Origin of the sequence: Pseudoalteromonas ulvae UL12, assembly GCF_014925405.1 — a bacterium.
In the GTDB taxonomy this organism is placed as follows: domain Bacteria; phylum Pseudomonadota; class Gammaproteobacteria; order Enterobacterales; family Alteromonadaceae; genus Pseudoalteromonas; species Pseudoalteromonas ulvae.
The window spans coordinates 1-461,373 of sequence record NZ_AQHJ01000027.1; the positions used below are offsets into that span (position 1 = coordinate 1).

Below are 461,373 nucleotides of genomic sequence, written 5' to 3' on the forward strand. Positions count from 1 at the left end.
CAACTTACGGTTTTGGAATTTGGCGGAGTGGACGGGACTCGAACCCGCGACCCCCGGCGTGACAGGCCGGTATTCTAACCAACTGAACTACCACTCCGCTGTTTCCAAATGCTGCTAGGCCATGCCTTGGCAGCGGCGTGAATAATACGAATGAGACCCCTATGAGTCAATAGTTTTTTTCAGTTTTTCATGGTTTTTTAGTCATCAGGCATCGAAAGGTTTAAAATTTCACCACCATCGTTTGCTTTTCGAGCACTTGCTGGATCTTCTGGATTTTTCTCAGAATTTTCTGTTGGGGAGGTTTGCTTCTTTTTAAAACTAAATGCAAATTTAGGCAACCCTTTTTTCTGTACAAAGAGTCTAATCACCAACCAACCGATCAACAGAATCATTAAATTGCCTACGATAACAGCAATAATAAATACGGTTGGATCCGCAGGAGGTTCTTCGACGACTTCAACAGGATCATTTTGATGACTAAGCAACTGACTCTCATCAATAGGGGGCACAATTTCGATCGGCTCTTCAATAACAAATTCAAAATTGTCGAGCTTTGCCATAAATTCACGTCCATTAATATTGTTACCAAACATCGAGAGCTCTATTCGATAACGGCCCCAATCATAATTGTTCAGCTTTAGTTCGCGTGTATTGGAGGGGTTAGCCTCTATCGAAAAAGCTTGTTCTTCATTATTGGGATAATAAATGCGACCTTGTAGTAATACAGTAGCAGAGTCTACGTTCGTTTCATCGAGTGTGATGGTAACAATATGCTGATCGAGTTTTTCTTTTGCTAACGCTGTTTCAAAGTGGATCGGCGCTCTGACCAAATGAACCAGATCATGGACCAGTTTACGCTCAACTAACGGAGTGATGAGGTAAAATTCCGGTTGCCACATCCCTGCTGCAATATCGAGTTTAAATTCACCTGTAAATACAGCGTCCCCAGGGCGCTCATCAAACCCTTTACCATCATCTCTAAATTCAGCCACCCGAGCGGTAGATGCACCATAGTTATCATAATCACTGTCATTGGTGCTAACAAAGTCAACATCTAGGGTGACAACATCACGAAACTGTCCTGCTGTTATTGGCTCTCCCCCATTGGTTAAGCGACCGGTTAACTTAATGGTTTCGCCTTTGAACATTAAAGGTGGAAGTGGGTCGACCTCAAGCTCTATGTCAGTCAAAATAAGAATGCGGCTTTCAGATAATATATCGCCCACGGCCTGCCAAGGACCCGGCATCGGTTGCTTAATTTTGATAATGTCGTAGGTTAAGTCGTCATACCATTCGTACTCCCCGCCTAGTTCTTTTGCCTGTGTCGCGTACATTTTCGAGCCATCTGGGCGAATCAAAATAACAGGTGCGGAACCTCGTTTACGAAAAAAGAGTAAAGTAATTTCATCAACTTCATGATCAATACGAAAACGATTATTTAACAGCTTAATTTCGTTTTCACCGGCCTCACGCTGAATAATGGTCAGAGGATCGCTCGTGTCATTCGCCCAAGCAACGTGACTGATCATCAAAAAAGACAGTACCGTAATTAGTTTATTCATGCTGAGCCTCACATTTAATCAGCTAACCAAAGACATTGCCCGCCTTTGCTTTGCACTAATTCTAGACGTTCATGATGAGCTTGTTGCTCATCATCAGTTGCCACCACAATCTTAAGTGGTGCGCGATCTGAATTTAGACGAATGATCTCCCCTTGTCTTTGGGCATTATTCTCACCGTTTTGCTGGTTGTTAAGATTTAAACTGACCTGACCCCCTGTCATCGCAAGATAAACATCAGATAAAATCTCAGAATCCAGTAATGCGCCGTGCATCGTACGTTTGCCATTATCGATATTATATCGACGGCACAAAGCATCAAGATTATTCTTTTGCCCAGGGTGCAAGTCTCTGGCCATTTTTAATGTATCGAGAATGGTGCATACATCAGCAGTCTTTGGATAACCCGATCTGAGGCGATGAAACTCCATGTCCATAAAGCCGACGTCAAACGCGGCATTATGAATCACCAACTCAGCGCCTTGAATGTAGTCTAAAAACTCTTTGGCTATTTGGTGATATTTCGGTTTATTACGTAAAAACTGATTAGTAATACCATGGACATCAATAGCTTCGTCTTCTATATCGCGTTCAGGATTAATATAAACATGGAAATTATTCCCGGTAAAACGGCGATTAATGAGTTCAACACACCCGATTTCAATAATTCGGTGACCTTGTTTAGGATCGATACCGGTTGTCTCTGTATCTAATACTATTTGTCTGTGGTCCATATCACCTTCTGCATGATTCTGATATTTTGTAATGGTTATTTTCATTGTACATAAATTAAAGGTCAACTGTGCGAAAAAGCGTTGCTATTTATACTGATGGTTCTTGTTTAGGTAACCCGGGTCCGGGCGGTTACGGTGTGGTGCTGATTTATAATGGCCACAGTAAAGAACTCAGCCAAGGCTACTCACTCACAAAAAATAATAGAATGGAGCTTCTGGCAGCTATTGTTGGCCTAGAAGCGCTTACACAAGTCTGCGATGTCACCCTAACGACCGACAGCCAATACGTCAAACAGGGTATCGAATCTTGGCTTGCTGGCTGGAAGAAAAGAAATTGGCTCACCGCTTCTAAACAAGCAGTTAAAAATAAAGATTTATGGCAACGCCTCGATGTCATCAATCAACATCATCATGTGCAATGGCAGTGGGTGAAAGGTCATTCGGGTCATGATGAAAATGAGCGCTGCGATCAACTGGCCAGATCCGCGGCGCAAAGTTCCTCACTCATTGAAGATATCGGCTATCAAGCATAATGAAGATCTGCTTGAACTCATCACTAATTACTTTATGATATAACTTATAACTAAAATTAGAGAGTGTAAATGAGCGTTCAAATTCATCATTTTTTTCATCAGCCGTCATCTACGTTTACGTATGTTGTTTACGATAGTGCGACCCTTAAAGCAATGATTATCGATCCGGTTCTTGATTTTGACTTAGCCTCTGGCACACTTTCAACGACTTCAGCCGAAGCTATTTTAGCGTTTATTGACTCCCACCACCTTGATGTAGAATGGATTTTAGAAACCCATGCTCATGCTGATCATCTGACTTCGGCACAATACTTTAAGCGGCAATTAGGTGCAAAATTAGCCATGGGTCAGCACATTACTCAAGTGCAGCAACATTTCGCCAATACACTTGAACTCAATATCAAAACGGATGGTTCTCAATACGATCATTTATTTCATGATGGGGAAACATTTAAACTGGGTCAGTTACAAGTTAAAGTGATGGCTACTCCGGGTCACACCAGTGATAGTGTTTGTTACATTGTGCAAGGAAACGCTTTTGTAGGTGACACACTTTTCATGCCAGACAGTGGTACCGCGCGTTGTGATTTTCCAGGAGGAGACGCAAACCAGTTATATCATTCAATCTGCCAAATTTTCGAACTAGGTGACGAAACAAACTTATACATGTGCCATGATTACCAGCCCAATGGGCGAGAGTTATATTGGAAAACCACCGTTGCAGAGCAAAAAAAATATAATATTCATCTTAAAAATCGCACCACCGCTCATGACTATGTACAAATCAGGCGTACTCGAGATGCTAGTTTAGCCGTGCCTAAATTGCTCTACCCTTCTATTCAGGTCAATATTAATGCAGGACTTATTCCGCTAAACGATTCACACAATAGCTTTCTCAAAATTCCTCTGACTCATGATGCTATTTTTTCGCTTCCACAGAAGAATGCTTAATTGAACTACGAAGCCCTGCTTTAACGGCGGGGTTAAATTGCGGCCTTGCATGCCATTTTGGTTTAATCGGAGTCAGGGGGGTGACGCGTTTTCGAGCAACAATTAAATACACACTCCCTGTTGGTTTTAAATATTGCTTACAAAAACGTTGCCATGCGTCGAACCGAGATAAGCGTTTCCCCCTTGCTAAAGACGAAAAAATAAAGCGTTCATCTTCGAGTACTTCAAATCCTAATAAATGCAGCCAATCTTTTACTCGCGCAGGTGTAAAAAAGCGACCACTCCAAGGTAATTTTTGCCGACTAAAGGGTAATAAACGGGCTAACCCACAAGCACTCAATGGATTAAAGCCACTAATGATAATATAACCACCAGGGATCAAAGTACGATGCGCTTCGCGCAAGATATGATGGGGATCGCTGTAATACTCAAGGCAATGGCTTAATAAACAAGCATCAACCGAATGCTCAAAGAAAGGCAGTTCATCAATATCAGCGATAACACCTGCATAATCACTGTTGGGCGCCACACACACTTGATGTTTAATACAACACGCTGAGGTGTCCGTTAAGCCGCTTAAACTCCCTAATTTCAGTAAATGATAACCAAAGATCCGGCTCAACCAAGGAGTTAATTTACGTTCAATTTCACTTTGAATGTAATCACCATGAGGGAATTGCTGCCAATTTTCAGGTTTTGGAGCATAACGAAAGCTCAACGCAGGTTTCAATTCTCAGTTCCCTGTTTATAATGCCAATATCTCTAACATACAAAGCTAATGACTATGCTGCAAGTGAAACCTATCTTGGCGTTCGATGATAATTATATCTGGGCGATCATTCATCCAGAGAAAAAACAGTGTGTCGTGGTCGATCCGGGGCAAGCTGAACCAGTAAAGCAATTTTTAGCCGCAGAGCAATTACAATTAAGCGCGATCATAATTACTCACCATCATTGGGATCACACCAATGGTGTTGCTTCACTCGTAACTGAGTATCCTGATTTAGTCATCTATGGCCCAAGTGACAGCCCATTTAAAGGCATCACCCAACCTTTAGTCGATCAGCAAACATTCACTCTTAAATGCATCGAGTTAAGCTTTACAATCATCGCCACGCCCGGTCATACATTAGATCATATTTGCTACTATGCTGAGCAGCAAAACTGGCTATTTTGTGGTGATACTTTATTTAGTGGGGGCTGCGGACGTTTGTTTGAAGGCACACCCGAACAAATGCACTTATCATTAAACAAACTAAAAACCTTACCTAGTCATACTCACGTTTACTGCACACATGAATATACCCTCAGTAACTTAACCTTTGCACAAGCTGCAGAGCCAGATAATCAAGCACTAATAAGTTACAACCACACTGTAACTGAACAGCGAAACTTAAACATATGTACGTTACCAAGCAGCATCGGGTTAGAGTGCGCCATTAACCCTTTTTTAAGAGCCGACTTGCCTCATTTAAGCCAATATATCCCGTCAGAGTATGCAAAAGCACCTCAATCGAGCCTAGACGTGTTTACCGCGCTACGCCGTTGGAAGGACCACTTTTAGGGAAAAACGCCATAATACTTTTGTTTTACAGTTTGCAGTTGGAATTCCAATGAAATTAACGGTAGTATCGTTGGCTGTTTTTGAGCAGTGAATAATTAAAATGATAAAAAAATCGACCGCCTTAGTTGCAGCGCTACTTGTTTCAGGCTGCCAAATGACTGACGAACCGCACATTGTTGAAATCAATGAGCAAACCCCTGCAGATTATCCTGCAGCGCAGCCCTATGAAGTGGTTAATGCACTCACTCTTGATGCGTTATCGGAGCAACAAGCTGATTTAGAAGAACTCCCTGTATTTGATGATGTGTGGGAGCGTATTCGTTATCAACTGAGCATTCCTGTGCCGCAAAATCGCCCTATTGTGACTGAACGCAATTACTATAATAAACATCAACGCTATTTAGATCGCATTTCAAAGCGCGCATCTCCGTATTTATATTATATTGTTGAAGAAGTCGAAAAACGTCAAATGCCAATTGAACTGGCATTATTACCCATTGTAGAAAGTGCTTTTGACCCTTTTGGTTATTCCCATCGCTCAGCTTCTGGGATTTGGCAGTTTATGCCTGAAACAGGTGAGCGCTTTAACTTAAAACAAAATTGGTGGTATGACGGACGCCGCGATATTGTCGAATCAACTCGGGCTGCGTTGGATTATTTATCATATTTACACAAAACCCTTGAAGGTGATTGGCTAAACGCCATCGCTGCGTATAACTCAGGGGAAGGACGAGTCTCTCGTGCTATTCAAAAAAATCGTAAAAAACATTTACCGACTGACTTTTGGTCGCTCGATTTACCAAAAGAAACCACTGCATACGTTCCTAAGTTGTTAGCATTAGCGGACTTATTAAAGCGCCAAGATGAATTTAAAGTAAAATGGGATCCGATCGTCAATGCTCAAGTCGTCGATGTGGTCGATGTAGGTTCACAAATAGATTTAGCCCTTGCTGCCGAAATGGCGGGGATGAATATCACTGAATTATATCGGCTTAATCCGGGTTTTAACCGTTGGGCGACCGATCCAGATGGTCCACATACTCTGTTGTTACCTCTAGATAGTATTGAACAATTTAGTCAGCAACTTGCTAAAACTGATCATAAGCAGCGTATTCGCTGGCAACATTATACAGTGCAAAAAGGCGATAGTTTATCTGTGATAGCCAGTCGCTTTGATACAAGTACACAATCAATTCAAACGCTTAATGAGCTAGACTCTCACATTATTCGAGTAGGCCAAGCATTATTGGTCCCGCTGAGTGAGGGCAATATTGATAATGAACAACTGACAGCTAAAATGCGCAAAGCCACAGCGCCAACTAAAAAACAAACAGTTCATTATCGTGTTAAAAAAGGCGATACACTTTGGGATATTAGTAACGCACACGATGTCACAATACAGCAGCTCGCTAACTGGAATAAACTTTCAGCGAATGCCATTTTGAAATTAAATCAAAAGTTAGTGATTCATAAGACATTGCAAGATAACCAGCCATCGCGTTTAGCTCAATCGGCTCGTTCCATTACTTACAAAGTCAGAAAAGGTGACTCTCTCGCTCGGATCGCGTCAAAATTCAAAGTTTCTGTCGAAGATATTGTGAAATGGAACAAGATTGATTCTCAAAAATATTTACAGCCAGGTCAAAAGCTTAAGCTAAATATTGACGTCAAGCGTACATAAGCGGGTAACACTTACCCCGCCAATTGCTGCAAAAATGTTTTAAGCCAGACTAACGCAGGTTTATCTGGCTCAAAATATTCACAAGCATCAATCTCTAATCGCGGTAATATTCGCTGCGCTGATAATTGCTCAAACACTTTATCCACTTGCCGGCCTGCACCACAAAAAGTCTCACCATAACTACTGTCACCCAACCCTATCACCGCAAATCGCTTGGTGTTTAACGACGGTTGTAAGCGCTGTAATTGCTCAATCAGAGGCGCCAAATCATCCGGAATCTCTCCTTGGCCCGTAGTCGAGGTGACACAAAGCAATACATGACTTTGTTTTATCGCTTCAACTGAATATTCATGTAACAATTCAACTTCATGCCCTTCTGAATGAATCTTGGCAATCAACTGCTCACTCAAGGCTTTTGCACTCCCATACACAGTGCCAACCAATACGGATATCTTCGCCATACATTACTCCTATTTATAAATAGGCTTGCTCTTCGTCAGGCCACCCTAACCGCTTGAATACTTCTAATGCCGTGTCCCCTAAAGGCGCTTCAAGGTGAATATATTCATCCGTGTAAGGATGGGTGAAACTCAGCTGCTGTGCAAATAACATTAAGCGTTGTAAATTAAAATGCTGCCAAAAAAAATGATTATGCTGGTTATCACCATGATTAACATCACCAATAATGGGATATGCTAAGTAATTCAAATGGCGCCGAATTTGGTGTTTTCTACCTGTTTTTGGGTAACATTCAACTAATGAATAACGGATCGAAGGGTATTTACCAAGAGGTATTGATAAAACCGCTTGGCGTAAACAACGAAACTCAGTTTGCGCTTCTTGTGGTGCTTTATTTTGATCGGCAAATTTATCTGCGATTTTGTCGAGTTCTTCTTTGAGCGGTCTATCTACCAATCTATGTTCAGGTGCAAAGCCGCGTACTAACGCCAAATAACGTTTAGTCATTTGATGGTTGGCAAATACCTCATTCATTTTTCGCGCTGCTTCTGAACTTAGCGCAAATAGCAGCACACCAGAAGTCGGTCGATCTAAACGATGGACAGGAAAAACGTGCTGCCCTAATTGATCGCGAAGCATTTGCATCGCAAATTGCGTTTCATGCTTATCTAAAAATGAACGATGAACCAATAACCCTGAAGGCTTATCAATCGCCACATAATATTCATCTTGAAAAAGAATATTTAACATCAAGATATTACGCCACAAATGGTGTTATCAAGCTGCGCCACTATAGCCAGAAGTACCGTATAGTCTTCAGATTGCGCTGACCAACTTTGTTCAGCCATTGGCAACAATGCTATACTTGTTGGCAAAGGCACTTTAGCCGCTATCATAAAGCGCATTTTTTCTATAAAAATAAACTGTAACCACTGCGAAAAAGACAAGGTATCGCAGCAAAATGGGGCGCTCGAAAGTAACGCCGCTTGCGAAGGTGCCTGAGGTTGCCACAATTTCGCAGCCTTAAGTGCAGACTCTAATTCATTCAATAATTGTGCGACTTGCGTGTCTTTCAAAATATAAACTCGTTACTGTAATTTGATTGAGCCATTATATACCCAAACTCCCCTAGGATGCAGCATGGGGCGCTTTGTAAAGGCTGACGATTAAGTCTGACTCTGTAACAAGGCTTACCTCTTTGAAAACATGACAAAGACAAGCATATGCTCCAAAACAGGTCCCAAAATGAAAGAGCCTTGGTTATCCGGGCTAAACTCTTTATAATTCGCCCATATTTGCTTACATAGAGTGTAAAATGGATAAAAATATCGCCACTTTGGCCCAATTACTTGATGCAGCTGGTACACAATGGCGTGTATATGATATTGGTCGTCGTATTGCAAAAATCGATAAAACAACGTTTACAAAAATTGAAAATGCCGACATTCCATATCCATTTCCTCTGCAACAGCATGCATTTTTAGCAATTCAATTTTGGGATCCTAAGGCATCAAAAGAGCCGTATATCTGGTTTTTAAAATTGCCTTTAGATGAGCAAAGTAAACTCATTCAGGCCAGCAGAAACCACTTCGCATCTATGGTCATTGAGGCACTCGGCACACAATTGACTGGGGACGACCAGCAAGCTGGCCAACTTGATAACAACCCTTATGTATTTACGCCAAATGCCAATAAACGCGCTGCGTTTAATGCATTGATGAAAGTAGAGCTAAATCAACCAGCTTCTATTTACTATGAACACGTACAGTTGTATTTCTCCGGTAAACTTGGTTTTGATGATTGGCAAAGCTTAGCACTTCAAGGGCTTGCCGATTTTGTGATGCGTTTGGATAAAGACCAAAATGAGGCAAATTTAATTACGGCACTAAGTGACATCCCAGAAGATGTGATAGCTCCCCTTTCAGCCTTACTTGAGCATGTTGCTATTTCGACAGTGTTAGCTGAGGCGTTATTCCATTTAGGCAAACAAGCTGTCAATAATGAACACACCTCTTTAACAGTTCATTATTTAAGAGCGATTTCTTTTGCGCCAGCGACAGGTTTAACAGCTCAATTAATCGACTGTATTTTAGCCAACCCACTTGGCCAACAAACCGATGTGCAACTAACTATCGCTGGCAGATGTTGGCAGCACTTACAGCAGCCAGAACGACTTCATTTGTACATGGATCTCATCGCTCAAAATAAAACTGAACCGACTCTATTTGCCGGTATTTTTGCTGATTTAGTTGCGATTAGTACCATTAGACCCCATATATTAGCCTTATTACGGATAGAAAATCGCAGTGAACAGTTAGCACGTGCGATTGGGAGTTTATTTAAATAGATGTTTACTTTATGGATGTTAATGCTCAGTGCAGCTGTGATTTATTTTTTTTGGCAAAATCGAAAAATAGCTGAAGCCGCTTGGCTACACGCTGAAAACCAAGCAAAACAATTAAATGTTCAACTGCTTAGCATAGCCTGTATAAAAAGGCGGATTGGCATCCTAAAAAATGGTAAACCTGGCATTAAAAGTCAGTTTCTATTTGAGTTTTCAAGTGATGGTGAAACGAAATATCAAGGAGAGCTTGAATTTGAGGACATCAAACTCGTCAACAGCACCATTCCCCCTTACCGCATGTGATCTTCATACTGACGACGCTAATCTGTTTATTCCTAAAATGTGCGTGTTTAGTTTAAAGCACTGAGAATGGAAAAGAAGTTAAATATATTTGTGTGGCACAAAAAACTAAGGCGTAACCTCAAGTTACGCCCCAATCTTAGACATCATTCCGTGATTTAAAGATACGCCCTGTACCTTTGGCTATGCCATCCTATTTATCTCCCTGATTGGAGTCCTTCTTGGTCCCCACCAGTATCATCCTGATACTATCCCTGCTTCTATCCTGAAGTGTTCCTCACCGTCCTTGCCTATCCATGCTCGTTGAGTTAATCCTAACTCATCCAATCACATCGTGTGATCCATCCTAAACATCCTGTTATATACTGAGTCATTCAGTATGCAATCGTCCTTGCATCCATGTCCCTGTCTCCTCAACGCTCCTGCGTCATGCCATCGTCCTTTATATCCTTGGCAGTCAGTCATTTCCTATGACCTTTGTTTTCCTTACATGACTAAGTTTAGAGAATTGAGCAAATAAAAAAATAACCTTTTTTGAATTAAAGATGCAGTCATACAGTTGAAACTTTCAATAAAACAAATAATAACAAACACTTACTCTAAGTTATGCGCAATAAAGAGAGCTATTTGCCTCAAATGCGCACATTCATGTAGGAGATTTCGCACAGAGTAAATGCCATTCTGGCGGCTATTACTTATGTTTAAACAATAACTGACCGCTGATCTGATTAAACTCCAGAGGTTTGAGACTCTCAAAACCTTCTGAAATAAATAAACCAGTTAACTCATCGCGTGTTACATAGACCGCGACACCGCTAGAATTAGCGGTGCTCGCAACTAAGTCATCCAATGCTCTTAACAAATAACGTCCATAGCCTTGTTTTTGCAAACCAGGCGCAACGGCGATAAATGCAAGATAAAAGTAATGATCATATTGAGCCAGTTCTTGGCGGATGGTCTTTTCTTTTTCAATCAATTGCTGCGTAGTCAGATACCCCGCACTGAGCATCAACTTTAGTCGCCAATGCCAATATCGCTCTGCTTGTAGCTCGGTGGCGGATTTAATCATACACGCAACAGCTTTAAGCGTGTCACCCTTCATAATACCAATCAGTGGTTGGTGACCTTGCCAAAAGCTATTGAGCTCTTCGCGAATGAGCGCTCTGAGCTTTTTTTCATAGCTCTGTGGATCGCTCGATTTGGCATGAAGAATATCTTGTAGTAGAGGATCATCATGATAGGCTTGATAAAGTAAACTTGCTGCTATATTTATGTCTTCTGCAGTTAAATAGACAGCTTTTATGGTTTCTTCTTGCTCAACTTCGGACATCTTGGCTTCCTTCGTTTTTATTATATTTGATATCGATACACGTGATTTCGATGTTACCGCTGTATCATTTATAGAATGAAACTCAGCCTTTAGGCAACAAATAGCGTTTAAGGAAGCAAAAATTGCTACCAAATCGACATTTGGAGTCTTTTCGGTCAACGTAGCTCAAAGATTCACTATCGTGTACTCACATCATTTATTTCATTTTTTGCGCGCTAGCGGCGATTTACTGACAAAGAAAGGTCTAAATTGTTTTCTAGCAGTGCGGCTAGTGTCTGAGTGTCAATTGCGTTAAAATTTATCAAATTTCCTCATTTAATATTATTTATGCAAGACGTCGTCATTAAGGCCATAAAACAACTTGTTTCGCACAAAAAAACTCCAACTGTCGCGCTCATTAAAGGGAAACTCATGGAACCTGTGCCGATGCCTATCATTATCAATGTATTGAATCAGTACAAAAAAGATCCTCAAAGTATTATCGCATCAACAGATGAGGTTATATCTGAGCCTGAAGCTCCCCTTTTAAGCACACAATCACAGCTCGATCGTATTGAAGCTAAGCTCGATCGCTTGATTCAATTATTAGAGAAACATTAATATGTTTGTTGCAGATTTAACCTTTGATTGTTATGAAGAAACCACGTTAGCCGCAGCTGAAAGCGCAATTATTCGTTTAGTGAATGCACTGCGTTTTAACGGCCAAATCATCGGGGAAGAGTTTCCAACAGTACTCAAGGATGGATTTTTTGTCACTCGAGTTATGTGCCCAGAGCAAGATTCCTTGCATCCACTTAATCACAGCCCATTTGTAAAGCATAGTTTAGAGAAACTTAACGAAGTCGGTCTATTACAACCAAAAGTTAAAATTATTGGCCAAGATATTCATGCCAATGGTTCTGATTGTTGTGATCAGCCATCAAGTTATATTCTTTACACTACATATGTTCATACCTGTAGCCCGTTATATTGCGGTGACGATTTTTTACCTGTCCCTTTGTATAAAATTCCAGCGATTGCCAATGGGGATTACAAAACATTACTCAAGTGGCAAGAAGACTGGCAAGCCTGTGATCAGATTCAAATTAATGGGGCGACACGCTGCGAGTTTCCTGCATTAGCTGAATTATCGGATGTAGAGAGTGACTTATATCGTCGAGGAATGGATATTTGTAAACGCATTACTTACCTGACTAAAAAACCGGTCTATTACTACTTATACCGTGTTGGAGGTCAAAATAAAGAACAAGAAAGCCAGCGCCTTTGCCCAAGTTGCGGCGTTTAGAGGAGCCTTGGTTTGACTTGTTCGATTTTCGCTGTGATACCTGCGCAATTGTATCTAATATGTCTTGGGACTATCAGTAACGATAGTCCGCTTCACAGTAGCTAAGAAATTCAGCTAAATCGTGTGTTAATACTTTGTGCGGCTTTTTACCGACATATTCGAGGCAAATGTCACCGTTACTGCAATCAATTGACAGCAACAAGTCTTCTTCATTGGTTAAACCGATAAAAACGGTCGGGGGCTGTTTGAGTTTGCGCTTCATCAGTACATGACCGGTGATATTTTGCTGCAATCGGGTAAAGTCATCTTCACTCCAAGCTTGCAGTAATTCAAACTGCCCAAAGTGAGAAGTCACCGGCAAATTATTACTATAAAAAGAGCCATAAAACTGTGCAATGCTAGGATGAAACGGCACTTCTAAAGCCTTTGCAAGTTGCTCAAACTCCCCTGGCGTTGCTCTTTGCACACTTTGCCATTGAACCCAGCCCTCTTTTTCCGATGCCATGTCTTCACACGGACTGGGCCACTGTTCATCATGCTCAATCAGCGGCGCACTGCCTGTATGTGCAACAGCCTTGTCGTGCCATTGAGATAACAATTGTTTTAATTCTTGTTGTACTACCATGGTGTACTAGTTCTCGAGTTTCGCTACAATAAACGCGATTGTAACCACAAAATGATGAATATGACAGATTACGAAAATTCGCCAGAACTAAAAGGCACCTTACTTGGGCAAGAAACACAATACAAAGATCAATACGATGCCAGCTTGCTCTTTCCAATCGCCCGTAAATTAAATCGCGACGAGTTGAATATTGATGAAGCCACACTTCCTTTTTATGGTGAAGATACCTGGACCGGCTATGAGCTTTCTTGGCTTAACAATAAAGGAAAACCACAAGTCGCGGTGGCTGAGTTTGTTTTCCCATGCCAAAGCAGTCATATCATTGAGTCAAAATCCTTCAAGCTTTATTTGAACAGCTTCAATCAAACTCGGTTTGCTTCTCAAGAAATCGTCCAAGATCTGTTAGTCAAAGACTTAAGCGCTGGCTGTAACGCCCCTGTAGAAGTCAGAATATATGGCCCTGAGGTTTTTAATTGCATCGCAAACACCCCTATGCCCGGTGTATGCATTGATGACTTAGATATTGAGGTCGATTGCTATGATTTAAACAAGCAGCTGTTACAATTGGCTCCTAGCCAAAATACAGTGACAGAAACTCTGCATAGCCATTTGCTTAAATCTAATTGTTTGATTACTTCACAGCCCGACTGGGCCAGTATCGTAATTCGTTATACTGGCAAACAGATTTGCCATGAAAGCTTACTGCGTTATTTGATTTCATTTCGCAGCCATAATGAGTTCCACGAGCAATGTGTCGAGCGGATTTATTGTGATATTCAGCAGCAATTAGGTATTAGTGAATTAGAAGTCTACGCACGATATACGCGCCGAGGCGGGCTTGATATCAATCCATTTCGTTCAAATAGACAAAATAAGACCTCGTTTTCATTAAAGATTAACCGTCAGTAATGCCAACAAAATAAGCCACTGAATCCAGTGGCTTATTTGCTATTAATAAAAATAGAGAGCTGTTATTTTTCAGCTAACGGGCGAGAAGGTACGCTAACAGCACACACATCGGTATAATTGGGTGTTTCAATAAACCAAGCGCCTGGGCGATTACGACGGGCTTTGATCAACTCTTTAAACGAAGTCGAATCTGTTTTCATTATTTCATATTTTTTAGCCAAATCTTTAACATCAGCAGCCACTTGCATATTGGTAATAGGATTGAATACTCGGGCAGCCGCTTTGCTCTCATCACTGGGTTTTCGTGATAAGCGCTGTAAATGCTCCATGCCATCAATCACCCGCCCAAAGGCCGTAATATTTCGATCCAGGTAACGTAAAACCCCTAAAGCAACATAGAACTCAGTGCCGCCACTGCCTGCTTCATTGCTGCGAGCCATTGCAAATGTCCCCACACAATGGGTTTGCCAAGTCTGTGTACCTTGTTGATTCTGTGCTACAGCAAAGCCGTTTATAAAGCCGGTTTTGTCCGCATAACCATCTTGTGTATCCACTAGCGTCATTGTTAACGGTTTAGTAGAGAGGTGATAAAATTCCGCTTGTAGCGATTTTTTTGCAGTGGTTACTTTTTTTGTTTCATTGGCATCGCCCCCTTGCGCTACAAACCCTTCAACAAAGCGGTACATGTTGAGTCCTTGATAAAATCCTTCACGGGCGAGCTTTTTAATATTCTCAACATGATTTGGCGCTAAAAGCGGATTCAGTTCAATCACCACAGTGCCGGTGGCGAGTTCAAGTAACAAGGTGTTGTCCAAATCCAATACTTGCCAATCTGAATCAGGTGCGTTGGCAATGATCTCGCTTGGGCTTCTGACTTTATCTAACGCGTGTACAGCTACGGCATTTAAACCAGACGCTAAGCAAATCGCAGAGCACAGTGTTTTTATTTTTTTGGTCATTGTCTTCTTCTTATTTTTTTGAATACCAATATATTGCTTCATCAAGCGGTGCTGTTCTTGGCAAAGTGTCATTTTCTAACTCTATAATACGGCGCTTAGCTAAGTGAGCAGCTAGAATGTGTGTCGTAAAATGTTTATCAAATAGCTGTTGCCAACTCCCATCGATTGCTGCGCGTTTCAGTCCATTTGTTAATGCGCTATGCAATGCTTTATTCTCTTTTGCGACAAAAAAGTATGTTGCTGAAGGGTAACGAATCACGACATGCTCATCTAACATAGTTCCAGCTGCTAGCTTAGTCTCATTAAGTTCCAGTACACTCAGAGGTAAGGCATCAAAGCGCCCTAATGACAACATATTAAATTGTTGGCTATTGTCGCTAATTTGCGTCGTTTTAATGCCATTATCACTAAAAACAGCTAAATCAGCCCAGTCAAACCCTAAGCCAAAATTAATGTTTCTCATATCATAACGACTATGGATCTTGGCAAATAAATCCGGAGTCTCTGAGCGGATCACCGCGATACGATAACCTAACAACCCCTTATCAATTGGGATTAACACTGCTTTGGCCTGCTCTTCGAGGTCATAGTTTGTCACATGCCAAGATAAATCGAGGCCATTCTCTTTACCTAATAATCGAATTGCTCGCGTCTGACTTGGTACATTGTTAACGGCCTCACAACGATACGAAACACCAGATTTATCTAGCGCTAAGACCACCAGCTCGGCAATATAATCACTCGCAGGGGCGGAAAAACGCACCAGCATAGGCTGCTCATTTGCAAAAGAGCTGATGGCTGACAAGCAAACAGTGATTAAAACAAGCCAAGTAATCTTATGCCGCATAAGTTAGTCCCAATCAAATTTATACAATATATCTAAAGCATTATTTACACCATTAGTCGCTTCAATGTAAAGCTGAGGCAATACTTGATAGCGCACTGCAATTTCAGTGATCGGATCAAAAATACCTATGCTGTATCTCACTTGGACTCCCGGCAGCACATAACCACTTATTTCAACTTTGGTATCATCACCAGAGCCTGTTGAGCCAACTGAAATATCTTCGATACCTATCGCTTCACCAAAGCGGCTCACCATCCCTTCACTGCGAGACAAACCTTGTGTAATCAACATTTGTGTCAATAAACCATCATTTGATGTATCACCATCACCTAAAGGGCGGCCATTAAGCAAATACGATAACGACATCGCTTGATCCATACTCGGCTCGGAAAAAATTTCGAGCTGCGGAGTTTCAATCGGCCCTGTCAATTTCACGCCGGCAATCACACCATCAGCAGTAGTATCAGGGTTACGGATTGCTTTAATGTTCAGATAAGGTTTATCGATAGCACCATTAAAGCCTATTTGCCCAGTCTGAATTTGCAAGTCTTGTGACAAAGCTAAATACTTTCCAGAGACTAAATTCATATCCCCTACGGCTAAAAGTGGACTTAATTGGTGCTTTTTAAGATTAATATGCCCTGCGACTTTTGAATTTAATCCAAAGGAATCCACTCGCACATCATCACGTACGATTAAATCCAAATCGAGAATGTAATCAAATGGTAAGGCTTTTTTAGTCTTTATTTGTGCATCAACAATGACTTCGTCGTCCGACACTTTGACCGCCCCTTTTGGTAAGGTCTTTAACTCTATCCGACCATAAGGCACAACAACCTCACCTGAGACATTAAATTTTCGCTCAGAAAACGCAATCTGCAGGTCTGGACTGAGTTTTAATTTAATCCCTGAATCTAGTTGGATCAAAAGCTGCTCACCTTTGGCATTAAAATGCCCAGCCAGATGCTCTGCTTGCCAATCGATGCGGCCATCTAATTGCGCCTGCCCACCTTTTGTATCAAAAAGCTGCGCATTAATATCTGCACGCTGCTGGTTAAACGCTATTACCACTTCACTGTTAGTGAGTGAAATAGGTAATTGACTCCCTGCAACCGCAATGCTCTGCGCAGCCACTCGTCCATTCAAAACGGGCTTAATCAGCGAGCCGGAGATATCAATATCCGCCGACACGCCGCCTTTTAATTGCTCAAACTGCTTTAAAAAGGGTTTAAAGTTACTCAATTGGGTTTCAGATAAACTCAGATTACCCAATAAAGTTCGCTCCCCCATTAAGTCAGAAATGGCTAATTGAGCATTAAGTGTGCCTAATAACGTAGAATCAAGCTGAGCACTCAATTTTGCGCTATTTGCATCTGCTATAGCGGTGATGTTTGTTGATTCAAATGGCAATTTAAATGTCTGATCATCTTGTCGAAGTGTTAAGTCAAACTCTTCACTGATGAGAGTGGCATCCACTGAAGTCAGCTTGCGTTGCTGCCACTGTAAATCGAGCCCACCGGTGAACTGACCAGTCGCATTCACTTGGGCTGGTAACAAATGATCAATAGATCGTAAGTTAAATTCTTTTAAAGCCAGCTTGACATGGCCGTCTTGCGCATTCACGTCCAGCTTATCAACACAAAGCGTTGAATGAATCGATGTCCAACAATGAGCTGCCATATTTAACGCTTGTTTGGCCCAATTAACCGACACAGTCATGGGTGTATCAACTTCAAAACGTTTTACATTATCGGATACAAATAATGTCGCTAACTCACCTTGCCAAATTTGATTTTTCACTTGACCCTGCAATGAAAAACCACTGCTCAGCCAATCTGAATCTAGGTTAAACAAACCTGTTTGCGAATATTGATTGCCCTTGAGTTCGAGTGCCAATTCTCGAATGTGCTTTTGATCAACCGTCACATTAGTCGCATTCACATCGATGGTTGTTTCAAAATCATTTGCTATATCGACCCGCCCAATAGATTGGAAGTGTTCAATCGAAATATTAAGCACACTAAATTGTTCAGCCCCTAGCTGCCAATCGACAAAAGGAGTTGCTCGCGGCCCTTTAACAGAAAATTCACCACTTGCGAAACCTGTCATATCTGCTGATATTTGTTGAGGGTGATGAACTGAAATAGCCCCCTCAAGTTGCCACGCATCAGTTATTTCACCCGATATATTCAGGAAATTATCAGCGCTACTCACTTTTAAAGTCTCGACTTGAGCGAAGAGTCGCTCATCAACCTCGCCAGCGAGTGCAATCTCAAGCGGGATCCCATTCACTTCACCGTTGAGCGCCAGTTGCTCGACATTCAACTGCCATTTATCCGCTTGTTGAACAAACTTTACTGAGCCTTCACCATAGAGCTGGCTAGTGTAATCAGCCAACACCTCACTTAAATCTAATTGTGCCAAAATCAAATCCACATTAGCACTGACACCATCTTGCCAATTTGCTTGACCGGATAAAGTTATATCGCTTTTTGGGGTTTTCAAATTCGCTTTACTTAACACAAATTCTGTTAATGACCCTTTACCTGCGATATCACTCGAGAGCTTCGCATAACCATTCAGCTGACTATCTGCCACCAATGACAATTGATAATCATTTGCCTGACCACTGATTTCAATTGCAGCTTTGCCAATCGACACCGCGGGCTCTGCCATCATTAGTTGCCAATTATCTAACTGGCCTTGCAATGAAAATGGGTAATTAGCTTGGGTGATGTCTGCAGCCAACGCGAACGAGAATGGATACTGGCCAGCATTCTCTATGCTGACTGATAAGTCACGTAAAGGTCCTTGAATCGCGGCTTTTAATTGATTTTGTTTAGCTTGAACATCGATAGCTAACGATAATGAATTATCTGCGACCAATTCAACCTCACCCGCGAGGTTGAAAGAGCCTTCAAAATGGCGTAACGACAGCGTCTCAATCGCAAGAGTGTGCTCATTTAATTGTGCGGTTAAGTGAATATCTGCCATGTCCACCACAGGCTGCGTATTCTCATACCGAAAAGACGACACAGACACATCATGTGCATCCACTATCAATGGACTATAAAACGCAAAATTAGCGACAGCTGGTAACTCTGTTAGAGCTGGCGCTTTTTGTGTTTGTGTCGGTGATTCATCAATGTAGAGCAATTCTTTTAAGCGAACATAATTAACCGTCACCTTACTTTGTTCTGCATGCATTTTGACGGCTAAGTTCTGCGCTTTAACACGCTTAAACTGGCCCTGTTGCAAACTGAAATTTGCGACAGACAATGAAGATACATTCAGGGCAAATGGCAGTTCGATCAACTCAGCTTTAGGCACAATTGTTTGCGAATTGGCTATAAGCGAGGATTGTTGTACTAGTTGTACTGAGAGTTCCCCATCTTTATTCGGCAAAGGCTCGCTCTCAGGGAGTGTGACATTGATAGACTGCGCACTTAAGTTTTCAATACACAAGCCACCACAAAACCAATCAATTCCCAAGCGGATCTGAGACGCATTAACCTGCAAGCCTTGCTGTTGGTACTGAACAGAAAAAGGTTTGTTATCAAAAAATCGTGTATCACGTATCTCTATCTGCAAACCGGCGACTATTTGATTTGCAGACCAAGCAATGAGCTGGTTCCCAGGTATAGTGAAGAGCACACAAAATAACACAGTAAAAATCGTGATGATTGGCCAAAATAACCAGTGACGTAAACGCCTAAACCAAAGACGAATCATATTTCTGGCCCTATGGTAATGCTTAATCGCGCGGGCTTATCAGGATCACTGACAGCCCATGCCGTATCTATCCGAATAGGCCCGACAGGCGTTAACCAACGTAAGCCAACTCCCGCGCCAACGGAAAGGTCCTCGCTAAAATCATTCGTCGCCGTTCCGGCATCAACAAATATCGCGGCACGCCAACTTTTTGCAAACTGATAATTATACTCAAGTGTCCCCGTCGTCAAATAACGCCCCCCGACTAATTCGTCGTTTTCACGCGGAGAGACAGACTCATATTGGAAACCCCGAATACTCTGATCCCCCCCCGCGAAAAAACGCATCGAAACTGGGACACTACTGATATCATCCACCAAAATAGCGCCTAACGTTGCTCGGGTATAAAACAAATGACGGGTATCGTAAGTTCGTAGTAAGGCGGTTTGTAATTGAACTTTCAATAAATCAGTACTTGAGATCAGCTTTTCAGTGCCCGCCTCAAGGGTAATATTTAATTGTTGCCCCCAATACGGCGTCATGCCTCCTCGGGCTTTTTTGCGTGCGTAACTTACGCCGGGTAACAACATTTCGGTTTTATCCGCTTGCTCACCTAACGTAAAATCCTCACGTTCATATTTAAGAAATGCAGTGCGAACCCAATTATCAGACGTTAGCCATTGCCGCTGAATTTGTGTGGTTAACTTTTCAGTGGTTTTATTGATTTCTTGATTATCTTCTCGCTGATAACCTGCAACATAACGCCATACGTCATTAATAGGATTATCAACAGGCACGGTATAAGAAAAACGGATCTCTTTTTCTATCTCAGATATTTCTAAATTGCTATCAATATAATGCCCGCGTTCGCCATGCCAAGGTCGGCTCCACTTAAATCGAGCTTTGGCTCCTAAATCAGTCGAAAAGCCGCCCCCTATCTCATAACTGTTCGCTGGTTTATGAAGAATTTCAACCACCACAGGGACTACACCATTGGCTCGTTTGGCCACATCGGCATGTACACGGACACTTTTAAAATAAGGCGTATTGCCTAACTCAAGATTAAAATGAGCTAACTTATCAGCCTTATAAGGATCATCAAGTTTAAACGGTTGTAAACCCCGAATAAAATCCCCCGCTGGGGTCTCTCTTTTGACCTGTACCGGACCAAACTTGTAACGCACGCCGCTCTCTAAATGCAAAACAATCTGCGCACTGTTGGTTGCAAGCGTCACTGCGAGTTCTGATTGTGCCCACTTGGCATCAAAATAACCGAGCTCTAAAATGACGCTCCGGACTTTATCTTTGCTGGCGTTATAATCACTGTGATCAAGAACTTGCCCTTGTACTAAAGGCAATGAACTAACAACGGCCATAAATTCAGGGTCGTGTTGCGCGGGCCCATTTATAGTCACATCAATTCCTGCAATCCGAGTTGCAGGCCCTCGGTCGACCTCAAGTTCCACCACCGTACTTGACTGTTTACTGACAAACTTTGTTTTGAGCCTTGGCTGATAATAACCCAACGCTTTAAGAGCTTGTTTGGTTTGCAATTCAATATGTTGTTTTAAATACGGTGAAGGCTCAGCTTGTAGGGTGTCACTAAGATAACTTAATACGTTTTCTTCAAGTGCACTATCGAGACCTTTAATCGAGTATTTTTCGATAGGTAACTCAGTCGCACTTAGGGCAAGGGAAAACAAACAACAATAAAGCCAAATGAGTCGCAACAAAAAAGCAGCCCCTATAAAAAAGTAATAGATAAAAACACATCAATTTTATCATATAAAATCAGTAAAATGAGTCTTTTATGTTCGCATTTGTAATGCCCACAATAATAATCGATGCTTTTTTTATCTCGATACTTTTTATTTTCTGTAAATTCTAAGACAATAGCTGCTAATTAGAATTACTGAGTACCTCACATGCAATTTCCTGATGACGACAATGGACAACTATTAGCCGATATGGCTGCGGCTGGTTTAGATTTAGCGCAAGTCCATACCGTTGATTTTTTTATTCTATTTGAACAAAAAGCTGAGGCTGAGTCATTCATCACTCTGATAGAAGCAGACGAACTAGCACCAAGTGCTGCACTGCAAAAGTGTCAAGACACCGGAGTGTGGGAAGTGATTGCGTCAGTGAAAATGGTGCCAGATCACACTTTGTTAGGTCAAACTGAACAATACATTGAAAGCCTTGCCAACCCTAAAAATGGTTATGGCGATGGTTGGGGTATTTTGGGTGAAGATTTAGGCGAGTAACCTCAAGACCTAAAAAATCAGTCAGGCTTACCGCTCTTGGTGAGCCTTACGATATGCCCCTTCATAATCAAAAATCTTCTCAGCTATTTTCCAACCAAACTTTGCTTTGCGCGCAATCACAAAATCAGGGGGCACTAATGCGTCTGCCACTCTTAATACTTGTGAAACATCGGTGAATTTTACCGGTATTTGACCTTGGCCCATGCGCTGGCCAAATTGCTGATTAAAAATATACAACGCCGCTTTGACTGCAAAATTAAACACTTCTTCACAACTTGTTCCTTCTTCATCAAAGTACGTGATTTTTAATTTATTCTCACCCAATTCAGTCACGGTCAATCCTGCACAGCGTAAAACAAGGGCATCTTTTAAATTAAGTGCCGCACGTAATTTGTCATCAGGATCAACCAGCAATTCATGGCAACTATGGCAGACTCGCGCTGCAATATCGTTTTCAGCTCCGCAATGATCGCATTCTTTAAAGCGAAACCGATAATCACATTGTTGACTGTGCTGTAACTCATCATCAACCAACAGCCCTTGGCAACGGCGGCCAAAGTGTTCGATGACTTGACCTTTTTCGTCTGTTTTTCCCCAAAACGTATTGGCAAAGCCACACCCTGGACACATCACTTGAACAGGCTCACTGTCACTGTTTGGTTTTTTCGCCCCCACTTCAGGGTAAAATAAATCAAATCCATTGCCGGCATAATCAATGACTAAACAATCGTGCTTGCCGGGGCTTAAACGAAGTCCTCGCCCAACAATTTGCTGATATAAACTGACCGATTCTGTGGGGCGCAAAATGGCGATAAAATCCACATGCGGGGCATCAAACCCTGTTGTTAGCACTGAAACATTGACTAAAAATTTTATTTTTTTAGCTTTAAAATCAATCACAATACTGTCACGAATTGAGTTGTCAGTCTCCCCCGTCACCAACACAGCTTGCTGTTTAGCTAAATAACCCATGATTTCTTTAGCATGCTCAACAGTGGCAGCAAAAATCATCACGCCTTGGCGGTCTTCGCTTAAACTAATCACTTGCTCAATAATCGCTTTAGTCGCTCGTTGGTTTTCTTTGAGCATGCGGTTTAAGTCAGGACCACTGATCCGGCCAAAACTATCATTGGGTAAGGCTGAGAAATCGTAATGACTAATCGCAGCATCTAACACTTCAGGAGGCGTAAGAAAGTTGTGTTTAATCATATAACGCAGCGGCAACTCATAAATACACTTTACAAAAGGGCTCTCACTCGTTCCTCGAACAAAACCATGGTAATGATGATGGTAAATCCACCCCATTCCTAAGCGATAAGGAGTGGCAGTTAAACCTAATACTTTCAGTTCCGGGTTAAGCTGCTGAAGTTTTATAATCAGTCGTTTGTATTGGGTCGTCTCATTGTTATCAACTCGATGACACTCATCAATAATTAACAAAGAATACGCTTCATTTAGCTGATCTAGATTTGCACTTAACGATTGCACACTGGCAAACGTCACCTGCTCTTTAAGGGATTTTTGTTTCAAACCAGCAGAAAATACACTCGCAGTCAGCCCATAGCTCTGATATTTTTCGCAGTTTTGCTCCACCAGCTCTTTCACATGCGCTAACACAAGTATTTTACGTTTCGCTAGGCGGGCTAATTCAGCAATCACCAAGCTTTTACCTGCACCGGTCGGCAATACAATCACCGCTGCATCATTGGTTTGTCTAAAATGGCTCAGCGTATTATTAACGGCTTCTTGCTGATAAGGACGAAGAGTATAGATAATCAGGCCTTTGAAGTTAAATCGTTCACTGCACTAGTATATCGTGTCTCAAAATAGATAAAAATATCTAATCTGACTGGGCAGTTTATTTCATTTGTGAGAAGCGCATTTTTGCAGGTAATCTGACTAACCCACGAATAAAAAAGGAATGAACATGACTATTGCGGTCCGTCACAGTACAGAGGATGATATCGATGCTATTTTTGCCATCATCTCGCAAAAAAGTTGCTACAGTAATACGCTTCAACATCCCTATGCCAACAAAGAAATATGGACGAAACGGCTCACAAACATGTCCGAGAACAAGATAAGCTTAGTAGCAACACTTGATGGCCAAGTAGTAGGGCAACTTGGAGCAGAAAACTACACAAACCCTCGGCGTCGCCATGCTTGTAACATTGGTATGATTGTCTGTGAATCTGTTCGAGGTCAAGGGGTTGGCCATGCATTACTCCATGCATTTATTGAAATGGCGACACATTGGATGGGCATTACCCGTATTGAGCTCGAAGTTTATACCGATAATCAAGCAGCCCTTGCGTTGTACGAAAAAAATGGCTTCGTCATTGAAGGCACAGCCAAAAATTATGCCTTAAAAGAAGGTATATATGTTGATTCTTACTTAATGGCGCGCACGCTGTAGTGCGCAAAAGTGATTTGAGTCAGCATTATCGGCTTTACTGACTTTTAGCAATGAGCTTTCTTTTATTTATCTGAAGATAAGCAATGACTTGACCACTAATCAACTATTTTTACCGCTCATCATCTTTAATGAGCGGTCTTTTTATTTGCTTTTATACTCGCCTTCAAGATTTAAGCACGTTCCATCATAAAAATAGTGAGATAATAATGAAAAAATCCTCTTTGCTTGCTGCTTTCGCAACCACCCTCTTTTTAACTGGTTGCAACGTCACCGTTGAAACCAACACTGTCGAATACGACCCAGAAATTATTGCGACAGGCTCATCTGATTGGGAGTTCAATCCACAAACAGGAGATTACGAGCTAAACAAACCTGTATTTTCAACCACGATTAAAACAAAAACCTATGAATTACCTGAAAACTTAAATGCTAATCAACTTTAAAACTCGCTGAAAAGTCAGTTATCAAAGTAAATTATCAAGGATGAAAACAATCAACTTACCCCTACAGATCCAGTATCTAAAAAAGAGACGTTGCGATTTTAATTTATCTAAGCAGCTCACACGCTAATGACTGGTGACATTGTTATAAATAGGATTGGGCGGTTTCTTCGTTTGATATTCATCGGTTTGATTGTTGATGTCATCTTATATTGGGCTGGTCGAGTGTGCCTGTAGTGCGCTCGACTAGTCCGACCTTCAAAGAAGCCCGTAAAACAGGTTAATACCTGTATTACCTGATTCAAATGGGCGACAATCCCTTGGCAGAGCTAAATAGATAGCAGCTAGCAAAGCTTATGAATGAAACTCAGTAATGTGCCAAAGCTCACCCGCAGGGCCCCATAAATACAGCACTTTACCATGCGGTAGCTCAGTGATACTTGCGGTGCGCGCAGCAAAACTTGCTAAGTCCATTGAACCTAATTGGTTTGCGACTTGCTCAATATCGCCAACGACCAACTGCATCATCAAATTCTCGGCAAGCCCTGTATGATAAAAATTTTGTAGGAAAAACGAGCACTCACCGTGAATTAATTCACACAGTTCATCAGATTCAAACCCTACTTCAAAACCCCACTGCTGATAAAATGCTTTTGAAAGGGCAAAATCTTTACTCGGAATAAACACACGTAGGTCAGTAACCTGCATAAGGGCTCCATTAATGTCTGCTGTGATTAGCTATATTTTTATCGATCTTAACAACTAACACGTCCCCAATAAAGCTAAATGAGCCTAATCGACCCCACATTGCCAACAGTTTTACACTCCAACATTCCCACAATGAAAAGTGCAAAGCGCCTTTGACAATAAAGTTAATTGTCGTGAGGTTGGCTTATAAATCTAAGTTTGCCAAACATCACCCACAAAAAAGGCGCATAAAGTTAATGCGCCTAGCTAGGGCGGTTAAAATTAAAGAGCGCCGAGCAGTTTATCTGCGACTAATTCAGAACTTGCCGGGTTTTGGCCACTGATCATTAATCCATCTTGTACTGCAAATGCATGCCAATCAGCGACTTTTTGATAGTCACCGCCGCGTTTAATTAACTCATCTTCCAATAAAAAAGGCACGATATCCGTTAATTGTACCGCATCTTCTTCACTATTAGTAAACCCGGTCACCGCTTTATCTTTGACAACAAACTCACCTGACGGCGTTTTAATATTTAAAAATGCCGCTGTAGCGTGGCAAACCGCAGCAATCGGTTTTTTAGCCGCTAAAAACCCTTCCAATAAGGCTATCGAATCCGCATTGTCAGTTAAATCCCACAGCGGTCCATGGCCTCCTGGGTAAAACACACCATCAAAGTCAGCTTCATTCATTTGTGCAAGCAACTGTGTATTAGCCACTAATGCTTGTGCCTTAGCATCGTTATCAAATCGTTTAGTCGCAGGTGTTTGAAAATCAGCTAATTCACTTTTTGGATCGATTGGAGCTTGCCCACCTTTTGGCGAAGCCAAAGTCACAGTCACACCCGCATCGATAAATGCATAATAAGGGGCTGCAAACTCTTCAACCCAAAACCCTGTTTTTTCGCCTGTGTTGCCCAGTTGATCATGAGACGTAATAACCATTAGGACGCGTTTAGTTGTATTTGACATGCTTGGTACCTTTTGTAAATAAGTGAGCGAAGGTGCTTAATCTGAGATCCAGTTTAGTGGCACTCGCTATTTCTAACAATACTGATAAGATAAACAACACTGTTATAATTATTGATACAATTAAATGGATATCTCGTTTGAACAACTGAAGAGTATGGTGGTGTTCGCACAAGTCGTCGAACAAGGTAATCTCACAGCTGCCGCCAAACACATCGGATTGACCCGAGCTGTAGTCAGTTATCATATTAAAAAACTCGAATCGAGCCTCGAGGTAAAACTGCTTAACCGCTCAACACGCTCTTTGTCGCTGACCGAAGCAGGGAAAGAATATTATCAATCCTGTCGTATTATTGCCGAGCAAGCCCACGTCGCCCATCAACATATCGAAAACCTCAAACACGAACCGCAAGGCTTAATTAAGCTGACTTGTCCGGTAAATGTAGGACTACAAATGATTGTGCCAGCATTAAATGAATTTCGGCGTTTGTATCCAAAAATTGAACTTGATGTGATGCTCACAGATGAAGTGGTTAATATCATGCAAGAAGGTATCGACTTGGCTATTCGAGGCGCGCCACTGCCAGATTCAGGCTTGCAAGCTCGAAAATTATCGACCCTTGAGACCTGTTTATGCGGCGCACCGAGTTATTTCAAAAAACAAGGTCGCCCCACTACACCCGCTGAGTTAGAACAACATCAATGGGTGATTTATAAGCTGACGGCAGGTGTGATCACACTACAAAAAGGTAGTCGCTCGTTTAGTGTGGCTGTAAAAGGCAGCATTAGTACCAATAATGCCGCGGCGCGCACCGCTTTTATTGAAGGTGGCCACGGCATGGGACGCATTCCGGTTTATGATGCTTGGCCTAAAATCCAAGCGGGCACCTTAGAAACCGTCTTGGATGATTATCAACTCAATAACATAGATATTTATGGGGTCTTTCCACCGGGTAATGCCAGCTCTAAAAAACTGCGTCTTTTGCTCGACTATTTAAAAGACTACTTTGTAAAAGTTGACCGCGCTAGCAACCATATAATATAAGCAGCCCACTTTAAGCATTTAAATTAGTCTGACTGGCTCTGATACTGAAAGACTTCTTCCAGTGGCAGCTTAAACACTAACGCAATCTTAAATGCGACTTCTAAGGTGGGCGAATACTTATTAGCCTCTATTGCCATAATCGTTTGTCTGGTCACGCCAACTAATTCTGCAAGTTGTTTTTGCGTCATCTCATTGTGCAAAAATCGCAGTGTGCGTATTGAGTTGCTAATATTGCTACTCATAAATATTTCCTGTGCGGCCTTTATAGAGTTGTACTGAATAATTGACTATTTCGGCGACAAGAAACGACCCAACCATGATATGTAACGGCAAATACGGTATCTGCCTGTCACTGGGAATAATATTTTGAGCCTCTATTTGATATTGAAAAATAGCGATACAAATCCCGGCCTGCAGAATATACGCTGTATATTTATAACCCACTAAACTAATCTGCTTTTCACGCACATCAAGCGGATCATTAAGCTCATTATCACTGGCAAATGCTAACAAAATATAGCTCACGACCATTAACACCACAGAGTAAATGATCACTTCAAGCAATAACCCAGATAACCAAGACGCCGATGCAACTTGTTCCGACGTGGCATTCATTAAGCTTTGTAAGTAAAACCAGCCGATACAAGCACAGGCCAACAAATCAACACACAGTGTCACTTCCCGAAAGCTAATGCTATCTAACCACTCTTTAAATAATTCGTTTCTAGTCATTTATTTCATACCTTAAGTTAAAAATTTTTAACACGACTGACTGTAGTTGACTTTCATCTCCCATGTCAAATATTTTTAACTTTGAGTTTGAATTATTTAACTTTCGATATTTATTTTAATCGTAACTGATACAATAAATATTCTCATAAGCTCCCGTAGCCTATAACTTAAAATCATATTTCCCCATAATTACTGACAAGGATAATGTGATCGCCTCTTAGAATGATTTAAAAGTAGATTGCATTAACACGCCAAAACTGTAATGATAATAATTATCATTACAGTTTTGGCGTGTTGTCTATGAATAGTGAAAAAGCATTTTCTTTATACATTCAGCGAGTGCGTTACTTTAATTTAAAATCCCGCTGTCCCGAGCTATGTGTAGCTCACTTTATTGAGGCCAGTTTGCTCTTAGCTAGGTGCTACGAAAAAGAGCAATGCCTGTTACTACAAGAACTTTTTTTGCGGCGCACGTTTTATGATTTACTCAATAAATATTGTGATCCTCTGCAAACACAGCGCTTGCGCAAACAATGCTTAGATCAAATGTATAAACCGTTGCTAGCACTCAAACGCTTTTACTCACGCCATGATGGGAGCAACAAAAAATATCTGAAACTTGTCCAAGAAATGCGTGTCCTCAGTCACGAATTTAACCCCTATTAAGGAAAACCATGAATAAGCCACTTACACGAACAGAGCACGATAGTATGGGAAAGCTACAAGTCCCAATCAATGCCCTATACCAAGCGCAAACACAACGAGCAGTCAATAACTTCACTATTAGCACTCTCACCATGCCTTTTGCATTTATTAATGCCCTAGCCATCATTAAATTAGCCGCCGCTAAAAGCAACCATCAACTGACCCTCTTGCCTGAAGAAACGTGCAAATCAATTGAGTTTGCCTGCCAAGAAATACTGAGCGGAACCTATTATGAACATTTTCCAGTCAATGTATTTCAAACAGGTTCGGGTACCAGTAGCAATATGAACGCCAATGAAGTCATTGCCACCTTAGCCAGTCAGCAGCTAGGTCGAACAGTTCACCCAAACGATGATGTCAACATGGGGCAAAGTTCAAATGATGTGATCCCCACCGCCATTCAAGTAAGCGCAGTGTTAGCACTTAAACATCAGCTTTTCCCTGCTACGACACAATTAAAACAGCAGCTTACTCAAAAAATCAGCGAAATAGGGGCCATCACCAAAACCGGTCGTACTCATTTAATGGATGCTATGCCCGTTAGTTTTGCCCAAACATTAGGCGCGTGGCTGACTCAAATTGAGCACGCTGAACAGGGAGTAAATCAAACATTTACGCTACTTACAAAACTCGCTCAAGGCGGCACAGCGGTTGGCTCGGGGATCAACGCTCATCCCTCATTTGCTAGTACGTTTAATCAGCATATCAGTGCAATTACTGAAGTGAATTTTACCCCTAGTGATAACTTTTTTTATAACATTGGTAGCCAAGATGCGCTTGTGGCTTTGTCCGGACAACTCAAAGTACTTGCTGTTGCACTGACAAAAATAGCCAATGATTTACGCTGGATGAATAGCGGCCCATTAGCTGGTTTAGCAGAAATCAGCCTGCCGGCACTGCAACCGGGATCGTCCATTATGCCGGGTAAAGTCAATCCAGTTATTCCTGAAGCGGTGGCAATGGCCTGTGCTCAAGTGATCGGAAATGACACAACGCTGACAGTCGCCGGGCAATCAGGCAACTTTGAACTCAATGTCATGCTGCCCGTGATTGCCTATAACATATTGCAAAGTATTGAATTACTCAGTGACAGCTGTGAATCACTTGCCCACCAAGCCATCGCTGGTTTTACTGTCAATGAAGACAAAATCAATCAAGCCTTAAGCCGTAATCCTATTTTAGTTACAGCATTAAACCCCATCATTGGCTATGAAAAAGCAGCCAGTATTGCTAAGCAGGCTTACCAAACAGGCCAAGCGATTATTGATGTTGCCGAGCAGCACACTGATTTAAGCCGAGAAGCACTCACAACCCTACTCAACCCCACTCAGCTGAGTCAAGGGGGGATCCAGCAAAACTAGCTTCTGAGTAAATCAACTTAGTCATCGTCAGATTGACGCGCCTTTTGTGGGCGTCAATCTCTAAAGTTTTAGTTTTTCAATGAGTTATCAATAGCTGCGTGTCAGCAACTGGCCATTGGCTTTTAATATGAAGTCTGCATTACAGAACATGGAGCAAAAATCACTCTAAACAAGCGTTATAGCGTTAATCAGGTTATTGATATTGGGCTGAGGTAATAAATTGCTCGAATGAGTCACACCAAATAATCACTGTATTGTATTTATCTGCTGAGATATTCGCAGGGATCGCCACCAGAAAGTCATTAAAGGTATTTACTTTGGCCACACTGACCATTGTTGCCTTCAAACGCTGGAAATCTGCTTCTGTTTGCACAAATTCAGGCGAAAAATACACAGTATAATCTGGCCCAGGTGCCAGCGTGCCCGAAAACGCAATGGCGTGGTGACTAATAAATACCTCTCCTTCGCCAAAATGCAGCCAATCACTATCTTGTAAATCTCGAACAAATGCAGTGCGGTAATGTGCTATATCAGACACAGCTTTGATCTCACCTTCTGTCGGCGAGTGAGGAGCGATCAGAATTGGCAAAGTATAAATCCCACCAGCAAAAGCAATCAGCGCTACGCTTAAATGACTCACCAATAAAGTAAAAACACTGCGTTTAGTCATCTTTTATGATCCTAGTGGTACTGTGATACGAAAAAAAATTAATCAGTTAGTTGCTTTTTCAACGAACCAATATCATAGATGGGTTCTACGTTCTGGCTCAGTCAAGTGCAAATAACGCGTATAGGTATCTTTAGGGCGCTCCAGTCCATGAGATGATAGCACGCGAGAGGCCATCCCACGATGATTGCTGCCATGAGTGAGCAAGTGCAGTAAGATTTCACTGACACTGAGCCGCCCACCATCCCCATCAACAAATTTAAAGTCGATATGACGCACTAATTCCTCTGCGCTGAGGCGCAAAGTGTAGTCAACTAACCATTGATCGTGGAGATTCATCGTATGCTGTAGCTCTGCCAGAGTGGGTGTCTCAATCGTATTATCCGTAGTATAACGCTCCACCGAGCCCGTTATCCGACTAATAAACAAACTATCAACGACCGACGTATGATGCAAAATTCGAATAAAAAATCGTGCTTCATCCTCTGGGAGTTGCTGAATTTGTGACTGAGCGCACAAAAGTAGCTCTGCATTGGCCCACTGTTTATATTTAAATGCTGTTACAAAGTCCATTTTGCCTCTATAGATATTTTTAAGTTATTGCTTATATTCAAGATGTTAAACTGCATCATACTGAATCATAGGAAAAAATACTGCTTTCTTTTTTACTCGCTATTCAAATTTAGTTTCCTCTCATTACCCTGACATTGAGTTTTTGCACTAACCCTCTTGAATTTTAAAATTTTGGGCGTACACTTGTGCGCTGAAATTTAAGCTAACACTTGTACGCTCAAAAATGAATTTATTAAATAGATTAACTCGAACCACAGCTAAAGTGCTGTTTCACACAGCTTCCATCAAGGGGTATTTAGAGCCGCTAATTCAGCAGTTTAAACCTGAATGGCGTGATGGATACTATCGCGCTAAAGTGGTGAAAATCATTCATCTTGGTGCAAACTGCATCAGTTTAGAGCTCAAACCTGAGCGACGCTGGCCTTCGCATACCGCAGGACAACACGTGTTACTCACGGCTCAAATAAATGGCCGACTTATGTCGCGACCGTTTTCAATTTCATCCAGCGAAGGCCAAGCCAATCATGAGAATCGAATTCGCTTGACCATCAAAACGAGCGAGAACGGTGCATTTACTGGTCAGCTGCTCGCATTTTTAGGGCAAGGAGACTTTGTTAATATCAGCGCCCCACAAGGTGACTTCCGTGTTCTTCCCAATAAAACACCATTATTTTTAGTCGCTGCGGGCTCTGGTATCACTCCTTTTATGGCTATGCTTCATAGTGTGTATGAGCGACAAACAGGCGCTGTACGCCCTATCCACTTGCTATATTTTGCAAAACCAAATCAGCACTTATTTACTGATGAATTAGCGACACTCTCATCACAGCAACCCAGTTTTAGTCTCAAGCTGCTGGCACGTTCACAAGGTGATTCGCTATCAAACGTGTTAAAAGGGTGTGTGTCGACGGATCAAGTCATGATCTGCGGGCCAGCTGATTTTAAACACCAAGTTGATAATGAACTTGATCAACTCAATCACAATCCTTTGTATCGTCAGGCAGAGTTTTATCAACCACCTCTTATTCAAACAGAAAACGAAAATGACAGTCCTCGCCTGGCCATCACAGTCAATTACGCAGGTAAACAGCAGCAGCTTCATACTGACAATAACAGTGCTTTGCTCAACACATTAGAGCAGCAAGGTATTCAAGCAAACTTTGGTTGTCGGATCGGGGTATGCCACCAATGCCAATGCGTAAAAAAATCGGGCGTAGTTAAAAACATCAAAACAGGTCAATTATCACAAAATGGCCAACAGTTGATTCAGCTGTGTATCAGCCAAGCGGTAACCCCTTTAGAATTGGAGCTTTAAGCAATGAAACACCTTAACTTTGAACGCTTAGCCGACGAACTCGATGCTCTTAAGAAACACACTTTAGAAAAAGTGGGCACTGCTGACGCCCGTTACATTCGTAAAGTAATTGCCTTTCAACGTATATTTGAATGGAGTGGCCGCATTTTACTCATGCTGGGTTTTATTAATCCTATTTATTGGCTTGTAGGTGTACTTGCTTTAGCGGCAGCGAAAATTCTCGATAATATGGAAATCGGCCACAACGTCATGCATGGCCAATATGATTGGATGAACGATCCACAAATAAACTCTCGCCAATTTGAATGGGATATCGCCTGCGATGGTAAAAGTTGGCAGCGTATCCACAATTATGAACATCACACTTATACCAATATTATTGGCAAAGATCGTGACTTTGGTTATGGGCTTTTACGCTTATCTGATGATTTTAAATGGCGCGTAAAAAATCTGTGGCAATTTATAACGTATCTCAATCTCAGCTTGTTATTCCAATGGGGCGTGTCTTATCATGAACTGGCTGCTGAACGAGTGTTTATGGGTAAAAAGAAACAAAACCGCGATTCAAAAATCAATCCATCTCAGTTAAAACGCGCCTTTTTTTCTAAGGGTGGCAAACAGTTATTTAAAGATTATCTATTATTTCCCGCTCTTGCTGGCCCATTATTTTTATGGGTATTAAGTGGTAACTTAATCGCCAATTTATTACGTAACTTATGGACTTCAACCATTATATTTTGTGGCCACTTTACTAGCGATGTACATACCTTTGACGCAAAAGAGTGTGAAGGTGAGACTCAAGGTCAATGGTATTACCGCCAAGCATTAGGCTCATCAAATATTAGTGGGGCAAAGTGGTTTCATATTTTAACTGGGCATCTGAGTTTTCAGATTGAGCACCACTTATTTCCGGACTTACCCTCTTCACGTTATCAAGAAGTGGCGCCTCAAGTACAAGCAATTTTTGCACGCCATGGGATCCCTTATAATACAGGTCACTTCTTTACTCAATATAGCCAAGTGTTAAAACGTATCATACGTTATTCATTGCCCTAATCTGCGGATTTAGGTCATTTTAGACAATAAAAAAGGAGCTATCAGCTCCTTTTTTATTGTGACTCATCGTGATGTTATACTAAGTACTGCTCTAGTAACACACCTTCAAATGCTTTTGGACGTTTACCTCGGCCAGACCATTCAAATGTTTCACCATCACGAGTAATACGGTATTTGGCTTGCACTTTTGCACGTTTATCTTGTGCGCCACTGTCGACTAAATCATCCACTGTTAAGCCTTTTTCTTTTAACAGTGCTAATACTTCTTGTTTAGCTTTTTCTTGAGTCTGACGTTCAGTCAATGCACTCTCAATTAAGGTTTTAGCTTTTTCTAAATCGCTAAATGAAGCATCTTTTATAAATGATTTAATATCTTTCATCGTGACTCGTTACCTTATTAATAATTTTCTTGATTATAAGGTAGCCCTGAAAATAATAAAAGACCAAATTTATTGGCTTTTTATTATTAATGACGGACTGAATATTCTGAACAAGATTTAAAATAAAATAAATGCGGTCAACATATATAAAATAATCGTCAATGCACCAGCAACTAAGGTATATGGCAACTGCGTTTTAACATGCTCAATATGCTCACAGCCACTGGCAATCGAAGCGACTATCGTACTATCTGAAATAGGTGAAGAATGGTCGCCAAAGACCCCGCCGCCAAGCACAGCTGCCACTAAAAATGCCGGAGGTAAGCCAGTTTGTAGTGACAGTGGCACTGCAATTGGGATCAAAATAGCGAACGTTCCCCATGACGTGCCTGTCGCAAAAGCCATAATGCCTGCGGTAATAAATAACAACGGCGCCAAACCAATTTGTGCCACTTCGACCGACATAATACCGCTAACATAAGTACCTGTCCCAAAGGCTTTCACTGCATCTCCAAATGCAAAACTTAATACAAGCACAACAACCGCCGGAAGCAGCTGTTTAATACCTGCACTAGAGTATTTAAACCAAGTTTTAGCCGTAACGACCTTATCAATAAATAATAATACACTGAGCACAACAAACGCACAAATGACAGCCCACATCACTGAAAATGAACCAGAACCGCGACGCAGATCGCCCTCACCCGTGATGTATAACAAAATCAACGTCACAACAACAATTAATAACATTGGCACTAACATGTAACGGGTTTTTCCAATAATAGTAACTTGTTGCTCTGCTGTTTCTTCAACTTTACTTGACGCGTATTTTAATGGGCCAAATACTCGTGTTGAAATCGCAGTATAATAAACCATGACTAACACAATAATCGGGTAAAAATTATACCCGATTGTTTGTATTAAAATACCGACAGTATCAGTCAGTGCATACCCATCGAGTAAACCTAACACATATGCCCCCCAGCCATTAATCAAGAGTAAAATACTCACCGGTGAACATGTTGAATCGATTAAAAAAGCTAACCTAGCTCGTGAAAGCCCATATTTATCGAATACACTTTGGCTTGCAATACCAGCAGTAAACATACTTAAGTTTGAGTCAGTAAAAATAGAGGTACCGATAATACTGGGTAATAAACTGGCTTGACGCTTGTTTTTCACCCAATGACGGTTGGATAACGTCGCAATAAACGCATTAACGCCACCCGATTGTTTAATCAGCATTAATATTGCGCCGATTAATAAACTAAAAATGATAATTCGTTGGTTCGATGCGCCCGAAAACACATCAATTAATGTATCGCTGGTCGTTAAAATACTTGAAACAGGATTGAACTGTGCCTGCATCAAGCTGGTTAATAGCAATCCGACCGCTAATGCTTGAATGGCACTTTTTCGCCAAATCGCCACAATAATGGCCACAATAGGCGGCAGCAGAGTATAAATTGAGTCTTGCATGAGGTATCTCGTTTTTATTGTTATGCATACAACAGTGTGCTTATTATTTCATAAGCACAATCGGGTCAACAGTAGATTGCGTTGGATTATCGAATATTATTTAAATAAGCCTGATACACTTCATCAGATTGAATATGTAACGAAAGCCAAGCGGGATCATAATAAGTATTTAAATAGCGCTCACCAGAATCACAAATTAACGACACAATCGACCCCTCTTCTCCATTAGCTTGCATTCGTTGCGCTAACGCCAACACAGCGACTAAATTAGTGCCTGTAGAGGGCCCGACCTTGCGACCTAAACGATGATTGAGCCACTGCATCGCCGCAATGCTGTGCCCATCGGGCACTTTATGCATCTCATCAATTACACCAGAAATAAAAGACGGTTCGACTCTTGGTCGGCCAATCCCTTCTATTTTACTAGCCGTTGTAGAGGTTATTGACGCATCACCATGTTGATAAAAATCATAAAAAACAGAATGCTCAGGATCAGCCACCATTAATTGACTCTGTAATCCCAAATAACGAATATAACGACCAATTGTGGCAGAAGTCCCACCTGTACCTGGGCTCATTACAAACCAGCTAGGTTCAGGAAAACGCTCTTTTTGCATTTGTTCAATCATACTTTTTGCAATGTTGTTATTTCCGCGCCAATCAGTTGCACGCTCTGCATATGTAAATTGATCCATATAGTGGCCGCCAAGCTCTTGTGCTAAGCGCCGCGACTCTTGGTATATTTCATTGGTGCTATCGACTAAATGGCACTGTCCCCCATAAAACTCGATTTGTTTGATTTTTTCAGCTGCGGTTGTTTTTGCCATTACTGCAATGAACTTTAATCCTAACATCCGCGCAAAGTAAGCTTCTGAAACCGCTGTCGACCCAGATGAAGACTCAATAATCACAGTATCTTGATTGATCCAGCCATTACACAATGCGTATAAAAAAAGTGAGCGCGCTAAGCGATGTTTTAACGAGCCGGTCGGATGGGTGCTTTCATCCTTGAGGTAAATATCAATATTAGGGTAACACGCCAATGGCAATACAATTAAGTGTGTATCGGCTGAGCGCACATAATCTGCTTCAATTTTGGCGATGGCTTGGTTTATCCAATCTCGGTTCATATTCCCTCTTTACGCGTTAATCAGCGCGGGTTAAGTTTAAACTCACTAGGATCAATACAGGGTGATCATTTTATGCTATGTTGCTCTTATCACTACAGTTACAGTCTAAAGGAGTCGCTATGAAACATTTACTCGTTTCGCTTTGCGTTTTATTATTAGCCGCCTGCGCTAAAACACCTGATTGGGATTACGATAAATCCGTTACGTTTTCTAACTATAAAAGTTTCGCTTGGATCCCCAATGCCAGCTTAACGAAAAACACCAATAATTACCAAATTAGTCCTCTGATGGAACAACGCGTCCAAAATGCTGTTAATGACAATTTAGCCGGATTAGGATTAGCCAAAAGCGACGAGAAAAACGCTGACTTATTAGTCAATTACCATGCTGCAGTTGACAACAAAGTCGAAGTCGATACCTTTTCCACAAGCTACAATGCGCGCTGGGATTATTGGGGCATGGGTTACCAGCATCACACACAAACAACTAATTATGAAGTCGGAACCCTAGTGATTGATATTATTGATAGAAAAACAAATCAGCTAATTTGGCGCGGAGCAAAAGAAGGACGTTTGAAGAAAAATCAAACTCCAGAACAACGCACTGCCACCATTAACAGCACAGTTGCAGCTATTTTAAGTAACTTCCCCCCTCAGTAAATTTTTTCACACGCCATTATACGATGATGATGGCGTGTATTTCTCACTCAGCATTATGCTCAGTATTGCCCGGTAGCCTGTTCAAGTTCAGTCAAGGTTTGTAACGCATAGTCAGGGCCTTGTCCGCAAATAAATTCGTCATCAGTAAACTGACTACATACCGCTGGACGTTCAGGCTGGTCAAAAATCTTACATAAATTTTTATCATCTAACTGCACGCAGCGCACGCCTGCAGGTTTGCCATCAGGCATGCCAGGAATAGCAGAAGAAATTGAAGGCGCAATACAACATGCACCGCAGCCTAATTGGTGAGTTTGTGAAATACAAGGAGACCAATCAGTAATGGGAATAATTAAAGGATCTGACTTCATCTGCCCTCCTATCAGTAAAACAAGCCGCTATTGTAATCCTCTCAACAATGATTAGCCATCATATCGGACATCGAGCATTGTGATTAACGATAAAATCAGGCCCTAGCAGTTAATTCTCGTTGTAACGATTACGCAATAAATCATATGTAAATACCTGTGCTAATTACCTGTTTTTAAAACGTAAAATCGTTTTTTCTCTATTTTATGATCGCTCACTGAAATATTTTATATCTGCGCTGGACACACTCTTGATTTTAAAAATTGATATAAATCAGAGCGATATAAACAAAAATTAAGAGAAAGGTAAATTTAAACTAAAAAAACAAACAGTTTGTTACAACTTCAAGCAGTTTGTAAACATCATATTGCTTATTATATAGAAGTCATCAATATAAGTAATAAAGGAAGTCATCGTGGCTACTAAGAAACAAATTTTAATACCGCTGAGCATCGGTATCATCGCAATCGCAGTGGCGGGTTCGCTCATTGCGATGAAAAAACCACCCGAAGAAAAAGAAGAAACCATCATTTTACCTTTAGTTAAAACCAGTCCAGCTAAGGTGGAAGCCGTTTCCCTTGATGTACGTTCTCACGGGTTAGTCATGGCTAAAGATCAAACCAAGCTCGTGGCGCAAGTCTCAGGACAAGTTGTGTCTGTGTCGCCACTGTTTGAGCCTGGTCGCTTTGTTCAACAAGGTGAAGTCTTGGTTCGAATTGACCCCAATGATTACGAGGCTGCGTTGACTGAGGCTGATGCGAGCTTAGCGCAAGCACGTTCAGCGCTTGAAATTGAACGCGCTCAAGCTCATGTGGCGCAAAGTGAATGGGATCGCATTAGCAAAAACTCAAACGAAGCCATCCCATCTGAACTGTATTTAAGAAAACCACAATTGGCCGAAAAACTAGCTCGTTATCGTGCTGCAGAGGCTGCTGTCAAACGCGCAAGCCGTAATCTAGAACGCACGTATATCAAAGCACCGTACGATGCCATCATTGCAGATCGAGATATCAGTTTAGGCAGTGTGGTCAATCAAGGAAGCGTATTTGGCGTGCTTAATGCAACACAAGTTGCAGAAATTCGCCTGCCAGTTCCAGACAAAGATTTGCAATATCTGGTCAATAATGGTCTCGGCGCAAATGTTAATTTATCGGCAACCTATGCCGGACAAGACGTTGTTTGGCCAGCAAAAATTGTCCGTAGCGAAGGCGTTATTGATAATAAAAGCCGAATGACTTATTTGGTTGCCCAAGTTAACGATCCGTATGCACTGACAACAAATGAACAAAAGCCATTGCGCTTTGGTGCCTATGTCAATGCCACCATCGAAGGGCAACAAATTGATCAAGCGACCCGTATTCCTCATCACTTAGTGAAAAATAATCGCGTCGCGATTCTTAATGATGATAATACATTAAGTTTTCGCACCGTCGATATTGTACGTGAGCAAAATAATATGGTCATCACCAAAGCGGGTTTACAAGCGGGCGAGCATATTATTACCTCGGCACTCGAGTATCCGACTGAAGGAATGAAACTTGCTCCTGAGCTGACTAAACCTCTCGAACCTGCCAGCACAACGCAACTTGCAATGAAGGAAGATTAGCCATGAGCGCTCAAACAGAAAAAGGCTTAATCGCCTGGTTTGCTCGCAACCCTGTCGCAGCGAACCTGTTAATGGTGTTTATTTTGCTGGGCGGTTTGCTAACAGCCATGACAATCCGCAAGCAAATGTTCCCACAATTTCAAATCAACTGGTTAAGTGTGCAAGTTGCTTATCCGGGAGCAGCCCCACAAGAAGTTGAAGAAGGGATCACCATCAAAGTTGAAGAAGCGTTAGAAGGGATCCAAGGGGTCAAGCGCTTAATCACTTATTCAAACCGCAGCAGTTCAAATGCATGGATTGAAGTCGACGAAAGCTACAATGTGCAAGATGTACTCGATGAAGTCAAAATGCAGGTCGATTCAATCTCCAGTTTCCCAGCTGGCATGGAGCGCCCTATTGTTGCACAAGAAAAATTTGAACAAGAAGTCATGGTGTTGGCACTTTACGGGGATTTAAATCGCCGTGATTTAAGAGAGCTTGGTAATAAACTCCATGATGAAATTCAAGCCTTGCCGATGATTAACATTGCCCGATTCAATGGTGGACTAAATTACGAAATAGGCATTGAAGTCAGCCCTGACAAACTGCGTGAATACGGGTTAACCTTCCGCGATATTGCCAATGCCGTACGCGGTTTTTCTGCAAATATGTCCGCGGGGCAAATTCGTGCTGAAAATGGTTATATCTCTATGCGGGTTGAAAACCAAGCATATACAGGCCGCCAATTTGAAAACCTACCGCTTATTTCGCTGCCTGATGGTACACAAGTGTTCCTGGGTGACGTTGCAACAGTCAATGATGGCTTTCAAGAAGGGATCCAATACCATAAATACAATGGCCACAATGCCCTCACATTTGATATTCGCGCTTCTGAAGATCAAGACATCACTAAAGTTGCTGCAGTAATTGAAAAGTATCTGGCCGAAAAAGAGTCCACTTTGCCTGATGGCGTCAAACTCACTCCTATCGTAGATTTAACCTATTATCTCGAAGGTCGTCTTAATATGATGATTGATAATATGGTATGGGGTGGTTTACTGGTTATGGTGATCCTCGCGTTATTTTTACGCGCACGTCTGGCTTTTTGGGTGATGATGGGTTTGCCTGTTTCATTCTTAGGCGCATTTTTATTCATGCCCATCGGCTTTTTAGATGTCACTATTAATGTCGCCTCTCTGTTTGCCTTTATTTTGGTACTGGGTATCGTAGTGGATGATGCCATCGTCATTGGTGAGTCCGCCCACAGTGAAATCGAAGAACATGGCCATTCATTAGATAACGTGATCCGCGGGGTAAAACGCGTGGCGATGCCTGCTACATTTGGCGTACTCACCACCGTGGCAGCTTTTTTGCCGATGACACTGTCAACAGGACCTGAATCAGCATTTGGTAAAGCCATCGGCGGCGTGATCATTTTGTGTTTATTGTTCTCTTTAGTTGAGTCTAAGCTCATTCTGCCTGCGCATATTGCCAAAATGAAAATGACCCCACACAACCCTCGCAACCCGATGCACCGCTTGCGAAGCAACATCGACGGCGGGCTCAAATCATTTGTTGAAAACTACTACCGCCCATTTATCGTTAAATGTATTCATTATCGTTATGCTGTTATTACTGGTTTTGTCGGTATTTTAATTGTCAGTGCCGGGCTATTTGCCGGCGGGTTTGTCAAGTTTGTATCAAGCCCTAAAATACCCCATGATTTTCCAGCTGTGCGTATTGAGATGAACTTGTCTTCTTCTGAAAAAGCCACCCTTGATACTGTGCTGGCAGTTGAAAAAGTCATTTTAGACGTCGAAGAACAAGTAAAAGCTGACTATGGCATGCCAATGATTAAGGATTTGTCTGTCAGTTTAAATGGCCGCACCAATGCTCGAATTATGGCTGTGTTGGTCGATCCAGATAACCGTCCGATTGATACGTTTGCCTTGTCTGATTTATGGCGTAAAAACATGCCGCCACTACCGGGTATGAAATCGATGACCATTCAAGATAGCATTTTTGGTGGTGGACGCGATGATGGCGATATTAGTTTCCGTCTTGAAGGTAAAAATGTGGCTGATTTACGTAAAGTGGCCCAAGAACTAAAAGACAAGCTCAACACCATCAAAGGGGTCGGTGATATCAATGACTCCATGCAAAACGCTACTGATGAGGTTCGTTTAGACCTTAAGCCGTTAGCCTACAGTATGGGCCTCACCTTATCGGATGTTGCATCACAGGTAAGCTTTAGTTATTACGGTTTAGAGGCTCAGCGTATTTTACGTGACGGTGAAGAAGTCAAAGTCATGATCCGCTACCCAGAAGAGCAACGTAATTCGATCAGTGAAATCAACGATACACGGATTATCACACCTTCAGGTGCTGAAGTCTTATTGTCAGAAGTCGCACAAGTGTCCTTGGCCGATGGTGTTAATCGGATCCGTCGTGAAAACGCAAAACGTACCATTAATGTCTGGGCATCGGTTGACACAAATCAAGCTCAACCATTTGAAATAGCCAAAGAGATCCGTGACGAATACTTACCTGCCTTACTGAAAAACTATCCAGGAGTGCAAAGTAGTGTCGCTGGGCGTATTCAAGATGAAATGAACAGTGCTGCCGAGCAAATGCGTAACTTTGTCTTATCGATGATTTTAGTCTTTGCCTTATTGGCTATCCCACTTCGTTCTTATTCACAGCCATTATTAATTATGTCTGTGATCCCATTTGGTGTCATTGGCGCAATGTTTGGCCATATGATTTTAGGAATGACCATGAGCAGTTTATCGGTCTTCGGTATTATCGCTGTTGCCGGTGTTGTGGTGAATGATTCACTGGTAATGGTTGATTTTGTCAATCAAGCACGTAAAAAAGGCATTGCACTCAAACAAGCTGTTGAAGATGCCGGTTGTCGTCGCTTTAGAGCCATTATGTTGACTTCTGTCACAACGTTTATTGGCCTAATCCCGATTATTACCGAAACCAGTTTACAAGCTAAAATTGTTATTCCAATGGCCGTTTCGCTGGCATTTGGTGTGCTGTTTGCTACTTTTATTACGTTGATTTTGATTCCTTGCCAATATGTGGCGTTAGAAGATTTAAAACGCGTATTAAAGCGCAATAAAACCCCTAAAGCAGACAGCCCTGCAGCAGAAGTGTCAGTCAATTAATTTCAATTTAAAATAAAAAACCAGTGAGGAAACTCACTGGTTTTTTTTGCTTATACAAAAGCGTGATTGTTCACTTTATCCGTCATTAAACAGTTATTGTCAGTGGAACAGGTTAAGAAAGACACTTTAAACTGAAGATACTGATACCGTTTATCGATAGAGACTAACTGCTGGCGAGGTGGTTACGGGGCTTGAAGTGTCACAGGCTCTGCTAACTGCCAATAAGATATACCATAGCCTTGTAGCATTTGTTTGAGTTGACTTGTAGTACGTAATTCATCGAGGCCCTTGCTTAAGTACTGCTGTAACACAGGTAAATCAGTGAGTTGTGGGTTAAAACCAATATACAAGGGAGCTGTGCGCCCTTGCGTCCCCGCATATAAAACATTTGAAATTCCTTGCTGATGCAAAAAGAATTGCACGGTGTTTTTAGTGTCGAGAACAACGGATAAACGACCTTTAAGTAACATATTGATATTTTGCTGCAAGGGTGCTCGGCCATGAGCGATGTGTATTTGTTCTGGATGTAAGCGAATAAACGCATCAAGATATGCGCCATACTCGTATGATTCTATAACCCCGAGCCGCTCATTTTTAAGCTGATCGATATTCTTAAATCGAAATGGGTTATCTGATAACACAAAAAAATCATTGGCATAATCACCAATCACTACGTCACTGGCGATTAAAGCATGTTCTTTAATATGCACTTCTGTCAGTGCAAGTACCATATCTAGGCGATTATTCTCGACCTCTACAAATGCTCTTCCTAGTGGCATCACTTCAAACTGTACATTAATATGATGTTTCGCCATTACTCGCTTAATGATTTCAACCACATAACCTGGCTTTTCTTGATTATCACAAATATATGGACACCAATCATCAGAGGCAATTTTAAGGGTGCGTCCTTCAGTTGAAAAAGCGACAAAACATAACGCTGACAACAACACATGTCTAAGCATTTTTCACCTATAACAATGCAAGCACAGCTTTATTATTTCGGATCCAAGGTTGCTCAACCTTTACCTCTTGCGAGAGCTTAGTTAATGAATTATTCGCCTGTTGCCATGTGGTAAAAGGATCACTCACCACCAAATAGGCACCTTCTCGTTCTAAAGGCAGTACTTTTACCATGCCTAACAATTGATATTTATTAATAAAATGCTCCACCCCTGCTTGGCTATGAATTTTTGCAAATTGAATAATAAATCCAGATTCCGGTAACCATTGCTCAGATATCATATTGGAAGAGCTTGCCACAATAGTTGATGACTCAGCTTCGCTTGTCTGCTGCGTGTTAGTTTCGATGTTCTGCGATTCAGAGATAGATACAGACGCAACGGCTGTTTCGGACGATGCAGCTTTAGTGTTATCAGAGTTCTGCGCGAGTATTGTTTCATCGATTACAGGAGTGCTGTTTTTTGCTCTCAATTGTTCAACCAGCAGTAAGATTTTTTCACTGGCTGCTTGCCCATTCGCCACGCTCATTTTTGCGTAGTACTCACTTTTATCAAGATCAATCGCGACTTTTTCGCCTTTTAAATATATAGAAGCGAGGTTATGCATCGCATAATTATTACCATTTTCTGCCGCTTGTTCGTACCAATATAACGATTGCTCGACATCTCGATTCCAAAGCAAAGTCGCTAAGGCAAATTGTGCTTCGACTTCCCCTTGCTTGGCTGATTTTTCAATCCAGGTCAATCCCGCCTCAATATCTTTAGGCACCACTTTATCTTGAAGTAAAATAGCACCTAATTTTAACTGAGCATGCGACTCCCCTGCTTCGGCCGCTTTTTTATACCATTCGTATGAGTGCTTGGCGTCAACAGCCGTTCCTTTACCTTTTTCGTACATCAAGGCCACTTTGCGCTGTGCGGGAATAAAACCCGCCTCAGCAGAGCGCACGTACCAGTCAAAGGCATCAGTCGAGCTCTTAACAAGCCCTTTTCCTAACTCAAAGGCAACTGCAAGATTAAACATAGCTTCAGGGTGGGACAACTCAGCGGCATGGGTTAGGTATGAAATAGATTGGTCGACATTAGTATTCACACTTAAGCCGCGAGCATAGATTTTAGCCATGATAAAGCTGGCATTTGCATTGTTGTCTTCGCTGTCTTCACGGCAAAGGGTAAATGCTTCGGAGTATTGTTTTGCAGCAAAGGTCTCTACACAGCTCGCTGCTAATACATGGTGTTGAAATAAGACAAAGGGTGCAATTGTTATTATTTTTGTAATGCGCAATTTTATCTCCCTAAAAAAAAAGCCCGGTACATACCGAGCTTTCATTGTAGTCTTGATTGTTAAATATATTCAACTGCTGTGATTTCATATTCAACGTCACCTTTTGGTGTGGTGACCGTCACTGCATCATCGACTTCTTTTCCTATTAGCCCGCGAGCGATAGGCGAATTAACAGAAATAAGATTCGCTTTGATATTCGCCTCATCGTCACCAACGATGCGATAAGTGACTTCTTCATCAGTGTCCACATTGACAATTGTCACTGTAGTACCAAAAATAACTTTGCCAGTGTTAGGCATTTTAGTTACATCAATCACTTGAACATTAGATAACTTAGCTTCAATTTCTTGAATGCGGCCTTCACAAAAGCCTTGCTCTTCACGAGCTGCATGATACTCAGCATTTTCTTTTAAGTCGCCGTGTTCACGCGCTTCTGCAATATCAGCAATAATTCTTGGACGTTTAACTGTTTTGAGTTCGTTTAGTTCTTCACGAAGAAGATCGACACCACGAACAGTCATCGGTGTTTGTTGCATAAAATCTCGCTTATATACCCTAGCAACGATGTTACTAGGGTATCCATTTTTTATTTTACGCGACGGTGAAGCTCTTGTAATGAATTTACGGTAGAGCGATCGTCCGCTGCATTTGCTTTACAGTTTGCAAAAGCGGCGTTAAGCGTAGTGGTATAGTTTGTTTTGTGCTGAAGCGCACCACGACGAAGCACTTTAGAGTCTTCAATCGCTTGACGGCCTTCAGTTGTATTAACGATATAGCTGTATTCGCCATTTTTAATACGGTCAAGAATATGTGGACGACCCTCGAACACTTTATTCACACGACGTACTTCAATGCCTGCAGTTTCAAGTGCTGCAGCGGTACCACCTGTTGCATCAATTTCAAAACCAAGTTCTGTCATAATGCGTGCAAGTTCTACAATACGCTTTTTATCGCCGTTACGCACTGATAATAAAGCACGACCACCACGAGGTAAAATATTTCCTGCACCTAACTGTGCTTTAGCAAAGGCTTCAGCAAAGTTATCGCCCACACCCATTACTTCACCAGTCGAACGCATTTCAGGGCCACGGATTGGATCCACACCTTGGAACTTAGCAAATGGTAAAACAACTTCTTTAACGCTGTAGTATGGCGGAATTGTTTCTTTGGTAATACCTTGTGAAGCAAGAGATTGACCTGCCATACAACGTGCAGCAATCTTCGCCACTGGTACACCTGTTGCTTTAGAAACAAATGGAACAGTACGCGCAGCTCGTGGGTTGACTTCGATTAAATACACTTCGCCATCTTTAACAGCGAACTGAGTATTCATCAAACCAACAACACCTAATTCAAGTGCCATACGCGTTACTTGGTCACGCATACGATCTTGAATTTCCGGGCTCAGTGTATATGGAGGAAGTGAACAGGCTGAGTCACCCGAGTGAACACCCGCTTGCTCGATATGCTCCATAATACCGCCAATGATCACTTGCTCACCGTCACAAATTGCATCAACGTCGATTTCAATTGCATCATCTAAGAAGTGATCAAGTAATACCGGCGCTTCATTCGATGCTTGAACCGCTTCGGTCATGTAACGGCGTAAATCTTCTTCGTCGTACACGATTTCCATCGCACGACCACCAAGTACATAAGATGGACGAACCACAAGTGGGAAACCAATCTCAAGCGATTTAGCCATAGCTTCTTCAGTAGAAGTCACTGTTGCATTATGCGGTTGTAACAAGTCTAAACGCTCAACTAATTGCTGGAAGCGCTCACGATCTTCTGCACGGTCAATCGCATCAGGTGAAGTACCAATTACTGGCACGCCATTCGCTTCTAATTCACGCGCTAATTTAAGTGGTGTTTGTCCGCCATATTGAACGATTACGCCCTTTGGCTTTTCAACACGAACGATTTCAAGCACATCTTCAAGAGTAATCGGTTCGAAGTACAAACGATCTGATGTATCGTAGTCTGTAGATACAGTCTCAGGGTTACAGTTAACCATGATCGTTTCATAGCCATCTTCACGCAGTGCCAATGCAGCATGTACACAACAGTAATCGAACTCAATACCTTGGCCGATACGGTTTGGACCACCGCCTATGACCATGATTTTGTCTTTATCTGATGGGTTTGCTTCACACTCTTCATCATAGGTCGAATACATATATGCTGTATCAGAGCTAAACTCTGCTGCACATGTATCAACACGCTTATAAACTGGGCTAATACCAAAGCTATGACGTTTTTTACGGATTTCAGCTTCAGATACACCGGCTATTTCAGCGATACGTGCATCAGCAAAACCTTTGCGCTTAAGGCGACGAAGGAAGTCTTTAGTCAAGCCAGCCATTCCGCCCGCTTTAATTGCCGCTTCATCTTTTAAGATGTCTTCAATTTGGACTAAATACCAACGGTCAATTTTGGTGTATTCAAATACATCGTCAACAGACATGCCGTGACGCATTGCATCTGCGACATACCAGATACGCTCAGCACCTGGCTCACGAAGTTCGTGAATAATCTTTTCTTTTGCACTTGGGTCATCTAGGGCAACAATTGGGTTGAAACCTGTAGCACCCACTTCTAAACCGCGAAGTGCTTTTTGTAATGATTCTTGTTGGTTACGACCAATCGCCATGACTTCACCCACTGATTTCATTTGCGTCGTCAAACGGTCGTTTGCACCAGCAAATTTTTCAAAGTTGAAACGTGGGATTTTTGTTACGACATAATCGATTGAAGGCTCAAATGATGCTGGTGTTTTACCACCAGTGATGTCATTTTGAAGCTCATCTAAGGTGTAACCGACCGCTAATTTTGCGGCGATTTTTGCAATAGGGAAACCGGTTGCTTTTGATGCTAATGCTGATGAACGCGATACACGCGGGTTCATTTCAATGATAACCATACGACCGTCGTCTGGGTTAACACCGAACTGAACGTTTGAACCACCTGTTTCAACCCCAATCTCACGTAAAACAGCCATCGAGGCATTACGCATGATTTGGTATTCTTTATCAGTCAATGTTTGCGCCGGAGCAACGGTGATTGAGTCACCTGTGTGTACACCCATTGGGTCAAAGTTCTCAATCGAACAGACGATGATACAGTTGTCGTTTTTGTCACGAACCACTTCCATCTCATACTCTTTCCAACCAATCAAAGATTCATCGATGAGTAGTTCACTAGTAGGAGAAAGATCAAGGCCACGCTCACAGATTTCTTCAAACTCTTCAAGGTTGTATGCAACACCACCACCTGTTCCACCCATAGTGAAAGAAGGGCGAATAATACAAGGTAAGCCGATGCGCTTTACAATGTCTTTGGCTTCGTCCATTGAGTGGGCGATTTCTGCACGCGGACACTCAAGGCCAATGTTTTTCATCGCGGCATCAAAACGCTCACGGTTTTCAGCTTTATCGATTGCATCCGCAGTAGCACCGATTAGCTCAACACCGTGCTTAGCCAATACACCGTACTTGTCTAAATCAAGGGCACAGTTTAGAGCTGTTTGGCCACCCATCGTAGGTAACACAGCATCAGGCTTTTCTTTTTCGATAATTTTCTCAACGACTTCCCAATGGATTGGCTCAACATATGTTGCATCCGCCATCTCAGGATCTGTCATGATCGTCGCTGGGTTAGAATTCACTAGAATGACACGGTAGCCTTCTTCGCGAAGCGCTTTACAGGCTTGTGCACCCGAGTAGTCAAATTCACAGGCTTGGCCGATTACAATTGGGCCTGCACCTAGGATAAGAATGCTTTTTATATCAGTACGTTTTGGCATTGTTACTCTCGGTCCTAAATTATTGTTTACGTGCTTGCATCAAGTCGATGAAATGATCAAATAACGGAGCTGCATCATGTGGTCCAGGGCTCGCTTCAGGGTGACCTTGGAAGCTAAACGCTGGCTTATCAGTACGATGAATACCTTGTAATGTGCCATCGAATAATGATTTGTGTGTTGCGCGCAATGTATCAGGCAAAGTTGCCTCATCTGCAGCAAAACCATGATTTTGTGCAGTAATCATCACAACACCACGATCAAGATCTTTAACTGGGTGGTTACCACCATGGTGACCAAACTTCATTTTAACAGTTTGTGCACCTGAGGCGAGTGCCAGTAATTGGTGACCTAAACAAATACCAAAGATAGGTGTATCTGTTTCTAAGAAAGAAGTGATTGCATCAATTGCGTACGTACACGGTGCCGGGTCTCCCGGTCCATTTGATAAAAAGATACCATCTGGATTAAGCGCTAATACGTCTTTTGCGCTAGTTTGTGCAGGGACAACCGTTAGCTTACAGCCTCGGTCTACTAACATACGTAAGATGTTACGTTTTACACCAAAATCATAGGCAACAACATGGAATTTTTGCTCTTCTTCAGCAAGGGTTTTGAAACCTTCACCTAACGTCCAGCTTCCTTCATTCCATTGATATTGTTCAGTTGTAGTAACAACTTTTGCAAGATCCATCCCTTTTAGACCAGGGAAAGCCTTTGCTGCTTCCAATGCTTTTTCTTCGTCAATCTCACCGGCAATAATACAGCCATTCTGCGCACCTTTATCACGTAGAATGCGAGTAAGCTTACGGGTGTCGATGTCTGCAATACCTAAGATATTACGGGCTTTTAAATATTCATCTAATGATTGCTCATTACGGAAATTACTCGCTAGCAGAGGCAAATCACGAATAACTAGGCCTTTAGCCCAGATTTTATTCGCTTCTTCGTCTTCGCTGTTAGTGCCCGTATTACCCACATGCGGATAAGTCAGGGTTACGATTTGTTCCGCATATGAGGGATCAGTTAAAATCTCCTGATAGCCTGTCATTGATGTATTAAACACTACTTCACCGACTGAAATACCTTCAGCCCCAATAGCAGTACCGCGGAACACTGTGCCGTCTTCTAGGACTAACAAAGCGGATATAGTCAAGTTAACCTCCTAACAGTAAAAAACGGGTGTAAAAACTGACGATTTACGACCCGCTCAAGGCGTTTGGAAACACGCAAAATAAATTTTGGCAAATTGTGCTTATTCTAGAATAAAAAGCGTCGCAGGTCTAACCCTAATTACATAAAATATAAAAATAGCGCCTTTCACATAAAAATTGAGTCAAAGCGCTAAAAAAAAACCTTTTCTACTTAAAACCTAGCACATCTTGCATATCATAAAGTCCTGCCGGTTGATTTTTCAACCAAGCCGCAGCCCTTACTGCACCTTGTGCAAAGGTCATTCTAGAACTCGCTTTGTGTGTAATTTCGAGCCTTTCGCCCATAGATGCGAAATAAGCCGTATGTTCACCGACTATATCCCCCGCTCTTAACACTGAATAGCCAATTTCGTTTTGAGATTTCTCTTCATGATCGTGATGACGATCATAACGAGCAACTTCGTCATGTTGCCAGCCTTTTGCCTTTGCAATCGCCTCTCCAATCGCTAACGCAGTGCCAGAAGGTGCATCAATTTTATGGCGGTGGTGAGCTTCGAAAACTTCGATATCAATGTCATCTGATAATGTTTTCGCCGCTGTTTGCACTAAATTCAGTAGTAAATTAATCCCGACACTGAAGTTGCGAGAAAACACTATGGGAATAGTTTTAGCAGCTTGCTGTAATTTCGCAAACTCGTCTGCACTTAGCCCTGTCGTGCCTATTACCATGGGCAGTTTATGTGCAACCGCAAATTCCAAATGCGTCAACATCCCTTGCGGCAATGTAAAATCAATCAGTACATCGATTGCGTCTGTTTCAGCGTGCTGATAATCACTAAAAGCTAGCTGACACGCTGTCGAGCCAATAATTGGGCCAACTGAAATTTGATAGAAGGTCGAACTCGGTCGTACAAATGCCCCCGCGATTTGACTCTGCGTTGCTTTTTCTGTTGCTTGTAATAATGCTTGCCCCATACGGCCATTCGCACCAAAAACACCAATTCTAATCATATTATTCTCTTTATTAATAAGTGGTTAAATTGCACCTTACCCAACCTGTTTGTTTATTAAAAAAGCAGATAAAGGCTTTTTAACCAGCAATTATTACGATATGTTAAGTTTAATGTTTATTTATCGCGGATGCACCAAAGGGTTTCGCCCAGATAAATAGACAGCTATTGATAGGCACAGTGTAACAATAAAAATTTGACAAAACATCTAGCCATCTATACATTCGCACTTCCTTAGATTTAAGGCGCCGATTTGGTCTTTGGCTTGCGGGCGCTTGAAAAATGCAGCTAAAAAAGGAACTCGTGGGCTGCGTCGTTATTTATTAAGAGGTTTATATGCAGTCTACATACAGCAAGTTAAACGCTAAGTTATCTTTGCTTCCACTTCTAAGCTTTGTCGCCATTTTTTTAGGTGCAGGTCTATACCTTCAATCACAAGGAGTCGATTACGCGTTTTATCAACTGCCCGCTCCTGTTGCGATTTTACCTGCTATATTGCTCGCCTTTTTCTTAAATAAAGCATCAATTAATCAGTCTGTTGATACCTTTATCAAAGGGGCTGGCCACAGCAATATCATTACAATGTGTCTGATTTACTTGCTTGCTGGTGCGTTTTCAACCGTTGCTGGTGCAACTGGCGGAGTTGATGCCGTCGTCAATGCTGGGCTTGATTTAGTTCCGCCTAGTTTCTTATTACCTGGTTTGTTTTTGATTTCTGCGATAGTGGCAACAGCCATGGGAACATCAATGGGTACTATTGGTGCCATTGGCCCAATTGCCTATGCGTTATCAATTAAAACAGGAATGGATCCTGCTCTAGTTGCTGGCGCTGTGGTTTCTGGCGCGATGTTTGGCGATAATTTATCGATTATTTCCGACACCACTATTGCGGCTACGCGTACGCAAGGGTGTGAAATGAAAGACAAATTTCGTGAAAACTTTAAAATTGCCGTTCCAGCTGCAATTTTAACCGTTATTTTGTTATTTGTGCTAACTCCAGAACCTGAAGTCATTGACGTGAAAGAGTACGATTTACTTTTGGTTTTACCCTATGCCTTTATCTTAATTCTAGCTGTAATGGGCTTCAATGTGTTTGTGGTGTTATTCAGTGGCATTGTATTTGCGGGTTTAATGGGCTTTACCGGTGACTATCAAGGCAGTGCCTTCATAAAAGATATTTACGAAGGCTTTAGTGGCATGCAAGAGATATTTTTACTGTCAATGTTGATTGGTGGGTTGTCCGAGTTTATCCGGATAAATGGCGGCCTAGACTATATTACCAATAAAATTCAGGCTCTCACTAAAGTGATTGCCAAATGGAATCGTAAAGTGGCTGATCAACTTGGAATTGCTGCGTTAGTCTTAACTTCAAACCTTTGCATTGCCAATAATACAGTATCAATTATTGTTGCGGGCCCAATAGCAAAAAAACTGGCTGAAGATGGCAAAATTTCGGGCAAGCGTTCAGCAAGCCTGTTAGATATTTTCGCCTGTGTGATGCAAGGTTCGTTACCTTATGGTGCGCAAGCATTGTTACTCGGTGCGACATTCCAAATTTCGCCTTGGCAAGTTTCAACCTCTTCTTATTACTGCTTTATTTTAGCCTTTACGGCCATTGCGGTGATTTGTATTAATCGGCACAAAGCCTAAATTACTAAGAATAAAAAATGCAGCTTTTCGCTGCATTTTTTATTCTTAGTCACTCAACGATTCAATTTGTTCTACACTGAGCTGTATATTTCGTCAATATCCTTACTCTATGAAAAAATTAATCGCCTGCTGTGTATTTATCTCTGCCAATGCTTCTGCTGCAACCTGGAGCCAAACTCAACTCCACTTTAATCAAGGGGATTTTCTTAATCCATTCACCAATGAGAAAAGCAGCACTCAAGTGGCTACATTGCAGCACAGCTCATCCTACCAATTGGGCGATAATTTCTTCTTTGTTGACTTTATTAAAGATAATCACACGGATGGGTATCAAGACAACGAGTATTACGGAGAGTTTTATTCGAGCATCAGTTTTTCAAAAGCCACTTCAAAACACATTTCTTTTGGTGCTCTTAAAGATGTAGGCGCTGTGATAGGCGTAAATGCCGCAGGCGATGCGAATGTCGTGAAGTATTTACCTGGCATAAAGCTGTACTGGGATGTGCCTGGTTTTGCATTTTTTAATACACTGATCACCGGCTATCTCGATGATAATGGCGGACTGATATCAGGTGGTGCGCCTGCTGAATCTGACAGCTGGATGATTGACACCGCTTGGGGTTTACCTTTTAACATCGGCAATCAACGCTTTAATTTTACGGGTCATATTGAATACATTGATGGCAGACAAAATGAGTTAGGTAAAGAGGTGAATAGTTGGGTATTGGCTCAACCTATATTGCAATGGGATTTAGGCCACGCACTTGAATTTGAAGAAAATACCCTTTTACTGGGTGTAAAATGGCAGGTTTGGCACAATAAACTCGGGACTGATAACAATGAATCAGCCCCACAACTTCACGTCGCCTGGACATTCTAGTTCACACACCCACTGATGCCTGACGTGTATTATTTTATAATTTACAACCAGGCTTCTTACCGGCACTTGCTGCAGCTTGGTGAAGTTTCATCACCGATGGCATTTGGTTGCGTAAATCACCAATCCGAGTAGAAGGCGCTGGATGAGTCGATAAAAACTCAGGCGTGTTACCACTGCCTGCTGTACTCATATTTTGCCACAAAGTAATGGATTCCTTTGGATTAAATCCTGCTTTTGACATCAGTTCTAAGCCAATTTCATCCGCCTCAGATTCATGAGTACGGCTAAAAGGTAACGTCACCCCATATTGAGTGCCAACCCCCAATGCCATCATAATCGCACCTTGGTATTCATTTTGGATACTTCGTAGCGATGCATCTGCCGCTTGCATACCCAGTTGTATCGCTGAATTTTGTGATGCTCGCTCATTTGAATGCTCCGCAATCACATGCCCCACCTCATGCCCCATGACAGTGGCAACTTGATGCTGATTTGTAGCCACTTTTAATAACCCCGTATGAACACCTATTTTACCGCCCGGCAGTGCAAAGGCATTGGCTGATGGTTCATCAAATACGACAACCTCCCATTGCTGCTGCGCATATTTATCGGGTAAAACGGCAATTACATTATCCGCGATACACTGAATATAACGATTCACTTTTTGATCGTTATTAATTGGCAGCTGTTGCTTTAATTGCTCAAAGCTTTGCTTTCCCATGGTGTTCATTTGCCCATCTGAATACAAGGCTAATTGTGTCCGACCTGTTGGCGAAGTCTTACACCCGACCAAAGCCGCGCTAATAGATAAAGCTAAAAGTATGCGTTTCATGTTGTTCCTTGATAAAAATCTGTCATATCGAATATTCTAATCTAGCCCCTTTGGATTTAATAGTCGCAAATAGCAAGCGGCATCATTGCACAACTATTGTCGAGTAATTGACTTGTTAAACGTAACGAAATCCCTAGACTATAGCTCCCCTTTATCATTGAGCGTATTTAATGTCTTTCGCGATTAATAAACGCCTGCTGTTACCCTTATTAGCGAGTATTGTGGCCATCACGCCGCTTGCGGTCGATTTATATTTACCGGCTATGTTGCAAATGGCGACCGATATGAACACCAGTATCAGTCAGGTTCAGCTTTCTTTAAGCACATATTTAGCGGGTTATGCCCTAGGAATGCTCTTTTTTGGTCCGTTAGCGGATCAATTAGGCCGGCGCTTACTGGCATTAATTGGCTTATCTGGATTTGGATTTTTTTCTCTCTTGCTGGTTTTTTGTAAAGATATTCAATGGTTTTTAGCTTTTCGTGCATGCCAAGCTTTCTTTGGTGCCGCGGCAACAGTGGTTGTGCCGGGAATTATTCGCCATATCTATCAACAAGAAACAGCAAAAGGAATGTCTTATGTTTCAATGATTATGATGATAGCTCCTTTATTGGCGCCCACTATTGGCAGTGCTTTAATGATGATTTGGCATTGGCAAAGTATCTTCATCACTCTGTGTGTTTACAGTTTTACGATTTTATTGTTGGTGTGGCGCTATTTATTTAATATCCCTATCTTTCAATCTAAGCACCGTGGCTTTGCATTATTTATTGACAGTTATCGCACCGTATTAAGTTATCGACCAGCACGCTTTGATATTCTGACATCAATGTTTGCCTCCTTTGCCTTTTTTTGTTTTTTAACCTCAGTCCCCTTTATCTATCTTGATTATTTTGCTGTCAGTGAGTCGCTCTTTGGAGTGTTATTTGCTTGTAATGTGGTCGCACTAATGTGCGGGAATTTTCTAAATACACGCATTGTTGCAAAAGTCGGTTCGCGTAACATGCTGCTTTTTGGCCTAGGTTTAGCAAGTGTTAGTGCGACTGCGCTGGTATCATTAACCGTCTTTGATCCTAACTTGGTTGGTTTTGTGATCTGTATTGCTCCACTAATGATGAGTTTAGGTATTATGGCGAGCAATGCCGATGCACTGATCTTAATTGAATTTGAGCAAAAAACAGGGACTGCGACGGCCGTAATTGGTACATTACGCTTTGGTAGTGGTGCATTGGCGGGGCCACTTCTGGCTTTAATTCACTCTGATGATGCGGTTGGTTTTTCGGCCCTAATGGCATCAGCTGTAGTCGCTATTTTTCTCTGCCAAACCTATATACGATTGCAGATTAAAAACAAACATACTACGTAAAAACAAGTATGCCTTTATCTCTTTCGAAATAAAGGCATACAAACAAAGCAATGAGAGTCACGATTACTCAGCGGCTTTAGATACCATCACCATTGCTGGACGTAATAAACGGCCATTTAAGGTATAGCCTTTTTGCATCACAGCTAAGACCGTATTTGGCTCTACATCTGCACTTGGTTGTAAAGACATCGCTTGATGAAACTCAGGGTTGAATGCTTCACCTTGTGGGTTAACCACTTCAACACCAAACTTGCTTACTGCACTGACAAAACTTGATACTGTCATGTCGATGCCTTCTAACAAAGGCTTCAGCGTTTCATTTTCTTTGTCTGCAAATTCAATCGCACGTTCTAAATTGTCGATCACTGGCAGTAATTCATTTGAAAATTTTTCTAACGCAAATTTATGCGCTTTTTCTACATCTTGAGCGGCACGGCGACGAACATTGTCAACTTCTGCAGCTGCACGCACAACACTGTCTTTTTGGTCAGCAATTGTTTGATTTGCAGCTTCTAATTCTGCAGATAATAATGCAATCTCAGCTTCAGGGCTCATTTCTTGATCTTGCTGAACGTCTTTCTCAGCGGCGTGTTCATTTAATTCTGCTTCCTGTGAAGCCTGATTTGTTTGTTCAGACATTATTTCTGATCTCCAATTCTTTACAACTGCGGTAATTATGGGGATGGAATTTCTGCTTTCAAGAGTTAATTAATCAAGAAATGTAAATTCCGTTAAGATTGCGGCTATTTGAGCTGATTTTTTACAAATAATGCAAAAGCGCCCTTGATAACCTCCGTTTGAAAAGTAAGGCACACTCACAATCATTAATTGTTCAAAGCCATGAAATGGAATGTCGTCACCAAAGATAACCGATACTCCCTGAGTGAATGCTAACTTTTCTTCGACAAAATTAAGTAAAGGAGTGCCAATGCATGGCTGCTCAGAGCCCTGCAATGATTCATAAAGATAACTTTCGCCAACAACGATGGAATTATCTGAACCTAATTTGTCAAATAATAAACGAGTCCATTGTGTCAATGAACCATGACAAAACATCGGGGCGGTTTTTGCCATCGCTCGCATCCTCTCTAACCCTTCAAGCAAAGGCTGAGCAGAAAAAACCGTATTAAGCCATGCATTAAACTGCAATCGGATAGCTTCATTTGCCTCGAGCGGTTTTGTAATAACAACATTTTGGCTTTGGCCTTGACGATCAAACAATAAAATTAGCCAATTTAGTTGATCAAAGTCCAACACCTCCACCCGAAAAATAGTTTGCGAGGTGACTGTCGGCAAACCTACACAGGCGCATAATTTGTAACGTTGACTGATAGAATGAGTAAACTGGATCAAAGCCTCTTGGCTCGGTTGCCAAAAAGCGGCTATCGACGACAAATCAAAGAGTTCATTTAACCAAAATTGGTAGCCATCACGGGTTGGAACCCGTCCTGCTGAAGTATGGGGCGAGTAAATTAATCCTAACTTTTCAAGCCTGACCATGGCATTTCGCACAGTCGCAGAGCAAACCGACATGCCTTTTTGCTTTGCAATTAACGCAGAAGGCACCGCTAAGCCAGAACCATTGCAATGCAAGTCCATCAGTGTGGTAAATACTTTGAGATCACGAGGATTTAATTTCATAACGAGTTTATGTGGGCGCGCTTATTTGTTTTCAAGTACTAATGCTTTTGGATATACTGAAATTATATTAACTTTCAGTCAATAAACATGAATAACACTTTTTCGACCATCGGCCTTATTGGCAAACCAAATCATGCCGGCGCTAATTTAACGTTAAAAAAACTAGACAGCTTTCTGGGTGCCTTGGGCTACACCGTCTTAATTGAGCAGCAAGTAGGCCTTGAAATGAAGGTTAACCCTGCTCGAACAGTGGAACTAGTTGATTTAGGACGTCAATGTGATCTCGCTATTGTGGTCGGTGGTGATGGTAATATGCTCGGAGCTGCACGCGTGTTATCACGATTTGATGTGGCAGTAATTGGTGTTAACCGTGGAAACTTAGGCTTTTTAACCGATTTAGACCCAGACAATTTTGAGGCCGATCTCGAGCAAGTGTTAAGTGGCCATTTTATTCAAGAAAAGCGCTTTTTATTAGAAGTCGAAGTGTACCGACATGAAAAACTAAAAAGTACCAATTCCGCAGTGAACGAAGCCGTTTTACATGCTGATAAAGTCGCTCATATGATTGAGTTTGAAGCCTTTATTAACGACGATTTCGTTTATTCTCAAAAATCTGATGGCCTGATCGTTTGTACTCCCACTGGGTCAACAGCTTATTCACTTTCTGGCGGTGGCCCCATTCTCACTCCAGAACTAAATGCAATGGCACTGGTGCCGATGTTTCCTCATACTCTATCGAGTCGCCCGCTTGTTGTAGATGCTGATAATGAGATCCGCCTAAAACTCAGCCTGAAAAATGATGATAATTTGCAAATCAGCTGCGATAGCCACATTGTCATGGCCGTGATGCCTGGTGATGAAGTGGTGATCAAAAAAGGAGATAAACCACTGCGACTCATTCACCCTAAAGAATATTCTTATTACAATGTGTTAAGACAAAAATTAAAATGGGGAAGCCAGTTATATTGATTTATAAATTTGCATAAAAAGAGTGTTTTAATTTTGCTGTAGTTTAAGTATCCTGCAGCTGCTTACAGTGCAAATTTATTAGGAAAACAATAATAATCATGACTTATGTAGTACTTTTATCTGTAATTTTACTCATCGCGCTTTTCTCTACTTATACTGTGATTGAAAAAAACCGCAAAAAAGCGGAAGCTCTCAAAAAACACTTATTCAATGAACGGGTTAAGACCGTCACTGAGAATTATAAAAAGCAATTAAGTTACTTTAGTGATGCCAAATTACTCAGACCAAAGCATGTCCCTGCGATGCAAGCGATCGCGAGCAACTTTTTTGTCGTGCAAGCACATAACGACAGCAACCTCATACTCATGGAAGCGTGTTTAGACAACCTTTCTTCAGTGTTAGCCAGTGAAATGGCCAAAGCCCACGTCACTGGAAATAAAGACGAGCTGGCAGAGCGCGTTTTACATTTTGCAACAGAGCTGCCTTCTGGGCGCGGTTTTAATAAAATTTTCTACGAAGAGCAATTACCCTCTCTGGTGTTTACGCTCAAAAGCCCTGATATCTTGCCTTCACCTGAAGAAGACCTACAAGAGCCTGAACCATCAGAAGTCCACAATGATGATAAAGAGGCCATTCACTAACCACTATGAGCACTCTGAATGTGCTCAAAAATAGTCTTAAATAATAAAAATAATATTTGCGCAATTAATAAATACTGTATAAATTAACAGTTAATGAACTGGATGGATAAACAGTATGTTAATTGCGTTAGAAGTTTCAAATTTTGCTATTGTCAGCCAACTGAGTACTGAGTGGTCTGCCGGTATGACGACCATTACGGGTGAAACCGGAGCAGGTAAATCAATTGCGATTGATGCACTCTCACTATGTTTAGGTGAGCGCTCAGAAGCTGCAATGGTGCGTCCTGGCGCTGAAAAAGCAGAAGTAACGGCTCAATTTGATATTCGCCACCTGCCCAAGGCCAAAGCGTTTTTAGCCCAACATGATTTACTCAGTGATGATGAATGCATTCTTCGACGAGTGATCAGTCATACCGGACGAAGCAAAGCGTATATTAACGGCTCGGCCGTCACCGCAAGTCAGCTGAAATCACTCAGTCAATTACTCATTGCGATTCATGGCCAACATGCCCATCAATTATTAAGTAAAAATGAACATCAGCTGCAACTCCTCGATGAGTATGCAGGTCATTTTGATTTGCTGAATAAGACCAAGAGCCTGTTTAAACAATATCAAAGTCTTAAAAAAGAGCATGCACAACTTCTTCAGCTGCAACAGCAACAACAAGCGCAACAACAACTATTGGAATATCAAGTTGCTGAATTAGACGATTTTGCATTAGAACCTGGCGAATACGAACTTGTTGAATCTGAACATAGTTTATTGAGCCATACCCAAACATTGCTGGAGTCAAGCCAGCGTGAACTACAACATCTCTATGATGAAGATAATGGTAATGCATACAGTATAGTGCAGCACAGCGCCAATACCTTTGCTGAGCTGGCACAAATCGATCCACAACTAAGCCAGGTGGCTGATTTATTATTTGAAGCAGCTGTGCAAATAGAAGATGCCGCCGCTCAGATCCGACGCTATCAAGAAAAAACAGAGTGCGATCCAAACAGATTGAACGAAGTCGAAGAACGAATGGCTAAAACTTTAGAGTTGGCACGAAAGCATCACATTCGCCCTGAAGAACTCGCTGAGTTTCATACTCAACTAGTCAATTCGTTAACTAAAATCAGCCATGACTCTAAACGTTTAGAGCAATTAGATAGTGAAATTGAATCTACGAAAGAAGAATATTACTTCACTGCTCGCCAATTAAGTGATAGCCGTGAAGCTGCTGCAACAGAGCTAAACCAATTAATTTCAAATAGTATGCAGACACTTTCAATGGAAAATGGAGTGTTTGAAATCGCCCTACACTTTGATGCCGATGCCACCCCTAGCGCAAGTGGAGCCGATAAAATTGACTTTATGGTATGCACTAATCCAGGACAACCTATACAACCTTTAGCCAAAGTAGCATCTGGCGGTGAATTATCACGTATTAGCTTAGCGATTCAAGTGATCATTGCTGCGAAAGTGACGACCCCAACATTGATTTTTGATGAAGTAGACGTCGGTATTTCTGGCCCAACGGCATCCGCTGTTGGCCTGCTACTACGCCAATTAGGCGAATCTACACAAGTTATCTGTGTGACTCACTTACCACAGGTAGCCTGCAGTGGTCACCATCAGTTTTTTGTAGCTAAATTCAGTGATGGACAACAAACTCATACACAAATGCGCCAACTAGATGAGCAAGGCCGCATCAATGAAATTGCCCGGTTGTTAGGGGGGAATAATATTAGCCAAACTACCCTATCCAACGCCCAAGAACTATTAGCTGCATGCGCATAAAACCACTATTGCAGTCAATCGAAGAACGAGGCACTGAAAACAAAAAAGGTAAGCAGATGCTTACCTTTTTTACTATAAAATGCTCAGTGTTATACAGCTAAATAATCCAAAATTCCTTCTGCTGCATTTCGTCCTTCAAAGATAGCAGTCACAACCAAATCAGAGCCGCGGACCGCATCACCACCAGCAAATATTTTTGGATTAGTAGTTTGATGTGTATGCCCTGCGCCTTGTTCCGGTGCGACAATTCTACCCCATTGATCACACTCTACGCCAAACGGTTCAAGCCAAGGCATCGAATGAGCTTGGAATCCAAATGCCATAATAACAGCATCAGCAGGGAGCACATGTTCCGAGCCACTCACTTCTTCTGCACGGCGGCGACCCTTTGCATCTGGTTCACCTAATTGCGTTTTAACCATTTGAACGCCTGTTACTTGGCCTTTCGCATTTAAGATCATGCCTTTAGGTTGCACATTAAACTCAAAACGTACGCCCTCTTCTTTGGCATTTTTCACTTCGCGAGCTGAGCCTGGCATATTTGCTTCATCACGTCGATATGCACATACAACATCGGAGGCGCCTTGGCGAATAGAAGTTCTGACACAATCCATCGCGGTATCGCCACCACCCAACACCACAACACGCTTATTTGCCATGTCTTGGTAAGGATAAGCTTCGTTATCAAAACCCATTACTTTATTTGTATTGGCAATTAAGAAAGGAAGCGCATCAAATACACCTTGGGCATCTTCATTTTCAAGGCCACCACGCATGTTTTTGTAAGTACCGACACCCACAAACACAGCATCATACTCTGCGAGTAATTGCTCAAGCTCGATGTCTTTTCCAACTTCCGTATTTAAGCGAAATTCAACGCCCATTTCGGTGAAAATTTCACGGCGCTTCTCCATTACAGACTTTTCTAATTTAAACGAAGGAATTCCAAAAGTAAGCAAACCACCAATTTCAGGGTGACGATCAAAGACCACTGGCTTCACACCATTTCGAGCTAAGATATCCGCACAACCTAATCCAGCAGGACCGGCGCCAATAATCGCAACTTTTTTATCCGTCCACACTACGTAAGAGGTATCTGGTTTCCAACCCATTTCAAAAGCGGTGTCAGTAATATATTTTTCAATATTGCCGATGGTGACTGCACCAAATTCATCATTAAGTGTGCAAGAGCCTTCACATAACCGATCTTGCGGGCAGACCCGACCGCATACTTCTGGTAACGAATTGGTACGATGCGATAATTCAGCGGCTTCTATAATCTTGCCGTCTTTAATGAGTTTTAACCACTGTGGAATGTAATTATGAACAGGGCATTTCCATTCACAATATGGGTTACCACAATCTAAACAACGGTCGGCTTGCGAGTCTACTTGTTTGGCCGAAAAAGGTTCGTAGATTTCTACAAATTGTTTTTTACGTGTCGATATCGGCTTTTTGCGAGGGTCAACTCGCTGGACATCGATAAATTGATATACATTCTGTGCCATTCTACTTCTCCTTTACTGAGCCTGCACTCTAAGCTCAGCACTACTGCGAGCACGATGACCAAGTAAACTTTTTACATCACTCGATTTAGGTTTGATCAGTCTAAATTGAGTTAAATAGTGTTCAAAATCAGCAAGTATTGTCTCTGCTCTACAGGACTTCGTTGCTTCTAAATGCTCAGCAATCAAGCCACGAAGATGTTCATGGTGGATCACTAAATCATCCATTTCGACCAGTTCAACTAGCTCTGAATTAATGCGCTTTTCAAAATCATTCGCTTCATCTAATACATAAGCAAAGCCACCGGTCATCCCAGCACCAAAGTTGATGCCTGTACGACCTAAAATACACACAACTCCACCAGTCATATATTCGCAGGCGTTATCGCCAGCACCTTCAATCACCGCGATGGTGCCAGAGTTTCTGACAGCAAATCGCTCACCAGCTTTACCTGCTGCAAACAAACGCCCACCTGTGGCACCGTATAAGCAAGTGTTACCAATAATGCTCGCTTCATGACTTGCAAAAGAAGAACCCAGTGGCGGTGTAATACTAATTTTACCGCCCGCCATTCCTTTACCGACATAATCGTTGGCATCACCAACAAGTGACATTTCAAGCCCACCGGCATTCCAGACGCCAAATGATTGCCCAGCGGTGCCTGATAACTCAATACGGATTGGATCCGCAGCCATGCCTTGGTTGCCATGACGCTCTGCGATATATCCTGACAACTGAGCGCCCACAGAACGGTCAGTATTATTGATTTTAGAACGCAGCAACTTACCTGACTTGCTCTCTATGGCTTCTTTAGCTTGCGCTAATAACTGCTCATTCAATCGACCTTGGTAATGCGATGTATTTGGTGCTGAGCAATACAGTGTTTCACCGGACTTGTTATTCGGTTGATACAGTAAACCTGACAAGTCGAGCTTACTTTGCTTGGCCGTATTTCCTTCAATTGCAGCTAATAAGTCTGTACGGCCTATTAAATCAACCAGGCGGCTCACTCCTAAACTCGCCATAATCTCACGAGCTTCATGAGCAATAAACTTAAAGTAGTTCATCGCCATTTCAGGCAATCCGTGATAATGATTTTGACGTAACTTTTCATCCTGAGTCGCAACACCAGTTGCACAGTTGTTTAAGTGACAAATACGCAGGTATTTACACCCTAACGCCACCATAGGTCCTGTACCAAAACCAAAACTTTCTGCACCTAAAATGGCTGCTTTGATGATATCTAAGCCTGTTTTTAGACCGCCATCTGTTTGTAAACGGATACGATGGCGTAAACCGTTTTCGACTAAGGCTTGCTGCGTCTCAACAAGACCCAGCTCCCATGGCGAGCCCGCATATTTAACTGATGTAAGAGGACTTGCTCCTGTACCGCCGTCATAACCCGCTATGGTGATTAAATCGGCATAAGCTTTGGCTACACCTGTTGCAATGGTGCCAACACCAGGCTCAGATACAAGTTTGACCGAAATCATCGCTTTTGGATTAACTTGTTTTAAATCGAAAATCAGCTGCGCTAAATCTTCAATTGAGTAAATATCATGATGAGGCGGTGGCGAAATTAACGTTACACCCGGTACAGAGTAACGTAACTTTGCAATATAAGGCGTGACCTTTTCACCTGGTAATTGGCCGCCTTCGCCCGGCTTAGCACCTTGGGCGACTTTGATTTGGATAACATCTGCGTTAACTAAGTAATGTGGCGTTACTCCAAATCGACCAGATGCCACTTGTTTAATGCGTGAATTTTTTTCTGTTCCGTAGCGTAATACATCTTCGCCACCTTCGCCTGAATTAGAGCACCCACCTAAGCGATTCATCGCAATAGCCAATGCTTCATGAGCCTCTGGAGATAACGCACCAATACTCATAGCTGCAGAATCAAACCGCTTAAATAATGCTTCGGCCGGCTCGACTTCATCAAGTGCAATACTGGTATCGCCAATTTGTAATTTCAGTAAATCTCTTAAATTAGTAATAGGTCGGTTATTAACTAAATCAGCGTATTTTAAATAATCATCATATTCGCCAGAACGCACAGCGACTTGTAATGTCTGAATCACATCTGGGTTATAAGCATGATATTCACCATCATGGACATATTTTAGTAGACCACCATGGTCAAGTGGCTTGCGTTTAATCCATGCCTTACGTGATAAATTCACTAAGTCTTGATGGAAATCAGTAAAATCTGCGCCTTTAATACGGTTCACTACACCTTTAAAGCATAAATCGACCACTTCATCAGCTAACCCAACCGCTTCAAACAGCATCGAACAGCGATAACTCGCAACCGTACTGATCCCCATCTTAGACATGATTTTATACAAGCCTTTATTAATGGCATTTCGATAAGACACCGTCACTTCACTGTGAGTTTTTTTGATCGTCTCCTTGTCGCACATTTGCGTCAGACTTTCATAAGCCAAATATGGGTAAATAGCCGTTGCGCCAAAGCCGATTAGCACAGCAAATTGATGAGGATCACGACAGCTTGCGGTTTCAACAATAATATTCGTATCACAACGTAAATTGTTTACCACCAAACGTTGTTGCACAGCGCCTAAAGCCATAGCAGCCGGAATTGGCAGCGTCGCAGGCGTTAAGCCTTTGTCTGATAAAACCAGCAGCACGATACCATCACTGGCTGCTTGTTCTGCTTGGTCACACACCCGCTCAAGTGCTGATTTTAATCCCTCTTCAACATCATAATTAAGTGAAATAATCTGCGAAGAATAATGCTCTTGATCTGCTTGTAATAACTGCACCATATCTGAGTACATTAAAACAGGCGAAGAAAATTGTAAGCGCTTGGCGTGCCCTGTCGTTTCATTAAACACATTTTGTTCACGGCCAATACATGTAGCTAAAGACATGACGTGGTTTTCGCGTAATGGATCGATAGGTGGGTTGGTGACCTGAGCAAATTTTTGTCTAAAATAATCGTAAATTGGCCGCTCTTTTGAAGAAAGTACAGCAAAAGGAGTATCATCCCCCATTGAGCCTGTCGCTTCTTGACCTATCGCTCCCATCACACGAATGACTTGATCCAGCTCTTCATTGCTGTACGCAAATTGTTTGTGATACACAGCCAGCATCGCATCATCGAGCTCTCGTTGGCCTGGTAAATCAGCGGCTAACTCTTCAAATGGAGTCAAACGTTGGACATTCTCTTCAAGCCATGATTTATACGGATGGCGTTTTTTCAGGTCAGTATCTATTTCGTTCGAATGCCAAATTTTGCCATGCAGAGTATCGATCACAAGCAATTCACCAGGGCCTACTCGTCCTTTTTCTCTGACTTCGTCAGGTGCATAATCCCAAATACCGACTTCTGACGCTAAAGTCATTAAGCCATCTTTTGTCACCACATATCGCGCTGGGCGCAAACCATTTCTATCAAGGTTACAAGCGGCAAAACGGCCATCAGACATCACGATCCCAGCAGGGCCGTCCCAGGGTTCCATATGCATTGAATTGAAATCATAAAAAGCTCGTAGATCTGGATCCATCGCTTTATTTTTCTGCCAAGCTGGCGGAACAAGCATGCGCATCGCCCTAAAAATGTCCATACCACCCGCTAAAAACAGTTCGAGCATATTATCTAAACTGGAACTATCCGATCCTGTTTCATTGACAAATGGCGCAGCGGTTTGCAAATCAGGTAGCAAAGGTGAAGAGAATTTATAAGCACGAGCACGCGCCCACTGGCGATTCCCTTCAATGGTATTGATCTCACCATTATGCGCTAAATAACGAAACGGTTGTGCCAGCGGCCAACGCGGTTGTGTATTGGTCGAAAAGCGCTGATGGAAGACACAAATGGCAGATTCCATTCGCATGTCAGCTAAATCGAGATAGAAATTAGGTAAATCGGCTGGCATAACCAGTCCTTTATAGACGGTCACCAAACCAGATAAGCTACAAATATAAAAATAATCATCATCTGCGACGCGTTGTTCAATACGACGACGGGCAATATATAAACGGCGCTCTAAATCTTTTGGACGCCAGCCCTCAGGGGCTGAGACAAAAATTTGCTGAAACTGAGGCAGCTGCTCAATAGCAATAGGACCCAATGATGCAGGATCGGTTGGCACATCTCGCCAGCCAACAATCGTGAGGGTCTCTTTTTCTAGTTCTTGATTAATAATCTGACGGGTTTTTTTAGCAATATCTGAGTCTGGGTTTAGAAAAATCATCCCTACTGCGTAGTTCTTACCTAAATGCCAGTCTTGCTCTTGAGCAATACTACGAAAGAAGTTATCTGGTTTTTGTAGTAATAAGCCACACCCGTCGCCGGTTTTACCATCAGCGGCAATTCCACCACGATGCTGCATACGATCTAATCCTGTAATAGCCGTACGCACTAATTTATGACTGGCAACGCCATCAATATGGGCAATTAAACCAAAACCACAATTGTCTTTTTCTAGTTTTGAGTCATATAACATGAATGAACTCCTCTCCCTTGCTACTGCGCTAGAGTTGAAAGTGCAGATTAACCGTTAGTGGAAATAAGAACTCTAGCTGAGCATAGAAGCTACCCATAAAAAAGCATCGAGTCAACAAATAATGAATACATATTCAATAATGTGAATATATTTCACTTTAATACATTAATCCGATATTTTAACAAAAATGGTGCGAAATTTGAATTTTCGTGTAAATACACCCAATGACACCGGTGACAATTTGCAAACTTGTAAATGAAAGCAATTCTCAAGCAACGTTTACGTAAACGTAAACATTATATTAATATGCATATTTATTCACTTTGGATTTTTATGCTCATATCGATTTCTTCGCGCTAACTCAATAAAATCAGCCACCCCTGCAAAGAAACAGCCGCAGTAATGCATAAATAAGCATTAGTTATTACATTTAGTCGAGAATAGAAGCGAATGGTGCACATGACTCTAAAGTGAAGTCACTCATTTATTATTAGGGGCTATTGATCTTTCGTGATGATTTTTGCAGCGAATTGTTGGGTATTTATATAAGCCAGCGCTTTTGTGGTGTAGCGAGCTACACGAAAAAGCGATAACGCAGTAGAAATAGCCAACAAACGCTGCCCGAAGGGTTCGGCTAAAAGCGTACTTATCTTTGTTGAGCAGTATTTGCTTAGAACGACTAGGCTACACACTACTTGCCGCGATAAAAACGCTCTTATCTCGAACAAAATTTAACCACGAAAGATCAACAGCCCCCAGTGTAATGCAGCTAAAACCGTTCAATCTGAAACAGGTTCACCAATGGGGATCAACATTAAAGGCGATCTAAAGAAGAAAAGGTGCGATAGAAAATATCAGGATAGTAAGGAAGAGGAAGAGAAAAAGCAGAGCAACAAGACGTCGCTCTACCCTCACATGTAGTATAAAACACAGCCAGCTTGGCTCGTGTGATTATTACTCTGCGCTTTGCTCGTCACTCGTTTCTTTATTACGAGCCGCAGCTTCAGCAATCAAAGGCTGTAACTCACCACGTTGGAACATTTCAATAATAATGTCACAACCACCGATTAACTCACCTTCAATCCAAAGCTGAGGAAAGGTTGGCCAATTAGCATAGTGAGGTAATTCAGCTCGAATGTCTGGGTTTAATAAAATATCTACATAAGCAAATGGTTCACCGCATGACATCAAAGCTTGAGCTGCTTGAGATGAAAAACCACAGTTTGGTAACTTAGGTGAACCTTTCATGTAAAGTAAAATTGAATTTTCTGATATCTGCTGTTTAATCTTGTCTATGGTTTCCATGGTCAACCTCAAAATGCACCACTTTTGGTACAAACGAATCATTATTTAAGATCTGTTTATAACCAAAACGTTGTAAAAATAATTGAATAAAATAGTACGCTTTCAATAATCTGATAAGCTTGGCATTGCTGTTTGGCAAAACTTGAGTAAAATACTCAGGATTATAGTAACACTATAATCCCATTTAACAAAAGTCGATGGAGATATAAAAATGGCATTTGAACTACCGTCTTTACCGTATGCAATTGATGCATTAGTCCCACACATTTCACAAGAAACACTAGAGTTTCACCACGGTAAGCACCACAATACCTATGTTGTTAAACTGAATGGTTTAATTGCTGGTACTGATTTCGAAAACAAAACATTAGAAGAGATTGTATGTTCATCTGAAGGCGGCATCTTTAATAATGCAGCGCAAATCTGGAACCACACTTTCTACTGGCACAGCCTTTCACCAAATGGTGGCGGTGAGCCAACAGGCGCTATTGCAGATGCAATTAACGCAAAATGGGGCTCGTTTGCTGCATTCCAAGAAGCATTCAATGATAAAGCAGTTAATAACTTTGGTTCTAGCTGGACGTGGTTAGTACAACTTGCTGATGGTTCTTTAGATATCGTAAATACATCTAATGCTGCAACACCTTTAACAGATGCAGGCGTTACACCACTAATCACTGTCGATTTATGGGAACACGCATATTACATTGATTACCGTAATGTTCGTCCAAACTACTTAAATGGTTTTTGGGCACTTGTTAACTGGGAATTTGCAAACGCAAACCTAGCTTAAATAATCAATGATTCATAGAGGCGCTTCGGCGCCTTTTTTATGCCCTGTATTTATTAAATTAGCCTAAACCTCCCATTCTTAATTCCAAATCAATGCCATCGCAACTGACAGAACATTTTTTTTGAATGTGTTCAATACAGCCTTTATTTTTATATTCGCAATAATCATTTTTTTTCTTTAAAAATCGTCGCTTTAAACAAGCAGATTCCATAATTGAGGCTAAGCTTAAAAATATACCTCACTCGTTTTTAAAAATTGTAAGGTATGCATTTTCTCGGTCCATTGGAGGTCATTATGACAATATTCGATCATTACCAAGCACGATATGAAGCAGCCAAAGAAGAAGAATATACCATTGCTGAATTTTTAGAAATTTGTCGCAATGATAGAACCGCATATGCAAGCGCTGCAGAGCGACTGTTAGCCGCAATTGGTGAGCCTAAATTAATTGATACAGCTAAAGATCCACATCTGAGTCGAATTTTTAGCAACCGTGTTGTCAGCCGATACCCTGCCTTTAATGAGTTTTATGGCATGGAAGAAGCGATTGAACAGATCGTGGCCTATCTTAAACATGCTGCACAAGGCCTCGAGGAACGTAAACAAGTTTTATATTTATTAGGCCCTGTCGGCGGCGGTAAGTCGTCTTTGGCCGAAAAACTAAAATATTTGATGCAAAAAATGCCGATTTATTGCGTTAAGGGTTCACCCGTTAATGATCATCCACTGGCATTATTCGACCCCGTAGAAGATGGTGAACTGCTCGAAAAAGAATATGGGATTGATCAGCGTTATATCAAAACGATTATGTCCCCTTGGGCTTCAAAACGCCTTCATGAATTCAATGGAGACATCACTCAATTTAAGGTAGTCAAGCGCTATCCATCCATACTTGACCAAATTGCTATCGCTAAGACAGAACCTGGAGACGAAAACAATCAAGATATCAGTGCGTTAGTTGGTAAAGTTGATATCAGAAAACTTGAACATTTTGCACAAAATGATCCCGATGCCTACGCCTATTCCGGAGCTTTGTGTAATGCAAATCAGGGCTTGATGGAATTTGTTGAAATGTTCAAGGCTCCTATCAAAGTCCTCCATCCACTTCTTACAGCTACACAAGAAGGGAACTATAACGGTACTGAGGGTCTTTCTGCCTTGCCTTTTGATGGGATTATTCTGGCACATTCTAATGAATCTGAATGGCAAACATTTCGAAATAACAAAAACAATGAAGCCTTTTTAGATCGGGTTTACATTGTCAAAGTGCCCTATTGCCTGCGAGTCTCTGAAGAAATCAAAATTTACGATAAATTATTAGAAAATTCGCAATTAAGCCACTCGCCATGTGCACCAGGCACGTTAGAAACATTGGCACAGTTTTCTGTGTTATCGCGAATGAAAGCGCCTGAGAATTCGAGTATCTATTCGAAAATGCGCGTCTATGATGGAGAAAGTTTAAAAGATACCGATCCCAAAGCAAAATCTTATCAAGAGTACAAAGACTATGGGGGTGTTGATGAGGGAATGACGGGGTTATCTACACGATTTGCATTCAAAATACTCTCACGCGTGTTCAATTTTGATCACTCTGAAGTAGCAGCAAACCCTGTCCATTTATTTTATGTACTTGAACAACAAATCGAGCGTGAACAGTTTTCACAAGATGTACAAGACCGGTATTTAGAGCACCTTAAAGGTTATTTGATTCCGAAGTATGTTGAGTTTATCGGCAAAGAAATCCAAACCGCCTATCTAGAATCCTATTCAGAATATGGACAAAACATTTTTGATCGTTATGTCACCTATGCTGATTTTTGGATTCAAGATCAAGAATATCGCGACCCCGATACTGGTCAATTATTTGATCGCGCCGCACTCAATGCTGAGTTAGAGAAAATCGAAAAACCTGCAGGAATTTCTAACCCTAAAGATTTCCGTAATGAAATCGTCAATTTTGTTCTGCGTGCAAAAGCCCATAATAACGGAAACAATCCCACTTGGACGAGTTATGAAAAACTCAGAACTGTCATTGAGAAGAAAATGTTCTCAAATACTGAGGATTTACTTCCTGTTATCTCATTCAATACTAAAACATCCACTGATGATCAACAGAAACATGAAGACTTCGTCAACCGTATGGTTGAAAAAGGATACACCCAAAAACAAGTGCGACTACTGTCTGAGTGGTATTTACGTGTTCGTAAATCGCAGTAATATCTTGTATCAGCGGAGGTAGTTTATGGCTCATTTTATTGACCGCCGCTTAAATGGTAAGAAGAAAAGTACGGTGAATAGACAAAAGTTTATTCGCCGTTACAAACAGCAGATCAAAGAAGCTGTCTCTGATGCCATTAGTAAGCGAAGTGTAACCGATATCGACTCTGGCGAGAGCGTCTCTATACCTCATAAAGACATAGGTGAACCTATGTTTCATCAAGGAAAAGGAGGAAAACGTAACACTGTTCACCCTGGTAATGATCAATTTTCAACTGGCGACAAAATCAAACGCCCACAATCTGGACAAGGCGGTGGCGCAGGAGAAGGCGAAGCAAGTGACAAAGGGGAAGGCTCTGATGATTTTGTGTTTTCAATTTCTAAAGATGAATACCTCGATTTATTATTTGAAGATTTAGAATTGCCGAACTTACAACAAACGCAACTTGATCGTTTAGTGCAAATGAAAACGCATCGTGCGGGCTTTTGCCATGATGGCGTGGCGTCCAATATCGATATTGTTCGCTCTTTACAGGGTTCATTAGCCCGAAGAGTTGCAATGAATGCAGGAAAAAAGCGCCGTTTAGCCGAAGCAGAAATAGAACTGGCTGAACTTAAAAGCAGTAAAAAACCCGATCCAGCACTCGTCGCACAATTGAGTGCAGAAATTGAAGCGCTCAAGAATAAAATTGCAGCCACACCTTTTATTGATACGTTTGATTTACGCTTTCGAAACTACGAAAAGCGTCCAGAGCCCACCAGCAAAGCGGTTATGTTTTGTTTGATGGATGTGTCTGGCTCCATGGATCAAGCAACTAAAGAAATGGCTAAACGCTTTTATATTCTATTGTATATGTTTTTAACTCGTAGTTATAAAGACATAGAGGTGGTCTATATTCGCCATCATACCCAAGCAAAAGAAGTCGATGAACAAGAGTTTTTCTACTCGCAAGAAACAGGCGGAACTATCGTCTCTAGCGCGCTAAAACTCATGGATGAAATCATTCAGCAACGCTACGACAGTGCTCAGTGGAATATATATGCTGCGCAGGCATCTGATGGCGACAATTGGGCCGATGACTCACCAAACTGCACTGAAATATTAATGAAAAAATTACTCCCTGTAGTACGTTATTATGCCTATATAGAAATAACCACTCGGGCACATCAAAGCTTATGGCGAGAGTACGAGAAAATAGCCAAAGTACATGGGAATTTTGCGCTGCAGCATATTCGCTCAGTAGAAGATATCTACCCTATTTTCAGAGAGTTATTTCAAAAAAATAAGCTGCAAAATAAAACTGTCGCATAACAAATCTGCGAGGTAAGGATATGACAACAACAAGATTGCCAGATGGTCCTGACTGGACTTTTGAACTGCTCGAGCAATATCATACTGAAATTGCACGCGTTGCAAAACATTATCGATTAGATACCTATCCAAACCAAATTGAGGTAATTGCTGCAGAGCAAATGATGGATGCGTATTCAAGTGTCGGGATGCCTATTGGCTATAATCATTGGTCTTTTGGTAAAAAGTTTATTCAAACAGAACAGAATTATAAACGAGGTCAAATGGGTCTGGCTTATGAAATAGTCATTAATTCAGATCCCTGTATCGCTTATTTAATGGAAGAAAACACCGTGACCATGCAAGCTCTAGTCATGGCTCATGCCTGCTATGGGCATAACTCTTTTTTTAAAAACAATTACCTATTTAAAACATGGACAGATGCCAGTTCAATAATTGATTACTTAGTTTTTGCGAAAAATTATGTAGCCAAATGCGAACAAAAGTATGGGGTTGATCAAGTAGAAAGCTTATTAGACTCTTGTCATGCGCTAATGAACTATGGTGTGGATCGCTATAAACGCCCCCATGAAATATCATTATTTGAAGAACAAAGACGTCAAGAAGAACGAGCCGATTACTTACAGTCTCAAGTCAATGAACTTTGGCGCACCATACCGCTTCAACAACAAGAGGCGAAACAAAAGAAAGCTCGCTTTCCTGAAGAACCACAAGAAAATATTTTGTATTTTATTGAAAAACGCGCACCATTACTTGAGCCTTGGCAACGTGAGATAATCCGTATTGTGAGAAAGGTATCGCAATATTTTTATCCGCAAAAACAAACACAAGTCATGAATGAAGGCTGGGCGACATTTTGGCATTACACTATCTTAAATCACCTTTATGACGAAGGAAAAGTCAGTGATGCATTTATGCTTGAGGTGCTGCAAAGTCATACCGGTGTTGTCTATCAACCCCCGTATAACAGCCCTTATTACTCAGGTATAAACCCCTATGCATTAGGGTTTAATATGATGGTCGACATCAAACGGATTTGTGAAGAGCCAACCGAAGAAGATAAATATTGGTTTCCTGATATTGCCGGTAAAGACTGGCTAGACACCCTGCACTTTGCGATGCAAAACTTTAAAGATGAAAGCTTTATCAGCCAGTTTTTGTCGCCTAAACTGATGCGTGATTTTAAGTTATTCTCGATTCTCGATGATGAAACACAAAGTCATTTAGAGGTCAGTGCAATCCATAATGAACAAGGATATCGAGCGATTAGACAAGCACTTTCGGAGCAATATAATCTCAGTAACCTTGAGCCGAATATCCAAGTTTATAATGTTGATGTTAAAGGTGACCGCTCACTTACGTTACGGTTTATACCAAATAAGAGTGTACCTCTGGCTGATTCAAAAGATGAGGTAATGAAACACCTCCATCGTCTCTGGGGGTTTCAAGTTAAATTAGAGCAGGTATCTGATTCTGGCGATATTAGTATGATAGCAAGTTGCCCAAAACAGGAATTGAAGAAGATAAACGAAGTAAGTGCTTAACATTCACAGCAGAACAATAAAAAAGCGAGGCTAGCCTCGCTTTTTTATTGTCGCTATCGGCTATGAAATGTCATCTAAAACCGTCACACGATTTCGACCATTTTCTTTTGAAAAATACAAGGCTTTGTCAGCCTCGGCAATCCATAACTCATGCTTAGTGTAACTCGGTTTATACGCCGCTAAACCTAAACTGATTGTGAGTTTTATCTCGTTCTCTTCAAATAAAATCGTTGACTCAGACATTATTTTTCTAACACGTTCGGCAAATATCTTCCCGCCTTCAATATCAGTGTCAACAAGTGTAACTGCAAACTCTTCGCCACCAAAACGACCTATTACATCCGACTCGCGCAGTGTTTTTTTGAGTACATCGGCAATATGGCGAAGTGCAACATCACCGCCACTGTGTCCAAATTTATCATTGATACGTTTAAAGTGGTCGACATCTAGCATTAACAGGCAGCTACAACCTGCACTACGTTGCATGCGTTTAAATTCTTTTTTTAAGTTTTCTTCCCAAAAGCCTCGATTGTATAATCCGGTTAAACGATCAGTTCTACTCAAGCTTTCCAGCTTAGAATTCGCATCTTCTAGTTCTTTTTTATTAATTGCTTCATCCGTTACATCATAAATAATGATACAGATGTGAGATACTTCACCACGCACATTACTCAGAGGTATAAATGTTGAGTTTTGGTACATGTGATCTGCTTTACCCGTAATAGGCCGATAATTTTTAAACTTAAAAATATACGGCTGCTGCTCCCAAATGGTAAACGATCGATTTTTTAACACAAAGACAGATTCAGCTTTGCTGCGAAACCATTTTTCATCGATACTAGGATAAATATCACAGACATTTTTGTCCTTCACTGCGCTGGGCAATAACCCAGAATGGTTTTCCATAAAGCCATTCCACACACACACACGATAATCTCTGTCTAAAACAACCAACCCAACATCTATGGTGTTAAACATATCCATCATCCAATGGATTTCATTCATCTCAAAATCAGCAGCAGGCATAGGCTTAATCTTCTAGTAAATACTGAACTTTATACTTCAGCGTTTTTAATGAGTCTTCAGTAAATAACAACATTAAATCACAGTTTATTTCATGATTTTCAATACCATAACTAATCTCAATGGCTAAAGTTCTTTGCCATCTAGATTTATTAGTTCGGACTAAATCATGTACGTCACAGTGTTGCCCCATTACAACCGGGTGTCCTTGACTAAATGGCATATCTAGTTGCTTTGATAAGCCAGTTAATACTGCTCCAATGAGTATGTTGCTGATATCCATCAACAACTCTAATTCATTTTTACTGTTGAGTTCCCCTTCAAAATTCATTAAAGAAGCCACTTCTTTGAAGCTGGAATCATTTAAAAGCAATAAGGCTTCACCAGATACACCTCCGCCGATGAATCCCTGACAGACGCCTGATGTGCTCGCATTGCTGTCTATTGACTGCAATGCCATATCGAGCTCACTGACTTCTAGCACATTAACATTCGGAATGGGTAATTTAACAAATACATTCAGTAAACGCGCCAGTAAGTCACCAGCTTGACCCATAGCAACGTTCGTCAGCTCTTGATATATGTCGCGAATATCAGGATCTAACTGCTCTCCTAACGAGTTTGCTAAGCGCTCTCGGATTGCACGGTCTTTGATACCATGCTTTTCAATAATTTCCGCGAGCTTATTAATATCACAAGGTTTTTGTATGAAATCAATGGCACCAAGTTCGATTACGCGCTGATGTGCAGTCGGTTGGATATCCCCAGACACCACAACTGTTAAAACATGCAAATCTTGCTCTTGAATAGCTTGAAGAACCTCATAACCATCCATTTGTGGCATGTTTAAATCTAAGAAAAGGATTTCAGGATTGATTTTACGAATTTGCTCAATACACTGCAGACCATTTTCAGCATATTCAATTTGGATATCCCAATCCTCAGGTAAAGAGCGTGCCAGTTGACGACGAGCAAGTCGAGAATCATCACATATAAGAATCGGGGTAGCCATAAACAATCTCTTTATATTTTATAATTACTAGTTTAGAGCAGAACTTAACGAAATTCACACATTCTTCACTTCAAGGTTAAAACATAGCAAACTTTATAATAGCTTTGCACCTAAAACTCATGTTCAGAGTCATTTATTCTTGTTTTTCCAGATATTATCGCAACTAGCAGAGTTTTCCTTTACAAATTTTTCATTCCATTAGATGCTAATCTCATCTTAATTTTGTGGAGCTTAGTCATGATACGTATTGCCCTTTTTTCCCTTTCTTGTTGTTTAACATCAGCCGCTTTTGCCGCTTCATCGGCCATTAATCAACTCGATGCAGGTCACGTTATGGCAGGAGAGAAACCCGTTGTATTATTAGGCCAAGGTGTAAAACAAGGTGATATTGCACCCAACTTTAAAGTTGTCGATGATAAGTTTATGCCCATTGAGCTGACTCAATTTAAAAACAAACCAGTGTTAATTAGTGTCGTGCCCAGTTTAGACACTGGAATTTGTAGCTTACAAACAAAGCACTTTAACGAAACCGTTGCAGCACAATATCCAGATGTTGAAATGTTAACTATCAGTGCAGACCTACCCTTTGCTCAAAAACGATTTTGTAAAGCCGAAAATATCGATAAAGTCACCACATTATCAGACTCTGTATGGCATGATTTTGGTGAAAAATATGGCTTGATTATTCAAGATATGGGTTTACTCAGCCGTGCAGTGTTTATCCTCAACAAAGATCATAAAATTATCTATAAACAATTGGTTCCTGTTTTATCTAAAGAACCTGAATATGCAAACGTAGAAGCCGCGCTTAAAACTTTATAAAAAGGCAAAAAAAAGCCCTCAAAAAATGAGGGCTTTTTCCTGCAAACACTTAGCTCAGCAACGCGCCTAACTGCGCACTTACTGCTTCAACTGCTTGGGTACCATCTAATTTGTGATACTGAGTGTTACCTGCTTGAGCTTCAGCTTGATAGTAATCAACCAATGGCTTAGTTTGCTCATGGTAAATGCCTAAACGCTTACGAACCGTTTCTTCGACATCATCAGGGCGAATGATTAACTCATCACCAGTCACATCATCTTTACCGTCTTCTTTTGATGGATTATAAACCACATGATAAACACGACCAGAACCAGGATGAACACGACGACCGCCCATGCGCTCAACAATCACTTCATCAGCAACATCAAACTCAAGTACATAATCAACGACTACACCATTTTCTTTCATTGCATCAGCTTGTGGGATCGTACGAGGGAAACCATCAAGTAAAAAGCCTTTTTCGCAATCTGCTTTACTAATACGCTCTTTAACTAAACCGATAATGATATCGTCAGAGATCAATTGACCTGCATCCATCACTTTTTTCGCTTCTAGGCCAAGCGGCGTGCCTTCTTTAATCGCAGCACGTAACATATCACCCGTAGAAATCTGTGGGATTGAAAACTTTTCCATCAGAAATTGAGCTTGTGTACCTTTACCCGCACCTGGCGCGCCTAAAAGAATAATGCGCATATCACTGTCCTCATGTGTCATGATTATTTAAGAGTGGGAATTCTTCCACAAGCGCTATGGATACTCAATAGCCTATAGCCAAAAGTTTTAGACTATTGAACACTTAAATCAGTGAACCAGACTTTAAACAGGGATTTTTAACTGTCAGCGAAGTGACATACTCGAATGATCAGCTTAGTTAACAACAATGCAAAAAATGGCAAATTCACTCACAGAATTAAACAAAGTACTTGATTTTTTTAATGTGTATTTCTGATATAGTTTTTCTAAATAAATGACGTTTAATTAGGGGCTGTTGATCTTTCGTGATGATTTTTGCAGCGAATTGCTGGGTATTTATACAAGACAGCGCTTTTGTGGTGTAGCGAGCTACACGAAAAAGCGATAACGCAGTAGAAATACCCAACAAACGCTGCCCGAAGGGTTCGGCTAAAAGCGTATTTCTCTTTGTTGAGCAGTATTTGCTTAGAATGACTAGGCTACACACTGCTCGGGGCGATAAAAACGCTTTTATCTCGAACAAAATTTAACCACGAAAGAGCAACAGCCCCTAATAGAATCAAAGAGAACTTTCAGATGTCGACTAGTCAATATGATTACCTAATTGTCGGTGCTGGTTTATTCGGTGCCGTATTTGCAAGAGAAGCCACAAATAAAGGGAAGAAAGTCCTTGTGATCGATAAACGCTCACATACTGGTGGAAATATATTTTGTGAGAATGTCGAAGGCATCAATGTACATAAATATGGTGCACATATCTTCCATACGAGTAATCAAGAAGTGTGGGATTATGTAAATCAATTTGTTTCATTCAATCATTATGTCAACTCACCTGTTGCGCGATTTGAAGATAAGCTTTACAACTTACCGTTCAATATGAATACCTTTTATCAGCTGTGGGGAGTGACGACTCCACAGCAAGCTAAAGAGCGTATCGCTCAAGAACGCGCACCTTACGCTGACCTAACGCCTAAGAACTTAGAAGAACAAGCGCTATTTTTAGGCGGTCTTGATCTGTATGAAAAGCTGATTAAAGGCTATACAGAAAAACAATGGGGCCGACCAGCTACTGAGATCCCAGCTTTTATTATCCAAAGACTTCCCTTTAGATTCACATTTGATAACAACTACTTTAATGACTTATATCAAGGGATCCCAATTGGCGGCTACAACTCATTAACGGACGCTCTGCTAAATGGCATTGAAGTAAAAACCGATGTGAATTATTTTGATGACGCACACTCCTACAATCAGCTCGCTAATAAAGTCCTTTATACTGGGAAAATTGATGAGTTTTTCGGTTGCCAATTTGGTGCGTTAGAATACAGAAGTTTGCACTTCGAAACACAGGTACTTGATGAAGAAAATCATCAAGGTAATGCTGTTGTGAATTATACCGAAAAAGACGTGCCTTATACTCGCATCCTCGAGCACAAGCATTTCGAATTTGGCACACAGGCTAAAACTGTTGTCACTAAAGAATACCCACATGAATTTAGTCAAGATAACGAGCCGTATTACCCCATCAACGATGACACCAATAATCAGTTATTGGCTCGCTATCAAGCCCTTGCAAAAACAGCACCCTATGCTGATAAATTCATTTTTGGTGGCCGGTTAGCCAACTACAAATATTATGATATGGATGACACTATTGAAGCCGCATTAGCACTCACAGCACAGGAATTAAAGTAAAACGATGAATAAAGTCTATATTGCACGCAATTATCGCTCTAAATTTGATGCGGCAGGTAAAGCAAAAATGGATTGTGAAACCATTTTGCAAAACAATGGTTGGAAAAACATTGGGCTTAAACAAACGTGGATAGCGAACTCTATCTTAGGCACATTGATCAGTGTACTCAGCGTTACTTTGGGAATTTTACGTCTCAAAAAAGGCAGTACACTCTGCTTGCAGTACCCCTTTCATAAGTTCTATGGCTACTGTCTTTGGGGTGCAAAACTAAAAAAATGTGACGTATTGACCATAGTGCATGATGTTCGCAGCCTTAAAGGTAAATATGGGTTTTCTGAAAAGGAAATCGCTATTCTCAACCAATCAGATAAGTTAATTGTCCACAATGATAAAATGCGTGCGTGGTTTGAACAACAAAATATCAAACCGCAATTAGCCAATATTGAGGCGTTTGATTATTTACATACCGATCAACCTCAGGCGGTCAGAACACCTATCAACGTTGAACAAATAAGGGTCGTCTTTGCCGGCAACATGGGGCCTTTTATTTATGAGCTTGATCATTTGGAACGCGGAAATTTTAAATTCGATCTCTATGGTGTCGGATTCGATGCAAGCAAAATACATGATCGCGAAAATACACGCCTTGATTACAAAGGTTGTTTTCCTGCAGATAAAGTCATTGATTGCATCGATGGGGATTTTGGTCTCGTTTGGTACGGGAATTCTCTCGACTCTTGCGATGGTGAAACGGGTCAATACCTGCAATATAACAATCCACACAAGCTTTCTTTATATCTACTGTGTGAAATGCCGATCATTATTTGGGATAAAGCAGCCATGGCTGACTTTGTCGAAACAGCAGGCATTGGTTTTAAAGTCAGTTCATTAAAAGAAATAAAACAGCGTTTAAGTGAATTAACTCCTGAGCAAATCGCACAAATGAAAGCCAATGTATTAAAAGTGAAAGCTGACTTACAAACAGGACAATATTTATCTCGGGCGCTTAAAGCGCTTAATTGCTAGTTCGACTAGATTGAGTTTCAGATAAGCACATGCAATCTTTCAGACAGTGTGTGCTTATCTATTAACCCATACCGCTTGTTTAACGGTATGAGCTTTCAATTAATAAGTGACTATCGATCTATCTGCTTCTACGGTTTTGTTTCTAAAAAGTTAATTTTTGTTTGTTAGATTGTTTATTTAATGATAGGTTTCTTAAAGGTTACATCATTTTTAAGGACATCTATGAAAAATACCTTATCTAAATATATTTATTTTGGTTTTCTCTCGGCAGCTTTAACTTTTACTGTGAACGCTAAAAGTGAATCTGTAAATAGTAATGAATACCAATGTGATACTGAAGATTGTACATCAGATTTTAAGAAGTTGATGCGTCTTGGGGATCACGGAAGTAGTGAAGCTGCAGTCTTACTTGCTATAGCCTTCGCTAATGGTGATGGAGTTGAAGAAAATCATGAACAAGCTAAAAGGTTTATGCTTAAAGCGGCAAAATGGCGAGATCCTGTAGCTCTTCGTGAAATGTCACTTTGGTTAAGAAAAGGCTTCATTTTTGAGCAAGATATAGCTCGATCAAATGACCTTTTGGATAGAGCTGTTTCTCAAAATTTTCCACCAGCTTTAGTTGACAAAGCTAAGTTACTCTTTAAAGAGAATAACCCTGTTTCAGATAAAGCTTCATTTCAGTTACTTTTACAAGCTAAAGAATCAACGTATCTTCCAGCATATGAGCTATTAGCTGTATTTTACGAGCATGGAATTGGTACGAATGTTGATTTGTTCTCTGCTGCAATGATGTATAAAACATTAGCAATTAGAGGAGTCGAAGGTGCTAATGAAAACTTAACTAAGCTAGCTGCTATTTTAGATGGACAAAATGTCGATACTAAACTTTTATATATAGATCCAAATATAGAGATAATAGCTGCTGAGTCATTTGATAGTGAACTGAAAATCAAAGAGTTGATAAGTAACCTGAAAGAGTCTGGTTTATACAATGGATCTGCGATTTCAAATATTCCAGGAAACTCTTGTACTAGAAATAGATGCCGTTTTGGATGGACAAGAGACGATAAAGGCGATGTTCCTCTTTGGATGAAGTTTACAAGCCGTCGTAGATAAATATAATTGATGGAATTGCAATCGCCCTTATTATTATTTACCACTTAGTTTAAGTGGTAAATAATATTGGCAACGGTCTTGAAGGTATCGATCAGAAACTTACAACTATGATCAAAAACTTACAACTATCAATAAGTAAATGATCAACAGAGATTTTCTTCCACAATCAGTCAAAAAAAGGAGAGCGCTGGCTCTCCTTTTTCTATTCAAACTTGTTAGTTATTACTTACTTAAATCAAGCATTAATTTGTTTAAACGACTCACAAAACCTGCAGGATCTTTTAAGCTACCGCGCTCAGCGAGTAACGCTTGATCAAGCAGCACTTCTGACCACTGAGCAAACTTGTCTTCATCTTGTAACTCATTTAGATGCGTTACCAATTGATGCTCTGGGTTTAACTCAAAAATAGGCTGAGACTCTGGAATTGCTTGCCCGACAGATGCCATTAACTTCGCCATCTGTGAACTCATGTCATTTTCATCAGTCACCACACAAGCCGGTGAGTCGGTTAAACGATGAGTGAAACGGACTTCTTTTACTTTATCAGCCAGCACTGTTTTGACGCGCTCAATCAGGCCTTCAACCGCTTGCTCTGATTTTTCTTGCTCTTGCTTATCTTGTTCATCATCAAGCTTTCCAAGGTCAAGATCACCACGTGTCACTGAACTTAGTTGTTTACCATCAAACTCAGTTAAGTGGCTCATCATCCACTCATCAACGCGATCTGAAAGCAACAAGACTTCAATACCTTTCTTGCGGAAAATTTCCAAATGCGGTGAGTTTTTAGCTGCACCAAAACTATCAGCGACTACGTAATAGATTTTTTCTTGGCCCTCTTTCATGCGAGCGATATATTCTTCAAGCGAAACAGTTTGCGTACTTTCATTTGTTTCTGTTGAAGCAAAGCGTAATAATTTAGCGATTGCGTCTTTATTGGCCATGTCTTCTGCTGGGCCTTCTTTGATCACTTGACCAAATTCATCCCAAAATGTTTGATACTCTTCTGGGCGGTTTTTGCCCATACGCTCAAGCATTTTTAACACGCGCGACGTACAACCTTTACGGATAGCTTGCGTGACTTTGTTATCTTGTAAAATTTCACGTGACACATTAAGCGGTAAATCATTCGAATCTAATAAGCCTTTTACAAAACGTAAGTAGCTTGGCATGAATTGCTCAGCATCATCCATAATGAAGACACGTTGCACATATAATTTTAAGCCACTTTGACGCTCACGATTCCATAAATCAAATGGCGCTTTTTTAGGGATATACAATAAGCTAGTATATTCAGTTTTACCTTCAACCTTGTTGTGTGCCCATGATAATGGCTCTTCCCAATCATGGCTCACATGTTTATAAAACTCTTTGTATTCTTCATCAGACACTTCTGACTTATCACGAGTCCACAAAGCCGTCGCTTTATTGATTGCTTGCCATTCTCCGGGTACTGCTGGGATTTTTTCTCCGTCAGGACCTTCTGACTCTGGCGTTTCGTCTTGCCACATTTCAACGGGAATAGAAATGTGATCTGAGTATTTTGTAATAATGCTTTTCAGGCGGAAATTATCGGCAAATTCAGTTTCTTCTTCACGAAGATGCAGCGTGATTTCTGTACCACGTGTTTCTTTTTCGATTTCTTCTAATGTGTACTCACCTTCACCTTGTGAGTGCCATTCAATCGCTTTATCTTCACCCGCTTTACGTGTACGTACCGTCACTGATTCTGCAACGATAAACGCTGAGTAAAAACCAACACCGAATTGACCAATTAACTGTGAATCTTTTGCCTGATCGCCAGTCAAGTTTTTGAAAAACTCTGCAGTGCCTGATTTTGCGATTGTGCCTAGAGAGCTGATCACTTCATCACGTGTCATCCCTATGCCATTGTCTGAAATGGTCACAGTATTTTTTTCTTTATCAGCACTGACTCGTACTTTTAAATCAGCATCACCTTGATAGAGGTTACCATTTGATAAAGCTAAAAAGCGCAGTTTATCTGCAGCATCTGAGGCGTTTGACACTAATTCACGAAGAAAAATTTCTTTATTCGAATAAAGTGAGTGGATCATTAGGTTCAATAATTGTTTGACTTCGGTTTGAAAGCCTAATGTTTCTTTTTGAGTTGCTGTCATTGCGTTCTCCATGTAAATGCGATAACCAAGTGGATATGCACTGTATATGGGGGTCGCAAAACAGACTTCAAGGGGATTTTTAAAATTCAATGCTCTGAAAACAAAAAAACCAACCTAAGGGTTGGTTTTTTGTTTAACTTTCAACATCATTATTTAGTCAATAGCTACGACTTTACGGCCGTTAAAGGCATGAGCAAGCGTTTTGCCATCAACCAAATCAAGCTCACCTCCCACCGGCACACCATGTGCAATACGCGATGCTGAAATCTGATATTTTTGACAGAGCTCAGCAATATAATGCGCGGTAGTTTCGCCCTCTACTGTTGGATTGGTGGCTAAAATCACCTCTTGAATATCGCCTTTGGCAAATTGCAATTCAAGCTCATCCAAACCAATTTCATTTGGGCCAATTCCATCCAGTGGCGACAAATGACCCATTAGCACAAAATAACGCCCTGCAAATTGTGCAGTTTGCTCTATCGCGAGTACATCAGAGGGTGACTCGACCACACATAAAAGCCCTGAGTCAATCCGTTTCGGATTTTGACAAAGCTCACAGATTGGCTCTTCGCAAAATGTACGACACGTTTGGCAATGCCCCACTTTGTTCATTGCATTGGTCAGTGCATGACCCAACTGAGTTCCGCCTTCACGATCCCTTTCTAAAAGATGAAAAGCAATACGCTGTGCAGATTTAGGTCCGATGCCTGGTAAACAACGCAGACTACTGATAAGTTGAGTCAAATTGGCTGAAAGTTTCATAACTCGTACTTAAAATGGCATTTTGAAACCTGGCGGCATTTGCATGCCTCCAGTTACTTTTGCCATGCGTTCTTTACTTTGCTCTTCAACGCGACGCACAGCATCATTCACTGCTGCAGCCAATAAGTCTTCGATCATATCTTTATCATCTTCCATCAAGCTTTCATCAAGCTCAACACGACGAACATTGTGGTTACCCAACATAGTGACTTTTACCAGACCTGCACCTGATTCACCGACGACTTCCATATTAGCTATTTCATCTTGGGCCTTTTGCATGCGCTCTTGCATTTGCTGCGCTTGCTTCATTAGGTTACCCATTCCACCTTTCATCATAATTAGTTCTCTCTTTGTCTAAGTTTGATCTGGCCACGATAATCACTTCGTCTGTAAATTACAATGCCCGGATAGTATTTTCATCTATGGTTGCTGAAAAACGTTGTTGAAATTGTACAGTAATTTCATCATTTTCAATTACTTGTTTCGCATGATGCCAACGCTTTTCGTCTAAATCTTGCTGGATACGATATGGCGTATTTTCAACACTTTCAATAAAGTCTATCTGCAATACAATCGCGCTCTCAAGTGTTTCACTCAAGGATTCAGTCAATTTATCACGCATTACTTGGCTATCTAAGTGTTGCTGAGTGGCATCAACCTTTAAATAAACCTGGTTGTCGTTGCGTTGATAGACACCATGCAACGCAAACTGGCGTATCCGCCCTCCCAATGCCATCTGTTCGATTAACTGCGCCCAGTGGTCTTGTTGATGAGCAAAGCGGATCTCTGTCAAAGGGCTAATGAACCCTTCAGGAATTGCAATTTCTTCGACTTCAACCTCATCGGGTTCAGATACTTGTTCGCTAATCTGAACTAATAATTCTGGCGCTAAGTTTGCCGGATCCATCACATGTCGTGATTTCAAGTCAGCTCTTTGCCTAGCTGCTGGTTGCTGGCTACTAACAGGTGCTGACTCAACAGCTTCTAAGCCCCCTTGCTGGGGCTCAGTCTTTTTTACCTCAGGTGGCACCTGTTGCTGAGAGGTAGCTTGATTTTCGGATTGGCCACTGTGCAGTTGACCAGAGCCGGAAACATTTCGATTGCGCAAAATTGCCGCAATGGCAGATTGCGCACCAGACATTTTGCTTTCAAGGGAAGTTACTAAGTTATGCTCAACTGTCGCCGAATGAGCACTTTGCTCTTCATTCGGATTCTCTTTTACACCCTCATCTATTTGATTGTGTCGCGCAGATGAAGATTCTAGCTCTGACAGCATGGCCTTCGACTCATTAACTTGAGTAACCTCAGCACCATGTTCAGCAACGGCCAACTCTGTCTGAACATGAGAAGTGGCATGTTGTTCAAATTGTTGTTCTGATGCAGAACGAAGTGCATCCGCTTGACTAAGTACATCAGTTAACTGGCTACTTAGTTGCGAATCTTCATTATCAGTATCCAGTTCATGTGTTAAAAACTCATTGAGTGCATCGTGTGATTGCTGCGGTACTATTGGAGGAACTGTAAGCCTTGGTGCTGGTTTACTCGATGCTGAAGAATTAGCTAAGTTATCAGCCGATGATGATTGCGCAAGAAGCTCGCGAATATTGCTCATCGCCCCCGCTGAACGCGACGGTGATTCAGCAGGTACAGTCGCATGATTCACAGTTGATGAGGGCTCAAAAGCTAATAGTCTCAATAACACCATTTCTAGACCTAAACGTTCATCTGGCGCCCACTGCAAATCTTTTTTACCACCTAATAAAAGTTGGTAATACACCTGAACCTGTTGCGGTGAAATAAGTTGGCTCATTTCATTGATAAAAGGTGCATCTTCATCACTCAGCGATGCGGCCTCAGGTACCAGCTGTGTCAGTAATAACAAATGCGTCAAACTCAATAAATCATCTAACACCGATTTACTGTTTGCATTGTGTTTTGCTAAATCAGCCACAATCTCTAAAAGTTGCACACCTTCATTTGCGACAATGCTGATGAGAAGGCGCTTGGCCCACGCACTGTCCATCAAACCAAGCATCGCTTTAACTTGGCTCGACATCACCTGTCCGTTTGTTTGTGCAATGGCTTGGTCAGTTAAACTTAGGGCATCACGCATACTGCCATCAGCTGCTTTTGCCAACAAAGCCAAAGCCTGATCGTCAAATGCAATCTGCTCTTGTCCGAGAACATGATGAAGCTGTGTCGAAATTTCAGTTCTAGACAGTGCACTCAAATTAAACTGTAAACAACGCGATAAAATTGTGACCGGCAACTTTTGCGGATCTGTGGTTGCTAGCAAAAATTTAACGTGTTCAGGAGGCTCTTCGAGGGTTTTAAGCAATGCATTAAAGCTGTGTTTTGAGAGCATGTGAACTTCATCGATGAGATATACTTTGTAGCGCCCTCGGGTGGGCGCATACTGCACATTATCAAGAATTTCTCGGGTATCTTCGACTTTTGTTCGCGATGCGGCATCGATTTCTAATAAATCAATATAACGTCCTGCTTCTATATCTTGGCAGGCACTGCACATGCCGCAAGGCGTTGCAGTTATGCCCAGTTCACAGTTAAGACTTTTAGCAAAGATCCTTGCGATGGTTGTTTTACCCACGCCACGTGTACCAGTGAACAAATATGCATGGTGCAAGCGTTGCTGTGTTAAGGCATTGATTAATGCTTGTTTAACATGCTCTTGCCCCACTAACTGGTGGAAATTTTGTGGTCGCCATTTTCGTGCAAGGACCTGATAACTCATGGCTTATTCGCCTTCAAACTCAACTAATTTTAAAATATTAATGCCTAATTTCTCAATTCGCTGCTCTCCGCCTAATTCTGGCAAAGAAACAACAAACGCAGCATCAGAAGCATGACCACCTAAACGCTCTACCAGCTTATAGGTCGCTTCTATCGTACCACCGGTAGCTAATAAGTCATCTACTAATAAAACTTTGTCACCTGCTACAATAGCGTCAGTATGAATTTCAAGAATATCTTCACCATATTCTAATTGATACGCTTGGCTGATTACTTCTCTTGGAAGTTTTCCAGGTTTACGAACAGGAATAAATGGAATACCTAAAGCAACCGCCAAAGGTGCACCAAAGATAAATCCTCGTGACTCTGTACCGATAATTTTTGTAAAGCCTTTATCTTGATATGCCGCAATAAATAAATTTGTAACCGCTTGGAAGGCTTTTGGATCTGCAATTAGACTCGTGACATCACGAAACATGATACCCGCTTTAGGATAATCTGGAACAGTCGCAATGCTGCTTTTAATGTAGTCTAAGGTAGACTGTGACATGTTAATTTTCTCACTCTTTACTAAAGGGCAATTATACAAATTTTCTGCCAAATAGGCAGCCCTGAATAATTTTAGGCATTAAAAAAGGCTGCCTGAGCAGCCTGTGGATGCGATACTATTATACTGATAGTACCTTAACCCATCCGAGTATCCCATTCAAACAGCCTATTACTGCAAAAACAACTAAAAATGCTAAAAAATATTTAACGTTAAACGGGTCTTTAAATTCACCTTTATGTGCCATTACGACTACCTCTATATTAAACACGACTACGACGCGCGCAATAATAGTTCAAGCGACGCGGTTAATAAAGATGAGAACTCATTTTTCTAACGTGTAACGATTATTTTTCTAGCACCTAAATCATTAATAATAGTCTGCGCGCCTTGTAATATGACCTCGAAACTTAAATGCGCGACTTGATGATGGACTCGCGAGACGACCTGTTCTAACAATAGCCCAGGTTCTTGCTCAATAATTTGCAACAATAACGCTGTCATTACATTAATGGCAATAAATTGGATCTCATCTTGCTCATCCCGATAGACAACAATGTAATTACCCTGCTCTACAATATCAGGGTTTGAGTTGTCTTCACTTATAAACTGAACAGGGTATTGGTAGCTCAAATTCCATGCTAAATGACTTAAACATAGTGGCTCTTTGGCTATGTTATTTTCTTGAAGTTGTTTTTCTGTTAAGTCTTCATCTTCGATTGAAAGTGCTAATTCAACCCACTCGTAATGAGCAAGTTCGAGTAAATAAGGAGGATCATTGTCTATCGGTTGGTAGCTTTGCGAAAGAAAATCTAAAAACTCTTGCGCTATATGTAAAAAATAAGGAGATTCACAGTGATGATTCTTAAAAAACAAACGAACAAGTTCTGTCCATTGCTCTTGTGAATACAATGATTTCAAAACAGGGAAACCAGAACTTATAAACCCTTCGATATTATTAAAGAAAAGATCACGATAAATAGCCATGCGGCGATCTTCTATACCATCAGGCGCTTCATGGTTAATGGGATCGCGAATATGTGCCATGAATTGTTGTTGAGTACGCTGAAAGTTATTCATTTCAATTGCTCTGATTGACTAGCCATACCTTGGATGGCTCGAATTTTTTGTACTTCTTCTAACAGTTCATCGATTGGCGGCAAATTAAAATCCCGTTCTAACAACGTCGGGAAAATACCATGATGCTGATACGCCTGTGCTAACAACTTCCAAACAGGTTCAATGACATCATCACCGTGAGTGTCAATAATTAAATCTTCAGCTTCATTATAATGTCCTGCGATATGCCCATAAGCAATGCGCTGACTCGGTAAGGCTTTTAAGAAAGCTGAGGCATCATAATCATGATTAACTGAATTTACGTAAATATTGTTCACATCAAGTAATAAGTCACAATCCGATAATTCGAGAACCATATTGGTAAAATCGATTTCTGACATTTTTTGATCAGGTGCTGCATAATAAGAGACATTTTCGACTGCAATGCGTTGCTCTAAAATATCTTGCACTAATTTAATTCTATCAGCTACGTAGTGAGCAGATTCTTCAGAAAAAGGGATCGGCATTAAATCATACAAATGGCCATTACCCGAACAGTAGCTTAAATGCTCGCTATAAATTTTAATATCATGTTGTTTAAAAAATATTTTAAGCTGTTTTACAAAATTGATATCGATAGGATCCGGAGATCCAAGCGATAAAGATAGCCCATGACAAACAAACGAGTACTGCTCAGTTAACGACCTAAATTGCTTGCCAAATTTACCACCTAACACCAACCAATTCTCTGGTGCGACTTCTAAAAAATCAGGCCTCTCGGTTGTTAAAGATGCCATATCATCGAGCATTTCACGTCGAAGACCAAGTCCGGCCCTACCAATCAATTCTACTTTACTCACACAAATACCTAGATTTAAAAAATAAATGGCCAGCGTTGCTGGCCAATTAAAGAAAACTAACTTAACAAATTATTGCATTCCACCACATTTGCCTTCGCCGCACTTGCCTTCTTTAGCGGCTTTTTTACCTTCACCACATTTTCCTTCGCCGCACTTGCCTTCTTTAGCGGCTTTTTTACCTTCACCACATTTTCCTTCGCCGCACTTGCCTTCTTTAGCGGCTTTTTTACCTTCACCACATTTTCCTTCGCCGCACTTGCCTTCTTTAGCGGCTTTTTTACCTTCACCACATTTTCCTTCGCCGCACTTGCCTTCTTTAGCGGCTTTTTTACCTTCACCACATTTTCCTTCGCCGCACTTGCCTTCTTTAGCGGCTTTTTTACCTTCACCACATTTTCCTTCGCCGCACTTGCCTTCTTTAGCGGCTTTTTTACCTTCACCACATTTTCCTTCGCCGCACTTGCCTTCTTTAGCGGCTTTTTTACCTTCACCACATTTTCCTTCGCCGCACTTGCCTTCTTTAGCGGCTTTTTTACCTTCACCACATTTTCCTTCGCCGCACTTGCCTTCTTTAGCGGCTTTTTTACCTTCACCACATTTTCCTTCGCCGCACTTGCCTTCTTTAGCGGCTTTTTTACCTTCGCCACATTTTCCTTCACCGCACTTGCCTTCTTTAGCGGCTTTTTTGCCTTCGCCACATTTTCCTTCACCACATTTGCCTTCTTTAGCGGCTTTTTTACCTTCGCCACATTTTCCTTCACCGCACTTGCCTTCTTTAGCGGCTTTTTTACCTTCGCCACATTTTCCTTCACCGCACTTGCCTTCTTTAGCCGCTTTTTTACTTTCGCCACATTTTCCTTCGCCGCACTTGCCTTCTTTAGCGGCTTTTTTACCTTCGCCACATTTTCCTTCGCCGCATTTGCCTTCTTCTGCATCAAGTTGATATCCGCTCACCATTGCAGACATCAAAAAGGGGTTTGCTTCAGCATTTACAGAAGTTAAAGCAGATGTTCCAATCACAACTGCACCTAAAGTTAATGCGACTGAGTTTTTTTTCAAATTTTTCATAACAGATTCTCTTGTTGTTGATACTGCGTAATTAAGTTGACTTAGGTAATAAGACCTGCCGAGTTTTTATTTTCTTTCAGATATTTTTAAAAAATTTAATAAATAAGTTAAAACTATGATCTTAAATATTATTTATATCAAGTAAATTAAGGGCTATTGATTAAATTCTCATTCATTAAGCTTGTTAAAAAGAACGCCAAACGCACTATGATATCTAAGCTGCTTAGGTATAATGCGCCATCTTTTTTATTGTGTGCTCATGGAGAATATGAAGCTAATATTAGCCCCAATGGAGGGCGTCGTTGATTTCCAGATGCGTCAATTTCTAACTGATTTAGGTGGATTTGATCTCTGTGTCACTGAGTTTATCCGTATTGTTGATCAATTGCTCCCTCCTCGAGTCTTTTTTCGTTATTGCCCAGAGCTCAATCAACATGGGAAAACTCGTTCTGGCACATCTGTTCGTATTCAGCTATTAGGTCAAGAACCCCATTGGCTCGCCCAAAATGCTGTCAGGGCCATTGAACTTGGCTCTCATGGTATTGACCTGAATTTTGGTTGCCCAGCTAAAGCTGTGAATAAGAGCCGCGGCGGAGCTGTATTACTCAAAGATCCTGAAATCATTTATGCAATTGTAAAAGCTGTTCGCGATGCTGTTGATCCTGCCCATGAAGTGACAGCAAAGGTTCGTTTAGGATTTGATGACGACAGCTTAAGCCAAGAGATTTTCGATGCCGTAGCCAGTGCAAATGCTTCAAGTATTGCAATTCATGCTCGCACTAAAAAAGATGGGTACCGACCCCCTGCATATTGGGAAAAAATTCTACCACTTAAAGCGCAAAAAAGCTTACCAGTGGTCGCCAATGGCGAAGTGTGGTCGGTCGATGATTACCAACGATGCAAACTGCGAAGTGGTTGTACAGATGTCATGCTAGGACGTGGTGCATTAGCTCAACCCGATTTAGCCAAAGAGATTGCGATGAGTAACATTAATCAACCCTATAAGCCGCTTGAGTGGAAAGATTTACTGCTACAAATTTTGGAATCAGGCATGCATAGCTGTGGTGATAAAAATAGTCAATATTTCGCGTCGCGTACAAAGCAATGGTTGGCCTATCTTAAATTAAACTACCCTGAAGCTGTCACTTTATTTGAAGATATTAAGCGACTTCATGAAAATGCAGCCGTACTTGAAATTGTAAAAGGTCACGCTAATATCGGCTAAGTTGATTCAAATCATGCTGAATCAAATCGACACCTCCTATACTGCTTTGCATAAAACAGGAGGTGCCATATGGCCTATGCGTTAAACTCATTAAAAGCACATTTAATAGTCCAATTAAATCGCATCCAAGAAGAATTGCTTGAATGTCTATCGAATTCAACCATTTCGGCTGAGAAAAATTTAGCCGAAACATTGAAAAGCCATCCACAAACAAGTTGGGTGGAGCTACTCGAGCATAATGTGTCACCCGATCACACAACTCTAGTAAAGGAATTAACAAAAGTAGAAGCTGCACTGTGTCAATTTGATATTGGTCAATATGGCTATTGCGCAGACTGTGAAGAACCTATCTCACTTGATGAGCTAAAAAAAGATCCAACCAAACAACGCTGCGGACTTTGCGAGCGTTAAAGATACAACTGAGTGGCAGGTGCAATGGACACACCTGGCTGCAAGACAATAAAGTGAATCAAAACTTTAGATTGCTGTTGATCTAAGTTGAGCTGATCTTTTAAAAATTGCTCTGCATGCTGATAAGACCATGACTGATAATGGATTCCTAAATCAACATTAGCCAATGTAAGTGCAATTTTTCGATGAGCTGGAGTAAGGCTAGAAAGTTCAACCGACTGAAATGCTGCCACAACATCAACGTAATGTGTTCGCCAATCAAGACCATCTCTTGTTTTAGAAGCATTAAATAGAGTTAACAGTTGATCAACTGTTAGAGCATGCTGCAAAGTATCATCCAGTAACGAAGAAAGCTCTTCCTCACTCTTAATAATATCAATATGTGCCACAACAATGTCATTTACTTCTTCTGCATCAAGTTGATATCCGCTCACCATTGCAGACATCAAAAAGGGGTTTGCTTCAGCATTTACAGAAGTTAAAGCAGATGTTCCAATCACAACTGCACCTAAAGTTAATGCGACTGAGTTTTTTTTCAAATTTTTCATAACAGATTCTCTTGTTGTTGATACTGCGTAATTAAGTTGACTTAGGTAATAAGACCTGCCGAGTTTTTATTTTCTTTCAGATATTTTTAAAAAATTTAATAAATAAGTTAAAACTATGATCTTAAATATTATTTATATCAAGTAAATTAAGGGCTATTGATTAAATTCTCATTCATTAAGCTTGTTAAAAAGAACGCCAAACGCACTATGATATCTAAGCTGCTTAGGTATAATGCGCCATCTTTTTTATTGTGTGCTCATGGAGAATATGAAGCTAATATTAGCCCCAATGGAGGGCGTCGTTGATTTCCAGATGCGTCAATTTCTAACTGATTTAGGTGGATTTGATCTCTGTGTCACTGAGTTTATCCGTATTGTTGATCAATTGCTCCCTCCTCGAGTCTTTTTTCGTTATTGCCCAGAGCTCAATCAACATGGGAAAACTCGTTCTGGCACATCTGTTCGTATTCAGCTATTAGGTCAAGAACCCCATTGGCTCGCCCAAAATGCTGTCAGGGCCATTGAACTTGGCTCTCATGGTATTGACCTGAATTTTGGTTGCCCAGCTAAAGCTGTGAATAAGAGCCGCGGCGGAGCTGTATTACTCAAAGATCCTGAAATCATTTATGCAATTGTAAAAGCTGTTCGCGATGCTGTTGATCCTGCCCATGAAGTGACAGCAAAGGTTCGTTTAGGATTTGATGACGACAGCTTAAGCCAAGAGATTTTCGATGCCGTAGCCAGTGCAAATGCTTCAAGTATTGCAATTCATGCTCGCACTAAAAAAGATGGGTACCGACCCCCTGCATATTGGGAAAAAATTCTACCACTTAAAGCGCAAAAAAGCTTACCAGTGGTCGCCAATGGCGAAGTGTGGTCGGTCGATGATTACCAACGATGCAAACTGCGAAGTGGTTGTACAGATGTCATGCTAGGACGTGGTGCATTAGCTCAACCCGATTTAGCCAAAGAGATTGCGATGAGTAACATTAATCAACCCTATAAGCCGCTTGAGTGGAAAGATTTACTGCTACAAATTTTGGAATCAGGCATGCATAGCTGTGGTGATAAAAATAGTCAATATTTCGCGTCGCGTACAAAGCAATGGTTGGCCTATCTTAAATTAAACTACCCTGAAGCTGTCACTTTATTTGAAGATATTAAGCGACTTCATGAAAATGCAGCCGTACTTGAAATTGTAAAAGGTCACGCTAATATCGGCTAAGTTGATTCAAATCATGCTGAATCAAATCGACACCTCCTATACTGCTTTGCATAAAACAGGAGGTGCCATATGGCCTATGCGTTAAACTCATTAAAAGCACATTTAATAGTCCAATTAAATCGCATCCAAGAAGAATTGCTTGAATGTCTATCGAATTCAACCATTTCGGCTGAGAAAAATTTAGCCGAAACATTGAAAAGCCATCCACAAACAAGTTGGGTGGAGCTACTCGAGCATAATGTGTCACCCGATCACACAACTCTAGTAAAGGAATTAACAAAAGTAGAAGCTGCACTGTGTCAATTTGATATTGGTCAATATGGCTATTGCGCAGACTGTGAAGAACCTATCTCACTTGATGAGCTAAAAAAAGATCCAACCAAACAACGCTGCGGACTTTGCGAGCGTTAAAGATACAACTGAGTGGCAGGTGCAATGGACACACCTGGCTGCAAGACAATAAAGTGAATCAAAACTTTAGATTGCTGTTGATCTAAGTTGAGCTGATCTTTTAAAAATTGCTCTGCATGCTGATAAGACCATGACTGATAATGGATTCCTAAATCAACATTAGCCAATGTAAGTGCAATTTTTCGATGAGCTGGAGTAAGGCTAGAAAGTTCAACCGACTGAAATGCTGCCACAACATCAACGTAATGTGTTCGCCAATCAAGACCATCTCTTGTTTTAGAAGCATTAAATAGAGTTAACAGTTGATCAACTGTTAGAGCATGCTGCAAAGTATCATCCAGTAACGAAGAAAGCTCTTCCTCACTCTTAATAATATCAATATGTGCCACAACAATGTCATTTAGCCACTCATTTGGGCTTTTTGACTGTCCTGAATAATAATTTATTTTAGCTTGATACCAGCTTGAACCATTCGGTTGCTGAGACATACTAATGGTTGATCTAGGTCTATAGCCTGATAAAAATGCATGAAAATGATCTAACTGTACTAATAATTGCTGAGCTGCTTTATTAGCATAACTCGATACTTCTAGCTGTTTTTTTACATCAAAAACAAACTCATTGATTTGATTAAGCTCAATTCGATTTAAAGCCAGTTTGTCATTTCGATTTTGAGTGAGTGTATCTTCAACAAATTTAAGCCAAGTGATCGTTTTATCGGCTAAAATTTCTGATGCTGCTCCCTGCCAATTCTCGACTAGCGGCAACAGGACATTTTGATTCGGCGGCCAGGGGTAAAACCGCTCAGCAAAACGCTCTTCGATTATTAAGTACTCTAATTGTTTTTGTATTGAATTATCGAGATTAAATTGCAGTAAATGATCGTATAACACATGTCGTTTCTCGAGGTACTCTTCATTAAATGGCAGTGGTGAGTCAACTAACTGCTTTTTAGATGTCACATACAACCAGTTGTTATTTAGCTTTAAGTGTTCAACTATTTGCTGTTTTGAGTCCGGTATGTGGGCAATAGGTTCTGAGCAGCCAACTAAATTAAATAAGATAAATATTGATAATAACTGAGTAATTTTGAACAAGTTCATCTAACCTTAAAGTGTGAAAATAGCGTGTGAGGTAGCAAAATGATTTTTTCGTTCCAAAATGCATCATTCCGAGATCATGACACAGGATTATACAATCAAGCGTACTTTATGGAAGTGTTTAACCGAGAATGGCATCGATTAATTCGCGATCAGGATGCACTAACTGTAATACTTGTGGATCCTCATGTAAATCTTAGAGATGAACAACAAAAAATACTCTTTGTTGAATTAGCTAACATCCTTAAACTTCAAACATACCGTAGCACCGATCTAGTCTGTCGGTTTAATGATAACTATTTTGCGTTAGGTCTGTTTGGATTAAATCAAGGTGGTACTAATGTCATAATTGAAAGAATTCAAGCGGCTATCAAGACGGCTTTAGGCGAGAGTTTTGGCGCTGTGAATATCTGCTACGGTGCTGTTAATGTCCATCCTAATGATACAGTGAATATAGAAATGTTTTTCCAAGAGACCTTAGGAGTATTACACGCAGCAGAGCTCAACGGCGTAAATAGTTTTAAAATAACCCAATATACACAACACTAATTGAGTAAAAATCAGTTTAAAAAAAAGCCCCTTTCGGGGCTTTTTTATTAGCATAAGTTAAATCTTTACGCCTTTGCGTGCAGCTTTGTCTTTAATAAATACAGACCAACCTTGAGCAAATTTACGTGTAGAAGGGTCTTCCATTGCTTTTTTAATTGCAACATAAGCTTGCTTATACTTCTCTTGGTGATAATACGCTTCAGCCAAGTCGGTGTAAGTTGTACCTTCTTTTTTAGTGCCTAATTCAAGAGCTTTATTTAACGCAGTGACGGACTGTGAATACTTCTCTATTCTGAGAAGGATTGAGCCTGCTTTACGATAAAGTTCTGCATCATTCTCAAATGCGCCAGCTTCTTGATAATACTTAGCAGCTTTAGAGATTTCCTTAGCTTGATGGAAATAGCTAGCCATTGCATTAACATTGTCTTTATTACGCTTAATTTTATCATCTTTCAATGCCTTCTCGAGCGTTAAACCCGCTTTCCAAGGAATATCATTAAGTGAATAAAGGCTCGCTAAAATACGATAGTCAGTTTCTGAGTCAAAGTAACCATTTTTATATGCGATTTCCATAGTAGAAAGACCTTTTTTATAATCTTCCACTTGCATATAGAAACGACCGAGTAAAGTCCAAGATTTTGGCTTCTCAGGCCAAGTTTTTAGAACTTCTTCAGTTACTTTAACAGCACTTTTAAAGTCTTTAAGCTCGCTGTATGCACCAATCTTCATATCAAAAGCCTGCTTATTAGGCTCTTTTCCTCTCAGAAGGTCAATATTACGATCTGCAGGTGCAATAACTTGCTTATACTCTTTTAACTCGTAGTGTACATTAGCTATCCGAAGATAAACTTGCGGATCTTCTTCACCTGTGAAGTCAATCCAACCTAGATATAATGCTTTAGCCTCTTTAAACCTTTTGTTACTAAGGTAAATATCGCCTAAAGTGCGCATTGATTGAGCATGATCTTTGAAATTCAAAGCATCACCATCAATTGCCAATTTTAAATGTTTAGCAGCTAAATCATATTTCTCAATTTGCGCATACATCTGGCCAAGATAATTATTCACCGTAGCGGCATCAAATTTATCTGATGGTTCAAGCTCTGCAAGTACAGCTATTGCGCCTGGAATATCTTGTGGTTCGGCTTGGAATAGTTCAAAAGCTTTCATCACTTTTTTACCTACTCGCTCGCTCATAACTTGAGTTTTAGCTTTTTTTCGCTTTTCAATCTCTTCGTAATTAGGCTTCGCCATCACCGAAGTTGTTGTTAAGCCACCACCAAGAGAAATAAGTAGTGCAAGAGCTGTTACTTTAGATAAGTTTTTCATTCCATTCCTCCTTAGTTATCTTGGTTAAGTTTAAAGTCAAGTTGTACTTGCAACCCTGGTTGTTTGATAGGCTTACCATCAACAATTTTAGGTTTGTACTTCCACTTCGAAAGTGCTCTTTTTGCCTCACGATCGAATAGACGTCTTGGCTCAGCAGCAATAACTTCAATATCATCAACGCCACCTAGCTCATTGATAGTAAATGAAAGCTGAACCCAACCCTCTTTACCATCACGCGCTGCTTGTGGTGGATATTTAGGTTCGATACGAACAATCGGTGTCGCATCTCCATCACGTCCAAATGCGCCCGGACCTGATAAACCAGTTGATGGACCACCCATATTTATAGATGGCATATTAAAAGTTATCCCTGCATTAGGATTACTATTTTCCGGCTGAGGCGGCTGCGGTTTAGGCGGCTGCTTCGGCGGTGGTGGCGGCGGCGGCGGAACGCGCTTTCGCTGCTGCACCTTGGATTCAGGCGGATTCGTCATAATTTCGACTATAATCTGCTCTTGTTCATTTTGTGCGCGATCTGCTCCACCGGAGATAAGATACGCCATGAAAAAGAACAAGCCGAAAGTAACTGCCCCACCTGCTAAAAGTGAAAACAGAAAACGAATCATCACTGGTCTCCAGCTATTGATATTCTTAAGTCACCAGTAGCTTTAATTGCATCCATTACCTTTACAACAACACCATGTTTTGCTTCTTTATCCGCTTGGATAATAACAACATCAGTAGGTTGCTCTGCAAGTAAACTCTCAATTTTAGCTGCTACACGCTCAACATCGACTTGTTGCTTATCAATCCAAATCTCGCCGTTGTCACGAATAGCAACGAAGATATTTGCATTTTTTTGCTTGCTAGCCTGAGCTGCCTTTGGTTTATTGACTTCAATACCCGCTTCTTTCACGAATGATGTCGTCACGATAAAGAAAATCAGCATGATAAATACGATGTCAAGCATCGGTGTCATATCTACTGCTGCGTCTTCGTCTTCACGGAAACGTTGTTTACGTGCCATATTAAACTCTCTCTCTAGTGATGAGGCAGACTATCTACAAGTTTTGCTTTAGCAACTTTAGCCTTGGCTTCAAGACGAGTACTAAAGAAAACACCAGATAGTGCCGCAACCATTCCAGCCATTGTCGGGATAGTAGCCATTGAAATACCAGCTGCCATTAATCGTGCATTACCTGTACCTTGATTAGCCATTGTTTCAAAAACAGCAATCATACCGGTTACAGTGCCTAGCAGACCAATTAATGGACAGATAGCAACTAAGGTTTTTATCAACAACATACGCTGATTTAATTTTTCAGCCGCGTCAGAAATCCATGCATCACGGATTCTGTGTGCATACCAGGAAGTTGTATCCTGGCGGGCGTCCCAACTTGCAATAATCGATTTTCTCATACGAGGAAATTCTGCAGTTAAGAACCAATAACGCTCAATCATTAATACCCACATAAGAAAGAGTGCTATTGCGACCACATAAAGAACTTGGCCGCCTGTTGCCACAAAATCCCTGACAGATTCCCAAAGCTCTATCAGGAATAGCATTAGGCTTTCTCCTTCTCCGCGTGAGCAGCGATGATGCCTGCACTTTGTTCTTCAAGAACGTGAACAATTGACTTGCTACGACCATGAACAACAGCGTGGAATAAAATTAATGGTAATGCAGCGATCAGACCTAGAGCAGTTGTTACAAGTGCCATAGAGATTGAACCAGCCATGATCTTCGGATCACCTGTACCAAATAACGTAATTTGTTGGAAGGTATCGATCATACCAACAACTGTACCTAGTAGACCAAGTAACGGTGCGATTGCAGCGAAAATCTTGATGATGTTAATACCTGCTTCAATACGTGGCGTTTCACGAAGAATCGCTTCATCTAATTTAAGCTCTAGGTTCTCAACATCTTGGTGTTTGTTATCGTGGTAAACTTTTAAGATACGGCCAAGAGGATTGTTTTCGTTAGCTGAACCAGGGTTCTTAAGTTGAGCTTTCATTTTGCTTGATACTAGAGAAAGGTCAATTAAACGTACTAACGCGATAATGAAACCAATAACTAATAAAACAGCAATGATATAACCTACTTCACCACCTTGGTGGAAACGATCTTCCGGTGTTGCTTTTTGCGTGTTAAGACGCAAAATTGAACCACGAGTTGGATCCACGAAGAAACCTACGTAGCTACCTGCTGTAGCAGAACGGAGTTCGTTTGCTGCATTGGTAATAAACGCATCAGGTTGACGACCTAGCGGTTGAACCTGTTTTGTTTCTGGGTGATAGATTAAGTAACCATCTTCACTGATTAAGTTGAAAGTACCGATACGTGTTACAGATTTAACACTTGTAGCACCATCAAGTTGTGCAACTTCAACATCAAAAGTAGATACTTTTGCTGACTCAGTCATTTCAGTTTGAAGACCAATCCATAACTCTTCTAATTCACGAGTTGTTGGAAGTTCTTTAGCTGCTGCTAATGAACGAAGTACTTCATCACGATTAGGGAATTGAGCACTTACTACAGACGCTTCAATTGAACCGATTGTTTCAGCTGCTGCACGACGTACAACACCAAACATTTCACCTAAAGTACCTTTAGCTGTTTCAAGCTCAGTTTCTTTAGCTGCAAGCGTAAGCTCATTTTGAGCATATTGCTTCTTAAGCTGCTCACCGCGAGCTTTTTCAGCTGCAAGTTCACGCTTACCATTATTCAATAAAGCTTGCTTATCAGAACGAGCAGATAAAAACTCTTGCTCACGTTGCTGATTAATTTTACCTTCTGAGATACGCTCTTTTTTAACTTGCTCTAAGATTTTATCTAATTCAGCTGTATTAGCGTGAGCATTTAACGCAGCGCCTGCAGAAACAGATAACGCTGCAGCGACAGCAAAACCTTTAAAAAGTTTCTTCATTAATATTACTCCGCGCCAAAGATTGGTAGTTTAACAAGATCGTATGACGCTTGTTTACGTGACATACGGATCATCTCTTTCACAGGCTTCAGGTATTCTTCACCTAATTCATCCCATGACTTAGATGTATTGTTCCATACCCAAGCATGTTTCATATCAAGAGACTGAGCTACATAAGCAACGCGGCCTACACGACCGAAGTCAACTGTAATTTCACGGCCATCTAACTTCAACGTACCTTGACTAGAAGCAACGATAGAGCTGTAGTCTTTCTCTACTAAGTAAGCTTCTAAAACTTGACGGTATTTTTCAGATGTAGTTACTGAAGAATTAACCATTGTTTCACGAAGTCTTTCTACACGCGCTAAACGTTTTTCTGTCTCAAAAGGAACGTCCGCTTTGATGAATTGCTCAAGCGTATCGATCATGCGATACATCAAAGGCACAACGTTTTGTTTCGTTTTGTCGATAGTCGCGATTTGACGATTAAACGATTCAATACCTGCATTTTGGTCTGCAACCAAATTAGCAACGTGATCGTTATATACTTTTAAGATCTCTTTTTCGTCTACTACTGAACGGTATTCAGCTAGTAGTTCTTGAGTTTGCTCAAAAGCATTATCTACTTTCGCTTGTGATTTTACAGCAGCCTTGTGAATTTGCGCTTCAGCTTTGTGAAGTTCATTCAAAGGATCTGCCATCACGTTATTGCTTGCAAATGCAAATGCGCCAACCAACGCTGTTGCTACAAGACTTTTTCTGATTTTAACAGACATAGTTCCCAACCAATTAAGTAATGTTACTTTTTAGAATTTAAAGCTGATTAAAACTCAACCAGAACCAACGCTTTTTATAAAAGCGTCAACTCACCAATAATGCTAAATGCTGCAAGCTCTGTCAACTCGATGTTTACTCTATCTTTTACATTTATTTTTTATGACTCGTTTAGTTACAGATAATTTACAATAGAAACTTCTTTTCGCCCCTATTTATATGGCGAAATATAGAGATGTTAAATTAAATGTTAAATTTAATTTAATTTTTAAAATAGCCGCATTATGGTATGAAATATCATTCACAATGCATAATTATAAGCTTGAACAATTTAGTATTTATTAATATCAACTCGTCTGACTTGATGATTAAAATAACAGCTCGAGAAAATTACGCTTTTTCAAGCACTACTACACTTGAGAAAAGTGTTTTCTCTATGTAAAACTCTTTTATATCTAACACTTTAAACAAACCATCAAACTTGTTTATCTTTTGCTTTATTGAAAGGGTGTCTTGGGCTACACCCAGTTGATCCTTCAGCCTACCTATCTGATAAACAGTTGATTTACTTAATATCTGGACTTTTTCAATGCTGGTTTCATCTATTGTACGCATCAATTTTGAAATAGAATTTACAATATCCAAAAACCAAACTGCTTTTTCTTCAGAGTCAATTACATAACTATTTAATTCATTTATCAGCATTTTATTTTTCTCTTTAAAAGCGTCATCTTCCCCATTTAATTTAAGCGAGATAACCTCATTTAGTTTTAGAAAAACATCATTGTCGATAAAGCTCGAAAGCACTTCAATACCAACTAAACTATTATGCGAGACAATTGATTTAGCATGGTGAGCCATAAAAATTAAACGCCCCTCCTTCTTTAGCACTCTATTTATTTCTGGAATTGATAATTCCCAATTTGAATATTCAAAGCCAAATTGGCTAACAACTAAATCAAAATAAGAGTCATGATAAGGGAGTTTTTCAAGTCCTACGCCATAATCAAAACGAATAGTTTCAAGCAGCGTTTGTAATTGAGGTGGAAAATACAGGCTTTCTGTTTCAATCTCAGCTAAATCACAGCCATGAATTATTGAAGGTATATGGCGGCTATTTAGTATTGCTTTTATATAAGCAGCTATGGCACCTTTACCTGTTGCTGCATCCAAAACAATCAACTTATCACTTCGAATATTTAGTTGGTCTTTCCAAAAATCCATAACTTCATTTGGATAACCAAAATCATTTCCATCCTCTTCGAAACTAGAAAGTCGTTTTGTTTCACTCCAGTACCTATCCCAATGCATTACTTAGTCCTAGTTTAATTTATTGTGAACATAAAAAAGAGCGGCAAGCCGCTCTTTTAATCTAACTAATAAATATGTTTATTAGAAACTTTGCTTGTAGTTAATATAAGCTACACGCCCATAACCACTGTACAAGTTGAAGTTGTAGTCACGACCGTCATATGAAAATAATGGTGGCTCTTTACCAAATGCATTTTGAGCACCAACACTTATACGACCATTCCAAGGAGTGCTATAACCTACTTGTAAGTCATGAGTTACCCAAGTTGGGATATGACCTGAACCAACACCATCTGCATCAATATCTTCATACTGACTACCAACCATGCTCAAATTCCATGTGAAATCAATGTCATCTAAAGAATATACATTAGAAAGTGTCACACGTTGTTTTGGCGTACCAGGATCTTTAGTTAAGTTTCTACCACCATCGATGTTGTAATCAATTACATGAGAAACTTGAAGGTTTGTTGTTAATGAACCCATGTCACTGAACTCAAAACGTGAACGGGCTTTGAAGTCAATACCTGTTGTTTCAAGTGAACCATCATTACCAAAACCACGAACTACTTGAGTGATACCGCCATTAGGAGCACGAGTCACTGTAAACGCAGGAGGAAGTGCATCACCGCGAAGCGTCGCATCAATAATAGCTTGAGAACCAAACGCTCTGATACGGTTTGTAATTTCAGTGCTGTAGTAATCAATTTCAAAGTCAATATTATCAGCTACTTGATAAATAAGACCTAAAGAGTATTGATCTGACTTCTCTGATTCAAGGTTCGGGTTAGAGATTACGATAGCATTGATTTGTGAAGAACAACCTACTTCTTCACCAATCGCTAAACATGTTGCGTCATCTGATACAGAGTCAGCTGATTCAGATGGCTGCTGAGTTAAGTCTGGTAGTGAAGGTGCACGGAAACCTTTACCCCAAGAAGCACGAACAACTAGATCATCTGTTGCTTCATAACGAGCTGAAACTTTAGGCGAGAAATCTGAACCATAGTCAGAATAATCATCATAGCGACCAGCAAATGTTAATTCAAGAGAATCAACTACAGGCACTAAGGCTTCGAAGAATATAGCACCAACTGAACGGTCACCACCTGCGCTACTACCTGAAGAACCACCTACTTGGCCAGCTTCTGATAGTGAATCATACTTATCTGCGTAATCTTCTGTTCTATACTCGAAACCAACAAAAGCTTGTACAGTACCGGCTTCAAGGTCCATGACATCAAATGAAACGTTACCGTAAACTTCTTCTTGATTAAATTTACCTAAACGTGAAGTTGTAACTTTCATCGCATTTAGAACTGCAGGAGATGCACCATATGGGTTGCTTAAGTCGTAAGTACCGTCGTTGATGTACTGACGAGCTATAGCACGTAATACATAACCATCACCTGTATTTGCTGATTCGTTAATTGTTTTACGCGCACCAAATTCAACGTAGATGTTGTCATTAATTACGCCTTTAGTACCGAAAGTAATATCTTTTAATTCATTTGTTAGGTTGTTATCACGATTACCTAACGCTGCAAAACGATGCCAAAAATCCAGAGGCTGTTGTTCCATGCCTAATGAAGCATCATATAACGGGCTGTTTGGATTTGTTGGGTTATTTGGGCTGTCAGCATCAATTTGGAAAGCTGAATACGCAGATGTATCTAATGAAGGCGCATAACGACCAAACGACTTAGTTTGTGAAATGTTCATTGTTGAATAAACACTCCAATCATCGTTGATTTCATATGATGCATTAACGAAAGCTGAACGGTTTTTGATTGAAGCTTCATCAGCTGATACAGCTGCGAAGTTAAAACCACAACGTGAACCTATACGGTAAAAGTTCTCGTTTCCAACACCTTCACAAGTAGAGTTTGGTGAAAAGAAATCAAAGTTACTGACACCTGGAAGGTAATTGCCATCTGCATCTTGAGCGATAGTAGTGAAGTTATTTGAATATACTGAACCACCTGGGCTATACCAAGGGAAATCGCGAGCATAAACGATATCACGACCACTCCAACCAGCACCAGCAACGATTGATGCTTTATCAGATGAAGCACCAAATACTATCGAACCATTTTCTCTATCGCCACCTTCATGTTCAATTTGACCTGCGCCTAAGTTAACTTCTGCACCGTTGAAATCTTTACGAAGAATAACGTTGATTACACCACCGATTGCATCAGAACCATAGATTGCACCAGCACCGTCAGATAAGATTTCAACACGCTCAACTGCAGCCATAGGTATTGCATTCAAATCTTGTGAAGAACCTGTAAGTGTTGATTTTGGTAAACGACGACCATCAACTAAGATCAAAGTTCTGTCTGAACCTAGACCACGAAGGTTAACTGAAGATACACCTTGAGCAGAACTACCTGATTGAGGACGGAAAGAACCAAAAGTATTGAAAGTTGTTCCACGAAGTAAATCAGCTACAGAAGTTTCACCACTTAATTCAATCGCAGCTCTATCAATCACTGTAATTGGAACGTCAGTCGCCATATCAGTACGTTTGATACGTGAACCTGTTACTTCAATACGCTCTACTGCTTCTGCACCTTCTTCAGCTGCAAAAACGTTCGATGTGAATGCTGCTGTTGATGCAGCACCAAAAGCAATCGCTAAGCGAACAGCTTTTGAGATTTTATTATTTAACATTTAGATTTCTCCCTGGACCACACTCTATTGGTGCGATTTAATTTTTTTGTTAATTAGTGTGAACTAATTAACGATTTTCGAGTCAAGCTCATTATCCGAGGCAAATATTAAACATAAGGGGAAACATCGGTCAACAAATGTTTATAAAGAATTAACACTTTAGCAGCACATATTTCGAATTAGACACATAATGACACATTAATATACATATACCTTCTGTAATCACATAAAACATAAGTCACTGAATAAAAATAACTTATATATATTTTTATCTGTCAACCAGCACTGTAATCAAACAATTACAAAAAAAAATATTTATTTTTAGAACATTTCCTCTTGACCGCTTAAAAAACGTTCAAAAGTTAAATTTATGGTAGGTAAGATTGATTCGGCTATCGGCCTGAGTTGCTTCTCAAGGTAATGCTCTAGATCAGGGATGACCGGCCCGCCTGACACCATAATAGGACCACTCTGCGATAGAATGTATTCTATCCATTGTCCCCGCTGGAAATGCTTATCTGGATTATCTAATTGGAATTTTAGCGCCGCCTGTGCGTGAGGCGGAATATTTTTAACATACTCGCTCAAATTTTGACCTAGACGTTTTCGATAGACTAATAAATGATTTAATTTACCAGCCATTAAATCACTAATAGTTTGTTTTATATAAACTTCTACTGACTCACCTGCAAATATGCGTTCAAATAATTCTTGCTGGAATTGCCGCGCCAACTCAGTCCAATCACTACGAACGGTCTCCATGCCTTTAAACACTAATAGACTGCCGCTTTCCCCCTCAACCTGGCCAACATAACGTTTTTTAGAGCCGGTGACACTGCCGCGAATGGTTGGCATGAAAAAAGGGCTATAAATTGTTTCAAACTCAAGCTCTAAATAGCTCGTTAGACCATCGTTATTTTCGCAATAATTTTGCCAGAAATCGTTTATATGGCGTTCGAGATCGCGACCTGTTTGTTGGCATAATTGGGTATCAAACTCATCATTCAAAGCAACAAACGTGGAATCTGTATCGCCATAAATCACTCTAAAACCGAGTCGCTCAATTTCAGCACGAGTTTTAAGCATAATGTCATGCCCTCTCAGAGTAATCGAGCTTGCCAATCGAGGATCATAAAAGCGGCATCCGGTAGATCCCAGCACACCATAAAAGCTATTCATTATGATTTTTATTGCTTGCGAACGCATTTTGTCCTTTGCTGCCTTAGCTTCATCGCGTGCTTGCCAAAGATGGTCGATTAGCTTAGGTAAGTGATGTTCTGTGCGTGAAAAAAAAGCCTCATGATAGCCTGTCACTGCATTTTCAGGATTTGCTAATCCTTCTATCAAACCAATAGGATCTATCAAAAAAGTTCTGATAATCGAGGGATATAAGCTTTTAAAATCTAATACGATTACATTTTTATATAGGCCTGGTTCTGAATTCATCACATAACCACCAGGACTTGAAAAGTGAACATCATGATCACCTAAATTAGGTGCTACATAACCACTTCGATGCATGAGAGGTAAATATAAATTAACAAAAGCCGCGACTGAGCCTCCTTGACGTTCAATATCCAAACCGGTCAATTGTGTGCGTAGCAAAGCAAAGTCCAGTAGTTTTTCTTGCTCAAAAATATCCCACACCAGTTGGCAATCTTTTAAGTTGTAGGCTGCAAGCGACAATTTATCATGCTTAAACTGCCACTCTATTTCTGCCAAACGGTCATCAGAATCAATCAACTTGCTTTCACCCAGCAATTGATGCGCTACATTCGCCAAGCTAAAACTCGAAAACTGATATGTGGCATTTTTTAAGGTATCAATGCCATCGAGAACCACTCGACCCGGCACCAATAATTTTCCAACCTTGGAATCTTTAAGTTGAACCTTTTGCGCTGCGCGCCCAAGTTTGAGTTCGATACCAAGTTGTTCAGCGCGACGTACCAATAAGGTAAAGTCAAAATCAATAATATTCCAACCTATGATAACGTCCGGATCATACTCATTAATGGCAAGTTCAAGAGCGAGTAACAGCTGGGTTTCATCGTTAACCCATTGGATGTCTTGCGTTGTGTCTTGCGGTTCTCCAACCATAATCACCGAGGAAATATCCTGACCAAACAGACCAACTGAATATAAAATTCCCTTACCACTGCACTCTATATCCAGGGAGAGCATTTTAAGTGTTGGCAAATAATTGCACGACTTCATTTTAGTACTCGATAAAGTCAAAAATGACTGGCCACGTTTTAGATTACCGGCCACTTGGGCAGAACCACGGATAAAACGCTCCATTAAATATCGCTCACTGTGACGAATATCCCCTTCGAGGATCCGGATATGATGCGTACTTAAGTATTTTTTTGCGTTATAAAAATCAGTTAACGAACGAAAATACAAAGCAGCCACAATCTGCTGTTGAAAGGTTTTCAACGGCAAGACGCTCGTTCTTACTTGAATATGCTGATCCGCAAGAGCATTTGTGGCCCACTCCAAGTCGGAAGCTAAAATAAAAAACACGGCTTCTTGTTGGTCAACAATCGCCCGGACAGGGCCGTGATCAGTTGCTAGCCAATAACATAGCGCAAAGCCATTTTGAGTTTTAAATTGTTGCTTAGTCAGAACAAATCCACTGAAATGCTCAAATTTCGAAGTTGACACGCTAACGCCTTATTGGCTACACGAATGTAAGTTTATGAATGTTTTTTATTGTACGCACTTTACTGACACTCTAAAATGCGTTTTTTAATGTGTGTTCAAACATTCCGTTTGACTCATTTCTTTATATTTATTTCAGGCTTGTTTGATGCTTTCTGATGCGCTAAAAAAAACCATACGTCATATACATCAACAGGTCGCCGACAACCTGGGTGATTATAAACCACGTAAAGGGCAAAATTACTTGGTCGCAGAAATTGCGAAAACACTCAGTGGTGAATATCACAAAACCCAGCGCATTTGTGTGATGGAAGCCGGTACGGGGACGGGGAAATCACTCGCGTATTGCCTTGGTGCATTACCTTATACATTCAGTAAAAATAAAAAACTCGTTATTTCGACAGCAACAGTGGCCTTGCAAGAGCAATTAATTGAAAAAGAATTGCCATTTTTTGCAAAGCACTCGGGACTCGATTTTAAGTTCGATTTAGTCAAAGGGCGAAATCGCTATATTTGCTCGCAAAAATTAGCGATGGCATTGGAAACATCGCCAGAGCAACTTGAATTTATTCCTTTGAGTACCGCGCCGTTATCTGACATGGAAAAAAAGTGCTTAGAACAACTACAAACGGCCTATCAAAAAAATCAATGGGCCGGCGACCGCGATAGCTGGGCTGATACAATACCGGATGCGGTGTGGAATTTAATCGCCAGTGATAAACATTCATGCCAACGGCAATTATCAGGGCATCAACATTGCCCATTTCATCAATCCCGTAACCGCTTAAATCAAATGGACGTGCTAGTCGTCAACCATAGCTTATTATTAGCTGATCTCGATTTAGGCGGCGGCACCATTTTACCTGAGCCAGATAACTGTGTTTACGTTATTGATGAGGCACATCACTTACCGCAAATCACTCGTGATTTCTCATCCGCATCGGGCACAATCAAAGGCACAATCGAATGGCTCGAAAAACTACTTAAATTCAACCAAAAATTAGCAAATGCTATTTCATCACAGCGCGCGATTGGCCTTAACTTTAAATTGGCCGATGCCATTAATGATGCTAATTCGTTACTGAAAAAAGTTCGTGATTTTTTAAGTGAAACACCGTTTGAATTTAATGATGACAATGTTTATCGCTTTAAAGATGGCGAACTCCCAAGTGTCTTATCTGCATTAAGTAAAGATCTCAATGACGCCTCTTTGCTTATCTTGAAACATCTCAGAAAAATGCATGATGCGCTCACCCAAGATTTAAGTGATGGTGATGTCAAAGCGCACGTGGCTGAACCCATTTTGTCTGAAACAGGTGTATACCTTCAGCGCGTTGAAAATTTTAATAAGCTGTGGTTTAACCTCACTCACTCAAGTCAAAGCACACCTCATGCTCGCTGGATAAAGCAGTTAGAATACAAAAATAATCACGACCACCTCTTAGCTGACTGCCCCATAGAAGTGGGCTTTTATCTCAAAGACAAACTGTGGAACGAGTGTGCCGGTGCAGTCTTGTGCTCTGCTACGTTGACTGCACTCGGCAATTTTGATCATTTTTCGTATGAATCAGGTCTAGCAGGAGAAGAAGGGGTCAAATACTTAAAAGTTCCTTCTCCATTTGATTATCCAAATCAAGGTGTGATTCACATCCCTAAGATGGACAGTGAACCGACTGACAAAGATTTTACCGCTAACCTCATACGATGTTTACCTGACTTCATCAAAAAAGATCAAGGTAACTTAATCTTGTTTTCGTCTTATTGGCAAATGGGCGAAGTCGCTAAAGGGTTACGTGCTAAAGGGTTTAGTTTACTGATCCAAGGCGAAGCCTCACGAGAGTCATTACTGAGTTTGCATAAAAGTAAGGTTGATGGTGGTAATGGTTCAATCTTAATGGGAACGCAAGGTTTATCTGAAGGATTAGATTTACCGGGTAATTATTTAACAAATTTAATCATTACAAAATTGCCATTTGCCGTGCCCACCTCACCTGTTGAAGAAGCGCAAGCTGAGTATGTACAAAAGCGCGGTGGTAATGCCTTTTTGTCGATAACTGTGCCAGATGCGTCTAAGAAGTTAGTGCAAAGCTGTGGTAGACTGCTGCGAAAAGAACGTGATTCAGGCCGAATAGTTATACTAGATCGGCGCCTCATCAGTAAACGTTATGGTAAAGCCATGCTCGATTCTTTACCGCCGTTTAAACGACAAATAGATTACTAATGTTAGAACTAGCTTTAGACCCTTCAACGTGGGCCATATTATGCGCGGTTGCTTTTGCCGCAGGATTTATTGATGCAATCGCTGGCGGTGGAGGATTATTGACTGTCCCCGCCTTGCTCACTGCCGGTCTACCGCCTCATTTAGTTCTTGGAACAAACAAATTAGCTGCAAGCTTTGGCTCGTTGACGGCCAGCGTCACTTATTACAAAAAGCAGCTGTTTAATCCAAGCTTTTGGAAAAAATCCATAGCAGCGACTGCGTTAGGTGCACTTTTGGGCACTCTGATGGTCGATTTTCTCTCCACCGAAATGTTAAATAAACTCTTACCTCTGATCATTATCTTAGTGGCACTCTACAGCTTGTTTGGCCGCTTGAATCATGGTGACAGTGTCAAAATGCCAGAAAACATCCCACACTTAGCGCCAAAACAGATTGGCCAAGGTTTGAGTTTAGGTTTTTTTGATGGCTTAGCGGGGCCTGGTACGGGTGCATTTTGGACTGCCAGTAATGCCTATTTGTACAAAATGAATTTATTACTGAACTGCGGCGTTGCACGCTCAATGAATTTTGTCAGCAATGTGGTTTCGTTGGCTGCATTTGTGGTGCTCGGTCATGTTAATTTTTTATTAGGTATCACCATGGGCGCGTTTTTAATGTTTGGTGCCTGGTTAGGCGCTCATTCCGCCATTAAATTTGGCAGTAAACTGATCAAACCTTTATTTAATACGATGGTGATTATATTGGCTTCTAAACTGATCTATGAGGCCTATTTTGTATGACTATGACCGTTTTAGAACGACTCGACGCGCAAATTAATAAGCTCAAACACGACGCCAAAAAGTTTGATAACGCCAAGCTGCTCGATAAAAACCGTCACTTTCGTCACAAACAACAATTATTTGATCCGCATTTGTTTAGCAGTAAAAGTTTATTACTGGCTGATTACGTCGACGAAATCGCCGATGCGCTGTCCAACATGCCTAAAATGACACAGCGCAACAGCTATACTTTTGCAGTTGAAAAAATATCGCTGCAATTAGAAGCTATTGTGCGTGTTCTGAAAGCCACCCCTGTATGGGCAAAAGAGAACCAAGCGACCCGCAAAAAGTATTATAAAAAAGCGGTGCAGCAAGTCATGCAATCGTCCCATGAGTTATATAAAGAACTCTCTGAACATCATGAGTTTGAACGCCGCTTAAACGAAATGGTCTCACTGCGCCGTTTACAACTCGACAAGACTTCAACCGAACAAGCCAGTAAGATAAACTTAGAAATTCTTGCACTACATGGACGTTTAGGACGTTGCCGAAAAGCCATCAGTGCCATCGAAGATAAAATTCAACGAGCCGAAAAAGCAAAATGAAGCCGCTTTTTTTTTACCACCCTCTTTATTCGAGTTTGCCTTTAGGGCCTAAACACCGCTTTCCAATTAACAAATACAAAGACCTTTTCTCTAAGCTTTGTGGCACTGGGCTCGACCTCTCTATCTGTCAGGATCCTCCACCAGCAACCCTTGAACAGCTGCAACTTTGTCATGATCAGCAATATGTTGAGGCATTTATACGTGGTGAACTTTCAGAAAAAGCCATCCGCAAGATGGGCTTCCCATGGACAGAGCTATTAGTTGAGCGAACGTTGCAATCTATTGGCGCAAGTATTGCCAGTGCAGAAGCGGCATTAAAACACGGTATCGCCCTTCATCTTAGCGGTGGTTATCATCACGCATACCGTGAGTTTGGCAGTGGTTTTTGTATTTTTAACGATTTGGCCATTGCAGCAGCACATTGCATCAAAGCGCAAAAAGCAGAACGCGTCCTTATTTTTGATCTTGATGTACATCAAGGTGATGGCACAGCACAAATTTGCCAAAACCACCCAGATATCATTACTTGCTCAGTTCATTGTCAGCAGAACTTTCCTGCAATCAAACAACATTCTGATCTTGATTTTCCACTTGAGCGCGGCTGTAAAGATCAAGAATATCTTGAAACTATCCAGCAAGCATTGCAAATGAGCATCCGGCTGTACCAGCCAGATTTAGTGCTTTATAACGCCGGAGCCGATATCTACCAAGGCGATGAACTTGGCTATTTTGATATCAGCCTAGAGGGCGTATATCAACGAGATAGTTACGTAATAAACACCTGCCAAGAACTTGGATTACCGCTTGCCTGTGCTTTGGGTGGCGGGTATCAACGCGATATCAAACAATTAATTCAGGTACATTGGCAATTAATCAGAGCCAGTTTACCTTCAATGAACACGCTCTAAACGACAAATAAAGAACAAAATATCAACGAATTAATTCTCAAAATTGTCAGTTAAGTGTTACATTTAAATTCAGCTTTAACACACTGGCAGTGTATTTTATAAATTGGAGAGCGCTATGAAACTACATGATGACATTCACAATTATTATGAAAAACTCATGTTAGATGAAATCGTCAAACAAAAAATTGATAAAAAACTCGACGACGATACCTTGGCAGACTTTTGCTGTACGGTTCTCAATCATCTACCAACCCGTTATATCCGATTTGAAGTTGATATGGCGTTTTACTCACCGCAAAAAGAGCGGATAGAAATGGAAGCCAAAGTAAAAGAAGCCATCAAAGTGGCGCTTGAACTCATCGCTAAAAGACAGACCAATGAGTGATGTTTCTGATCAGCTAGCCCATGCACCCAAGCATGTGCAATTAGCTATTGATTTAATCATGCTGCTTGAGCAGCATGAACTTGATCCTGCTGACGTCATTGCTGCACTTGAAATAGTCAAAACTGATTTCATTCAAAAACAACTTACCAGCACTCAAAAATAACTCTTTAAAAAATAATAATAAAAATGATTACAGTAGTTCAGGCACGCCTTCCACTCCTCGATGTTTTTCGGGGATTTGCTATCTTTGGTATTTTTTTCATCAATATCACCATTATGCATTGTCTTTTTATTAATCAAGATGCGTATTTCTCACACTATCAAGATCCTGTTAGTCAGGTGATAAACCGGGGGCTTCAGCTGTTTTTTTATAACAAGTTTTTCCCCATTTTTTCGTTTTTATTTGGCTTTGGTTTGGCGACACAAATGTTGAAGAAACGACAGAACAAGCAAGCCTATATTGGATTTTTTTCACGTCGGATGCTGATCTTGTTTATTTTTGGTCTTTTGCACATTCATTTTCTATGGTCAGGTGATGTGCTCCATTTGTACGCAATCTTAGGCTTTTTATGTTTGTTTCTGATCCATTTAAAGAAAAAAGTACTCATTTGGATGGCCGTGGTACTGTTATTATTTCCTTTTTACGAGCAATTGTCGGAGTTTATTGTCCAAGCTTTGCCTGTTCAACTTGATGCGGCACTTGAGCGCTATTCAGAACAAGGCATTATTGATGTATTGCGCCACGGCAATTACCATGCAGTGATTAACCTCCATTGGCATGAATACCTTGCCAACTTACCTATGTTACTTTTTTACTTAGCCCCTATTGCCCTATCGATGTTTTTACTTGGTATTGCTGCAGGTAAATCAACCCTCTCTTTAGGTAGCCCACAATGGGTCAGCCATTTTCAAAAAACAGCAATCTCTATTGCCGTCATTGGGGCTTGCTACAAAGTCTGTTTTTTATTTTTGTTACCAGGCACAGCACTATACACCCATGACATCCTACGCCCACTTTGGTTCAAACTGATGTTTTTAAGCGATATCACGCTCGGTTTATGTTATTTATGGGGATTAGCGTGGCTTTGGCATCGCGCTCTGATCCAGGGGTTGTTGATGCCTTTGTCTTATATTGGCCGAATGGCGCTGACTAATTATTTATTGCACAGTGTCGTTGGGCTATTTTTATTCACACATTTAGGATTAGAGCTTTATCAAACCTTAAGTCCTGCGGCCTGTTTTGCCATTGCTTTAGCTGTCTTTTTCCTGCAAGCATGCAGTAGTGCATTCTGGCTTCGTTATTTTCAATATGGACCCTGTGAATGGCTTTGGCGATGCGGCTCTTATGGTACTTACTTCACTTTAAGGCGCATAAAATCAAATAAACCATTTATTTGAAAACAATCGTGCTCAATAATTAGCTATTAATGCTGAGTACTGAGTATTTACATTATGAAACCAACGGCAGCCAAACTTTAACACTGACGCCACCTTGTGTGCGGTTGTAAAAACTAATTTTACCTTGATGGGCTTCGGCAATTTCACGGCAAAGTGCCAAGCCTAATCCTGTGCCACTGCTTTTTGTTGAATAAAAAGGTAACAAGGCATTGCTCATGACCGTTTCACTCATTCCCTTTCCTTGGTCATTGATACTGATGATATGTCCGCGCTGCTGACCTTCGTTTGATAAATCAATCCTTACTTCTATATTTTCAGGTTTAGAGCCAGATTCATGAGCATTTTTCAGTAAATTAATTAACAACTGTTCTAATTGTGCGCGATCGGCATAACCATTTAGCTGAGGCAATTCACCTAAGTATTGAAATGACCATTGTAACTTTAAGGTGTTTATCAGCTCTTGCCAGTCAATATTAACAGGCTGAGGTGTCGGGAGTTTAGCAAATCGGCCATAACCTTGAATAAACTCACTCAAATGGCGGATCCGATCATCAATCGTATTAAATACACGCGCTAAACGTGGTTCATCAAGTTTGCCTGCTAACACTTGACCGCTGTGCAACATCGATGAAATCGGCGCAAGAGAGTTATTGAGTTCATGGCTAATTACTCGAATTACTTTTTTCCACACGGCCACTTCTTGACGACTCAACTCGCGGGTTAAATGTTTAAATAAATACAAATGATGGTATTGGTTGTTAAGTAAAAACCGCCCAGTTGATAAATGCCAAGTTTGCACCTCATTGTCAGCCACTTCAAAGCTAAATAAACCATCTTTGCCGTGTGATAGCGCAGCCCCTAACGCCTCGGGAGCGGTTGCTAAAATATCCTTGAGCAACGAGCCTTGAAGCCGTTGACCTTTTAAAAATAATTCACGCGCAGTTTGATTGGAATAGACTAAATGCTGACTATCATCTATCAACAACAACGCTTGCGGTGAACTTTGTAACACTTTGTCGAGCATCAGTTCACGCTGATAAATCCACTGTTTTTCTTGACGCAATTTATTGGCGGTCTCATTGTATAACTGGCATAAGCCTCCTAGCTCATCGTGCCCTTTGTAGCCCAACAATGTTGAGAACTCCCCATCTTTAAAATTGAGTAGCCCTGACTCTAAAGCTTGTAAACCTTGGTTAATAGGCTGAAGTAACAGATGGGTTAATAGCAGGATCAGTGTAACAGCAAGCAATACCACCGCACTGCTTAACATCAAGGACCAATCTTGCTGCCATACCAATATACTGGCAGGAAGCGCGCTAGTGAATGCCGCGATGACAAGTAACTTTGTTTGGATACGATGAAACACAGGCATTAATACTCAATCTCAAATTTTTGTAAGCGACGGTATAAAGCCTGGCGACTTAAACCAAAATGACGAGCCACTTTTGCAATCACCCCTTCATATTGACGCATTGCTAATTCCAACTCTGACTTTTCGGGTTCTCTGCTATTCTTTTGAGTTGATTGAACATTGGAATTATTGATGTTTAATGCAAAATGTTCAGCTTCAAGCATCCCTTCGGGGTTTAATACTGCCGCGCGTTTACAGGCATTTTCCAGTTCGCGGACGTTGCCTGGCCATGGATGCGCCAAAAGCATTTGCTCAGCCATTACACTTAATTCACGATCGGGTAAAAAGTGATGAACCAAAGGCAAAATATCATCAACCCGTTCATTTAAGGCTGGTAGCTGCAACTCAATCACATTTAAACGGTAAAATAAATCTTCTCTAAAACGACCCGCTGCAATATCTAAACGCAAGTCTGCGTTTGTGGCAGAAATCACCCGAACAGACACAGTTTGTGTCGTGACTGAGCCTAAACGCTCAAATTCACCACTTTGTAGAACTCGCAATAACTTCATTTGTCCAGACAATGGTAAATTACCAATTTCATCTAAAAATAACGTGCCACCATCGGCGGCTTCAAAACGTCCGACTCGTCGGCTGTTGCTACCCGTATAAGCTCCAGCTTCAGCGCCAAACAGCTCGGCTTCAATAAGATCTTGTGGCAACGCACCAGCATTGACTTTAATAAAAGGCTGCTTTGCTAAAGCAGAGTTAGCTTGAATAATCTGTGCGATGCGATCTTTCCCACTGCCATTGGGGCCAGTGATAAGCACTGATACATCCGATTTAGCTAACTGCAGTGACATATCGACAATCCGCTGCATCGCGGTACTCGCATACACAAGCCCAACTAAATCATGCTGTTGATGAGTAAGGGTGCGCTCATTTTGTTGCCGTGTGAGGATTTTATTCTGATTAGTTGCATCACCGAGTGCAATCAAGTTCGCAATGCTGACCAACAGCTTGTGATCATCCCAAGGTTTGGCTAAATAATCTGCCGCGCCCGCTTTAACCAGTTCAATTGCAGTCTCAAGCTCAGTCCATGCTGTGATTAAAATAATCGGTAAATGTGGATTCATCGCCCGTAACTCATGAAAAAGCGCCACACCTTCTTCGCCCGATGTGGTATCGGCACTAAAGTTCATATCTTGTAGGACTAAACTAATGCGCTGATAGCGAACGATTTGGAGCGCCTCAAACGGTGTTTGTGCACACACCACTTGATAATCATGAATTTCAAGTAATAACGCCAACGACTCTAAAATGGCGGGGTTATCATCAACGATTAAAATTTTACTCATTGTGTTTGCTTTACCTTAAACGAGTACTTAAATTAGCACTGGCTCATTAAGTACTCGCTTATTATTTTATACTGAACGTGTTGCAATACTCGGTGAGATATTCGCGGCACGTTTTGCAGGGGCATATACTGCCAATAAACTCATTGTAAGGATAAATAGAGCGGTGACAATAACGAACCAAGTATTCAGTTGTGGTAACGAATAAAGCGTCATTAACTGTTTGCCCAACAAGATAGCGAAAACCGCCCCAACCACCAAACCAATGCAGCTAATTAATCCATTTTCGAGTAAGAAATAATTGATAATATCGGACTTTTTAGCCCCTAAAGCCCGACGCGTGCCGATCTGTTTTGTTCGTTTGCTAATATTAAACAAAGTTAAACCAAAAATACCCAGTGCAGTTACAACAATCAGAATTACACTCAGCATGACTAGCATATTCATCATTAATCTGTCTTGAGCCACATAATCGGCCTTTTTTTCATCCAAACCGGTTAAGTCAGTAATCACTCGTTGCGATTCAAGGCTAAGCATTAAATCTTCAATTTTACTCATCACCTCATCACGCATACCCGGCTCAGTTCGCACAATAAACTTACGAATCGTTTGGCCTATAGCAAAAGGAAAAACAACCACATTGTTTGGTTTGGAGTCACTCAGCCACGGGCCTGTCATGTGATCAAGAATTCCGATAACTGTTAAGGGGTTATCGCCATAATAAATAACTTCTCCAAGCCCCGATTTATCTGCAAACATATCTTCAGCAAATTGTTTACTCACTAAGGCCACGGTCGGTAATTTTGAGTAGTTATTGCTCATAATCACATCATCACGATTAAAGTCGCGGCCTGCGATTATTTTAACCCCGAGTGCATCACTAAAATGCTCATCTCCCATAAAATACGATGAGCGCACTGAAGGTGCGGGCTCGGAGCGAGGCTTTAATGCAAAGCCCGTAGAATCTCCACTACCACTGATAGGCACTTGGTTGGTCATCACGGCATTCACCACTCCTGGTATCGCACGAATGGCAGCTTCATCTAACTCAAACTGTTGTACCAAGTCGATATTTTTACCAAACGTCGTGACATTAAATTTGAATATATCTGCTTCTTCATACCCAGTTGGTTGATTCAAATAAGCAATACGATCATTTATCATAAACGCCGCATTACTGACGATGGCAAGTGTTAAGGCGATTTGTACAATTAATAAAACTGCGCCTGCTCGAGAGCGCAGTAATGAAGAAAAAATAGGTTTAATCTCAGTCATCATTCGCTTCCTATTGGCTTTTTAAATAAATGGCAGGGTTGGTACGACACACTAACCAAGCAGGGTACAATCCAGCCAGTACACAAGCCGTCATCGAAATAAGCGGTGCACTGAGGTACATTTTTAAATTCATTACCGCTAGCGCCTCATAACCACTTCCAGAATGACGGATCCCCATCAGGCCAAGCTGCGCAACTAAAATTCCGCACACACCTCCTAGCAATCCCAATACTAAGACTTCAACCAAGTGCTGTGCAAAAACTTGGTTTTTACTTGCACCAAGTGCCCTTCTGACCCCAACTTCAGGTGCTCGTCGAAGAAATTTAGCCAGTAACAGTCCTAAAATATTGGCCAAACACACCGCTAAAAACATAAAACTTAAGCCAACTAAAATTTTGTTGTCTTCACTCACTACTTCGTTGTATTGCAACCACTGATTAACATTACGTATGACCACTCGAGGATTGTCTCGCTTAAATCGACCGACTTTTTTCTGCTCTTGAATATAGTTATTTAAAAACGCCTGATACTGCTCAACACTTTGTTGGTCAGGTAATTCGACCCAAAATTGCAACCATAAAATTTCTGAGTTGAGCTTGTCTTTAGCTGTTTGAATATCTTCATGTTTCCAACCATTATTGTTCCCCCAACTTTCGAGTTCTTTTAATCGAACTTGGGCAAATGGAATGTAAACCTGCTCGGTTTCTCGAAATGCACCGTTGTTCAAGTCATAAAACTTACTCGCCAGTGACCATGTTTTGATAATGCCCACTATGGTGTACATTTCATCATCTAAATAGAGGGTTTTGCCGATGTTATTTCCGCCACCGAATAACTGTTGATTGAGTGATTCACCAATGACCACCAAAGAATCACCTGTTATATCTGCCTCTTCAGACCAAACTGAACCATATAAAAAGGGCACATTAAACATGCTAAAAAAGTCACGACCTGTTGCTCGAGTAGGTTGTAATAACGGTTTAAAGTCTGGATTATTCAAATGGACCGCAAAGCCCGTTTTGACCATTGCAGCTTGCTTAGGCGCTTGTGCGGCGAGTTGTAAATTTTCGCTGTCTTGAAATGTCAGCTGTTTAGGCATATTGTCGCTCGTCCACCAGCCCTCACCTTCGTCCATGGTCTCAAGTTGCACCATGAATAACTGCTTACTTTTAGCTGGAATTGGATCCATCGACATCATGTGATAAACCGATAAGCTCGTCATCGTGATACCAATACCAATCGCAATGGCTAAAACCATTAAGAAACTGACCAAAGGGGTGCGCTTAAGGCTTCGCCAACTTAAATCTAAGTAATGTAAAAACATATTAGACTCCTACTGCCTTAGCCTGATCGCTACTCGTAATTATATCTGGTGCACCTTGATATAAAGTAAAGTCTGCCAATTGGCCATCAACCACTTGAATATTTCTTGGTGCGCGCCGTGCAAGATCCGGATCGTGTGTCACCATGATAATAGTCGCACCATCGCGATTAATCTGTTCGAGTAGCTCCATCACTTGACGCGCCATTAGGCTATCTAAATTACCCGTTGGTTCATCCGCCAGTAAAAATCGTGGTTTACCAGCTAACGCGCGCGCGATAGCAACACGTTGCTGCTGCCCACCAGATAGTTGCTGAGGTAAATGTTTTGCTCTGGCCGCCAGTCCGACTTGCTCAAGGCACTCTTCAATGCGACGCTTTCTTTCAGCGGCTTTAATACCACGGTAACGCAAAGGGACTTCGATGTTTTCATATAAATTTAAATCTGGAATAAGGTTAAAACCCTGAAATATAAAGCCTATTTTTTCATTACGAAGCTCTGCTAAGGCATTATCACTTAATGTGCCCACATCAATGCCATCTAACAAATACTGACCAGAACTATAAGGTTCGAGCATGCCTGCTATGTTTAAAAACGTCGTTTTACCTGAACCTGAGGGGCCAGTGACAGCGATAAACTCCCCTTCTTTCACGTTTAAATTAAATTCTCTTAAAGCGTGTGTTTGTACTAATTCTGATTGATAAATCTTACTAATATTATTCATCTCTAACATGTTCTTTTCCCTGTTGAATTTTTTGGTTGGTGAGTTGTTTGGTTGAAACAATCTGTATTTTTAATGGCGCTAACGTAGCAGAATATGCTCAGCATTATCGAACTGCTCATAACTCGACACTATGAGTGTGTCACCCTCTTGCACACCCTTATTAATCTCTACCGCTGCAATGCTGGTTGCCCCAATTGCAATCTCTATGCGCGATGCAATATCGTCTTCGACTTTATAAGCCACAAACCCGCCCTGCTGCATAAATGCACCTCGTTTTACCATCAAGACATTTTCACGGTTTTCTAATAAGATTCGGGCGGTGACACGTTGATTTTGACGCAAACTTTGGCTTTCTTGCCCCGAAAAACGAACCCGAGTGGTCACTTCCCGTCCGCTGACTTCGGGTGAAATGGCCGACAATGTACCAATAATGTTTTTTGCGCCCACACTGAGCTCTACACTCATACCCAGACCAAGTTCATTCGCATAACTTTCTGGCACTTGCAGCTCGGCTTCGAAGGCACTCAAATCAACCAGTGTCATCAGCGCTTGGCTGGCGCTAACCGCAGATTTTTGTTGCACAAGGTGATTACCCACAATCCCTGCTACTGGCGCTTTAATCGCTAGGTTTCTAACTTGTCGGGTTAGCTCATCAACCACTAACTGCTGGCGTTCAACGTCGCTTTTGGCTGATCGAAACTCAAATGCTAAGGTGTCTTTCGCAAGTGCAACTTCTTGCTTGGCATGCGCAAAGCTTAATTGAGCTCGCGACAAATTATCAACCGCCGCTTCTAAATCTATTTGGCTAATTAAGCTTTTTTTAATTGATAATTCGGCACGGCGGTTTTCTCGCTCTGCGGCGGTGAGTTCAACTTGGGCTAAATCTAAGGTTTTTGTTAAGCTCAATGATTTGCGCCGTGCATCGAGCTTTTGACGCTCTAACTCACCACGCAAGCGTTGCAACACTGACTCTTGCTGCTTTAAATTATTATTAAGTTCTGGGCTTGCAACCTTAGCGATCACTTGATCTTTGGTGACCTTATCCCCTGGCTGAACGAGTAAATCAACATACCCTTGCTCTGGGCTATACACCTGTGGCGCATTAGCAGCCACAATCCGACCTGTAGCGGATACATCACGAGTTAGATTTCCGCGCTCGACTTTTGCAAGCTGAACTCGATTGCTGTCTATCGATAGTTCTGAAGGCGCAGCATTTAATCCTGCCCATGCTAAACCACTTGCACTTATTACCAGTAGAGCCGCTAATCCATAACGTTTCGTCTTTCTTTTAGATTGCACGATAACGGTATCTTGTGAGCGCGTATCTTTAATCATACTCGCTCTCCTTGTGTGAACGCGAAAAATAAAGATTCAAATTGCGCAATCAACATCGCAATGAAAATAACCAATAGCGGCGCTGCAAAAAATAATAGCGTCAGAAGCATGTCCGTTCCTTAAATACTTAACTTAACTGTTCTGATGTATTCGAAATGCGTGCCAAAAAACAAAACAGCGTAATACATTGAAAAATAATAACTTGTAAGATTTTAAAAATCTTTTTCAGTGACCGCGGACACAAAAAAGTGTCCGCATCGGACACTTTTTAGAAGGTAGTTGAAGGAGTGACTTAATTCTGGGGGCAATCTCGATGAGGAAGCAGCTCTGTTGCTAGCAAATAATGAGAGTTATCGCGTTGTTGTCGAAACTCACTTTTGGACAAAAACGAGTTAGAGCCGAAGGACGGATCTGTAAAATGTATAGTGATAACAACATCCTGTTAAGCCGCAGAAACGGAGTTGATTGTTTGATAGCTACCAGTACAATTAAGTATTTAGGAGCCTCATCACATAATTGCATTCCCCAGCCTTTATTTCTATGTAGGGCTAAATAAACTAATCAGTGTTTAAGGCTAAAGAGAATGTGATTTTTCTGTCACTAACTTCTGCACTTAATTGCGCATCAATTGCTTTACTAAGCGTTTTAGCGATTGATAACCCCAATCCAAAGTTATCATTCGATGTTCTTGAAGTGTCTTTTTGCCATAAAGGGTCAAATAATTGGTCTATATCATTATCACTCAAAGGTTCAATAAGGGAGTTAGTAACTGACAAAAATAAAAGTTTTTCTTTTGAAATCATTGTCGAAACTAAAATTTTTGAATTTAGTGGGCTGTATTGTTTAGCGTTGTTAACTAAATTGCTAATAATTGATTCGAGGGCAAACAAGTTGCTTATAATTGCTGGTGCATTCTCATTCAACTCCAAATTTACACGCGATAAATCAGTGTTTTCTAAGACTCTGGTAATGACTTGATTTAAATCACAAGCATCTTGTTTGATTAGCTTACCATTACTGTATTTATGTAATAGTAATAAGTTCGAAACGATACTTTTAAGCCGTAAACTTATTTTCAACGCTTCAGGTTTAAAATCATCATTGAGTTCTTTCTCATTTGGAAACCTGATAGCAACTTCTGCCATATTTATAAGTTCGGCAATGGGCGTTTTTATTTCATGGGCAATATCGGATGTAAGTCGCTTTTCCCTTAGGTAAAGTTGTCTATTCTCTTTAATAAAAGCATTTAAGCTTTCAACAATAGGCAAGAGCTCTTTAACTGGCTCTTGTATAAATATCTGTGAACCTTCACTGGTAATACTTAACTGACTGATATCTTGGTTGAGTTTAATTAATGGCGCAAGTGATGTATCTATCGCCTTCCTGACAAATAATCGAATAAATACAATAACTGTAATTGTGGTCACTATAAAAATAACGTCAATCAACCAAAGTACAAAATCAACTTCCTCAGAAGACGCTGCATAAGCTAAAGTCAGTGGCTCATCATTTGTTTTTTTATATGTATCTTCTGATGTATTGTCTTTTCCTTGTAGTATAAAACGACTATAAAACACTCGACCATCTCGGCCATCAGGTAATTGTAAAGGGCGTATTTTTGATTCGCCAATCTCCAAGTCTTCAAATGGTAAGTTTTTAACCTCAAATAAATCTAAACTTTTGGAGCGAGTGAAAGTGCCTTCTTTGCTCCACATTTGAAAGTACTCAGGCTCTATCTCCCCTGCGAACTCAGGCATAAACTCACTAGAAAAACTAAACGAAAAACCTTCATCAGTTTTATGTACTAAGGTCATTAACATACCTGCTTTGGATTGCAGGCTGCGATCAAACTCATTGTCTATCCAACTATCAACAGCAATGTCGGTTGCTAACAAAATGCATAAAACAAAGCCTGTTATAGTTACCGAGAGTGTAACAACTAATTTACTGCGAATAGATTTCATTATTGTCCTTGTACAATATAACCAAAACCACGTTTGGTCTGAATTGGCAGCTCCCCTCCTGCAACTCTTACTTTTTTGCGAGCAGATGATAAATGAGCTTCAATCGAGTTCTTTGATATCAAATCATATTGCCCTGCAAGGTAGGTACTTAGCTTCTCAGCACTAAACACTTTGTTTTGATTGCTAAATAAACATTCGACAATTTTGTACTCGTTGGGTGTTAAGTCAATAACATTGTCAGCCACTTTTAGCAGTTTTAACTGTAAATTCAGTGCTAAATTATCAATAGTTATGATATCACTCATCATCTTCAATCCACCACGGCGCATTAAATTTAGTAGTCGAGCGTGGAGCTCATCAAATGAAAAGGGTTTAGTAAGGTAATCATCCGCTCCTGTTAAAAGCCCTAAAACACGGTCTTCAGGTTCTTGCTTAGCTGACAAAATTAAGACTTTAGAATCAAGCTGTTTGGTTCTTATGGTTTGCAATAAAGTAATACCATCAATACTTGGTAACATAATATCAAGTATTATAAGCTCATACTCACCTGCCATCGCCATACTCAGCCCTTGTGCACCATCACCGGTGTCATCAACCGCAAAGCCTAGATTTGCTAAGCCAATTCGTAAACTACGCCTTAGTGACGCTGAATCTTCAATTATTAATAACTTCATGTGTTACTCATTCACCTGAAATGCATCTTCATCATTAGGTTACGCCATATAGCTTAAGTTTTACTTAAGACTTGCTTAAGTTTCCATAGTTTAGCCAATATTAAGTTTAGACTCAGGATTTCTTAAGTTTCGGTTTTTAGTATTGCTGCAATTATTAAGGTCGAGCACAACTATGACAGCAAATACTTCCGTTTTAAAACCCTTGTTTCGTTTTATTCTTATATTGATATCAATCTTTATAACTTCCCGCATTGCTTTATTGTTTTGGCAAAATTCAAGATTAAATGATGGTGATATCTGGCCGGTCATATCAGGAGCAATCAGAATAGACTTAAGTAGCATTGGATACTTAGCAACTATTGGGGTTTTTATACTGATACTGCATGTACTTGCACGCCCTAAAACAGAGCTGTTCCAGCGTATTTTTACACTTTACGGTAGCAGCGTTGTAACTGTAGTTGTTATTGTTGAAGCATCAACACCTGCATTCATCAATCAATATGATGTAAGGCCTAACCGATTATATATTGAATACCTTGATTACCCACAAGAAGTCTTCTCAATGTTAGTGCATGGCCATCTTTTTGCAATGCTAAGTACATTGCTTTTGGCCTCGTTAACAAGCGTTTATAGCTATCGCCTTTTATGTAGAGCATTCACACAACCACAGTCACTGAAAAAAGCATCCAATTTATCCATTCTAATGGCTGCTTTAATAATCTGCTTATTTGCTGCTAGAGGTACATTAAATCACCGACCGCTTAACCCTGCATTAGTCTATTTTTCTCAAGATTCACTAGTAAACTCACTTGTTCTTAACTCCACTTACAGTGTTGCGTTTGCGCTGAAAAACATGGGTAACGAAAAAAGTGCCAGTAATTTGTATGGCACAATGCCTCGTCAACAAATTATAGATACGGTCAAAAAGGCTTCTTATCGAAAACAGTTTGTCGCTGGAAATATTCCAACCTTGGCGCACAACAAGCCTTTTGTGTCTGGTGTTAAAAAAAACTTAGTTATAATACTTGAGGAAAGTTTAGGAGCCCGATTTGTTGGAGAACTTGGTGGGTTAGATATTACGCCTGAACTTGATAAGCTATATCAACAAGGGTGGGGGTTTGACAACCTTTATGCTACGGGCACGCGCTCTGTAAGAGGTATTGAAGCAATTACCACAGGTTTTACACCATCACCATCTCGCTCAGTAGTTAAACTATCTAAATCACAACATAACTTTTTTTCACTAGCGGATGTATTGAGCCAAGAAGGTTACAAAACACAGTTTATCTACGGCGGTGAAAGCCATTTTGACAATATGAAAAGCTTTTTCCTAGGAAACGGGTTTAACGATATTGTTGATATTAACCATATTGACAATCCCCAGTTTATCTCCTCTTGGGGGGTCAGTGATGAGGACTTATTTAATCAAGCAGATAAAGAACTGACTAAATTAAGTAATTCGACAGAGCCATTTTTTAGTCTTGTATTTACTTCTAGTAACCACGATCCGTTTGATATACCACAAGGCAAAGTATCGCTACCTACAGGGCATGATCCTGAAAACTATAAACGCGACCTTGCAATTAAGTATGCCGATTACGCACTAGGGAAATTTATAAATAAAGCAAAAACACAGTCTTACTGGGAAAACACCGTATTTTTGGTTGTGGCAGACCATGATGTGCGTGTTTTTGGCTCTGAACCTGTCCCTTTGAAGTCTTTTCATATACCGGCTGTTATTTTAAACAGCGATATGAAAAGCAAACGTGATCCAAGACTCGTTAGTCAAATTGATCTACCTGTTACTTTGTTGTCACTTTTAGGAATTGACCAAGCAACCCCTATGCTGGGCTTTGATCTGACTAAAAGTTATCCAGTTGAACGCGCAATGATGCAGTACTACGACAATTTTGCATACCTAGAAAATGATCGCGCTGTCATCCTAATGCCAAATCAACAAACCAGCTATTGGCGCTATAACAAACAAACCAAAATACAAGAAAAAAATGAACAGCTAAACGTTGATCAAACGTTGGCTGAAAAAGCACTCGCTCATGTGTTATTTAGCAACTTAGCTTACACCGAGCAGCTTTATCGATTAGCTGAAAAAAGTAGTGATAAGGAGTAACTATGAAAATTGCTTTTAAAAGATTTTGTATTTCGTCTTGGCAAGTAAGTTACAGCCAATTTGTTTGCTTAGTTTCAATGTATATCGTTATCGCATTTAATGGCTTGTTTTTATACAATACTTTTATGGCTACAACACAGTCAGGGCATATAAATTGGCTTTTTATCGCGTCGATCCCTATATTGCTTTTCTCATTGACTGTTTTAGTTTTAAGTTGGTTGTCCTTAATTACTTTTGTTAAAGCTATACTTCTATTTAATGTTTTAGTTTGCTCATTGTTGTTTTATTCAACACTTAATTATGGCGTTATTTTTGACAAGAGCATGTTACAAAATATTGTTGAAACAAATTCAGGTGAAGCATTTTCATACTTAAACTTTCAGCTTGTGTTATTTATTTTTTTATTGGGGGTTGTACCTACTTACTTATTTTCCAAGTTCACAATTATTGGGAGTTTTAGAGTACGTTTAAAAAGTTTTACGAAGCTAAATCTATCAGCTTTGCTCTGTTGTGCCTTAATCGCTGTACCCTTTTACAAAGAGTACGCTTCTGTTGGCCGCAACAACCGACAGCTAACAAGTTATATCACCCCGTTTTCATTCTATACAGCGGGTTATAAATACTTGAGGGATAATTACTTTTATCCACCATTACCTTTCAAGGTACTCGATAATTTGCCCACTTTAAAAAATAAAACGAGCACTTCGCTAACTGTAATGGTTGTCGGGGAAACAGCTCGGGCGGCTAACTTTTCACTACAAGGCTATAGTAGAGCAACGAATGCTTATACTCCCAAGTTAGGCGTAAAGTATTTTAGTGATGTTTCATCGTGTGGAACGGCGACGGCTATTTCAGTCCCCTGTATGTTTTCACGACTGAAGCGCAAAGAATATGATTCTCGGCTTGCTAGTAGTCAAGAAAATGCTCTAGACATTATTCAACGTAGTGGTGTTGAAGTAACATGGATTGATAATAACAGCAGCTGTAAAGGAGTGTGTGCTCGCATCAAGTCAGACAACATTGAGCCGAATAAAGAACATCCGTTATGTGATGGTCATTACTGTTTTGATGAAATATTAGTTACGAAACTAGCAGACAAGATAGCGACTAGTAACGCTAAACATAAATTGGTTGTTCTACATATGATAGGTTCACATGGACCAACTTATTATCGTCGTTACCCTGAACACGAAAGTTTGTTTAAACCTGATTGCTCTCGAAGCGATATTCAGAACTGTAGTACAACTGAACTAACAAACACATATGATAATACTATCGCATACACAGACAAGGTGTTAAGCCAGTTGATAAGAGTATTACAAGCAAGTAACGAAATGGAAAAATCACTCTTGTATGTGTCAGATCACGGTGAGTCACTTGGTGAAAAAGGCTTATACCTTCATGGGTTTCCTTATGCATTAGCACCAATCGAGCAAACCCATATTCCAATGATTTTTTGGAGTAATAAACTCGCTAACTCTAAATTTAATGATTGTATTGAGTTACAACGCTCAAAAGTATTTTCACACGACAATATTTTTGACACTTTACTTGGCTTAACTCAAGTAAGCAGCAGTCAATACCAACCTGAATACGATATTTTTAACGCCTGTAAGGCCCTAAGTCTATAAAGAGAGTTTCCAATGCAATTTGATAGTGCAAATAAGCCGTCAGGTATTAATCGAGTAGTTTTAGCTTTTAAAAATTCACAGCGTGCATTTAATTGGCTTGCTAAAAATGAAGCTGCTTTTAAACAAGAGCTTTTTTTACTCGCTTTATCGCTAATTATTATTTCGATTTGGCAGATAGGTATTTACGAAAAGGCCATGCTACTAATCTCTGTTTTATTTGTGATATTCGCAGAGGTTGTTAATACAGCAATAGAAGCAACAATAGACAGAGTTGGCTTAGAGATTCATCCATTGTCAGGTCTCGCTAAAGATTTAGGCTCCGCAGCAGTATTAATTGCGCTATTGATAAGTTCATTCGTCTGGATTTCTGTATTTATAAGCTATATTGGTTATTTTTAAAATTTATCCAATCTCAATGATCGCTTATCGCTCATTTGCGACCGTCGCCTAAACTCGTTTTGGGGCAAAACCTTGTTAGACCCAAAGGTAAACTACGCAAAAAATCTCGAATTTTAATGTCGTAGTTTCAAACTGTAATTTCATAGTTCTAATCTTTAATGTCCACCCATTGCTGTATAGATATGTCTCGTCCTAAAACAAAAAAGCCAGTGACAATCACTGGCTTTTTAAAATAGGTTACAAAACAAACAATGTGTTATTTACAACCATAAGATACTTTCGTGGTGGTGACGTCAACGATAAAATCATTGTAATCACCGTCTCCACCTGCGGTATCTTCCCATTGCTGCTCTGTACCACTCCAGCGGAAGTCAGTTGTTAAATTGTTAGCATTACCATTACGTGCCAGTACATAGGTAATGGTTTTATCTAGTGGCACATCAAACGAACCTGCCGCACCACCTTCATCGAGTAACTTTTTGTAACTACCATCAACTTTGATACCCCAGTCATTATTCCAACCAGCGTCTTCTCTAATATAACGATAGTTAATACGCGTGTATTCAGCTGGCACACAATCATTATCTAAAATCACTGTTTGTAATTGTGCATTACCAACCGCATTCGTTTTAGCTGAAATGCTCACTGTGTAAGTTTCTGATTCTTCATGCGTTGAATCGTTGATAGTTGGAACATTAAACTGAATAAATGTTTGTCCAGCCGGAACAGTCATTGTTGTATTAGTAAAGCTATAATCACTGCCTCTTCGTGCTGAGCCATTATTTACCTTAACTTCAATTGACGCATCATTTGAAATTGCTTGGTTCAACACTATTTTGTAGGTTGCCTCGGCTCCTTCATCAATACTATTTCCAGTTAGAGCAATCAGTGAAACGGTTGCATTGATAGGTTTAACTGTAACATCTACATATCCTTGTACACTGCCACCTTTTCCATCAGAAACTGTATAGCTGATTTTATCTGCACCTGAATAGCTTGCTTGTGGCGTATAAACTAATTGGTCATTTTGCCAAGTTACTGAACCATGCTGTGCATTCGGATTTGATACAGTTAACGCATCGTTATCAGCATCAGCTAATACATCAGATAATGAGATGGCATTACCTTGACTGTTTTCTAATACCTCGACTGCTTTGGGTTGTGCCGTTGGTGCATCATTGACATTTTTAACTGTCATGGTAATCACACCTTGTGCAGTGCCGCCTTGCCCATCACTTACAGTATAAGTAATTGTATCTTGTCCAACAAAACCTGGCTTTGGTGTGTAGCTTAACTGTTCATTATTAATAATCGTGACAGTGCCATTATTTGCTGCTGGACTCGATAAGGTTAACGTATCATTATCTGAATCATCTAAATAAGCTGATACATTGATGACATTGTTGTCACTATCTTCATCAACAATTGCGGTAAATGGTGTTGCCGTTGGCGCGTCATTTTGGTCATCTACGGTTACCTTAACGGTTGTAGAAGCGGTTGCACCTTTGCCATCTGATACCGTATAAGTAATCGTATCTTCGCCGCTGAAGTTACTCTTTGGCGTGTAAAATAGCGTGCCATCTGCCTCAATTTTCACCGTGCCATTATTTGCAGAAGCTTGAGTCACTGAGAGCGGATCGTTATCAATATCTTCATCATTGGCCAACACGACAATCACTATTCCTGGGCTGTCTTCCGCCACTTTTGCGACATCAGGACGTGCCGTAGGAGCATCATTTACTGGTATCACATTGACAGATACATAGCTTGTATCTTCACCACCGAACTCATCAACAACGCTATAAGTAATAGTCGCAATCCCATTAAAGTTTGAGTTTGGCTGGAAATTCAACGTGCCATTTGAATTGATCTGCACAGCGCCCTCTGCAGAGTTTGCACTGGCGACTGTTAATGGGTCATTTTCTGGATCGGTATCATTGCTCAGTACATCAATGTTATTCGCTAAGCTGTCTTCATTGACTTCAGCTACATCCTGAGATGCATTTGGAGCACCATTATCAGTAATAGTACCGATGGCTTGTGTAATATCAGAAGCGGTTGGAGTCGTCCAAGCTTGTAACTTAAATTCTTCCGCTGACTCTCGTTCAGTATCACGCACTGTAGCAACTTTAACTAAAAACTCTGATACCTGAGCGGGTACTTCAACAACATTTGGTAAAGTGCTAGTAATCCAAGTCACACCACCATCAACGCTGATTTCAACATTAGCTAAAAAGTCATTTGATAATTGTGCGGTATCCCCTTCAAGACTTAGGTTCACTAATGTTGGAGAATTAATCGCGTGAGTTAAAGAAACCGCAAAGCTTGCAGCATCGCCTTCTTTTACTGAAGCTTCAACTGCACGAACTTGCTGCATGGCAGGTGCTTGCTCGTTATCGTTAATAAATACACGTAAAGTTTGTGAACCAGAAACATGTCGAGTCCCAGTCACTTTTACATCAAAAAATTCAACGTCTTCTAAATCTGAATCATCAAAAGTAGGAATGAAAAAACGATAGTCAGTTTGGCCGGCAGTGAAGGTAAAGGTATGTTCAATCGCCATAAAGTCGTCGATGTTGATAGCGGTACCATCAAGTATGTCTACCCGCACATCAGCATCTTTACTCAGAGCTTGATTTAAGCTGATCCGAAGCTCTACCTGCTCACCTTCTACAACATTACCGCTGATACTATCAAGTGATAATGTCGCTGTCGTTTTATCAGTGATGCTTAATTGTTGGCTTGAGTAATCACTTTGATCGTCTTGACCCCATGCAGAAAATAAGGTGTATTCTGTTTGCTCTGAGTCAGTATCGAGATTAGTAGTTACATCGAGTAGTACCGTTTGAGTGCCTTGCGGTAATAGCAACGCGGTTTGTGATTTCAAATCAACACTTTGCCAATTCGCACCATTATCAAAGCTTACTAATGCAATATTATTATAATCGACACCATTTATGGCATCAATATCATCAAATTTTACATTAACAATACTGTCTGCAATGCTTGTTTCTTTTTCTAGCGAAATAGTAATACGAGCGACTTGCCCTTCAGCCGCAGGATTTGGATTAATAGAAAGGCGAGAAACACTCGGTAATGGAGATGGAGTGATATTATCTCCATCTAAAATAGTAATATCCTTAATAAATAAATCTGACTTATCAGGAGAGGCCCAGGTGTAAAGAGAGAATTCTTCTGGTCCTTCAGTTAAATCATCAGGCTTACCAAATACACGCACAACAAAGCCAGCAGAACCTTTAGGGACATCAATCGTTACAACACCGCTAGCATCAACAGAGAACAATTCAAACTCATCGGCATTGATATCTTTAATATCGACTAAGTTACTAAAGTCGATGCCTTTTTTGGCTTTATCAACATAAGAAATACTGGTTTCAACTAGCTCAAATTTGTATTGCCCATCACACTTTGCTTCTGAGCGATAGCCAACCTCAAAATCCATATAACCATCTTCACTAAAAGGATTAGGAAGGGCAATGGTGTACATCACTTTGGGTAAGCAACTTCTGATTGCATCATTAATTGTAAAAGCACGCTCGATTGCAAAAAGCCCATCGCTTGATTCTGATATTGAAATTGAGGCTGTTTCAGCACTCTCATCAGTTGAGTCATCAGCAACTTTCACTCTTAATTTATATTCTGAGACACCTTCATAAATACGCGCTCTAATTTGCTCACCTACAGAGCCGATAGCTCGCCATGAAATCCCTCGGTTAAAACTGATTTCAATTTCAGAACCAAAATCATTAAACAGCGCGCTGAGTGCTGGATTTTCATTATTGGTCTCTAGTTTGATGTAATGGTCAAATTCAGCCTCAACAACCTCAGATAAGGTGACATCGGCAACCATGTACACACCTTCAGGAATGCTTTCAGTGTTGAGTTCAACAAGGCTAATTTCAGGGCGTTGGCTGTTAGCGTCTACGATTGTCAGTACTCTTGATTTTTTGTCTTGCTGGCCTTCAGCCCATGCTTCAAGAATAAAGTTCTCATTACCTTCAATGGCACTATCTTTGAATGAGTGAATGCGAATGTCAAAATGCGTCGACCCTTTACTCAAGTCTGTGCTAGAAATTGACGAAATATTTTTTACGCTACTCCATGATTGACCGTTATCAAACGATAACTCGACAAAACGGTCAAAATCGATATTTTTTTGCGCCGATGCACTTTCAATATTTAAATAAGTGACAGTGTTGCTGGTTAGCGATTGCTCAAAGTGCACTCGCGCATGCAAGACATCCCCTTCCGGAGAATTATTTTTGATAGCTTCGATTGACGAAACATTATTTTGCAAGTCGACACAATCGGGTTGGCTAATAGTACGAGTCGCCAAGTCATTAACACGGTAATTAACGGTACTGAGCAAAGAGGGATTCGCATTTAATAAATCAAGCGTATATAAGTCTGTTTTATTGTTTCCTGCATTACTTGATACCAGTAACTGACCGTTACTATCAACAGTAGAGCCCGTGACTTTAAGGTTATGCATACCGACTTCACGCACAGTACCTGTCGTTAAATCAACCGCAAATAACTTTTTATTGGTAACAATGTGCAAGGTGTCATTGATAAAAACAATGTCTCCCCACAGCTTATCAGCTGCAGTTGCAAAGCCTGTTAAGGTTGTTTTATTACTGATTGAGCCATCGTTTACATTAATATTAAACACTGAATCACCAGAAGAAGCCCATAAAACTTGGTCATCAGGAGAAAATGCTAAACGATAGGTGCCTGTGGTTGGCGCTACTTCAACATGTTGTTTTGAAACCATGTCGACATAAACAAGGCGCGGTTTGCCATCAACAGGCTTGGTCACATAATAAAGACGATCAGTTGAAGCTTGATAAGCAAGGGCATCAGAGTGTTGTAACACATTTGAATGTAAGTCAAATTGCCCTGTTGATGGGCTTAATTTAACAACACTTGAACCTGCATTAAGATTGACGCCATAAACTTCACTGTTACAGACTTCACTCGCTTCGACTTGGCTTCCCAGAGCCAATAAAACACCACAAGTTAATCTTTTTAATTTCATGCCGAACTCCAATTTATCGCTATATTATCAGTGAGAGGGGTACATATTTAATACAAACGTATTAATTATACATCGTTTTGTATGAAATAAATACAACCCAGTCTTTCTTAATTATTAATTATTTTTGAATCGCGACGATATTGAGTGATTTAAAGTAGAACGTACATTTTACAACCAACTATTTTTGTTACATATAAAATGCACTCCCTAAATAAATATAGTGCTGAGAGAGTGACTCAGTTTATATCAGAGAGGTGCTTGAATTTTTTGCAACTTCAATACAATAAAGTAAAATTAATTTTAAAAAAACAAAGACTTATGTTTTTGCTTATTTTTGAGTAGCGATTTTATGTCTCCGGTAGTGTTACTTTTCTGTACTACTAAATCACTACCTTGATAATGATCATGCTTAAACTCTATTTTGATTTACCCTACAAACCAAACTCTTTTGATAATCAAAAACTACAAAGAAACATCCTCGACAAACTGAATTTATTCGAGTCATAGTGTGCGAGATTTATTGCCATAAACGAGCTGCATAAAGATTCTGCCATTGGCACAATGAATAAACTGCATATTTATCTAACAACTGTTAATATCCATTCAACTAATTTGCAAAACACGCACTGCACAATAATAAAAAGATTGGTGACCATATGTCTAAATTATTCCTGTTTCTACTTAGCTTTAGCCATTTTCAATCCCAAACAGTATCCATCGACAATACGATCAATCAAGCGCTTTCACCTATTGCAGATTTATTTACTCGCATCATTTTCTATTCAGTTCCAATTGCAGACACCCCTGTTCCATTAATCGTTCTTTGGCTCATTGCCGCTGCTACTATATTTACTCTGTATTTTGGCTTTTTAAACTTCAAAGGAGTGGCTCATGCAATTAAGGTCATTCGAGGGGACTTTTCTGATCCTAATGATCCTGGCGAAGTGAGCCACTTTCAGGCATTAACCACAGCTTTATCGGGGACAGTAGGTCTTGGCAACATTGCAGGTGTCGCAATTGCCGTTTCTATTGGCGGACCTGGGGCAACATTTTGGATGATTATCGCTGGGTTATTGGGCATGTCGACAAAATTCCTGGAATGTAGTTTAGGGGTCAAATACCGGACAATTGATTCCACAGGCCAGGTTTATGGTGGTCCAATGTTTTATCTTCGAGATGGTTTAGCACAGTTAGGTTTTCGCAAAACAGGTAAAGTATTAGCCTATTTTTTTGCTGTATGTTGCGTCATAGCCTCCCTGTGTGGCAGTAACATGTTGCAATCTAATCAAGCATTTATGCAATTTTCTGTTGCTATTGGGACTGAACCACACTTTTTTAGCGACAAAGGATGGTTATTTGGGTCAATCCTCGCTTGTATTATTGGGTTTGTTATTATTGGTGGTATTAAAAGTATCGCCAAAGTCACCGAAAAAGTAGTGCCTCTTATGGCCGGTTTGTACCTTTGCGCTGCGCTGTTTATATTAATTTGGCACATTGAAAAAATACCGCATGCTATTTCACTTATCTTTCAGGGGGCGTTTGTGGCTGAAGGCGTGGCAGGTGGTATTATTGGTGTCATTATCCAAGGTTTTAAGCGCGCGACGTTTTCTAGCGAAGCGGGTGTGGGTGCTGCGTCGATTGCCCATGCTACTGCCGCTACAAAAGAACCAATCAGAGAAGGATACGTTGCGTTACTCGAGCCCTTTATAGATACCGTTGTTATTTGTACTATTACTGCTTTGGTGATTGTCATTACGGGTGCTTACACGTCCGTTGATGGGATTGATGGCGTTGCACTGACTTCTCGGGCTTTTGCCAGTGTTATTAGTTGGTTTCCGTATTTACTCAGTCTTGCGGTGCTGTTGTTTGCCATTTCGACCATGATTTCTTGGGCGTATTATGGCTCCATTGCTTGGGGGTTTATAGTGGGTCACAGTAAGTTCAAAGATATCAGTTATAAACTCATATTTTGTTTGTTTACCGCCGTCGGTGCCTCTGTCAGCTTAGAGTCTGTGATCGCCATCTCTGATTCAATGTTTTTCTCGATGGCCATCGCCAATATTATCGGTTTGTATCTACTGGCACCGCAAATAAAACAAGATTTACACCGTTATCAGCTACGTTATGTTCATACAGATAATCCACACTAAATCAGGCTCAACCCGCTGTTGAGCACAACGCGAAAAAATGCCCATTTACTTTAATCGTGTCACCCCATCAATTTCACCATATTCGATGGCTTTTAACATATCAACAACCGCCTGTTTATCCTGCTCAGTCAACGCTGATTCTTGTTCAAGTGGAATATTGCTGACTAATTGAAACGCTGACACTTCTTCCTCAAGGGCAGCTTGTTTTGCTTGGTGGCTTTTCAGCTTTTGCTGTAAATGTGAAATAAGCTCTGCTGCATTGTTGTCGGGTAATAATGGATGGTCTGACACAGGGTTTCCTCAATAACGCACTTACTTGCCTTTATTGTTATGTAAATTGCCCCTGACAGCAACTATTCAATCAGTTAACTCCCTTTTAAACCTGAGTGTTGCTCTTGTACTCATCTTCATCTTAACGGCAACATGCTCTGGGGATGATTTGACTGCCTTTACTCACACCATCAGCGAAGATTGCTCGGTATCGTGTTATTTAAAAGTAACGTTCAATATCATCTCTGCTTTTAACTTTTAACTTCTAGTGAGGGCTTGTCCCGTTAAAAACAAAAAGCCTTGAATGGCGTCATTCAAGGCTTTTTAACACTTAGGTATTCGCTATAACGAATGCGATTTCGCGCAGATTACCAAGAGTGCCATTCAACTTTCATTTCTTTACCAATAGCTTGACTAATACGTTCAATAATCGGTTCTTGCTCAGCACTTACCAATGAGAAAATATGGCCATGAATATCTTTAGTTTTGACCTGCTCTGGTTTTTTGAAACCAAACCGTTCTGCGGTAATTTGCTGTGAAATCGACTGCTTTACTTTTTTGTCTTCGTCTGACGTCTTATTAGTCGACAAACTGGTTGCCGTACGAGCAGTTCGTCCCGCGCGGTGAATATAATCATTTGCATTGACTGGTAAATCGTAATTGATGACATAATACAACTGCGCAATATCAACCCCACGCGAGACAATATCGGTTGCAACTAAAAAAGTGACTTCATGATCTTTAAATTGCTTTAAGATCTCTTGGCGCTGCTTTTGCGGGACTTCATTGTGGATCCCGACACTTTTGTGCCCTTTTTCATTAAGTAATGTGGTTAAAAACTCAACATCTTTTTTAGTGCGCGCAAAGATTAATGCACGATCGAAGTTGACCATTTTGATAAGCGTAAGCAAATTTTCAGGTTTATGATCACGAAAACAGCGGTACATAGTGTGGATAATTTTATCAAGTGCAGGCTGTACATCATCTGTCTTGATCACTTTGACATGATTTTGGTTCGCATCGCTGAATTTTTGTAATGCTTTAGAGTCTGTTGCCGAAAAGAGAATCACCTGACGCTTAGCTGGCAAAGCCGCCATAATGGCACGTAACTCATTGACAATCCCCATGCTCACTAAACGATCAGCTTCATCCATCACAAAATGTTGGATTTGATCTAACGAAAATGCTTTTAGTTTAATTAAGTCAACTAAGCGCTTTGGTGTGGCAACCACAATATCAGCGCCGCGTTTAAAACGATTTACTTGCGACGGAATACGCACACCACCAAATACACTGATAGTGCGCAGACCTAGTCCTTTACCATACTGGTTGATAGATTCTTCAACTTGCTGAGCGAGCTCTCGAGTAGGCACTAAAAATAACGCACGAATAGGCCGAACTTGCTCGGCACTGTTATCTGTACGGCTAAGTTCTTGCAAAGTAGGCAACAAATATGCAGCAGTTTTTCCTGTGCCTGTTGGCGCAATAGCGTAAGTATCCGCACCTGAGAGCACGGCACCAATCGACTGTTCTTGAATATAAGTGGGTGTTTTATAACCTAATGCAGCCACATTAGCTTGAAGTGTATCGTTAAGGCCGAGTTTTGGAAAAATTGTCATGAGCGTACATCTATTGCGAATAATCCCCTATTATCTCTCAGCTTAACTATTTATACCAATTTAAATTTCCGCAAATAAGCTATTTAGCCATTTTAAATCATTGCCGTGCGTACGGCGCGGATCAACACATTCATTGCAGCCTGAGCTGCTCGCTGGGCAGATGCTTTCCCTATCACCTGTAATGCCAATAATTCAGCCGCGATCGTTTCTTGTTCATCGATCAGTTCATTTTGTAACTCTTGCTCTGTGAGTTCTCCTTCTAATCTGAGCTTTGCTAATTCAAACATCATCTCTTTGTGCTGGATTAACAACTGCTGCGCATATCCTGATGCTTCTTGCCAATCATCAGCAAGCGATGTTTGCATCGCAACAAGCATATCATTCATAACTTGATAGCTATCAAAACTCATTATTTATTCCTTTTACTTATTCATCACTAGATTGATCTTGATACATATTTTTGGCTTCTTCGGCTACAACCATCGCAGTAAATAAGCGTGTCATGCGTGCACGATGATTGTTTGCTAATACTGTTTTATAGCTATCTTTTTCTTGGTGAGCCTGCTTATATTTAAGCCATTTATCAAGGGTAATTTGTGCGATTGCTATTGACTCATCATTAAGAGAGCGAGTTTTATGCTGTAGCATTAAGCTTCGTAAATTCACTTCTATATCAATATATTCCGTTTTATAATTCTCATACGGACGGTGAGAGTGCGGACTCTCGATAAGATGACCATAAAAACGATCCACTTGTTTGGCAACAACTAATGTTTCAACCACCAAGGCAGCATCATACTTAGCCACCCATTTGTATGCACACCCTTGCATCATTAGGCTCAAAACGAGCCCAAACAACAGTGCACAGCGCTGTTTTATTCGCACAACACCCTCTATCAATTTTAATACAATCAGTACTTAAGCTTGCCGTAAATAGAAATTAGAAACAAGAAGAAGCTAACTTTCTATTTAGCCATTTCCTTTCCTTCAACTTACTCGCTGAAGTGTTAACCCTATGACTTAGAATGTACAATTACTGAAAGCTAACCACGCTTATATGATCCAAACCATGATAAAGGTTGTTTTAGAACTTTATCTCGTCAACAATCACTCGATAACAAACGCTCAGCAGCATCCATTTAAAAAAGGTTTCAGTTATGACTGATAAAATAGCGATTGTACTTGGTGCAAGTGGTTTAGTGGGCTCTGCTTTAGTCGAGCAATTAATTAGCCATGACAACTACAAAAAAATAGTCACGCTCACTCGTCGGCCCGTTGCTAACTCATCTGATAAAGTGACCAATCATGTCGTTGACTTTGATCAACTCAACAATTACACAGAGTTATTTCATGGTGATGTACTTTTTTCGTGTTTAGGCACCACGAAAAAAATTGCCGGTACTATCGCCGCACAACGAAAAGTGGACTTAGAGTATCAGTTCAATGCGGCTAAGTTAGCCGCCAATCATGGCCTAACGCATTATGTGCTTGTTTCTTCAAGCGGCGCCAATGTAACTAGCCGTAGCGCTTACTTAAAAATGAAGGGCGAGCTTGAGCAACAGGTTCTGAATTTACCTTTTCAGCGGATCAGTATTTTGCAACCATCTTTATTACTCGGTAAACGCGCGAATGACTCGCGTTTTGCTGAATCGCTAGGCAGTTATTTTTTACCTTTTGTCTGTAAGTTGCCAGGATTGAGAAAATATCGACCAATAGCGGGTCATCAAGTCGCGAAAAAAATGCTATTCATAACCTCACAATCAGGCCCTAAAGTTGAATATTTCAAGCTAAGTGATTTGTTTGATACACCGAATAATTAACTTACTTACCTTAACTTCGGATAAGAAATTTTAAAAACGAAGGAACTAAAAGCTCGTTCCCAGATCCGAACATTCGAACATTCGAACATTCGAACATTCGAACAAGAGTGATTAAATCAAAAGTAATGAGCGTGAATAACTTAGTTGAAACCTACTGTGATGCCGATGATTTCTGTCAGAGACATATCAAACATTGGTAACGCATACTGCCAGAAATCACAGAAAGCAATTTTATAGGGGTTATTTTATTTTTAGATTTAATTTCTATATGTTTTGCTGATTTATATGGCGGGCTAGCTTTAAACGTATTTAGAAAAAATAAAGTAGGATTTGGGTGGCAGCCTTACCAGCCACATCCCGGCACACAAATCACACGCTGTGGCTGCTCCCTTCCGGGCCTGACCAAATTCACCTGCTATTGTTGCGAGAGGACCAATAAGACCACCATAGTGGGTCTTGTTAGACGCGGGGCAGATTATCGCTATTTTATCTGCCCAGTACAAGGATAAATTGACAATTCACGTTCAACTGCACAGTTATCGCTCAACTTGTTGCTCTGGAGGCAATTCTTGCTTAATGAGTTTAAGTGCTGCTTTGAGTTTTTTCAGATTTCTTGGCCCCATCCGCAACAGCTGTTTTTGCGCGGCGGGAAGTTGTTCCCATTCTGAATAAGCAAACTTGTAAGTCACCGATTGGGCAATTAAGGGTACATTACCTGTGACAACCGGTGTTGCCAATATCAAATCAATCGCTTCTCGCATCGTCCCTGTGAATGATTTATCTGGATAACCTATTTCTTGATATGCCTCATCAAACAACACGCTATATTGTTGATAAAGTGCTACAGCTTGCTTTGGTGGGATCTGTACAAATAAATCCACATAAGGGTCGTAGCGTTGATAACTTTGCGGCGAAATTGTGAGGATATCCTCTTCAATCGCAGTAAAGGGCTCTAAAGGTTTAATAAATGGTGTATGTTTTTGTGCTAACTTGCCTTGTGCAAGGTTATCGACAAAGACCACCACACGACGAACAATGTCATCATTGACAATCAAGTTCAGTAATTGCGGAGTATAAAATTCGGTGAGCACTTGTTTGATCTTAATGTCACTTTCATCTAGTGGCGGAATGATTATCGCAGGAACGTCGATCGAAACGTTAGGTTCAGCGGCCTGCGGAGCTTCCATTTTTGTGTATTCAGGTAAAGAATTCGATTCGTCTTTATTTTCTACGATCTGTTTTTCAGGGACTGGTGGCTCAATGATTGCCTCATTCGGGGCTACACTATGAGTTAATTGTGCCGCCTGTTGCTGCATGCTTAAATAAAGGTTAACACTTGCAAAAATCAGCACTGCTAAAACGGCAACTAAAGCTAAACTATAGAAGGTACGTTTTGTTGTTGTAGTCTGGTTAGTTTCTGACATCATGTACTCACAAGAAAAGTAATTTCTTTTTAATTCAACATCTTCTAAATTAAAAACAATAAAAGAGATAGTCAACAATAACTATGTATAAAAATCACTCACACACAGCAAGCCAACATACTGCCCTACTGTTAACGGGTGGGGGTGCTCGCGCAGCTTATCAAGTTGGTGTTTTAAAAGCTATAGCCAGCACCCTGCCTCGCAACTCTCCCTCTCCTTTTAAGATTATAAATGGTACTTCGGCAGGGGCAATTAATGCGACAGCCTTATCTTGTTACGCATCTTGCTTTCATCTGGGTGTCAAAAAATTAGAATGGGTCTGGCGTAATTTCAGTACAAATCAGGTTTATCGTACCGACTTCATCACTGTTTTTGGTCATATTATTGGTAATATGTTATCAAGTTTTCAATCTGATTATATTAACCATCCGCCTGCCAGTTTGTTTGATAACGAACCTCTGAGAGGTCTGTTAAAGCATGTACTTGATTTACAAAGGATAGACCGCAACATTAGTTTAGGGCACCTCAAAGCCTTATCAATTACAGCGTCAAGTTACTCAAGTGGCGATTCGGTGGCATTTTTTCAGGCCAATAACATTCTCCCTTGGCAACGCGCTAAGCGCAGAGGTGAGAATACGACTATAAATATTGAGCATTTAATGGCATCAAGTGCCATTCCTATGGTGTTTCCCAGTATAAAAATACGTAAAGGGTACTTTGGCGATGGGTCAATCCACCAACACGCACCATTAAGCCCGCCTATCCACCTTGGGGCAAATAAAATTTTTATCATTGGTGTCGATCAACCCAGCGATACTAAATATTTTGGCTTTCAACCACAGTATCCAGGTATTTCAACGATTGCAGGTCACTTACTTGATACTATTTTTTCTGATACTTTACGCGCTGATATTGAACGTCTCGAGCGAGTCAATCGCACTGTTTCGCTTCTCCCCTCCAGAGAAAAGCATCAAGAGCTTAAGCGTGTTGAAACTTATGTAATTAACCCATCAGAAAATTTTAATGCCATTGCCAACCAGCATTATCAAGATTTGCCAATTGCAATCAAAACATTATTGAGAATGATAGGGGTCAAAAAACACTCAGAATCCAGTTTGGTGAGTTATTTGTTATTCGAAAAAGCTTATACCCGACATTTAATAGAAATAGGCTATAAAGATGGTTTAGCAAAGCAAGACGAAATTAAGCATTTTTTGTCGCTGCCTTAAAAGAAGATGAGTATAACCAACGCAGTACTCTAGCCTCCTTCGAGTAGATAACGCTCAATACGTTCAACTTGCCTTGGTTTTCCTCGAATAATCAATATGTCTTGTGCAATGAGGACGGTATCGGCCGTTGGGTGTTCAATTTCATTGTCATCCCGTCTTAGTCCCATTACTTCGACGCGGCGTTTTTCAATATTGAGTTCACCTAATGATTTATTCACGGCAAATGCATCATCGGTGATAGCAATTGCATGCATATACTCTAAGCGACCAATCGCTTGTGCACTCAAGTCAGTATTTTCACCGGGGAAATAACCATGCAAGATCCCATATCTGTTTTTACGCTCTTGCTGCACTCGTCTTAAAATACGCATCACCGGCACGCCCGACATAAACAAAACATGAGATACCAGCATTAAACTCGCTTCAAGTGATTCGGGCACCACCTCAGTCACACCTGCGTCTTTTAGTTCAGTTAAGTGTTGATCGTCTCGCATTCTGACCAGTATTTTCACATCATCTGATAATTGTCTGATCACACTGACAATGCTCATGGCCTTGTTATAATCGGCAAACGTGATAATCACTAAGCGACTTTTTGATACTTGCGCAGCATTCAAAATATCTTTTTGGCGGACATGGCCAAATTGCACATTTTCACCTGCAGCTTGTGCTTCTCTGACTCTGATAGGATCAATATCAAGGGCAATGTACGGAATTGCTTCTGTTTTTAAAAACCTCGCGACTGTTTGTCCAACACGACCAAAACCACAAATCACCACATGATTACTCAAACTTGATGAAAAAGTCGGAGCTGCATGATAAGTATCAGAAGATGAACTCCCTCGTGACAACTTTTTGGCAAGGCTCTGATTATGATCGATTAGATAAGGTGTAAGCGCCATTGATAACACCCCAATAGAAATTAACAACGATGCATAAGACGATTCGATTAATTGATGCTGTAACGCCAGCGCAATCAACACAAAACCAAACTCGCCCATCTGACACAACATTAAGCCAGCCGACCAAGCATCTCTCGTCGTTTCACCCATTGCATGGGCGACTTGTTTAATTAAAATAGTTTTGCCTAAAATTAAACCGACAACAGCTAAGATTATCCAATAAGCGTTATACACCACATATGCCATATCTAGCTGCATGCCCACAGTGACAAAAAATAAGCCCATCAATATATCGCGAAAAGGCCGAATATCGGCTTCTAACTGATGCCGATATTGGCTTTCGCCTAACATAATTCCTGCCAGAAATGCCCCTAATGCCATGGATAAGCCAAACACATGCGTCAAACCCGCTGCAAATAAAGTCACCAGCAAAGTCGTTAATACAAATAATTCATCAGTTCGCAGTTGTGCAACTTCATTAAATAACCTAGGTAGTAACCACTTACCTACAGCCCACAGCAAGGCACACACAAAGGCCCCTTTCGTTAATGCCAAAGCTAACGCCAACAGTAAGTTCTGTTCTGTCCCCCCACCAAGTAAGGGAATGGCAATCAGTAAGGGCACAACAGCAATATCTTGAAACAGCAAAATACCTATCGCCAGCTGCCCTCGGCGCGTATGAAGCTCTCCGGATTCGCTCAATTGCTTAACCACAATTGCGGTAGAAGACAACGCTAGCAAGGTACCAATACTAAAAGCTGTCGGAAAATCAGCGTTATAAAATAAGACAACCGCGATGATGACACCGGATGTAATCAGCACTTGAGCTGTGCCGATCCCAAAAACTATGTGCCGCATCGCCATTAGCTTAGGTATTGAAAACTCTAACCCTAAACTAAATAGTAAAAAGACGATTCCAAACTCAGCGACTAAATGGATTTCTTGATAATCATTGATCCAGCCCAACGCATGAGGACCCGCTAATACGCCGGCACTCAAGTACGCTAAAATAGGTGGTAAATTTAGCCGCTTAAAAAGCCAAACTAAGACAACAGCAATAGCAAGTAAGCTAAATATCTCACTAAAAATCCCCTGCAATTGACTCTCCTCGCGATTCAGCTTTCATTCAGAGCTGTTTTTATATGTTGTTATTACTTACTCGAAATACCTTAACCCCTGCACACATGCCGATCCCATTGGGGTCACGTTAAAAAGTTGACACTTAAAAACAAAGGTACGCATTAAATATAGCAAGCAATTGTTTTAATTCTAGTTTCAAAATTTGGTATCAATTTTGCTTAATTTAGGTCAGAAATAATGTTGTAAGGACTTAATTGTGGAAAATGTACATGTATTAGCACAACGAGCATCTAGCCGAGGTGATTTTTTGCCCCTTTCGGCCGATCTTTACCGCCCTAATACCATAGAGCAAGCGCATAATTTAGTATCGCAATTGCAAAAAACATTAGAGCTAAACAAAATTATTAATATTTTTTCAATAGAAGCAGCAAAAATTCTGCCAGTCTTGAGCTTGCAATTTCACTGCACTGAAGGTGTGGTCGAAATGTCAGGCTCAAAACGTAAAGGGCAAACAGTCGCCTTTGATCTTGAGGTTGATGAAGAACGATTAGGCCAGTTAATTTATTTCACCAAGCAACCTATTACGTCGTTAATTAAAGAGCAACTTCAAAAGCTGCATACTGTGCTGGTTTACCCACTGCGCAATGCTTTGTTATTCCATCGCGTCAAAAAACTAGCGACAAAAGATGCCTTAACAGGATTAGGCAACCGAAGTCATTTTGATGACAGTCTCAATCGTAAGCTTGAGCGCACTCGTCGCCATCATCGTAGCTTTGGGTTGATGCTACTCGACTTAGATAACTTTAAAACCGTCAACGATGATCACGGTCATCAAGTCGGTGATCAAGTACTACGCCGCTTTTCAGATCTTTTGGGATTCAGCGTCCGTGGAACAGACACCATTTTCCGATTTGGTGGGGATGAATTCGCAATTTTAGTCGATGATGATAATAAATCTGTTTCAAACATCTTAGCAAAACGTATTCAAGGAGCTGTGCATAAAGACTTGTTGCTTAGCCAGCACAAAGTAACAACGAGTATTGGTTTTACACTCGCACAAACCAAAGACGATAACGCAATGATTTTTGAACGGGCCGATAAAGCGTTATATAAAGCTAAAAATAACGGCCGAGATTGTAGCTTCGCAATTTAAGTCAACCTCAGCATTATTTCATTTAAAAAGAGTCTTCGTTAGGCTCTTTTTTGATATTGCCCAACAATCACCAGCACCACAGAAAGCGCGCAGAAATAACCTATCACCAATTCTGCAAGCGCTAAAAAAGTGGGTAATTGAGCAAATATTATTAATAACAAAGGGCAAATTAACGCGAGCACAAAGAAAACGCCCCCTTTTCCTTTCCAATACAATAATAAAAACGCAGCACACAAGGCACCTGCGGTACCACTTAACAACAGCAAGGCTGTTGTCAAACCTTCAGTCAATAGGATCACACCCAACAAACTCATTGTTAATAAACAGCCAAAGTGAGCTTGAGCGATAATGGACTGTCCAACTTGCGCAGAATTTTTCATGTTCTAATTTCTCTTTGCATCATCAATGATCCACTTACCACCCTCAGATGATTGATGTAATTCACTGATAAAATAACCAACAATTTGCACTAGCTCGTGATTGTAAAAGATGAGTGGCACTCTGTCGCGCTGCCAACTGGGCACTTTGACATCTTTTAGCCAATGTTTCACTGTATTACGGCCTGGCTTATTGCTTGGTTTAATCAAGGCTTTCATATTGGCAAACTGTACGCTCACCACTTCGTGAGGAAAAGCTGCGCGAATACCCTGACCTTGTAGCCAGTGTAACGTGCGACCATCAGCTAAGTTATGCTGGTTTGTAGCAAGACTCTGATCCGCTAATTCGGCTTCTGGACGAACTAAATATAACTTCTGATTATACCGTCGCAATAAACCATGACTTAACTTAATCGTCAGGCTGGCATCTGTTTTTGTGCTCGAGAGCTGCGAAAAAACTTGCTCGGTGAGCGCTTTTGATGGCATCAAAAAATCATATTGATTAAGCCAATAGCGAAACACATTCCGTTGACGGATGTCACTGAGGTTCAGTAAGGCATTAATACTTAGCTCATGCCCATCAGCCACATCGGCATAGTCCGATGCAGAGATCTCATCAATTAACTGCTGCTGTTCAGATAACAACTGCGCACTGCGTGCGACGCAGTGATCGAATCCGGTAAAACGTTGATTTAATAATGGTAAAATTTGGTGACGTAAAAAGTTGCGATCAAAGGCTATATCGGCGTTTGATTCATCTTCTATATGCTGCAACGAATACTGCTTACAAAATGCTTCAATGTCATTACGAGATGTATGCAAAAATGGGCGAATTAACCGCCTGCCATCAACAAAAGGAGTTTCCATAGCCATCGCCGACAACCCAGCTAAACCTGAACCTCTTTTCAAATGCAGAAAAAACGTTTCGACCTGATCATCTTGATGCTGACCCAATAAAATGATGCTGTCTGGATCTGTATGTGTTGCAAAGGCTTGGTAGCGTTGCTCACGCGCTATCGCTTCAAGGGACTGGCGATTTTTACGTACTACATCAACTTGCTGACAGATAAAAGGCACATTAAGGCGCTGGCAAGTATCTTGACAAAACTGCTGCCAAATCATCGCGTGCTCACTCAAACCATGATTTACATGCAATGCTTTAATTGATAGCTCGGGCAGTTGCAACTGGCACTCAGCGACAATATGCAGCAGCACAATCGAGTCTACCCCACCCGATAACGCAACCGTAACAGAGCCCTTCAACGTGCGAAGCTGTGCAAAGACTGTTTGATATAAATAATGGGAACGCATACAAAAAAGCCGCTTAACGCGGCCCTTTCAACTTAACAGTAACCAAAGGACATTAGTCTTTGGTAACGTTGGTCAAGCATTTCTTCGGTACTGAGCTCTTGCAGCTCAGATAAGTCACGCTTGATTTGTGCTTTAAGTGATTTAGCAATCGCATCATAATTACGATGCGCGCCACCTAATGGCTCTTCGATAATCGAATTAATTAAATCAAGCTCTTTCACACGCTGAGCTGTTACGCCCATCGCTTCTGCAGCTAATGGTGCTTTATCAGCACTTTTCCACAAAATAGACGCACAACCCTCAGGAGAAATAACCGAGTATGTGCTGTATTGCAACATGTTCACACGGTCACCCACACCAATAGCTAACGCACCACCCGAACCACCTTCACCAATAACAGTACAGATAGTCGGCACTTTTAATGATGCCATTACTTTTAAGTTACGCGCTATCGCTTCACTTTGACCACGTTCTTCAGCGCCCACACCCGGGTAAGCACCTGGAGTGTCAATAAATGTAATGATTGGCATGTTAAAACGCTCAGCCATTTCCATCAAACGTAACGCTTTGCGGTACCCTTCTGGCTTTGGCATACCAAAATTACGTTTAATTTTCTCAGCAGTGTCACGACCTTTTTGTTGACCAATTACCATCACTGGCTGACCATCTAAGCGAGCAATACCACCTAAAATAGCCGGATCATTGGCGAAAGTACGATCACCTGCGAGTTCATCAAACTCGGTAAAAATACGATTAATATAATCACGGGTATAAGGACGTAACGGATGACGAGCAAGTTGTGACACTTGCCATGCACCTAAACCAGAGAAGATTTTTTCAGTCAGTTCAACGCTCTTTTCTTTCAAGCGATTCACTTCATCTTCAAGGCCCAAGTCCAACGACCCTGTACGACCAACATTTTTCAGTTCTTCAATTTTCGCTTCTAGTTCTGCAACTGGAAGCTCAAAGTCCAGATAATTGAGACTCATGCTCTAAACTACCTAATTAATTAGTTAAATTCTAAATCGATACGCTGCGTCACCAAACGAGTAAGATTTGCCAGCAAATCATCACTCGGTGTCACACACCATTCTGTTCCTAACGACAACTCTGCAGCTATATCAGGTCGTTCGTATAATACTTTTATTGGGCATGTACCATATTTATATGGTTCAAGAACGTTTTGCAACTTTTCAAAGAAGTTAACATCAACATCTTGCATCTTTACTTTCATTATTATGCTACGAATGCGCTTTTCTCGCACAGATTCGATGGTCGACACATCCCGAGCGGTCATTGTAATACCACCAGAGAAGTTATCAAAGCTGACCTGTCCTGATATTACCAATATATTGTTGTTTTGCAGCAATTCTTGGTAAGTTTCGAACTGTTCGGGGAAAAAACGCACATCCATTCGCGCACTTTTATCATCTAAAGTAATTAATCCCCATCGTTTACCTTTTTTATTAATTAATACCCGAGTACTGATCACAAGCCCAGCAACAGTCGCCATGACCTCTCGCTCTGTGGGCTGCACATCAATTAAACGCCCCGCGGTATAATTTTTTAACTCTTTACGATATTGATTAATAGGATGACCCGTTAGGTATAGACCTAATGTTTCGCGCTCCCCTTCCAACCATTCTTTATCGGTGAAATATGGCGCATGAACAAACTCTTGTTGCACATCATCTGATTCTGCGGCCAATAAACCAAACAAGTCTGACTGGCCAATAGCCTCAGCTTTATGGTGTTGTTCCGCTGATTTCATTGCATCTTTGAGACTCGCAATAAGAATCGAACGGGCACCTTGTTTTTTCTCAGGTCCTAAACTATCAAGGGCACCAGCCATAATCAACTTTTCTGCTACACGACGGTTCACACGTTTTAAATCAACGCGCGCACAAAAATCGAATAAATCTTTAAAGTGCCCACCTTTTTGTCTGGCTTCTAAAATAGCTTCGACAGGCGCTTCACCGACCCCTTTAATCGCACCAATTCCATAGACAATCGCCCCCTCGAGGTTAACTGCAAACTTGTATTCGCCAAAATTGACATCGGGCGGTAACAAGGTCAATTTCATGTTTTCACACTCATCGACTAAGGTCACGATTTTATCTGTATTATCCATATCAGCTGACATAACCGCAGCCATAAACTCAGCAGGATAATGGGTTTTCATCCAAAGCGTTTGATACGATACTAAGGCATAAGCTGCAGAGTGTGATTTATTAAATCCATAACCCGCAAATTTTTCTACTAAGTCGAAGATTTTCATTGATAATGGCCCATCTACACCATTATCAATCGAGCCAGTTTCAAACGTTGAACGCTGTTTGGCCATTTCTTCTGGTTTTTTCTTACCCATAGCACGACGAAGTAAGTCAGCACCACCCAAACTATACCCAGCAAGAACCTGAGCAATCTGCATGACCTGTTCTTGATACAGGATGATCCCGTAAGTTGGTTCTAAAATTGGCGCGAGACTTTCATGCTGATATTGCGCATCTGGATAAGACACTTCTTCTCGACCATGTTTTCGGTCAATGAAGTTATCAACCATGCCTGATTGCAAAGGCCCGGGGCGAAACAGGGCAACCAGTGCAATCATATCTTCAAAGCAGTCAGGTTTTAAACGTCGAACTAAGTCCTTCATACCGCGAGATTCGAGCTGGAAAACAGCGGTCGTTTCTGCACGAAGTAACAGCTCAAAACTTTTTGGATCATCAAGGGGGATTAAGGCGATATCGATGTGCTCTTTTTGCTCTCGATCAAGGCGAGCGTTGGCCATATCAACTGCCCACTGCAAAATAGTGAGAGTCCGTAATCCCAAGAAATCGAATTTGACTAACCCTGCGGTTTCCACATCATTTTTATCAAATTGTGTGACAGGAAACTTTCCTTCGTCATCACAATAAAGAGCGGCGAAATCGGTAATAGTTGTGGGCGAGATTACAACGCCCCCAGCATGTTTACCGGCGTTTCGAGTACAGCCTTCGAGAATACGGCATTTATCAATGAGCTCTTTTACTTCATCGTCGCTTTCATAGACTTCAGGAAGACGCGGCTCCACCTCGAATGCTTTTTCGAGCGTCATACCAGGATCGCCCGGCACTAATTTAGAAATCCGGTCAACAAATCCATAAGGATGACCCAGCACCCGTCCAACATCACGAATAACCGCTTTGGCTGCCATTGTCCCGAAAGTGATGATCTGAGACACCGCATCACGGCCATACAGTGCCGCAACATGGTCAATTACCTCATCACGGCGATCCATACAAAAATCGATATCAAAATCGGGCATTGAAACACGTTCAGGGTTCAAGAAACGTTCGAATAGTAAGTCAAATTGTAACGGATCGAGATCGGTAATTTTAAGCGCATAGGCAACTAACGAACCCGCACCCGAACCACGGCCTGGGCCCACAGGAATGTTGTTATCTTTACTCCACTGGATGAATTCCATTACGATCAAGAAATAACCAGGAAACCCCATTTGGTTAATAACATCGAGTTCAATCTTGAGTCGTTCATCATACTCAATACGCTGCTCTACGCGTTTAACCGGATCAGGAAAGAGTATTTGTAACCGTTCTTCTAAGCCATCTTGAGAGACTTTGACCAAAAAGTCTTCGATGCTCAAGCTGCCAGTGGGGTAATCGGGTAAGAAATACGTCCCCAATTGAATAGTGACATTACAGCGTTTAGCAATCTCAACACTGTTTGCAAGCGCTTCAGGAATATCACTAAAAATTTCCTGCATTTGCGCTTCGGTTTTAAAGTACTGCTGCTCAGAGAAACGTTTAGGGCGACGTTTATCATCTAAGGTAAAACCATCATGAATTGCGACTCGAATTTCATGTGGTTCAAAGTCATCAGGCGAAAGAAACACCACTTCATTAGTGGCAACAACTGGAATACCTGTTGTATAAGAATGAGCAACCGCTTTATGAAGGTATTCTTCTTCTAAAGCACGCTCTGTTCGAACTAGCTCTAAAAAATAATGATCAGCAAAATGCAGTTGGTAAAACTCGCTAACACTGTCAATCAGTCCTTGATTACCTTTAAGAAGCGCTTTGCCTAAGTCACCGTCTTTTGCGCCTGACAGAAGAATAAGCCCTTCTTTTAATTCAGCTAACCACTCTCTTTCGACCATAGGCCGATGCATGATATGACCACGCTGGTAAGCTTTCGAAATTAATAATGTCAGGTTTTTATAGCCTTGGTTATTCTTTGCCAGCACTGTCATGCGGCATACTTCGTCTTCAAATTCAGGGCTACGTAACCAGATATCAGCTGCAACAATCGGTTTAATCCCTTCACCATGGGTCGCGCCATAAAAACGCACAAGTCCACATAAGTTCATTTGATCTGAAATAGCAATCGCAGGCATTTGAAGCTCTGCCGCTTTAGCGACTATCTTTTTTGTTTTTGCTAATCCATCGACCATGGAAAAGTCACTGTGGACTCTTAAATGAACAAAGCTCGGTTGTGGCATGGTGTCCTCATTGCTGGTGAATCGTTTTTTACTGACTATTCAATTTTTCTTATTTTGCTAATAGCGCACTAACAGGCTTAAAGCTTTTACGATGATAGGGAGTCACGCCATGTTCAGCTAAAGCTGCTAAATGCGCTTTAGTTGGGTAACCTTTATGCCCAGCAAATCCATATTGAGGCAATTGTGCATCCAGAGCAATCATCTCATCATCTCTGGCTACTTTGGCTAAAATTGACGCGGCGCTAATTTGTGCAACCAAACTATCCCCTTTTACCACTGCTTGGGCTGGAACAGACAAGTCAGGTAAGCGATTGCCATCTACAAATACAAATTCAGCTGGAATACTCAAGCCTTCAACCGCTCGTTTCATGGCTAACATGGTGGCATGCAAAATGTTTAGTTCATCTATCTCTGCCACACTTGCACGGGCAATACAATAACACAGCGCTTTTTCTTTAATTTCAATGGCAAGGGCTTGGCGTTTTTTATCCGTTAATTTTTTAGAATCAGCTAAACCTGCTATTGGTTTAGCTGGGTCTAAAATCACGGCAGCTGTGACGACATCACCCACTAAAGGGCCCCGACCTACTTCATCAACACCGGCTATGTAGGTATAGTCAGGGTATTCAATTTGCATTTATTAACTCCAATACTGCTTGTGCGGCCTTTTCACTGGCATTACAACGTATTGCTTGGTGAATATCGGTAAATTGCTGGATCAATTGCAGATTATCACTCGTCAACAAGGGATACAAAGCATGCTCTAACGCGTGTGGATGGCAATCATTTTGCAATAACTCAGTGACCAATGGCGCATCGGCTAGCAAGTTTGGCAATGAAAAATATTTAATCGTGAAATTAAAAAACGTGTTGTAAACCCAATAAGACGTAGGTTTTAATTTGTATCCCACCACCATGGGCTTCTTGTACAACATGGTTTCAAGCGTAGCGGTACCCGAGGCCAACAACACCGCATTCGCGCTTTTAATTGCCATATCGGCTTGACCATCTAATAAAAAAAGAGCCAAATTTGGTGAGGTTCTTGTGGCAATTTCTTTAAATTGTTGTTTTCTAGCATCATTGACCAGTGGCACCACAACTTTGAGGTTAGGTATTTTTTCTGCCAGCAAATTGGCTGTTTCGAGGTAACACTCGCTCAACAACCCGACTTCTGAACTACGACTGCCAGGCAATAACGCCAATACAACATCATCATCAGAAAGTGATAATTGCTTTCGAGCCGCCTGCTGATCATGCTCAAGAGCAATATCATCCGCTAATGTATGCCCAACAAATTGACACGGCACATCATGTTTATCATAAAAAGCTTTTTCAAAGGGTAATAAAGAGAGTACTAAGTTAGTGGCTGCCGCAATTTTAAAAATTCGCTTTGGTCGCCATGCCCACACAGAAGGGCTGACATACTGGACTGTAGTGATGCCCGCGTTTTTTAGCGCTAACTCAACGCGTAGATTAAAATCAGGGGCATCTATACCGATGAATACATCGGGTGGATTATCGATAAAATGCTGAATAATTTGCTTTTTGATACTGAGTAAGCGAGGTAAGCGGCCTAGCACTTCAAATAAACCCATTACAGCGAGCTCTTCCATATCGAAAATACTCTGACAACCTAAAGCTTTCATTTTAGGTCCTGCAATGCCCTCAAAAGTGACATTTGGATGTTGTGCTTGTATGGCTGAGATTAAACCGGCACCTAAAATATCGCCGGAGTGTTCCCCGGCGATAATTCCTACTCTAAGTGGTTTGGCCATACTTATCGTAAGATCCCACGCTCAGATTGACTGACAAAATCGATCATGGTTTGCACTGACGCATATTGCTTAGCATCTTCTGCCATCTCAGCAAGTGCTTGCTCTAAAGATAACGATTTACGATACAAGGTTTTGTAAGCGCGGCGTGTTGCCATGACTTCTTCTGGAGAAAAACCTCGACGTTTCATACCTTCGGTATTAATTGCCACAGGACCCGCGGGTGTACCAATCGTTGTTACAAATGGTGGGACATCTTTATTAACACCAGAATACATGCCAACAAATGCATGGTCGCCAACTTTACAAAATTGATGTACACCTGAGTTACCGGCTAAAATAACCCAGTCACCGATATGGACATGACCTGCAACACTGGCATTATTAGCAAAGATAACATTACTGCCAATCATCGCATCATGCGCGACATGGGTATAGGCCATAAACAAATTATTACTACCGATTTGTGTTAACCCTTGATCTTGAATCGTACCACGATGGATGGTGGCACATTCTCGAATGACATTGTTATCGCCAATAACTAACCGTGTTGGTTCATTATTGTATTTCTTGTCTTGGCATGCTTCACCTACAGAGGCAAATTGGAAGATATGATTGCCCGAACCAATTACAGATGGGCCTTTAATTACTACATGCGATTCGATGATATTGTTATCACCTATCACAACATCATTACCTATATAAGTCCAAGGACCAATAGAGACATTTTCACCAATTTGAGCACCGGGCTCGATTATCGCAGACGGATGGATCACTATTAAAACTCTCTTCTAGCACACATTAATTCAGCAGAACACACAACTTTTCCGTCAACTTTTGCTTCGCCATAAAACTTCCATATGTTGCGACGTTCTTTCACAAATTCAACATGAAGGTGCATTGTATCACCAGGATAAACAGGCTGTTTAAAGCGTGCGTTATCAATGGCTGCGAACAAGTATAGCTCATTTTCGCTGGTATTTTTCGCCGTTTTAAAACCAAGCAGACCCGTTGCTTGGGCAAGTGCTTCTAAGATTAAAACACCAGGAAAAATCGGCTGGTTTGGAAAATGACCAGTAAAAATCGGCTCATTTATCGATACATTTTTAATTGCATGTAATGATTTACCAACTTCATAATCTAATACTCGATCGACTAACAGCATTGGATAGCGATGGGGTAATAACTTGGTGATCTCTTGGATATCAAAGCTGTTTAATTCATTAGCCAAAACGCAGATCCTTTCTATGATTTATTGTCAATAAAAGACGCAAATTGCGACTCTAATTGTTTAATTTTTTGATTCATATCGCCAATATGACGAAATTGAGCAATTTGCTTACGCCATTCTTTATTATTAGCGTGTGGTAAACCTGATGAATAGACACCCGGCTCTGTAACTGATTTTGTAACCATAGTCATGCCAGTAAAAATAACACCGTCACAAACTTCAATATGGCCATTAATGCCACACAAACCTGCAATCTGGCAGTATTTTCCGATGGTCGTGCTGCCTGCGATCACACTACATGCCGCAATTGCAGTTCCTTCACCAATGATGACATTGTGTGCAAGGTGCACCATATTATCGATAATGACATTCGAGTGAATTTCAGTATTTTCAATCGCCCCGCGGTCAATCGCCGTATTTGCGCCTATTTCGACTTTATCACCAATGATCACCGAACCAACTTGGGGTATTTTCACCCATTGACCCTGCTCATTAGCAAATCCGAACCCATCCGAGCCAATAACCGCACCCGAATGGAAAATACATGATTGACCAATAACTACATCATGATAAATCGATACATTAGCCCACAGTTTCGTGCCAGCGCCAATTTTAGCTCCGCGACCAATAAAACAACCTGGGCCAATTTCAACGTTATCAGCAATTTCTGCCCCAGCTTCAATGACCACATTGGCTGCAATCGCCGCTGATGCACTCACCCTTGCTGAGTCTGAAATAACCGCTGATGGGTGCACACCCGAGGCACAATGAGGAGTAGTGTCCATCAATTGCGCTAAACGCGCATATGCAACATAGGGATTGGTCACCACCACTTTATTACCGGTGAAATAGTCACTATCAGCTTCAGTGAGGATAACCGCTTCAGCAGCGGTTGAATCTAACTGTTTGCGGTATTTTTTTTGAGCCAAGAAGCTGATTTCATTTGCTGCGGCTTTATCTAAGCTGGCAATATGCGTTATCTCAATATTGCCATCTCCGATTAGCGTGCCATCTAAATGTTCCGCTATTTGCGCTAATGTATATCTTTGCATTACTTTAATTTACTAACTCTTTCAATAACTTTATCTGATAAATCAGGCACTTTAGCAGAATCAATGTAAATAATAGTATCTTTACGTTTTACTTCATCAATTTTAGAAGCCTTTGCTTCTTGTTCAATCGCTTGCATTACAAGCGCTTGTACTTTTGCTAACTCTTGGTTTTGACGCATTTTGATTTCTTGCTCAAGTGGACGTGCTTGCTCAGCAAAATCTTGTTGCATCTTTTGGATCTTTTCTTTTAACGCGTCTTGTTGTGCTTTACTCATAGTGGCACTTTCACGTTGAAATTTTTCAGCTTCAAAACGGATATCACCTTGAAGCTTTTCAATCGCTTGACGACGATCTGCGAATTCAGTTTTTAAAGATTGCTCAACAGCTGCCATTTGCGGTAATTGGGTAAAAATTTGCTGCATATCAACAATTGCCACTTTATGTGCAAGTGCTGCTGATGATGCGCCCATTAATAGAGTCGCTAAAATTGACATCGCTGTAGTTTTAATTGTTTTAGTCACAATAATACTCCTTTAGAAAGTGTTTGCTATGTTGAAGCTAATGGTCTTAGTTTTATCGTCTTCTTCTTTTTGCAACGGATATGCAAAACTAATTAACATTGGCCCCATAGGTGAAATCCATTGAATTGATAAACCGGTTGAAACCCTAAAACGGCTTGCATCCGAGTAATCTGCTAATTTAGCGCGTTGATCAGGTGATAAATTCGAAAATTTATCAACATCAAATTCTGTATCCCAAACATTGGCAGCATCAACAAATAAGCTTGTTCTGACAGAGCCACTGTTGTCATCATCTAAAAACGGTGTAGGCACAATCATTTCCATACCTGCCATTGCTTTCGCATTACCCCCAATTCGACCAGCTAATTGAATTTGGTCAAACTGAGGATCGCCACCGATACCACCCGTCGAGCCATCTCCACCTGGTGTGCCTGGCAATAACTGCGGGCTACGTACAACCGCACGTGGTAAAATCGTATTACGGTCAAAACCACGTAATTCTTGTTCTTGAATTCGGAAGAATTCTTGCACAGGTAAAACTTGGTCATAGCCATTAGTCTCACCATAGCCATTACCGTAACCTATCGCTGCACGTGATAAGAATGCCCATTTATGATCATTACTTATTGGCCAATAGAATTTAGTATCAAAGTTCACTTTAAAATACGTTAAATCTGAATTTGGCGTGGTTGCTTTCAAGCTCAATACTTGACGCGAGCCATCGGTCGGGAACAAACCACGATTTCGTGTATCGCGTTGCCAAGCCGCACTGAGTTCAAATTTAGTAAACTCAAAACCAGCATCTGGATCTTCTGGGTCGAGGAAAGTTTCACGCATAATACGGGTTTGTTCGTATTCTGATAACTCAGACAGCGCTTCTTCACTCCAAGTAACACCAAAGTTCAAGCGGTTATTGGCATTAATTGGGAAACCAATGTTTGTGCCTAGACCATATGTTTTACTTTTATAATCAATCAAAGAGAGCTTACTTGCATCGTAGTTACGGTAAAAAATACTGCTACCATGACTGATCCCATCTGGAGTGAAGTAAGGGTCCGTATACGATAAGTTTACTTGTTCAGAACCTGCAGAGGTGTTGACGTTAAACGCCACTTGGTTACCACTACCTAGGAAGTTCGATTCACTGATCCCAAAGTTAAACTGAATGCCGTAATAAGAGCCATAAGCCAAACCAGCATTAAAGCTACCAGCAGATTGTTCTTTAACCGTAAAATCAACATCAACTTGATCTTCAATGCCTGGCACTGGAGTGACATTAAAATCGACCGTTTCCATATACATCAGACGTTGGATTTGAATTTTCGAGCGCTCAAGAGACTGATTTGATAACCATGCGCCTTCGAGCTGAGTCATTTCCCGGCGTACAACATGATCTGCTGTGTTTTCATTACCCGACAAATTGATACGGCGCACATAAATACGCTTACCTGGATTGACTGATAAGGTCAGTTTGACCTCTTTATTTTCTTCATCAACCTCTGGAATCGTTCTCACTTCAGCGTTAGCGTAACCAAAACGTGCTAGGTAACTTTTAATGAACTCTTCTGATGATGTGACCACTGAGCCGTTATAAAGCTCACCAGCACGCAATGGGATCACAGCTCGAATTAACTCTTCTCGGTCAAGTAAATCACCAATAAAGTCAAACTCTTTTACTGTGTATTGCTCGCCTTCGGTCATATTAACCGTGACATACACTGATTCTTTTTCAGGACTAACTGAAACTTGTGTCGAATCAATATTGAATTTCAGATAACCACGATCAAGGTAGTAACTTCTGATTTTTTCTAAATCACCTTGGATCGTTTGTTTTTGATAACGGTCATTGGCCATGAAATCCCACCAAGGAAGATCTTGCTGCGATTCCACTTGCAGCATTAGTTCTTCATCTGAGAATAACTCATTACCAACCAAGTTAATTTGACGAATCGATGCCGCATCACCTTCTTTGAAGTTTAGTTTCAACTTCACACGGTTACGTGGCAACTTAGTAATCGTGACATCAATGTTGGCATTGTATTTACCAATGCCATGAAAAAATTCGATTAAGCCTTTTTCAACCCCGTCGACAACGGTTCTATCTAACGGCTCTCCGACCATAATATTTTGACGTTGCAAAGATTCATTAAGCTGCTCATCTTTAATATCTTTATTGCCTTCAAACTCAATAGCGCTGATTGTCGGTCTTTCTTTTACTTTAAAGATGATTTTCTCACCATCGCGATAAGCCGCAATATTGTCAAAGTGACCTGACTTATAAAGTGCTTTGATGGTTTTTGAAATCGTATAATTATCAATGTTATCGCCAATATTAATTGGGATATGTGTTAACGCAGCACCGAGTGCTACACGCTGAAGGCCTTCAACTTTTAAATCTTCTACGATAAAGGATTCTTGGCCACAGGCAAAAAAGCTCGCCCCTAATAAACCCGTTACAGCCAAATGTTTTTTTATAGCCATGTTATTATCTTATGTCCTTTACAACCGCATAAAATCATTGAACAGCGCAAGGCCGGTCAACAATAATAGGATCAACGCACCGATCCTAAAACCTAATTCTTGTGTCTTTTCAGAGACTGGTTTTTTTGTGATAAGTTCAATTAGGTAATACATTAAATGCCCGCCATCTAAAATAGGCAAGGGTAAAAGATTAAAAACACCTAAATTGACGCTTATCAAGGCTAAAAAGCTTAAAAAAGCAACTAAACCATAACTAACGCTACTACCAGCCCCCACTGCAATTCCGATTGGGCCACTTAAATTTTGAACAGAAACCTGACCTGTCAGCAAGTTACCGATCATTTCGAAGCTTAAAGCAATCATTTGCCATGTTTTGGCGAAACCTTGACCAATTGCATCGATAGGCCCAAATTGTCTGCTGCTAATATACCCTTCTGGCCACGCTTCTACCACAGGTAAAACACCTAAATACCCTTGCGAGAAACCATCTTTGGTTGGTTTATTATGAGGCACCACAGGTAAATTCATCGCTTGCTGATTACGCATAATGGTAAATAACAAACTTTTATCAGCAGAGTTTTGAATTATCGCCACTAACTGCTCCCAAGTTTCGATTTTTACACCATCAACTAAATGAATGGTATCTCCCACCAAGAGACCCGCTTGCTCGGCAGCAGAATTATCAGTGACTTGCGCTAAAGTCAGTTGAACTTGGGGTCGAAATGGCACAATCCCCACTGAGTGCAAAGGCGAAATAGCATCGGCTTCCAGCGTCCACCCAGTTAAATTTAACGATTTAGTTTGCGTACCATTGATACCGTTAACTTCGACAGGTACTTGCGCTTCGCCCATGTTTTGCATCAAAGCAAAAGTAGCTTCGCGCCAATCGTGAATTGTTTCATCGCCAATTTTGGTGATGGTTTGATCGGCTTGTAAGCCAGCTACTTGCGCACGACTATTGTTTTGAACATCACCAATCACAGGAACAATGCTTTTTACACCCACCATATACATGATGGCTAACGCAGCAATGGCAAACAAAAAGTTAGCCATTGGACCCGCGGCAACGATTGCTATTTTGGCGTAAATCGACTTGCCATTGAATGATAAATGCTTTTTATCTTCAGGCACGGTATCAACCCGCTCATCAAGCATTTTGACATAACCGCCTAAAGGGATCGCAGCAATCACATATTCAGTGCCTAATTTGTCATAACGGCGAAATAACACTTTGCCAAAGCCAATTGAAAAGCGCTCAACAAATACACCATTTTTTCTTGCCACCCAAAAGTGCCCATACTCATGGACGGTCACCAAAATACCCAATGCCAAGATAAACGAGGCGAGGTTCCAAATAAATTCGAACATTAATTCGCACCTTGTTTAATTCGTTGCTCAGCCACTCGTCTTGCCTCGGCATCAATCGCGATGATTTGTTCAAGCGATGTAGGCTCATCCAATTTTATCTGATTGAGTGTTTCGTAGTTAATCCGATAGATGTCAGTAAATCGTATGGTACCCGTTAAAAAAGCTGCCACCGCAATTTCGTTTGCAGCATTGACGATTGTGGTTGCAGCTTGACCGATATCGCATGCTGAGATTGCTAATTGTAAATTAGGGTAACGTGCATAATCAGGCTTACAAAAGCTAAACTGAGCCAGACTGCTAAAGTCTAAAGGCTCCACCCCAGCATCAATTCGTTTTGGAAAAGCGAGCGCATGAGCGATGGGCGTGCGCATATCAGGATTGCCCATTTGCGCTATCACCGAGCCATCTCGATATTGCACCATGGAGTGGATAATACTCTGAGGATGAATAATCACCTCAATATCTGAAGCTTGGCAATTAAACATCCATTTTGCTTCAATAAACTCTAACCCTTTGTTCATCATGGTGGCTGAATCCACCGAGATTTTTTGCCCCATCGACCAATTAGGATGGGCCACCGCTTCTTGAACCGTCACATCAGGCAAGGTCGATAAAGCGCGCTCTAAAAATGGCCCGCCAGAGCCTGTTAGCAATATTTTACTCACCCCAAGCTGGGATAATGCCTGCTCATAACAAGGAGTCTGCTCATTAAACGGGAGCGCTTGAAATATCGCATTATGCTCAGAGTCTATCGGCAGCAAGACAGCTTTATGCTGTTTCACCTTCTCAATAAAAAGTTGCCCAGACATCACTAAGGCTTCTTTATTGGCTAACAATATTTTTTTACTCGCCTCTACCGCAGCTAGTGTTGGTGCTAAACCTGCCGCCCCAACAATGGCTGCCATAACGACTGTCACATCCGTGCTACTGGCCACATCACAAAGCGCCTGTGGACCAAATAACACTTCAGTCGTACCGCCGTGAAGTTTCAAGTTACGAGTTAACTCTGCAGCCGTTGCTTCATCAGCCATAACGGCATAACGAGGTGAGAATGCTAAACACTGCGTCAGCATTAACTGATGATTATGATGAGCCGTTAAAGCATAAACGCTCACATCTGGGTTACGACTGATCACATCAAGCGTGCTTACACCAATCGACCCTGTTGAGCCTAAAATACAAATTCGCTGCTGTTGACCAGAGTGGATCATATTGTTAAAGCCCACGCATAACAGGCCACAAAAATTGGTGCCGCTGCAGTTAAACTATCAATACGATCTAATATCCCACCATGACCTGGTAAGCAAGAGCCACTGTCTTTGAGACCGGCTTCACGTTTGAACATGCTTTCAAGTAAGTCACCAATAGCCGAAAATAAGGCAATGAAAATAGTTAAAAATGCATAAACAAACCATTTGTCATGAGGCACATTTGCATAGTGACAAAATGCGATGGTGAACACAGTACTGGCAATCAAGCCACCTAACAGTCCTTCAATGGTTTTGTTTGGACTCACATTGGGCATTAATTTGTGTCTACCTAAATTTTTTCCTGCGAAGAACGCTCCAATATCAGCACTCCAGACAATTCCAAGTACAGCCATGATCAACATAGAACCAAATAATGTTGACTCATCATACTGAGCACTGCGCAATGTGTTTAACGCCAACCAAAGCGGCACTAAAGTCAGCACCCCCGCAATTGCACGCATGGCAATGCCTTTATTCCATCCTTTTGCTGCCTTAGGGTAAGACCATACTAAACATGTTGCGACAAGCCACCAAGCCACAGACAAGGTAAAGACATAATTGACATCACTGGCTAATTGCCCATGCTGCCAAAGTTGGTTGATGGGCCAAAAAACATTGAGTACCGCCAACATTGCAGCCATCATACCGACGTACCCTAAACGAGATTTAACATTGCTCAAGCCCATGAATGCAGACCACTCCCAAGCGCCTAGCAACACAATCCCGGCTGCGAAGTAACTAAATAACATTAAGGGTGTATAAAAAACCAGCGCTAGAGCCGCTGGAGCTAACACCAAAGAGGTGAGAATACGTTGTTTTAACAAACTTTATACCTTCAACTGGATCACTTAACTTGCGTTAATAATTGTTTTATTTGTTCGCCAGTGCAGCCAAACCTTCGTTCTCGACTTACATAACATGCTATTGCGTTGGCAAACGCTTCATCATCAAAATCTGGCCATAACGTGTCACAAAAATAAAGTTCTGCGTAGGCGGCTTGCCATAATAAAAAGTTACTTATACGTAAGTCTCCACCTGTTCGAATTAACAAATCCAGTGGCGGTTGCTCTGCCATAGTAATATGTTCCGATAGAACTTCTTCGGTGATATCACTACTTTGCAAGTTACCTTGTTCAACTTCTACAGCCAGTTTTTGTGCTGCTTGAACAATATCCCATCGACCGCCGTAATTAGCCGCGATGTTTAAACATAATCCTTGGTTATCTTTCGTCAACGTTTGTGCTTCAAAAACACGCTGTTGTAACTTATCGGAAAAACGCGAAAGATCACCAATAATTTGTAATTTGACATTATTCTTATGTAGCTTTTTAACTTCTTTTGTTAGAACTAACAAAAAAAGCTCCATCAACGTGCTGACTTCATCGGCTGGACGACGCCAATTTTCGCTACTAAATGCAAACAAGGTTAGTGATTTAATGCCTAAATTGGTACAAAACTGAACAGAACGCCTGACCGATTCAACACCCTTTTTATGACCAAACACGCGAGGTTTACCTCTATTTTGCGCCCATCGGCCATTACCATCCATGATAATCGCAATGTGTTTTGGTAAAGATTGTTGACTCACAGTCTCTGAACTTAAAATCATCGAGCTTTGTACTTCCTCATAAAAAAACGCCGTCTAGTATATCCTAGGCGGCGTTTTTTGACTAACAGTTTAGTCGCTTAGATTTCCATCAACTCCGCTTCTTTAGCGGTCAGTTTAACGTCAATTTCTTTGATAAATTGGTCAGTAAGCTTTTGCACTGCGTCTTCACTTTGACGTTGTTCATCTTCTGAAATCTCTTTGTCTTTCAGAAGTGCTTTCACATCAGCATTAGCATCACGACGGATATTACGTACAGCTACACGGCCTGATTCTGCTTCAGCACGAACCACTTTGATTAAATCTTTACGACGCTCTTCCGTTAACGGAGGAAGTGGAACACGAATAACCGTACCCGCTGACATAGGGTTTAAGCCTAAATCTGACGCGTGAATTGCTTTTTCAACTGCTTGAGCAAGTGACTTGTCAAAGACAGAAATAGCAAGGGTACGAGAATCTTCAACGCTAACGTTGGCGACTTGATTAAGTGGCGTATCTGCACCGTAATAAGAAACTTTTAAACCATCAAGTAAACTCGGGTGAGCACGGCCAGTACGGATTTTTGATAATTGGCTTACCAGTGCGTCAACACTTTTTTGCATGCGTACTGCAGCATCTTTTTGAATTTCGCTAATCACAATGAATCTTCCTAATCTATTTTTTACTTTTCTATTCAGGTGTATGCGAAGAAATCAAGGTTCCTTCATCTTCACCCATAATGACACGTTTTAATGCGCCAGGCTTGTTCATATTAAATACGCTAATTGGCATATTATGGTCACGGGCTAGCGTAAATGCAGCTAAATCCATCACCTTTAATTCTTTTTCAATAATTTCGTTGTGCGTTAAATTACTATACAAAGTTGCATCTGGGTTTTTCACCGGATCATCACTAAATACGCCATCAACCTTGGTCGCTTTAATCACTGTATCTGCTTCAATTTCAATCCCACGCAAACATGCTGCAGAATCAGTGGTAAAAAAAGGATTACCAGTACCAGCAGAGAAAATAACAACACGGCCAGACTTCAGCAAACTAATCGCTTCGGCCCAATTGTACGCATCACACACGCCATTAAGTGGAATTGCAGACATCAAACGCGCATTTACAAATGCACGATGAAGCGCATCACGCATCGCCAAACCGTTCATTACAGTCGCGAGCATGCCCATGTGGTCACCCACAACGCGATTCATACCTGCCTCGGCCAAAGAACCACCACGCAAAAAGTTACCGCCACCGATAACTAAACCCACTTCTATGTCTAATTCTACTAGCTCTTTGATTTCTTGAGCCATACGATCAAGTACTTTTGGATCGATCCCAAAGCCTTCATCGCCCATCAAGGCTTCACCACTTAATTTAAGTAGAACACGTCTAAAAATAGGCTTACGATTTGTATTCATAGTCTTCCTGGCCAGATTAAAATGGATTTACAGATAAAAAATAACCGCGCTAACTTCTAGCGAAATTACTGCGCGGCTATTCTAAATAATTTTGTGCATCGACGCAAAGCAAACTCAGTTTGATTTGCGTCGAACAAGGCGATTAAGCGCCTTTAGCAGCAGCGATTTGTGCAGCTACTTCAGCAGCAAAATCTTCTTCTTTCTTCTCGATACCTTCGCCAACTTCTAAACGTACGAAAGCAGAAACTGTTGCGCCTTTCTCTTTAAGAATTTCGCCAACAGATTTTTTAGGCTCCATGATGAATGCTTGACCAGTAAGAGAAACCTCACCAGTAAACTTCTTCATACGACCTTCAACCATTTTCTCTGCGATTTCAGCTGGTTTGCCTTCGTTGATAGCGATGTCGATTTGAACTTGACGCTCTTTAGCAACTAAATCTGCAGGAACATCTTCAGGGTTAACAAACTCAGGACGAGAAGCAGCAACGTGCATTGCAACTTGCTTAAGCGTCTCTGCGTCTGCATCACCAGCAACAACTACACCGATACGCTCGCCGTGACGGTAAGTTGAAAGCGAAGCACCACCGATATATTCAACGCGACGAACATTGATGTTTTCACCAATTTTTGTCACTAAAGCTACACGATCTTCTTCAAATTGAGCTTGAAGTGTCGCGATGTCTGATTTATCAGCAATTGCTGCATCAGCAACTTTGTTAGCAAATGCTAAGAAGCTTGCATCTTTTGCAACGAAGTCTGTTTGACAGTTAACTTCAACAAGTGCAGCCATGCCTGCATCTTCTTTGATAATGATTGTACCTTCAGCAGCAATGTTGCCCGCTTTTTTAGCAGCTTTAGCAGCACCGCTCTTACGCATGTTTTCGATCGCTAGTTCGATATCACCGTCAGTTTCAGTTAATGCTTTTTTACAATCCATCATGCCAGCGCCAGTGCGCTCACGTAATTCTTTAACTAGGGCAGTTGTGACAGCCATTAGTAAATCCTCAAATTCGAGTCTGTTTGAAATAAGCGGGAGCAAGGCTCCCGCTAGGAAAGAATATCAAGCCTTCTTGACTATTACATGAAGGCTTAATGAAGCTTATTATTCAGCTTCTACGAAATCGTCTTTCTCAGCTTGTACAACTAGGTTGCTTTCGCGACCTTCGATGATGTTGTCTGCAACAGCACCTGTGTATAACTGAATTGCACGGATCGCATCATCATTACCAGGTACGATGAAATCAACACCATCTGGGTTTGAGTTAGTATCAACGATAGATACAACTGGAATACCTAGATTGTTTGCTTCACGGATAGCAATGTGCTCGTGGTCAGCATCGATAACGAAGATAGCGTCTGGAAGACCGCCCATATCTTTGATACCGCCAAGGCTCTTCTCAAGCTTTTCCATTTCACGAGTAAGCATTAATGCTTCTTTTTTGGTTAGCTTTTCGAAAGTACCGTCTTGACTTTGAGCTTCAAGGTCTTTTAAACGCTTGATTGATTGACGAACTGTTTTCCAGTTTGTAAGCATACCACCTAACCAACGGTGATTTACGAAAAACTGATCTGAACGCTCAGCAGCTTCTTTAACTGCTTCGCTAGCGGCGCGTTTAGTACCTACGAAAAGGATTTTACCTTTGTTTGAAGCAACGTTACGTAAAAACGTAAGTGCATCGTTGAACATAGGAACTGTGTGCTCAAGGTTGATGATGTGTACACGGTTACGAGCGCCGAAGATGAAAGGCTTCATCTTAGGATTCCAGTAACGTGCTTGGTGACCAAAGTGAACACCAGCTTGAAGCATGTCGCGCATTGAAACGTTTGCCATTTTAAATTTCCTTTAAAAGTTTAGGGTTAGGCCTCCACATATCCCATAGCACCAACATTTAAACCGCTAATTTGGTTTAAACGCACCCAAGTGTATGTGTCGATATGTGTGTGTGTTTAAAAAATTAATTAAGTGTTGTCTAAATTACAGTAAAATCAAAATATGAGATTTTATTTGTAAAAAGACGGCGCGCTTTATACCATATCCCAACAAATAACTCAAATGTTACGAACAAATTTCGGGCATTTTTTATACCTGATAAACACCAATTTGGAGCTAAAATGAGTGCTGTGATCAAAACCCCAGCTGAGATAGAAAAAATGCGTATTGCTGGTCGCCTTGCTGCTGAAGTATTAGAGATGATCGAACCATTCGTCAAACCTGGCGTGACCACTGAAGAGTTAGACCAAATTTGCCATAAATACATTACAGAACAACAAGATGCGATACCTGCACCACTTAATTACCATGGTTTTCCTAAATCAATTTGTACCTCTGTAAACCATGTCATTTGTCACGGTATCCCAAATGACAAACCTCTTAAAGATGGCGACATTATCAACATTGATATCACTGTCATTAAAGAGGGTTACCACGGTGATACGTCAAAAATGTTTTATGTCGGCACCCCGAGCATCCAAGGCAAACGATTATCTGAAATCACCCAAGAAAGTTTATACCTTGCAATTAAAATGGTTAAACCAGGTGTCCGTTTAGGTGATATTGGCCAAGCCATTCAACAATTTGCCGAAGGATTTAAATATTCGATTGTTCGTGAATATTGCGGCCATGGTATCGGCGCTGAATTTCACGAAGAACCACAAGTGATGCATTACGGCAAAGCTGGCACAGGTGAAGTGCTCAAAGCGGGCATGTGTTTTACTATCGAGCCGATGGTCAATGCAGGCAAACGCCAATGTAAATTACTCAATGATAAGTGGACCGTTGTCACAAAAGACCGCAGCTTGTCAGCTCAGTGGGAACATACATTATTAGTGACCGAGAATGGGGTTGAAATTTTAACTCATAGAAACGATGATACAATCGATAAAGTGATTTCTCACGACTAATAATAGGATACCCCTGATTAATGCCAGTCCCTGCATCGATTCTCATGTTGCTTAACGAGGCCAAGCAACTTGAAGACTTCAAACACAGTGCTTCTGTATTTTACGACTGGCTTAATCAAGAATTTGCACATCAACCCGTTGAGCGATTAGTTAAAGCTCGCTCAACGTACATTGACACCCTACTGATCTTATTGCTGAAGAAATTTAAATTAAACCAGCATGGTCTATGCCTAATAGCTGTTGGCGGTTATGGTCGAGGCGAGCTTCACCCTTTTTCTGATATTGATTTTCTCATTTTAGTGCAAACTGATCCGCCTCAAGAGCTGTGTGAAAAAATTAGCCAGTTTGTCACTATGTTATGGGATCTCAATCTCGATATAGGCCACAGTGTTCGGACACTCGCGCAAACGCTCGAACAGACACAAAAAGATGTCACGTTTACCACATCACTGCTTGAATGTCGGTTATTGTTTGGTGAACCCGCACAATTTGATGCCATGCAGCAGGCGTTATTGGACAGCGACCATTGGCGCTCTGACACTTTTTTTATTGCTAAAACCAATGAACAAACACTTCGTCATAATAAATGCAATGGCACAGCGTATAACCTCGAACCTAATTTGAAAGAAAACCCCGGTGGTTTACGCGACATTCAAACCATTATTTGGGTTGCAAAAAAACACTTTAATGCACATACCTTGCAAGAATTAGTCAACCATGGCTATTTAACCCATGATGAGCACCAAGAATTACTAGAATGCTTGCAAAACTTGTGGAACATTCGTTTTGCACTGCATTTAGCCGCAGAAAGAAAAGAAAACCGCCTGCTGTTTGATCATCAGCCACTAGCTGCTGAGCGACTTGGCTTTGGCTCTGACGGCAAAGCCTCGGTAGAGCGCATGATGAAACGCCTGTTTCGGATTATGAGCCGAGTGCGCGAACTTAACCAAATGCTTTTGAGTTACTTCGAACAATCTATTTTGCCTGATTCAACCACTCAGCATCCAGAGCCAATCAACGATGATTTTTACCAAGTCGGGCACCATATCAAAGTGAAAGATCCTTCGGTATTTTTCCGTAGAGAAAAGATTTTTGAATTATTTGCCCTGATTGCCGAACACCCTCATCTGACGCATATTTATCCAAGTACAATTCGCACCATCCGCCAAGTAAGACGGCGCTTGTTGGGAGATTTACAAGATTATGCTGCCTGCAGAAAAGGCTTTTTAAGCATTGTACGCCACCCCAATGGGATGGGCCGTGCGTTTACACTGATGCACAAGCATGGGATTTTGGCCGCTTATTTACCACAATGGCGAAATATTTTTGGCCAAATGCAATTTGATTTATTTCATGCCTACACAGTCGATGAACACACACATAAGCTGATCCAAAATATTTATCACTACTCCCAACCTGAATGCGCGACGAGCTTCCCTCTTTGCCGTGAAATTTTTACCCGCATGGATAAACCTGAGCTGCTTTATCTGGCTGGGATATTCCACGATATCGCTAAAGGTCGTGGTGGAGATCACTCCGAACTTGGCGCTGTTGACGCCATTGCGTTTGCAAAATTGCATGACTTTTCTAATTTTGATGGCCGCCTTATCGCTTGGTTAGTCGAAAACCACTTATTGATGTCGGTCACCGCCCAGCGTAAAGACATTAATGATCCTGATGTGATCCGTGATTTTGCCACTCGTATTAAAAACGAAAAACAGCTCGATTATCTGTATTGTTTAACCCTTGCTGATATCCGTGCCACCAATGATAACTTATGGAATGATTGGAAAAGCACACTCCTACGTGAGTTGTATTTATCAACACAGCGCGCATTAAGACTGGGTTTAGAAAACCCGATGGATTTGCGCGATCAAATTCGCGATAAGAAAATTGAAGTGAAGCAAAAACTAATTAAAGCTGGCTTTGATGAGCAGCAAATCAATTTTCTATGGGGCCGTTTTAAAGCCGATTACTTTACTCGTTTTAGTGCATTGCAAATTCAATGGCATTGTCAGCAGTTATTGCTCGCCAAAGATTTATCACAACCGCAAATTATTGTCTCTGAAAAACCCATGCATGGTGGCACACAAGTTTTTGTTTACGCCCCTGATGAAGTCAACTTATTTGCACGGTTAGTCAATGCGTTAGGTTCAAAAAAAGCCCATATTCATTATGCGCAATTGATGTCCACAAAAGATGGATATGCGATCGACAATTTCGTCGTACTTGAAAAAGATGGCGAAGCCATCAGTAGTTCAGGTCGGATAAATTCTATTCGTCGTAGTATGGAGCAAGCATTAAAAGAAGCGGGCAAAAAAATACGCTTTAAGAAAAATCGCAGCCGACGTTTTAAAGGTTTTAATATTAAGCCCCAAGTCATCGTTCGGCCACACGGGCGAAAAGATCGCACCTTAATTGAAATACAAGCGGTCGATATTCCGGGCCTACTGACCAAAATAGCCGAAGTTTTTCAGCAAATGTCACTCCATATTCACGCTGCACGCATTACGACTGTAGGCGAGCGCGCAGAAGATTTCTTTGTCGTATCGAATAAGCATTACCAAGTCCTCACCGAAAGTGAGCAAGTAAAAGTGCACCAAGCACTGATAAAACGACTTAACTCAGATGCTGAATAAGCGTCTATAAACAAGGATCAAGCATGTCAAACTTAAAACTCATTATTGAACAAGCATGGGAAAACAGAGCTGCAATTAGCCCAGCCAAAGTGGATACCGATGTTAAAAATGCCATTATCGAAGTCCTAAACCTTTTAGACTCAGGCGCTGCTCGTGTTGCTGAAAAAATCTCTGGCGAATGGGTTGTCCACCAATGGTTAAAAAAAGCGGTGCTGTTATCTTTTCGGATCCGTGATAATCAGGTTATGAACGATGGGGTAAATCAATTTTATGACAAAGTACCGCTGAAATTCAGTGATTATACTTCAGATGAGTTTAAAGAAGCGGGCATGCGTGTGGTACCCAATGCGGTTGCTCGTAAAGGAAGTTTTGTTGGTAAAAATGTTGTACTGATGCCTTCTTATGTCAATATCGGTGCTTATGTTGATGAAGGCACTATGGTCGACACTTGGGCCACTGTTGGCTCGTGTGCACAAATTGGTAAGAATGTTCACTTGTCGGGTGGAGTCGGCATTGGCGGCGTTTTAGAGCCCTTACAGGCGAATCCTACTATCATTGAAGACAATTGTTTTATCGGGGCGCGCTCTGAAATCGTAGAAGGCGTAATTGTCGAAGAAGGTGCTGTGATTTCAATGGGTGTGTATATCAGTCAAAGTACGCGCATTTACGATCGAGAAACTGGCGAAACGCATTATGGCCGCGTCCCTGCTGGTGCTGTTGTTGTGCCGGGCTCAATTCCATCATCGGATGGCACACATAGCTTATATGCCGCGATTATTGTGAAAAAAGTCGATCAACAAACACGCGAAAAAGTGGGCATTAATGCACTGCTTCGCTCCGTGGAAATTTAAGTTCCCAGCGATAACGCTAAGAGCTGGTGTAGCCTAATTGCTACATCGGCTACATAATGACTTTAAGTGGCGGTGGCTCAAACAGTTAAACAAAATGGAATGGTGTCATGAAAAAGCGACTTTTACTTAGCACTTTGTTGGTCAGTTCGTACAGCATTGCAAACCCATGTTTAGAAACACAGCCGGCTCTCAATTATGTCACTGAAGGTGAACGGTACGGAACACTCAAAGCCACAGAGCTTTCAGTGCAACAACATGCTGATTTACTCTCCTTGATGAAGAATCTTGCAGGGCAATGGCAAGGCGAAACCCTTGGTTATTCATGTGTTGGGAGTGACTCTTCTCCTCAGCAAAATTCATTTGCCTACACAGTTTCGCTCAACTTCGCTCAGCCGACACCAATGCGTTTACAAGCAAAGCTCGATGCGGCCAATCAGCATCAGCGTGCAATTCGCCATAATCAGCTTACGCTGATTGCAAAAGACAATGTCTTACGTGTTGATGAAACAAACGATGCAGGTAATATGCAGATTGATGCGTTAAGCAACCAGCAACTCAATAGCTGGTCTTTAAGCCGCAGTGGGGTTGTCAGTCACGCTTTAAAACGAGATATCCAATTATTAGGCCGGCAATTAGTGGTGACTACCACAGTTTACAGCAATGGTCGTTTAAGTAGTTACCATCAAAGTAAATTAAACCGCCGCTAAATTAAATGTCCATAACCAATAAAAAAGGTGATATTGCTATCACCTTTTTTATTGTTTGCTTTTCGAAGAAGCATTGAGTTTCAACACTTACGCAAGCAATGCATCTGTTTTCGCAGCGCAAATGAAGTCATTTTTGTGTAGCCCTTTAATTGAATGGCTCCACCAAGTAACGGTCACTTTACCCCATTCAGTTAAAATACCTGGATGGTGGCCTTCTTCTTCGGCCATTGCACCTAACACGTTGGTGAACTCTAACGCTAATTTAAAGTTCTTAAATTTGTACACTCGCTCAAGTTGCATTACGCCATCACGCACAATCGGTGTCCAATCTGGGATTTCACGGATCAATACTGCTAATTCGTCATCTGAAACCTTAGGTGCATCGACGTGACAGGCTTCACATTTTTGAGAACTTAATTCTGACATGGTTTGTCCTTTGTACTTGTTAACTTGCTAATTTTTCTTTTGGTTCGAATAATGGCTCATGAAGGCCTAATGCTTTTGCTTTCTCAACCAAAGACATTAAATCCATTTTCGAAATTTCAAATAAATCATGAATGCCATTAATGGTAAAATACTGCGGCTGCATAATATCAATACGGTATGGCGTGCGTAACACATCAACCACTTCAAGTGGTTTGATTTTAGGTGTATCTGAGTAAACATATTGTGTTTCGCCAGGACTTGAAAGTACACCACCGCCATAGATTCTCAGGCCGTTGTCCGTTTTCATTAGACCAAACTCAATAGTAAACCAGTATAAGCGCGCTAAAAACACCCGATCTTTTTTATCTGCCGCAAGTCCTAACTGCCCATACTTATGGGTAAACTCGGCAAAATCAGGGTGTGTCAACATCGCGCAGTGACCAAATATTTCATGAAAAATATCTGGCTCTTGCAGATAATCAAACTCTTCACGACTACGGATAAACGTCGCTACAGGAAACTTTTTGTTCGCTAATAATTCGAAAAATTTGTCAAAACTGATTAACGCTGGCACAGCCGCGCATTCCCAACCTGTTGACTCACGAAGCACTTTACTGACTTCTTCAAGCTGCGGGATGCGATCTGTGGGTAACTGTAATTTATCAAGACCCACCATATATTCATCACACGCTTTGCCTTCAATGCACTTAAGTTGGCGAGTAATGAGTTCAGACCAAATTTTATTTTCTTCTTCGCTCCAAGCAATCACACCTGATTCATCAGGTTGCCTAGAGATGTATTTACTTGCTTTAGCCATTACGACAGGACCCTATTAAATATTTACAAAACCGTATTCACGTTTTTGACCATTCGTTCATCATATTTAAAACTGCCGAATTAATTAAGCTTTTACCGTTCGAAGGGCAATGCCAAAACCACTACATTCGTACATATTTAATTACACAGATGTAAAATTAAAATTACACACAATAAAAAAGCGCCTTACAAAGGCGCTTATCGTAAACTTAAATCTACTAAATTATCTTTTCTTACGCATAGCATCAAATGCTTGGCTCAGATCAGCAATAATATCATCAACAAATTCCAAGCCAACAGAAATACGGATCAGACCATCAGAGATCCCTGCTGCCATTCGCTCTTCAGGTGTATAAGGAGAGTGAGTCATTGAAGCTGGATGCTGAATCAAGGTTTCTGCATCCCCTAAGCTCACTGCTATGCTGCACAATTGGGTCGCATTTATGAAATTCACACCATCTTTAATGCCACCTTTTAATTCAAAACCTATCACACCACCAGCAGCTTTCATTTGCGAACCAATAAATTGATGACCTGGGTGTGACGCAAGGCCTGGGTAGTAAACACATTCAACTTCGTCATGCGCCTCTAAAAACTCCGCCACTTTTTGAGCATTTTGACAGTGCTTTTCCATTCTCACCGACAAGGTTTTCATTCCTCGAATAATCAACCATGCATCGTGAGGACTCATCGTTGCGCCAATATCTTTTAAAACGGTGAGTTTTATTTCGTCGATGTGGGTTTGCGAACCACAGACAAGTCCCGCTACGACATCACCATGTCCATTAAGATATTTCGTGGCACTGTGGATCACGATATCGATGCCAAACTGCTTTGGTTTTTGTAATAATGGAGTTAAAAAAGTATTGTCAATAACTGACAGTAACTGGTGTTTTTTCGCAAAGGCAGAAATGTAAGCTAAATCAAGCACTGTAAGGTTCGGATTAATGGGTGTTTCTGCAAACACCATTTTAGTGTTGGGCTTCAAGGCTTTTTCGAGCGATGTGCTATCTGTCATGTCAACAAAACTGACTTCGATACCAAATTTAGGCAGCATATGAGCAAAAAAAGCGAAGGTACACCCGTAAATTGCTTTGGATGCAATCAAATGGTCACCTTGCTGTAAAAATGTCAGCACTGCTGCTGATACAGCCCCCATTCCGGTCGCACAGGCAGCAGCGTCATCCATTTCTTCAAGCAAAGCCATTTTTTGTTCTAATTCACGTGTTGTCGGGTTGCCTAAACGTGAGTAAATATAGCCTTGCTCTTCACCTGCAAAGCGAGCTGCACCTTGTTGTGCATTTTCAAAAACGAAGGTCGACGACTGATATATAGGGGTGCTAAGCGGCCCATGAGCGTGCTTGTCTTTACCGCCATGGATACATTGAGTGTGTTCATGCATGAATGCTTTCATAATACGTCCTAATCATGTGAGAGGCTGCTAATTAATACCCATCAATTAGGCTGATTTATCATTGTTATTATAGTCAGGCTGATAAAGCCAGCGTAATCAAGTGCGATTGCTCAAACAAAAGCAGATTAATCAACAGATAAAATGTTGGCTATAAAATGTTTGAAGTCTTGACGAAGTGCAAGCATGCCGGATGGAGAGATGTCTAAGATTGTATAAAAAAAACGAAAAAAGCGCTTAATCGGGTTTAAGCGCTGTTTTGTTGATAATCGCATCACGTAAATAACGACTCGTTTCACCTAATAAAGAGTGTTTATTGCTGAGTCTTGCCACTGGGCGGCTCAACTCCATCGTTTTGTAACCTAAACGAGCAGTTAAAATACCGGCACTGATCCCTTGCCCTGCCCTTGCCGATAACTTACCAGCTAGTTCAGCACCTAACGCCGTAGTACCAATATCGGCGATGAGCTCTGAGCTTCCAGCAAATAACATGTGTTTAAGCAAACTGCGATACAAAGTTATCCGGCTCGCATACCCTAAAGGAATGCCATAAATTTTCGCGATTTGTTCAATCATTTTGGTTCCACGCCATAAAACGGCGGCCATATCGACAAACGCCATAGGGCTGAGTGCGACAAGTAATCCTGATTCTGTTGCAAAACGATTGATCACTTTTTTAGCTTGCTGATCTTGCTTTAACAACAATGTTTGTTGATACAAAGCCATGACTTCTTTATCGGTATGATGATGATCTAGTGAAGATTTAAATTCAGCAAACCCATCTATTGCGCTAAATTTATCAAGCTTAGATAACCACTCAAGTGCCTCGCCTACTTGCTCACTATTCAGTAAGCGCTCTGCTGTTTGGCGTTGAATATTATGACGTTTGAGTCTTCGCAACAAACTGTATTCACGCCAAGTAACTGCGCCAATGAGGGCAAAAGCACTGCCAAATAACGCCATATACAGCCCACCTAACCAGATTGACTGATTAAAGCTTTCAAATAAGCTTAAAGCTGTTTCGACTGAAATCGCCGCCACAAGGCTTAATACAAAGATCTGTTTTAGCCGTGATGGTTTTTTTGGTTTTAAAACGTGCGCGACATCTTGCTCAACTTGCGTTTCTTCATTGGCCAAAACGGTCGCTTCATCAATCTGCTGTAACGACTGTAGAGTTGGCTCTTCGGCGCTTGGCGATAACGTATCAATGACAGTTGCTTGCTGAAACTTTAATTCTTCCTTCACTTAAGTTTATCCCCTAGTAAAAATTCCATCACATGATCTAATCGAATATGGCGAATACCATTGTTGCTACCAACATCAGGATAAAAAGCCGGAAACTGAAAGCCATGCTGCGGCCATTCTTGCTCCGTTAAAGGGCGCATTGGTGGCTGTGCAGGTAAATAGGTCATCAACTGATTTGAGGCGATTTCTTTACCGCGAATACAACTGAGCTTTTCACCTTTTTGCTCCACCATCACAGGTGTTGTTGCACAGACAGACGACATCGCCATGGTGTCAATTTTAACGCCATCAAAAATTAAGTCATTTTTAGCGGTACTGATAATGCTGTCCAGTAATAGCGTCAAATCTTTATGATGATGGGCACTTAAATGATCTGATTTTGTCGCCGCAAATAACAGCTTGTCTATTTTGGGCTGGAAAAGCCGTTTTATAAAATTACTTTTGCCATAGCTAAAGTGTTTAATTAACTGATTAATTGCTTGAGTTTGTTCATTAAAAACATCATGGCCTTGCGCTAACGCATCCAATAAATCAACTAATACAATTTGACGGTCAAACTGAGAAAAGTGCTGCTGATAAAAACCCTGTACCACTTCTTTAACATACGCCTGATAGCGTGTTTTAACATGATGATACATGGAGCCTTCTTCTGCTTGTGTCACTTCAGGCAACGGAAAAAACGCTAAAATGGGTGCCCCTGCTAAATCTCCCGGCATAAGCATCCGCCCGGGTTGAAGGACACTTAGTTTTAATTCATCCTTAAATTTACGCAGCAAACCTTGATACTCGGTTGCCAGTTCAGTCAGCTGTTGCTCATCCACCGGCCCTTGCCAATCAATCGCTGCAATGTGGTTTAAAAATGCCTCAGCATGCTGGAGCCTTGGGCTCTGATTGAGTAATTCAAGTTGTTGCCAAGACCAAGAGGCAAAATTAAGCTCAAGCATAGGTAAATCCATTAACCACTCACCGGGATAATCGATTAAATCAATCAAAAGAGTTTGCGTTTCACTTATTTGGGCCCGAAGGCCACTAGCAGGGCGATATTTAATTGCAATTCGTAAGGTATTAATGCGCTCAGTAGAGCTTGGCCACTGCCCTTGTTTTAAACAATTGATGCTATCGCGATATGGAAACGTTGTAATGTCGAGCTCACTCTGTGGCACTGTTTTGGCCGCAATTAAACGCTCTGATTGGACGACTGAGAAAAATGGTAAGTTTTGTTTCGTTGCCTGCTCAGTTAGATGGTGCACCAGCGCCGTAATAAAGGCGGTCTTTCCACTTCGGCTTAAGCCAGTAACCGCAAGTTTAATGTGCTGATCTAATCCACGTTGCAACAGCTGCTGGGCTTGATGCTGGTATTGTTTAAACGTCGCTGAATTTTTAAGAGATGAGAACATAGTCTGGCGGTGCTATCACTTAAAACGAGATAGCACCTTTAATTCCTATAGTTTATTAATTTCATGGCTCACGGTGAACTCCGGCGATGTTACATATTTTTCCATGGTTTGAATACGTCCATCAATGCGGGTTAATTGCTCTTTTAAATCTTGTAACGCGCGACGCGGTGGCTCACCGGTCTGCCAAACTTTGAATTTCACTTCTACTGGCCGTTCGTCTTTTACTGAGCTGGTACTCGCTTTTTTATAGCTGCTTTCTGTGCCCGGCTTTTTGTCTAAAATAAACCACGCTGCGATATAAGCTACAACAAAGAAAGGCCCACCTGTTAATAGCACTGCAGAAATAAAAATGATTCTGACCAGCCAAAGCTCCATCGTAAAGTAATCACTTAGGCCTGCACATACACCGGCAATTTTACCTCTGCTTGGGTCACGGTATAACTCTCGTTTATGACTACTCATCCTTTGTTCCTCCACTGAGGTGCCTCTGCATCTAACAAAGACTCTAATGTTTGAATACGTTCGGCCATTTTTTCAGCTTTATCGGCTAAATCTACCAATTGGCGATGCTCATGCTCACTGAGACCCTGGCTTACTTGTTTTTTACTGCGGTAATGTAAAATCAACCACAATGGCGCAACAAAGATCATAAACAAAATCAGTGGTGCTACTATAAATTCAAAACCGTTCATAATGTTCTCCCTTGTTCCTGTAGAAAACTAAGTAACCGAAGTTACTTAGTTTTTTTAGCCATTTTTTCTTTTAATTGTGCTAACTCATCAGAGACACTATCGTCACTTTGTAAGTCTGCAATTTCATCAGCCAATGACTTTTTACCTAAATCATAAGATTCAACTTGTGACTCCAGTCCATCAATTTTACTTTCATAGCGCTCAAAGCGACTTAACGCATCGTCTACTTTAGACGTATCCAGAGCTTTTTTAACTCCTAAGCGAGACTCAGCTGAACGCTGGCGAAGAATAATTGCTTTTTGACGGCTTTTTGCATCCGCAAGCTTATCTTGTAACTGTCCAACTTCAAGCTGCAATTTATTAATGTGCTCATCAACATGAGCGAGCTCTTTTGCTACAGCCTGCGAGGCATCACTCACTTTTTTCTTTTCAATTAATGCTGCACGAGCTAAATCTTCACGCTCTTTAGACAAAGCAAGCTCTGCTTTGTTTTGCCATTCTTGCGCTTCTTGTTCGAGCTGCTCAACACGGCGGCTTAATTCTTTTTTCTCCGCCAAAGTACGAGCCGATGTTGAACGGACTTCAACCAAAGTATCTTCCATTTCTTGGATGATCAATCGCACCATTTTTTCTGGATCTTCTGCTTTATCAAGGATTGAGTTGATATTTGAATTAACAATATCTGCAAAACGTGAAAAAATTCCCATAATAACTACCTCTTCTTAAAACGATATTGACTTAATTAGTTAGTTTACAGGTATCAAGATGCTTGCCAACTTTAAAAATCAAAATAACTTATTGTTTTATATAGCATTTAAACTTAAATCACAAATCCCTTTAGTTCTCTTCTCTTTTAAAATACACTATTTATTAGCGTAAATGACTAAGAGTTAGGGATAATGAGCCGATTCAACCAACAAGATAATTTATTGGGCCAATCAAACAGTTTTCTAGAGGTGCTTGAGCAAGTTTCTCAATTAGCCCCTTTAAATAAACCTGTATTAATCATTGGTGAACGTGGAACCGGTAAAGAGCTGATTGCAGCCCGGCTGCATTATCTATCAACTCGCTGGGATCAAAGCTATGTCACCCTCAATTGTGCGGCTTTAAATGAAAACTTGCTCGAAAGTGAATTATTCGGTCATGAATCGGGCGCCTTTACTGGTGCCAGTAAACGCCACGAAGGGCGCTTTGAACGCGCCGATGGCGGCACATTATTTTTAGATGAATTGGCCAACACCTCAGGTCTAGTACAAGAAAAATTACTAAGAGTGATTGAATATGGCGAATTTGAGCGTGTCGGCGGTAAATCAACGGTTAAAATTAACACTCGCTTAGTCTGCGCAACTAACGAAGACTTGCCCGAGCTGGCTGAACAAGGCGAGTTTCGCAGTGATTTACTTGATCGACTGGCATTTGATGTCATCACCCTTCCTCCGCTTCGTGAACGAAAAGATGACATCTTAATGCTGGCTGAGCACTTTGCTATTAATATGGCACGGGATTTGGAGTGGGAATTATTCAGTGGTTTTACAAAATCGGCTCAAGAAACATTACTTAACCACACATGGCCTGGGAATATTCGTGAACTCAAAAATGTAGTCGAGCGCAGCGTCTACCGAAGTGCAAATGCCCACATTCCAGTGCACAATATTATCCTTGACCCTTTCTCAAGCCCATTTCGCCCTAAAGCGAGAATTAAAACTCAGGATCGAATCAATCCGGCCTCGACTGAGAGCCCACAGCCACTCAATCAACCCATCCAAGAAAGCCTCGGTTCGGCTGATTTCACAAAAAACAAACAGCTGTCATTTCCATGTGATTTAAAAGATTTATCTAATCAGTTTGAAATTGATTTGATCAATGAGGCACTAAAATTTAGTCAGTTTAATCAAAAGAAAACTGCACAAATGCTTGGCTTAACGTATCATCAACTCAGAGGCTACCTCAAAAAATATAATTTATTAGATAGTCAGCCAAAACAAGAGGTTTAATGGGTGAATAGATTCATCTTAATCGTGACATTACTGCTGCTCAGCGGATGTAATGAAAGTGATTTTAATCAGGATATTAAAGGGTTAGTTTATTGCTCTGAGGCGAACCCGATTAGCTTTAATCCTCAAGTTACGACCACAGGTTCTACTATTGATGTGATTGCTAATCAACTCTATAACCGCCTGATTAATATCGACCCCGATACGGGTGAGTTTACCCCTTCATTAGCAACAAGCTGGTCAATGAGTGCTGATCGTAAAAAAATCACCTTTAAACTTCGAGAGAACGTCAAGTTCCACACCACTGACTACTTTACCCCTACACGCCATTTTAATGCCGATGATGTCATTTTTACCTTTGGTCGTTTGTTTGATGTATATAACCCATTTCATTTTGTCGGCAATGCCCAATCCCCTTATCCGTATTTTCGAAGTATCGGGCTCGACCAATTAATAAAAGGGATTACCAAAGATAATGACTACCAAGTTACGTTCGAACTGTTTAACGCTAATAGCAGCTTTCTGGCAAATATCGCCACAGACTTTTCAGTGGTACTCTCTGCCGAATATGCTAAAAACCTTCAAGCGAAAGATGATTTAGAAGCAATAGACAAATTTCCTGTCGGGACAGGGCCTTATTTTTTTAAAGAGTTTAAGCGCGATATTTTAGTGCGCTATTACCGCCACCCTGACTATTGGCATACTTTAGGAAAACTCGACCAATTAGTGTTTGATATCACGCCTAACAGCACCACTCGGATTGCAAAAATGATGACTCACGAATGTGATGTGACAGCTCACCCTAATGCAACCCAGTTGTCCATTTTAGCCCAGCGTGATGACATCAATGTGCAACAAATTACGTATCTTAACGTTGGGTATTGGGCGTTCAATACGCGTAAAGCGCCTTTTGATGATCCTAGGGTAAGACGCGCTTTATCGCATGCTATTGATATTGATAAAATCATGGATTCTGTTTTTTTAGGCACTGGAAAACGAGCGCAATCACTGTTGCCCTCTTCTTCGTGGGCTTATCAAGCACAAGCCAATTACCCGAGCTACAACCCTGAATTGGCCAAATTATTACTGGATCAAGTGGGTCTTGAACCGGGCTTTAAAATGGACTTGTGGGCTGCTCCTGTGTCACGAATTTACAACCCCAATGCTAGAAAAATGGCTGAACTAATTCAAAGCGACCTCAAGAAAGTCGGGATTTCGGTAAACATTGTAGAATATGAATGGAATACTTTTTTGAGCAAACTAGAGAACCATCAACATGATAGTGTGTTAATTGGTTGGGCAGCAGATTCGCCCGATCCTGATAATTTCTTTAGCCCCATTCTAAGCTGCTCTGCTGCCATCAATGGAAAAAATCAAGCAAACTGGTGTAATCCAGAATTTGACTTACTTTTGACTCAAGCGCTCGATACCATCGATATCGAACAACGTAAACAATTCTATTATCAAGCTCAGCAATTATTGATGCAGGAGCTCCCTTTACTGCCGCTTGCTCATGGTATGCGCTTTCAAGCAACAACGAAAGAAGTTGCGGGAATTGAATTAAAGCCCTTTGGTGGTGTGTCTCTCGCCAATGCGGAGAAAAAATAATGCTTAGAGAATACCTGATCCGCCGATTCACTTTATTATGCTTTATGACGCTATTGCTGAGCTTATTTACGTTTTGGCTCAGTTATTTGTTTCCTGGTGATCCACTCGTCAATCTTAGCGGCATCCAAAACCCATCTTTCGAACAAATTGATGAACTGACGATCAAATATCGTTTTGATGACAATATCGTCAGCCAATATTTAGCCTTTGTAGGTCGAATTGTTGCCGGTGACTGGGGCTTTTCTTTTGCATCTGGCTTGCCTGTGTTTGAGCAGATCAAAGGCCTATTCCCAGCGACTTTAGAGCTATCCCTTTATGCGTTAGTAATGTCGGTTATTTTAGGTGTACCTGCAGGGATCATTGCCGCGGCTTATCATAAAAAGTGGCCCGATAGAGTAATCAATGCCATTACGTTAATGGCTTATTCAACGCCGATATTTTGGTTAGCGCTTATCTTTATTATGGTGTTTTGTTTACAGCTCGGACTTTTGCCTATGTCAGGGCGCTTGAGTCTGCTTTATGAAATCCCCGAAGTGACGCATTTTATAATCATTGATATTTTGCTATCTAACAGCCCTTATAAAGGACAAGCGCTCCTTGATGCGTTGAGACATTTAACCTTGCCAACTCTTGTGCTAGCTACCTACCCGACCACGGTATTAGTCAGATTTACCCGAGATTCTATGCTGGATGTTTTAGAGCAAAATTATATCAAAACAGCACGAGCTAAAGGGCTCACCCGTGGGCAGCTGATTTATCATCATGCATTACGCAATGCATTATTGCCTGTGATTAAGCAAATTGGTTTGCAATTTAGTACCCTGATCACCTTAGCAATGGTCACTGAAGTGATCTTCTCTTGGCCTGGAGTGGGTCGGTGGCTTATTGATAGTATTTACCAAAGAGATTACCCTGCAATCCAAGGCGGACTATTGGCTGTTTCTATGTTTATCATTATTGCGACCATTATTGCCGATATGATGCACACCTTGTTTGACCCTATCAGCCGGAATCAAGCCCATGGCAAAATTTAAACTCTACGATGAAGAGCAAAACAAAGCGCCCATTCGACAGCTTTGGCGTTCTTTTAAAGACAACCATATCGCGTTGGTTGGCCTGTGGTTGTTTATTATTTTAGCTATTTTAGCTGTGCTTGCTCCACTCATCTCTCCTTATGGAATTAATGAGCAAAACGGACAAGCCCTCTTGTTACCTCCTTCTTGGGATGAAGCGGGCAGCGTCCACTTTATTTTAGGCACGGACGATCTTGGCAGAGATATGCTCTCTCGTTTGATGAATGGTGCAACTTATACTTTTGGATTATCAATTTTAGCAGCCTTAATCACCACCCTGATTGGCGTGATGCTCGGGGTGTTAGCTGGATTAACCCGTGGTGTCCGCTCAAGTTTTTTAAATCATTTATTAGATGTGACTTTATCAATTCCATCGTTGTTACTGGCGATTATTATTGTTGCTGTGCTCGGTCCAGGTTTACTCAATACAGTTTGGGCAATCGTTTTATCTTTGTTGCCTCAATATATTCATTCCGTGCGTAATTTAGTTGTTCAAGAGCTCAATAAAGATTACATCACAGCTCATAAACTCGATGGCGCAAACAAGTGGCAAATATTAATCAATGGTATTTTTCCAAATATCTATGAGCACATCGTGGTTATTTTTACCATGTCGCTTTCTACCGCCATTTTAGATGTCGCTGCACTTGGGTTCCTAAAACTTGGTGCGCAACCTCCTACAGCGGAATGGGGAGCCATTTTGGCACAAAATCTCGGCTTAATTTATCTCGCTCCTTGGACCGTCGCATTGCCGGGAATATTGTTATTTTTAGCGGTGCTTTCGACCAATTTAGTCGGAGATGGTCTGCGTCAAGCCCTTCAAAAGCGGAGAGCTGCCTAATGCAATTGCTCGATATTCGAAACTTAACGATTGAACTTGAAACTGGCGGCACGGTAATCCGCGCTGTCGATAAAGTGAATTTGAGCCTAAAAGAAGGCGAAGTACATGCTTTAGTTGGTGAGTCAGGTTCTGGGAAAAGTCTCATCGCAAAAGCCATTGTCGGTGTACTCAATGAACGTTGGAAAGTGACTGCCGATAGGATGCATTGGCGGGGAATTGATTTAATGCGTTTATCTGCAGAAAAACGCCGAAAAATTATTAGCCAAGATATTGCAATGATTTATCAAGAGCCCAGCCGTAGCCTAGATCCAACCACCAAAATCTATGAACAAATAGAAGAAAGTATCCCTTGTGAAGATCTCAATGGTTTTTTCTGGCAAAAAGCATCGCAGCGTAAAGAGCGCTCGCGAGAATTGCTGCATAAAGTGGGGATCAGAGAACATAACAAAATTCTTGATAGTTACCCCCATGAGCTATCAGAAGGGATCTGTCAAAAAGTCATGATAGCCATGGCCATTGCACGTAAACCAAGCCTATTGATTGCTGATGAGCCGACTACAGCGTTAGAAAGTACCACTCGTGCACAAGTATTTCGGCTTTTAAAAAGCCTTAATTTATTAAAAAACATGTCCATCTTAATGATTTCACATGAATTAGAAGAGCTGGTATCTTGGACTCATTGCATCCATGTATTGTATTGCGGCCAAATGGTCGAAGCAGGCCCCACTAAAAAAATATTTAAAGCCCCTCATCACCCCTACACTCAGGCCTTATTAAAAAGCTTGCCTGATTACAATATCGATTTACAGCACAAGGGGGAGATTTACGCCCTTAAAGGCACCATCCCAACACTGCACCACCTTCCAATTGGCTGTCGCTTAGGACCTCGTTGCCCGCAAGCACAAAAAGCATGTGTTGCTACGCCTCTACTTACCAATTATCACGGTCACAGCTATGCGTGCCACTTTCCCCTCATTAAAGAGAAGTAATCATGCAGCCTGTCTTAAAAGTTCAAGCGTTATCAAAAGAGTTTAATGTCCGAGCAGGCATGTTTCGCAGCAAAAAGCTCAAAGTGCTCAGTGACATTTCTTTTTGTTTAAACGAAGGCCAAACCATAGCCATTATTGGTGAAACTGGTTCAGGAAAAAGTACCTTAGCCAAAATTTTAGCTGGCGCGGAACGATGTGATACCGGTCAAATCTTACTCGAAGGACATATTCTTGAAGATGGCGGGCACAGACAACCCAATTGCCGTGATATTCGATTAATTTTTCAAAGCCCTGCAAGCTCTCTGAACCCGAGTAGCCCTATCGGCAAGATGTTAAACGAGATCCTCTTACATAACACTGAGCTGAGCCATACTGAACGAAAAGAGAAAATCAATACCACCTTGCTCAAAGTCGGTTTATTAAGTGAACATAAACTCTACTATCCACATATGTTCTCGGGGGGGCAATTACAACGTGTAGCCCTCGCTCGGGCACTGATCCTTGACCCAAAAGTTGTAGTACTCGATGAAGCGTTATCTGCACTTGATCCATCTGTACGAGCACAAACGGTTAATTTACTGTTGAAGTTACAGCGGGAGTCAAATTTAAGCTATGTGCTTATTACTCACCACTTAAGCCTAGTCAAACATATGAGTGATTCGATAGTTGTATTAGATCATGGCCATATCGTTGAATGCGGGGAGACTCATGCCGTATTTGCTGATCCACAATCTAAGATTACTCAACGTTTATTAAACTGTTAATTTAAAATTACCCCATTAAAAAAGGCGCCTAAGCGCCTTTTTTAATGGGTGACATACAGATTAGTTTTGCTCTGCTTCAACTGTCGTTGCAGCAGCTTTCACTTCAGCTTTTTGCTTAAGTGCGTCAACAAACACTAAATAATTACGGTTAATTTGCTCAACTGTAATATTTTCTTTAGCACGAGGATCTAACTCAGCTGTAGGCGCTTGTTTAACAGCTAAAAGTGAAACCAGTGCAACATCACCATTCACCAGAGTAATACGCTCTAGTGTAGGCTGTCCTTCGCTAGGATGGCTGATTTGGAAGACATCTTTAGCCATACCCGGAGCCAGCGTGTAATCATTACGTTTTACATCACGGGCTTGCTCAACATTAAGTGTCAACTCTTGCGCTACATCTTGTAAAGATGAACCTGCTTGTAATTTAGCAAAAAGCTCTTCACCACGAGCAGCATTTAGTTCAGAAGCTTTTTGCTTCACTAGTACAGCTTTAATTTGCTCTGTCACTTCAGCTAATGATTTAGTGTCAGCAGGTTTATGCTCTTTTACACGCATTACGATGACATGCTCATTACCTAGCTCAATCACTTCAGAGTTTACTTTATCTTCTAATAATTCAACTGAGAATGCAGTTTGTAACACTGATGGGTTATTAATCGGTGCAGGTGCATTCAATTGGCTAAATAATGGTGTCGTTTGAACTGGCATCTCAACCGCTTCAGCCGCTTCAACTAAAGAATCAGCGACTTCAAATGCCAATTCAGCTAAGCGAGTTTGTAACTCATAGAAGTGCTCTGTCTTATGTTCTTTTTCTAGGCGTGCAACAAGCTCAGCTCGCACATCGTCAAGAGTTTTCACTTGTTCAACTTGTAGATCTGTTAACTTGATGATGTGAAAACCAAATTCAGACTGCACCACCTCAGAGACATCATTTTTAGCTACAAGTGAAAATGCTGCATCTTCAAAAGCAGGATCCATCATATCTCGGTCGATCCAATCTAAGTCACCACCGACTTCTGCACTGACTACATCATCTGATTCAGTTTGAGCTAACTCAGCAAACTCTTCGCCCGCTTTGATTCGTGCCAATAAAGCCTCTGCTTTTTCTTGTGCAGCCGCTTCATCTTCAGATGAATCCACTAAGATGTGTGCAACACGGCGTCTTTCAGGTTCCAAATACTGTGCTTTATTTTCATTGTATAGCGCTGTAATTTCTTCTTCAGTGACTTCTTTGACAACTGGAATTGAATCAGCTTTTAATTCTACATACTCAAGAGATACTTGCTCTTGTGACAAGAACTGACTTTGATTAATGGTGTAGTAATCAGAAATCTCTTCGTCCGTAATTGTAATATCTTGGCTAACTTGCTCTGCAGTTAACAAGACATAATCTAAATCACGTAACTGACCTTGCAACTGTGTTGTGGCGACAACTTCACTTGGTAAAGCAAAATCACTGGCTGCAACTGCTGACACTAATTGACTACGAGTCATTTCTTCACGTAAGTAGTTACGAAAAGTGTCCGGTTGGAAGTTCATTTGGCGAATAACTTGCAAATAACGGTCGTTACTAAATTGACCACCAATATTAAAATATGGCAAGGTGCGGATTTCTTCTTTTATAGCCGCATCGCTTACGCGTAAACCGAGTTCGTTAGCCAGTTGTGATTGTAATTCTTGTTGAACTAAACGATCGATAACACCTTCACGTACACGTGCCATGTAAGCTGGATCACTGGCGATTTGGGTGAAATACTCACCAAATTGCTGCTCTAAACGGCTTCGCTCATTCTCATAAGCGCGAGCAAATGTGGTTTGGCTTATTTTTTGTCCATTGACTACAGCTACAGGTTGATCATTAGCCTGCCCTAGGTAGCTGCCTATTCCTGCTAAGGCAAACGATAGGATCACTAGACCAAGAATAATCTTGGCAGTAAGTCCTTGAGAGCCTTCTCTTATTTTCTCTAGCATTATTAATTCTCTTTGGTCTGAGCTGTACTACATGTAAAAAAAGCGCATCTTAACAGATGCGCCTTTTTACTTAAAGTTTTTGGCATGATTACTAAAGTAAACTTTTATAACCGGTGCGCAAAACGCCAATTTGTGCCGAAAACTTTCGTCTGTAAACAGTGATTAGTTTACAGAATCTTTCAGCGTTTTACCTGCTTTGAAAGATGGAATATTTGCTGCAGCAATTTCGATTGTTGCACCAGTTTGTGGATTACGACCTGTGCGAGCAGCACGCTCACGTACAGAGAAAGTACCAAAACCAACAAGTGCGACAGAATCACCTTCTTTTAATGCATTTGTTACTGAGCCGATGAATGAGTCTAGAGCGCGGCCAGCAGCAGCTTTAGAAATGTCAGCGCCTGCAGCGATTTCGTCAATTAGTTGAGACTTGTTCACAATATCATCCCCTTACATTGTTGTAGATGCCAGCGTTTGAATTATTCTTTTTTACAAACGCTGTTTTTATTATCCTAGATAAGGCACGCGAGCATGACTTTCTAAATTTAAATTCGTTGTAAGCCTAGGCCCTACAAGGGCTAGGCTTAAAAACCAGTGCCTAACTTAGCATACCTCTTCGATTTGAAAAGCCCTTTACAGCACTTTTTTTACGATTTTCATGCTTTTTTTTCAGTTTCGATTGAAAAAGTATCAATCGGATTAACTAAAGCTAACTCAAGCACTTCATCGATCAATTTAACTGGATGAATTGATAAGCCTTCGACAACGTTTTGAGGGATTTCTTTTAAGTCACGTTCATTATCTTTCGGGATAATAACGGTTTTAATTCCGCCTCGATGGGCCGCTAAAAGTTTTTCTTTTAAACCACCAATAGGAAGGACTTCACCACGTAACGTAATTTCCCCTGTCATCGCAACTTCTGAACGTACAGGATTACCCGTGAGACTTGAGACTAAACAGGTCACCATGGCAATACCCGCACTTGGCCCATCTTTTGGTGTTGCGCCTTCAGGAACATGAACATGAATATCGCGTTTTTCATGAAAATCAGCATTAATACGCAATTTATCAGCGCGGCTTCTCACGACAGTCATTGCCGCTTGAATCGACTCTTGCATCACATCGCCTAATGAGCCGGTATAAGTAAGTTTGCCTTTACCAACAACAGCGGCACTCTCAATGGTCAGTAAATCGCCACCGACTTCAGTCCATGCAAGACCGGTAACTTGACCTACGCGATCATCACCTTCGGCTTTACCATAATCAAATCGTTGAACACCAAGATACGTTTCTAGGTTTTCTTGATTGATTGTGACATTACTGACCCCTTTGGTAAGCAAGATTTCTTTAACGGCTTTACGGCACAACTTAGAAATTTCACGCTCAAGATTTCGTACGCCCGCTTCACGAGTGTAATAGCGAATGATGCCTATAATGGCACTCTCTTCGATAGTAATTTCTTTCGCCTTCAGTCCATTACGCTTAATTTGCTTAGGTACTAAGTGCTGCATCGCAATATTGAGTTTTTCGTCTTCGGTGTAACCAGCTAAACGAATCACTTCCATGCGATCTAATAACGGCCCTGGTATATTAAAGCTATTAGATGTGGCAACAAACATTACATCAGATAAATCATAATCGACTTCAAGATAATGATCGTTGAATGCTGTATTTTGCTCAGGATCGAGTACTTCTAATAAGGCTGAAGCTGGATCTCCTCGCATATCCGATGACATTTTATCAATTTCATCAAGCAAGAATAGCGGGTTTTTCACGCCAACTTTAGACATGTTTTGTACGATTTTACCAGGCATCGCACCGATATAAGTACGACGATGACCACGAATTTCAGCTTCATCACGCACGCCACCAAGAGCCATACGAATATACTTACGGCCTGTTGATTTCGCAATTGATTGACCCAGTGATGTTTTACCCACACCTGGAGGACCAACAAGACATAAAATGGGCCCTTTGAGTTTATTCGTGCGTTGTTGCACTGCTAAATACTCAATAATTCGTTCTTTTACTTTTTCAAGACCATAATGATCGGCATCAAGCACTTGTTGTGCTGCCGCGAGATCTTTTTTCACCTTCGAGCGTTTCTTCCAAGGAACGCCAATCATCCAGTCAATATAAGAGCGAACCACCGTAGCTTCTGCAGACATTGGCGACATCATCTTTAACTTATTCAGTTCAGCGCGAGTCTTATCTGCCGCTTCAGCTGGCATAGCTGCTTCTTCAATTTTCTTATTGAGTGTTTCAAACTCGTCAGGTACTTCGTCAAGTTCACCAAGCTCTTTTTGAATCGCTTTCATTTGCTCATTCAAATAATACTCGCGTTGACTCTTCTCCATCTGCTTTTTCACTCGAGAGCGAATTTTTTTCTCAACTTGCAGTAAGTCAATTTCGCCTTCCATCACGGCCATTAAATACTCTAATCGCTCTGTAACATTGGCGATTTCAAGTACTTTTTGCTTCTCTGGCACTTTCAATGGCATATGCGCAGCCATTGTATCAGCTAAGCGAGCTGGCTCATCAATAGAAGAGACTGAAGTCAGGACCTCTGGTGGGATTTTTTTATTCAGTTTGACATAGCCTTCGAATTGACTAATTGCACTACGAATAAAAATATCTTGCTCTTGTTCAGGAATATCATCTGACACTAAGAACTGAACATCCGCCATAAAAAATGCGTCTGTTTGAGTAAACTGGTTTATTTGCGCGCGCTGAGTTCCCTCGACCAGCACTTTGACCGTGCCATCAGGTAACTTCAACAATTGCAGAATAGTTGCAATAGTACCTACCTGGAACACATCGTCGCTTTGGGGTTCGTCAATAGCAGCATCTTTTTGTGCTACAAGAAAAATTTGTTTGTCGTTCTCCATTGCCGCTTCTAAGCATTTAATGGATTTCTCTCGGCCAACAAATAACGGTATAACCATGTGTGGATAAACCACTACATCCCGTAATGCTAACACTGGAATCTCGACACAGTCCGTACGTTCTAGCGTCATTATTATTCTCTGGTACTTGGTTAAAAAATTAAGACTACTTGAGTATATGGGGATATTATGCGTAAAGATCAACGGTTTTATTAAAAAAGGAGCCTTTGGGCTCCTTTTTGATTAATAATAAAACAATCTATTCTGAAGCTGCTTTATCTTGATGCGTATTTTCGTAAATCAAAATAGGATCTGATTCACCACGGATAACCGTTTCATCAATAACAACTTTGCTGACCTCTTCCATCGATGGTAGTTCATACATAGTATCCAGCAATACACCTTCAACTATTGAACGCAAACCACGAGCACCAGTCTTTCGATCCATCGCTTTTTTAGCAATTGCTAATAAAGCGTCTTCTCTGAACTCAAGCTCAACATCTTCCATCTGGAATAATGCGCCATACTGTTTAGTTAGGGCATTTTTTGGTTCATTTAAAATCTGTACCAATGCCGCTTCGTCCAGTTCAGTTAAAGTAGCAACAACTGGTAGACGACCAATAAACTCTGGTATTAAACCATATTTTACTAAATCTTCAGGTTCGACGTCTTTAAACGATTCACTAATCGTGCGCTCTGCTGCAGATGATTTAACATCAACACCAAAACCAATCCCTGTATTTTTAGTACTGCGTTGCTCAATCACTTTATCAAGCCCCGCAAAAGCACCGCCACAGATAAACAGAATTTTAGAAGTATCAACTTGCAAGAATTCTTGTTGTGGGTGCTTACGGCCCCCTTGAGGTGGAACAGATGCGACTGTGCCTTCAATGAGTTTTAATAACGCTTGTTGGACGCCTTCACCAGATACATCACGTGTAATTGATGGATTATCAGATTTACGTGAAATCTTATCGATTTCATCAATGTAGACAATACCACGTTGTGCTTTTTCGACGTCATAATCACACTTTTGCAATAGCTTTTGAATGATATTTTCAACATCTTCACCGACATAACCCGCTTCAGTCAGCGTCGTTGCATCAGCCATTGTAAATGGAACATCAAGTAATTTGGCCATTGTTTCTGCAAGTAATGTTTTACCACTACCAGTTGGACCAATCAGCAATATATTACTTTTACCTAATTCGATATTTGATGATCTATCTTGGTTTTTCAAGCGCTTATAGTGATTATAAACAGCAACAGATAAAACTTTTTTAGCATGATCTTGACCGATTACATAATCATCAAGATGGCTGCGAATTTCTTTTGGCGCTGGCAATTTTTCTGCCGCACTTGCTTTAGGTGCGATGTCTTTGATCTCTTCCCTGATGATATCATTACATAATTCAACGCATTCATCACAAATGTAGACCGAAGGACCAGCAATCAGCTTGCGTACTTCATGTTGGCTTTTACCGCAGAAGGAGCAATACAATAGTTTGCTGCTCTTGTCGCCGTCAGTACGATTATCGGACATTAAGCTACCTCATTCATTACTATTTACTATCCTATAGCAGTAAATAGTCTGGTTAACAAACTTACTTTAAATCTCGCTGAGTCAGTACAGCATCAACTATGCCATATTCAACTGCTTGGGCTCCACTCATGAAATTATCACGATCAGTATCGTTGGCGATCACGTCGTATGGTTGGCCTGTATGTTCAGCAAGTAAGCGATTTAATTTTTCTTTTATAGACAGAATTTCACGGGCATGAATTTCAAAATCTGATGCTTGACCTTGGAAACCACCTAGTGGTTGATGGATCATGACACGCGAATTAGGTAAGCAAAAACGTTTGCCCTTTGTGCCGCCTGATAATAAAAATGCGCCCATGCTGGCAGCTTGGCCCATACACACAGTGCTGACATTCGGTTTAATAAAATTCATCGTATCGTAAATTGCCATACCTGCAGTTACAGAACCACCCGGCGAATTGATGTAGATGAAGATATCTTTTTCAGGATTCTCTGACTCTAAAAACAGAAGCTGCGCCACAATCAAGTTGGCCATATGGTCTTCAACTTGCCCTGTTAAAAAGATAACGCGCTCTTTTAACAGTCGCGAATAAATATCATATGAGCGCTCACCTTTGGCTGTTTGTTCAACAACCATCGGGACTAATGCGTTTAGGGGATCTGTCACACTATTTAACATTATTATAGATTTCCGTATTCGCTAAGATTATACCATTGATAGTAAAATGGCCCGAGTATCACCAAAAAAGTGATACACGAGCCATTTAAACTTTTGCAGAGTTTTAAGTCAATGACTTATTGTGCTGCTTGCGGATTCATAATGTCATCAAATGCCGCATTTACTTCTGCAACTGTTGCAGCAGCAAGGATAGTCTCAACTGCTTGCTCTTCCATTGCTACATTTTGCATTTGTTGCATTAATTCATTATTAGATTTGTAATATTCAACAACTTCTGTTGGATCTTCATAAGCAGAAGCCACTGTCGCGATCAGTGCTTCAACTTTAGCATCATCAACTTTGATTTCGTTTGCTTTAATTACTTGGCCTAGTAATAAACCTGTCTTAACGCGTTTTGCAGCTTGCTCTTGGAACAATTCAGCAGGAAGCTCAGGCATATTTTGAGCGTTGCCACCGAAACGTTGTGCAGCTTGCTGACGTAATGCATCAATCTCTTGTGAAACAAGAGCAGAAGGTGCATCAACATCGTTTGTTTCAAGTAAACCAGCGATTACTTGCTCTTTTACTTTACCTTTGATCGCTTGATCTAGCTCACGCGTCATGTTGCGCTTAACTTCTTCTTTAAGTGCGTCAACGCCGCCTTCAGCTACACCGAATAGTGCTGCGAATTCTTCGTTTAACTCTGGTAATTGCTGCGCTTCAACTTTCTTCACTGTGATAGTGAATTGTGCCGCTTTACCTTTTAAGTTTTCTGCATGGTATTCTTCAGGGAAAGTTACATCAGCAACCACTTCTTCGCCTGCTTTTTTACCTACGATATTATCTTCAAAACCTGGGATCATACGACCTTGACCAAGTTCTAATGGGAAATCTTCAGCTTTACCGCCTTCGAATACTTCACCGTCGATAGTACCAACAAAATCAATTGTTACACGATCATTTTCAGCTGATGCTGCATCTGACTCTGCCCATGTAGCGTGTTGCTTGCGTAATGTTTCTAACATTTTTGCAAGATCAGCATCAGTTACTTCAACAACTGGCTTCTCAACATTGATTTTTTCTAAATCTTTGATTTCAACTTCTGGATAAACTTCAAAAGTTGCAGAGAATTCTAAGTCTTTACCTGCTTCTAATGCTTTAGGAGCAAAAGTAGGTGCACCTGCAGGGTTTAATTTTTCAGCGATAACTGCTTCGTAATATTTACGTTGCATTAACTCACCAGCCACTTCTTGACGAACTGCAGCACCGTAACGCTTATTAATGATTGACACAGGAACTTTACCTGGACGGAAACCATCAATGCGTTGAGTTTTTGATAGTTGTTGTAAGCGTTTTTTTACTTCAGAGTCAATGTTCTCAGCTGGAACAGTGATGGTCAGACGGCGCTCAAGGCCCTGAGTCGTCTCAACAGAAACTTGCATGATTTACCTCAATCTTCGTATTTTTTGGCGTAGAAACGCCTTCCTTAAACACAATGGCAAGCACTGTGCTCACGCCCGATGGACGCATTCTTATTAAACAAATAGACGCGGCATTATAACGCAATATTTGCTTTAGTCGAGTATAGGAATTAATTATTTAAGCTAAGAAGTTAAATTTTTGAAAAATAGGAAATTTATAAAATATTAAGATGGGGAATTCGTACTAAAAGTGGTCGGCGATGCAGGATTTGAACCTGCGACCCCTTGGACCCAAACCAAGTGCGCTACCAAACTGCGCTAATCGCCGAACATAGAGAAGTGATGTAAAAAGTGGTCGGCGATGCAGGATTTGAACCTGCGACCCCTTGGACCCAAACCAAGTGCGCTACCAAACTGCGCTAATCGCCGAACATAGAGAAGTGATGTAAAAAGTGGTCGGCGATGCAGGATTTGAACCTGCGACCCCTTGGACCCAAACCAAGTGCGCTACCAAACTGCGCTAATCGCCGAACATAGAGAAGTGATGTAAAAAGTGGTCGGCGATGCAGGATTTGAACCTGCGACCCCTTGGACCCAAACCAAGTGCGCTACCAAACTGCGCTAATCGCCGAACATAGAGAAGTGATGTAAAAAGTGGTCGGCGATGCAGGATTTGAACCTGCGACCCCTTGGACCCAAACCAAGTGCGCTACCAAACTGCGCTAATCGCCGAACATAGAGAAGTGATGTAAAAAGTGGTCGGCGATGCAGGATTTGAACCTGCGACCCCTTGGACCCAAACCAAGTGCGCTACCAAACTGCGCTAATCGCCGAACATAGAGAAGTGATGTAAAAAGTGGTCGGCGATGCAGGATTTGAACCTGCGACCCCTTGGACCCAAACCAAGTGCGCTACCAAACTGCGCTAATCGCCGAACGTGTTTTTTTACATTTTAAAACGTTGTGTGAATGGGGTGGCTGATGGGGATCGAACCCACGACAACCGGAATCACAATCCGGGGCTCTACCAACTGAGCTACAGTCACCGCTACACAAAAATGGCGCACCCGGAAGGATTCGAACCTTCGACCCACGCCTTAGAAGGGCGTTGCTCTATCCAGCTGAGCTACGGGCGCATTTTACTTCGCAAGTGCTTAAAGTGGTCGGCGATGCAGGATTTGAACCTGCGACCCCTTGGACCCAAACCAAGTGCGCTACCAAACTGCGCTAATCGCCGAACATAGAGAAGTGATGTAAAAAGTGGTCGGCGATGCAGGATTTGAACCTGCGACCCCTTGGACCCAAACCAAGTGCGCTACCAAACTGCGCTAATCGCCGAACATAGAGAAGTGATGTAAAAAGTGGTCGGCGATGCAGGATTTGAACCTGCGACCCCTTGGACCCAAACCAAGTGCGCTACCAAACTGCGCTAATCGCCGAACATAGAGAAGTGATGTAAAAAGTGGTCGGCGATGCAGGATTTGAACCTGCGACCCCTTGGACCCAAACCAAGTGCGCTACCAAACTGCGCTAATCGCCGAACATAGAGAAGTGATGTAAAAAGTGGTCGGCGATGCAGGATTTGAACCTGCGACCCCTTGGACCCAAACCAAGTGCGCTACCAAACTGCGCTAATCGCCGAACATAGAGAAGTGATGTAAAAAGTGGTCGGCGATGCAGGATTTGAACCTGCGACCCCTTGGACCCAAACCAAGTGCGCTACCAAACTGCGCTAATCGCCGAACATAGAGAAGTGATGTAAAAAGTGGTCGGCGATGCAGGATTTGAACCTGCGACCCCTTGGACCCAAACCAAGTGCGCTACCAAACTGCGCTAATCGCCGATACTTCTGTTATAACTGAGCACTGCTCTGTGACAACGGGGTGCATAATAGTGATTTGGCTGGTTCAGGTCAAACACTTTTTCAATAAAAAATTTCAAGTGCTTAATTTTAAAGCAGAGTGCTGATTTTTTATAGCTTTTGAGTATTTTAGCAGCAAAACTTTTCATATCTACTTAATGCTAACTTGGCGTACAAGACCTTTCATGAGAAAATGTCGCTCGCTCTAGTAATAACCCCAATTTAAAAGGTCAACCATGACGGCAAACATCATCGATGGTAAGGCGATTGCAAAGCAGGTTCGAACATCTGTCGCGCAACGTGTGGAACAACGACTGGCACAGGGGCTTCGCGCACCTGGCTTGGCTGTTGTATTAGTCGGCGCAGATCCTGCGTCACAAGTTTACGTAGGTTCAAAACGTAAAGCCTGTGAAGAAGTCGGCTTCGTATCTAAATCTTATGACTTACCAGGCGACACATCTGAACAACAACTATTAGAGCTTGTTGATACACTTAATACCGATCCTGAAGTCGACGGCATTCTTGTACAACTTCCCCTTCCCGCAGGATTAGATGCTGAAAAAATCTTAGAGCGTATTACTCCTCTTAAAGATGTCGACGGTTTTCATCCATATAACATCGGGCGTTTAGCACAGCGTATGCCTGCACTTCGTCCTTGTACTCCAAAAGGGATCATCACGCTTTTAGATTCAACTGGTGTGCGTTATAAAGGAATGGATGCTGTTGTTGTTGGTGCATCAAACATTGTGGGCAGACCAATGGCACTTGAACTTTTATTAGCCGGTTGTACAACTACAGTTTGTCATAAATTTACGCAAAATCTTGAAGAGCATGTTCGTCGTGCCGATCTAGTTGTCGTCGCGGTTGGTAAGCCTGCATTTATTCCTGGAGAGTGGATTAAAGAAGGCGCTATCGTCATTGATGTGGGTATCAATCGTTTAGAAGATGGTAAATTAGTCGGTGATGTGGCTTATCAAGTTGCTGAACAACGCGCTAGTTTCATTACCCCTGTTCCAGGTGGTGTTGGACCCATGACTGTTGCGAGTTTAATCGAAAACACCTTAGAAGCTTGTGAGAATTACCACAGTTAATAGACGCTACTAAATAGTATAAAAAAACGCGAATTGCCTTTAAGGGAATTCGCGTTTTTTTAACTGTTACTTTTGAAGCTAACCTAATTGATTGGTGAAATATCAAGGCTAACCATAATGCTTAGCCTTTCACAAATGAACCATTTATGTTTTTAACTGGTTAATTTACTTAACAGCCTTCCTGCTTCTTGTTGGACTTCTTCAGGCCCATTATCAATGACATCTTGCACCGCTTTTCGTGCATTTTCTAAGTCTTCAATTTCAAGATAAGCCCGCGCTAAATCTAACTTAGCTGAAAACCCACCACTTTCGTTATCAACATCCAATCCTTCTTCATCAGCAAGCAATTGGTCAAAATCACCCAAACCGACATCCATACTGACTTTATCGTAAGGTTCATCTTCTGGTATTTGATCATCACTTTCTTCAAGTAATTGTTCAATATCAAGATAATCCCCATCATCGTTAAGGTCATCTTCGTCATCTTCGTCATCTGTTAATGGTTCATCATCTAGAGATTCATCTGCTAGCAAATTATCAAAATCAAGCTCGAACTCTTCGCTGTCACTATCAATCTCTTCATCATCACCTAGCTCACTTAACAATGAATCAAAATCTGCGTGCTCTAAAGAATCAAGCAAGTCAGCTTCTAATGGAATTTCATCAAGCTCATCATCTATAAGAGGCGAACTTTCGACTGACTCATTAAGAAGATCATTGAGTGGTTCATCATCTTGCTCACCATCAATATCATCAAGTTGTTGCTCTGTACTTAATAAATCGGCTTCCAGATCTGCGATAGACTGTCCCTGCTCGGTCAACTCATCAAATGCATCACCTAAACCGATCGACTCATCGTCAATATCTTCTTCAAGTGAGAGATCATCATCTAAATCGGTAGCGAGTTCAGATTGGGCTAATGACTGAGCAAGATCCCGCTCTGCTTGAGAGGTATCGCTCTCGCCCATTTCTAATTCTGCTAACGCATCATCGAGTTCTAGCTCAGGGTATTCCTCCAGCTCAATACTGGGTGTATCTGCATGGGCTTGCTCTAACTGTTCATCAAAATTAATTTCAAGGTCGGCTTCAGTCTCTAACTCAAGATCAACATCCTCAAGCTGAAGATCTTCTTCGACGACGATATCATCGGCATCAAGAAGTGGATCATCGCCTAAATCAACATCATCTAACTCAGCCGCAAGTTCAAACGAGTCTAATTCATCAGCTTCGAAGTTATCAGTATTTTGATAAGGCTCCTCAGTTCCAACTTCATTCTCGTCACCCTTAGGCGCTGATTGCTCTGCCAGCTGATCATTTGCGTCTGTCTGTACATCCGCTTCAAGCGATTCATCTTGCTGCTCTGTCTCGGTAGCACCTGGCTGCGCTAAATCATCTTGTTCGTTATCTTTAGAATACTCAACTTCTTCAACATCGGCTGCCTTGTCCGCAGCGGCAGTTTCTTGCTCATCAGCTTCAGCGCTATCGTCAGGAACTTCTGATAACAAGTCATCTAAATCATCTTCTTCAACATCAGCTGCCTCGTCTGCAACGACCGCTTCTTGCTCATCATCTTCGAGATCTAAATCATCTAACAAACCATCAAGGTCGTCGGACTCACTCTCCTCTGCAGATTCAGGTTCAACGTCTAACTCATCAACTTTAGCGTTATCGTCAGCGACTTCTGATAACAAGTCATCTAACTCATCTTCTTGAACATCAGCTGCCTCATCCGCAGCAGCCGTTTCTTGCTCATCATCTTCAAGATCTAAATCATCTAACAAACTATCAAGATCGTCGGACTCATCGTGCTCTGCAGATTCAGGTTCAACGTCTAACTCATCAACTTCAGCGTTATCGTCAGCGACTTCTGATAACAAGTCATCTAACTCATCTTCTTGAACATCAGCTGCCTCATCCGCAGCAGCCGTTTCTTGCTCATCATCTTCAAGATCTAAATCATCTAACAAACTATCAAGATCGTCGGACTCATCGTGCTCTGCAGATTCAGGTTCAATGTCTAACTCATCAACTTCGGTATTATCGTCAGCGACTTCTGATAACAAGTCGTCTAACTCATCTTCTTGAACATCAGCTGCCTCGTCTGCAGCGGCCGGTTCTTTCACATCATCTTCAAGATCTAAATCATCTAACAAACCATCGAGGTCGTCAGACTCATCGTGCTCTGCAGATTCAGGTTCAATGTCTAACTCATCAGCTTCGGCGCTATCGTCAGCGACTTCTGATAACAAGTCATCTAAATCATCTTCTTCAACATCAGCTGCCTCGTCTGCAGCGGCCGTTTCTTGCTCATCATCTTCAAGATCTAAATCATCTAACAAGCCATCGAGGTCGTCAGACTCATCGTGCTCTGCAGATTCAGGTTCAATGTCTAACTCATCAGCTTCGGCGCTATCGTCAGCGACTTCTGATAACAAGTCGTCTAAATCATCTTCTTCAACATCAGTAACCTCGTCCGCAGCGGCAGTTTCTTGCTCATCATCTTCAAGATCTAAATCATCTAACAAGCCATCAAGATCATCGTCCTCTGCCGATTCAGGTTCAACGTCTAACTCATCAGCTTCGGTATTATCGTCAGCGACTTCTGATAACAAGTCGTCTAAATCATCTTCTTCAACATCAGTAACCTCGTCCGCAGCGGCAGTTTCTTGCTCATCATCTTCAAGATCTAAATCATCTAACAAGCCATCAAGATCGTCTGACTCAATATCCTCTGCTGATTCAGGTTCAACATTTAGCTCATCAGCTCCGGTATTATCGTCAGCGACTTCTGATAACAAGTCGTCTAAATCATCTTCTTCAACATCAGCAGCCTCGTCTGCAGCGGCCGTTTCTTGCTCATCATCTTCAAGATCTAAATCATCTAACAAGCCATCGAGGTCGTCAGACTCATCGTGCTCTGCAGATTCAGGTTCAATGTCTAACTCATCAACTTCGGTATTATCGTCAGCGACTTCTGATAACAAGTCGTCTAAATCATCTTCTTCAACATCAGTAACCTCGTCCGCAGCGGCAGTTTCTTGCTCATCATCTTCAAGATCTAAATCATCTAACAAACCATCGAGGTCGTCAGACTCATCGTGCTCTGCAGATTCAGGTTCAATGTCTAACTCATCAACTTCGGTATTATCGTCAGCGACTTCTGATAACAAGTCGTCTAAATCATCTTCTTCAACATCAGTAACCTCGTCCGCAGCGGCAGTTTCTTGCTCATCATCTTCAAGATCTAAATCATCTAACAAACCATCGAGGTCGTCAGACTCATCGTGCTCTGCAGATTCAGGTTCAATGTCTAACTCATCAACTTCGGTATTATCGTCAGCGACTTCTGATAACAAGTCGTCTAAATCATCTTCTTCAACATCAGCTGCCTCGTCTGCAGCGGCCGTTTCTTGCTCATCATCTTCAAGATCTAAATCATCTAACAAGCCATCAAGATCTTCGGACTCATCGTCCTCTGTAGATTCAGGTGCAACATCTAAATCATCAGCTGCCTCGTCCGCAGCGGCAGTTTCTTGCTCATCATCTTCGAGATCTAAATCATCTAACAAGCCATCCAAATCGTCAGACTCATTTTCTTGCTCATCTGCTGAGTCATCTTCTTCTGGAGCATTATTTGCCTCAGCTAACATTGCATCAATGTCATCTAAGTCATCAAGAGCTGACTCATCGCCATCGAAGCTACTATTTAATAAGTCATCAACTTCATCATCGGACGCGATACCTGTTGAAGCATTACCATCAAGTAAAGCATCAATGTCATTGTCATCAGAAACAACATCAGTTGGCGTACTCAATTCATCCATGAGCCCATCAATATCGTCTTCTTTGACTGAGTCATCCGGCTCTAGCTCTTCAGGAATATCAATTTCGATATCGGTATCTGGAAGTAAATCATCATCAGCAGGGCTATCAAAATCTTGCTGAAGCAATGCATCAATATCATCATCAGCTAATACATCCGTGCTCGCTTCAGTCTCTGGTAAGTCAGGCACGAGATCATCTAATTCATCCGAACCATCATCAAAGACAAGGTCATCACTTAACAAACCATCCAGTTCATCTTGATTCAGTAAAGAGTCACCATCCATGTCGTCAATGTCGAGCTCTGGTTCATCTTCTTCATATAGAATATCGTCGGGTTCAGGTAAGATATCATCACTATCGAGCTCATCATCCAAGCGGATAGAGTCATCAAGTAAGTCATCTAAACTATCATCAGTAAGGTTATCATCCGCTAGGCTGTCATCCATTGACATAAGATCGGGCGTATCATCAACCTCAAACGGAGGTGGAGGCGGCGCTGGAGCCATGGGTGCTGGCGTGTCAAACATAGGTTCAGGCTGAGGCTCTGACTTATTTCGGTTTCGGACAAATAAGAATCCACCCACAATAATAAGAATCGCCGGAATACTCGAGAACAAGGCGATATAAAGTGGATCAGAGAACACTTTTCCCCAATCTGTGCCTTGTTCTTCTTGTGCTAACTTAGCCTTTTGCATTGCAAGTTCTTCATTTTGCAATGCAAGCATTTCTCTAAGCTGTTGTTGTATTTTACTATCGTTGCCTAGCTGCGCTTTAACAAGTTCGAGCTCTTGTGAGATGAGCTCAAGCTGAGATTTCAGTTTGTTATTTTCAGCTAAAATCGCCTCAGCATTACCCACTGAAGATTTGAATTTTTGTTGTAAATCAACCAAATTATCGTTTTGAGTTTGTTTTAATTCATTTAACTCTTTTTTAATTTCAAGCTTGGCCTCTTCCACATCAGATTGGCGCGCCTGTGTCACTTTCTTTTCGACTAAATTAATTTCATTTGAATCTAATGTGCCACTTTTCTTTTTCTCCCACAGCTCATCATCTTGATCTGACTTTTGTCTTGCCAATTCAGGTTCGATACTACGGATTTCGCGCATTGAAGGGATTTTTAAATAAGCGCCATCACGGATGTGATTGATATTTTTATCTAAGAAAGAATCTGGGTTTTTTTCATACAGAGCTTGCATGACTTGATAAATTGTTACTGAGTTATCAGGTCTGACTTTTACTGCGATCCGCCATAAGGTGTCGCTCGACTTTACCGGCCCATACGCTCGGCCTTGTTCACCGTAATCAACCCCCTTTGGGCCTTTTAACCGAGTGCCTTCATCAGCAGAACTTAGTGGCATAAGTAATACTGACATTAAAAGTAAAATTGAGGATAAACCGCGCATGCTATTCCTTTACTTTCTGAAAAATATTCGTGTATTGAACTGAGAATACACAAACTTGGTTATTATAATTTTGCAAGCTTTGTTCCAATCTCAAACTATAAACCAGATGATCACGAATATCCATTGAAAGACTTTAAAAATGAACACCTTAGATATTAAATAATTATTTATAGAGCAAAAATAATAAATTAGCTCAATTGCCACCTTCATCTTCTAGCGGCAATAGTTGGTACAACGTTCATTTTATTGCTGTAAAAACAACAAAACAGGCACAAAGGCCTGTTTTGTTGTTTTTTCTAACTCAAGGCCAATATAGTGCTAAGCCTTTGCTAATTTGATTTATTTATAGGTAAATTTCGATTAACTTTTCAGCTATTTGAACACTATTTGTTGCTGCACCTTTACGGGTGTTATCCGACACAACCCACATATTTAGTCCTTGAGGGTGACTGATATCAGCACGAACGCGACCTACATAAACAGTGTCATTACCGCTGGCATCACTCACAGCTGTTGGATAGTCATGCTCATCTTCAATTAATTCAACCCCAGGAGCCTCGCGCAATAATGACTTAACATGCTCAAGATCATACGGCATACGCGTTTCTAAATGGATCGCTTCTGAATGACCAAAAAAGACCGGTACTCTCACCGCTGTTGGATTGACCGAAACAGTTGAATCACCAAGAATTTTTTGCGTCTCATTGACTATCTTCATTTCTTCTTTGGTATAACCATTTTCAGTGAAGTCATCAATTTGTGGGATCACATTAAACGCGATTTGCTTAGGAAACACTTGGTTGTCCATTGGGCGGGCATTCATGAGGTTAGCCGTTTGTTTTGCGAGCTCATCGACGGCTTCTTTGCCTGCGCCCGATACGGCTTGATACGTACACACATTAATGCGATCAATACCATACGCATCATAAATAGGTTTGACAGCAAGCATCAGCTGAATTGTCGAACAATTTGGATTGGCAATAATATTGCGATTACGGTAATCCTCTAAACTGTGTGGGTTCACTTCCGGCACTACTAGCGGAATTTCAAAATCATTGCGAAACGCTGATGAGTTATCAATCACAATGCAACCTGCGTCAGCAGCAATCGATGCATATTTGAGTGAGGCTTCACTCCCAGCAGAAAAAATGGCAATGTGCGCTTGGCAAAAGTCAAATAACTCAACATCTTGCACTTCAATGTCTTGACCTTGAAATTTGATATCTTCACCTGCACTTCGGCTACTTGCCAGCGGGAATAATGACCCGACAGGAAATTTACGATCCGCTAAAGTTTCAATAATTTGACGACCGACAAGGCCAGTAGCACCTAAAATAGCTACATTGTATTGTTGAGACATAATGAAAATACCTTATTTAAGTAACGCTGTATTGCTCGTTGTAAAGCCTAGCTCAGACAACATTAAAGCTTGTTCATCCGTCGCGCATTCTAGGGTCAAAGCTGAAAATTCACGGCGAATGGGATAATTTTTACGTAAGAAGTCAAAACCCTTCTTTTGTAATTCGGCGCGCACAATACCATCATCTCGTCGAATATCATAAACACTATGCACTAACTGGGGCAGGTTTTTGACTTCAAATGAAGCAGACACTGTCATATTGGTTATCGCAGGAGTGGGTAAAAAGTCGCTTAATTGTAATTCAGCAGGTGTATCAAGCTGTGCACTTAAAGCTTGATAAAGCATTTGTGTGCCTCGCGCTTTGCCCTCAAGCGTATGCCCTGCAATATGAACCGAGGCAAAATCGACCTTATCTAAAAGCTGTGTATTGATTGTCGGTTCATTTTCCCACACATCAAGTACCACATGATGCTGATGCGGCTCAGATAAATACGCGTTTAGTGCCAGATTATCAATCACATCACCACGGCTCGCATTAATCACAATCGCATTTGGTTTAAGTGAACTTAACGTTTGCTCGTTAAGTAAATGTTTTGTCGCATGGGGGCCATCTTTTATTAACGGCACGTGAAAACTAATCACATCAACCTGCTGAAATAATTGCGATAATTCAACAAACTGAAGTTCTGGATATTGCTCTTGAACAAATGGGTCACATAATAATGTCTTGATTCCAATTGCTTGTAACTTACGATGCAATCGGATCCCAATATTACCAACCCCGACAATACCGACGACTTTATCTGACAATTCGAAATGATATTGCTGCGATAACGCACACAAAGCACTAATCACAAATTCAGCCACTGCCACCGCATTACAGCCCGGCGCATTGGTAAACGCGATATTACGCTTAGCGAGTTCATCTTGATCGACATGATCAGTACCGATAGTGGCGGTTCCCACAAATTTAAGTTGATCAGCAAAACGAAGTAATGCTTCATTAACTGGCGTAACCGAACGAATAAGTAAAATATCCACACCCTTTAACTGTTCCGCAGTCAAAGAGCGACCATCAAAACGCGTAACGTGACCAAGGTGAGCGAAGTACTCTTCAACCAGTGGCATGTTTTGATCGGCTAAAATCTTCATTTAAATATCCTTTATGTGCGTATCGCTGCATTGTAGCGGAGATAACTATTTGAAACAGCCCTTTAAACAACAAAAAAGGCCGCTCAACGCGACCTTTTTGTCAGTATATAAACGGCAACTTAGCCTTTATATTTTTGCATCACTAACGTGGCGTTTGTGCCACCAAAGCCGAAGCTATTCGACATCACAGTATTCAGTGCTACATCACGCTTTTCTGTCACGATATCAAGCCCTACCGCTTGCTCGTCAAGCTCATCAATATTAATTGATGGTGCTACAAAGCCATTTTCAAGCATAAGAAGAGAGTAAATTGCTTCGTGAACACCAGCGGCACCTAACGCATGACCTGTCATAGCTTTAGTTGCGCTGATTGCAGGTGATTTACCACCAAATACTTCTTGAATTGCACCTAACTCTTTCACATCACCAACTGGTGTCGACGTACCATGAGTATTTAAATAATCAATTGGTCCTTCAACGGTAGCCATTGCTTGTTGCATACAACGAACCGCACCTTCGCCAGAAGGTGCAACCATGTCATAACCATCAGAAGTCGCGCCATAACCAACGATTTCTGCATAGATGTGTGCACCGCGAGCAAGAGCATGTTCCAGCTCTTCAACAACAACAATACCGCCACCACCAGAGATAACAAAGCCGTCACGATTCGCATCATAGGTACGCGAAGCTTTTTCTGGGGTTTCATTGTACTTAGTTGATAACGCACCCATCGCATCAAATTCCATTGCAAGTGTCCAGTGAAGCTCTTCACCGCCACCAGCAAAAACAACATCTTGCTTACCTAATTGGATTTGCTCAACCGCATTTCCGATACAATGTGCAGATGTTGCACAAGCAGAACTGATTGAGTAGTTAACGCCTTTGATTTTAAAAGGGGTTGCCAAACATGCAGAAGCAGTACTGGCCATAGTACGAGGGACCATGTATGGGCCCACGCGTTTAACGCCTTTTTCGCGTAAAATATCGGCTGCATCAACTTGGTGCTTAGATGAACCACCACCTGAACCTACCACAAGACCGGTACGAGGGTTTGATACTTGCTCTTCGTTTAAACCAGAATCTTCAATAGCTTGTGCCATGGCAATGTACGAATATGCCGCAGCATCCCCCATAAAGCGTAATGCTTTACGGTCAACAAAATCAGCCACATTGATATCAACTGCACCACACACTTGACTGCGAAGTTTGTATTGCGCAAATTCTTCGTTGTATTTAATACCTGAACGACCAGCTTGAAGAGATTCTAGTACTTGTTGTTTATCATTACCGATACTAGATACAATACCGATCCCCGTAATTACGGCTCTTTTCATGGGAGTTCCCTTAGTTACAAACTCAATTGCGCGCTATTTTACGTGCAAATATATATTAAACTGGTCAGCTTTCAGCTGTTATTGACCATTAGATGTTAAAAGTGTTGCAAAAAAAATATTTTTTTATGATTTAATTACCTAGTTCAATACTAATAACTCTAATAATTCAAAGTACTTAGTAAGATAATCATATTAAAAAATAAATTAAAGTAATTACCCTAAAAAACTTAAATTAATTCTTTTGTACCCCTTCACAAACCTGCGATGAACGACTTTTAATCATAAAAACGACCGTTTGATCAGTTTTAGCTGCGAGCCAAAGTTAAAAAAAGTATCATAATGGCCATTCTCTGACTGATATTTAATCACGCTATCCATCATGATAAAAAACGCTCCAATCGAATTTAATGAACAAGGCACGCCTGTATCCACCCAATTTGACGATGTATATTTTTCAAATGAAAATGGGTTGCTCGAGTCAGATTATGTTTTTTATCAGCAAAATGATATTTCTCAGCGCTTATTAAACCATGATAACGCCAGATTTGTAATCGCAGAGACAGGCTTTGGCACAGGGCTAAATTTTTTAAATACTTGGTATCAATTTAATCTCCAACACGATAAAAGTGTGCAGCAACTGCATTTTGTATCATTTGAAAAATACCCAATATCTAAAACACAACTTATTGAAATATTAAAACAATGGCCAACGTTGACGTGCTATGCTGAACAGCTCACCTCACTTTATCCGACTTCGCTAAAAGGTTGCCACCGCCTTGAATTTCAACAAGGTCACATTATTTTGGATTTGTGGTTTGGTGATGTGCAAGATGGGATTAACAATATGCCTTATCTCTCGCAAGGTTGGATAGACGCTTGGTATCTGGATGGGTTTGCGCCCAGTAAAAACCCAGAGATGTGGCAGCAAAGTTTGTTTAATGAAATGGCTCACCTTGGGCGAGCTGGCTGTACTTTAGCCACATTTACAGCTGCAGGTGATGTTCGTCGAGGCTTGATTGAAGCTGGCTTCACTGTATCAAAACGAAAAGGATTCGGTAAAAAAAGAGAGATGCTCGTCGGTGCACTCACAAGCCCAACAGCTAAAAGTAATGCAACGCCATATTTTATGCGCCCAGGGCATACACCTAAAAAAGTAGCCATTATTGGAGGTGGCATAGCCGCTGCCAATATAGCATTGGCATTAGCAAAAAAAGGACTTGAGTTTGATGTATTTTGCCAAGCCGAAGCCTTAGCAAGTGAAGCATCGGGCAATCAGCAAGGTGCGTTGTACCCTCATATTCAAGTTGATGTCAGTAACAGCAGTGAGTTTTTTGCCCACGCTTTTTACTATGCTCGGCGCACCTATGATCAGCTGTTGCAGTCAGGCCATCACTTTGATCATCAATGGTGCGGGGTTCTCCTACAAGCGGTCAAACCTGCAAAACTAGCTTTTCAGGAGAATTTACTGACTAAGCAGCATTGGCCAACATCTTTAATTTACGGGGTTGATGAAAAAGAAAGCGAAATAATAAGCGGCGTACGCACACCTTATCGAGGTTTGTTTATCCCTGATGGAGGCTGGATCAACCCCCCTTCACTCATTCAGGCTTTATTTGATGCAGCTTACAAATGTGTGCCTTTCTCGCTTCATTTAAATTGTGAAGTGCAACAACTCCATAACCACAACAATCAGTGGCAATTACAGACATCACTCGGTGATTTTACTAATTATTCCCATGTGGTGATAGCATGTGGCGATCAAAGCCATCAGTTTAAACAAAGCGCCGAATTACCCTTAGTGCCAGTACGAGGCCAAGTGTCGCAAATCAACGCAACTCACCACTCTAAAACGCTCAAAACGGTATTGTGTCACAAAGGGTATTTCACGCCTCATTATCGCGATCAGCATTGTATGGGAGCGACATTTGATAAAGGCGAGAGCAACACTGAAGTCAGAGAGTCTGACAATCAGCTCAATTTCTCTCAGTTTAATGATTTTTACGCACAATGTGATTTTGCCAGCGAGCTAAGCACTATCGATTCAGCAAAAGCCGCAATACGCTGTACGGTTATTGATCATTTACCTCTAGCAGGACAAGTGACTGACTCCGAGCAGTTTGCCCTTAGCTTCGCCCCCATCAAAAAAGGTCAATATCACAGCTTTTTACCTTATCATTCCAGTCAGCCTGGTTTGTATAGCTTGACGGCACTTGGCGCTCGGGGTTTGTGCAGTGCACCGTTATTGGCCGAAATGATTGCCTGTGAAATGTTAGGTTATCCACTGCCCGTCTCAAAGCGTGTCGCTGATGCGCTTCATCCGGCCCGTTTTAATTTTCGTCAACTAAAAAAAGGCCATTAAAAGTTGCGCTAAAACAATTCATCGCGGCTCAGATGAGCATATACTGACAACTAATATGCTTACACGAGTTTATGGAGATAGAAGTATGAGCCGCACAGTCGCAGAAATCATGACATCTGATGTTGTTAGCTTAAGTAGCACAGCAAGCATGTATGATTTACATCAGATGATGAAAACACACAACATCCGCCATATTCCCATAGTCGATGATACACGCTTTGCCGGTGTCGTGACCCAAAAGACAGTATTAGCTAAAGTGATGTATTTACTTGATATCCATGGGTCTTCTTGCTTGAGCAAAGAAGAAAAATCGATTAATGTGATGTCGTTGATTGACAAAGATGTGGTGTTTGCCAGCCCTGATATGCCACAAATAAAAGCGGCTGAGTTCTTTGTTAATAATCGCCACGGTTGCTTGCCAGTGATTGATAGTCAAGATCGTTTGCTCGGAATTGTGACTTCATCGGATTTTGTTCGATTAGCGCTTAAATTATTACAATAGGAATCATTATGTTGAAACGCGCTTTATTTCCTGTGTTGCTTTGCAGCGTATTAGGTTTGGCCAGTCCAAGTAGTTATGCCGATCTAACACAGGTTCCCTTGCCTGATAATTTTGATGTTAGGATGAAGCTCGATGATGAATACCCGATGATCCTAACCGGCTATGTAAAAAGCACCGCTGAAGGTGTAATGCAGTTCTATTTTGCTCAGTTAGGCGATCCCATCAATATGGTTGAAGATATCGGTCGCCAAACACTGTTTTATAAACAGTCATCACAGTCAATAAAAATTAGTGTTTATCAACAAAGTGACTGGACGGAAGTGAATGTTATGGTGACACAGTAAACCACTCAGCTTGGTTTACTGCTTCGCAATCTGAATAACCACTCGACGGTTTAGTTGACGACCCAACACCGTAGAATTGGGTGATATGTGTCGTTTTTCTCCAAACCCCTCAACCTCAACTCGTTGATCTTCAACACCCATTTCTGTCATATAGTTTTTAATTGATAGCGCTCGTTTTTTAGATAACTCATCATTTAAATATCGGCCACCGTAGCTATCGGTATACGCAGCAATAAGCACAGATTCTATATTGGGGTCATTTTTTAAATACTCACCAATTTTATTTAGGCGTTTTTTTGATTGCTTGGTTAATTCGCTGGAGTTTTTTTGATAACTCAGCACAGTAAAGGCAATATCTTCAAAATTGTAAGCGAGCATTTGATCGCGACACTGTAAAAATTTTAAATAGTTATCTCGAAAATTGACTGCAGATAATGCAACTTTGACTTTATCTTGTTCGTTTCGCCAATCTTGATAATACAAAGTTGGCATGTTGCCTTTTTCAAGTTCAGATAACATTAACCAAGCCGTTTTATTTTCAGCTTCAGCGTCAAATTGTTGTAATAGCTTCAACGAAGCCAGCTCTGTACTGCGATAACCAGGCTTCCAAGGAGGAGGTACCGATTTAATCGCTGCCATGCTATAGCCTTCTGGCTGGATCAACATATCCACTGTAAAATTTAATGGTTTCGCTTTACTGGCCTGTGTTGTAAAAATAACTTGACCATAATAAGGGATCGCGTGGGCGAGTTCACACGACAGGCGAGTTGTTTTCTCATTGAACCACGTTGAGTTTTCTGGGTTAGCTGAATACGCCTGCACAGCCCCATGGGACGTCACGCTATAAAGCATTAACCCAATCGCCAATGAAAGATAACTAAACTGAAGCATTGTCGCCTGTTCCTATACATTTCAACATAAAAATAAATGATCCTAATAAGCGCTTTTTTCAAAACATCATTCCATTTAATACCATGCAAATTACTTGCCGATTATTAGGTATGACTAACAAGTAACCGGTATAACATCTAAAATTCAAATACAGCGCTTTATCTAGGTTATTTAACGGCCGCTTGCACCCTCTTTTTAGGGTTGTCAGTTAATAGTGATAGATTAACTGGCATTTGATGATAATTTTTTGACATAATGCCCCCCTATTTTGTGCTAAAAAAAGATAATTATGGCTGATACTGAGCAAACTTTATTTTCAAAACGCTTTCGTGGCTTTTTTCCTGTAGTCATTGATGTAGAAACTGCTGGTTTTAACAGCCAAACTGATGCTTTGCTCGAAATAGCTGTCACCACATTAAAAATGGATGACCAAGGGTTACTGTCTCTCGACTCCACATTGCATTTTCATATTCAACCGTTTGAAGGGGCAAACATTGAACAGGCAGCCATCGAGTTTAATGGCATTGATCCCTTTAGCCCGCTAAGAGGTGCCGTAGAAGAAGTTGATGCCTTTAAAGAAATATGTAAATCAGTGAGTAAAGCGCAAAAAGCAGCGGGTTGCCAACGCACCGTGATTGTTGCTCATAATGCGTCATTTGACCAAGGTTTTGTCAATGCAGCCCTTGCCCGCACGAAAATCAAACGAGTTCCGTTTCACCCCTTTGTCAGTTTTGACACCACTTCATTAGCCGGTTTAGCATTAGGACAAACGGTATTAGCTAAAGCTTGCCTTACAGCTGGCATTGACTTTGACAACAGCCAAGCACATAGCGCGGTATACGATACCGAACGTACCGCTGAGCTTTTTTGTCATATTGTCAATAAATGGCAGCAGTTAGGTGGCTGGCCAATGGTGAGTGCAGACGATGAACAAGTAGAGACTTCAGTTAAAACGTCTGAGTAATTTTACCTTCTGATACCCGCACTAAATGGGGCGGGTATATTCTTGAAAACGATTTAACATCTTTTGCGATTTGTAATTCAACACCTGGGTGCATTAACTCATTGATGGTGACACGGCTTGTTTTAAGCAGTGTTGCGAGTTTTCGTTTTAACGTTTCTTTATTTCGATAAACATGCTTGAGCTTCAATATTATTTGCTCGTCACTGGCGGCTATTTTATTCAAATAAAGCTGTTTTTGCTGTTTTGATGGGATTTTTTCTGCTTTTTTACGCGCTTGTTTCAAAGCATTTGCTTTACTATTTAAGCTTTTTTCGAGTTCACTCAATGCTGATTGCTTATCTCTGAGTTCATGCCAATATTGCGCCAGCTGAACATGTGTTTTAGTCCCCGATGGAGCTCCTAACTCGCCGGTTTCAACACGTAAGGCATTAATGATCCGCCCACCAATTATTTTCCCTCGTGGCTTTTCACCTTTTCCCACCCGAATTAATCGATTCGATGACAATTCACAATGAAGCGCTTGGCGATCAATCATTAAATCTTGGCCACTTGATACTTGCGAATACTGAGCATATCCTAATGAAATAGTCCCTTGTGCTTTGATAATACAGGTAAAGTCTTCACCCTCTTCTCGTTTTCGGCCAATCGCTCCTTGGACTATTGTAATGACAGAGTTTGATTCAAGCGTGGCTGATTCAACAAAACCCAGCACAGTGATATCACCCGTAGCTTTGACTTTCATCCCATCTTTTACATCGCCAGAAACAATGACACTGCCATCAAACTCTACATGCCCAGTTGTTACATCAATATTGTCATAACAAATAACATCATCGACTCGCATACCACGAGTCAAGGCTACAGGCACACCTACAGCGTCAGCGACTAAAATATTAGGATTACTTGGGTCAAGTGCTGTGCCATCCATCACTTGCAATGCGAAATCTCGTCCAGGTTTTGCAGGCAAAGCATCACCAAACACGGTAAACCCATCTTCGCCTTTAGTTGGCGGAACACGCTGCATCAAAGGTGCCCCAGGATTGACTGTAATGATGGCACCTAAATTTCGCATATCGACTTTACCATCAGCTTGTACCTGAGGGCTCAAAATCCTATCTTGCGCGGTCGCACACAAGCGCACAAACTTAGTATCATCACCATCTTTAGCACGCCGACCGTGTGCAATAATCGCTGAATAACTATCACCGGCTGCAGTTTCAAACTGACGGCCTAAAAACTCTTCTATAGCTCGGCTACTGATCCCCTTTTGTACACCAGCTTGCTGTAAAGCGGTTTTCACAACATCAAAATTGGCAATTCCTCCCCCTTGGGCTGCAATTAAGGTTGCTTCAGCGCTCATATTCGTTTCATCTACCCGAATTGAAACTTTAGCATCAAGGGCTTTTGCAACAATAAATGGAGGAGATAATGTGAGCTTAGCATCAGCAAATAATGCGCGTATGACAGAGATATCATATTCAAATTCGCAATAAACTGACGCATCAAGGGCATCTATAAGCTGAGCAGCAGATGCTGGAAAACCAGATTGGACAGGATGTTGTAATAACATAACCTGTTTAGATTGATCATCGAACTCAAACAAAGACATTAGCAACCTACTTCTAATACAAAAGGGCTAAATTGTTTTACAATTTAAAGTAGGTTCATTTGAGCACACCTTAACAGAAAAGTTAAGTGTTAGTTTTTTGATAACTATAAAACAATAAAAGTGAGCTTAAACAATACGTTAAAAACTCACCTTCAGTAAAATGCCATCTAGTACTTATGCCTTACTAGATCTCAAATTTAGACGTCGCATCCAATAAATTATCTGATAACGTGTGAAGATTCATCGCGACCTCTCGCACCTGCGCTAATGATCCTAGCGTGTCCTCAAATGAGCGATGCATATTTGACACATTATCCACCACCATTGCTGCCACCGATGTTTGCTCTTCTGTTGCCGCTGCAATTTGCGCATTCATACCATTGATAGCCAAAATCTGTTCTGAAATCTTCTGAATCGAACCGCCGGTTTCTTGTGCTGCATCAGCATTATTTTTTGCCATATCACGCGCGGTATTCATCGCACTCACAGATACATTCGCAGCCCCTGTTAATGCAGTCAGTAGCTCTCGAATTTCATTGGTTGATTTTGCAGTTCGAGAAGCAAGCTCACGGACTTCGTCAGCTACCACAGCAAACCCTCGACCTTGCTCACCTGCACGAGCGGCCTCTATGGCAGCATTGAGGGCCAATAGGTTTGTTTGCTCTGCAATAGACGTGATTACATTTAAAATTTGGCTAACATTTTGAGTATCGTTTGCCAATTTATCGATAGTAGCCGAAGCACTGTCAATTTCATCACTCAAGGCTTGTGAGGTATCGACTGACAACTTGATTTGTTTAAGACTTTGCTCCACTTCTCGTTCAGCGGTTTGCGCGGCCTGAGCAGCACTCGCAGCAGAAGATGAAATATCACCAACACTTTGTTTCATCTCCTCCATCGATTGACGGACAACCTCTGCATCTCTGGTTTGCTGATTAGTTGCGCTTTCAGCCTTTTCCATCCCTTGAACAAGCCGAGTTGAGTTTTCCATCAAAGGTTCAACCACAGCCATAATATTCATTACCGCAGCCTTCAGTAAGGCCATAAACCCGTTAAAGTTAATAGATACTTGGCCTATTTCATCACCTGAACGAACAGCAAGTTGAGAGCTTAAACTCCCACCTCCGTTTGCTAGTAACTGTAAAGAGCGAGCTGCATCACTTGCTGAGTGACCAATCCCTCGAGCGATAAATATAGCTAATATCACTAGGCCTGCGAGCAAGACGATACTAATCGAAAGCATCATGAACATTGCATCATGTGAGCGGATTTGCGTACTTTCTACTAATTCGATAAAACGATCGTCTGCTCGTGTTTGAATCGTTTTAAAACTATCGAGTAGGGTTTCATATTTTTTTGTTTTTTCTTGAGCATCTTGCTGGATTTTAGAAAAATCTGCGGTGCCATCAATCATACCTGAAGCTATTTTTCCTGATATAGCAGCATATTCTTGCAGCTGCTTATTTTCTTGACCGTGATAAGAACTGTCGAGTCGCGCTAGCTCTGTTAAGTTTTCCTCAATTATGGCTGCAGTATTTTGCGCTTGAGTGACCAATTCTTCATCACCAAATGTCACCGCTTGAGTATAAAGCTCATTCAGTTTTTCTAAATAAAACTTATTAGCTGTCGCAAGCTGTACCACTTTAAATGTTGTACTTTCAAGCTCCTTAAGGGCTTTTTCATTGTCCATCATCGCAGAGTAATTAATTGCTGAGGAAATTAAAAAAACCAAAACAGCCAGGCTGGTAATAGCGTGAATTTTTTTAGTAATGCTTAAATTGCTAAAGCTGAACCCAGATGACATAGAGTGTCCCCTCAATTTTTGCCATGAATGTATTAATACTTAGCTAAATGTAGTCTAAGTCTTGAGATTTATTATAAAAAAAATAACAAAATTTGGACAATTATTCGATTTTTATAAATCCTGACTATACTTCGAGGTGCGGATAGCAAGACATATTATCTAAATCGGGGATAAAATATGAAGACAACACTCGCAATCGCAGTACTTGCAGCGTGCGCTATGCCACTGCATGCAGATGTAAACATTTCGGGTTTTGCCAGCGTCAATGCTGGTAAAGTGCTGAGTGGTGATGGGGTACCCCACTACGGCGTACCACCCACATTTTTAGCAGACTACCCTATTGTTAGTGCTTATACGGAAGAGTTTTCTTTCGAACCTGAATCTCTGTTTGGTCTGCAAGTTAAAGCTGACTTATCAGATGGGCTCAGTGCAACAGCGCAAATTGTTGCCCGAGGAGCAGAAAACTTCGATGCTAAATTCGAATGGGCATATTTATCGTATGAATTAAATGAAAACTGGACAGTTCAAGCGGGTAAAAAACGCTTACCTCTGTTTTATTATTCTGATTTCTACGATGTCGGTTATGCCTATGTCTGGATGAGACCTCCAGCAGATAACTACACATGGCAAATCTTCAACTACAACGGTATCAATCTTCTCTACACTGGTGAAATTGGTGACTGGTCGATGACCGCAAATATTTATGGTGGCCGTGAAGACGATGAAGAAAATAAACTACTTTCGGAGTTTTTCTTTTTAGAGCCGACAAGAGAAATTTGGAAAGACATTTTAGGTGGTGTTATTAATGTCAGTAATGATTGGCTTGAGATTCGTGCCACTCACATGATGTACACCAATGAACGCTATAATGCTGCTGGCGAAAAAGTCACTTGGGATGGTAAAGACTACCGTGATGGTAAATTCTATGGCCTAGCCATGAATGCAGACTTTGGTAACTTATTCATTTTATCTGAACTCAATCGCTTAGATCTAGATGGTAATTTAGACACTTGGATGCTCAGTATGGGCTACCGCTTTGACAACATCATTCCTTACATTTCTTATGCTGATTTTAGTCAAGAAGGCGAAGATGGTGAGGACCACAATACGACTTCATTCGGCGTTCGTTGGGACTTTCACTCCTCTGCAGCGTTTAAAGTACAGTATGACATCGTCAAAGATAACTCATTTAGCTTAGCTGTTGCCGGAGATAGTAAATCACTGACTTTTGGCGTAGACCTTGTCTTTTAATAGGAGCAAAAACATGAAACTATCATATTTAGCATTTGTTTCGGTCGCTTTAGTTAGCACATCTGTTTTTGCTGAAGTGGCCGTAATCGTTCACCCATCCAATGCCAATGCCATTGACGCCAATGCGATTGCTAAAATTTACACCGGTAAAATGAAGTCTTTCGATGATGGCAGTAAAATCATTGCGATTGCTCAAGATTCAGGTAATCCAATTACGGATGAATTCAACGAAAAAGCACTAAAGAAATCATCAAGCCAACTGAAAGCCTATTGGTCAAAATTGGTTTTTACGGGTAAAGGAACGCCGCCTAAAGAAGTGAGTAATGACGCCGAAGTCATTAGCTTAGTTGCATCTAACCCAAATACAATCGGCTTTATTTCTTCAAGCGCGACTGACGGCACGGTAAAAGTAATCCAAACATTTTAGTTTATGACCTCTGGCGAGAAGTTCTCCTTCTCGCCATTATTTCTGCAACTCGGTTAAATTATCAACAAACACACCTTTAAAACCAAATAAGCACGCTAATAGCTTGTGCCTGAAAGAATTAGTGCGTTATACTCGCCCTGTCGAGTCACTGGCTATGTAAATAGTTTTAGTGGCAAACATCGAACTGAATTTAATTCAGGGGCTGATTAGGATTCGACGGAATTCATGAAGCCTTAGGTGCATGTCGAGGTGCGGTTTGCCTCGTTAAAAAGCCGCAATTTAAAGTAATCGCAAACGACGATTCTTACTCTCTAGCAGCTTAGGCCGCTAGCGCTCCTTCCATGTATTCTTGTGGACTGGATTCTGGAGTGTCACCCTTACACCTGATCGCGACGGAAACCCTGGCCGGGGTTGAAGCGTTAAAACCAAACGGCCTCGCCTTTGCTTATCGTGTTCGTCCGAGATTCAAAGGTTAACTTATAGACGATACTAAACATGTAGGACCGAAGGTCGACGCTTTTCGGACGGGGGTTCAAATCCCCCCAGCTCCACCACTTACTTCGATTTAGTGCTTGTAATACAATAAGTTACAAGCACTAAGTTGAGTATCTTTCTAGTAAAAACACGATTTACCCCCTAATTTTGCAGGTGATACACTAAGGTGAGTCACACATGCGTAATCCAAGCTTTATATTCAAAAACCGCTTTAATACTTATTATTTTCGTCAAAAAACCCCAAAATATATTCTAGATTAATTGCCAAGCGCCAAAAAAGAAGTCAAGATATCCCTGAAAACAAAAGAAAAATCAAGGGCTTTAGTATTAGCCAGACAACATAAAGTTAAATTTGACGCTTTATTTGAAGCACTCAGGGAAATATCACCAATGGACAGGGGTCAACCTTTATCATTTGATGAATTAAGTTTTAAGCAGCAACAATCAGCAATGTTACAACAACGTGCTGTTGAAACAATTCAAGATCAACAATATACCCAGCAACTTTTCTTTTTATTTGAACGAAAAGATCGCATTAAAAATACGTTTAATAATATTGAAGCATTACAAAACTATTCATTAACTGATATTGATTTATCTACTATAGATAAAATAAATCACTTTATTGCTATTGTTGATTTACTCTCTGATGAAACTTTATCTGATCCAGCACCTTATATAGAACAAATACACTGGAAACCAGCACCTAAAGAAATGAATTACCATACTCGTACTGGTGGTATTGCAAAAGAAATTAAATTTAATCGCATGGTGATCAAACGTAATAAACAACCAGAAAAGCAAATCACCAATCCGACTCAATTAAAACGACAATCAACAATCGCACGTAAGAATGTAGGTAAAACTTTAGTTGGCTTACTTAATAGTGAAATTAATACAGGTGAAACGGCAGCACTTCGTACTCAAGCTGATGATATTCATCATAGTGAAGATGTTATTTTAGAAGGTGTCACTCTTGATAATGAACAAGATGTAATTAATTTTGCCAAGCTTTGTAGTTTATTAGAAAAAGGTGATTCAGTATCTCTTGCTGATCTAAACCAAGTCTCCCGCCCTGTTGTTGTATCTAAACACATGCATAAAATGTCAGAGATATTTAAAAAGTTTTATAAAGAACGTTCATCCGAATGGAAAAGCGAGAAAACCAAAACAACAAATCTCAGTATTTATGACTCATTTATTGAAATCACGGGTGATATATTTGGCACAGAACTCAATTATGAACATTGTCGTGACTATATTGAAGTACTACAAAAACTTCCAGCTAATCGCAACAAGTTAAAACAATTTAAAGATAAAACGATAAATGAAATTTTTGATATGGAAGGCTCATTTAAACCTATGTCAAAACAGAATGTGAATAAATATGTTCGCAGATTATCTGAAGCTTTTGGGTGGGCAAAGCAACGCAAGTTTATACCTGACAATGACTTTAAAGAAATGCGTGTAAAAGATAAAAATGAAAAAGTCAGAGCACAAGATCAAAGACAACGTTTTAATGACAAAGATTTAAATTCAATATTTAATTCTGATGATTATATTAAAGCAAAACATAATCGAGCCTTTAAACACTGGTTGCCATTACTTGGGCTTTATAGTGGAGCAAGATTAGAAGAGTTATGCCAATTAAGGTTAGAGGATGTAAGGCGTGAAGGTGGTATTTGGGTTATTGATATTAATGATAAAGAAGACAAACGCCTTAAAACACCGAACTCAAAACGTTTAGTTCCAATCCATAAGACACTTATAAAGCTGGGTTTTATTAAATATGTAGAACATTTAAAGCTGTGCTTTAAAGATGGTGTATTACTCACAAACCATGTATTCCCTGACATTACTAAAGGTCGTGATGGTTACGGTCATAACCCAACAAAACGCTTTGATGCATATTTAGCAAATATCAATATTAGAGAAAAAGGAAAATCATTTCATAGTTTTAGACATACCTTTGCTGATGAAAGAAAACAACAACGTAAGAATCCTGTAATGACTGCCGAACTAATCGGTCATAAGGTAGATAGTGAAACCCAAGGTCGGTATGGCAAAGATTACGCTATCAGTACCAAGAAAAAAGAGCTTGATGAATATGAACCACTTTCATCAAAACAGATTAAAAATATCAGCCCCTTTTTAATCTGGGCTGAACTTTGCCCACAAAATACAACAAGAGCATCTTTTCCATTAGTTTCGAAAAATAAATTTATAAATAAAAGTAAATTATTAAAAGAAGCTTTGAAAAATAAAATATTTATTAAGTGATAAAATTATGAATGAAAAACCAAAGTTAAATTTATTCATTAGTTATTGCCATGCTGATGAAGATAAAAAAGAAATGTTTGAAAAATTCCTTGTTACTTTACGTAAAAATGGGGAAATCACCGATTGGAATGACCGAAAGATTGATGTTGGCTCAAAATTTGATTCTGAAATAAAAAGAAACTTAGAAGAATCAGACCTTATTTGTTTGTTAATTAGTCAAGACTTTCTAAATTCAGACTATTGTATGAATGAAGAGCTTTTCAGAGCTTTAAAACAAGTAGATGATGGAAAAAGTAGAATAATCCCAATTATTCTAGATCACTGCATGTGGCTTGATACTGAAATAAGTAATTATATGGCTACTCCAAAAGATGGTAAGCCTATTTGTGACTTTATACCTGAGACAAAAGCTTGGATGGAGGTCATGTCACAAATTAAAACGGTTATAAAAAAACTTGAGTTAAAACCTTTAAAAAAAAAAGAAGTTTTAATTACTCCTGAAGATTCTGAAGTGATAACTGCTGATAAATTACTTCTGCTTAAAGACTCTTTCATTGAGGAGATTAATAGTACAGAGATAACGCTTCAATCCCCTCACAAAGAAAATGTAACTTTACAGGATATTTTTATATATCCTGATTTTAAATTTCTAGACGATGATATTTCAGAACACGAAGTTACAAGAAACTCAGAGTTCTATTCTGAATTAAGTAGATTTCCAACACATTCATTAGTTGTTGGTGAAGAACAATGTGGTAAAACAAGTTTCGCAAAAATGGTATTTAAAACAGCTATTAGTGATGGGGCTATTCCTGTTCTATTGAAGGGTCGTGACATTAACAAGTCAGATATAAACCACTACTTAGAGCGAGCTTTGAATTTACAATATGATAATCTAAATATTGACCAATTTAAGCATAATAATAAAGAAAAAGTCCTTATAATTGATGATTTATCAGATATCAAACTAAATCATGCCTATTTAGATAAATTTGTAAGTCGAATAATGGATACATTCGATAAGGTTTTATTTTTATCCGATGAGTCTATTCGCTTCGATGAGCATAAAGCTAATATTTTTAATAACTTTGAACAATTTGAATTACTTCAACTTGGCTATGAACGTAGGGATGAATTAATAAAGAGGTGGCATTCACTTGGTCGAGAAGAAGAGATAGAAGATGAATATCTAATTAATTTAGTTAAAACAACAGCTACTCATTTAGATATGATAGTAAGAAAAAATATAGTTCCAAGAAAACCAATTTTCATTCTAATGATTTTGCAAGTATTAGATTCAGGCAAACCTTCCGATTATTCATTAACTTCCCATGGATATTGTTATCAACGGTTAATTGAAGAAAATTTAAATAAAGTAAAAATAAAACCTGAAGAAATTGAGAAATATATTAATTACTTATCACAACTCGCATTTTATATGTACGAAAAAGAAACTTATAGTCTCAACGAATCTCAAATGCAGCACTTTCATAAGTTTTATAAATCAAAGTTCAACCTAGGTACTAATGACCAAGTTATAGAGAAGCTGCTAGATTCCAAAATTTTAAAATTATCTAATGAAAATTACTCGATTAGATATAAATATATTTATTATTTTTATGCTGCTAAATACATGTCTAATCATAGTGAATGTTTAAACTTTGTAGAGCAACTTTGTCGTAAAACACACATAGAAAAAGATTCCAACATCCTTATTTTCATTACTCACCATACTAAAAATGATGATGTTATTTCTTTAATTACAGAAAAAACAACACAGATCTATAAAGATACTAACGAGGCTTTACTTGATAGAAGTGATACAGAATTTTTAAGAAAATTTATGTCTAATATACCCAAGTTGGTCATGAAACAAAAACATAATGTAGATGAAGCCAGAAAAGAAAGCCTAAGAAAACAAGATCAATCTGAAAATAAATCTGAAAGATTTGACATAGAGTCTTTAGATGATGATCCTGAATTTGATTGTATTAGAGATATTACTCGCTCAGTCCGAGCCATAGAAATATTAGGCCAAATAATTAAAAATAGACATGCATCTATTGAGCTTGGCCAATTAGAGACGCTCTCTGCTGAAGCTACAAAAGTAGGGCTACGTTTTTTAAGTTTTTATTTAAAATCAACAGAACAAGTTCAAACTGAAGTTATGGATATGATCCATTCTCATTTAGAAGATAATTTAAACTTAACGGTTGAGGAAATATCAAAAGAAGTTAGCAAAACATTTATGCAACTTGTATATCAAATCACTTTTAATGTTGTGCGAAAAGTATCCTTTTCTGTTGGCCATAAAGAATTAGTAGATTTATTCAGTGATATAGCATTAAAAGCTGATACTCCCGCATTTTACTTAATAGAAGCCTCTATGCTATTAGAGTTTTCAAGTAGTAGAAATAATATACCCAAAAGGAAGTTAGAGAATATTTGGAAAAAAGTTAATTCTAACTTTTTAGCTAAACGTCTTATGCAAGATGTAATATTACAGTACCAATACTTTAATTACGTTTCATATCAAGATAAAGCATGGATAGCGTCAAAATTAGAAATCCCTCTAGAAACACAAGAAATAGTTCAAAGTAATAAAAAACCCAAAGCACTATCTAGAAAGCATTAACTGACAATAAAAGGCAATAATTTTATTTATTGCCTTTTTGAAACTTTAAATTTGACTTCTGATGCTTCAAGGCAAATTCGGCTTCATTTTGGCTAAAATGTTTGCTTTGAAGTATTCGATATATATTAGTTTCTGCATCCCAGCCGTAACAACGAATAAATTTTAATATTATTAGTTTTCCCAATTTATCTACTATATATTCTCTACACCGAGATTCATTTTTATCTCTTCTTAATAGCCCAAAAATTCTAGATAACTTTTCTAGTTTAAAATCTATATGAACCCCCTCATGAGTTGATAAATATTTATAAAACGCCATCTGAGGCTCTTTTTTCATTTCCTTTAATTTTTCAAAATTAATATAAGTCATATCTGTGTTGGGTAAATAAAGATCACCAAGAAATGAAGCTAACTTAATTCTTATTACTTTATTATTAAAATCAAATTCAGGTTCATTGTTAAATAATCCTCCTTCTAGATAAGGAGATTGTTTTTTGTGAGTATATTTAAATTTAAAACTTTGAGAATGAAGCAGAATTAAACTTTTGGACTTCCCAGACTTTGCTAGACACTTTTAACAGTTACAATGTAACTTCAAATAGAGGTGTTTATGAGCAAAGGCAAACGGTATACCGAAGAGTTTAAGATAGAAGCAGTCAAGCAAATTACTGAGCGTGGTTATTCAGTTCAGGAAGTTGCTGATCGGCTTGGTATTTCAACTAAATCCCTCTATCACTGGCGAAGCCAGTTAAGTGGCAATAAAGCCGTTCGCCAGTCATCTGATGATTCGGTTCGAATTGCTAAGTTAGAGGCAGAGTTGAAGCGGGTCACGGAGGAAAGGGACATCTTAAAAAAGGCCGCAAGGTACTTTGCAAGCCAGCCAGAGTAAAGTACGCCTTTATCCGAGATCACCAGAAGCAGTTCTCTGTGTTATCCATGTGCCGTGTATTAAAAATCAATCGCAGTGGCTTTTATGCATGGCTTAAACAGCCGTTGAGCACGAGAGCGATTGAAGATAATCGCCTGCTCAAGCGGATAAAAGAGTTCTATATTGCCAGCGGCGGAACATATGGTAGCCCTTGGATACATCGTGATCTTCGTGAAGCGGGCGAGTCTTGTAGCGTGCACCGTGTTGCTAAAATTATGCGACTGAACAACCTTAGAGCGCAGATTGGTTACAAGCGCAAATACATCAAAGGCGTTAAGCCATCACGGATTGCAGATAACGTATTGGAGCGTGATTTTGCCCCAGACTCACCTAATACTGCGTGGGTGAGTGACATCACGTATGTGCGAACGTATGAGGGTTTTCTGTACTTAGCGACAGTTATCGACTTGTTCTCACGACGCGTTGTCGGTTGGTCGATGGATAAAAACATGGATAAGCATTTGGTTATCCGGGCATTATTAATGGCCGTTTACCAACGTCGGCCAGAACAATCTGTGTTGGTACATAGCGATCAAGGCAGTCAGTATGGCAGTGCAGATTATTTAGCGTTTATGAAAGAGCATAATCTTATTCCTTCCATGAGCCGCAGAGGAAACTGTCATGATAATGCGGTTGCTGAGAGCTTTTTTGCTACGTTTAAAAAGCGCGTGATCAGAAAGAAGATATATTCGACCAGAGTCGAAGCGAAGACAGAGATATTTAACTTTATAGAAATGTTTTACAATCCAAAAAAACGCCACTCGCATACAGGCGGTATATCACCTGCTAAATTCGAAGAAGCGTATTTTTTGAAACAACAGACTGTCTAGTGAGAGCTGGGAAGTCCACTATATGTAGTACAGAAGGTTACAAAACACTACAGAGTTATAATGTTCGTCATAGTAACCGTTAAAATAAAAAGTAGTTAAATTTTTTAACTGCTTTTTCATCCCAAGCCTATGTATAAAAAATTGGCTTGACTTATAAGTATGCTTTAGTCTGTAAAATATTTTTTAATTGATTTGTATCATATGAAGGAAACAAATCAAAATCACAAGAACGTATCATTTTTTGATGTTCAGAATAAGATAAGATTTTATTAATACTTAACGAATCCATTAGAAAAGTTCCAACCTCAGTATATCTTCGTCTACCTTTCGGAAGTAATCGACACCTACCTTTATATAATAAAATATAATCTAATTTAGAAAGGTAATTCAATTCATTTAATATTGTTTTATCTTGAAGCTCTTGTGAAATTTCAAACGACTCAAGTGTACCAAGCTTTAATATTAACTTTTTTCTCTTAAATTCACTTAAGCTCAAATCTGTGCTTTTCCAAATAGGTAATTGATTCATTTTAGTGCTATTTATATAGTGAGAAATATTAGGAGTATTGATATATTGCGATTGAGATTTTTTTGAAGGAATGTAACCAAAAGCTCCAGCCCCAACTCCAATTAAAGCATCTGAATTATACTTTCCATTTTGTTGAATATTATCAATGTTCGTCCTACTAAAAAAGTTTATAGGGCTTTCTATAAAATTATGCTCTTTCATAAAAAGTGTCATAAACTCTTCCATTACATCCCTTTCATACTCGCTTAAAAAATACTCTTTGTTATTTTTTAAAAGCCTAAAAAGAGGATCACTTGACTTAAACATCAAGGGATACCCTGTAATTGTAGAGACTGATTCATGGGATGCTAAAGCACGTAATGTTGATTCTAAGCTACCACGAGAATCTTTTGGTAAACCAATAATTAGCGAGGTAATAATTTCACCAACTCCATTTTCTTTAAGAAAATCTATAGTTTTTAGGTATTCATTATAGGTTTGTTTTTTTCTTCCTATTTTTTTTAAAATTTCACTACTTTTTGTCTGTAAATCAACAACCCCCTTCAACTTGCCAAAGTCACCTAAAATATTTACTATATCTGCATATTTATTTGGATTAGTATCTGCTAGGAACTCAAACTTCAATTCACAATCATTATCAATAATAAAATACTTATGTATAGCGGAAAGGATTTTATCCAATTCTCTAGCAGATAAAATAGAAGGAGTTCCTCCTCCAAATTGAATAGATTTGATCGTTACTCTTTGTGGAAAACGTTCAAAATAGTACTTTAGTTCTCTAATAATGGAATCGACATACAAAGAAACTATCGAGTGGTCACTTCCGAGTTTAATTTTATTTAAATGACAAAAAGAACAAATTATTTCACAAAATGGTATATGTAAGTATAAATGAACATTATTAACACAATAAAAATTTTTTTTTGTTGCTTTTTCATCCCACACTAATAAAGGAGGAATAAAACTAATCAAATAGTGTTCTTCTCTATTTCTTATAGGGATACCATTGTTTTTTAAATCCAAATTGTATTCAGAAATATTATCTTCAGCTAACTTCCATATTTCATCCATTATTAAATCCTTTCACCAAACTGCTAACTATTGCCTCTACTTCGTCATTTACATCTCGATAAACATTATATAAGTTATAGTGCCTTACATGGATTGGATTTATAGAAAAATCCTCTAGGCGATAGAACAATGCAAGTATTCCCTTTGAAGTAAATAACTCTTTCATTGATTCCTCATTACCATCACAACTTGTAATAACATTTATTTTTTTTAAAAATTTAAGTTTATTCTCTTTACTTTTCAACGAAGCTGAAATTGCCTCTCCTGCAACAGCCTGGATTAATATTTTATCAAACCATCCTTTTAATAAAGCTGGCATTCCATACCACCATATTGGGAAAAAAAATGAAATGGTTTCAGCTTCCCTAACTTCTTCAATTAACTTATCAATTTCTTTATTTTTTTGTTCTTCACTAACAATACTATATACAACACTATCCCACTCTCCTTTTGTAAGATAAAAATTCATATCATATTCATCTAAATAAAGGCATTTAAAAGCAACCCCCTTTTTTGAAAGTCTATGAATTACTGATGAATAAATACTATATGTAAGGCTCTGTCTTGATGGATGATTTACAATTAATAAATGCATATTAATACTTATCTTTGATTCGATTAAGCATTAAGGGAACATTAATCTCTAATCCTAATAATTTAATTGGCTTAACTTTTAAATACTCGCCAATCATAAACTCTTTATCGGATATCTTCCCTTTACTATCAGAAACCACATCAACATATTGGATTAAATCTCCATTTAAAGCAGACTTTCGTAAGGAGTTATTTTCGGCATATGCTAAGGACAGTTTTGACTTAAGACTATATAGTTCAGACATAAGCCTAGCTTGTTTAATATCTTTATCATGATTAATTTCAGTAAGTTCAATTGATGGAAGGTTCAAATATTGAGTTAATAATTCATATATTGCCTTTAAGGCAATGTTTTTATTTTTTGGCTTAATTTCAAATGTTGATTTTAAATCATCTCGTAGAAGAGTTGTATTTACATCAACATACTGATCTACCATGAATTGGGAGAAATAAACTAGGTACTGTTCACATGGAACTCTTATTTCATTAGGAAAACAAAATTCTACTAATATTCTTTGTTTATCATTTGACATAATAGATGTAGAGCCAATAATATCGATTTCACTGTTTATTTCTCTAATTTTATCAAATGTTAATTCGTTAGAAGTTACGTTTAAAAGTTTACTATTTATCCAATTGCAAGTTTCTATATTTTGAATATTCAAAAAAACTGTATTTTTCACAATGCAATTATCAAATACAGCTAAATCTAAATTGGTTGAAGATAATTCGCATCCATCAAAACCTGTACATTCAAACTTTGTTTTCTTAAGATTTGCCCCCCCTAAGCCACAATCGAAAAACTTACAATTTAAAAATTTACAATTAGTAAGATAAGTACCACTAAAAATTCCTTTATGTATTTCAACATTTTCGAAAATAGCCCCTCTTAGATCAGAGCGACTAAAATCAACATTAATTATTTTACAGTTTCTAATCTCAACATTTAATAACTTTGAATCCACCAAATACATATCTTTTAAATCTGTTTCCACGACTGAATTTTCGATACAGATTCTAGTCCCATCAACACCATCAGTTTGCACCCAAACCTTGTGTTTTTGAATTTTGTCATCATCAAATTTATCTATCACTGCTGAATCTCCTTGAGGTAAACTCTAATGTTAATTATGTAAAAAACAAACATGAAAAATTACAAAGCATTATCATAAATAATACATTGCACTTTATATGAAATAATTTCAACAAGTTACACTAAATAATTTACAAACAAGTCATTCATGGCTTCAATATAAAGCTAGCAACACTTTTAAAACTAACCTCCCATGAAAATGCATCATCGAATACCCATAGCAGCATTATTTTAAGCTCCTTCATTTGCTATATAACTTAATATCTACCCCTTTGTTGATACGCAAATCATAATAAAAGTAAGCAATCCTTTTTTGAAACCTTTTGATAATATCTCAACGTATATTAAGCTTTTATATATTTACCTTAACAGGTCCTTAAAGCTTGAAGTATTACACATCATAGCGAAGAATTTCGGTATTATACTAGCTGGTTCATAGTACCTACTGGTGATACACTGAATACTAATTCTAAATTTAATTGCTATTAACCAAACACCTGTAACATTTGGATTAGTGTTTAGAAAGGGGTGAGCCACCACCCAGCTCCACCACTTTAAAGTGTTATAAAAAAGCCAGTTAAAACATCATGTTTTAACTGGCTTTTTTTATTTGTGATTTTAATTAGTTTGGTTGAATACACTTAAATTCATGCTGCGGAGATTATTGCTACTCAATGGTTTTGCTGTATTAAATGGCACTCTAAAAACTTTTTAATACTTTTTGCCTGATTACTTCCATCATTTATCAGTCTTTCTTTTCCGCTTATTCTCTTCAATTATTAGTGCTGTTATAACTCTTTGAGCTGTATCTTTTTCTACTTTGTATAAGGCCTCCAATCAACAACTCATTATTACATTAGCGATTGCATACGCTACCCCAACAAATCAAATACTGAATAGCGCTGCGCTTTGCGGTATTATTAGCTTTAGAGATTTTAGGATAGTTAAGAACCACAATGGCAACCCAACAATTTGAGACACAACTTTCTATTAAACAAATAGATGCAACTGATGGTGTTACAACAAGCAACAAAGATAGCGTTTCTAAGCAAATCCAAACGGCTGATTTAACGTCAACAAAAATAGTACTTGCGACTATTAATGCGAAATATATTCACGCCAGTTTGGGCTTACGTTATTTGTATGCCAATTTACAAGAGCTGCAAAGCTGCTGTGAAATCAAAGAGTTTGTCATCCAAACTCGCCCGATTGATATTGTTGAGCAAATTTTGGCATCTAAACCGACCATCGTTGGCTTTGGTGTCTATATTTGGAATATTGTTGAAACCACCAATGTAGTGAGCTTACTGAAAGTAGTCGCACCTGAGATAAAAATAGTATTGGGTGGCCCCGAAGTAAGCTACGAGTCAGAGCAACAAGCCATCGTGCAATCTGCCGACTTTGTGTTAACTGGCGAAGCCGATCTGAGTTTTTATCAATTATGTAAAGACATTATCAATCGTACTGAACCACAGCAAAAAGTGCTCAAATCTAAGCCCGTTGAATTAAAAGACTTAGCGTTGCCTTACGAATATTACAGCGATGAAGATTTAAAAAATCGCCTGCTGTATGTCGAAGCCTCTCGTGGTTGCCCATTTAAATGTGAATTTTGCTTATCTTCTTTGGACACAGCGTCGAATCCGTTTGAACTTGAACTCTTTTTAGAGCAAATGGAAATTCTCTACCAACGTGGCGCGCGCAATTTTAAGTTCATCGACCGTACGTTTAATTTAAACATCAAAACCACCATGCAAATCATGCAGTTCTTTTTAGATAAAATGAGTGATGAGCTCTTTTTGCATTTTGAAGTGGTGCCAGATCATTTACCAAGAAAACTCAAAGAGTTACTCACCCAATTTCCTGAAGGGAGTCTGCAATTTGAAGTTGGGATCCAAACCTTTAACCCTGAGGTGCAGACTAATATCAGCCGCAAGCAAAACAACCCTAAGTCTAAAGAAAACTTAATGTGGCTAAAAGACAACACTCATGCGCACATTCATGCCGACCTTATTTTTGGTTTACCTGGGGAAACATTCGAGACCTTCAGAGACAGTTTTAATGAGCTTTACGAATGTCGCCCGCACGAAATTCAATTAGGGATCTTAAAGCGTTTAAAAGGTAGCCCGATTATTCGTCATACTGAAGGTTTTGATTTACGTTTTAACCCATTGCCTCCGTTTAATATTTTAAGTACAGATCGAGTTGATTTTGCCACGATGCAATTGGTGAATCGTTTTGCTCGGTACTGGGATATGATTGGAAACTCAGGGCGATTTAAGCACTCTTTAGCATTGATTTTATCAGACAATCCGTTTGATGAATTTTTAGCGATCACTAATTGGTTATTTGAAAAAACCGGTCAAACTCATCAAATTAATCTCAAACGTCTTTATGAATTGGTTTCGCAAGCTGTTGAGGCTTTATTTCCTCACAAGCATCAAGGGGTGATTGAGTTATTAGCGTTAGATTTTGCCGCTTCAAAACTAAAGGGTTACTTTGAAAACTTAGCCCTTTACAACACACAGCAAGCTGCAACTGTAACACAGCCTAAACTAATGCAGCGTCAACAGCGCCACCTTCAATAACAACCAATCGAAAGAAAAAGCTCAAGTGAAATAATCACTTGAGCGTTTTTTGACGAGGTGAAATTTGTACTTAACCTGTGTTCGGGTTACTAAACTACTTTGCGTGAACTGGTCACGGTCAATTTGCTGCCACCTGAAATATCAACATTGGCATAAGCAAAGCGCATTTCACCTGTTCGTCTTTCAATTGGCTGAGGCAGATGAGACGATTTTGGAAATGTATTCACCAATTGCTTTCTAAAACGGTAAATCTGAATGTTGACATGCCCTTCATTTTGCCCAAGCATTTTGCACAGAAGATCTTTATCTAACCAGCCTTGCTCTGCTTCAGTCACGCCCGCTTCTTTATCTTCGAGGCGTTTTCTTGCCAGTAATAACAGTAAATAATGGTGATTACGTTGCCCTAAATCATACTCATAGCCATCTAAGATAAAGCGTAATGACACATGCTCTTCATTCTGGCTGACATCAAAAAAGATCCCAAGTTGCGATGATTTAGGTAGCTCTACAGATTCTATGCGACATGTTTCATCACTGGCTTTCGCTTCAATAAATCGCCACTTTTCATCCAACGTACCCACTAAGTCACCTGTTGCAAGCACTGATATGCCCAATGGGCTTTCACAGATCCAATGACCATTAGGGGATAAATATAAGGTAATTTCTGGGTTTTCTTCGTTGGGCAACACAACCAAAGACTCTAACTCAATGAGCTTTAATCCTGTTGTCACAGGCACTAACAAACTTTTTGGCGGGCAATCACTTTCGACTTTCCAACTATCGGCATCTAATGAAGCAAACTGAATTACATCATCAATATGAATTCGTTGTTTGGTTCCTCGTTGAATGAGTTTACCATTCACATAACTGCCATTTGTACTCGAGTCTTGCAATAACCAATCCTCTCCATCCCAAAAAATTGACGCGTGCGTACGTGAAGCCTCAGGCATAACAAGCACAGTGTGGGATGTCGTAGGATGACGCCCAAAAATATGTTGTGTCAGTAAAGTCACACTTTCAGAAGTCGTTTGATTAGTAATGCGAGCCATGAGAGTTCCTTCTTAAATGCACGAAAATCCAATGATAGGATGCTTTGCCTTGCGTGTATATTACCTATTATTACAAATTTATTAACAAGTAGTGTTAAATTAATAAGTTAGCTTTTCATTCTCTGAAAGTTCAAAGCCATTTTTTCCATTTTCTTTGGCTCGATATAAGGCTAAGTCGGCCCGTTCAAACACATTACTCATTTCATCCCCTTTTTGGTAAGAAGCGCAACCGATACTGCATGTCACCTTAAATTGTGCCAATAAACGGTCTTCGAGCACTGCATCACGGATCCGGTTAGCGATATCAGGGATTGTCTGCTGCGTTGCTTGGTCTAATAAAAGCGTAAATTCATCTCCGCCAAAACGAAAAACAGCATCGTGCTCTCGGCTGCAGCGCTTTAGTACCTTAGCAAAAGACATGAGCACTAAGTCACCCATCTGATGACCAAAGGTGTCATTGACCCATTTGAAGTTATCTAAGTCGAGCACCATCATTGCAAAGCTGTGTGACTGATTATGATTTCGGTGCATCATATTTTTAAACGACATATCAAATTGATTGCGGTTCGCAAGCCCAGTTAAACTATCCACTAACGCCAATGTTTTCATTGCTTGATAGGCTAACGAATTTTTTAAAGGGAAGGCTAATACATTGATTAAAATGGTTAATACCTTTTTTTGTGCAGAAGAGAGCGTTTGCTCAAATTCGATGTCAAGCGTACCAATTTCTTGACCTTCAATGAGTATTTTTTCACAAACACTCTCTGCGCCTTTTTCAAATAGGGCCGATGACAAGACCCCATCTAGGTGTGTGAAGGTTAAGCCGCAAATAGGTAAACAATACCTAATGTGTTGATGGAAAATAGCCAATAACTCTTCTGGTTTCATCGTCGATTGTAAATCAGTGAGTAAATTAACCGCTGAACGATCGACGCTGCTTTGTTTTACCAAAGTATTTAAAAACAGCGGATGCCTACGAGCTAAACTAAAAAATTTATATGGAAGCCAAGTGCTTGCGGTCATAACGTTACTCAAAATTACGCAAAATCCAAACTGAGTTCTGCCAAAATTATTATTGCTATGACGACGATACTACTGCTTCTTTTTGTGCAATCAAATTACAGCATATTACACACTCATCAGCCGTAATTACGTGTTAATGCCCCTCTTTTTTCCAATGTGCATCATAAAAATTAAAACTCATATCACCATTGTTATGACCCCAAATCACCTTCTTTTGCATGCCTTGTTGCTTATAACCTGTTGCGATCGCCCCTTTTGCATGGCAATTCATACAAGAAGAGCTTTGGTAATAGGTGCGATTATCGGTCTTCACATTACCAAGTTGCAGAAAGGTTTCTATTACTTCGTTAGTTAAAAATACAGGGTAAGGGCCATAACCTGAATAATTGACGATTTTCCCTGGTAACTGAATTTGCTCCGCTGCTGAAAAGTCGGTTGTAAACTGTGTACCAACCAATTGATAAAACTGTAAAACCGAGCCTTCTACTGCAAGCTTGGCCTGAACTTGTTGGTTAATTGTTTGAGTAATTGGGTTGATGGGATCCATCAATTTAACTTGGGTTTTACTGCTTCCTCCATTTGCAACATTCACCGCACACTCTGGGCATTGAGGATCAAAAAATGACGGTGACTGCTCACTTGATGGTTCAGTAAGCACATTATCGAGATGCGTAAAGGTTGAAAACACCCACTTGGGTGACGAAGTGGTTTTTTGTGCGAGGTGAAAACCCACCACTCCTAGTTTTTTCTGCACGACTTTACTGGCATTATCGTCGGTTATTAGTACATCTGTATTTACATGAATATATCGGCTCACATCATCAGCGTCTGTTAGTACTTTCCAAGCTATTTTTAATTCAACCGGGCCACTTGGATCATTGCTATCAATGTCGCGCATATTCGTCGCTGGTGTACACGGGATCGAAGGTGCCCCTGTTGCATTAGATTTGCCATTGCACAATAAAAAACTACCCTGTGCAAACGACACTTCACCGTGACTGCTGGCATACGTTATTTGACCATCTAAGTTATACAGCTCATTAGTTTTAATAAAGTTGAATGCCACAGGATTCATGTATTTTTGGTAATAAACGGGATTATCTTGTTGATCAATTAACACTCCATCTGTGGCGGCATTAAATTGATGATCAACAACCTGATGGATACTCGACACTGCTGGGTTATATTGCTTGTTCTCAGTAAAGAGCCACTCTTTGGGTGCTGAACCATCCTCTAAAAAGACACTTTCAGTCGTTCTCCAATTGAGCCAAACAGGTGTTTGTGCCGACTTAAGATTCTCATCAGTGATTACAAACTCTTTATCGACAGCTCGGTTCACCGCAATAAACGCAGCCCATGAAAAAACATCGTATTGCCACGTTAAATAATTAAGCTGCTGCTCTCTTTTGAGCAATAAATCTGCTGACTGCTCTGCTTGTGAAACACTCACAACAGGCTTAATACTTTTACACAAATTTCGATTATAAGCCTCTGGCGGGTAGTACTTAATCGAAACAAGCGTTTCTGGAATTGTGGTTGGTAAGGGCCGTTCAAATGGGCACGATGTTGTTTCTAACCACGGTGGGTAAAGGCCTGCTTGATTTGCATCTGACGCTAAACTTGCACTGAGTAACAATAAAGATAAAAGGGTTTTTGTCATGTTTATTCTTATAATTTGAAAAAATGAATAGGCATCACTTGATGGTAATAATAAACTTTTAAAAGCGGTTGCTGACCATATTCAAGTGTCGCTTTAAAATATAAAGCAGCTTCATCCAGTCGTTTATTTTTATACCAAGCACTTACCTTACGTAAACACTCGGGCGAAATGTCAAAAAACTGCGCCAATTGCTCAGTAAATAAATCCGTTAAGTCATGATTTTGTTCACTTAACCAAGGGAACTCAATTTCAATTCGCGAGGTGAGATCGGCTTGAAATGACACGCTCACTTGAACTTCATCTAACCACTGTAAAAATCGATGATAAAAAGCGGTTAATTGCTGAATATCCCCCGGCCACTCAAGCGAATCCAATAAATCAAACAATGCTGCTTGGGTGAGTTTATATGTAAACTTAAAACGCAATTGACTGCGCGCAAAAGTAACCCCTAAGTGCTTCAGGTTATTGAGCTCTCCTGCGGCGAAAATTCTGGGCACTATGTACTGATATTGTTCGCCCACACTTCGATACACATCCTGTATCACTTGTTTGAGTAACTTTTCATCATTAAAAGCAGGATGCTGTGTACTTAAACAAAAGGACGGTAAAACCGGATACAAATTGTCTGCCCAATCGAAACTGAGCCAGTACAATTTGACCGGCCAATAGATGTCACCCGTTTTAAGCTTTTCGAGCAACGAAATAAAGCAACTCGTGCGTTCATTGCATTGTTGTGCAGATAAGTAGTGAATAAGTGCATTTATATTGTTATCACTGGTTTTAAATCCAAATAACACATCAAATGCATCACTATGTTTAAGCTGAGTTTCATAACAAATCACCTTAGGCGTGCCAATTTTCAACGCGAACAGTTGAGCAACATGCTTGGGATCTTGGTGGGTTAATAAGGTGGGAAATTGGCGAAAACGCTGTGTATCGATACACATTAACTCATTAGGCATCTCTGAATCCTAAATGGCCTATAACAGGCGTTATAGGCCTGATATTAATTACCAACAGGTCGGTATAATGTTTTCGACTTCACCACGAAGTGCTGCACAATAGTTTGCCCAATTAGCATCATTCACGCCTTGCTCAGCAAAACTTTTTACCACTGCTTTTTCTTCATTATCAAGTTCAAACAAAGCCATTGCTTGGTTTAAGTCATTGATCGCAAGCTTTTTTACTTCATCGTTATTGTTGACGTTATATGTAAATGACAACAAACCTTTTGGATAATTATTTTCACTCATTTTACTACTCATTTTTATAAATTAACTTTTAATGTTTCTAATAAACCTTTGGTGTACCTTAATTGTGTGTCATTTTGATGATGACTCACTAAATCACTGCATTGTCGAGCGATATCGTTGCGCCCCAATGCCAAAGCATGGTGCCCCAACACAATAAAGTAGAGCCCCCGATGCAAAAAGTACGCAGGGAACTTCGCTAAATTTTGTTCATAAACGGTTAAATCCCAACAGCCGACAGTTGGGTAATCAAGCACATATTGATGCATGGTGTTGTAACTTAACCAAAATGGATTATTCACTTTCTTAGCCAGCGCCAAACCTTGTTGATTAACTAATTGCGCTTGTACTAATAAATCAGCTTTATTTTCTGCCAAAGGAAACTGTAATAAACTCAACCAATTGAGTAAGCCACACACTGCGGACGAAAGCTCATCGAGGTTAATCTCCGACGTCTCTTGATTTAAAGCTGCGATATATTGCTCTGCTTGCGAGGTATTTCCCATTAAGATATTCGCCCCGGCAACAAAAGCTTTAGAGGTTAAAGTCGGGACAGTGCCAAAGTTTTCCACACAAAATTGTGAGTCAACAGGCGCAAGATTGAGCAATAACTCAAATTCATCATAATATTGTTGTGTACATGCAAATTCCCCCAGACAGAAGCTGGTTTGCATCAACATTTCATAAATAATCAGCTGAATTGAAATAGAGTACGTTGCTTTGTGCTCATACAAAGCCAAATTGATTTCATGGGCGGTGATGATATTACCTTTGGCATACTCCATTAACCAATTACCTCTTATCACAGAGAAAGATTTGAGTAAGTCGATTTGAGTTGCTTGCTGTTCATGAGCATTAAGTAGATGACTCGCTTTTTCTGATTGCCAGCCTTCGATAGCGACAAGGCATGCCGCGACAGCATTTCGGATATCATCCTCTGGATAAGCCAATTGAGCACTTAATTCATTATTGAGTGTCAAAGCACGCTGATATTGCACCAGCGCGTCATGATATAAATAGCGTTTAATGGCATTTTCAGCCGTATTAAGCGCATATTTAATCGCTAATGGATAATCTTGCGCAAGCTCAAAGTGCATAGAGATCTGCGCGCTTTCGGATTTTTTGTTTTCTAAACTTTGATACGCTCGCGCAAGTCGCTGATGATGGTTAATTTTATGGCTAGATTGAATACTTTCATAGGCCGCATCACGCACCAGTGCGTGTTTGAAAATATAACTATCACCTTCGACTTTGCGATGCTGAATAATTAAATCAGCGGCCAGTAACTCATTCAGATCGGTTTGCGTTTGCTCTTCGCTTCGCGCTGAGGCTGCTTGTAACAATTGGTAGTCAAACTCACGACCAATAGCTGCCGCTAATTGAACGGTTTCTTTCGAGTAAACCAACGAATCTAACTTCTGTTGTAATGAGTCTCGCAGCGTACTTGGGACCTGATCGAGCTTATCAGGACTGACAAAATCAATAATGCCATTGAGCTTATGCACTAATTGATTCTTTTTAAGCATATCCACTAATTCTTCAATGAATAATGGGATACCATCTGTACGGTTTATCAATAAATCAGTCACATTCGGCGCCACCACATCATGGCCAAATAAACTTTGGATAAATAAACGCGTCATCTGTGGGGGTAATTGCGTTAAATGTAACGAAGAGCAAGAATTAAACGCTAACGTTTCATCAAGCGCCTCACGAGAGGTGGTCACAATCAAACATTTATGTGCCTGTGCATTTTTCACTAAATAGACAATAAAATCTCGGCTGATTGGATCAACCCAGTGCAAATCTTCAATAATGATGACTTGTTTTAAATCACTGTTCAAATTAGACAAAAGCAACTGCGCAAGTACGGCAAACATCGCCATTCTTTGCTGCTCTATATTTAGGTTTGGCTCAGATAAACCATCTGGTAGAGGTAAATTTAACCAGGCCAGCAGCGTCGCAACGCCCTCTTCGAAGGCGTTTATATTGTCCGCGATACATAACGCTTGCTCATACAAAAGCTGCGCAGCTTCTTCGTCTGCGAGATTGAGCAAAGAGTATTTGTACTGAATTAAATTTAAGATAGGAAACAAAGCATTGTTTTGCTGCTCAGGTAAACATTGAGCAATAAACTGCGGGTGAGCCACTGCGTTATCACGAAACTCAAAAACTAATCGAGATTTGCCGATCCCAGCTTCACCATAAATATGCAGCCATTTTTCATTCTCTTGCAATCCATTTAGCTGATCGGATCTCGTTTCTAAAACTTGCTTCAAACGATCTAACTGTGCTGTTCGCCCAAAAAATCCGTGGTTGCGTCGATGGCCCCGTAAAAATCCAAAGGCCTCAGCTTGGCGCTCTGCGGTCAATAAATAGGTTAATTGCAATGTGCTATTTACACCAACAAGACAGCGCTGTCTGGGCTGAAACTCCAAATAACAATTTAAAATATTTTGCGATGACTGCGAGCACAATATTTGCTCAGGCTCGGCCATTGCAGATAATTCTAAGGCAATATTGGCGGTTTCCCCTTCAGGGCTAGTATCGGCAAAGCACGTAATAATCCCAGTATGCATGCCTATTTTGGCCTTTGCCTCAATCCCTTGACTGACCCGTAATAAGGAACTTCTTTTTTGCAGCAAACTTGATATTTCAAGGGCTGTTCGGGCTGATAACCGAGAGTCGTTATCACTTACTGTCGGATAACCAAAGTAAAAGAGCAGCTGATGACCTAAACTCCCAACATGGTACGCCCCGTAACGAATGGCAATATCGATACATTGATTTTTTAAATCGTGATGAATAGCTTCAATGACTTCACTATCAAAGTGCTCGTGAGTCATGCGTCTAAGGCTTATCGTCACAGCCAAAGCAGTAATTTGTTTTCGCTCAGTTTGACTGGTTTGGTTAGCTGCTTTTGCACTCACCATAGTGTTATCAGATAACGTGGTTTCAGAAAACTCATGTTTACTGTTATCTTGCCCCGATAAATCCCCAACCAGATTTGCAAAGTTAAGCTGACTTACTTCTGCAAATAGCTCTTGGGCTGTCACTGTGCGTTCGTGTGATTTTTTTTGTAATGCTCGGCGCAAAATAGCCGCAATAGGATGCCCCACTAGCGCCGCAGACAGTGGCACATTACTCTGGCTCAATTGTTTATGAAAGATTGAAGCGATGCTCGACCCTGCCATGGCCGGCTTGCCGGTTAAGCACTCTATAAATACCAAGGCCCAAACATAAATATCTGTTTTGACTGTGGGAGGCTCACCTCTTAATTGCTCAGGGGCACTGTAGGATGGTGTGCCAAGCGTTTCTTGTGTGAGTGTAATGCTTTTATAGTCGCTGTGTTGCGCTTCATTAATCAGTGTGCCGATACCAAAGTCGAGCACTTTAACGTGAGTTTTTGCTCCGGTTTGGGTCAACATGATATTGGCAGGTTTTATATCGCGATGGATCACACCCAATTGATGTGCATGAGCCAGCGCATCGAGCACTTGAGTCATGATCTCAGCCGCCACCACAGGTTTGAGCGCACCACTTTGAGTAATGACTTGTTTTAACGTTTGCCCCTGTACATACTCAAACACGGCATATAAAAGGTGATCATTTGAGCGGCCTTTATCAAGTAAACGTACAATGTTTGGGTGTTGCAGCTTACTAACAAGCAGAGTTTCGCGTTCAAAACGGTCAATATAACGTTGCTTTTTTTCAGCATCAAAATCGGTATTGATATTTAAAAATTTAATCGCAACTTCTTGCCCGGTTTTTAATAAAACCGCGCGATAAACACTTGCAAACCCGCCTTCCCCGATTTTTTCAATCAACTGATAAGCATCAGAGTTAAATTGCAGTGTGATTGGATCTAAATCAGACATACCTACATTCATCAGTTACTCTTATTGCTCTTCTGCTACTTAGTAAAAAAATACTACTTCAGCGTCCCCATATTATCAATAAAATCAGACAAATGAAGGCATACATCTGATTTAAATGTCGAATAAACACTCTAAAACAATACTTAAGGATTATGCCTTGGATGCAGGAGCTGATTCACTGACAGACAAGCGCACTTCAATTTGCTTTTCAATACGCTGACCATCCGGATTTAACAGTTCAAACACTATCTGGGCTTGACCTGCTTTTTTCATCACAAAACACCATTGTTTTACGCAAAATTCACCGATGGCGCGCACTGGGGGCTGAAATACATTCACATGTGCGACTTCATACACGTCGCTGTTATCTGTTCTAACTTGCCAATGATTTAATTTAGAAGGATTGCATTCTTTAAAGAAAAAAGCCTGCTCACCAATTGAAAGTTGGTTTTCGAAAAAGTTATTTAAAAGGTGCTGTGAAGATTCAGTCATGCTAAATAAATTCTGTAATAATGTGAATTAAATTAAGTGTCATCACTTAATCATTAGCACATCCATATGAAATGACTTTCTTCCTGAATGTTCATCATAAAACGAATGGCAAATTTAACTATTACACTCTATTACACCGAGCATGAATGTCGGGATTGATGAGCTCCTGATACAAAAACACCTCACAGCCATTGCTGACAGTGAGGTGTTAATTTAACAAGTGATGACTAACTAACGACAACCTGCGGTATCAAAATCGACCACTATAGCGGCTCCTTGTGGCGCACCCGACACTTTAACGTATCCCCAGTAATTACTCTGTGTTTGCAATGAAATACATTCACTATTACCGACATTATAAGATGCACCATGGTGGTTCGAACCATTTGGCCAGCCCGCATTGCTGTACTCAATGGTTAAATCACCCGTTCCATTGGCCGTAGTGATAGACATGCTGCCATGTGCATTCACGTCAGCAATGCTAAACCACATCGGTTCTTGTTGACCTAAACAAGTCACTTGCCCTGCTGTTAAGCGACCATCAGTTACCGGTGCTTGAGTCGCACATACGTTTGGCAAACTATTGTTTTGCGGCGCTTTGAAACTTGCTGTCAAAGTAGTTTGATACGCATTGTAACCGCGAACCATCACATGATAGGTGCCCGCTTGAACATTTGCGATAGTACAAGTTTCAGTATTTCCGCCAATATATGGGCGACAATCGTACACATTTTGGTCGGCTTGTTGGCCAAATTTCACATATAAATCTGCATCTCCTTGGCCACCTGCTATTTTAAAGCTCAGTTCAGTGGCTCCTGCAGGCACTTGCAAGGTGTAGTGCGTTTGTGAATCTTGAGCACCTGAAATACTCAGAGGTTGTTTATTAACTAATTCATTGCCAATAGGCGGTTCGATAACATCCCCACCAATTACGGCTTGTGAAGTTGCGGTTGCAACGGCGCCTTGGTTATCTGTCACAGTCAAATACACAGTGTAGTTACCGGCCTGACTATAACTGTGGTTAGCTTGAGCTGATGAGCTAGTTGAGTTATCCCCAAAGTCCCATAAGTATGTAATAACACTGCCATCTTGGTCATAAGATGAAGTTGCATCAAACGCGATACTGATATTTTTATCTGCTGAGTATGGACCATTTAAAATGGCAACTGGCGCGATGTTTTCAACCGGAGGATTAGTGACATTAGTGAGCGATTGCGTCCAGGTCGTAAACTCTGCACCATAATTACTGGCCCATGTGTTGACCCTTGCTTTATAGGCTGTCCAGTCACCTTTGCGAGTGTCCGCGAGCATTAAATTCACTTCATCACGGTGTTTTTCAAACATAAACCTTACAGCTAAATAGCCCCAACGGTAGATACGATCTTGATCAAAACCATCGTACGTGGTTTCAAACACTGTCGCTAATGAATACGTAGAGCCATCATTAATTGTATCAATCGCTGCTGGGTTGTCGTTCTGATTGGCGACATATTCTGCAACCCCTTCTGTCCACCACACAGTTCGTTCAGTCGGGTTATTAAAATCGCCATACAAATCAAAACGCCCATCAAGATAATGCACATACTCGTGTTCAAGGTTCCAGACATAATGATCTGCATTGGCGTAACTTGCTTCATAAGCAATAAAGTTCGGAACATTATCAAGTGCAGCAGGATTTCCCTCTAAATACATGCCACCATTGTTGGTATCGATACCAAAAATAGCCCCACCGTACTTACCATAATCATCACTTGAGTCAAAAATGTTGACTTGCAACTGACTATTGTTGTCATCAGGAACAGGCACATTATTTGTTTGTAATTGAGTGTGGAAAAAGCTTTCTTCGTAAGCCATCTTGTCGCATGCAGCTGTTAACTGTACCGCTGTCATTTGCTGCGCTCGAATGCGAATAGTTGCGCTACATTGATGATTTTGTGGAAACACTTTAGCGACTAACTGCTCGCCATAACCACAAATATTGAACTCACTGCAATCTGCATAATAAGTGGCGGTATCTGCCGCACCTAACCAAACAACATCACCGTAACCAAACATTTCATAGGTTGAGAATATCTGTTTCAGCGCTGCATCAACATCAGCTTGAATCGCTGTGCCTGTGTAACTTTTAAGCCGACCTAATTCACGTGCCGCATTTGCCACCATAAACTCGGCATCTGTACCAAGCATATAGTTGCTCATAGCAAACTCTTTTAGAATCGTAACTAACTGACGATCGTTACCGACATTCGCAACAAAATTATCGTTCCATTGACCGCGGAAAATAAGCGTAAAAAAGCCATTGACTGCATTGCGCATATTCCAACCAGCAGCATAACTTTCATTCCAACGGCTTAGCCACGTTTTAGCCACAGAGAGATAAATATCTTGCTGCTCTGAGCTATCCATCGTGGTGATCACTTCAGCCATGGTTTTAGCATGACCTTCGTTATTATCATAAAAATGACTATTGTTTACAAACGCGTCAATTGCGCCTTTCACCGCTGGTTTAACCCAAGTTGCGAAACTCACTGAGTCGTTATAAAACTCAACAAAATAACCTGCACGTAAATACAAAAATAATGCCTCAAGATCCGCATCACCGCCGCCATTGTAGTTTTGAGCTAATGACTTGGCATGATTCGCCACTGCATGCATATGATTCGATGTAAATACAGTCGCTTGTATGTTGGAAGAAGCGCTAAATAAGTCATTAACACATGTCGCGCCTTGTGACTTAATACTGCTAATTAAAGTCGTACTATTGCTGGTATTAAACGCATCCAAATTACAATTTTCAGCCATAAGCTGATCAACCGCAGTTTGAATATTTAAATCGTGTAAACGGTGAGAATATTCATTTGGAATATCCCGTGAAACTGATTGTGCTTTTGGAACATTTAACTGAGGTTTGGCTTCAACCCCATGATAATGATTTTTTTGCGTGGCAGTATGTGGAGCCGAGCTTGCCAATACTGATTGAGCGCATAGCGCTGCCGATATCGCGATAACCAATTGTGTTGTTTTCATAATTATCTTCTTTCTAGTTGTGTGAGATTAAGCACTTGCCACTGCTGTTCAAAAATAACACAGAACAACAAAGTGCAACGACTTTTTAACAAACGAACAACTAAATAGCAAGATTTTGTATACAATATATTAATAGTTACCAATAAGGAAACAATTATAAACAAACTAAACGACTGAAAAAATGAGGCTTTAAATAGATTATTGCCTGAAGTTGGCTCAAAATATTTTTGTGAAACAATGTAAATTAAAAGTTAACTTGCAGACACATGGATAGCTAACACGCTTGAAATGATGACGCTTCATCTAGGTTCAATCAACTGCTTGGCTATTACAAAGTATTTAATCGAGCATAGTCGCTGAGAAGAGTTGGATTTGGTTACGCCCATGTTCTTTGGCGTAATATAGCGCGATATCAGCACGGTGGATTAACTGTTCAATTTGGCGATCACTGTCTAAAAGCATCGTAACACCAAAACTTGCTGAAACCGTTAAATTGGCTAATTCCGGTGCTGCGAAATGAAGTTGTTCGATCACAGTGCGAATGCGCTCCATTTTTTCTAATGCTGTGGACTCATCAACATTGCTGAGGACGATTAAAAACTCCTCACCTCCTAAGCGACCAATAAAATCAGGGGACACTAAACACTGCTGGCATACTTTAGCCACTTCAATCAGCACTGTATCGCCGACTAAATGCCCATACTGATCATTAATTTTTTTGAAATAATCAATGTCGAGCATCCCAATCACTAAAGGCTTTGCTGATTTTTTAGCGGTAAACATCTTCTTTTTTAATCGACTCAGTGCACTGCGTCGATTTGGAATATGTGTTAATTCATCCGTTGTTGCATGTAATTGGTGCTTTTTAGCAATGCGACGAACATAAAAGATCAAAACAATCAAGATGAGTAAACAAAAAGTGATTATCAAAGCAAGCCAGCTAAGCCAGCGGTTTTTCTCAGAGATTTCATCAAGGAAATCTTGTTTGGCCTCGTTTTGCGCCCTTAAGCGTTTATTTTCTAACTCTTGAACCTGTGTTTCCATCAAGGCACGACTTTGTTCTGCTATTTTGGCTGAACTCAAGTTGTAGTTTTTGACGGTTGCGCTGATGGCTTGAAAAAACAGATCCATACTTTGGTCATACGCTTGCTGATGATGTTTAATCACAGCCTCTAACTCGTAGAGGTAACTTTCAACATTAAGCTTTTCTTTTTCGGCGATAGCTTTCGCTTGCACAAGGTGCATCATAGCTTGATCAATTTGCCCAAGATGAAGTAAAGGATAAATAGAGTCCGCATAACCTGCAAAAATATAATCTCGAATATCGTCTTCTTGAGCTAATGTGAGTGATTGTGAAAACCAATCAACCGATTGTTGGTATTCACCTTTTGATTTAGCCACTCGCCCGAGTAAGGTTTTGATCAAGACTTCGACGTAACGATTTTGTTCAACATTAGCCTGCCCCAGCGCTCTGCTGGCATATTCCATCGTTTTATCAAGCTGCTTTAAATTAAAAAAGTTAAACGCAATATTTGCGTACACAACCGCATGATTTACGCCCAACTCTTTTTTATAAGCCAGCGCTTTTTTAAATGCTGTTAACGCTTTTTGAAAATGACCATGCTCGGATAATGCCAGACCCCGACTATTTTCAACCGAAGACCAAAAATCTTTGTCATCTATTTGTGTCGCAAACTGATGCGCTAAACTAAAATAATGCCAACCTTCTTCGTCTTGCATTAATCTTAAGGCGATATTCGCAGCATCTAATAATAAATAGCCATAAGAGGTGGAAGTTGTATTTGCTGGTGCTTGCTCTATTAACTTTTTAACTTGTTGATAATATGCAATATTGTCATTATCAAACGACCCCATAAAAAACAACTGACTTTTCAATGAGAACACAAGATCTTCATCTGTAATATGCGGGATTAACTCAGTGATCTGCCTCATTACCTCTGGATATTGCTCAGTTGAGTGGGCATTCAACGCAATGGCACTGTCAATAATTGCTCGTTTAGCCTTATTTTCAAGTGAAGGATGCTCGGGGTAATGTTCTTTTAGCTGCTGATAGTGATTAAAAAATTCATCACTCGAAAAATCACTTTTTTCGATTAACCTATCCAGCTGCTGCGATACACTAAGATTTGTGTCGGCGAGCACAAATACACTCAGTAGTAGGCATATCAGACAAAATAAGTTTTTCAAATGTGACGTTCCTAAATAGGGGCGGATCCTTTCGCATTTCATTTCTAATCATCAAGTATAGCGCTTTATTTTATCGACAATGAATTGACCCCATACCTTTGCAGGCTGATAATCGCTTTTCAACCATTGAAACGAGAATAAATCATGAAAAAGTTCAGCTTAATGTTGATAATCAGCGCAGTGACCTTATTGGGATGTGAGCAACAAGAAGAGATTAAAAGTGAAGCGCTCGAAGCTAAGCAAGAAGTCAAACAAGCACTGTCTGATGCCTGGAAAGATATCAAAGACAATGCCCTCGAACTCAAAGACGATTCGTTAACTGATTTACTCAATGAAAGTGAAGCACTAACCAAAGCCCTAGCTGCCGACGGCCAAACCTTAAGCAAAGAGCTCTTAGCTGAGAGTAAAACGCTAATTGAACAGAGTAAAGTCGTCGCTAAAGACAGTTGGTTAGAAGGCAAAGAAAGCGCCAGCGAATTATCAGAAGATGCACACAAAGCCATTGAAGAATTAGCAGAAAAAATTAAGGCTCATCGCGAAGCCATTGAAAAATCAAACTCGAACTAATCAACCCGATTCTGGGTTAACACTACATAAAAAAAGCCAGAACTCTGGCTTTTTTACTCTGCAATATTACTAAAGCTTAGAAGCGCTCATGATGCTCAAGCAACATCATTCGGCTTTGATCGACTAGCTTCACATTGGCTAAAAAAACCGGCCCTGTTTGCAGACGTTGATTATCAATCGTAAAAGGCAATTCAAATATGCCATCTTCATTTAGCCACTGTGCCACCTCGATAGTTTGCAAATATTCAATCTGACCCGTTGATGAATGCTGTGCCAAGGTTGCCGTGACCGCATAACGCCCAGAATGCAAGATTTTCACTGGCATCGAGATTTTATTCGCCTGATCAATCTTTGGCGACATGCTCTCTAATTGTGCTGTCTTGATAACATGTGCAAAAGGTACTTTTATGCTGCGTTTTACCGTCAGGCCAGCAAGCACTTTTTCGGTCGTCATTTCAAGTTCATAAAACCCTTTATATGCACCGACATTTTCTAAATCATTCGGTAGTACCACTCGCCCTTTTTGAAAATCGGCAGGAGTTTTAACGCCTTCGGGACTGATTAAGTTCAGAGCCGTGTGGGCTTCATCAATCATCTCGCCAGCAAGGCGGCCGACGAGTTTAAACCCCTGACCATGTGCTTGAAATGTATTATCCGCAATAACTTGCAGCTGATGAGGACTATATTTTTCTTTTACATGCATTAAATAAGTGGCATTCGCTGCTAATCCTTGCTGACTTTGCATCACTAGTCGTCCGACACCTTGCTGAGCATTCGTGGTTAACGCGATACTGCCATCGTTAAAACCCGCTAAACTCATTTCTTGCTGCGATACGGTTTGTTCAATCGCTTGAAAATGCGATTGCGGACTATCAGGTCTAATTTTTAACAATCGAGCATTCAAGGGCTCGCTTTGCAATGCTTCTCCTTCGCTATAATGTGTTTTAGGGGCAATACGGATAAATGCTTCTGTCGAAGTGGTATAAATTGCCACCCCCGCCGAGAGCTGCTCTCCGGTAACTTCTTGCCAATACTCATTACTTTTTAGCGTTTGCTCTGTTGTTGTGAGCGCAGTTATATTTTGAGGTTTAGGCCAGATATACACAACAGCTTGTGTATTGTCTGCATGGGGATCATTAAGTGTGATCGGTGATGTGGCTGTGACCTTGTAATCATTTACTTGCTTGTTTGTTGCACTTACATTCATTGATATAAGCGCACTCATCAACCAAAAAAGACCAACGGATTTCGTTACATTATTCATTCTGTGATCCTTTATATGCGGTTTTTCAAAATGGAGCCCAAATTAAAACAATCTCGGCGACTTTGCTGATGACTAAGGGGTTCTTTGCCTCTGGTTTTTTGCTTGTCAGTAAACCAAACATCTCCAGCTGCCATTTGTGAACTGCAATTTAAAAAGCCATCGGAGCAACTATCCAACCAATTTTGTGTTACTTCTAAGGCCACCTGATATTGATAACCTGCGCAATAACTATCTCCATCCCAGATAGCCGAATCAACATCACTGCCTACAACGACTTCAAACTTAGTAGGTAAATTGGGTCTATTCTGGGTGCCTAGCAACCAACTTGCATTATAATTAGCCATCCATGCGACTTGCTGTTGTTTCACTGCATCGGTTTTGTAGCCTAAGATCCAACCTAAAGAAGACTCAAATGCATTACCTGCGGTCACTGCATCAGCTAAAGGAGTGCCGCCACTTGATGGCGCAATTGCAATTGCATGCGAAATAACTTCAATTAATGGCACAAAGCGGTTATCCCAAGTCGGATTTGATAAAATCCAGCGCAGAACATTTGCACCATTAGAATGAGTAATAACTTTGAGGTCAGTAATCCCCTCTTTAGCAATAAAGTCTGTGAGTTGCTGCGCTAAACAACCAGATGCTTGTGTACTCCACATGTATTGATCAAAGTCACAGTTAATGACAGTCAATAAATTAGGATCGGCTAAACCCTGTCGAACATTATTGATAAACCCTCCCGTCCAATAATCATTATAAGCATCCGTTTGATTTCCCGTTCCATGTATAAAGGCTAAGCCCGTTTTTGCATGAACTTGCCAACTCAGGCAGCCAAGTAGCAGCCAGATTAATCGTGTTTTTGTTGTCATAAATTGTCTCAATGTGTGTTTAATTTTAACTGAGGTACGTCCTCAGACCTCCGATCTATGGCAGAGTAAAAAACAAACAGCAAATAAAATTTACATAATATTCACATTTATTCTAAAAAAGGGGACTGATATAGCGTTTTTAACAACAGATTAACCTGAGCAAAAAACAAACAGCCCCACCTCTGGATTTATTATGACAAGCAAAGAAAATCAGTGCTTGACTCTCAAATGATATAGGCTACACTGAGCTCTGTTTGAAAGTACGACCTTATTTATGCATACCATTTCGAAGTTTAGTAACTCGTCCTGTTTTTTATAAGTAATTGCAATACTTCCAGATCAACGGCAGTCTTCATACTGAAACTGCTTATATTACTCAAAAAGAATTAGGATATTATTATGTCTACTACAACTACTGGTACAGTAAAATGGTTTAACGAAGCTAAAGGTTTCGGTTTCATCGCTCAAGAAAATGGTCCTGACGTGTTCGCTCACTTCGGTAACATCGTTGGTGAAGGTTTCAAAACTTTAGCTGAAGGCCAAAAAGTTGAGTTCATCGTAACTCAAGGTCAAAAAGGTCCTCAAGCTGAGAAAATCGTAGCTCTTTAATTGCTAACGATTTAGTTAACACTCGTTAACTGACTAATTGTTCTATGCAGAACAAAAAAAGGCGAAACCTTCGGGTTTGGCCTTTTTTAATGCCTAAATTTAGGGATTAAAATCATTAAAAAGAGCACCTACAGTGCCCTTTTATATTCATTGCAATTAATTCGACTAACGGCCGCGTTTTTCTAATCGTGCCGCAAATTCAGTCATAATATGCATGTAAAGCTCATTGCCTAAATATGCATCTTCAACTTTATGGTCAATACTTGGATTATCATTGACTTCAATGACATACACTTGTTTGCCTTTTTGTTTAATATCCACACCATACAATCCTTTACCGATGATCGAGCATGACTTAATAGCGGCATCGAGTACTTTCTTTGGCACTTCAAATGTTGGCAATGTCTCAAACCCACCTGAAGAAAACCGTTTTGAACCATGGTTATAAATCTGCCAATGGTTTCGCGCCATATGATAACGACAAGCATAAATGGCTCGGCCATTTAATACCCCAATTCGCCAGTCAAAATCGGTGTATAAGTATTCTTGAACAAGCACCAGTGCAGTCCCTTTAAGCAAATCATCGAGTTGATGGATTAATTCACCTCGGTCTTTGACTTTAAAGACCCCTTTAGAAAATGCCCCTTCTGGTAATTTTAATACCATCGGATAACTAAATGCTGCCTCTATTTGCTCAATGCTCCCGGGCTCAGTACTGATCACGACCTGCGTTTTCGGTGAAGGTACTTTGTTATAACTAAATGCATCGTGTAAAAAAGCCTTATTACAACACCGCATGATTGAAGTGGAATCATCAATCACCACTAAGCCTTCTTGCTCGGCTTTACGTGCAATTCGATAAGTATGATGATCAATTGCGGTAGTTTCACGAATAAACAATGCATCATATTGTGCAATATGATTCGCTTCTTTAGCCGTAATGGTATGCGCATTGATGCCGACTTTTGCCGCTGCTTTGATAAAACGACTGATAGCATCTTTGTCACTCGGTGGGTGACTTTCTTCGGGATTGACTAAAATGGCCATGTCCCAACGTAATTTTCGCTGTGAAGCCGATTGTCGCCATATCCTCTGCGTATATTCATTTAGTTTTTTCATAAAAAGACTGTGCAGCGCAATCGGTAACTCCGAATAAGCGCAGCGGCTGACACTTAAATGTAAGCCTGTCCCTTCAATTGTGAGGCTAAGTTTTATAATTGGAGCGGGATATTTATCGTAGACACGGCGAGCGAGTTTTTTTAACCCATCCAGTTCTACATATCCAAAAAATGCATAGACATCTAAAGGCTCATCCATTGCCAATTGCACCAAATCAGAACTAAACACTAAAGCACTGTCACTATTACTGGCTAAATGACGCAAGTCATTAATAGTGCTCACACTAGGGAGCACTTTATGCTGGCGAGCTTCTGCGAGCAAAGAACAATAATATCCCTGACTTAAATAATGTTCGGTGTCACACAGGTTAATCACTCGGGTTTTTGGTTCATTCTTCTTCGGGTAATCCTGTAAGTATTGTTCAAACGTGATAACGTCATAGTTATCACCAGCCAGTACAGCATCAATTGATGGTGCAACAACTAAAGTTTTATACATTCTTTTATAATTTCCTAGAATTTAAGATTTGATAGAGCCATTAACAAGGTTAAAAAAGCGTGCACCGACTCTAAAGGCGCGGACTCTTCCATGGTATGATAACCTGATGTTGGAATTTGTAACGTCGTGCCATCAACTAGACCATTCGACGCGGCAATAATTCGCCCCATTTCAGTCGAACCCAATGACGCAGGCTCTTCCCCACGGGCGATACGTTGCTCATTGATTGATTCAACGTATTCGTCTTTAAATTGCACCTGTAATTTATGCTTTTTACATACTTTCACTAATTTTTTGGTTAAAGCTTGGTTAAAGGGTGCATTGGCATCTTTATTTCGTAGCACTAAATGCTGTAACTGTGCCGTGGCAAAATCCGGATATGGACTTGTATCCACTACGATTAACTGATTGGTTGAACCGCCAAAACGGCGAAACCATTCCAGTAGATAACGCCAACTTTTACCTGCTTCTTCTTGTGCGGTGAAAAATGCAGTCCCTTGAAAGCCTCTTTCAAATAAATAGACCAAAGCCGCCGCGGTCAACACATTATCGAGCTGACCAACAAGCGCACTGTCGGTTATTTTGAGCTTATCCAAAAAAGCCACAGGAGTACCAGCCACCAAATGCTCAAGTCCCGCCACTTCAAAAATAAGGTTATTACGGTGTTCACAAATGTATGTGCCGGTGATTTCACCTTGACCGCGGTATGCGCCTGACCAAGGTTCATACGCATAGACAGCCCCTTGCGAAAAACGCTCAACAATCTTTTTCATCAACTGTTCACTGACTGAGTTGCCAAGCAGATCTGAGCGAGCCCCTGAAACAAACGCAGCGTATTGAAATTCATTTGGGCCTGTACAGACTAAACCATGACGATCGATATGCGCTGAAAACATAATGCTGTGGGGATCGTTTCCTTGAGCTACGAGCACACCTTCATACCAAGTGACTTTCGCACCGCGCTCTTCTAACTCTCGTTGTAAAACTCGAAAAAAAGAATGCTCCGCTCCAACCACGCTTGGGTTACGTAGCAGCGAATTAAGGAGATGAATAAATGAATCGGGTAAACCATGATGATGATTATCTGAGTGACTCTTATGATGGACTGAACTCATATTTATTCCAATTATAAATAGGTCGCTAGGGCAATGCTTGCCACATCATTTCTGACGGTCTGGGCACCCCAACTTAAGGGGTTAAAACAGCTATATAACGTGGAATATTCATAAATGCAAATAAAAACATTGATTTTTTAAATAAAATATTCATCTCATCCTGACGATTAAAATAAGTTGTCAAACTATAGTATTTCAATACTTTACAACTATTTTTTCAAAGCGCACAATTCTCACTACACAGGTAATTTTATGAGCAACAAACGTTGATCTCCCCTCTTTTCAGACCCGCAGTAATGAGTGATCTGACTGCACTTGAAGCCCTCGAAAACACGTGTTTTAGCAGTGATAAAATTAGTCGACGAAGCTTTTTACGCTGGCTCAAGTCCGGCAATTGCCTCATTTATGTTGCAGAGCAAGAACAAATATTGCTCGGCTACGGATTAGTGTTACTTCATAAAGGCACTCAACTGGCCCGCTTATACTCATTGGCGATTAGTCCTAACGCCAGAGGATTAGGCATCGCCAAGCAATTATTGGCTCATTTAGAGTTAGCTGCTGCAGATTCTGGGCGGTTATTTATGCGACTAGAAGTAGCCAAACCCAACCTTGCCGCGATTAGTCTGTATCAGCAACTAGGGTACAAAAAATTTGGTGAATACAGCCAATACTACCACGATCATAGCGATGCCCTGCGGATGCAAAAGCGGATCCGGAATCTAGTTGCAGCAAAGCAGCCAAAACCGGTTCCTTGGTATCAACAAACCACCGAGTTTACCTGCGGGCCGGCATCTTTAATGATGGCCATGGCGTCATTGGATACCACTCTTGTGCCAAATCAAATGCTAGAGCTCGATATTTGGCGAGAAGCCACCACTATTTTTATGACCTCAGGCCATGGTGGTTGCCATCCTTTAGGTTTAGCTATTGCAGCAAAACATCGCGGCTACCCTGTTGATTGTTACATCAGCCACCAGCGCCCTCTTTTTATTGACGGTGTACGCAGCGCGCACAAAAAAGAAGTGATGCAAGTGGTCGAGCAACAATTTAGAAGTAAATCAGAGCAACTAGGTATCAATGTTCACTACCAAGATTTTAGCCAAATACAGGTAGAACAATGGCTGCAAAGCGGCTATGCCATTTTAATTTTGATTAGCACATACCGCATGGATGGCCGTAAAGTCCCTCATTGGGTTGCCGTAACTGCGATTGATGAAGTGTGCTTATATGTGCATGATCCAGATCCTGACGATGAACGCCCCGATCCACTCGATTGCCAGCATTTACCGATTGCCCGAGCAGACTTTGATAAAATGTCTCAATTCGGCTCTGATAAATTGCGCACTTGTGTGGTACTAAAGCCCAGTTAAATCTAAACAATTTGCATAATAAGCCGCTGTAGCTGGCCAATCAGAAAACACCGCTTTGACTCCTACTTGTTGTGCTAAAACATCAAGCACAACAAGTTTATCACCCGAATGACGAATTGCAGATTGCACACTTTGGTAGTACCACATCGCACCACGCGGCGGTGAACGCTCAAAAGACCAAGCAATCAGATTTAATCCTGCTTTTTTGGCAGCTAATGCATAGGCCGATGGAATGATCTCACCTTGCTCAGAGAGCTGAACCAAAACCCAAATAGGCGGAGCTAAGTTTTTTAGCCCCGCTTGAGCCAGTTGCTGCATGGACGGTTGCCATGTTGAGGGATCATTGGCATTAAATTCAGCTTGCTCATAACGCTCATCCAGCCACACAATCTGCTCAGCAGGGATAGTGGGGTGCGCGAGCCAAAACTCAATATCAGAAAACTGAAATGATTGCAGCCAAACATCCTGCCATTTCACCCCAGCTTGCTGATACTCATTGAATAACATCGTCGCGTATTGTGTTTGTGTGAGCCCAAAAAAAGGCATCTCAACCATAGGCTGTTTTAGCTCAGGCACCATTTTGACATCGAGCGATTGAAACAATTGGATACTCTGTTTATGTGTCATCAATGTACCCGTTTGTGCATATAAATCAGTGCGCCACTTTTCAGTTCCTTGGACAAATTCAGCCGGTGTTTTTGCTTTGGGGTTCACACCATCCATTTTGCCTTTTAGGGTTAAAAACTCATCAACTGTGATATCTGATGTACAACACAATGCTGAAGCTGCTTGCCCTGTTTGCTCATTATAAGATTCAAAAGGTTGTCGACACGTTTTAGCCAAACTTGGCTGTAATAAAATATCCGTAGTCGCATGTAGGTCACATTGTGAATGGCGGCAAACCAATTGAGCATCTTTGGTAAATGTGACGTCACACTCTAATGCCCCGGCTCCCATTTTGGCGGCTGCTATATATGATTCACGGGTATGCTCTGGAAATTGAAGGGGAGCTCCTCGATGCCCAATCGCAAATGATTGGCCTTTCATTGGTTTATGTTCACAGCTTTTTAAACGTGATTTCAATACACTCGGCGCTAAAAGCTCTATTTGGTAATTAGGCCTCACCCCCACAGATACATTCGCTAAACTTGACAAACTCACGACACATAATAAAACACAGCTTAAAAAATTATAAATTTGCATAGATTACTCTGTTTATCAAACTCCATTAAGTTTAACGAAACAATATGTCATTTTTGCTAATCAAACTTATATTTTAATAATCAATCAGCGAATAAAGCTGACCTAACAGATTAAAAATACAACAAATACGCTACGCTTAATTGAACGTAACCGCTTACAAGGAGAGTATGAATGCAAACACCTCTTGAGGCTTTTTTCAACTCGAGTTACATGCCCCACGGCCACTGCTATTTATGGCAGCCTGGTATTTTATGGGTGAATGTTCTTTCAGATTTATTGATTGCCACCGCCTACTTTTCAATCCCTATTGCACTATGGATATTTGTTAAACAACGCAAAGATTTAAGGTTCAAAGGTATTTTCATTTTATTTGCTTTGTTCATCCTATGCTGTGGTATTACACATTTATTTTCTATTTATACCATTTGGCATGGCTCTTATGGCGTGCATGGCATTTTAAAAGCAATTACCGCTATTATTTCAATAACCACAGCTCTCATTCTATTTAAAAACATTAACACACTGCTCGCTATTCCTTCGGCTCAACAATTAGAAGAAGCTATTAATCGTGCTGCTACGGAAAAATCACGACGCGCACATGCAGAGCAAACCCAAAAATCAGAGGCGATTTTTAAGTTTGCATTAGAGTTACTTCCAACAGGGTTACTCATTATAGATACCAATCAAACCATCCGAGTAGTGAATAATGCACTCGCTAAACTTTTTGAATATGAACCTGATGAATTAGTTGGTATGCCTTTAGCTGCTTTGCTCAACGATGAGCAAGCCAAATTTCATCACGTATTAACACAAAGCTATTTAAACCAACCCGAGCAAGCGCATGCTATGGCATCAGGTCGGACAGTAAGAGGGAAAACAAAATATGGAAACGAAGTATGGGTCGAAGTGAGTCTGTCTACGCATGACTTCAACAATGAAAAGCATGTTTTTGCGAGTGTCAACAATACATACGAAACAATCAGCGACCTCAATTTTGTCTTCGAAAAATCCAATCGATTACAGCGAGTAATTGATGCCACCGAAGATGGCATCTGGGAATGGAATATCCAAAGTAATGATGTGTGGTATTCAAACCGATTAATGCACATGCTAGGAGTTAACCCTGATACAACAAAAGCAGACTTTAATCTATGGCGTGAACATATTCACCCAGATGATAAAGACAGAGTGCTTGAAGCATTAGAGCAGCATGTAACTCAACAACAAAAGTATGATGTTACATATAGAGGGCAAGTGTCACCGGAGCAATATCAATGGGTCCGAGCAAGAGGAAACACTATTTTTGATACTGATAACCAGCCATTATTAATGTCAGGAACACTAACTAATGTAAATTATTTAAAAGAGCTCGAAATCGAAATAAGTGAAAAAAGTCGGTTCTTAAATGCCATTTTAAACAAATCTCTCAGTGGTATGTTTATCTATGATCTGCCTTTGCAGCGCATCACCTTTGTTAATAAACAGTTTTGTGAAATAACCGGTTATAACTTTAAACAACTTGAAATCATACAAAGTCAGAAGAGCTTTATCGAATTGATTCATCCTGACGATCAAGTAATGTTACAAACGCAATTTAACGACTTGTTCACTAATCAAAACAGTGAAGCTAACTCACTTGAATTTCGGATCCAGCATCAAAATGGGCATTGGGTATGGTGCTTTTGTAAACAATCTGTCTATTCGTTCAATGACCTGCACCTGGTCAAAGAAATCATTGGTACTTTCTTTGACATCTCTGATCAAAAAGAACAGAAAGATAAGATCCGTTCTTTATCACAAGACTTTTATACTACATTCGAACAAGCCGCAGTAGGGATAGCACATGTTGGTTTGGATGGTTCTTGGCTCAAAGCGAATAAAAAAATATGTGAAATACTCGAGTATAACTTAGTAGAATTGCTCAGTTTGAACTTTCAAAAAATTACCCACCCTGATGACCTCGATGAAGATCTAGAATTAGTAGCAACATTAATGTCTGGAGAGCAAACACAATACTCCATTGAAAAACGTTATATTTGTAAGAGTGGTCGTGTTATTTGGGCTTATTTGACCGTTTCGTTAGTGATAGATGAATGGGATAATCCCAGCCATTTTATTTCAGTCATTGAAGATATTACTGAACGAAAAGAAGTCGAAAGTGCACTAGCAGAATCAAATCTAGCGCTGGAAAAGTTCGCTTATTCAGCCTCTCATGACTTGCAAGAACCTTTACGTAAAATCAGTGCATTTTCTGATAGTTTAAGTGACAGATTAGTCGGAAAATTAAGTGATCCTGATGCCGTATACGAACTTAGCCGTATCACCGATGCGGCCAGTCGCATGCGCGGTATGATTAATAGTTTATTGCAACTTTCCCGCTACTCTAAACACCAACTACATAAAGAACAACTGCAATTTTCTGGCCTAGTTGAACTGCTCAAAGAAGATCTTTCGCAAGCTATCAAAGAGAGCCAATGTACTATACTGCTTGAACAAGATTTCATCATTGATGCGGATTTGAATAGCTTTTTACAAGTATTACGTAATTTAGTCACTAATAGTATTCGCTATCGAGATGAATCTCGGGCACTGGTGGTTACTTTTTCCAGCCAAACCATTAACGATAAACTAATGTTAACGATAAACTAATGTTAACGATAACAGACAATGGCATTGGGTTTGATCAAAAGTACGCTTCTGATATTTTTCAACCCTTTAAACGTTTAGCGCCCAATAAGATTCTGGGATATGGTATGGGGTTAGCTATTTGCAAACAGATAATCAGAGCCCATGAGGGTGATATAAAAGCAAATAGCCATCAATCTCTTGGGTGTGAATTTATCATCACACTACCGACAAAAGGAGTGGTTTAATGAGCGATTGTTTTAGAATTTTGTTTGTTGATGACGACGCTGATGATCAATACCTAGTACAACGCGCACTAGAAAAAATAACCTATCGTATTGAGCTCGTGTGTTTAAGTTCGGCTAATGAGCTGTTCACATTTTTGGAAAAACCAACAGAGCCCGTTAAGCAGCTTATTTTGCTCGACCTGAATCTGCCCATGATTAGTGGGTACGAAGCATTAAAAAAAGTTAAACAATCAAAACAGTTTTGTAGTACCCCTTGTATTATTTATTCAACCTCTCAATCGAGTCGAGATATCGCAGATTCATACCAGGTTGGAGCCAACTCATTTATTATTAAACCCGATACATTTACTGAAACAGTCAATATTTTGCAGGATTTATGTGATTACTGGTTTGGTATCGTCACATTAAAAGGCAGTAATTAAAATGTACTATGCCCTCCAGTTATTTTTTCATAAGGATTTGAACCTATGCTAGTTTCACCAACATTAACTCTCGGACAACACCATGTAGACTTTAGTGTGTTAGTTATTGAAGATAACTTCGATGATTTTTATTTAGTTCGTCAAATGCTGGCTAAAGATCTTCGTAAAACCTATGAGCTGTTGCATGCCCAATCACTTGAAGAAGCCCAACTCACCTTAGAGCACGCCAAGCCTGATCTTATATTACTAGATTTGGGGCTCGAACAAACACAAGGACTGCAAACCTTAACGGCTCTACAAGAACAGAGCACGGATCTGCCTGTGATTGTTTTTACTGGCGTTGATGATGAAGATTTAGGAGAGCAAGCCATTAAAATGGGCGCAGAAGATTATTTGCCCAAAGCGCAAGCCAATAGCGCGATTCTCTCGCGCGCCATTTCCTATGCAGTGGAGCGACATAGTCTGTTAACTAAAATCCAGCAACAAGCCTGGGTTGATACCCTAACGGGGTTAGCTAATCGCCCCGCACTATTTCAATATTTAACAACTCAAATCAACAATTCAAATAGGAATAAACAGTCTATTACCGTTGTGATGATTGATCTCGATGGATTTAAAGCCATTAACGATAAATTTGGCCATCAAGCGGGTGATGATGTCTTAATCACGATAGCAAATCGACTAGAAGAACATAAACGTGTCAATGATTTTGTTGCGCGATTAGGTGGAGATGAATTTATTTGGGTCTTAATTGGCTGCGAGCCAAAAGAAAAAACCCTTGATTTAATTGAACATAAGCTAAAGTTGATTAATCATGATATTCCCCTTGAGCTAGATCTGCACCAGTCGATCACGGCACGTGTTGGGGCCAGTATTGGTGTCGCTATGTGGGAATCAGAAAACAACCCGCAAGCACTTATTAATCGTGCTGATAAAGCCATGTACCAAAGCAAACATCATGGTAAAAATCAAATTCACTTTGCAGAATAATACATGGGTCACCGACATTTTTTACACACCCCTTAGTCTAAACCGTACGTGTAATGTGCCTGATTCGACCACCACACTCTCAAGCACAAGTAACTACGCCCTACTGACAGTCGGCGTTAAAAACGCTATTCTCTGCAATCTTATACATTATCACAGTGTTGAAAACCATGCTGACTAAGAAGCTGATACATTGTTTACTTCTCTTACTGTTACTCACTCAAATGGGCTGTACTGCTCGCGAACAGGGAATTAATGCCAATAACATTTCAGTTAAAGAGTTATCGGCCACCGTGCTCAATCACCAACAAGTTCATTTCAAGCCTCTCGCTCATCCACCGCAAGCGTTAAAGGAAACCTCAGGGCTAGCACTCTTTAACAATCAACTATGGAGTATCAATGATAGTGGAGATACCCCCACTCTTTATGGCTTATCGGCTGAATTAAACACAATAGAGCAAAAAGTGACACTCAATCAGGCCACAAACAAAGATTGGGAATCGTTAGCCAGTGATAACGATCATTTATACATCGCAGATTGTGGCAATAATTCAGGGGCGCGTAATCAATTCACCCTTTACCAAGTACCGTGGCAGTCTATTAACGAAGCAAAACAGCACACCATCGAACCGTCATTAGCGATTGTGTTTAGTTACTTAAATAAACCGGCTCAGCTAAAAAAATACCAACATAATTTTGACTGTGAGGCGATCACCTTAGTGAATGATACTATGTGGTTATTTTCTAAAAACTGGGAAAATAACTACACAGACTTATATCACGTGCCATTAAGCGAAGGCTCTCAATCAATAGCCTCTCAGGCTACGTATAATATTAATGGTTTAATCACTGCGGCCGATTATCATCCAAAAACTCAGCAGCTCGCGTTATTGGGTTACAGTAAAAATCGCTTGTTTGGCCATGCTTTTGTTTGGTTATTCGATGTAAGAGATAATAAGGTTGTTACAACAACTGCCCAGTATTACCAGCTCCCCTTGTACGCGCAATGGGAAGGGATCGTGTGGCAAAATGACAAGCAACTTATTATTAGCACAGAGCAAAGCCCGCTTTCTAAAGTCATGATTGCTCAGTTAACACTGAGCTTAAATGAACCAAATAAACAGCCCTTCTAGGGCTTTTTATTGATGAGATTGCAAGGTTTGATTAATCACATTTATTAAAACTGCCCGCTCCATAGGCTTACTTATAAAACCATCAAACCCTTCTTTTAAATAATCACTTGAAAAGACGTCAGCCGTTAACGCGATGATAGGTGTATCGACACCAGCATCTCGGATTTGCTGCAACGCTTGATAACCCGAAATACCGGGTAACTGAATGTCCATAAAAATGCATTCGTAAGCTTGCTCTGTAGCCAATGACACTCCTTCCTCACCAGTTGCTGCCATGGTGACGATACAGCCAAGAGATTGAAATAAAGCTTGCGCAACCATTTGGTTAAGTGGGTTATCTTCGACGATTAGAACATTAAGTGAAGAGGCTATCAGCTGTTTATTGGGATTTCTTTGTTCTGTAATCTTAGTTGAAGCAGCTCCTTGCCCAAGATAAAACTTAATATGGGTTCCCTTTCCTTCTTCACTTTGCACATGCAACGTCCCACCCATTAACTCAATAAATCCTTTACACAGACATAGGCCAATCCCGGTTCCGCCACGCTGATGGTTTCCCACTTGCTGATATTTTGAAAAAAGCTTTGCTTGATCTGCAGCACTGATGCCAATTCCCTCATCAATAACTTCAAAGCAGATTTCTTGGTTGGATGACAGTGAGACTTTGACTGTGATATGTTGTCCTGCATCTGAAAACTTAATACTGTTATTCATTAAATTAACCAGCACTTCAGCCAGTTTTGAACGATCAACGCTCAAGGTAGCAGGAAGGTTATCAGCTAAGTCTAATCTCAGTTCAATACCCGATTTTTTTGCTTCACTGGCCAGCATGCCATGGATATCTCGCAAAAACGTAGCCAAAATAACGACTTCGTTGGCTAATTCCATTTTTCCTGCTTCAATTTTATTTAAGTCCAACACGCTATTGATCACAGACAGTAAGTGCTTGCCACTAAAGCTGATGTGGCGAACATACTCGGCCGCCTCATCAGGTAAGTTATAATCAGATTCTCGCTCAATCAAAATATCACTGAAGCCAATAATGGCATTTAAAGGAGTGCGAATTTCGTGGCTAATTCGAGACAGAAAGTCAGTTTTGTTTTGATTGGCTTGCGCGAGTGAGAGCATTGTTTTACGCAGCTCTAATTGTGCAATAACTTCGCGACCTAAAATGGTGAGAGCCTTTTTCTGTTTATCTGTCAGCTTTTTAGGTTTATCACTAATCGCACAGAGTGTCCCTATTGGCTGACCATTTGGCGCAACGAGTTGGGTGCCTGCATAAAAACGGATTTCAGGGCCTGCTGTAACCAGAGGGTTATCAGCAAAACGTTCATCTTCTAATGCATTACATACTTCAAACAAATCCTGCTGTAAAATCGCATGGGAACAAAATGCGATATCGCGCTCTGTTTCACTCACATCTAAACCCACTTTGGCCTTAAACCATTGCCTGTCAGGGTCAACTAGGCTGATTAGAGCTATCGGCGTGTCACAAATTTCAGATGCCAACTGGGTTAGTTCATCGAAAACAATTTCTCCATCAGTATCGAGAATATCGTAACTGAATAACGTTTTCAGCCTGAGGTTCTCATCAGATGGTTTTGCAGCTATTTGCATGGTTTATCCCGTACTCGTTGAATCAGTCCTAACTACATTATTGTAGATATATCAAGATAATGTCTACTCAGACAAGGATGTTTTTTCACTGGGCTTATATTCAGCATATTTCATTCCAAATAAACCCAGTACGGTGCCAAAAGACGAGCAAAATCGGAGCGTCGCAGCAAACCCAAGTCCCTTATCAGCACAACATAAGGCTTTAAGGGCTAGCCTACACGCATCTAAAAATCGATAACCGCTATAAATCGGTGTTAATAAAATACTTTTAAGCAGCCCATGTTGTTTAAGCATCACCCGTGTCGCGCCCTGTCCAAGTCGAATACCACGTAATGCAAACCAACCTAGGTGACTTCGCGACTCAGGGTGTAACTCGATGACTTTTGCATCTTGGGCATAGGCAATTTTAAAACCGAGCTGTTTTGTCCGTAAACAATAGTCGTAATCTTCTGACCCCGTTTGATTAAATCGTAAATCAAACATGCCGACTTGCTCAATCACACGACGTGTTAGTAGTGTATTATTGGTATAAAAAAAACGAACTTCTTCGCCTTGAGATTGCGCCATTGGCTTTGGATAGAGTGCATGAACTAAAAACTGCTTACTCGGATCTTCAGGAGTTGATAGCACATCACTGCACACAATATCTGCATGTGTTTGAACCTGTGTTTTCAATAAATTAGCCAACCAATCATCGTGTTGTGGCCATTCATCGTCATCAATCCACACCAAAGCATCCGCATCAGTCACGAGAAAGCTCTCCAAACACTTGTTTCGCGCATGCACAACGCCTTGTTGTTGCTCATGGCAGAGGGTAATAGCTAAAGAGTCAGCAAATCGCTCGACCACAGTAGTGACTGAAGAATTGGCTGCATTATCAGTAATAATGACCTGATATGGCTTGACTGATTGTGTCGATAAAGACGACAACAGAGTCGCGAGTAGCGCTTCTCGCTGATAAGTGGTAATACAAATTGCAGGCTTAGATACCATATGAAACCTAAATTAATACAATAAATTAGTTTAAGTCTGGTTCAATTTAAGTTTTTAGCCATATTTAACTCAGATTAAGACAAAAAACGCCCATCAAAGATGAGCGTTTTCAGGGAAAAATGACTGATATATTGAGCTTTTAATTGACGTTTTCAAGCAGTTTGCTTGTGCCTATGGCTATTTTGCGAGGTTTAAGTGCCTCTGGAATTTTGCGTTCTAATTCAACATAAAGTAAGCCATTTTCTAAATTAGCCCCCACGACATTTACGTGGTCACCTAATTGAAATCTACGTTCGAAGTTTCGCTCTGCGATCCCTTGGTGAATAAAGTTGCGCTCTGGCTTATCGGCGTTTTTGTCCGCTTTCACACCCGTGACTTTAAGGGTATTGTTTTCGGTTTCAATGTGTAGTTCATTATCATTAAAACCTGCCACGGCCATGGTAATTAAATATTTATCTTCAGCGATCAGTTCAATATTGTAAGGAGGAAAGCTCGGTTGCTTGTCGGTTCTTGCTGCTGCATCCATCAATGATGCTAAATGATCAAATCCAATAAATGAACGATAAAGTGGTGATAAATCTACTGTACGCATAATGATATCCTCATATAAAGCGATATAAAATTTTCTGCCATTCACAATGAACTGGCATAATATTGTTAACCATTACTTTTGGTTGGAAATGGTAAAGGCCCATCAGGCGCCTTCAATAAACTTAATATGGTCACGCATTATCTTTTCAAGAAAAAACCACAAAAGATTTTCATATAAATTTTAACCCACTGATTTTAATGGTTTTGTTTTTAGAGCTTGATTAATGCCGATTTGGTTTTTATTCCCTTGTTGTTTTATCGCGACACTGAGAAATAGCTAATTCACCTCGCTTCTGGCAGTGAGTTGTTTATAGTGTGTATTTGGGTGACTCATTTAATCATAAGGTCTATCGTGCAAGACACTGATCATTTTTATCAACAGCTCACTGGATTTTCTAATTTTGAAAATCTAACTGACACACGCTATTACCAGCCCCTTCCTGATAATTGGAGTGTGGTGGTGACCGATGTAGAAGGCTCAACTCACGCCATTGAGCAAGGTCGCTATAAAGAGGTCAATGCTGTCGGCGTGGCTTCAATTGTCGCACTGCTCAATAACCTAAAACCACTCAGCGTACCCTATGTATTTGGCGGAGATGGCGCCACATTATGCTTTCCTGATAGTTGTATTCAACAAGTCACTCAAGCACTGTGTGCCGCAAAAGAATTAGCCCGTACTCAATTTGGCTTAACATTACGAACTGGACTTGTCCCTATTGGGACGCTTCGGGCAATGAATGCAGACGTGTTGGTCGCAAAATATCAACCCCATTCGAGTTTCCAACAAGCCATGTTTAGCGCAGAAGGGCTAGGCACAGCCGAAAAGCTCATCAAAGACTCAACAGATAATAATCCCTATTTAATTGATGGCGATGCACCAGAAAATCACTCGTTATTTGAAGGATTTGAATGTCGCTGGAATGAAGTGCCAACACCCCATCAAGAAAACATTAGCTTGCTGATCCAAGTCACAGATAAACACGCTGACCAAAACCAGCTCTACAAAGAGATCATTGCCCATATTCGCCGCATCTATATTTCGGAGCAGCACTATCACCCCCTTCGCGAAAATAGCCTATCCCTCACCCACTCATTTAAGCTATTATCCATCGAAAGTCGCATCCGAAACCGCCTTGCAAACGGATGGCAAAAAATATCTTATTTTTTGAAATTACAATACCTTCGACTGATTGGTATCTATGTAATGAAGAACAACGTCATAACAGACGCTACGGATTGGGGAGCCTATAAGCATCGTTTAGTGATTAATTCTGATTTTCAAAAATTTGATGAAACATTAAGGATGATTATTTCTGGCACCCACCAGCAAGGAGAGCAATTAAAAAGCTTGTTGTTAGAGTATCAAAACAATAATCACATCGCTTTTGGCCTCCATCAAAGTCATGCCTCACTCATCACTTGCATGGTTAACGATTACGACAAAGATCACATTCACTTTGTTGATGGCGCCAATGGCGGGTATGCACTCGCTGCATTACAACTCAAACAACAACTTAAAAAAATGAAAGCCAATTAACGATGACTCTGCGTAAAAAAAACGATTTATCTGTGACCTTAAAAAAAATACTCCGTGGGCTCGGACAGTGCCTGATTGGAGTCATAATTTATTACGCGATTAGTTCCTACCAACAACGGCATTTAATCACAACAGGCACACTGGCCCCATCGTTTCATTTACCGCAATTACAGCAAACAAGGTGGTTCGATAGTAAAGAGCTAGCCGAAAAAACCAGTATTATTTATTTTTTTGCACCTTGGTGCCAAGTCTGTAAGCTCAGCGCCAGTAATCTAAATACATTAGATAATCAAAAACTCAATGTGATCATGATAGCCTTAGATTACCAACACACCGAAGAAGTGAGTCAGTTTGTGGAAGAACTTGACTTATCCATGCCCATTTTGCTGGGTAATAACACGCTCAAACAACAATTTAATATCTCAGCTTATCCGACCTATTATGTGCTCGACAAAGAACAACGGATCATTGGCCATTCTATGGGCTATTCGACCGAGTTAGGACTAAAACTCAGAAGTTTGCAGTAACTTCGTTGTACTAAAAATTGCTTGAATGAGTGTATAAAGCCGTTAGTGCGCTTTGGCATAATGAGCGACTTTCTGTGCTAACAATCGGCTATCAACAGGTTTAGTAAGCACGTCATTCATACCCACGTCTAAGCACAACTGCTTATCCGCCAAGCTCGCGTTGGCCGTTAACGCCACTATGGGTAATTGCACGTCAGTAAATGTTTCACGAATCAGTTTTGTCGCTGTAAGGCCATCCATCACTGGCATCATCATATCCATTAGCACCAAATCATAAGAGTGCGCCTTAGATAAGATTACCGCCACCTCGCCATTTTCAGCCAGTGTGACATGATGATTCCGCTTCTCAAGTAAAGCCTTTATCACCATCTGATTCGCTAAGTTATCTTCGGCCACCAAAATACTCAATCGAGCAACCTTTTGCTCCGCAAGACTCTTATTGGGTGAGTCAGATTGTTCGGCGGCCTGGTAGGGTAAATAAAAATAAAACTCCGTGAACTGTCCCAACTCACTCCGACATTGAATATCACCTTGCATCAAATTCAACAGTTGCTTGGCAATGCTTAATCCAAGCCCAACGCCTTCGTGGCGTCGCTGACTTGATGAATTAGCTTGTGTAAAAGGTTTAAACAATTGGCTTATAGTGTACGCATTCATTCCTATGCCCGTATCGCGAATAGTGAAAGTGATATCTTGATCAACTTTATCTACGCAAAGCGACACAGACCCGTGGCGAGTGAATTTAAAAGCATTGCCGAGCACATTAAACAATACCTGAGCTAGGCGGTGTGCATCACCCATAATTAAAGTCGGTACTGATGATGATATCGATACATTAAACGCTAAACCTTGTTTCACTGATTGCGTTTCAAACTGCTTAGTGATGTTGTTTATCAATCGTTCAAGATTAACAACATTAGATTCTAACTCGATGGTGCCGGATTCTATCTTTGCAAAATCCAACGTATCTGAAATAACTGTTAATAATAACCCGGTACTACTACGAATATATTCTAAATACTCTAGCTGCTGTTCATTCACACCCGTGTCTTCAAGCAATTCAAGCATACCTATAATGGCATTCATTGGGGTGCGAATTTCATGGGACATCACAGCAAGAAAGCGAGACTTAGCCGCACTGGCTTGCTCAGCTTTTTCTTTTGCGGCTTGAATTTCAAACTCCCGATGCTTGATATACGAAATATCTTTGCCTATGCCTAAATAACCACAAAATTGATCGCGTTCATCAAACTGCGCACGACCACTGAGTGAAATCCAAAAGTCTTGCCCATGTGCACCTTTTACTTCGTACTCAAAATCGATTACCGGCTCACGCTGATTCAAAATATGTAAAAAATGCCCCCATTTTTTTAATTGAGTACTTTCATTTTGACTTCGAAGCTCGACCGGCGTTTTCCCTAAAAAATGTTGATATTTATTGTGCTTAATCTCATTATCACTATTCGATAAATAGACATACTTTAATTCGTCATCGATTTCCCAAAACCAATCAGACGCAAGCTCTGCATAAGTTTTAAATCGCTGCTCACTATTTTTTAATGCCGACGTACGCTCTTTAACCAGCAAACTCAAAGCATGTTGTTGTTGAACTTGTAAAAATAAACTTTTAAAAACGGCTTCAAGTGCCAATAATTTGGAACGATCGATTAAGCTCAAGGTGCTATCAGGGGAAAGGTGAAATAAAATGATGCCTTTGTGATCAGCAAAATGAAGACCAAATATCAATACCTTTTGCCAATCGTTTCTTATCGTTTCAGGCTGAGTCATAAACTCCAAGTCTTGTGTGACATCATCAATGACCACCACTTTTTCATGAAAAGCCCGTTCAAAAAGCTCACAAATAGGCCAAGTCAATTGGGTATAGGCTGACTCAGTAGAAATAAGCGTATTGAGCTGCTGATCGGCAGCTAACGCCAAAATACTCATACTTTGACAGGGCAACAATGCATGCAAATTTATTTTTAAACTCAACAAAGCTTCATCATTATTGCGAGCCGCGCACATATCATCCAACAAACTAAAAATAAACTGAGTAGTGAAACTCTGTTCCATCACCATGACTCCATTTGAGTGCTTAATGCTTTGCAAATTGCAAAATTTAATCACTAACAAGCAGCCTTCTTGTGCTTACTTGTTTAATTTTTTGAGTTATTAAAGATTAAATTTAGAAAAGATTACCTTATAAAACAATTTTTTAAGACATTATTCAAAGAAATTAACCAACAGATTTGAATAAACTCCTGAACTTGGCCTAAAGCTTGATTAATTTTTCTAAGAGTTAAAACAAGAGAGTCGAAGTTGGTCTCTTAAGGGAGTTCACATGAAGATAGTCTGTATCGGCGGCGGCCATGGCCTAGCCCAAATGCTATTAGCTTTAAAACCTTTAAACGCCGACATTACGGCCATTGTTGCCACAACAGACAATGGTGGTAGTACAGGAGAGATTCGCAAAAACAATAACGTTATTGCGCTTGGCGATATTCGCCGCTGTATCCTCGCGCTTGCAGAGGATAACGACTTACTGGCGGTGATGGCCAAACAACGTTTCGAGCATTGTGGCCAACTGTCAGGTCACAGTTTAGGGAACCTAATGCTGCTTGCTCTGACGCAAATTTCATCTTCTCCCACCGATGCAATTACTTGGCTTTGTCATTTATTAGGTGTTGAACAAACCATTTTACCCATGAGTGACACGCCTGTGGATTTAGTGGCAACCCTTGCCAACGGCAAGCGAGTACTCGGAGAATGCAGTATCGATGCGCTTAAAACAGTACCTGAAACAGTCGCGCTCAACGACATTGTCTTTGCTCCCTTACAAGCGACATCAGCTATTTTAAATGCAGATTATGTTTTTATTGGTCCTGGCAGCGTCTTAACCAGTGTGCTCCCTCCTTTGTTGGTACCGAACATTCAACAGGCTCTGCAAAAAACCCTTGCTTGTCGTGTATTTGTTGAAAACGTCGCAAAAGAGCAAAGTGTCGCAGATTTGCAACCTCTTTCAACCCAAGAATGGCTAAGCCAATTACTTGGTTTTCAATTTAATGATATTACCATCACCACTGACGCGATTTCGCTCATAGACCAGCGTGAGCATACCGAGCAACATAATCCTAAGAATGAGCAACTTCATGATTTAAACACCTTGAATCATGTACTCTCGCAATTTCTAAAACCCAACTATATCAACTCACATGATTTAAGTAATCAAACCCTTCATTAGAGGCTCAGGTGAACTGTATGGCTTGTGAAAACGTCTTGTTAGCAATATCAGGTAGAGTCGCCATAGCTTGGGCCAATGCATCGCGATTACCTGCTTTTGCGCTCATTTCAATTTGTTCGCAAAGGTTGCCAAGAATCAGCGCGCCATATGTTTTGGCTGAACTTTTTAAACTATGGCTAAGTAAAATAACCTGCTGGTCATCAATGGGTAATGCCAGTAACTGTTCAACAATTTTCGTACTTTCATTTATAAACACATTCATCAAACTTTTCGATAATTCGTCACCGACATCCACTTTAAGTTGTTGCACGATTGTTTGTTCAAACATTCTGTACTCCTGTTTTTATCCGAGGTATCAATATGAAAACACGTATAATTCTATTGGTTGATTCTAGTCTATTTGGCGGAATTGAGTCACATTTAGTGCAGCTATCACAATTGCTGGTACACCATAACGTTGCGTTTGAAGTGCTCTTTTATCAACAGCATAATAACCAACAATTTTATCAACAGCTCGAACAACATAACATCAATTTTACTGTACTTTTGGGGACGTTTAGAGCTTTATATCAGTATCTTAAGCAACAAACTCAGCCTATTGTGGTACATACTCATGGCTATAAAGCAGGAATTTTAGGCCGTCTTGCCTGTTTGATACAGCGTAAAGCCGTTGTGTCTACTTTTCATGCTGGAGAAATAGGCTTAGGCCGAGTGAAATATTACAACTTGCTTGACCGGATCAGCAGCATCTTATCCGTCAACTTTGCCGTCTCGCAGCCCATCGCCAAAAAAGTGCATCAAGCCACCTTGATAGCTAACTTTATTAACCCTCGAACCCTACATTATCAGCCTTTAAAATCCGTTATCAATATTGGCTATGTTGGCCGACTATCGAGTGAAAAAGGGCCCGACGTGTTTTTATCATTAGCACAGGCGTGCCAGTATTTGCCGCAGTTTTCATTCCATATTTTTGGAGATGGGCCACTCAAAGAGCAAATTACATCCGTGCCCAGTGTTCATTACCATGGTCAATGTAACAGTGATGAAATCTGGCCAAAATTGGATGTGCTCATCGTCAGTTCCCGCGAAGAAGGCATGCCAATGGTTATTTTGGAAGCAATGAATAATGGCGTCGCCATCATCAGCCATCCTGTAGGTGCAATCCCAACGATTATCGAGAACAATCAAACGGGTCAAATTAGCAAAGGGTTTGGGGCGTCCTGTTTAAAAAATGCGTTATTACATTGGTTTTATTTAGCGGAACCAGTCAAGCAGCAACAAATTTTGGCTGCGCATACAAAGGTCAATCGTGATTTTTGCGGCCAATCGCAATTTAAACAACTCCAACAAGGCTACCACAAAGCCCTTGAAAAAGTGGCTAATCGATTAACCAGCACACACATCACCGATTAAAAAAGGCACCGTTGGTGCCTTTTACTAACATGCCAGCGGTTAAACTGACATTTCTTGCCACTGTTTCATTTTACGATAAATCGTCGATGGGCTGACTTCTAACATTGCTGCAGCACGAGGAATATTGTCATTGGCGACGGCTATCGCTTGTTCTATATAACGTTTTTCGGCTAGCCAAAGCGGCTCTATTTGCGCATCGCCATCACTAAAACGGGCTCTTTTTGATGGCTCAGGGGTTGCGCTAAGGGGCGCTTGCGTTGCCGTATTGATGATATTACCATGCTGTAATTGTGGCAACATCGTCACTTCTATCCAGCCTGACTCGTTTAAAACAACTGTATTTCTGACCACATTTTCTAGCTGTCGCACATTACCAGGCCAATCATAGTTGACTAGATAATGACGCGTGGTCGGCGCCATACCTTGATAGTCTTTTGATTCTTCTTTACTGATTTTTTTAAATAAAAATTCTGCAATTTCAATCACATCCTGTCCACGCTCACGCAACGCGGGTAAAACAATGGGTATTACATGCAAACGATAAAACAAATCTTCTCTAAAGCGCCCTTCATTCACTTCTAAAAGAGGATCGCGATTGGTAGCACATACAAAACGCACATCGACGGACTCGAGCTTTTCACTGCCCACTTTTTGAAAAGTCCCCGTTTGGATAAAGCGCAGTAGTTTACTTTGTAGTTTTAAATCCATTTCGCAGATTTCATCTAAAAACAATGTCCCCCCGTTCGCTTGACCTGCCGCTCCCTCGCGGTTATTGGTCGCACCTGTAAACGCACCTTTAACATGGCCAAATATTTCACTTTCGATTAAATCTTTAGGAATGGCCGCACAATTGAGGGCAATAAACGGAGCTTTCGCTCTGGGGCTGCATTGATGAACGGCACTGGCGCATAGCTCTTTACCTGTACCACTTTCACCGGTAATAAAAACCGTTGCTTTACTGGCTGCGGCACTGTTGATGATCTGATAGACAGACTGCATAATTGGCGAGCTCCCAACCAACTGACAAAAGCGGCCATTGCTATATTGGTTTTGAAAGCTGCTGACTTTTTCAGTTAACGTTTTCAGTTTTAAAGCATTATTTACTGTGACGCGAAAACGCTCTGCATCGATGGGTTTTTCGAGGAAATCAGTCGCGCCAAGGCGAATGGCTTGCACTGCTAATTCTTTACTACCATGACCAGTTAACACCACCACTTGTGGCCGCTCATCAGTGTCTGGTAAAGAGGCTAAAATATCCATGCCATTCATATCTGGCAACATAATATCCAAAATGATCAACTGGGGAGTATGCGTGGCTAAAAAATCCAGCGCCGCTTGTCCTGTGTTAGCAATATGGCTCGTTGTGCCAGTTGGAATTAAATAGGATTGATACATCAAGGCCAACGATTCGGTATCTTCTACAATTAACACCTTTGCTGTCATTCATCACTCCCTTTATTATTTTTATCACTTTTTGAGACCCTCCTCCTAATTAAGTACCACAAGTGAAGAATCGTCAATCTCTTGATGCAAATTAGGAAAACTGTTTTTCCACAGTGCGTTAGCAAAATTATGACCATAATCTGAGGGGCCAATCCGCTGAACAATCTCAAAAACCTGTTTTTCGGCCGTTTGTTCTTTAGAAGCATTTTCAAACCAACCATCAGTATAAAGTAACAAGTGATGCCCATTAGGCAGGTGCTGCTGCGTTATTTGATAACAATGATCTGAGCTTAAGCCTAACAAAGGTTGACTGTCCCCCCAGATATGTCCTTTATGATGTTTATCCACTTCGAGAGGCAACGGGTGACCCGCAGAAATCCAACTAATGCAACGCTCATTAATCTGTAAAACAATTAAAGTCACTAAACTGGCTTGCAGTAATTCTTCCTCATAAATGGCGTGTGAGAGCGCATTCATCATTTTTGCTATATCAGTGGAAACAGCCCCTAAAAACCCTTGAATAAACCCTTTAAGTGCGTAACTTTCTTTTTTAGCTGCTAAACCGTGGCCCATCACATCGGCTAAAATTAAGATGCTGTGTTTTTTATCTGTTTTAAGGAGTAAAAAATCACCACCATTACCACTGACCACACTGCCAAACGGCCACATCGTTAGCTGGCTATTAATCATTTGGTGTTTACAGGCTTCATTATGGCTGGTTTGTGCCTGTTTCATTGCTTGTTGCTGCTTGCGTTTAAGCACCCGATCGCAGACTAAATGGAGTTGAGTTTTCAGTAATGGTTTTAATAAGTAGTCGTCAATATATGATTGATTCGCTTGGTGAATCGTTTCAGGTTGATGATCACTGCTCATCAAAATAATGGCCATTTCTGTACACGTTTTAAAAGCTCTAATTTGCTCAATAACTTCGATAGCCGTTGTGTTTGGGAAATTAAAGTCGGTAATCAATAAATCATTTTGGCTGTGTTTTAAATAATGAAGTGCCTCATCGGGTTCGCTAAACACACTTATTGAGTAACGTTCGCTTAAATAGGCACTTAACAAGGGTAATAAAGTGAGATCATCATCTAAAAGCACGACCTTTTTCTTATTCGTATTTTTAGAGACACTAAAGCTAAACTGATTTTTTCCATCTAGATTAACATACTGATAATCCGGGAAACTATGTCGAATTAATGCCAGTCCCATTCCTCCTTCAACGAGGTCGCCACTGTGCACTTGCCACCCTTCTTTTTCACTGCACATCAACTTAAAATATGGGGTCGGATCAATCAACATTACATTAATGTCTCCTTGTTCTTCACTGATCACTAAGGTGATCGCTTCATCTTCTCCACTGCAATGGCGCAATAAATTCGTTAAGTACTCCGTCATCACTAAACCTGCACTATCAATGTCATTTTCGTCGACTGATAATCCACCCAGTACATGTAGTAAGGCTTGCCTGATCTGACTCACAGCTGGCCAAATCAAATTAAAACGACGATGAAATAAAGTGGCCATTTGAATCTCCTTAAATCAACCTGAGCTTATGGGCAGCGAAATAAAAATGCTTTATTACGGACTTGTTTTAATAACCATTGGGCTAACTTTGGAAAGCGAAGACACTTTTCTTGTATGGTTTGAATTAACAAAGGCCCGAGGGGCGGTAAATATTGCTGCTGTAAAATATAGTAGCTTTTATTCAAACCAGCTTTTTGCAGCATATGCTGAGTATTACAAATATCTTCTTCTGTATTTTTGCCAAGTGCGACGCACACTAAGGTTAAATCAGTGCAAGTTGCAATGACATGTAAAGGCACATTTGCCCGATTTACACGCAGCGCTGGTGACATATCAATCAAGATATAGTCGTATTCTTGGCGCAGTCTAAATATCGCCTCTTGTAATATCACCGGATCCCGTATTTCAGCCAATTGATCGAGACTTTGCACACTGAGTAAATCGAGATTATCGACTGTCATCACATTAGTCTGACAGCTTATATCTTCGAAACACCACGACTGTTTAGGCGCTTCAACACCAAAGTAATCGAGTTTAAAAGGCTGACAGTGATTCAAATCGATGACCAATACATTCTTTTGTGCATCAATCAAACGTTCAGCCAGTGACAGTGTTAATGAGGTGGTGCCTTCTTGGCCGTTGGCTGAAATGAGTGTAATACAGTGGGCATTTTCACTGCGCACTTGCTTATACAGCTCTTCTATTTCTTGATAATGCTTCGGTATAATTTTCATAAGCCCACCAACAATGCAACGATGGTTAATACATCTAAGAATGAATTTTTTGCCACTTTGGTTAAATCTTCTTTATCGCTTGGGATATACACAGTGTCGCCTGCACGTAACACCGGGATATTGGCTGAATTTGGTTTTTTAACAAATTTTTCCAAGTCAAAGCGACGTGATTGTTCTTTACAACATGAGTGGTTAATCACAATAATTTTATCAATCATGGCTTGACTCGAAGGCCCCCCCGCTTCTGCTAAAATATCCAGTAATGTCATCGAATCATCAAAACTATAACGGCCAGGTTTTTCAATTGCTCCCATGATGCGAACGACTTGCTCTTTGGGTTTACTTAGCCAATCTTTGCTTTTTTCAGGAATAAAAATCGTGTCACCCGGTAAAACTTTAGGAAACAGTGTTTCATCGCCGGTTTCAAAGTACAGTGCTAAATCTAATTTGCTGACACGGGCTTTATTATCATTACGATGGGTAATACGAATATTTCGAATATCGGCTTTTTCAGTAGGACCATCTGCAGCAGACAAAATATCAATGAAATTAAGTTGCTCAGTAAATGCATACCGACCTGGCGCGCCTACTTGTCCTAAGATATAAATCGAATTTTTCGCATCTTGTCTAATCCATTGTGACTTGTTGTCTTTTGGGTCATGCGGTAACTCTTCCACAATCACCGTGTCGCCAGACAAAATCTCCGGCAATGTATAGCTACCATCACTCGAATTGGCATAAGACTCTAAGCTAAAACTGGCTGTGACTTTGCCTTTGCGCATAATTTTAATGTCATTCACATTGGCTCCTTTTGTTGGTCCTCCGGCATGAGCAAATAAATCAGTAAAGTCCATTTCTTTGCTCCACTCATAGCGCCCTGGACTATGCACCGCACCAATAATTTTCACTGCGCGAGTGGGAGGCACTTTTAACCAGCTTTTTTCATTGATATCAGTTTTTTCTGGCACAAACACCACATCACCAGGGCGCACGGTTGGCACAGAATCATTGAGTAGTCCTTCACTGTATGCCAATAAATCAAATAAAATATTTTCACCCGCGCTGGTTAAAATTTTAATTTGACGGGTTTCGGCAAACCGAGTCGGCCCGCCCGCATTGGCTAAAATATCTAAAAAACTGACGTTTTCTGGTGCTTCATAAGCACCGGGTTTTTGTACTTCCCCCATAATGTAGACAGTACGGGCATTGGCTTTGACATCCTCAACCATAATAGGCACATAAATCGTTGATCCCGCGACCATTTCAGGTAAAACACTGTCATCACCTGAATCGAGGTACTGTTTGAGATCAAACATGATAGGTTCACCTTTTAAGATCACACGAATGTTATTTACATCAGCAAAACGTGTGACCCCACCTGCGCGCATTAAGGCCTCAACAATACTCATGCCCTCTTTGTATGAAAAGGTGCCTGGATTATGCAGCTCACCAAATAAGGTAATCGACTCTTTACTGGTCCCATCTCCGGCTGCACTTAAGGTCTGTGCGTCAAAGTCAATTTGTACATTGCCAATCAATGGCGAGACTGGCACAAACACAGTGTCACCACTTTTAAGCTCAGGTAAAATACGGCTATCACCGCTATCGAGATAGGATTTATAGTTAAAAATAATCCGCTCTTCGCCGCGACGAATTTGTAAACGGTCAAGCTGTGCGCCTGCTTTGAGACCACCCGCTTTACTGATCACCATTTGCACATTGCCTGACTCAGGAATACTGATTTGACTCGGTGTATTCACATACCCTAAGGCGTTGATTAATAAATCACGTGAACGGACTTCAATATAAAAACGTGATAACGCTTTATAGACACCTGCAAGGCGTAATTTCAGTTCTGCTTGTGCGCGAGACGGTAATTTCCCAGCTAACTTCACTTTGCCAATTTCTGGTAGATTAATGTCGCCTTTATCATCCACCTCAAATAACGTTTCGAATTGCGGTTCACCTGGCACGTAAATAAAGAGTTTATTACCCACCTCAATGACGCGTTCTTGCTCTGTTTGCATGACGCTTTTATCGGCTTCTAAAGAAGGTTGCGTGGACACGGCGTTCTCAGCAGAAGCAGTCTGTGCCATCACTGAATTCATCAGCAAGCTAAGCGTGACCAAACAAAGTGTCTTTATGAATGGTTTCATCATTTACTCCTTATCTAACTGAAGGTGATCGGTCCACTGGCTCAACGAAACTTTCTTTTCATCAGTGAGGCCCTGTTGGTTGACAAACTTTTTGCCATCGGTGAGCAAATACGCGTTCACTCTGCGATCTGAATGCTGACTTGCTGCCGTTTGTTCTGTCTGTTGATAAGGCGATAATGCGCCTTGTGTCAGCGTGGTTAACTGCGCTTCTTGCACGCCGTACATCATCAACCAATATTTCACTTGCTCAGCGCGTTTAAACGCTAATTCATAGTTCACAACTAGTTGACCACGGGCATCAGCATGGCCTACCAACAAAATGTTCAGTTCAGGTGCCATTTTGATAAGCTCTGCAGCTTGCGCCAGACCCGTCATGTATTTTGGTGTGACCTGAAAGTTATTAAATGCAAATTGGTTATCGCTATTGAGCAACTGTTCAATGCGTGTAAATAAACTAGATTGCTCTGATGCCTGCTTGGTACTGGCGCATTGTGTTTGGGCCACGATATACTTGAAGTGGCGATCTAATTGGTTGAGCTGGTGATACCAAACACTTAAATCTGCTTGTGCATCTATGACCATATTGGCGGTGAGCTCACGTTTAATTCTGTTTCTCATCAAATTTGCTTGATAGAGCTGAGCTGGCATGCAATCACCTAAACCTTGAGTGATTAACATTTCTAACTTCAGTGATAAATGTTCAAACTCATTTTCAACTTGGTGTAACGTTTGATAGTGCCAAGCTTCATCAACGGTGACGCCTTGCGGTGTATAATGTTCAGCCCAGCCGCCCTGTCCTTCGTCTGGCCAGCTAGTACACCCAGCAGCCACTAATGAAATTAGTGAGACAGCAATAAAATGTTTCATAGCCAGCCTCCTTATTACGCGCTTTTAAGTTGGTCGATAAACCCAATGGTTCTATCAACACGTAGCAGGGTCATCAACTTGTGAGGCTGACCACGGACTTTAAACAGCTCTAACGACATCCCCTTACGAGCTAAGCGTTTGTATAAAAACACCATCGCACCGATGCCTGACGAATCAATGAAATCGGTATCAGAAAAGTCGAGCACCAAATGAGATTGCGGCGCATTAAGCAATTCATCAAATTGATCCCGATAATGCTCCACTGCCATACCAGAGAAATCTGCGGGTAACGCCACCACAAGGGTGTTGTCATAAATATGAGTAGTTAATGATGTAGACATGGGACTCACCTTAAAAAAGTAACCGAGTTACTGGGTTAGTCCAAGATCGATGCCAATAAATATTAGCTATTAAAATCAGTTAATTAATAAATTTAAGCGTTCATTTTTTGCATATTGCAACTACGTATTTAACACGCTATTGCAATATGCAATGCAGACAGCTTACTGTTCACTTATTGGCCTTTGCCTAGCAAAACAATGCGGATAGTTTTAGCGATAATCATCAGCTCCATGCTTAACCATTGTTTTGGTGAAGTCAGTGCCAGCGCATAAGCGTAATCCCAACCAATTTTGCGCTTCACATCTTCCATGTTTTCATCATAACCATTCATCACTTGTGCAAGTCCAGAAATACCAGGTTTAATACCATATGTGCGAAGACTAAAATACGGAATATTGGTTTCAAGTTCATTATAGAAAACAGGACGCTCAGGGCGTGGACCAATTAACGACATTTCGCCTTTAAGTACATTAATAAACTGGGGTAATTCATCGATACGAGTCTTTCTTAAAAAACGTCCTACACGCGTAATTCTTGGGTCACCTTTGGTGGCCCACACGGCTCCAGAACGGCTTTCAGCATCGATAAACATACTGCGGAACTTATAAACATAAAACAATTCAACAAAGTGCTCATCGGCTTGACCGACACGCAATTGTTGATAAAAAACCGACCCTTTTGAGTCTAACTTGATGGCTATCATGGCCAATAACATAATTGGACTAGTTAACAAAATACCAGCTAATGCACCGACGATATCAATGCTACGTTTAATACTTTTAACCATGCGATGACCCTCACTTACTTGATTGGTAACTGCTTGTGTTTGATTAACTCTACGCCAAGGTTGTTTAAACCCACCAAGACAAAATTTAACTATACCCATAAATGCCACTGCGTAACTGAGCAAGACATAATTAACCTGATCAACTACAGGGATCACTTTAGATACACCGCAACATTTCTTAATTCCACCGACCAACAAACAGGCACCCAAGGCGACTAAACAGCCTTGTGCAAAAAGATGATTTTCAATGATAGCGGCCAGCGCCATCGTGATAATCGCAGCGATTACCACTAGCGGCATCAAGCCCCGTAATACTTTATGAGATAAAAAGTTAAAGCTCAGCCAGACATTTTTAGAGCTCATCAAATGACGCAAAATAAAGATTTGCTGAAAATTACCTGCCCCTATTCGCGCTCGACGAGCAAAATCGGCTGCTTGGTCATCCGTTTCCATTTCTACAATATGTAGACTTGCATCAACGATTGCGCGGTGCCCTTCACACAGCGCTTGCATCGCTAAGATAAAATCATCATTAATGGCGCTTTGTGGAATTGGCTGTACGAGCTCACTGCGAATGGCGCACATTGCACCGGGCACACCAATCACAGCACCGAGTTTAGATTCGGCCATTTTCAATTTATTTTGATAATGCCAATAAGCCTGCTGGCAGCCTTGCTCTTGTTGATAAAACTGATAAATACCCGATACAACACCAATCAGAGGATCACTAAAATGCAGCGCCAAGCGCGACATCGCATCAACACTCATTATTGCGCTAACATCGGTGAATACTAGCACATCGTACTGATGTTTAAATTCCGCAATCAAGTAGTTGACCCCGGCAATCTTTCCGCGGTTATGCTCAAATTTATGTACCTGAACACAAATATTCTGCATATGAAGCTGCCGAATGGCTCGACTCGCTTCTTGTTCGGTCTTATCCGTGCAACCATCGAGGACAAGCTGTATTTCAAACTTGTCTGCTGGATAATCAAGAGCCGATAAATTAAACAACTTTTGAGCAATAAATGCTTGCTCATTGTGGGCGCAAATCATCACACCTATTCGTGGTTTTTCGGTGTCTGCATCTGGCTGTGTTTGCACCCCGTAACGTTTGCCTAATACCGTAATTAAACGAGGATAAATAACATGATGATAAACAAACACACCAGCCATTAAGCCGGTAAAAATCAACAGTAAAGTCATCTTCTCACCTCACACAACAAGCGCGCGGTAAAGCGCATCATAGCGTTTAGCCATTAAACTCGAACACACTTGGGTCAAGTTGTTGGCACGAATTGTTTTTGATTGTTTTAAAGCAAAAGCTTGCTCTAAACTCTCTGGCAGAAGATCGGCTCGATCGGGCGCGATGAGTATCCCCGCTTGCTGATCAACGATTTCGCTGATCCCCCCTACATTGCTTGCAACAACAGGGGTATTGCATGCTAATGCTTCAAGTAGTGTCAGCGGCAGACCTTCTCGTTGTGAAAATAAGCAAAAGACATCAATCGCTGAATAAAACACCTCCATCTCCTTGACCATACCGAGCCAATGAACCCGTTTACTTAATCCTAATTGATCGGTCATGTGAATTAATTCAGCTTTTAAGCTCCCTTCACCGGCAAACGCTACATGGACGTCTTGAGGTAGCTGAGTCAAGTGGGCAATTAAGTCTTGATGACCTTTACCAGGCTCTAATCGTGCACCACAGCCGACAATACGGGCATGATTTGGCAGACCCAATTGAAAGCGCGCATACTGTTGATTAATCGGGCTAAATTGCACGCTATCAATACCATTGATAATCACTTGCTCTGCACTATGATGCACTTTACGTTTGACTTCTTGCGCCACAGCTTGTGCATCAGCAACCACATTCATGGCGGTAAATTTACACAATGCCCACGTCATCAAACGATAACGCCATTGCTGTAGGTACCATGCATCATGAATTGTGGTGATATGCTTAACGTGCGGACGTTGCTTAATAGCCATAGCAGCGTACAACATTGGACCAATATGATGACTGTGAATGACGTCAATCTGATGTTGGTCGATATGCTCAACTAATTGTTTAACCACAGACCACTGGATACCATCTGGTTTGTTCAAACATGTGACATGAGCATTATGATAAAGGTCAGGCCAACACTCTGCCAAATCACTGTGCTTATCTGATAACGAAACAAGATGTGTACTTTGCCGATGGGCGCTCTTTCGACTTAACTCCACCACCATTTTTTCTAAACCACCAATTACAGTAAAATGTTGCACCAATTGCATTACATTAATCATTGTTACCTCGACTTAGATTTTCAGCAAAATCATGTTTTGTTTGATTCAGATTGTCATATGCAGGCTCAGCCATTAGCGGCATGACTGCTAAGACTTTTGCACCGGTAAGTTGTTCGACAGTGCGGACATCTTTAACGCCACTGTCAAGCAAGACACTGACAAAAATCACCGCAATCCCAGCAACAATGCCTAAAATCAACGCGATAATAATGGTCAGAATAATAGGGGTATTGATGGCGTGGGTCGGACTAAATGCACGCTCAATCGTTTTTATTTTATCTGGGCCTTCATAACGGACTAACTTGCCTGTTACTTTGGCCATTTCATAACGACCGAGCATTTCTTTATAAAGCAATTGCTTCACATCGTAATCACGCTCAAGTTTACGCAGCTCTTTTTCAATATCATTCGTTTGTAATAAGCGTGATGATATTGATGCTATTTGACCAACCAACATATCGAGTTCTTGCTGCTGTTGCTCTACATTATTTTTCGCTTCTTGAAGTGCCACTAGTTGCGATACCAACAAATTCGTTTCGCCCGCGACACCTTGATGTGCCGGTAAGGTATTGGCCATTTGCCATAACTTTTCCATGTCATTGGTATCTAAATCTTTACTACTAGACATTAATTGAGCTTGACGCTCTTTTAAGTGCTCAAGTTCACGAAATCTGGCTTGGATTTGACTGTGCTGATCAGTATAGCGGGTGCGTAATAACGCCACTTCAGATTCAATCTTAACAATTTTATCTTCTAAAATTCCCAGCACCGGATTGGTTTTACTCAATTTTTTTGCTAACGCTTCCAAGCGACCTTTCGCGCCACTTAAACTCACTGACTTTTCTCTGCGTAACCGCTCTAAGTCATCCAATGCGCCGCGATTGGCACTAAATAGCTGTGGCAAGGTATCACTGTGAGTACTTTTAAACTGAGACAGCATATCTTCCGAATACTCAAGCTCTCCTCTTAACACTTCGAGCTGCTGTAAAAAGAACTGCTCAGAGGTATCAAGTGATGTTTTAGTTGGCGCAAGTAAACGCTCAATAAACTGTTCGACCACCGCTTCTAACACGGGCTTCATTTGCTCTCTGACTGGCCATTTGAATGAAATTTTCACTAACTCATCACCCACCAGTGACAAAGACAAACCTTGTGCCAATTTACGCTGCATATCATCCACCTCGAGCTCTGACGCACCTTCGTCCACTAAACCTGATTGCTTGGCTACTTCAGATAACACTTTACGGCCAATGATCAGTGTTTTTAGCGCGTCCATACGGTCACTTAATTCAAATGAAAAAGACAAATCATCCAAAAAGGGATTTAAAAGCGCCGACTCTTCGATTAACACGGTGGCATGATTCACGTATTGCTTTTCAGCCATTAAGCTAGAAAGGATCACGACTGAAGGCACCACTATCATTGGCAGGATCATTAAGCGGATCCTGCTATATAGCGCATAGAGTGCTAAGTAAATCAGTCGTTTTATCTGCTCTCTAACCATGAAAAGTGACCCTTATTTGCAATTTGCAAAGCAAACTGCGTTTTCAACTCAATAATGATTGCAAAATTAGATTTTTATCTCTAAATTCACCTCTCTTACCTTGATAACGCAATTTTGCGGCCAAGTTTTTATGTTCGATTGATTAAATTGACCACTATGCTTTGTCCAGACATGCGCGTGCTTTGTCGCTCACTTCGCCGACTGGTTTAAACTAAAAAAGGAGCCGAAGCTCCTTTATCATTTTGCGAGTGCCATATTTAAATCAAGTACGTTGTTAGCGGATCTCAAAAATCGCGCTATCCGAACCATTTTGATTTTGCCATTGATATTGTAAAGGCTCTGATGAGGCTGACACAGTCCAGATATCTGCCAATAGCGTTTGATTGGCCTGATTAAGGGTCACTGTTTTTCGTAATGTCCCATCAAGTAACGCAACACGAAGTACACAGTTATTGTAATCAATCCGCTCACTGGTGGGTTCGCTATAACAGACATTTAAAAAGCTGCGCTGTGTTAACTCTGGTAACGAAACATCAACCACCAACTCGGTTTGGGTCGAAAAATCAAACTCCTGGCTGGCGACTAAATCTTGTGTTTTGATTGGTTCAGGGGAAGTTGTACCGGTGCCAGCACTCGGCGGCTGCGCCGTTGCAACAGGCTGGCTGCTTTCACTTCCACCGCCTCCACAGCCAACCATTAAGAAGACACACATAATATTGGTAACTTTAATGAATGAATTCATGGTTTTTCTCCTTAATTATTAATCGTTTGATTAGCGGCTGGACGACTAAACCACTGTGGTTTATCCACCCCTGATGACTGGGTAAATTCGGCAAATTCTGGGTAAGCCAATAACAAATCAATTTTCTCTTTAGGGTGCGCCCAATTAGCCCCCATTTCCATTGCCCAAGGAAGACCTGACTCTGATTGATAATAAAATCCAGCACTTGCTTGGCTTCGATCATCCGCTTGACCGAATAAACCGCTATCGAATGCTTCTGTAGGGGACTGATTCTTTAGGTGGACTTCCCAGCCACGAGCATTATTCGGGTTAACAAATGGGCCATGGTTTTGACCATTAACAGCAAAAATAAATGGGTCTAACAATCCACTCGGTGCACTGTTTTCACTGATACCACTGCTTAAAGGCACGGACACTCGAAAGTCAACTAAAGCATCATTTTCACATCCAGATTGCGTCCTAAAAAAACGACAGCTACCAGTGCTGGCTGCCCAGTTTTTGGTATCAGGCATCACCACAATAATGGCTTCGTTACGATTAGCTTCAAGCGATGAGAAAGTTTGTGTTTGTTGATTGATTTGATGATGAATAACTGCTTGGTTAATTTGCGAAGCCGCCACCCCCGCTAAGCGCACAGCAAAACCATTGTGATAACTGGCACCCAAAGCGACCAACTGGCCCTCGATAATGTAACGTACCACCTGTCCTTCTTTAGTATCGGTAATCGTACGGTACTTCACCACCACATCATTGAAATCATAATCGCCCACTTCAGGCCATAAATCTTCATAGGCCAACGTAACCCAACCACTTTGGCTGGGGTAGTATTGGCGACTAATGCCTGAATCAAGCACCGTGATGGAGTAATCTTCGACTTCACCATTGCCAACACCACCGATGGCGCCAACGACGGCCCCTTCTGTCACTCTAAAACGTGCCCATGTATTGGCTGCTACTGCATTGTCAGGCACTGAAATTAAAAAGGTATTATTGCCTGCTTGAAGTTGCTCAGCACTGAGTACTTGCTCATCAGTATCAAACTGACCATTATTGTTCCAATCAAACCAGCCATTCAGATAGCCTGATTGAGACGCGCTAACGACAATCAATGCATCAAAACCCGTTTCTAATGTAGTTACAAACTGCACACCATCATCCGAATCATCGGAGGCCTTTGGTTGCGCCTCACCATTGACTATCGAACCAAGAAAAAGACCATCGCTATTGTGTTCATGTCGTGCTCCGTTACTCGCTAATGTAGTGCCATAACTATCAGGGGCATCACCAAAGTCGATACTGGTATCGTCTTCATCAATGATGGGTGCGGTCGCACACCGTGCACCATCGTTGTTTCCTGAAATCGGACCAAACGCAAAAAATTGCGCCACGGGTTGCGACGCTGCCACATCAATGCGAAAGACATGACCATCTTGGTTTCTACTGATGTAAAAATTACCTTCAACGTCAAAATAGACGGCCCCAAACGTACCGCTTTCACCCACATCAGCTACAGCCGTTGCTTGGCCAGTCGCGACATCTATTTGAAACAATATTCCTCGGCTGTCTACACTGAACGCATCGCCAGTGCTTGGGTGAAAGGCCAAATCAAAAATATTTAAATTTAATTGTCCACCATCAATCACTCGCTGAGCTTGCAGGTAATCAGGGCTTGATTGGTCCAGCTCAAGTCGATACAACCCTAAACTTGAGCCTTTTTTGTAGGCATAATAAGCATTCTCAAGTACCGAGACATCACCGACAAAAAAATCAGTGTTTGGAAAACCCGATGTCGTGATTGGCTGCTCTTGATAATCTTTCCCGATGCGAATAAAACTGCGGTTTTGATATCCCCAGCCGTAAAGATAACGATCATGCACACTAAAGCCAATCGCGTTGATTTTGTTATTGGTACCCATTTCATTGGCTAACGTTAACGCACTCCCCGTCGCGAGGTTCACTCCAAACAGCACCGCTTTGTTTTGTTGCACTAAAAATGCTTTAGAAGGACAGGTGTCAAATGGTTCAGCAAAGCCCGCTACACTCGCTAAACACGCGCACCCGAGTAAAAGTTGTTTCATAATGAGTCACCCTCAAGTAAATGTACCTAAGGAATGCATGATTAAGACCAAATATAAAACATCATAAATTCAATAAATTAAATGAAAGCACTCTTTATTTATTTGCAAAATAAAAACCCCTAATTGCAAACTGCAACAAGGGGTTTTAGTGCAAACACGTACAGGGTTTAAAGCGTTTTGACCACTTTCGCTGGATTACCAGCTGCGATAGAAAACGCAGGAACATCTTTAGTGACAACTGCACCTGCACCAATAATTGCCCCTTGGCCAATTGTTACGCCAGCAAGCACAGTGACGCCAGTACCTAACCATGCCCCCTGTTTAATAATAATGTCGCCAACTTGTTCATCCTTATCAGGGGCACCTTGTGCGCGTGCATCATTATCGAGTGGGTGACCAGGATACCCAGCTAAAAACACTCGCCCAGCGAGACGCACATCATCTTCTAACACAATGCGCGTGCCTACGGCTAACGTATTTTGCCAACCAATATCCACATTATCACCGACGATTAGCTGAGGTTTGTCAGCGGATGCGCTGCGACCGCTTAAAGTGGAAATCCCGGAAATTCGAACACGATTGCCTAACGAAATCGACAATGGCCCTAAAATCAGTGGTAAACCTGAATACAGATACAATTGCTGTTTCGTGCCTGCCACTTGGCTTTTCAACAACGGCGTAAAATAGACAACCCGTGTGCCCTCTTGCCAGAGTTTGACGACTAATTTATGCAATAAATATAACAGCGAATGCACACCAGGGATCACCGGTATTTGGGGGTTTAAAATAAGATGTGCAAAGCGGCGAAGGAATCGAGCTTGTGGGCTGTCATTTGTTTTAACCCATTGTTTAATAGTTAATAGCATATTTAACCCCTTAATGATCCATATTCAGCTTGCGTCATTTTTTCAAGCGCAATGGTTAACGATAAAATAATATAAATAGGCCAGTTAAATGCCTGTGTTAAAAATGTGCCTGCCACACAAAAACCTAGTAACCCTGCCCGCAGTGCATTGGTGTTTAGCATCAAACTCGCACAAGATAATTGATTACAAATCATGAAACTTCGCCGCAATGAGCGCACGATGACTGCCAGCATTAAAAAATAGACTGCTAAGCCGACAAAGCCAGTCTCACCGAGTACTTGAAACCAGGTACTATGCACGGCATGATTTTTCCCATCCCAATGAGGGCTATAAAAATAGTAGTTCGAAACAAAGTTATTCACCCCCACTCCTGTTAATGGGTTCGATGTCGCCATATTAATTGCGGCTTGCCATGCATAAATCCGCCCCATCGCAGATGCGTCGACCCCTTCTTCAGCTGCACCGCCACTTTGGCGATCACTGATACCGGCTGCTGCAATCAACACTAACATTGCCAACCCACCGATGGCCGCCACGACCACAGGGTTTTTAACTTTTTGATAAATGAAATAAGCCATCACAGCACAAATTCCAAGTAATCCTCCACGACTTTGCGTTGCAATCACCCCAGAAATCACTATGGCCAATCCTAATAGCGCTAAAAAACGGATCCATTTGCTGTTGTGAGCGCAAAACAGTTCTGCAGCTAAAAAAGAAACCGGAAACATCAGTACCAGCGATAAATCATTCGGAGCGCCAATTTGTGATCGAAGATGACGAGATATCGTCACCCGAGTGCCCTCAACTAATCCGATGCCATTAGCCTTGTTATACAAGGCAACACACGCGACTAACACGCCTGACAACATAATACCAAAGCGTACCCAATTAAACGCTTTTTTGGTATTCAACCACCAGCTAATCACAAACACCATTAAAAAGACTTTAGTGAAAATATCGATCCAAAATTGCATCGCCAAAGGGCGATCTTTAGCTGCAAAAACTGAAACCGTCACCCATACAAACACTAAGCAAAATGCCATATGTCCCGTGTGCCAAAATGGCGTGAGCTTACGTGAAATAAACAAGTGCCATGCAATCCCAGCCAATGAAGCCAGTGCTAACAACTTTGGAATTTTAAATGGCATTAACACCGGGAACGCTTCGTGTAGCCGAAAATAACTAAACAAGATAAATAAGATGATAAACACAGTACTGATTTGCACTGCCATCACTGCTGCAAACGGCAATAACACAATTGCAAAAGCAGCGATAAAACCCAGCTCTTGGTAGAGCACAATTATTAGCACACAAAAAATACCCGTGAGCCACATCGCTAAGTTTACTTTAGGTTGCGCCATAGCAACTGTTGCTGTTGGAAACTGTGCTGAATCTGGTTTCATGCCAATTTGCCCCTAACTTGACCTGCGATACGCTGATAACATTGTTTTATGAAAGGTTGATGCCCGACACTTAGCACAATGAGATTCAAAACAATTGCAACAAGGTTGATAAACACAGCCATTAAAGGCAAAGCAGACTGACTCTCAAACACAAGCGTTTGACCTAACACCACCAAAAATATCAGCCAACTCAAGGCTAACTGTCGAAATGGATACGCTAATGGGAGTAAATACTGACTAATCGTAAAAAACAGGATTGCCCGAATGAATGCGGCGCTCACCATCACAGCAAATAAGCCATTCAATTCCCAATGAGCAAGAGCAATATAACCAGCGACCAGCAAATATACTGCAGTCGTAGCATTGACAAACAACGCCAGGCTGGCACTTTTCTTTAGGTAACACCCTAAGTTCAGTAACTCCGCATGAAAACGCGCCACCATAATCAAACAAAACCACGGAATATAACTCAAACTAGGCGCAAAGTGTGCGGGTAACAATATAGCCAATAAAGTAGGTGCGATGATTAACATTAACACTGTCAGAAACATCCCCAATTGCACACCAAAAAGTGCATATTGCGCGCCTTGTTCTGAATCTTTCTCTTGAAATTGAAACCGTTTCGCGTACCACCACATCCGAAACGGTTCAAATGCCACTGACACCATTAATCCAAATTGTGCAGCAGCAAAAAATAAGGCCAATTGTTCAGCTCCTAAAGCCGCGACCACCAACCAATTTTCAGCACCATTAAAGCCATACAAACACAAGCTTGAGAGTAAAATAAACAAACAATATTGATAATGGGTGCGATTAAACGCCACTCTAGGCCCAAACCAAGTTGCTCGGTAATGAACCAAAACAGCCACCAGGATAATCACCGCACTGATCGCCCCTGAATACATTAAACCGCGGATCCCAAAACCCAGTAGTAGAAAACACACCGATAAACACGTCTGTAGTGCACCTTGTGCAATAGAAAAAACCGCAAAGGCTGTGGCATTTTGAGTTAAGCGAAAATAGCAATACGGCACAGTTAACATACCGCCAGCGGTGAGGGTTATCAGCAAAAGCCGCACATCGGTTGGTGCGGGTGCAAACGACACTTGTTCAAGTATGGGTGTTAACAATAGTTGGCCAATCAAGAGCATCGCGCAGCAAATCAGCGTGGATAAAAATAAACATTGGCGCATCACCTCATCGGGTGCACGACAGGTGTGAGCAAAACGAAAGAGTGCCTCGCCAAGCCCAAAGGTCATGAACAAACTCAATACAGCAGCCATCGATACAAGAACGTTAAGCTGGCCATATTCTGCTTGCGTTAAAAAACGGGTCACCATGGGCAGCATGATAAAACTCAGCCCTTTGAGCATAAAAATAGCAACCACATAAAGCAGCATTTCTTTGGCTGATTTCATACACGTGCCTGCTCTATCCATTGTGATAATTTAGCCCCTTGCAACTGTGCATTAAAGCACTGTTCGACTTGTTGGCGGGCGTGTTGACGCATACTCAAATACGATGTGGCTGGCAATTGGCAAAATGCCGTAATCGCTTTGACTAGCTGAGTGACATTTTTTTGCTCAACTAAAAATCCTGTATCGGCTGTCGCTATTTCTGGACACCCCATAATATTAGTGGTGATGACAGGTAACCCCATCGCCATGGCTTCTTTGAGCACCACAGGGCCCGTATCACAATCGCCGTTATCTGCAATACAAAAAGGTGCCAAAAAGCCATGGTAATGCAAGCCAATTCGACTGATCCACTCCGGTGTTTGATAACCTAAAAAGCGTACATAATCATTGAGCCTGAGTTGCTCAACTTGTTTCATGAGTGCTTTTTTAAGCGGCCCTTCTCCCACAATATCGAGCACAGGGCGTATTTCATGCGGTAGGTTGGCGAGCGCACTCAGTGCATAGGTCAGCCCTTTTTTCTCAACCAAGCGACCAACAAACAGAAGCTTTTTTTCATCCGATACAGGTTTGTGTGCAAATTCAAATCGTTCAATGTTAACCCCACAATGCAATAGATTGGTTTTTTGCCCACCCAAACCAGCAAAGTGTGCTTCCATATCACCACACACAGCAACATTAAAGCTGCAACGACGCAACTTAGTTTCTAGATTTTGTTGATTAATGTACACATCATGACCATGACCAATACTCGACACTGGAATATTCGCCCAACAAGCTGCAATCATTGAATAGGCTAAGCCACTGTGCATAAAATGACAGTGAATGTGCTGACATTGATGCTTTTTAAGTAAACACGCTAACTTTGCGCCGTGATAAAGTAATGATTGCGCAGAAATTGCATCTAACTCTAAGGCAAGTTGCCAGGTTTTTGCTAAACGCATTGAGCGCTGAGTGCAATAAACCGCCACTTCTTTTGTCGAAACTTCGGCGACACTGACCACTTTTAAACCTTTGGGAAGCACCACTTCATTTTGTAAATATGTAAAACAAAACAAAGTAACGGGGTGACCTTGTTTTAAAAGCGCATCAATTTCAGTTAGCACAAAGGTTTCTGAAGGAACTGGAAACTCATTAATGAAAAAGGCGATATGTTTCATAGCTTGAACTCACATTGAAGTTTGATACTGTGGTATCGCAAACTTCATGCCGCCTAAAAACTCGCGTTTTTGGCTTGATTTAGCGCCTTTTGCAAACATTTATTGCATTTTGCAAAGCAAACTCAAAATCGGTTGGCATTTTAAAGCAACACATAAAACCATCGCTAATAAATAAATTCAATCCCTTAATAGGCAGAACATAATACTTAAGGTATTGAATTGTAAGACTCCCCCCCCATTTCACCCAATCTTTTTGCTTCTGTGCCATTAGTTAACTTATAGATGCAGCCTAATTGGCACTGGAATTGCGATACAACACGCAAGCAATGTGGAGGACAAATAATGTCTAAAGATGTCAGCGTAATCATCCCAAACTATAACTGCAGGACGTTTTTGCCAAAAGCAATCAGTAGTGTGCTACAGCAAACAGGACTCAACATCGAAATCATCATTATTGATGATGGCTCAACCGATGGCAGCAATGAATGGCTTAACCACGCCGAACGAGCATTTAATCAAGTGCGCGTTATTCGCCAAGTGCAAAGAGGCGTGGTTGCCGCACGAAATAATGCGATTAAAAAAGCCAACAGTGAGTTTATCGCCTTCTTAGATGCCGATGATTATTGGTTTGCTAACAAACTCAGCGCACAAATCAACCACATGCGTAAAAATCAGCAATGTGTTTTAACCTTCACCAACTACTTACATGTCGATATGCAATACGAAGGGATCATTGACTGCTTTTCATTTTGGCCTGAGTTTGCCAATCAACACACTAATCAAGATACTGAATACAAAACCATCACCGACCCATTAAACGTATTATTGCAAGCCAATGTGGTTGGGACGTCATCTGTTGTCGTCAGGCGAGATGCCATTCTTGCAGCAGGAGGGTTTGACCCGACATTACGTTCCGCCAGTGATTGGGATTGTTGGCTACGTATTGCTATGCTCGGCGACGTCGCCTTTAGTGAGGCGGTGACTATGGGGTATTTAATGCGGCCCAACTCGATTACGGCTAATCGCATTAATCGTTTAGAGGCCATGGCCGAAATAATCGAGCGTATCGGCCATCATCCAGACATCCTACCGCTAACTCGCAAACGGGCTAAGGCATTGTTAATTGAATTTTATGGCGAGTATTATCGCGAATCGGGAGACAGGCTAAACGCGCTCAAGCATGCCTTGATTGCATTAAGTCTGCATCCCCACAAGCGAAATGTGAAAAACCTACTGCATGATTTTAAGTATTTGCTGGTACCGAACATTCAGCAAGGCATTACAAATTAAGCACTTTTTTAGATATATTCTATTCTAGAATAAGGAGGTGTCTGATGGCACATATTTTATTAGTCGATGATGAGCCCGAAGTGCTCAATGCCTTAACTCGAATACTGCGCAAGCAGTACCAGATAACGACAGCCAATAGCGCCAGCGAAGCATTATCGATTTTAAATGAGCATTCGATTGATCTGATTATCTCTGATATCAGAATGCCAATAATAGATGGGATAGAGTTACTGACTCAAATTCGTGACCGCTATCCAAACATGGGCCGCGTTCTGCTATCTGGATATGCCGATATGGAACAGTGTCAGCGAGCCATCAACGACGATGTCGCAAAAATTATTTTGGCTAAACCTTGGGATAATTTTGAACTAAAAAATATTGTCGCTCTGTTAATTGAGTTCAACCAACTCAGAGCAGAGAACGAGATACTATCTCAACAACTCACTCATTTAGGAGCCTCAGTATGAAAGGGATTATTTTTACCAACTTTGCAGATTTTATAAGCGATAGCTTTGGCCTAATCGCATGGCAAAACATCCTAGATGACACAGCACTTGATGAGGATGGTTGCTACGTCGGCACTATGACCTACCCTGACAACGAGTTTATGGCGTTGTTTGTTTCCGCCTGTACTCACTGTCAACGCGATTCTGTGGAGATGCAACTTGAATTTGGCCGTTGGCTGTTTCCTATTTTACTTGCTAAAAGCCCTGCAGAAGTGAAGCTTATTGATAATCTTAAAGAGTTTTTATTTTCAATTGATACGGTGATCCATGTTGAGGTAAAAAAACTTGACCCTGAAGCGCAAACCCCCTCACTGCATTGCACACAGCTTGATGAAAAAACGGTATGCTTAGATTACCTGTCTTCACGAGGCATGGGCTATTTGGCTCAAGGGTTAATTGAAGGGGCATCATCACATTTTAATGAGACCACGACCATCACGATTACCCCTAGCGAAAGCCCTGAAAAGTTTAAAATTATGGTCTATTTCAAATGACCGACGATTTACAAACGCAACTCATTGCCACTGAAAAAGCGCTGTTACGCGAAAAGCGTGCTCGCATGCAAGTCGAATTGCAGCTTGAAGAATTTAGTCACCGTGCCTATGAATCAAAAGTATTACTTCTCGAAGCGTATGAACAAGCCTCAAGTAAACAAGTGCATCTCCAATTTCTTTCTTATTTGACTTCCGATATTTTATCTGAGAAATCGCTGGATGAATTAATTACCGCCTTCATCGAACATGTATTAATGCTGGTTGATTACCAGTTTGCTTTTAATATTAAGTATCATCACCCTCACCCAGAGCAATCTCTGATCAATATTAAATTACGCTCTCAACCGTGGCAGCCCTTTGCTACCGATGAAGAATTCTTAACCCATATTGCAAAACTCAAACAGTCAAGTCATGATGAATGGCAGCTATGTCAATATGATCGCAGTTTGTTTTATACCATCAAGTCATTACCCCAGAGCAAAGAGCTATTGAGTGTGGTGTATCCACTGTCAACAACCGAATCAGGTCTCATCGCAATTGCACTGGATCATAATGAGAATTCCAATGAATTTTTGCAGACAATTAATACTGCAATTAAGCAGTTAACGTCTGCGATTTTTAGACGCAAAACCGAAGAAAAATTACATCGTAATTATGTCAAACTCAAAGCGACCTATAACGAATTACAAAAAACGCAAAAGCAATTATTACAAAGTGAAAAAATGGCCTCGCTAGGTCAGTTGGCTGCCGGGGTCGCCCATGAAATTAATAATCCACTCGCCTACATTAATAGTAATTTAGAAACCTTACTGGATTATGTTGGCGAATATAGCGATCTGTTAAAGCAGGTCGAAGAAATGCTCAGTGATGAGCAAAAACTACAACTCAAAAATATCAAATCATGCGCTGATTTTGATTTTGTAGAACAAGACTTTCAACAACTCGTGCCAACAACCCTTGAAGGGGTTTTACGAGTCAAAGAAATCGTCGATAGCCTAAAATCGTTCTCCCGTGCCGACGATGGCTCTGCGGCCCAACAGATCTCATTAACACAATGTATTCAAGATTCACTCAAAGTGGTGTGGAACTCACTAAAATATGGCCACACCGTCAACATGCTGATCCCAGATGATCAACCGCTGATAATTCAGGGATTTTATGGGAAATTACAACAAGTCTTTGTCAATTTTTTTGTTAACGCCGCACAAGCAATGCCCGATGGTGGTGAACTCACAATCGCAGCCAAGACCGAGCAAGGTTATCATTGCATCACGATTACTGATACAGGGTGCGGCATGGATGAAGCCACGCAGCGCCAAGTCTTCAATCCATTTTTTACCACCAAACCCGAAAATGTCGGTACTGGGCTTGGATTATCCGTCAGTTTTGCTATTTTACAATCCCATCATGTCGACATTCATATCGACTCCACTGTTGGCGTAGGCACGACATTTACGCTTAATTTCCCCATTCCTGAAGATGAATAATCGATATTGCTGTACAAATTAACTACCTCAATCAATTTTTACGAAAGAGACTATCGATTTTATTGAGTGTATTTTGTGCGAAAGTTCCGTAATACTAGCCACATCAAAACAAATAACCGAGGTGATAATGTTTACAGTAATTTTTGGCCGTGATGGCTGCCCCTATTGTGTTCGTGCAAAAGAGTTAGCAACAAAATTAACTGAAGAACGTGATGATTTTTCGTTTAAGTATGTTGATATTATTAAAGAAGGTATTTCTAAAGCAGACTTAGAAAAATCTGCGGGTGTCCCTGTCGAAACCGTACCGCAAATATTTTTAGACCAAAAGCACATTGGCGGCTTTACTGACTTTGAAGCCTATGCGAAACAAAATTTAAGCCTTTATCAGTAAAAACGGGTGCTTGCGACTTATTGTTGGTGAATTAAACAAGCACTTACTCGCTATTTCCTGTATACTACGCGCCTCTTTCAATTTGTGAGGCGCATTAATGTCCGAACCAGTCACTTTTTCATCCTTAAACCTTTCTTCTGAAATCTTAAAATCTGTCGAGAAATTAGGCTACGTTACCCCTTCAGAAATCCAAGCCCAATGTATTCCTATGTTACTAGATGGAAAGGATGTACTCGGACTCGCCCAAACAGGTACAGGTAAAACAGCCGCATTTGCATTACCTTTACTGAACAATATTGATGCCAGTATCAAGCACCCACAAGTATTAGTGTTAGCGCCTACCCGTGAGCTCGCAATTCAAGTTGCAGAAGCGTTTGAACAATACGCCCAGTTTGTATCTGGTGTTAACGTATTAGCTCTGTACGGTGGCCAAAGCTATAACGTTCAATTAAGTGGTCTACGCAGAGGCCCACAAGTGATTGTTGCCACACCAGGTCGATTAATCGATCACCTTAATCGCGGTACAATCAAATTTGATACCCTTAAGGCCCTTGTACTTGATGAAGCGGATGAAATGCTGCGTATGGGGTTCATAGATGATGTTGAAACCATCATGGCTAAAACACCTAAAAATAAACAAACGTGTTTATTCTCAGCCACCATGCCACAGCAAATTCAAAGTATTTGCAGCACCTACTTAGAAAATGCTGAGCACGTTAGAATCTCACCTCGAAACAGTACTGTAGAAAGCGTTGAGCAAGTCTATTGGCAAGCTAATACACATAAAAACAACGCCATTATTCGTTTCTTACAAGCTGAAACATATGATGGTGCCATTGTATTTGTTCGCACCCGAAATGACACAGTGCAAATTGCTGAATTACTCGAGCAAGCTGGTTTTTCTGCAGCCCCTCTAAATGGTGATATGAACCAGCAAGCACGTGAGCGTACGGTTGAGCGACTCAAAAATGGCTTACTGGATATAGTGATTGCGACCGATGTTGCTGCACGTGGTCTGGATGTAGAGCGCTTATCGTTAGTCATTAACTATGATATTCCACAAGATTCAGAAGCATATGTACACCGTATTGGCCGTACCGGTCGTGCTGGGCGCACTGGTAAAGCGATTTTGTTTGTAAAACACAACGAGCGTTACTTACTTAAAAATATTGTTCGTCATACTAAATCAAACATTACACAAGTCGGCATGCCTAGTACGGAGCTTGTTGAGCAAAAACGCATTGAACAATTGGCTGTAAAAGTAGCAGCCAGTGCTGAGCAAAAAGATATTCTGTATTACAACGAATTAGCAGAGAAATTATCTGAGCAACTAGGCCTTGAAGGCAATGACTTAGCTGGTGCTCTATTGTTTCTTGCTCAACAACACGCGCCGATTAAAGTAAAAGAAGTGCCAATTCACCGCGAAGCACGAAATGATCGTGATAATAAATCTCGTGATAGAAATTCACGTCAAGAGCGTGAAGGCCGCGGTCGTCGTGACGAGCGTAGCCCTAGAGCTGAGCGCAGTGACAAACCTCGTGAGCGTCGTAACAGCGATAACGGACCGATGGATACATATCGTATTGAAGTGGGTCGTGAGCACGGCGTACAAGTGAAAAATATCGTTGGTGCCATCGCCAATGAAGCGGATATTCCAAGCAAGTTCATTGGCGACATTCGTTTATTTGATGATCACAGTACTGTTCAGTTACCACTGAATATGCCACAAGATACGCTTAAACACTTCCAAAAAGTCTTTATTTGTAAGCGCCCAATGAATATGCAGCTTCATAAAGATCAAGCATCAAATCAAGCATTTGAAAAGCCTAGAGAAACAGGCCGCCCACGCAGTGCCGAAAAACGAGGCCAAAAACACCCTCGTAAAAACTAATAAAAAACCAGTCGAAAGACTGGTTTTTTTTTCATCACACTAACCATAACAACCGGCAAACGTGGGGTCGCGTTCATAACACCTCATAAATGCATCAACTACATAATGGTCATACACAATACCTCGCCCTTGCATGAGGACCTCGATGGCTTTTTTCTTTCCGGGTGCAACGCGATAAGGACGATCGTTGCTCATCGCATCAAACGTATCAGCCACCGCGATAATTTTCGCTTCTAAGCAAATTTCATGTTCGGTTAGCCCATTAGGGTATCCACTGCCATCAAGCCGCTCATGGTGTTGACCTATCATGTCTTTAATTGGCCAAGGAAAATGAGTATCACGAAATATTTCTAAGCCATGTCTTGGGTGTGCTTTTAAAAGCAGTAGCTCTTCAGCAAATAATGCACCCGGTTTGGTTAATATAGAACTTGGGATCAGCATTTTACCGATATCATGGATCAACGCCCCTACGTATAAGCCCAAACAGACTTTTTCTTCGAGCTGCAGTTCTTTACCTATATCAGTGCAAATATAAGCAACATGTTTTTGGTGGTCGGCAGTGTAAGGATCACGAAGCTCTAAGGTATGGGAGATTGCTTTTAGCATTTCCAGCAGAATCTGCTGTGGACCTTGCTGTAAAAATTCCGCTTCGATTAATTGCTCACGAACTTTAATTCGATTCACTTTATGACCGACTTTTTGCCAAATCGTATCAATAAAGTGGCTCGTGTTACGAATATCGTCATCTTGATAATCAGTGCTTTTATTGCCAACACCAATCACAGCAACAATTTTATCAGCGATAAATAATGGAAAAGCTAAATGATTAAGTAGCTTAAAATGCCCTTCAGGCAAACCTTGTGCGCCTTGGCTCGTAGTGTATTGATTATGCACCACCCAATGGCGCTCACGAATCGCATCTGCCCAAATTCCTGCCTCACTAAGCGGATAATGACTTTCTATCGTTGCGGTGCAATAACTCAAAACAGATTTTGACCACACTGTTAAACTTAAGGTTTCACTCGCTTCTTCATATAAATGAAAGTAGCCAATTTCACTGTCAGCAAAATTGACAACTAACTCTAAAAAGTCTTGATACACGCCTCTCATCGTATAATAGTCACGATGTTCAAACGCCTGAAGCAAAGACATGTCCATACTCCACCTCCTTTGTATCTATCGAGTATAGACTTATTTAGATAAAATTTGCGCTCAATGTCAGTAAATTACATCGCCAAATTGCTTGCTAATCATCTGATGAGTCACCAGTGTTTTTAATCTCCGAGACCCGAGTCACTAATAGCTGCTCAACGCGGATCCCATCAATGTCAATAGCCTCAAACTTAAATCCTGCATGAATGACATAATCGGCACGTTTGGGAATGCGCTTCATCATATAAATTAAAAATCCAGCTAATGTTTCGTATTGATTATCATCAGGAAATTCGTTAATTTCGAGCAGTTTCATCAGATCAACAATTGGTGTAACACCATCGACCAACCACGAATTAGCATCCCGTTGCACGATTTGCTCTTCGCCATGAAACGTGACCAAATTCCCCATAAAACTGCTCATCAAATCTTTGACCGTCACCATTCCCACCACTAATGCGTATTCATTAACCACAATTGCAAAAGGCTGTGCCGCAGACTTAAATGCATTAAGCGCTTCTGACAGCGTCAGTGTCTCGGGTAAATAAAAAACATCACGGTTGATCATCTTATCGTCTAAATGCGCAGTTTCACCTTTGAGCAATTGACGTAAAATTTCTTTTGACTCAATTGAGCCAATTAATCGGTCTAAATGCCCATCACAGACTAAAAAGTGGTTATGTGGGTGTTCTAAAATCTTGGCACTAATGGTTTCGCTGGAGTCATTTATGTCAAAATAGACAATAGATTCGCGCGTAGTCATTGCGGTGGGTAAAGTCCGCCCTTCAAGTTCAAATACATTGCCAATTAAATGGTATTCTTGTTGTTGTAATGAGCCATCTTGTGCTCCCGCTTCCATCATTGCGACAATGTCTTCGGTGGTGACAATTTCTTCACGTTCCGTCGGCAGTTTAAAAATGCGTAAAATAAGGTTACTGATGCCATTAAAGGTCATAACAAGTGGCGTTAAGGCAAAAGTAATCCCATTCATTAACGTCACTACTTTCGCTGCCACCACTTCAGGCATAATCATCGCGATACGTTTAGGGAGTAAATCTGCGAATAAAATGAATAAAGAAGTGATCACCAAAAACGACAAGAAAAAGCTAATTTGATCGGCTAAAGGGCCCACATAAATAAGACTGACTAATTCAGAAATATAAGGAGTGAGTGTTTGCTCACCAATGATACCGCCTAAAATAGCTATCGCATTGAGCGCTATTTGGATCATGGCAAAAAAACTACCAGGCTGTTCTTGCAAGGTCATTACCGCTTGCGCTTTGCGGTTGCCTTCATCCGCCATTACACGCAACTTAATTTTTCGAGCTGCAGCAATCGAAATTTCGGACATGGCGAATAATGCCCCAAAGATAATTAAGATGCCAATGCCTATTAAGTCACTCATTCTAATACTCCAAAAATACGTTAACACTGTGCTAACAGTGTTGCTTAGTCAAAAAGCGAGCAATTATTATGGAATATCAGAGTAACAGCAATGCTTTTATCTGAAAATCAAAAATTAATTTTTAGAGACTATTTATCAATAGCTTGTATTATTTTTTATTCGCAAAGAAAGGGAGAAATCAAGCCAGAAGCAGGCCAAAGCCTACTTCTGTCGGATGGACTATTCTGCGAGCGCTTTAACTTGCTCCCAAATTGTCACAACGTGCACTTTGTCTTCGTCGGTTAATTCACCGTCACGGTAGGCTTTGACTAAGCTTTTTTCTACTTTCTCATTGAGTTCGTCAGCACTTAGGGCTAGCTCTTCAACTTGCGCATATCCAACCGCTAAATCAAAGTGGCCACGTAAATACCCCCCGGCAAACAATTCATCATCATTGGCTTTTTCAACCAACTGGTCAAAAAAATGTTGCGCTTGTTCTACATACTCTAAATACGTCATTTGTTTTCCTCAATGTGCCCCACGCGATACAACACGTGGTCATTAAATCCGGTTGTTACATTCATGTAGCCACTAAGCGCATCGTCAAGCTCACTGTCACCGGTATCGGCAATCAGAGGGCGACCGTTTAGTGCCTGTAATTTAGTTTTTGTAGCCACGACGATGATATTGTCTCTGCCGATGGCTTGGATGAGTGCAGGACTAAGCTGCTGATTGCCACGGCCAAAAATGTGCCCTTGCCCACCAATCAAAGTGATGACTAATTTTGTCGGTTTGTTGGCAACATAATCAAGGAGTTGTTGAGCAGTTAAATCACTGGCTATCAACTGCTGATCGTCGACTAAGTCAACGCCTAGCAAGGTATTCTCTAAGCCCATTTCGGCCATAATAGCGCCGACGGTCGAACCTGAGCCCATAATGTATTGCCAGTCTTCATCCATTTCTGAGACAACATACGCCGCAATATCTGCGAGCACTAATTCATCCGTTTCCTTACCGCCATTTTTTACCGCTTGCACATAACGAAGCTCTGTCGGCACTTTCATTTCACCATAACGTTTCGCTTTAACGGTACCGGCCCGAAACGCTTCTTCATCAATGTCCATCACATCCGCTTCGCCAAGTGTTACCAGCTCGCCTTTGACTAACAGTTCGACCACGCGCCCTGCCGCTTTTGGGGTAATTGCATACACACCCGAATGAATTTTGCAGCCTGCAGGAATACCCAGTACTGGCAAGGTATCGTCGATAATATGGCAAATATTACGCGCTGTACCATCGCCTCCTGCAAACAGTAATAAGTCAACGCCTTGCGCTTTAAGGATCTGCGCGGCTTGCTCAGTATCATCGGGGCAGGTTGGCGTGCCCGCTTGATAAATCACTTGGCAGCTAAACCCTAGCTCAGTTGCTAAACGCTCCCCCATCTCGCCACTTACCGTTAGCACTTCAATCTGTGACTGATAAGGGATTAATTGCTCAAGCGCTGCTTTTGTACGAATATTAGCTTTTGGCTCAGCACCTAACGCAATGGCTTGTGCAGCCGTTTGGGCACCATCGCTCCCTTTGAGAGCAACCGAACCACCTAAACCCGCGACAGGGTTAATAATCAAACCTAATTTAAATTTCATGACATGCTTCTTGTGGTTGAATCGTCAAATCATCGTGCCAAGTAAACTGGCTGACTTTCATCGGCCAAGGGGTACCATAAAAGTGTGCTAACACACGCAAAAAAGCCTCAGTACGTGCGTTGAGACCCTGCTGTAATAAATACATAACACGTTGATATACTTCTCGCTGAAAACTGACGCGACAGGGCTGAACACCATTTAAGTTGTCACAGGAAACATTGAATTTAAATCCTGCAGCTGCACACAATAGCCATTCTATCGCTTGCGGTTTGACTTCAACAGTTTGAAATGCAACTTGCTGCTGTTCATCGCGGCCATCCGGACAATACCAGTAACCATAATCTTCCTGCAACCGACGTTGCTCTCCCGCCACCAGCCAGTGCGCAATCTCATGTAAGGCTGACGCAAAATAACCATGAGCAAACACAATTTGATGAAATGAGCAGCTTTGATCAGCGGGCAAATAAATCGGTTCGTCTTGCCCTTTTATGAGCCGAGTTTGATGGCTGGCAAAAAAAGTCTCGTCAAAAAGAGACATTAAATCAGTGATGTGATGCATACAATAGCTTTACGGCGCTGCTTTAGTGAGGGTGGCAAATTTAAGTGAGCCGATTGTACGGATTTTTGCGCTTAAAGTAAAAGCACTGTGTGAATAGCTTATGCTAAACACACAGTGAATTGAGTGACCGCAGCCAAGTTTAGATTTCGACCCCAGCTTCATCGATAGCAACAATTTGTGTTTCTTGTAAAGCGGCGTCTATCCAACGGTTTAAATCTGGGCAAGCAAGTACATGCTTCATGTACGCTTGACTGGGCGCTGACATTTCAATTGCGTAGGTGATTAAGCGCATCACGACCGGCGCAAACATCATGTCTGTAATGGACCATTGGCCAAATAACCAGCTCCCTTTATCTGTGCTTTGAGTGGCTTGCATACATTGACTAAAAATATCGTCAATCCGTGCGATGTCTTTTTTGGCTGTGCTGGATAACTCAACCATACGTTTAGCGCGAATGTTCATAGGCATTTCATTTCGTAATGCCATAAAACCAGAGTGCATTTCACACGCTAAAGCTCTCGCTTTAGCTCGCTGAGCGGGTTCTTGCGGCCAACCACTGCCATTTAAATACGTTTCGTTGATATATTCACAAATAGCCAACGAATCCCAGACCGTTACATCGCCATCCACTAAAGTCGGTACTTTTAATGTCGGAGTGACTTGCTTAAGCGCCTGATAAAAGTGTTCAGTATCAAGTTCAAGTTGGGTTTCTTCAAATGAGATACCTGATTTTGCTAACATTAACCAGGCTCGAAGTGACCAGCTCGAATAGTTTTTATTACCTATATACAATTGCATTATCGATTCCTTTGATTGATTACTCAGATAAAATAAGGCATTTTTATCCTTATAACTAACTGATAATTTTTATAACACCCATTCGATATTCGAATAGGTTAAAGGGCAATATGGATTTAGAAGCACTACGCAGCTTACTTGCATTTGTCGAAACGGGCAGCTTTACTCGTGCAGCCTTGCAAGTGCATCGCAGTCAATCAGCTGTGAGTATGCAGATGAAAAAGCTTGAATCTGACGTAGGCCAGCGCTTATTCGTCAAACAAGGCCGTGACTTAACACTCACACAAGCAGGTTTAGCTTTAGCCCGCCAAGCCCATGCATTAGTGCAATTACATGATAAAACGCTAAAGGAGCTAAAAAGTAATCAACACAATACCGTGTTACGTTTGGGGTGCCCTGATGACTATGCGCAGACTATTTTACCCAAATTGGTCGACTTATTACGCCAACACATCAACCCCCTTGATCTTCAAGTAAGTTGCGCTTCAAGTTCTTTGATCCGCCACCAACTCGATTGTGGTCAACTCGATGCTGCAATTTTAACCCGATCTCCAGGCTCTGAAGAAGGCCACTTTTTACAGAGCAGCCAAGGCGCATGGTTTAAACATGTTGATTTTGAAGTTGATCAGCAGCAAGCGCTGCCTATCGTGGTCTTTCAACGTGATTGCAAATTTCATCAAACAGCCATTGAAGGGCTGATTAAACTCAATCAACCTTTTGAAGTCATTGCACATTGCGGCAGTGCAGTGGCTTTAAATGGCCTCGTCGCACAAGGGTTAGCCATTGGTGCAATGGCCCAAATCAGCAATATGCAACAGCTTGTTGCTATTTCTGCACCCTATTTACCCATATTACCGGCCATCACGATTGTGCTTGCAACCAATCAGTTTTCTCACAATCCGATGACCCCTCAATTAGCACAGCAGCTCAGTGCAGCGTTTCAACACACTGAATAATCGACATAAAAAAAAGCGTTCACTGAACGCTTTTTTACTCAATAAACGATATTAACCGACCGAACCAGGGATCGGGCCATGAGCTAAATTCACATGCGGATTTTGGCCACGTTGACGCAGTAAATGATCCATTAATGTGATTGCCAACATCGCTTCGGCTATCGGAATTGCCCGGATCCCTACGCAAGGATCGTGGCGGCCTTTAGTGATCATTTCCACTGATTCATTACTGGTATTAATGCTGTTACCGGTAATCGTAATGCTCGAGGTTGGTTTAAGGGCAATAGACGCAATAATATCTTGGCCGGTTGAAATACCCGCCAAGGTGCCACCAGCATGATTAGAGGTAAAACCTTGTGGGGTGAGTTCATCGCGGTGTTCAGAACCTTTTTGCTCAACCACGGCAAAACCATCTCCAATCTCAACGCCTTTGACAGCATTAATACTCATCAAAGAATGGGCAATTTCCGCGTCAAGGCGATCAAACACAGGCTCACCTAGCCCAACTGGGACACCGGTGGCAACGACCATTACTTTTGCACCAATCGAATCACCGGACTTTTTAAGGTCACGCATGTACTCATCTAAAGCATCAATTTTGCTCGGATCAGGGAAGAAAAATAAGTTGTTTTCAACTTCAGACCAATTAAACTCTTCAGCCTTTATCGGGCCGAGTTGACTTAAACAAGCTTTAACTTCAACACCATGAAACTGCTTTAAATATTTTTTAGCAATGGCCCCTGCGGCCACCCGAATTGCGGTTTCTCTGGCCGACGAACGACCTCCACCACGATAATCTCGGATCCCATATTTATGCCAATAACTGTAATCACCATGGCCAGGTCGAAATACGTCTTTAATTTTGCCGTAATCTTGAGAGCGCTGATCAGTATTTTCAATCAATAAACCAATACTGGTCCCTGTGGTTTTACCTTCAAATACACCCGACAACAGCTTGATTTGATCGGCCTCACGGCGCTGGGTGGTATAACGACTTTGCCCCGGTTTACGTCGATCAAGATCGACTTGTAAATCGGCTTCAGTTATCTCAAGCCCAGCAGGACACCCATCGACGACTCCGCCCAAAGCAACCCCATGGCTTTCACCAAAGGTGCTGACGCGAAACAGCTGCCCTATACTATTACCTGCCATTTTTTACCTCATTCCAAAAAATGTCATTACCAGAAACCCACCTTGTTTGAAGCAAGGGGACGAAAAATCTCTCTTTTGCTACATCGATTAATCTTCGATGCTGCGAACAAGCGCTTGTTTAGAAATCACAAATACGCCTAAACCGCCTTTATCAAAATCAATCCATTCAAATTCAGCATTGGGATAAATTTCTTCCATGTGTACCATAGAATTCCCTACTTCAACAAATAACAATCCGTTATCAGTTAGATGCTCTGCTGCACCTGCTAAAATCTTACGGGTCACATCTAGACCATCAAAGCCTGATGCCAGTCCCAACTCTGGCTCATGATGAAACTCACTGGGTAAGTCAGCCATATCTTCAGCATCAACATACGGCGGATTGGCAATAATTAAATCGTACTTTTGCCCTTCAACCCCACTGAACACATCTGATTGAATAGGGAAAACACGATCTTCAAGTTGGTAATCGCTAATATTAATATCAGCAACATCCAGTGCATCAGTTGAAATATCAACAGCATCAACCTGCGCCTCATCGAACTTTTCTGCTAACGCAATCGCAATACACGCAGAGCCTGTGCACATATCCAAAATGCGGTGCACATCTTGCTCTTGCGCTAACCATGGCGAAAAGCGCTTTTCGATTAGCTCCGCAAAAGGAGAACGAGGGATCAACACTCGCTCATCAACATAAAAGGGAGAGCCCGCAAACCATGCCTGATTGGTTAAATAAGCAACCGGTGTGCGGTTGTTAACACGCTCAGCAATGACTTCGGCTAACATCATTTTTTCTGAGCGAGTTAAGCGAGTAAGCACTAACTCTTTTGGTGTATCAATTGGCAATGATAAGGTCGGTAAAATTAAGCTAACGGCTTCATCCCACGCGTTGTCGGTACCATGACCAAAAAACAACCCTGCAGCAGAGAACTGACTCGCACTCCAACGTAACCAGTCATTGATGGTTTCAAGGTCGCTGATCGCTTCTTCAAATTGATGGGCGGCAATAAATTGTTCTGTCATGGTCAATACACTTAAAATAGCTATGAATTAGGGGCCTATTGTAGCGTCAAAAAGCAATCCCTAGGTACTCATTCACCTCGATTTTTTAATTTTTTTTGTTTACACTGCGCGCTATGAAAAAACCCACCCCACTTAACGATGATGATTTGGCGCTCTTTCGCCAAGAATTAGGCCAAACTCGTGCCTTTGTCCAAGACAAAGCGCATTTCTCGCGCCCGCAGAAAAAAAAGGCGATCACTCGTCACTCAGAGCAAACCAAGCTTGAACAAGCTGAATTTTTCTTCTCTGATGAATACGAGCCCGATATCGACGGCCAAAAAGTGCTGTCTTACGTCAAAGCCGGTCACAATAGCTTTTTAGCCAAACAGTTACGCCGTGGTGAATATACCCCTGAGCTAATTTTAGATTTACATGGTTTAAATAAAGAAGACAGCAAGGCAGAATTAATTGCGTTAATCAATGCCTGTAAAAAACAGCATGTGCAATGCGCCAGTATTATGCATGGTATTGGTGAGCGCGTTCTAAAAAATAAGATCCCACATTATTTAGTGCAACACCCTGATGTCATTGCGATGCATCAGGCTCCTCTAGAATGGGGAGGCAAAAGTGCCATTTTGATTTTAGTGGATTTACACCTTCCCCACGATCCTAAGTATTAAGAGTTTTGGAGATCAGAACTTGGGGATTAAAAGAGCTGACTATCATCATCCGCATTAAATAAGCAAAAAAAACCACCTACGAACGAGGTGGTTTTTTACATTTTAAATGCTTATTTTGCGTCTAGGTAAGTAATTTCACCTAAGTTAAGTGACTCTATTTGCGCTTTGATTTTCGCAACATCACCCACTATCACCCACGTTAGTTGCTCATCATTAATTAAGTCTTTGGCTTGTTGCTGCACACGCGCTAACTCAATTGCTTGCACTTTGCTTGCATATTGCTCAAGGTACTTTTCATCTCGCCCTTTGTCATATGCATCTGATAATGCACTTAACAATGACCATTTTTTCTCATAGCTGCCAGGGATTTTGGCTACTTTATTGCTCACTACTTTTGCTAACTCTTCAGGCTTAGCAGCGTCATTGCCAGTATAGCCATTAAGCTCTTTTAAGATTTCAGCAATTGACTCTTTGGTTTTATCTGTTTGCACTGGAGCATAAACAAAGAATGGTGATTGACCTTCATTGTTGAACATCGCTGAACGCGCACCATATGACCAGCCTTTGTCTTCACGTAAATTCATATTCAAACGTGAGGTAAAGCTACCACCAATAATGGTATTCATTAAATTAAGCGTAATATCTTGGTCTGCACTTAATTCACTGCGATCAGGACCAAGTAATCCTGCAACAATCAATGATTGAGGCGAGTCAGGTTTATCAAGCACAAACACTCGCGGTTTACTTGGTAAAGCCACTTTTGCTAACTGCTTTTTAGGCTTCATTGATTTGGGCGTTTTCCATCCACTCAACGACGTGTTTAAGGTACTTGTCAGCTCAGCCATAGTGATATCACCTACAACCACTAAACGTGCATTATCTGGGCGTAACCACTGAGCAGTATGCGCAACTAAATCTTCACGGGTGAAGCTCTTAACGGTTTGCTCTGTACCCGAACCCGTTAGTGGTTGGCTATAAGCATGATTATCACCGTATAACAGCGGTGGTAAAATGCGCAGTGCATTGCTCATAGGACGGGCTTTTTCTTTGTTAATGCCATCGAGTGCAAGGCTGCGCACGCGCTCAATATCGCTCTCGTTAAATGCAGGGTTGAGCAATACATCAGAGAACAGTTCAGCACTGCGCTGCCAATTCACTTTCATCGCCGACAAGCTTAGGTTTGAGCTGTCTAAACTTGCGCCAGCAAAAATACCTGCACCTATCGTTTCTAGTTCTGCCGCAAGTTCTAAACTAGACAACGAAGTTGTGCCCTCTTTTAGCATGCCCATCGCAAAATCGGCCAGACCGGCTTTATCACCAGGAGTCGCAGTGTAACCCGCATCAAAGCTCAATTGCATATTAACCGTTGGTGTGTCTGTACGACGCGCTAAAATGACTTCAAGGCCATTATTGAGCGTCGCTTTTTCAACTTCAGGTAATACAAGTTTCGGTAACGTGGTTACTTCTGGTACTGCTGAACGATCTGCGCTCACGTCACTGTGGCTTAGCGTTTCAAATGGTGTAATCGTCAGTACAAAATCGCCGTCGGTTAACCAACGCTCGCCCGCTGCTTTGACATCTTCAGGACGCGCAGCGTTTTGAATACTTTGCTGCTTTTTATAAAAAACCGGATCGTTGTGATACACCATACCTGACGCTAATACGTCTGATTTACCACCAAAGCCACCGACTCCTTCAACACTTTTAACCCAGCTAGCTGCGTTTGAAAATTTAATGCGGTTTAGCTCTTCAATCGTTGGGCCATCGGCAATTAAACGCGCAAGTTCTTCATCAATAATGGCTTCAATCTCAGCCATATCTTGACCATTAAGTGCATCGGCACCAATTAAAATTTGGCCAGCCATCACACGAGCATAATTAAATGCGAATACACTTGATGCTTTTTGCTCTTGATAAACAAGACGTTGATAAAGACGGCTGTTTTTCCCACCCGCTAACACATCGGCAAATAACGACAGGTATTCACCGTCTTTTGAGCCTAGCTCTGCGGTATTCCACACTTTCACTAAACGCGGATTAGGCACACGGTCTTGCATCGACATACGCTTAGTGCCAGTGCGTTTGGCTATCCACGTATCAGTTTGAGCAACTGGTTTACCTGGTTTGATGTCAGCAAAATATTGATTGGCTTTGGCTTTCGCTGTTTCTAGGTCAATATCGCCCGCCATAACAAGCACTGCGTTATTTGGACCGTAATAATCTTTAAACCACTGGTGAACATCATCTAATGAGGCGGCATTGAGATCTTCCATCGACCCAATCACTGACCAAGAGTAAGGGTGCCCTTGTGGGAAGGTATTTTCCGAGACCGCTCCCCACATTTTGCCGTAAGGCTGTGACTCACCTTGACGCTTCTCGTTTTGTACAACACCTCGTTGCTCATCAAGTTTTTCTTGCGTGATGGCCCCCAATAGGTGACCCATACGGTCTGATTCCATCCATAAAGCCATATCTAACGCTGAGGTCGGAACATTTTGGAAATAATTAGTACGATCGCTGTTTGTCGTACCGTTTTGCTCAGTCGCTCCAGCACGTTCAAATGGGCCAAAATATTCATCATCATAGTTTTCACTACCGTTGAACATTAAGTGTTCAAATAAATGAGCAAACCCTGTTTTACCAAGTTTTTCATGCTTTGAACCCACTTTATACCAAACATTAACTGCGACAATGGGCGCCTTTTTATCTGTATGCACAACCACAGTTAAGCCATTATCTAATTTGAAGCTTTCATAATTGATATCGACTGTTGGAATCGCAACGCCCGCAGTTTGAGAAGTTGGGTTTGAAGGTGTAGTGGTTGAGTTACAACCTACTAATGCAAGAGAAACAGCCACCGCGATGGCGCTGAGCATATTTTTTTTCATTATTGTCCCTTAAAAATGACTTTTTTCGTTTGAATACTTTCAAGGGATATAAAATAGTAATTTGGTATGAATATCAACGATTTTAAAGCAAAAATTGTAAACAATCGTACAAGCCTAGTGCCAGATGAGACGACAATAAGAACGTTATGATTGCCTGGTTTTTGGTGAGTTGATCCCCACTAAAGAACCTGATAATCGGCTTTCATCTAAATGGATTTCTGCAATCGCAGCCGTATTAAAAATTGGCATTTTGCCACTGCATAGCTGATCAACTAAATAACTCACTAGAGGCATATGCGAGACGACTAACCAGGTTTTGCATTCAGGGTGCATCTGCACTAATGCCAGTAGATAGTCTGCAGCGAATTGCGCGCATGACTCAGGGGTAAAATCAGCACTGGTTTCTTCGAATTTGATCTCTGTGTGTCGACGCTTAATTTGCTCAGCCGTCTGCTGGGCGCGAAGATATGGGCTGACTACTAATGCGTCGATAGAGGGAGTCCATAAACTTAAGTTGACCGCCATCTCATCGGCTTCATCGAATCCGCTTTCAGTTAAGCTACGATTAAAATCATCCGCTTTCATCGCTTCAGCTTCACCATGACGCATAATAAAAATTTTATACATTGCAGTCTTAACCATTTAAGAACAAAAAGATTTTGGGAACACTATAGCTATTATCAGTACAACTCGGCTATATTTATATTCACTTTTTAATTTCGACATTCAGGCAAGCTTGTTTTTGATTTAAGTTGTCTTCTTTCCTGAACCTAAACATTGCCTCACATTAGATGGGTCATCACTAGGAGCAGCATTTGAATATCAGTCGCAATGATAACAGAACTTACCACCCACTAACACTGGACAATGGTCTAAAAGTGTTGCTGATCCAAGATATGCACAGCGAAAAAGCCGCAGCTTCACTAACGGTGAATGCTGGCCACTTTGATGATCCTGACCATCGCCAAGGCCTCGCTCACTTTCTTGAACACATGCTTTTTTTAGGCACTGATCGCCACCCAGAACCCGGCATCCTCTCACAATTTACCAGCCAACATGGTGGAAGTTGTAATGCCTGGACGGGCACTGAACACTCAAGCTATTTTTTCGAAATCGACAACCCCTTTTTTTATCAGGCCCTTGAGATTTTTAGTCGCTTTTTTATCGCCCCACTCATTACAGAACAAGCCACCACTAAAGAGCGCAGCGCCATTGACGCCGAATTTAAATTAAAACTTAAAGACGATAGTCGGCGCATTTATCAAGTTCATAAAGAAACAGCGAACCCAGCTCATCCTTTTGCCAAATTTTCTGTCGGAAATAAAGAAACATTGAATGATACCGACACGTCAATTTGTCATGAAATCCGAGATTTTTTTGAACAACATTATCGTGCCGGATATATGACGCTGGCTATTTGCAGCCCTATCGATGTCGCGGAACAAGTGGTGTGGGTCCGTAATTTATTTGCCGAAATCTCACCTGCAGATAACGCTAAGCCCGTAATAGAAGCGCCGCTCTATTTACCACAACATTTAGGCAAATTTATTGTTATTGAGCCTCATAAACACATGCAAAAGCTGATTATTAGTTTTGCGATGCCCAATATCGATGAGTTTTACCGACATAAATCCGTGAGTTTTTTAGCGCATATCCTCGGCTACGAAGGCAAAGGGTCGTTATACAGCGTACTTAAACAACGCGGCTGGATTAACGGGCTTTCGGCTGGAGGAGGAATTAATGGCAGTAATTTTAAAGACTTTAACTTTAGCATTAACCTCACCGATGAAGGGGCGAATCATTATTTAGATATCGTTGAGAGTGTGTTTGCTTTTTTGCAATTGTTACACGATCCCGCGACCGATTTTTCTCGTTTATATCAAGACAAAAAAACACTGCTCGACATCGCATTTGATAATCAAGAGAAGTCTCGATTACTTGACTGGATTAGTGGCCTCAGTGCAAATATGCACCATTATCCAGAAATTGAATATATCAGTGGTGATTTTCTGATGGATGGCTTCAACAGCGATCACTGGCAATGCCTACTTGGCTGGCTTGAACCGCACAATATGCGTGTTGTGTTAATTGACCCAAGTGTTAGCACCAATCAAACCACGGCTTGGTACCATACACCTTATGCGATTGAAGACTTAGATGCGACTTGGCTCAAGCAGCTCAGTACGATTACTCATCCTCACCCTGACATGGCATTACCTGCCATTAATCCATATTTATCCAAAGCGGCAACATTACACGATTTAGAGCCAAGCCCTGCATTACCGATTAAGATCCATGATGAAGTTGGCTTTGATTTTTGGTTTAAACAAGATCACACCTATCGAGTCGCAAAAGGACACTTTTATTTAGCCATCGATTCTGAATTAGCAGTTAAAGATATTCATCATATGGCGATGACTCGCCTGTTGGCTGATTTATTCATGGATAAGGTTGCCGAGGAGTTTTATCCTGCAGAGCTTGCCGGTCTAAGCTACCAATTAACCACACATCAAGGTGGGCTGACCCTGCACACTTCAGGACTTTCGGCCAATCAGTGTGATTTAGTGGATAAGCTACTTGCCCACTTATATCAATGTGAGTTTAGCCCTCTGCGGTTTGCTGAATATAAAAAGCAATTGTGCCGCCATTGGCTCAGTGGCAACCACAATAAACCCGTAAGCCAATTATTTAGTCAGCTAAGCTCGACGCTTTTACCGTGGAACCCGACGCCTGAAGCACTAGCCGAGGCACTCGCTACTTGTAGTTTTGCCCAGTTTGAATATTTCTGTCAGGAGCTATTAAGTAAAATCCACCTTCAAGCACTCCTACATGGTAACTGGCAACGTGAAGATGCCCAGCAGTTTGTATCTGTACTAAAAACCCGAACACAGTCCAGTGACACCATGCCTGATTTAACCCGCCCATTGGTGACGGTGACGCAAGCGCAAGTTAAACATCAGATACTACACCATGCCGATCATGCTTTAGTGGTCTATTTCCAAGCCCAGACAGAGTCTGTCGACGAAAAAGTCTCTTTAATGTGTCTAAATCACATTATTAGTCAGGACTATTTTCAGTATATGCGAACAGATAAACAATTGGGTTATTTAGTTGGCACTGGGTACGCACCACTTAATAGCCGCGCTGGCATCGCCCTGTATGTTCAATCACCAACAAATCCCAGTGATGACCTGCTCGCTCACCATGATCAGTTTACTCAGCAATACTATAAACGAATTCAATCTCTTTCAGAGCAAGATTGGCATCAAATAAAAATGGGATTAATGACCCAAATAATGGAAAAAGATAAAAATTTGCGGGTGCGCTCTCAGCGGTATTGGCTTAGTTTGAACAATCAAGATTTCAAATTTAACATGCAAGCCAGATTACAAACTAGCCTAAGTCATTTGACTCAAAGTACGTTGGCTGACTTTTGCCAGCAATTATTTAGCGAAAATAGCGTAAAAACGGTGCTATTATCAGCACAAAATGAAAAAGTTACTCAAACCACTACAAAGCTGTCAAAGTCTCTTTGACAGCTAATCTCATTTGCATTAGTGTAATCGGGCTGAAGTTAACATTTTGTAAAGTAGTATGCAGTCAAATACAAAAAAAGCTGTTGTTATAGCCTCTGGAATTCTAAGTTTTTTCACCTCTTCATGTGTCATTGCCCATGAAGTGCTATTTAGTGAATCGAGCTATTTTTTACCTTTATCATTAATTTCATTACTCCTACCTTTATCACTGTTTGTTATTTTTAAGTTAATACGCTCTCAACGTAAATTACGGATCTCTGAAGACAGATTAAAAAGTAGCTTTTTAGGCAGTGGTGACACGTTATGGGATTGGAATATTGTCAGTGGCGAATTAACCCGCATGAATGACGGCCAATTTATTGAACAAGATAAAAACGCCACCACCCCCCCTAACCGTAAAAACATCCACCCCAGTGATTTACCTCGGGTTGAACTATTACTCAAACAACACTTCTCTGGGCACACCGCGTTTTTCGAAGCAAGCTATCGCACAAAAGACAACTTAGGTCGTTGGCGATGGGTGCTTGACCGAGGCAAAGTCATCGAAACAGATTCGAATTTGAAACCGACTCGTATGACAGGCACAGTCAAAGATATCAGCCGCATAAAAACCACAGAAGAGCGCCTCAATTTATTCGCAAAATGTGTGGAAAATTTAAGTGATGCTATTGCGATTTGCGATCGCAATTTCAAAGTGATTGATGTAAACCCAAGCTTTGTTACTTTTTTTGGTAAAAAAAGAGAGCTCTATATCAACACCCCTTTTAGTTTGCATGGCTACAAACCTGCCTATGTTGAAAAGCTCAAAACCCTATTAATTGAAAAAGGGCATTGGCAAGAAGAACTCAAATTGCCCGATGCAAAAAATGAATTGATGCCAATCGATTTATCGATAGACGTAGTGAAAAATAATAATGGTCAAGTCACACATTTTGTCGTGTTATATTCTGATATTAGTGAGCGCAAGCAAGCTGAATCTGAATTACAACGCCTCTCAAATCGCGATCGTCTGACCGGACTGCCCAATCGAAATCAGTTTTTCACTAACCTTAAAAAACTCGCAACACAAAAATCGCATCATGCACTTCTTGTCTTCGATTTAGATAACTTCAAAAAAATTAACGACTCTCTGGGTCATCAGTTAGGGGATATGTTGCTGTGTCGCTTAGCCAATCGCTTAACCAAATTAACCCGCCAGCAAGATAGCTTTTATCGTTTGGGCGGCGATGAGTTCGCTCTCGTGATGGTGGGCACTAATGATATTCATAAAATCACCACCACTGCCAAAGAGTTCTTACAAGAAATCACTAACCCTTTTCATATGTCTGGTCATGAACTAGTGATTACCTCCAGTGTTGGGGTGGTGTTGTTTCCTGAAGATGGCAATACACCTGAAATTTTGCTCAAAAATGCAGATACCGCGATGTATCACGCCAAGCAACAAGGTAACCGTTATTTATTCTTCAACGACACCATGAATCGCCAAGCCGTTAAGCGCCTACAAATAGAAAACTTAATGAGATTTGGCTTAAAAGAAGATCACTTCTGTGTCTTTTATCAGCCTAAAATGAATACCGAAACTGGCGAACTCGTCGGAATGGAAGCTTTAGTGCGCTTTATCACACCAAACAAAGGGCTCATCAGCCCTGCGCAATTTATTCCTATCGCTGAAGAAACCGGGCAAATTATCGAAATTGGTGAAGTCGTGTTAGATAAAGCGTGTGCCGATGTGAAACGTTGGCTCAACCAAGGTTTATTTAGTGGTCGCGTCGCCGTTAATTTATCAGCCAAGCAGTTCGCTTTGCCAGATCTCACCGCGCGGATTGATGCAATTTTACAAAAACATGCGCTCCCGTCTTATTTCCTAGAGCTTGAAATCACAGAAGGCACCGTCATGGATGATCCTAAAGAAGCCATTGCGATCATGAAATCGCTGAGTGCGCGCGGGATACATTTAGCCATTGATGATTTCGGGACGGGTTATTCATCATTAGCCTATTTAAAACAATTTCCGCTCAATACCTTAAAAGTTGATAAAGCATTTGTTGATGATATGGCTACAGAACGCGGACGTAACATGGTCGACTCAATTGTGACTATCGCCCATAACTTAGATTTATCTGTCGTCGCTGAAGGCGTTGAATATGCAGAGCAAGTCGATATTCTCAGCGAGCTTAATTGTGAAACCATCCAAGGTTACTACTATTCAAAACCGCTTTCAGCAGAGCACTTTGAAGAGTTTTTAGCGAAACAGCAAGGGCGACAAACCAACAAACTGACTTTAGTAAAAAGCTAAACGGTTTGCTATTAAGCGCGTAATAAACTGCGGTTATCGCCCAATTGACGTAACCATGCCCGGCGATAATGCACATTAAACAAACACCATGCCATGGGCCCGCATAAGCCTCCTAACAGGCACCATCTTTTAGCTGGCATGCCTTTTTTGACGGCCAAAATATACAGCCACAACGCACATAACCCACTTAACACAATTACCATACAGCCCTACTTCATATTGTTTATAATACACAACGCCCCAAAAAGGGGCGGCGTATTATAAACAAAAAAGGCTAAAAAATACACTTCCGTATATTTTTTAGCCTAATGCTATTATTTCAATAAGATTTATCTATAACTAATTAATAATAAACCGTTTTATTTTCAGCCATTGTCACTAACGCCTCGGCTGGCGTAAAGGCAGTATTTTTTTCAGCGAAAGTAGCCAAACGTGACGCTAACTGCGCGGCACCTAATTTATCCATATAACTGAAAGGTCCACCTAAAAATGGCGGGAAACCAATACCAAAAATAGCGCCGATATCACCATCTCGTGCACTGGCGATAATGCCTTCATCTAAGCAGCGAGCGGCTTCATTAAGCATTTGGCTTACACATCGCTCGGCGATTTCTTCTTTGTTCAGTTTCGGTGAAACTGAAATACCTAATAAGTCATAAATCGACTCATCCACTTTTTTATCTTTTGCGCCGTATAAGTAGAAACCTTTCCCTGTTTTACGTCCTAAGCGTTTTGCTGCAATTAACTTATTAAATGCATCTGGCGCTTTAAATCGCTCTCCGAGTTCATTTTCTAAAATAGGCGCTATTTTTGATCCAATATCAATTCCCACTTCATCAAGAAGCGTTAATGGACCAACTGGGAAACCAAACTCAACCAATGCTTGGTCAATCTTTTCGATTGGCTCACCGGCTAACAGTAAGTTCGCCGCTTCATTAACGTAAGGCGCCAAAATACGGTTAACATAAAAACCCGCTTTATCTTTAACAACGATTGGGGTTTTTCCCTGTTTACGTGCAAAGCTGACAACTTTAGCAATCACTTGCTCACTAGTGCCTGCGTGAGGGATCACCTCAACTAAAGGCATTTTCTCAACAGGAGAAAAATAGTGTAGCCCGATTACATTTTCTGGTCGGGCCGCTTTTTCAGCAATTTGATGAATAGGCAATGACGAGGTGTTACTCGCAAAAATCGTCTGTTCATTGGTATTGGCTTCAATGTCAGCGACCATCGATTGTTTAAGTGATAAATCTTCAAACACCGCTTCAATGGCGATTTGCGTATGTTTAAAGCCGCTGTAATCTGTCACACCCGTAATACGGTTCATTTGCAGCTGTAATTCAGCCGAGGATAAAATACGACGCTTTTGCTTTTTAGATAAAATCTTATAGCTATAATTGAGCGCCTTACTAACACCTTCTGAGGCTACATCTTTGATTCTCACGCGCGCAGATGCTTTACAAGCACTGACATGAGCAATCCCTGCGCCCATTAAGCCGCCCCCTAACACTGCAACATGGCTGATCGAAGATTTGTCTTCAACTTGCCATTCTTTTTTCATTTCTGTAGTGGCAAAAAAGATCCCACGAAGTGCTTTAGACTGAGAGCTCATACATAAGTCTGCAAAGCCGTCCGCTTCCACTTGGTAAGCGCGCTGGCTATCCATTTCAACACTTGCACGGATCGCCTTGATAATCGCATAAGGAGCAGGATAATGACCGCCCGTCTTTTTAGTCACATTATCAGCTGCTTTTTTGAAGATAATGTTACGACCAAACGGGTTGCCTTCTAACAACTGACTAACACGATCAAGTTTAGGCTTAACAGACTTCACTTTACCTTTAAGCGCCTGCTTAAGCGCAGCTGTTAATAAAATGCTTTGTGGTACACATTGATTAACCAAACCCGCTTTTAGCGCTTGTTTCGCGCGTACTTGTTTGCCTGTTAACGTCCACTCAAGTGCTTTTTGAATACCAACAAGTTTAGGCAAACGTTGTGTACCGCCACCACCAGGCAATAATCCAAGTTGTACTTCAGGTAGTCCTAGTTTGGTAATATCTGCATCAGAACACACGCGATAATCACACGCTAACGCAAACTCAAGTCCACCGCCTAACGTCGCACCATGCAGCGCTGCAACTGTTGTAAATGGCATAGCAGCCATTTGTGCAAATACATCGTGGCACGTTTTTGATAAATAAAGTGCATCATCGCGAGTTTGTGCAGAATCAAGCATTTTAATATCCGCACCCGCAATAAAGTTATCCGCTTTACCGCTAATAAAAACGAGGCCTTTGACACGCTCTGAGGTTGCTTTTTGTAACACCTCATTCAGCTCATCAACAAAGCTCGCTCGCAATGTATTCATTTTCTCGCCAGGGACATCAATGGTCACTACTGCGATATCATTGTCTTTTAGTTCAAAATTAAATACTGAATCCGTCATTATTCTGCCTCCAAAACAAATGCTGCGCCTAATCCACCGGCCGCACATGCTGTTGTTAACGCTAAGCCACCACCGCGACGTTTAAGTTCATTTAAGCTTTGAGTAATTAAGCGGGCACCGGTTGCAGCAAATGGGTGACCGTAGGCTAATGAACCACCATTGACATTAAACTTAGCCATATCAATTGAGCCGATTGCTTTGCTTAAACCTAGTTGCTCTTTAGCAAACTTATCTGACTCAAACATTTTCATGTTGGCCAATGTTTGCGCCGCAAAGGCTTCATGCATTTCAATCAAATCTAAATCCGCTAAAGTAATCCCTGCACGTCTTAGTGCAATAGGTGTTGAATGCGCAGGCCCCATCAGCATATCTTCATGCACACCAATCGCGCTAAATGCGAAGCTGCGAACATACCCTAAAATATCATATCCTAAAGCTTTAGCCTTTGATTCGCTCATCATTAATACCGCTGCAGCACCATCGGTTAATGGGGTTGCATTGGCTGCCGTTACTGAACCATTTTGGCGATCAAATACTGGGCGTAATTTAGCATAACCTTCTAATGTAGAATTATGACGAATGTTATTATCTTGCTCCAAAAAGCCTTTATAAGGTGGTACGTGTGCTGTCATCACCTCATCTTTAAAGTAACCATCTGCCCATGCTTTACTTGCTAATGTGTGTGAACGATGTGCTAACGCATCTTGATCGGCACGGCTAATATTATGTGTTTTGGCCATTTGCTCGGCCGTTTGCCCCATCGATAACCCTGTTGAATATTCAGCCACGGCAGGTGGGACAGGTAACAAATCTTTTAAACGTAACTTTGAAAATATCTTTAGACGATCGCCCAAAGTACGCGCTTTATTCAAATCAACCAGTGAGCCAGCTAGCTTCTTGCTTACACCTATAGGTAAAACAGAAGAAGAATCAGCGCCACCAGCAATACCAACAGACACAGAGCCTGCAATAATAGACTCAGTCACATTGGCAATCGCTTGGAAGCTAGTTGCACAAGCTCTTGATACCGAATACGCGTCAATTCCCACTGGCATGCCAGTCCCTAGGACGATTTCACGGGCAATATTGGGCGCTTCTGGCATTTGAACCACTTGACCAAATACTAATTGATCGATCTCTTTGCGATCAAAGTTCAATCGTTCAAGCATTTCATTAACTACTAGCTTACCTAAATCCAATGCTGGAACATGGTGGAAGTTAGTTGCTTGTTTAGCGAATGGAGTACGAAGACCACTAACAATGGCAATTCGGTCGCCTTGGGCTGTTTTTAGATTTATTTGCTCAGACATAATTAATTCCTCTTGTTACAGGTCAGACCTGTTAATGTTGGTTTGATTCTAAACAACCCAGTTTTTTTTGCCAACCTTTGTTTTACCTAATTCGTGTTTTTAATGTGTAAAAAGAATGATTTCTTAATAACCAGCTAAGAGTTACTGAGTTTTTATGGTTGAAATTAGTACGAGATAAAAGCATTTTGCATCGCATCAAGCTGTTTAAAGCCTAGTCATTCTAAGCAAATACAACTCAACAATGAGAAAAATATCCCTATTCACCAGCCTACCACCCACTGCAGTGACAAATAATTACAATTGTTCACTTTTTTACCCTACTTCATCACACGTGATTCGGTAACAATTTCTTTAACTTACAACTTAGTTAATATCACAGGATAGCGTATGAACGTAAAACTGACGCAATATATTAAACAGCATTTAGGGCGTGAATGGAGCATGAAAAAAATAGAAGCGTTAACGGATGGAACGCTTAGCAAACGTACCGCCAACAATTGGTACAATGGTGACAAACGCCCTATCTTAGATTTAGTGCTCGACGGCATTAAGTATCAAGCATTACAACAAGCGAAGAGCCAAACAGTTGAAGGCTACCATGCCTTAAATCACAGTGAAGAGAAACAAAAAGCCTAAGTTCTCCCCTTTCATACTTAACAATAACTAAACGGGCTATTTCATCATCATAACTTTTCGGATCTCTCAATAAAAAACGACATTGGATGTTGTTTTTTATCTTAAAAGCCCCCATTTATTTTTCGTTACAACTTGTTTTCAATAAAAATGAACCTTATATCTACTGCGTAGTCTCAATGGGACAAAATGCTCCTAATCATAAGAACAAAGGATTTATTTTCGTTATGGCAGTTAACGCATTTCAACAATTACAAACTTATCTTGATACACAAATTATCGGCCAACCCGCTCTGACTCAGTCGCTGTTATTAGCCATTTTGGCTGATGGTCATTTATTAGTAGAAGGCCCTCCAGGCTTAGCTAAAACCCGCGCGGTAAACTCGTTAGCCAAAGGTGTGGAAGGCTCGTTTCAGCGAGTGCAATTTACACCAGACTTGCTCCCTGCAGACATCACAGGCACTGATATTTACCGCCAACAAACTAGCGAGTTTGTTTTTGAAGCAGGCCCATTATTTCACAACTTAATTTTGGCTGATGAAATCAACCGAGCGCCAGCAAAAGTGCAATCAGCGTTACTCGAAGCCATGGCAGAGCGACAAGTCACGGTAGGCAAAACCACCTATCCACTTCCTGAGCTATTTTTAGTCATGGCGACACAGAATCCGCTCGAGCAAGAAGGAACATATCCGTTACCCGAAGCGCAACTAGACCGCTTTTTATTGCATTTGAATATTGATTACCCCGATGCGCAAAGTGAACTTGAAATTTTGCGCCTGACCCGAGGTGAAGCACTCGCTGAAACCGCAGTCACCGCGCCTGAAATTTCTCAACAGATGTTATTCTCAGCACGAAAAGAAGTGCTAAAAATGCATTTAGCCGAGCCTCTAGAGCAATATTTAGTGCAACTCATTATGGCAACGCGTAATGCAGCTAAATTAGACCCAACCCTTGCAAGTTGGATCGAGTACGGGGCAAGTCCTCGTGCCACCATTGCTTTAGACAAATGTGCGCGTGCTCATGCCTGGCTGAGTGGCCGTGACTTTGTCGCACCAGATGATATTCAAGCGGTCTTTTTGAATGCCTTACGCCATCGCATCATTTTAAGCTACGAAGCACAAGCCGATGGCATCAGTAAAGATCAAGCATTACAGCGTATATTAGAACTCGTTGCAGTACCATAATCATGAGTGTGTCCAACAATTTAGTTTTGTGGTTGCAAACCTGTCACAGCAACGGGGTTAATTTATCTCTTAAAGAGCTAATGTATTACCGAGCAAAAGCGACACTGCTTAACTTGCAACCAAAAGCCCATATTAAGCATAAATTGGCAGGCCAATACCTCGCGCCCCACAAAGGCCGAGGCATGGAATTTGCCGAGGTACGGCATTACCAACAAGGTGATGACATTCGCTCGATTGATTGGCGGGTCACCGCACGAACAGGCCAAGCTCATACCAAACTCTATCAAGAGGAAAAAGAGCGTCCTGTGTTTATTTTTACCGATTTTAGCCAGTCGATGTTATTTGGTAGTCAGTTTGTTTTGAAGTCAATTCAGGCGGCGCAACTGAGCGCGCTGACGGCATGGTCGGCCATTAGTCGTGGAGATCGAGTGGGTGGTTTGGTGTTTAATCAACAACAACACTTTGAGCTCAAACCCGGTAGCCGACAAAATGCAGTGATGAATCTCTTTCATAACCTCTTAGCCAGCCATGAGCAAGCACTCACTTTGCCAGCACAAGAAGCAAACAGTGGCTTTAGAGATAATCTAAAGCGCTTGAATCAACTTGCTAAGCCCGGTTCGTTGGTATATTTGATTTCAGATTTTGTTCAGCTAGATGATGACGTACTGAAACAATTGCAATTACTGGCTCGCCATTGTGAGGTCATTGCTTGCCAAGTCTATGATCCATTTGAATTGGATTTAGCGCCCAGCGATCATCATGTCAAAGTGACTGCGGGTAGCCAGACGTTTGCCTTACCACTGGGTGATAAACAGTTTAAGCAACGCTTTACTAAACATGCCAATGAGCAACAACATCATCGCCTAAATGCACTGAAAAAAGCAGGTATTCACCCTGTTACCTTTAGTGCCGCAACCCCTTTAGAGCAACAGATATTAGGAAAAGCATCCTCATGACTGCCTCTGCATTAGATACTCTCGAACCCATTATTGCCCCAACGTCGGTTTCTTTTTGGCCGCTCACTCCCGCGTGGTGGGCTGTCATCGCCTTGACAGTGATTGTTATATTGGCAGGCTGTGCGTATTGGCGTTTAGTTTATAAACACAATCAGGCCAAACGAGAAGCGATAATACTGGCAAGCACACTCAACAACGAGGGTGCTGAGCACTTACAGCAACTCAATATGATTTTAAAACGCTTAGCTGCTCATTATTACGGAGCCGATAAAGCCTCCTGCCATTCTCAGCAATGGTGCGACTTTATACACTCAGCCTGTCGCGTCACCATTACCAACGAGCAACTGACGCATATTTACCACCCCAAGGTTGAACACAGTCACTATACACAGGTAAAACAGCTGCTGTCTCAAGCAATTAAACGTTTTAATACTCGAGGTGCAGCACATGTTTGAGTTTAGTTGGCCATGGGCTTTTTTAGCCTTACCGCTACCGTTTTTACTGCGCATGTTGGCAAAAGCAAAAATGGAGGATGTGACATTACGGATCCCCAGTTTTAATGCAAACCCTTTACTGAGCAGTACCACTAGCCACCAGCACAAGCGCCCCCACTCTCTGCTAATGTGGTTATTTTGGCTATGTTTATGCTTAGGTGCAGCGAATCCCAAATGGTTAGGTGAGCCAATCAGCCTGCCGAATGAAGGCCGCGATATCATGCTAGCCGTTGATTTATCAGGCTCTATGACTGAACAAGATATGGCCTACCAAGGTCGCTATGTTGATCGTTTGTCGATGGTCAAAGCGGTACTAAAAAACTTTATCGAACAGCGCCAAGGTGATCGCCTAGGGCTGATCTTATTTGGTGACACGGCTTTTTTACAAACACCACTGACTCGAGATTTAAATACGGTAAGCCAAATGCTTGATGAAGCGCAAATTGGTTTAGTCGGTCGTGCGACAGCTATTGGTGATGCACTTGGCCTCGCCGTAAAACGATTTTCTCAAAAGCAAGATAGCAACCGGATTTTAGTGTTGCTAACAGATGGCGAAAATACCGCGGGCAATTTAGCCCCAGAAGAAGCGTTATTACTGGCCCGAGAAGAAGGCATTAAAGTGTATACGGTTGGAGTCGGCTCCGATGGCAATAACCGTTTTGGTTTATTCGGGATGAACACAGGCTCTGCATTGGATGAAGGTTTATTAAAAACCATTGCCGATGATACCGGAGGTCTGTATTTTCGCGCCCGTGATGTAGCCAGTTTACAAAAAATCTATCAAGAGCTTGATAAACTTGAACCCATCGCGACCGACACTCAAACGTTTCGACCACAAACAGCCTTGTTTTTTTACCCATTGCTTGTCGCGCTGCTGATCTTAGCTCTTTCAAGTGCTAAACCCTATCTTCGCTTACCAAAACAGGAGGGTATTTAATGGACTTTGAATTTATCCGACCACAGTTACTGTGGCTTTTATTGCTGTTAATCCCCTTAGCTATCAGCATTTATCTGCGCCAACATCGAGTGAATCACAAGCAACCACTCATTGCCGCGCACTTAGCCCAGTTTGTTTTGACCTCTGGTGCACAACAGCAACGTCAATCACCCTGGTTATCGCTGTTGTTTGTGACTCTGGCCATCATAGCCGCAGCAGGACCAAGCTGGGAAAAGCAAGCCGTGCCAATCTATCAGGCTAAACAAGCCCGTGTATTGGTGATGGACATGTCATTATCTATGTTTAGCGCCGATATCAAACCTAATCGATTAAGCCAAGCGCGTTTTAAAGCCCTCGATATGGTTGAGCTATTTAATGAAGGCGAAACCGCACTTGTTGCCTACGCCGAAAACGCTTTTACTGTGTCGCCACTCACTACTGATGCGCAGACATTAGCTAATTTAATTCCAAGCTTAAGCCCTGAAATTATGCCAGGAAAAGGGTCTAATGTGATGGCAGGGTTAACCACAGCCAGTGAATTACTCACTCAAGCGGGTTATTTAAATGGTGATATCATCCTCGTGACCGATGGCATTGATAACGATGATTTATCATCAGTCCAAGAGTTTGCAAAAGGCACCGGCTACACATTGAGTATTTATGCGGTCGCGACTGAGCAAGGGGCACCAATCGAATTGCCAGAAGGCGGGTTTTTAAAAGATAGCTATGGTCAAATCGTGGTACCTAAGGCGCAATTTGCTTCAATGCGCGGTATCACCAAACGAAGCGGAGGCCATTTTTCTGCGTATACTGCCAGTAATGCTGATATTTCAGTTTTCGCCCAAGCGGACAACAACGCTGAGATCGGTGAAACAGACCAACAACATACACTTTCTCGTCTCGATGGCGGTGTCTATCTAATGCTGCTATTGGTGCCTTTAGCATTTTTATTAATTAAACAAAACCAGCTGTTGATTGGCTTGTGTGCATTATTAATTTTACCCACAGAGCAAGCCTATGCTGTTGAATGGTCATCTTTATGGAAAAATAACGATCAGCGCGCCCTAAGTGCCTATCAACAAGGGGATTTTAAACAAGCGCAAGATGCCAACACCCCAAATCTCAAAGGCTCAGCTTTTTATCAACAAGGCCAGTATGAGCAAGCGTTGACACAGTTTAGCCAAGATGATTCAGCAAATGGTTTATATAACCAAGGCAATGCCTTAGCAAAATTGGGCAAACTTCCCGAAGCAATTGAGAAGTATGAGCAAGCATTAACACTCGATCCCGACCTTGCTGCCGCTCAAAAAAATAAAGAGATAATCGAACAATTATTGCAACAACAGCAAGACAATCAATCCGAGCAACAAAACCAAAATAATGAGCAACAAGACGCTGACCAACAACAATCGGATCAACAGCAACAGTCTGATCAACAAAACGCTGACCAATCGAATTCAGACTCGTCAGATAATCAACAAGGCCAACAATCTGAGTCAGATCAGCAAAGTAAGAATGCAGATCAACAAAATAAACCAGAAATGTCAGCCGACCCTCAACAACAGCAAGAGCAACAAGCCGCCGCTGACGAGCAAAAAAGTGCAGACTCAAAACAAGAAGAGCAACAACAAGCTGTAGCGCCAAGCGAGCCACACACAGCTCAAGAAGGCGAGGAACAAACTCAGCAAGCGGCAGTTTCCGCTGAGCCTTTAACTGCTGAAGAACGTGAAAAAGCACAACAATTAAATCAGCTACTTAGAAAAGTGCCTGATGATCCTGCCATCTTATTACGCAACAAAATGCGACTTGAATATCAAAATCGTGGCCGTAACACTAGCCCACAAGGAGTTAAAAAATCATGGTAATGCGTTGTATTTTATTACTGATTATTATCTGCAGCCCAAGTGTATTTGCCCTCACTAAACTTGAAGCCTCTGTGAATAAAAACCCAGTCTTGCAAGGTGAGTATTTCGTTTTAACGATTCAGGCAGATGATAACGTGCAAGGTGCACAACCTGATACATCAGTTTTATTAAAAGATTTTGTTGTTGGCCCAACGAGTGTCAGTAGCCACACCAGTATTATAAATGGCAGCATCTCAAAGAAAACCACGTGGCAAGTGGAATTGATGTCACGTAAAAGTGGGCAATTTGCCATTCCTGCTTTTGAGATCAATGGCGTTAAATCGCAGCCTTACACCTTAACGGTGGTCAAACAAGATCTCGACCAGCAAAGCGATGATATTTTTATTAAAACCAGCATGACTCCTAATAGTCTTTATGTGCAACAAGCTGGGGTTTACAACGTTAAGCTGTATTTAGCCAAAGAGCTCAGGGATGGCCAATTAAGCGCGCCAATCATGGATAATGCGCAAATCTCGCAGCTCGGTAAACAAATTGAAAGCACTGAAATTATCAACGGTAAGCGCTATTTAGTGGTGAGCCGTGATTACTTAGTGCAACCACAAAAAAGCGGCGACTTTACCATTACCGCCCCATCATTTAATGGCCGAATACAAGAAAATTACCGCGCAATTGCTGCCTCTGCAGTCACAGAAGATACACTGTTAACGGTTAAATCGATTCCAGCCAATTATCAAGGCGATTGGTTACCGAGTGAAATGGTCTCATTGCATGAGCAATGGCAGCCTGAAGATACGCAAGTCGAAGTGGGCACCCCACTTACTCGCACAATTACTTTAACTGCATTAGGGATCACCAAAGAGCAACTACCTGAAATCACGCTTCCAGAGATTGCCGGGATCCGCACCTATCCCGACCAAGCTGAAAACAATCACAATGTGCGCGATGGTCGCGTGATTTCTCAGCGTGTTGAATCTATCGCATTATTACCTCAAAAGCCCGGAACCTACCAGCTTCCTGAGGTCAAAATTCCATGGTTTAATACTGTACTTAACCGTATAGAGTATGCAACGTTACCGAGTCGCACGTTAACCGTCGTTGCCTCGAGCAGCAGCCCAAGTGCATCCGTGCCTAACATCTCGCCTGAACAACCAGAAGTTCAACGCCCACAAAATAACACCATCACGGCTGAAGTATCCTCACTACAATGGGGGTTAATTGCCAGTGGCTACTTACTTTGGCTTATCACTTTGCTGCTGTGGTGGTTACAGCGTAATAAACGCCCGCAAGTAATTAAAACAGCAGTTCAAACGGACTCACAACTCAGCGATAAAGACGTGTTAGCACAACTGGCAACAGCGGTAAAATCAAACGATAATCGTGCATTTTATCAGCACACTTTAGCGCTCGCTAAGCTACGCTGTAACAATCAGTCAGCGTCATTAGATGACTTAGCCGCTCTGTACGGTAACCCTTCTTTGGCAGCACAACTCAATCAGTTGCAAGCAAGCTTATATGGAAATCAACAAGCAAACGTCGACTTAGCATCAATATTGGACACGCTTAAGTTAACTCCTTCAGCCCAACAATTACACGCATCTGCACTCAAACCTTTGTACTAATTGCGTTTTCATTTATTGTACTGAGCTTGGCTTGCGCCTCGCTTGGTGCAATACTAGGCCTTATCAGAGCAAGAAGAAAAAATTCCCCTATGTTTGGAAAGAAAAATTCCGATCGTCAGGTCTTAATTGATATGGCACACAAACACAAACGATACGAAGCACTTGTGCAGGTTTATCATAAAGAACTATATCGATTTGCTTATTGGTTATGCCAAGATCACAGTGTGGCTGATGATTTGGTGCAAGAAACCTTTTTGCGAGCTTGGAAATCACTGGATGCATTGCTTGATCAACAAGCAGCAAAGTCTTGGTTACTCACCATTTTAAGACGAGAGAATGCACGTCGCTTCGAGCGAAAGCAATTCGATTATTCAGATGTAGACCAAGATCACCTGATGGATGAGCAGAGTTTCAGTCTTGAGCAAAATATGGAACAAACAATGATCCAGCGTCAAATTATGGCTCTGCCAGAAGATTATCGAGAGCCTCTTTTATTGCAAATTGTAATGGGATGCTCTGGGGATGAAATTGCGACCATATTAGATTTGAACAAAAATACTGTTATGACGCGCCTGTTTAGAGCACGAAACCAGCTCAAAGACGCGCTATCAACTTCAACACACCACCATAGAGGGGTTCAGTAACAATGGATGAATTAGAATTTCGCCGCCGCCTTTATGCACAGCCAAGCGAAGTCAGCGATGAACTGCACGAATTTGCAAATAATGACGCTGAACGGCAACAGTTTTTAAATGATATTCAACAACTTGATGCCCAGTTGCATGATGCGCTGAGTATTGAAGTGCCCGATAATTTAGCGGATAAAATCCTGCTTAATCAACGGTTAAACGAACACAAACAATATAAGCGTCGTGGACGAGTACATTTAGCGATAGCCGCTTCGGTTGCATTTGCTTTTGGCATAATATTTAACCTTTATAATCCAGCCGCACCGCTTAATTTAGAACAACATGCTTTAGATCATGTCTATCATGAGCTTGCGTCCCTAACGAATACTGATCAACAGTTTCCCATTGAGCAGGTCAATGCAAAGTTAGCTTCATTTGGCGGCCAATTGACGAATGTCCCTGGCGATGTAAGTTATTTAACCTTTTGTAATTTTAAAAGCCAAAAGAGCTTGCACATGGTTCTGAACACGCAAAGCGGTCCGGTGACACTCTTTATTATACCCGCTAATAATCAGCGTGAATCCTCTTCGCAATTCGCTGATCAGCGCTTTAATGGATCGATTTACCAATCCGCTTCTGCAACCATCATTATGTTGGGCGAAAATAATACCCAGTTACAGCCTCTGCAAAATCAAATTAAAGATAATTTAATTTGGCAAATTTAATCCCTGCGTCGTTTATCTACACTGGATAAACGACGCTAAAATTTACATTAAATTTATTAACTTTTTAACCCAATTTAACGTTTAAAAAACAATAAGATAATTCCTCCACTTCTGATTGACTTCACTTTTTGAGTCCCTACAATCCCTCTTGAATTTATTACTTTATATAGGCTCAAACATGAAGAAGTTATGTGTCATCTTTACCCTGTTTGCTGTGTTGTTTACTGCATCATTTGATGTAGATGCACGCAAAAAATTTGGCTCTAAGTCAAAAGGCAAAACTCAACAGACATCGCAGCAAAAACAACAAGCAGATCAACCGAATAACTCAACTCAAGCTCCAACCACTGCAGCTAAAAGCTCAAATAAAAAAGGCATTATGGGTGGAATTCTGGGTGGATTACTAATGGGTGGCTTAATTGCTGCCATGTTAGGCGGTGACTTTGAAGGTTTACAAATTATGGACATGTTAATGATGGCATTGATTGCCTTCATTATTTTCAAAGTCATTAAAGCAGTAATGGCTAAAAATGCCGTTAATGGAACTGCCACAGCAGGAGGGCCGCCAATTACGCCGACTGAAACGGCTCAATATCGTCAAAGTCCAGCTTCGTCATCAAGCAATGGATTTAGCGCAACTCAAAATGAAGTCCCTTTTAATCTCCCTGCTAACTTCGATCTAAACGGGTTTTTACAAGGCGCACGTGATCATTACCATACGCTACAAAAAGCGTGGAATGAAAATGACTTATCGACCATTGAAGAATACGTGAGTCCTGCACTCTTTACTGAATTAAAAGCAGAACGTGCAGAAGTCGTTGATGTGGCAACTGAAGTGATGTTTATTGACGCAGAATTGGCTCGTGCAGATAGCTCGCCAATCCAGTGGGAGATCAGCGTTCGCTTTAAAGGTAAGTACCGAGATTTAGCTGACAAGCAAGAAGAAGCTATCAATGAAATATGGCACTTAGAGCGCGATATGCGCCAAGCTAACGCACCTTGGTTGATTGTCGGTATCGAAGATCAAGCCTCTTAGTAGAAAACAAAAAAGCCTGCACGATGCAGGCTTTTTGTTAGATATGATTGTTACTGATGATGAGTCAGCATCGCATCAAATTGTTCTTCAACCACAGGATCGTTAATCGTGGTCAGTTTACTCACCGCCACTATCGCAATTGTCGATAAGATAAATCCAGGCACAATCTCGTACATCCATGCACTCAATGTTTGTCCATCAACAGTCAATGGCGCATAGATCCAAATTAAAACTGTTGAAGCTCCAACTAACATTCCTGCTAAAGCGCCCCACGCGGTCATTTTACGCCAATACAAGCTTAAAATAACCAAAGGACCAAATGCAGCACCAAAGCCCGCCCATGCATTGCTAACAAGGCTTAAAATAGAACTATTACGATCATACGCCAAAGCAATCGCCACTAAAGCTACAATCACAACCGAAATACGTCCAACGGTGACTTGCTCTTTATCCGAAGCATTTGCATTTAAAAATATTTTATAAAAATCTTCGGTTAGTGAGCTTGATGTCACGAGCAACTGCGATGAAATTGTACTCATAATAGCGGCGAGAATTGCAGCAAGCAGGAAGCCTGCGATCAATGGATGGAATAATAATTGTGATAACACAATAAAGATGGTTTCAGGATCATCTAATGTCATCCCCGTTTTTGCTACATAAGCAATCCCAACAAAACCAGTCCCTACAGCACCAATGATCGAGACTGTCATCCAACCCATGCCGATATTTCTCGCTGTTGGAATATCTTTCACTGAGCGAATCGCCATAAAACGCACAATAATATGAGGCTGACCAAAATACCCTAACCCCCAAGCCATCGCGGATACAATCCCTACCAACGTAGTACCACTGACAATGTTTAATAAATCAGGATTAATCGCTTGGACGCTATTGACGATTTCAGTTGTGCCACCGACTTCAGAAATAGCCACAATAGGCACTAATATCAAGGCTACAAACATAATACAGCCTTGCACAAAGTCAGTCAGACTCACAGCTAAAAAACCACCAAACAAGGTATAAATGACCACTACGCCGGCTGTCACATACAAGCCAATCTCATAACTAAGCCCAAACGAAGACTCAAAAAGCTTTCCGCCTGCCACCACGCCTGATGAAGTATAAAGAGTGAAGAAAACAATAATAACTAAAGATGAAACCAAGCGCAGCATATGTGAGCGGTCAGCAAAACGATTTTCAAAAAAATCAGGCAAAGTGATTGAATCATTGGCAACCTCAGTAAAGGTTCGTAAACGTGGTGCAACAACTAAATAATTCAATAACGCACCAATCACTAAACCTACAGCAATCCAAGTACTACTTAAGCCACTAATGTACATAGCGCCTGGCAACCCCATTAGCATCCAACCACTCATATCAGATGCACCTGCCGACAGTGCTGTCACACTTGGGCTCAGGCCCCTGCCACCGAGCATATAACCAGAAACATCACTGGTAGACTTGCGGTACGCATAAAAACCGATACCTAACATCACGATAAAATATATCGCTAAAGAAATGAATGTGCCTATCGCCACTCTAACCCCCTAAATGTTGTTATTGTTATTCCACTTACACTCAATTCGAACTCGACTAAAATATAAGGTGAAAATATCACCATGATTTCAGACAAAAAAGGTACGCAGATTGAATCACAGACACTAATATAACATGAGAGGCAAAAAAATGACTGAAAGTGAACAATAACCCCCCAAAAGAATGAGATTGTATAAAATAGTTAATGAAAAATGCCTGCGCATATTTTATATTACCTATTCTAAATAAGAATAAATCAATAGGAAAAAGGTCCAAAGCTTATGTATTTTTATGCAGCTAGACAGCCGATACTCGACAACGAAAAAAATTTATATGCGTATGAATTACTATTTCGAGATGGTCTAGACAACGTTTTTCCGGATGTTGATGGTCATGAAGCAACCACAAAACTGATTGCCGGCAGTCAGTTTGAATTTGGTTTAGAAGACATGACAGCGAATAAGCCCGCTTTTATTAACTTCACCCTTGAAACACTGCTCAAAGGGTATGCCACTATGTGTGATCCTGAGCAGGTTGTAGTCGAAATCCTCGAAACAGTTCAACCCGGAAAACGCTTATTAGCGATCGTCAAAGACTTAAAAGAAAAAGGCTATACCATCGCCTTAGATGACTACATCCATAATCCAGTATGGCGTCATTTTTATCCCTATGTCGATATTATCAAAATTGATTTCCAAGTTCTGAGTGCAGACGAGATTAAAAAAATCCAATCCGACACCAAGGAGTTTCCTCACATCCAATTTTTAGCAGAAAAAGTCGAAACTCATGAGCAATTTGAAACAGCGCAAACATTAGGTTTCAGCTACTTCCAAGGCTATTTTTTCTCTAAACCAGAGGTGATTCAAAGTAAATCGTTAGCGCCATCGGAAATGACTCTTGCTGAACTGCTCTATGAAACATCCAGTGCAGAAATCAACCTTAAGAAAATCACTGAAGTCTTTGAGCGTGATGTTAATTTGTCATACAAACTGCTGCGCTATACAAACTCAGCAGCATTTAAACGCCGTGCAGAAATCAGCACTATCAAACAGGCGTTAGTTGTTCTGGGCGCTGAAGAATTGAAAAAGTTTTTATCTGTCTTATTTGCTGCGCAAGTTTCATCCAATAAGCCAATTGAATTAATGAGCCTATCATTAACCCGTGCTCGGTTTGCTGAGTTAATCGCACAAAGTCATGGGCAAATGAAAGATACCGCGATGGCATTTTTAGCCGGTATGTTATCTCTTATTGACGCGATTTTAGATGAAACAATGGAAAACGCTCTCGCAAAGCTCCCCCTCTCTAACGAAATTAAAGATGCCTTACTGAAAGATGAAGGCGTGTTGGCAGAATATCTTCAGCTTGTGAAGCACTACGAGAAAGCAAATTGGGAATCAGCCAATACGATCATTGAACAGCTGAAGCTTAACCCAAAAGAAGTGCCTGATGCATACCATGACGCGGTACAGTGGGCAAATACACAGCTAGCCGCAATTTCTTAATTAAAAGATTTTAACCATAAAAAAAGCCGATGAATGTCATCGGCTTTTTTATTATAAGTTTTCTAAGAAATCTTCTTCATAGGTCTCCGGCTCTTTTTCAAGGGGCGGGTTACCATCATGTAACTCAAACAATTGACGCTGAAAATAAATATCTTTCATGAAAATATAGGGGTCAAGTGACTCATTAAGCAATGATTCTTGAGCAAATAAAGAAGCACGTGCTTCAAGTGCTTTTAACGCAAACACTAATAGGCTTTGTGGTGTCGTTAATGCTACCTGAGGCACAATAAAGTTATCAACAATATCACCGGTGAAATTACGGGCTGTACTTGGGCCCATAGCAGGTAACATCAGATACGCACCATCTCCAACTCCCCAAACCCCAAGAGTTTGGCCAAAATCCTCTTCTTCTAGCTCTAAGCCTATCTCTGAAGCAACATCAAAAATCCCCAGCACACCAACTGTAGAGTTAATGAGGAAACGTGCCACACTCACTCCTGCATTGCTGGGTTTGCCTTGTAATGCAGCATTTACCCCATCGACTGGCGTCTGTAGATTTTCAATAAAATTGACGATCCCATTTCGAACTGGCTGAGGCGTAATTGTACTGTATCCCACTGCAGCAGGTCGAAGCACATACGCATCAAGCACGTCCATGTTAAAATCATAAACAGGGCGGTTGAGTGCTTGGAGTGGATCGCGCTCATCTTGTTTTTCTTCTGGCACCTGAGCACAGCCCACCAGAGCAAACCAAATGAATAACAATACTGCAGTTTTATACATGCTGTCCCTATTGAATAAGCTGATTAATCATCAACGAAAGTTCCGTTTCGGCGTTTAAGTCAACCACGGTACTTTGACCTTGCAACTCACCAACCTGCACATCAACTTTGTCATCTTTTGAAATACGAGCAGTAACAATGACTTGATCAAACTGCTCCATCGTTAACGATGGCATCATGGCATTTTCTTTCGAAAGCAACACAGTTGTTGGCAAGTCAACATAGGTTAATTTAACAACGGCCAACGGCATTTGTGGCCCTTGAGCTGCTTTTGCAAAAACAAACAAAGTAGCTCCTTCAGGAACATTATTAACCAAATCGTCAGATAAGCTAAGTTTGACCGTTAATTGCCTCGGCTGTAAAGCCATAGTTTGTGAGTTTTTGTTAATACTGTCTTCAACGTTTACATTCAAACGCTGATTTAACTCATCAATTCGTTGCTTAATCATTACATAACGTGGATCAGCTTTTTCCATACTGCTTAATAACAACTCAAAGGCCGCTTTAGCTTCCAGCCAATCTTTTCTTTCGTAAGCAATAAGCGCCAAAAGTGAAATTGCATCCATGTTGGTTGGATTTTTTTGCAGAATTTTTGATAACTTTTTCGCCGCTTTGTTAATTGATTGCTCTGAGCCATCAACCAACAACGCTTGGCTATATGCTAGCATGACATTGACGTTGTCAGGATTGATCTTCAGTGATTTTTCAAAAGCCTGAGTTGCCATGCTCAAATCATTCAAAGACATAGCAACACGCCCAAGTAACATCCAAGCCACTTGATCATCGCCATTAGTTGACAGTTTAGTTCTCAGTCCTAAAGCAAATTGTTGCAACTCGTTTGGCGTAAGTGGATCGCCCGTTTGCATTACCGCTCGCTGACCAAGCTCAGGGAGCTTTTCAACCGCTTCTAACCAGCTTAGCTGTTGTTTATGACTTCCACTAATCCCATAAAAAATAATAGAAAAGCTCAGCATGAATAACACGCCAACACTTGCTAAAACGACATTATTCCCTTTGAGGTTAAATTGCTTTTCTGGCGCAAGCTCATTTAACAAACGCTTTTTAAGTTCAACAATGGCTTGCTGGTAGCCTTCATCAGATAAACGGCTATCTTGCTGCTCTTGGGCCAGTTCAGTTAGGCGTTGATGGTAGATATCAATGCGCTCTGCGTTGGTACCAGGATCCACCGACACTAACGTATCTTTGCGCATAAATGGCAACACAACAAAAACACAACCAAGCAAAATTAACATCCCAGCGTATAAGTAGAACTCGGTCATGATTGCTCTCCCTTACGCTGATATTTATTAATAAGTTCGTTTAATGTGCTCTCATCTTGCTCAGACCACTGTTGCGCTTGCGATGCCTTCTTTTGACGCGCAATAACGGCGCCAAAACCAAATAAAACAAACAATACAGGTAACACCCACAACACTAAGGTTGAGGCTGTAACAGGCGGTTTATAGTGCACAAAATAACCATAGCGATCGATCATAAATTCGATGATCTCATCTTTCCCCTTACCCTCTTCAACTAAAGTAAGGACTTTGTCACGTAAGTCTTTTGCTACGATTGCATCGGAATCAGCAATGTTTTGATTTTGGCATTTAGGACAGCGCAACTCATGCGTTAGCTCTGCAAAAATGTTCTTTTGTTCAGCTGTCGCGAACTGATATTGATCTTCACTGGCATAAACAAACGAAGTAACGAGTAAAGAAATTAAAACAAATGAATACTTCATGGGGATAACTCTGCAATAACCGGAGCAAATTTTGCTCGCCAAACTCGACTATTAATGTCACCGGTGTGGTGTAATAAAATAGTGCCTTTGCTATCAACTAAGAAAGTTTCTGGTGCGCCAGAAACGCCGAGATCTAGCAGCACCGTGCGATTTAGGTCGAGCATATTAAACGCATATGGATTACCAGCTCGCGCAAGCATCTCTGATACCTCAATTTGCAGGTCAGGCAAGCTAAATTGGTCACCAAAGTCTGCATCGTAGCCTTGCTCGAAATATAAGCCGACAATTTTAATACCTTGTTTACGTAGTTCTGTTAAGTAACCCAGTTCAGCAACACAAGTTGGGCACCATGTTCCCCATACATTTAACAGGTAAACGTCGCCCAATAAATCGGTATTACGCCACTGTTTGTCAGGCTGCATCAAATCTGGCAAGGCAAACTCAGGCATTGTTTGACCAATCCTCCCACTTTGTAAGACTCTCGGATCGGAAAACAACCCTTTAAACAAGAAGATACTCAGCAATAAAAAAATGGCCAACGGAGTTAAAAACAGTAACTTACGATTCATGCCATCACTCCTTTGTTACCTGTTGTTTGAGGGGCTTGACGACGACGGTAACGTTTATCGAATAAAATCAAGAAACCGCCTAATGCAATGATAATTCCACCCAGCCACATCCAACGCACAAATGGCTTATGGTAAATACGTAACGACCAGGCTCCATTATCGAACTGCTCACCCAATGCAAGGTACAAATCACGCGTAAAGCCATCATCAATTGCGGCTTCCGTCATAAATTGTTTGCCGATGGTGTATAAGCGCTTTTCAGCGTAAAGCTCGACAACAAATTGATTTTCTTTGAGTACAGTGACAATTCCGGCATGACCAGTAAAGTTTTTGCCTTCTATCGATTTCACACCATCAAAGCGATAATCATATTCGTTAAGGCTTGCAATATCACCTGGATTCATTTTTACAGAGCGATCAACAGAATAAGCCGATGTTAATGCCACGCCTGCAATCACAAAAGCGAAACCAATATGACCCAAAATCATCGCCCAGTAACTTAAGCCTAACTTTTTCAATCCTCGCGAAATCGATGAGGACTCGCTTACTTTCTGGCCAATATCAATGATTGAAGTAACCGCAATCCAAACTGCAAACATCACAGCCACTAAGGTCATCACCTTCACTTCTTCATAACTCGAGAACAACCAAGCTGAAGATACGATCACACTAATTAACCACGACAGAGCATATTTATTAAAAACCAACTTAATTTTATTTTGCTTCCAACGCAGCATCGGCCCAAGCGCCAATAAACAGGCAAAAGGCACGAGCAAAATTGAAAACATTTGGTTAAAGAAAGGCGTACCAATCGAAATTGAACCTAATCCTAATTCTTTGTGTACCAGCGGCAACAAAGTACCCAGTAGGACAATTAACGTGGCAACGACTAAAAAGATATTATTTAACCACAATGCCACTTCTCGAGAAAACAGCTGATATCGACCTTCGCTTTTCACCTCAGCCACACGCAATGCGTACAACAACAAGCTGCCCCCGACGACCACGAGTAAGAAAGCGAGAATAAAGCTGCCTCGAGCTGGATCAGTCGCAAACGCATGCACTGAGACGATAATGCCTGAACGAACAATAAATGTGCCGAGTAAACTTAATGAAAATGCAGCAATAGCTAATAAAACAGTCCACGATTTAAACACACCACGTTTTTCTGTCGCGGATAAGGAATGGATAAGCGCAGTTGCAACCAACCATGGCATTAATGATGCGTTTTCAACCGGATCCCAGAACCACCAGCCACCCCAGCCTAATTCAGCATATGCCCACCAGCTACCAATGGTAATCCCTAGCGTTAAAAATGCCCAAGCTGCCATCGTCCATGGACGAGACCACTTAGCCCATGTGTTATCGAGTTTGCCAGTTAATAAAGCTGCAATAGCGAATGAAAAAGACACCGACAACCCCACATACCCCATGTAGAGTAACGGAGGGTGAATAATCATACCCGGATCTTGTAACAGCGGGTTAAGATCGCGTCCTTCAACAGGGAAGTAAGGCAGTAATGACTCAAATGGACTTGAGAGTAAAAGTGTGTACGACATAAAACCCACACCCAAAAATCCGAGCACACCCAGAACACGCGCACGTAAGAGCCAAGGTAAAGATTTAGATAGCATTGCCACCAAAACAGTCCAAAAGGCTTGTATTAATACCCAGACAAGCATCGCACCTTCATGATTGCCCCAGGTTGACGTTATTTTATAATACCAAGGCAACACAGAGCTTGAGTTGTTTGCCACATAGGCAACGGTAAAGTCATCATGAAGACTGGTATAAACCAGAGCTAAATAAGAGAGAAGTACAAAAACAAATTGACCCATTGCTAATGCAGGTGCAGCCCGCATTAAGCGTAAATTACCAGTGTGTGCGCCCCATAAAGGATAAATGCATAATAAGATGCATAGCGCCATCGCAATAGTAAGCGATAAAAAGCCTAACTCTGGGATCATGACTAACTAATACCCCTTTGGTATGTTGTAAACAGGTTTCTCATGCTTAATGCCTTTAACAGCCTCAGCCACTTCAGCAGGCATGTATTCTTCATCATGCTTAGCAAGTACTTCAAACGCTTCAATCGTATCTGGAGCAGTTAAATGCCCTTGAGCAACAATCCCTTGCCCTTCACGAAATAAATCAGGCAGAATACCTTGATAACGAACGGTCACTAAAGGGCCTGTATCGATAAGCTTAAACTCAACAAAGAGTGAGTCTTCATCTCGTACAACACTGCCTGGCACAACCATGCCGCCAATTCTGAGCTTCTGTCCAACATAAGGTTTTTGCTTGTCAGGACCTTTACCTTCGATTAATTCACTCGGGGTATAAAATAAATTGATATTTTCTTGAAGAGCAAATAAAACTAGCGCAACCGATGTTCCGATCCCAAAAATGATTGCAACAATTGCCATCAATCGTTTTTTTCTACGAGGATTCATGCTTTATCCTCCTGCTGAGCGCGCTTAATTCGGACTTCTCGCTCCAGCTGAGCTTTGATGTTGTTCAGTGTTTGCTTATGACCAAGTATACTCGACACGACTATCCCTGCTAAAAGTAAAAAGCAACTTCCATAAGACAGCCAAACAAAAAAGCCATAACCGCCCATCGCAATAAACTCTGAAAAAGAACTAAACTGCATTGTGATCTCCACTGACTAGCGCTTTCACCCAGGGGCGGTGCTTTTCACGCAACAAAATTTCATTTTTTAATCGAATTAACGTAACCGTACCAACCAAAGTAGCAAAAGCCGCAATGTTAACCATCAAAGGCCAAAACATGGACTTATCTATGGCCGATGAATCAAATTTAGTAATCGTCGCTCCTTGATGAAGGGTATTCCACCACTCAACAGAAAAATGAATGATAGGTAAGTTTACCACTCCCACAATCGCTAAAATACTCGCAGCGCGTCCTGCTGAGGCTTTATCTTCGAACGCGTGATAAAGGGAAATAACTCCTAAATAAAGAAATAATAAAATGAGCTCCGAGGTTAATCGCGCATCCCACACCCACCAAGCGCCCCACATAGGTTTACCCCAAGCAGCCCCTGTAATTAAAGCTATGGCGGTAACGACAGCTCCAACAGGTGCAATAGCGATAACAGCGAGTTCTGCATTTCGAATTTGCCACACTAATGCAATGAATGCCGCGATGGCCATCGATGAATACGCTCCCATCGACAAAATAGCAGATGGCACATGGATAAAAATAATCCGATAACTATCTTTTTGCTGATAATCGGCAGGAGCAAAAGCAAGTCCCCACACCCATCCAACAACCAACAAAATCACCGTAATCACGGCAAAATAGGGTAAAAACAAATTGCATAAGCGATAAGCTGTTTCAGCTTTCGCATAGGGATGTAACCACTTCCACATAATTAACTTACACTCACTTTCAATGCTGATGAAACGGCAATAGGCGCAAGGATGATCGCTGACGCTAACATCGCACCTAAAATTGCTAACTGACCATGATACGCAAGAGACATCGATCCGGTATCAATCGCTGAGGTAGCAAATATTAAAACGGGTATATATAGGGGCAGAACTAATAGACTTAACAAAATCCCCCCTTTTTGCAAACCAACAGTTAATCCTGCGCCAATCGCACCGATTAAGCTCAATAATGGCGTGCCAATTAATAACGTAATGATAGTTGCTTGCCATGCCTCACTTTCTAGATTTAACAACAAGGCAAACAAAGGAGAAAACAATACTAGTGGTAATCCCGTAGTCGTCCAATGCGCAGTTACTTTGGCAATAACGACCAAAGGCATCGGATATTGACTGACCATTAACTGCTCAAGAGAGCCATCGTTATAATCATCACGAAACAATTTATCTAAACTCAACATAGTCGCAAGTAATGCAGCGACCCAAATAATACCAGGCGCCATGCGAGACAATAATGCCGGTTCAGGCCCCACCCCCAAAGGGAATAGGCTGATAACAATGGTAAAAAATAGTAATGGGTTAATAATTTCTGAGCGCTGGCGAAACGCTAAACGAATGTCTTTGGTATAGACAGCCAAAAATACGCTGCGGTAGGAATATTCTCGACGCATTAGAATCGATACTCCAAAGTCACCGTTTTTAAATTTTGAAACTGCTCAGTCAAATCTTGATGACTCGTGAGCAAAATACTGCCGCCTCTTGCTAATTGCTTAAAAAATTGCTGCTGTAATAACGTCACACCTTTTTTGTCAACCGCAGTAAATGGCTCATCAAGCATCCAAAGTTTCGCATCTGACACCCAGAGCCTCGCAAGAGCAACACGACGCTGTTGACCTGCCGACAACATGCGCACAGGCACATCCTCAAGGCCGACTAAGCCGAGCTGTGCTAGTAAATTATAATAATCTATTGAGTGGGGATAACCATGGGTTTGCTGCCAAAATTGAATATTTTCAATGGCGGAAAGTTGTGTATTTACACCGGTTTTGTGACCGATGAATAAAAGTTCGCCTAAGAAGTCATCTTCATTTTTTGCTACATCTTCGCCAAACCACAAGCGACGACCTTGTTCTGGTCGTGTAAAACCAGCAACAATACGCAGTAATGATGTTTTACCAGCCCCGTTCGGGCCTTCTAATTGCATGATCTCTCCTGATTTTAACTCAAAAGAAAGATTTTCAAACAAGCAACGCTCTTGTTTGATGCAAGTTATTGATTCGACATTTAACAAAAAGTAACTTTCTCTATACCCCAAAGAGGCCAGTAGTCTATCATAATGATATTGCAAAGCGTAAGTTAGCTTTATCTCAGAAATGCTTAAATATTGATTTAAAACATAAATGCAAAATATTAGTGAAATTTTCCTAACAAACACGCAACAGCTAAAACTTTCAGCTGATCAGCCTAACTCGACCCAACAACTGGCTCCTAATCAAAGTTACCCTATCAAAAATGCACGTAGTGATGGCCTGATACTTAAAGCCGAAATCCAGATAAATGGGGCTTGGCAGGCGGTTTCGTTACCTTTAAGCGCAGAACAAAAACAAAGTAAATTCTTGATCCAAGCCGGTACACTTACATTTAATTCTGAACATATAGTTACCTTAAAAGAGCAGCTATCCGTTGCAATTAAACTGCAACCAAATGAATTATTAAGTTTACTTAAACTCTTTACTCCAGCAACAAATACCCAATTATCAACTAACTCTACGTTACTCCCAGTCAAGGTAAACACATCCCTCAACGAGCTATTTTTTCCAACCTTAAAAGCTGCTTTACCGACGAATAGTTCAATTGCCACGATGCTAGCAAAAGCAGATAGCTTAGTGGCTCACATGGATTTTAAACATGGTCAAATCAGGGCCAATATCAGCGCGCCACCTCAACAAGCCATCATTCATTCTCAAGCATTTTCAGCTGAAAAATTATTAAACTTTCTCAGTAAAGGACTATCAACCGCAGAGATGAGGATACCGACCACCCAGCATCTTGAGCTTAAAGTGGCCAGCAATAAAGTTTATTTTCCTATGATTCAATCAAACAAAATTGAGCCGACATGGCAATCAATTAGTCATATCTCTAAAAATAAGAATGAGTTACATATCTCGGCCGAAAAAGCACCAATCTCACTGAGCATATCGCTTGCAACAAAATCACCAACAAGCTCTGATGGCTTTGATACTCCACTGACAAAGTTTGCAAACGAACAGACCAAAGAAACAAACAAATCAACGACCTTGCCGCTGGCAAATCAGACAGAAAAAACGACCACCCCAATCCTGACAACGTTATGGCATAAACTAAGTCGCTCTGTTCAACCGGCTACAGCGTCACCACTTAAGGCTCAATTACCACAGAGCCTACCCATCACTTCAGCTCAACCATCCCAACACCATGATATGAATGAAGTGAAAACGGGTCAAACTCCCGCAAAGGCAGTAAACAGTCAATTTTTCGCCCCTTATCAGCCAATGCAAAAAACATCATCATTTACTTCGGATAAAATCACTAACGCCAACGATATCTCGTCTGTAAAAGTGCATGTTCAAACAACCAATGAACTGCACAATGCAGTGAACTCTCAAAAAGCGAGCGATGTAAATCCACTCGCTAATAATCAAAAACCGCAAGATAAATTGGATTTAAACCAACTGGGCAAGGTCATTCATCGTTTATCGGAACAAGGCCTCCCCGAGGCGAAAGAGTTAAATAAACTGATTCATCAAGCTTTTTCTAAGCTAATTTCTGCAGACACCATTTCGCCCACTAAGGTTCGCACTGAAGTAACGCAGATTTTACAACCGAAAAAAATTCCAGCTGCATTCGCTCCTACTACGTTTTCAAATGCGATTAGCCAACTTTCAACTGAGCTACTGACTCTTGAACTTGCTCAGCAACATAATCAGCAACTCACTATAAATAATAAGCTTGAAGGGATATTACAGCTTTTATTTCCTAAAAATAAATTCGACCTAAATGCGCTACTTTCCCAGTCCACTTCTTCGCCTTTACTACAGGACTTGGGGCAAATCCAATCTGCTTTACAAGTAAATCAGGCCCAAATTACCTCTTCGCCCGATCTGCCGTCTATTTTTCAATTTTTGCTGCCGATGAAATTAGCGCCAGAAGCACACCAAACAGAAATTAAAATTGGCCACTACGAGAAAAAAAATAAAACCCAGGCATCAGGCAAAAAAGTGTGGTTTGTTCGTTTAAACTTTGATTTAGGTGAGCTAGGTAAATTACAAACTCATGCCCAAATAATGGATAAATCAGTGAGCTTTGATATTGTTGCGTCATCAGCTCAATTAACCGCAAAAACAGAGCCACATATACATAGTTTAAAAAAGCGGTTAAATGAGCATGGTTTACATATCGAGCATGTCACTCTCAAACATGCTGAAGAATCCAACATGGCATTTTTTGATCAGCATAGCATTATTAATATTAAGGTATGATTATGAAGCAACCAGACTCTGCAATTGGATTGCTCTACGATGGCCGTTCAGCCCCCAGTGTCACGGTAAAAGGCTTTGGTGAGTTAGCGCAAGAAATTATAGCGTTAGCAAAAGAAAAAGACATACTCATTCATCAAGACGAAAATCTGACTAAAACCTTGCAACACTTAGAGCTTGGAGAGGAAATTCCAAAGGAACTCTATATAGTTATTGCTGAGCTTATTGCATTATCTTATGTCATCCAAGGGAAATTCCCTCCGGGATGGAAAGGACTTAGCAATAAGCTCAACATCAAAGCTTAACTTTTTTGTTGATGAAGTGATATTAGCAGTTCAGCTTCAGCGCGAGGTAATTCACATTCTTTAATGATTTCATCAAGATCTGCACCAAGCTCCACCATTTTTACTGCACGAGAATACATTTTAGAGTCTGGATCAACAAACTTTAGCTCTTGTTGATTCTGAAGCAACTCTTTGGTTGTTGCTTCTAATGCAAGCATTCGCTTCCCAATACTTAGTAGCCCACCTCGTACTTCTTCAATTTCACTGCGAAGAATGACATTTTGTTGGCAAAGCGAATCTATTTCTTTTTGTTTACTGTCATCCCGTCCTTTTTGTAATGTACGAGTGCGTAAAATAAAACCTATTGCAAAAAACACTATTGCTAAGTTAAGCAATAAAAGTACTTCAAATATCATAATATAACGTGCTGCTCAGCAATAGATAGTAACTAGAAGTTACTAAGTTCGTCCCACTCTTCATCATTTAAAAGTTTATTTAAATCAACAAGAATTAATAACTCGCCGTCTCTGTTTGAGACACCCTGGATAAACTTAGCGCTTTCTTCGGTGCCGATATTTGGCGTGCTATCAATTTCTGAGCTTCTCAAATAAACAACTTCCGCAACACTATCGACCAATATACCAATAACCTGCTTATCCGCTTCGATAATCACAATTCTGGAGTTGTCAGTGACATCATTACCGACTAAACCAAAACGAGCACGAGTATCAATAACTGTAACAACGTTACCACGTAAATTAATAATACCTAAAACATACGCTGGAGCTCCTGGTACCGGTGCTATTTCGGTGTAACGCAGCACTTCTTGAACTTGCATTACATTTATACCATAGGTCTCATCTTCAAGATGAAAAGTAACCCACTGCAATACCTCATCATTATCAACTGCATTGGTTGATAAAATTCGTTCTTGACTCATTTGTATGCTCCTATAGCAAAGCCTAGAGTTAATCTTGGCTATCTAAACCTTTTTCAAGTAATTCAATTAATGATGTTACATCAACTAAAGCGCACATTTTTTCTTTAATCAAACCAGCTAACCAAGGGCGCTTTCCTGAATGTTCACGCCATTTCACATCATCATTTTTTAACGTTATGTTATTGACTAAATTTTCAGCTAACAACCCCCAATGGCTGTCACCTAACATAATAAGATATTGATAGTTTAGTGCTTCTTTTAAGGTTTTGTCATATTTTTCTGGCATTACCCATTTAGCTGTATCAATAACGCTTAACTTTTCCTCTCGGTGCAGCATCACACCCTTAAACCAGTCAGGCTTACCAAAAATACTATTAATTTCACCTAATTGGTGAATACCACCTAACGATTTTAAAGGTACTGCTAACGTTAAGCCTGCCACATTAAAAAATAATGCCTGAAATTCACCATTGCGGTAATCATCTTGATAACTTTTAACTGGCGGGACAGCCGAGTCATTACTTATTTGTGCTTCTAACTGTTTATTATCGTCAATAACTTGATTTACTGAAGATAAAACTTCGATGGTTTCTAATTTTTTCTGTTCTGATTCTTCTTTTTCGGTTATCAACGGAACTTGTTGTAAGAGTTTCGCTACAGGATCTAAATTAGCCGAATTTAAGTTAGGATCATCTTCATTTAACAACGCAGTTAAATATTGCTTCATTACTTTTTCATTCGCAAATAACTGTTTGCTCATGATTAATTACTATCCTTTAAATTGACTAAATATTTTAACAACGCCTCATAAGCATATACACCACGAGCCTTAGGGCAAAATATACTAGGTACTTTCATCGCTAAACTAGCATCTCTGAACTTGGTATCCACAGGAATGACTCCAGGCCAAACCGCCTCCCCATAACTCGCTCTTAGGCTTTTATAAGCCTCCAGAGACGCTTTTGTTCGCTTATCATACATTGTAGGCACTATCGTATATTTATAGCTTTTAGACTGAGAGCTTTGCATCAACTCCATTGTCCGCATCATACGATCTAAACCTTTTAGCGCCAGAAATTCTGTTTGAACGGGCACTAAAATGCGCTCACTTGCCGCCAATGCATTGACCATTAGCACACCCAAAACCGGTGGACAATCCAAAATCGCATAGTCGTACTCGTTATCTAACTTAGCAAGCGCTTTCTTTAATAGCAGGCCCATTCCATTTTTATTGCCCATGCTGCGGTCTAAGGTGGCTATCGCCATTGTCGCAGGCAATATGTCTAGATTCTCCATTGAAGAAGGGCATAATGATTGGAGGATCTCTTCTTTTTTCATGTTTTTACCACGAGCAAAGATATCATAAACGCTAATTTCTAATTCTTCAGAATCAATACCAAAGTAATAAGTTAAGGAAGCATGAGGATCGGTATCAATCAATAAGACCTTTTTGCCTTGAGAAGCAAGAATACCACCGAGCGACACTGTCGTGGTGGTTTTGCCTACGCCCCCTTTTTGATTTGCAACAGTCCAAATTTTCAAGATAATTCCTTACTACTGTTTTTCTTCTTCTCGGGTAGTAATACGAATCCCTCCATTAGGCAATTCTATTACTTTTATTTGGTTATTGTTCTGAGCATCAGCACTACTATCTTCAATTATAACCGTTTTTTGAGTATTTTCTTGATTAGTATTCTGAGATTCTGAAGCAATGGGTAAAGCATACTTAGATAAGGCTATAACAACTTTTCTATTTTCAGCTCGTCCTTCTGGTGTATCGTTTGATGCAAAAGGTGCATACTCACCATAACCTTCTATAGCCATTTGTGCTGGGTTCACCCCTAATGATTCCAGCTCAAGCAACATCTGAGTTGCCCTTGCTACGGATAACTGCCAATTAGATTTGAAAAGCTCATTATTAATTGGAAGGTTATCTGTAAACCCTCTAATTCTGATGTAGTTGTCGACATTTTCAATAATGCTATAGACATCCGAAACAACTTTTTTTGCTTCGTTTGTAGAAACAGCACTACCACTACCAAATAGTAAGCCTGAGCTAAGCTCTATCGTAAGCCAATCATCATCGAGCTCAAGCTTTGCCTCTCCAGCTTCGATATGATCAAATAAAGCGGCTTGAAGGTTTTGATTAAGTGACTCGAGTGGACTTCCTAATCTTTTTTGTTGAAGATTCACTAAATCCCCAAACCCATCTAGCAGTTCTGGACCTCTGTCTTCGTTGGTGATCGAGTTTCCAAATAAATTAAATTCAGTTTCAAGTGAGTTTTCGATTAATAATCCTTCACCTTTAACACCTGAGCCTTGTTCTGACGACTTTAAAGCAGACTTAATGAACACATGCTCGAGAGAGTTAGATAAAATCTCAAATTCGTTTTCTTTCGTTATAGCCATTGAATACAGGACAACAAAAAGTGCAAACATTAAGGTCATATAGTCTGCATATGAGACAAGCCACCTTTCAGTATGATTATTTTCAGAAGAACTCAACTTTCTGTATCGTCGCATAAATAAACGGCCTAACTTTGGCCTGCAATATAGTGTCGCTCGACCTTAAACGCAGATAGTTTTAATTCGATACTATGTGGGCTATCACCCTGTAAAATAGCAAGCATACCTTCGGTTAATAATTCGTGGTAAAGCATTTGTTGCTCAACGATAAACCGTAATTTATTCGCGACAGGTATAAAAAATAAATTAGCAAAACCAACACCATAAATTGTTGCTATAAAAGCAGTTGCAATCCCAGCACCTAAAAGCTCTGGCTGCTTAATAAAAGTCATTGCTTGAATCAAACCTAAAACGGCACCTAAAATGCCGATTGTGGGGCTGTAACCACCCATAGCTTCATAAATTTTCGCTGACTTAAATAAGCTTTCTCTTCGAAAAATAAGCTCCGTTTCCATCGCTTCGCGAAATTGATTTACTTCGACCCCATCAATAAGCATATTTAAACCCTTACTGATAAAATACTCATTACTATCAAGCGCTTCTTTTTCGAGAGATAAGAAACCATCCTGCCTTGCCTTGTGTGACCACTGAGTAATTTTAGCGACGCCTTCATCTATGCGTAACTTTGGCGGAAAAAACACCCATTTAAACATTCGTAAGCCACAAAAAAATTCCGATTTTGGCGACTGAAGCATCACAGCCCCCAATGTTCCACCTAATACAATCAGCAATGCAGGAAGGTTTATTAGGCTAGAAACAAGACCACCTTCGATTTTATAACCGATACCGATCGCCGCTAAAGCAACTAAAACACCTAAAATAGACAGTCTATCCACAACCTACTTCTCTTGAAATCCTCATAGCTACATCACCTAAAGCAATGCTTGCTTCAGCCAAGCCTGCATTTGCTACAGCTTGTGGCATACCGTAGACGACACAAGACTTTTCATCTTGAGCCCAAATTTTCGAACCGGCTTGCTTAAGCATACGAGCCCCCTCTCTGCCATCAGCTCCCATTCCCGTTAATACGACGGCTAATACACCATCACCATAGCTTTTCGCTGCGCTTGCAAATGTAATATCAACACTAGGTTTATAGGTAACACGCGGGCTATCGTCTTCAAAAACTTTTAACTTTTGTCCGCTCCCTCTCCCTTCAACAAGCATCTGCTTACCTCCAGGGGCAAGATATGCAACTCCTGGACGCAACATATCGCCATTTTCGGCTTCTTTAACTTGTATTTTACACAAGCTATTAAGCCGTGATGCAAAAGCAGGTGTAAATGCTGCAGGCATATGCTGAATCAACAAAATAGGATGAGGGAAATTAGCAGGTAGTTGCGTTAATATATTTTGTAAGGCAACAGGCCCACCAGTTGATGTCCCAATTGCAACAAGTTGATACTTCTTACCTGAAGCTCTAAAATCAGCCTCTGGCGCTTTTGGCTCAAATTGCCTTGTACTAAAGGATCTATCTGGTTGTGTAACTGTTGAGCTTCTGATTGGCGCTGAAGCTGTTGGGGTCGCAGGCCGAGGGCGATTGAAACGACTAATTCTACGGCGGCCTATTTCTTTTACTTTTTGCTGCAACAAACGGGTTGCTTCTTCTTTATCCCGCGCAATATCTTCGAATTTTTTTGGTAAAAAATCCAATGCCCCGGCTTCTAGTGCATCTAATGTTGCAGATGCACCTGCATGCGTTAGCGAAGAAAACATCAGAATAGGAGTCGGATTTGACTCCATTATTTTTTTAACCGCGCTAATGCCATCAAGTACAGGCATTTCAATGTCCATAGTAATGACATCAGGCTTTAGCGCAGCCGTTTGAGCAATAGCTTCTTTTCCATTATTAGCAGTTCCAATCACTTCCATTTCTGGATCTTGATTGATTATTTCACTCACTCTACGACGAAAAAAACTAGAATCGTCGACAACTAAAACTTTAACTGCCATTTAAGATTCTCACCATTAATTATTTTGTCTTACCGGCATAGTATTTAAGCATACTCGGTACATCAAGAATAAGCGCAATCCCGCCATCAGACGTAATTGTTGCCCCTGCCATGCCCGGAGTACCTTGCAACAAAGCATCTAAAGGTTTAATAACAACCTCTTCTTGACCAATTAAGGAGTCGACAACAAAACCTACTTGCTGAGTGCCTAATTGAACAATAACTACATGCCCTTGAGAGCGTTTTTGGTCATTTGACTGATAGTTTCTGATTAACCATTTTTCTAAGTAAAACAGTGGTATTGCTTTTTCACGAACAATGATGGTTAATTGACCATCAACTAAGTTAGTTCTAGTCAAATCTAAATGGAATATTTCACTGACGCCAGCAAGAGGCAAAGCAAACGTCTGTTTCCCAACCATTACCATCAAGGTCGGTAAAATTGCCAAAGTTAGTGGAACTTTAATTTCTAAAGTTGTCCCTACACCTTTTTGTGATTCAATATTTATTGAACCATTTAATTGGGTAATTTTAGTTTTTACAACATCCATACCCACACCTCGTCCTGAGATGTCAGATATTTCTTCTTTTGTAGAAAAACCAGGTGCAAAGATTAAGTTGTAAGCCTCTGTATCTGATAAGCGAGCGGCAACATCAGCATCAATAACACCTTTACCGATAGCTATACTTTTAAGCTTTTCAGGATCCATACCTGCGCCATCATCTTCTATTTTGAGCAAGATGTGGTCACCTTCTTGCGAAGCTGAAAGTGTTACAGTTCCTGTTCTTACTTTACCTGAAGCCTCACGGTCATCAGGCATTTCAATACCATGATCAACTGAATTCCTAACTAAGTGAACCAATGGATCAGCTAACGCTTCTACTAAATTCTTATCTAAATCCGTTTCTTCACCAACGAGTAGTAAGTTAATTTCTTTTTTCAAACTTCGAGCTAAATCACGTACAACACGAGGAAAGCGACCAAACACTTTCTTAATTGGTTGCATACGTGTTTTCATCACTGCACCTTGCAAGTCAGCAGTAACCACATCTAAATTCGAAATAGCCTTACTCATACTTTCACTACTGACAGTAGTGCCTAAACTGACCAAGCGGTTTCGCACTAATACTAGCTCGCCAACCATATTCATTATTTGGTCAAGTCGCTTAGTATCTACACGAACAGTGGTTTCAGCTTGAGGTGCTGCAGGCTTTTGTGCCGGTGCTTTAGCTGGAGCAACTGCCGGTTTTTCAGCAGCCTTTGCAACAGGTGCGGGCTTAGCGACAGGTGTCGGTTTGGCTGCCGCTACTTTGGGTTCAGCTGGTTTTTCAACTTTAGGTGGCGTTACAGCTGCTGGTTTTGAGACAGCTTTTGGCGCACCAGAACCATGAAGCTCATCGAGTAACGACTCAAACTCATCTTCTGTAATTTCTTCATCTGAGCCTGAAGCACTCACATCCACATTTGATGCTGGTTTTGGTGGTGCACTTGAGGTACTTACAGATCCAAAAGACCCCGATCCATGTAATTCATCAAGTAAGTTTTCAAACTCATCATCAGTGATATCATCATTATCTGAGCTTCCTGATTCTGTGGCTTGCTTAACAGCAGGCCCTTGTCCCGAGCCATGTAGCTCATCAAGTAAACTTTCAAATTCATCTTCTGTAATATCATCGATAGATTCCGAACTTGGGGAGCTCTCGACGGAGGCGACAGGATCTTCGCCAAAAAAAATGTCATCAAATTCATCTTGAGCTGGTTCAGAATCATTAACAGGCTCATGCTCTTCAGTAGCAGCCTCAACTTCAACCACTTCATCTTCAGATTCAGGCTTACTTAACTTATGTAGTATATCGAGTAACTCAGGTGAAGCGGCTTCAGGTTGCTCTCTGTTTTGAATCTTTGCAAACATTTCATTAATGGTATCAAGAGCTTGCAGTATTACATCCATTAACTCTGCAGTAACTCTGCGCTTACCTTGACGGAGAACATCGAAAATATTTTCAGCCCCATGACACGCATCTACCAATTCCGTCATTGCTAGAAAACCGGCCCCACCTTTAACAGTATGGAATCCTCTAAAAATAGCATTTAATAAATCTGCATCTTCTGGATTATTTTCTAATTCAACTAATTGCTCGGACAATAATTCGAGAATTTCACCTGCCTCGACCAAAAAATCCTGCAATATATCTTCATCAACTTCAAAGCTCATGCAGCTGCTCTCCCATTTAGAAGCCTAAGCTCGATAATAAGTCATCAACTTCATCTTGACCTGAAACCACATCATCGCGCTCAGCAGCATCAATAATCGGCCCTTCAGCAACCTGATCAAGTTCTGTAGAACTCACTTCGGCTACAATCGTATTTTTTTCTTTTACTTCTTTTGACGCTTCAACTGGAGAACCAAAGACAGTTAACATGTAGATTAAGCTGTCTTCTACTTCTCTAACTAATTCGATAACTCTTCGAATTACTTGCCCTGTAAGATCTTGATAATCTTGAGCCATTAATACTTGAGTCATTAAGCTATGAAGCTGTTGTGTATCTTTTTGTGTGCCTTGAATAAAATCATCAAGCTCACGGCATAAGGTTTTAAACTCACCTAACTTTAAGTTTCGTGACATTAACCTATCCCATGAAGGTTTTAAGTTATTAATCTCGTCATTTAACTTATCGGCAAGAGGCAAGCTTGCTTCAATTGCATCCATTGTTTTATTTGCGGCTTGCTCTGTCATTTCCATGACATAATTTAGCCTTTGTTTTGCATCAGGTAATGACTCTTGAGTTAAAGCAGAAAGCTTGTCATCTAATTCAAAGTTTTTAAGTGAATCATGAAGCTGGCGTGTTAATTTACCAACTTCAGCAAATAACTCAGACTGTTCATCTGAGCTAATTTGTAACAACAACTCATTTGCTTGTTCTTGTTCGCCATTTTCCAAAAGCTCAACGAGCTGCTTAGCTTGATCAAGTGTTATTTGTGGTAGTGCGCTGGCCGACATGAAGCTCTCCTTCTTGTTTAACCTAGACGCTCAAACACTTTATCCAATTTAGTCTTCAGCGTTGCGGCAGTAAACGGTTTAACTATGTAGCCGTTAACACCCGCCTGAGCTGCAGCAATGATTTGTTCTTTTTTCGCCTCGGCCGTCACCATTAACACAGGTAAATGCTTAAGGTTGTCATCCGCTCGAATAGCTCTGAGCAAATCAATACCTTGCATACCTGGCATGTTCCAGTCAGTCACGACAAAATCAAATTCTTGATTTTGTAACATCGGTAGTGCGGTGCTACCATCATCTGCTTCTTGAACATTAGTAAAACCTAAGTCCCTAAGCAGATTTTTAATGATTCTTCTCATAGTTGAAAAGTCATCTACCACAAGAATTTTCATGTTTTTATCCAAAACATCCTCCGGTGAGGTTTAAACCCAAATTACAGTACTTCTAATTCAAATCCAGTCACTGACTTTTGCTTTTAGCTTTATCATTGCCTGGCCATGTATTTGGCTAACTCTTGATTCACTTACATCAAGAATTGCACCTATTTCTTTTAAATTCATTTCATCATTGTAGTAAAGAGATAAAACCAGTGCATCACGTTCAGGTAAAGTTTTAATTGCTTGTAATAAAGAAGCATTAAACCGCTCTGTCTGTGTATGAACATAGGGTGTGTCACTAGAGTTTAAATGTTCTTCGTTATGGAGCACATCTTCATCAACCCCTAGATCTTCAATCCCTAAAATCCTACCGCTATTTACATCGTTAAGAATATCATGGTATTCATTGAGCGTAATATCAAGTTTTTCAGCAACTTCTATATCTTTTACTTCTCGCCCTAATAAAGATTCTAATTCTGCGGTTGCTTGAGCAACCATTCTGGCATTTTTATGGACTGATCGAGGAACCCAGTCGCCCTTTCTAATTTCATCCAACATGGCACCACGAATACGGATACCCGCATACGTTTCAAAACTCGCGCCTTTTGAGCCATCAAAGTTTTTTGCAGCTTCAATAAGACCAATCATTCCTGATTGCACTAAATCATCCAGTTGAACGTTTGCAGGCAAACGTGCCAGTAAATGGTAAGCTATGCGTTTAACTAGCGTGACATGTCGTTCGATCATGTTCGCCATTTGATCTGCATTGCTATATCCAATAACTTTATTCACACAGGATGCCTTAGCGATTGACAAGCTTTTCTATGAAGAACTCCAAATGCCCTGAAGGTTGATTTGGAATGGGCCATTTTGCTGCTTTAGTCGCAAGTGTTTTAAATGCTATCGCAGCTGGTGACTTTGGAAAGAGATCAACTATCGTTTTTTGTTTACGGATTGATTTACGCATATTTTCATCAAATGGAACTGTAGAAACAAGCTCAAGAGAAACATCTAAAAAACGATCAGTCACTTTAGATAGTTTGGCAAATAGCTCTTGGCCTTCACGTAGACTACGGACCATATTAGCAACTATTTTGAATTTGTAGACCCCATGCTCTCTGCTAAGAATTTTTATCAAGGCATAAGCATCTGTAATTGAAGTCGGCTCATCACACACAACCACAAGTACATCTTGCGCAGCTCGTGAAAAGCTTAAAACCATATCAGAAATACCTGCTGCGGTATCAACAATTAATACATCATAGTCTGCATTCAGTTCACCAAAAGCACGGATAAGACCCGCATGTTCAGCAGGAGAAAGTTCAACCATGTTCTGAGAACCCGAAGTTGCTGGGACAATACGGATCCCATGAGGGCCTTCAACTAAAATATCTTCTAATTCACATTCACCCGATAAAACGTGCGATAAGTTACGTTCAACTCGAAGCCCTAGCATTACATCACAGTTTGCCAACCCTAAGTCAGCATCCAACACCAATACCCTTTGGCCTTGTTGTCCCATTGCAATTGCCATATTTAAAGACACATTGGTTTTACCAACGCCTCCCTTGCCGCCTGTTACTGCAATTACTTTTACAGCTTGATTATTTTGATTCATTCTTCGCAGGCCACTTGCTTGATCTAAAACTGTATTAATCATACATCCCTACTGCATGAGACTCCAAGGTTGGATGTCTTTTAAATTGCGCGTTTGCACGTTTTGCGTACAACTGCTCAGCCTTTTTGACTAATTTTTCTGCATTAGCCACTCTAATATCCTCTGGCACACGCTGACCATTAGTAAGATACCCTATTGGCAAACGATTTTGAATCGCAATACTAATAATCTCACCTAAACTTAAGCATTCATCAAGTTTTGTGAATATACAACCACTTAAGTGGACCTTTTTGAAGTGCTTAACCGTCTCTTGTAATACTTCAAGCTGTGCTGTCGCACTCAATACTAAGTAACTACGTATATCGACTCGAGCATTTTTCATCAAGGTATTTAACTGTTCAGTTAAGCGTAAATCACGTTGACTCATGCCAGCGGTGTCAATTAATACTAGTCTCTTATTTCGTAAATGATAAAGCATTTCTGCTAATTCATTCGCATCTTTTACTTGTTTAACTGGACAGCCAATGATTCTGCCATAAGTTGCCAGTTGTTCATAGGCTCCAATGCGATAAGTATCTGTTGTAATTAAAGCTATTTTATCCGCACCGAATTTTTGTGCGCCTAATGCGGCCAATTTTGCAACAGTTGTGGTTTTGCCAACACCTGTTGGGCCAACCAAAGCAAACACCCCGCCATTGCGTAAAATTTCATTATTAGACGTATAAAGCTGACTTTGCACCATTTCTAACAGAGCCTGCCAGGCTTTTTTCTCTGAGACATCGTCAGGGATAAAGCAAGCCATTTGATCGGCGAGCTCATCACCAATCCCCATCCCTTTAAGCCGATCGACCATATAAGCTTTCGTAGGATCCCGTCTTGCTAAATCTTGTGACATCAAACCTGATACTTGATGTTCGAGTAATTGGCGAATGGCAAGCATTTCATCTTTCATTGCCTTGATTTCATCATCACTTTTAGAAAGGTTCGCAGCTGGCTTAGCTACAGTTTGTTTTGTATCTCTTTCTGGCTGTGAGAAATCATCTTCAGGGCCTTTATACCAATGTTCTGCCTTAGGCTTTTGCTGTTCTTCCAACATGCTTGAAAAGTTATTTGTTTGCGGTTTTGTTGCTTGACGATTCAACAGAGCCTCTAAACTATCTGCTATTTTCGCTTCAGGCTCAGGCGCTCTACTGATAGCTTGTGGTCTAACAACTTGCTCATTTTTAACACCGTAATCAGACATTCTTTCACTGATCGGCGCTCGAACTTGCGCAGGTGCACGTTTTACAGGGGCACGTTCATGATCAACGGCCGCGACAATCTCAACACCATTAGCCATTTTCTTATTCGACATAATAACTGCATCAACACCCAACTCTTCTTTGACTTCATTGAGTGCAGTACGCATATCTTTAGCAAAAAAACGTTTAATCTTCATAAATTACCCCTTGTCCAAACTATTGCTGACCTACAGAGCTGACAATCTTTATTTGCTTTTCATCCGGTACTTCTTGATAAGACATCACCCTTAAACCTGGTAATGTATGTTTAACAAATCGCGATAAAACCGTTCTCAGCATTCCTGATGTCAACAATATGGAAGGTTCTCCTGACATTTCCTGGGTTTGATGTGCTTCACTGAGTGAATTTTGTAATCTCTCAGCAAGTCCAGGTTCAATGCCAGCTCCTTCGTCACCTGCATTTTGAAGTGACTGATGCAACATCTGTTCCAACTCAGGCGCCAATGTTATGACAGGGATTTCAGGCGTCGCCCCAACGATATCTTGAACAATCAAACGGCGTAGTGAGATACGTACTGCAGCCGTTAATACATCAGGATCTTGGCTACGAGGGCCATACTCAACTAAAGTTTGAACAATGGAGCGCATATCGCGAATTGGAACCCCTTCATTAAGCAGGTTTTGCAATACTTTTACGATAGTTGTCAGATGTAAAGTATCTGGCACTAATCCTTCCACTAAACGTGGATGACTCTTAGTCAACATATCGAGTAAATTCTGAACTTCCTCATGACCAAGCAATAATGAAGCATTGTTGTGAAGTAATTGACTGATATGCGTAGCCACGACCGTAGCTGCATCAACAACTGTGTAGCCAAGTGATTGGGCTTCGTCTTTTTTGTTAGGGCCAATCCAAACAGCCTCAAGCCCGAACGCAGGATCTTTTGTGGGCGTACCATCGATTGGACCAAATACTTGCCCAGGGTTAATAGCAAGCTCATTACCGTGCTTTAATTCACCTTCCCCGACAGCAACCCCCATAAGCGTAATACGATACGCATTAGGATCTAATTCTAAGTTGTCACGAATATGCACTGGAGGGACTAAAAATCCGAGCTCTTGAGAAAGCTTTTTACGCACCCCTTTAATTCTGCTCAGTAACTCCCCTCCTTGCGCCTGATCAACCAATGGGATTAAACGGTAACCCACTTCTAAACCTATGACATCAACTTGTGATACATCATCCCAGCTAAGCTCTTTTTGCTCTTGCGAAGGAGCAGGAGTCGCCCCACTCGCACTTGGCTGTAGCTCGCCTTTTTCAATAGCTTCTTGTTCTTTAATCGCCTTTTGTTGAGTATAAAATGCACCGTAACCAATTAATGCACCTAATGATAAAAATGCAAAATGCGGCATGCCGGGCACTAAACCCATGACAATTAAAATACCTGAGGTGATAAATAGCGGCTTTTCATTACCAAGCTGTTTCTTAACTTGATCACCCATATTTTGTGATTCATTTTGACGAGTCACAATAATTGCGGTGCCAATAGATAAGAGTAAAGAAGGAATTTGAGCAACCAGACCGTCACCGATGGTTAACAGCGTATAGACTTCCATCGCAAGACTAAAGGGTAAATCGTGCTGGATCATGCCAATAAATAACCCACCCGTAATATTGATTACGAGAATGACAATCCCCGCAATAGCATCACCTTTTACAAATTTACTCGCACCATCCATCGAACCATAAAAATCAGCTTCCCTCGTGACTTCATTTCGACGCTCTCGTGCTTGCTCTGCCGTAATAAAACCGGCATTTAAATCAGCATCTATCGCCATTTGCTTACCTGGCATCGCATCAAGAGTAAATCGAGCGGTTACTTCGGAAATTCGCCCTGCACCTTTTGTAATTACGACAAAATTGATAATGATCAAAATGAGAAACACTACAAAACCAACAACATAGTTGCCACCCATCACCACAGAACCAAATGCTTCAATCACTTGACCTGCAGCATCACCGCCGTTGTGTCCTTCAAGTAAAACAACACGCGTACTGGCTACATTCAGGGCTAAACGCAGAATCGTAGCGATTAATAAGATCGCAGGAAATGCACCAAAATCGAGAGGTTTCATGGTGTAAACAGTGACAAGTAAAACAACAAGTGCCAAAGCTATATTAAAAGAAAATAACGCATCGAGTAGCATAGGAGGCATAGGCAATACCACCATTGCCAAAGCCGCGAGTACTAAAATAGGCGTCCCAACCCCTTTTAGATACTCCATTTTATCTTTATTGATTTGTGTTAATACAGCCTGAAGATTCATACACAACTAATTTCAAAAAATTGACACTAGGTGGGTAAAAGCAAAATACATTCCAGTTATCAACTTTAAAAAAACAATAAATTTAGCGCTTTAAAATCAGTTGATTAATACTTTAATTCATCAGGAATTGGCAGTTTTGTTGATGGCTTACTTGGGCGTTTTCCGCGGCCATTATTGAATTGTTTCAGCTGATACACATAAGCTAAAATTTGCGCGACTGCGATAAATAACTGATCTGGGATTTGCTGTCCGACCTCTGTAGTGTGAAACAAAGAGCGGGCCAACATTGGGGACTCAAGAACCGGCACATCATGTGCTTTTCCTATTTTTCGGATCTGTAATGCGATTTCATCGATGCCTTTAGCCAACACAATCGGAGCCCCTGCTTTTTCTGTGTCGTACTTGAGTGCGACTGAGTAGTGAGTCGGGTTGGTGACAATCACATCGGCATCCGGCACATCTTGCATCATGCGTCGTTGCGACATTTCTCGTTGAGTACGCCTAATACGAGCTTTTATTTGCGGATCACCTTCCGAATTTTTATATTCGTCTTTAACTTCTTGCAGAGTCATTTTGAGCTGTTTATTGTGATTCCATTTTTGAAAGGGCGCATCCACTAAAGCAACAACTACTAACGTGCAAGATAACGCTAAAAACATCCACCCGAGGATTTTTAATGAATGCTCAATATTCCCGGGCATGGTTTCTAAACTCAGGTGTAAGATTTCATAAAAATACATTTTTATTAATAACACAGCAGTAAATGCGACTAATAAAAACTTGAGCAACCCTTTAACAAGCTCAATCACAGCTTGCGGGCCAAACATTCTCTTAAAACCTTGATAAGGTGATAGTTTATTTGCTTTTGGAGCCGCGGCTGACCAACTAAAATTAAATCCACCCAAGAAGGTATTACCAATAAATGCAGCGACTAAAATCACCAAAACAAACATGGTCATTCCAAACCAAAGCTCTTTACCAATATCTCCCCAAACGGCAAACATCTTAGTGGTATCAAACGCTTCGTTACGATTTAAGTTGAGCAACCTGGCCATCACACGATGCAAGCCAGCTCCGATCGTCGGCCCATAAATAAGCAACGACACTGCAGACATTATTAAAACCACCGCGGTGCCTGTTTCTTTAGAACGAGCTATCTGGCCTTTTTTTCGGGCATCACTGAGCTTTTTATCCGTGGGTTCTTCGGTTTTTTCTTGATCTGAGCCTTCAGCCATTTTTCAACCTTAGCTTTTAAGGGCCACAGCCCGACACTTTACACATTAATTCAAGCATACGTTGCCACTGGAATTCAAACTGGACAACAAAATTCCCCATCGTCGCCCAAATAATAACAAGCCCCATCATCAGCGTAAAAGGGAAACCAATAGAGAAGATATTTAACTGAGGTGCCGCTCGGGTCATCACACCAAATGAAATACTAGTAATCAACATCGCGGTTAAAGGTGCTAAAGAAAGTACTAACGCAGTCGCAAATAACCACCCGCCCCATAAGGCAACTTCACGAAAGTTTTCAGGATCCCACCAGGTGCCATCTATCGGTAGCGCGGTGAAACTGTGTATTAACATTTGGATCATGATTAAATGACCGTCATATACCCAGAACAACAAAGACGCTAAAATTAAATAAAATTGACCCACTGCTGGCACATTTTGCCCATTTGTTGGATCTATAATCGAAGCAAAACCTAAGCCAGTTTGCATCGCTAATATTTGTCCCGCAAGTACAAAAGTATTGAGCATTAGTACCGATGCAAATCCCATTGCTACACCAATTAAAATCTGTTGCAACACGACTAACACCATTTCAAACGAGAATAAATTTGTAAATGAGACTGGTGGTAACATAGGGACTGCAATAAAGGTAATCACTACAGCTAAGCCTGTCTTGATCCGTGTCGGGACTGTTCTAACACCAATCCCTGCCATCACCATCAACATTGCTGAAATCCTTGCCAATGGCAATAAGAAATCCGCTAACCACTGCATAATGATAGAAAGCGGAAACTCCATTAACCGACCACTTCAGGTATTTGTAAAATTAAACCAGTGAAAAAATCCATTAATTCTTGCGTTAACCAGTGACCACCAATAATCAAAGCGAGTAGAGTTACGATGAGGCGAGGTAAGAAACTTAATGTTTGCTCATTAATTGAAGTTGCAGCTTGAAATATTGATACAATTAAGCCTACGATCAAACTCGGTATAATGATTGCAGCCACAATTTTAATGACCAAAAACAAAGCATTACTTAAGACTCCAACAAAGACTTCAGGTTCCACCGCTAGCTCCCTAAACCAAAACTCTTCGCCAATGTGCCCATGACCAAACTCCAGCCATCGACCAACACAAAGAGCATTATTTTAAATGGTAACGATACAATCATGGGCGAAAGCATCATCATACCCATTGCCATCAGGACGGAAGCAACAACCAAATCCACAATTAGGAAAGGAATAAAAAACATAAAGCCAATAATAAAGGCCGTTTGTAGCTCACTGGTTATAAAAGCTGGAATAATAACAGTAAAAGGAGCATCTTCAGGTTTATTAAGCTGAGTAATCCCCGCGATTTGTGCAAATGTTTCGAGGTCTTTAACCCGTGTTTGCGAGAGCATAAATGCTTTAATTGGCTCTTTAGCCTGTTCTAAGGCGACTAACGATGTCATCTCTTCATTTAAATAAGGTTGGATTGCACGTTCATGAACTTGATTATAAATAGGCGTCATAATAAAAATACTCATGAACACGGACATGCCAACAAGCACTTGATTAGAAGGTGTTTGCTGCAGGCCGATAGCTTGGCGCAAAATAGCTAAAACCACAATGATGCGTGTAAACGACGTCATCATAATCACTGCTGCGGGAATAAAACTGAGTGCGGTCATTATAGCCAGCACTTGCAAAGTAACCGAATACTCTTGCGATCCATCCGCATTGCTTGTGACTGTTAAGGCTTGTAAACCCTGATCTGCACTGAGTGACGGTGAGAGCAACACTAAAACGCTCAATATTATCCATTTAAGCATATTAAATTTTCTTATTATTTGGATTTAAGATTTGGCTAAAAGACTTTGCTAGTGCAGGCATTTCTTTTGCAGCTAGCGGGTTTTCTAATTCGTAAAGGTAATTAATAGCATGGGGGGTCACCCCTAAAAGGTGTTGTTTATTGTCTATTTCAACCACTAACAGCCGCTCTTTTGAGCCTAAGGGAATTGAACGGATCACCTTAAATTCATCCATCGTAGGCATATTCGGGGTAAAACGTTTTACCAGCGCTGCCAAGCAAATGATGATAACAATCACTAAAGCAAGTGACATGGCTACAGACATTAGATTTTGTGCAGGGGCGCTTTGCGCCCACACAGGTAAACTGACAAACGTTGCGAATGCGATAAACACTCTCATCGTAATTTCTTAATCCGTTCTATCTGACTGATTACATCTGTTAAACGAATACCAAATTTGTCATTCACGACCACAACTTCACCATGCGCAATTAACGTACCATTGACGAGTACATCTAGAGGCTCACCAGCCACGCGATCGAGCTCAACAACGGAGCCTTGGTTTAATTGCAGTAAATTACGAATACTAATTTTAGAGCGCCCGACCTCCATTGAGATAGTGACGGGTATATCTAGAATGGTATCGAGTTTTCTTTTCTCTTCTTGAGTAATTTCTGCGGGTTGATTAGAGAGTTCGTCAAGCTCAGCAACTTCTACATCACCGCCTTCGCCTCCTTCACCATCCTCTGCTTCAGCTAAGGCTGCCGCCCATTCGTCCATTGTATCTTGGTCATCACTCATAATTTTTCACCTATAAACATTCTGATAATTTTTCCTACCAATCTAAATCAACCCCAGTGGATAGATGCAAATCTTCTTCGAGTTGTTCAAGCTCAGCATCAGAATCCAGTTTTTTACCACCTTTGGTGAAGACATGCATCTCAGATTTAACTGAATCTGGACGCTTAATTTTTTCACTAATTTGCAATGCGACATTGTCTCGTGAACGCCCCATCTTTGCTCGATACGTTGGTAAATCTTCTATAAATACGGTGATATGCTCCGGCATTTCAACCGGAATAATATCCCCTTCTTTTAGGTTCATGATTTGTTCTAACGATAAATCAACTTCAAGCATCCGTGTCGATAAATCAACTTCAACATCCATAATTTCATCGCGCAGTGCCTTACTCCAACGTAAATCAGTATCTTCGGTATCTGATTGCACACCCGCATCAAGCAGCTCCCGAATAGGCTCCAGCATAGAGTAAGGTAATGCTATATGGAAATCGCCACCCCCTCCATCTAATTCAATATGAAAGGAGCTGATCACCACGACTTCCGTAGGACTAACAATATTCGCCATCGCAGGATTCACTTCTGAATCGAGGTATTCGAATGAAACATCCATAACCGGCGCCCATGCTTCCTTATAATCTTCAAAAATTATTTTAAGGAGCATTTGCACAATACGTCGCTCAGTGGGAGTGAATTCTCGGCCTTCGATTTTGGCGTGATAACGACCATCACCACCAAAAAAATTATCAACTAGAATAAAAACGAGCCGCGCTTCCATTGTGATTAAACCAGTTCCTTTGAGGGGTCTAAACCTCACCATGTTTAAACTCGTTGGAACAAATAATGTATGAATGTACTCACCAAACTTAATCATTTGTACGCCGTTTATCGACACTTCAGCAGTACGGCGCATCATATTAAACAAACTGATCCGCATGTGGCGAGCAAAGCGCTCATTAACAATTTCAAGAGTGGGCATCCGGCCACGAACAATACGATCCTGTGACGAAAAATCGTATTGCGAGGCAGAGGAACCACTGCCATCGTCGCCATCATCTATCTCATCTTCTTCAACGTCATCGACACCATGGAGTAAGGCATCAATTTCGTCTTGGGATAATAAATCGCTCACCCTATCTCCTCACTACTGCATTACAAAGCCAGTGAACAACACGCGTTCAACGACTTTATTGCCTTCAATATCAATCAATTTATCTTGTACTTCTTTAAGTGCTTTTGTTCTTAAAGACTCTTTTCCGGCACTGGTACTGAGTTCATCCGCATTAGACGTGGCAAAAATACCTAACAATGCCCCTTCAATAAGCGGAATGTGTTTTTTAGCGGCTTCTTCATTTGCATCACCTCGTACCAACAATTGCACTTTAATTTGCACTAAACGATCACGGCTCGCTCCTGGTACATTAAATACAAATGGTCTTGGCATACCCACGTACAATGCAGTGCCTATTTCAGCTGAAGCTGACTTTTCTGGAGCGGCACCTTCTGCAGGCGCAGCACCAGTCTCTGCTAATGTTTCTTCTTGCGCTGGCGGCTCATCACCAGACATCATAAAAAACGCCCCACCACCAGCGGCCAGCACAACCACGGCAATAATGATAAACAGCATTTTCTTACTTTTACCGCCACCTTCTTCTATTTGTAGATCTTTTTCGTCAGCCATAATGATATCTCTGTAATTAAACTCTTTATATTATTGCTTTGAATTCAGGATAATAGCAATTATTGTTATGCGTAAAAATCAACACCACCCACTCGACTGCCTGCTATTCGAGCACTAATGTGTGAAGTTTGCTCAATTTCTTCATCAGTATCAGCATGTTGCTTGTTATGTGATGTATCTGAACTGTCATTACTTTCGTCATTTGACTCACTTTGTTGCTCAATACTGCTTTCGCCTAATTGAATACCTTGCTCAGCAAGCATTTCTCGTAAACGAGGAAGAGATTGTTCAAGTGCCTCTTTAGCTTGTTGGCTTTGTACCACAAAATTAATTTGTGCTTGTTCTGCATCACTACGCACTCTAATTTGCATACTACCCAGCTCTGGTGGATCTAAGCGGATCTCCGCTTCTTTTTTGTTCAGACCTAACATGAATGTGACTCGGTCATGTAATTCTTTCGCCGCTTCTGTTCTAAGTATATTGAGCGGTTGTTGCAACTGAGCCTCTGTTGGTGCCGGTTGCATCAACTGTGAACGTTGCTGTGTTAGCTGATTTAAACTGGCTGGGCTGTATAGGTTACTCAATGTGTCACCTGACACCCCTTCACTTGATGAGCCAGGTAGCAACCCTGGCACCCGAACTTGCTCTGAATTCGTTTTGTCAGTCAACATTTTATCGATCAACGCATTAAAAGCCTGCTCGACTTGCTTTGCATCTTTGTTAGATTGCACAGCAACGCCTGCTAATGACGAGTCGGCCTGAAGTTTAGCTGTGTGTTGAGATTCAGTATCTGACATATCCATCATATTAACATTAACAGTCAAGCTTGATGTGTGCTCAACCTTGCCTTGATTGTTTTGACTATGCAGTTGATTGACATGTGATAAATTAGGCGCTTTGCTCGCATCTTTAGCCTGCTCAATAATTTGGGCCGCGTTGGCTATCACTTCAGTTGTTAGATCATCTTCACTTTTGTTAAGCGTATCAGCTGACACGGATGATACGTTTGTTCGAACCTGAGCTTCATTTTGTTGAGAATCTGAACCCATGTCTGTCGAAATCGATTTAGGCAGCTCAAATCCGAAGCCCTCTTCGTCCACTGGAGCACTTATAAATTCACTCGATAAAAATGCTTGTAATTGTTTAAGCACATCACTCAAAAGTTGCTTATCAACACCCATTTCTTCGGCTAATTGTGCTAAATTATCCATGGCTAAGTCTAATTTTTGGCTCAACTCTTGTCGTTGGCTAGATGAAAGCCCAGCCATCTTTTCTTTTAAGCCATCCAGTAAGTCACTGGCTTGAACAAGTGATGAGTTTTGCCCAAGCAGTATTTCGGATGACTCATCGCCTGCGCTATGAAGCGCTTGTTTATCAGTCATCAACGACGAAAAAGCCAACAAGCCATCTTGATGCTCGCTCATAATTTCCAGCTGATTGTCATTGGTGTCGAGCAGTAAATCACCCAGCTGTGCTGAATTGAAAAAGTGATTAACTGTGACCGTTGCATTGGCTGAGTCATGAAGTTGGTTCAGCAATTGACTGATAGTATCAGTCAAATTCTCATGTTTAAGGTTTGCCTTATCTCTGGCTGACTCTTTGTTATCCTCAGAAATAAGCAGTAATGGATCGACTTCTGAAGATGTGGCTTCGTTCTCATCTCCTAAATCAGCGGCCATGAGCGGTGAGTTATTGCCACTCTTGAAGTCTTCAGCCTGCGACACTTGCTTTGCCGTTTGTTTATCTTCCTGTTGAGAGGTCATACTTTGAGAGTAAAGCGAAGAGAACTCACCCCCTCCTTCACTGCTTAGTTCTAAATTTGACTCAGCACTTTGTTTTTGTTCAACATTTAAAGCTAAAGTTACGTTATTACTAATGCTTGCCATAAACCCCTCCAGGGCGTTAACTTAAGTGCCAATACCTAACAGATGGCGCTTAATCTCAAAGCTGATATAAAAGAAAAGCAAAAATTAGACCAGTTGTGATTTTTTCATTCGCATAAACATATTCGTGCTGAATTCATCGAGCATTTTTTGCTCTTCTTTTTGTAATTTCGCTTGTTTAGCCTGTAACTGTTTCTCTATTAACTTGGCGATCGCTTTGGTTTTTTGCTGTTGAGCGAGCCAAATACCCTTTCGTTGTTCAACAACTTGTTTAGCGGTATTGATAACGTCAATTTGCTGTGTCATTGCAGCTTCAATCTTATTAATAAAAGCATGGAATTGATTGAAATTATTACTGCTTAACCCTTGTTGGCCGCGTGTATTTAGCTGCTTCATATAATCGAGCCTAAACTCTGATAGACCAGTTAATTTTGCTTGATTATCTCTTAAGTATTGTTCGGCCCTCAGATACTCGGAGCGTCGTGCTTCTTCTTGATCTTGATTGAGCTTCAACAATAACGTGAATTGCTTTGTCGCCATAACTTATCCCCTTAATCGTTTAAGCTTGGCCTAATAACCGCGCTAAGCCTTGCAGCGCTTCATCGTATGGGATCACCTCTTTCATGGTTTGCTGCAAGAAACCATTTACACTGGGCATCATAGAAATAGATTTATCTAATATGGGATCAGCACCTTTTTGGTATGCACCAAGCGTGATCAGATCTTTATTTTGCTGATATAACGAATAAACTTGTTTTAGCACTCGGGCTTGCTGCATATGCGCCTCAGAGACAACTTGCGGCATCACTCGGGAAATAGATTTTTCGATGTCAATGGCGGGGTAATGACCGCTATCTGCCAGTTCTCTCGAAAGGACGATATGCCCATCTAAAATGGCTCGTGCTGCATCAGCTATGGGATCTTGCATATCATCTCCTTCAGAAAGCACCGTAAAAAAAGCAGTGATAGAGCCTTGACCCTCCCCACCATTGCCTGCACGTTCGACTAACGCAGGTAGTTTTGCAAACACTGATGGCGGATATCCCTTAGTTGCAGGCGGCTCTCCCACAGCGAGGGCTATTTCACGTTGCGCCATGGCATAGCGCGTCACTGAATCAAGGAGTAATAAAACATTCAAACCTTGATCTCTAAAATATTCAGCAATAGTGACCGCTGTTTCACATCCTTTTAAACGCATTAATGGGGATGCATCCGCAGGAGCAGCCACGACGACCGAACGCCTGCGCCCTTCATCACCTAAAATTTCTTCGATAAACTCTTTAACTTCACGGCCACGTTCACCCACTAACCCAACAACAATTACATCCGCAGCTGAGCCGCGGGTCATCATGCCAAGTAACACAGACTTACCCACACCACTGCCGGCAAATAAGCCCATACGCTGGCCTTGCCCCACAGTGACGACCGCATTGATAGCACGCACGCCCACATCCATAGGTTCACTGATTGCTCGCCTCGCCAATGGATTAATGGCATTTTGTGCAAACTTGAGTTTCTTTTCAGATTTAATAGCTCCTAAGCCATCGATTGGGCGACCGAGTCCATCAACGACTCGACCAAGCAGCGCCATCCCAACAGGTAAACCCGCTTCTTTCACTTGGGGGATCACTCTGGCTCCAGGTAACACGCCTGAAATGGCATCGTTAGGCATGAGATACAAAATATCGCCATTAAATCCAACGACTTCAGCATCAATAAAACCATTCAGTGTTTCAATTTGGCACTGGCTGCCAACAGGGGCTTTGACACCTCGCGCTTCAAGTGTAAGACCTACCACACGAGTTAAACTGCCAGCAACAGCTGGAGGGACTTTACGAATATATTGGCTATATTTTGATAATTTTTCAGGTAATGCAGTATCTTGCATGATTACTCGTCGTGATTTTGACGGTCGATTCCTGAATTATGCAAAAAGCTATCCAATGTTTCTGAAATTCGATACTTTACAGTGTAATCAATTGATGATGTTGGGGTTTTAACAATACACCCTCCGACCTCAATACTGGGTTCTGCTTTTAAAAACCAACCCCGCTTATCGATTTCTTCTTCACCATAACTTTGTTTTATGAGCTGTAAGTCATCAGGATTCAACTCGATTTCAATGTCTGGAGCATTATGGGGTAAGGCTTCAATACATTGTTTAAGAGTCGATAATATAGCTTGTGGGTTCGTTTTGACTTCTGTGAACACCACCGCTTCGGCAAGTGAGACTGCTAATTGAACCAACTGTTTCTCTGCTTGTTCATCATAGTCTCGCAGCGGTTGTTGTAAACCACTAATGAGCGTCTGAAGCTGTAACAGTTTTTCTTCTATTAATGGTTTGGAATCTTCAAGGCCTTGCTCTTTACCTTGCTCCGCCCCTTCTTCAAAGCCTAGCTTTAAACCATCGGACTTCCCTTCTTCAAGTCCGATCGCATACCCTTCAGCATGACCTTGAGTCATGCCTTCATCAAATGCATCTTGGCGAATTTGCTCGATTTCTTGAAGTGTTAATGGCGCAGGTTCTTGCTCTTGCTCCACTTCTGGCTCAACCTGAGTTGGCTTAGAACGAAATTGTTGTTCCATCGGTGTACCAAACGCTGTTGAGCGACCATCGCGTTTTTTTCGCTGATCAGTCACCTCAGGTACCGGCCAGTTTTTCAGTAACTCCCGCACAGCCTCTTCAGATTGGATCTGATGCCCTTTTAAAAACGTATTAGCCATGCTGTACTCCAAACCACGATGGTGATGTCATTATAGGAATTCCTCACCGCCACCGCCACCAAGCATAATTTCACCCGAATCAGCCAATCGTCTTGCCACTGATAAAATCTCTTTTTGAGCCGCTTCAACTTCACTAATGCGAACAGGCCCCATCGCCTCAAGGTCATCAGCCAACATTTCGGCCGCACGTTTAGACATATTTTTAAGAATTTTGTCTTTCAAGCCTTCATCTGCGCCTTTGATTGCTTTCATCAAGACATCTTGTTGAACATCTCGCAAGATTGCTTGAATACCGCGATCATCAACATCCATTAAGTTTTCGAACACAAACATTAAGTCTTGGATTTGTTGTGACATTTCTTCATCATGCTCACGGATTGAATCCATTAATTGACCTTCAACATTGGTTTCAAGGTAATTCATGATATCTGCAGCCGCTTTTAAGCCGCCCATTTTAGCTGCTTGCGCACCCGCTTGGCCTGCGAACTGTTTCTCCATAATTTCATTCAGCTCTTGCAATGCCGCCGGTTGGACTTCTTCAAGGTTGGCAATCCGCATGGTTAAATCTAAGCGAACCTTTTCAGGGAACTGAGAGATAATTTCTGCTGACTGCTCCGGATCAAGGTAAGCAAGTACAATTGTTTGGATCTGTGGATGCTCATTGCGAATAATATTCGCGACTTGTTTTGAGTCCATCCACTTGAGCGAGTCTAGGCCTTTCGCGCCTGAACCCATGATAATTTGGTCAATTAAGTTCGCTGCTTTTTCTTCACCTAATGCGGCAGTTAACGCTTTACGTATAAAGTCTTCAGATTGGAAACCAATCGTACTAAAGCTTTGAATTTGGTCGATAAAAAGGCGATGTACGGCACTGATTTTATCTTGGCTCAAGTCAGCTAAACTGGCCATGGCCATACCCACTTTTTGAACTTGTTTAGGTTCTAAGTGCTTGAGTATTTGCGCTGCATCCTCTTCTGATAAGCTCAGTAAGAGGATGGATGCTTTTTCAACCCCATCGAGCTTATCAACGTCAAATCCTTGTTTTGCTTCTTGATCAGTCATCTTCAGTTAACCACGCTTTCACAACTTGAGAGGAGAGTTCTGGTTCATTCGCCACCAAGGCACGAACCGCTTTAAGTAAATCATCATCACCATGTAAGTCTGGTAATTGCAAGGTACCATCTGGTGCAAAGCCCACGGCAGATTCATCAAATGTTTGATTGAGCATATCAAGAGTGCTGTCACCAATATCGACACCTGAGCTCATTGCATCATCATCATAACTCTCTAATGTATCATCTGGGTAGATTAGTTTCTTAAGCATTGGACGAACAACCGCAACAATCAAGACAATAATCACTAACGCACCCATCACTAAGCGTGCAATCTTGAAGAACCACGGTTGCTCCCAAAGCGGTAATTCTTCTGCAGCTTCGATGTACTCTTGAACAAACGGAACTGTCACCACTTCGAGTGCATCACCTCGTTGCATATCAAAACCGATCCCACCTTGGAGTAAGCGACGAATATTGGCAAGTTCTTGCTGTGTTCGTGGCTCTCTGGTTGCATCGGCGCCTTCAGCACCTGCTACAGTATTATAATTGAGGGCCACTGAGACACTGATCCTTCTAATTACACCCGTTTGTTGGCGCTTATGGGAAATCGTCGTATCAAGTTCATAATTTCGCGTCGCTTCTTTATGATTACGGCTCGGCGCACTAGCACTGGCGCTGCCACCATTTGCTTGCTCTGGTATGGCCGAATTGACTGGCGGTTGATTGCTTAATGCACCAGGGATCCCAACGGCTAAACCGCCTATATTATTTTCTTCACGGGTCATTTCACTTCTAACGGCGGGTAAATCTGGGTTGTAACGTTTTTGTGTTTCTTCTACCGAGCTGAAATCCATCACCAAATCAACTTGAGCAGTATAGTTACCTAACCCAACGATAGGGATCATGATTGAGTCAATTTTTTCTAAGTATTCTTGCTCGCGTTTACGCTCTACTTCATATTCTTTTCTAGAACGAGCGGCTAATGAGTTTTGTGAACCTGAATTTAATAAACGTCCATTTTGATCTGTGACTGTTACACGTGCAGGCTCCAGCCCTTGAACCGCAGAGGCGATTATATCGACAATTGAATCAACTTCTTCACCATTTAAGATCCGGCCACGCTTTAATGTAAGTACGACAGTGGCAGAAGGGGACTTTTCTCTGCGCGCAAAGACATTTTCTTTTGGGATAGCCAACAATACTTTTGCACGAACCACGTTTTGTAATTCTTCAATCGTGCGCGCAAGTTGTTGCTCGCGACTATGCTTAAGCCGCTCCCGCTCTAACCGCTGACTGACCCCAAACCCCATATCTTGCATTAAGATATCAGTGCCTGAGTTTGGTGAATGGTCAAGCCCCTCTCGGGTCATCATCAATTTTATGTCTTGATAATTACTTTCAGGCACATACACAGTATTGCCATCTAGCGAATATTCAATTTTTTGTGCATCAAGAAAATCCAACGTTTGAATTAACTCTTCTGTCGGCATTTTTCCAAGTGGGCGCATATCCGGTTGGCGAGCCCAAATAATGATAAAAACAGCTATCGCTAAGCAAATTGTTAACGCAATAACCAAAGTGACTTGACGTAATACATCAACGCCACTTAACGCACCCAAGAAGCCAGACTTTTGCTCTTGCTCATTGTCATTTGTGTCCTCACTGGCCATCATGCCACCACCTGGGTTGGCTAATGCGAGGTCTGTTGTTTGATTATCTTGCGTCACAATCTTACTCCATCACGCCTAAACAGGCATGTTCATGATATCTTTATAAGCTTCGACTAATTTATTACGAACCTGAACGGTCGCTTCAAATGCAACTGACGATTTTTGTGAGGCTATCATCGCTTCAGCAAGCGACACTCGGCGGTCACCCATTTCAACAGCGGTGACTTTTTGCTTTGAGTCTTGTTGTAATTCATTGACTGTATCGAGTGCATTTTTTAGCAGGCTGCTGAACTCTGCACTTGAAGATTCTTTAATAGGAAGTTGATTGCCAACAGTGTTGCCAGCCTCGAATGCAATTGACTGCATTTCTTGTAAAAGTGTATTGCCTGATACGTTCATATTATTCTCGAAAAATAAACTTAACTATTATTCGAAAAAGCAATCATCGTACCAAGTTTAAAAAACCCTACTTTACAACAAGTTAAATATAGTTTGGCGAGGTTTTTTCTGATCGCCAAAGTTTTGACAACAAAGAAGCCAGCATAGCTGGCTTCTTCTCTTTATCGATGAGATACCGTCGCGGTTAGGCTGGAACACTGATCCCTGCATCACGCATTTTGGCTAATTTGTACCGCAAAGTCCGTGGGCTAATCCCAAGTTTATCTGCCACTTCTTTACGGCTGCCTTGGCAGGCCTCGAGCGCATCAAGAATAATTTTATTTTCTTGATCTTTTAGCTCATCTTTAAAACTTGTTGCGCCATTTAAATCTAGCGGCTCCACAATCGTGGCACTGACCAGTTTTGGCTTTAAGGTTTCTAAATAAACCGCATCTTCATCAATAATATCGTCATGCTGTAAAATCAATGCACGCTGAATAACATTATCCAGCTCACGCACATTACCAGGCCACTGATGCATATAAAGCTTATCTTGCGCTGCTTCAGTCAATTCGACCAGAGGTTGTTTCGCTTTGAGGCAATGACGAGCAATCAGGTGCTTGGCCAGTGGAATGATATCTTCTGGGCGATCTTTGAGTGGCAGCCATTCCAGTGGGAAAACATTCAGCCGATAATATAGATCTTCACGAAAAACCCCATCAGCAACCGCTTGTTTTAGATCCCGGTTACTTGTTGCAAGTACTCGAACATCAAGGGAAATAGTCTTACGGCTACCCAGTCTTTCAACTTCGCGCTCTTGCAATACACGTAATAGTTTTGCTTGCAAGCTCAAATCCATTTCAGTGATTTCATCCAATAAAATAGTGCCTTTTTGCGCTTGCTCAAATTTCCCAGGACACGCTTGAATAGCGCCGGTAAAGGCACCTTTTTCATAACCAAACAAAGTTGATTCCAGCATATTTTCAGGAATTGCAGCGCAGTTAATAGCGATAAAAGCCTCATCAGCGCGATCGGAATGATCATGGATATATCTCGCTAACACTTCTTTGCCTGAGCCACTTGGCCCCATCACCATCACTGATGCTTCAGAGCGAGCTACTTTTTGAGCAAGCTCAAGCAGTGCAAGACTACTTGGATCTTCAACAACAGGCCCCTCAGTTTCTTTCTCTTTTTCTGGTAAGTATCGACTGACCATATTGAGTAATACCTGTGGTGCAAACGGCTTAGCCATGTAGTCAATCGCACCTAAGCGCATTGCTTCAACGGCATCGTCAATCGTGGCATACGCTGTCATCATTAATACTGGTAACTCTGGATAATTAAGCTTAATGCTTTTCAAAAGATCAATTCCAGACATAGCGCCCATTTGCACATCACTCACCACTAACGACACTTTGGTTTTTTTCAGCGTCATTAATGCTGTTTCTGCACAATCAGCTTCAATACAGGCAATGCCTGCCAGCTCAAGGGTGTCGATCAATGCTTCTCTTAAGCCAGCATCATCTTCGACAACTAAAATGGTATTCTCGTTCATGCTTCCTCCGAAGTATCAGCAGTTGGAAATACAGGTAAATGAATATTAAACGTGCTTCCGCAATCAGGATTATCTTTAAGACTGACCCGCCCTTGATGACTTGCCGCAATAGAGCTCACAACAGCAAGCCCTAAGCCTGTACCTTGGCTACGAGTCGTAAAAAATGGTTCAAATATTTTGCTTTTCAGTTCATCGGGGACACCTGGGCCATTATCGGACACGGAAATGGTCACACTGTTAACCACATGCTCATCGCGCTTTGCACTTAAGGTGACTTTGGCGCCTTTTCCGATCACTTGAACACTGTTATGGATAAGATTACCAATCGCCCCTGCCAAGGCTGTTTTATTGCCTGTAATTTCAATATCAGGTTCTGGCAATTCAATGGTCAATTGTGCATGATTTAAATTCATCATCGCTTCTGAGCCAGCTTTGACTTCGCTCAGTAGTTGCTGCAGCGACACTTTTTCAACAACCTGTTGTTCGCCACTTTTAGCAAATAACAGCATGTCGTTCACTTGTGTTTCGAGATCTTTTAAGCGCGACATTAACTTAGTATGAAAACTACTCTTTGCATCACCTGTTAATGCTTTATTTCCTAAATTAGCAGCGTATAACATCGCCGCAGATAAGGGAGTACGTACTTGATGTGCGAGCGAAGCAACCATCTTTCCAAGCGCACCTAAACGCTGCATGTGTGCTAGGCGCTCTTGTAATCGACGTGTTTCAGTTAAGTCAGTCATTAAAATAAGCTGACCAGGTTCAGGAGAAAGAGCTGAAATTTCAAGCTTCACACGACGGCCATCTCTCAATGAGACTTCGTGACCATCGTCTTGACGGGGAGAAAATGAGCGCTGAATTACTGTTAGCCATTTTTCACCTTCTAAAGGCTCGCCAAGCATACTAATTGCGATTTGATTGGCTTTGGCAATCATTCCGCGACCATCAAGAACAATAACGCCAGCAGGAAGTGTATCAACTAAATGACCTAGCCAGCTTGCTTGCTGGCGCAACTCACTTAACTCACCAATATAAGATTCTTGCAATAAACAAGGGTTATATTGAGTTTGATTGAAATCACTTCGATAAACATGTGCTAATGCCATAATTTTTGTCGCCAACTCTTTTCTAGATTAACTAGTCAAAGCAGAGATCGTGCCAAAAATAAATCGCTAATTTTCAATGTGTTGCACTAGATGTTTGGAGTGTCAATTTACTGACAAGAGACAATTTAACAAAAGAGCCACCGCTATATACGAGATGACTCCTGCTAAAATAACGAGGTTGATTAATCTTTATTGAGGTTATATTTTTTCATTTTTTCGACCAGAGTGGTGCGCCTCACACCTAACACTTCTGCTGCGCGCGCGACGACATAATCATAACGCTCAAGTGCTTGGCTTATCAGGTTGATTTCAAGATCAGCCAGATACTCTTTCAAATCCATCCCTTCATCAGGGAGCAAGCCAAACGTGCTATCCGTAGATGAAAAACCAGAATCTAGCTCGTCGTCGTCATCTGATGAGTAATCACCAAAACCTGCGCTAAAGATATCATTAAGTGCTTGGCGTTCAAGAATTTCCTCAGGGTATTCAGGGATATATGCATCAAGGTCGACATGCTGATATTTTTTCGGTAAATCTGCAGCATCAACCACCTTCTCAGGAAACATAATCACCATACGCTCAACCAGATTGGCCAGCTCACGCACATTACCGGGCCAATCGTGTTCTTGTAACGATAACATTGCACGTTCGGTGAACTTAGCGCTCGCGCCCCCTTGCGCAATGTTGCGTTTCATCATTTCTTTTAACAGCAGTGGAATATCGTCTTTACGATCTCGTAATGAAGGGTTTTCGATTGGAAAGACATTGAGCCGATAATATAAATCTTCACGAAAACGCCCAGCTTCAATCATCTCTTCAAGGTTTCGATGAGTTGCAGCAATAATACGCACATCTGCGTTGATTGGTTTGGTCCCACCGACACGTTCATAAGTTCGCTCTTGTAAGACTCGCAGTAATTTAACTTGCATCTGCAAAGGCATATCACCGATTTCATCTAAAAAGAGCGTCCCTCCTTGCGCCAGTTCAAATCGCCCTTTTCTCGCAGAAATTGCCCCAGTGAATGCGCCTTTTTCATGACCAAATAACTCACTTTCGAGTAATTCACCCGGAATTGCACCACAATTGACGGGAACAAAAGGGCCATCAGCACGGTTTGAAAGTAAATGAACATTTCGTGCCACCACTTCTTTACCCGTGCCAGATTCACCTAAGATCAAGACATTTGCATCGGTTTTAGCGACTTGGCTAATTAAAAAGCGAATTTGTTGGACAACTTGTGTTTCACCGACAAAACCATCAAAACGACGGTTATCTTCATCTTGGCGCGCTTTGCCTGGAATTAGGCGTTGATATTCTTGGCAATCATGGATGAGCTGCGTTGTAACTGAATAATTAAACGGCTCACATATCAACCCCACGACATTGGCAATCGCAAGTAAGGGCTTTAGCGTTTCACCAATTAACAAAAAAGGAATGGCGGGGTTTTCTTTAATAAAGCTTTCGTGATCGATAGACATCGAAGCACCCAGAATAAATGCAGTCACACAATCGGTAGGCTGAACAAATTGGCTATAATTTTCACTTGTTACCAATTTATTGGATTCATTTATAAACGTTAATGAAGCAGAAAGCCCATGAGCTCGTTGCTGATTTTCATCAAGAATTAAAATTATGTTGTCTGGGTTCATGCTTACAGCACTGCATTTATAATTATTATATAGATTGTAAGGTGTTGAACCCTATATGCAAGTCAAAGTGGCAAATTTTTGACGTCAGCATCATTTTTTTGACGTTTTATTGACTGGGCCGTTAAAGCAACTTTTGCAACAATCCAGCTTCTAGATTACCTTGCGCTTTAAGAGCAAGCATTGTTTCAAGTTGCATTTTATTTTTAACTTGTTCACTGACTTCTGCAGCGATATCAGTATCTTTAATTCTTGAATAAGATTGCGAATTCGCTTGGCGGCTACTTTGTTGTACTTCAATATCAGACAAAAGCTGGTTTTGTAATGCTCCAATACTTGTGCGCCCCGCCCCGACTTGTTCAAGCACGGCTTCACTTTGCGCTATTGCTTGTTGTGCCCCGACTGCTGAAGTGACATCAATCTCAGACACAGCTTTCACTAGCGTTTCGCTATCCAACGCGATTGAATTAGAAAGTGTGTTACTTGAATTGCCAAACACTGCCTGACCAGCAAATTGGGTGTCAGTCGCAATGGTACCTACTTGCTCTTGTAAGCCTTGTATTTCTTGTTGAATCGCTTGACGCTCACTCGAACCCAGTGTGCCATTTGCTGCTTGGATACTTAATTCATTAATACGCTGCGCAGCATCTTGCACGCCTGAAAGACCAGCGTCTGCAACTTGATAGTAAGACACGGCATCGTTAGCATTGCGAGTTTGGTTTTCCAGAGAGTTTAATTGAGTCAGTAACTTATTCGATATTTGTAATCCAGCTGCATCATCTTTCGCGCTGTTGATTTTCTCACCTGATGAGATTTTTTCTTGGCTCGATGCAATTTTATTGAGCGTTGGATTGATAGAAATATTAGCAGAGATAGGTTTCATAATGTTCCCTCCATTTAACTAAGCATAGCCTAAACCGTGAAGAGAAGAAAAATAAAAGGCACTTTATTGAAGCAATGATAACGCCAGTTGTGGCACCTGATTAGCTTGCGCAAGAAGTGATGTTGCAGCTTGTTGAGTTATTTGGTTTTTCGTTAATTCTGCTGTCTGTGTGGCAAAATCGGTATCTCTAATCCGCGCCCGACTCGCGGACGAGTTTTCAACAATATTTTCCAAAATATTAATCGTTTTATCGAGCCTATTCATACTCGCCCCCAAAACCGCTCGCTGTTTATCGACGATCACTAAGGCATCATCAACTGCAAAAATCGCAAATTGCGGTTGCTCAATGAGCTCTGCTTGTTCAAGTCCCAAATTCTTAGAATTAAATGACCCCAATGTAAACCCAATAAATTGCTGAGAATTTGCTCCAATTTGTAACGTAACAAATTCGCCTCCAGCTCCTTTTACCCCAACATCATAGTCTTCGAGTAAGATTTCGCCTCCTGAAGGGGTATTGTAAGTCGCACCGACATCAAAATCAGCAATAGTACTGTCACTATCGTTTAGAATTAAATATTCTCGAAATCCCTTTGTTCCATCTAAGCGACCACTACCTGTCCCTTGCATCGTATTTTCTCTAATTTCACCCCGAGATGCATCTCGCCCTCCCAGCGCACCATTGTCTAAGTTAGTGAGATCCATTTCGGCTTCGACATATAATTGCAGTCTCGTTTTTGCGGGGTTAGCAGCATCATCCCCTGTTGTCATCATATCTGTAAAAAAAGCAGCTTCATTTGTCCATTGCCCGCTGGCTGCGGTATTGAGTGATGCATCAAACGATTGTCCTTTTGTAAGCTCTGACATAATAGTTTGCAAGCCATCGTCCCCCAACTTGCTATGCATGTAACGCAGAGCCATATAACCACCTGAGTAAACAGCTGCAATTTCAGCCCCTGTAGAGGGCGAGAAACCGGTGACACCTTGTAAGTCATTCAAACTATTGTTGCCACCTGCAGCGCCATCATTAATCACATTTGCTAAACCCAAGTTAGCACTGTCTGTCTTTAAGCGACCATCTGCACCTCGAATTGATTCTGCCGTCCCTTCAATAAACCACGTGGGTAAATTTGTTAAATCGAAGTTTGCAGCCATAGTGGCATGCACCATTTCATGCAAAATTGTTTCGTTAAGCGCTAAGCTCGAATCATCATGAATTGATGCCGAATCAGGGAAGTCATCTTTATCAATCACCATAACCATTTGTACTGCCTTGCCACCGAGGTAGCCGGGTTTGACATACGCTGCAGTTCCGCCATCACCATCTAAATGCTCGAAATCAATTTTTAGTGACCCACTTCCAACTATCCCAAATTGTTTTTTTATGATGTCTTCAGATTCTGATAACCATGTTTTTTGCAATGCTTTGGCCATATCCCTTTCGACAGTGTCAATCAAACTGCCACTTGAAGTTTGGAACAGATTTTTATCACCAAAACGCGTATCTTCATTGATATGATCGATTTCATCTTTTAATTGGATAAACTCTTGGTTTAAAGCTTTGCGATCAGATTTACTGTAGGTTGCATTTGAGGCTTGAATTGCAAGCTCGCGCATACGTTGCAATGCGTTGGTAATTTCTTGTTGTGCACCTTCTGCAACTTGCAACATAGAAATACCATCATTCGCATTTCGTTTAGCAACGGTTAACCCATTAATTTGAGTTGAAAGTTTCGTGGATATTTGAAGCCCTGCGGCATCGTCTTTCGCTGAGTTGATTCTTAGCCCTGACGATAGTTTTTCCATTGCATTATTCACCGCAGAGCTTGCATTGCTAAGTACTCTTTGGCTATTTATTGATGCAATATTGGTTACTATCCTCAAGACGATCAACCTTTATTCTGATGTTAATACTGTCCTATATCGGTTCGGTTGAATAAAACTTGAGCGCTTTTATAATGTTTTTAGCTAATGTGTTTTAATCACCACTTTTGTTAAAGTTCAGTCTAGATTGGCAGATAAAAAGGGTAACACTGGGTAGAGATCATATTAATGGTATGAACTTTGCTTAACTATTTTATCGCATTAAATTATACGGGTGTCCTATGTCTCGACTTTCGATTCAGAAATATAAATCAATGAAAATCAACAGCGCTGAGAATGCTGAACCATATGAGTTAATTCAAATTGTATTATCCAATATTATTGGAAAACTCACAGCAGCCAAAGCCTATATAGATAGAAAAGAAATAGAAAAAAAAGGGATCTCTGTTAGTGAAAGCATTACATTAATTGGTGCACTTCAAGACAGTTTAGATATGGAAAATGGTGGTGATATTTCAATCAACCTATTTCGTTTATATGAATTTACGCAAACTAAGTTAGTTGAAGCAAACTTTGAAAATTCAAAAGATAAAATTACCGAGGTCATCAACATCTTTACTGAAATTAAAAGTGGATGGGATGCAATCCCCAAAGAAATGAGACAAGTACAGCCAGCTTCAGAAGTGCAATATGCACAAGAATAATGACCTAACGTCATTATCGGGTGACGCATTATTGGCAACAATTGCAGAGCTGAATCAGCGACTCATTACAGTATTAGAGCAAAAAAACTATGAGGATGCTGAACCTCTCCAAAAAACCTTGAGAACTGTATTTGAGCAATGCATCAAGTTAGCAGAATCGGGGCTTTTATCTGACATCGATGAATTTACAAGACTGATTGAAGAATTTGAAATGATACGCACTCAGTACGAATCCGAGCTGGCAAATATCAAACTTAAAATCGTTAAAATGAACAAAGACAAAAAGGCATTAAAAAAATACTCAAATTTATGAGGTAAATCTTTTTATATTTTTCATTTACTTAGCTAATATATAACTAAACATTTATTCATTCTCATGAAGGCCCAACATGTTCGACAATAAAACAATACTTATTACTGGTGGTACTGGATCGTTCGGTAAAAAATACGTCGAAACTCTGCTGAAAAGATACACGCCCAAGAAAATAATCATTTTCTCTCGAGATGAACTGAAACAATTTGAAATGCAGCAAGTCTTTAACCATGACTGTATGCGCTATTTTATTGGTGATGTGAGAGATAAAGCAAGATTAACGCGTGCGATGAGAGGTGTTGATTTTGTTATTCATGCAGCAGCCTTAAAACAAGTACCAGCAGCTGAATACAATCCAATGGAGTGTATCAAAACAAATATAAATGGTGCAGAAAACGTGATTGATGCTGCACTCGATAATGACGTAGAAAAAGTTATCGCATTATCGACAGATAAAGCTGCCAATCCAATTAATTTATATGGCGCCACCAAGTTAGCCTCCGATAAATTATTTGTAGCTGCAAATAACATTTCTGGTGGTCATAAAACAACATTTGCAGTAGTCAGATATGGCAATGTTGTGTGCTCTCGAGGATCGGTGATCCCATTTTTCGAAAATTTAATTAACGCCGGTTCAGATCACTTACCTATCACTCATAAAGACATGACCCGCTTTTGGATTAGCTTGCAAGATGGCGTTGATTTTGTTCTTAAAAACTTTGCAAGAATGTCAGGTGGTGAAATCTTCGTACCTAAAATACCAACTCTGAAAATCACCGATCTTGCCACATCGATGGCACCATCATTACCACAAAAAGAAGTCGGTATTCGTCCTGGTGAAAAGCTTCATGAAGTTATGTGCCCTGCTGAGCTTTCCTACCAAACGTATGAATATGCTGATCATTTTGTGATTGCACCCAGTATCAGTTTTAGTTCACGTAATAATGATTTTACAATCAATGCAATTGGTGAAAAATCGGTATTAGTACCTGAAGGATTTGAATATAACTCTTTGACCAACCCTCATTATCTTAAAGTTGAGGAGATTGAAGACTTTAATAATAAGGCGATGTCATGATCCCTTATGGAAGACAGGATATTAATCAAGCTGATATCGATGAAGTGCTTGCTGTATTACATTCTGATTTCTTGACACAAGGGCCAAAGGTACCTGAGTTTGAAGCTGCTGTATCGCACTATGTGAATTGCCAATTTGCACTAGCGACCAACAGTGCAACATCTGCGCTTCACATCGCTTGTCTTGCGTTAGGAGTCTCGTGTGGAGATCGCGTTTGGACTAGCGTCAATAGTTTCGTCGCATCAAGTAATTGCGCCCTGTATTGTGGCGCGCAAATCGACTTTATTGATATCGATCCGCGCACAGGAAACCTCAGCCTTGTCGCGCTTGAAACCATGCTAATTAATGCACAAAAAACAAATACGCTGCCAAAAGTAGTCATACCTGTGCATTTTGCAGGGCAAAGCTGCGATATGCCAAGCATATACGAACTTTCAAAACGATTTGGATTTGCCATCATTGAAGACGCCAGTCATGCTATCGGTGGTGAGTATCACCAAGGTAAAATAGGAAATTGTCAATATTCTGACATAACAGTCTTTAGCTTTCACCCGGTAAAAATAATCACCACCGCTGAGGGCGGCATGGCCATGACAAATAAGCCCGAACTTGCTGAAAAAATGGCTTTATTTCGCTCTCATGGTATCACCAAAAACCCTGATTTGATGAGTTCTACAACACTGCCACCTTGGTATTATGAGCAGCAGGTGTTGGGGTATAATTATCGCATGACTGAGCTGCAGGCCTGCTTAGGGTTGAGTCAATTAACTCGTATTGATGAATATATCCAACAACGAAACAGTAAAGCACAATGTTATAACGATGCCCTGAAAAATTTGCCCTTAAAGGTCCTTGAGGTTATTTATGGCAAAAGCGCCTATCACTTGTATGTAATACAGTTAAATGACGCGACTCGACATCTAACCGTATTCAATGCGCTTAGGGCCGCTCAAATTGGCGTTAATCTTCATTATATCCCGATAACTAAACAGCCGTATTATCAGCAACTCGACATGACATTTACCGCCCACCCCCATGCTGATGATTACTACGCAAGAGCCATATCTATTCCGCTTTTCCCAACTATGTCAGATAAAGATCAACAAGATGTGATTCAAGCATTAACAGACATACTATTATGAAGCTTGCTCTTGGTACGGTGCAATTAGGCTTAGATTATGGGATTAGTAATAAACAAGGCCAAGTAGATCTCCTCGCTGCACAGCAGCTACTTAGTTTCGCTTATGAGCAGGGTATTCGTTTTTTAGACACTGCTGCGGCATATGGAAACAGTCAGCAAATACTAGGGGAGTTCGCTCATCAGAAATCCCACATCATTACCAAAATCAACCCTGATGAGTCTTCATTAGCAGATATAACTAATGCTCTAGATGAGTGTTTCAACCAATTAAATCGCACACACATCTATGCCGTTATGCTGCATAACGCCGATCGACTCAATCACCCAAATAGTCGCTCAGCGTTAAAACAACTCGAAGCTGAAAAACGTAATGGAAGAGTTCAAAAAATTGGCCTTTCTCTTTATCATCCCGATCAGGTAAAGTTATTTGATGTATTTACACCAGATATTATTCAAATCCCCTTAAGCATCATCGATCAACGATTTTTAGCCAATGGTTTATTAGATAAACTTCAGGCTCAAGGCATCGAGATTCATGTACGCTCAGCATTTTTACAAGGACTTTTGCTGCTTGAACCAAGCAAAAGGCCTTCGTATTTCAAACAGTTTAGCGCTCTAAATCGCTTTGATAAATTCATTGAGAGCACATCTGCTTCACGGCTTAGCGTGTGCCTTAATTTCTTTAAGAGCCTACCCGCTATAGCTAAAATTGTTGTCGGGTGTTGTTCAAAGGATGAGCTTTCTGAAATTATTGCTGCATATCAAGCCCCTATTGCACTCAATGGTCTGAATTTTGCTTGCGATGATCAAGCGTTAATTGTGCCAAGTAACTGGCCAAAATTATCAAATTAGGGTTCTCCATGATTGGGATTATTGTACAAGCACGTATGAGTTCAAGTCGCTTACCTTCAAAAGTTATGCGCCCGCTCGCAGGTCAACCGATGCTTTATCAGCAGATAAAACGCCTGCAACGGAGTCAACTCGCTGATGCATTGATCATTGCCACTTCAGATGATAGCTCTGATGATGCCATTGCATCATTGTGCACAGAACATAATATTACACATTTTCGTGGGTCTCTCGATGATGTATTAGCTCGTTTTTATTTTGCAGCGAAAGCAAATCAATTAGAAACGATTGTTAGGATCTGTGGAGACTGCCCCCTCATTGATGCAGCTTTAGTTGATAGCATCATACAATTTCACTCTGAAAATCACGCTGATTACACCAGTAATTGTGTGCAGCGTTATTTTCCTGATGGACAAGATATCGAAGTGTTTTCGTTCTTAGCATTAGAGCAGGCCTATCTATTAGCAAAAAAACCATCTGAACGAGAACATGTTACCCCCTTTATTCGTGATTCAGGTCAATTCACTATTAAGAACTACCCAAGCAAGATTGATTTATCTGCTTATCGAATATGCGTCGATCACCAAGCTGATTTTGATGTTGCTAATGCCATATTTACACAATTGACATCACAAATAGGCGAACATTTTGGTGTCAGCGATATCACTCACTTTTTAGATAATAATCCAAAGATTAAGGCATTAAATGCCGATATAGAACTAAATGAAGGTTATAAAAAATCTTTAGCCGAAGATAAATTGTTAGGATTTAAATAAATGACGCCCTCGTATGAAAACTCAATGCAATGGTTAGAGCGTGCTGAAAAATCGATTCCGCTAGGCTCGCAAACATTCAGTAAAAGTAAAATGTCGCTTCCTTTGGGTGCTGCACCACTGTTTATCGAAAAAGGACTTGGAAGCCAAGTGTGGGATATTGATGGCAATCAATATACGGATTTTATTAATGGATTATTATGTATCAGCCTTGGTTACCAAGATCCCGATGTAGATAATGCGATTCGCGATCAACTCAGCAGTGGGATCAGCTTTTCGTTACCACATAAACTAGAAGCACAAGTGGCTGAGTTATTGGTTGAATTGATCCCGTGCGCCGAAATGGTTCGATTCGCAAAAAATGGTTCAGATGTAACAAGCGCCGCAATCAGGTTAGCACGGGCTTATACTCAAAAAGATCACATTGCGGTTTGTGGCTATCATGGCTGGCAAGATTGGTACATTGGTTCTACCACTCGTAATCTAGGAGTGCCAGCTTCCACTCAAGCTCTCACCCATAAATTTACTTATAATCAAATCGACACCCTCGAAGCCTTATTTGCTGACACAAATAATCAAATTGCCGCAGTGATCCTAGAGCCCGTAAATATTGCCCCCCCAGAAGATGACTTTTTATTAAAGGTACAGCAATTATGTAAAAAACATGGGGCTGTATTAATTTTTGATGAGATGATCACAGGGTTTCGATATCACCTAGGTGGCGCTCAAAGTTACTTTGGTGTCACTCCAGATCTGGCAACCTTCGGCAAAGGACTTGCTAACGGCGCTCCTCTGTCGGCGCTGGTCGGGAAAAAAGAAATTATGATGTTAATGAACGATATTTTCTTTTCGGGTACTTTCGGAGGTGAAGCCCTCTCACTCGCAGCAGCAAAAGCATCTTTACAAAAAATGATTGCGACAAACTTTGCCAATGATATTTGGCAAAAGGGAGAGTATCTAATCAACGGATTCAATCAACTGACCAGTTGTGGTGATATGTTTGAAATTAAAGGGCTAGCACCTTGGACATTTTTACAAATCAATCCAGGGATCAATCATTGTCCGATTACAATCAAATCATGGTTAATTCAAGAATTATGTAAAAGAAATATTCTCTTTATCGGCAGTCATAACTTATCTTATGCTCATAGCTATGCAGAGATAGATGCGCTGCTGACGTGCTATCAAGAATTATTCGCTCAAGCCCAACAATTTGATGCGGATAACACCTTAGCAGCCATGCTAGACGGGCAAGTCATTGAAAATGTATTTAAAGTGAGGTAATCATGGAACTTGAACAAATTAAGAGTCATTGGCAGAACTGGGCTTCGCAATATAAAACAGATTTACGCGCGACCACAAAATCTGGCACAGCTAAGCAACTCGAGATCCATGCATTAACTCATGCATTGCAACAATTCTATTCTCCAGATCAATCACTCTCTATACTTGAAGTGGGTTGTGGTAATGGCTATAACTGCTTTGCTTTACAGCATGCATTCGAACAAGCCGCAATTACTGGGGTCGACTTCATCGAAGAAATGGTCGAACACGCAAAAGCTCTCAACCAAGAGCTCCATTGCAACATCCCCTTTTATCAGGGCAATATTTTAGAACTCGACAAACACACTCAATTAGCCCATGAATACGATGTGGTTTACACCGTTCGTTGTGTTATCAATCTCAATAATGACGAATTACAATTGCAAGGTCTCTCACAACTAGCACAAAAAGTGAAAGCTGGGGGTTACCTCTTGTTAATCGAAAATCAAACTCACACTCATGCAAAACAAAATACATTGCGAAATTCTGTCGATTTACCTAGCCGAAAACCAGCGTCATTCAATCACTTCATGGATGAAAATAAATTATTAAGGCATATGGAAAGCTTAGATTTCAAACACGTGCAAAGTCACAATTTTAGCTCTTTACACGATGTTATTTTATATACTTTAGTGCCAATGATTAACGGGGGCGAAGTCGATTATCACCACCCAATCGTGAGTGCAGCGACAGAACTTTTATGTAAAAACGATTCGACTATATACAATGCTTTTGGCGAGTTTGGCCAAAATAAACTATTTATCTTTAAAAAATAATGATGCCAGCTTTTGCTATTATTTTAGACATGGACGGTGTCATTGTTGATACCGTCACTAGTCTTTATCAAGGCTACCTTGCTATCTTGTCGCGTTACGGCATTATCGGCAATCGCTCTGAGTTTAATGAGTTAAACGGTCCTTCACTGGATGAAATAACCCATATTTTATCTAGTCGTTACACACAAATCGATTCTGAAGAGAAGTTAAAACAGCAGTTTATAACATTGCACAAGACACTCTACCAAGACGCTTCCTTATGTCATGGTGTGATTGACTTTTTGCAGTTCTGTAAAGATCAACATATTCCTATTGCACTCGCTTCATCTTCAAACCGTGCCAATATCAAAGTAATTTTCGACCGATTTTCTTTATATACTTTTTTTTCACACATTGTTTCAGGTGATGACGTACAACAGGCGAAACCTCACCCTGAGATATATCAATTAGCTGCTGCGCCCTTTGAACAAAAAGTCATCTTCAGCCTTGATGATAGTCCAAAAGGCGTTGAGTCATCGCTCCAAGCGGGCCTTATAAGTGTGCAGTATTGCCAAGATACACCTCTCATAAATGTACATAGCGCAGATAAAGTCTCCTCTTTTAATGAGTTTAGGCAACTGATCACACAGCCAATCACTTGGTTCAATCGCTACTCGCAATATACATTTGCAATCAGTGAATTTGATTTCACTCCCTTTAACGAAGCTATTGATGTGTATTGGCAAACACACAAACAAAAAAGCATGTTTAATGGCGCCGCAGTTCTTTGCTCTGGTCTTTCAGCTAATGTGGTCAAAGTGACACAATGTGATTATAAAACAGTATTTTATATTCAAAACAATAAAAGCTCTCAACTGGCTAAACACTTTTTTCTATTCGGAGTGTCTGGTTATGTTATAAAAGAGCAAGCGATCTTAATTGCTCAACGTAGTGAAATGGTGAGTCAGTATCCAGGCTATATTGAATGCCCTCCTTCTGGCGGATTTGAAAAAGAGCTTGGGATTGAGGCTTACCAACAACAACTACTCAAAGAATTTCAGGAAGAAACAGCTCATCCACTTGAACACGTCGAGGAAGTCATCACTCAAGGCATTATTTTAGACCTTGATGCTAATCAACTTGATATTTTATCAGCCATTAAAATCAGCGACAGTGCCGAATGTATTTATAAAGATAACTCTGAATACCAAAGTTTAAATTTAATAAATACTCATTCTTTTAAAAAAATAATCCAAACAGATCGCGCTTTACCTGAGTGCTACATCATCGCTAAATTACTCGGAGAAAAAAATGAAAATTGGTCATAGAGCGATTGGTTCAAATCAACCACCCTATATTATTGCAGAGCTATCGGGTAATCATAACGGTGACATTAATCGAGCTATTGAATTAATCAATGTAGCAGCCAAAGCTGGCGCTGATGCAGTTAAACTTCAGACTTACACGGCTGACACCATCACATTAAACAGTGATAAATCTGACTTCAAAATATCCGGTGGTTTGTGGGATGGTTATACCCTACACGAGTTGTATCACTGGGCACATACGCCTTGGGAGTGGCATCCGATATTGTTTAAGCATGCTCGTGATTTAGGCATTGATATATTTAGCTCACCATTTGATTTTTCTGCTGTAGACTTTCTAGAAGGACTGAATGTTAACGCTTATAAAATCGCTTCTTTTGAGCTCATCGATCTTCCTTTAATCAAGAAAGTAGCGCAGACCGGCAAACCTATGATTATGTCGACAGGCATGGCCAACTTGTTGGAAATTCGAGAAGCTGTAGCTGCAGCAAGAGAATCAGGAGCCCATGATATAAGTATTTTACATTGTGTCAGCGGTTACCCGACCCCACCAGAACAAGCGAATCTTCGAACGATAACAGCATTAGCTCAAGAGTTTAATCTCAATATAGGCTTATCTGATCATACTTTAGGTAATGCAACGGCCATTGCTTCTGTTGCGCTTGGTGCAACCATCATAGAAAAACATTTTACGCTCGACCGCTCAGAAGGCGGACCTGACGCCGCATTCTCACTTGAGCCTGAAGAATTAAAGCAATTATGTACTGATACGAAAGATGCATGGCTTTCTTTAGGTCAAGCTGGCTTTGAGTTTAAAGAAGCAGAACAAGGAAATGTACAATTTAGGCGCTCCCTTTACGCATCAAAAGCTATCAAAAAAGGAGATGTCCTAAGTGCTGACAATATCCGTAGCGTTCGACCTGGGTTTGGCCTTGCTCCCAAACATTATGAGGACATTCTTGGTAAAAAAGCCCTTACAGATATTGAATTTGCCACACCTATGAATTGGGATTTAATCGAAAAGTAGCTCGTATGTTTACCTGGATGGTATGTTTTTAAGGCATGCCATCCAGGTTTATTCTGTTATTTTTGTCGATAAGCGTTCGCTAAATCCTTATAAAGTAAACTTATTGATACTCTTTCATCTTCAATCACCCGCATAGATTTATCACCATGAGTACTGATCTCCAGAGCAAATTGACTATAAGCTGGATTCCATAAAAACAGGTTACTATTATTCATCTTATAACTAAAGATACCCGCTTTGTGGCTATATTCATTTTTATAAGGTGTCGCAGGATGAAAATCTTGAATTATGATATACCCGCCATCTTTTAGTACCCGATCTGCTTGTGCTGCAATTTGAAATAGATCATTGCGATCGCACAAATACAAACAAAAACCAAAAATGATCATATCAAAGGATTCATCTGGGTAATCTAGTTTATCTGCTGAACCCACAGTTAAATTCAATGCGGGGTACTGACTTTCCCCTTCTTTAATCGCACTTGTCGATACATCAACACCATAGCAATCAGCATCAAATGTTTTATGAAATAACTCTAAGCGTCGTCCATTAGCGCAGCCGATCTCTAATACTTTTTTTGGACTAAGTTGTTGCTGCAACACAAAGTCGAGCAACGCATCAGCTCCCTCAGGCAAACTTTGGTAATGGGCTTTATTTCTTGCATACCAAGCATCGCCTTCAGAACCTAAAAAGATATCTTTTTGCTTAATCATCCATTTTTGCTCCCATCTCCTGTGCTGCTTCTAACAATAGCGTTCTAAGTACACCGTAATATTCAAACATGACCGCAAACGCTTCTTTCAAGAAAGATTTACAATAAGTATTATTTCCGATCAGATAAACATAACCTAAAACCGTAGTTTCCATGTAGGTAACACTGCCATTAAGGACTCGAATTGCAACGATATCCTTGGTTCCATCTAAGCTCATTAACCGCTGATGGACAGTGTCAAAAATATCTATAATGTCTTTGGGCTCAAAATCAATTTCAAGATATTCTGGCTTAATCATCGTTTCATCAATGATATTGATAATCGTACCAATTCTGAGTGCAATCTCACGCTGCCACGTTTCTTTATCTAATGATGAGTCACTTGAGTTTGACTTTAGAAATTGTACAAATTCTGCTTTATCAACCTGTTTTTCCAATACAATTTCATTAGAGTGCAACGCAGTGGTACCGACAACTTTCACTCCGTTAGAACAATTGTAAACTGTCTTATTATCGTTTTCGCTAACATGATGTCGTAGGGTATATTCTGCCGCATGCCTTGCTGAGTCGAGTGTACTGTCAGTGTAAACAACACCACCGAAATTTGCTTCTCTTTGATCTTTTTGAGTTTGAACTACCGCAGTTTCTTTAAATGCATCAAAATAGCCCGTTTTATCTGAATGATGTTTATTCGGATCGATGTAGCCAAAATCACAACCAAACATGTAAATATCATTTGATTTAACATGATTAAAAAAGCCCAGCGCACCATTTACAACGGTTGGGTTAGTTGCATAAATAATAGATAAGTCATGCTCATAAGTGACACGAACCATATCGGATGCGGCATCATTAGGTTTGAGAAATAAGATTGTTTCTTTAAATAAATCCATCACAGGTGGATAAACAGTATTCATGCCAATGAAAGTAATATCACTTAGGTATTCTTTATCATCGATAGCTAGCAACCAGTCCAGAACAGGCCCTGTTCTTTCAACTTCAAAATGAATGTCTGGCTTGATCCCATACTTTTTCAACGCCATTAAAGACGAGCCACACGAAACGATGATTGCTTTATCTTTATTTTCCTTAATTATTTCGAAGTCATCATCTAACGAAGGGCCGGAGCCACAAATGAAAATTGGAGCATCAATTTTATTGGCCATCAACTGTGTGCCCGCTTTCAAAAATGCGTGCTGTTTAGCAATATTTTCGTAGGTATGTTTTAAAGATAATATTTCATCTTCTGTGAAACCAAAACCAGAGTAAAGAACACGACCATTTTTTAGAATATAGTCAACAATTTCGCCCGAAGTTTCACTCTCGTAATGCTTATAAAAAGATAAACAACCAGATTTGAATATACCAAAGCGAAAAAATAGCTTTTGAAATCCTTCAAAGAATGACTCTTTGTTGGCGCCAACTAAGATCGTTATTGACTTATTCACACCTTGAAATCGTTCAACTAACCAACGCCAGTTTAAGGTAAATAATGAACTATAAAACAAATCCTCATTGGGCTCATAAATATAGATATGATCTATATTCTGCTCAGCTAATTGCTCAAGGTGGTAGCCCAGACCGACACCAATTACAGCTAAAAACGGAAAACGACCAATAGGGATAGTATGCAAGTCTTCAAACAAAGCCTTGCCCTCATACTTTGCACCTAACCTTGCTACATCAGTTAAATAATCTAAGTGTTTAAAACCGATCGGGTTATTTCGCTCTTTTTCTTCATCGCTCATGGGGGTAATGCGATAAATATTGCGGATCGGATTTTTGATAAAACATTGTGTTTGTTCTATCACCGTTTCTTTAGGATTGCCTGCATAAATAAAGTGGCCATTACAGGCAATATTAAGATGATTGTTCTCATCTAATTCTAAGCCATACTCTTTTGGTTCATAGTTAACAAATTTTTCAAACAAATGCGGGAACTGCTCTTTTAAAAAGTGCATGTTCGTATCGAACGTTAACGTTAAAATATTCTTAAGTAGTGCTTTATCTAAACTCATTATTTATACCTATAAAAAGACGCCTTACGGCGTCTTTAAAATATTCAATTATCGTACCAATATAGTCTTTATTTAGACTTTTTAACAACCCCTGGTAAATTATCTAATGCTCCAGTTAAGTATTGACTAGTTGCATTCAAATTAGCGACTAACAAATCCATGGTATTAAACTGACTAAATAAACGGCTCTCATACTTCACCATTTTAGTGTTAAATTTGTCTTTTTCTTCGTTTAACTTTTCCATGTAGCCATTAATTGATTTGATTTTGTTATCAACAATACCGCCGGTTCCTTTATATTCATTAACAACATCGGCTAATGAACGCGCAATCCCTTTCTCACCACTAAAAAACGTACCAAAATGCTCAAAGTTAGTATCTATTTGTTTTTTAAGTTCTTTGTTATCTAACTTCAAGGTACCATCTTTTTGTGTTGAGACGCCTATCATCGAAAGAGAAAGCGATAAATTATTTTCAATTGGTACAGCATCTCCCATCGACTCACGTAACTGACCTAAGAAAGTACGTACAGTACTATCACTAATCAAAGAGCCAACACTTCCCGTTTCTTTATCTGCATTAGTTACTTGTTTGACAACATCAAGCATGGCATTGAATGAGTCAACAAATTTTCCAACAGCTTCTTCTGTCGACCCTTTATCTAAAGAAACAGTGATTTTATCTGCTGCGTCTGTTGCTGCATGTGCACTTTTCACGGTAAGGGCAACACCTGCAACGACTTTATCGAATGTATTTGTACTACTACTTGCAGAGATTGCACCGTTTACCGTTATTTTAGCATCTGAAGCAGCTTGATTTTCAACATAATTATTTGGTGAATAACTATGAGCTAACCGTGAAATTCCTGATAAATCTGTAGTATTCCCATCATCATCAGAAGCGATTGCAATACTCACCTGATGATTACCATAATCATTTGTAGAAACCAGAGCCAACTTTTTACCACCAGCGCCATCATCTTCTAGCGACGCAGTTACATTAATGGAGTTAGCATTGATTTTATTAACAACATCTTCAATCGTATCAGTAGCCAAAATATTAATATTCTCACTACTTGTGCCATTGGCTAAAGTGATAACACCATTTGAGGTGCCATCAGCATTCATGACTTCCCCTGCAGTAAAAGTTTGAGCCAAAACTGTATTTTTTGCTGAAAATGCCAATTGAGATAAGCCTGAATTATCATAACCCTGGCCATCTTGATCTGTTACTTCGATTTCAATTGCACTCTCTAATCCCGTTTTATCAGCCGATAAAACTAAATAACTACCATTTTCACCGTTAATAATACTTGCTGTTACGCCAAAATTGGCGCCTGAGCTATTAATATTTGCAGCAACACTATCCAGAGTATCTGAGGCTGAAACTTCAATATTGAAAGACGATGAAGAGTTTTTCAAAGTCAGTGTCCCTTGGCCTACAGCGGTAGTGAGGTCGAATGCCTTGGAAGTAATCGTTTGACTTTGTGCGACTTGGTCGACTTTAATATCGTAGCTTGCAGGCAATGCTGCAGAGCCGGCTTCAACGTCGAACTTAGACGATGCACTTTCAACGCTACGCTTAGAAAATGTGGTGGGGAGTTTTAAATCGAACAAGGCATCATTGAGATCTGAGATTGCACTTTTCAATTTACCTAAATCAGACACTTGTGCAGTGTACTTTTCTTCCGTTTTTAAGGTTTTATCATCAAATGGCTTTCTTTCTGCCTCAACTAATTGCGTAACAATAGAATTGACATCTAACCCTGAGCCGATACCTGGGGATGATAGACTTGGCATAATACTGACCTCATATAAAAAGCTATTTAGACCTTTTCGCTAAGCAATGTTCCCGTTGCTTTTGATAAAGATTTGATGACATCTAAAACCTCTTCTGACGGAAATTGACGGATAAGGTCTCCAGATTCACTGTCCACAACTTTAATTATGTCTCTACCTGACTCTTTGTCTACTGAAAAACGTAAAGATGTGTTGAGTGAATCAACAAAGTCTTGCAACTTTTGCGCCACCTCTTCCATATTTACCGCTTCCGAATCCTTTTCAACATCTTGATTCATTTCATCTTCTGCTTTAACAAGGGAAGTAGAATGATCTTCAAAAGTAATTGGTTTATTTAATTGAGAGGCAACTTGTTTTGGCTCAGGATGCTGATTGCTTACTGGCTGTTTCACGACTGCCTGTTCAATAATGTTTGTGGTATCAACTTTCATACATTCACCTAAACATTAATTTTTTAAGACAAAAGGAATCTGCAAAACAGATTCCTTTCAGAGTCATCAATTATCGTTTACGGTTAACCTAACAAGCTTAACGCTGCTTGAGGTAACTGATTAGCCTGAGCTAAAATTGATGTACTCGCCTGCTGTAGAATTTGTGATTTAGTCATGCTAGCCGTTTCGGTAGCAAAGTCTGTATCACGAATACGACTTCTAGACGCTGAAGCATTTTCAACAACATTTTCTAAGTTTGATACAGTTGAATTAAGACGATTTTGTACCGCACCTAAACCAGCACGTTGCTCATCGATATAACCAAGTGCACCATCCACTATTTCAATTGCTTTTTGTGCGCCAATCGCAGTACCGATATCAATATCGTCTACCGTTTCTCTATCAGAAATTACAGCAGTATTACCTGTACCTTGCAACATATTACCCGCTTGTAATGCTGTCGCTGTACCTAGGCTCAACTTATAATCACCATTTGAATGAGTACGAACCGTACCAACAAACACTGCGAAGCCAGCTGAACTATCTGCGGTCATACCCTCAAGGGTGTTTGCACTACCCATAGTACCAGAAGCAATCGCTGTAGTAGTATCAAGGAAGTTACCGTCATAGCCGTATGTAGTCGCACTGATAGCAAGTACCGTTTCTGCACCTGTCGCTTGGATATTTTCCATTACGATATTATCGCCACGCTCAGAAATTAACGCAACTCGGCCATCACCAGTTAGTTTTGCTGAAATCCCTGTCTCAGTCGCCGCTTCATTGAACGCATTCACAACGGCTGTTAAGTCTTCAGTATCTGTGATTGAGAATTTGATCAATGCACCTTCTTTTGCAGTGTCAGTATTTTGACCTCGAAGCTCCATTGTAACCGTTGTTTCGATTGACAGTAATGCGGCATCCGCTGCACCCATGAAATCAAGAGTAACCACATTTCGAGCGTCAGCTAGTACGCCTGTTTTAGCTGCAATCTGATTGATTGAAGATGCAGCATTATATGCACTTGCATCAGCACCATTAATACTTGCAGTAGCACTACCTAAATCACCTTTTACTTGAAGTGCGATGGTTGCAGCTGTACTTAGTGTTGCAATGTTACCTTCAATTGAATTGGTGTAAGTACTAACCGCTGTTGCTGCGGTTGTTAAGCTCATGCCACCAAAACCAACTAAACTATCACCACCCGTCACCATACCTGCTGATGTACCAAGCGTTGTGGCTGTAGATGTATCACCATTGATAATTTCAAATGATTCTGCACCCATGTCAGCACCAAAGAATGAGCCAACACTCACGTTGATGGTTTCGAATGATTTAGCACCAACTTGGAACGCTTCAGTACCGAAAGAACCATTAAGCAATTTACGGTCACCAAAAGTCGTAGATTCTGCAATACGGTCTAACTCACGTTGTAACTGTACTACTTCTTCTTGAAGTGCAGAACGGTCACCATCAGAGTACGTACCATTGGCCGATTGAACTGCCAAGTCACGCATACGTTGTAAGATGTTTGAGCTTTCTTGTAACGCACCTTCTGCAGTTTGCGCCATTGAAATACCGTCGTTTGCATTTCGAACAGCAACGTTTAGACCATTTACTTGTGAAGTAAGTTTATTTGAAATCTGCATACCCGCAGCATCATCTTTAGCTGAGTTAATTCTCAAACCAGATGATAAGCGTTGCATTGATGTTTCCATCGCACTACCAGATTTGCTCAAGTTACGTTGAGCGTTGATCGATGCGACATTCGTTTGAACTGAAATTGCCATAGTAATTTCTCCAGCGAACAATTGATAATTAAGACTCTCAATGTATGTATCGGAAGGAGATCAAAAACATTTAGCTTTTTTTAACTATTTTAATTTTACTAGGATGAATTAATTCGTTAGTGATTGATTTTATTTACATAAAAAAGAACCAATTTCTCAATTGGTTCTTTTTTCATTATTTAATTAGCCTAATAAAGACAAGGCTGCTTGTGGTAACTGGTTAGCCTGGGCCAAAATAGATGTGCCAGCTTGTTGCAATATTTGTGACTTAGTCATGCTCGCAGTCTCCATGGCAAAATCAGTATCTCGAATTCGGCTTCTTGATGCTGAGGCATTTTCAACTACGTTCTCAAGATTCGATACTGTTGAGCTCAAGCGGTTTTGAACAGCACCGAGCCCCGCACGTTGACTATCAATATAAGAAAGCGCGCCATCAACGATTTCAATTGCTTTTTGCGCTCCAACAGCCGTCCCGATATTGATATCATCCACAGATTCTTTAGCTGATATAACCGCGGTATTGCCAGTGCCTTGCAGCATATTGCCGCCCTGCAACGCCGTTGCCGTACCTAAACTCAATTTAAAGTCACCATTACCATGCGTACGAACAGTTCCGACAAATGTCGCAAACCCAGCAGCCGATTCTGCAACTAATCCTTCTAAAGTACCTGCACTGCCTAATGTTCCTGAGGCAATTGCCGTTGTGGTGTCAAGCACTTCGCCATCATAACCATAACTAGTTGCACTGATCGCTAAGACTGTTTCAGCGCCCGTGGCTTGAATATTCTCCATGACGATGTTATCACCACGTTCAGAAATTAAAGCAACACGCCCATCCCCGGTCAGTTTTGCTGAGATTCCCGTTACAGTTGCTTGCTCATTAAACGCATTGACTACGGCAGATAAATCTTCAGTATCAGAAATAGTGAACTTAATGCGCGCGCCATCTTGTGATGTATCGGTATTTTGCCCTCTAAGCTCTAAAGTAACTGTGGTATCAATCGAGAGTAAAGCGGCATCATTTGCACCACCAAAAAAGTCAAGCGTCACTACATTACGAGCATCAGCAATCACGCCAGTTTTAGCCGAGATTTGATTAATCGTTTGCGATGCTTCATATGCACTTGCGATACCATTAATACTTGCTGTAGCACTGCCTAAATCACCTTTAATAGATAAGGCAACGGTTGCAGCTGTTGATAAAGTAGGTAAATTACCTTCGATTGAATTTGTATACGAACTCACCGCTGTCGCAGCGGTCATTAAACTCATGTTACCGAAGCCTATTAAGCTATCAACCGCGGCCATGCCTTTACTTGTTCCAAGCGTGGTCGCCGTTAAGGTGTCACCATTGATAATTTCAAAGGACTCAGTTCCCATATCTTCACCAAAGAATGAGCCAACACTGACATTAATAGTTTCAAATGAGCGAGCGCCAACTTGAAACGCTTCAGTACCAAATGAGCCATCAAGCAGTTTTCTATCACCAAATGTCGTAGTTGATGCGATACGGTCTAATTCTCGCTGTAATTGCACGACTTCTTCTTGAAGAGCGGCTCTATCACCATCGGAATAAGTACCATTGGCAGACTGTACGGCTAGATCTCGCATCCGTTGTAAAATATTCGTACTTTCTTGCAGTGCGCCTTCCGCTGTTTGCGCCATAGAAATACCATCATTAGCATTTCTGACAGCAACGTTTAAGCCATTCACTTGCGACGTCAATTTATTGGAGATTTGCATGCCTGCGGCATCATCTTTAGCGGAGTTAATTCTCAGACCAGATGATAGTCGCTGCATAGAAGTGGTCAAATCATCGCTTGATTTGTTTAAATTGCGCTGCCCATTTATAGAGGCAACATTTGTTTGGATATACATGCCCATTGTTTGCATCCCCTTATGGCAAGCAATTGCCACGTTTAGGTTAGTTACTGTTTTAAATGGCTAAAAGCCTATCTCAAACAATAAATGCAGGATACGTACCACATTATTTAAAAGATAAAAAAACTCCAGCATATGCTGGAGTTGGAAGAGGAGAAAAAGTTACTAAGAAGTTTAACCACCCAAAAGTGATAATGCTCCTTGAGGTAACTGATTGGCTTGCGCCAAAATTGAAGTGCCGGCTTGTTGTAATATTTGATTTTTAGTCATTGTTGCTGTTTCCATCGCAAAGTCAGTATCTCTGATACGACTTCTAGACGCCGTCGCATTTTCAACAACATTCTCTAAATTAGAAATCGTGCTTGATAAACGATTTTGCACCGCACCTAATCCTGCACGTTGGCTATCAATGTAAGATACCGCACCATCGATAATCTCAATCGCTTTTTGTGCACCAACAGCCGTACCTATATTGATTTCATCGACTGTTTCTTTTTCAGAAATGACCGCTGTATTACCTGTGCCCTGTAATAAGTTACCACCCTCTAAAGCGGTACCAGTCAAGCTTAATTTAAAATCATTGTTACCATGAGTTCGAACAGTTCCAATAAAGGTTGCAAACGTTGCTGCGGTCTCATTTAGTGATGCGCCTAGTGCACCTGTTGAATCCGCTATCGTTCCTGATGCAATTGCTGTAGTTGTATCCAAGACGTTGCCATCATAGCCATAAGTTGTAGCACTAATCGCTAATAGTGTTTCTGCGCCTGTCGCTTGAATATTTTCCATCACGATGTTGTCACCACGTTCAGAAATCAGTGCTACGCGGCCATCACCTGTTAATTTTGCAGAAATCCCAGTCACTGTCGCTGCTTCATTAAAAGCATTAACAACTGAAGTCAAATCTTCTGTGTCAGATAAGGTAAATTTAATTCGCGCAGGATCAATTGCTGGATCTGTGTTTTGGCCACGTAGTTCCATAGTGATAGTTGTGTTTATCGACAACAATGCAGCATCATTCGCGCCCGAGAAGAAATCAAGCGTGACATTATTTCTAGCATCAGCAAGGACACCGGTTCTTGCCGATACTTGATTAACCGTTTGAGCGGCTTCATAGGCACTTGCAACACCATTAACACTGACATTCGCTTCACCTAAGCCGCCTTTAATACCTAATGAATAGGTTGCTGCAGTGCTCAAGGTAGCTAATGCACCTTGAATACTATTTGTATAAGAAGAGTAAGCAGTGACACCACTCGTAAGAGCCATGTTACCAAAACCAACTAAACTATCGACTTGATTAATATTCGTAGCAGTACCAAGAACCGCAGTTGCCGTCGTCGTATCACCATTGATTAACTCAAATGATTCAGCCCCCATATCGGTCGCTTCAAAAGAGCCAATACTGACATTGATAGTCTCAAAAGATTTTGCGCCAACCTGAAAGGCCTCAGTACCAAAAGAGCCATCTAATAGTTTTCGGTCACCAAATGTCGTCGTCGCTGCAATTCGATCCAGTTCGCGCTGTAACTGCACAACTTCTTCTTGCAGAGCTGCGCGATCGCCATCGGAATAGGTACCATTAGCAGATTGAATCGCCAAATCACGCATACGTTGTAGAATATTGGTACTTTCTTGTAAGGCACCTTCGGCCGTTTGCGCCATTGAAATACCATCATTTGCATTTCGAACGGCAACGGTCAAACCGTTTACTTGCGACGTTAAGCGATTAGAAATTTGCATTCCGGCAGCATCATCTTTGGCTGAGTTAATCCTTAAACCTGATGACAAGCGCTGCATAGAGGTCGTAAGGCCCTCTGTCGATTTATTTAAGTTACGTTGGCCATTAATAGAGGCCACGTTAGTATTAATATACATACCCATCTTAGTTTCTCCTCAGTGATGGAAGTGTGTCTTCAATAATTAAAAGCATTTAATGTGCCAACTATATGTAATCAAATAAGGATAAGTTTTGAACACGTGAAAAAGCTTGTTGTGCAGCTTGTAAACCAACACGTGAGTTTTCCAAATTGGTAACAGCTTCATAGACATCAATCTCTTCTATTTCCGCCAGTGTGACTTTTGTTGTTTCTTTAAACAAAAGCTGGGCTTGCTCTTCATTATCAATACTGTTCATACGCGCACCGATTTGAGAACGAGTGTTGTCAATATTGGTTTGCGCACTTGAAATCTCTTGTAATAAGGTTCCGAGGACTTCAACACGTCGACTACTCTCAGGCTTATCAAGTTGGATTGATTCCGGGTAATTTGGCGCTGGCGCGGCAGGAATAGTTGTTTGATTCCCCGGCGTGCCTGACAAATTCAATTCCATTCCATTAAATTCAATTTTGGTCCCAGCCGGGTTGTAAGCTTGAGCGGGTACAGGCGTAGATAACACAGTAGGCGGTGCAGTGGCTCGATTTACTTCTCTGATTTCGACTAATCCAGCCGCTGGAAAAACAATCTCAAAATCGGCTAATTTATGTTCATCTGGAAAGTTAATATCTCCACCGGTAATAGCCAGCGTCGATCCTTGAATAGCCTGTGTTGTGTAGCTATTACCTGTAATAGACATCGCATCCATAGCCTGTTTAAAAAGCCAAAGAGTACTCGTTTCATTCGGCTTAACATCAGGCTGCATATCAATAGTGTCACCAGCTTGGGGTGGAATATTTAGGTTTGTTTTGACACTGACTCCTTGAAAGTTAATGTCATCACCCGCAGCATAGTTGTATGGGCCGCTCACTACATTTGGTGCGGCCATTGATACATCGATCACTTGCCAAGTATCAGCAAGGGGTGGCACCGCACCTGTAAATTGAATTTGATACGTATTTGCTGGAGCTGTTGGCGCTTTAAACTCTGTCGGATCTTTCACAAACCCCAATGATACCTTAGCACCACTAGCCGCTGCCGCGGCTGGGCGGAAATGACTGTATTTTGACGCAACATTAGTGACAAATTGATTACCAGGCTCAGCGACAGCGACTTCAAAACTTGGCGCGATAAGCACTTCACGTTGACCGCTGTCACCAAAATATTCAAAATAACCAAACTCATCCTGCTGAAACGGCTGTGTCCGTGTCTGATAGCCAGAAAACATGTAATCACCATTCGCATTTTTCTGATTCGCAATACCTTCATATTCTTCAAGACGAGAGCCTAACTCTTGCTGGTACGCTTTTAGCGCATTTTCATCTAGTGAACCGTTAATCGCACCTGTGAGGATCTCTTGTACCCTAAGCAAAATGTTATTCATTGAGTCCAAAGATGTTTCCATTTCACGGTTATAGCGTGTCGCAGTTGATTGTGCGTCAATGTAACGATTTGATACTTCGAGCTCTTTTTTAAGTTTAATAATGCTGTTAGATGCCACAGGGTCATCCGAAGGGCGAATAACTTTTTTTCCTGATGACAACTCTTCTTGCGCCCGATCTAAATTAGACTGGCGAGTTTGCAGGTTGACCAATGAACGTTGATAAAAGTTAGCGGTTCCGATTCTCATAATTAACTCCTACCTTACGGCCTGCATTAAACTGTCAAAGGTTTCATTAGCGATTGAAATAATTCGCGCTGAAGCGGAGTAAGCTTGCTGGTAGCGGATCAAATTTGCCGCCTCTTCATCTAAGTTAACTCCTGAAATAGCCGCCATCCGTTGCTCTGCACCTGAAAGTAACACTGCAAATGAGTCGGCATTGATTTGTCCACTTTGCGTTTTCACACCAACAAAAGTGACCAATTCTGCATAGGATTCCGAGAATGTATTCGTACCACCATCCAGTGTTTTCTTATTTTGAAAATCGAGCATTTTCAAAGCATTAGTATTGTCACCTGGTCCGAATTTCTTGGTGTTATAAGGCGCTGTTCCATCTTGATTTGTGATTGTGAATACTTCATTCCCAGCCAATTTACCTTTGAGCTCAAAACGCATACCGGGTAAATCTATGATTTGATCGGCTGGGATATTAAAAGGACCACCAGCGGGTGCCGCTAAAGGGGCACCAGCGGAATCTTGAATACTGTATTGTGTCCCTGCCGCATTAATAGCGACCTGAATTTGAGGGGCTAATGGCAAAGGAAAATTGACTTCGTTAGGAAAATTAGCATCCGCAGTGTTGCTAATTTCATAAAGATTAAACTCAACATTATTAGGATTAGTGGTTGCTGCCACATCAAGTTGATTACCCGCTGCAGCCACTAATGTTGGATCTTCTAAAGTACGCTCGATATCACGAGAACCAGAATAGGTTGCACGGATCAGAAACTTATCACCTGGCGCTAAATTATTGTTTGCAATATTAATATTTAAACCAGTGCCAGGAATTTCTAACCGAGTATTTGTCGGCGGCGACATGCCTGCAATATCTGCCGCTGTAAAAGTCACCAATGTATTTTGGTCTTTATCAGTAACAACTAAATTACCACCCGCATCCACGACCATTTTATATTCATCACTGGTAACTAAAGCGGCATTGGTAATATTGATTGAAAAGTCTGTTCCAACTGGGTTATTTCGAGAATTAAGTGTTCTTGATAAAGCGGTTTGAGGATCATTGATATCTTTAAATAAATTGGTTCCTTGTGCGCCATTCAAATCACGGCCTAACGACTGCTGACGATTAAACGCATCTGCATAAGCAATTGAGATTTTGCCCATTTCACGAATTGCAGGTAAAAGAAGCTCTTCTCTAATTTTGAATAACCCTCCCAGTGAGCCACCATCAATTTGATCTGTCACAATCGACTTTTTAGGTGCACCAGGAGTTGGAGAAATACCAATTTCTAATTTGTTTGTATCAAATTCATTTCGTTCTACTGATAAAGGAACCGGAAACGTCCCGGCAACGAGCGTCAAACCAGTACCCACAGTTAAATTTATGGTACCATCAGGCAAATCGATAATGTTAACTTCAACTCGTTCGCTAAGCTGACTAATTAAAAGCTCTCTCTTATCAAGTAAATCATTGGCTGGGAAGCCATTCTCAGCCACCGAGTTCGCCACCGCGATTTCACCATTAAGCTGAGCAATTCGTGTACTTATTTCATTAATAGCCGCAACGGTCGTTTCTATTTCTTGGTTGATATTGCCAAGATGTTGCTGCTCCACCTCGGTAAACATATTATTAAATCGTTTCGCAGCTGACTCTGCGGTACTTAAAAATACATTTCTTGCAGAAATAATGGTCGGATCTTCAGTGACACCATTGATAGAATTAAAGGCTTCCTCAATACTTTTGGTGATCCCTGTATCGGTGTTTGCAAGGAAGTTATCTAAACGCCCAGCATTAACCGTTTGAGTATTGTTGTAATTAAATTGGCTCTTGTTATAAATAACTTCGCTGTAAGAAAATTCATTAAATGAACGAGAAATTGAAGAAATCTGGGTTCCATTTCCTAAGTACACACCACCAAAAGGGATACCCACCGTTGAAATTTGCTCAACTGTTTGACGGTTATAACCAGCCGTGTTCACATTGGCAATATTATGGCCTGTGGTGTCGAGCCCTTTTTGAGCGGCTGCTAAGCCTGAAACACCTGTGCCTAAAATTCCAAAACTCATTCGTTATCACTCCGTAATGTTTGCAACGTCGTTACTTAACATGCGACTGATCCCCTGCTGCAGCCCTTCACTATTGAGGATGCCGATAATTTTTTTCGCATAATTTGGATCAGTTGCGTAACCTGCTTGTTGTAACTTATGCAAAAATTGCTCCATATTGCCGGTTGACTTGAGTGCCTCTTGATAACGACTCCCTGAACTTAAAAAATTCACAAAATCATCAAAGCTTTCTTCAATACTGTCATACGCTCTGAAAGCTGCGTTCTTCTTGACTGCAACGCCATCTTCAAACTCCAATGTGACTTTTTTGACTGAGTCACCCTGCCAATTACCACCTGCTTTTATATTGAATAAATTATTACTAGATTGACCATTAGGCGCTGTAATTACATGCTTTCCCCAACCTGTTTCAAGTGCAGCTTGGGCAATCATCGCGGCTGGATTGAGGTTAAGTTTCTCCCCTGCCACCTTCGCCTTTTGCCATAATTTTTGAATAAATGACTCTGGAGAATCAAAGCGGGTAATAGGCTCAGGTTTAATCTGGCTAGCTGTATTATTTGATGCACTTTGTGCTTGTATATTTGCAACTGAAAACTGTTCATCAACCCAACTAGGTAGGTTTTTTTTCGATGGTGGCACGCTCATATCACTCATGTTCTGACTCTGAGTGCCTAGATCGCCATTACCTCTTAGAACTGAGGCCGGGCGATAGGTTGAATAATCTGGGCTCAATTGCTGCACAATTAAATCAGCTAACCCAAGCGAGCCATTACTCGAAAGCTCCATGGTCAGCTGCTGATCATGCATGTCTTGATAAAATTTGGTTGATTGACTATTGAAAGGACTATCAGATTCAAATGCTTCGTTGGCTTTTCGCATACTTTGCAACAGCATATTCATGAAAATAGATTCAAAGTGCTGCGCAGCTTTTCGAAGCGCTTCTTTTTCATTGCCTTGGCCGTTTTTTGCATCTCGGCGTAAATCATTCAGACTATTTAGGTCAAAATAATTACTGGGCATTTGTTGATTAAGTTCATTCATAACAGTTTGTTGACACTCCAAAGATTACCTTAATCAATGCAATTGAAATGCCAACAAAACAAATGTAATAATAAGCTTATTTATCAGTATATTAAAAATAAAAACCCAGTGAAAACTGGGTTTTTATGAAAAGTCGGATTGTATTTAGATAACGACTAATTGTCCGCTGATCGCACCGGCTTCTTTTAACGCTTCTAAAATAGCCATTAAGTCACCAGGTGCTGCGCCCACTTCATTAATAGCCCGAACTAAATCATCTAAACTCACGCCGGGATCAAAAACAAATGCACGCGTATCATCGCGGGATACATCAATGATACTTTGTTGAGTAACAACCGTTTCGCCTTCAGCAAATGGATTAGGCTGCGACACATTTTGTTGCTCGGCAATAGTCACCGTTAATCCCCCATGGGTAATTGCGGCAGGCTGCAGTCGGACATCTTTACCAATCACTATCGTACCAGTACGTGAGTTAACGAGAATTTTGGCTGAAGTATCTGCAGGTTTAAACTCTAGATTTTCGAGCGTTGATAAATACGCAACACGTTGTGATACATCTCGTGGGGCAATAACTCTTACCGAAGCTGCATCCATCGCACTGGCTGAGCTTGGCCCAACGAGTTCGTTAATGGTATCTGCAAGGCGCTTAGCGGTTGTGAAATCAGGACGATGAAGATTGAAGGTAATGTAGTCACCTTGAGAAAAAGGATTGGCCACCGCTCGCTCGACAGTACCACCATTAGGGACTCTGCCAACTGTGGGAGTATTGACTAGAATTCGACTTCCATCTTGCCCTTCAGCTCCTAAACCACTGACAATTAAGCTCCCTTGTGCAATCGCGTACACATTACCATCAATCCCTTTTAAGAAAGTTTGCAACAATGTACCACCACGTAAACTCCCTGCACTGCCAATAGATGAGACGGTCACATCAATTGTTTGACCGGGCTTCACAAACGGCGGAAGTTTAGCGTGTACGGCCACAGCCGCGACATTTTTAATTTTCGGTTTTAAAGTGGCAGGTAAGGCTATACCAAAACTATTGAGCATGGCTTTAAACGTTTGTTCAGTAAAACGGCTTTGCTCTCCAGTGCCTGGTAGTCCAACAACTAAACCATATCCAACCAACTGATTATCACGTACCCCTTCAACCATAGAAACATCTTTAATGCGTTCTGCATAGCTCATTGACGATAGAGCTAATAAAATAAGGTAAGTATAATATTTGAATATTTTCATAATCGAACATCCTAAAAAGGAAATAAAGAGCCCATAAAAAAGCGAGAAAGCCAGCCACTACTTTGAGCATCTTGCATGTCACCTTTTCCTGAATATTGGATCCGGGCATTGGCAATACGATTCGACTCTACCGTATTATCCGCTGCAACATCAGAGACACGAATAATTCCCTCTAATCGAATAAACTCTTCACCAGTGTTGAGAGTGAGCCATTTCTCTCCACGGATCATCAAGTTACCATTAGGCAAAACTCGCATCACATTGACTGAAATATTGCCACTTAAACTATTTGATTGATTAGATTTAGCATCCCCTTTATAAGAGGCATCGGACGTTAATCCCAACTGAATACTTTCACCACCGATATTAACGTTGTTTCCACCTAAACCTACGATAGGTTGTAGACCAATGTCTGTTGCTTTATCTGTTTCGGTTTTGGCGCTTTTAGAGGCTTGAGTCGATTCATTAAGCATTACAGTGATGATATCGCCGACACGTACTGCTTTTTTATCACTGTATAAATCATTTGAAGTGTAAGCATCAAATAAAGAGCCCGTTTGCACCAATTGTTCTGTCGTCGGCTCAGGAACCATCGGGCTATAGTAAGGATCATCTTGCAGCACAGTACGATTTCCTGTCGACATACAGCCAACAGATAAAAGTAATGTACTCAAACAGACTAGAATATTCTTCATGATCCTCTCCCACTCATTAAAGCTGCTGATTAATAAAGTTCAGCATTTGATCCACTGATGAAATAACTTTTGAGTTCATTTCATAAATACGCTGTGTTTCAATTAAGTTCACTAACTCTTCAGTGGTGTTCACATTTGATGTTTCAAGCGCGCCTTGTACAATAATACCGAGCCCTTCAACTCCTGGGTTACCTTGAATAGGAGCACCACTGACAGCCGTTTCTGTAAAAAGATTTTGTCCCATCGGCTCAAGGCCTGATGGATTAATAAAATCAGAAATCGTTAACTGACCAATGACGACATTATCAGCTTGACCTCTCACTCTTACTGAAACTTCACCATCTTGAGATACCGTAAGCGACTGAGCATCATCGGGGACATTCATTTCAGGCTGAACAGGAAAGCCTGCGCCTGATGTCACCACTCGGCCATCACCATCAGTGGTAAATTGACCTGCACGAGAATAAGCTAAGCTCCCATCTGGTAATAACACTTCAAAGAAACCTTGCCCCTGAATCATCCAGTCCATAGAATTATCAGTGGTGATCATATTTCCTTGAGAAAAATTCTTTTGTGTTGCCACAACTTTTGTACCGGCTCCTAACATCAAACCAGAAGGCATTTCGGTGTCTTGAGAAGAGCGGCCGCCAGGTTGATTGATGTTCTGGTACAACAAGTCTTCGAATACAGCCCTACTTTTTTTATAACCAACCGTGCTCGCATTGGCTAAATTATTCGAAATAACCGCTATATCGGTTTGTTGAGCGTCAAGCCCCGTTTTACTTATCCACAATGCCGGATGCATAATTTATCCTCCGTCAATTAATTAAATAATTCGCATTAGAGAACTTTGACTTTCGTCGATCTTCTCTGCGGTTTTCATCATCTTTACTTGCAATTCAAATTGGCGTTGGTGCGCAATCATGCCAACCATTTCATCTACTGGATTTACATTCGACATTTCTAATGTACCGCTCATTACGCGGACATTCGGTGCTGTATCACAAAAACCACACAAATCATTAAATGCATCTTTGTCTTTGGGCCTAAATAATCCATCGAGACCTTTTTCAAGTAAGTTTTGGTTTTCGGGCACGACCACCTTGAGTCGATCCACTTCCTCTAAGAAATTAGCCGGTGCTCCCTGAGGGCGCACTTGGATTGTGCCGTCATCTGAGATTTGAATCTTTTCGATTGGGACAGGTAAAATAATCGGCCCGCCTTCACCAATCATTGGCTCACCGCGGGCAGTTAGCAGTTGTCCTGTTTTGGTTATATGCAAATTACCTGAGCGACTATATGCTTCTTCACCTTGGTTATCCTGAACTGTAAACCAACCACCGCCACTGACTGAGACATCTAAGTTTCGGCCTGTTGTTGAGAGTGCTCCCATGGACATGTTTGATCCTGGACGCTCTTCCATGGCAAAAACACGTGTCGGATGACCTTCACCAAACGCTTGCATAGAACGCGCTTGCTCTAAATCAGCTTTGAAACCAACCGTAGATGCATTTGCTAAATTATTGGCTTTTACTGACACACCAATTAAATTTTGCTTTGCCCCACTCATGGAAATATACAGCAACTTATCCATTTCTATTCGCCAATAAATTGAACCTTAACCTGATAAAGCAATATTAGTGCCAAAAAAAATGGCTACCCTAAGGTAGCCATTTAACTTACCGATAAATTTACACTTACCGGATCTGTAAGATATTCTGAGAAATTTGATTATTAACTTCTAACGCACGTGAGTTTGCTTGGAAGTTTCGTTGAGCGGTGATTAAATCAACCAGCTCACCAGTTAAATTAACGTTAGATTGCTCAAGCGTACCCGAGCGAATAGAGCCGAACGTTCCTGAATCAGGTTCTCCAGCTAAGGGATCTCCTGATGTTTGGCTTGCAGTCCATGCTGTATTACCTATTTGCGTTAAACCTTGATCATTTGGAAAACGTACCAACGCAACTTTACTAATCGCTTGTGAGTCACCATTAGAGTATTTCGCTTCAATCAAACCATCCGAGCCAATAGAGATCCCCGTTAAACGACCTACCGTTTGTCCATCTTGACTCAATGCCGTCACTTCAAACGCAGATGAGAATTGAGTAAGATTTGACATAACCATAATTAAATTTTGATCTGGATCAGCCCCATTCGTTATCACATTTGCCCCTTCATAAGGTAACGCAATAGGCGCACCTGTGATATTACCAGGAGCTCCTAGAGCTTCGGTTTTTGGCGTAGGGAACGTATCTCCTACCACTCCACCGGAAGTATCAAATTGGATCAGCATCCCCGTTATTGCTGTTGGGTCTGTTGCAGGATCTCGTAATGAAAATGTCGTTGCGTTCGGTCCAGTAACTGCTAGTGGATCTTGTTGTAAATCAACTTTTTGTTGCACCCCAGCATCATCAGTCACCGTTGCAAACATCACCCAAGAGTTAGCATTGGTGTTGTTTGGCGCGGGAGGTACAGCAGCAAAACCTGGGCTTGGGGCTGGAGCTGCTGCATTAACTGTCGCAGGATCAGCCGTTCGAACATAATAATAAGAGGCTATACGACTGTTACCTAAAGAATCATAAATCACTGTCGAGGTTGATGCTGTGTAGGTAGACGTATCTGTCGGATCAAATTGATAAGGGTCAAGCGGAGTTGCATTCGAATCTAAATTAAAACTCATATCCACTCGAGCCGTTGCCGCTGGCGAACCTGCACTATCAGGAATTTGAATAGGCGCTGTCGTGCTTAAGCTCACTGATTTCACCGACCCGTCATCGTTAACAGGCAGACCTTGCAAGAAGTCTCCGCCTGAAGTGACAATTCTATTTTCACTATCGAGCTTAAAAGCACCTGCACGGCTATAGGTAAAATCACGGCTTAACGGACCATCGGTAGTAACAAAGAAACCATTACCACTAATTGCCATATCAAGCGAGTTTGATGTAAATAATAAGCTCCCTTGATGGAATTGTTGGGCAACATCTTGCGTTAACACCCCTTCACCATTTTGCGTTTTAGAGTTTGAAAATAGAGAAGTTGAAAACACATCTGCAAATTCAGCTCGCGACTCTTTAAAACCATATGTATTAACATTGGCGATGTTATTGGCGGTAACATCTAAATCTTTTTGCGCAGCTTTTAAGCCACTTAAAGCGATATTGAATGACATAATTAACCTACCCTATTAACTGACTTCTAAAACATCTTCAAATTTAACACTGCCTAACCCGTTAAAGTTAAGCACAAGCCCTGTACCATTTTGCCCCATACTGACACTGTCAACTCTTGAACGAGCTTGAACAGGCAATTCAATATGCCGCGCTTTAAGTACCCCATTTTCATCAGGCACGTTTTGCACTAGGCCTACAGCACGAATTTTGTACATGCCTTCAGGAACTGTATTTCCTTTGGAGTCTTTCCCATCCCATTTAAACTCGAGATTTCCACCCGTGGATGCCGGTAAAGGAATTTCGCCAACAACCACTCCTCGCTCGTCTTCAATACGAACTTTGATATCTGAAGCACCTTGCTCTAGAGCAATACGACCTGAGACTTCTTCACCTGGGGTATTGTGCACATAGTGAGTATCAATCAAGACATCTCGTCCAACTAAGCTAGACGCTTGCAATGCTTGGTTTGAAGTCATAGAAGCTGCAAATTGATCAAATTTAGTCGCCATATTGCTGACACCTTCAGCAATCGACATATTGGTCATTTGCGCCATCATGGCTTCATTGTCTGTTGGGTTCATCGGATCTTGCATCGAGAGCTGCTTCGTCATCAATGTGAAGAAATCCTGTTGAGATAATTCATTCGCTTCTTCAGCTGTTTGAATTTTCTCTTCTTTTGTATTTTTTAAACTGTCTACAAAGCTGCTGCTTTGTGAACCATTTATAGGATTAAACATTGCACACTCCTATTAACGCTGACCAAGCATGATTGTTTTGCTCAGCATACTTTTAGCAGCATCCGCCACCTGTACATTGGTCTGATAAGCTCTTGACGCAGAGATCATATTGGCCATCTCTTCAACCACATTCACATTCGATTTATAAATAAAGCCGTCTTTATCAGCCATCGGGTGGTTTGGATTAAATTCAATTTGCAATGGCTTATCACTTTCCACAACACCTAACACCTTTACACCCACTGATTCACCTTGCTGCGAAGCGGCAGCTTTTGTCAGCTCTGCGGCAAAAACTGGATGCCGTGCTCGATATGTCTCATCGACACTAGAACTCACGCTATTTGCGTTAGAAATGTTGCTCGCAGTGGTGTTTAAACGCACCGATTGCGCGCTCATTCCTGTGCCGGTAATATCAAAAACGTTAAATAAACTCATCATTAAGCTCCTTGACTACCCAGTGCTTTCTTTAGACCTTGAATTTTACCGGTCATGAATCTGAGACTTGCTTGGTATTCTATAGAGTTTTGTACATACAAGTTCCGTTCCACTTGTACATCAACTGAATTACCATCACCTGTATCTGGTTGATTTGGATTGCGAAATAAACTATTTGATTCGATTGAGGAGGTCGACAAACTGAAATGTTTTTCATTAGTGCGCACAAGATTGCTGCTTTGAGCGGACTTGGCATTACTTAATGCCTGTGCAAAATCGATATCTTTTGCCTTGTATCCAGGTGTATCTGCATTGGCAATATTACTCGCTAATACTTCAGCACGCTGTACTCTGGCTAGCATAGCATTTGGGTGAATACCAAACGCCTTATCAAAGTTGATAGCCATAACCCCTCCAATTTTTTGACTTTGGAGAGATTATGCAAAGGGTAGGCCACTATTGTATATTTGTGACAGAAAGAAGGTGAATTGAACTTATGTTAACTTTTCTTTTGGTAAATGATACCTGGGTTACAACGGATCATGTCAAAATCATTACTCAAACCTGTCATGGACTCCGAAGCACCCAAAAACAAGTAGCCTTTAGGATTTAACGACTGAGCAAACTGTGCAATGATCTTAGCTTTAACATCAGCTGAGAAATAAATTAATACATTACGACAAAAAATAATGTCAAACTTCCCGAGCAAAGCATACGAGTCAAGTAAGTTTAAATGTCGAAAAGTTACATTTTTTCTAACATTCTCATTCACTCTTGCCATCCCTCTTTCACTATCTTGAAAAAACTTACTACGTCTTTCTGGTGATAAGCCTCTTGCTAAAGCTAAAGAGTCGTATTCGGCATTTTTACACAGATCTAGCATTGTATTAGAAATATCAGTTCCAATGATTTGAGCTCCTTGAGCAAGCCCCCCTGGTTTTTGGCTTTGATATTCAACTACAGACATAGAAATAGAGTATGGCTCTTGCCCCGAAGAACTCGCTGCAGACCAAATTTTAACGGGTCTTCGTAAATCCTTTAATTCTGGAAATAATTTTGTTTTCAATAATTCAAAGGGGTACTGATCCCGAAACCAAAGAGTTTCATTAGTCGTCATCGCGTCTACAACTGCAGCTCGAAGTTGACGTTCATGAGGGCTTAAAGTTTTATTAACTAACTCAGATAAAGACGACACCTCAAAACGATTCATTAAAGGTGCAAGCCGACTTTTAACTAAATACAGTTTATTATCACCTAATACAATCCCACACTGCTGCTCTAAAAAGGTGCGAAATTTATCGTATTCACTTTGCTCTAAATGTTTATTTTCCAAGCTCTTTCACCTGTTCAAGATCAGTCACAATGGACCCATTTTTTCACAGCCGCAGCTAATTCATCAGGGTTAAACTTCGCAATAAAGTCATCTGCGCCCACTTTTTCGATCATTGCTTGATTAAACACACCACTCAAAGAGGTATGAAGGATCACATGCAATGGTGCTAGTTTCGGATCTGCTTTTATTTCTGCAGTTAACGTGTAGCCATCCATTTCGGGCATTTCCACATCAGATATCAGTAAAGCAACACGCTCGGTTATATTATTTTGACAGTCATCTGCTGCGATTTCTCGAAGTCGAATTAACGCCTCTTTACCGTTTTTGGCTAGTTCAGTCTGAACACCTAAAGGCTCTAAAGCTCGTTTTACTTGATTTCTGGCAACAGCTGAATCATCAGCAATGAAGACAATACGTTCGCCTAAATCTTTTTGCATCTCACCATCTGCAACAATTGAGCTATTGACCTCAGTAGCAACAGGGCAGATTTCATTGAGTATTTTTTCAACATCAAGAATTTCCACTAATTCTTTTTCAATCTCGGTGACTGCTGTCAAATACGAGTATCGACCAGAACCAGAGGGCGGCGGCATAATTGCTTCCCAGTTCATATTAACAATTCGCTCAACCGAGCCAACTAAAAATCCTTGAACAGAGCGATTATATTCAGCGATGATTACAAAACTGTTTGTGACATCTTCAATTCTTGGTCCACCGACGGCCAGTGACAAATCAATAACTGATATTGTCTGACCACGAATATGCGCGACACCTCGGATAAAACCATTTGATTTTGGTAAAGCAGTTAAATTTGGGCATTGCAGTACTTCTCGCACTTTAAACACATTAATGCCAAAGCGCTGCCGACCTCGCAATCTAAACAGTAACAACTCCAGCCTATTTTGACCAACCAACTGAGTGCGTTGGTTAACCGAGTCTAAAATACCCGCCATTTTAATCTCCTAGTCAAAAAACAAAATACCCGGAATGATTTTTGCTTCATGATAATTTAAGTACAGCAAGCGCCTGAATATTGACGCAAAATATTTATACCTTGTTTTCAACATAAAGCATAGTCGAAACCTTATGAGTTTGTTCAAAAAAAACATCTACAAATTAGTTTTCATAGTCTTTACGTTACTATTGACTACAAAACCAACTATTGCAAAAACATATAGCAATACCGAGCTACAAAATATTGCCGTGGATTTTATCGCAAGCAGGCTGCCCACCTTGACTAATGGTGAGCGAACTATCGATGCATTACCACTCGATGATCATATCAAACAAAGAAGTTGTAACAGTGAGCTTGTTATGAATACAGCGAATCGCAGTTACACGAATCGACAAATGACGGTCCAAATTAAATGCTTAGATGATAATATGTGGCATCAATATATTCAGGTTCGAGCCACAGAGTTATCCTCCCTAGTAGTCACTCAGTCGGCGCTTGCAAAGGGAGAGATCATCACACAAGATAAATTAGTGATCGAAATGCGTCCGAGCCATTTAGTGCGTAGTCACCACATAGGCTCAGTTGAAGAACTCATAGGAAGTCGCGCTACCCGATCCATTCGAGCTGGTAGCTCAATTTCATTGAATCAAATATGCGCGGTTTGTAAAGGAGATAAAGTCACCATTTACGCTAAGCATAAAACTTTAAGCATTAAAACAAATGGCGAAGCTTTAGAAAATGGCTTAATTGGTGAGAATATTTTGATAGAAAACAGTCAGTCAGGAAAAAAAATCCAAGCACAAGTTACAGGTCCGAATCAGGTTATTATTAATTTCTAACCTGATTAATGTGCTCTTTTTGAAAAGAAAATAAATTTTAATTTAACCATTAACTAGCAAAAAATCACATACGAAAAAACACACATTTATGCTAAAGTTATTATTAAATTAGCCGATACTAAAGTACTAACTTTAATAGGTTTGGAAAAGATCATGGTAAATCAAGTAAATAATCGAAATTCTCACAATGTGAATTTTACTGATAATAAACAGGCTGCCCAGTCAAGTGATAAAAATAGTGCCGTCACTCCAACTCAAACAGCTACTACAAACCCAAAATCTGCTGCTGATTCAGTTGTATTAACATCTCAAGCTCAGCAACTTAAAAATGTTCAAACAAAAGCAGATGAGGCTCCAGGGTTTGATGCGAAAAAAGTAAATGAGCTCAAAAAAGCGATCAGCGAAGGTAGTTATCAAGTCAATGCTGAAAAGCTAGCTAAAAACATCGCTCAATTTGAGTTTAATTTATATGGATGATCTCGCCAATGTTTCGCATGTTATTGATTTACTGAATGAGCAAAAAGGTAATTTAGCTCAACTGAGTCTTGTACTGACTAATGAATTAGCAGCGATCAGTTCTCGTAATGCAGATAGTTTAACTGACTCAGCAACCACTAAACTCGATATACTAAAAAAGGTTCAAAATGTAGACAAACGTCTTGCACATTACGGACTTGCGAAAATGATTCAATCAGTCACTGAAGTAGATGAGTTAATTAAAGAAGTAAAAGATGAATTGGCGGCCTGTCAAAAACAGAATGATATAAATGCACATGCAGCACATCAGACACATGTTGCTGTAAATAAAGTAAAAGACATTCTATTGGGTTCTAAACTTTCTCTCACCTATGATAAAAAAGGTGCCGCTACGGGCAATTCAACATTAGGGAAAGGGATCAAAGCTTAGTTTGTTAACTCCCCCATCGATTAATAGTACTTTACCTTTTTAATACTTCTAGGTTTTACTTCACCAATATAAAGGTCATAAACCAGTTTCATATCTAGCTCCAGCTCTGTCGCATATATATCACCTACAGCATACGACTTTATAACTTTCGCTCCCCTCACAACACCATTTACTTGAGAGTTTAATGTGTCATTCGTGGCAACCATAGCCCTAACAGAAGAGTTAGCCGTAATTTTTTGACCATACACTTGTTCTGCAAGCTCTCTATATGCTTCTAACTTAGAAGCTTTAATTGCCAAAATTGCTTTTTGTTGCTCATTTTGACCCGGTTGAAGGCTAATTGGAGCATAACCTACAGCCTTCAAAACTGGATAAGAATCAGGTTGCTGATAAGTGTATTCTATTTGCTTATCGAAGATATGCGAGCACCCCGATAGCGCAATCACGCCTGTAAATACTAAGACTGCACGTTTCATTTCAAACTTTCCATAATATTTCTTTGCATCAAACCATGCACAAAATATGCCTAAACATATCCTTTTAGTTATCTGGTACATTATTTGCTGTAAAAATAACAAGCACAATGAATTAAGATATAAATATGAAACAATTAACAGCTTTGCTTCTTTTATTCCTCGCGATCAACTGCCATGCACAGTGGTACGAATCTACAGGCCAAGCACAAATCAGAGATGGCGATAAACACAGCGCTAAAGCTCGTGCAACTGAAGATGCAATTAAGCAAGCGCTTGTTTACGCTGGCGCTTCGGTATCAAGTTTACAATCAGTCGCAGATGGCTTAATTACTCAAGATCAACTCAAAGTAAGGGCGCATGGTGAGATAAATAATATCGAGTTAATTGACGAAACATATTCTAATGACTTCGTCTCTGTCACCGTTAGGCTGGATATTTTTCCTAACGATAAACAATGTTTCTCATCTGACTTCAAAAAATCAGTAGCAATCACCCAAACTCAACTTAGCAACCGTGAAGACGCCTTACACGGTCAAATTTTTGACATCAACAAGGCCTTCAGCGAGAAGTTATTTCAAACAATTAGAAACAATGAGCAATCTCTTGCTGCACGCCCTTATTACAACAAATCAATACGCGTCCAAGACTACTTTAGCGAGCAGTTACAATTTGATAACCGCCTAGTAGAGCAAATTGCAACCCACACCGACAGTCAGTATGTTTTGATTTCTCAAATCACTGATGCCTCTTTAGGCTCTCAGCAGAATTCTGATTTTTTATTTTGGCAAGATGAACAATTTGAACGGTTTTTTAATTTGGACTTCATGCTAATAAACGCCCTCACCCATGAATTGATGTGGCAAAACACTTATCAAACTAGCGCGGTATGGCGCTTTAAAAAAACAGCCCAACCAAGTGTGTTTAGCAGTCAATTTTGGCGTTCTGAATATGGCACAGCCATAGAGCAACTAACTCGCCAAGTTAGCTTTGATTTAAGGGATACGTTGACATGTTTGCCACTGCAAGGTCAGATCAAAGAGATTAGAGATAACACCATAGTACTTAATTTAGGCACTGATCAAGGAGTAAAAAAAGGGCAGAGTTTTTCGGTTGCCCATCGCTCTCACATTTTAGACACAAACGGTTACCCCATGCCATATATTATTCAAAGTGAGAACAAAGTCAGAATTGAGCAAGTATTTAAACACTCAGCTATAGCAAGTAGCATTTCCGATGAACTTTTAGCAAACATCCAAAGAAGCGACATAGTTCTATTAGTAGAGTGGCAAGAGCCATCGTTATAACTGCCTATCCATGCGCTGGTATTCATCTAAAAAAGAGATGAATGCCAGCGATTTTAAACATTGGATAAATAAACCATCCATGCACATAATAAAGATGTAATCAACTCCCACTTCAATTAAAGGACTATTTTAATGCTTAAAGATTTAACCGGACATACAATCCCAAATGCGACCTTTCCGTTCAGAGCAAATGATGAATGGCATTCTGTCACCACTGACGAGCTATTTAATAATAAAACTGTAGTGGTTTTTTCATTACCAGGCGCATTCACTCCAACGTGTTCGTCAACACATTTACCTCGTTATAATGAGCTAGCCCATATATTCAAGCAAAACGGAGTCGATGATATTTTATGTATTTCAGTTAATGATACTTTTGTAATGAATGCATGGTCACAAGATCAAGAAGCCAGCAATATCCGTTTGATCCCTGATGGCTCTGGTGTATTTACTCAAGGCATGGGGATGCTCGTTGATAAAAGCGACATTGGCTTTGGCCAACGCAGTTGGCGTTACTCTATGCTGGTTAAAAATGGGGTGATTGACAAGATGTTCATTGAACCTGATTTGCCAGGTGACCCATTTGAAGTATCAGATGCCGACACGATGCTTGACTATATTAATCCTCACCAAATTAAGCCAAAACCAATTGCACTATTTACAAAACCAAACTGCCCATTTTGTAATAATGCAAAGCGCCTCCTTCAACAAAAAGGCCTTGCATATGAAGAAATTGTATTAGGTAAAGATGCTTCACTCACCAGCTTAAAAGCAATGTCAGGAAGAGACACAGTACCGCAAGTATTTATTGGCGGACAACATATTGGCGGCTCGGATGATTTAGAAACATACTTTGAACAACAATAAAGTAATGTTGAAAACAAAAAAGCAAAGCTCAGACTTTGCTTTTTGTTAGCTATAAAGCATCGTCGATCATTTTAAAATTATACATCGGCTTATTTTGATAATTCAGCTGGTAGCCCCTACAGGAATCGAACCTGTAACTGCCCCTTAGGAGGGGGCCGTTATATCCATTTAACTAAGAGGCCTAAACTCATAAAACATTACAGAAAAACACACCAAGATTCAATCATTCTGGCTTAAAAAATGCATGTTTAAAATTAAACACATTGAGGTATTTTTTATGGACTATCAATTTAAAAAGCATTTAGTTTTCTTACCGATTTTAGCACTTGTGGGCTGCAGCCACCCTTTTGCTAACAGTAACTCAAACAACAATACATGTATTGATGAAACAGGTAGAACCTATAACTGCGGAAGTATTGGAATTGGAGCCCACTCCTCAGCTAAAACATCTAGCGCAGGTCTTTATGATATGCATTCTGACGCGCAAGATCCCACATTATTTCGCACAAATATTAATTTTCAGCTGCTTAACGAATATATTCAACAAATGTCTAAAGAGTTAAATGATTCATTAATACAACGCAATATTAGGCAGCCAATTGCGATCACATCATTTGTAAATCTTGATAGTACACTAAGACAAACCAATGCGTTAGGCAATCAAATTTCTGAATACTTCCTGACAGAGCTACCTAAGCTGGGCTTACCAATAAGCGACCATAAAATCACAGGAAATATTGCAGTGACTCAAAAAGGTGATTTTGCATTTTCACGCAACATTGAAGATCTCAAAAAGCAGCAAAATATTGGTTATATTTTATCAGGCACTATGATTAATAATGATAAAGGTGTCATTATTAATGCACGAGTGATTGCTTTAGAAACCAATACTGTTGTCGCATCTTCGAACAAGCTGATACCTAGCTTGATAGTAAAGCAAGTAATTTAAGCTTTCAAATGCGGCATTGAATTGTCGCTATACCCCTTTTATTTTACAAGGTGTTACGTCTGATATAGGGAATATTTTCTCGCCATTGAGTTGTATAATCATCACCTCTTGTTTGAGGCGTGTCAAAATACCACTTGGATAATTTCTAAGCCCCTCTAAATCTTCATATTGAGCTTGACCAATCAAATCAATTATCACATCACCTTTTTCTACCGAGACAACCTTACCTATATAGTTCTCTTGGCTAGTACATACTGTCATATCATACGAGAGAGTTTCAATGCTGGTGCTCTGTGAAACATCATTAGCACTGAGATCGACTTTGCTTTTGATGGAGTCTTTATGAAATGATAATTCTGCAATAAGCTGCTCATCCATTGTCGTTGCGGGTATATCAAAATGTATTGATTCATGCTTAGGGTAAGTATTGAGTACCAACCATGCTTCTTCGATATCTGAATATTGAGCTATTTCAGGCTCTAAACGATTTAATTGACTTTGTCCTACTAACAACTCATCTGTGGTTTTATACTGCTTAAAAGTTAGTTGCTCTTCGTCCACTTTTGATACAAGTACTTCATCAAGACTCTCGCTTACAACAGTTAAACCTACTTCGTCGCTGTTATTGCTAGTTAATAAGGATGGCTCGATAAAATCAACATGAAAGCTTGCAATGTCTTGACTTGATATTAATTCAACCTTAGACAAATATTCAGTGAAAGCATCTAAACTTGTTTCACGCTTAAACCAAAGGCTAAAGTTTTCGATACTTGAAAATGTATTCTCGTTTTGCGTCAAATGACGTAAATAGGAGAATACAAAATACCTATTTTTATCAGTCATCAATTCGAGATTTTTATTTAATAAATAAAAATCTGAATAAAACGCATACAATTCATGCTCATTTTCTGTAAAAAAACGCTCAAGTATGGTCATTCCCTGATTATCGGTCGCTATATCATATTGGTTTATCAATACACAAACATCAGAACAAGAATATTTACCATAAAAAGAGGGAGTTAAGAGATTAAATGAATACTCATTTTCTTGATGACTCAAACGAATATCTTTGAGTGTATAACTCACACCAGAATCAGAAACTGCGTGTTGAATATTACCGACAACATATATTCCTTGTTGGGTAATCAAACTCTCCGAGTATTCTGATAAAGCTTTAAATTTTTCGACTGTTGCACGATGCCGCTCACTTGCCAGATCTTTCTGAGATGCACAGCCCGATATAAGCGATTGAATAACGATTATAAGAACAATAAATCGTGTTATGGAAGCACTTCCCACTCTATGCCTCCTTCTTTTGTTAAGTTAATTGAACTATTCGGTGCCAATTCAGTTGTTGAAAATAAACGACCACCAATAAAAATACGAACCACTCCCGATGTGCTGCTGTTAATTTGGATTTGTTGATTAGCGACATACAGTTTTGATTCTACATCATTCTCGATTCTGCCATCAGGGATAAAGATCAAGCCATCACCATCTTTATCTCTTTGATTAACTCGAATATTAATCAATTTATTTGGCTCAGAAATAATCACATACTGACCTACAACTCCACGCCCTGCGTTAAAACATATATTTGACGTCGAAATGTCAGTAATGTCACCTGTCATATGATCCAACTTACAATTACCCGGAAGAAATATAATTTGGCTAAATGAAATATTCTTAACGATAGAAATCGTCGGAACAATTTCTTCTGCTGAAGCCGTTTTTATGAAAAAGAAAAAAATTATCAAGCAGTAAATTTTCAAGCTTATAATCTCTCAATATTGTTAAAGGATGCCTGATGTAAAACAAAGCCATCTAGTGCCGATTTATTTAAAAACACAAGAGCCTCATTTTTACTCTTAAAACCTTTAGAGATAATACAAACTAGTGGTTCGCCGTTAATATTTTTATATGCGTAAAACAGACCATCTTTTCTCATTGCTTCAAATTTAGTTGTTTTAGGTAGAGTTTTACCTGCGAAGAATTGAACAACCCAAGTGTTCTTTTCAGTTTCATTTGAAGTCGCTTTAGTAAAGTATAAACGAGGGAAGAAATCAGTACCTTTTAAATGCTGCTGTCCATAATTTAGAGCTGCTTCTTTTGATGGAAACCTTCCTGTAACAACTTTATAGTTCAAGGCTGTATTGTCGTCAGTTGTTTCCATAACTTCTGCACGATACTTTTCTGCAATCGCCTCAGCTTGAATAGCGTTTGAATAGGCCCCTAGTTGGAGTGTGAATAGAGCGTTTTTATCAACGATTACCTGCCCCGATATCGTTTTATATGGGTTATTGCTGATAGTGCCAATCTGTTTAGCATCTACTTCGACCAACACTCTTTTCAATTTAGGTCTGTCACTCTGTTGGCCTTGACTCATTTTAATATCTGAATTCTTAACGTCGTTAGGCACTTTATGTTGATAATCGCGATTCCAAGAGCTATCTGTAGAGCTTTCTGGTGGTGACTTTTTCGGTAAGTGAAATAACTTTCCTTGAGTATCATCATTGATGATGGCCTCTGAGTTATTCGCATCTAATTGAAGATCTTGAATCGCGTTTTTCAATGGAAGAATTCGGTTACCTCTTGCTAATAAAAAAGCAGGTAATTCTATAAAACCGGCTTGGCTTCCTGTTCTAATATTATATCCAATCACCTCTGACTCATAACCTGATCTGGCTAAAAATTCATCCTGAATTTTAACTGTATATCGCCCTGGTGCTAAACCTAAAAATTCAAAGTATCCGTCAGCATCAACTTTGATTTCCTGTATAAGCTCATTTCGATTATCAAGTAGACTAATCATGGCATTGGTCACTGGGGTTTGTGAGCCATGTTTTTCACGTAAAACAAAACCAATTAACTCTGTGGTCAAATGAAAGGGAATATCTACCTTAATATAAGAACCTGGATGAGTATAAACGACAAAATCATTGTCGATACTTTGACTACCATTTTTCCAGCGCGCACCAAAAGTTGTTACACCACCGGAAGCAAGTCCTGGTAAAATGACTCTTCCTGAATTTCCTGTAGTTAAACCTTTCCAAGCCTTATTTCCAAAAAACTCAACTCCTGATAAGTCATAGTCTAACGGGTCAAATTGATTATTTAATTGCCGATCTAAATACACATGCGCATCTAACGTCGTTGATTGGCTCGTCATCTCACTACTGAAGATTGGGCGGCTATTATAATGATCATAACCGAAGAAGAAACGAACACCGGCCTGAATATTCCAGCGCTCATCTGCACTATAATTTGAAGACAAAGTTAGCTGGTACTGTTTTGTATCATAACCAACATTATAACCAAGCTGCCAATTTTTGTCTGAATCTTGAAGCGGTAAATAACGCAAATTAAAATAGTGATTAATCCCACTTTCAGAAACTGGGGCGTATTGAAGAAGCATACTTGAAGAGTTCTGAATAAAATCACCTTCGACCGGATTATAGTTTAATGCCGCACTCACCCTGAGCTCTCTTGAAATTCGCCCTCCAAGATTCAAACTTCCGGTTAAAGAGTTTATTTTATCTTCATGACCATCGAGTGTTGATTTTATAATTGAGTAATCAAGGGTATGATTCAGATAAACACTTTCAAAAGAGCGTGATAATCGATTTGATAAACGCCAAACATTAGTATCATTTTCATCTCGAAAATTAGCATTAAGGCCGTAACTCCATCGCGACAACACACCTGAAATATTAGCATTAACTAAATGGACGTCACTCTCTTTAGCATTAATTCGGGGGCTCTCGTAGTCTGATGCAGATTCATAAGCAAAAGAAAAACGCTTATCATCAAATAAATTACCTGTGATAGTCGTCAATTGTGCAAAGCCAAGATCTTGATCAACTGAAATATCATTTTCAACTAAAAAACCTGGAAAACTCAGTGCATTTTTCATGCTGAGCAACTGAATGTCTTCATCATCTTGATTTTTAGTATTATAGAGGCTTACTCCAAACTGCCAGTTATCGCTAATACCGTAATCTAAGCTCATTCCTAAATCAGTAAATTCATACTGACTACCGTTTTTATCATTAATAAGCTTGTGATTAGGGTCAAGCGCAAAAACATTATACGCAATGTCATTTTTTGCTAATGCATTCTTAGTTAAATCTAAATATTTTTCAATTACATCGGCTTCACCAAATGGCCCAAACAGCTTTATTTGATATATATTTTGACCATATTCTGTGGGCACGTCTTCGAATACTAATAAACCATCTTGTGGGACAGTGATTACTCTTAAAAAGCGGTTATTATGATATAGTTCAGCCTCCCAACCCGGTGGGGCTTGTTCATTTATGGTAATCAGTAGGTTTTGACGGCGAAAGTTCTCGGGACTGCGGTCAAATACAATCCCTAGGCCTGATTTAACTCGAGACGTTAAGCTGTTACTGCTCCCACTAACATCACCGAAACTGTATTTATCAAACATGCCCAGTATGCGCTGATTCGGTGCAGTTTTATAACGAGAAAACTCTAATCGAGAGGCTAGTTCGCTGCCGTTACTTTGCCCGAGCGTCAGGCTGGCTGAGTGGTAAAATAGATCCGACACCAACTGAACAGAAAAGTTATTATTTTTATTTTTTTCGCTCCAGCTAATTGCGCTGTTAAATAAGCCATTTGGGGCGGTAAAAAAACGATACTGATCAGCAATGGTCACATCCCGAGCCGAAGTCACCTCTTTTTCTTGCGAAACTGACACGCCAGATAAAGCATTAAGTTTCCTTATTCGTTCTAATTCCTCTAGTTTTTGTTTTGGGAATTTATAATCATATGTGTCGATTTCGGCTATTAAACGAAAATTATTGTAAGTCACTTTTAAATCAAACAATGATTCAAGAAATGCTTCCGAAACATAAATATTATAATCATCCTGCCCCCAAACAATTGTCGACTTGTCAGGGTTAATTGTGGGGGCTAATAGTTCAAAGATATATTCCTTATCGTCTTTCCATACTGTCAGATTGCGATCAACAAGTATGTATTTTAAATTTAGAATATCGAAGAGTGGCTCAACAGCAAAAAATAGCACTTCACCTTGGTGGTATGCATCTAAGGAATTAAAGATTATTTCACGATCTAATTTAACATTGAGAAGAACATAATTTTCTTCAATTAAGCCTATGTGGCTCACTTGGGATTGAATAGACCCAAAGAGAAAAAAAGGGCAAATAAAAACAAAAAAAGCACAAACTGACAAGGCAGATCGTACTTTTAAAGTCGTGACATTCATCTGTATGACCTACAAAATGACTTTTTTCTCAAAAATACGATCATCCCCAAACTGCTTATCACTCGTAAAACGTAATAATAAATGTTCCGCTTTTACGCCTTTAGTCGATAGCTGATAATGCTTACTTTTAGTTTCAGGATAAATTGACTCTCCGTTTAAGCCATCTAATCGCTCGTTATTTCGAATATCTATCAACTCTAACTTACCGTAGATAGAGCGCAGCCCATTCTTATTGATAGAGAATTGAACAACTTCATTATTGATATTCACTTTATCAAAAGCAACTTCAACAGGCACATCACCTGTACGAACAATCACGGGAACATTATGTAAAAGCTTTGGTTGTATAGAAATTGAAGCATTTTCAGAGCCAGAAGAGCGGCCGTTATCATCAGATGCAATTGCACCACAATCAATCACTAAATAAGAACGATATTCTGCGGGTTCAGCATTGGCTTTTCTACGCATAGAGAAACGTATCGTTTGAGAATTGGCAGGTGTTAATACAAATTTTCTTGGTGAATAACGAACCCAATTCACCGCAGAGTTACTTGGTAACTCTTCTGACTTATTTTTTCGCATTTGACCGAATTCGTTAAAGTCATAATGCTTAAAAGACAATTTACATTGCTGAGAAGTGATATCGCGGTTAAACACAACGAAATCAGTATTGGCCGTTTCTTTATCGAGATAAATCCGAAAAGTCGTTAAATGAATCGCCTGACTAGAAAAAGAAAATACGCCAAAAATCAGTAAAGTAATAAAAATTAAATTTTGCATTACAATCCTTATAATAAGTGCGCCATTAAAGTGACGCACTTTGAACCATATTAAAAAATTTACTTTTAATATGTCACGTCAATAGTAAATGATTCTGTCAATAAAGTACCTGGAGTATTTGTTTGAGTGGACGTAATCGTTCCACCCACTGAAATCCTCGTAATACCCGGAGACGGAATGCCAGCCCCTGCGGTATTGCCTACCGTGTCAGCAGCATTAGCAAGCGTAACAGGTAAAGGAGTGCCTGGTGTAAAAGCAGTGCAATTATCACCATTGCCTGCACCGTTATAAGTCCCTACACACCCAACAGCAGTGAAGTTAAACGTTGTACCACTGGTAATATTGCTCACTGTTACATTGACAGTCCCGCCAGGCACACCTGATATTTCGTACAGGCCTGGTGTACCTTTGTCACCCGAAGTAACAATACAACCTACGCCCGATAAATCACCAAAGTTCGCACCGACCGTGTCCCCACCAGTACTAGCAAGGCCCATAGTGCCATCCCCAACATAGGTCGTTGCAGTGGCATCATCAGAAATAGCCATAGTACAAATAGATCCTGAGGCCAACCCTAAACCACCGCCAAAATCCATAGCGGTTTTTTGTATTAATGCGATGTCGGGAACTGTTGAAAAGCCAACATCGTAACTGGTTGAAGCTGCGATTGCTGAACTTGAAATACTGACTGCAGCAATGATTACACTAAATCTCACTTTATTTGGTAGTTGCATAACTACTCTCCTCACACATTCGTTTCATTAAATTAAAATGATTCTGCTCAATCAGTTTTCTAGTAAACAACATTTACAGGAAAAGATTCCGTATAAGCCGTATTAGGAGTTAAGTCTGTACCACCTATTGTAACTGTGCCTCCAACCGAAAAAACCAGCTCGCCTTCCACTACATAACCTGGAGCGCCCGAGCCCTCCTCTGTCGCAGTCGCGGCAGGTAGCTTAGTGGTTTTAGGTGTCCCCGGAACAAACGCATCGCATGAGTCTTGGCTATCAGCCGCAGCTGCAGAATTATCAAAATTCACGATGCAGCCCGAATTTGGAGAAAAATTAAAGTCAGCACCGACTACACCATCAATGGTTATAGTGACATTAGTTGAACCGAGTCCCTTGATTTTGTACACTCCCGGCGTCGCCGTGCCATTTACACAGCCCAAACCTGTTAAGGCACCAAAACTAGCCGCTGTTGCTGCGCCCGTATCTTGGTACTGCATGAGTGCACCTTCACCAGGTACTGTGGCATTCATTAAACATGTTCCACCAGCAGTAACAAACATATTGGCACCAAACGACAGCGCTTGTTTTTGGCTAAGTACAACATCTGGTAACGTTGTCACTGTGACGTTAAAGCTTTCAGAAGCGGCGTAAGACGCTCCTGAAGCGACAAATAATACAATGCTAGCTAGTCTGGCTGGACTAAGTTTTATTGGTTGCATAACAACCCTCCTCACTGTTTATCCAAATGATAAGTAGTTCTTAGCTTAGATGATAAAAAGAAGAAAGGGAGAAAGCATCCTTTGCTTATTAAATCTATCCTTCGCTCTCACCATATCGACTCATTGAAGTTTATCTTTAGAAAGAAGGTAGATCTTTTCGCAGTATGCGTTTTAGCCTTTTATTAATTTAATGCCATCATTGCTTTTCATATCAACAAATCCATCTAACACTGATGAAGGAATAAAACTTTGCGCTGTCCCAACCACGGCTTTGGAATTAATGCCGATAATACGCGCATTAACCAAATAACCCGTCTTTTGTCTAGTGAGAGTCCCAACAAGTACGTATTTAATCGGTATGCTGGTGCTCAACTCTAGGTAATCTCGAGTCAAAATAAAATCCCCTTTAGGGCTAACTCGAATATAACCTGTAGATTTAAAGTCAATTACTGGGATCCCAAATTTATGCACTTCATGAAGTAAACTCTCTGCCAACTGATTACCGATAATATTTGTCTCATCAAAGTCGCTGTCCGTAAAAACAAAACTCGTGATGGCCATCGGTGTGGTGCTATTTACATACTGAAGGTTCGACACCAAATCCTGCATAATTGCCTGGGAATAAAAATTGATATTTTCATTTTTGATTGGGCTCACGGAATAAGCATTGTGTTGCTGATATTTTTGCTTTTGATAATGTAAGTTTTCAGCACTTTCATACTCTTCAGCACCAGCAAGCACTTTGACTTGATATTTTTCATCATCAGAAGAACTACTCAAAAAAGAGCTGCAACCACCCAGAGCGAGTAAACCTGCCGTTAACAAGATAGATTTCATAAAACTCCCCTTTTTCAATATTCACTTCGATAAAGCATACCCGCTCGCTGCTTTATTTTTGTATCACTCCACAGCACTTCAATTGGCATTGATCGACTTGCTGCTGCGACGGCGATATTCGTTGATAAATCAATCAGTTTTGCATTTACGATAAAGTGTTTTTCACTGACCGTATATGTCCCTGATATTACGTAGTCTATTTTTTGACTCGCTTGCAATTTATTAGGGTCTGAGCTCAACATAATCGATTCATTTTTTTTCAACTGAATTGCTTCAGATCTTCTATGCTCGATAACATTGAAGCCCAATGTCGTCAGACCGACACTCAAACTTTCACTTATTTGTTGCCCTAACATGTACTCTTGTGGATTATTAGCATGCGCTGACATTGAATCCATTGCAATAAACGTCATTACAGCAATCGTTGAACCAACCCTAAAGTTAGCCATATCTTTTAACATAGCGTAATTAAGTTGATCGACCTCAGGTCGCAAGTTTGACTTAACATACTCTATTTGAATCTTTTGCTCGGAATCTGGAAGCACCTTAGGTGGTTCAGACGTAATTTGGCACCCAGCAATCAGTACGGGTATCAAAAAGCTTATTAAAATTCGGCTCATTGACGTCACCAGTAGAAAATAATTATCTTTATAAAGCAAAAAAGGTGCCAGTTGGCACCTTTTTATGAGTCTTTACGATTAAAGTAAGGTCTTTATATACGCAGCTAACTCATCCTTCAAATCATCTCTGCGCAAAGCGTACGCAACATTTGCTTTCATATAACCTAACTTACTACCACAATCGTGACTGCTTCCTTTCATATAATAGGCTTCTACAGTATCCGTTTCCATTAACATGGCAATCGCGTCAGTAAGTTGAATTTCATCACCGGCTCCTGGCGGTGTTCGTTTCAGTAATGCCCATATTTTTTCGCTTAACACATAACGTCCAACTACCGCTAAGTTAGATGGTGCCTCATCAACCGGCGGTTTTTCTACCATAGCGGCAATCTTTGCCGACTCTCCGGCACTTAGGTTAACACCTTGAATATCGACAACACCAAATTTATCGACGTCTTGGTGAGGAACTTCCTCAACCATTATTTGGCTCACTGACGACTGATTATATTTAACAATCATATCCGCCAAGTTATCTTGTTTTAAGTCGCTGCTCGCTTCATCTAGTATCACATCAGGCAGAATAACAGCAAATGGATGCTCACCAATAATTGGTGCAGCACAAGCTATTGCATGGCCTAACCCTTTGGCTTCACCTTGGCGAACATGAATAATCGTGACATCTTTTGGACAAATCGCTTTAACTTCGTCGAGTAATTGACGCTTCACTCGTTTTTCAAGGGTCGCTTCAAGTTCAAAACTGGTATCAAAATGATTTTCGATTGAATTTTTACTCGCATGAGTGACTAAGACGATTTCTTTAATACCGGCAGCAATCGCCTCCGCAACCACATATTGGATCAATGGCTTATCGACTATCGGAAGCATTTCCTTAGGAATTGCTTTTGTAGCAGGTAGCATTCTCGTGCCTAAGCCTGCTACGGGGATCACTGCTTTTTGAATTTTTTTCATCATGTAACAACCTTGTTTATCACTAATGTTATATCGCTACTGGCGCTTTAATATGGGGGTGTGCTTGATAATTCACTAACTCAAAGTCGTCATATTTAAACGCAAATATATCTTTCACTGCTGGGTTTATTTTCATCGTCGGTTTAGGAAATGGTGTGCGTGAAAGCTGCTCATCAACCTGCTCTAGATGATTTAAATATAAATGTGCATCACCAAAAGTATGAACAAAATCGCCCACCTCTAAATCACACACTTGAGCGATCATCATCGTTAACAATGCGTAGCTTGCAATATTAAATGGCACTCCCAATAAAATATCAGCGCTTCGCTGATACAACTGACATGACAACTTGCCATCTAACACATAAAACTGGAAGAGGGTGTGGCAAGGCGGTAAAGCTTGCTTGCCGTTTGCAGCATTTTCGCTCGGCGAAAATTGTGTATCGGGTAACACAGCCGGATTCCAAGCGCTGACAATCAAACGACGCGAGTCTGGATTGGTTTTAATCTGCTCAATGAGTTCAGCGATTTGATCTATTACTTGACCATCTTGTCCTTGCCAAGAACGCCACTGAGCACCATACACAGGGCCTAACTCGCCATTTTCTGTGGCCCAACCATCCCAAATTTTCACGCCATTATCCGTCAAATATTTGATATTGGTATCACCGGCTAAAAACCAAAGCAGCTCATGGATAATTGACTTTAAGTGGCATTTTTTAGTGGTGACTAATGGAAAGCCTTCACTTAAATCAAAACGCATCTGATAACCGAAAACACTAATGGTACCCGTTCCAGTTCTATCTTCTTTTTTCACGCCTTGCTCTTTAACATGACGCATTAACGCTAAATACTGTTTCATTTTCTTACTTCTAAATTAATTTAATACTGTTTTATGCTGAGTGCGATAAGCCCAAACTAAAAAGCCGATACCTGCAAAAATCATGGGGGTGGATAAAATTTGCCCCATAGAGATCATGCCTGCAAACAAACCTAAATGTGCATCAGGCTCTCTAAAGTATTCAACAAAAAAGCGGAAGCTGCCGTAACCTAATAAAAACACACCAGCCACACTTCCCGCAGGACGAGGCTTTTTGATAAACCATTGCAAAATTAAAAACAACACCAACCCTTCTAAAAATGCTTCATATAATTGCGACGGGTGACGAGCCAATGCGCCAGCTCCTGGAAACACAACTCCCCATGACACATCGGTAGTGCGGCCCCATAATTCGCCATTGATGAAATTCCCTATGCGTCCTGCCAGTAAACCAAGAGGCACTAATGGAGCCACAAAGTCACCCACTTCAAGCAAGCGTTTTTGCCTCGTTTTGGCAAACCACACTACCGCCAGCACAACTCCAATCACACCACCATGAAATGACATACCACCTTGATCAATTCGGAATAAATAAAATGGATTTTCTAAGAAATAGCTAAATTGATAAAACAACACATAACCAAATCGACCACCTAAAATAACCCCTAACATGCCATAAAAAAGTAGATCGCTTACGTGATCTTTCGTCCATTGCCCGTCACTTTTTACCGCTTGTCGGTTAGCCAGCCACATCGCACAGGCAAAACCAATTAAATACATCATGCCGTACCAACGGACACTCAGGGGGCCGATTGAAAATATAATCGGATCAATTTCAGGAAACGCTAACGCCATTTAATATATGCCTTTAAGAAAATAACATTCGAATTGCTACAATAACCAACAAGATAGCAAAGATTTTTTTTATTATACCCACAGGTAAAAACTGAGTGGCTTTTGCCCCTAGCTGAGCAAATACCGCAGACGTCACTACTATACCAAACAATGCCGGCAAATAAACAAACCCAGCAAACCCATCAGCTAAATTAGTCGTACTTAGCCCTGAAAAGACATAGCCAACCGTCCCAAATACAGCAATAACAATCCCGCTGGCCGCTGAGCAGCCTATCGCCTTTTTCATATTCACAGAGAAAAAAGTTAGAAAGGGAACCAATAACGCCCCGCCACCAATTCCTATTAAGCCAGATACGCCGCCCAATAATGCGGTCAAACTAGCCAATATTGGCGTACTGGGTAGTTTCCGCTCTTTGATTTGTGGTTTGGCCAGCATCATTCGTAAGGCAATAAACACCACACTAATAGCAAAAACAGTTTTCAAAAATGAAACCGGAATAAAGCTGGCTAAAAACCCACTGATAAGGGCTCCAATCGCTACCCCCACTAACACTGCAGGTGCAATCTCCCAAGGGATATTGTTATTCTTATGATGTGCGAAAGCGGAGGACGTAGAGGTAAATATAATAGAAGCTAGCGATGTCGCAATCGCAACAACAAACACACGCTCAGTGTCTAGTACATGAAATGTCACCAGTAAGTAGCTAAGTGCAGGGACGATGATCAATCCTCCCCCTATGCCCAATAATCCAGCCAAAAACCCCACCGCACATCCCAACATAGCGCAATAGGTGATGATAGACATTAAATCATTCATGGCTTCCAATCTGAAATTAGTTATATGCTTATATTTTTTTATTATACTGATTATGTGTCAATTAAACAGATTTAATCGGGTCATTCAAACCATGGCAGGTATAAAGCAATTGGCTCAAACCATGCTCAACAATAAAGTTGCGTACCAAGCGTTGCACTAAAATGGCACTGGGTTGCATTAAACACTCAGCCAATAAATCCTCCATAAAGCGAACCTCTAAACGACGAAGTGCCCACTTGACTTGATTTATTGAGCCAGAATTCATACTTAAACCGCGATAACCCATTGCAACAAGTAGAATGGCCCCTTCAGGATCGGCTGCTAGCTCACCACATAAACTAAATGGCAATTCAAATTGCTGACATTGCGCAGCAATCGTATTTAAAACTCGTAGCACGGCAGGATGATAAGGATTAAACAGCTCTGCAACTCGTGCATTCGTCCGATCGACCGCCAATAAGTATTGGGTTAAATCATTACTACCAACCGAGCAAAAATCGACTTTTTCGGCCCATTCCGGTATCAAGAAAACACTCGAAGGTACTTCAAGCATCACCCCGACCTCTGGCATTTCGATGGTATAAAATTCATCAGACCATTCATCTTCAAGCTCATAATAAGCCCGCTCTAATAAGCGCTTAGCTTGTGAGACTTCACTGACATCTGTCACCATCGGAAATAAAATTTTTAAATTGCCTAAACCTGCGTTAGCTTTGAGCATCGCTTTGAGCTGATCTAAAAATAACTCAGGGTGATCCAAACTAACCCGCACGCCACGCCAACCTAAAAATGGGTTTTCTTCTTTAACATCGAAATAGCTCAGCATTTTATCGCCACCAATATCAAGCGTTCGCATCACAACCGGTGAAGGATAATACGCGCTCAACACTTGGCGATACCAATTTTCTTGCTCAGCTTGGGTTGGAAACGCATTTTTTTGCATAAACCAAGCTTCGGTTCGATATAATCCAACCCCGTCCATAAAATTAGCACTAGCCAAATCTGATGACAATTCAAGTCCAGCATTTACCAGTAATTTAACATGTTCGCCATCTAAGGTTTCAGCTGCTAAGTGATGCTCAGATTCAAATTGATCATGCAGTAAGCCTTCTTGCTTTTTAATTTGCGTATATTCACGTAACAACATGCTCGATGGCGAAATATATAAACGCCCTGCATATGCATCTAAAATAACTTCTTTGCCGTCGACTTGGAGTAAAGGCAGTTCAGACACCCCCCAAATCGCGGGGATCCCAAGGGCGCGAGTTAAAATAGACGCATGAGAGTTGGCTGCACCACTGACGCTAATTACACCAGCAATTTTTTCTCTAGGGACTTCAGCCAGCATGGTGGGCGTTAAGACATCAGCAACCAATATCGTATTTTCTGGGTAGGTTTTGTGGGCTTGTTCTGTATCATGCAAATGATGTAAAACTCGCAGCCCAATATCTTTAATATCGATTGCGCGTTCACGCAAATATTCATCTTGCATGGCTAAAAACTGGTTCGCTAAATTTTCAATAACGATTTTCAAGGCACTTTTCGCGCACCAGCCTTCATTAATTTCCCGCTCAACACTATTCCCTAAGCTCTTAGCATCAAGCAAGTTCTGATACACTTGAAATACAGCTCGCGTTTCAGACGAGACATTATCCGACAACTGCACTGACATATGATTAAAATCTTGTCGTGTCGCACTCACTGCTTGTTTAAACAAAGCTATCTCAGCACTCACTGACTGACATTTTTGCGACTCAAAACTGGCAAAATCCAGCTTAGGCATCACCACAAATGCATGCCCAATGGCAATTCCAGGTGCGCCAGATAACCCTTTTAAACATGATGTTTGATGAGTGATTTCATCTTGTTTCAATAACTCTTTAATTTCAACCAACGCCAATTGCGATGCTAATTGCGCTGAAAGCGTCACTAAAAGAGATTCTTCATCTTGAGTAAAAACTCGCGCTATTTTTTGTTGAACAACAATCACACCCATCACTTTTTTCTGATGCACAATGGGCACAGCTAAAAAAGCGTTATAGTTATCTTCTTTTACCTCAGGAGCCAGCATAAATCGAGGGTGAGTTTGCGCAAAAGCCAGATTGATAGGCTCTTCTCTTTGTGCGACAAGGCCAACTAAACCTTCAGTGAATCCGATTCTGAAATTGCCCACTGCAGATGGGTTTAACCCCTCTGTCGCCATCAAAACAAAATCGTCTTGCGAGTAATCGGCAAAATACACAGAGCAGCATTCGGTGTTGATTGCATGTCTCACAGAAGAGACAAAACATTTTAAGGAACTAGTTAAATCAGGCTGTTGGGACACAGCCTCAGCGATTTGGCGTAAGACGGCAAGCATTGTTAGCACCTAATCGAGGCAAAGGATCGAATTGTCGGATTAAGTGCCATGTACTTTCCTTAATTTCGTGAACGCCATCCGTCACGCGGTTGTTCTTTTTTATAAAATGGCATCGCTATTGGCGCAAATTCTTTCATCACTCTACGATATACATCGCGTTTAAACGAAACCACTTGCCTCACAGGATACCAATAACTCACCCATCGCCACCCATCAAATTCAGGATGATGAGTTTTAAGTAAGTTTACATCCTCATCTTTACATTTTAACTTTAATAAAAACCATTTTTGTTTTTGACCAACACACACAGGGCTTGAATCCCTTCTGATCAACCTTTTTGGTAATTTATAACGTAGCCAATGTTTTGAACTCGCCAGAATTTCAACATCTTCTGGTCTTAAGCCCACTTCTTCATGTAATTCTCGGTACATTGTTTCTTCTGCTGTCTCACCATCATCAACACCCCCTTGTGGAAATTGCCACGAATGCTGACCATAACGTTTAGCCCAAAAAACCTGCCCCTGATTATTACAAATCACAATCCCGACATTGGCTCGAAATCCTTCGGCATCAATCACCTGTAGAGCCTCGTAATCTGTCGACTTTTCCTGATTGTTCCATAATACGTGTGTGACGGCAAATATAAAAAGCGCTTTTACTCACCTTATTCACACCTTATCAAAAGCCTTGGATAAACCTGAGTAATTAACAAACAAATTCACAATGAACTCACTTAAAAATACTTTTCTCCACAGTTTCTGTGGATAAGTGTGTTCATATTCATGTATTTAAGCGGCAAAACTCTGTAAAGTTACACATCCAAACAGAATAAAAATTAAAAATACCATTATATAACAATGAACTAGAGCAAATAAGGCCACCTTTTTGGCGCTCATTTTCCGACCACTACTGACAAGGTCAAAAATCCACCACCATGAAAGTTATGCACTTTAAAGCAGCAATATCTGTTAAAAAAGTGCACAAAACACCAAAATTAATGAATAAGTTATCGATGATGGCAATACAATTAACAATATTTGAGAGATCATTAAAGATCAGTGAATAACTTATCGGTCAATCATAATCTGTAAAGTGTATCAACCTCGAAAAATGAGCGTACAGGTTTCGATGTGCTTTATCTCTGCTATGCATCCCAGTAAACTAGCTTTTTATGTAGATAATTCACCACACAACTATGAACACAGCGAATTTACCAAGTAAACCGACTCCGCCTAGAAGCATTGATGAACTAATGGGAAGAGTTCAAGCAATTGCAGGCCTGACACTCGGTGAACTCGCGTTTCAGCATAGCTTTAAAACTCCTCAAGATTTATTGCGGGATAAAGGCTGGATAGGTCAATTAATCGAATGGGTGTTAGGTGCATCTGCAGGATCTCGACCTGAACCTGATTTTCCTGAGCTGGGTATTGAGCTTAAAACAATCCCAATTTCTTATTCAGGCAAGCCACTTGAAACCACCTATGTATCAGTGACTCCGTTACTCAATCTACAACATTCAACTTGGCAACACAGTGTGGTGAAAAAAAAGCTCACTCATGTACTGTGGCTGCCTATTTTATCTGAACGAGACATCGCCCCAGTTGATCGGATAATTGGGAGTGGTTTTTTATGGCAACCCAATCCAGCGCAGGAAGCGTTACTCAAACAAGATTGGGAAGAACTGACCGAAATGATTGCACTTGGCCAGATCGAAAAAGTGAATGCTAAATTTGGTCAAGTCATGCAGATTAGACCAAAAGCCGCAAACTCAAAAGCACTCACCGATGCAATTGGTCCAAATGGCACCGTAATCAAAACCCTACCGCGGGGCTATTATTTACAAACACATTTCACCCAACAGATATTAATGGCGCAATTTGGACAATAAACCATTCAATCAGAAAATTTATATTTTCTAGTTACTAAAATGCCGTTCTGGCACAAAAAAACCGCCCGTAGGCGGTTTTTTAAGTCAGTAAATAATTACTGACCTTTGATTTCGCTACGGCCGTTATATTTCGCCGCCGCACCTAACTTTTCTTCAATACGAAGTAATTGATTATACTTAGCAACGCGATCAGAACGGCTCAATGAACCCGTTTTAATTTGACCGGCAGCAGTACCAACTGCTAAATCAGCAATGGTTGCATCTTCAGTTTCACCAGAGCGATGAGAAATCACCACGGTAAAGCCAGCATCTTTCGCCATTTTGATTGCCGCTAACGTTTCTGTTAGTGAACCAATTTGGTTAAATTTAATTAAAATAGAGTTAGCAATGCCGTTATCAATACCGCGTTTTAAAATCTTAGTATTGGTCACAAATAAATCATCACCTACTAATTGAACTTTGTCGCCCATCAGTTTAGTTTGGTGTGCAAAGCCATCCCAATCAGATTCATCTAAGCCATCTTCAATTGAAACAATTGGGTATTGCTCAGTTAAACCTTTTAAGAAATGGTTGAACTCTTCAGATGTGAACTGCTTTCCTTCACCTTTAAGGTCATAAATGTTTGCTTCTTTGTTATAAAACTCAGATGCAGCACAATCAAGCGCTAAGGTAATGTCTTTACCTAATTCATAACCCGCATTGGCAACAGCTTGTTTAATTGCTGAAAGGGCTGCTTCGTTTGAGGCTAGATCTGGTGCAAAACCACCTTCATCGCCTACTGCAGTTGAAAGACCATCCGCTTTAAGCACTTTGGCTAGGCTATGGAATATTTCTGCACCCATACGTAATGCTTCACGGAAGTTTTCTGCACCAACTGGTTGAATCATGAACTCTTGAATATCAACGTTGTTATCTGCATGCTCACCGCCGTTGATGATGTTCATCATTGGTAGTGGCATAGAATAAACACCTGGTGTGCCATTTAAGTCAGCAATGTGCTCGTATAACTCAACACCTTTTTCTTGGGCTGCGGCTTTAGCGACTGCAAGCGATACTGCTAAAATTGCATTTGCACCAAATTTTTCTTTATTTTCAGTGCCATCTAATTCAATCATGATACCGTCAATGTGTGCTTGCTCAAGCGCATTTTGACCTATGATCCCATTTGCAATATCTGTGTTGACAAAGTTTACAGCGGTTAAAACGCCTTTGCCTAAATAACGTGATTTATCACCGTCACGTAATTCCAGTGCTTCACGAGTACCGGTAGATGCCCCTGATGGCGCGCACGCACGACCCCAAGCACCTGAAGCTAGATGAACATCCGCTTCAACTGTAGGGTTACCACGTGAATCCATAATTTCACGACCAATCACTTTAACTATTTCTGACATCTTTTTTCCTCTTTCCCATACTATGGTTGCTAAAAACAAATAGGCCGTGAACAATCACGGCCTATTTTAAATTTGATTATGATGACGCTTTTTGAAACTCACGAGCGGCAGCAACAAACCCTTCAAACAGAGGGTGACCATCACGTGGTGTCGACGTGAACTCAGGATGGAACTGAGCCGCGATAAACCAAGGGTGATCTTTATTTTCTATAATTTCAACTAACTTTTTATCTTCCGATAAACCAGTAAATGCTAAGCCTGCTTGTTCTAAACGCTCAACATAGTTATTGTTAACTTCATAACGATGACGATGACGCTCCATAATTTCTGCAGAGCCATATACTTGATGAACTTTTGATCCTTCAGTTAAATGACATAACTGAGAGCCTAAACGCATCGTGCCACCTAAATCAGACTCTTCATCACGTTGCTCAACATTTCCTTCAGCATCTAACCATTCTGTAATTAAACCAACAACAGGATGAGGACTGGCTGCATCAAATTCAGTTGAGTTTGCACCTTCAAGGCCAGCAACATTTCGTGCGTACTCAATTAACGCAACTTGCATACCTAAACAGATACCTAAATATGGTACTTTGTTTTCACGTGCGTATTTAGCTGCAGCAATTTTACCTTCTACACCACGGTGACCGAAACCACCAGGTACTAAAATTGCGTCTAAACCAGCAAGGATTTCAACTCCCTTGCTTTCAACATCTTGAGAATCAACATATTGAATATTCACCGTAACACGGTTTTTTAGCCCAGCATGCTTAAGTGCTTCATTGACAGATTTATAAGCGTCAGGCAGCTCGATGTATTTACCGACCATACCAATGGTCACTTCACCTGTTGGGTTAGACTCTTGATACAATACTTGTTCCCACTCAGCCAAATCGGCTTCAGGGCAATCCAAGTAGAAACGACGACAAACTAGATCATCCAAACCTTGAGTTTTTAAAATAGCTGGGATTTGGTAAATACTGCCCACATCTTTTAATGAAATAACCGCTTTTTCTTCTACGTTAGTAAATAACGCAATCTTTGCGCGCTCGTTGGCTGGGATAGCACGATCTGAACGACAAATAAGAATATCAGGCTGAATACCAATTGAACGTAGCTCTTTCACTGAATGTTGAGTTGGCTTAGTTTTTAGCTCGCCCGCTGCACCTAAGTGCGGCACTAACGTCAAGTGCATGTAAAGAGCAGCTTCGCGACCTAATTCTGTGCCTAATTGACGAATCGCTTCAAGGAATGGTTGTGATTCAATATCACCTACTGTGCCACCGATTTCAACGATAGCAACATCACAACCTTCAGCTCCTTCTAACACACGACGCTTGATGTCATTTGTGATATGAGGAATAACCTGAATCGTCGCGCCTAAAAACTCACCGCGACGCTCGCGACGAAGCACGTCTTCAAATACACGACCTTGTGTAAAGTTGTTTTTCTTGGTCATTTTGGTGCGAATAAAACGCTCATAGTGACCTAAATCCAGATCTGTTTCTGCACCGTCTTCTGTGACGAATACTTCACCGTGTTGGATTGGGCTCATCGTGCCTGGGTCGACATTTATATATGGATCCAGCTTCAGCATGGTTACTTTTAAACCACGTGCCTCTAAGATAGCGGCTAATGAAGCTGCGGCAATACCTTTACCCAAGGAGGATACAACACCACCCGTTACGAAGATAAATTTTGTACTCATGCGAACCCTAAGATGTCAGGAATTAAAAAGGAATATATAAGAAACAAGACGGGAGAGAATTATACGCAAAACTAGCCATACACTCAAATAAAATAGTCAATTCAGCAAAACTATTTTATTTGAGATGGTTGTTTTTTTAGACGCTACAAACGATAAAAAGTTAAGTTTTTGTTACTTCCTGACGTTTCACTTGCTCCCATGCACTATCCATTTGCTCAAGGCTTGCTTGTTCAATTGCAAGCCCTTGTTCGAGCAAATAGTGTTCAACTTTTTCAAATCGCTGACTAAATTTAAGATTGGCTTGGCGAAGTAATTGCTCAGGATCGCGCTTGCAATGCCGGGCAACATTGACGACCGCAAACAATAAGTCGCCAATTTCTTCTGCTGTTTTATCTGAAAAAGGATCGGCAGCCAACTCGTCTTCAACTTCGAGCACTTCTTCTTTCACTTTTTCAAGCGCACCTGAAACTTCAGGCCAATCAAAGCCCAAGGTTGAGACTTTCTTTTGAATTTTATCAGCTCGAGTGAGCGCTGGCAGTGCGATTGGGATGGCCGAAAATAACGTCTCAGGTTGTTTACCTTGAGATGCGCGTTCTTGCTCTTTGATTGCTTGCCATTGCACCTTAAGCTCTGCGTGTGTACCCGCTTTACTCTCAGCAAACACATGCGGGTGTCGGCGCACAAGCTTTTCGTTAAGCGTGTGCATCACCTGCTCGAAATCAAACCAGTCAGCTTCTTTAGCCAATTGCGCATAAAACACCACCTGAAAGAGCAAATCACCTAATTCACTTTTTAAATTTTGCCAATCACCTTGTTCAATCGCTTCTGCCACTTCGTAGGCTTCTTCTAAGGTGTGAGGCACAATACTGGCAAAGTCCTGCTCAAGATCCCATGGGCAGCCTGTTTCAGGATCCCGTAATTGCTTCATTATACTGAGCAGTTCGCTCAATGCTGGATGTTCAAGGGTATTTAAGTTCAATTAGTGAGACCTCTGGGCTTCATAAACGCCTTCAATTTGCGCAACCTTTCCAAGTACTCGATTCATACTTGAAATGTCGGCCACTTCGAGTTTCATTTCAAAAATCGCTAACTGCTGATCATCCACTGTTCTTACATTCATGTTTTGCACATTGATGCGTTCATTGGCAAGTACATTACTGATATCACGAATAAGCCCTGGACGATCATTTGCTTCGATATGAACCGTCAAGGTGAATACATTGGCTATTTCTTTCGCCCAGCTCACCGCAATCACTCGCTCCGGATGTCTGCGTTTTAAATTTTCATACTGCTCACAATCAGCGCGATGCACCGCAATACCACGCCCTTGAGTTATATATCCTGTAATCAGCTCACCCGGGACAGGCTGGCAACATTTAGCCATGTGACTCATTAAGCTACCCACGCCATCCACAACGACGCCATTTGGGTCGCCCTTTTTGTTTTGTGGACGGCTATGTCGACGAAATTTAGGCTCTTCATCTTCGCTGTTTTGACCACTTTGCAAAAAGTTAAGTAATTGATTGAGCCGAATGTCACCAGCCCCAATCGCAACTAACAAATCATCAATGTGATTGAGGTTATATCGCGTAACTGCATCATCAAGATCTTTATTACTAAGGCCGAGTTTACCCAATTGTGAATCAATAATATCTTTGCCGGCTGCGAGATTTTTATCTCGGTCTTGCAATTTAAACCAATGATGGATCTTCGCACGTGCCCGCGATGACTTGACGTAACCTAATGAAGGGTTGAGCCAATCTCGACTAGGGTTTGGCTGTTTTTGTGTCAGTATTTCAACTTGATCGCCGGTACTTAACTGATGTGTAAACGGGACAATTTTGCCAAATACTTTTGCACCGATACAACGATGGCCCACATTAGAGTGGATATAATATGCAAAATCTAATGGGGTCGAGCCTAACGGTAAATCGATAATATCCCCTTGCGGAGTGAAGACATAAACACGATCTTCTACGACCTGTGTTTTTAACTCATCAGCAATCTCGGTTCCGTCTGTGACTTCCTCTTGCCATTGCAAGATTTTACGTAACCAATTAATTTTTTGCTCGTAGCCGGAGTCTTTTCCTGGAAGCGCCCCTTCTTTGTAAAGCCAGTGAGCAGCCACACCAAGCTCTGCATCTTGGTGCATAGCGTCGGTACGAATTTGGATTTCAACCGTTTTTCCTTCAGGGCCCACCACTACGGTATGAATAGATTGGTAACCATTTGATTTTGGTGTGGCGATGTAATCATCAAACTCTTTATTGAGATGACGCCAATTTGTATGAACAATACCTAATGCTGCGTAACAATCTTGAATACGATCGACCACAATGCGCATTGCTCGGATATCAAAAAGTTGGTCGAATTCATAATTCTTTTTATACATCTTTTTGTAAATACTAAAGATATGCTTAGGACGACCATACACTTGCGCCGCAATGCCAGCCTCTGCCAATTTAGCATTCACTAATTCAACCATATTGGTCATATAAGATTCACGGTCAAGGCGCTTATCTTCTAACAATTTTGCGATTTTTTTGTAGGTATCAGGATGCAAATAACGAAATGATAAGTCTTCAAGCTCCCACTTGAGTTGTCCAATTCCTAAACGATTGGCTAAAGGAGCAAAAATGTTGGCGGTTTCTTTGGCTGTGATCACCCGCTCTTCTTCAGATGCATTTTTAACTGAACGTAAATGGCATACCTGCTGCGCAAGTTTAATCACTACGGCACGGACATCTTCGACCATAGCAAGTAACATTCGACGAATATTGTCGATTTGCACGGACTCTTTATCTTGATAAGCCAACATACTGATTGTAGCCATTTGTGAAACACCATTGAGCAAGATAGCAATCGGTTTGGCTATCTTCTTTTCAACCACATCAAGCTCGACTTGGTTAGCAAGGTAAAATGGCGTCAAATATGCAGTCGCAAGACTCTCATCATCAAGGTTAAGCTCAGCTAAAATTTCAACCATTTCACGGGCGGTTATGTGTAAAGCTTCCTCTTCAAAAGCATTACAAAAAACCATGGCTTGCTGCAAAAGCTGACTTTTTTCTGATTCTAAATGTAAATGTGCCAACCACGCTTGTTCATTGCTATGAATATCGTTTAGATGGGACTTTCTAATTGAAACCATTTAGTTTACCTCTTTACATACAGTGCCATCGTTTCAATATGCCCAGTATGGGGAAACATATTCATTAAGGCGATTTTCTGCTGCTCAAACCCTGCAGCACTAATCAACTGACTATCACGTGCCAACGTAACAGGATCACACGAAACATATAAAATGCGCTTAAAGCGTTTAAGTTTGAGCTGCTGTAAAATGTCAAAAGCTCCACCTCGAGACGGATCAAGCACCAACACATCAAACGGTTGCTTAAACCACTCGTTACTTCGCATATCTAGGCTTAAATCTTGGCAAATAAATTGCGCATTGCTAATTTGATTTAATTCGGCGTTATGTTCAGCCATTGTCACAGAAGAGTGCACCCCTTCAATCCCAACAACCGATTGTGCATGGCGCGCCATTGCTAAACTGAAGTTACCGATCCCACAAAATAAGTCCAGTACTTTTTCGTGTTTTTCTAGTGCTAACCAATTGATTGCTTGGGATAACATTTTTTGATTCACGACATCATTAACCTGAACAAAGTTATCCAAGTTAAACTCTAAGGTTAAATCCAGCTCAGACAAGTGATAAGCCGGCTGTGTTAATTCACCAAGCAAATATTGTCCTGATTCAGCTTGCAACATCAGTGACCAATCATGTTGCTGGCAAAGCGCTTTCAACGCATCAATATCTTTTTCTGGAAGGGCTTTGATATGACGAACCACTAAATAGGCATGATTAGCTGCACACAGTTGCAGATGCGTAATTGCAGACCCTTGTTTCAAAGTAGGAAGCAAAGCACGAAATTCAGTAAAGATTGATGAGAAGCGCTCATCTAAAATGGGGCAAGTCTTAATATCTACAACTTTTTTAGATCCTTTGCGTCGAAACCCTATGTTAAACGTGCGAGTGTGTTTGTCATAAAAAACCGCTACCCGTGCACTGCGGCGATAATGCAATGGCTGTGATGATAGAGGCTCCTGCCAATTTAATTGCTCAATTTTGGCAAACTTTGCAAAAAGTTGACTCACCGCATGTTGTTTTTCAATCAATTGCTGACTCAGCTGTAAATGCTGCAGCTGACAGCCACCACACACACCATAATGATCGCAAAATGGTGCTTCACGATATGGGCTTGGGGTCAGTACTTTGCTAGTCACTAAACGTTCAAATTTTGCTTTAGACTGAAGGGGTTTAGCCAGTACGGTTTCGCCAGTTAATGCACCTTCCACAAAACAGACTTTGTTTTTATCGCGGGTTACCCCTACACCTTCATGATCAAGGGAACTAATTGTTAATCGACGCTGCGCCTGTGTTTGGGTCGCTTTTTGTGGTTTAAAAAACTGCGCCATAAATATCGAGCCTTTCTTATTGATAAAGCATGTATTTAGCTTTACTCTTCAAATTATTAATTAAATGTAACCAAACACGTTTTATGACCAAATTAGGGTTAAGAGATTGGATTTTAGTATTAACATTAGTACCAACCTTGATCATCGGGTTACTGCTAAGTGGCTATTTTACACTAAATCGTTATTTGGATCTGAATGATTTATTGATTGAGCAAGGCACCAACATCATCGAGCCTCTCGCCATCGCTACAGAGTATCCCTTATTCACACAAAATAAACCGCAACTGAGTCGCTTAGTAAGCCAAAGCCATAATAAACATACCCCCCTGATTAAAAGCATTGCGGTTTTCAATCACCACAAAGAACTCATTGTAACCAGTAACTATCATAAACAATTCGATTTACTGATCCCTAGTATTGAACAAACAACTCACCAGACACTCAGTCAAAAAATTACCGACGACTACATTATTTTTACTCTCCCAATCTTTGACACTGCCCGTGATAATGATCCGTTTCAGTTTAATGACTCAGCAGCACTGAAAGGTTACTTAATCATTCAAATGAATAAAGATTTTGCTGTGATAGGCCAACAAAAAGCGCTGTTAGTCAGCCTAGCGATTATTATTTTAGCGTTATTTATTAGCTTTTATTTGGCGATTCGATTTAGCCGCATCTTCTTAAACCCAATTGGTAAGTTAGTCTTCGCTATCGACAAATTAAAAGAAGGTGAACAAGATACCTCTTTACACGAGCCAATGAAGGGTGAGTTTGAGTTACTTCGCCGCGGCCTCAACAGCATCGCTCATAATATGGTGCTGCAAAAAGATGAAATGCAAAAACACATTGATCAAGCAATTAGTGATTACCGCGAAACACTTGAGCAATACGAAACGCAAAACATCCAACTCAACATCGCTAAAAAAGAAGCGCAAGATGCAAACCGGGTCAAATCAGACTTCCTAGCTAAAATGAGTCATGAACTACGAACGCCATTAAACGGTGTCGTGGGCTTCACTCGTCAGCTCTACAAAACACCTTTAAACAAACACCAAAAAGATTACCTAGATACGATAGAGCTTTCGGCAAATAGTTTGTTGGCCATTATTAGCGACATCCTCGACTTTTCAAAACTAGAAGCGGGTGCGATGGATCTTGAAAATATCCATTTCCAACTTCGTGACACTATAAATGAAGTCCTCACATTATTGGCTCCTTCAGCCCATGATAAAAATTTAGAATTGTCGATTAATATCGCCGAGCAAGTGCCCGATAACTTAGTCGGTGATCCGACCCGTTTCAAACAAGTCATGATTAACCTAATCAGTAACGCGATTAAATTTACCGAGTCAGGGCATGTATTAATCGATATTGATTGCCGTCAGCTTGCCGTCAACCAAGTCTCTGTATTTGTAGCTATTAATGATAGCGGTATCGGGATCAGTGCAGATAAGCAAGACGCCTTATTTTCAGCTTTTGGACAAGCAGATTCCAGTATCACTCGCAAATTTGGTGGAACAGGGCTTGGATTAATTATTACCAAGCACTTAGTCGAAGCGATGGGGGGAAAAATATCGCTCAACTCTGCTGTAGGAAAAGGCAGCTGTTTTACCTTTAATGCAATTTTAAGCTTACCTAAACGAACATATAGCGATAACCTGCCCTATCACTCCCTAGAACAAAAACGAATTCTCTATTTTGAAACCCATCGCCATACCCATGAAGCCACCGCAGCTCTGCTTGAACAGTGGAACATGGCCGTCACGTCCTGCTTAAGTTTAGCCGACTTAGAGCAAGCATTAGACAGCGATTTTAGTTTCGACATCGCAATACTCGGTCATGCTGCATCCTTAGATAACATGAATGAAATCAAATCATTGGTTACTCGTGTCAGACCACATTGTGATTATTTATATCTAATGGTTAATACCGTTTCACATAATATGCGAGAAGCATTTATTGGCACGGGTGCCGATGCATGTTTAAGTAAACCGTTAAATCATCGTAAACTATGCGAGAGCCTCGCTGCCCCTTACCGGCTTGATCATCCTAGTATTCATATTCCAGAGCAAACACAAAAAGTACTGCCAATTAAAGCCTTAGTTGTCGATGATAATGATGCAAACTTAAAGCTAATGTGCACATTACTCGAAGAACAAATCGAATTTATTGATACTGCTCATAATGGCGCACAAGCACTGAGTCTCGCCAAAACCCATAAATACGACTTAATTTTCCTAGATATTCAAATGCCCATCATGGATGGAGTAACGGCATGCAAGTTAATTATTGAAAGTAGTATTAATGAATCGACTCCTATTATCGCTGTGACAGCCCATGCGCTCGCTGGCGAAAAAGAGCAATTACTAAAAGTTGGGTTTAAAAATTATCTTACCAAGCCCTTAGATGAAGAAATGCTGCGTCAAACAATCCATGAATATAGCCCAGATTCCACGCCAAATAACAAAAGCAGGACAGAGCCAAAACAAACATCAGAATCTAAACCCCCATTTTCGAGTAAACGCATCGATTGGGCGCTTGCTCTGCAGCGTGCTGGCGGCAAAATAGATTTAGCTCATGAGATGCTTAATATGTTGCTCTTAAGTGTGCCTGAAACGCTCAATGAGCTACGCTGTGCAAATGAAAAAATGGATCAACAACAGGTGCTCAATGTTGTTCATAAATTCCATGGAGCATGCTGCTACACTGGCGTACCAAAACTGAAGCATTTAGCTGAAACGATCGAAACTGCCCTCAAAGAAGGTCAAGATCTGAGTTATATAGAACCTGAGTTATTTGAACTAGAAGATGAACTGGTGAATTTACTCGCCGATGCGCAAAAAGAAGAAATAAGTCCGTTATAAATTTAAGTATTTCACTTAAATACAGTGTTCATAAAAAAGGTTTCAACAGAAACCTTTTTTATGAACACTGTATTATTAAGCAAAGCTGTTGCTACAAACGTGCTTCAATCATTAGGCGCTTCATATCTCTAACGGCTTTGTCTAAACCATCAATTGCCGCTCGGGCAACAATCGCATGGCCGATGTTTAGCTCGTAAAGCTCTTCAATGGCCGCTATTGGTTTCACGTTGTGGTAATTCAAGCCATGCCCAGCATTGACAATCAAGCCAAGTTCGACGGCTAATTTTACCCCAGCTTTAATCCGCTCAAGCTCTTCAAGTTGCAGCTCATCGGTCTGTGCATCGGCATACGCACCAGTATGGATTTCAATATATGGCGCATGTACAGCAGCACAAGCTTTTAACTGGATCGGATCAGCATCAACAAACAACGACACTTTAATGCCTGCTCCAGCCAAGCGGCTCACAGCATCAGCGATTTTAGCTTGATTACCCGCGACATCTAATCCGCCTTCGGTGGTTAACTCTTCACGTTTTTCAGGCACTAAACACACATATGCAGGTTTGACTTCCAGCGCTAAGTTAATCATTTCTTCAGTCACGGCAATTTCAAGATTCATTCGTGTTTGAATCGTCTTGCTCATGACATGCACGTCACGATCTTGGATATGGCGGCGATCTTCTCTTAAGTGAATGGTAATTCCATCCGCTCCAGCGTGTTCCGCAACGCTTGCTGCATGAGCAGGATCTGGAAATGTCGTGCCGCGTGCTTGACGTAATGTCGCAATGTGGTCGACGTTCACACCCAATAAAATATCTTTCATTTGATCACCTTGGTAAAAATAACTCTCGGCTTTTTAATTCACGCTCGCCTAAGAGTGGCTTTAATAAATAACGAGCAAATTGTTTTGCTAATAATCGTGTCTGCGGCTCTGTAAAGTCCAACTGACTAAACGCCATTAACTGCTCACCACGGAACCCACTATGAGAGGTTGTTTGCTTACACCAGCCTTGCTCATCCACATACAAATACAGTGCATCACAGTCAATTGGTTCACCTTGTGCATCATAATTAAAATCAACCCCATATCCTAGCAGTTCAAGTAATTGATATTCGTAAGAACGAAGAGTTGGCTCATAATGATCTGATTGGCAGAGCAATCTTAAATGCTGCTGATAGAGCTCAAAAACGAGATCTATCGGTTCATTAATTGGAATAATACGATTGGAGAGCTCATTGAGGTAAAACCCACAATAAAGCGCTTTACCTTTGAGTGCGGTTGGCTGCGTCGCTAACTCAAATTGATTGAGATACTTCAAATCACCCTGACCTGAAAAACTAATTAACAGCGCTTGAAAGGGTTGTAGTTGAGCACTGTGTTTAATCGATTGCTTGCCTTTGAGGCGAGCCAATAGCCGAATTTGTCCAACATTTTCTACCAGCATATCTAGCATCACTTGAGAATCGCTATAAGGGCGGCGATGCATCAAATACGCATGGTAGAAAGTGTGATTCACATTAATCGTCGCCATATCCTAGACTGCGTAATGCGCGGTCATCGTCAGCCCAGCCAGATTTAACTTTCACCCACAGCTCTAAAAACACTTTATTATCGAGCATTAGCTCCATATCTTTTCGTGCTTCACGGCCAATCACTTTTAGTTTTTCACCTTTGTTACCAATGACCATGCGCTTTTGTGTCTCGCGCTCAACTAATATCAGCCCGTTAATGTGCCATACCCCGTTTTCTTGCCATTTAAATTGTTCAATTTCAACGGTGACTGAGTATGGCAGCTCATCTCCCATAAAACGCATCAGCTTTTCACGGATAATTTCCGCCGCTAAAAAGCGGGTAGAACGGTCGGTGACATAATCTTCAGGGAAATAAAATTCACACGGTGGTAAACATTCACGGACATATTTTTTAATCAGATCGACATTTTTACCTTTGGTGGCCGAAACAGGCAAAATATCAACAAAATCACCTTGTTCGCCTAACCACTGTAAATGCGGCAGTAAAATTTCTTTATCTTTTACCTGATCAATCTTATTGATGACTAATAAAACCGGCTTTCCAGTCTGTTTGACTTTGTTAAGTACCATTTCATCATCAGGTGTCCAATGTGTGCCTTCGACTAAAAACACTATCATTTCAACATCACTGATCGAGCTTGTAGCTGCACGATTCATTAAACGGTTAATCGCGCGTTTTTCATCAATATGAAGACCTGGAGTATCAACATACACAGCTTGATAATTACCTTCAGTATGAATCCCCATAATACGATGACGTGTTGTCTGAGGTTTACGTGAAGTAATACTTACTTTTTGTTCAATGATTTCATTTAATAAGGTGGATTTGCCTACGTTCGGACGACCGACAATGGCAATCATGCCGCAATGTGTTTCAGGATTCATTTTTAATAATCTTTAATGCTTTTTCAGCCGCTTTCTGTTCGGCTTTACGGCGTGAACTTCCGACAGAAACAATATTGTTCATGCCCTCTACGACACATTCGACGGTAAAAGTCTGATTGTGCGCCTGTCCTTTGGTATCAATAACAGTATAGTTTGGCAAAGGTAACTTACGCGCCTGTAAATACTCTTGTAATAACGTTTTAGGATCTTTTTGATTAAGACCTGGAGAGATATCATCTAAACGGGCTTGGTACCAATTCAAGATCAAATTACTGCAGGTGTCTATATCTGAATCTAAAAAGACAGCTCCAATAATTGCCTCTACCGCATCAGCCAAAGTCGATTCGCGGCGATATCCGCCACTTTTAAGCTCGCCTGGCCCTAAACGCAAATAGTCTCCTAAATTAAACTCGACACCAAACTCAGCAAGCGTCTGACCGCGTACTAACGTTGAGCGCATCCGGCTTAAATCACCTTCGCGGCTTTTAGGGAAACGTTTATATAATTCATTGGCAATCACAAAACTCAAAATCGAGTCACCTAAAAACTCTAAGCGTTCATTGTGTTGACCTTTATGGCTACGATGCGTCATCGCTTGCTCTAATAACGCGACATTATTGAAGCTGTAGCCAATCTTTTTATTTAATTCTGTTACATTTTTGTTCATTAGTTATTGAATACTTCCTAGGCGCTCAAAGCGAACCCCTGTTGGAACCCAGCTTGGTAAAATACTGTCTGGATCTTGTTCAAACTCAAAGCTCATCCAAATAAATACAGCTTTACCGACTAAGTCTTTTTTATCGACAAATCCCCAAAAACGCCCATCCTTACTGTTGTCACGGTTATCACCCATTACAAAGTAATTATCCGTCGGTACAATCCATTCATCTATACGGGTACTCGGTTGCTGGTAGTACCCCATTTTTTGCTCAGGACGTGCAGGATTAATAAGAATATCGTGCGTTACATTACCCAGATTTTCAGTCAAACGTGCCTGACCAATACCATCAGCATAAAATTCATCTTGGTTCTGTAACTGCATATCGATTTTATTAAACTCACCACAATTCAACCCTTGAGCAGTACTTTGTCCCTCAGCACATTGTGGTTTAATATAAAGTTGCTTATTTCGATAAACAACCGTGTCGCCTGGCAAGCCAATAACGCGTTTAATAAAATCAATTTTTTTATCTAGCGGATATTTAAACACCACTGAATCACCTCGTTCAGGTTCAGCAACATCCATTAATTGCGAACGCCAAACGGGGTCTTTCACACCATATGCAAACTTTTCGACCAAAATAAAGTCGCCAACCAGCAAGGTTGGCATCATAGATCCTGACGGAATTTGAAACGGTTCATACAAAAACGAGCGGAAAATAGTAATCGCAGCTATCATCGGGAAAATAGATTGTGCGGTTTCAGCAATGGCTGGCTGCGGTGCAATTTGTGCGATGGTTTCTTCATCCAGCTCAGCCCCCGTTGCACCTTGTGCTAAAGCAATACGAGCTTGACGTTTAGGTGCATAAACAAGGTGATCGATTAACCAAATCAATCCCGAACCCAGTGTTAATAACACTAAAAAAATTGAAAAATACCCAGCCATTGTAACTGTTTTCCTTATTTACCTACTTTGAGGATTGCTAAAAAGGCTTCTTGCGGCACTTCAACATTACCAACTTGTTTCATGCGCTTTTTACCTTCTTTTTGTTTTTGTAAAAGTTTCTTCTTACGACTCACATCACCACCGTAACATTTTGCAATTACGTTCTTACGCAACTGTTTTATCGTAGTACGAGCAATAACATGTGCACCGATAGCAGCTTGAATAGCGATATCAAATTGCTGACGAGGGATCAGTTCTTTTAACGCTTCAGCTAATTGACGGCCTCGCGATTGCGCACTTTCATGGTGACAAATAATGGCCAACGCATCGACTCTTTCACCATTAATCAATATATCCACGCGTTCCATTTTTGATGGTGTGAAGTGAATAAAGTTGTAATCGAGTGACGCAAAACCACGACTGGTTGATTTTAAGCGGTCAAAGAAATCCATCACCACTTCTGCCATTGGAAGGTGATACGTTAACGCAACCTGCTTACCGTGATAAGCCATTTTGGTCTGCATACCACGTTTCTCAACACATAACGTAATAACATTACCCAAATATTCTTGTGGAACAAGGATATTTGCTTCAACGATAGGCTCACGGATTTCAGCAATATTACTAATTGACGGTAAGTTAGACGGACTATCAATTTGAATAACATCACCGTTTTTAAGCTCAATCTCATACACTACAGTCGGTGCTGTCGTGATCAGATCCATGTCGTATTCGCGCTCAAGACGTTCTTGGATGATTTCCATGTGCAACATACCAAGGAAACCACAGCGGAAACCAAATCCTAACGCTGTTGAGCTTTCTGGCTCGTAAAATAATGATGCGTCATTGAGGCTTAATTTTGATAATGCATCACGGAAGTTTTCATAGTCGTCTGATGAAATTGGATACACACCCGCATAAACCTGTGGTTGTACCTTTTTAAATCCTGGTAACGCACTTTCAGCGCCATTACGCGCAACCGTGATAGTATCACCCACTGGTGCACCATGGATTTCTTTAATGCCCGCAATAATAAAGCCAACTTCACCGGTACGTAAAATTTTGGTCTCTTTTTGCTTTGGTGTGAAAATTCCCACTTTATCAGCATTATGGACTTGACCATTAGACATGATCTTGATTTTTTCGCCTGTACGCAGCTCACCGTGCTTAATACGCACTAATGATACAACCCCTTGGTATGGGTCAAACCATGAATCAATAATTAGTGCTTGAAGTGGCTTTTCAGCTTCACCAACCGGAGGAGGCACTTGCGCGACGATAGTCTCAAGTACATCTTGAATACCAACGCCCGTTTTTGCAGAACACTGTACTGCATCCATCGCATCGATGCCGACAATTTCTTCAATCTCTTCTGCAACACGCTCAGGCTCAGCCTGTGGTAAATCGATTTTATTCAAAACAGGGATTACTTCAAGATCCATCTCAATCGCGGTATAACAGTTTGCAACAGTTTGTGCTTCTACACCTTGTCCAGCATCAACAACCAGTAACGCCCCTTCACATGCAGCAAGAGAACGAGAAACTTCATAAGAAAAGTCAACATGTCCAGGCGTGTCGATAAAGTTTAATTGGTACGTTTCACCATCATTCGCTTTGTAGTCTAAAGTGACCGATTGGGCTTTGATTGTGATACCACGTTCGCGCTCAATGTCCATTGAGTCTAGAACCTGAGCTTGCATTTCTCGGTCTGTTAAACCACCACAGAACTGTATCAAACGATCTGACAGGGTTGATTTCCCGTGATCGATGTGGGCAATAATTGAAAAGTTACGGATATGCTTCATAAACTGGATTCAAGACTTCTTTAATTTAGTGAACAATTAACGGAAAAAAAGAATTTTACAATTAATTGCCACTAATCACCATCTATTTGCGTCACAGGTAAGCTATTTGGGTAAATTTTTACAACTTCAATATGATGTTTAACTGATCTCAAATGGGATTTGGCTATCAAATAACCAACAAAGCCACCGAGCGCAGCAAGTAATATTTGATAAAACTCGACCCACTGCATAACTTCAGCAGCAAAAATAGCGCTACTAATCGCAAATAAAAGTGGCAATAAATAAATCATAAGCGATGTTTTGACTAAATGGCGCTCATCTAATGCAAGCACCACCTTCTGACCGACAGATAATGGGACATCGAATTTATATTCAAAATCAGCTTTTTTGGTATCAAATAACTTCGCAAAAACTTGCGAACCACATTTACCATTGCAGCCTTCACAGGCTTTCTTTTCTTCAGGAAGTAAGAAAGCCACCAAACCATTGGTGGCTTTTACTGTCAGTGTTTCTTCTATCATGGGCTTGGTCTTTGTACTGACTCAGCAATGCTTTTTGCGGTACTGATGGGAATATTACCAACAACTGATACATCAAAGCCTTGCGCATTATGGACAAAAACTGTCGTGGCTCCCGATGTTAATGCTGTACTGCGCCGATTATTAGATAAAGGACGCTGAATAAAGACCGACACCTCTACTAACCCATCACTAAATAAATAATAATCAGCTAATTCATTGTTTAAATTTAAATTATGACGATCTGATTTAACTAAATTAAACCCTGCTGGCACCCAGCCTATTTGCCAATTGCCTAAATCTGTCGAAGCCTCAGGTTGAGGTAAGGGAGTTGGAAACTCCTTCTGACTCATTTCAATCAACTCTAATGCAGGTTGCTCTGAAAACGTTACATTGGTTAATTGTAGTTGTTCCACAATCTCACCTTGTTGATTCACATAAGCCGCTTTTAAAACTAAAGAAGACTGCGAATCAAGCCAAATCCAATAGTTGTACTTACTATTATCTTTAGATTCAATTCGAATCAACTGTGCAGAGCGACCAGCTATTCGGCCTTTACCACCAAGGATAAAATTATAATTTCCCTCTAACGAATTGATATTATGGAACAGAACATCAGGAATGGGGCCTGCTATTGAGCGTGCATTAATAGAATAAGCGGGTGTTTGAGGCTCAAAGTAAGTCACCTTATCATTGATACGGATAATTTCTAATCCAGCACCATTGAGTAAGCTTAAATGTTCTAATTCAGTGCCTTGATGTTGGCCATGACGCCAACGATAAGGTTCCATTGCATTGCCTTTTACTACGACAAACGAAGCATCAAAGTTACTTTGATGGACCGTATGCGCCATATTCTCTAATAGAGTTTTGGCGCTTTCATCTTCAATGGCATAAACAGGTGTGACAACAAATAATAGCGATAAAAATAAGGCGATGGTTCTCATCTAATTAATTTGAATCCTTGGCGCTCTGAGTATCTTCATTATCAACAACTTGTGCTTGAGTTGCAATGCGTGCTTGACGCTGGTGTTCTAACACTAATGCACCAATTCGCTGTTGTTGTAACTCTCTTAAACCTTGTTTGGCATTTTCAAGCGCAGGCTCGGTTGAATAACTAACCGGAGAAGCAAAGCCACCACCGACAGGTGTGGTTTGAAACATTGGCACCGCTTCACCTTGCGTAGATTCGTTTGAGCCAGGTAAAGTTTGAAGGCCGACAATGGCAAACATCGCAACACTGGCTGCGATCGCAATTTGTCCAAGGGGCTTTTTCCAATTGATTGACACAACGTTCGAGTCACCTGTCTTATTTGATGTATCAACAGAATTTTGCTGAGTTTTGTTCGCTGAAAAGTCACCATAGACAGGCTCTGACTCTAATTGCGCTGCAACTTTATCTGCGATATCAATAAATATGTCCTGCTCGGGCTTAGCTCGAACAACGTCGCCCAATAGCGCATAACGTTCAAATGTTTCACGCTCGTGCTCTGTGAATTTCAAGTCATTTAATTGCGCTTCGCCATCAAACAAAGCCGATAAATGCTCTTTTTCTGTAGAGTGTGCTTTGGTCATACTCTGATTCACCTATGCATTATTAATTAGTGGGTTTAATTTTAAATCGACTGCTTCTCGCGCTCTAAAAATCCTCGAACGCACAGTACCAACCGGACAATCCATAACAACAGCTATATCTTCATAGCTCATCCCCTCTAATTCCCGCAAGGTAATCGCGGTTTTTAAATCTTCAGGTAAATTATTGATTGCATCGTAAATTACGTTTTTTACTTCATCACTCAGTAACAAATTCTCAGGCGTTGCATTTGAACGCATTGCTGAGCCGCTATCATAAAGTTCCGCCTCTTCGGCATCGACATCATTCGCAGGCGGTTTGCGACCTTGAGCAACAAGATAATTTTTAGCGCAGTTCACAGCTATTCTATATAACCATGTGTAAAACGCACTTTCTCCTCTAAAGCCGGGTAATGCACGGTACGCTTTAATAAACGCTTCTTGTGCTACATCTGCCACATCGCTTTGGTTTGATACATATCGAGAAATCAAACTGGCTACTTTGTTTTGATATTTCCTGACTAGCAAGTTAAAGGCGTTTTTATCACCCTGCTGCACTCTTTGCACAAGTGCTAAGTCTAATTCCTGCTCGCTCATTCGAGCCGGCACTCCTATAAATTGCTTATTACTCTTTAGTTTTTTGTTTTAATAACGAAGGATAAGACCCACTAAAAAATAAAAAGTTCTGTTATGACCAAATTTTTTTTAAAATAAATACCAATTGCTAGATGAACATTGGCTTAAAACGAGCGCCAAAGGTAAATTAGCTAGCATTTTTTATGACAAGTAATTATTGTAAAGCTCGTTAATTTACCATTGTAACCTTAAGTATCACTGACATGAACCAAAAAAAAAACCACTCTACTGATGTCGCAATTATTGGCAGCGGCGCTGCTGGGCTAACTTTAGCACTTACCTTAGCGAATCATTGTAATGTCACTGTGATCAGTAAAGGCCCATTAACTGAAGGCTCGACGCTATATGCTCAAGGCGGAATTGCCGCGGTGTTTGACAAAGATGACAGTGTGGAATCACATGTAGAGGATACTCTTGATGCAGGTGCCGGCTTATGTGACCGAGAGGCTGTGCATTATACGGCGAGCAATGCAAAACGCTGTATGCAATGGTTAATTGACCAAGGTGTCCCCTTCGATATGGAGCACGATAAACAAGGTAAAGAGCGTTATCACTTGACCCGAGAAGGCGGCCATAGCCATCGACGTATTTTGCATGCAGCAGATGCTACTGGCAAAGCGGTGCAAACCACCCTTATTGATCGCGTTAAAGAACATAGCAACATCACCTTGCTCGAAAAGTACAACGCCATCGATTTAGTGACCGATGCAAAATTAAATCAATCTGGCCAACGTTGCCATGGTGTGTATGTGTGGAATCGCCAAGCTGAGCAAGTTGAAACATTAAATGCCAAATTTGTCGCTTTAGCGACTGGCGGGGCAAGTAAAGTGTATTTATACACATCAAACCCAGATGTGGCTTCTGGCGATGGCATCGCGATGGCTTGGCGCGCAGGATGTAGTGTTGCCAATATGGAATTTAACCAATTTCACCCTACCAGTTTATATCATCCTGAATTACAAAATTTTTTGATTACCGAAGCAATGCGAGGTGAAGGTGCGTATTTACTGAGACCTGACGGCTCACGTTTTATGCCTGACTTTGATAAACGCGCAGAGTTGGCACCTCGTGATATTGTAGCCCGCGCCATCGACTTTGAAATGAAACGACTCGGTGCTAATTGTGTTTATTTAGATATTTCTCATAAAGACAATGACTTTATTATCGAACACTTCCCGACAATCTATGCAAAATGCCTCAGTGTTGGTTTAGACATTACAAAAGAGCCCATTCCTGTTGTTCCTGCGGCACATTATACCTGCGGAGGGGTGGTTACCGACTTTAATGGTAAAACCGACCTAGAGAATCTATATGCAATTGGCGAAGTGGCCTACACCGGATTACATGGCGCTAATCGCATGGCGAGTAACTCGCTGCTAGAATGCATCGTATTTGCTCAAGCCGCCGCTGAAGACATCATCACAAAATTGGCCACAAGCCCAGAAGTCAGTTCCTTACCTGAATGGGATGAAAGCCGCGTTGCTAACTCAGATGAAGAAGTTGTGATCACACACAATTGGCACGAACTTCGACTGTTTATGTGGGATTATGTAGGCATTGTCCGTACCACCAAGCGACTGGAGCGGGCGCAACGTCGAATCGAGTTATTACAACAAGAAATTGAAGAATATTATACGCACTTCAGAGTCAGCAATAACTTATTAGAGCTTCGTAACCTAGCGCAAGTTGCTGAGTTAATTATTCGCTGTGCACTGGCCCGAAAAGAGAGTCGAGGATTGCATTACACACTTGATTACCCTCAATTAGCGCCAAACCCTAAGCCTACAGTCTTAAAACCTTAATGTTTAAGTTGCTCAATCACATGTCGGCGCAGTCGAGCATTATCGACTGCGCTTAAGCTGCTCGAATACATTACCAACCAAGCACACTCAAAGCCTGTTAATTTTAACAACATCACGCCAGCAAACACCTGACTGTGCTTGTGCAGTTGGCACTGCCAATATTCGCCAGCAATGCAAATTTCAATATCGCCATTGTCATACAAAAGTAAAATGCCTGCATCAATAGAAGCCGCCTCCACCTCGCGCCATGTATGATAAAACAATACAAACATCAGCAACAAACATGCAATGCCGACCCATAGATCACGAGTGGTAATCAATAAAAGTGTGGCAATAAAGACAAAAAAACCTACGAGAAAGGTAGGTTTTTTTTGATTATCACTGAAAGCGATCCTATACACGAACTCGGTTTAAAATAAGTTTAACCATATAATCTAACTCTGAATCACTCGACGTTTCATGGCCCATAAACCACGCAAATAATTCAGGGTCTTCCTGACTCAATAAGCGCTGAAAAATATACTTATCAGCTTCAGTTAACGCATCATAGCCTTGTTCAACAAATGGCATTAATAGCACATCAAGTTCTAACATGCCTCGGCGACAAGCCCAACGCAATCGCGCTTTATTATCTAACTGTATCATTTGCTACCTCATTGTCGTGAGCTCACGATTCTAACAAAAACAAATCGAATATATAATAGCTAAACACTATCTCACTGATTTAATCATCAATCTATTAAATATCGCTCGCAGATACGTTATTATGACAACTCTTCAATCTTATGGTTAATTCATTTATGTCTCAAATTTATGCATGCCAACTCAGTGATAAACTCATCGAATTGACTGGCGCCGATAAAAAATCGTATCTGCACGGACAAATAACCCAAGATATCAATTTACTTAAAGAAGATAACTTTCTTTGGGCTGGGCACTGTAGCGGAAAGGGAAAACTTTGGGCTGTTTCAAAGTTATTTAGTTTTGAAGACAGCTACTTAAATATACTTTCTTCTGATGAGCTATCAGCCAGCTTACCGGAATTAAAAAAGTACGCCGTATTTGCAAAAGTCACCATCGCAGAAACAACTGAATATCAACTTATTGGCTTGTATGGCGATGACTTACAACCTGTACTTGACCAAATGGGTATTGAGTTTGTTGGTAACGCCGCGACATTCTCTTATGGCAAAGCGCTTAAGCTCAGTGAGCAACGAGTGATTTTATGCCTCAGCAAAACCCTACCGGAATCACTTACAAGTCTGTTTACGTGGCGTGAGGATGACAGCGAATGGCAAAGCTTATCCATTAAAGATGGCGAGCCTAGATTAAACCATACAGCTGTTGGTGAATACGTGCCACAAATGGTTAACTTACAAGCTATTGGTGGGATCAGCTTTACAAAAGGTTGTTACACAGGACAAGAAACTGTCGCCCGAATGAAATATCTGGGTAAAAACAAACGTGCGATGTTCGTGTTAAGCGCACCAGGCCAAACAGCCAGTTTGGCAGAAGAAATTGAACAACAAGTATCCGAAAACTGGCGCAGAGCTGGCAAAGTTATCGCTTCAGCCTACCACGCACCATCAGATACCAGCTATTTATTGGCGGTTATGCCAAACGATATTGAACAAGACGCAGCATTGAGATCCAAACAAGAATCTCCTGAGCGCGTAACAATCGAACCCCTACCCTACACACTCAGCGACAATTAAAACGGGAACCTTATGAAAATCGCACAAAACTCAGTAGTAAAAATGCATTATTCAGTCATCGACAAAGAAGGCACAGCAATCGATAGTTCATTTGACGATGAGCCACTGGAACTCATTATTGGTTCTGGGTTTCTGATCCCTGGCCTTGAAAATGCCTTAATCGATAAAGAAGTAGGCAATACTTTCACGGTTACCGTTCCTCCTTCTGAAGGGTATGGAGAGCGTCAAGATGGCTTGATGCAAGCTGTACCTAAATCAATGTTTGAAGGTATTGAACTTGAAGTGGGAATGCAATTTAGAGCAACAACAGATGACGGCGAAGAAACTGTTATTGTGCTTGAAATTCAAGGTGATGATGTACTGGTAGATGGCAATCACCCACTATCTGGCATCGAATTAACGTTTGATGTTGAAATTCTTGAAGTAAGAGAAGCCACAGCAGATGAACTAGCTCATGGTCATGTGCACAGTGCTGGCGGATGTGGTCATAGCCACTAAGCGCTTTTAGCTGCATAAAACCAAAAAAGCGCCAAGGCGCTTTTTTGGTTCGTTCAGTTATTTTTATTTTTCGTCACTTTGCACACTGCTTGTCTGCGGCAAAAACTGCATGAGCACACTGAGTAACCGCGCTTGATCATTGGTGCCAATTCTAATTTGTGTGCCGTCTTTGAGCACCAATGCTATTGCTGAAAAACCAGAGACACCATACACCCAGCCATCATGGGTAATCTTAATTCCCAAGCCATGCTGCCACGAATTAGTAACGCTATGCACCGACTCAATCTCAGTAAATGCTATATCTTTCCCAAAAACCCCTAAACCAAAGCCCCATTTGACAGATGTATCGGTTACAACAATGGTGAGCTTATGAAATAAAAACGCCACCAGCACAACAGCACCTGCAAATAAATACACAGGTACTGATGGCCCTAAAATATAAAGTGCTAATAAAACAAACGATAAAATCCAGCTCAATAGCGCCAAAATTGGCCAGCCGAACTGGGTGTGTTGATATGGCATACTGCCCTCAATTAAAATAATAAACTAAGGAGGCACTTGTTTCAGCATCGTAGCTTAGCTTGCCTTCTTCTGGTTGCGAGTTATAGCGGTATAAATAAGAAAACTTAACCGACAATGCCTCGCTCATACGACTAATCAATGCCGTTTCAGATTTTAGCCTTGAACTTAACCCCGACAGTGACTGCTCGTAACTTATATCTTGGTTAAAACGAGTAGACTTGGAAACAACTCTTTCCCATTGTAACGCCAAGCGCAGTAGATAGCCTGTTTGCGCGCTACCATCTAAGTTTTTCTGCGCACTCAAGCCAGGTCCGATATCGAAATCAACTTTGTCTTTTTTGAGGCTGAGGAGGCGATTACCATAGCCAGAAGCAATGGTGTATTTATATGAAAAACCATTAAAACGGTCATTTTCATAATCACCGTACACAAAAAATGATTCTTCTTGATTACCTAGCTTGTAATTGCCTTGCAAGGATCCAAAAACACGGGATGCCGTGGTTTTGGCTTCTTGTGTTGGTTCATCAACATCGCGTTTGAATAAACTGTCAAACTTGAACTGATTGCGCCAAAATTCTAAATCTTGATAAATATTAGCTTTTAATTTTGCCGTAGTAGAATCAGTGTTTCCACTGGTCAGAATAAACCCAAATTCAGTATCACCGTAAAACAAATCCCCTTGGTGTTTAGTATGAATATCAGATTCATCAAACTTGCCATATTCAGAAAAATCTTCAAATGGGTCTTTTGCATACGCAGATGCACTCAAACAAAAAATAAAAACCAACCAGTACTTCATCATTCCTCCAGCAGAAACCTCATTTTATTGTGTAAAAATCAAAAATAAAGCCTTTGCGGTAGAATCAATTAGATTTCCTATTTTAGAGTCACTTTTTCCAAATAATATGGCAAAACGGCGCGTCTTTTTCCAAACTGATTAACATCCGCGCATACTCGATATCATTGTCTTCAAATTCCAGACCAATGATCACCTGCAAATAAAGCTCAGGTTCAATTTCAAATTCAACAAACTCAGACCACGACTCATCAGGGTTATTGTCTTCAGCAAATCCTGCAGCTTCACGATGCATATTAAAGTAAATAATATCTTCTTCAGATAAGTTATCCGGTGCTAATTCCAAAAACACTTCATAAGCGTTATCGGTCGCTTGCTCTACGGTCCATAAATGCGCTGGGTAAGTCATTTTATTTACTCTTTTACGTTCACTTGCTGGCTTTATACCAAATCAAAAAAAAAAGCCAAGATAAACTTGGCTTAGATAGATGATTTTTCTGTTTACTCTACAGGCGCATCACCTTTAACTTTTTCGCGCATTGCTTGGATCAAGCGATAAAATATTGGGATCAACAAGGTACCAAAAATTGTCGCTGCAAGCATACCAGCCAGCACAGTGATACCTAATGAGACACGACTGCCAGCCCCCGCACCTGATGCAAAGACCAAAGGTAACACCCCTAAAACAAAAGAAAGGGCGGTCATTAAAACTGCTCGAAAACGAAGTGTTGCAGCTTGTAGCGCAGCATCAAAAATACTGGCACCTGCGGCTCTCTGTTCCATTGCAAATTCCACAATCAAAATCGCTGTTTTAGTCGAAAGGCCAATTAAAAGCACCAACCCTACTTGGGCATAAATGTTATTCGCCATACCTACCAGGTAAAGTGCTAACATCGCGCCAAATATAGCAAGAGGTACCGCAGCAATTACTGAAAAGGGAATCGTCCAACTTTCGTATTGCGCGACTAAAAATAAGTAAACAAATACAACGGCTAACCCAAATAACACTGGCGCTAAATCACCGGCTTCTAATTCTTGTTTAGACTGACCAGCCCACTCATAAATATACCCAGCAGGTAAATTATCAGCTAGCTCCTGCATAACTTGAATGGCTTCACCACTTGCATGCCCTTCAGATGCCTGACCGGTTATGCTGGCACTTCGGTATAAGTTAAAGTGATTCACACTGGTGGGCCCTAAAATAGGCTTCAGGGTTGCCAACGTCGTTAATGGCACCATTTCACCATCAACATTACGAACATAATAATGACGTAAATCAGTGGGCTCTTTTCTAAACTCCGTCTCAGCTTGAATGACCACACGGTAAGTCCGGCCAAACTGATTAAAGTCATTAATATATAACGAGCCTAATTGTGCTTGTAAAGTGGTGAAAATATCACTTAATGCAACACCTTGTGCTTTAACTTTGTTGCGATCAACTTCTAGAAAGTACTGAGGAACACTCGCGCGATAAGTACTGAACACTTGTTTCAATTCAGGGCGCTGATTTGCCTCATAAATCAAACCATTCATCACTTGTGCAAGCTCTGCAGGCTCTCGTCCTTCACTGTCTTGTAAACGAAACTCAAAACCAGAACTATTTCCCAGTCCTGGTATAGGAGGAGGATTAAAGACCATCACCTGCGCATCAGGCATTGTCCATAATTGCCCCATTAACCGAGGGATCAATTGACGCAGCCCAAGTTCAGGTGCCACTCGCTCTTCCCAGTCTTTTAAAATAATAATTCCCAGTCCATTGTTCGAGCCCGCTCCACCCAGTAAGGACGTGCCAGATACCGCAATAAAGTCAGTCACGGCCGGATCTTTCATTATGATGTCACCAACTTTGTGCATCACATCTTCGGTACGTCCGGTTGCTGCTGCATCCGGTAGCTGCACATCAACAAATAAAAAGCCTTGATCTTCGCCTGGCACAAATGCCGTCGGGACTTCTTTAGCTAACCAACCTGTTGCAGCAAAAATAAGTAACGCAAAAATCCCCACTCGCGCTGAGCGTTTCAGTAAAAACTCAACAATATTGGTATATTTTCCTGTTACACGATGAATTGCACGCTCAAATGGCGCTAACAACTTGATTGGCTGCATGGCTTTTTCACTCAATAAAAGCACACATAAAGCAGGACTTAAGGTCAATGCATTGACAGAGGAAATTATCACCGCAAACGAGATAGTCACTGAGAATTGCTTATATAATTCACCGGTTATGCCTGGCATAAAACCAACAGGCACAAACACAGCTAGCAGCACTAAAGTAGTCGCGACAATCGGCCCTGACACTTGCTCCATGGCTTTGGTCACGGCTTCTTTAATCGGCAATTTCTCTTCTTTTAGCAAACGCTCAACGTTTTCAATAACAATGATCGCATCATCAACAACAATACCAATCGCCAATACCAGACCAAATAGAGTAATGGTATTAATTGAGTACCCCATCAGCATCATGAAAGCAAAAGTACCAATTAAAGATACAGGGATCGCCACACAAGGGATAAGCGTTGCACGCCAGTTTTGTAAGAATAAAAACACCACCAAAATGACCAACACCACAGCTTGAAATAAAGTAACAACAACTTCAGAAATCGAGCGTTCGATAAACTCAGTGGTATCAAATGGAATGCTGTACTCTAAGCCATCAGGAAAGCGCGATGATAGCTCTTCCATAGTCGCCTTGACTTGATTAGCTACATCCGTCGCATTGGCATCAGAGAGTTGATAAATCACTAAAAAGGCGGTGTCTTGATTGTTTAGTTTGGCGGAAAAACCATAATCTTGTGAACCAAGTTCAATACGCGCAATATCCGATAAACGAACAAAATTACCATTTTGTCGAGCCCGGATAATCGTATTGCCAAATTCTTGAGGTGACTGCAAGCGACCTTGCGCTTGAATCGAATATTCAAACTGCTGATTAGGTAAAGCCGGTGACGCACCTAATTTACCCGCAGCCACGATTAAGTTTTGCTCGCGTAATGCAGCTTGTACTTCAGCGATGGTGACATTCAAAGACGACATCTTGTCAGGGCGCAACCATATCCGCATCGAATAGGTTTTTTCACCCATCACTTGTGCAGCAGCGACGCCTTTTAAACGACCAAGCGGCTCAGTTAAATAATTGGTCGCATAGTTACTCAAAAAGATATCATCCAGCCCTTCTTGATTGGAATACAAGGTGATCCCCATCAACATACTGCTTGATTGCTTTTTAACACTCACCCCTTGGCGTTTTACTTCTTCGGGTAAGCCCGCTTCAGCCAGCGCCACACGGTTTTGCACATTGACCTGCGCCATATCACTGTCTGTGCCGACTTTAAAGTAAACTGTAATTGTCGCGGTGCCATTATTTGCTGCGGTTGACTCGATATACATCATGTCTTCCACCCCATTGATTTGCTCTTCAATGGGCCTGATCACCGACTCTTCAACCACCTGCGCGCTGGCACCAGGAAATACTGCCGTCACCTGAACTTGTGGGGGAGTAATCTCTGGGTACATGTTAACGGGCAACAACCCTAAGGCAATAAATCCAGCCAAAGAGATGAGCACAGAAATGACTAAGGCAAATTTGGGCCTATTAATAAACGTTTTACTGATCATTGTTCATCCTTATTGTGCCGAAGCATCCGTGACGACACCCGTCGTTGCATCCACCATTTTAGCGACTGGATTAACTTCGATGCCTGTGCGTACTTTTTGTAAGCCTTCAATGATCACTTGCTCATCCGCTTTAAGTCCAGACTCAACCACCCACATTGCATTCATTCGTCGACCTAAGGTGACATGACGACTAAGTACTTTATTGCTTTGATCAACCACTAATACAAATTTTCCTTGTTGATTTTCTTGAACAGCGGCTTGCGGGACTAACACCATTTCTTGCTTGTCCTGACTTTCAACGATTAAATTAACAAACATACCCGGCATGATGATTTTTTTCGGGTTACTGAACACAGCACGTAACTCTACAGTGCCTGTGCCCTGATCAATTTTGGTATCGGCAAAATCGAGTTTACCTTCTTGATCATATTGCGTGTTATTCGGTAAGCGTAAATGTAAATCAATTGGCACCTCTTCAGGCCCAGCTGCATTTTGATGTTTCTGTAAATAATTCAGATAAGCTGCTTCTTCAACTTGGAAATTAACATAGATAGGATCGATTGCCGTAAGCACTGCCAGCTCTGAGCTTTGTGGACCAACAATATTGCCCACGTCATAACTGACTTTACCGATTTGCCCTGAAAAAGGCGCTTTGATTTCAGTGTAACTCAGATTTAAACGTGCTTTTTCTAAAGCCGCTTCACCTGCTTTCACATTCGCAGCTGTTTGCGCAGCATTGGTGGTCAATTTATCGAGATCCGATTGCGATAAAAACCCTTTTTCTGCGACTTCTTTACCCCGTTTTAAGTCACGGCTCGCGCCATCGGCACCAGCCCGTTTACTTTTTAAATCAGCATCAGCTTGAGCGAGGCTTGCCTCATACTCAACCGGATCGATCTTTAATAGAAGTTGCCCTTCAGTGACAAAGCTTCCTTCATCAAAATGACGCTCTATCAACTCACCTTCAACTCGAGCTTTAATAGCGGCCTGCTGAAACGCTTGAGTTCGCGCCACAAACTCACGGTAATTACCGACATCATTGGTTTTCACTTGATAAACCGAGACAGCCGGTGCTGGCGCAGCTTTTATCTCTTGATTTTGCTGGCCACATCCAGTCAGCGCGACAGAAACTGACATTATCACTGCATAACTCAGGCGTTTATGAGGGGTGAAAAAGCTGTTAGATCGCTTTTCGTTGAAAGGTTTGAGCATGGTAATCTCCCTTTACTATCTTAGTAGTATTTCGAATCGGATATATGGTGTGTACCAATACTAATATGACTAGTGCGATAAGTAATCATTTCACACCACAAAATATCAATATTATTAATATAATAAACCAATTAGCGAACCAAAATCTGTTATCAAGCGTGACCAAGTGCCATATTTTAACTTTACATTTTATTGATTAAATTTTACGCTCAACAAAAACAAAAGGTCATACCAGTTGAAATTAGTTACCCTTACCATCGACAATCACATTGCACGCGTCACTCTCAATCGCCCAGATAAACTTAATGCGCTAAATTTAGCTATGTTCCAACAACTCGATGAGATTATTAACACCTTAGCCAAAGATCGCACCGTCAGAGCGGTCATTCTTGATGCCAATGGAGAAGATTTTTCGACGGGGCTAGATGTAAAAAGTGTCATGAAATCCGGTTTAAGTATTGTGAAATTGTTATGGAAGTGGTTACCCGGAAATCAAAATTTAGCTCAGCGGGTCGTGCTGGGGTGGCAAAGATTACCTATGCCAGTGATTGCAGTGATCAATGGTCGATGCTGGGGAGGCGGGACCCAAATAGTACTCGGAGCCGATTATCGCATTGCCCACCATGATGCCAGTTTTGCCATTATGGAAGCACGCTGGGGCTTAGCTCCGGACATGGGCGCAAGCCTGCCGATTAGTCACTTAATAGCGCGGGATCAAGCGCTGTTGTTATCAAGTCTGGCAGAACCATTTACCAGCTCTGATGCTTTAAAACTTGGATTAATTACACAATGCGATGCTAAACCTTTTAAAGCAGCCTATTCCCTCGCACAATCACTGATCATTCGCTCTCCTGATACACTTTCAGCAATTAAGCGCCTCTATCAGACAAGCTATGGTCAAGCGACACGTAAAACACTCGCGCGTGAAACATTTAATCAAGTGAGGCTATTGCTGAAAAAAAACACTCGCATTGCAATCAATAATCAGCTCAACTCTCAAGATTCCCCCTTCCATAAAGCTAAAAAATGGTAGCCTAAAAGCCAATATAAAAAGCTGATGCCAGCGAGTTATACTCAGCTTTTTTGATTGTTAGCATCACAGTATAAAAAGGCTGATCTAAAAACCATGTTAAAAAAGTATTTAATGAGCAGTATTATCATCTTGGGCTGCTTGATGCTCGGCAAGGGGTTCGCTTGGTTAGTGAATGATCACTTTCCAGCTGCTATTTTTGGCATGTTGGTCCTGCTTTCACTTTTGCTCAGCGGTAAAGTTGACTATGAACACGTTTTTCCTACAGCAAATTTTATTTTAAAATACATGCCCTTATTGTTCATTCCTTCTGGGGTTGCGCTTATTGAACACCTCAAACTTCTTGAAGATAATTATTGGCAAATTCCTTTAGTGGCCTTATTGAGCACTTTGTTTACCCTCGCCTTGGTTGGTCATTTAATGCAAAAGAATCTCAAATCATGATGCTGCTCATTGGCTTGCCTCTCACAATCGGGCTATTTTTCATGTTTAGATGGCTGCAGCAGCAACTTAAACTGACTTTACTCAATCCTATTTTATTGTCGATCATCACACTTATCGCTATTTTGTCGCAGTTATCTCTGCCTTATGCGGATTACAAAACCAGCACAACAGCTCTGACTTGGTTGCTCGAACCTGCCATTGTGGCCCTTGCATTACCTCTTTATAAAGAATACCTCACGGTGAAAGATAATTTACATCACATTGGAGCTATCAGTGTCGTGGCTGTTTGCATCTCGATGACGCTGTCGGTCTTAATTGCATTTGCATTGGAGCAATCCTTTTCGGTCCAAGCATCACTTGCGACAAATTCAGTGACGACTCCTATCGCACTCTCAGTTACCGAAAGTATCGCTGGGATCCCAGCACTTGCTGCCGTTGTCGTCATCTTAGTTGGTATTTTTGGCGCTGTTTTTGCCTTACCCTTTTTACGTTTAGTCGGTGTAAAAAACCCAAAAGCACAAGGTCTGGCAATGGGAGCAGCTTGCCATGCAATTGGTACAGCCAGAGCATTAGAGAGTCACCCAACTATGGGCGGATATGCTTCTTTGGCAATGGCATTGAGTGCAATTATGACCGCTATTTTAGTCCCGATCCTATTCCCTATTTTGCAAAAGCTATTAGATTATCTGTCAATATCAGCCTAAACGCTTTCTGATCCATTGTGATGCTTTGTTACAATTAATCTATCCGTTTAGCTTGCTTTTAAAAAGGGCCGACATATGCTCGAAGTAAGCTGCTTCGTGTGTTTGCACGTAGTCGAGCTTAAGGAAAATACTTCGATATGGATATCGATTGATGACTGACAAAATCCCAGCACTGCTGGGATTTTTTTACTGCTTCTCTAACTCACATTGTATACAATAGTCTTTTGTAAAATCGACAGGAACAGCCATGCGCTTATTTAACCTACCAATAAAAATTAAAATCAGTTTATTAAGCGCTTCAATTTTAGTCGCTGTGAGCGGCTGTAATCATGAAGCCAACGAATCAAACGCAAATCGGCAACCTACCGAAATTAGCCGCTTAGCAATCGATCGAAGTGTCAATCAATTTACTCAATCATTTATGCGCCAGCAGCCCGCCTTAGCCACATCATTGGGATTACCCACTGACATTGCAGGGCAATATCAAGATTCATGGCCAGACTATTCCCCAGCCGGCATGCAACAGCTTCAAACCAGCATGACTGACGCGTTTAAACAACTCTCTCAATTTGATCTTAATACTCTGAATGAACATGACCGTTTGCACCTAGGCGTTAACCAAGTCATTGCTCAATACTATATTGGCGATACTCAATTCAAAGGTGGGTATATAGATACATGGGGAGGACATTTACCTTATATCGTGAGCCAAATTGCAGGGCCCCTCATTGATATTCCAAAAGTATTGCAAGATCAGCATGTGATCGATAACGAAGTCGATGCTCGTAATTACCTACACCGTTTAAGTGCGTTTGCACGCTTAATAGCAGATGTAAAAACCAAGGTTCTGGCTGATGCCGAGCAAGGGATTATTCTACCCAAAGTGCTTTTCCCCAACACATTAGGCTATTTAGAAAAATTTATTGCCTTAGCACCTGCCGAACACCCTTTTATCAGCACCTTAGCGAGTAAACTGAGCAACACAACACTTTCAAGTACTCTGCAGGCTGATTTTACCCAGCAAGCGATTAAAATCGTCACCAAGGAAATTTATCCTGCTTTTGCTGATATTACTGCCACCATGCGAAGCTTACAAAACCAAGCGCCACTCGAAGAAGGAATATGGGCTCAGCCTAATGGTGAGCAATTTTATCAACATGAAATTTTATACCTCGCAGATTCAACACTCAGTGCAGAAGCGATTCATAATATTGGGCTTGAAGAAGTAAACCGGATCAGTGAAGAAATGGATCGTATTCTGAAGGCACAAGGCATGCTTAAAGGCTCTGTTGGTGAACGAATGGCGCAATTAGGTAATATGCCACAGTTTCTTTATGAAGATTCTGATGCAGGACGTACGCAGTTGCTGGCAGATTTAAACAAAGAGATCGAACGCGTAATGGAAAAAGCGCCCAGCTTATTTGCAACATTACCGAGTTATGACGTGACGGTGAAACGCATTCCTGTTGTATCACAAGATGGCGCGCCCGGAGGATTTTATAATCCACCCGCACTTGATGGATCTCGAGCGGGTGAATTTTCCATAAACCTCAAAGATATGAAAGCACAACCTAGCTTTAGTTTAAAAACCTTAACCTATCACGAGGCAGCACCAGGTCATCATTTTCAAATATCATTAAATATGGAACAAAAAGACATTGGCATTATGCGCCAAAATGGCCAATTCAATGCTTACGTTGAAGGATGGGCTTTGTATAGCGAATTAGTCGCTTATGAAATGGGCATGTACGACAATGATCCGTGGGGAAATTTAGGGCGCTTACAAGCAGAAGTATACCGTGCCGCGCGTTTAGTGGTCGATACAGGCTTACATCATAAACGCTGGCCTCGTCAAAAAGCGATAGACTATTTCCATCAAGCGACGGGCACAGCCATGAGTGACGTTGAAGCAGCTATTGACCGATATATTGCATGGCCCGGTCAAGCACTTGGCTATAAACTGGGCATGCTGAAAATTGTCGAATTAAGATCTCGTGCCCAACAAGCCTTGGGTGAGCGCTTTGATATTAAAAGCTTCCATGATTTAGTTTTACTGCCGGGCGCAAGACCATTGACCCTATTAGAAGAAGATGTCAACCGATGGATAAAACAGCTAAATAAACCACAATAAAAACCTAGGGAGCGCGCAGCTCCCTTATTTTATGGCTCTGGCGTCATCATCACAGGCACAAAAAATTGATGTGGATAAATCGGCATGCCAATTTTGTTAAACCAGTGCTCAGTAATAGCAACGATTTCTCCGTTAAGCATCATTTTATCAAATTCGCGATCCAGCAGCTGACAGATTTCTTGCGTTGCGCAGACAATTTTAGACCCAGAGTAAGTCAGAATATCAAGCGGGTAAAAGTCGACTTGCTGCAAATCATGCGCACTTAATCGTTGCGACCATAAAAACATCAGCCAATCCCCGACTTTCACATCAAATTTACCCGCGACAAATAAGCGGTTTGTGACTGCTTGTTCGGCATATTCAATATACGAATTGTCACGAATCATTTGTTCTTCAAACTGAGGGCCAAATACTTTAGAGGCATTAATAAACGATACGATGCGTAAATTCTTTAAATCACCCAGTTGCTTAATTGAAGCAGACTGCACAGTTTTATTCACAATCACCCGATTAACAAACTTCAACCGATAATTCGCTGTATAAAACCCTTCCGGCACAGGTCCACCCCAATTGATTGCGATGTCTGCTTTGCCTAATAATAAAGTCCGCTTGATACCATCATTGTTAAACGGCTTAATGATTACGTTTTGATAATCTAAATTACTCAACGCAGCCAACAGTAAGTCATTAAACAATCCCTTTGTAGTACTTTGATTATAAACAAAATAGGGTTCAAAATTTGCAGACGCAACAACCAGCTTTGACTGACCTCTTTCTTCCTCAGCCCAACAGGCCGATACGAGTAATAATTGTAAAGAAATAATGAGGTGCAGTAATTTCAAATTAAACTCCAATTTAGGTCAGCTCTAAGCTTAACTGTTTTTATCTGGAACTTTATTATTTTGAATATTAATTGTGCCATCAATATGAACATCCCGCTGTGGATAAGCAATCACAACTTGGTGCTGGTTGAAAAGCTCATATATTCGAAAACGAATATTACTGCGCATTTGACGGATATCAGCCTCAGAATTAGCACAAACCCAAAACACTGCATCGAAAATCAAAGCATTATCACCAAAATCTTCAAATAACACATTCGCGCTAGGGTGTTTTAAGATGCTTTTTTGTTCATCAAGTACTTGGCGAATTAACTTGGCGACCAGCTCCACATCACAGCCATATGCAACGCCCACTCGAACAAATGAACGCGCATTTTTATCAATTAGCGTCCAGTTTATTACTGTATTTTCAAGAAGCTGACTATTTGGCACCAACATATGCACACCATCACTGCGGCGTATCAAGGTCGAACGGGTATTAATGCTTTCGACCATCCCTTTTGTGTCACCTACTTCGAGAAAATCACCTATCCTGATGGGCCTCTCCCACATCAAAATCCAACCACTGATAAAGTTATTGATGATATTTTGAGCACCAAAACCAACACCAATCGCAACGGCACCTGAAACAAAAGCAAACGCAGTCAGAGGAATTTTAAGAATTTCTAAACTAGTAATCGCAAGGACAGCAATAGTAATCACCAAGTAGATACGTGAAAACAAATGCACAGCATCCGGAGTGACCTTTCTTGCAACTAACGCTTTGCGAATCAAAATTCCAACACGCGTTACAATAAACCAAGCCAACAATAAAGAAGCCGGTATTTGTAATACTTGAAATACCGTTATGGGAGTGCCGCCGTAACTAAACAACACATATGAAAGCGCAGCATCAATTGCTTGCCAGCTCATAATCAACCTTTTCTAACAAAACTAAATTAATATCAGTATAACAGTAATTTAAACTGTCATTAATATGTAATCACTTCATTAGATCCTCTATATCAAAGATTAT

The 461,373-nt window shown here is 41.0% G+C and carries 399 protein-coding genes, 18 tRNA genes, 2 other RNA genes and 1 pseudogene; 134 read left to right on the forward strand and 286 right to left on the reverse strand.

Features of this window, described 5'->3' with window-relative positions:
• Positions 1-20: 20 nt before the first annotated feature.
• The 3 genes from PULV_RS08105 to dnaQ form a co-directional block, all read right to left on the reverse strand.
• Positions 21-97, reverse strand: a tRNA-Asp gene (locus PULV_RS08105).
• A 100-nt stretch (positions 98-197) separates the two neighbouring features.
• Positions 198-1,562, reverse strand: a complete 1,365-nt coding sequence (locus PULV_RS08110; protein ID WP_086743590.1) for a TIGR03503 family protein — start codon at positions 1,560-1,562, stop codon at positions 198-200.
• 14 nt (positions 1,563-1,576) lie between these two features.
• Positions 1,577-2,293 carry a DNA polymerase III subunit epsilon gene (gene dnaQ / locus PULV_RS08115; protein ID WP_193331416.1) on the reverse strand — a complete coding sequence of 239 codons (717 nt, stop codon included), beginning with the start codon at positions 2,291-2,293 and terminating at the stop codon, positions 1,577-1,579.
• Positions 2,294-2,361: 68 nt separating this feature from the next.
• Between dnaQ and rnhA the strand changes: the two genes are divergently transcribed.
• Both rnhA and PULV_RS08125 read left to right on the forward strand, forming a co-directional pair.
• Entirely contained in the window at positions 2,362-2,826 is a 465-nt protein-coding gene (rnhA, locus tag PULV_RS08120; protein WP_193331417.1) for a ribonuclease HI, read from the forward strand.
• A 69-nt stretch (positions 2,827-2,895) separates the two neighbouring features.
• Positions 2,896-3,777 (forward strand): MBL fold metallo-hydrolase, encoded by an 882-nt coding sequence (locus PULV_RS08125; RefSeq protein ID WP_193331418.1) that lies wholly within the window; start codon positions 2,896-2,898, stop codon positions 3,775-3,777.
• On the opposite strand, the gene PULV_RS08130 is transcribed toward PULV_RS08125, so the two are convergent.
• Positions 3,746-4,507 carry a class I SAM-dependent methyltransferase gene (locus tag PULV_RS08130; protein WP_193331419.1) on the reverse strand — a complete coding sequence of 254 codons (762 nt, stop codon included), beginning with the start codon at positions 4,505-4,507 and terminating at the stop codon, positions 3,746-3,748. The two genes, PULV_RS08125 and PULV_RS08130, sit on opposite strands and share 32 nt — an antisense overlap.
• Positions 4,508-4,561: 54 nt before the next feature.
• On the opposite strand from PULV_RS08130, the gene gloB reads away from it, so the two are divergent.
• Entirely contained in the window at positions 4,562-5,341 is a 780-nt protein-coding gene (gloB, locus tag PULV_RS08135; protein WP_086743594.1) for a hydroxyacylglutathione hydrolase, read from the forward strand.
• Between the two features lie 103 nt (positions 5,342-5,444).
• Positions 5,445-7,022 carry a LysM peptidoglycan-binding domain-containing protein gene (locus tag PULV_RS08140; RefSeq protein ID WP_176365175.1) on the forward strand — a complete coding sequence of 526 codons (1,578 nt, stop codon included), beginning with the start codon at positions 5,445-5,447 and terminating at the stop codon, positions 7,020-7,022.
• A gap of 11 nt (positions 7,023-7,033) precedes the next feature.
• On the opposite strand, the gene PULV_RS08145 is transcribed toward PULV_RS08140, so the two are convergent.
• The 3 genes from PULV_RS08145 to PULV_RS08155 are packed head-to-tail and all read right to left on the reverse strand — an operon-like array spanning position 7,034 to position 8,557.
• Positions 7,034-7,483, reverse strand: a complete 450-nt coding sequence (locus PULV_RS08145) for a flavodoxin domain-containing protein (protein WP_193331420.1) — start codon at positions 7,481-7,483, stop codon at positions 7,034-7,036.
• 13 nt (positions 7,484-7,496) lie between these two features.
• On the reverse strand, positions 7,497-8,231 hold the full coding sequence (gene truC, locus PULV_RS08150) for a tRNA pseudouridine(65) synthase TruC (RefSeq protein WP_086743597.1): 735 nt from the start codon (positions 8,229-8,231) through the stop codon (positions 7,497-7,499).
• On the reverse strand, positions 8,231-8,557 hold the full coding sequence (locus PULV_RS08155) for a YqcC family protein (RefSeq protein WP_193331421.1): 327 nt from the start codon (positions 8,555-8,557) through the stop codon (positions 8,231-8,233). The genes truC and PULV_RS08155 overlap by 1 nt, the downstream gene beginning before the upstream one ends.
• A gap of 239 nt (positions 8,558-8,796) precedes the next feature.
• On the opposite strand from PULV_RS08155, the gene PULV_RS08160 reads away from it, so the two are divergent.
• Both PULV_RS08160 and PULV_RS08165 read left to right on the forward strand, forming a co-directional pair.
• A complete protein-coding gene (locus PULV_RS08160; RefSeq protein ID WP_193331422.1) occupies positions 8,797-9,828 on the forward strand; it encodes a DUF3549 family protein in 1,032 nt (343 codons plus the stop codon).
• Positions 9,829-10,128, forward strand: coding sequence for a DUF3301 domain-containing protein (locus tag PULV_RS08165; RefSeq protein WP_193331423.1), 300 nt, complete (start codon positions 9,829-9,831; stop codon positions 10,126-10,128).
• A gap of 688 nt (positions 10,129-10,816) precedes the next feature.
• On the opposite strand, the gene PULV_RS08170 is transcribed toward PULV_RS08165, so the two are convergent.
• Complete coding sequence (locus PULV_RS08170) at positions 10,817-11,455, reverse strand: GNAT family N-acetyltransferase (protein WP_193331424.1); 639 nt, start codon at positions 11,453-11,455, stop codon at positions 10,817-10,819.
• Positions 11,456-11,866: 411 nt separating this feature from the next.
• Between PULV_RS08170 and PULV_RS08175 the strand changes: the two genes are divergently transcribed.
• Entirely contained in the window at positions 11,867-12,055 is a 189-nt protein-coding gene (locus PULV_RS08175; RefSeq protein ID WP_319608863.1) for a hypothetical protein, read from the forward strand.
• 1 nt (position 12,056) lies between these two features.
• Positions 12,057-12,820, forward strand: a pseudogene (locus tag PULV_RS08180) (Zn-ribbon-containing protein).
• Here the strand turns inward: PULV_RS08180 and syd are convergent.
• Entirely contained in the window at positions 12,814-13,365 is a 552-nt protein-coding gene (gene syd / locus PULV_RS08185) for a SecY-interacting protein (protein WP_193331425.1), read from the reverse strand. The pseudogene PULV_RS08180 and the gene syd overlap by 7 nt on opposite strands.
• Before the next feature lie 60 nt (positions 13,366-13,425).
• Here syd and queF point away from each other — a divergent pair, with 60 nt between their 5' ends.
• The gene (queF, locus tag PULV_RS08190) at positions 13,426-14,274 is read left to right on the forward strand and encodes an NADPH-dependent 7-cyano-7-deazaguanine reductase QueF (RefSeq protein WP_193331426.1); all 849 of its coding nucleotides are present in this window, start codon (positions 13,426-13,428) and stop codon (positions 14,272-14,274) included.
• A gap of 62 nt (positions 14,275-14,336) precedes the next feature.
• Here queF and PULV_RS08195 read toward each other — a convergent pair whose 3' ends face one another.
• The 4 genes from PULV_RS08195 to PULV_RS08210 are packed head-to-tail and all read right to left on the reverse strand — an operon-like array spanning position 14,337 to position 21,524.
• Entirely contained in the window at positions 14,337-15,233 is an 897-nt protein-coding gene (locus PULV_RS08195) for a peptidylprolyl isomerase (RefSeq protein ID WP_193331427.1), read from the reverse strand.
• 10 nt (positions 15,234-15,243) lie between these two features.
• Entirely contained in the window at positions 15,244-16,080 is an 837-nt protein-coding gene (locus PULV_RS08200; RefSeq protein WP_086743604.1) for a type 2 periplasmic-binding domain-containing protein, read from the reverse strand.
• A gap of 3 nt (positions 16,081-16,083) precedes the next feature.
• Positions 16,084-19,812 carry an autotransporter assembly complex protein TamB gene (gene tamB, locus PULV_RS08205; RefSeq protein WP_193331428.1) on the reverse strand — a complete coding sequence of 1,243 codons (3,729 nt, stop codon included), beginning with the start codon at positions 19,810-19,812 and terminating at the stop codon, positions 16,084-16,086.
• Positions 19,809-21,524, reverse strand: coding sequence for an autotransporter assembly complex protein TamA (locus PULV_RS08210; RefSeq protein WP_193331429.1), 1,716 nt, complete (start codon positions 21,522-21,524; stop codon positions 19,809-19,811). The genes tamB and PULV_RS08210 overlap by 4 nt, the downstream gene beginning before the upstream one ends.
• A 192-nt stretch (positions 21,525-21,716) precedes the next feature.
• Between PULV_RS08210 and PULV_RS08215 the strand changes: the two genes are divergently transcribed.
• On the forward strand, positions 21,717-22,055 hold the full coding sequence (locus tag PULV_RS08215) for a ribonuclease E inhibitor RraB (protein ID WP_086743607.1): 339 nt from the start codon (positions 21,717-21,719) through the stop codon (positions 22,053-22,055).
• Between the two features lie 27 nt (positions 22,056-22,082).
• Here PULV_RS08215 and PULV_RS08220 read toward each other — a convergent pair whose 3' ends face one another.
• Positions 22,083-23,831 (reverse strand): DEAD/DEAH box helicase, encoded by a 1,749-nt coding sequence (locus tag PULV_RS08220; RefSeq protein ID WP_086743608.1) that lies wholly within the window; start codon positions 23,829-23,831, stop codon positions 22,083-22,085.
• Positions 23,832-23,982: 151 nt separating this feature from the next.
• Between PULV_RS08220 and PULV_RS08225 the strand changes: the two genes are divergently transcribed.
• Both PULV_RS08225 and PULV_RS08230 read left to right on the forward strand, forming a co-directional pair.
• Positions 23,983-24,471, forward strand: a complete 489-nt coding sequence (locus PULV_RS08225; protein WP_086743609.1) for a GNAT family N-acetyltransferase — start codon at positions 23,983-23,985, stop codon at positions 24,469-24,471.
• Positions 24,472-24,677: 206 nt separating this feature from the next.
• Positions 24,678-24,914, forward strand: a complete 237-nt coding sequence (locus PULV_RS08230; RefSeq protein WP_086743610.1) for a hypothetical protein — start codon at positions 24,678-24,680, stop codon at positions 24,912-24,914.
• Positions 24,915-25,265: 351 nt separating this feature from the next.
• Here the strand turns inward: PULV_RS08230 and PULV_RS08235 are convergent, their stop codons facing one another.
• On the reverse strand, positions 25,266-25,619 hold the full coding sequence (locus tag PULV_RS08235; protein ID WP_193331430.1) for a VOC family protein: 354 nt from the start codon (positions 25,617-25,619) through the stop codon (positions 25,266-25,268).
• A gap of 261 nt (positions 25,620-25,880) precedes the next feature.
• Positions 25,881-26,570, reverse strand: a complete 690-nt coding sequence (locus PULV_RS08240; protein WP_217895796.1) for a type 1 glutamine amidotransferase domain-containing protein — start codon at positions 26,568-26,570, stop codon at positions 25,881-25,883.
• A gap of 124 nt (positions 26,571-26,694) precedes the next feature.
• On the opposite strand from PULV_RS08240, the gene PULV_RS08245 reads away from it, so the two are divergent.
• Positions 26,695-27,612 (forward strand): LysR family transcriptional regulator, encoded by a 918-nt coding sequence (locus PULV_RS08245; RefSeq protein WP_086743612.1) that lies wholly within the window; start codon positions 26,695-26,697, stop codon positions 27,610-27,612.
• Positions 27,613-27,635: 23 nt separating this feature from the next.
• Here the strand turns inward: PULV_RS08245 and PULV_RS08250 are convergent, their stop codons facing one another.
• Both PULV_RS08250 and PULV_RS08255 read right to left on the reverse strand, forming a co-directional pair.
• Positions 27,636-27,854 (reverse strand): helix-turn-helix transcriptional regulator, encoded by a 219-nt coding sequence (locus PULV_RS08250; protein WP_086743613.1) that lies wholly within the window; start codon positions 27,852-27,854, stop codon positions 27,636-27,638.
• Positions 27,847-28,344, reverse strand: a complete 498-nt coding sequence (locus tag PULV_RS08255; protein ID WP_086743614.1) for a hypothetical protein — start codon at positions 28,342-28,344, stop codon at positions 27,847-27,849. Before PULV_RS08255 ends, PULV_RS08250 begins: the two co-directional genes overlap by 8 nt.
• A gap of 674 nt (positions 28,345-29,018) precedes the next feature.
• Between PULV_RS08255 and PULV_RS08260 the strand changes: the two genes are divergently transcribed.
• Complete coding sequence (locus PULV_RS08260; RefSeq protein WP_193331431.1) at positions 29,019-30,410, forward strand: class II fumarate hydratase; 1,392 nt, start codon at positions 29,019-29,021, stop codon at positions 30,408-30,410.
• Between the two features lie 193 nt (positions 30,411-30,603).
• Here the strand turns inward: PULV_RS08260 and PULV_RS08265 are convergent, their stop codons facing one another.
• The gene (locus PULV_RS08265; RefSeq protein WP_193331432.1) at positions 30,604-31,080 is read right to left on the reverse strand and encodes a DM13 domain-containing protein; all 477 of its coding nucleotides are present in this window, start codon (positions 31,078-31,080) and stop codon (positions 30,604-30,606) included.
• 72 nt (positions 31,081-31,152) lie between these two features.
• Positions 31,153-31,650 (reverse strand): DinB family protein, encoded by a 498-nt coding sequence (locus PULV_RS08270; protein ID WP_193331433.1) that lies wholly within the window; start codon positions 31,648-31,650, stop codon positions 31,153-31,155.
• A gap of 223 nt (positions 31,651-31,873) precedes the next feature.
• Here PULV_RS08270 and PULV_RS08275 point away from each other — a divergent pair, with 223 nt between their 5' ends.
• On the forward strand, positions 31,874-32,965 hold the full coding sequence (locus PULV_RS08275) for a flavin reductase family protein (RefSeq protein ID WP_086743618.1): 1,092 nt from the start codon (positions 31,874-31,876) through the stop codon (positions 32,963-32,965).
• 3 nt (positions 32,966-32,968) lie between these two features.
• Positions 32,969-34,021 carry a fatty acid desaturase family protein gene (locus PULV_RS08280; protein ID WP_193331434.1) on the forward strand — a complete coding sequence of 351 codons (1,053 nt, stop codon included), beginning with the start codon at positions 32,969-32,971 and terminating at the stop codon, positions 34,019-34,021.
• 74 nt (positions 34,022-34,095) lie between these two features.
• Here PULV_RS08280 and PULV_RS08285 read toward each other — a convergent pair whose 3' ends face one another.
• The 3 genes from PULV_RS08285 to PULV_RS08295 form a co-directional block, all read right to left on the reverse strand.
• On the reverse strand, positions 34,096-34,401 hold the full coding sequence (locus PULV_RS08285) for an H-NS histone family protein (RefSeq protein ID WP_193331435.1): 306 nt from the start codon (positions 34,399-34,401) through the stop codon (positions 34,096-34,098).
• A gap of 117 nt (positions 34,402-34,518) precedes the next feature.
• Complete coding sequence (locus PULV_RS08290) at positions 34,519-35,880, reverse strand: Na+/H+ antiporter NhaC family protein (RefSeq protein ID WP_193331436.1); 1,362 nt, start codon at positions 35,878-35,880, stop codon at positions 34,519-34,521.
• Between the two features lie 86 nt (positions 35,881-35,966).
• Entirely contained in the window at positions 35,967-37,010 is a 1,044-nt protein-coding gene (locus tag PULV_RS08295) for a PLP-dependent cysteine synthase family protein (protein WP_193331437.1), read from the reverse strand.
• A 119-nt stretch (positions 37,011-37,129) separates the two neighbouring features.
• On the opposite strand from PULV_RS08295, the gene PULV_RS08300 reads away from it, so the two are divergent.
• Positions 37,130-37,669, forward strand: a complete 540-nt coding sequence (locus PULV_RS08300; RefSeq protein WP_193331438.1) for a DUF4136 domain-containing protein — start codon at positions 37,130-37,132, stop codon at positions 37,667-37,669.
• A gap of 59 nt (positions 37,670-37,728) precedes the next feature.
• On the opposite strand, the gene PULV_RS08305 is transcribed toward PULV_RS08300, so the two are convergent.
• Positions 37,729-38,040 (reverse strand): YkgJ family cysteine cluster protein, encoded by a 312-nt coding sequence (locus PULV_RS08305; protein ID WP_193331439.1) that lies wholly within the window; start codon positions 38,038-38,040, stop codon positions 37,729-37,731.
• Positions 38,041-38,453: 413 nt separating this feature from the next.
• On the opposite strand from PULV_RS08305, the gene PULV_RS08310 reads away from it, so the two are divergent.
• Positions 38,454-39,644: an efflux RND transporter periplasmic adaptor subunit gene (locus PULV_RS08310; protein ID WP_193331440.1), complete on the forward strand. Its 1,191-nt coding sequence runs from the start codon at positions 38,454-38,456 to the stop codon at positions 39,642-39,644.
• 2 nt (positions 39,645-39,646) lie between these two features.
• Positions 39,647-42,796: an efflux RND transporter permease subunit gene (locus PULV_RS08315; protein WP_086743626.1), complete on the forward strand. Its 3,150-nt coding sequence runs from the start codon at positions 39,647-39,649 to the stop codon at positions 42,794-42,796.
• 182 nt (positions 42,797-42,978) lie between these two features.
• On the opposite strand, the gene PULV_RS08320 is transcribed toward PULV_RS08315, so the two are convergent.
• The 6 genes from PULV_RS08320 to dapB all read right to left on the reverse strand — a co-directional run bounded on the left by PULV_RS08320 (position 42,979) and on the right by dapB (position 51,010).
• Entirely contained in the window at positions 42,979-43,761 is a 783-nt protein-coding gene (locus tag PULV_RS08320; protein ID WP_193331441.1) for a substrate-binding periplasmic protein, read from the reverse strand.
• 7 nt (positions 43,762-43,768) lie between these two features.
• Positions 43,769-45,043: a tetratricopeptide repeat protein gene (locus PULV_RS08325; protein ID WP_193331442.1), complete on the reverse strand. Its 1,275-nt coding sequence runs from the start codon at positions 45,041-45,043 to the stop codon at positions 43,769-43,771.
• Positions 45,044-45,102: 59 nt separating this feature from the next.
• Positions 45,103-45,579, reverse strand: coding sequence for a transcription elongation factor GreA (gene greA / locus PULV_RS08330; RefSeq protein ID WP_086743629.1), 477 nt, complete (start codon positions 45,577-45,579; stop codon positions 45,103-45,105).
• A 50-nt stretch (positions 45,580-45,629) separates the two neighbouring features.
• Positions 45,630-48,848 (reverse strand): carbamoyl-phosphate synthase large subunit, encoded by a 3,219-nt coding sequence (gene carB, locus PULV_RS08335; protein ID WP_193331443.1) that lies wholly within the window; start codon positions 48,846-48,848, stop codon positions 45,630-45,632.
• Positions 48,849-48,867: 19 nt separating this feature from the next.
• Entirely contained in the window at positions 48,868-50,001 is a 1,134-nt protein-coding gene (gene carA / locus PULV_RS08340) for a glutamine-hydrolyzing carbamoyl-phosphate synthase small subunit (RefSeq protein ID WP_193331444.1), read from the reverse strand.
• 205 nt (positions 50,002-50,206) lie between these two features.
• Positions 50,207-51,010 carry a 4-hydroxy-tetrahydrodipicolinate reductase gene (gene dapB / locus PULV_RS08345; RefSeq protein ID WP_086743632.1) on the reverse strand — a complete coding sequence of 268 codons (804 nt, stop codon included), beginning with the start codon at positions 51,008-51,010 and terminating at the stop codon, positions 50,207-50,209.
• A gap of 335 nt (positions 51,011-51,345) precedes the next feature.
• On the opposite strand from dapB, the gene PULV_RS08350 reads away from it, so the two are divergent.
• Together PULV_RS08350 and PULV_RS08355 are read left to right on the forward strand one after the other, a co-directional pair.
• Entirely contained in the window at positions 51,346-52,659 is a 1,314-nt protein-coding gene (locus PULV_RS08350) for a Na+/H+ antiporter NhaC family protein (RefSeq protein WP_193331445.1), read from the forward strand.
• 109 nt (positions 52,660-52,768) lie between these two features.
• Positions 52,769-53,539 (forward strand): nucleoside-binding protein, encoded by a 771-nt coding sequence (locus tag PULV_RS08355; RefSeq protein ID WP_193331446.1) that lies wholly within the window; start codon positions 52,769-52,771, stop codon positions 53,537-53,539.
• 34 nt (positions 53,540-53,573) lie between these two features.
• Here the strand turns inward: PULV_RS08355 and PULV_RS08360 are convergent, their stop codons facing one another.
• Positions 53,574-54,371, reverse strand: a complete 798-nt coding sequence (locus tag PULV_RS08360; protein ID WP_193331447.1) for a M48 family metallopeptidase — start codon at positions 54,369-54,371, stop codon at positions 53,574-53,576.
• A gap of 170 nt (positions 54,372-54,541) precedes the next feature.
• Between PULV_RS08360 and PULV_RS08365 the strand changes: the two genes are divergently transcribed.
• Complete coding sequence (locus tag PULV_RS08365; RefSeq protein WP_193331448.1) at positions 54,542-55,735, forward strand: multidrug effflux MFS transporter; 1,194 nt, start codon at positions 54,542-54,544, stop codon at positions 55,733-55,735.
• 63 nt (positions 55,736-55,798) lie between these two features.
• On the opposite strand, the gene grpE is transcribed toward PULV_RS08365, so the two are convergent.
• On the reverse strand, positions 55,799-56,374 hold the full coding sequence (gene grpE, locus PULV_RS08370; protein WP_193331449.1) for a nucleotide exchange factor GrpE: 576 nt from the start codon (positions 56,372-56,374) through the stop codon (positions 55,799-55,801).
• A gap of 69 nt (positions 56,375-56,443) precedes the next feature.
• A complete protein-coding gene (locus PULV_RS08375; RefSeq protein WP_086743638.1) occupies positions 56,444-57,376 on the reverse strand; it encodes an HrcA family transcriptional regulator in 933 nt (310 codons plus the stop codon).
• 87 nt (positions 57,377-57,463) lie between these two features.
• Here PULV_RS08375 and nadK point away from each other — a divergent pair, with 87 nt between their 5' ends.
• The 3 genes from nadK to recN all read left to right on the forward strand — a co-directional run bounded on the left by nadK (position 57,464) and on the right by recN (position 60,772).
• Positions 57,464-58,345, forward strand: coding sequence for an NAD(+) kinase (gene nadK, locus PULV_RS08380; RefSeq protein ID WP_086743639.1), 882 nt, complete (start codon positions 57,464-57,466; stop codon positions 58,343-58,345).
• 98 nt (positions 58,346-58,443) lie between these two features.
• A complete protein-coding gene (locus PULV_RS08385) occupies positions 58,444-58,986 on the forward strand; it encodes a hypothetical protein (RefSeq protein ID WP_193331450.1) in 543 nt (180 codons plus the stop codon).
• Positions 58,987-59,101: 115 nt separating this feature from the next.
• Positions 59,102-60,772 carry a DNA repair protein RecN gene (gene recN / locus PULV_RS08390; RefSeq protein ID WP_193331451.1) on the forward strand — a complete coding sequence of 557 codons (1,671 nt, stop codon included), beginning with the start codon at positions 59,102-59,104 and terminating at the stop codon, positions 60,770-60,772.
• Positions 60,773-60,861: 89 nt separating this feature from the next.
• On the opposite strand, the gene PULV_RS08395 is transcribed toward recN, so the two are convergent.
• From PULV_RS08395 to PULV_RS08405, 3 genes are all read right to left on the reverse strand, one after another.
• Positions 60,862-62,280 (reverse strand): FAD-dependent oxidoreductase, encoded by a 1,419-nt coding sequence (locus tag PULV_RS08395; RefSeq protein WP_086743641.1) that lies wholly within the window; start codon positions 62,278-62,280, stop codon positions 60,862-60,864.
• A 12-nt stretch (positions 62,281-62,292) separates the two neighbouring features.
• Entirely contained in the window at positions 62,293-66,750 is a 4,458-nt protein-coding gene (gltB, locus tag PULV_RS08400; RefSeq protein WP_193331452.1) for a glutamate synthase large subunit, read from the reverse strand.
• A gap of 954 nt (positions 66,751-67,704) precedes the next feature.
• A complete protein-coding gene (locus PULV_RS08405) occupies positions 67,705-68,055 on the reverse strand; it encodes a Grx4 family monothiol glutaredoxin (RefSeq protein ID WP_086743643.1) in 351 nt (116 codons plus the stop codon).
• Between the two features lie 211 nt (positions 68,056-68,266).
• Between PULV_RS08405 and PULV_RS08410 the strand changes: the two genes are divergently transcribed.
• The 4 genes from PULV_RS08410 to PULV_RS08425 all read left to right on the forward strand — a co-directional run bounded on the left by PULV_RS08410 (position 68,267) and on the right by PULV_RS08425 (position 73,921).
• Positions 68,267-68,848 (forward strand): Fe-Mn family superoxide dismutase, encoded by a 582-nt coding sequence (locus PULV_RS08410; protein ID WP_193331453.1) that lies wholly within the window; start codon positions 68,267-68,269, stop codon positions 68,846-68,848.
• A 294-nt stretch (positions 68,849-69,142) separates the two neighbouring features.
• Positions 69,143-71,065 carry a PrkA family serine protein kinase gene (locus PULV_RS08415; RefSeq protein ID WP_086743645.1) on the forward strand — a complete coding sequence of 641 codons (1,923 nt, stop codon included), beginning with the start codon at positions 69,143-69,145 and terminating at the stop codon, positions 71,063-71,065.
• Positions 71,066-71,090: 25 nt separating this feature from the next.
• Positions 71,091-72,377, forward strand: a complete 1,287-nt coding sequence (locus PULV_RS08420) for a YeaH/YhbH family protein (RefSeq protein WP_193331454.1) — start codon at positions 71,091-71,093, stop codon at positions 72,375-72,377.
• A gap of 20 nt (positions 72,378-72,397) precedes the next feature.
• Positions 72,398-73,921 (forward strand): SpoVR family protein, encoded by a 1,524-nt coding sequence (locus tag PULV_RS08425; protein WP_193331455.1) that lies wholly within the window; start codon positions 72,398-72,400, stop codon positions 73,919-73,921.
• A 60-nt stretch (positions 73,922-73,981) separates the two neighbouring features.
• On the opposite strand, the gene PULV_RS08430 is transcribed toward PULV_RS08425, so the two are convergent.
• Positions 73,982-74,947, reverse strand: coding sequence for a sensor domain-containing diguanylate cyclase (locus tag PULV_RS08430; RefSeq protein WP_193331456.1), 966 nt, complete (start codon positions 74,945-74,947; stop codon positions 73,982-73,984).
• Between the two features lie 4 nt (positions 74,948-74,951).
• Positions 74,952-75,956 (reverse strand): response regulator, encoded by a 1,005-nt coding sequence (locus PULV_RS08435; RefSeq protein ID WP_193331457.1) that lies wholly within the window; start codon positions 75,954-75,956, stop codon positions 74,952-74,954.
• 237 nt (positions 75,957-76,193) lie between these two features.
• Here PULV_RS08435 and tpx point away from each other — a divergent pair, with 237 nt between their 5' ends.
• Entirely contained in the window at positions 76,194-76,778 is a 585-nt protein-coding gene (gene tpx / locus PULV_RS08440; RefSeq protein ID WP_193331458.1) for a thiol peroxidase, read from the forward strand.
• A gap of 49 nt (positions 76,779-76,827) precedes the next feature.
• Here tpx and adk read toward each other — a convergent pair whose 3' ends face one another.
• Positions 76,828-77,472 carry an adenylate kinase gene (gene adk / locus PULV_RS08445; RefSeq protein ID WP_193331459.1) on the reverse strand — a complete coding sequence of 215 codons (645 nt, stop codon included), beginning with the start codon at positions 77,470-77,472 and terminating at the stop codon, positions 76,828-76,830.
• Positions 77,473-78,048: 576 nt separating this feature from the next.
• On the opposite strand from adk, the gene glf reads away from it, so the two are divergent.
• From glf to PULV_RS08460, 3 genes are all read left to right on the forward strand, one after another.
• A complete protein-coding gene (gene glf / locus PULV_RS08450; RefSeq protein WP_086743652.1) occupies positions 78,049-79,167 on the forward strand; it encodes a UDP-galactopyranose mutase in 1,119 nt (372 codons plus the stop codon).
• 4 nt (positions 79,168-79,171) lie between these two features.
• Positions 79,172-80,194 carry a beta-1,6-galactofuranosyltransferase gene (locus tag PULV_RS08455; protein WP_193331460.1) on the forward strand — a complete coding sequence of 341 codons (1,023 nt, stop codon included), beginning with the start codon at positions 79,172-79,174 and terminating at the stop codon, positions 80,192-80,194.
• 222 nt (positions 80,195-80,416) lie between these two features.
• Complete coding sequence (locus PULV_RS08460; RefSeq protein WP_193331461.1) at positions 80,417-81,310, forward strand: tetratricopeptide repeat protein; 894 nt, start codon at positions 80,417-80,419, stop codon at positions 81,308-81,310.
• Between the two features lie 222 nt (positions 81,311-81,532).
• On the opposite strand, the gene htpG is transcribed toward PULV_RS08460, so the two are convergent.
• From htpG to PULV_RS22170, 8 genes are all read right to left on the reverse strand, one after another.
• Positions 81,533-83,446, reverse strand: coding sequence for a molecular chaperone HtpG (gene htpG, locus PULV_RS08465; protein ID WP_193331462.1), 1,914 nt, complete (start codon positions 83,444-83,446; stop codon positions 81,533-81,535).
• A 153-nt stretch (positions 83,447-83,599) separates the two neighbouring features.
• A complete protein-coding gene (recR, locus tag PULV_RS08470) occupies positions 83,600-84,208 on the reverse strand; it encodes a recombination mediator RecR (protein ID WP_086743656.1) in 609 nt (202 codons plus the stop codon).
• A gap of 9 nt (positions 84,209-84,217) precedes the next feature.
• Positions 84,218-84,544 (reverse strand): YbaB/EbfC family nucleoid-associated protein, encoded by a 327-nt coding sequence (locus tag PULV_RS08475; protein WP_086743657.1) that lies wholly within the window; start codon positions 84,542-84,544, stop codon positions 84,218-84,220.
• Positions 84,545-84,602: 58 nt separating this feature from the next.
• Positions 84,603-86,960 (reverse strand): DNA polymerase III subunit gamma/tau, encoded by a 2,358-nt coding sequence (gene dnaX, locus PULV_RS08480; RefSeq protein ID WP_193331463.1) that lies wholly within the window; start codon positions 86,958-86,960, stop codon positions 84,603-84,605.
• Positions 86,961-86,963: 3 nt separating this feature from the next.
• A complete protein-coding gene (gene apt, locus PULV_RS08485) occupies positions 86,964-87,509 on the reverse strand; it encodes an adenine phosphoribosyltransferase (protein ID WP_193331464.1) in 546 nt (181 codons plus the stop codon).
• Positions 87,510-87,839: 330 nt separating this feature from the next.
• A complete protein-coding gene (locus tag PULV_RS08490) occupies positions 87,840-88,586 on the reverse strand; it encodes an HvfC family RiPP maturation protein (protein WP_193331465.1) in 747 nt (248 codons plus the stop codon).
• Positions 88,583-89,431 carry an HvfB family MNIO-type RiPP peptide maturase gene (locus tag PULV_RS08495; protein WP_405127487.1) on the reverse strand — a complete coding sequence of 283 codons (849 nt, stop codon included), beginning with the start codon at positions 89,429-89,431 and terminating at the stop codon, positions 88,583-88,585. The genes PULV_RS08490 and PULV_RS08495 overlap by 4 nt, the downstream gene beginning before the upstream one ends.
• A 63-nt stretch (positions 89,432-89,494) precedes the next feature.
• Positions 89,495-90,493 carry an HvfA family oxazolone/thioamide-modified RiPP metallophore gene (locus PULV_RS22170; RefSeq protein ID WP_455430571.1) on the reverse strand — a complete coding sequence of 333 codons (999 nt, stop codon included), beginning with the start codon at positions 90,491-90,493 and terminating at the stop codon, positions 89,495-89,497.
• A gap of 268 nt (positions 90,494-90,761) precedes the next feature.
• On the opposite strand from PULV_RS22170, the gene PULV_RS08505 reads away from it, so the two are divergent.
• Both PULV_RS08505 and PULV_RS08510 read left to right on the forward strand, forming a co-directional pair.
• Positions 90,762-91,718, forward strand: coding sequence for a tRNA-dihydrouridine synthase (locus tag PULV_RS08505; protein WP_193331466.1), 957 nt, complete (start codon positions 90,762-90,764; stop codon positions 91,716-91,718).
• Positions 91,719-91,787: 69 nt separating this feature from the next.
• Positions 91,788-92,129 (forward strand): TraR/DksA family transcriptional regulator, encoded by a 342-nt coding sequence (locus PULV_RS08510; RefSeq protein ID WP_193331467.1) that lies wholly within the window; start codon positions 91,788-91,790, stop codon positions 92,127-92,129.
• On the opposite strand, the gene PULV_RS08515 is transcribed toward PULV_RS08510, so the two are convergent.
• Positions 92,126-92,677 carry a hypothetical protein gene (locus PULV_RS08515; protein WP_193331468.1) on the reverse strand — a complete coding sequence of 184 codons (552 nt, stop codon included), beginning with the start codon at positions 92,675-92,677 and terminating at the stop codon, positions 92,126-92,128. The genes PULV_RS08510 and PULV_RS08515 overlap by 4 nt on opposite strands.
• A 268-nt stretch (positions 92,678-92,945) precedes the next feature.
• On the opposite strand from PULV_RS08515, the gene PULV_RS08520 reads away from it, so the two are divergent.
• On the forward strand, positions 92,946-93,902 hold the full coding sequence (locus PULV_RS08520; protein ID WP_193331466.1) for a tRNA-dihydrouridine synthase: 957 nt from the start codon (positions 92,946-92,948) through the stop codon (positions 93,900-93,902).
• Between the two features lie 69 nt (positions 93,903-93,971).
• The gene (locus PULV_RS08525; RefSeq protein ID WP_193331467.1) at positions 93,972-94,313 is read left to right on the forward strand and encodes a TraR/DksA family transcriptional regulator; all 342 of its coding nucleotides are present in this window, start codon (positions 93,972-93,974) and stop codon (positions 94,311-94,313) included.
• On the opposite strand, the gene PULV_RS08530 is transcribed toward PULV_RS08525, so the two are convergent.
• Entirely contained in the window at positions 94,310-95,410 is a 1,101-nt protein-coding gene (locus PULV_RS08530; RefSeq protein WP_193331469.1) for a hypothetical protein, read from the reverse strand. The two genes, PULV_RS08525 and PULV_RS08530, sit on opposite strands and share 4 nt — an antisense overlap.
• A 45-nt stretch (positions 95,411-95,455) precedes the next feature.
• Between PULV_RS08530 and PULV_RS08535 the strand changes: the two genes are divergently transcribed.
• Positions 95,456-95,962, forward strand: coding sequence for a diguanylate cyclase (locus PULV_RS08535; protein WP_086743665.1), 507 nt, complete (start codon positions 95,456-95,458; stop codon positions 95,960-95,962).
• Between the two features lie 57 nt (positions 95,963-96,019).
• Here the strand turns inward: PULV_RS08535 and PULV_RS08540 are convergent, their stop codons facing one another.
• The 9 genes from PULV_RS08540 to PULV_RS08580 all read right to left on the reverse strand — a co-directional run bounded on the left by PULV_RS08540 (position 96,020) and on the right by PULV_RS08580 (position 107,646).
• Positions 96,020-97,291 carry a tetratricopeptide repeat protein gene (locus PULV_RS08540; protein ID WP_086743666.1) on the reverse strand — a complete coding sequence of 424 codons (1,272 nt, stop codon included), beginning with the start codon at positions 97,289-97,291 and terminating at the stop codon, positions 96,020-96,022.
• A gap of 11 nt (positions 97,292-97,302) precedes the next feature.
• Positions 97,303-97,917: an energy transducer TonB gene (locus tag PULV_RS08545; protein WP_086743667.1), complete on the reverse strand. Its 615-nt coding sequence runs from the start codon at positions 97,915-97,917 to the stop codon at positions 97,303-97,305.
• Positions 97,917-98,318 carry an ExbD/TolR family protein gene (locus PULV_RS08550; RefSeq protein ID WP_086743668.1) on the reverse strand — a complete coding sequence of 134 codons (402 nt, stop codon included), beginning with the start codon at positions 98,316-98,318 and terminating at the stop codon, positions 97,917-97,919. Before PULV_RS08550 ends, PULV_RS08545 begins: the two co-directional genes overlap by 1 nt.
• Before the next feature lie 14 nt (positions 98,319-98,332).
• A complete protein-coding gene (locus PULV_RS08555) occupies positions 98,333-98,857 on the reverse strand; it encodes a MotA/TolQ/ExbB proton channel family protein (protein WP_086743669.1) in 525 nt (174 codons plus the stop codon).
• Positions 98,857-100,221, reverse strand: coding sequence for a MotA/TolQ/ExbB proton channel family protein (locus PULV_RS08560; RefSeq protein ID WP_086743670.1), 1,365 nt, complete (start codon positions 100,219-100,221; stop codon positions 98,857-98,859). Before PULV_RS08560 ends, PULV_RS08555 begins: the two co-directional genes overlap by 1 nt.
• Positions 100,222-100,226: 5 nt before the next feature.
• Positions 100,227-100,997 (reverse strand): DUF3450 domain-containing protein, encoded by a 771-nt coding sequence (locus PULV_RS08565; protein WP_086743671.1) that lies wholly within the window; start codon positions 100,995-100,997, stop codon positions 100,227-100,229.
• A gap of 388 nt (positions 100,998-101,385) precedes the next feature.
• The gene (locus PULV_RS08570; RefSeq protein ID WP_193331470.1) at positions 101,386-102,306 is read right to left on the reverse strand and encodes a class I SAM-dependent methyltransferase; all 921 of its coding nucleotides are present in this window, start codon (positions 102,304-102,306) and stop codon (positions 101,386-101,388) included.
• A gap of 81 nt (positions 102,307-102,387) precedes the next feature.
• Positions 102,388-104,982, reverse strand: a complete 2,595-nt coding sequence (locus PULV_RS08575; RefSeq protein ID WP_086743673.1) for a TonB-dependent receptor plug domain-containing protein — start codon at positions 104,980-104,982, stop codon at positions 102,388-102,390.
• Between the two features lie 321 nt (positions 104,983-105,303).
• Positions 105,304-107,646 (reverse strand): DNA polymerase II, encoded by a 2,343-nt coding sequence (locus PULV_RS08580; protein WP_193331471.1) that lies wholly within the window; start codon positions 107,644-107,646, stop codon positions 105,304-105,306.
• Between the two features lie 145 nt (positions 107,647-107,791).
• Between PULV_RS08580 and dinG the strand changes: the two genes are divergently transcribed.
• The 7 genes from dinG (at position 107,792) to PULV_RS08615 (ending at position 113,918) form a co-directional block, all read left to right on the forward strand.
• The gene (dinG, locus tag PULV_RS08585) at positions 107,792-109,864 is read left to right on the forward strand and encodes an ATP-dependent DNA helicase DinG (RefSeq protein WP_193331472.1); all 2,073 of its coding nucleotides are present in this window, start codon (positions 107,792-107,794) and stop codon (positions 109,862-109,864) included.
• Entirely contained in the window at positions 109,864-110,643 is a 780-nt protein-coding gene (locus PULV_RS08590) for a TSUP family transporter (protein ID WP_193331473.1), read from the forward strand. Before dinG ends, PULV_RS08590 begins: the two co-directional genes overlap by 1 nt.
• Positions 110,640-111,227 carry a primosomal replication protein gene (locus PULV_RS08595; RefSeq protein ID WP_086743677.1) on the forward strand — a complete coding sequence of 196 codons (588 nt, stop codon included), beginning with the start codon at positions 110,640-110,642 and terminating at the stop codon, positions 111,225-111,227. Before PULV_RS08590 ends, PULV_RS08595 begins: the two co-directional genes overlap by 4 nt.
• Entirely contained in the window at positions 111,224-112,135 is a 912-nt protein-coding gene (locus PULV_RS08600) for a histone deacetylase family protein (RefSeq protein WP_193331474.1), read from the forward strand. Before PULV_RS08595 ends, PULV_RS08600 begins: the two co-directional genes overlap by 4 nt.
• Before the next feature lie 115 nt (positions 112,136-112,250).
• Positions 112,251-112,520: a late competence development ComFB family protein gene (locus PULV_RS08605; RefSeq protein ID WP_086743679.1), complete on the forward strand. Its 270-nt coding sequence runs from the start codon at positions 112,251-112,253 to the stop codon at positions 112,518-112,520.
• A complete protein-coding gene (locus PULV_RS08610) occupies positions 112,513-112,683 on the forward strand; it encodes a DUF2496 domain-containing protein (RefSeq protein ID WP_086743680.1) in 171 nt (56 codons plus the stop codon). The genes PULV_RS08605 and PULV_RS08610 overlap by 8 nt, the downstream gene beginning before the upstream one ends.
• A gap of 23 nt (positions 112,684-112,706) precedes the next feature.
• Complete coding sequence (locus PULV_RS08615; RefSeq protein ID WP_227009378.1) at positions 112,707-113,918, forward strand: DUF418 domain-containing protein; 1,212 nt, start codon at positions 112,707-112,709, stop codon at positions 113,916-113,918.
• 52 nt (positions 113,919-113,970) lie between these two features.
• Here the strand turns inward: PULV_RS08615 and PULV_RS08620 are convergent, their stop codons facing one another.
• From PULV_RS08620 to PULV_RS08655, 8 genes are all read right to left on the reverse strand, one after another.
• On the reverse strand, positions 113,971-115,290 hold the full coding sequence (locus tag PULV_RS08620; RefSeq protein ID WP_193331475.1) for a sensor histidine kinase: 1,320 nt from the start codon (positions 115,288-115,290) through the stop codon (positions 113,971-113,973).
• Positions 115,290-116,627 (reverse strand): sigma-54-dependent transcriptional regulator, encoded by a 1,338-nt coding sequence (locus PULV_RS08625; RefSeq protein ID WP_086743682.1) that lies wholly within the window; start codon positions 116,625-116,627, stop codon positions 115,290-115,292. The genes PULV_RS08620 and PULV_RS08625 overlap by 1 nt, the downstream gene beginning before the upstream one ends.
• A 66-nt stretch (positions 116,628-116,693) precedes the next feature.
• On the reverse strand, positions 116,694-117,899 hold the full coding sequence (locus PULV_RS08630; protein ID WP_086744001.1) for an ABC transporter permease: 1,206 nt from the start codon (positions 117,897-117,899) through the stop codon (positions 116,694-116,696).
• A 10-nt stretch (positions 117,900-117,909) separates the two neighbouring features.
• A complete protein-coding gene (locus PULV_RS08635; protein ID WP_193331476.1) occupies positions 117,910-119,223 on the reverse strand; it encodes an ABC transporter permease in 1,314 nt (437 codons plus the stop codon).
• A gap of 1 nt (position 119,224) precedes the next feature.
• Positions 119,225-119,953, reverse strand: a complete 729-nt coding sequence (locus PULV_RS08640) for an ABC transporter ATP-binding protein (RefSeq protein WP_193331477.1) — start codon at positions 119,951-119,953, stop codon at positions 119,225-119,227.
• Between the two features lie 69 nt (positions 119,954-120,022).
• Positions 120,023-121,279: an efflux RND transporter periplasmic adaptor subunit gene (locus PULV_RS08645; protein WP_193331478.1), complete on the reverse strand. Its 1,257-nt coding sequence runs from the start codon at positions 121,277-121,279 to the stop codon at positions 120,023-120,025.
• A 557-nt stretch (positions 121,280-121,836) separates the two neighbouring features.
• Entirely contained in the window at positions 121,837-123,243 is a 1,407-nt protein-coding gene (locus tag PULV_RS08650; RefSeq protein ID WP_086743686.1) for a sensor histidine kinase, read from the reverse strand.
• Positions 123,243-123,917 carry a response regulator transcription factor gene (locus PULV_RS08655; RefSeq protein WP_086743687.1) on the reverse strand — a complete coding sequence of 225 codons (675 nt, stop codon included), beginning with the start codon at positions 123,915-123,917 and terminating at the stop codon, positions 123,243-123,245. The genes PULV_RS08650 and PULV_RS08655 overlap by 1 nt, the downstream gene beginning before the upstream one ends.
• A 172-nt stretch (positions 123,918-124,089) precedes the next feature.
• Between PULV_RS08655 and PULV_RS08660 the strand changes: the two genes are divergently transcribed.
• Genes PULV_RS08660 through PULV_RS08670 form a run of 3 tightly spaced genes read left to right on the forward strand, consistent with a single transcriptional unit; the run spans position 124,090 to position 128,075 of the window.
• Positions 124,090-126,045 (forward strand): LTA synthase family protein, encoded by a 1,956-nt coding sequence (locus tag PULV_RS08660; protein ID WP_193331479.1) that lies wholly within the window; start codon positions 124,090-124,092, stop codon positions 126,043-126,045.
• 2 nt (positions 126,046-126,047) lie between these two features.
• Positions 126,048-127,676, forward strand: a complete 1,629-nt coding sequence (locus PULV_RS08665; RefSeq protein WP_193331480.1) for a phosphoethanolamine transferase — start codon at positions 126,048-126,050, stop codon at positions 127,674-127,676.
• A gap of 12 nt (positions 127,677-127,688) precedes the next feature.
• The gene (locus PULV_RS08670) at positions 127,689-128,075 is read left to right on the forward strand and encodes a diacylglycerol kinase (protein WP_193331481.1); all 387 of its coding nucleotides are present in this window, start codon (positions 127,689-127,691) and stop codon (positions 128,073-128,075) included.
• Between the two features lie 256 nt (positions 128,076-128,331).
• Here the strand turns inward: PULV_RS08670 and PULV_RS08675 are convergent, their stop codons facing one another.
• Positions 128,332-133,134 (reverse strand): Ig-like domain-containing protein, encoded by a 4,803-nt coding sequence (locus tag PULV_RS08675; protein WP_193331482.1) that lies wholly within the window; start codon positions 133,132-133,134, stop codon positions 128,332-128,334.
• Between the two features lie 656 nt (positions 133,135-133,790).
• Between PULV_RS08675 and PULV_RS08680 the strand changes: the two genes are divergently transcribed.
• The gene (locus PULV_RS08680) at positions 133,791-135,284 is read left to right on the forward strand and encodes an alanine/glycine:cation symporter family protein (protein WP_193331483.1); all 1,494 of its coding nucleotides are present in this window, start codon (positions 133,791-133,793) and stop codon (positions 135,282-135,284) included.
• Positions 135,285-135,329: 45 nt separating this feature from the next.
• Here the strand turns inward: PULV_RS08680 and PULV_RS08685 are convergent, their stop codons facing one another.
• From PULV_RS08685 to PULV_RS08700, 4 genes are all read right to left on the reverse strand, one after another.
• Positions 135,330-135,575, reverse strand: coding sequence for a hypothetical protein (locus tag PULV_RS08685; RefSeq protein WP_086743692.1), 246 nt, complete (start codon positions 135,573-135,575; stop codon positions 135,330-135,332).
• Positions 135,576-135,922: 347 nt separating this feature from the next.
• Positions 135,923-137,173 carry a DEAD/DEAH box helicase gene (locus tag PULV_RS08690; protein WP_086743693.1) on the reverse strand — a complete coding sequence of 417 codons (1,251 nt, stop codon included), beginning with the start codon at positions 137,171-137,173 and terminating at the stop codon, positions 135,923-135,925.
• A gap of 92 nt (positions 137,174-137,265) precedes the next feature.
• Positions 137,266-137,583 carry a hypothetical protein gene (locus PULV_RS08695; RefSeq protein ID WP_193331484.1) on the reverse strand — a complete coding sequence of 106 codons (318 nt, stop codon included), beginning with the start codon at positions 137,581-137,583 and terminating at the stop codon, positions 137,266-137,268.
• Positions 137,584-137,599: 16 nt separating this feature from the next.
• Positions 137,600-138,058, reverse strand: coding sequence for a hypothetical protein (locus PULV_RS08700; protein ID WP_193331485.1), 459 nt, complete (start codon positions 138,056-138,058; stop codon positions 137,600-137,602).
• 272 nt (positions 138,059-138,330) lie between these two features.
• Between PULV_RS08700 and PULV_RS08705 the strand changes: the two genes are divergently transcribed.
• Complete coding sequence (locus PULV_RS08705) at positions 138,331-138,993, forward strand: NAD-dependent epimerase/dehydratase family protein (protein WP_086743696.1); 663 nt, start codon at positions 138,331-138,333, stop codon at positions 138,991-138,993.
• A gap of 341 nt (positions 138,994-139,334) precedes the next feature.
• On the opposite strand, the gene ffs is transcribed toward PULV_RS08705, so the two are convergent.
• Positions 139,335-139,431, reverse strand: an RNA gene (ffs, locus tag PULV_RS08710) — signal recognition particle sRNA small type.
• 98 nt (positions 139,432-139,529) lie between these two features.
• A complete protein-coding gene (locus PULV_RS08715) occupies positions 139,530-140,420 on the reverse strand; it encodes a DUF3014 domain-containing protein (protein ID WP_193331486.1) in 891 nt (296 codons plus the stop codon).
• A gap of 80 nt (positions 140,421-140,500) precedes the next feature.
• Here PULV_RS08715 and PULV_RS08720 point away from each other — a divergent pair, with 80 nt between their 5' ends.
• Positions 140,501-141,646 (forward strand): patatin-like phospholipase family protein, encoded by a 1,146-nt coding sequence (locus tag PULV_RS08720; RefSeq protein ID WP_086743698.1) that lies wholly within the window; start codon positions 140,501-140,503, stop codon positions 141,644-141,646.
• 29 nt (positions 141,647-141,675) lie between these two features.
• Here the strand turns inward: PULV_RS08720 and PULV_RS08725 are convergent, their stop codons facing one another.
• Complete coding sequence (locus tag PULV_RS08725) at positions 141,676-143,646, reverse strand: monovalent cation:proton antiporter family protein (protein WP_086743699.1); 1,971 nt, start codon at positions 143,644-143,646, stop codon at positions 141,676-141,678.
• A gap of 238 nt (positions 143,647-143,884) precedes the next feature.
• Here PULV_RS08725 and PULV_RS08730 point away from each other — a divergent pair, with 238 nt between their 5' ends.
• Positions 143,885-144,781 carry a GGDEF domain-containing protein gene (locus PULV_RS08730; RefSeq protein WP_086743700.1) on the forward strand — a complete coding sequence of 299 codons (897 nt, stop codon included), beginning with the start codon at positions 143,885-143,887 and terminating at the stop codon, positions 144,779-144,781.
• Between the two features lie 38 nt (positions 144,782-144,819).
• Here the strand turns inward: PULV_RS08730 and PULV_RS08735 are convergent, their stop codons facing one another.
• The 19 genes from PULV_RS08735 to rpsB form a co-directional block, all read right to left on the reverse strand.
• The gene (locus tag PULV_RS08735; protein WP_086743701.1) at positions 144,820-145,161 is read right to left on the reverse strand and encodes a hypothetical protein; all 342 of its coding nucleotides are present in this window, start codon (positions 145,159-145,161) and stop codon (positions 144,820-144,822) included.
• A 3-nt stretch (positions 145,162-145,164) separates the two neighbouring features.
• Positions 145,165-146,469, reverse strand: a complete 1,305-nt coding sequence (gene tilS / locus PULV_RS08740) for a tRNA lysidine(34) synthetase TilS (protein WP_193331487.1) — start codon at positions 146,467-146,469, stop codon at positions 145,165-145,167.
• Positions 146,470-146,501: 32 nt separating this feature from the next.
• The gene (gene accA, locus PULV_RS08745; protein WP_086743703.1) at positions 146,502-147,458 is read right to left on the reverse strand and encodes an acetyl-CoA carboxylase carboxyl transferase subunit alpha; all 957 of its coding nucleotides are present in this window, start codon (positions 147,456-147,458) and stop codon (positions 146,502-146,504) included.
• Positions 147,459-147,478: 20 nt separating this feature from the next.
• Positions 147,479-150,970 carry a DNA polymerase III subunit alpha gene (gene dnaE / locus PULV_RS08750; protein WP_193331488.1) on the reverse strand — a complete coding sequence of 1,164 codons (3,492 nt, stop codon included), beginning with the start codon at positions 150,968-150,970 and terminating at the stop codon, positions 147,479-147,481.
• Between the two features lie 49 nt (positions 150,971-151,019).
• Complete coding sequence (gene rnhB / locus PULV_RS08755; RefSeq protein WP_086743705.1) at positions 151,020-151,607, reverse strand: ribonuclease HII; 588 nt, start codon at positions 151,605-151,607, stop codon at positions 151,020-151,022.
• Positions 151,597-152,745: a lipid-A-disaccharide synthase gene (lpxB, locus tag PULV_RS08760; protein ID WP_193331489.1), complete on the reverse strand. Its 1,149-nt coding sequence runs from the start codon at positions 152,743-152,745 to the stop codon at positions 151,597-151,599. Before lpxB ends, rnhB begins: the two co-directional genes overlap by 11 nt.
• A 2-nt stretch (positions 152,746-152,747) precedes the next feature.
• Positions 152,748-153,518 (reverse strand): acyl-ACP--UDP-N-acetylglucosamine O-acyltransferase, encoded by a 771-nt coding sequence (gene lpxA / locus PULV_RS08765; RefSeq protein ID WP_086743707.1) that lies wholly within the window; start codon positions 153,516-153,518, stop codon positions 152,748-152,750.
• Between the two features lie 2 nt (positions 153,519-153,520).
• Positions 153,521-153,973 (reverse strand): 3-hydroxyacyl-ACP dehydratase FabZ, encoded by a 453-nt coding sequence (gene fabZ / locus PULV_RS08770; RefSeq protein ID WP_086743708.1) that lies wholly within the window; start codon positions 153,971-153,973, stop codon positions 153,521-153,523.
• 14 nt (positions 153,974-153,987) lie between these two features.
• Entirely contained in the window at positions 153,988-155,025 is a 1,038-nt protein-coding gene (lpxD, locus tag PULV_RS08775) for a UDP-3-O-(3-hydroxymyristoyl)glucosamine N-acyltransferase (RefSeq protein ID WP_086743709.1), read from the reverse strand.
• A complete protein-coding gene (locus PULV_RS08780) occupies positions 155,025-155,546 on the reverse strand; it encodes an OmpH family outer membrane protein (protein ID WP_086743710.1) in 522 nt (173 codons plus the stop codon). The genes lpxD and PULV_RS08780 overlap by 1 nt, the downstream gene beginning before the upstream one ends.
• 12 nt (positions 155,547-155,558) lie before the next feature.
• Positions 155,559-158,027, reverse strand: coding sequence for an outer membrane protein assembly factor BamA (gene bamA, locus PULV_RS08785; protein WP_193331490.1), 2,469 nt, complete (start codon positions 158,025-158,027; stop codon positions 155,559-155,561).
• An 18-nt stretch (positions 158,028-158,045) separates the two neighbouring features.
• Positions 158,046-159,395 carry a sigma E protease regulator RseP gene (gene rseP, locus PULV_RS08790; protein ID WP_193331491.1) on the reverse strand — a complete coding sequence of 450 codons (1,350 nt, stop codon included), beginning with the start codon at positions 159,393-159,395 and terminating at the stop codon, positions 158,046-158,048.
• A complete protein-coding gene (gene ispC / locus PULV_RS08795; protein WP_193331492.1) occupies positions 159,395-160,606 on the reverse strand; it encodes a 1-deoxy-D-xylulose-5-phosphate reductoisomerase in 1,212 nt (403 codons plus the stop codon). The genes rseP and ispC overlap by 1 nt, the downstream gene beginning before the upstream one ends.
• Positions 160,603-161,469 (reverse strand): phosphatidate cytidylyltransferase, encoded by an 867-nt coding sequence (locus tag PULV_RS08800; protein ID WP_086743713.1) that lies wholly within the window; start codon positions 161,467-161,469, stop codon positions 160,603-160,605. Before PULV_RS08800 ends, ispC begins: the two co-directional genes overlap by 4 nt.
• 20 nt (positions 161,470-161,489) lie before the next feature.
• Complete coding sequence (uppS, locus tag PULV_RS08805) at positions 161,490-162,254, reverse strand: polyprenyl diphosphate synthase (RefSeq protein ID WP_086743714.1); 765 nt, start codon at positions 162,252-162,254, stop codon at positions 161,490-161,492.
• 77 nt (positions 162,255-162,331) lie between these two features.
• Positions 162,332-162,889 carry a ribosome recycling factor gene (frr, locus tag PULV_RS08810; RefSeq protein WP_086743715.1) on the reverse strand — a complete coding sequence of 186 codons (558 nt, stop codon included), beginning with the start codon at positions 162,887-162,889 and terminating at the stop codon, positions 162,332-162,334.
• Between the two features lie 31 nt (positions 162,890-162,920).
• Positions 162,921-163,658 carry a UMP kinase gene (pyrH, locus tag PULV_RS08815; RefSeq protein ID WP_086743716.1) on the reverse strand — a complete coding sequence of 246 codons (738 nt, stop codon included), beginning with the start codon at positions 163,656-163,658 and terminating at the stop codon, positions 162,921-162,923.
• A gap of 142 nt (positions 163,659-163,800) precedes the next feature.
• On the reverse strand, positions 163,801-164,652 hold the full coding sequence (tsf, locus tag PULV_RS08820; RefSeq protein ID WP_086743717.1) for a translation elongation factor Ts: 852 nt from the start codon (positions 164,650-164,652) through the stop codon (positions 163,801-163,803).
• 108 nt (positions 164,653-164,760) lie between these two features.
• Positions 164,761-165,489, reverse strand: coding sequence for a 30S ribosomal protein S2 (rpsB, locus tag PULV_RS08825; RefSeq protein ID WP_086743718.1), 729 nt, complete (start codon positions 165,487-165,489; stop codon positions 164,761-164,763).
• A gap of 251 nt (positions 165,490-165,740) precedes the next feature.
• On the opposite strand from rpsB, the gene map reads away from it, so the two are divergent.
• The 4 genes from map (at position 165,741) to PULV_RS08845 (ending at position 170,756) form a co-directional block, all read left to right on the forward strand.
• A complete protein-coding gene (gene map / locus PULV_RS08830; protein WP_227009386.1) occupies positions 165,741-166,559 on the forward strand; it encodes a type I methionyl aminopeptidase in 819 nt (272 codons plus the stop codon).
• A 20-nt stretch (positions 166,560-166,579) separates the two neighbouring features.
• Positions 166,580-169,198 (forward strand): [protein-PII] uridylyltransferase, encoded by a 2,619-nt coding sequence (glnD, locus tag PULV_RS08835; RefSeq protein ID WP_193331494.1) that lies wholly within the window; start codon positions 166,580-166,582, stop codon positions 169,196-169,198.
• A 23-nt stretch (positions 169,199-169,221) separates the two neighbouring features.
• A complete protein-coding gene (dapD, locus tag PULV_RS08840; protein ID WP_193331495.1) occupies positions 169,222-170,049 on the forward strand; it encodes a 2,3,4,5-tetrahydropyridine-2,6-dicarboxylate N-succinyltransferase in 828 nt (275 codons plus the stop codon).
• Positions 170,050-170,156: 107 nt separating this feature from the next.
• Entirely contained in the window at positions 170,157-170,756 is a 600-nt protein-coding gene (locus tag PULV_RS08845; RefSeq protein WP_193331496.1) for a hypothetical protein, read from the forward strand.
• Between the two features lie 87 nt (positions 170,757-170,843).
• Here the strand turns inward: PULV_RS08845 and PULV_RS08850 are convergent, their stop codons facing one another.
• From PULV_RS08850 to pspA, 8 genes are all read right to left on the reverse strand, one after another.
• Positions 170,844-171,182, reverse strand: a complete 339-nt coding sequence (locus PULV_RS08850; RefSeq protein ID WP_086743723.1) for a 4a-hydroxytetrahydrobiopterin dehydratase — start codon at positions 171,180-171,182, stop codon at positions 170,844-170,846.
• A gap of 19 nt (positions 171,183-171,201) precedes the next feature.
• Positions 171,202-171,999: a phenylalanine 4-monooxygenase gene (gene phhA, locus PULV_RS08855; RefSeq protein WP_193331497.1), complete on the reverse strand. Its 798-nt coding sequence runs from the start codon at positions 171,997-171,999 to the stop codon at positions 171,202-171,204.
• Positions 172,000-172,221: 222 nt separating this feature from the next.
• A complete protein-coding gene (megL, locus tag PULV_RS08860) occupies positions 172,222-173,412 on the reverse strand; it encodes a methionine gamma-lyase (RefSeq protein ID WP_193331498.1) in 1,191 nt (396 codons plus the stop codon).
• Positions 173,413-173,646: 234 nt separating this feature from the next.
• Positions 173,647-174,654, reverse strand: a complete 1,008-nt coding sequence (locus PULV_RS08865; protein WP_086743726.1) for a YcjF family protein — start codon at positions 174,652-174,654, stop codon at positions 173,647-173,649.
• The gene (locus PULV_RS08870; RefSeq protein WP_193331499.1) at positions 174,651-176,051 is read right to left on the reverse strand and encodes a YcjX family GTP-binding protein; all 1,401 of its coding nucleotides are present in this window, start codon (positions 176,049-176,051) and stop codon (positions 174,651-174,653) included. The genes PULV_RS08865 and PULV_RS08870 overlap by 4 nt, the downstream gene beginning before the upstream one ends.
• Before the next feature lie 45 nt (positions 176,052-176,096).
• Positions 176,097-176,513, reverse strand: coding sequence for an envelope stress response membrane protein PspC (gene pspC / locus PULV_RS08875; protein ID WP_193331500.1), 417 nt, complete (start codon positions 176,511-176,513; stop codon positions 176,097-176,099).
• The gene (gene pspB / locus PULV_RS08880) at positions 176,510-176,743 is read right to left on the reverse strand and encodes an envelope stress response membrane protein PspB (RefSeq protein WP_193331501.1); all 234 of its coding nucleotides are present in this window, start codon (positions 176,741-176,743) and stop codon (positions 176,510-176,512) included. The genes pspC and pspB overlap by 4 nt, the downstream gene beginning before the upstream one ends.
• Positions 176,744-176,784: 41 nt before the next feature.
• Positions 176,785-177,450, reverse strand: coding sequence for a phage shock protein PspA (gene pspA / locus PULV_RS08885; protein ID WP_086743730.1), 666 nt, complete (start codon positions 177,448-177,450; stop codon positions 176,785-176,787).
• A gap of 192 nt (positions 177,451-177,642) precedes the next feature.
• On the opposite strand from pspA, the gene pspF reads away from it, so the two are divergent.
• The 6 genes from pspF to PULV_RS08915 are packed head-to-tail and all read left to right on the forward strand — an operon-like array spanning position 177,643 to position 184,012.
• On the forward strand, positions 177,643-178,737 hold the full coding sequence (gene pspF / locus PULV_RS08890) for a phage shock protein operon transcriptional activator (protein WP_193331502.1): 1,095 nt from the start codon (positions 177,643-177,645) through the stop codon (positions 178,735-178,737).
• 21 nt (positions 178,738-178,758) lie between these two features.
• Positions 178,759-180,345, forward strand: coding sequence for an ABC transporter substrate-binding protein (locus tag PULV_RS08895; protein ID WP_227009387.1), 1,587 nt, complete (start codon positions 178,759-178,761; stop codon positions 180,343-180,345).
• Positions 180,345-181,379 (forward strand): ABC transporter permease, encoded by a 1,035-nt coding sequence (locus tag PULV_RS08900; protein WP_193331504.1) that lies wholly within the window; start codon positions 180,345-180,347, stop codon positions 181,377-181,379. Before PULV_RS08895 ends, PULV_RS08900 begins: the two co-directional genes overlap by 1 nt.
• Positions 181,366-182,259, forward strand: coding sequence for an ABC transporter permease subunit (locus PULV_RS08905; RefSeq protein WP_193331505.1), 894 nt, complete (start codon positions 181,366-181,368; stop codon positions 182,257-182,259). The genes PULV_RS08900 and PULV_RS08905 overlap by 14 nt, the downstream gene beginning before the upstream one ends.
• Positions 182,259-183,248 carry a peptide ABC transporter ATP-binding protein gene (locus PULV_RS08910; RefSeq protein WP_086743735.1) on the forward strand — a complete coding sequence of 330 codons (990 nt, stop codon included), beginning with the start codon at positions 182,259-182,261 and terminating at the stop codon, positions 183,246-183,248. The genes PULV_RS08905 and PULV_RS08910 overlap by 1 nt, the downstream gene beginning before the upstream one ends.
• A 2-nt stretch (positions 183,249-183,250) precedes the next feature.
• Positions 183,251-184,012, forward strand: coding sequence for an ATP-binding cassette domain-containing protein (locus PULV_RS08915; protein ID WP_086743736.1), 762 nt, complete (start codon positions 183,251-183,253; stop codon positions 184,010-184,012).
• A 60-nt stretch (positions 184,013-184,072) separates the two neighbouring features.
• Here PULV_RS08915 and PULV_RS08920 read toward each other — a convergent pair whose 3' ends face one another.
• The 22 genes from PULV_RS08920 to PULV_RS09025 all read right to left on the reverse strand — a co-directional run bounded on the left by PULV_RS08920 (position 184,073) and on the right by PULV_RS09025 (position 194,329).
• Entirely contained in the window at positions 184,073-185,983 is a 1,911-nt protein-coding gene (locus PULV_RS08920) for a SurA N-terminal domain-containing protein (RefSeq protein WP_193331506.1), read from the reverse strand.
• 162 nt (positions 185,984-186,145) lie between these two features.
• A complete protein-coding gene (hupB, locus tag PULV_RS08925; protein ID WP_086743738.1) occupies positions 186,146-186,418 on the reverse strand; it encodes a nucleoid-associated protein HU-beta in 273 nt (90 codons plus the stop codon).
• Between the two features lie 218 nt (positions 186,419-186,636).
• Positions 186,637-188,997, reverse strand: coding sequence for an endopeptidase La (lon, locus tag PULV_RS08930; RefSeq protein WP_086743739.1), 2,361 nt, complete (start codon positions 188,995-188,997; stop codon positions 186,637-186,639).
• 127 nt (positions 188,998-189,124) lie between these two features.
• The gene (clpX, locus tag PULV_RS08935) at positions 189,125-190,408 is read right to left on the reverse strand and encodes an ATP-dependent protease ATP-binding subunit ClpX (RefSeq protein ID WP_086743740.1); all 1,284 of its coding nucleotides are present in this window, start codon (positions 190,406-190,408) and stop codon (positions 189,125-189,127) included.
• A gap of 61 nt (positions 190,409-190,469) precedes the next feature.
• Positions 190,470-191,087, reverse strand: coding sequence for an ATP-dependent Clp endopeptidase proteolytic subunit ClpP (clpP, locus tag PULV_RS08940; protein ID WP_086743741.1), 618 nt, complete (start codon positions 191,085-191,087; stop codon positions 190,470-190,472).
• Positions 191,088-191,203: 116 nt separating this feature from the next.
• Complete coding sequence (gene tig, locus PULV_RS08945) at positions 191,204-192,508, reverse strand: trigger factor (protein WP_086743742.1); 1,305 nt, start codon at positions 192,506-192,508, stop codon at positions 191,204-191,206.
• 230 nt (positions 192,509-192,738) lie between these two features.
• Positions 192,739-192,815, reverse strand: a tRNA-Pro gene (locus PULV_RS08950).
• Between the two features lie 24 nt (positions 192,816-192,839).
• Positions 192,840-192,916: transfer RNA gene (locus tag PULV_RS08955), tRNA-Pro, on the reverse strand.
• A 24-nt stretch (positions 192,917-192,940) separates the two neighbouring features.
• Positions 192,941-193,017, reverse strand: a tRNA-Pro gene (locus tag PULV_RS08960).
• A gap of 24 nt (positions 193,018-193,041) precedes the next feature.
• Positions 193,042-193,118: transfer RNA gene (locus tag PULV_RS08965), tRNA-Pro, on the reverse strand.
• Between the two features lie 24 nt (positions 193,119-193,142).
• Positions 193,143-193,219: transfer RNA gene (locus tag PULV_RS08970), tRNA-Pro, on the reverse strand.
• Positions 193,220-193,243: 24 nt separating this feature from the next.
• Positions 193,244-193,320, reverse strand: a tRNA-Pro gene (locus tag PULV_RS08975).
• A gap of 24 nt (positions 193,321-193,344) precedes the next feature.
• A tRNA-Pro gene (locus PULV_RS08980) sits at positions 193,345-193,421 on the reverse strand.
• A gap of 35 nt (positions 193,422-193,456) precedes the next feature.
• Positions 193,457-193,532 (reverse strand) — tRNA-His (locus PULV_RS08985).
• A gap of 13 nt (positions 193,533-193,545) precedes the next feature.
• Positions 193,546-193,622 (reverse strand) — tRNA-Arg (locus tag PULV_RS08990).
• A 24-nt stretch (positions 193,623-193,646) separates the two neighbouring features.
• Positions 193,647-193,723: transfer RNA gene (locus PULV_RS08995), tRNA-Pro, on the reverse strand.
• Between the two features lie 24 nt (positions 193,724-193,747).
• Positions 193,748-193,824, reverse strand: a tRNA-Pro gene (locus PULV_RS09000).
• 24 nt (positions 193,825-193,848) lie between these two features.
• Positions 193,849-193,925: transfer RNA gene (locus PULV_RS09005), tRNA-Pro, on the reverse strand.
• Between the two features lie 24 nt (positions 193,926-193,949).
• Positions 193,950-194,026, reverse strand: a tRNA-Pro gene (locus PULV_RS09010).
• 24 nt (positions 194,027-194,050) lie between these two features.
• Positions 194,051-194,127 (reverse strand) — tRNA-Pro (locus PULV_RS09015).
• Between the two features lie 24 nt (positions 194,128-194,151).
• Positions 194,152-194,228: transfer RNA gene (locus PULV_RS09020), tRNA-Pro, on the reverse strand.
• Positions 194,229-194,252: 24 nt separating this feature from the next.
• Positions 194,253-194,329: transfer RNA gene (locus PULV_RS09025), tRNA-Pro, on the reverse strand.
• A 254-nt stretch (positions 194,330-194,583) separates the two neighbouring features.
• Between PULV_RS09025 and folD the strand changes: the two genes are divergently transcribed.
• Positions 194,584-195,438, forward strand: a complete 855-nt coding sequence (folD, locus tag PULV_RS09030) for a bifunctional methylenetetrahydrofolate dehydrogenase/methenyltetrahydrofolate cyclohydrolase FolD (RefSeq protein ID WP_193331507.1) — start codon at positions 194,584-194,586, stop codon at positions 195,436-195,438.
• 152 nt (positions 195,439-195,590) lie between these two features.
• On the opposite strand, the gene PULV_RS09035 is transcribed toward folD, so the two are convergent.
• The 4 genes from PULV_RS09035 to fabB form a co-directional block, all read right to left on the reverse strand.
• Complete coding sequence (locus PULV_RS09035; RefSeq protein WP_193331508.1) at positions 195,591-200,666, reverse strand: FimV/HubP family polar landmark protein; 5,076 nt, start codon at positions 200,664-200,666, stop codon at positions 195,591-195,593.
• Positions 200,667-201,009: 343 nt separating this feature from the next.
• Complete coding sequence (locus PULV_RS09040) at positions 201,010-202,026, reverse strand: aspartate-semialdehyde dehydrogenase (protein WP_193331509.1); 1,017 nt, start codon at positions 202,024-202,026, stop codon at positions 201,010-201,012.
• A 12-nt stretch (positions 202,027-202,038) separates the two neighbouring features.
• On the reverse strand, positions 202,039-203,178 hold the full coding sequence (locus PULV_RS09045; protein ID WP_086743746.1) for a 4-phosphoerythronate dehydrogenase: 1,140 nt from the start codon (positions 203,176-203,178) through the stop codon (positions 202,039-202,041).
• A gap of 119 nt (positions 203,179-203,297) precedes the next feature.
• Positions 203,298-204,512, reverse strand: a complete 1,215-nt coding sequence (gene fabB, locus PULV_RS09050) for a beta-ketoacyl-ACP synthase I (RefSeq protein ID WP_086743747.1) — start codon at positions 204,510-204,512, stop codon at positions 203,298-203,300.
• A 379-nt stretch (positions 204,513-204,891) separates the two neighbouring features.
• Between fabB and mnmC the strand changes: the two genes are divergently transcribed.
• The 3 genes from mnmC (at position 204,892) to PULV_RS09065 (ending at position 207,717) form a co-directional block, all read left to right on the forward strand.
• The gene (gene mnmC, locus PULV_RS09055) at positions 204,892-206,871 is read left to right on the forward strand and encodes a bifunctional tRNA (5-methylaminomethyl-2-thiouridine)(34)-methyltransferase MnmD/FAD-dependent 5-carboxymethylaminomethyl-2-thiouridine(34) oxidoreductase MnmC (protein WP_086743748.1); all 1,980 of its coding nucleotides are present in this window, start codon (positions 204,892-204,894) and stop codon (positions 206,869-206,871) included.
• Between the two features lie 85 nt (positions 206,872-206,956).
• Positions 206,957-207,373: a CBS domain-containing protein gene (locus PULV_RS09060; RefSeq protein WP_086743749.1), complete on the forward strand. Its 417-nt coding sequence runs from the start codon at positions 206,957-206,959 to the stop codon at positions 207,371-207,373.
• Positions 207,374-207,381: 8 nt separating this feature from the next.
• The gene (locus PULV_RS09065) at positions 207,382-207,717 is read left to right on the forward strand and encodes a hypothetical protein (protein ID WP_086743750.1); all 336 of its coding nucleotides are present in this window, start codon (positions 207,382-207,384) and stop codon (positions 207,715-207,717) included.
• 15 nt (positions 207,718-207,732) lie between these two features.
• Here the strand turns inward: PULV_RS09065 and PULV_RS09070 are convergent, their stop codons facing one another.
• A complete protein-coding gene (locus PULV_RS09070; RefSeq protein WP_086743751.1) occupies positions 207,733-208,608 on the reverse strand; it encodes a flagellar protein MotY in 876 nt (291 codons plus the stop codon).
• 289 nt (positions 208,609-208,897) lie between these two features.
• On the opposite strand from PULV_RS09070, the gene rnt reads away from it, so the two are divergent.
• Positions 208,898-209,572, forward strand: a complete 675-nt coding sequence (gene rnt / locus PULV_RS09075; RefSeq protein WP_086743752.1) for a ribonuclease T — start codon at positions 208,898-208,900, stop codon at positions 209,570-209,572.
• Here rnt and PULV_RS09080 read toward each other — a convergent pair.
• Positions 209,556-211,181, reverse strand: a complete 1,626-nt coding sequence (locus PULV_RS09080) for a DUF342 domain-containing protein (protein WP_086743753.1) — start codon at positions 211,179-211,181, stop codon at positions 209,556-209,558. The two genes, rnt and PULV_RS09080, sit on opposite strands and share 17 nt — an antisense overlap.
• Positions 211,182-211,365: 184 nt before the next feature.
• Positions 211,366-212,985 carry a methyl-accepting chemotaxis protein gene (locus tag PULV_RS09085; RefSeq protein ID WP_086743754.1) on the reverse strand — a complete coding sequence of 540 codons (1,620 nt, stop codon included), beginning with the start codon at positions 212,983-212,985 and terminating at the stop codon, positions 211,366-211,368.
• A gap of 177 nt (positions 212,986-213,162) precedes the next feature.
• Here PULV_RS09085 and PULV_RS09090 point away from each other — a divergent pair, with 177 nt between their 5' ends.
• From PULV_RS09090 to PULV_RS09110, 5 genes are all read left to right on the forward strand, one after another.
• Entirely contained in the window at positions 213,163-214,236 is a 1,074-nt protein-coding gene (locus PULV_RS09090; protein ID WP_086743755.1) for a porin, read from the forward strand.
• Between the two features lie 13 nt (positions 214,237-214,249).
• Positions 214,250-214,663, forward strand: coding sequence for a type 2 periplasmic-binding domain-containing protein (locus PULV_RS09095; protein WP_193331510.1), 414 nt, complete (start codon positions 214,250-214,252; stop codon positions 214,661-214,663).
• Positions 214,664-214,861: 198 nt separating this feature from the next.
• Positions 214,862-215,217: a transfer-messenger RNA gene (gene ssrA / locus PULV_RS09100) on the forward strand.
• A 202-nt stretch (positions 215,218-215,419) separates the two neighbouring features.
• Entirely contained in the window at positions 215,420-217,438 is a 2,019-nt protein-coding gene (locus PULV_RS09105) for a site-specific integrase (protein WP_193331511.1), read from the forward strand.
• Between the two features lie 7 nt (positions 217,439-217,445).
• Complete coding sequence (locus PULV_RS09110) at positions 217,446-220,073, forward strand: toll/interleukin-1 receptor domain-containing protein (RefSeq protein WP_193331512.1); 2,628 nt, start codon at positions 217,446-217,448, stop codon at positions 220,071-220,073.
• Positions 220,074-220,095: 22 nt separating this feature from the next.
• Here PULV_RS09110 and PULV_RS09115 read toward each other — a convergent pair whose 3' ends face one another.
• Positions 220,096-220,392, reverse strand: a complete 297-nt coding sequence (locus PULV_RS09115) for a hypothetical protein (protein ID WP_193331513.1) — start codon at positions 220,390-220,392, stop codon at positions 220,096-220,098.
• Positions 220,393-220,683: 291 nt separating this feature from the next.
• Here PULV_RS09115 and PULV_RS09120 point away from each other — a divergent pair.
• Positions 220,684-221,831 (forward strand): IS3 family transposase gene (locus PULV_RS09120; protein WP_193330725.1). Its coding sequence is split into 2 segments (ribosomal slippage): positions 220,684-220,918 and positions 220,918-221,831, totalling 1,149 coding nucleotides; the frame shifts between segments, so codons are not numbered across the junction.
• A 151-nt stretch (positions 221,832-221,982) separates the two neighbouring features.
• Here the strand turns inward: PULV_RS09120 and PULV_RS09125 are convergent.
• From PULV_RS09125 to PULV_RS09135, 3 genes are read right to left on the reverse strand one after another with little or no spacing between them, the layout of a single operon-like run.
• Positions 221,983-223,431: a radical SAM protein gene (locus PULV_RS09125; protein ID WP_193331514.1), complete on the reverse strand. Its 1,449-nt coding sequence runs from the start codon at positions 223,429-223,431 to the stop codon at positions 221,983-221,985.
• Positions 223,424-224,026 (reverse strand): NAD(P)H-dependent oxidoreductase, encoded by a 603-nt coding sequence (locus PULV_RS09130; RefSeq protein ID WP_193331515.1) that lies wholly within the window; start codon positions 224,024-224,026, stop codon positions 223,424-223,426. Before PULV_RS09130 ends, PULV_RS09125 begins: the two co-directional genes overlap by 8 nt.
• A 1-nt stretch (position 224,027) precedes the next feature.
• Complete coding sequence (locus PULV_RS09135; RefSeq protein WP_193331516.1) at positions 224,028-225,119, reverse strand: pentapeptide repeat-containing protein; 1,092 nt, start codon at positions 225,117-225,119, stop codon at positions 224,028-224,030.
• A 955-nt stretch (positions 225,120-226,074) separates the two neighbouring features.
• Between PULV_RS09135 and PULV_RS09140 the strand changes: the two genes are divergently transcribed.
• Positions 226,075-227,703, forward strand: a complete 1,629-nt coding sequence (locus tag PULV_RS09140; RefSeq protein WP_193331517.1) for a B12-binding domain-containing radical SAM protein — start codon at positions 226,075-226,077, stop codon at positions 227,701-227,703.
• Positions 227,704-227,792: 89 nt separating this feature from the next.
• Here PULV_RS09140 and PULV_RS09145 read toward each other — a convergent pair whose 3' ends face one another.
• From PULV_RS09145 to PULV_RS09185, 9 genes are all read right to left on the reverse strand, one after another.
• Positions 227,793-228,752 carry an FHA domain-containing protein gene (locus PULV_RS09145; RefSeq protein ID WP_086743758.1) on the reverse strand — a complete coding sequence of 320 codons (960 nt, stop codon included), beginning with the start codon at positions 228,750-228,752 and terminating at the stop codon, positions 227,793-227,795.
• Between the two features lie 99 nt (positions 228,753-228,851).
• Positions 228,852-229,775 (reverse strand): GGDEF domain-containing protein, encoded by a 924-nt coding sequence (locus PULV_RS09150; RefSeq protein ID WP_193331518.1) that lies wholly within the window; start codon positions 229,773-229,775, stop codon positions 228,852-228,854.
• A gap of 133 nt (positions 229,776-229,908) precedes the next feature.
• Complete coding sequence (locus PULV_RS09155) at positions 229,909-231,435, reverse strand: hypothetical protein (RefSeq protein WP_193331519.1); 1,527 nt, start codon at positions 231,433-231,435, stop codon at positions 229,909-229,911.
• An 8-nt stretch (positions 231,436-231,443) separates the two neighbouring features.
• Positions 231,444-232,397, reverse strand: coding sequence for a hypothetical protein (locus PULV_RS09160; protein ID WP_193331520.1), 954 nt, complete (start codon positions 232,395-232,397; stop codon positions 231,444-231,446).
• A gap of 48 nt (positions 232,398-232,445) precedes the next feature.
• Positions 232,446-232,688, reverse strand: a complete 243-nt coding sequence (locus PULV_RS09165) for a hypothetical protein (RefSeq protein ID WP_086743762.1) — start codon at positions 232,686-232,688, stop codon at positions 232,446-232,448.
• A gap of 14 nt (positions 232,689-232,702) precedes the next feature.
• The gene (locus tag PULV_RS09170; protein WP_193331521.1) at positions 232,703-236,575 is read right to left on the reverse strand and encodes a TOMM system kinase/cyclase fusion protein; all 3,873 of its coding nucleotides are present in this window, start codon (positions 236,573-236,575) and stop codon (positions 232,703-232,705) included.
• Between the two features lie 138 nt (positions 236,576-236,713).
• The gene (locus tag PULV_RS09175) at positions 236,714-237,055 is read right to left on the reverse strand and encodes a hypothetical protein (RefSeq protein ID WP_086743764.1); all 342 of its coding nucleotides are present in this window, start codon (positions 237,053-237,055) and stop codon (positions 236,714-236,716) included.
• Positions 237,056-237,286: 231 nt separating this feature from the next.
• Positions 237,287-240,082: a collagenase gene (locus PULV_RS09180; RefSeq protein ID WP_193331522.1), complete on the reverse strand. Its 2,796-nt coding sequence runs from the start codon at positions 240,080-240,082 to the stop codon at positions 237,287-237,289.
• A 339-nt stretch (positions 240,083-240,421) separates the two neighbouring features.
• Positions 240,422-242,290: a tetratricopeptide repeat-containing diguanylate cyclase gene (locus tag PULV_RS09185; RefSeq protein WP_193331523.1), complete on the reverse strand. Its 1,869-nt coding sequence runs from the start codon at positions 242,288-242,290 to the stop codon at positions 240,422-240,424.
• A gap of 144 nt (positions 242,291-242,434) precedes the next feature.
• Between PULV_RS09185 and PULV_RS09190 the strand changes: the two genes are divergently transcribed.
• Positions 242,435-242,857: a hypothetical protein gene (locus PULV_RS09190; protein WP_193331524.1), complete on the forward strand. Its 423-nt coding sequence runs from the start codon at positions 242,435-242,437 to the stop codon at positions 242,855-242,857.
• A 76-nt stretch (positions 242,858-242,933) separates the two neighbouring features.
• On the opposite strand, the gene PULV_RS09195 is transcribed toward PULV_RS09190, so the two are convergent.
• The gene (locus tag PULV_RS09195) at positions 242,934-244,121 is read right to left on the reverse strand and encodes a DUF4785 domain-containing protein (RefSeq protein WP_193331525.1); all 1,188 of its coding nucleotides are present in this window, start codon (positions 244,119-244,121) and stop codon (positions 242,934-242,936) included.
• An 11-nt stretch (positions 244,122-244,132) separates the two neighbouring features.
• Positions 244,133-244,990, reverse strand: a complete 858-nt coding sequence (locus tag PULV_RS09200) for a hypothetical protein (RefSeq protein WP_193331526.1) — start codon at positions 244,988-244,990, stop codon at positions 244,133-244,135.
• Between the two features lie 399 nt (positions 244,991-245,389).
• Here PULV_RS09200 and PULV_RS09205 point away from each other — a divergent pair, with 399 nt between their 5' ends.
• Positions 245,390-245,599, forward strand: coding sequence for a cold-shock protein (locus tag PULV_RS09205; protein ID WP_086743770.1), 210 nt, complete (start codon positions 245,390-245,392; stop codon positions 245,597-245,599).
• Between the two features lie 165 nt (positions 245,600-245,764).
• Here the strand turns inward: PULV_RS09205 and PULV_RS09210 are convergent, their stop codons facing one another.
• On the reverse strand, positions 245,765-247,216 hold the full coding sequence (locus PULV_RS09210) for a RimK family protein (RefSeq protein WP_086743771.1): 1,452 nt from the start codon (positions 247,214-247,216) through the stop codon (positions 245,765-245,767).
• 14 nt (positions 247,217-247,230) lie between these two features.
• On the reverse strand, positions 247,231-248,331 hold the full coding sequence (locus PULV_RS09215; RefSeq protein WP_086743772.1) for a peptidase M42: 1,101 nt from the start codon (positions 248,329-248,331) through the stop codon (positions 247,231-247,233).
• Between the two features lie 296 nt (positions 248,332-248,627).
• Between PULV_RS09215 and PULV_RS09220 the strand changes: the two genes are divergently transcribed.
• A complete protein-coding gene (locus PULV_RS09220; protein WP_193331527.1) occupies positions 248,628-249,701 on the forward strand; it encodes a GNAT family N-acetyltransferase/peptidase C39 family protein in 1,074 nt (357 codons plus the stop codon).
• On the opposite strand, the gene PULV_RS09225 is transcribed toward PULV_RS09220, so the two are convergent.
• Positions 249,687-250,904: a glycerophosphodiester phosphodiesterase family protein gene (locus PULV_RS09225; protein WP_193331528.1), complete on the reverse strand. Its 1,218-nt coding sequence runs from the start codon at positions 250,902-250,904 to the stop codon at positions 249,687-249,689. The genes PULV_RS09220 and PULV_RS09225 overlap by 15 nt on opposite strands.
• 171 nt (positions 250,905-251,075) lie before the next feature.
• On the opposite strand from PULV_RS09225, the gene PULV_RS09230 reads away from it, so the two are divergent.
• The 5 genes from PULV_RS09230 to PULV_RS09250 all read left to right on the forward strand — a co-directional run bounded on the left by PULV_RS09230 (position 251,076) and on the right by PULV_RS09250 (position 256,319).
• Complete coding sequence (locus tag PULV_RS09230) at positions 251,076-253,553, forward strand: PAS domain-containing protein (protein WP_193331529.1); 2,478 nt, start codon at positions 251,076-251,078, stop codon at positions 253,551-253,553.
• Positions 253,553-253,777 carry an ATP-binding protein gene (locus PULV_RS09235; RefSeq protein ID WP_193331530.1) on the forward strand — a complete coding sequence of 75 codons (225 nt, stop codon included), beginning with the start codon at positions 253,553-253,555 and terminating at the stop codon, positions 253,775-253,777. The genes PULV_RS09230 and PULV_RS09235 overlap by 1 nt, the downstream gene beginning before the upstream one ends.
• Complete coding sequence (locus PULV_RS09240; protein ID WP_086743776.1) at positions 253,777-254,199, forward strand: response regulator; 423 nt, start codon at positions 253,777-253,779, stop codon at positions 254,197-254,199. Before PULV_RS09235 ends, PULV_RS09240 begins: the two co-directional genes overlap by 1 nt.
• A gap of 45 nt (positions 254,200-254,244) precedes the next feature.
• Complete coding sequence (locus PULV_RS09245; RefSeq protein ID WP_086743777.1) at positions 254,245-255,189, forward strand: GGDEF domain-containing protein; 945 nt, start codon at positions 254,245-254,247, stop codon at positions 255,187-255,189.
• Between the two features lie 167 nt (positions 255,190-255,356).
• Positions 255,357-256,319 (forward strand): hypothetical protein, encoded by a 963-nt coding sequence (locus tag PULV_RS09250; RefSeq protein ID WP_193331531.1) that lies wholly within the window; start codon positions 255,357-255,359, stop codon positions 256,317-256,319.
• A gap of 6 nt (positions 256,320-256,325) precedes the next feature.
• Here PULV_RS09250 and PULV_RS09255 read toward each other — a convergent pair whose 3' ends face one another.
• The 3 genes from PULV_RS09255 to PULV_RS09265 form a co-directional block, all read right to left on the reverse strand.
• Entirely contained in the window at positions 256,326-257,933 is a 1,608-nt protein-coding gene (locus PULV_RS09255; RefSeq protein ID WP_193331532.1) for a GAF domain-containing hybrid sensor histidine kinase/response regulator, read from the reverse strand.
• 63 nt (positions 257,934-257,996) lie between these two features.
• Positions 257,997-258,926, reverse strand: coding sequence for a glycosyltransferase family 2 protein (locus tag PULV_RS09260; RefSeq protein WP_193331533.1), 930 nt, complete (start codon positions 258,924-258,926; stop codon positions 257,997-257,999).
• A gap of 139 nt (positions 258,927-259,065) precedes the next feature.
• Positions 259,066-259,518 (reverse strand): Hsp20 family protein, encoded by a 453-nt coding sequence (locus tag PULV_RS09265; protein WP_193331534.1) that lies wholly within the window; start codon positions 259,516-259,518, stop codon positions 259,066-259,068.
• A 351-nt stretch (positions 259,519-259,869) separates the two neighbouring features.
• On the opposite strand from PULV_RS09265, the gene PULV_RS09270 reads away from it, so the two are divergent.
• Both PULV_RS09270 and PULV_RS09275 read left to right on the forward strand, forming a co-directional pair.
• On the forward strand, positions 259,870-261,054 hold the full coding sequence (locus PULV_RS09270) for a DUF3095 domain-containing protein (RefSeq protein ID WP_193331535.1): 1,185 nt from the start codon (positions 259,870-259,872) through the stop codon (positions 261,052-261,054).
• Positions 261,055-261,056: 2 nt separating this feature from the next.
• Positions 261,057-261,581, forward strand: coding sequence for a TlpA family protein disulfide reductase (locus PULV_RS09275; protein ID WP_193331536.1), 525 nt, complete (start codon positions 261,057-261,059; stop codon positions 261,579-261,581).
• Between the two features lie 42 nt (positions 261,582-261,623).
• Here the strand turns inward: PULV_RS09275 and PULV_RS09280 are convergent, their stop codons facing one another.
• The gene (locus PULV_RS09280; RefSeq protein ID WP_193331537.1) at positions 261,624-263,654 is read right to left on the reverse strand and encodes a hybrid sensor histidine kinase/response regulator; all 2,031 of its coding nucleotides are present in this window, start codon (positions 263,652-263,654) and stop codon (positions 261,624-261,626) included.
• Positions 263,655-263,922: 268 nt separating this feature from the next.
• Here PULV_RS09280 and PULV_RS09285 point away from each other — a divergent pair, with 268 nt between their 5' ends.
• Positions 263,923-264,822 (forward strand): gluconeogenesis factor YvcK family protein, encoded by a 900-nt coding sequence (locus PULV_RS09285; protein ID WP_193331538.1) that lies wholly within the window; start codon positions 263,923-263,925, stop codon positions 264,820-264,822.
• 4 nt (positions 264,823-264,826) lie between these two features.
• Here PULV_RS09285 and PULV_RS09290 read toward each other — a convergent pair whose 3' ends face one another.
• Positions 264,827-265,150 (reverse strand): Hpt domain-containing protein, encoded by a 324-nt coding sequence (locus PULV_RS09290; RefSeq protein WP_193331539.1) that lies wholly within the window; start codon positions 265,148-265,150, stop codon positions 264,827-264,829.
• A 32-nt stretch (positions 265,151-265,182) separates the two neighbouring features.
• On the opposite strand from PULV_RS09290, the gene PULV_RS09295 reads away from it, so the two are divergent.
• Entirely contained in the window at positions 265,183-266,235 is a 1,053-nt protein-coding gene (locus tag PULV_RS09295; RefSeq protein ID WP_193331540.1) for a glycosyltransferase family 4 protein, read from the forward strand.
• A 39-nt stretch (positions 266,236-266,274) separates the two neighbouring features.
• Here PULV_RS09295 and PULV_RS09300 read toward each other — a convergent pair whose 3' ends face one another.
• From PULV_RS09300 to PULV_RS09370, 15 genes are all read right to left on the reverse strand, one after another.
• Positions 266,275-267,678: a sigma-54-dependent transcriptional regulator gene (locus PULV_RS09300; RefSeq protein ID WP_086743788.1), complete on the reverse strand. Its 1,404-nt coding sequence runs from the start codon at positions 267,676-267,678 to the stop codon at positions 266,275-266,277.
• A gap of 45 nt (positions 267,679-267,723) precedes the next feature.
• The gene (locus PULV_RS09305) at positions 267,724-269,202 is read right to left on the reverse strand and encodes a SpoIIE family protein phosphatase (protein WP_193331541.1); all 1,479 of its coding nucleotides are present in this window, start codon (positions 269,200-269,202) and stop codon (positions 267,724-267,726) included.
• Positions 269,203-269,228: 26 nt separating this feature from the next.
• Entirely contained in the window at positions 269,229-269,936 is a 708-nt protein-coding gene (locus PULV_RS09310) for a tyrosine-protein kinase family protein (protein WP_193331542.1), read from the reverse strand.
• Entirely contained in the window at positions 269,933-271,963 is a 2,031-nt protein-coding gene (locus tag PULV_RS09315) for an SLBB domain-containing protein (protein ID WP_086744003.1), read from the reverse strand. The genes PULV_RS09310 and PULV_RS09315 overlap by 4 nt, the downstream gene beginning before the upstream one ends.
• Before the next feature lie 132 nt (positions 271,964-272,095).
• The gene (locus tag PULV_RS09320) at positions 272,096-272,959 is read right to left on the reverse strand and encodes an OmpA family protein (RefSeq protein WP_193331543.1); all 864 of its coding nucleotides are present in this window, start codon (positions 272,957-272,959) and stop codon (positions 272,096-272,098) included.
• Between the two features lie 14 nt (positions 272,960-272,973).
• A complete protein-coding gene (locus PULV_RS09325; RefSeq protein WP_086743792.1) occupies positions 272,974-273,300 on the reverse strand; it encodes an STAS domain-containing protein in 327 nt (108 codons plus the stop codon).
• A 173-nt stretch (positions 273,301-273,473) separates the two neighbouring features.
• Positions 273,474-275,294: a sugar transferase gene (locus PULV_RS09330; protein ID WP_193331544.1), complete on the reverse strand. Its 1,821-nt coding sequence runs from the start codon at positions 275,292-275,294 to the stop codon at positions 273,474-273,476.
• A 9-nt stretch (positions 275,295-275,303) separates the two neighbouring features.
• Complete coding sequence (locus tag PULV_RS09335) at positions 275,304-276,383, reverse strand: glycosyltransferase (RefSeq protein WP_227009379.1); 1,080 nt, start codon at positions 276,381-276,383, stop codon at positions 275,304-275,306.
• Complete coding sequence (locus PULV_RS09340; protein WP_176365165.1) at positions 276,376-277,818, reverse strand: GumC family protein; 1,443 nt, start codon at positions 277,816-277,818, stop codon at positions 276,376-276,378. Before PULV_RS09340 ends, PULV_RS09335 begins: the two co-directional genes overlap by 8 nt.
• 343 nt (positions 277,819-278,161) lie before the next feature.
• Positions 278,162-278,629, reverse strand: coding sequence for a hypothetical protein (locus PULV_RS09345; RefSeq protein WP_193331545.1), 468 nt, complete (start codon positions 278,627-278,629; stop codon positions 278,162-278,164).
• A gap of 11 nt (positions 278,630-278,640) precedes the next feature.
• Entirely contained in the window at positions 278,641-280,707 is a 2,067-nt protein-coding gene (locus tag PULV_RS09350) for an LruC domain-containing protein (protein ID WP_193331546.1), read from the reverse strand.
• 167 nt (positions 280,708-280,874) lie between these two features.
• Complete coding sequence (locus PULV_RS09355; protein WP_193331547.1) at positions 280,875-281,573, reverse strand: acyltransferase; 699 nt, start codon at positions 281,571-281,573, stop codon at positions 280,875-280,877.
• A gap of 2 nt (positions 281,574-281,575) precedes the next feature.
• The gene (locus PULV_RS09360) at positions 281,576-282,934 is read right to left on the reverse strand and encodes an O-antigen ligase family protein (RefSeq protein ID WP_193331632.1); all 1,359 of its coding nucleotides are present in this window, start codon (positions 282,932-282,934) and stop codon (positions 281,576-281,578) included.
• A gap of 38 nt (positions 282,935-282,972) precedes the next feature.
• A complete protein-coding gene (locus PULV_RS09365) occupies positions 282,973-284,394 on the reverse strand; it encodes a lipopolysaccharide biosynthesis protein (RefSeq protein ID WP_193331548.1) in 1,422 nt (473 codons plus the stop codon).
• On the reverse strand, positions 284,391-285,551 hold the full coding sequence (locus PULV_RS09370) for a glycosyltransferase (RefSeq protein ID WP_193331549.1): 1,161 nt from the start codon (positions 285,549-285,551) through the stop codon (positions 284,391-284,393). The genes PULV_RS09365 and PULV_RS09370 overlap by 4 nt, the downstream gene beginning before the upstream one ends.
• A gap of 342 nt (positions 285,552-285,893) precedes the next feature.
• On the opposite strand from PULV_RS09370, the gene PULV_RS09375 reads away from it, so the two are divergent.
• The 6 genes from PULV_RS09375 (at position 285,894) to PULV_RS09400 (ending at position 291,610) form a co-directional block, all read left to right on the forward strand.
• Complete coding sequence (locus tag PULV_RS09375; RefSeq protein WP_193331550.1) at positions 285,894-286,841, forward strand: glycosyltransferase family 2 protein; 948 nt, start codon at positions 285,894-285,896, stop codon at positions 286,839-286,841.
• Between the two features lie 44 nt (positions 286,842-286,885).
• Positions 286,886-287,308, forward strand: coding sequence for a response regulator (locus tag PULV_RS09380; protein WP_193331551.1), 423 nt, complete (start codon positions 286,886-286,888; stop codon positions 287,306-287,308).
• Positions 287,305-287,841, forward strand: a complete 537-nt coding sequence (locus PULV_RS09385; protein ID WP_193331552.1) for a heme NO-binding domain-containing protein — start codon at positions 287,305-287,307, stop codon at positions 287,839-287,841. The genes PULV_RS09380 and PULV_RS09385 overlap by 4 nt, the downstream gene beginning before the upstream one ends.
• Positions 287,838-289,328 carry a sensor histidine kinase gene (locus PULV_RS09390; protein WP_193331553.1) on the forward strand — a complete coding sequence of 497 codons (1,491 nt, stop codon included), beginning with the start codon at positions 287,838-287,840 and terminating at the stop codon, positions 289,326-289,328. Before PULV_RS09385 ends, PULV_RS09390 begins: the two co-directional genes overlap by 4 nt.
• A 127-nt stretch (positions 289,329-289,455) precedes the next feature.
• Positions 289,456-289,719, forward strand: coding sequence for a GrxA family glutaredoxin (locus PULV_RS09395; RefSeq protein WP_193331554.1), 264 nt, complete (start codon positions 289,456-289,458; stop codon positions 289,717-289,719).
• Positions 289,720-289,816: 97 nt separating this feature from the next.
• Positions 289,817-291,610, forward strand: a complete 1,794-nt coding sequence (locus PULV_RS09400; RefSeq protein ID WP_193331555.1) for a DEAD/DEAH box helicase — start codon at positions 289,817-289,819, stop codon at positions 291,608-291,610.
• Between the two features lie 39 nt (positions 291,611-291,649).
• Here PULV_RS09400 and PULV_RS09405 read toward each other — a convergent pair whose 3' ends face one another.
• The 6 genes from PULV_RS09405 to PULV_RS09430 all read right to left on the reverse strand — a co-directional run bounded on the left by PULV_RS09405 (position 291,650) and on the right by PULV_RS09430 (position 297,150).
• Positions 291,650-292,768, reverse strand: coding sequence for an HD domain-containing phosphohydrolase (locus PULV_RS09405; protein ID WP_227009380.1), 1,119 nt, complete (start codon positions 292,766-292,768; stop codon positions 291,650-291,652).
• Positions 292,769-292,856: 88 nt separating this feature from the next.
• Complete coding sequence (locus PULV_RS09410) at positions 292,857-294,167, reverse strand: hemolysin family protein (protein WP_193331556.1); 1,311 nt, start codon at positions 294,165-294,167, stop codon at positions 292,857-292,859.
• A gap of 219 nt (positions 294,168-294,386) precedes the next feature.
• The gene (locus PULV_RS09415) at positions 294,387-294,665 is read right to left on the reverse strand and encodes a YfcL family protein (RefSeq protein ID WP_086743806.1); all 279 of its coding nucleotides are present in this window, start codon (positions 294,663-294,665) and stop codon (positions 294,387-294,389) included.
• Positions 294,662-295,792, reverse strand: a complete 1,131-nt coding sequence (locus PULV_RS09420) for an ATP-NAD kinase family protein (RefSeq protein ID WP_193331557.1) — start codon at positions 295,790-295,792, stop codon at positions 294,662-294,664. Before PULV_RS09420 ends, PULV_RS09415 begins: the two co-directional genes overlap by 4 nt.
• On the reverse strand, positions 295,782-296,351 hold the full coding sequence (locus PULV_RS09425) for an elongation factor P hydroxylase (RefSeq protein WP_086743808.1): 570 nt from the start codon (positions 296,349-296,351) through the stop codon (positions 295,782-295,784). Before PULV_RS09425 ends, PULV_RS09420 begins: the two co-directional genes overlap by 11 nt.
• A gap of 139 nt (positions 296,352-296,490) precedes the next feature.
• Positions 296,491-297,150, reverse strand: coding sequence for a glutathione S-transferase family protein (locus tag PULV_RS09430; RefSeq protein ID WP_193331558.1), 660 nt, complete (start codon positions 297,148-297,150; stop codon positions 296,491-296,493).
• Positions 297,151-297,260: 110 nt separating this feature from the next.
• On the opposite strand from PULV_RS09430, the gene PULV_RS09435 reads away from it, so the two are divergent.
• A complete protein-coding gene (locus tag PULV_RS09435; RefSeq protein WP_193331559.1) occupies positions 297,261-298,106 on the forward strand; it encodes a LysR family transcriptional regulator in 846 nt (281 codons plus the stop codon).
• A 51-nt stretch (positions 298,107-298,157) separates the two neighbouring features.
• Here PULV_RS09435 and aroC read toward each other — a convergent pair whose 3' ends face one another.
• Together aroC and prmB are read right to left on the reverse strand one after the other, a co-directional pair.
• Complete coding sequence (gene aroC, locus PULV_RS09440) at positions 298,158-299,258, reverse strand: chorismate synthase (RefSeq protein ID WP_086743811.1); 1,101 nt, start codon at positions 299,256-299,258, stop codon at positions 298,158-298,160.
• An 87-nt stretch (positions 299,259-299,345) separates the two neighbouring features.
• Positions 299,346-300,281, reverse strand: a complete 936-nt coding sequence (prmB, locus tag PULV_RS09445; protein WP_193331560.1) for a 50S ribosomal protein L3 N(5)-glutamine methyltransferase — start codon at positions 300,279-300,281, stop codon at positions 299,346-299,348.
• A 113-nt stretch (positions 300,282-300,394) separates the two neighbouring features.
• Between prmB and smrB the strand changes: the two genes are divergently transcribed.
• Positions 300,395-300,940, forward strand: a complete 546-nt coding sequence (smrB, locus tag PULV_RS09450) for an endonuclease SmrB (protein ID WP_193331561.1) — start codon at positions 300,395-300,397, stop codon at positions 300,938-300,940.
• A 110-nt stretch (positions 300,941-301,050) separates the two neighbouring features.
• On the opposite strand, the gene PULV_RS09455 is transcribed toward smrB, so the two are convergent.
• Both PULV_RS09455 and sixA read right to left on the reverse strand, forming a co-directional pair.
• A complete protein-coding gene (locus PULV_RS09455) occupies positions 301,051-303,828 on the reverse strand; it encodes a M16 family metallopeptidase (RefSeq protein WP_176365167.1) in 2,778 nt (925 codons plus the stop codon).
• Between the two features lie 144 nt (positions 303,829-303,972).
• The gene (sixA, locus tag PULV_RS09460; protein ID WP_086743814.1) at positions 303,973-304,455 is read right to left on the reverse strand and encodes a phosphohistidine phosphatase SixA; all 483 of its coding nucleotides are present in this window, start codon (positions 304,453-304,455) and stop codon (positions 303,973-303,975) included.
• Between the two features lie 188 nt (positions 304,456-304,643).
• On the opposite strand from sixA, the gene PULV_RS09465 reads away from it, so the two are divergent.
• The gene (locus PULV_RS09465) at positions 304,644-307,364 is read left to right on the forward strand and encodes an insulinase family protein (RefSeq protein WP_193331562.1); all 2,721 of its coding nucleotides are present in this window, start codon (positions 304,644-304,646) and stop codon (positions 307,362-307,364) included.
• Positions 307,365-307,422: 58 nt separating this feature from the next.
• Positions 307,423-309,660, forward strand: coding sequence for an EAL domain-containing protein (locus PULV_RS09470; protein WP_086743816.1), 2,238 nt, complete (start codon positions 307,423-307,425; stop codon positions 309,658-309,660).
• A gap of 11 nt (positions 309,661-309,671) precedes the next feature.
• Here PULV_RS09470 and PULV_RS09475 read toward each other — a convergent pair whose 3' ends face one another.
• From PULV_RS09475 to fadI, 3 genes are all read right to left on the reverse strand, one after another.
• Positions 309,672-309,863: a hypothetical protein gene (locus tag PULV_RS09475; protein ID WP_086743817.1), complete on the reverse strand. Its 192-nt coding sequence runs from the start codon at positions 309,861-309,863 to the stop codon at positions 309,672-309,674.
• A 140-nt stretch (positions 309,864-310,003) separates the two neighbouring features.
• Positions 310,004-312,106 (reverse strand): fatty acid oxidation complex subunit alpha FadJ, encoded by a 2,103-nt coding sequence (gene fadJ / locus PULV_RS09480; protein WP_086743818.1) that lies wholly within the window; start codon positions 312,104-312,106, stop codon positions 310,004-310,006.
• Positions 312,106-313,416, reverse strand: coding sequence for an acetyl-CoA C-acyltransferase FadI (gene fadI, locus PULV_RS09485; RefSeq protein ID WP_086743819.1), 1,311 nt, complete (start codon positions 313,414-313,416; stop codon positions 312,106-312,108). The genes fadJ and fadI overlap by 1 nt, the downstream gene beginning before the upstream one ends.
• 387 nt (positions 313,417-313,803) lie before the next feature.
• On the opposite strand from fadI, the gene PULV_RS09490 reads away from it, so the two are divergent.
• From PULV_RS09490 to PULV_RS09535, 10 genes are all read left to right on the forward strand, one after another.
• A complete protein-coding gene (locus PULV_RS09490) occupies positions 313,804-314,052 on the forward strand; it encodes a hypothetical protein (RefSeq protein ID WP_086743820.1) in 249 nt (82 codons plus the stop codon).
• A gap of 224 nt (positions 314,053-314,276) precedes the next feature.
• A complete protein-coding gene (locus PULV_RS09495; protein WP_193331563.1) occupies positions 314,277-315,233 on the forward strand; it encodes an AAA family ATPase in 957 nt (318 codons plus the stop codon).
• A gap of 80 nt (positions 315,234-315,313) precedes the next feature.
• Positions 315,314-316,189: a DUF58 domain-containing protein gene (locus tag PULV_RS09500; protein ID WP_086744009.1), complete on the forward strand. Its 876-nt coding sequence runs from the start codon at positions 315,314-315,316 to the stop codon at positions 316,187-316,189.
• Positions 316,186-316,644 (forward strand): DUF4381 domain-containing protein, encoded by a 459-nt coding sequence (locus PULV_RS09505; protein ID WP_193331565.1) that lies wholly within the window; start codon positions 316,186-316,188, stop codon positions 316,642-316,644. Before PULV_RS09500 ends, PULV_RS09505 begins: the two co-directional genes overlap by 4 nt.
• Positions 316,637-317,620, forward strand: coding sequence for a vWA domain-containing protein (locus tag PULV_RS09510; protein WP_193331566.1), 984 nt, complete (start codon positions 316,637-316,639; stop codon positions 317,618-317,620). Before PULV_RS09505 ends, PULV_RS09510 begins: the two co-directional genes overlap by 8 nt.
• A complete protein-coding gene (locus PULV_RS09515) occupies positions 317,620-319,485 on the forward strand; it encodes a vWA domain-containing protein (RefSeq protein ID WP_193331567.1) in 1,866 nt (621 codons plus the stop codon). The genes PULV_RS09510 and PULV_RS09515 overlap by 1 nt, the downstream gene beginning before the upstream one ends.
• A complete protein-coding gene (locus PULV_RS09520) occupies positions 319,479-321,104 on the forward strand; it encodes a BatD family protein (RefSeq protein WP_193331568.1) in 1,626 nt (541 codons plus the stop codon). The genes PULV_RS09515 and PULV_RS09520 overlap by 7 nt, the downstream gene beginning before the upstream one ends.
• A gap of 89 nt (positions 321,105-321,193) precedes the next feature.
• A complete protein-coding gene (locus PULV_RS09525) occupies positions 321,194-321,748 on the forward strand; it encodes a sigma-70 family RNA polymerase sigma factor (RefSeq protein WP_193331569.1) in 555 nt (184 codons plus the stop codon).
• Positions 321,749-321,750: 2 nt separating this feature from the next.
• On the forward strand, positions 321,751-322,458 hold the full coding sequence (locus PULV_RS09530; RefSeq protein ID WP_086743826.1) for a DUF3379 family protein: 708 nt from the start codon (positions 321,751-321,753) through the stop codon (positions 322,456-322,458).
• A gap of 178 nt (positions 322,459-322,636) precedes the next feature.
• Positions 322,637-323,494 (forward strand): Tim44 domain-containing protein, encoded by an 858-nt coding sequence (locus PULV_RS09535; RefSeq protein ID WP_193331570.1) that lies wholly within the window; start codon positions 322,637-322,639, stop codon positions 323,492-323,494.
• Between the two features lie 50 nt (positions 323,495-323,544).
• Here the strand turns inward: PULV_RS09535 and putP are convergent, their stop codons facing one another.
• Positions 323,545-325,032, reverse strand: a complete 1,488-nt coding sequence (gene putP, locus PULV_RS09540) for a sodium/proline symporter PutP (protein ID WP_086743828.1) — start codon at positions 325,030-325,032, stop codon at positions 323,545-323,547.
• A gap of 279 nt (positions 325,033-325,311) precedes the next feature.
• On the opposite strand from putP, the gene PULV_RS09545 reads away from it, so the two are divergent.
• The gene (locus PULV_RS09545) at positions 325,312-326,532 is read left to right on the forward strand and encodes an EAL and HDOD domain-containing protein (RefSeq protein ID WP_193331571.1); all 1,221 of its coding nucleotides are present in this window, start codon (positions 325,312-325,314) and stop codon (positions 326,530-326,532) included.
• A 51-nt stretch (positions 326,533-326,583) separates the two neighbouring features.
• Here the strand turns inward: PULV_RS09545 and PULV_RS09550 are convergent, their stop codons facing one another.
• The 10 genes from PULV_RS09550 to ccmA are packed head-to-tail and all read right to left on the reverse strand — an operon-like array spanning position 326,584 to position 334,382.
• Positions 326,584-327,315 (reverse strand): MlaA family lipoprotein, encoded by a 732-nt coding sequence (locus PULV_RS09550; RefSeq protein ID WP_193331572.1) that lies wholly within the window; start codon positions 327,313-327,315, stop codon positions 326,584-326,586.
• 7 nt (positions 327,316-327,322) lie between these two features.
• Complete coding sequence (ccmI, locus tag PULV_RS09555; protein WP_193331573.1) at positions 327,323-328,594, reverse strand: c-type cytochrome biogenesis protein CcmI; 1,272 nt, start codon at positions 328,592-328,594, stop codon at positions 327,323-327,325.
• A complete protein-coding gene (locus tag PULV_RS09560) occupies positions 328,591-329,055 on the reverse strand; it encodes a cytochrome c-type biogenesis protein (RefSeq protein ID WP_193331574.1) in 465 nt (154 codons plus the stop codon). Before PULV_RS09560 ends, ccmI begins: the two co-directional genes overlap by 4 nt.
• Complete coding sequence (locus PULV_RS09565) at positions 329,052-329,624, reverse strand: redoxin family protein (protein ID WP_193331575.1); 573 nt, start codon at positions 329,622-329,624, stop codon at positions 329,052-329,054. Before PULV_RS09565 ends, PULV_RS09560 begins: the two co-directional genes overlap by 4 nt.
• Positions 329,621-331,591 (reverse strand): heme lyase CcmF/NrfE family subunit, encoded by a 1,971-nt coding sequence (locus tag PULV_RS09570; protein WP_193331576.1) that lies wholly within the window; start codon positions 331,589-331,591, stop codon positions 329,621-329,623. The genes PULV_RS09565 and PULV_RS09570 overlap by 4 nt, the downstream gene beginning before the upstream one ends.
• Positions 331,592-331,597: 6 nt before the next feature.
• Entirely contained in the window at positions 331,598-332,077 is a 480-nt protein-coding gene (gene ccmE / locus PULV_RS09575) for a cytochrome c maturation protein CcmE (protein ID WP_086743835.1), read from the reverse strand.
• Positions 332,074-332,277, reverse strand: a complete 204-nt coding sequence (gene ccmD, locus PULV_RS09580; protein WP_086743836.1) for a heme exporter protein CcmD — start codon at positions 332,275-332,277, stop codon at positions 332,074-332,076. Before ccmD ends, ccmE begins: the two co-directional genes overlap by 4 nt.
• Positions 332,267-333,016 (reverse strand): heme ABC transporter permease, encoded by a 750-nt coding sequence (locus PULV_RS09585; RefSeq protein WP_086743837.1) that lies wholly within the window; start codon positions 333,014-333,016, stop codon positions 332,267-332,269. The genes ccmD and PULV_RS09585 overlap by 11 nt, the downstream gene beginning before the upstream one ends.
• 2 nt (positions 333,017-333,018) lie before the next feature.
• The gene (gene ccmB, locus PULV_RS09590) at positions 333,019-333,705 is read right to left on the reverse strand and encodes a heme exporter protein CcmB (RefSeq protein ID WP_086743838.1); all 687 of its coding nucleotides are present in this window, start codon (positions 333,703-333,705) and stop codon (positions 333,019-333,021) included.
• Entirely contained in the window at positions 333,705-334,382 is a 678-nt protein-coding gene (ccmA, locus tag PULV_RS09595) for a cytochrome c biogenesis heme-transporting ATPase CcmA (protein WP_319608888.1), read from the reverse strand. The genes ccmB and ccmA overlap by 1 nt, the downstream gene beginning before the upstream one ends.
• 52 nt (positions 334,383-334,434) lie before the next feature.
• On the opposite strand from ccmA, the gene fliK reads away from it, so the two are divergent.
• Both fliK and PULV_RS09605 read left to right on the forward strand, forming a co-directional pair.
• The gene (gene fliK / locus PULV_RS09600; protein ID WP_193331577.1) at positions 334,435-336,552 is read left to right on the forward strand and encodes a flagellar hook-length control protein FliK; all 2,118 of its coding nucleotides are present in this window, start codon (positions 334,435-334,437) and stop codon (positions 336,550-336,552) included.
• Between the two features lie 2 nt (positions 336,553-336,554).
• Positions 336,555-336,854, forward strand: a complete 300-nt coding sequence (locus tag PULV_RS09605) for an EscU/YscU/HrcU family type III secretion system export apparatus switch protein (RefSeq protein ID WP_227009381.1) — start codon at positions 336,555-336,557, stop codon at positions 336,852-336,854.
• Here PULV_RS09605 and PULV_RS09610 read toward each other — a convergent pair.
• From PULV_RS09610 to PULV_RS09775, 34 genes are all read right to left on the reverse strand, one after another.
• Entirely contained in the window at positions 336,851-337,249 is a 399-nt protein-coding gene (locus PULV_RS09610; RefSeq protein ID WP_086743842.1) for a DUF2802 domain-containing protein, read from the reverse strand. The genes PULV_RS09605 and PULV_RS09610 overlap by 4 nt on opposite strands.
• 32 nt (positions 337,250-337,281) lie before the next feature.
• Positions 337,282-337,773 (reverse strand): chemotaxis protein CheW, encoded by a 492-nt coding sequence (locus tag PULV_RS09615; protein ID WP_086743843.1) that lies wholly within the window; start codon positions 337,771-337,773, stop codon positions 337,282-337,284.
• 28 nt (positions 337,774-337,801) lie between these two features.
• Positions 337,802-338,533, reverse strand: a complete 732-nt coding sequence (locus tag PULV_RS09620; protein ID WP_086743844.1) for a chemotaxis protein CheW — start codon at positions 338,531-338,533, stop codon at positions 337,802-337,804.
• 2 nt (positions 338,534-338,535) lie between these two features.
• Positions 338,536-339,315 (reverse strand): ParA family protein, encoded by a 780-nt coding sequence (locus tag PULV_RS09625; protein WP_086743845.1) that lies wholly within the window; start codon positions 339,313-339,315, stop codon positions 338,536-338,538.
• A 12-nt stretch (positions 339,316-339,327) separates the two neighbouring features.
• Positions 339,328-340,296: a flagellar motor protein MotB gene (locus PULV_RS09630; RefSeq protein ID WP_086743846.1), complete on the reverse strand. Its 969-nt coding sequence runs from the start codon at positions 340,294-340,296 to the stop codon at positions 339,328-339,330.
• Between the two features lie 11 nt (positions 340,297-340,307).
• The gene (locus PULV_RS09635; RefSeq protein WP_086743847.1) at positions 340,308-341,075 is read right to left on the reverse strand and encodes a flagellar motor protein; all 768 of its coding nucleotides are present in this window, start codon (positions 341,073-341,075) and stop codon (positions 340,308-340,310) included.
• Positions 341,068-342,192: a protein-glutamate methylesterase/protein-glutamine glutaminase gene (locus tag PULV_RS09640; protein WP_086743848.1), complete on the reverse strand. Its 1,125-nt coding sequence runs from the start codon at positions 342,190-342,192 to the stop codon at positions 341,068-341,070. The genes PULV_RS09635 and PULV_RS09640 overlap by 8 nt, the downstream gene beginning before the upstream one ends.
• Before the next feature lie 19 nt (positions 342,193-342,211).
• Positions 342,212-344,407 (reverse strand): chemotaxis protein CheA, encoded by a 2,196-nt coding sequence (locus PULV_RS09645; RefSeq protein ID WP_193331578.1) that lies wholly within the window; start codon positions 344,405-344,407, stop codon positions 342,212-342,214.
• 16 nt (positions 344,408-344,423) lie between these two features.
• A complete protein-coding gene (locus PULV_RS09650; protein WP_086743850.1) occupies positions 344,424-345,194 on the reverse strand; it encodes a protein phosphatase CheZ in 771 nt (256 codons plus the stop codon).
• Positions 345,195-345,211: 17 nt separating this feature from the next.
• Positions 345,212-345,595 carry a chemotaxis response regulator CheY gene (gene cheY, locus PULV_RS09655; RefSeq protein WP_086743851.1) on the reverse strand — a complete coding sequence of 128 codons (384 nt, stop codon included), beginning with the start codon at positions 345,593-345,595 and terminating at the stop codon, positions 345,212-345,214.
• Positions 345,596-345,640: 45 nt separating this feature from the next.
• The gene (locus PULV_RS09660) at positions 345,641-346,324 is read right to left on the reverse strand and encodes an RNA polymerase sigma factor FliA (RefSeq protein WP_086744010.1); all 684 of its coding nucleotides are present in this window, start codon (positions 346,322-346,324) and stop codon (positions 345,641-345,643) included.
• A gap of 46 nt (positions 346,325-346,370) precedes the next feature.
• A complete protein-coding gene (locus tag PULV_RS09665; protein ID WP_086743852.1) occupies positions 346,371-347,228 on the reverse strand; it encodes a MinD/ParA family ATP-binding protein in 858 nt (285 codons plus the stop codon).
• Positions 347,221-348,624: a flagellar biosynthesis protein FlhF gene (gene flhF, locus PULV_RS09670; protein WP_193331579.1), complete on the reverse strand. Its 1,404-nt coding sequence runs from the start codon at positions 348,622-348,624 to the stop codon at positions 347,221-347,223. The genes PULV_RS09665 and flhF overlap by 8 nt, the downstream gene beginning before the upstream one ends.
• 19 nt (positions 348,625-348,643) lie before the next feature.
• A complete protein-coding gene (gene flhA / locus PULV_RS09675) occupies positions 348,644-350,755 on the reverse strand; it encodes a flagellar biosynthesis protein FlhA (RefSeq protein WP_086743854.1) in 2,112 nt (703 codons plus the stop codon).
• 104 nt (positions 350,756-350,859) lie between these two features.
• On the reverse strand, positions 350,860-351,990 hold the full coding sequence (gene flhB / locus PULV_RS09680; protein ID WP_193331580.1) for a flagellar biosynthesis protein FlhB: 1,131 nt from the start codon (positions 351,988-351,990) through the stop codon (positions 350,860-350,862).
• Positions 351,991-352,006: 16 nt separating this feature from the next.
• Positions 352,007-352,786, reverse strand: coding sequence for a flagellar biosynthetic protein FliR (gene fliR, locus PULV_RS09685; RefSeq protein ID WP_193331581.1), 780 nt, complete (start codon positions 352,784-352,786; stop codon positions 352,007-352,009).
• Complete coding sequence (gene fliQ, locus PULV_RS09690) at positions 352,786-353,055, reverse strand: flagellar biosynthesis protein FliQ (RefSeq protein ID WP_086743857.1); 270 nt, start codon at positions 353,053-353,055, stop codon at positions 352,786-352,788. The genes fliR and fliQ overlap by 1 nt, the downstream gene beginning before the upstream one ends.
• Positions 353,056-353,057: 2 nt before the next feature.
• Entirely contained in the window at positions 353,058-353,801 is a 744-nt protein-coding gene (gene fliP / locus PULV_RS09695) for a flagellar type III secretion system pore protein FliP (protein ID WP_086743858.1), read from the reverse strand.
• Between the two features lies 1 nt (position 353,802).
• Positions 353,803-354,180, reverse strand: coding sequence for a flagellar biosynthetic protein FliO (fliO, locus tag PULV_RS09700; protein ID WP_086743859.1), 378 nt, complete (start codon positions 354,178-354,180; stop codon positions 353,803-353,805).
• Positions 354,177-354,581, reverse strand: coding sequence for a flagellar motor switch protein FliN (gene fliN, locus PULV_RS09705; RefSeq protein WP_086743860.1), 405 nt, complete (start codon positions 354,579-354,581; stop codon positions 354,177-354,179). The genes fliO and fliN overlap by 4 nt, the downstream gene beginning before the upstream one ends.
• Before the next feature lie 34 nt (positions 354,582-354,615).
• A complete protein-coding gene (gene fliM / locus PULV_RS09710) occupies positions 354,616-355,710 on the reverse strand; it encodes a flagellar motor switch protein FliM (RefSeq protein WP_086743861.1) in 1,095 nt (364 codons plus the stop codon).
• A gap of 12 nt (positions 355,711-355,722) precedes the next feature.
• Positions 355,723-356,259, reverse strand: a complete 537-nt coding sequence (gene fliL, locus PULV_RS09715) for a flagellar basal body-associated protein FliL (protein WP_193331582.1) — start codon at positions 356,257-356,259, stop codon at positions 355,723-355,725.
• 65 nt (positions 356,260-356,324) lie between these two features.
• Entirely contained in the window at positions 356,325-358,145 is a 1,821-nt protein-coding gene (locus tag PULV_RS09720) for a flagellar hook-length control protein FliK (RefSeq protein ID WP_227009382.1), read from the reverse strand.
• 84 nt (positions 358,146-358,229) lie between these two features.
• Complete coding sequence (fliJ, locus tag PULV_RS09725; RefSeq protein ID WP_193331583.1) at positions 358,230-358,682, reverse strand: flagellar export protein FliJ; 453 nt, start codon at positions 358,680-358,682, stop codon at positions 358,230-358,232.
• A gap of 19 nt (positions 358,683-358,701) precedes the next feature.
• Positions 358,702-360,030, reverse strand: a complete 1,329-nt coding sequence (fliI, locus tag PULV_RS09730; protein WP_086743865.1) for a flagellar protein export ATPase FliI — start codon at positions 360,028-360,030, stop codon at positions 358,702-358,704.
• 2 nt (positions 360,031-360,032) lie between these two features.
• Complete coding sequence (fliH, locus tag PULV_RS09735) at positions 360,033-360,866, reverse strand: flagellar assembly protein FliH (protein WP_193331584.1); 834 nt, start codon at positions 360,864-360,866, stop codon at positions 360,033-360,035.
• Positions 360,867-360,896: 30 nt separating this feature from the next.
• Positions 360,897-361,928, reverse strand: a complete 1,032-nt coding sequence (gene fliG / locus PULV_RS09740) for a flagellar motor switch protein FliG (protein WP_086743867.1) — start codon at positions 361,926-361,928, stop codon at positions 360,897-360,899.
• Complete coding sequence (gene fliF / locus PULV_RS09745; protein ID WP_086743868.1) at positions 361,921-363,648, reverse strand: flagellar basal-body MS-ring/collar protein FliF; 1,728 nt, start codon at positions 363,646-363,648, stop codon at positions 361,921-361,923. The genes fliG and fliF overlap by 8 nt, the downstream gene beginning before the upstream one ends.
• Before the next feature lie 18 nt (positions 363,649-363,666).
• Positions 363,667-363,990, reverse strand: coding sequence for a flagellar hook-basal body complex protein FliE (fliE, locus tag PULV_RS09750; RefSeq protein WP_086743869.1), 324 nt, complete (start codon positions 363,988-363,990; stop codon positions 363,667-363,669).
• A 184-nt stretch (positions 363,991-364,174) separates the two neighbouring features.
• Entirely contained in the window at positions 364,175-365,524 is a 1,350-nt protein-coding gene (locus tag PULV_RS09755; protein ID WP_193331585.1) for a sigma-54-dependent transcriptional regulator, read from the reverse strand.
• A complete protein-coding gene (locus PULV_RS09760; RefSeq protein WP_086743871.1) occupies positions 365,521-366,630 on the reverse strand; it encodes a sensor histidine kinase in 1,110 nt (369 codons plus the stop codon). Before PULV_RS09760 ends, PULV_RS09755 begins: the two co-directional genes overlap by 4 nt.
• A gap of 182 nt (positions 366,631-366,812) precedes the next feature.
• A complete protein-coding gene (locus PULV_RS09765; protein WP_193331586.1) occupies positions 366,813-368,279 on the reverse strand; it encodes a sigma-54 dependent transcriptional regulator in 1,467 nt (488 codons plus the stop codon).
• 121 nt (positions 368,280-368,400) lie between these two features.
• On the reverse strand, positions 368,401-369,159 hold the full coding sequence (locus tag PULV_RS09770; RefSeq protein ID WP_193331587.1) for a flagellin: 759 nt from the start codon (positions 369,157-369,159) through the stop codon (positions 368,401-368,403).
• Between the two features lie 63 nt (positions 369,160-369,222).
• Positions 369,223-371,040 carry a flagellinolysin gene (locus PULV_RS09775; RefSeq protein WP_193331588.1) on the reverse strand — a complete coding sequence of 606 codons (1,818 nt, stop codon included), beginning with the start codon at positions 371,038-371,040 and terminating at the stop codon, positions 369,223-369,225.
• 221 nt (positions 371,041-371,261) lie between these two features.
• Here PULV_RS09775 and fliS point away from each other — a divergent pair, with 221 nt between their 5' ends.
• From fliS to pseI, 10 genes are all read left to right on the forward strand, one after another.
• Complete coding sequence (gene fliS / locus PULV_RS09780; RefSeq protein ID WP_086743874.1) at positions 371,262-371,684, forward strand: flagellar export chaperone FliS; 423 nt, start codon at positions 371,262-371,264, stop codon at positions 371,682-371,684.
• The gene (locus tag PULV_RS09785; protein WP_086743875.1) at positions 371,671-371,997 is read left to right on the forward strand and encodes a hypothetical protein; all 327 of its coding nucleotides are present in this window, start codon (positions 371,671-371,673) and stop codon (positions 371,995-371,997) included. Before fliS ends, PULV_RS09785 begins: the two co-directional genes overlap by 14 nt.
• Before the next feature lie 76 nt (positions 371,998-372,073).
• Positions 372,074-373,075: a UDP-N-acetylglucosamine 4,6-dehydratase (inverting) gene (gene pseB / locus PULV_RS09790; RefSeq protein ID WP_086743876.1), complete on the forward strand. Its 1,002-nt coding sequence runs from the start codon at positions 372,074-372,076 to the stop codon at positions 373,073-373,075.
• Entirely contained in the window at positions 373,072-374,217 is a 1,146-nt protein-coding gene (pseC, locus tag PULV_RS09795; protein WP_193331589.1) for a UDP-4-amino-4,6-dideoxy-N-acetyl-beta-L-altrosamine transaminase, read from the forward strand. Before pseB ends, pseC begins: the two co-directional genes overlap by 4 nt.
• Positions 374,214-375,068 (forward strand): aldo/keto reductase, encoded by an 855-nt coding sequence (locus tag PULV_RS09800; RefSeq protein ID WP_193331590.1) that lies wholly within the window; start codon positions 374,214-374,216, stop codon positions 375,066-375,068. The genes pseC and PULV_RS09800 overlap by 4 nt, the downstream gene beginning before the upstream one ends.
• A gap of 8 nt (positions 375,069-375,076) precedes the next feature.
• Positions 375,077-375,841 (forward strand): cytidylyltransferase domain-containing protein, encoded by a 765-nt coding sequence (locus PULV_RS09805; protein ID WP_086743879.1) that lies wholly within the window; start codon positions 375,077-375,079, stop codon positions 375,839-375,841.
• Positions 375,842-377,122: an aminotransferase class III-fold pyridoxal phosphate-dependent enzyme gene (locus PULV_RS09810; RefSeq protein WP_193331591.1), complete on the forward strand. Its 1,281-nt coding sequence runs from the start codon at positions 375,842-375,844 to the stop codon at positions 377,120-377,122.
• 2 nt (positions 377,123-377,124) lie between these two features.
• Positions 377,125-377,937 (forward strand): class I SAM-dependent methyltransferase, encoded by an 813-nt coding sequence (locus PULV_RS09815; RefSeq protein WP_193331592.1) that lies wholly within the window; start codon positions 377,125-377,127, stop codon positions 377,935-377,937.
• A gap of 2 nt (positions 377,938-377,939) precedes the next feature.
• Positions 377,940-379,244: an HAD family hydrolase gene (locus tag PULV_RS09820; RefSeq protein ID WP_193331593.1), complete on the forward strand. Its 1,305-nt coding sequence runs from the start codon at positions 377,940-377,942 to the stop codon at positions 379,242-379,244.
• Entirely contained in the window at positions 379,228-380,268 is a 1,041-nt protein-coding gene (pseI, locus tag PULV_RS09825) for a pseudaminic acid synthase (protein WP_193331594.1), read from the forward strand. The genes PULV_RS09820 and pseI overlap by 17 nt, the downstream gene beginning before the upstream one ends.
• A gap of 56 nt (positions 380,269-380,324) precedes the next feature.
• On the opposite strand, the gene PULV_RS09830 is transcribed toward pseI, so the two are convergent.
• The 20 genes from PULV_RS09830 to PULV_RS09925 form a co-directional block, all read right to left on the reverse strand.
• Positions 380,325-380,981: a class I SAM-dependent methyltransferase gene (locus PULV_RS09830; protein ID WP_193331595.1), complete on the reverse strand. Its 657-nt coding sequence runs from the start codon at positions 380,979-380,981 to the stop codon at positions 380,325-380,327.
• On the reverse strand, positions 380,974-382,998 hold the full coding sequence (locus PULV_RS09835) for a motility associated factor glycosyltransferase family protein (RefSeq protein ID WP_086743885.1): 2,025 nt from the start codon (positions 382,996-382,998) through the stop codon (positions 380,974-380,976). Before PULV_RS09835 ends, PULV_RS09830 begins: the two co-directional genes overlap by 8 nt.
• A 68-nt stretch (positions 382,999-383,066) precedes the next feature.
• Complete coding sequence (fliD, locus tag PULV_RS09840) at positions 383,067-384,797, reverse strand: flagellar filament capping protein FliD (RefSeq protein ID WP_086743886.1); 1,731 nt, start codon at positions 384,795-384,797, stop codon at positions 383,067-383,069.
• Positions 384,798-384,823: 26 nt separating this feature from the next.
• Positions 384,824-385,228, reverse strand: coding sequence for a flagellar protein FlaG (locus PULV_RS09845; RefSeq protein WP_086743887.1), 405 nt, complete (start codon positions 385,226-385,228; stop codon positions 384,824-384,826).
• An 83-nt stretch (positions 385,229-385,311) separates the two neighbouring features.
• The gene (locus tag PULV_RS09850; RefSeq protein WP_086743888.1) at positions 385,312-387,015 is read right to left on the reverse strand and encodes a flagellin N-terminal helical domain-containing protein; all 1,704 of its coding nucleotides are present in this window, start codon (positions 387,013-387,015) and stop codon (positions 385,312-385,314) included.
• Between the two features lie 183 nt (positions 387,016-387,198).
• On the reverse strand, positions 387,199-388,899 hold the full coding sequence (locus tag PULV_RS09855) for a flagellin (protein WP_086743889.1): 1,701 nt from the start codon (positions 388,897-388,899) through the stop codon (positions 387,199-387,201).
• Between the two features lie 171 nt (positions 388,900-389,070).
• Positions 389,071-390,777, reverse strand: a complete 1,707-nt coding sequence (locus PULV_RS09860; protein WP_086743890.1) for a flagellin N-terminal helical domain-containing protein — start codon at positions 390,775-390,777, stop codon at positions 389,071-389,073.
• Between the two features lie 61 nt (positions 390,778-390,838).
• The gene (gene flgL, locus PULV_RS09865) at positions 390,839-392,398 is read right to left on the reverse strand and encodes a flagellar hook-associated protein FlgL (protein ID WP_193331596.1); all 1,560 of its coding nucleotides are present in this window, start codon (positions 392,396-392,398) and stop codon (positions 390,839-390,841) included.
• 9 nt (positions 392,399-392,407) lie between these two features.
• Complete coding sequence (gene flgK / locus PULV_RS09870; RefSeq protein WP_193331597.1) at positions 392,408-394,453, reverse strand: flagellar hook-associated protein FlgK; 2,046 nt, start codon at positions 394,451-394,453, stop codon at positions 392,408-392,410.
• A 6-nt stretch (positions 394,454-394,459) separates the two neighbouring features.
• Positions 394,460-395,494, reverse strand: coding sequence for a flagellar assembly peptidoglycan hydrolase FlgJ (gene flgJ, locus PULV_RS09875; RefSeq protein WP_193331598.1), 1,035 nt, complete (start codon positions 395,492-395,494; stop codon positions 394,460-394,462).
• A gap of 144 nt (positions 395,495-395,638) precedes the next feature.
• The gene (locus PULV_RS09880; RefSeq protein WP_086743894.1) at positions 395,639-396,733 is read right to left on the reverse strand and encodes a flagellar basal body P-ring protein FlgI; all 1,095 of its coding nucleotides are present in this window, start codon (positions 396,731-396,733) and stop codon (positions 395,639-395,641) included.
• Positions 396,734-396,744: 11 nt separating this feature from the next.
• Positions 396,745-397,428, reverse strand: coding sequence for a flagellar basal body L-ring protein FlgH (gene flgH, locus PULV_RS09885; RefSeq protein WP_193331599.1), 684 nt, complete (start codon positions 397,426-397,428; stop codon positions 396,745-396,747).
• Between the two features lie 16 nt (positions 397,429-397,444).
• Positions 397,445-398,233 (reverse strand): flagellar basal-body rod protein FlgG, encoded by a 789-nt coding sequence (gene flgG, locus PULV_RS09890; protein WP_086743896.1) that lies wholly within the window; start codon positions 398,231-398,233, stop codon positions 397,445-397,447.
• Between the two features lie 21 nt (positions 398,234-398,254).
• Entirely contained in the window at positions 398,255-399,022 is a 768-nt protein-coding gene (locus PULV_RS09895; RefSeq protein WP_086743897.1) for a flagellar basal body rod protein FlgF, read from the reverse strand.
• A 103-nt stretch (positions 399,023-399,125) separates the two neighbouring features.
• Entirely contained in the window at positions 399,126-400,598 is a 1,473-nt protein-coding gene (gene flgE, locus PULV_RS09900) for a flagellar hook protein FlgE (RefSeq protein ID WP_086743898.1), read from the reverse strand.
• Between the two features lie 15 nt (positions 400,599-400,613).
• Positions 400,614-401,336, reverse strand: coding sequence for a flagellar hook assembly protein FlgD (locus tag PULV_RS09905; protein WP_193331600.1), 723 nt, complete (start codon positions 401,334-401,336; stop codon positions 400,614-400,616).
• A gap of 12 nt (positions 401,337-401,348) precedes the next feature.
• Positions 401,349-401,771, reverse strand: a complete 423-nt coding sequence (gene flgC / locus PULV_RS09910; RefSeq protein ID WP_086744012.1) for a flagellar basal body rod protein FlgC — start codon at positions 401,769-401,771, stop codon at positions 401,349-401,351.
• A 2-nt stretch (positions 401,772-401,773) separates the two neighbouring features.
• Positions 401,774-402,178, reverse strand: coding sequence for a flagellar basal body rod protein FlgB (flgB, locus tag PULV_RS09915; protein WP_086743900.1), 405 nt, complete (start codon positions 402,176-402,178; stop codon positions 401,774-401,776).
• A gap of 92 nt (positions 402,179-402,270) precedes the next feature.
• Complete coding sequence (locus PULV_RS09920; protein WP_086743901.1) at positions 402,271-403,104, reverse strand: CheR family methyltransferase; 834 nt, start codon at positions 403,102-403,104, stop codon at positions 402,271-402,273.
• A 20-nt stretch (positions 403,105-403,124) separates the two neighbouring features.
• Positions 403,125-404,057, reverse strand: a complete 933-nt coding sequence (locus PULV_RS09925) for a chemotaxis protein CheV (protein WP_086743902.1) — start codon at positions 404,055-404,057, stop codon at positions 403,125-403,127.
• Between the two features lie 190 nt (positions 404,058-404,247).
• On the opposite strand from PULV_RS09925, the gene flgA reads away from it, so the two are divergent.
• The 3 genes from flgA to flgN all read left to right on the forward strand — a co-directional run bounded on the left by flgA (position 404,248) and on the right by flgN (position 405,805).
• Positions 404,248-404,898 carry a flagellar basal body P-ring formation chaperone FlgA gene (flgA, locus tag PULV_RS09930; RefSeq protein ID WP_176365171.1) on the forward strand — a complete coding sequence of 217 codons (651 nt, stop codon included), beginning with the start codon at positions 404,248-404,250 and terminating at the stop codon, positions 404,896-404,898.
• A 153-nt stretch (positions 404,899-405,051) separates the two neighbouring features.
• On the forward strand, positions 405,052-405,375 hold the full coding sequence (gene flgM / locus PULV_RS09935; RefSeq protein WP_086743904.1) for a flagellar biosynthesis anti-sigma factor FlgM: 324 nt from the start codon (positions 405,052-405,054) through the stop codon (positions 405,373-405,375).
• Positions 405,368-405,805, forward strand: coding sequence for a flagellar export chaperone FlgN (gene flgN / locus PULV_RS09940; protein ID WP_086743905.1), 438 nt, complete (start codon positions 405,368-405,370; stop codon positions 405,803-405,805). The genes flgM and flgN overlap by 8 nt, the downstream gene beginning before the upstream one ends.
• A 20-nt stretch (positions 405,806-405,825) precedes the next feature.
• On the opposite strand, the gene PULV_RS09945 is transcribed toward flgN, so the two are convergent.
• Positions 405,826-406,281 carry an LPP20 family lipoprotein gene (locus tag PULV_RS09945; protein ID WP_086744013.1) on the reverse strand — a complete coding sequence of 152 codons (456 nt, stop codon included), beginning with the start codon at positions 406,279-406,281 and terminating at the stop codon, positions 405,826-405,828.
• Positions 406,282-406,406: 125 nt separating this feature from the next.
• Here PULV_RS09945 and PULV_RS09950 point away from each other — a divergent pair, with 125 nt between their 5' ends.
• Positions 406,407-407,585: a flagella assembly protein FlgT gene (locus PULV_RS09950; protein ID WP_086743906.1), complete on the forward strand. Its 1,179-nt coding sequence runs from the start codon at positions 406,407-406,409 to the stop codon at positions 407,583-407,585.
• Positions 407,586-407,717: 132 nt separating this feature from the next.
• Complete coding sequence (locus tag PULV_RS09955) at positions 407,718-408,452, forward strand: glutathione peroxidase (protein WP_193331601.1); 735 nt, start codon at positions 407,718-407,720, stop codon at positions 408,450-408,452.
• 107 nt (positions 408,453-408,559) lie between these two features.
• On the opposite strand, the gene PULV_RS09960 is transcribed toward PULV_RS09955, so the two are convergent.
• Positions 408,560-408,634 (reverse strand) — tRNA-Arg (locus tag PULV_RS09960).
• A gap of 95 nt (positions 408,635-408,729) precedes the next feature.
• On the opposite strand from PULV_RS09960, the gene PULV_RS09965 reads away from it, so the two are divergent.
• Complete coding sequence (locus tag PULV_RS09965; RefSeq protein WP_086743908.1) at positions 408,730-409,401, forward strand: FlgO family outer membrane protein; 672 nt, start codon at positions 408,730-408,732, stop codon at positions 409,399-409,401.
• A 27-nt stretch (positions 409,402-409,428) separates the two neighbouring features.
• Here the strand turns inward: PULV_RS09965 and PULV_RS09970 are convergent, their stop codons facing one another.
• The 14 genes from PULV_RS09970 to rppH form a co-directional block, all read right to left on the reverse strand.
• The gene (locus PULV_RS09970) at positions 409,429-410,700 is read right to left on the reverse strand and encodes a hypothetical protein (RefSeq protein ID WP_086743909.1); all 1,272 of its coding nucleotides are present in this window, start codon (positions 410,698-410,700) and stop codon (positions 409,429-409,431) included.
• The gene (locus tag PULV_RS09975) at positions 410,682-411,032 is read right to left on the reverse strand and encodes a hypothetical protein (protein WP_086743910.1); all 351 of its coding nucleotides are present in this window, start codon (positions 411,030-411,032) and stop codon (positions 410,682-410,684) included. Before PULV_RS09975 ends, PULV_RS09970 begins: the two co-directional genes overlap by 19 nt.
• Before the next feature lie 143 nt (positions 411,033-411,175).
• Positions 411,176-414,652 carry an MSCRAMM family protein gene (locus tag PULV_RS09980; protein WP_193331602.1) on the reverse strand — a complete coding sequence of 1,159 codons (3,477 nt, stop codon included), beginning with the start codon at positions 414,650-414,652 and terminating at the stop codon, positions 411,176-411,178.
• A gap of 9 nt (positions 414,653-414,661) precedes the next feature.
• Positions 414,662-415,432, reverse strand: coding sequence for a fimbrial biogenesis chaperone (locus tag PULV_RS09985; protein ID WP_193331603.1), 771 nt, complete (start codon positions 415,430-415,432; stop codon positions 414,662-414,664).
• Positions 415,433-415,497: 65 nt separating this feature from the next.
• Entirely contained in the window at positions 415,498-416,166 is a 669-nt protein-coding gene (locus PULV_RS09990) for a hypothetical protein (RefSeq protein WP_086743913.1), read from the reverse strand.
• A gap of 59 nt (positions 416,167-416,225) precedes the next feature.
• A complete protein-coding gene (locus PULV_RS09995; RefSeq protein ID WP_086743914.1) occupies positions 416,226-416,882 on the reverse strand; it encodes a hypothetical protein in 657 nt (218 codons plus the stop codon).
• Positions 416,883-417,053: 171 nt separating this feature from the next.
• Positions 417,054-417,719, reverse strand: coding sequence for a FlgO family outer membrane protein (locus tag PULV_RS10000; protein ID WP_086743915.1), 666 nt, complete (start codon positions 417,717-417,719; stop codon positions 417,054-417,056).
• A gap of 14 nt (positions 417,720-417,733) precedes the next feature.
• On the reverse strand, positions 417,734-418,339 hold the full coding sequence (locus PULV_RS10005) for a FlgO family outer membrane protein (protein ID WP_193331604.1): 606 nt from the start codon (positions 418,337-418,339) through the stop codon (positions 417,734-417,736).
• 78 nt (positions 418,340-418,417) lie between these two features.
• The gene (gene galU, locus PULV_RS10010) at positions 418,418-419,308 is read right to left on the reverse strand and encodes a UTP--glucose-1-phosphate uridylyltransferase GalU (protein WP_193331635.1); all 891 of its coding nucleotides are present in this window, start codon (positions 419,306-419,308) and stop codon (positions 418,418-418,420) included.
• 28 nt (positions 419,309-419,336) lie between these two features.
• Positions 419,337-420,170: a thymidylate synthase gene (locus PULV_RS10015; protein WP_086743917.1), complete on the reverse strand. Its 834-nt coding sequence runs from the start codon at positions 420,168-420,170 to the stop codon at positions 419,337-419,339.
• 15 nt (positions 420,171-420,185) lie between these two features.
• Positions 420,186-420,983: a prolipoprotein diacylglyceryl transferase gene (lgt, locus tag PULV_RS10020; RefSeq protein WP_193331605.1), complete on the reverse strand. Its 798-nt coding sequence runs from the start codon at positions 420,981-420,983 to the stop codon at positions 420,186-420,188.
• 13 nt (positions 420,984-420,996) lie between these two features.
• Complete coding sequence (locus PULV_RS10025) at positions 420,997-421,800, reverse strand: sulfite exporter TauE/SafE family protein (protein ID WP_086743919.1); 804 nt, start codon at positions 421,798-421,800, stop codon at positions 420,997-420,999.
• Between the two features lie 61 nt (positions 421,801-421,861).
• A complete protein-coding gene (gene ptsP / locus PULV_RS10030) occupies positions 421,862-424,159 on the reverse strand; it encodes a phosphoenolpyruvate--protein phosphotransferase (protein WP_193331606.1) in 2,298 nt (765 codons plus the stop codon).
• 59 nt (positions 424,160-424,218) lie between these two features.
• A complete protein-coding gene (rppH, locus tag PULV_RS10035) occupies positions 424,219-424,737 on the reverse strand; it encodes an RNA pyrophosphohydrolase (RefSeq protein ID WP_086743921.1) in 519 nt (172 codons plus the stop codon).
• Between the two features lie 617 nt (positions 424,738-425,354).
• Here rppH and mutH point away from each other — a divergent pair.
• Positions 425,355-426,047, forward strand: coding sequence for a DNA mismatch repair endonuclease MutH (gene mutH / locus PULV_RS10040; RefSeq protein ID WP_086743922.1), 693 nt, complete (start codon positions 425,355-425,357; stop codon positions 426,045-426,047).
• Between the two features lie 95 nt (positions 426,048-426,142).
• On the opposite strand, the gene eno is transcribed toward mutH, so the two are convergent.
• The 5 genes from eno to rlmD all read right to left on the reverse strand — a co-directional run bounded on the left by eno (position 426,143) and on the right by rlmD (position 433,628).
• Positions 426,143-427,441 (reverse strand): phosphopyruvate hydratase, encoded by a 1,299-nt coding sequence (eno, locus tag PULV_RS10045; protein ID WP_086743923.1) that lies wholly within the window; start codon positions 427,439-427,441, stop codon positions 426,143-426,145.
• A gap of 76 nt (positions 427,442-427,517) precedes the next feature.
• On the reverse strand, positions 427,518-429,152 hold the full coding sequence (locus PULV_RS10050) for a CTP synthase (RefSeq protein ID WP_086743924.1): 1,635 nt from the start codon (positions 429,150-429,152) through the stop codon (positions 427,518-427,520).
• A 160-nt stretch (positions 429,153-429,312) separates the two neighbouring features.
• The gene (mazG, locus tag PULV_RS10055; protein ID WP_227009383.1) at positions 429,313-430,131 is read right to left on the reverse strand and encodes a nucleoside triphosphate pyrophosphohydrolase; all 819 of its coding nucleotides are present in this window, start codon (positions 430,129-430,131) and stop codon (positions 429,313-429,315) included.
• Positions 430,132-432,300, reverse strand: coding sequence for a GTP diphosphokinase (gene relA / locus PULV_RS10060; RefSeq protein WP_193331607.1), 2,169 nt, complete (start codon positions 432,298-432,300; stop codon positions 430,132-430,134).
• A 5-nt stretch (positions 432,301-432,305) separates the two neighbouring features.
• Positions 432,306-433,628: a 23S rRNA (uracil(1939)-C(5))-methyltransferase RlmD gene (gene rlmD, locus PULV_RS10065; RefSeq protein WP_086743926.1), complete on the reverse strand. Its 1,323-nt coding sequence runs from the start codon at positions 433,626-433,628 to the stop codon at positions 432,306-432,308.
• A gap of 83 nt (positions 433,629-433,711) precedes the next feature.
• Between rlmD and barA the strand changes: the two genes are divergently transcribed.
• Positions 433,712-436,492, forward strand: coding sequence for a two-component sensor histidine kinase BarA (barA, locus tag PULV_RS10070; RefSeq protein ID WP_193331608.1), 2,781 nt, complete (start codon positions 433,712-433,714; stop codon positions 436,490-436,492).
• Positions 436,493-436,583: 91 nt separating this feature from the next.
• Here barA and pdxJ read toward each other — a convergent pair whose 3' ends face one another.
• From pdxJ to rpoE, 10 genes are all read right to left on the reverse strand, one after another.
• Positions 436,584-437,315 carry a pyridoxine 5'-phosphate synthase gene (gene pdxJ / locus PULV_RS10075; RefSeq protein ID WP_086743927.1) on the reverse strand — a complete coding sequence of 244 codons (732 nt, stop codon included), beginning with the start codon at positions 437,313-437,315 and terminating at the stop codon, positions 436,584-436,586.
• 4 nt (positions 437,316-437,319) lie between these two features.
• Positions 437,320-438,009: a DNA repair protein RecO gene (recO, locus tag PULV_RS10080; RefSeq protein ID WP_193331637.1), complete on the reverse strand. Its 690-nt coding sequence runs from the start codon at positions 438,007-438,009 to the stop codon at positions 437,320-437,322.
• A 1-nt stretch (position 438,010) separates the two neighbouring features.
• Positions 438,011-438,910 carry a GTPase Era gene (gene era, locus PULV_RS10085; RefSeq protein ID WP_086743928.1) on the reverse strand — a complete coding sequence of 300 codons (900 nt, stop codon included), beginning with the start codon at positions 438,908-438,910 and terminating at the stop codon, positions 438,011-438,013.
• Positions 438,900-439,577, reverse strand: coding sequence for a ribonuclease III (gene rnc / locus PULV_RS10090; protein WP_086743929.1), 678 nt, complete (start codon positions 439,575-439,577; stop codon positions 438,900-438,902). Before rnc ends, era begins: the two co-directional genes overlap by 11 nt.
• 3 nt (positions 439,578-439,580) lie before the next feature.
• On the reverse strand, positions 439,581-440,516 hold the full coding sequence (lepB, locus tag PULV_RS10095) for a signal peptidase I (protein WP_086743930.1): 936 nt from the start codon (positions 440,514-440,516) through the stop codon (positions 439,581-439,583).
• Positions 440,517-440,530: 14 nt separating this feature from the next.
• Positions 440,531-442,321, reverse strand: a complete 1,791-nt coding sequence (gene lepA, locus PULV_RS10100) for a translation elongation factor 4 (RefSeq protein ID WP_193331609.1) — start codon at positions 442,319-442,321, stop codon at positions 440,531-440,533.
• Positions 442,322-442,392: 71 nt separating this feature from the next.
• A complete protein-coding gene (locus PULV_RS10105; protein WP_193331610.1) occupies positions 442,393-442,842 on the reverse strand; it encodes a SoxR reducing system RseC family protein in 450 nt (149 codons plus the stop codon).
• Positions 442,839-443,786 carry a MucB/RseB C-terminal domain-containing protein gene (locus PULV_RS10110; RefSeq protein ID WP_193331611.1) on the reverse strand — a complete coding sequence of 316 codons (948 nt, stop codon included), beginning with the start codon at positions 443,784-443,786 and terminating at the stop codon, positions 442,839-442,841. Before PULV_RS10110 ends, PULV_RS10105 begins: the two co-directional genes overlap by 4 nt.
• A gap of 4 nt (positions 443,787-443,790) precedes the next feature.
• Positions 443,791-444,414 (reverse strand): sigma-E factor negative regulatory protein, encoded by a 624-nt coding sequence (locus PULV_RS10115; RefSeq protein WP_086743934.1) that lies wholly within the window; start codon positions 444,412-444,414, stop codon positions 443,791-443,793.
• Positions 444,415-444,426: 12 nt separating this feature from the next.
• Positions 444,427-445,008: an RNA polymerase sigma factor RpoE gene (gene rpoE, locus PULV_RS10120; RefSeq protein WP_086743935.1), complete on the reverse strand. Its 582-nt coding sequence runs from the start codon at positions 445,006-445,008 to the stop codon at positions 444,427-444,429.
• Positions 445,009-445,250: 242 nt separating this feature from the next.
• Between rpoE and nadB the strand changes: the two genes are divergently transcribed.
• Entirely contained in the window at positions 445,251-446,849 is a 1,599-nt protein-coding gene (gene nadB, locus PULV_RS10125; RefSeq protein WP_086743936.1) for an L-aspartate oxidase, read from the forward strand.
• Here nadB and PULV_RS10130 read toward each other — a convergent pair.
• On the reverse strand, positions 446,846-447,169 hold the full coding sequence (locus PULV_RS10130) for a hypothetical protein (protein WP_193331612.1): 324 nt from the start codon (positions 447,167-447,169) through the stop codon (positions 446,846-446,848). The genes nadB and PULV_RS10130 overlap by 4 nt on opposite strands.
• 73 nt (positions 447,170-447,242) lie before the next feature.
• On the reverse strand, positions 447,243-447,494 hold the full coding sequence (locus PULV_RS10135) for an FAD assembly factor SdhE (protein ID WP_193331613.1): 252 nt from the start codon (positions 447,492-447,494) through the stop codon (positions 447,243-447,245).
• 155 nt (positions 447,495-447,649) lie between these two features.
• On the opposite strand from PULV_RS10135, the gene ygfZ reads away from it, so the two are divergent.
• Positions 447,650-448,564: a tRNA-modifying protein YgfZ gene (ygfZ, locus tag PULV_RS10140; RefSeq protein WP_193331614.1), complete on the forward strand. Its 915-nt coding sequence runs from the start codon at positions 447,650-447,652 to the stop codon at positions 448,562-448,564.
• A gap of 12 nt (positions 448,565-448,576) precedes the next feature.
• Complete coding sequence (locus tag PULV_RS10145) at positions 448,577-449,062, forward strand: FKBP-type peptidyl-prolyl cis-trans isomerase (protein ID WP_193331615.1); 486 nt, start codon at positions 448,577-448,579, stop codon at positions 449,060-449,062.
• Positions 449,063-449,125: 63 nt separating this feature from the next.
• On the opposite strand, the gene PULV_RS10150 is transcribed toward PULV_RS10145, so the two are convergent.
• The 5 genes from PULV_RS10150 to PULV_RS10170 form a co-directional block, all read right to left on the reverse strand.
• On the reverse strand, positions 449,126-449,584 hold the full coding sequence (locus PULV_RS10150) for a hypothetical protein (RefSeq protein ID WP_086743941.1): 459 nt from the start codon (positions 449,582-449,584) through the stop codon (positions 449,126-449,128).
• 7 nt (positions 449,585-449,591) lie between these two features.
• Positions 449,592-450,386, reverse strand: coding sequence for a DUF481 domain-containing protein (locus PULV_RS10155; protein ID WP_086743942.1), 795 nt, complete (start codon positions 450,384-450,386; stop codon positions 449,592-449,594).
• 85 nt (positions 450,387-450,471) lie between these two features.
• Positions 450,472-450,789 carry an HI1450 family dsDNA-mimic protein gene (locus PULV_RS10160; protein WP_086743943.1) on the reverse strand — a complete coding sequence of 106 codons (318 nt, stop codon included), beginning with the start codon at positions 450,787-450,789 and terminating at the stop codon, positions 450,472-450,474.
• Between the two features lie 92 nt (positions 450,790-450,881).
• A complete protein-coding gene (locus tag PULV_RS10165) occupies positions 450,882-453,995 on the reverse strand; it encodes an efflux RND transporter permease subunit (RefSeq protein ID WP_193331616.1) in 3,114 nt (1,037 codons plus the stop codon).
• A gap of 9 nt (positions 453,996-454,004) precedes the next feature.
• Entirely contained in the window at positions 454,005-455,207 is a 1,203-nt protein-coding gene (locus PULV_RS10170; protein ID WP_193331617.1) for an efflux RND transporter periplasmic adaptor subunit, read from the reverse strand.
• Between the two features lie 235 nt (positions 455,208-455,442).
• Between PULV_RS10170 and PULV_RS10175 the strand changes: the two genes are divergently transcribed.
• The 4 genes from PULV_RS10175 to PULV_RS10190 all read left to right on the forward strand — a co-directional run bounded on the left by PULV_RS10175 (position 455,443) and on the right by PULV_RS10190 (position 459,516).
• Complete coding sequence (locus PULV_RS10175) at positions 455,443-456,240, forward strand: crotonase/enoyl-CoA hydratase family protein (RefSeq protein ID WP_193331618.1); 798 nt, start codon at positions 455,443-455,445, stop codon at positions 456,238-456,240.
• A gap of 111 nt (positions 456,241-456,351) precedes the next feature.
• Complete coding sequence (locus tag PULV_RS10180) at positions 456,352-456,681, forward strand: CidA/LrgA family protein (RefSeq protein ID WP_193331619.1); 330 nt, start codon at positions 456,352-456,354, stop codon at positions 456,679-456,681.
• Positions 456,681-457,385 (forward strand): LrgB family protein, encoded by a 705-nt coding sequence (locus PULV_RS10185; RefSeq protein WP_227009390.1) that lies wholly within the window; start codon positions 456,681-456,683, stop codon positions 457,383-457,385. Before PULV_RS10180 ends, PULV_RS10185 begins: the two co-directional genes overlap by 1 nt.
• Before the next feature lie 247 nt (positions 457,386-457,632).
• Positions 457,633-459,516 (forward strand): DUF885 domain-containing protein, encoded by a 1,884-nt coding sequence (locus tag PULV_RS10190; RefSeq protein WP_193331621.1) that lies wholly within the window; start codon positions 457,633-457,635, stop codon positions 459,514-459,516.
• Between the two features lie 29 nt (positions 459,517-459,545).
• Here PULV_RS10190 and PULV_RS10195 read toward each other — a convergent pair whose 3' ends face one another.
• Both PULV_RS10195 and PULV_RS10200 read right to left on the reverse strand, forming a co-directional pair.
• Positions 459,546-460,358, reverse strand: coding sequence for a hypothetical protein (locus PULV_RS10195; protein WP_193331622.1), 813 nt, complete (start codon positions 460,356-460,358; stop codon positions 459,546-459,548).
• A gap of 30 nt (positions 460,359-460,388) precedes the next feature.
• The gene (locus PULV_RS10200; protein WP_086743951.1) at positions 460,389-461,270 is read right to left on the reverse strand and encodes a mechanosensitive ion channel family protein; all 882 of its coding nucleotides are present in this window, start codon (positions 461,268-461,270) and stop codon (positions 460,389-460,391) included.
• Positions 461,271-461,373 lie beyond the last annotated feature (103 nt).

Coding starts and splice junctions, on each gene's coding strand:
- flgB (WP_086743900.1), bottom strand. CDS start 402,178: ATGGCTATCAACTTTGATAAGGCGTTTGGTATTCACCCAAATGCTATG.
- PULV_RS09495 (WP_193331563.1), top strand. CDS start 314,277: ATGGCAGTTAACGCATTTCAACAATTACAAACTTATCTTGATACACAA.
- megL (WP_193331498.1), bottom strand. CDS start 173,412: ATGAAAGCATTCATGCATGAACACACTCAATGTATCCATGGCGGTAAA.
- PULV_RS09330 (WP_193331544.1), bottom strand. CDS start 275,294: ATGACTTTACTGTTGATTTTTACCGGCTTAATGGCTGGTGTGTTTGTT.
- PULV_RS09220 (WP_193331527.1), top strand. CDS start 248,628: ATGAGTGATCTGACTGCACTTGAAGCCCTCGAAAACACGTGTTTTAGC.
- PULV_RS08255 (WP_086743614.1), bottom strand. CDS start 28,344: ATGACTAGAAACGAATTATTTAAAGAGTGGTTAGATAGCATTAGCTTT.
- PULV_RS08675 (WP_193331482.1), bottom strand. CDS start 133,134: ATGAAATTAAAAAGATTAACTTGTGGTGTTTTATTGGCTCTGGGAAGC.
- dapB (WP_086743632.1), bottom strand. CDS start 51,010: ATGATTAGAATTGGTGTTTTTGGTGCGAATGGCCGTATGGGGCAAGCA.
- PULV_RS09470 (WP_086743816.1), top strand. CDS start 307,423: ATGCAGTCAAATACAAAAAAAGCTGTTGTTATAGCCTCTGGAATTCTA.
- PULV_RS09360 (WP_193331632.1), bottom strand. CDS start 282,934: ATGGCGCAACCTAAAGTAAACTTAGCGATGTGGCTCACGGGTATTTTT.
- PULV_RS09370 (WP_193331549.1), bottom strand. CDS start 285,551: ATGAAACATATCGCCTTTTTCATTAATGAGTTTCCAGTTCCTTCAGAA.
- PULV_RS08600 (WP_193331474.1), top strand. CDS start 111,224: ATGAAGCCGCTTTTTTTTTACCACCCTCTTTATTCGAGTTTGCCTTTA.
- PULV_RS09880 (WP_086743894.1), bottom strand. CDS start 396,733: ATGAAAATATTCAAATATTATACTTACCTTATTTTATTAGCTCTATCG.
- fabB (WP_086743747.1), bottom strand. CDS start 204,512: ATGAAAAGAGCCGTAATTACGGGGATCGGTATTGTATCTAGTATCGGT.
- PULV_RS09165 (WP_086743762.1), bottom strand. CDS start 232,688: ATGAGTGAAAATAATTATCCAAAAGGTTTGTTGTCATTTACATATAAC.
- PULV_RS09250 (WP_193331531.1), top strand. CDS start 255,357: ATGCTGACTAAGAAGCTGATACATTGTTTACTTCTCTTACTGTTACTC.
- PULV_RS08420 (WP_193331454.1), top strand. CDS start 71,091: ATGGCTCATTTTATTGACCGCCGCTTAAATGGTAAGAAGAAAAGTACG.
- pseC (WP_193331589.1), top strand. CDS start 373,072: ATGATCCCTTATGGAAGACAGGATATTAATCAAGCTGATATCGATGAA.
- PULV_RS08715 (WP_193331486.1), bottom strand. CDS start 140,420: ATGATGTCAGAAACTAACCAGACTACAACAACAAAACGTACCTTCTAT.
- mutH (WP_086743922.1), top strand. CDS start 425,355: ATGAACACAGCGAATTTACCAAGTAAACCGACTCCGCCTAGAAGCATT.
- pspA (WP_086743730.1), bottom strand. CDS start 177,450: ATGGGAATTTTTTCACGTTTTGCAGATATTGTTAATTCAAATATCAAC.
- PULV_RS09355 (WP_193331547.1), bottom strand. CDS start 281,573: ATGCTATTAACTATTAAACAATGGGTTAAAACAAATGACAGCCCACAA.
- aroC (WP_086743811.1), bottom strand. CDS start 299,258: ATGGCAGGTAATAGTATAGGGCAGCTGTTTCGCGTCAGCACCTTTGGT.
- PULV_RS09150 (WP_193331518.1), bottom strand. CDS start 229,775: ATGACCGCAAGCACTTGGCTTCCATATAAATTTTTTAGTTTAGCTCGT.
- PULV_RS08235 (WP_193331430.1), bottom strand. CDS start 25,619: ATGCAGGTTACTGACCTACGTGTGTTTATTCCGAGTAAAGATTTTGCC.
- dapD (WP_193331495.1), top strand. CDS start 169,222: ATGTCAAACTTAAAACTCATTATTGAACAAGCATGGGAAAACAGAGCT.
- tig (WP_086743742.1), bottom strand. CDS start 192,508: ATGCAAGTTTCTGTTGAGACGACTCAGGGCCTTGAGCGCCGTCTGACC.
- PULV_RS09820 (WP_193331593.1), top strand. CDS start 377,940: ATGCCAGCTTTTGCTATTATTTTAGACATGGACGGTGTCATTGTTGAT.
- PULV_RS08870 (WP_193331499.1), bottom strand. CDS start 176,051: ATGTTCTCATCTCTTAAAAATTCAGCGACGTTTAAACAATACCAGCAT.
- PULV_RS08910 (WP_086743735.1), top strand. CDS start 182,259: ATGCAATTGCTCGATATTCGAAACTTAACGATTGAACTTGAAACTGGC.
- PULV_RS08505 (WP_193331466.1), top strand. CDS start 90,762: ATGAAGCTAATATTAGCCCCAATGGAGGGCGTCGTTGATTTCCAGATG.
- PULV_RS10000 (WP_086743915.1), bottom strand. CDS start 417,719: ATGAAATCTATCTTGTTAACGGCAGGTTTACTCGCTCTGGGTGGTTGC.
- PULV_RS08265 (WP_193331432.1), bottom strand. CDS start 31,080: ATGACTAAACGCAGTGTTTTTACTTTATTGGTGAGTCATTTAAGCGTA.
- PULV_RS09130 (WP_193331515.1), bottom strand. CDS start 224,026: ATGCATTTATTAATTGTAAATCATCCATCAAGACAGAGCCTTACATAT.
- PULV_RS09810 (WP_193331591.1), top strand. CDS start 375,842: ATGACGCCCTCGTATGAAAACTCAATGCAATGGTTAGAGCGTGCTGAA.
- PULV_RS09350 (WP_193331546.1), bottom strand. CDS start 280,707: ATGAAACAACTTTTACTCGGGTGCGCGTGTTTAGCGAGTGTAGCGGGC.
- PULV_RS09245 (WP_086743777.1), top strand. CDS start 254,245: ATGCTAGTTTCACCAACATTAACTCTCGGACAACACCATGTAGACTTT.
- PULV_RS09090 (WP_086743755.1), top strand. CDS start 213,163: ATGAAGACAACACTCGCAATCGCAGTACTTGCAGCGTGCGCTATGCCA.
- phhA (WP_193331497.1), bottom strand. CDS start 171,999: ATGGCTAAAGCAAGTAAATACATCTCTAGGCAACCTGATGAATCAGGT.
- PULV_RS08365 (WP_193331448.1), top strand. CDS start 54,542: ATGTCTTTCGCGATTAATAAACGCCTGCTGTTACCCTTATTAGCGAGT.
- PULV_RS08125 (WP_193331418.1), top strand. CDS start 2,896: ATGAGCGTTCAAATTCATCATTTTTTTCATCAGCCGTCATCTACGTTT.
- PULV_RS08570 (WP_193331470.1), bottom strand. CDS start 102,306: ATGCATTGGGATAGGTACTGGAGTGAAACAAAACGACTTTCTAGTTTC.
- dnaX (WP_193331463.1), bottom strand. CDS start 86,960: ATGAGTTATCAGGTCCTTGCACGAAAATGGCGACCACAAAATTTCCAC.
- PULV_RS09080 (WP_086743753.1), bottom strand. CDS start 211,181: ATGTCTTTGTTTGAGTTCGATGATCAATCTAAACAGGTTATGTTATTA.
- PULV_RS08640 (WP_193331477.1), bottom strand. CDS start 119,953: ATGTTAGAGATGAATAATATTAGTAAGATTTATCAATCAGAATTAGTA.
- PULV_RS09275 (WP_193331536.1), top strand. CDS start 261,057: ATGACTCTGCGTAAAAAAAACGATTTATCTGTGACCTTAAAAAAAATA.
- rnhB (WP_086743705.1), bottom strand. CDS start 151,607: ATGCAAATTGAATACCCTGACTATACCTACATAGCCGGTGTTGATGAA.
- PULV_RS09295 (WP_193331540.1), top strand. CDS start 265,183: ATGAAAACACGTATAATTCTATTGGTTGATTCTAGTCTATTTGGCGGA.
- tilS (WP_193331487.1), bottom strand. CDS start 146,469: ATGCGTTCCCATTATTTATATCAAACAGTCTTTGCACAGCTTCGCACG.
- PULV_RS09650 (WP_086743850.1), bottom strand. CDS start 345,194: ATGTCGGCCAGCGCACTACCACAAATAACACTTGATCAAGCTAAGCAG.
- fliS (WP_086743874.1), top strand. CDS start 371,262: ATGTCTCGACTTTCGATTCAGAAATATAAATCAATGAAAATCAACAGC.
- ccmB (WP_086743838.1), bottom strand. CDS start 333,705: ATGCGTCGAGAATATTCCTACCGCAGCGTATTTTTGGCTGTCTATACC.
- PULV_RS09660 (WP_086744010.1), bottom strand. CDS start 346,324: ATGGCGAACATGATCGAACGACATGTCACGCTAGTTAAACGCATAGCT.
- flhB (WP_193331580.1), bottom strand. CDS start 351,990: ATGGCTGAAGGCTCAGATCAAGAAAAAACCGAAGAACCCACGGATAAA.
- fliH (WP_193331584.1), bottom strand. CDS start 360,866: ATGGCTAATACGTTTTTAAAAGGGCATCAGATCCAATCTGAAGAGGCT.
- PULV_RS08315 (WP_086743626.1), top strand. CDS start 39,647: ATGAGCGCTCAAACAGAAAAAGGCTTAATCGCCTGGTTTGCTCGCAAC.
- tamB (WP_193331428.1), bottom strand. CDS start 19,812: ATGATTCGTCTTTGGTTTAGGCGTTTACGTCACTGGTTATTTTGGCCA.
- nadB (WP_086743936.1), top strand. CDS start 445,251: ATGAACCAAAAAAAAAACCACTCTACTGATGTCGCAATTATTGGCAGC.
- PULV_RS09155 (WP_193331519.1), bottom strand. CDS start 231,435: ATGACAAAAACCCTTTTATCTTTATTGTTACTCAGTGCAAGTTTAGCG.
- fliI (WP_086743865.1), bottom strand. CDS start 360,030: ATGCAAGATACTGCATTACCTGAAAAATTATCAAAATATAGCCAATAT.
- PULV_RS09110 (WP_193331512.1), top strand. CDS start 217,446: ATGAATGAAAAACCAAAGTTAAATTTATTCATTAGTTATTGCCATGCT.
- PULV_RS09895 (WP_086743897.1), bottom strand. CDS start 399,022: ATGGATAAGTTGCTGTATATTTCCATGAGTGGGGCAAAGCAAAATTTA.
- PULV_RS10110 (WP_193331611.1), bottom strand. CDS start 443,786: ATGAGAACCATCGCCTTATTTTTATCGCTATTATTTGTTGTCACACCT.
- PULV_RS08510 (WP_193331467.1), top strand. CDS start 91,788: ATGGCCTATGCGTTAAACTCATTAAAAGCACATTTAATAGTCCAATTA.
- PULV_RS10155 (WP_086743942.1), bottom strand. CDS start 450,386: ATGATGAAGTACTGGTTGGTTTTTATTTTTTGTTTGAGTGCATCTGCG.
- PULV_RS09500 (WP_086744009.1), top strand. CDS start 315,314: ATGTATTACCGAGCAAAAGCGACACTGCTTAACTTGCAACCAAAAGCC.
- PULV_RS09395 (WP_193331554.1), top strand. CDS start 289,456: ATGTTTACAGTAATTTTTGGCCGTGATGGCTGCCCCTATTGTGTTCGT.
- PULV_RS09280 (WP_193331537.1), bottom strand. CDS start 263,654: ATGGAACAGAGTTTCACTACTCAGTTTATTTTTAGTTTGTTGGATGAT.
- rnt (WP_086743752.1), top strand. CDS start 208,898: ATGGCTGATACTGAGCAAACTTTATTTTCAAAACGCTTTCGTGGCTTT.
- PULV_RS09285 (WP_193331538.1), top strand. CDS start 263,923: ATGAAGATAGTCTGTATCGGCGGCGGCCATGGCCTAGCCCAAATGCTA.
- PULV_RS08660 (WP_193331479.1), top strand. CDS start 124,090: ATGACAGCAAATACTTCCGTTTTAAAACCCTTGTTTCGTTTTATTCTT.
- htpG (WP_193331462.1), bottom strand. CDS start 83,446: ATGACAGCAACTCAAAAAGAAACATTAGGCTTTCAAACCGAAGTCAAA.
- PULV_RS10135 (WP_193331613.1), bottom strand. CDS start 447,494: ATGATACAGTTAGATAATAAAGCGCGATTGCGTTGGGCTTGTCGCCGA.
- flhA (WP_086743854.1), bottom strand. CDS start 350,755: ATGAATCTTCAGGCTGTATTAACACAAATCAATAAAGATAAAATGGAG.
- PULV_RS09125 (WP_193331514.1), bottom strand. CDS start 223,431: ATGGATGAAATATGGAAGTTAGCTGAAGATAATATTTCTGAATACAAT.
- PULV_RS09610 (WP_086743842.1), bottom strand. CDS start 337,249: ATGATATTTGAAGTACTTTTATTGCTTAACTTAGCAATAGTGTTTTTT.
- PULV_RS08905 (WP_193331505.1), top strand. CDS start 181,366: ATGGCAAAATTTAAACTCTACGATGAAGAGCAAAACAAAGCGCCCATT.
- PULV_RS09040 (WP_193331509.1), bottom strand. CDS start 202,026: ATGTCTCAACAATACAATGTAGCTATTTTAGGTGCTACTGGCCTTGTC.
- PULV_RS08435 (WP_193331457.1), bottom strand. CDS start 75,956: ATGGCTACCCCGATTCTTATATGTGATGATTCTCGACTTGCTCGTCGT.
- PULV_RS09385 (WP_193331552.1), top strand. CDS start 287,305: ATGAAAGGGATTATTTTTACCAACTTTGCAGATTTTATAAGCGATAGC.
- PULV_RS08305 (WP_193331439.1), bottom strand. CDS start 38,040: ATGAAGTCAGATCCTTTAATTATTCCCATTACTGATTGGTCTCCTTGT.
- PULV_RS09475 (WP_086743817.1), bottom strand. CDS start 309,863: ATGGTAATTGTGTTAAGTGGGTTATGTGCGTTGTGGCTGTATATTTTG.
- PULV_RS09380 (WP_193331551.1), top strand. CDS start 286,886: ATGGCACATATTTTATTAGTCGATGATGAGCCCGAAGTGCTCAATGCC.
- PULV_RS08915 (WP_086743736.1), top strand. CDS start 183,251: ATGCAGCCTGTCTTAAAAGTTCAAGCGTTATCAAAAGAGTTTAATGTC.
- flgK (WP_193331597.1), bottom strand. CDS start 394,453: ATGAGTTTTGGAATTTTAGGCACAGGTGTTTCAGGCTTAGCAGCCGCT.
- flgG (WP_086743896.1), bottom strand. CDS start 398,233: ATGCATCCGGCATTGTGGATAAGTAAAACGGGGCTTGACGCTCAACAA.
- PULV_RS09605 (WP_227009381.1), top strand. CDS start 336,555: ATGAAGCAACCAGACTCTGCAATTGGATTGCTCTACGATGGCCGTTCA.
- PULV_RS08270 (WP_193331433.1), bottom strand. CDS start 31,650: ATGGACTTTGTAACAGCATTTAAATATAAACAGTGGGCCAATGCAGAG.
- PULV_RS08900 (WP_193331504.1), top strand. CDS start 180,345: ATGCTTAGAGAATACCTGATCCGCCGATTCACTTTATTATGCTTTATG.
- tsf (WP_086743717.1), bottom strand. CDS start 164,652: ATGGCTGTCACAACTGCCCTAGTTAAAGAATTACGTGAGCGCACTGGC.
- PULV_RS10115 (WP_086743934.1), bottom strand. CDS start 444,414: ATGACCAAAGCACACTCTACAGAAAAAGAGCATTTATCGGCTTTGTTT.
- PULV_RS08555 (WP_086743669.1), bottom strand. CDS start 98,857: ATGCTATTCCTGATAGAGCTTTGGGAATCTGTCAGGGATTTTGTGGCA.
- PULV_RS09800 (WP_193331590.1), top strand. CDS start 374,214: ATGAAGCTTGCTCTTGGTACGGTGCAATTAGGCTTAGATTATGGGATT.
- PULV_RS09140 (WP_193331517.1), top strand. CDS start 226,075: ATGGCAACCCAACAATTTGAGACACAACTTTCTATTAAACAAATAGAT.
- PULV_RS08240 (WP_217895796.1), bottom strand. CDS start 26,570: ATGTCAAATACAACTAAACGCGTCCTAATGGTTATTACGTCTCATGAT.
- PULV_RS08460 (WP_193331461.1), top strand. CDS start 80,417: ATGAAAAATACCTTATCTAAATATATTTATTTTGGTTTTCTCTCGGCA.
- PULV_RS09230 (WP_193331529.1), top strand. CDS start 251,076: ATGCAAACACCTCTTGAGGCTTTTTTCAACTCGAGTTACATGCCCCAC.
- PULV_RS08260 (WP_193331431.1), top strand. CDS start 29,019: ATGAATAAGCCACTTACACGAACAGAGCACGATAGTATGGGAAAGCTA.
- PULV_RS08350 (WP_193331445.1), top strand. CDS start 51,346: ATGCAGTCTACATACAGCAAGTTAAACGCTAAGTTATCTTTGCTTCCA.
- PULV_RS09060 (WP_086743749.1), top strand. CDS start 206,957: ATGAGCCGCACAGTCGCAGAAATCATGACATCTGATGTTGTTAGCTTA.
- PULV_RS09095 (WP_193331510.1), top strand. CDS start 214,250: ATGAAACTATCATATTTAGCATTTGTTTCGGTCGCTTTAGTTAGCACA.
- PULV_RS08175 (WP_319608863.1), top strand. CDS start 11,867: ATGGAACCTGTGCCGATGCCTATCATTATCAATGTATTGAATCAGTAC.
- dinG (WP_193331472.1), top strand. CDS start 107,792: ATGCTTTCTGATGCGCTAAAAAAAACCATACGTCATATACATCAACAG.
- recR (WP_086743656.1), bottom strand. CDS start 84,208: ATGAAACTTTCAGCCAATTTGACTCAACTTATCAGTAGTCTGCGTTGT.
- PULV_RS09215 (WP_086743772.1), bottom strand. CDS start 248,331: ATGAGTTCAGTCCATCATAAGAGTCACTCAGATAATCATCATCATGGT.
- PULV_RS09545 (WP_193331571.1), top strand. CDS start 325,312: ATGTATTTTTATGCAGCTAGACAGCCGATACTCGACAACGAAAAAAAT.
- fliK (WP_193331577.1), top strand. CDS start 334,435: ATGCAAAATATTAGTGAAATTTTCCTAACAAACACGCAACAGCTAAAA.
- PULV_RS22170 (WP_455430571.1), bottom strand. CDS start 90,493: ATGAAAAATTTGAAAAAAAACTCAGTCGCATTAACTTTAGGTGCAGTT.
- PULV_RS10160 (WP_086743943.1), bottom strand. CDS start 450,789: ATGACTTACCCAGCGCATTTATGGACCGTAGAGCAAGCGACCGATAAC.
- PULV_RS08690 (WP_086743693.1), bottom strand. CDS start 137,173: ATGACAATTTTTCCAAAACTCGGCCTTAACGATACACTTCAAGCTAAT.
- PULV_RS09530 (WP_086743826.1), top strand. CDS start 321,751: ATGGATGAATTAGAATTTCGCCGCCGCCTTTATGCACAGCCAAGCGAA.
- PULV_RS08535 (WP_086743665.1), top strand. CDS start 95,456: ATGATTTTTTCGTTCCAAAATGCATCATTCCGAGATCATGACACAGGA.
- PULV_RS09550 (WP_193331572.1), bottom strand. CDS start 327,315: ATGTATAAAACTGCAGTATTGTTATTCATTTGGTTTGCTCTGGTGGGC.
- pspF (WP_193331502.1), top strand. CDS start 177,643: ATGAGCCGATTCAACCAACAAGATAATTTATTGGGCCAATCAAACAGT.
- PULV_RS09645 (WP_193331578.1), bottom strand. CDS start 344,407: ATGAGCTTTGAAGTTGATGAAGATATATTGCAGGATTTTTTGGTCGAG.
- PULV_RS10105 (WP_193331610.1), bottom strand. CDS start 442,842: ATGATAGAAGAAACACTGACAGTAAAAGCCACCAATGGTTTGGTGGCT.
- PULV_RS08145 (WP_193331420.1), bottom strand. CDS start 7,483: ATGGCGAAGATATCCGTATTGGTTGGCACTGTGTATGGGAGTGCAAAA.
- fliR (WP_193331581.1), bottom strand. CDS start 352,786: ATGGAGTTTCCGCTTTCTATCATTATGCAGTGGTTAGCGGATTTCTTA.
- PULV_RS08525 (WP_193331467.1), top strand. CDS start 93,972: ATGGCCTATGCGTTAAACTCATTAAAAGCACATTTAATAGTCCAATTA.
- PULV_RS09945 (WP_086744013.1), bottom strand. CDS start 406,281: ATGAAACGTGCAGTCTTAGTATTTACAGGCGTGATTGCGCTATCGGGG.
- PULV_RS08680 (WP_193331483.1), top strand. CDS start 133,791: ATGTCTAAATTATTCCTGTTTCTACTTAGCTTTAGCCATTTTCAATCC.
- PULV_RS08550 (WP_086743668.1), bottom strand. CDS start 98,318: ATGGCACGTAAACAACGTTTCCGTGAAGACGAAGACGCAGCAGTAGAT.
- dnaE (WP_193331488.1), bottom strand. CDS start 150,970: ATGCCACAACCGAGCTTTGTTCATTTAAGAGTCCACAGTGACTTTTCC.
- PULV_RS09305 (WP_193331541.1), bottom strand. CDS start 269,202: ATGGCCACTTTATTTCATCGTCGTTTTAATTTGATTTGGCCAGCTGTG.
- PULV_RS08515 (WP_193331468.1), bottom strand. CDS start 92,677: ATGAAAAATTTGAAAAAAAACTCAGTCGCATTAACTTTAGGTGCAGTT.
- PULV_RS09035 (WP_193331508.1), bottom strand. CDS start 200,666: ATGCGCGGTTTATCCTCAATTTTACTTTTAATGTCAGTATTACTTATG.
- PULV_RS08845 (WP_193331496.1), top strand. CDS start 170,157: ATGAAAAAGCGACTTTTACTTAGCACTTTGTTGGTCAGTTCGTACAGC.
- PULV_RS09345 (WP_193331545.1), bottom strand. CDS start 278,629: ATGAATTCATTCATTAAAGTTACCAATATTATGTGTGTCTTCTTAATG.
- grpE (WP_193331449.1), bottom strand. CDS start 56,374: ATGTCTGAACAAACAAATCAGGCTTCACAGGAAGCAGAATTAAATGAA.
- flgN (WP_086743905.1), top strand. CDS start 405,368: ATGGATGATCTCGCCAATGTTTCGCATGTTATTGATTTACTGAATGAG.
- PULV_RS09240 (WP_086743776.1), top strand. CDS start 253,777: ATGAGCGATTGTTTTAGAATTTTGTTTGTTGATGACGACGCTGATGAT.
- PULV_RS09365 (WP_193331548.1), bottom strand. CDS start 284,394: ATGAAATCAGCCAAAGAAATGCTGCTTTATGTGGTTGCTATTTTTATG.
- PULV_RS09615 (WP_086743843.1), bottom strand. CDS start 337,773: ATGAGTCAAGAACGAATTTTATCAACCAATGCAGTTGATAATGATGAG.
- PULV_RS08285 (WP_193331435.1), bottom strand. CDS start 34,401: ATGAAAGATATTAAATCATTTATAAAAGATGCTTCATTTAGCGATTTA.
- fliN (WP_086743860.1), bottom strand. CDS start 354,581: ATGAGTGATGACCAAGATACAATGGACGAATGGGCGGCAGCCTTAGCT.
- pseI (WP_193331594.1), top strand. CDS start 379,228: ATGAAAATTGGTCATAGAGCGATTGGTTCAAATCAACCACCCTATATT.
- lepB (WP_086743930.1), bottom strand. CDS start 440,516: ATGGCTGGGTATTTTTCAATTTTTTTAGTGTTATTAACACTGGGTTCG.
- PULV_RS09720 (WP_227009382.1), bottom strand. CDS start 358,145: ATGGCAAGCATTAGTAATAACGTAACTTTAGCTTTAAATGTTGAACAA.
- PULV_RS09430 (WP_193331558.1), bottom strand. CDS start 297,150: ATGCAATTGTATATAGGTAATAAAAACTATTCGAGCTGGTCACTTCGA.
- PULV_RS08360 (WP_193331447.1), bottom strand. CDS start 54,371: ATGAAACGCATACTTTTAGCTTTATCTATTAGCGCGGCTTTGGTCGGG.
- PULV_RS08595 (WP_086743677.1), top strand. CDS start 110,640: ATGACTATGACCGTTTTAGAACGACTCGACGCGCAAATTAATAAGCTC.
- PULV_RS08110 (WP_086743590.1), bottom strand. CDS start 1,562: ATGAATAAACTAATTACGGTACTGTCTTTTTTGATGATCAGTCACGTT.
- PULV_RS10145 (WP_193331615.1), top strand. CDS start 448,577: ATGAAAATCGCACAAAACTCAGTAGTAAAAATGCATTATTCAGTCATC.
- PULV_RS10200 (WP_086743951.1), bottom strand. CDS start 461,270: ATGAGCTGGCAAGCAATTGATGCTGCGCTTTCATATGTGTTGTTTAGT.
- PULV_RS09390 (WP_193331553.1), top strand. CDS start 287,838: ATGACCGACGATTTACAAACGCAACTCATTGCCACTGAAAAAGCGCTG.
- PULV_RS08215 (WP_086743607.1), top strand. CDS start 21,717: ATGCAATTTCCTGATGACGACAATGGACAACTATTAGCCGATATGGCT.
- PULV_RS08560 (WP_086743670.1), bottom strand. CDS start 100,221: ATGAAGAAACTTTTTAAAGGTTTTGCTGTCGCTGCAGCGTTATCTGTT.
- PULV_RS08425 (WP_193331455.1), top strand. CDS start 72,398: ATGACAACAACAAGATTGCCAGATGGTCCTGACTGGACTTTTGAACTG.
- flgE (WP_086743898.1), bottom strand. CDS start 400,598: ATGTCATTCAATATCGCTTTAAGTGGCTTAAAAGCTGCGCAAAAAGAT.
- gltB (WP_193331452.1), bottom strand. CDS start 66,750: ATGTTATATGACTCAAAACTAGAAAAAGACAATTGTGGTTTTGGTTTA.
- PULV_RS08545 (WP_086743667.1), bottom strand. CDS start 97,917: ATGATTCGTTTTCTGTTTTCACTTTTAGCAGGTGGGGCAGTTACTTTC.
- PULV_RS08200 (WP_086743604.1), bottom strand. CDS start 16,080: ATGCGGCATAAGATTACTTGGCTTGTTTTAATCACTGTTTGCTTGTCA.
- PULV_RS09785 (WP_086743875.1), top strand. CDS start 371,671: ATGCACAAGAATAATGACCTAACGTCATTATCGGGTGACGCATTATTG.
- PULV_RS08590 (WP_193331473.1), top strand. CDS start 109,864: ATGTTAGAACTAGCTTTAGACCCTTCAACGTGGGCCATATTATGCGCG.
- PULV_RS09965 (WP_086743908.1), top strand. CDS start 408,730: ATGGACTATCAATTTAAAAAGCATTTAGTTTTCTTACCGATTTTAGCA.
- PULV_RS08355 (WP_193331446.1), top strand. CDS start 52,769: ATGAAAAAATTAATCGCCTGCTGTGTATTTATCTCTGCCAATGCTTCT.
- PULV_RS09065 (WP_086743750.1), top strand. CDS start 207,382: ATGTTGAAACGCGCTTTATTTCCTGTGTTGCTTTGCAGCGTATTAGGT.
- PULV_RS08625 (WP_086743682.1), bottom strand. CDS start 116,627: ATGAGTAAAATTTTAATCGTTGATGATAACCCCGCCATTTTAGAGTCG.
- PULV_RS08540 (WP_086743666.1), bottom strand. CDS start 97,291: ATGAAAAACTTATCTAAAGTAACAGCTCTTGCACTACTTATTTCTCTT.
- PULV_RS10025 (WP_086743919.1), bottom strand. CDS start 421,800: ATGAATGATTTAATGTCTATCATCACCTATTGCGCTATGTTGGGATGT.
- fliE (WP_086743869.1), bottom strand. CDS start 363,990: ATGAACGTATCAGGCAATACACTTTTACAAGAAATGCAGTCAATTGCA.
- PULV_RS08650 (WP_086743686.1), bottom strand. CDS start 123,243: ATGAAATCTATTCGCAGTAAATTAGTTGTTACACTCTCGGTAACTATA.
- fliJ (WP_193331583.1), bottom strand. CDS start 358,682: ATGGCGACAAAGCAATTCACGTTATTGTTGAAGCTCAATCAAGATCAA.
- PULV_RS08605 (WP_086743679.1), top strand. CDS start 112,251: ATGAAACTACATGATGACATTCACAATTATTATGAAAAACTCATGTTA.
- PULV_RS09400 (WP_193331555.1), top strand. CDS start 289,817: ATGTCCGAACCAGTCACTTTTTCATCCTTAAACCTTTCTTCTGAAATC.
- PULV_RS09145 (WP_086743758.1), bottom strand. CDS start 228,752: ATGGCTCGCATTACTAATCAAACGACTTCTGAAAGTGTGACTTTACTG.
- PULV_RS09300 (WP_086743788.1), bottom strand. CDS start 267,678: ATGACAGCAAAGGTGTTAATTGTAGAAGATACCGAATCGTTGGCCTTG.
- PULV_RS09560 (WP_193331574.1), bottom strand. CDS start 329,055: ATGAAGTATTCATTTGTTTTAATTTCTTTACTCGTTACTTCGTTTGTT.
- flgJ (WP_193331598.1), bottom strand. CDS start 395,494: ATGAATGAACTTAATCAACAAATGCCCAGTAATTATTTTGACCTAAAT.
- PULV_RS09325 (WP_086743792.1), bottom strand. CDS start 273,300: ATGTCTACATCATTAACTACTCATATTTATGACAACACCCTTGTGGTG.
- PULV_RS09950 (WP_086743906.1), top strand. CDS start 406,407: ATGAAACAATTAACAGCTTTGCTTCTTTTATTCCTCGCGATCAACTGC.
- PULV_RS09585 (WP_086743837.1), bottom strand. CDS start 333,016: ATGTGGAAGTGGTTACATCCCTATGCGAAAGCTGAAACAGCTTATCGC.
- truC (WP_086743597.1), bottom strand. CDS start 8,231: ATGTTAAATATTCTTTTTCAAGATGAATATTATGTGGCGATTGATAAG.
- ptsP (WP_193331606.1), bottom strand. CDS start 424,159: ATGCTTGCCGTCTTACGCCAAATCGCTGAGGCTGTGTCCCAACAGCCT.
- ccmE (WP_086743835.1), bottom strand. CDS start 332,077: ATGAATCCTCGTAGAAAAAAACGATTGATGGCAATTGTTGCAATCATT.
- lpxB (WP_193331489.1), bottom strand. CDS start 152,745: ATGGCCAAACCACTTAGAGTAGGAATTATCGCCGGGGAACACTCCGGC.
- PULV_RS08615 (WP_227009378.1), top strand. CDS start 112,707: ATGATTACAGTAGTTCAGGCACGCCTTCCACTCCTCGATGTTTTTCGG.
- PULV_RS08630 (WP_086744001.1), bottom strand. CDS start 117,899: ATGACTGAGATTAAACCTATTTTTTCTTCATTACTGCGCTCTCGAGCA.
- fliG (WP_086743867.1), bottom strand. CDS start 361,928: ATGACTGATCAAGAAGCAAAACAAGGATTTGACGTTGATAAGCTCGAT.
- fadI (WP_086743819.1), bottom strand. CDS start 313,416: ATGTCTGAGCAAATAAATCTAAAAACAGCCCAAGGCGACCGAATTGCC.
- uppS (WP_086743714.1), bottom strand. CDS start 162,254: ATGATTTTAAGTTCAGAGACTGTGAGTCAACAATCTTTACCAAAACAC.
- PULV_RS09310 (WP_193331542.1), bottom strand. CDS start 269,936: ATGAAAATTATACCGAAGCATTATCAAGAAATAGAAGAGCTGTATAAG.
- PULV_RS10180 (WP_193331619.1), top strand. CDS start 456,352: ATGAGCAGTATTATCATCTTGGGCTGCTTGATGCTCGGCAAGGGGTTC.
- PULV_RS09290 (WP_193331539.1), bottom strand. CDS start 265,150: ATGTTTGAACAAACAATCGTGCAACAACTTAAAGTGGATGTCGGTGAC.
- PULV_RS09925 (WP_086743902.1), bottom strand. CDS start 404,057: ATGGCGGGTATTTTAGACTCGGTTAACCAACGCACTCAGTTGGTTGGT.
- PULV_RS08850 (WP_086743723.1), bottom strand. CDS start 171,182: ATGTCAGAATTAAGTTCTCAAAAATGTGAAGCCTGTCACGTCGATGCA.
- ccmI (WP_193331573.1), bottom strand. CDS start 328,594: ATGACCGAGTTCTACTTATACGCTGGGATGTTAATTTTGCTTGGTTGT.
- fadJ (WP_086743818.1), bottom strand. CDS start 312,106: ATGACGGATTCAGTATTTAATTTTGAACTAAAAGACAATGATATCGCA.
- PULV_RS08455 (WP_193331460.1), top strand. CDS start 79,172: ATGAATAAAGTCTATATTGCACGCAATTATCGCTCTAAATTTGATGCG.
- PULV_RS08735 (WP_086743701.1), bottom strand. CDS start 145,161: ATGAAAAATTCTGCGCAAGTTGGACAGTCCATTATCGCTCAAGCTCAC.
- flgC (WP_086744012.1), bottom strand. CDS start 401,771: ATGAGTTTATTTAACGTTTTTGATATTACCGGCACAGGAATGAGCGCG.
- PULV_RS09195 (WP_193331525.1), bottom strand. CDS start 244,121: ATGAATAATGTAACGAAATCCGTTGGTCTTTTTTGGTTGATGAGTGCG.
- PULV_RS09755 (WP_193331585.1), bottom strand. CDS start 365,524: ATGAACGAGAATACCATTTTAGTTGTCGAAGATGATGCTGGCTTAAGA.
- PULV_RS08695 (WP_193331484.1), bottom strand. CDS start 137,583: ATGAGTTTTGATAGCTATCAAGTTATGAATGATATGCTTGTTGCGATG.
- PULV_RS09455 (WP_176365167.1), bottom strand. CDS start 303,828: ATGAAAAAAAATATGCTCAGCGCCATCGCGGTGGCTGTTTCTCTTGCA.
- rpoE (WP_086743935.1), bottom strand. CDS start 445,008: ATGAGCGAGCAGGAATTAGACTTAGCACTTGTGCAAAGAGTGCAGCAG.
- PULV_RS08490 (WP_193331465.1), bottom strand. CDS start 88,586: ATGAATAACTTTCAGCGTACTCAACAACAATTCATGGCACATATTCGC.
- PULV_RS09980 (WP_193331602.1), bottom strand. CDS start 414,652: ATGAATGTCACGACTTTAAAAGTACGATCTGCCTTGTCAGTTTGTGCT.
- rnc (WP_086743929.1), bottom strand. CDS start 439,577: ATGAACAAAAATGTAACAGAATTAAATAAAAAGATTGGCTACAGCTTC.
- carB (WP_193331443.1), bottom strand. CDS start 48,848: ATGCCAAAACGTACTGATATAAAAAGCATTCTTATCCTAGGTGCAGGC.
- PULV_RS08195 (WP_193331427.1), bottom strand. CDS start 15,233: ATGACCAAAAAAATAAAAACACTGTGCTCTGCGATTTGCTTAGCGTCT.
- PULV_RS09160 (WP_193331520.1), bottom strand. CDS start 232,397: ATGCCTAATGAGTTAATGTGTATCGATACACAGCGTTTTCGCCAATTT.
- apt (WP_193331464.1), bottom strand. CDS start 87,509: ATGTCACAGTCTACCTTAGACTACATTAAAAGCAGCATTGCGACTGTT.
- PULV_RS08430 (WP_193331456.1), bottom strand. CDS start 74,947: ATGCCTGCTGCTGATTTTGAGATGAATGAAATCCATTGGATGATGGAT.
- rpsB (WP_086743718.1), bottom strand. CDS start 165,489: ATGGCAAACGTTTCAATGCGCGACATGCTTCAAGCTGGTGTTCACTTT.
- rseP (WP_193331491.1), bottom strand. CDS start 159,395: ATGTTCGAATTTATTTGGAACCTCGCCTCGTTTATCTTGGCATTGGGT.
- PULV_RS09375 (WP_193331550.1), top strand. CDS start 285,894: ATGTCTAAAGATGTCAGCGTAATCATCCCAAACTATAACTGCAGGACG.
- PULV_RS08645 (WP_193331478.1), bottom strand. CDS start 121,279: ATGATTAAAGATACGCGCTCACAAGATACCGTTATCGTGCAATCTAAA.
- PULV_RS09085 (WP_086743754.1), bottom strand. CDS start 212,985: ATGTCATCTGGGTTCAGCTTTAGCAATTTAAGCATTACTAAAAAAATT.
- dnaQ (WP_193331416.1), bottom strand. CDS start 2,293: ATGGACCACAGACAAATAGTATTAGATACAGAGACAACCGGTATCGAT.
- PULV_RS09315 (WP_086744003.1), bottom strand. CDS start 271,963: ATGCAAACAGAGCAAGAACGCGTCATTGAGGTGGGTAATAAACTCTTT.
- PULV_RS09505 (WP_193331565.1), top strand. CDS start 316,186: ATGACTGCCTCTGCATTAGATACTCTCGAACCCATTATTGCCCCAACG.
- PULV_RS09525 (WP_193331569.1), top strand. CDS start 321,194: ATGTTTGGAAAGAAAAATTCCGATCGTCAGGTCTTAATTGATATGGCA.
- PULV_RS08620 (WP_193331475.1), bottom strand. CDS start 115,290: ATGCCTGTGTTTCATCGTATCCAAACAAAGTTACTTGTCATCGCGGCA.
- PULV_RS09225 (WP_193331528.1), bottom strand. CDS start 250,904: ATGCAAATTTATAATTTTTTAAGCTGTGTTTTATTATGTGTCGTGAGT.
- PULV_RS08405 (WP_086743643.1), bottom strand. CDS start 68,055: ATGGAAACCATAGACAAGATTAAACAGCAGATATCAGAAAATTCAATT.
- PULV_RS09435 (WP_193331559.1), top strand. CDS start 297,261: ATGGATTTAGAAGCACTACGCAGCTTACTTGCATTTGTCGAAACGGGC.
- PULV_RS09420 (WP_193331557.1), bottom strand. CDS start 295,792: ATGAAATTTAAATTAGGTTTGATTATTAACCCTGTCGCGGGTTTAGGT.
- PULV_RS08475 (WP_086743657.1), bottom strand. CDS start 84,544: ATGATGAAAGGTGGAATGGGTAACCTAATGAAGCAAGCGCAGCAAATG.
- PULV_RS09570 (WP_193331576.1), bottom strand. CDS start 331,591: ATGATCCCAGAGTTAGGCTTTTTATCGCTTACTATTGCGATGGCGCTA.
- PULV_RS08385 (WP_193331450.1), top strand. CDS start 58,444: ATGACTTATGTAGTACTTTTATCTGTAATTTTACTCATCGCGCTTTTC.
- PULV_RS09855 (WP_086743889.1), bottom strand. CDS start 388,899: ATGGGCATGTATATCCAAACAAATGTTGCCTCTATAAATGGGCAGCGC.
- lgt (WP_193331605.1), bottom strand. CDS start 420,983: ATGGCGTTAGCGTTTCCTGAAATTGATCCGATTATATTTTCAATCGGC.
- PULV_RS09985 (WP_193331603.1), bottom strand. CDS start 415,432: ATGCAAAATTTAATTTTTATTACTTTACTGATTTTTGGCGTATTTTCT.
- PULV_RS09905 (WP_193331600.1), bottom strand. CDS start 401,336: ATGTTTAATCCTATAAATGGTTCACAAAGCAGCAGCTTTGTAGACAGT.
- sixA (WP_086743814.1), bottom strand. CDS start 304,455: ATGTATAAAATTTTTATTATGCGTCATGGTGAAGCTGAAGCGATGAAA.
- PULV_RS10170 (WP_193331617.1), bottom strand. CDS start 455,207: ATGCTCAAACCTTTCAACGAAAAGCGATCTAACAGCTTTTTCACCCCT.
- adk (WP_193331459.1), bottom strand. CDS start 77,472: ATGCGCATTATTCTTTTAGGCGCGCCAGGTGCGGGTAAAGGTACACAA.
- PULV_RS09490 (WP_086743820.1), top strand. CDS start 313,804: ATGAACGTAAAACTGACGCAATATATTAAACAGCATTTAGGGCGTGAA.
- PULV_RS09845 (WP_086743887.1), bottom strand. CDS start 385,228: ATGAAAGTTGATACCACAAACATTATTGAACAGGCAGTCGTGAAACAG.
- PULV_RS08920 (WP_193331506.1), bottom strand. CDS start 185,983: ATGCTAGAGAAAATAAGAGAAGGCTCTCAAGGACTTACTGCCAAGATT.
- PULV_RS09990 (WP_086743913.1), bottom strand. CDS start 416,166: ATGCAACTACCAAATAAAGTGAGATTTAGTGTAATCATTGCTGCAGTC.
- PULV_RS08635 (WP_193331476.1), bottom strand. CDS start 119,223: ATGTTTTTACATTACTTAGATTTAAGTTGGCGAAGCCTTAAGCGCACC.
- queF (WP_193331426.1), top strand. CDS start 13,426: ATGACAGATTACGAAAATTCGCCAGAACTAAAAGGCACCTTACTTGGG.
- greA (WP_086743629.1), bottom strand. CDS start 45,579: ATGCAACAAACACCGATGACTGTTCGTGGTGTCGATCTTCTTCGTGAA.
- fliP (WP_086743858.1), bottom strand. CDS start 353,801: ATGCTTAAATGGATAATATTGAGCGTTTTAGTGTTGCTCTCACCGTCA.
- PULV_RS09205 (WP_086743770.1), top strand. CDS start 245,390: ATGTCTACTACAACTACTGGTACAGTAAAATGGTTTAACGAAGCTAAA.
- PULV_RS08410 (WP_193331453.1), top strand. CDS start 68,267: ATGGCATTTGAACTACCGTCTTTACCGTATGCAATTGATGCATTAGTC.
- prmB (WP_193331560.1), bottom strand. CDS start 300,281: ATGACAGAACAATTTATTGCCGCCCATCAATTTGAAGAAGCGATCAGC.
- PULV_RS09175 (WP_086743764.1), bottom strand. CDS start 237,055: ATGACTGAATCTTCACAGCACCTTTTAAATAACTTTTTCGAAAACCAA.
- flgH (WP_193331599.1), bottom strand. CDS start 397,428: ATGAAGAATATTCTAGTCTGTTTGAGTACATTACTTTTATCTGTTGGC.
- PULV_RS09335 (WP_227009379.1), bottom strand. CDS start 276,383: ATGATTAATGTAATGCAATTGGTGCAACATTTTACTGTAATTGGTGGT.
- PULV_RS09255 (WP_193331532.1), bottom strand. CDS start 257,933: ATGCAAATAGCTGCAAAACCATCTGATGAGAACCTCAGGCTGAAAACG.
- PULV_RS09265 (WP_193331534.1), bottom strand. CDS start 259,518: ATGCGTACAGTAGATTTATCACCACTTTATCGTTCATTTATTGGATTT.
- pdxJ (WP_086743927.1), bottom strand. CDS start 437,315: ATGAAAGATATTTTATTGGGTGTGAACGTCGACCACATTGCGACATTA.
- PULV_RS08230 (WP_086743610.1), top strand. CDS start 24,678: ATGAAAAAATCCTCTTTGCTTGCTGCTTTCGCAACCACCCTCTTTTTA.
- PULV_RS08665 (WP_193331480.1), top strand. CDS start 126,048: ATGAAAATTGCTTTTAAAAGATTTTGTATTTCGTCTTGGCAAGTAAGT.
- pspB (WP_193331501.1), bottom strand. CDS start 176,743: ATGAACGGTTTTGAATTTATAGTAGCACCACTGATTTTGTTTATGATC.
- nadK (WP_086743639.1), top strand. CDS start 57,464: ATGAATAACACTTTTTCGACCATCGGCCTTATTGGCAAACCAAATCAT.
- PULV_RS09630 (WP_086743846.1), bottom strand. CDS start 340,296: ATGCGACGATACAGAAAGTTGAGTTCTTCTGAAAATAATCATACTGAA.
- ccmD (WP_086743836.1), bottom strand. CDS start 332,277: ATGCAGTTTAGTTCTTTTTCAGAGTTTATTGCGATGGGCGGTTATGGC.
- PULV_RS08705 (WP_086743696.1), top strand. CDS start 138,331: ATGACTGATAAAATAGCGATTGTACTTGGTGCAAGTGGTTTAGTGGGC.
- PULV_RS08280 (WP_193331434.1), top strand. CDS start 32,969: ATGAAACACCTTAACTTTGAACGCTTAGCCGACGAACTCGATGCTCTT.
- PULV_RS09180 (WP_193331522.1), bottom strand. CDS start 240,082: ATGAAAACAACACAATTGGTTATCGCGATATCGGCAGCGCTATGCGCT.
- flhF (WP_193331579.1), bottom strand. CDS start 348,624: ATGAAGATTAAACGTTTTTTTGCTAAAGATATGCGTACTGCACTCAAT.
- pyrH (WP_086743716.1), bottom strand. CDS start 163,658: ATGAATACAAATCGTAAGCCTATTTTTAGACGTGTTCTACTTAAATTA.
- relA (WP_193331607.1), bottom strand. CDS start 432,300: ATGGTTTCAATTAGAAAGTCCCATCTAAACGATATTCATAGCAATGAA.
- PULV_RS09340 (WP_176365165.1), bottom strand. CDS start 277,818: ATGATCCTGCCAATGATAGTGGTGCCTTCAGTCGTGATCCTTTCTAGC.
- PULV_RS08395 (WP_086743641.1), bottom strand. CDS start 62,280: ATGGCACAGAATGTATATCAATTTATCGATGTCCAGCGAGTTGACCCT.
- PULV_RS09565 (WP_193331575.1), bottom strand. CDS start 329,624: ATGAATCGTAAGTTACTGTTTTTAACTCCGTTGGCCATTTTTTTATTG.
- PULV_RS09235 (WP_193331530.1), top strand. CDS start 253,553: ATGTTAACGATAACAGACAATGGCATTGGGTTTGATCAAAAGTACGCT.
- PULV_RS08670 (WP_193331481.1), top strand. CDS start 127,689: ATGCAATTTGATAGTGCAAATAAGCCGTCAGGTATTAATCGAGTAGTT.
- PULV_RS09620 (WP_086743844.1), bottom strand. CDS start 338,533: ATGAGCAAACAGTTATTTGCGAATGAAAAAGTAATGAAGCAATATTTA.
- clpP (WP_086743741.1), bottom strand. CDS start 191,087: ATGTTAAATAGTGTGACAGATCCCCTAAACGCATTAGTCCCGATGGTT.
- PULV_RS09260 (WP_193331533.1), bottom strand. CDS start 258,926: ATGGTATCTAAGCCTGCAATTTGTATTACCACTTATCAGCGAGAAGCG.
- PULV_RS09765 (WP_193331586.1), bottom strand. CDS start 368,279: ATGAACCCAGACAACATAATTTTAATTCTTGATGAAAATCAGCAACGA.
- PULV_RS09830 (WP_193331595.1), bottom strand. CDS start 380,981: ATGATTAAGCAAAAAGATATCTTTTTAGGTTCTGAAGGCGATGCTTGG.
- PULV_RS09210 (WP_086743771.1), bottom strand. CDS start 247,216: ATGTATAAAACTTTAGTTGTTGCACCATCAATTGATGCTGTACTGGCT.
- PULV_RS08225 (WP_086743609.1), top strand. CDS start 23,983: ATGACTATTGCGGTCCGTCACAGTACAGAGGATGATATCGATGCTATT.
- PULV_RS10190 (WP_193331621.1), top strand. CDS start 457,633: ATGCGCTTATTTAACCTACCAATAAAAATTAAAATCAGTTTATTAAGC.
- mnmC (WP_086743748.1), top strand. CDS start 204,892: ATGATAAAAAACGCTCCAATCGAATTTAATGAACAAGGCACGCCTGTA.
- pseB (WP_086743876.1), top strand. CDS start 372,074: ATGTTCGACAATAAAACAATACTTATTACTGGTGGTACTGGATCGTTC.
- PULV_RS09975 (WP_086743910.1), bottom strand. CDS start 411,032: ATGACAGGTGACATTACTGACATTTCGACGTCAAATATATGTTTTAAC.
- PULV_RS09115 (WP_193331513.1), bottom strand. CDS start 220,392: ATGGCGTTTTATAAATATTTATCAACTCATGAGGGGGTTCATATAGAT.
- clpX (WP_086743740.1), bottom strand. CDS start 190,408: ATGTCCGATAATCGTACTGACGGCGACAAGAGCAGCAAACTATTGTAT.
- PULV_RS08165 (WP_193331423.1), top strand. CDS start 9,829: ATGTTTACTTTATGGATGTTAATGCTCAGTGCAGCTGTGATTTATTTT.
- rlmD (WP_086743926.1), bottom strand. CDS start 433,628: ATGGCGCAGTTTTTTAAACCACAAAAAGCGACCCAAACACAGGCGCAG.
- PULV_RS09520 (WP_193331568.1), top strand. CDS start 319,479: ATGGTAATGCGTTGTATTTTATTACTGATTATTATCTGCAGCCCAAGT.
- PULV_RS09535 (WP_193331570.1), top strand. CDS start 322,637: ATGAAGAAGTTATGTGTCATCTTTACCCTGTTTGCTGTGTTGTTTACT.
- PULV_RS09200 (WP_193331526.1), bottom strand. CDS start 244,990: ATGACAACAAAAACACGATTAATCTGGCTGCTACTTGGCTGCCTGAGT.
- PULV_RS09955 (WP_193331601.1), top strand. CDS start 407,718: ATGCTTAAAGATTTAACCGGACATACAATCCCAAATGCGACCTTTCCG.
- tpx (WP_193331458.1), top strand. CDS start 76,194: ATGATACGTATTGCCCTTTTTTCCCTTTCTTGTTGTTTAACATCAGCC.
- PULV_RS09045 (WP_086743746.1), bottom strand. CDS start 203,178: ATGAAGATTTTAGCCGATCAAAACATGCCACTGGTTGAAGAGTACTTC.
- lepA (WP_193331609.1), bottom strand. CDS start 442,321: ATGAAGCATATCCGTAACTTTTCAATTATTGCCCACATCGATCACGGG.
- PULV_RS09425 (WP_086743808.1), bottom strand. CDS start 296,351: ATGCATCACATCACTGATTTAATGTCTCTTTTTGACGAGACTTTTTTT.
- PULV_RS10165 (WP_193331616.1), bottom strand. CDS start 453,995: ATGATCAGTAAAACGTTTATTAATAGGCCCAAATTTGCCTTAGTCATT.
- flgM (WP_086743904.1), top strand. CDS start 405,052: ATGGTAAATCAAGTAAATAATCGAAATTCTCACAATGTGAATTTTACT.
- eno (WP_086743923.1), bottom strand. CDS start 427,441: ATGTCAGAAATAGTTAAAGTGATTGGTCGTGAAATTATGGATTCACGT.
- PULV_RS09665 (WP_086743852.1), bottom strand. CDS start 347,228: ATGATTAATACAGTTTTAGATCAAGCAAGTGGCCTGCGAAGAATGAAT.
- galU (WP_193331635.1), bottom strand. CDS start 419,308: ATGAAAAAAATTCAAAAAGCAGTGATCCCCGTAGCAGGCTTAGGCACG.
- PULV_RS08295 (WP_193331437.1), bottom strand. CDS start 37,010: ATGAACCGAGATTGGATAAACCAAGCCATCGCCAAAATTGAAGCAGAT.
- syd (WP_193331425.1), bottom strand. CDS start 13,365: ATGGTAGTACAACAAGAATTAAAACAATTGTTATCTCAATGGCACGAC.
- accA (WP_086743703.1), bottom strand. CDS start 147,458: ATGAGTCTCAATTATCTGGACTTTGAGCTTCCAGTTGCAGAACTAGAA.
- PULV_RS08250 (WP_086743613.1), bottom strand. CDS start 27,854: ATGAGTAGCAATATTAGCAACTCAATACGCACACTGCGATTTTTGCAC.
- PULV_RS09835 (WP_086743885.1), bottom strand. CDS start 382,998: ATGAGTTTAGATAAAGCACTACTTAAGAATATTTTAACGTTAACGTTC.
- glnD (WP_193331494.1), top strand. CDS start 166,580: ATGCCAGTCCCTGCATCGATTCTCATGTTGCTTAACGAGGCCAAGCAA.
- lon (WP_086743739.1), bottom strand. CDS start 188,997: ATGACGCTAGAACGTACGGACTGTGTCGAGATTCCAGTGTTAGCATTA.
- PULV_RS09515 (WP_193331567.1), top strand. CDS start 317,620: ATGGACTTTGAATTTATCCGACCACAGTTACTGTGGCTTTTATTGCTG.
- PULV_RS09320 (WP_193331543.1), bottom strand. CDS start 272,959: ATGAAACATTTTATTGCTGTCTCACTAATTTCATTAGTGGCTGCTGGG.
- glf (WP_086743652.1), top strand. CDS start 78,049: ATGTCGACTAGTCAATATGATTACCTAATTGTCGGTGCTGGTTTATTC.
- barA (WP_193331608.1), top strand. CDS start 433,712: ATGACCAAATTAGGGTTAAGAGATTGGATTTTAGTATTAACATTAGTA.
- PULV_RS09760 (WP_086743871.1), bottom strand. CDS start 366,630: ATGGCATTAGCACATGTTTATCGAAGTGATTTCAATCAAACTCAATAT.
- PULV_RS09190 (WP_193331524.1), top strand. CDS start 242,435: ATGAAAAAGTTCAGCTTAATGTTGATAATCAGCGCAGTGACCTTATTG.
- PULV_RS08320 (WP_193331441.1), bottom strand. CDS start 43,761: ATGCTTAGACATGTGTTGTTGTCAGCGTTATGTTTTGTCGCTTTTTCA.
- lpxD (WP_086743709.1), bottom strand. CDS start 155,025: ATGCAAAGATATACATTAGCGCAAATAGCGGAACATTTAGATGGCACG.
- PULV_RS09510 (WP_193331566.1), top strand. CDS start 316,637: ATGTTTGAGTTTAGTTGGCCATGGGCTTTTTTAGCCTTACCGCTACCG.
- PULV_RS08610 (WP_086743680.1), top strand. CDS start 112,513: ATGAGTGATGTTTCTGATCAGCTAGCCCATGCACCCAAGCATGTGCAA.
- PULV_RS08170 (WP_193331424.1), bottom strand. CDS start 11,455: ATGTCCGAAGTTGAGCAAGAAGAAACCATAAAAGCTGTCTATTTAACT.
- PULV_RS08720 (WP_086743698.1), top strand. CDS start 140,501: ATGTATAAAAATCACTCACACACAGCAAGCCAACATACTGCCCTACTG.
- PULV_RS10185 (WP_227009390.1), top strand. CDS start 456,681: ATGCTGCTCATTGGCTTGCCTCTCACAATCGGGCTATTTTTCATGTTT.
- PULV_RS09770 (WP_193331587.1), bottom strand. CDS start 369,159: ATGAAACCTATCTCTGCTAATATTTCTATCAATCCAACGCTCAATAAA.
- era (WP_086743928.1), bottom strand. CDS start 438,910: ATGAATCCTGAAACACATTGCGGCATGATTGCCATTGTCGGTCGTCCG.
- ygfZ (WP_193331614.1), top strand. CDS start 447,650: ATGTCTCAAATTTATGCATGCCAACTCAGTGATAAACTCATCGAATTG.
- PULV_RS08375 (WP_086743638.1), bottom strand. CDS start 57,376: ATGAAATTAAATCCTCGTGATCTCAAAGTATTTACCACACTGATGGAC.
- PULV_RS09070 (WP_086743751.1), bottom strand. CDS start 208,608: ATGCTTCAGTTTAGTTATCTTTCATTGGCGATTGGGTTAATGCTTTAT.
- recN (WP_193331451.1), top strand. CDS start 59,102: ATGTTAATTGCGTTAGAAGTTTCAAATTTTGCTATTGTCAGCCAACTG.
- PULV_RS08275 (WP_086743618.1), top strand. CDS start 31,874: ATGAATTTATTAAATAGATTAACTCGAACCACAGCTAAAGTGCTGTTT.
- PULV_RS08575 (WP_086743673.1), bottom strand. CDS start 104,982: ATGTTAAATAATAAAATCTCAAAAGCTGTTCGCTTAGCGATTGCTTTT.
- fliL (WP_193331582.1), bottom strand. CDS start 356,259: ATGGCTGACGAAAAAGATCTACAAATAGAAGAAGGTGGCGGTAAAAGT.
- PULV_RS09415 (WP_086743806.1), bottom strand. CDS start 294,665: ATGACGTATTTAGAGTATGTAGAACAAGCGCAACATTTTTTTGACCAG.
- PULV_RS08160 (WP_193331422.1), top strand. CDS start 8,797: ATGGATAAAAATATCGCCACTTTGGCCCAATTACTTGATGCAGCTGGT.
- ispC (WP_193331492.1), bottom strand. CDS start 160,606: ATGATCCACTCTGGTCAACAGCAGCGAATTTGTATTTTAGGCTCAACA.
- folD (WP_193331507.1), top strand. CDS start 194,584: ATGACGGCAAACATCATCGATGGTAAGGCGATTGCAAAGCAGGTTCGA.
- PULV_RS08415 (WP_086743645.1), top strand. CDS start 69,143: ATGACAATATTCGATCATTACCAAGCACGATATGAAGCAGCCAAAGAA.
- PULV_RS10005 (WP_193331604.1), bottom strand. CDS start 418,339: ATGAGCCGAATTTTAATAAGCTTTTTGATACCCGTACTGATTGCTGGG.
- flgL (WP_193331596.1), bottom strand. CDS start 392,398: ATGAGAATCGGAACCGCTAACTTTTATCAACGTTCATTGGTCAACCTG.
- PULV_RS10015 (WP_086743917.1), bottom strand. CDS start 420,170: ATGAAACAGTATTTAGCGTTAATGCGTCATGTTAAAGAGCAAGGCGTG.
- PULV_RS08655 (WP_086743687.1), bottom strand. CDS start 123,917: ATGAAGTTATTAATAATTGAAGATTCAGCGTCACTAAGGCGTAGTTTA.
- PULV_RS08300 (WP_193331438.1), top strand. CDS start 37,130: ATGAAACATTTACTCGTTTCGCTTTGCGTTTTATTATTAGCCGCCTGC.
- PULV_RS09805 (WP_086743879.1), top strand. CDS start 375,077: ATGATTGGGATTATTGTACAAGCACGTATGAGTTCAAGTCGCTTACCT.
- PULV_RS10150 (WP_086743941.1), bottom strand. CDS start 449,584: ATGCCATATCAACACACCCAGTTCGGCTGGCCAATTTTGGCGCTATTG.
- PULV_RS09860 (WP_086743890.1), bottom strand. CDS start 390,777: ATGGGTATGTATATTAATACTAACGTGGCCTCTATTAATGGCCAACGT.
- PULV_RS09995 (WP_086743914.1), bottom strand. CDS start 416,882: ATGCAACCAATAAAACTTAGTCCAGCCAGACTAGCTAGCATTGTATTA.
- PULV_RS08520 (WP_193331466.1), top strand. CDS start 92,946: ATGAAGCTAATATTAGCCCCAATGGAGGGCGTCGTTGATTTCCAGATG.
- fliO (WP_086743859.1), bottom strand. CDS start 354,180: ATGAGAGTGTTTATCGCATTCGCAACGTTTGTCAGTTTACCTGTGTGG.
- PULV_RS09405 (WP_227009380.1), bottom strand. CDS start 292,768: ATGGACATGTCTTTGCTTCAGGCGTTTGAACATCGTGACTATTATACG.
- PULV_RS09815 (WP_193331592.1), top strand. CDS start 377,125: ATGGAACTTGAACAAATTAAGAGTCATTGGCAGAACTGGGCTTCGCAA.
- PULV_RS09170 (WP_193331521.1), bottom strand. CDS start 236,575: ATGAATGTAGGTATGTCTGATTTAGATCCAATCACACTGCAATTTAAC.
- PULV_RS09410 (WP_193331556.1), bottom strand. CDS start 294,167: ATGAGTGACTTAATAGGCATTGGCATCTTAATTATCTTTGGGGCATTA.
- PULV_RS09850 (WP_086743888.1), bottom strand. CDS start 387,015: ATGGCAATTTCAGTTCAAACGAATGTCGCATCGATCAACGCTCAACGT.
- PULV_RS10050 (WP_086743924.1), bottom strand. CDS start 429,152: ATGAGTACAAAATTTATCTTCGTAACGGGTGGTGTTGTATCCTCCTTG.
- pspC (WP_193331500.1), bottom strand. CDS start 176,513: ATGAGTAGTCATAAACGAGAGTTATACCGTGACCCAAGCAGAGGTAAA.
- bamA (WP_193331490.1), bottom strand. CDS start 158,027: ATGGCTATAAAAAAACATTTGGCTGTAACGGGTTTATTAGGGGCGAGC.
- smrB (WP_193331561.1), top strand. CDS start 300,395: ATGAAAAAACCCACCCCACTTAACGATGATGATTTGGCGCTCTTTCGC.
- fliD (WP_086743886.1), bottom strand. CDS start 384,797: ATGCCAAGTCTATCATCCCCAGGTATCGGCTCAGGGTTAGATGTCAAT.
- PULV_RS08565 (WP_086743671.1), bottom strand. CDS start 100,997: ATGTCTGTTAAAATCAGAAAAAGTCTTGTAGCAACAGCGTTGGTTGGC.
- gloB (WP_086743594.1), top strand. CDS start 4,562: ATGCTGCAAGTGAAACCTATCTTGGCGTTCGATGATAATTATATCTGG.
- PULV_RS08290 (WP_193331436.1), bottom strand. CDS start 35,880: ATGCAAGACTCAATTTATACTCTGCTGCCGCCTATTGTGGCCATTATT.
- PULV_RS09640 (WP_086743848.1), bottom strand. CDS start 342,192: ATGGCAGTTAAAGTTTTAGTTGTCGACGATTCTAGTTTTTTTCGTCGT.
- PULV_RS08245 (WP_086743612.1), top strand. CDS start 26,695: ATGGATATCTCGTTTGAACAACTGAAGAGTATGGTGGTGTTCGCACAA.